The organism is Polynucleobacter sp. MWH-UH25E, assembly GCF_018687095.1.
Lineage (GTDB): Bacteria > Pseudomonadota > Gammaproteobacteria > Burkholderiales > Burkholderiaceae > Polynucleobacter.
The window spans coordinates 346,029-800,499 of record NZ_CP061286.1 but is presented as its reverse complement, the minus strand read 5'-3'; the positions used below and the strand labels follow the sequence as shown (position 1 = coordinate 800,499).

Below are 454,471 nucleotides of genomic sequence, written 5' to 3'. Positions count from 1 at the left end.
GCGCAAGCAACTGGTGCAAATTTAGCAACGCCGTTTGTGGTTGCTTCAGCACGATGCGCAGTACCAAAAGCATCATTTACATAGACATCACAGAGTGAAGCAATTTTCTTTGCCAACTCATCGCTATTCTTTTTCTCGCCCACATTTAAGCGACAGTTTTCCAGAAGCACTACTTCACCTGGATTCACTTCAAATCCACCTTCAACCCAATCACTAATCAAAGGCACTTTGCGATTCAGCAATGTTGCAATCCGATCCGCAACTGGCGCCAAACTATCCTCAGGCTTAAATTGACCTTCAGTAGGACGACCTAAGTGGGAAGTCACCATCACAGCAGCTCCGGCATCCAAACACATCTGCACGGCAGGCATGGATGCACGAATACGGGTGTCCTCGGTAATATTGCCAGCGTCATCTTGAGGAACGTTTAGGTCAGCGCGAATCAACACTCGCTTACCCTTTAATTGGCCCGATTGGGCTAATTCGCTTAAACGCTTCACTTTAAATAAGGATTCAGGCATGAGATAGGCTAAATATGGTGGTTTATGGGGAATACTCCATTCTAAATCGTCCCGCCCTACAACCCCCTGGGTCCTTGCCTACAAATGGGGTCGCCTGCTCTACAATAGAGGCTTGGACGCACCCTGAGCCAATTGGTCATAGACCGCCTGGCCTGGCGCCCCGATTAATCCGCTATTTACAGATAGCCTATAGACACAAAAGGTAGAAAAAATGTCGATGTCCGACCGCGATGGTTTTATTTGGTCCGATGGGAAGCTGATTCCTTGGCGTGAAGCAAATGTTCACGTATTAACCCACAGCCTACATTACGGAATGGGCGTATTTGAGGGTATTCGCGCCTATAAAACAGCCCAAGGCACTGCTATTTTTCGCCTACCAGAGCACGTAAAGCGCTTATTCAATGGCACCAAAATCTTTCAAATGAGCATGCCATATAGCCCTGAAGAGATTAGTAAGGGCATTATTGATGTCATTAATAGCAATAAGCTCGAAGCCTGCTACATCCGCCCGATCATCTTCATCGGGTCGCAAAAACTCGGTATCTCCCCTAAAGGCAACAGCATACACACCTCAATCGCCGCCTGGGAATGGGGTGCTTATTTGGGCGAAGATGGCATTAACAAAGGTATTCGCGTTAAAACATCCTCCTTCACACGCCACTTTGTAAATTCATCTTTGGTTCGCGCTAAAGCCTCTGGCTATTACATCAACTCCATTTTGGCCAATCAAGAAGTAACTGCCAATGGATACGATGAGGCATTGTTGCTCGATACAGAAGGTTACGTTTCAGAAGGTTCTGGCGAAAACCTCTTTATGGTTCGCAACGGAATTGTTTACACCCCAGACCTAGCCTCTTGCCTAGATGGCATCACCCGTGACTCCGTCATTCAGATTGCTAAAGATCTTGGCTATGAAGTACGTGAGAAACGTTTAACACGTGATGAAGTGTATTCAGCCGACGAAGCATTCTTTACCGGAACTGCTGCCGAGGTAACTCCAATCCGCGAACTTGATGATCGCACGATTGGTGATGGCAAACGTGGCCCGATTACTGAAAAAATCCAGAAGACTTACTTCGATGCTGTTTACGGCAGAAATGATAAGTACAAATCTTGGCTCACCTTCGTTAAATAAGTTAATCGTATTTAACTCCTAGAAAGCAAGTGATGACTCAATCTCAAGCTGTGATGGTCGACGGCAAAGATCTTCCTTTACATTGCCCTACAAATAAAACGCCTGCATGGAACTCTCATCCACGCGTCTTTTTGGATATCACAAAGACCGGGGAAGCAAAGTGCCCATACTGTGGCACTGAGTACAAACTCATCCCTGGCACTGAGCCACACGGGCACTGATTCGTATCAGCACCCCATTCATTAAGGGGTGCTGAGTCGGGATACATCTCATGCAAGGTATTCTGATCATCGCCCCAAACTGGATTGGGGATGCCGTCATGACGCAGCCACTATTAGCTGCTCTCAAAACTCAATACCCAGCCTCAAAAATTGATGTGCTTGCTAGCAATTGGGTAGCACCTATTTATCGCGCATGTACCGAAGTCAACGATGTAATCGAAGCCGATTTTCAGCATAAACAATTGCAGTGGGGATTGCGCAAGCAATTAGCAAAAGATCTTCAAGAAAAAAACTATCAAGCTTGTTTTGTCCTTCCAAATAGCCTGAAGTCAGCACTCATCCCCTGGCTAGCAAACATCCCTTTTCGGGTTGGCTACCGTGGTGAGCTGCGCTTTGGATTGATTAATGTGGCGCTCGATAACCCAAGCAAAGTGAATCGCCCACCAATGGTAGAACATTACTTAGCTCTGGGCGAATTGCTTTCGCATGGTGAATTACCTGTGGCAAGATCACTTACGCCTAAGCTTAATGTTGCTGCAACTGCCAGCCAATCTATCAACAAAAAATTATCAGATGCAAATATTGATCCCAACTCAGTATTTGTTTTTTGTCCAGGTGCTGAATACGGACCAACCAAACGCTGGCCCGCTCCTCACTTCGCAGCATTAGCAAACAGTCTTGCCCATACTCACACAAATGCACACATCATTCTTCTGGGTGGCAAGGGCGATCATCAACTAGCCGAAGAAATTCTTCAGCAATCCCAGAATCGAGCAAATATTCATAACTGGTGTGGCAATACATCTCTAGATGAGGCTATCGCATTAATTGGCGCAGCTAAAGCCGTTGTCAGCAACGATTCTGGATTGATGCATATTGCCGCAGCACTCAAAACACCCCAAGTGGCTATTTTTGGCTCAAGCGATCCTGCACACACTCCACCATTATCAGAAATGGCCAAAGTGCTTTGGCTCAATCTCCCTTGCAGCCCTTGCCACAAAAAAGAATGTCCTCTTGGCCATCTAAAGTGTCTAAATGACATCCTCCCGCAACAAGTATTCGCTACACTGAATACCTTGCTATAGCCCACAGGAAACTAGCTATGACTAAACTCGCTAGACTTTTTCATAATGCCGATGAAGTAGTTGATGCTTGGCGCGATGCTCTACGCCACCGCGATGTTCAAGGCGCACTAGCAATCTGGTTAGATGACGACTCTATTACCTGTGTACTACCAGAAGGACATCGACTCAGTGGGCACGCTGAAATTCGGGACGGCCTTGAAAGATTACTCTCAAAACAAGCCTTATTCTTAGAGCCTATCGCCTGTATCAGCCACTCCATTTTAGGAGCGGCAGTTTATGACACGACTGAAGCCGTTCATTTGAGGGCAGATCAAATTGAAGCGGAGTTTTTTCTAAACATCACGTTGGTGCTCTTGCAAGATAGTCAAGGTTGGCGCATTGCGCATTTGCATGCCAGCCGGTCAACTGACGACACCTTCGACGCACCATCAACACCCCACGGTTTCCACTAAATCAATGGATGAGCAAGTATTACGCTCACTCATTAAATGGCCTAATGTGCCGGATTGCTATGGTTGGCTTGCTTTAGATCGTAGAGGCCAGTGGCGTATGCGAGATGAATTCGCCCAGCAAAATAGATTGCCAGGCCAAGTAATTGAACACACCGCCCTTAAAGAATTTATTAACCGCAATTACGCATGCGATCAATCTGGCAGATACTTTTTCCAGAATGGTCCACAACGGGTATTTATTACTCTAACTAATACCCCATGGGTTGCACGCATCATCCCCGGTGAGGATGGTCTAAAGATGATTACACAATGCCAGACTGAGATCAATCCGAGCTCGGCCCTAAGCGATGAAAACGGTAATATTTACATTGCTGGATTTATAAAGCAAAGCATTTGTAAAGATTTAGCAACTCAACGGTTTGAGACAGCAGATTATCTTGGTATTGCCCTACTTCATGATCACGACCTGGATCAATTTTCTGAACTAGCCAAATTACGCGAGGAAGCATGCAGTTTTGGGGGTTCATGGAACTGGCAAGGCAAGCAGCTAGCACTAGATCCTATTCACTCAGATGAACTGGGCAAGCGCTTTGGATTCATCAAAGAACCCATGCCACTTTAATGGGCCAATGCTAGCCAGGGAATTGTTTTCCCTGATCCTTTAATTCATCTCGATACTGCCGCTGCATTTCTCTAAGGCGCGCATCAATACTAGAGCTTTGATAAAAATCAGCGCCGCCCGCGCTTCGTGCAATCTTGAGTTGTTCAATAGCAGAGGGCCATGCCCCCTCTAAGGCGTACTTTTCACCCAAAGCAAAATGGCGCATTGGAACATTGTTTGCTTGATCGTAGGCATTAGATAGCATGCTCCACCACAAAATCTCATTGGGTTGTGAGCGTGTTCGCGCCTTTAACCAAGTAATGGCATCGTTTGTACGCCCCATCTTGAGCTCCGCATTCACCATTGCGGCACCGGCAGCATATGACTGAGGGTAGGCGCGTAAAGCATTCTGCGCAATTTGCAGCGCCTCTTCATTTCTACCTTTTGCCAAAGCCAATTCAGAGGCAGTGATTTCTAGCGACAAACTTTGACGCTGAATTGGAGAGCCTGGTGCGCTTGCTTTCTGAGCTAAATTACGTGCTTGCTGTAAATCAGATTCAGCTTGATCCCACTTTCCTTGTCGCTGCGCGATCAAAGCCAAGCCATAGAAACCTTCCATTTGCTTGCCTACTTGGGATTGCTTACTCAAGCTATCAAATGTGTTTTTTAAGTCATAGAGACCACTGGAACTACCCGCTTGTTCCATTCGTGCTCGGGCTTTAATGAAATAAAACTCCACAGCCGTGGGAACATTTCGTGCTGGAACAGTGCGCGCCCGATCTTGCATATCTGCAATACGATCCGTTGTGAGCGGGTGAGTGCGGACATAAGTAGGAACACCTTTGTCCATAATTCCAGTAGCCTTTTGCAAGCGTTGGAAAAACCCAGGAGCGCCATTGACGTCATACCCACTGGCATCCAAAATCTGAAAGCCAATGCGATCCGCTTCTCGCTCCGCATCCCTAGAATAAGAAAGTTGATTATTAATCGCAGCAGCTTGACCACCTTGCATTAAACCTGCAGCTGCTTGAGGATTACGTGACATTGCTAAAGCACCCAGCACCATGCCAGCAATCGCAATCATCGTATTCGTAGTTTGCTTGTCCATCTGTCTAGCCAAGTGGCGCTGCAATACGTGGCCCGTTTCATGCCCCATAACCGAAGCCACTTCAGAGTCAGACTCTGCACTCACCAGCAGCCCAGTATGAAACCCAATAAATCCACCAGGCAATGCAAACGCATTAATACTGCTGTCCTTCACGGCAAATAATTCAAAGTTGTAAGCGCCACTTCCTTGCTCATTTGCTCCACCAAGCTGCAACTTTTTAGCGGCCTGCAATAGACGCCTCTCCATTTGATTGAGATAGTCGTAAATGGGTAAATCGTTGGAATAATCTGCATCTGGACGAATCTGACGCATGATCATTTCGCCATACTTACGCTCATCTACTCGACTCAATGCATCACCACCAGGATCACCCATATCCGGCAACACAATCGCAGGCTGACTTTGTAAGCTACTTCGGGTTGGGGCATTCGCAGGGCGTGCATCTGGAGACTGCATAGCGCGATTGATATTGGAGATTGCCGCTGAATTACCCTCTACCGAAACATCGCCTGCTGGAGCAGCCCCAGCAGAATAAGCGGGCGAAGTGTAAGAACACCATAAGGCAAATACAAGCTGACCCGCCACTATGCGACGCCAAATTGCGGTATTTTGTCCTGACTTTATTTCCTTCATCCCTATATGGTAAAACTTATCCCATGAACAAACTAACTCATTTTGATGCCAGTGGCCAAGCCCATATGGTAAATGTAGGAGATAAGCCCCATACCCATCGTATTGCCATTGCGACCGGCAAGATTACAATGCTTCCAGAGACCTTCAAAATGGTAGAGGGTGGCACCCACAAAAAAGGTGATGTGCTTGGAATCGCCAGGATTGCAGGTATACAAGGCTCCAAGAAAACCCCGGATTTAATTCCGCTTTGCCACCCGCTGGCATTAACCCATGTCAGCCTAGAGTTTCAGCTTGAACCAAAAACCAATAGCATTAGCTGCCAAGTTAGAACAGAAACAACTGGACCAACTGGTGTTGAAATGGAAGCCCTCACCGCGGTCCAAGTAGCCTTACTCACAATCTACGATATGTGCAAAGCAGTCGATAGAGGCATGATGATGGGTGATATCAAGCTGCTTGAGAAGAGTGGTGGCAAGTCTGGTGAGTGGAAAGCGACCGAGTAAACAATGGCCCGATTAATACGGAAAGCATATCTAAGTACGCACGAAGACACCCAATAAAAAGACCGCCCAAAGGCGGTCTTTCTTTACTAAGCAGCTTTGATTACAAACCGACTGTATAAGTTGCCATCACAGTAGTCGTAGAAACAGCCTGGTATGGCTCTTGACGGTAAATACCAGTTACACCGATGCGTTGATTCTTCTCAACATCATAGTAAGTACCAACAGTAGCTGTTGCTCTTGTTTTCACTGGATTAGAGTTGAAATTCACTGGGGTTAAACCAGATACGCCAGTGGCACTGAGTGAGCCATTAGCTGTATTTGTATCGCTCTCTATGCCAGCACTTGCAAATACAGCCGCTTGTGGAACAAACTTGTATGAGGCACCTACACCAGCCAATACAGTAGTAGCGTTGGTATTAAGAGCTGAGTAAGTTAATGGCGCAGTTACAGCGCTAGTTGCGCTTTCCGTATAGCCACCCATATTGTTCTGTGTATAACGAATACCAGCATATGGAGACACAATGACATCTTTAGCAACACCAAAACCATATTTAGCAACTGCTTGAGCACCTTGACTGTTGAGTTGTGAGCTACCAGAACCAGCTTCCGAGGCTGTTGAACCTGCGCCAACTACTTGGCGTGTAATGGTTGTGTTCTTTTGACCATAAGCAGCAGATACCTTAACTTCAGTACCAGTGCCATCTTGTTTTTCATTCCAAGCACCAAACAGACCAATCAATGGTGTGTTGTTGCCCAAGTTAACTGTAGAGCCAGCATTATTTACAGATAAATTCTGGTCTATGTAAGCGCCAATACGATAGTTGTTATCAATACGATATCCACCAATCAATAAGCCGCTGGTGTTATTCAAACCATTAGCAGCTGACACAGCAGTATTACGACCGCCAGCTGATACGCAAACACCATTTGCACCAAAGTCCGCACAGTCATAGCTAAAGCTATTGGCTAATACTGAGTTCTGGAGCGTGTAGATACTTTGTAGCGATGAGGCTGTATTTACAAGAGAAGTCTGCGTGTTGGCAACAGATGGGCCGCCAGCACCAAGAGTCACAAGCGCCCAATATGCAGAGCTTGAATCATTAACGCCATAGTTACCAATAGCCATACTAAAACTGCTGTCCCAATATGCAACAGTAGAAGCACCACCACTATTTAGGTATGCAAAATATGGTCCTACATGGCTGCCACCAATTGTGTTAACTGCTGGATTCCAAGTTGGCAAGGCTGCAGCCAAACTTCTAGCCAAAGAAAGGCTTGAAACTAATTGTGCTCCATTGCTTACAGCAGTAGGCCAAGTCTCTAGCGGGGACAAGGTTACTGTGTAAGTGGTACCTCCAACTGTCGCTGTAGTGGAAGATTGAGCATGCACGCCAACTGACATAAATCCTCCAGCAACGAATACTGAAGTAACTGCCACTTTTTTTAGATTGAATAATTTCATTGTTTTTATTAAGAAATGCCGTCATTTAACGGCGTTTAAGGTAATTTTTGGCAAGCAAGATTATTCCAAAAACGTGCTTTAAGAGCAAGGTTTTACTTATATAAAGTGCCATTAATTCCCAATAAAACAACGTGTTAGACGCAGAGAAATAACTTTAGGTTGGTGGCGACCTACTGAACGGAAAGCCTAATCAAGTCATAGGTATGAACCACTTAACTAGTGGCTCATACACTCTTAAGACTTACTTACTGATTCTGCACTCAGAAGGCAATAGCTGCGGAATTAAATTGGTTTGAGTAGATCTACAAGACCAGCCACCAGCCCAAGTTGCACCTTCTGGCATAGATAAATCAATTGGTTTCGGTGAATTCGCATCCGGCTCATTGGTGGGCACCAGATGCAAGGTATTTTTACCCTCTGGCGCAACGCTAACCTGGTAGTCAATTGCAATAGCCCCTGATGGAGTAATTTCAATTAACTTTACGCTGCGAGTGGGCGTAAATGTAAATGAGCCATGAGTAGCTTCATCCATTGGAACAGTGCCGCGACTAGCAAATGCTTCTGTTACAGCGAGCTTGGCGCTTGACGATAGATTCATTCCCTCTACGACACGAGTTCGAGCAATATAGTCTTGATATTGCGGCACCGCTACCGCTACCAAGATGCCAATAATGGCCACCACAACCATCACTTCAATCAACGTAAATCCAGCTTCGCGTTGATCTTTTACTTCTTGAATTGCTTGAGGACTTGTTTTCATATCTTCTACTCCTGAGGTCAAATACCTCATATTCCAGTCTATACCTCCTTTGAACAAGGTAAAAGAAAATAAAAAAGCCGGCTATAGAAGCCGGCTAATTTTGATTTTTTACTCAGAAATAAATTACGCTTTGTTTAGCGCTTTTTTAGCGCCTTATTTAGCCTCTTTACTGGCATTTTTTTTCTTCAAGTATGAGCCTAGCAGAATAACAATCGCCACACCAATGCCCTCAAAAATCATATGGGCATCCTCGAATGCAGCCTGCATTGACTCTTTAATTGCAGGATCTTCCACTAACATACCGCCCGCCAAAAGGCCCAATAAGCCAGCACCTAAAGTAATAATGATCGGAAAGCGATCCATTACTTTTAATAACATTGTGCTGCCAAAAATAATCAAAGGAATAGATAAACCAAGGCCAATGATGAGCAAAGCCAACCGAGTTTCTTCTGGCCCTTTTTGTGCAGCGGCAGCAACAGCAAGCACGTTATCTAAACTCATTACCAAATCAGCAACCAGAATGGTACGAATAGCTCCCCAGATATTGGAACTACCCTCCATCTCTCCTTCATCGTCACTATCAGCTAATAATTGAACCCCGATATACACCAATAGAATCGCGCCGATAATCTTTAGATAGGGTAAGGTTAATAACTGGACTGCGGTCACAGTTAACACAACGCGCAAAATAATCGCAGCGGCGCTACCCCAAAAAATCGCTTTCTTTTGCTGATGGACGGGCAAGTTACGAGATGCCAAAGCGATCACTACCGCGTTATCTCCTGATAACAAGATATTGGCAACAATGATTGATAGAAGTGCAGCCCAAAACGCTGGGCCTGAAAATGCTGAAAAATCCATTGCGTCTCCCTACTGTATTTATCTTTTTATTTACAACACTTCGAATACTACAAAAAGGGCGCCGTTTTTGCAGCGCCCTTTTCTAATTACAACATTGCCTTCAATAGCGCAGCCATCTCGGATGGGTTCTTAGTTACCTTGAAGCCACACTCTTCCATTACAGCGAGCTTGGCATCAGCGGTATCTGCACCACCAGAAATCAATGCGCCTGCATGACCCATACGTTTGCCTGGAGGAGCAGTAACACCAGCAATGAAGCCAACTACAGGCTTCTTCATGTTTTCTTTACACCAGCGCGCTGCTTCAGCTTCATCTGGACCACCGATTTCACCGATCATGATGACAGCATCAGTCTCTGGATCTTCGTTGAACATACGCATCACATCAATATGCTTAAGACCATTGATTGGATCACCACCAATACCAACGGCTGTAGATTGACCTAAGCCAATTGCAGTTAATTGACCTACGGCTTCGTATGTCAAAGTACCAGAACGGCTTACAACACCAATGCGGCCCTTCTTGTGAATATGGCCAGGCATGATACCGATTTTGATTTCATCAGGAGTAATAATTCCTGGGCAGTTAGGACCAAGCAATAAAGTCTTTTTGCCGCCCTTTGCTTCTTTAGCCTTCATCTTGTTGCGTACTTCAAGCATGTCGCGCACTGGAATGCCTTCTGTAATGCAGATAACAAAATCAAGGTCAGCATCAACGGCTTCCCAAATCGCAGCAGCTGCACCAGGAGGCGGAACATAAATAACTGAGGTTGTTGCCCCTGTTTGCTGAGCAGCTTCTTTTACTGTTGCATAAATTGGAATATCAAAAATAGATTCGCCAGCTTTTTTCGGATTCACGCCAGCAACAAAACAGTTTTTACCGTTTGCGTATTCCTGACATTTTTCAGTATGAAACTGACCGGTCTTACCAGTAATACCTTGTGTAATGACTTTGGTGTTTTTATTAATCAAAATAGACATATTGAAATTCCTGGATTATTTGTTTTTAGCAACAGCAGCAACTACCTTAGTAGCAGCTTCGGCCATTGAGTCGGCACTAATAATTGGCAAACCTGAATCAGCAAGAATCTTCTTGCCGAGCTCTTCGTTTGTACCCTTCATGCGGACCACCAAAGGTACTGTGAGGTTTACCGCTTTACATGCTGTAACAACACCATCAGCAATCACATCACAACGCATGATTCCACCAAAGATGTTGACCAAAATGGCTTCAACGCTCTTGTTTTTCAACATGATTTTGAATGCTTCAGTTACCTTCTCTGCAGTAGCGCCGCCACCAACGTCCAAGAAGTTTGCTGGCTCACCACCAAATAACTTAATGGTATCCATCGTTGCCATCGCTAAACCTGCACCATTCACTAAGCAACCAATATTTCCATCTAAGGAGATGTAAGCAAGATCAAATTTAGACGCTTCAATTTCCGCAGCATCTTCTTCATCAATATCGCGATATGCCACAATTTCTGGATGACGGAACAATGCATTTGGATCGAAGTTGAACTTAGCATCCAAAGCCTTGATCTTGCCATTGCCTTCAAGGATCAATGGGTTGATCTCTACTAAAGATGCATCGGTATCCCAATAGGTCTTGTACAAATTCTTGAACACATCGCGTGCCATTGGAATAGAGGCCTCAGGAACACCAATTCCTTTTGCCACAATGTCGCAATCTGCATCAGTCAACCCGACCAATGGATCAATAAACACTTTAATAATTTTTTCTGGATGTGACTCAGCCACTTCCTCAATATCCATGCCGCCTTCGCTAGAAGCCATGATCACATTCTTTTGTGTCGCACGGTCTGTAACGATACTGAAGTAATACTCTTTTTTAATATCTGCCCCATCTTCGATCAAAAGACGATTTACTTTTTGACCTTCTGGGCCAGTTTGGTGTGTCTTAAGTTGCATACCCAAGATTTCAGAAGCGTATTTCTTCACTTCATCCATGCTCTTAGCCAACTTCACGCCACCACCCTTACCGCGTCCACCAGCATGAATCTGTGCCTTCACAACCCATACAGGGCCACCTAGTTTTTCTGCGGCTTTTACCGCCTCATCAACACTAAACGCAGGAATGCCGTTTGGAACAGGCACATTAAATTGGCGCAGAAGTTCTTTGCCTTGGTACTCGTGAATTTTCATAATTACTCCGAAACGGTATCTTTTTTAGCAAGTGATGAGGATTTAAAAACAATGTCGCCAAAATCCCATACTTACTCAGGAATAGCTAAATTAGCCAATTTTTGAATAAATGCGAACGGCTTGACCGACTCTCTAAGTCTATCATGTTGCAATGCCGCAAATAGGGTTTTCGGATCCGTAATTGCCCTAATCGGGGGTCTGGCCACCAATAATCTTTGCAACCACATCTAGGCCAAATCCCTTGCTGGCCAAGAAGCGATATTGCCTTGCACGCTCCTTCTGGTCTTGAGCTTTTACCCCATATTTTTTTGACCAAAGCTCATACGCTCGCTCAAACTCAGTCTCCCTCAAATCTGCCAGGAGTTTGGCTGACTGTTGGGTATCTACACCTGCTCTTTGGAGGTCTTCCTGAATTTTGCGAGCGCCATAACGTTCGCTGCGACGCCGAACCAGCGCTTCCGCAAAACGCTCATCTGATAACCAACCTCGAGCCTCAAAATCATCAAGAACTGCCTCAATGCTCAAAGCGCTTGCTTCTGAAGTTGATTCCGCTTCAGTCAACTTTGCCCAACGTGCCTCAGATTCAACAAGCTTTGCCGCCAAACTTTTGCGACTGTATTCTCGTAAGGACAAAAGACGCAAAGCCCGAGCTTTGAGACTCGGGCTTTGTTTATGCTTTTTGTTACTGACTTCTGTCATTGAATCATTAACTTAATTATTCGACTTCCTCTTCCTCGCTTAGAACATCTGTCACTACAGCAGATCCAGCTTTAACACCTAATTTCTCGCGGATTTTTGCTTCGATGTCTTTAGCGATTTCTGGATTCTCTTTCAAGAATTCACGCACATTGTCTTTACCTTGACCGATGCGGTCGCCGTTATAGCTATACCAAGAGCCTGATTTTTCAACGATATCGGCTTCAACACCCATATCAATAATCTCGCCTTCTCTTGAGATACCAGCGCCATACATGATGTCAAAAATGGCTTCGCGGAAAGGCGGAGAAACCTTATTCTTTACAACTTTCACACGGGTTTCATTACCAACAACTTCATCGCCCTTCTTGATGCTTCCGATACGACGGATATCTAAACGCATAGAGGCATAGAACTTCAAAGCGTTACCGCCAGTAGTTGTTTCTGGAGAACCGAACATCACACCAATCTTCATACGAATCTGGTTAATGAAGATGACTGTTGTGTTGGTGCGCTTAATTGCGCCAGTTAATTTGCGCAGTGCTTGACTCATCAAACGCGCTTGCAAACCTGGCAATGAATCGCCCATATCGCCTTCAATCTCAGCCTTTGGAACCAATGCAGCAACTGAGTCAACTACGATTAAATCAATCGAACCAGAACGGACTAATGCGTCTGCAATTTCCAAAGCCTGCTCACCAGTATCGGGTTGAGAAATCAACAGATTGTTTACATCAACACCTAACTTTCCGGCGTATTGAACATCCAATGCATGTTCAGCGTCAATAAATGCGCAAGTACCACCCAGCTTTTGCATTTCTGCGATTGCATGCAAAGTCAAAGTGGTTTTACCGGATGACTCAGGGCCGTAAATTTCAATTACGCGACCACGTGCAAGGCCACCAACGCCGAGCGCAATATCTAAACCTAATGAACCGCTGGATACCACCTGAATATCTTGACTAATTTCAGCGTCGCCCAATCTCATGATTGAGCCTTTACCAAACTGCTTCTCAATTTGCGCTAAAGCTGCTGTTAACGCCTTTTGCTTGTCTCCACTCATGCCTTCAAACTCTGAAGAGGCTGACTTTCTTTTATCATCCAAGGCCATTTTTTATTCCTTTTTCGCTTTGTATTGGGCTATTTCCCGAAGTTTTATCTACTTTCCAACAACTTAGGGGTTACTGTATATAAAAACAGTATCCTTTGCAAGCGACTTTTTTAAAGAATTTACGGATTTCCCACTAATCCATGCTCAATTGGGGTTCGATCCCAATAGAAAAAGAGTGGAATAGCTATTGCCCAGACTACTCCGACCAGTACTAGGCCGACCGTTTGGTTACCAGAACCCCAAGATCCAGCCCCCATGCGGATGCCAGCCTCATATGACATTGGGCCGCAAATGCTGCCCAAAATAGCCCCTAATATAGGCCTACCCCGTAACCAAGAGAGTGAGCCATTAATAGTGGTAGCTACCAGCACCCATAGAACCCACATCCATACGGGAGAAAGATGGCTCGTGGGCCAAGAATCCTGAAAATTCAAATAACCAAGCTGCACCAAGACGCTGTCAGCCACAATCCCGTAAACCAATGCCTTACTTAAAAGACGCAGAGATTGCCCAGGTTCATCTAGATACCAGATATGAAAAGCGATGTAGGCTAGAGTGAGAAGGACGGCCAACATAACCTGTTGATTTGCTGCGCCCAAGATACAAGCGAACCAGCCAAGCTGAAAAAAGACAAAGTTCCAAAATTTAGCCATAGACCAATACTAAGACAGTCAAAGAAAAAGGCCACTGCATTCGCAATGGCCTTTGGATTTGGTGGCGAATCAGGGATTTGAACCCCGGACCTGCGGATTATGATTCCGTCGCTCTAACCAACTGAGCTAATTCGCCGAACTCGCTATTTTAGCGTAATTTAGCCCAAAGAGCTATTTGGAGCCCTCTAGATTCTTCTTCCCTTAAAAAATGGTGTTTTCACGGTAAATCAACGGCACACACCAGGAACACAAAGTTTGTCGTTTTAAACGACGGTTTTTCCCTTGAAATCTAGTAACAAGGATAGCTAGAATGAGATGGCCCATTTAGGGCTAATTTTAGGAGTGTTTATGACACAATTTTTGTTAGCCCCATCTCAATACACGCCTGCCAGCGTGGTAGCTTAACTAAAAGGGGTTAAAAGGAAACAACGCAAAAAGTTGGCGCTTTGTGAAAAAGCGAGCGACTTCCAGCTTATGGTGGCAGTCACTGCTGGAGCCGAAAGGTGTAATGCGGGAAGTTGTTAGTTAAGCCTGCCAACCTTCATACCACTTAGGTGGAGACTATGAAGTAGAAGTTGATATTGAGGCAGCTTCCGTTTCCGCCTACCGCAGCATTCTTTTAAAAAATATGAAATGCGAAACAATTCATGGCCAAACCAACTCTAGCTGCCGATCAAATTCAAACTGAACTCCAGCAGCAAGTAAACAACATACAAGAAATTCGCGAGGATAATGCCACCGTTATTGTTCCTCTCCCTTATTGGCATGAGATAGACGAACTAGGCTGCAACTGGAACATATCTTCAATTAGAGGTGGCAATGGATATATGGGCGCAATTGGAAGAATAGTTTCTATCTACAGAATGCAAGTTGATCTAGCTCATGACTAGTTACTGGTGAATTTGTTCTGCAGCGACATATTTATAGAACTTCATAAAAGCATCGAAAAATGCAGAAGCAATCACTAGGTCATTTACTTAACTTCTTATTTCTAGCGCATACCGGGCATCCAGATCCCGATAATAGGTAATTAGGTTTCGTACTCCAAACATGAGAGCAGACTTTGCATCGAATCTCTATTGGAGTTTTTGAGGTTTCATATTTTCCGATAACCTCTAGCATTAAATTAACCTTACTTAAATCATCAATGAATTGTTCGTTTGTCTTCTTAGCTTTGCCATAGCAAGACATACAAGCATGTCCAGCCAATAAATCACCGGCTATTGCGAGCCAATGTTTGCCGCATTTCAGACATTCAACCTCAAGTTTCTGCTTATTGCCAACATAAGCACCAATTTGCTTTACTTTGGTATTTTTTAAAGCTAGCTCTTTCGCAAACTCTTCTGGGCCCTTTGAATTTGCGAGTGCTATGCGTCCTCTTGCACATTTAGGACAGCCTTGAGCGCCTTTATTAATAATTGATCCGGCTATCGGACTCCACTCGTTGCCGCAAGCCATACATTTAATATCAATAGGTTGATCGCTATTAATATAAGTCCCGCGAACTACAAGGGTTGGATTAAATTTTCTAACCTTCTCTTCATACTGTGCAGCATTTAATTTTCTTGCATTTGGGCGTTTCTCTTTTGATATCCTTGGTTCTACCAGCTTTTTAGGCACTGGAATAAAAACCCCATCAATCTTTTTTATTCTTCCGTGTTCCGCCTGCAATGCCCTATAGCAATCTGGGCATCCGCTATCGTTACTTACTTTATTTTTGATAGTCGCTTGATATGAGTGTCCTTGAGGACATTTCCACCACATCTTAAATCCAGAGGCTTTTGTAAATAACTCAGGAGTTAACGGGAGATTTTTCTCGACATCCCATTGTTTTACGACCTCAGGAAATTGAGCCGCCAAAGACAATTCATAGGGAGGAGCGGGCAAATTAGAAACTATTTCGTTATAGAGATTTTTTGATAGCTGCAGCCTGTTTTTCGCATACTCCTTTACTTCTGTAAGAGGTACCAATATTGCCAATTCATCAAACATTGCATTTGCAATCTCTTGATAATTCATCCTCGCTTCTTCTGGGTAAACTACATCAATACCTCCTGCTGGCATATTCTTGGCAGATCTAATTCTGATCAATTTAATTCCGGCGGCATGTAATGTATCTGACTTAAGCTGATCTTTTACAGTCTTTTCTCTGTGCCAAAATTCTCCATCAAACTCAATAGCAATCTTATGATCAGGCAGGTAGATATCAACCTCCTTGCCATCAATTTTCGATCGCCATAAAACATTGGGAAAGACAGACTTGCATTCTGAGTACAGATAAATCTCAGCTCGAGATGTAGCAGGGTTGCAATCAGGGCATCGGCTAGCGTTATGCCCACGATTACTTGCCGTTGCTTGCCAAGAATGATTTAGGCGGCATTTCCACCAAAATTTATTGTTATTGTGCTCAGTAACCTGATCTGGTGAGATTAAATTTTTTTGATAATCCCATTCACCTAATAAATCTGGATATTTGTCAAAAAGTAAAACCCCTTTAGCTAATTTTGTCTTTTTAAGCTGCTCCGCCCCGCGTTCACGAGCACATTCTTTGCATCCAGTTAAGTATTTCCCATCCCTCTTTCTAGAAGCTACTGTTCTTTGATGTGGCGCCGCCAACCATCCATTACCGCAAGCGCACTTCCAAAAGACTTTTTTATGGCTTCCTGCAGCTATATCAGCTGGGGAAATGGTGTTTTTTTCATAATCCCACTCTGCTAGCAACTCTGGCGCAGCAATAGCTAATGAATTCGATTTTTTAATGGCACTCAAATCCAAAAATTACCACCCCTTAACTACGGGCGCTTGCGGAGCTTGTCTTGGCGCATTAATAGTTGTGTTTGGTTGCATAGTTATAGGCGCAGTAGTTGTACCTTGATACTGGCCTTGAGGCGAATAAAAACTAGTTTGGCCATTATCCGTTTGGAATGACTGCACATTTTGACCTTGAGCGTTATATAAATTGGTTACGCCACTTGGGGATGTTTGGGTATAACCTTGATACTGACCTTGTGGACCATAGACTGCCTGAGCAAAACCAACTACTGGCGTAAAGAATAAAATCACAGCAATTCTCTTCATATAGACCCTATTGGCAATCCACTAAATTCTTTTAGTTTAGTTATGGGATTGATAACTGTCTAGACCTGATTGGGCAATCGTCCATTGACTGCTATATGTGTCTTTTGAAACGACATTTTTAGGTTGCCCAACCCTACACACCGAAATTAAGCTATGTTTTTCAGCCAGAGAAACATGCCCAAAGAAACAGAAGTGCTTGCCCTTTTCTTTCAAAGCACCTCTACCTCTGAAAAATCACCTCAGCTTAAATATCTAGAAAACTTAGCTACTGGCAAGCTAGTCCATATGAGGGATGGCAACATCACCCTCTATAAGCGGGAGCGCAGTAATCAGTGGCAAATGCGCTTTAGGCTCTATGACAAGAAGTGGCATAGGGTTAGCACAGGCTACGAAGATCTGGAATACGCCAAAAAGAAAGCTGGCGATATTTACGATAGAGCTCGCTTTATGGAAGAGCTGGGATTGCCACCCCTTAATAAGCGTTTTGATTCAGCAGCAGAATCAACCAAAATCGAGCTACAAGGAGATTTAGATAATGGCGTAGGTAAAAAGATCTACGTGGATTACATCGCAGTAATTGATAACTACCTCATCCCATTCTTTGGCAAGAAGCACCTAACCAGCATTAATCACCAAGATATTGCCGAGTATGAGCAGTGGCGAGCAGAGAAGATGAAGCGCAAGCTCATGCGATCAACGATGATGACGCACTTCTCTGCATACAACAGGGTATTTGATTCGGCCATCAAGCGCGGCTGGTTAAGCGATAAACACCCAGTACCAAGACTAGGCACTAAGGGTGAGAAAAGCACCCCAAGGCCAGCCTTTACCAGACAAGAAATTGACTACTTGCTGGAGTTCTTAAAAACCTGGAGTCAAGGTGGCAAAACCCAAGAAGCGCATCTTGGCAGACTATTGCTTCGGGATTACATCGAAATATTGATGGCTACAGGAATGCGTCACGGCACAGAAGCATTCAATATTCAGTGGCGCCATTTAGAGTGGCATACAGATAAGAGCGTAAGGTACTTACGCATATGGGTGAATGGCAAAACAGGTGCTCGCTGGCTAATTGCAAGACATGAAGCTGTTCCAGTAATAGAGCGGCTTAAAACTCGCTTTACAGAATGGGATCACTTAACTCTTGATCAATTGCTTGAAGAAAAGCGTGAAGAGTTTTTATGGCGACATCCTAATGGTGAGCGCCCTTATGACTTTGTGAGCAGCTTTAAGTGGCTAATGAAAGATTCAGGATTGTTGCTATCTACTACAGGGCATAAGCGCACGATGTATAGCTTCAGGCACACCTACGCCACATTTAGCTTAGTTGAGTGGGGCATGGACATCCATACGCTAGCTAAGCAAATGGGCACTTCCGTACAAATGCTGGAACGCTTTTACAGCAAGCTCACAGCTACATTGGCGGCTGAAAAGTTGGCGGGTTAAGTATGTGTCGTTTAAAACGACCAATAACGAAGGTAGCCAATGAGAGCTAAGAAATTGAAGCCAACCTCTGTTGACTCTAAGTTATCAGCACAGGAGAAATTTCAACAGAGTCTACAAGGCGCTACTCAAAGCAATGAAAATATTCTGAGGGTTTCTTACTTGGAATATGTGGCTGAATATAAAACTCATAGCCCACATAGTCATTCACGGATTGTCTATAAAGTAATCGCGAGAAATGAAGGTTGCTCCATATTAATTAAATTAACTAGGGTTTTAAATGTTGGCTCTGGTTTACGTAAGCAACACAAAGTGCATAGACATTCAAAACGATTAGCTATTAAATGGATGCCAAGAATCAAAATAAGGTATTGATCTAGGCATTGCCTGTCAGCCAAACAATCTGTCAATCAATAAAAGCTATATTCACCTGATCAAACCGCGATTTTGACTTATTAGAGCGGTTTGGGCGTCTCACCTCTCAGATAAGCCTGAAACATTTTTAACTCTTCTGGTGATCTAGTAGTAATCGTGGGCTGAGTCTTTGGCTGTGATGGTGCAATCGTTTTGGACTGAGCTACTGGCTTAGTGATTTTTTGCTGTACTGGTTGCATTGGTTTTGCTACAGGAGCAGGGATAGCCCTTTGAAGTAACTTTACTGCTCTTGGCCTTGGAGGCTTAGTTGCTTTAGCTTTAGGTTTACTTGCTTCAGCCGCCTTTTGTTTTGCCTGGTTACTGGCTTGCTGGCTAATTGCGCTCCAGGTATTGTTCATAATGATTCGCAGCAAACCTAGCTGATCTTCTGCATTGGCAATCTCATACATTTTCATGACCCTCTCCTTTTCTTATATTTAGCGGGAGAGAGTCAAAGAATGCGTAAATCAGCTAGACCTCCATAGGCAAATGCACGACGTTATCCACGCCATATTGCCCAATCAGTAAAAAATATGCATCTTGCGAACTACTTGCCATGATCCTAGTTTTGACAACGTAGCCATTAGCTCGTACGTAGGCTTCAAATGTTTTCATTTAATCAATCCATAAGAAAAGTGCTAACACTATGATGAGTATTAGCACTTGGTTGTTCACTTGCCGAACCCTGCACGTACAGCGCCGCTGGCTTGCTCAATCTGACTATCAAGCTCTCCTGCTTCTACTGCACCTTTAATGATCTCCAAGGCTTTGATGAGCTCATCTGCGGAGTTAACCTCTACGGCTGTTTTCCCCTTCGCAAACTCAATCACGCGGCTCCCATAGCGAACGTTTAAGCAAACCTTGCCGTCGCTAGCTACAAACCACCACTGGCGTACACGTTTTTGATGCTCAATAGTTTTTCGAGCGCCATCTACGTCCTTTACTGTTTTGAACTTTTTCACAGTAAATGTGCCACCTTCTTTATTTGCTTTCGCTAGCTGAATCTGCTCCCAAACTTTTGTAGAAAGTTTATTTCTACGTTGCAAGATTGGCGGGATGGAAGTTGGCTTTTTGGAATTAACCATTTTCAAACTGTTTAATGTGCTCATTGCATTTCTCCTTTGTAGTTAATGGGCACACTTAATTTATGGTCACAAGTTTTGGTTGGACAACCTCTTTTAGCCAATATCTGCCAGAACCAAAGGATTTAAGCCAGATTTGTTCTTCTTTTATTAGGTTTTGCTAAATAACTTTAGTAACAGGCAAATAACCGTCCTGTACTAAGTTACTACTGATAAAAGAGTTGCGACACTCAGTTGTTATGTCGCCCTAAACCTGGACATTGGTGATCGCGGGGATGGAAATTCTGGGCAGTAGCAGAGACTTGATATCACTACCCATTCCTATGGATGCCGTTAGTTTTGCTAGCTAATTGATACAAGAATGCATATCAGCACAAGACGATAGTTAACACTATGCGTCACGAGCAAGCCCTGCCTTACACAGCAACTTGCAAACATTACAACGGTAGCCACTTACTGCTGTTGTAAATGTTGCGTTTCATTTCAACCGCACGTAAAAGGAGATCGCGAAACCGCCCTAACCAATTTGGTTGTGCCATAAGTGGTGTAGTAAAGAACTCAACAAAAGAACTTTTCTATAACTGAGCCTGTTGCTTAAGGCTCAGTGTAGGTTGAATCTAACAAAAGTAAAAAAACAAAAAGAAAGAAAAGTGTGAGCGAGAGCGAAACACAGGGCGAAAGCAGTTCGCCCACAAAGTAAGACTACCTAAGTCCTAGCATGACATTAAATGAATCAATGTATTCCTCAAAGAGGATTAGATCTTGCTCTGATAAATCTTCCAAATGAATAGAATTTCCACTATTGGCATCTTCTGAATATGTAATATATGCCTCGCAATGATCTGCATCTACAGTCACATTAAAAAATAAAACTGAATCTTTTAATTGAAATATCAATCGAAATTCAATAGCGTCATTCTGATTCTGAACAACTTGAATATCATTTAGATGATCAAAATTAAAGACCATTGTTGCTAAGAACTTTTTAATAAACGGATTATTGCTCTCGGCATGGTTCCCATCATTGATTTCTAAGGCTTTACGCAGTCCAGGAAGTGCACCTTCAATACTTAGAAACGTTCTGAAGTTATAGTGTAAGTTTTTTTCTAACTTAGCTATGAGCTGATTGATATTTTTCATACAAGTGCATTAATAATTTTTTCAAGTATACCCACTAGGGTATAGATGCAAAATCACCACCCTGAATCTGTAAGTACTTCATATAAATTTTTCGCAGCTCTATTTTTAATGGGCACAGGACCCATTTGGACATCAAATGATTCGTTTAAGCTGTGATCTAGTTCGCTCGCATACATGGGTAGCTGAGGGGTAAATATGTGTGCTTATACGAAGGATTTAGCCGTGGCATTTAAGCCACGAAATGTAATAGAAGTACGAAACTATTACATTTAGAGCTAAGTCATTGATTAATGGAAAGATCTTTGTAGGAAGATTTCGGTTGCTCAAACCAAACCTAAGAAAACATACTGTAGTTGCTTATTTATTACATTTTGGGAGCTACTTATGTCACAAGCAAAAACACTTAACGCAGCAGAATTACGCAGGGTCCTAGATCACATCGCTACACGCAAGCATTCAGCCCGCAATCGCTGCGCCTTACTTTTAACGCACTACTCGGGAATGAGAGTGGGAGAAGTTGCCGCTCTACGCATTTGCGACGTTTTAAACGACAGTGGAACGATTAAAGATGAAATCCGTCTAAAGCCAGAACAAACTAAAGGTAAATACGCCAGAACTGTGTATATCAATGCTCGTATGCAAAAGGAGATTGCTCAATACATTAAGTGGATACGCATTACCGACACCAGCAAGCCTTTGTTCTATACCCAAAAACGAGCCGGGTTCTCAGCCAATACGCTTACGCAGTACTTTCACTTTCTTTACAGACGTGCTGGACTTGAGGGATGTAGCTCCCATTCGGGAAGAAGATCATTTTTAACCTCATTGGCGAATAAAGGTACAGCCATACATATTCTTAAGTCATTGGCTGGCCATCGCAACATCAGCACCACTGCTGGATATTTGTACTCTAGCCCAGACCAGATGAAAGCGGCTGTTGAACTAGTCTAATTATGTGCTTTTGGGGAAAACACCCAATGCAGTATTGTCGATCATGATTTTTGCTGCCTTGTAATACCTACTTACAGCCATAGTCATAGTGTTGTGTCTTTTTTTTGGTTCATCCATCAAAAAATACTTCTTGTCTGTTGGTGGCATGGCTGAAGGTACTAAGCGAATGCTTTCTCCAATTTCCCAATAGCTCCTTTGCTCTTTTGTAGGCAGCTTTTCGTTCTCTTTGCAAAGATCGTAAATAGCTAAAGTTTTTTCCAAGTTATCAACGCTAAAGTTTCTATGCAACTTATACCTTGCTGTAGAGCTAGCAGCAGCTTCCCGCATGGGTTGTTTTCCTGGCTTACCTGGATGCTCATCCTCCAATAGCCAACTAAAAAGTTTTTTTATTTCACGCTTGGTTTGCTTCATATTGATTGCAACGATCATTACATCTTCATTCCAATTTGGTAACCAATCACTTTTATTTTTTAGCTTAATCACATCAAAGTCTGTTGTTGTCTCTCTAAATAGATAGGCGCCTCTTTTAACTCCATCCTTATGCCGATCCATTGAAGTTAGCCACCATCTCCCAAAATCTGGATCACGAACATCCCCAAAGTCTTCGTAAAGCTTTCTAAGCTTACCTCTACCGCCTTTTTCGCAAAACTTTATGTAGGCCTCATTTCTTCGAAGATATTGCCACCACCAGTAATAAGGGCTGCGCTTGAGCAGTCTTATTTGAGCTGATTTAAAGCCTTTCGGAAATACAAGTGGCATTTTTGCCAGGTAATTTCTTTCCATATTAATTTCTTATCAAGTTAATTGCTTGAATTTAACTTTGATTATGTCACATAAAAATTTCGACTTACGATGATCAGGTTGTTACTAAAACAACAAATTATTTAAATCAATCATCGAAAGGAAATAACATGGAAGCACTGTTAAATGAAGCAATTGAAGTAAAGGTGTCATCAGCCACATCGGCAAATGATGCTGCCAACCCAGAGGCAATTAAGAAGCAAACTGTTCTGCATTACTCAGTGGAAGCCCTAAATGCAATGGAAGCAGCTCGCATTCACTGGGAGCAAGGTTCATTTCGCAAAAGCAATGAGGAACTTGGATCTGTTTTACAGGAATGCAAAGCATTCTGCGGCGAACTCCCTGCGCCCGCAGCAAAGCAACGTGCAATTGCATTAGCCAACTTCTATAAAGAGCGTGGCTATCGCTATAACAAAGAGGCGCCATTAGAGACCCGTGTTCTTCGCGCAGTCTTTGGAATGGATAACCGTCGCCGCGTTAGTAGCTATTCAATTGTGCTTCGCGAAGCCAAAAAACAAAATGTAAGCATCTTGGATCTACCTACATGGATAGCCTCCAAAGGTGGGGTTCAAGAAATTCGCCTATCTCAGAGCAAAACTTTTATTCCTCCAAAAGCTAAGGCTGAAGAAATGAGTGCGATCTTAGACGGCCGCTCATTTATTGGTTACGCTGAATCGGCCCTGTTATCACATACAGCTGACGCAGAGTACGCAGGCGACAAAGTTGTGTTACTTGGAAAGCAAACCCCAGAGGGCAAGTATGGGATTTATACCGTTTTACGTTCAGACGGCATTGTTAATGCTGCATTACTTGCAACTTATGCCAAATCCAAAGAGATTGAGGCAAAAGCTAAGAAGGAAATTGAGGCCGCAAATGATGCGGATGGAAAGCCTGTAGCGGCTTAATCAACCTGGTGGCAACTGCTACAGGTTGCCACCAACTAATCCTAAGGAAAAAATATGTATAACGAAGGACAATTCAAACCCACATCCACTGCCGACATAATTTACGGAAGCAATGAGTCACGTCTGCGTATTGAGGATATTGTAAGTGGCGCCCAGCCTTTACCGTTTGGCGGAAAAAGCGGTGTACTTTTATATGGGGCTTATGGAACTGGGAAGACAACTCTGGCCAACATTCTTCCAAATGCGATTGAAGTAGGCACTACTGGTCAAGCCCAAGCTCTCCCCGAGTACTACATTGGATGCCGGCAAGGCCTTAATGGTGTACAGGTATCGCAAACAATCGATAAGATTCTTGCGACCCAACCATTAAATGCTAGCGGTAAGCACTACATCATTATTGACGAAGTGGATGTGCTGACACAGCAAGCTCAAGAGAGTCTTAAATCATCACTTAATACCACTCGAGGTGTATTTGTTTTAACAACCAATAGCGTATCCAAGCTGGATAAAGGCCTGCTTGATCGTTGTGTACTAGTCGAAATGAATGCTGCTGATCCAGAGGCTTATCTGCCTTTAGCCCATAAGATCACAGCCGATCATGAAGTCGTTTTAAACGACGAAGAGTTAATTCAAATAATTAAGGGCGCTAACGGCTCGCTACGAAATGTTATCAATAATATTTCACGTCAAGCTCGCCGCACCAAGCAGTCTCAACCAACTTTCTAAGGAGAGAACCATGCCAGCACCGCATACACACAAAGGCGCCATTGCAACCGAACATACTCAAGTTACGAATGTTTTCGCAATCCGCGTTCGCAATGCTTCATACCGATCGTCAAAGATTGATGGAGTATTAGAGCTTGCGAATGGAAGAGACTCATTTCATATTTTGGGAAATAAGCTTTGCGCTAAGGCAAGGCTGGCATGGTTCGATATGGAGTTTGCAAAAGGGTTTCGCTCCATCAATCTGAGCGATGCCCAATTACAAATTTTGCCTAATTACACAGGAGAAGTTATTTCTAAATTTGGATAAGGCTGATTGCATAAAGCACAAAGTGTCGTTTTAAACGACACTTTGTTACACACTCACTCAAATCAACTCAGCATCCTTGTGTTGTCTAATTAAATTATTAGCACGATCTATTACCAGTCCGAGACTCCAAATCAAAAACCACCCGAAGGTGGTATTGATGATTCTTGGTGGCCCGGGGCGGAATAGAACCAAAACCTAGGATGCCTTATCCAACCCTCATGGGTAACAAAATCATTTGACGACCGCTGAAATGAAGTCGCTCCTGAATTTCCAATGGAGTCTGGTTATGGAGGAACTTAGTAAAGAAGTTAGTTTTCGCAAAGAGCAACTTACTGGCAAATGAAATGCTCTCATTTGGAAACTCTTGATAGGCTTCATCAGTTAGCTTCATAAACTCTTTGATTGGGTCGGTACCGAAACCAATCTTATAAGTGGCGGCCAAACCATGTTGATGGCAAAAATCGACATAGTAAGACATGGATTTTTCCATTTGCTCTTTTAGCGCCTCTACTTTTTGATGCCCGTCAAAGCTACTCGCGTCTACTTCACCAACCGCAACAAACACATAATTCTTATAGTGTGGAAATAATCTCATCGCCCACATCAAGGCATGAATACTGGCTCCACGATGCCTGCTCACCAACACAATTGCGGCTGGCTTTGTTTTATCGAGAGCAGGAATATCACTCTTTGATGACTGAACCAAGTTGTCCGGAAATGCCTCATCCGCCTTGCTTAGCTCAACCCTGAATGCTTCATAGTGTTTTCTAGTTAACAAGCAAAGAACAACTACTACGCTTGTCACAAGAATTGTTAACCAACCACCATCGAATAATTTTTCATAAATGGTGACCATCAAAATAGATGCCGTAACAATAAAACCAACCGCACTTAATAAAAAATGCTTAAACCAGCCTTTGTCTTTGCTATGTTTAACCCAATAAACCGACATACCAAACAATGACATGCTGAAAGTTAAAAACACATTAATACTGTAAAGAACTACTAAGGTTGCTACGGAGCCTCCTGTAAAAATCAAAATTAGAAAGGCCGCAATACCCATCACCAAGATGCCGTTCTGTCTTACTAAACGACTTGAAAGCTCTCGAAACTGTCTTGGCACCCAATAGTCTGCCGCCATATTGGATAACACAGTAGGGCCATCTAAAAAGCCAGCCTGCGCCGCAACAAATAGCAATCCAGCTTCTAGCAATAAAACTGTGGCTAAAGCAATCGTATTAATACCACCACCGTTTGGATTGAGGTGATCAATAATCATTCCAAAGGCTGTGGCGTTCAAAGTTTGGCCATCAACTTTTTCTGCGCCCCAAAGCATATAGAGCAGAATAATGCCGCCAGCAGTAAAAGCTAGAGAAAAAGCTAGGTACCACATCGTACGCTTACCATGCGGAACCCTTGGCTCGGCCAGAGTATTTACATTGTTAGAGACTGCTTCAATTCCAGTGTATGTACCGCCGCCTAATGAGTATGCCTTTAAAAATAATGCTGCTACCGCAATCCAACCAATATCACCGCTCAATGCTTGAGTATTGGCAATCGCATTAGGCATCACATTGCCAAGATCTGGAGCATGAACACTAATGCCATAAACAATTAATACCGCATGTGTAATACAAAATCCTAGAAATATTGGAAGCAAGACAACAATAGATTCTTTAATGCCCCTAAAGTTCAAAAAGATAAGAAAGGTGACTAACCCCAACTCGACCATTAGTTTGTAATCCTGATACTCTGGGGGAATCAAACTAAATGCGGCATCTACTCCACTTGCCAATGAAATCGCAATAGTCAAAACATAATCGACCAACAACGCTGATCCCGAAACTAAGCCCGCCTTAGATCCAAGCAAGGCTGTGGCAACTCGGTATCCACCGCCGCCAGTCGGAAACAATTCAATAATTTGGTTGTAGCCTAAAGCAATAATAAAAACAGTTAATGCTGTAACTAGTGCCAGAAAGATAGCTAGGCCATGATTTGCTCCCAAGGCCAAAAAGGCTTCTTCGGGACCATAGCAGGATGACGAGAGACCATCAGCGCCCAAGCCCACCCACGCTAAAAGGGGAATGATAGCGATCGCATGACGAGTCTTAGGATCCATTGGATCCAATGCCTTGCCTCTAAAAAAATTAATAATTTTTTCCATGATGCTCTCTCTGTTTTGAGTTAAATATCTAAGCGGTATCCAATACCAGTTTCTGTGAGAAGGTATTTGGGCTTTGCTGGATCATCTTCTAATTTCTGACGCAGATGCCCCATATAAATACGTAGGTAATGGCTATCTTCAGTGTGCTGTCCGCCCCATACTTCTTTTAATAATTGACGATGGGTAACAACACGGCCTTGATTCAAAAGCAACACATTGAGCAATTGATACTCGGTTTTACTGAGACGCACTTCTTCATTTGCCTTGCTTACTTTTCGGCTACTTAAGTCCACTTCAATATCCCCAAAAATAAATTTGGGCGTATTAGATTCAGCTTTGTTTTGACGACGCAATAACACCCGCAGTCTTGCCATGAGCTCTGCGGTGCCAAATGGCTTAGTTAAATAGTCATCTGCTCCAGCATCAAGCGCCTTGACCTTTTCATGTTCGACAATGCGAGCGGATAGAACTAAGATGGGGTTTGAAGACCACGCACGATAGCCAGTAATAAACTCGATACCATCGCCATCGACAAGGCCTAAATCCAAGATCACTAGATCGGGTTTATTGGAAGCGGCAATCTTCAGACCACCTTCTATAGTGCTTTCCTGTATGGGGCTCAAGTCCATTCCACTGACTACCTTAGCAATCAGGTCTCGAATCTGAGCGTCATCCTCAATAACAAGAACCTTTTTAGTTTGAAGATTGGTGCTCATGGTTTATCCAACTCAGGATATGGATATATGGGTAAAGTAAATTCAATCGTTGACCCAATACCATTTGAATTATTTCTTACCGATATGTTTCCGTCATGCGCTTCAACGATGGTTTTACAGATCGCCAATCCAACACCCATGCCAGTTTGCTTAGTATCTGAAATGCCTCTAGCAAACATCTCAAATAGCTTTTCGGGGTCTTGATTAAATCCTTTGCCTGAGTCTTTTACAGAGATGGTTAAGCTCTTCGAACTCACAGCAACCTCAATATCAATAAGCGCATCTAGGTTGGAATACTTCGCCGAGTTCTCCAAAAGATTAGATAAGACTCTTTCAATGAGAACTTCGTCAAAATACATGGGTGGCAAGTTGGCCGGTAGATGAAGCTCTACCTTCCTATCTGCGAATGATTCATTGAAGTGCTTGATGCTTGAACCCAAAACATCTTCAATGGGTTGCCACTCTTTTTTCAAAGTCGGGCCTTGTGTTTGAAGCCTTGCCATCTCTAGCAAATTACCAATCATGTTTGCCAAACGCATTCCCTGACCTCGAATTGTCTCAAGGTCTTTTTTGCTTTCTTCATCTAATCCATGGGTACGAGCCTGAAGGTTTTCGGCCAAACCAATCATCGTTGTCAAAGGCGTACGAAGATCGTGGGATAACGATGAAAGAATGGCGCTCTTTAATCTTTCTGTAGCGGCCTCAACTTTGCTGGCTTCTTCAGACTTGATTGAGCGTAATTGGGCTACAGCCAAGGCAATCAGATTAGATGCCGTTTGAAGTAAATCATCTAAGCCATGTTTTCTAATGGATCTAGTGGGATCAGACGCAATCAAAATACCAAATGTTTTTAATTCAGCACGAACTGGAATGAATATGATTGAGCTTCCATCAAAGTCATCTATCTCATGAAAGATGCGATTTCCACTTTGGATAGCCCATGTGATTGCCTGAGAGTCAAACTTGGATTTCTTGAGCTCTTGTGGGCTATCAGTCAAAAACAGCTCAATATCAACACCAATAGGCTTTTCTAGCGTGGCTTTGGCAACTTGGATAATTTGCTCTTCGGTTGAGGCACTAAAAAGTCCTCGGGACAAATTTTGAAGCGCCTTAGCAAGCCTCTCTCTAGCCAATACATCTTTAATTTGATCTTTTAATTTGGCGGCTAGATGCGCTGTCACCAAACCTACAATCAGCATTACCAAAAAGGTAATGAGGTACTGACCATCATCAACTGAAAACGAAAATCGTGGTGGCACAAAAAAGAAATCAAAGAAGGCCACATTAGAAAATGCTGAAACTATGGCGGCATTTCTGCCAAGCGTGATTGCCACCAAAAAGGTACTGAGCAAAAACACCATGACAATATTGGCTAACTCCACCACACCTATAGCCGGAGTACAGATCAGCGTTAAGACAGATGAAATGGCTATAGCAATCAGGCCCGAAATAATTGGGCGAGTTTCGCTATTGAATTTGGTTGCTTTTATTTCCACGCAACCATTTTGAATCTTTTAGTGTAAAAAATGCGTAAAAATGTCGTTTTAAACGACACTTTGTTACACGCCCGCTTTAATCAGCCCTACACCCCTGTATTACTTGGGGTAAATATTAGTACGATCTATTACTACTCCGAGAAAGAAAACCTAGATTGGCATTAAATTTTTATATGTGATCTTGCTTCCGGAGATTTCCACAATATCGCCAACCTGAGCATCAAATCCTTGTGATTTTATTTTTTCGGCAATCACATTCATCATGCCAAGATTCGGGGGTATTTTTATTAAGCTATAAAGTTGAAGACCTATAGATGTCAGCAGACAAACTGGATGTATTTTTAATACCCTTTCAGAATCTGGATTTGTGGCTAGTATTAATTTTTCATTTGAAACAATTGCCACCGTAAATGCATCCTTCGAACTACTCCTCCAGTTCTTCTCAAGGCCATAAGTATCAACTCCAGAAAGCAATCCCAACTCTTGCAAATTGAGCAACTTATCGAAAGTGATGTTATTAGCCTTTAGTATTTCCTCGTCACCTCTATAAATAAAACCTTCATATGCAAATGCCATTATTGATTCAATCAAAGCAGCCTCATCCTTACTGAGGTGCTTTAAAAAATCTAAAGTTCTTAATGAGTATGTGCCTGGCCCCTTGGATTCGCCTGCTAATACCTTGCCCCATAAGCTAATTAACTCCTCAGAAGAGACGGATGACGCCCCATCTCTCCATCTCAGCAACCAGTCACCATCAATTGTCTTATCTGATGGCTCTTGAGAATCCCGCAACAACTCTTCCTCAGCATAGTGAATTGCCTTGTTAACACTGACCTCTTTTCTAATTTCTTCAGCTTTTATTGCTTGCATTGACTTGCCGCTAATAAACCCAATAGTTAACTGGTTTCCAGGCTTACTATCAACGTCAATAATTTCACCGCTGGGCAACAAAGTCTTTTCGCCTCTTTTTATTGCAAGGGCATCCAGCTCAACTTGAGCCATCTGAAGCATCTCTGCTTTTCTGACATCAATCATTGCCTGCCCCTCTCTTCTAATCTGCCAGGGCTTTAATAGAGAGCCGACACCCTTGTCGATGAGGCTATCCCATAACTTGATAACTAATTGCTCCCCAGGGAACGTCATATAACCCTCTTGTCGACTCCATTCAATTGATTCAGTTTATATCCAGGAATTTAAATTTGATTGAATTTAAAGGGGAGTATTTATAGCGTCGTTTTAAACGACAAATCTCGCCACCACCCTCCGCTCTGAGCCATATGATTAAAGGGTTTCTTCCACGAAAGCCTTATTCTTCGGTACTTTTCGGGCGGTGTGTCACACGGTGTGTAGCACGGCGAAAACCATGGTTTTCTAAGTTATTGATTTTATTGGGAAAAGGGTTGGCAACCTAAGAACCTTACGAGTTATGATTCCGTCGCTCTAACCAGCTGAGCTAATTCGCCGAACTAAGAATTGTAGCAAATTGACTGTGGTGCTGTGTGAATGTGCAGGCTGTGGCTGACTCTATCAAATAGTTCAAACCGTTGTGGCTACGGGTTTTAATCCTGTTTTTAGGATGTCTAAATCTGTTAAATCGTAGTGGTGGGTGCAGTAGCACGTGCCAATGACTGCTGCGCACGTGCTATGCGCTGTCGCCTATCCTGAGCCATCCATTCGTTCATGATGCTGATAAATACTCTCCGCTACCGGCCATACAAACGGAATATCTTTCAAAATTAGATATCCGTTTTTTACATGCTCCTTCATCATTGCATACTCCAAGTCTGAAAGCTTGGAGGGTTTCGTTAGCAACTCCGAAGGAATGGATACTTTACCAATATCATGTATTAAGGCTGCCATTCTCAAGCCATGAATACGACTTTCATCCCAGCCAAGTTGTCTTGCAATAGCCTCTGAAATATCAGCTATTCGCCTCATGAGAAGCAGCCCCTACATTGCTGGAGTATTGCTGATGCTTACATTGGGATTGCTAAATCGACCAAAGGTTCCAGCCATGCTTATCTTACTAGCGGCAGGCTTTGGAATTGCCCTATTTGATAAGCCTGAATTATTAAGCCAACTGCATGACATTAAGCCTGAATTTGTTATTCCACCATTTGAGTGGCAAGCATTGACCTTAAATGATTTATGGCTTGGCTTAATTCTGCTGGCATTACCGCAACTTCCGCTTACCTTTGGAAATGCTTTTATATCTATCATCGAAGAAAATAACCACCTATTCCCTGATAGACCAATCAAAGAAAGAACAGTAGCCTTATCTACGGGCTTAATGAATGTGTGGTCTAGCCTAATTGGCGGTATACCAATGTGTCATGGTGCAGGTGGTATGGCTGGGCATATTCAATTCGGTGCAAGGACTGGCGGTTCATCAATCATTCTTGGATGCATCTTGCTGGTTGCTGGTGTAGTTTTACCTTCATCCATCAGCACAATCTTTCAACTATTCCCATCAAGTGTTTTAGGTGTCATCCTCTTTTTCGCTGGACTTCAACTCGCCTTGGGTAGCAGAGACACCTCATCAGAAAAGGCAGACCGCTTTATAGTTTTGGCAACTGCAGGTCTAGCAGTTTGGAATGTCGGAATTGCGGTGCTATTTGGCATTCTTGTTCACTACCTTGCGAAGCGAGGTTTGTTAGAAATTTAGGCATTCTTCATAGCTATTTATTCTGTCGTTTAAAACGACACTCTATTACACACCCACTTAAATCTGCCGCACACCCTTACAAAGCGGCAAGGGAATCATTAGCGCGATCTATTACTACTCCGAGAGCCCAAAGAAAAACCACCCGAAGGTGGTTTTGGCATTTCTTGGTGGCGCGGGGCGGAATCGACTAGGGCTAGAATGCTGGACCCTTAATAAGCACTCTTATATCTCGATAAATCTGAAGGCTGGCAATGATGATGAGGACAAGCGACAGAGGAATTACTGATCCATAGCCAACCCTCTTGAAACTCAAAGCCCCAACAATTCCCCCAATTAAGAACATTGAAAGAATTAAAGCATGTGCTTTTAGCTTCTGTTTGTTTGCCCTTACATGACCTTTTTTATTCGCTTCTTCTGATCGATTCCAATAAAACAATTTGCCCAGCTCAATCCCAATATCAGTCACAACACCAGTCATATGCGTTGTTCTGATTTCCGCTCTGGATACTTTAGTAATAATGGCATTTTGTAAGCCCATAACAAAACACAGCATCAAGGCAATTGTGGGCACAGTCAATGATGTATATAAATTAAGGTTTGCTCCAAGCAGGCCAAAACAAAGCAATAGAAATGCCTCTACTAATAGTGGCAATGCGAATTGGCTATGGATATGCTTGCGTTGCCCCCAGTTCACTAATATTGCCGTGGCTGCCGAACCTATGATGAATGAGAGCAATAAGGAGACGCCGCCCAAAACGGCAAGAATATTGCTTAAAGCAAGGTCGTCGCCTATGCCAGAAATAATTCCACTCATATGTGATGTGTAACGACTTATAGCAAGAAAACCTCCAGCATTTACTGCTCCAGCAACAAAGGCAAGCAAGCACCCCAGCTGAAAGTTGGTTTTAGTTGAACGCTGTGGGCTAGTGAGAAGCTGTAAAAATTTAATTGCCATCTAGCAATAAATTTTACTCTTCACAATTTTGTCGTTTTAAACGACCTCTAGTAAGAGGGAGAAATAAAAATAGCCCAACAAGTGGGCTATTGTGATTCTTGGTGGCCCCCGGTGGAATCGACTAGGGCCGAAGATGCCTAACTCTGGCTCTAGACTATTGCTTTAAAAGACATTACGCAAACCATGCTTCCACCTTCTCACGACTAGGAATCCCTCCAGCATGAACTACTTTGCCATCAATCACTACCCCTGGGGTTGATAGGATATTAAATTTCATAATGTCTTGAATATCTTCAACCTTCTCCATATTGATAGAAGCGCCTTTCTCTTTGGCAATTTCCTCAACCAATTTGACAGTAGCCTTACAGTTACTACAGCCCGTACCGAGCACTTTGACTTCCATAATCTAACCCCTATAAAACAGCATTAAAGATATAACCAACCAATAAAATGCCCGTAGCCACGATGCTGGCGAAAATAATGATTAAGCGTAACTTGAGCACTTTTCGAAGAATGATCATCTCCGGCAATGACAAAGCAATCACACTCATCATGAAGGCCAGCACAGTTCCCAGTGCGGCACCTTTAGCCAAGAGTGCCTCAACAATCGGAATGATTCCAGCGGCATTGGTATACATGGGTACACCAATCAATACGGCAATAGGTACTGACCACCAAGCATCTTTGCCCATGAGACTTGCCATAAAGTCTTCTGGCACATATCCATGAATGCCGGCTCCCACAGCTATACCAACAATGATATAAGGCCAAACCTTGGCAACAATCTCTTTTACAGAGGCTTTACCTGATTCAATGCGATCACTTAGCGTGAGTTGATCATCGCCAATACTCGCTACTGCCTTTGGCATATTTCTGACCCAATCCTCAAGATAGTTTTCTAGCTTTAATTTGCCAATAACCCAGCCTGAAACGATCGCCACAGATAAACCCAAAATAAGATATAGACCCGCTACTTTCCAACCAAACATGCTGAACAATAAAGTTAAGGCAACTTCGTTGACCATTGGAGCTGAAATTAAGAAAGAGAAAGTAATGCCAAGCGGCACCCCGGCTTGAACAAAGCCAATGAATAAAGGAACGGCGGAGCATGAGCAAAAAGGAGTAACAATGCCTAGACTTGCGGCCATGATGTTGCCAACGCCTTCAGACTTACCAGCAAGAATGACCCTAGTTCGCTCTGGTGTGAAATAGGAATTAACCATACCCATGACAAATACTACAGCCGTCAAAAGCAATAGCACTTTAGGGGTGTCATAAAGAAAAAATTGGAGAGCTCCACCAAGTCGGGTTTGCCTATCAACTGGTAATAGCGAGACAAGCCATTCAGAGATAGGGGTCAATGATTCATAGAGGCCATACCAAATCAATATAGAAAAAACCAGAAAGGACTTAGGCCAAGATTTTGACGAAAGATTTAATACAGTAGAGGTCATTTTTTTAGCTTATACCCATTAGACATTTTTAGCTTGATTTATGTCAAACCTAAACATTCTTGGTTAATGATGTCGTTTTAAACGACAAATTAGGCGAAATATCTCTTCTGAATAGCTAAAGCCACCGACACCAACCCCACCATGATTGGCACCTCCACCAGTGGCCCAATTACCGCAGCAAAGGCGGCGCCTGAGTTAATACCAAATACCGCAATCGCTACAGCAATCGCTAACTCAAAGTTGTTACTGGAAGCAGTAAAGGACAGCGTACAACAACGCTTGTAATCCACGCCTAACTTAATAGTGATGAAAAAGGTTAATGCGAACATCACTACAAAAAAGACCAAAAGTGGAATGGCAATAGTTACTACATCCATCGGCAATTGGAGGATGAGATTACCCTTGAGACTAAACATCACCACAATCGTAAAGAGCAATGCTATCAATGTAATCTTGCCAATACGTGGCACAAAGTTGTCTTGATACCAGTCTTTACTCACAAACTTGAGCATCACATAGCGAGTTAAGAACCCTGCTACGCAAGGCACTCCAAGATAGATAGCAACAGTCTTAGCAATCTCGCCAATCGTGATATTGACCACCGAGCCTGCAAAGCCAAAATATGGCGGCAATACGGTTAAGAAGAAATACGCATACAGACTAAAGAACAGCACCTGAAATACAGCATTAAAGGCCACCAAGCCTGCGGCGTACTCTGTTGAGCCTTTAGCAATGTCATTCCACACAATAACCATGGCAATACAAGGCGCAATACCAATCAGAATCAGCCCTGCCATGTATTCAGGTTGATTGGGAACGAAAGTGATCGCCAATAGGAACATCAATGTTGGCGCAATAATCCAATTTAAGAGAAACGCTAAACCAAATACCCGCTTATCTTTAAATACATCAGGCAATTCTTCATACTTCACCTTGGCAAATGGTGGATACATCATCAATATCAAGCCAATCGCAATCGGAATATTAGTAGTGCCTGATTGAAATTGATTGATAAATCCCTCTACGCTGGGAACGAAATAGCCCAAACCAATACCAAAAGCCATTGCGGCAAAGATCCAAACTGTGAGGTATCTATCTAGGAATGAGAGTTTTTGTGTAATTTGGCTCATGATTTAGCGTGTATTTCTTTTAGGCTGATGGAATCAAGTTTGTCTAATGGCATTGAAGCAAGAATATCTAGGCGTTTCTTTAAACCGATCATTACCTCTTTAAATGCTCTACGCTTATCGTCGTCCGAACCTTTGACTTGTGAGGGATCAGGAAAGCCCCAATGAGCCGTTGCGGGCTTGCCCGGCCAGAAGGGGCATTGCTCGCCAGCAGCGTTGTCACACACCGTCACAATAAAATCCATCTTGGGAGCATCGGGCAACCCATATTCATCCCAAGACTTAGAACGTAACTTGCTCTCGTCATACCCCATCTCGATTGCTAACTCTCTAGCAAAAGGATTAACAGAGGTGCCGGGGGTAGAGCCAGCCGAATATCCAAAAAACAAGCCGCTTGGGTGAGTAGATGCCAGAGCCTCACCCAGTACTGAGCGAGCTGAGTTATGAGTACATAGAAAGAGAATGCTGTATTGCTTCATTTGGCTTTGGCTTTTTTGATTGAAGAAACTGGAACACAAGATTTGCCACCACAGCAGTTTTCCAATAGGAATCCACTTAAGTCTTGAACCAGCTTGGCATTTGGGCGATAGATGAGATTGCGACTTTGACGCTCAACCAATAACAAATCGGCACCAGCCAATTCTTTTAAGTGAAAGCTGAGAGTGGCATTGGGAATACCGAGTTTTTCAATAATCTGACTAGGCGTTAACCCAACATCCCCACGCTGAACAATCAGGCGAAAGATATTGAGGCGAGTTTCTTGTCCTAGAGCAAGGAAGGCATTAATAGCATCTGCGTTTTTCATATTTCCAATCATATGGAAATATATGTTTCAGCTTTGTGACAAGCGATGTCTCTTTAAACGACATCTAATGAAAGGGGAAGAAATAAAAATAGCCCAACAAGTGGGCTTTTGTGATTCTTGGTGGCCCGAGGCGGAATCGACTAGGGCCGAGGATGCTTAAAGACAGGGCGCCCATATTCCATTAGTATGTAGGTTGAGCAATTAATAACCATCCTTTGCGCCTCATTAATGGCAAAGAACGCTGTGCTTCAAAATCTTGTTAATCAAACAATTGTTGGCTTATCTAAAGCCTTAACCTTGCTCCCTTACAGTTTTTTAGTAAAACTTGGATACATACTTGGCACCCTAGCATCTATTATCCCGAGCGATCGCAATAGAGTGGTTCAGACCAATCTCAAGCTATGCTTCCCGGAGCTAGACGAAGCCTCTCTAGAGCAAATCGCAAGAAAACATTGGCAATTGCTAGGTAGAAGTTTGGTAGAAAAAAGTATTGTCTGGCACGGATCAAAAAAACAACTTCACAGGATGGTAGAAGTTGAATCGAAAGTGGATCTTTGTGATCGAAAAGCCCGCATTCTAGTTAACATTCATTTCACTGGAATTGAGGGTTGTATCGTTCTTAGCGCACTAGCGAAAGAAAATGGCTGGCCCATTACTTCAGGCTTTTATCAAAAAATGAAAAACGCATTCTTTAATCAAAAGATTATTGAATGGCGCAATCGATTTGGTGGGGATGCGATAGACCGCCAAGGCAATACCGCGAACCTGATTCGCAAAATTCGCAACGGCAATCTCATCATCATTGCTCCCGATGTGGACTTGGGTACCAAAGACTCCTCTTTTGTACCCTTTTTTGGAATTCCTACGAACACTATTACCGCTGTATCTAGACTCGCAAAAATAGCAGGGGCAGAAGTTTGCCTAACAACCACAACCCTCAAGGCCGATGGTAGCGGCTATATAACCACTATCCACGAACCACTGTCAGATTTTCCAACCGATGATTCAATAGCAGATACAGCTCGATTAAATCAACTATTTGAAAATGAAATTCGCAAAAGACCTGCTGAGTACTATTGGGTTCATAAGAGATTTAAAAATAGGCCCAATAACGAAATAAATCCTTATTAGACCCATCTCTAGATGACTAGAATCGTTTGATAAATTTGTTAGGGCTAGGCTGACGCTTTTCAATATGCCTAAAAGTGATGCGTCCTTTACTCAAATCATAAAGGGAAACTTCCAGGGATACTTTGTCCCCAGCCAAAATCCGAATGTGATTTTTCTTAACTCTGCCAGCTGTATAGGCGATTAACTTATGGCCATGATCGGTCGTCACTCGATAACGAGAGTCAGGCAAGATTTCATCAACCAAACCATCCATTTCAATTAACTCTTCTTTTGCCATTTAGTATTCCTTTAGATAAAAAATAAAAGCCCAGTCAGGCTGGGCTTTTGTGTGGTGACATTGTCACCTTTGCTTTACTTGCGGATTAAGCAATTTGAATATTGGATGCTAACTTACCCTTAGGGCCAGTAGTAATATCAAAAGTTACTGCTTGACCTTCAGCTAAAGACTTAAATCCATTGCTATTAATTGCTGAAAAATGGGCGAACAAATCCTCGCCACCAAGATCAGGGGTAATAAATCCGAAGCCTTTAGCGTCGTTAAACCATTTCACAATTCCGTTTGCCATATCTGACTATTCCTTAAAAAAAATAAAAAGGGGCTATGCCCCGTATGGGGCGAAAGTCAAGAATGGCGGGGGAGATGCTAAGAAGAACTATCGCAGAACTGCGGTATTAATTACTAGTACAACAACACTATTAGCTTGAAAATCGCTGAAGACAGTCTACTCTACTTATCCAATAAAGGGTGAAATAAATTGATTTCGCTCATTCAAGCGTCTCAGTGGTGTTTTCTTTGATACCTAATTCATCAAAAAGGATTTGGTATTAACAGAATCTTTATTTTTTACCTTCTAAACATAAAGTAGACAGCGCCAAGCAAACAAAGTCCCGCCCATATGTAATCCGTCTTGAATGGCTCGCCCATATAAAAAACAGCAAATGGCACAAACACACTGAGAGTTATGACTTCTTGTGCAATCTTAAGCTGACCCAATGAAAAATACTGAAAGCCTATTCGATTAGCTGGAACTTGAAAGACATATTCAAGTAAAGCTATTGACCAGCTCGCAAATACAGCAATCCACCAAGGCTTAGAGGATAGGTTCTTTAAATGGGCATACCAAGCAAATGTCATAAAAACATTGGAAAGCACCAAAAGGCTAATGAATGAAAATGGACCGAAGAAATTAGTTGGATTAGGCATAAGACAATCTTAATTAGTCTCTAGGGTCAAATAAGTTTGCGTCTTTATTAGTCAAGCAAATGCCCCGTCTTTACAAAGATCGTACACCCCTCTTTGCTAAAAGGTTGATGCAAGCTCATATGGGGACTTCTAATCCATGAGCCAGCAGGATAGCGACCATACTCATCTTCAAATACGCCATCTACAACGAATATCTCTTCTCCGCCGTAATGCTTGTGTGGATTGAAATAGGTTTGGGGAGCCCAGCGCACCAATGTTGATCCACTGCCCTGACGCATTAAAGGCAATACCGTGAGCCCAGGAACCATACCTTGAAACCAGGGGGCGGTCTTGGTATCCACAATCTCTCGTTCAACTTGCTCTTGGCCCAAGTGACGAAGTTTGACGAATAGGGTGCATCCAGTTTCACTAAAAGGCGCATGGGCTGATCCTGGCGGATTCATGATGTAAGTACCAGCGGAATAATCTCCGGATTCGTCGCTGAAGACCCCATCCAGTACAAATATTTCTTCACCCAAATCATGGGTATGAGCCTTAAAACGAGACCCAGGCTGATAACGAACGATGGAGGTAGCCTTGGCCACCTCATCGCCTATTCGCTCCAATAGACGTCTTTCAATGCCCGTCTCAGGGCTACTAACCCATGGCAGGTCATTCTGATTAAGTACCACTCGTTTGCTGTAGTCGGAATTTATATTCATTTAAGTTATTACAGGAAATTATGCAGCTCAAGCACTTGAACCTGTTGAAGTGTAAATAAAAAAGTGTCGTTTAAAACGACATCCGCCACCACTACCCTCCGCTCTGAGTCATATGATTACAGGGTTTCTTCCACTAAAGCCTTATATTTCGGTACTTTGCAGGCGGTGTGTCACACGGTGTGTGCTACGGCGAAAACCATGGTTTTCTAAGTTATTGATTTTATTGGGAAAATGGTTGGCAACCTAAGAACCTTACGAGTTATGATTCCGTCGCTCTAACCAGCTGAGCTAATTCGCCGAAGGTGTGATTGTAGCAAATCCGCCCCATTCTGTAACCGCCAAGCCCATAAACCGTAATATAGGCACATGAAAACGCCCTTCTCAAAAATACTGAGCTTGTTTATTCTTCTCGCTTTTGCATCCTCGGGGGCATTTGCCGCCCAGATCTTCATCACCAACTATCCATCGGAGGCAAATGCCAAGGTTTTCGTAACTAAGTATCAGTCTGAGGCCAATTGCATTATTTATGAGACCCAATACCCCAGTGATAACGATCCTGGCGTGTGGTTTTATACAAAATATAAAAGTGATGCACGCGCGGTTATTTATTACACCCAATATAAATCGGATGCGGACCTCGTCGTCTATTACACAAAGTACAAGAGTGATGCCCGGTGTCGCTATTGATAACGGCGATTTAGAACTCAACTAATGAAATTACTTTCAATCTCCTCCGGCAAGGTGATGCCTTTATTTGGTAATCATCATCCAGATTACAAATCCGTTCCATCTGCGATTCGCAAAATTAGCGTCAGCAATTTAGAGAACACTGAAAAAATTCAAATTGGCAAGCTTGGCATTCAAGGTGACGAACAAGCCGATCTCAGCGTGCATGGCGGTGTTGAAAAAGCTATTTATGTTTATCCAGCAGAACATTACGCGTTTTGGAATGAACTACTTACTCGTGAAACCAAAAAACCCACCGCACTTCTACATGGCGACCTTGGAGAGAACTTCACCATTGAGGGCCTACTAGAAACCGAAGTCTTTGTTGGTGACAAACTGGAAATTGGTGAATTGCAATTCGCTGTCACTAAATTACGCGAACCATGTTTTAAATTCAATGCAGCCCTTGGCTACAGGGGCGCTGCTAAGGCCATGGTGCAATCGGGCTATAGCGGCTGGTACTTACGGGTGCTCAACACAGGGATGATCTCTGCAGGAGAGAAGATTCGGCTAATTCCCGGCCCTAGAGATACCTCTATCGCCCAGCAAAACCAAAACCTTCTCGCTAAGCGCAATCAAAGAGATCTCTGGGACTGAAATAAAAAACCCGATCATTTCTGATCGGGTTTAACTTAGTGCAGATATTGACTACGCATTAATCACGCGCATAAATATCCACGTCTTTGGTCTCACGGACAAACAGTGTGCCGATTACTAAAGTAATAGCAGCAATGATGATTGGGTACCAGAGACCGTAATAAATATTACCGTTCTGCGCAACCAAGGCAAAGGAGATGGTTGGCAATAAGCCACCGAACCAACCGTTACCAATGTGGTATGGCAATGACATAGAGGTGTAACGAATGCGGGTTGGGAACATTTCAACCAACATCGCTGCAATTGGGCCATAAACCATGGTCACCAAAATCACTAAGTAAACCAACAAGAGCAATACAGCAACATAGTTAATTTGTGCTGGATCCGCTTTAGTTGGATAACCCTCTTTGTTCAAAGCTTCGCGAATGGCTTTCTTGAATTCAGCATCTTTTGCCTTCGCTTCAGCAGGATCAATACCTTTAGCTGAGTAGCCTGGAATTTCAATATCACCGATTTTCACTACCGCTGTAGAACCAGCTGGGCCAGGAACAGTGCTGTAGCTAGCAGAGTTTGAAGCCATCACTTGTTTTGCGATATCGCAAGAACTAGTGAATTTCGCTGTACCTGTTGGGTTGAACTGGAATGTACATTCATTCACATCAGCAGTAATTGTTGCTGGTGCAGTTGCCATCGCTTTTTCCAACGCTGGGTTAGCGTAGTGAGTCAAAGCATTAAAGACGGAAACTGGGGTGTTTGGAATGTAAGTAATAACAGCCAATAACAAGCCGCCCATGATGATGATCTTACGACCAATCTTGTCTGACAAGCTACCAAATACCACGAAGAATGGTGTGCCAATTACCAATGAAGCGGCAATCAACAAGTTCGCAGTCTTTGCATCCACCTTCAATACCTGGGTGAGGTAGAACAAAGCGTAGAACTGACCGGTATACCAAACCACTGCCTGACCTGCAACCAAGCCAAACAATGCCAAGATAACAATCTTCAAGTTCTTCCATTGACCGAATGACTCAGACAAAGGAGCTTTAGATAATTTGCCTTCTTCTTTCATCTTCTTGAAAGCTGGTGACTCATTCATGGACAAACGAATCCAAACAGAGACCGCCAACAATGCGATAGAAACGATGAAAGGAACACGCCAACCCCAAACATCAAAGTCTGGACCTGTGAATTCACGCGTGAACAAAATCACGAGCAAAGATAAGAACAAACCTAAAGTAGCTGTAGTTTGAATCCAAGCTGTGTAAGCGCCACGGCGGCCATGAGGAGCGTGCTCTGCAACATAAGTCGCCGCACCACCGTACTCACCACCCAAAGCCAAACCTTGAAGCATGCGTAATGCGATCAAGATGACTGGAGCAGCAACACCAATGGTTGCATAGTTAGGCAAGATACCCACGATGAAAGTAGCGCCACCCATCAATAAGATGGTTACCAAGAAGGTATATTTACGTCCAATCAGATCGCCTAAGCGACCGAATACCAATGCACCAAATGGGCGCACAATGAAACCGGCAGCAAATGCTAACAAGGCGAAAATGAACGCTGAGCCAGCATCAAGGCCCGAGAAGAATTGCTTAGCAATAATTGCTGCAAGTGAACCGTATAAATAAAAGTCGTACCACTCAAAAACCGTTCCTAAAGAAGATGCAAAAATAACTTTGCGTTCCTCAGCGGTCATTGGGGCTGCTTTATGCGCTGTTGACATCCGTAGCTCCTAACTATTTTTATTGAAATAAAAAACAACGGATTGATTATGCTGTGAAAAAAAATGAAGAAATCCATCACTTAGGGTAATTCCTCATCAATTTGGATGGGGGTTTTCCCGAGAAAGTACAAAAGCAATTGCGTTAAAGCAACAAACATTCGCCTGATGTCTAATATCAATAAACACTTATATAACTAGGGACAAAATAACCATGCAACCAAAATGGGGAATTAGAGGGATGGCGGTAGCGCCTCACTCTCTCGCATCTGAATCTGCTTTGGCGGTACTTCGTGAAGGTGGTAATGCACTTGAGGCAATGGTCGCTGCAGCAGCAACGATTGCAGTCGTCTACCCACATATGAACTCTATTGGCGGAGATTCTTTTTGGGTTATTCATTCCCCTGGAAAAGCCATGGGCGGAATTGATGCGTGCGGTGCCGCTGCTGGCTTAGCGACCAAAGACTGGTACAGAGAGCGCGGCATTACCAAAGCGATTCCATTTAGAGGCCCAGTAGCCGCCAATACTGTTGCAGGAACCATTTCTGGTTGGGGCGCGGCCCACAAACTTTCCAAGCAAGGCTTGGGTGGCAAGATGCCACTATCAAGATTACTTGCAGATGCTATTCACTATGCCGAAACTGGCGTGCCTGTTACCCACAGCCAATCCAGCCTCACTGCAAAAAAACGTGAAGAACTCAAATCAATTCCAGGATTTGCTAAAACATTTTTAGTCAATGGCAATGCGCCAGCTGTTGGCAGCATATTCAAACAAGCTCGTCTCGCAAAGATATTACGACAGATTGCCGAAAAAGGAACAGATGATTACTATCGCGGTGAACTTGCAGAGTTAATCGGCAAAGAACTGACTGATATTGGCAGCCCTCTTCGATTGGCTGATCTTCATCGCCATCATGTAAAGCTGATTGACCCCTTGGAGCTCAAACACAGCATGGGTAATGTCTACAACATGATTCCGCCAACGCAGGGCGTGGTTTCACTGATGATTGTTGGCATCTTGGACCAATTAAACCTAAAGCGCTTCAAGGTTGATAGCGCTGAATATGTGCATCACTGCGTTGAGGCAACCAAGCAGGCATTTAAGATTCGTGATCAATTTGTTACGGACCCCGCTTACATGGCCAAGAATGCACAATCATTCTTGGCCCCAGCGTTTCTGAAAAAACTCGCCAAGAATATTGATCCCAATAAAGCCTTGCCGTGGGGTCAAGGTAAGGGCCCCGCCGATACCATTTGGATGGGCGTGGTTGACGGCGACGGTAATTGTGTTTCCTTTATCCAAAGCATTTATCACGAGTTTGGTGCAGGCATCGTTCTGCCAAAGTCTGGCATTAATTGGCAAAACCGTGGTTGCAGTTTTTCTCTAGATCCAAAAACACTAAATCACCTTGAGCCCTATCGCAAACCATTTCACACACTGAATCCAGCAATGGCTTTATTTAAAGATGGCCGCTCAATGGTTTATGGAACTATGGGTGGTGATGGTCAACCACAAACTCAGTGTGCGGTATTCACACGCACCGCTACTTATGGGCTTGATCCGCAAGATGCAATCAGTCGTCCTCGCTGGCTATTAGGCCGCACTTGGGGGCAAACGAGTGACAGCCTCAAACTAGAGTCACGCTTTAGCCCATGGGTCGCAAAAGAGTTGCATGCTTTGGGCCACGAAATCGAAATGCTTGATGCATTTGATGAGACGGTTGGTCATGCAGGCTGCATCATTCGCGAACCTTCAGGCACCTTACGCGGAGGCTGGGATCCGCGTAGTGATGGCGCAGTTAGCGCGTTTTAGTAATAAACAATTTGGGTACGCGCAGATCCCAATGAATGGCGGCTGCGCGTAATCCAAATATTCCCAACATGCAAAGAACTGAACCCTCAATTGCATACTGAGGAAGAAAGTTCAAAATCAAGACGTAAGCGCAACACCCAAATGTCACTGGGATAGCGTAGAGCTCATGCGACATGATGAGTGTTTTTCTTCCAGCCAAAACATCCCGAATTAAACCACCGCCAATTGCGGTAATGACACCCAAAATCACCGGGGCAACTGGTAAGCCATAATTCATACTCCAAGCTTTGTCTGCACCCTGTATTGCAAAAAGCGCGGCACCGAAACCATCGATATAAAGCATCCAACGATATATTTGCGGCTGCGTAAAAAATGACTCGGCAACAAAAGTCAGAACGCTTGCTCCCAAAGCAAGCCATACATATATTTGATTCTCAGACCAGAAAATGGGGGCTTCCAAAATAATGTCGCGAATGGTTCCGCCACCAATCGCAGTAATTAAGCCTAACACCAACACGCCAAAAAGATCGACTCCGCGATCCGCAATCGCCAATACGCCAGTTACGGCAAATGCCATGGTTGCGATCACGCCGACCCAAAACTGAATATGTTCCATAGGAATCAGTCTAAATCACTTTAAATAAACTCCATCCAAATTTACCGCCCTGAATATACTGAGGACAATCTGTTAAGCAAAAATATAAGATGAACACGAAATCGAATTCCACACCCAAGCTCTATAGTTTTTGGCGCAGTTCAGCCGCCTTCCGCGTTCGCATTGCTCTCAATCTCAAAGGCATTTCCTACAACATCATTCCCGTGCACCTCACAAAAAATGGTGGTGCCCAGTTTGATCCAGATTACTCAGAAAAAAATCCAACTCACTTAGTGCCGCTTTTTGAAGATGGTGCAGCAAGCATTCATCAATCACTGGCCATCATTGAATATCTGGAAGAAACCCATCCTATCCCACCCCTCTTACCCTCATCGCCAATTGATCGTGCTTGGGTTCGCTCTTTAGCAATGGATATTGCTAGTGATATTCACCCTATCAATAATGTCCGCGTTCTACGGTATCTATTGAAAAACTTGGGCTGCAGCAATGAGTCAAAAGATATTTGGTATCAGCACTGGATTCAATTGGGTCTCAATAGTCTGGAGAAGCAATTGAGTACTGATTCTCGAGTGGGGCGATTTGCCTATGGTGATCAACCAGGGCTTGTAGAAATTTGTTTAGTGCCGCAATTATTTAATGCCCTAAGTAGCGGCATGGATTTGAGCCCATACCCAACTCTAGTGAAAATACTGCGTGAGTGCTTAAAACTACCTACCTTTATTGATGCCTCTTGGGAGAAACAAATCGATGCCGAAGGCTCAAACCCCAGCATTCCACCACAAGAATAATGACAGTGTTAGCAAAGAGCCGACCGTAGTAATTAATACGACCCGCGAAATCACACTCCCATCAGCCTTGTAATATTGAGCCAACATAAAGGGTCCCGTGCCTGTTGGAAGAGCACTCAAAATCACAATGGCATTTAACCAAAGAGTCGGCAAATTCAGAATGGGGCCAGCAATAAACCAGGCTATAAGAGGCTGCAGAATCAGCTTCGCGACACTAATGCTCCATGTTTGACTAACAGAAGCCTTACTTTTTTGCAGCAGAAATAATCCGATAGATACTAAAGCGCATGGCGTTGCTGCGGCTGCCAAGAAAGCAATGACTTGAGCAATTGGATCGTATAGGGACTGCCCAGAAGAAGCCCATGCCAAGCCAGCTACTGGGGCAACTAACAATGGATTGGCGCAGAGGGACTTCAACACACTGAATAAAATTTCATGAGGTTTTTTATGGGACAAGATATCGATCTCGATTAACACGGTCACTAATGCAAACATGACAAACACAATAAAAGTAGAAATGATTGCTGGGGCTATACCTTCCTGACCTAACGCAAGAGCACAAAGCGGTATGCCCATGTAGCCCGTATTTGAATAGGATGCACTTAAGCCATTAAAGCTTGCTGCTGCCAAATCTCTTTTCTTGGAATAACTAATACCAAGCACTAGCAAAAAGACGATGAAACAACTAAAGAAAAAGGCGGCAATAAAACCTGGCTGCCAAAGAGTTTGCCAACCGCTATTGGCTGCAAAATTGAATAGCTGCGCAGGAAGTGCCAACCAAACCACAAAACGATTGAGCTCAACTGAAGCACTTTCCCCCAATTTCTCGGTGCGACCACAAACATACCCAATCAGTATGAGCGCAAAAACTGGAAGGACTACATTAAATACGTAGAGCAAAGGAGTACTTCGGCAGAATTAAGAAATCTTTTTTAGCGTCTTCTGGTAGCGTTGCGCATTTTTGACGTAGCGCCCCGCTATCTCGCCAATACCTGAAATTTGCTCAGGCGTTAAAGCTTTAACCGCTTTTGCAGGCGAGCCAATGATCATCGATCCATCAGGAAATTCTTTACCCTCAGTAACAAGAGCGCCAGCACCAACTAAGCAATGCTTGCCAATTTTTGCGCCGTTCAGAATCACCGCACCAATACCAATCAAGCTTCCATCACCAATTTGACATCCATGCAACATCACTTGATGCCCAACAGTCACATTCTTGCCAATGGTGAGTGGGTATCCAGGATCGGTATGTAGAACAGATGCGTCTTGAACATTACTGCCTTCGCCAACCTGAATCAAATCGTTATCACCGCGGATAACGACCTTGGGCCAAACGTTTGCATCTTTATGAAGCTGCACTTTGCCGATAACTTCAGCGCTTTCAGCAACCCAAGCACCCTCAGAAAGTTGAGGTGCATTTCCATCCAGTTCAAATATAGCCATGACCCATTATAGGTATGAATCAGGCTATATCACTATGGCTCTTGGAATTACTTACCAGTTAGGCTCACGATCTGGAGTTGAAGAAATGCGGTGAACACTCAAGTCTGCGCCTTCAAACTCTTCCTCATGTGACATCCGAATACCGATGATCGCCTTCAGTGCACCGTAGACAACAAAGCCACCAACCAGGGCAATGCTTACCCCCATCAAACTACCAATCAGTTGGCCCGTGAAAGTAATGCCGCCGATTCCACCAAGCGCCTTCGCGCCAAAAATGCCGGCAGCCAATCCACCCCAAAGTCCACACAATCCATGAAGAGGCCAGACACCCAACACATCATCTAACTTCCAACGGTTTTGGACTAAGGTAAACATATACACAAATAAAGCACCAGCAACCAAACCAACAAATAAAGCGCCCACTGGATGCATCAAATCCGACCCAGCACAAACCGCAACCAATCCTGCGAGTGGTCCGTTGTATGCGAAGCCAGGATCATTACGTCCAATCACCCATGCAGCGAGTGTTCCACCAACCATTGCCATTAATGAATTCAATGCAACTAGACCACTGATCTTATCGATTGTCTGCGCGCTCATCACATTAAAACCAAACCAACCTACTGCCAGAATCCAAGCGCCTAATGCCAAGAATGGAATACTAGATGGCGGATGCGCAGAGATTTGCCCTTCTTTGGTGTAACGGCCACGACGTGCGCCAAGCAAGATAACTGCTGGCAATGCAATCCAACCACCAACAGCATGGACAACTACTGATCCCGCAAAATCATGGAACTCTTCACCAGTTAAATCCTTGATCCACGCCTGAATGCCGTAATGCTGATTCCACGCAATACCTTCGAAGAAGGGGTAAACAAAACCAACCAAAACAAAAGTAGCGACCAATTGAGGATTGAATTTTGCTCTCTCAGCAATACCACCAGAAATAATTGCAGGAATTGCAGCAGCAAAGGTAAGGAGAAAGAAAAACTTCACTAACTCGTAACCATTTTTTTCAGCCAGCAGTTCCGCACCTGAAAAGAAGTTGACTCCGTATGCAATGCTGTAACCGATGAAGAAATAAGCAATTGTTGAAACTGCAAAATCAACCAAGATTTTTACCAAGGCATTCACCTGGTTTTTCTTGCGTACAGTACCTAGTTCTAAAAATGCAAAACCAGCATGCATAGCAAGCACCATGACGGCGCCCAGCAAAATAAATAGAGCATCACTGCCAGATTTCAAAATTTCCACTTGTTTTCCCCTTTTATTTTTTGCATCATTATGGGGAGAAAATAAACCAATTAAGGTGCAATATGCACATTTTTAGTGCATATACCCTCTAGAATGATGGTTTATGATCAATTTACATTCACTTAAGGGAGAACCCATGAAGAAAGTCCTGATTTTTTTAGCCGCTATCACAGCGTTTTCTGGCTTGGCACAGGCACAAAGCAATGCAGGCGTTAAGGTTCTCAGCACTCAGGAACTAGTAAATGTTTGCAAATTACCGGCAAGCCCAGAATCCAGAAGCTTTTGTATTGGCTACTCAACTGCAATTTATGACACTTACTTGGCTACGCGTCATCCTCAGCGCGCAAAACCATTTATCTGCGTAAAACAACCTGCTCCATCCCGCGATGAAGTCATCGCTGATTTCGTGAAGTTCGGACAAGAGAACCCGCAAACCGCTGACAAACCAGCAGCCGGTGTTTTCTTAGGTTTCTTGGCAGCGAAGTTCCCTTGCGCTAGAAAATAATCCGATCAATCTACTGAACTCAATTTAATTTAAAGGATCTGTTGATATGAAAAAAATTATCGCGATTACTGCAGCAACTATTGCAATTACCGGCTGCTCTAATATGAGCAATACTGAACAACGCACGCTCTCTGGCGCTGGTATTGGCGCTGCAGCTGGCGCTATTGGCACTGCCATTTTCCATGGCAACCCAATCTGGGGTGCAGTTGGCGGCGCAGCTGTTGGTGCGGCATCAGGCTACATTTATGATTCCTACAAAAAAGAGCAGGCATCTGAATACAACGCCGGATACAACGCTGGAAAAAATAACAAGCCAGCAAACTCACCAAACTAATTACAAGTTTATCTAACGCCTACTTATAGCGTTGCCGCAAAAACTACCCAGCTTGTATTAGCTTACAAGCTGGGTTTTTATTTGGATATCCCCTGCTAATGCCTTATGTATTGGACATTTATTCGCAATTTCAATTAAGCGGTTTTTCTCTTCTTCGGTAAGGTTACCTTCTAGTTGAATGTCACGCGTGAATATCTCAACATCATTTGCTCGCTCAATATCCACAGTCACAATTGCATTCTTTAGATTCATCGACTTACGACCCGCATACATTTTTAATGTCATACTGGTACACGCCGCTAATGCTGCACCGAGATATTCATGAGGTGTAGGGCCGGTATCCTGGCCCCCATTACTAGCGTAAGCATCAGATAGAAAATGCAAATCACCTGTCTGCAACTTCTGCTGTAGTGGTCCGTCCCCAAACTGCGAAACTACTTTTCTCATACTGTCTCCAAATTAGATTAGTTATTCATTAGCAAAGCTTAACTCTTTGATGATTTTGATGGCTTCTCTGCGACCGGCAAATTGGCTTGTTTCCAAGCGCTAAATCCACCTTCTAAATGACAGACATCAGGAAGGCCCATGTCTTGTAATGTTTTTGTAGCAAGAGCAGATCGCCAAGCTGAAGCGCAATACAAAATGAAACGCTTGCCCTCACCAAAAATGGGTTTGTAGTATGGACTGTCCGGATCCACCCAAAACTCCAACATTCCGCGCGGAGCATGCAAAGCACCCGGAATCATTCCTTCCCGCTCAAGCTCTCGAATATCGCGAATATCTACAAACACCATATTGGAATCCTGTAACAATTCTTGCGCCTGATTTAGGGGAACAGTTTCAATTTCCTCCATCGCGCTATCAATTAACGCTCTGTAACCAATCTTTAATTTCACCAAAATCTCCTAAAGTGACAATTCTCTTTATTTTTGAGTCACCTGCTAACATTCTCCTATGAACTTTACCCCCATAGAACTTGGTGCAAGTATTATTTTTGCAATTGCCGTTTTGCATACCTTTTGCACTGGCTATTTTGAATCTCTCTCAAAACATTCGCCAAGACATGCAGGCCTTTGGCATCTCTTAGGAGAGGTAGAAATTGTATTTGGCTTTTGGGCGGCTGTCCTTGTCATATACATCTCTTTAATTGGAGATTTGCACACTGCTAAATCCTATTTAAACAAGCGAAATTTCACAGAACCTTTGTTTGTTTTTGCCATCATGATCGTCGCTGGCAGTAAACCCATATTGCATTTCTCAACACAGCTACTCCATGCTGTAGCCAAGGTATTAAAACGCATGTTAGGCATGAGGGGCTCTCCAGTACTGTACTTTTTAACGCTCGGCTTCACACCGCTTCTCGGCTCCTTAATTACCGAACCTGCGGCGATGACCTTGGCGGCATTTTTATTGCGTGATCTTGTGTATCGACATCAATGCTCTAAATCATTGCTGTTTGGCACACTCGGCGTTCTATTTGTGAACATCTCTATTGGCGGTACTCTGACAAATTTTGCCGCCCCGCCAGTACTTATGGTTGCTGCCACATGGGAGTGGAGCTCAGCATTCATGTTTACTAATTTCGGAATGGAATCGTGCATTGCCATATTCATCAATGCTCTTGCAGCAACTCTTTTATTTCATCGCCAACTAATTGAGCCCTCCACATCAAGCCAGCACGAAAAAATGCCATTAACCGTAATTACGGTTCACCTGCTCTTCTTGTTAGGAGTGGTGGTATTTGCGCATGACCCCATTATTTTCATATGGCTGCTCTTATTCTTCATTGGTTACACCACTGCATACCCAAAATATCAGAGTCCACTGATTTTGAAAGAGGCTCTATTAGTTGGTTTTTTCTTATCTGGATTAGTAGTACTAGGTGCTTTACAAGGTTGGTGGCTACAACCAATACTAGAAATGATGAGCCCAACCGCTGTGTTCTATGGCAGCTTGGCTTTAACTGCAATTACCGATAATGCCGCCCTGACATATTTGGGCTCATTGGTAACAGGTACATCTTTAGATTTCAAACTTGCTTTAGTAGGTGGTGCAGTTGCCGGTGGCGGTCTTACGGTAATTGCAAATGCGCCAAACCCAGCGGGCATTGCAATATTGCGAAATTACTTTCCTGGCGGTGCCGTCTCTGCGCTTTATCTCTTTGTAGCCGCAATACCACCCACTCTAGTTGCAATCGCTGCCTATCGGCTACTTTAGATTCAGCAAGCGCTATACGCTGTAAAATCTGAGCCTCGCCCCCAGCTATAAACCTGAGAACGGCATATGAAAAAGCTCTATATCAAAACCTTTGGTTGCCAAATGAACGAGTACGACTCGGGCAAAATGGCCGATCTTCTCCATGCAGATGAAGGCATGGAAATGACTAATTCCCCAGAAGATGCGGATGTTGTTCTGCTTAATACATGCTCCATACGAGAAAAAGCGGAAGATAAAGTTTTCTCTGATCTTGGGCGCCTAAGAGAGCTAAAAAAAACAAAGCCCAATTTACTCATCGGGGTTGGTGGCTGCGTCGCCAGTCAAGAAGGTCAACAAATTGTTAGTCGTGCACCCTATGTCGATGTTGTTTTTGGCCCCCAAACTCTGCATCGCCTCACCGACCTTATTGCCGAACGCCGTAAAACAGGAGTTCCCCAGGTTGATATCTCATTTCCAGAAATTGAAAAATTTGATCGACTACCAGCATCACGTCAAACACGTGGCTCTGCATATGTATCGATCATGGAAGGTTGCTCCAAATATTGCAGCTATTGTGTTGTTCCCTACACACGAGGTGAAGAGGTATCACGCCCTTTTGATGATGTTCTGACTGAAGTTGCTGGACTTGCTGCTAATGGAGTTAAAGAAATTGTTTTACTGGGGCAAAATGTAAATGCTTATCGCGGGAAAATGGGTGACACTGCGGAGCTCGCTGACTTTGCTTTACTCATTGAATATATTGCCGAGATACCAGGGGTTGAGCGTATCCGCTTTACCACCAGCCACCCCAAAGAATTTACACAACGCTTAATTGATGTATATGCCAAGGTGCCGAAGCTAGTAAGTCATCTACATTTGCCAGTGCAACATGGCTCCGATGCCATGCTGTCGGCAATGAAACGCGGCTATACAGCGATTGAGTTCAAAAGCATTATTCGAAAAATGCGCGCTGTGCGCCCTGACTTGACCCTGTCAAGCGATTTTATTGTCGGCTTTCCCGGCGAGACTGATGCTGACTTTGAAAAACTTCTGAAGATGGTGCGAGACCTGAACTTTGATAACAGTTTTTGCTTTATCTTTAGTCCGCGTCCCGGAACGCCTGCGGCCAATCTTAGTGATACCACACCATATGAAGTGAAGTTAAAGCGCTTACAAACATTACTTACCCTTGTCGAGGAGCAAGCCAATCAAATTAGTCAAAAAATGCTGGGCAATGTTGAAACTGTTTTGGTTGAAGGCTTGGCAAAGGATGGGGTTAACCTACAAGGTAGGGCTGAGAATAATCGCGTAGTCCACTTTGCCGCGCCCAGCGATGAAGTTGACTCTATAACAGGACAAATGGTCGATATCCAAATTACCGAAGTGCTTAATTACACCCTCAGAGGTGAGATGGTAGAAGCGCATGCCAGCTAAATTGATTATTGATCTTCAGTTTGCTAGTCCAACTCTTGAGAGCGCTGTTGAAAAGACTGCCTCAGCAGCGCTCATCAAAAAATGGGTCAAAAGTACGGGCGTAAAGTCAGGGTTAATTACCCTTCGGTTTGTAAATGCCGCTGAAGGCAAAAAGCTGAATGCTTCTTTTCGAAAAAAAGATTACGCAACCAATGTACTTACTTTTCCCTATGAGCACTCTAAGAATGGTTTTACAGCAGACATCATTTTTTGCCTGCCTATTATTCAAAAAGAAGCGAGAGATCAAGAGAAAACATTGAAAGCCCATTTGGCGCATTTAATTATTCATGGATGTCTGCACGCTCAGGGTTACGACCATGAAAACGATCGGGATGCAAAAAAGATGGAGGCTCTGGAAATTAAGCTCCTGAAAACACTCGGATTTACCAATCCCTACCTAAACTCATAGTTTTCATTTGTCATCTTTCTACGCTATTCTTGTCATATGCCTGACCCCAAATCCCTTTTAGATCGCCTGGCTGATTTCTTATCGCCGCAGCCAACCAGCCCCAGTGAGCGGCGTCAAGAACTGATTGAAACGCTACGTGAAGCCCAAACAGAGGGTCTAATTGATGCTGATGCACTTTCTATGATTGAAGGTGTCTTTCAGGTGGGTCAGCTATCTGCACGGGATATTCTGGTACCACGAGCGCAAATCGACTGGATCGACATTAACCAGCCTCTTGCAGATCTCATGAAAACCGCAATTGAGGCAGCGCACTCTCGTTTTCCAGTCTTTGAAGGAACGCGCGATAACGTGATTGGCATTTTGCTTGCTAAAGACTTATTGCGTCATGCAACTGAAAAAGATTTTCAGATACGAGACTGGTTACGTCCCGCAGTATTCATACCAGAATCAAAACGCCTTAGTGTTTTGTTGCGTGACTTTAAAGATAACCGCAATCACCTAGCTATTGTCGTTGATGAATATGGCGGGGTAGCTGGCATTATCACTATTGAAGATGTTCTCGAACAGATTGTTGGCGATATTGAAGATGAGCATGATATTGATGAGGAAGCTGACAACATTATCTCCCTCGACAATGGTGACATTCGGGTTAAAGGCATTACTGAGCTCGAACAATTTAACGAAACAATCGGCACACACTTTGCGATCGAAGATATCGATACTGTTGCTGGCTTGGTAATTCAGCATTTGGGACGTGTTCCCAAAATAGGCGAACGCATTACGATTGACGGGATTGAATTTGAAGTGCAGCGCGCCGATCCACGACAAATACATGTACTACTGGCCCGGCAATTGCCTCAATAAATTAATCAGGGCGTAACTTGCTCATTTCCAAGATATCTACTAAATACATTTCGGCTGGAGTTGTGCTTTTTGGACTTGGTGCACTTCTCGCCCTCATTGCTGAGCTGCCCCATGGGGGTTGGCTTCAAATACCGATACTAAGTATTGTCTGGTGGCGACTTCGAGATGAGGTGCCGCAAACAACAAAGCAATACTATGCTTGTGGACTTATTTTTGGGCTCGGTTATTTTTTAATTGGACTGTGGTGGCTGTATATCAGCATGCATGATGTTGGGGGTATGAATCCCATCCTCTCAGCTATCGCAGTCTTTCTGTTGTCACTCTACATGGCCTTGTATTTTTCCTTGGCCACTTTTACTATTCGCCATTTCAAGCAAGGTCAGATAGCTGGTTTATTGCTTGCCGCCAGTTGGGTGCTTACAGAATATTTACGTGGCTATATATTTACTGGCTTCCCGTGGATGGGGCTGGCAGAAAATCAATTTGATGGACCCTTCTCACCGCTTGCACCTGTCTTTGGCGGTCTTGCCTGTACATTCTTAGTGGTATGGGCTTCGTGGGAAATTCTGCAAATGAGAACACGCCCCATAAAGTGCGCTGTTACCTTGCTCGCAACAATCGCTTTGGTTCAATTTGCAGGAAAAATCTCCTACACAAAACCTTTTGGTGAGCCAATCAGTGTGCGCCTCATTCAAGGCAATTTTGCGCAGAGTCTCAAATTTAATCCGCAAGCAATTGGTCAGCAAATTAACTTCTATGTTTCAGAAATTCAGAAACAATCGGCTGATCTCATCATCATTCCTGAGACTGCTTTTCCTTGGCCACAAAATAATCTCCCATACAGCTTGTTAAATTATTTACAGAGTTATTCCAACACAAGCCTCAGTAATCTTTTGCTTGGTTTGGTTGGCGAAGTACCCGATAAACAAGGGATGCAATACACCAACCGCGCTATTGGCTTATCACCTAATGCTGAGCCATATCAATACGACAAGGTTCACCTAGTTCCATTTGGGGAATTCATCCCTCCAGGCTTTCATTGGTTCATCAAAGCATTTAATGTTCCTCTAAGTGACTTTGCGCGAGGCAGTCTTGATCAAAAACCCTTTAGCATTGAGCGCAAAAATCAAGCGAGTGTTAATGCGGCAATTACCATTTGCTACGAAGATGTCTTTGGGGATGAGCTAGCTTCTCGCGTACAGCGCAATAAAGAGCCAGTTCATTTGCTAATCAATATGACCAACTTAGCCTGGTTTGGTCAATCCCAAGCCCCCACTCAGCAATTACGCCTCTCACAATTAAGATCTTTGGAAACAGGCCTACCGGCCCTAAGAGCAACCAATACCGGCATCACTGCTGCCCTAGGCCCAGATGGCAAATTACTTCAAACCCTTCCAGAATTTACCCAAGCAACACTCATCACCAAAATCCAGCCTTACAGCGGTCAAACTCCCTATGTGAGATGGGGGAACCTACCGATCCTAAGTCTTTCCGCAGCATTGCTAATTTGGGGCTTTATTCGTCATCGTCGTTTTTAAGCATTTTTAACTCTATAGTGCGCTAGCCATGTAAAATCAATGGCTTAGCCAGGTTAATCATGCTTACTTTTCAGCAAATCATTCTCAAACTTCAAGATTATTGGGACCAACAAGGTTGTGCCCTATTGCAACCCATTGACTTAGAGGTTGGCGCAGGGACTTCCCATACTGCAACCTTCTTAAGGGCAATTGGACCGGAGCCTTGGAAAGCCGCTTATGTGCAACCATCGCGTCGACCTAAAGATGGGCGTTACGGTGAAAACCCAAATCGCTTGCAACACTACTATCAGTATCAGGTTGTTTTAAAACCAGCCCCTGAAAATATTCTGGAGTTGTATTTAGGCTCATTGGCGGCGCTCGGTTTAGATCTCAAACAAAATGACATTCGTTTTGTTGAGGACGATTGGGAAAACCCAACACTTGGTGCTTGGGGCTTGGGCTGGGAGGTATGGCTAAACGGCATGGAAGTTACCCAGTTCACTTACTTCCAACAAGTAGGTGGCCTTGACTGCAAACCAGTATTAGGCGAAATCACTTACGGTATCGAACGCTTAGCAATGTATATCCAAAATTGCTCGAATGTTTACGATCTCGTTTGGGCTGACGGAATCTCCTATGGCGATGTTTATCACCAAAACGAAGTTGAACAATCTTGCTACAACTTCGAACACTCAAATACAGATCTCTTATTTGCGAATTTTGGAAACTACGAAAGTGAAGCAAAACGCTTAATGGAAGTGCCGCTGGCGTTACCTGCTTATGAAATGGTTCTGAAGGCGGCGCACACTTTTAATTTATTAGATGCTCGTGGCGCTATATCCGTGACCGAGCGTGCCGCTTATATTGGTCGTATTCGCAATCTATCGCGCGCAGTTGCACAAGCTTACTTTGACTCCCGAGAAAAACTCGGCTTTCCAATGTGTCAACGCCAAACCAAGGCTTAAGAGCCTGACCGATTGAAATTATTGTTTTCTTATGAGCCTATCTAATTCAAACACTCCATCAGCAAGCCTGTTGATTGAAGTCTTTACCGAAGAATTGCCACCAAAGTCACTACGCCGTTTAGGTGATGCGTTTAGTGAAGGTATTTTTGCGGCCCTCAAGGCAGCCAATCTCACTACTGAGTCTTCAGTTGCAACCGGATTTGCTACTCCACGCCGCTTGGCTGTTCATGTGACCAGTGTATTAGGTCAGGCTCAAGATTACCCAGTAAGAGAAAAGCTCTTGCCAACGAGCATTGCATTTGATGCAGATGGCAAAGCAACAGCTCCATTATTAAAAAAATTAGCTGCTCTTGGTTTTTCTGATATTGACTTATCTAGCTTAGAAAAGTCAGGTGAGGGTAAGAATGAAGCGCTCTATCTCAATGTGATCGCTAAAGGCGCATCGCTTGAAAAAACTGCGCAAGCCGCATTAGAACAAACACTCAATAAACTACCGATTGCCAAAATGATGCACTACCAAGTGCAACAGAAAAACGGCGAACTCAGTGATGTTCAGTTTGCACGCCCAGCACATCGCATTATTGCGCTGCATGACAATAAAACCCTCAATATTCATGGTCTTGGCATTGATGCTGGCAATCAGACCGAGGGGCATCGCTTCTTAGCGCCTGGCGTATTTACGATTAGCGATGCAGATGAATATGAGAATGAGCTTCAAAGTAAAGCAAAGGTGATTCCTAGCTTTACTAAGCGTCGCGAGCAAATTAAAACGGCTTTACTTAAAGCAGCAGGTGATGATCTAGTCTTAATGCCGGATAGCCTGTTGGACGAGGTGACTTCACTAGTTGAATGGCCAGCCATCTATGAATGTCACTTTGACCCAGAATTTTTAGAAGTACCGCAAGAATGTCTGATTCTGACAATGCAGACAAATCAGAAATATTTTGCACTAACCGATAAACAAGGAAAGTTGCGCAATCGATTCTTGATTGTTTCAAACATTGAAACCGCCACACCTGATGCAATCATTTCCGGTAATGAACGAGTGGTGCGCCCCCGCTTATCGGATGCCCGCTTTTTCTTCCAGCAAGACCAGAAACGCCCACTAGCTTCTCGCGTGGCAGATCTTGGGAAAGTGGTCTATCACAATCAACTCGGCAATCAACTTGATCGCACCAAGCGCGTACAGAGTATTGCTACTGGAATCGCCAAGAAACTCAAAGCTGATGAAAAATTAGCTAGTCGTGCCGCTGAAATTGCCAAGACAGACTTACTCACCGACATGGTTGGTGAGTTCCCTGAGTTACAAGGCATCATGGGAACTTACTATGCGAATCATGATGGTGAAAATGCAGATGTTGCAGCAGCATGTAGCGAACACTATATGCCACGATTTGCTGGTGACAGCTTGCCCCAAACCCAAACCGGAACAATATTAGCAATCGCCGATAAGCTCGAAACGCTAGTCGGCATCTGGGGTGTAGGACTTGCGCCAACTGGCGATAAAGACCCTTATGCATTGCGTCGTCATGCGCTTGGTATTTGTCGTCTGCTTTTAGAAAAGAATCTTTCGCTAAGCTTGCCAGAATTAATTGAACTGGCGCGCGCACAATTTACTCAGAAAGATGTTCAAGATAAAGCCAAAACAGCTGATATCTATGAATTTATTATCGATCGTTTGCGTGCCTATCTACGTGACCAGTCCGTAGCAGGCAAACCATTTACCAGCGCTGAAATTGAAGCAGCTCTAAGCCAGTCTCCAGAGCAAATTAATGATGTGATTGAGCGCTTAACCGCTCTTCGCGAATTCAATGCATTACCTCAGGCGGCCCAGTTAGCTGCCGCTAATAAACGTATCAGCAATATTCTCAAGAAAACAACTACGGCTATTCCAGCAAGTTGCTCAAGCAAGCTTTTGCAAATTCCCGCTGAAATTTCCCTTCATCAAGCCCTAAATTCTGTTATTCCAACACTCAATGCCGCTTATGAAAAGCGTCAATATGTTGAACTTTTACAAGCATTAGTTGCGCTGAGCACACCTATTGATCAGTTCTTTGCGGATGTCATGGTAATGGACCCCAATACCGAACTGCGCGATAACCGTTTAGCCCTTTTGCAAGAACTACATCAAAAAATGAACCTTGTTGCCGATCTCGGCAAGTTGGCATGAGCACTGGCTCTTCTAAACTCATTATTTTGGATCGCGATGGCGTGATCAATGAAGATCGCGATGACTACGTCAAATCAGTAGACGAGTGGGTTCCGCTTCCAGGCAGCTTAGAAGCAATAGCACTTCTCAATCAAGCCGGCTATCAGATTGCTATTGCCACCAATCAATCGGGATTAGCAAGAGGCTACTTCACGATTAATGAACTGCATGCCATGCATAGCAAGATGGAGAAGCTTCTTAAGCCTCTAGGTGGCAATATCGACAGTATCTTTTTCTGCCCTCATACTGATGCTCATGCTTGCGATTGCAGAAAACCCGCTCCGGGGCTCATGAAAGAGATTGCTTTGCGCTACAAAAGAACAGATACAAAACATCCTTTATTAGGCGTTCCTATTGTTGGTGATTCTCTAAGAGATTTGCAGGCAGGCGTAGCATTAGGAGCGTCACCGCATTTGGTGCTGACTGGAAAGGGGCAGAAAACCCTGGCAAAGGGCGAACTTCCTGAGGGTACACAAATTCATGCGGACCTGATGGCATTCGCGAATACTTTACTAGCAAACAAAGCTTAGGATATTTATGGTGCTCATCCGCTCAACGATATTTGCCCTCTTCTTATTGGTCTTCACGCCAATTTGGTCAGTGCTATGCATGATTGCCTTTCCATTCCTAAGCCCAGAAAATCGCTACAACTTCATTGGACTTTGGAACAAAGTAGTCATTTGGCTCTTATGGCACCTCTGCGGCATTCATTATGAAATTCGAGGCATGGAAAACATGCGTGCCGTTTTAAATCAACCGGTAGTTATTCTGAGCAAACATCAATCTGCTTACGAAACTATTGCTTACATCGCCTTATTGCCCAAACAACTCTGCTTTGTTTTTAAACGTGAATTGCTTTGGATTCCATTTTTTGGCTGGGCACTTGCTTTGTTAAAAATGATTCACATTAATCGTGCCAATAAACAGACAGCAGCCTTATCTGTAGCCAGCCAAGGTCGCAAGCGCTTGAGCGAAGGCAAGTGGATCATGTTATTTCCTGAGGGCACAAGAACTCCAAGGGGCTCGACCAAGCCTTACCGAAAGGGTGGCGCAAGACTTGCAAGCGCTACTGGGGCTTTAGTAATTCCGATCGCCCACAATGCCGGCATTTGCTGGCCAAAAAATAGCTTTCTCAAACACCCGGGAACTGTGATTTTCTCAATTGGTCCAGCAATTACTTCCGAAGGAAAATCAGGAGAAGAGTTACAGCAAGAAGTTGAGGGCTGGATTGAAGCTGAGATGCGCGCAATAGACCCTAACGCATATAAGTAATTAAAAAATTAAGCGGCTAAAACCTTAGCCCATTCAATATAACGATCCACTGAAATATCTTGAGCCCTAGCCTTTAGCTCCTCTTCAGAGGGCTTTAGCTTGGCAGCAAATGCTTGTAGATTTGTTCTGAGCATTTTTCTTCTTTGTGAAAAAGCGGCTGCGACCACCTGCTCCAAAGCACTCCATTGAGTTTCATTTAAATTGAAATCTCTTCTAGGGATCATTCGCACCACCGCTGAATTCACTTTAGGTGCTGGCTCGAAAGCCTCAGGAGGCACCTCAAGAACTAACTCCATATCGTAGCGAGCTTGCAACATCACAGAAAGCCTACTGAAATCAGAACTTCCGGCTTGTGCCACCATACGTTCCACTACTTCGGCTTGGAGCATGAATACTTGCTCGTCAATATGTGAAGCAGCCGAAACCAAGTGAAAGAGTAGAGGTGATGAAATGTTGTAAGGCAGATTACCAACTACCTTGCATAAACCTGATTTTTCGGTACGTTGCTGCGCCCATTCATCAAAATTAAATTTGAGAGCATCACCTTCAATCACTGTTAAACCCGGAAGATTCTCATGATTCCAGTAAGCTACTAAATCTCGATCAATCTCCAATAAATCAAGATGGGCAAGGTTGCTTAGCAATGGCCTTGTTAGCGCACCAAGACCAGGTCCGATTTCAATGACGTGCATATCTGAACTTGGGTTAATCAGACGCACAATTGCATGAATGATGCCCTGATCTTGTAAGAAATTCTGGCCGAATCGTTTACGCGCGCGATGCATTAGCTAACCAACTGCTTTTTTGTAAGTGCCATCTGATACGCCGCACGAATAGCTTCTAACATTGATCCTGGGTCAGCGACACCCTTACCAGCAATATCTAGGGCGGTTCCATGATCCACGGAAGTGCGGATAATGGGCAAGCCCAAAGTAATGTTAACGCCACCACCAAAAGTGACAAACTTAAATGGGGCCAAACCTTGATCGTGATACATGGCTATGAAAGCATCTACCTGTTCTAAAGCCTTTGGATCAAACATCGTATCCCCAGGATAAGGTCCGGATACACATATGCCCATTTTTTTAGCGGTTTCAATTGCGGGGGAAATCATCTTAATCTCCTCTCGGCCCAAATACCCAGATTCGCCAGCGTGAGGATTTAGGCCTGACACGCGAATAATCGGTTTGGCGATACCCATTTTTAATTGAAGATCTTGTTGCACAATTTGGATGGTTTCCAAAATCAGATCTTGACTTAAGGAGGCGGAAACTTTTTGCAATGGCAAATGGGTTGTAACCAAGGCCACCCTCAGATCTCTTGAAGAAGATAGCCTCAAAAATCCTTTTGCCAGATTTGCACTCAGCATCATCACCACATGCTTCACATCGCAACGTTGCGCGAGATATTCGGTATGTCCAGTAAAAGTAAGTCCAGTTTGATTAATAACACTCTTTTGAATAGGTGCTGTAACCATCGCATCAAACTGCCCCGCTATGCAACCATCAATAGCCCTATCTAAGAGATGAATCACATATGGGCCATTTTGAGCGCTTAATTTGCCAGGAGTGGAGGAGGCAACAAGTGGAATAGCTTCAACTTGAAGGCGCTCAGAAGCAAGACCTTGCATGGCCTCCCTTAAAAGCTCCTTATCACCCAATAAAGTAATGCTCGCATTTGCTTGCTCAAGCAGAAACTGCTTGGCAGCCGCTATCGATACCTCAGGGCCAACACCAGCAGGTTCACCGGTGGTAATAACGAGCTTAACGAGGGGTGCCAGTTGCTGCATCTTCAATATTCAAGATTTTCACAGTCGCGGTATCTCGTATCTCGCGCAACCAATCCTGATAGGCTTGTTGCAACTTTCTTTCTCGAATGGTTGCGCGGGCAAATTCCTTTTGCTTCTCAACAGTCAGCTGAGCCTCTCGTCTTTCCAAAACCTGAATTAAATGCCAACCAAATTCAGTCTTAACTGGATTACTCACTTCACCAATTTGTAAACGATTCATTGCTTGCTCAAATTCAGGGACTAAATCCCCTGGCCCCATCCAGCCGAGATTGCCACCATTTGCTGCGGAGCCATCCTCAGAGTACTTCTTCGCCAACTCGCCAAAATCAGCAGTCTTGGCCCTTACCTGATCACGATAGCCAGCAAGTCGCCTCTCCGCATCCTGGTCAGTAAGACCAGAGCGATTGCGTAACAAAATATGACGCGCCATGGTTTGCGTAATGAGGATACTTTGAGGCGTATTCGGGGTAGAGGATGAAGCTTCCGCTGATTGAGGCTGCTGACCTGCAACTAGCGCTCGGCGATCCATTACTTTAAGAACGTGATAGCCAGCTGGACTTTTGACAACCCCACTTGCAAGTTGTCCACCACCAGTATTTCTGATGGCTTCATAAAATAGCTGCGGAAGCCTGTCGGGTGTTCGATAACCTAAATCTTGAAATTTAATTTTAGGATTTTCACTTGCAGCCATAGCCCCTAACTGCAAAAAGTCTCCGCCACCCTTGGCATCACGCAAAATTTGCTCGGCCCTTTTTTTAGCCTCTGCCTGCGCACCCGCTCCCGCAGAAGGATCAGCAGGAACAAAAATTTGAGCAACATCTATTTCTTCAGGCCCGCCCTTCGCGGCAGGAGCAGATCTTGGAGCGGTCGCGCCAAGAGCGCGCGTTCTTTCAGCAATAAAATTATCAATCTCTGCATCTGTAACCTTAATCTTGTCGCCAATTTCTTGCTCACGATAGCGACTCATAATGATGTCATCGCGCAGCACCTCTTTGTATCGATCAAAAGTTACGCCCGTAGCAACTACTTTTGACTTGAATTCTGTATAAGTTAATTTATTTTTTGAAGCAAGGTCATTAATAATCTTATCTAACTCTTTATTGGTAACTCTGATGCCAGCTTGCTCTGCGTTTTGCAATTGAATTTTTTCAATAATGAGTCTCTCTAAAACTTCTTTTCTCAAAGAAGTGGAGTCAGAAAGCTTAGTTCCCTGCTTTTGAAGCGTCGCAATACGGTCATCAATTTCTTTGCGAGTGACATAACCAGTATTAACTACTGCAGCAACACCATCAATATTGCGAATCTTGTTGTCACCAGGAATAGATATCTTGGATGTATCTTGTGCGCTCACCATCCCGGCAAATAAACATGCGCTGATGAACATAGAAAAATAAACAATTTTTTTCAAGCTGAACCTATAAAGCATCATTGGTAATTCTCATATATGGATGGAGGGATAGGCTTAGAAGTCGGCATATACCCAGGTACATTTAACTTCATGATATCAACAGGGTTGCTTCCCGCACTTGCAAAGCCCCTAAATTCAACCTGGAACAGGACTTGGGTGGTTGTGATAAGGGATGTATTAACTGCCTGAGAATAGGCGCCTCGGAAAGTCCAGCAATCCCTAGTCCATTCCAAGCCAACTAAAGTATTTAGGGTTTTAGTTGTCAAAGCATCGTAACCCCAACGTCCCAGCACCGAAACCTCGCGCGTCAGCGGCCATTGCCCAGAGATATTGTATTGGTCAGTAGTGGTCGCCGCGGGGGTTGCAACTTGATTGTTTTGTGCTGATGCCTGGATTGGTGGCGACCATACATTACGGTAGCCAAAGTTCAAACTTCTGCCAACTGTTGGGCGCCAACTTGCACCAACGGTTGTTTGCACAAAACGATTTAATTGGGTGTTGTACTGACCAAACATATCCGCACTAAAGTTACCGAGCAATCGAACAGACGCAGAGCCCAAGGTGTCTGAATATGTTGTAGGACTAGCAATATTTCCATATAAACCTACTTTTTGCGCAGTAAATTGTTGCTTCTGAGCCAAGGTCACAATCGCACGCTCTGCACCGGTATTCGCCTCAATCATGCGACTGGTTAAACCGAGCGTTGCTGCGTTGGTATCAGCAATACGATCATTGCCAATAAAAGTATTGGCAGTAAAAATTTGCGACACACCAAAACCCGCATCAGCAGTATCAAAAATAGGCGTATTGGCTTGACTTTGGTATGGCGTGTATGCATAAAACGCCCTTGGCTCCATTGTCAATAACATATCGCGGCCAAAGAAACCATGAAGCTCTGCAGCATCTCTTTCGAAAGACAATCCTGAATCTAAAGTAAATGTTGGCAAGGTAAAGCCTTGTACTGCCGCTGGGTTAGATAAGGTTCCTTGTGCTGAGTTAATTAACGCAACAGCACTTGGATTGGCGGTTGCATTGTAGGCATTCGACTGAAAACTTACTGTCGGCGTAATGTAATAACCGGGCGTAATTTGCGGCAGCGATAATCCAGCCTTTACTACAGTTCGATCTGCTTGTGTATATGCGCCTGGTGGTGGGGCATTAAAGTTACTGCCCAATGCGTAAGCAAAGCGGGTGTAATCAGCCGAGAAAGTGGTCTTTGGACCTGAAGGCAATGCTAAATACCGCCCTGTTGGATCCGATACTACAGGGCTAAGCTGACTGTTATAGGCAGCAGTGATATTTGGTAACACGTTGTAAGGCGCTTGCACTAAATTATTTGGATCAGGCTGCAAGGTTTGAAAAGTGGCCGCCTTAGCACCAACAACCCAATTGCTTAATGCGCCAGTCAACTGCTTAGATGTACCCAGCTCTTGACGGAATTGACTGGTAACTTGACCGGCAATACTTTGTGAAAAGGTAGTTGGATACAAGCTATCTGAGACACGTGACATATTGGCATAGCCGCTCCAAGAGCCGGGCATCGGGATACCACCGGGTCCAACGCCGCCAGAGAAGATTTGACGTTGCTGCCAATCGTACTTCCAACGATTCGTACCAGTCTGCTTGTCATAAGGCAAATATTCGCCGGTAGCAACACCGGAATACTCTCTCTCAAGAAAGCGGTAAGAAGCGCCAAGCATAAAACCACGATGATTCATTTCACGTGGCAACAACAATAAATCACGATTCGGAGCGATGTTTACATAGTATGGCGCTGTGATGTCTAGACCATTGTTAGAGTTATAACCAACAACCGGCGCCAGCAAACCAGTCCTGCGTTCGCCTGAAGTTGGTGCTGTGAAATAAGGTACATAGGCAATTGGCACATTAAAGAAACGCATCACACCATTGGTGCCAACCATTTCCTTTTGCTCATTATCGATTTCAAGATTATCAGCCGTGAAATACCAATCCATATTTTCTGGAGTACATGTGGTGTACGTAGCACGATCAAATACAAAGATGTCCGAGTTTTCAATCGTTAACTTATTGGCCGTACCATTTCCGCGCGTATCTCTGAGCTCATAAGAAGGTGACTCCATAAAACCTTCACGTGCATCGACCTTAAATTGCCCTTTTGGACCTTTGAAGGTTGTATTGCCTTTTGAAAGTTCAGCGTTACCAATTAAGTCGGCAATATCAGTATCAGGGTTATAGGTAATCTCATCCGCCTTTATCGCTGCTCCATTACGACGAATTTGAGCGCGACCTTTCAGATGCATATCTCGATCAACTACCCCATCAATCACATCACTAGATGTAAAGGTCAGAGCTTCACCATCAGAGATGGGTTTGCCTACACGCAGTTGATCATCAAGCTTGAGTACTGTGACATTTCCGCGGTCTGGCAAGAGCGTGAAATTCTGTGTAGCTTGAGAAACGGGAGGTAGCGCCGCTGGTGCCTGAGCATGCCCCAAAAGTGACACTGGGAGCAATGCCACCCCCATCAGTATGCGCAGGGTTAAGGCTAAAAAAAGAGGGGCGCAAAAGCCGGCGCGACGGCGATAATGACTCATGGATCCAGACCGCCTTATTATACGAATCGACCATGACTGACTCTCGCTTAAACACCCTAAAAAACTGGCTAAAAGCCCTCCAGGCTAACTGGCAATTAGATCTCGACACTTTGGCCCCGGCCTCTGCAGACGCCAGCTTTAGACGCTATTTCCGTATTCGGTCCCAAAATCCGAAATTTGGGACCTTAATCATCATGGATGCCCCACCCCAACATGAACCTCTAGATGCATTCATTCAGGTTGATTTACTACTGTCTGAAGCCGGGTTAAATGTGCCAAAAATCCTAGAACAAAATGCATCTGAAGGATTTTTGTTGTTAAACGATCTTGGCAACCAAACTTATCTCGCAGCGCTAAATAATCAAACTGCAAACGCACTTTATCAAGACGCAACGCATGCATTAATACAAATGCAACTTGCAAGCAAGCCGAACGTTTTGCCGAATTATGATGAAGCATTACTTCAGCGAGAATTAGATTTATTGCCTGATTGGTATCTCAAGGTACATCTACAAATTGAACTCACTGATATCCAAAAGCAACAACTCAAAGATGCTTTCGCATTAATCATCGAAAATAATTTGGCCCAAGCCAAGGTCTATGTACACCGCGATTACCATTCGCGCAACTTGATGGTTACAGCCGAAAATAATCCGGGCGTAATCGACTTTCAGGATGCTGTGTATGGCCCCATCACTTATGATGCTGCATCGCTTTGGCGAGATGCTTATATCTGCTGGCCTGAAGAGCGTGTTATCGATTGGGTTATTAAATTCTGGGAACAAGGTCGCACAGCGGGACTACCAATGCCAGATGACTTTGGACAGTTCTACCGAGACTTTGAATGGATGGGATTACAACGTCACCTCAAAGTACTAGGTATTTTTGCCAGACTATTCCATCGTGACGGCAAAGATGGTTATTTAAAAGATATCCCCTTGGTATTGGAGTACGCAATTGCAACTGCCAATCGCTATATCGAACTGAAACCATTGGCACGTATTTTGGAATCTACTCGAACCCCTCAGAAATAAGATTTACCAAAATGAATCAACGCACCTCTCTTCCATGCTTTTTGCTTGCTGCTGGCAGAGGAGAGCGTATGCGCCCTCTCACTGATAATTTGCCAAAACCTTTACTCACTATTCAAAATAAATCCTTGCTTGCATGGCACCTAGAAGCACTAGCAAATGCAGGAGTCAAAAAGGTAGTGATTAATCATGCATGGCTTGGTCACAAGATTGAGGAATCTTTAGGCACCGGAAATCAATTTGGCCTTCAAATCCAATACTCGCCAGAAGAAACCGCGCTTGAAACTGCCGGAGGAATAGTAAAGGCGCTACCTTTACTACAAGCAGATGATTACTTTTTGGTCATTAATGGCGATGTGTTTTGCCCAAATCTACCAATACATCAAATTCTGGAAGAAGTTTCTGGAATAAAAAATCAGTCAACTCCTGTATTGGCACATCTGTTAATGGTGCCAAACCCAATTCAGCATCCAAACGGTGATTTTTATCTTCAAGGTAATCGAGTTAGCACCCAGGAAAGAAGCGACTCGGAGAAGCTAACCTTTTCTGGAATCGGCATCTATCACAAAGATCTTTTCCAAAATCTGGATATAGGAAGTCCGGTCAAATTGGCGCCCCTCTTACGGGCGGCAATGGAACAAAATAAAGTGTCTGGTGAAAAATATCTTGGTCCGTGGCACGATGTAGGTACGCCACAACGCTTACAAGAGCTCAATGCCGCATATGAATAAAACTGATATTTATCAACTTCGCAGAAACGCTTTAGCTAAACACATTTTTGCCAAAACTGGTGGCGGCATTGCCGTGATCTCAACCGCCCCAGAGCTTGCACGCAACCGGGACAGTGACTTTCCCTATCGCCATGACAGTGACTTTTTTTATTTAACTGGCTTTGAAGAACCAGGAGCAACTTTGGTAATGAAAGTTTCTACTAATGGCAGTTCACATGCGCTTGAATCTCACTTATTTTGCAGACCCAAAGATCTTGAGCGTGAAATCTGGGATGGCATTCGTTTGGGGCCTGAGGCAGCACCCAAGGTATTAGGAATAGAGTTTGCTCACAGTAACCATGATCTTGATCAGAAGCTTGGTGAGTTGCTGGCAGATCAAACTGCGATTTATATTCGATTGGCTGAAAACAAAGAAGCGGATGCACAACTAAGACGTTGGATGAAACAAGTTCGCGCACAAGCGCGTAGCGGCATTAATCCGCCATCAGAATTGCACGATATTGAAGTGCTTATTCATGAAATGCGTTTATTTAAAGATGTGCACGAGCTGGATATCATGCGTCGCGCTGCCGCTATTTCTGCGCGCGCCCACATTCGCGCCATGCAAATTTGTAAGCCTGGTATGCGGGAGTATCAATTGGAAGCTGAATTGCTTCATGAATTTCGCAACAGCGGCGCACAAAGCGTCGCTTACAACAGCATTGTTGCCGGGGGCGCCAACTCTTGCATCCTTCACTATCGTGCTGGCTCTACCGAATTACGCAGTGGTGAGCTTTGCCTAATAGATGCAGGATGTGAATTAGATAGTTACGCTTCAGATATCACTCGTACTTTCCCGGTCAACGGAAAATTCACTGGTCCGCAACGCGCTCTCTATGACATTACTCTTGCAGCCCAGGAGGCAGCGATTTCTATGACCAAGCCTGGCAACACTTTCATGCAGCCTCATGAAGCTGCTGTAAAAGTACTTACACAAGGTTTATTGGATGAAAAATTAATCAAGCTAAATGATGTCGGCTCTTTAGAAAATGCTATCGAAACGGGTGCTTACAGACGCTTTTATATGCACCGCACTTCTCATTGGCTTGGCATGGATGTGCATGATGTGGGCTCTTATAGAGAGGAAATATCCAAACCCCAAACAGAAAAACCTTGGCGCATTCTGAAGAGCGGCATGGTAATTACCATCGAGCCAGGTCTTTACATTAGACCTGCCGATGATATTGATGAAGCCTTCTGGAATATTGGCATTCGCATTGAAGATGATGCTGTGATTAACGAATCAGGCTGCGAACTCATTTCTCGCGGAGTGCCAGTTAAGGCGGATGAGATTGAAGCCCTCATGAAGCACTAGTTTTTTGCAAACATGAATACCCAGTCTTGCGATATTGTGATTCAAGGTGGTGGCCCTGTTGGGCTTGCTTGTGCTGCCTGGATATTGCAAAAACTTCCAGATGCAAAACTTACTTTAGTAGATAGAAATCCCAATAATGATGCTGATTTAAAAGTGGGAGATAGTCGCGGCATTGCGCTATCTCATGGAAGCAAGTTATTGCTCGAAACGATCAGTGCTTGGCCTAAAGATTACGCCGAAATTCATCGAGTGCATGTCTCACAAGCGGGTCGCTTTGGTAGAGCATTAATGACTCGGGAGGAGCTTAATCAAAGTGCGCTTGGACATATCGTTCGCTATCACGATATTCATCTTGCATTACGTCAAGTTTTGAGAATCATTCAAGAAAAAAGTCCTCATTTCCAATGGCTGCATGTAAATGATGAAATATTCAATACCAGCCAAGCCAAATGCATCGTGCATGCCGAGGGTGGTTTGTTTAAGACACAAGATTGGGTGGAGTCTGGAAGAGACTATGGACAATCAGCCCTTGTGGGTTTAGTTGAAGTAGAAAAGGCAGCGCCTCACCAAGCTTGGGAACGCTTTACCGCTGAAGGTCCACTAGCCATTCTGCCAAGTCATTACGGCCCCAACATACTGAATCTCGTATGGTGCGGCTCTCCAGAATCTTCACAATATCGCCTGCAGCTGAGTGACGCTGATTTTCTAGCTTCATTGCAAACTGAATTTGGCTCTCGCATCGGTAAGTTTTTGAAAGTGCAAAATCGTCGCTTATATGAACTTGGTTTGAACTATCGCAAAGAAATTATTAAAGGCACTGAAGTTTGGATTGGTAATGCTGCGCAAACTCTACACCCTGTTGCAGGCCAGGGGCTTAATCTTGGATTAAGAGATTCTTTTTTACTTGCGGAAAAATTAAGTCGTGTTTTCGCAGGCTCCACTGATGAACAAAGTCCTACGCAAATTCACAGCGCGCTAGAAGAATATGCGCAAAGCCGAAAGGCGGATAGAACAGCAACTATTGGCCTGACGGACTTCATGGCCAGGATTTTCACTTCAAATTTAGCGCCAATTGTCTTTGCGCGCGGATTGGCTTTATCGGCGCTTCAGTGGCTTCCACCAGTCAAGACAGCCTTAGCTCGCCAAATGATGTTTGGTAGGCGCTAAGAGCCTCTTAAGGCGCTTTAAAGACCCTCATTTTTTAGTTTGAAAGCGCTATATCATCTGCTTAAAAAATAGGCAGATTGGGGTCTAAATGTGCTAAAGTGTCATGCTTTCCGCAACACACATAGATACTCCCTCGCCCCAAAATCCAATAAATGAAAATTGGCTCTCATACCCTTGCAAATCGACTATTTGTCGCTCCAATGGCTGGAGTTACAGACCGTCCATTTAGGCAACTTTGCAAAACTCTGGGTGCTGGGTACGCGGTTTCAGAAATGGTGGCATCAAACGCCCTGCTTTGGAAAAGCGAAAAGACGCAACGTCGTGCAAATCACCAGGGTGAATTCAAGCCGATCGCAGTTCAAATTGCTGGCGCAGATCCCGTGATGATGGCTGCCGCTGCAAAAGTAAATGTGGATCATGGTGCGCAGATTATTGATATCAATATGGGGTGCCCAGCAAAGAAAGTTTGTAATGTTGCTGCCGGTTCTGCACTCTTGCGCGATGAGCCATTAGTCAAAACCATTTTGGAAGCCGTAGTAAATGCTGTGGGCGTAGGACCAGATGCCGTACCGGTGACTTTAAAAATTCGCACGGGCTGGGATCGTGAAAATAAAAATGCGCTAGAGATCGCTCGCATTGCTGAACAATCTGGTATCTCCATGTTGACAGTTCATGGTCGTACACGCGCCGATCTTTATCACGGCGAAGCAGAGTACGACACCATTCAAGCCGTTAAAAATAGCGTCAACATTCCAGTGGTCGCCAATGGTGATATTGATACCCCCGAAAAAGCTGAATACGTTTTAAAAACCACTGGTGCCGATGCCATCATGATTGGTCGCGCTGCGCAAGGCAGACCTTGGATTTTTCGAGAAATTAATCACTATCTCAATACTGGTAAAAAATTACCTATACCTGAAATCAATGAAATCCAAAGCATCATGAATGCCCACCTTTTGGATCATTACGAATTCTATGGTGAGCATATTGGTCTGCGAACAGCTCGCAAACATATTGGCTGGTACTGCAAAGGATTGAGAAATTCTCATGCATTTCGTCAGCGCATGAATACTGCCGATGACTGCAAAACACAACTCCAAATGGTGAATGACTATTTTGATGAGATGAAATCTCACTCTGATCGCCTTGTCTTTTTGGAAGCCGCTTAATTCATTTATTTTTACTTATTCATTTTTTCTTATTTATATTTTTAGTATTTATTGATTTTTATGAGCAACAAACACCCAATAACAGAATGTATTGAAACCCATCTCCAAGTCTACCTAAATGACCTTAAGGGCACTGCCCCAACTGATGTATATCAAATGGTATTAGCAGTAGTAGAAAAACCGATGTTAGAGCTCGTCATGCGCCATGCGAAGCAAAACCAATCTCTGGCAGCACAGTATCTAGGCATTAACCGCAATACCTTACATAAAAAATTAGTCGAGCATCAGCTGCTCAAATAATTTATTGATTTCTTCCAAGCTCTCTAGTCATTAATTCATTTACACACCTATCAATATGATCCGTACAGCACTCCTATCCGTCTCTGATAAAAATGGCATCGTGCCTTTTGCTAAAGCGCTCCATGAGCAAGGTATTAAACTTATTTCAACTGGTGGCACAGCTAAATTATTGGCAGAAAATCAATTACCCGTTGTTGAAGTTTCTTCCCTGACTAAATTTCCAGAGATGCTGGATGGGCGAGTCAAAACTCTTCACCCAATGGTGCATGGTGGCTTGCTTGCACGCAGGGATTTTCCTGAGCACATGGCCGCACTTAAGGAACATGGGATCGATACCATCGATATGTTGGTAATTAATCTCTATCCTTTTAATGAAAGCGTCGCCAAAGAAAAATGTTCTTTTGAAGATGCAGTAGAAAACATTGATATTGGCGGTCCAGCGATGTTGCGCGCAGCAGCCAAAAATCATCAAGATGTTACTGTGCTGATTTCGCCTGAAGATTACGCACCCGTACTAGCGGAGATGAAAGCAAACAACAATAGCGTCTCCTATAAAACCAACTTGAGTCTTGCTAAAAAAGTATTTGCACACACCGCCCAATACGATGGTGCTATTGCCAACTACTTATCTGCATTGGGTGATGATTTAGATCATAAAGCCCGTTCAGCCTACCCAGAAACCTTGCATCTTGCTTTTGAAAAAGTACAAGAGATGCGCTATGGCGAGAACCCACATCAATCGGCCGCTTTTTACAAAGATATTCATCCTGTAGCCGGGGCTCTTGCAAATTACAAGCAATTGCAAGGCAAAGAGTTGTCATACAACAATATCGCTGATGCCGACTCTGCCTGGGAATGCGTAAAAAGCTTTACTGGTAATGCTGGTGGCGCCGCAGCCTGTGTCATTATTAAGCACGCTAATCCATGTGGCGTTGCTGTTGGCGCAAATGCGCTTGAAGCCTACCAAAAGGCATTCAAGACTGATCCGAGCTCGGCTTTCGGTGGAATTATTGCTTTCAATGTGCCATGTGATGGTGCAGCCGCTGAAGCGATTTCAAAGCAATTTGTTGAGGTCTTAATTGCACCTAGCTTTAGCGAAGAAGCGAAAGCCATTTTTGCAGCCAAGCAAAATGTTCGCCTTCTAGAAATTCCATTGGGCAATGCATTTAATACCTATGACTTCAAACGTGTTGGCGGCGGACTATTGGTCCAATCACCAGACGCAAAAAATGTCTTACAAAATGAAATGCGGGTAGTTAGCAAAAGACAGCCAACCCCAAGCGAAATGAACGACATGATGTTTGCATGGCGTGTTGCTAAATTTGTTAAGTCCAATGCAATTGTGTATTGCGCTAATGGTATGACCCTAGGTATTGGCGCAGGTCAAATGAGTCGTGTAGACTCCGCGCGAATGGCCAGCATCAAGGCTGAAAATGCGGGTCTAAGCCTTAAGGGATCAGCGGTTGCCAGCGATGCATTCTTCCCATTCCGTGATGGCCTGGATGTTGTGGTGAATGGTGGCGCCAGTTGCGCAATTCAGCCTGGCGGCAGTATGCGCGATGAAGAAATCATTGCCGCTGCCGATGAGCATGGAATTGCCATGATCTTTACTGGCACACGACACTTCCGCCACTAAACTTTCAGAGCAAAAGGGCTCATTAATATTCATGCGTTGGATTGGAATTGACCCGGGTCTACGAACAACTGGTTTTGGCATCATTGATGTCGAAGGCCAAAAACTGACTTATGTAGCCTCGGGAACAATTGAAAGCGGAGATCCCGCCAAGGGCTTGCCAGATCGACTGGGGACTCTCTATCAAGGTGTTAAAGAAGTTTTAGATACATACCATCCAGAATCTGCCGCAATTGAAGAAGTCTTTCTCAATGTCAATCCACGCTCTACCCTCATGCTAGGTCAGGCAAGAGGTGCAGTGATTGCAGCGCTAGTTTCAGCAAACTTACCTGTATCTGAGTTCAGCGCATTAAGAGTCAAACAAGCGATTGTCGGCACTGGTCGAGCAGCCAAGCCCCAAGTTCAAGAGATGGTGAAGCGTTTACTGAGACTAAGTCGGGCGCCTGGCAGTGACGCCTCAGATGCATTAGGGGTTGCTATTTGCGCAGCTCATCACGCGCAAATTCCCATAGCAGTCACGTCTGCTTTAGCCTCCAAAAAATCCAAGCGCTAAGAGTTGTATAAGCGATGTCAAAGCACATTACAGGTTAAGATCTTCATATGATTGGTCGCATTCAAGGAATCCTCGTTTCAATTCACCCCCCTCGCTTATTGGTCGATTGCCAAGGCATTGGGTATGAGGTCGATGTTCCAATGAGCACCCTATATCAATTGCCTCAAGCAGGACAAAAAATTACCTTGCTGACTCACTTTCAGGTGCGTGAAGATGCGCAGCAGCTTTTTGGTTTTGCGACCGAAACAGAACGCGAGGCATTTAGACAGCTCATTAAGATTAGTGGTGTTGGCTCACGCACTGCATTAGCCATTCTTTCTGGGATGAGCGTGAACGAGCTTGCCCAAGCTATTGCCTTACAAGAGGCTAATCGCCTTACCCAAGTCCCCGGCATTGGCAAAAAGACTGCAGAACGACTTTGCCTAGAACTCAAAGGCAAGCTTGCCCCTGATTTAGGAATAGCTCCAGGTAAAGCACTAACTCCTGATACCAATAGCGAAGTCCTACAAGCACTCCTAGCTCTTGGGTATTCCGAAAAAGAAGCGCTATTAGCATTGAAGCAAATTCCGCCTGACACATCGGTATCCGATGGTATCCGCATTGGCTTAAAGTATTTATCCAAGGCCTAATCGCCAAACCGAATAAACTCATAGCATGGCAATACATACTGACGACCTAAGCTCTATCCCTGAAGATTTACCTGAAGGAAAAGATCGCCTTGTCAGTGGGGCCGCAGGAAACTCAGAGGCTATTTTCGAAAAAGCTTTGCGCCCTAAGCAATTGGATGAATACGTAGGCCAAAGCAAAGCGCGTGCCCAATTAGAAATCTTTATCAGTGCCACTAGAGCGCGACAAGAAGCACTCGATCACGTTTTGTTGTTTGGCCCTCCAGGCCTAGGTAAAACTACTTTGGCGCACATTATTGCTAGGGAGCTAGGCGTAAATTTGCGTCAAACCAGCGGACCTGTCTTAGATAGACCGGGTGATCTTGCGGCTTTGCTAACCAACCTGGAAGCAAACGATGTACTCTTCATTGACGAGATTCATCGTCTCTCACCTGTTGTAGAAGAAATTCTGTATCCAGCGCTAGAAGACTATAGCCTAGACATCATGATTGGTGAAGGTCCAGCGGCCCGTAGCGTCAAGATTGATCTCAAACCATTTACTTTAATTGGTGCAACAACACGCGCGGGCATGTTGACTAATCCCTTGCGCGATCGCTTCGGCATCGTTGCTAGATTAGAGTTTTACAACACCGAAGAGCTCACAAAAATTATCGATCGCTCCGCAAATCTATTGAAGGCAAAGATTGATCCAGATGGATCTGTGGAAATCGCAAAACGTGCCCGCGGCACTCCACGTATCGCAAACCGTCTCTTACGTCGCGTCCGTGACTATGCGGAGGTTAAAGGCACCGGAATGATTACCAAAGCTATAGCGGATGCAGCCTTAAAAATGCTGGATGTTGATCCTAGTGGCTTTGATGTTATGGACAGAAAATTACTTGAGGCCATCTTGCATAAATTTGATGGCGGCCCTGTAGGAATAGATAATTTGGCGGCCGCAATTGGCGAAGAGCGAGATACCATTGAAGATGTTCTCGAGCCCTATCTCATTCAACAAGGTTATCTACAAAGAACCTCACGTGGTCGCGTGGCTACGCGGCAGGCATACGAACACTTTGGACTGACTCCGCCAAGCGGAACAGGTAGCTTAGATATTTAACTGAGCGTGACCTTAGCAAATTTGCGTTTGCCCACTTGCACAACGTAAGTACCTGCTTCAATCTTCACCTGCTTGTCAGATACGGTTGTACCGTCAACCTTCACGCCATTCTGTTCAATATTGCGCATTGCCTCAGATGTAGATGGTGCCAAGCCAGCAGACTTCAAGAGCGTTGCAATACCCATGGGCGCACCGGATAAATTCACCTCCGGAATATCATCTGGAACGCCACCCTTAGCGCGATGATTAAAGTCTTCTAAAGCTTTTTCTGCAGCAGCCTGTGAATGAAAGCGCGCGACAATCTCTTGCGCAAGAAGTACTTTGCAATCTTTTGGATTACGTCCTGCGGCAACTTCCTGCTTCATTAAATCAATTTCCGACATTGGACGGAATGACAACAGGGTGAAGTAGTCCCACATGAGATCATCAGAGATGCTCAACAACTTGCCGAACATATCGCCGGGGCTCTCACTAATGCCAATGTAGTTCCCCTTGGACTTACTCATTTTCTCAACGCCATCAAGACCCACCAGTAAGGGCATAGTCAAAATGCATTGCGGCTCCTGTCCATACTCTCTTTGGAGTTCACGACCAACGAGTAAATTAAATTTTTGATCAGTTCCACCGAGCTCTAGATCACTCTTGAGGGCGACCGAGTCATAACCCTGCATCAGCGGATACAAAAACTCATGAATCGAAATGGGTACACCGTTGCGATAACGCTTTGTAAAGTCATCACGCTCTAACATTCGTGCGACGGTATGTTTAGCAGCAAGCTGAATCATGCCCCTGGCTCCTAAAGGATCGCACCACTCGCTGTTGTACCGTACTTCCGTTTTAGCTGGATCTAAAACCATACTCGCTTGGCGATAGTAAGTCTCCGCATTAACAGCAATCTCTTCTGCGGTTAATGGGGGTCGAGTAGCATTACGACCAGATGGATCGCCAATCATGCTCGTGAAATCACCAATCAAGAAAATCACTGTATGACCTAGATCTTGTAATTGGCGTAATTTATTCAAGACAACGGTATGGCCTAAATGAATATCCGGAGCAGTTGGATCCAAGCCTAACTTAATACGCAAAGGAGTCTTGGTAGCTTGGCTACGGGCCAATTTCTGGACCCAGTCAGCCTCTACCAGCAGCTCATCGCAACCACGCTTTGTGATTTCGAGGGCAGCAAAAACCTCTGGGGTTAAAGGATATTTTTGTTCTGGTTTATCCGTCATGCTGATTCTGATAACTGATACAGTTAAATTAGTATTTAAATTGCTAAAGCATAATTGTCGCATTCCTTAGAACAAAGCCCAGAACCCCATGAATCAGCCCCATTCCCTCTATATCGGCATCATGTCAGGCACCAGCCTAGATGGGATTGATGCGGTACTTGCCAAAATTGGCTCAAATGGAGAGGCTGTTGCCGTGGATGCAGTAAGCACCCCCTTTCAGCCAGAATTACGTAAAGCCTTATTTGAGCTTCAAAGTCCTGGCTCCAACGAGCTTCATAGAGACAAGCAGGCCGGCAATGCCATAGCCCTTGCTTATGCAGACGCGGTCAAAGAGCTACTCGCAAAATCCAAACTGCAGGCTTCTGATATTGCCGCTATTGGCGCCCATGGACAAACTGTCCGCCATCAACCACAGCTCGGCCAGCTTGCTTACACACACCAAACACTGAATCCCGCTCTTCTTGCAGAAAAAACAGGAATCACAGTCATTGCCGACTTTAGAAGTAGAGATCTTGCCGCAGGCGGTCATGGCGCACCACTAGTACCCGCATTTCATGCACAACAATTTTCATCCGCTAAGGATATTGCGATTCTGAACATTGGTGGCATAGCGAACTTGACTTTGCTACCAGCAAACGGAGAAGTTTCAGGCTTTGATTGTGGGCCAGGAAATATGTTGATGGATGCCTGGATATATGAGCATCAAGGAAACGCCTATGACGAAAATGGAAATTGGGCAAGCCAAGGAAAACTCAACACAACGCTACTAGAAAATTTATTAGCAGATTCTTTTTTCTCGAAAGCGCCGCCCAAGAGTACCGGTCGAGATGATTTTCATCTTGCTTGGTTACAAGAAAAACTGGGGAAAGAAAATTATCCATTAGAAGATGTACAAGCAACACTACTTCACTTAACTGCTCACTCTGCCATAGAGGCTCTAGTTCGTCATGCCCCGCAAACCCAGAAGCTCATTGTGTGTGGTGGTGGTGCCCGTAACACCGCCCTAATGAACTTACTTAAATCCAAGAGCACTAAATTCTTTAAACATCGCCTAGAAATTACTACCAGCGATACCGAAGGAATTGACCCACAACTCGTCGAAGGCTTGGCTTTTGCATGGCTTGCCTGGGCTCACCAACAAAAACGGCCAGCAAATTTGCCAGCCGTTACAGGATCTAAGGGACCTAGAATTCTAGGTGCATGCTATCCCGCTTAAATCAATTTAACTGCCTTATGCCGAGAAAGAAGAGCCGCAACCACAAGTTGTTGTTGCGTTTGGATTCTTGATAACAAATTGAGATCCATTGATATCTTCTTTGTAATCAATCTCAGCGCCAACCAAGTATTGGAAGCTCATTGAGTCCACTAATAAAGTCACGCCATTTTTTTCAAACTGTGTGTCATCCTCATTTACTGCATCATCAAATGTGAAGCCGTACTGAAATCCAGAGCAACCACCACCTTGAACGAATACACGCAACTTCAACTCCGGATTGCCTTCTTCTGCAATCAAGTCAGCCACTTTAGCGGCAGCAGCGTCTGTAAACACCAACGGGGTTGGTGGTTCAGCTAAGTCTTGTGTAGTTTGCGTAGCCAATTCAGTCATGATTTACTCCTAATTCAAAAGGCAATGTCATATTTTAGGCTTTTAACGCCTAGTTTGCTGAAGGGGTATAGATTCATACCCCCACGAGCATTAAGGCGATACAGCAATCTGGGTAAGGCCCGTAGTTTCTGGCAAGCCAAACATGAGGTTCATACACTGCACACCCTGTCCAGAAGCGCCTTTCACCAAGTTATCCTCTACAACCAAAATAACTAATGTATCGCCACCGCCAGGCCGATGAATTGCAATTCGGATTCCGTTGCTGCCCCGCACTGAACGCGTTTCAGGATGGCTGCCAGCAGGCATTACATCTACAAAGGGCTCACCCCTATAAAAGTTCTCGTAAAGCTTCTGATAATCCACATCTTTACCCGCCTCAGTCAAGCGCACATATAGGGTCGAATGAATTCCCCGCACCATCGGCGTGAGGTGTGGCACAAAAGTCAAACCAATTTGATCATGCCCAGCGATGGCTTTTAAACCCTGCACGATTTCAGGAAGATGGCGGTGACCTTTTACTCCATAAGCCTTAAAGTTATCGCTTGCTTCGGACAACAAAGTACCAATCTCGGCTTTCCGCCCAGCGCCAGAAGTACCCGATTTCGAATCGGAAATAATATGCTCGCCATCAATCAACTGTTTTCCACCAGTCGACTTTGGAGAGAGCAAAGGCGCAAGCCCAAGCTGCACTGAAGTTGGATAGCACCCAGCCAGACCAACGACACGCGCTTTCTTAATTTGTTCGCGATTAATTTCTGCCAAACCATATACCGCTTCAGCCAAAATATCTGGGCAGCTATGCTCCATGCCGTACCACTTGGCAAACTCTTTCTCATCCTTCAAACGAAAATCGGCAGCCAAGTCCAAAATCTTGACATTATTTGCTAACAACTCTTTTGCTTGAGCCATAGCCACGCCATGAGGTGTGGCGAAGAAAACCACATCGCATTCATTTAGCCTAGCTTCATCTGGAGTAGTAAATTTCAGATCAACGCGACCACGTAATGATGGAAACATCTCAGCTACTGGCATGCCAGCTTCTGTGCGAGAAGTGATAGCAACGATCTTGACCTCAGGATGTTGCGCCAATAAACGCAACAATTCCACTCCGGTGTATCCAGTGCCGCCAACGATTCCAACTTTAATCATGTCTTTCCCCAAGATGCTCACAGCGAGAAGTTTTATTCAAACTTGATAACCACATTGTAGAAACAAAAAGGGCCGCTTGCGCGACCCTTTCGATAAAACAACAGCGACCGAAAGAAATTAGCGCTTGCTGAACTGCTTACGACGACGCGCGCCATGCAGACCAACTTTTTTACGCTCAACTTCACGAGCATCGCGAGTAACCAAACCTGCTTTAGACAGGGTAGGCTTCAACGCATTGTCGTAATCGATCAAAGCACGTGTTACGCCGTGACGTACCGCACCAGCTTGACCAGTCTCGCCACCACCAGATACGTTTACTTTGATATCAAAGGTAGTGAGGTGAGATGTGAGAGCCAAAGGCTGACGAGCAATCATGCGTGATGTTTCACGAGCAAAATAAGCATCGATAGGCTTACCGTTAACAGTAATTTCGCCTTTGCCAGACTTGATGAAAACGCGCGCAACAGAACTCTTGCGGCGACCTGTACCGTAATTCCAACTTCCGTAATTAATAGCCATTTGGTTTCCTTAAATCTCTAACGCTTTTGGCTGTTGAGCCGCGTGCGGATGATTAGCATCGCCATAGACTTTTAATTTCTTGATCATGGCGTAGCCGAGTGGGCCTTTTGGCAACATACCTTTCACAGCCTTCTCCAAGGCGCGACCTGGGAAACGGTCTTGCATCTTGTCAAAGTTGGTCTCGGAAATACCACCTGGGTATCCGCTGTGACGGTAATACATTTTGTTCAAGCCTTTTGTGCCTGTAACACGTAACTTGGATGAATTGATCACGACGATAAAGTCGCCAGTGTCAACGTGTGGAGTGAATTCAGGCTTGTGCTTGCCGCGTAGACGGTGTGCCACTTCACTGGCGACACGACCGAGGACTTTGTCCGTTGCGTCAATCACGAACCATTCACGCTTTACCTCATGGGATTTTGCGGAAAAAGTTTTCATGATTTCTCAAATTGTTATAGTCAAAAAATACTCCAATCAAACAACGTCCACTTTGGCCCTGCTTATATTTGCAAGCTCGCAGATTCAGTAATTTAACTGGTACAACGATTGCCGCTGACTATTCGACAATCCAGTAAAGCCTTGAATTGTAACCCAAAAAAAACCCAGGAGCTAGTCCTGGGTTGGAATCCACCTATGTTTGGGTGGAGGAGACACTGGGAGGTAAGTCGCAGTCTTGTATAAGACTGACTACCAATATGGTCATTCTACACAAAGAACTTACCGCAATGCAAGAAAATTGACCAAAATCAATAATTTTATGTTGCTATGCAACAACTCTGAATCCTTTAAAAATTGATAAACTCTTGAAAATATTGATTAATTTAGTAAGTTAGGGGTCACTAATATGGAATGTCGAGTATCTTGGTTGGGTAATGGCGGCATGGCCTTTTCTGCAGAAACTGGCAGTGGACACCTTGTCAATATGGACGGCGCCCCCGAAGCGGGAGGTAGAAACCTAGCCCCAAGGCCAATGGAGCTCCTTTTAGCTGGGGCTGGCGGTTGTTCGGCTTTTGACGTTGTACTGATCCTGCAAAGGTCCCGCCAGGCTGTCAGTGGCTGCGAAGTGGCTCTGCAAGCCGAAAGGGCTACAGAAGACCCAAAAGTCTTCACCAAGATCAATTTGCACTTCAAGGTCAAAGGCAAAGATTTGGATCCTGCAAAAGTAGACCGCGCCGTCAAGCTATCCCATGAAAAGTACTGCTCTGCCACAACAATGCTGGCAAAAACTGCTGAGCTGACATACAGCGTTGAAGTCATTGCGGAATAAGTGCAGAGTCAATCGATAAGCCGGATTCTGTCGCCTAAATTTTCATTTAGGGGCAATCATTCCTCTAGGCCGTTAGTTACCTGACGGCTCAAGCTCCCTACCCGCAGACTCAGCGGGACGCCTCATCGTCTGCATACTTGGGATTGCTCCAGGTGGAGGTTACCGCGTTTCACCGTAACTAAATACGCTCGTCTCTGTGGCCCTATTCCTCACGTCACCGTGGATGGCCGTTAGCCATCACCCTACCCTATGGAGTCCGGACTTTCCTCCCCCTCAATTAAGAGGCGGCGATTGCCTAATTGACTCTGCGCCTGCAGTCTAACGCAGTCAGAGCAAATTAGCTGATAAAAATAAAAGTATTGATTAAACCAATGACCAAGCAATTGTTTCGCCTGCGCGCAGTGGAACAATCGTCGCATCACCGAGTGGCAATTCCACAGGAATGGCTTGGGCCTGCTTGGATAAAGTAATTTTTTTAGTATTGCGCGGCAAAGCATAAAAGTCGGGACCAAAGAAACTGGCGAATCCCTCTAATTTATCTAACTTGCCTACGCTCTCAAACGCTTCGGCATACAAACCCAATGCATTAAAAGCGCTATAGCAACCTGCGCAACCACAAGCAGCTTCTTTCGCACCCTTGGCATGTGGAGCACTATCCGTGCCCAAGAAGAAACGTGAATTTCCACTAGTAGCAGCCTCAACTAATGCAACTCGATGCTCTTCGCGTTTTAATACTGGCAAGCAGTAGTTGTGAGGACGAATACCTCCAGCAAAAATAGCATTGCGATTCATCAGTAAATGCTGTGGCGTAATAGTTGCAGCTAAAGTATTTTTGCCATTAGTTGCGGCATCACGAACATAGTGAGCAGCTTGCTTAGTAGTGATGTGTTCAAACACAATCTTTAATTCTGGAAAATCTTTACGTAATGGCTCAAGCACAGAGTCAATAAATACCGCTTCACGATCAAAGATATCAATATCAGCAGTGGTCACTTCACCATGCACTAACAAAGGCATGCCAACTGCTTGCATCGCCTCTAGCGCTTGATAACAACGCTTAATATCACTAACACCAGCATCACTATTGGTTGTAGCACCAGCAGGATATAACTTAAAACCAACAATACCCTCGGCCTTTGCTTTGCGAACCTCATCTGCAGTGGTGTTATCGGTGAGATACAAAGTCATGAGCGGCGTGAAACTAGTGATGCCTAGTGTTTTTAAGTTAGCATCGATACGGGATTGATACGCCTTCGCTAAATCCACAGTGGTCACTGGTGGCTTTAAGTTCGGCATGATGATTGCTCGCGCAAATTGACGGGCCGTGTCAGCCAATACATCCTTCATCACATCACCATCACGAATATGTAAATGCCAGTCATCTGGCTGGATCATTTCAATTCGTGAAGGCGTATTTAAATTCGACATAATTATTTATTAAGCAAAATAATGCGGAAATCATTGACATTCGTTAGTGTAGGGCCAGTTTCCACTAAAGCATCTAATTGCGCAAAAAAACCATAACAGTCATGAGCTTCTAAGTACTCAGCTGGCTTTATTGCCTTAGTCTTAGCTAATTCCCGAATACCGCCATCAAACCAGGCGCCCGCATTCCTTTCGCTACCATCAATGCCATCTGTATCTGCAGCTAATGCAGCCATCTTTGGAAAATCCGCGCTATTAGCATAGAGTGAAAGCAGGTATTCACTACAGCGGCCGCCTCGCCCCTTAGTTCCCGCAGGGATCGTCACGGTACATTCGCCACCAGAAATTAGCGCAAGAGGTTTATCTGCTTTACCCATCTTTACAAAATACTCGCGTGCCAATTGTGCCTGCATCATGCCAACTTCCTGAGCTTCACCCGTGATCGTATCGCCCAACACAATAGGCTCATACCCATGCGCTCTGACAAAATTTGCGGCGGCCTCTAGGCTCTTATAAGCGGTTGCAATGACATGATTAGATATTCTCGCGCTCACCAAATCAGCATCTTTTAGAGTTTCAGGTTTCTGTCCTGCCACACCTTGCTTTAGATGATTCAAGACTGATTCTGGAATAAGTTCTTGCAAGCGATAGGACTCAATAATATTCAGCGCATCTAAGTAAGTTGAGTAATCAGCCGCACAAGGGCCGCTTGCAATATCGGCAGGCGAATCGCCAGTGACATCTGAAATTAGTAATGCCTCTACCCGCGCCCCACGAGCAATCGCACGTCTCGCTAGGTTGCCTCCTAAGATGGCCGATAAGTGCTTGCGCACGACATTCATCTCTTCGATTGGAGCACCACTAAGAAGTAAGGCTTCAGTAGTCTTGCGCATATCATCAATTGAGATGCCATCAACTGGAAGAGTTAACAAACTGGATCCACCGCCGGAAACCAAAGCAATTAATACATCACCTTCTTTAAGCGTTTGAGTTAATTCCAATATAGCTTTAGCGCCATCCATGCCCGCTTGGTCTGGCACTGGATGACCTGCTTCGATGATTTGAATGTCAGAAGTGGGTGAGCTATGACCATAGCGAGTTAATACAACACCTTCAATCTTGACTTGAGGCCAATGTTCTTTAGCGTACGTTTCTAAAGCACTCGCCATTGAGGCGCTTGCTTTTCCAGCGCCCACCACTAGACATTTACCTTTGGGCTCTTGCCCCGCTGGAAAAATCCTTCCCAAATGTTGGGGAACAATGACTTGTGGATCTGCGACTGCCACTGCTGCTGCAAAGGCATTTTTGAGAATGATCTCGGTACTGATTGGCTGAGAATGTTGCTGCGTCATTGGTCTATTCTAATCAAGCCCTGCACGCTCTTGCATTTGCCACATCTCCGCATACTTTCCTTTGGCTGCTAGTAGCTCAAGATGTGTGCCGCGCTCAACGACCTGCCCATGATCCATTACTAAAATTTGATCAGCATGGATGATGGTAGATAAACGATGGGCGATGATGAGTGTTGTTCGATTTTTTGCCAAATTGAACAACTCTTCCTGAAATGCACGCTCTGTTTTGGAGTCCAAGGCTGATGTAGCTTCATCAAAAATCAGCATTGCTGGTTTTTTCAATAGCGTTCTCGCAATAGCAACGCGTTGCTTCTCTCCGCCCGATAACTTTAAGCCTCGTTCACCCACCTGAGTTTGATAAGCATCTGGCAAGTGCTTAATAAAGCCATCAATTTGAGCTGCTCTAGCAGCCTCTTGGACCTCTTCAAAACTCGCAGAGGGATCTCCATAAGCAATGTTGTAACCAATCGTGTCATTAAATAAGACAGTGTCTTGTGGAACGATGCCGATGGCTTTGCGCAAACTCAATTGCGTCACATCTTGAATGTTTTGACCATCAATGATGATCTTTCCTGACTGGGCATCATAGAAGCGGAATAGCAATCTCGCCAAAGTACTCTTGCCAGCGCCACTCTGACCTACAACTGCGGTTGTCGTACCCGCTGGAATATTAAAACTGACATCGCGGAGAATTTCTCTCTTACTCTCATAATGAAACGACACATTTTCAAAACGCACATCAGGACCCTGATTAGGGTTATCAATGTGTAAAGGATGCGCATTTGGAGAATCTGCAATTTCTTTTTCTGTATTGAGTAAAGAAAACATGCGATCCATATCAGTTAATGATTGCTTGATCTCGCGATAAATAACTCCCAGAAAATTTAAAGGGATATATAACTGAATCATCAAGGTATTCACTAGCACTAGATCACCCAGTGTCATCGTGTCATTAACTACCCCAAGCGTAGCGCGCCACAAAATCAACATCAAACCAATCGCAATAATGATCTGTTGACCTAAATTGAGGAAAGCTAAGGTTTTCTGGGATTTGATGGCTGCCGATTGATAGCGTAAAAGATTGTCATCGTATCTGGCAGTCTCAAAAGCTTCGTTACCAAAATATTTAACGGTCTCGAAGTTCAATAAGGAGTCAATTGCTTTTTGATTGGCTTTCGAATCCATCTCATTCATAGCGCGACGGTAGTGCGTTCGCCACTCAGTCACCACAATCGTAAATGCTATGTACAAAACTAGCGCCACGAGAGTAATTGCTGCAAACCAGATGTCATATGAGTATGCGAAGTAGCCAAGCACCAAGCAGAACTCAATTAAGGTCGGCAAAATGCTGTAGAGCGAATATGAAATGAGTGACTGGATTCCGCGGGTACCGCGCTCAATATCGCGACTCACGCCACCCGTTTGACGAGCTAAATGAAAGCTAAGGGCAAGTGAATGTAAATGCTCAAAAACTTGAAGCGCTACCTTACGGACTGCATTTTGAGTAACTCGAGCAAATAAGGCTTCACGCAACTCTGCAAATAATGAAGCTGAGATTCTCAATAAACCATAGGCAACAATGATGCCAACTGGCACTACTAAGATTGCTTGAGGTGAGTTTGCCTTGATATCCAAAGAGTCGATTAACTCTTTCATCAAAATAGGAATGCCTAAATTGGCGAACTTCGCAGCAACCAAACAAGTCAGCGCCAGAATTACCCTAAAGCGATACTCCAGTAAATAAGGAAGGAGGTCGCGAATAACGCGCCAATCACCACGTTGAGGCGTATTTGACTCGCCGCTAGACCGATGGTGACCCGATGAATGTCTCATCGTTGTATCTTATTCGCTTCTGCTTTAGTTTGCCGAGAACAGTCTCATGATGGCTTCGCCATTACTGCGAGAAAAACACTTCTTAGCTGCCTCTTCAAACGGCAACCATTCGTAGGCAACATGCTCTCGTGGCGCCAACTGAATTTGAATTCCATCAGGCACTTTAAGTGAAAACCAATGTTCGATATTGCGGGTAACGCCAGGGGCATAGCGAAAGCGCCACTCGGGATAGATCTCATACTCAATATGGTGATGCATATCACGCAGAGATCCAGCCGGTAATTGGTCAACAGCGATACCCGTCTCTTCAAATACCTCTCGGCTTGCCGCCAAGGCTAAATCTTCGTTTGGCGCATCTATGCTACCAGTGACAGACTGCCAGAAACCGTGGCGATCAGCACGCTCTATCAATAAAACATCCCTATTCGATTTATAGATAACAACTAAAACCGAAATAGGGATTTTCAAGATAGATGCTGCTGATTAATCTAAGCAGTTTTATGCGGCTGGTGCTGCCTGACGCAAACGAATGTGCAACTCACGTAACTGACGCTCATCTACAGGACTTGGCGCCTGAGTTAATAAGCATTGTGCGCGTTGTGTTTTAGGGAAAGCGATCACATCGCGAATTGATTCAGCACCAGTCATCATCGTAACAATACGGTCCAAACCAAATGCAATACCACCGTGCGGAGGAGCACCATACTGCAAAGCATCCAATAAGAAACCAAACTTCGCTTGCGCTTCTTCAGCACCAATCTTCAGTGCTCGGAATACTTGGCTTTGAACTGCTTCTTGGTGAATACGCACAGAGCCGCCACCAATTTCGCTACCATTTAAAACCATGTCATACGCTTTAGCTAAGCACTTACCAGGATCCGTCTCTAGATACTGCATATGTTCGTCTTTAGGGCTAGTGAATGGATGGTGACAAGCAACCCAGCGCGCTTCGCCTTCGTCATAGTCGAACATAGGGAAGTCAACAACCCATAGTGGCTTCCAACCCTCTGTAAAGAGGCCATGCTCTTTACCCCAAGCAGAATGACCAATACGTAGACGTAAATTACCGATGGCATCATTTACGATTTTTTCTTTATCGGCACCAAAGAAAATAATGTCGCCATCTTTTGCGCCAGTACGCTTCAAAATGCCTTCAATTGCTGCGTCATGCAAATTCTTGACGATTGGTGATTGCAAACCATTACGACCTTCCGCAACTGAATTCACCTTAATCCACGCCAAACCTTTGGCGCCATAGATGCTTACAAACTGTGTGTAGTCATCAATTTCACTACGGCTAATTTCAGCGCCGCCGGGTACGCATAAACCTACTACGCGCCCACCAACCTGATTTGCAGCGCCTGAGAACACCTTGAAATCAACATCTTTCATCAAATCCGTTAACTCGGTGAACTCAAAGTTCACACGAAGATCAGGCTTATCGGAACCAAAACGCGCCATGCCCTCTGAATACGGCATTGTTGGAAATGGGTTTGGTAACTCTACATTCAAGGTCTTCTTGAAAATATGACGAATCATGTTTTCAAATAAATCCCGAATTTCTAATTCGCTTAAGAAAGCGGTTTCACAGTCAATCTGAGTAAATTCAGGCTGACGATCTGCGCGCAAATCTTCATCGCGGAAACACTTGGTGATTTGGTAGTAGCGATCAAAACCGGCCACCATCAATAATTGCTTAAACAATTGAGGTGATTGTGGCAGCGCAAAGAACTGACCATCATGTACACGTGATGGTACTAAATAGTCACGCGCACCTTCTGGCGTACTTTTAGTCAACATCGGAGTTTCAATATCGATAAAGCCCGCGTCATCTAAATAACGACGGCACTCCATTGCAACGTTGTAACGTAAACGCAAATTCTTCTGCATTTGTGGACGACGCAAGTCCAACACGCGATGTGTCAAACGTGTGGTCTCAGATAAGTTCTCATCATCAATCTGAAATGGTGGTGTTACTGAAGCGTTCAAAATCACTAAGCTATGGCAGAGCACTTCAACCTTACCTGTTGCTAGGTCATTATTTTCTGTACCAGCAGGGCGTGCGCGCACAAGACCTTTGATTTGAATGCAGTACTCGTTACGCACCTGCTCTGCAAGCGCAAACATTTCTGGACGATCAGGATCGCAAACTACTTGCACAAATCCTTCACGGTCACGCAAGTCAATAAAGATTACGCCTCCATGATCACGACGGCGATTGACCCAGCCTGAGAGTGTGACCTCTTGACCAATCAGCGCATCTGTTACCTGGCCGCAATTATGGCTACGCATTGACATAACAATTTCCTATAAATCAAAAATGGTGTGGCAACTCTTGAGAAGTTAATCCACTGGAATTATTTGGGGGAACGGAACCCATTGAAACAATATGCTTCAATGCTTCCTCTACACTCATCTCTAGTTCGATCGTTTGCGCACGTGGCACGATCATGAAAAAACCAGAAGTCGGGTTTGGCGTGGTTGGTAAAAATACATTGACGTATCCATCACCCAATTTACCAGCAACTTCTTTAGCAGGAGTTCCTGTTTGAAAGGCAATCGCCCAAGAGTCAGCATGTGGGTAGCGAATTAATAAAGCCTTACTAAAAGCCTGGCCACTACCAGAAAATAAAGTTGAAGACACCTGCTGTACGCTGGAATAAATTGAACGCACAACCGGAATGCGATTAACAAACTTATCCCAAACCTTAATCCACCACTGGCCCGCAAAACTAATCGCGAGTACACCAGTCAAAACAATCACTGCAACCACAATCAAAATGCCGACACCAGGTAACTCTCTGAAATGCTGTAGATCTGCAGCGAACTGATGCGGGAAAATGGCAATAATGGCCTGCATTACCGAGCCAAAAACGCCATCAAGCAAACCTAAGCCCCAAGTAATCACCCAAATGGTGACCGCCATGGGAGCCCATACAAGAATGCCAGCGATAAAGTATTTTTTCATGGTGTTTGCCTAACCCGCTATTTTAGCGGGTTAGAGACCAATCAGCGAGAGGCTAGTAAATGCCTAGGGTAATGATCAATATTCCGGCCAAAAACCCGCCGGCAAAGAGTAAGAACCCTGCTAGCAAGCGATGGGTACGCCTTTCTTGGAGCAAAAGCGCCTTTAAAACCTCTAATTCAGCATTTTGGTCTTTTACAGGGCGTCGGCTTTGAGCCAAGCTATCGGCAATTAAACGGGGCAAAGTTGGCAAAATTTTGGCCCAAGTGGGCGCCTCTTCTTTTAAGCCATCAATTAACCCACGCCAACCCAATTGCTTGCTGACCCATTTTTCAAGGATAGGCTTGGCAGTTTTCCAAAGATCCAGATCGGGATCCAATTGGCGGGCAAGGCCCTCGACATTCAGCAAGGTCTTCTGTAGCAAAGTTAATTGCGGCTGAATTTCCACCTTAAAACGACGTGATGTCTGGAACAAGCGCATCAACACAATACCCAAAGAAATTTCTTTTAGAGGTCTATCAAAGTATGGTTCACATACTGAGCGGACTGCGCCCTCTAGTTCTTCAACGCGCGTATTCGCAGGCACCCAGCCTGACTCAATATGCAACTCAGCAACTCTGCGGTAATCGCGATTAAAGAATGCCAAGAAATTCAACGCTAAATAATTCTTATCTGACTCGCTAAGCGCACCAACTATTCCAAAATCCAAAGAGATAAATCGACCAAAGGTCTCTGGCTCTAGACTGATCATGATATTTCCCGGATGCATATCTGCATGGAAAAAACCATATTCAAATACTTGTGTAAAAAAGATTTCTACGCCATCTGCTGCCAATTTCTTGAAGTCAACACCAGCCCCACGTAATTCAGCAGTTCGCCCAATCGAAATGCCATCCATCTTTTCCATCACGATGACATTGGTATGACATAAATCCCAGTACATCTCTGGAATCATCAGCTTCGTAGAATCAGCAAAATATCGGCGTAGCTGGCTAGCATTGGCTGCCTCGCGCATGAGATCAAGCTCATCATGCAAATACGTATCGAACTCAGCCACATTCTCACGAGGCTTTAAACGACGACCATCCTCAGAGCTCTTTTCAATAATTTTTGCCAAGTCGTACATCAAGGCAAGATCGCCTTCAATCACTGGCAATATGCCAGGGCGCAACACTTTTACAGCAACAGGTAGACCCTGCCACTCAGGATGTTTTTCAGTTCCTCGCAAAACACCCAGATAAACTTGAGCAACAGAGGCGCTAGCTACTGGGCTGGCATCAAAACTAAGAAATGTTTCATCAATTGATTGCCCTAATGCTGCTTCTATTAAATGCCTAGATTCTGCATTTGAAAATGGGGGCACTTGATCTTGCAGTTTTGCCAACTCATTAGCAATATCTTCTGGCAATAGATCTCGACGTGTAGATAGTACTTGTCCAAACTTTACAAAGATTGGACCAAGCGCCTCAAGCGTTAAGCGAATACGCTCACCCCTTGGCAGACTAGTTCCTGGTGAGGTCCAGCAAACTACAGTCAAACAGCCACGTCCAAGACCTGGCTTTAAAACATCGCGTAGTAATGGCAATAAACCATAACGCCAGGCAGTAAAGAAAATGAATGAGAGACGGGCAATTCGGCGCACGATTTATTTACCCTTTTGCCCTAGATGCTGAATACGCTTTTCCAAACGATCAACGGATTCGCGTATATCACTTAACTCGGATTTATGAGCCATAAAGTCACGCATATTCAAAAGTACTCTTCTCTCTTCACTGACATATTCCACTAGATTGTCCAGCAAATCGCTAGCCGCCGACCTAGTAGCTGAAATGAACCTCTTTCCCTTTTGAACCGCGAAATGAGCGGGAGCATCACCAAGGAGGCGAGCCAAATCCTCTTCATACTCCCAGCGCAGCTGTCCAGCCAATCGACCGATCAACTGGGCCAAATCTGCATCGCCAGTAATTTTTACCGCTTTGAATGCCTGTTCTTTTAAATTTCCAGCACTAGAAAGTAAATCACTCAATGCGCTAGCAGTTACCTCCAAGGCTAAGCTTGGGTTCTCAATTTCTTTCAAAGCCTCTAGACGACCAGCATTGTCAATGCAAAAGCCAAGTTGGCCAAAAGGCAATTGCAGCAAAATTGTTTTCCCTGCATGCTTTGATAATTCTGCGCAAGCCCAGGGTTCACTTTCTAAAACATGGTTGATACCACGGCAAGCTGCTGTAGCGGCAATCGTATGTGTAGAAGAAGTTGGCGTATTCATTAGTGTAAAAAACCCGCACTAGTGCGGGTTTTCCGTCGGAAAGAACCTTAAGCTTAAACCAACTGAGAGATACCCGCTAGTACCCAGCCACCAGGACCCTCTAATGGCTTACTTAAGTTCCAAATTTCCGAGAAGTCATTAGCCGGAGCTCCTGGCTGTTCGCTAATGACCCCACTAAACTGAACGCTACAGAAATAATGTGCTTCGTTGGTTTCAATCCCCAGCAAACGTGCATTAATCGTAATGACATCAGTCTGATTTGTAGAGTCCACACGTCCCGCAAGATCCTGCGAAATTCTCGCGAACATGTCTGGAGTAGTGAACTCTTGTAAAGATTGCAAATCCCCTTGATCCCAAGCTTTTTGCAAAGCCACAAAAAATTGTTTGGAGTTTTCTAAGAAAGTGCGCTCATCAAATCCGGGAGGCAAGGTTGATTGGAATGTCTCTGGATCGGCACCAACATCCGCAAATGCGTTTGCTGCTGGAATAAATGCAGGCTCTTGTCTTGGAGACTGCCTAAGATTTGCGCGCTGCACTCCTGACGGCGACATTACTGGCAACAATCTACGTATCAAGAACATGATTACAAAGCCAGCCAACATCGCAATTAATAAACCGGTAACCAACGAAGATGCTGCCTCACCCAAACCAAAATGCGATAGCAAATAACCAATCCCAAGACCTGCGGCTAAGCCACCCAAAATTCCACCCATACCGCCAAAACGACTTGGTGCAGGTGCTTGTGGAACAGCGGCTGGAGCTGGCGTAGTTGGTTGAGCCTGTTGAGAAGGCTTCTGTGCGGGAGTGGCTTGTTTTTGAATCGGTGCACTAGGAGCGCGACCAAAACTTTTTCCTCCACCCAGTCGAGCTGCTTCGACATGTCCAACGCTTGCGACAATCAAAGCGATGCTCACTAATGTAGCTCTAAAAAAATGTTGATTCATTTTGACTACCCCTCTTAATCATCCATTGGCATTTTTCTTACTGAAAATACACAACTATCAGTATTTAATACCAATATGTAAGGCGACGATACCCCCAGTCATTCTATGGGTTTCTACCTCATCAAAACCGACATCCAACATCATTTGCTTAAGCGTATCCGCATCCGGATGCATGCGAATCGATTCAGCCAAATAGCGATAGCTTTCTGAATCTTGTGCAATTTTTTCGCCCAACCAAGGCAAGACCTTGAATGAGTAAGCGTCATACACAGGCTGTAAAAACGCATCTGGCTTGGAAAATTCCAATACCAAAACACGTCCGCCTGGTTTAATCACTCGGCACATCTCACCAAGAGCAACTTCCTTATGGGTCATATTGCGCAAACCAAATGCCACAGTCACTACGTCAAAGTGATTATTCGGAAAAGGGATTTTCTCCGCATCAAATTGCACGCAAGGTATAGCAATTCCACGATCCAATAAACGATCACGACCAACGCCAAGCATTGATGCGTTGATATCACTTAACCAAACTTGAGCATCGGAATTGCGGCCCCATTGCGTTGCCTTAGCAAAGGCAGCAGCAAGATCGCCCGTACCACCAGCGATATCCAATATCTTTTGACCAGGGCGCACGTTAGCGCGTGCTATCGTAATTTTTTTCCAAACCCGATGCAAACCGAATGACATCAAGTCATTCATGACATCGTATTTATTAGCAACCGAGTGAAAAACCTCTGCTACCTTGCCAGCTTTTTCTGCCTCATCAACGCTTTGGTAACCAAAGTGGGTTTTACTCATTAGTGATTTCCACAAGAATGGCCATGTGAATGACCTGTTGTCGCCATTGGGGCATCGCGATCAAGCCCAGCAGCAGCTAATTTATCTAAATGCTCTTTCCATATTTGATCTTGGTTTTCGCATAAGAAACGCAGATACTCCCAAGAGTACAAACCAGAATCATGCCCATCAGAAAAGGTTGGCTTTAAGGCATAGTGGCCAACAGGCTCAAGACTGGAAATCACAACATCACGCTTGCCGGTCTGTAAAGTTTCTTGGCCAGGGCCATGGCCTTGTACTTCAGCCGATGGAGAAACTACTCTCAATAATTCAAATGGCAAGCGATAAGTTTGACCGTCCTCATAGGCAAGCTCCAACACCTTGGATTGTTGATGCACCACCACATTACTTGGAATCATTAAACCAATACCCTTTCAATACCACCTTGGTTGGCTTTAGCGACATAATCTTGCATCCAATTGTCGCCAAGTAATTTTTGTGCCATCTCCACCACAATGTAATCCGCAGTAGTATCGCTATCAGCATTAAATCGAGATAGGCCTTGCAAACAAGATGGGCAGCTTGTCAGTACCTTTACATCGCCCGTGAAATTACCTTTGCGCAAATCATTTGCGCCCTTTTCCATTTCTATTTGCTTACGGAAACGAACTTGAGTAGAAATATCTGGGCGAGTGACCGCCAAAGTTCCAGATTCACCACAGCAACGATCGTTCTTTGCAATCGCTTTACCGTCTTCTAATTGAATCAATTCGTTAACCGTCTTCAAAGGATCTTGTAACTTCATAGGGGAATGACAAGGATCGTGATACATATACTTCACACCAGTCACACCCGACAGCTTCACACCCTTCTCCATCAGATACTCATGGATATCAATAATGCGGCAGCCCGGGAAGATCTGTTCAAACTGATAACCAGCTAACTGGTCATAACAAGTTCCACAAGAAACTACGACTGTTTTGATATCGAGGTAGTTCAGGGTATTGGCAACGCGATGAAACAGCACGCGATTATCAGTAATCATCTTCTCGGCTTTATCAAAATCGCCATTGCCACGTTGTGGGTAACCACAGCAGAGATAGCCTGGAGGCAATACGGTTTGCACGCCGACGTTCCAAAGCATGGCTTGGGTTGCTAAGCCAACCTGAGAAAACAGACGTTCAGATCCGCAGCCAGGGAAATAGAACACAGCCTCACTATCTGCAGAAGTGATCTTCGGATCCCGAATGATGGGCACATAGTTCGCATCTTCGATATCCAACAAAGCACGCGCAGTCTTCTTAGGCAAATTACCCGGCATCTTTTTATTTACAAAAAAGATGACTTGCTCTTTCACGCTTGGTTTACCAACAGTAGCTGGTGGATGCGCTGTTTGCCGTTTAGCGAACTTGCGCAATACATCATTACCAAAGCGCTGTAATTTGTAACCCCAGCCAATCATGGTCTTGCGAGCAAGGTGAATGGTGTCAGGGCTCGTTGCATTCAAGAAGAACATCGATGCCGCTGTACCAGGATTGAAACGCTGTTGCCCCATTTTGCGCAATAAGTTACGCATATTCATGGTGACATCACCGAAGTCAATTTTGACAGGACAAGGCGTCAAGCACTTATGGCACACGGTACAGTGCGCAGCAACATCATCAAACATTTCCCAATGTCGAATCGAAACGCCGCGACGCGTTTGTTCTTCGTACAGGAAAGCTTCAATTAATAATGAGGTAGCCAAAATTTTGTCGCGGGGACTATAGAGCAAGTTAGCGCGTGGCACATGCGTTGAGCAAACTGGTTTGCACTTTCCACAGCGCAAGCAATCTTTCACGCTATCAGCAATTGCGCCAATATCACTCTGCTGCATGATGATGGACTCATGCCCCATCAAACCAAAGCTAGGGGTATAGGCCATGCTCAAGTCAGCATGTGGCATAAGTTTGCCTTTATTAAAGCGTCCCTCTGGATCCACACGGTTCTTGTAGCTACGGAAGTCTTTCAGTTCCGCTTCAGTTAGATACTCTAGTTTGGTAATACCAATTCCATGCTCACCAGAAATCACGCCATCTAAAGAACGCGCTAACTTCATGATGCGATCTACAGCACGATGCGCATCTTGCAACATCTCGTAGTCATCTGAGTTCACCGGAATATTGGTATGCACATTGCCATCGCCGGCATGCATATGTAAGGCAACAAATACTCTTTTGCGCAAAATATTTTTATGAATGGCTTCTAGCTCATTCAAAATCGGCTCAAAGGCTAAGCCGCCAAAGATGATGCGTAACTCCGAACGCACTTCTTCTTTCCATGAGGCGCGCAGACTGTAGTTTTGCAATTGCGGGAAATAAGCATCCATTTGCGCAAGCCACTCAGACCAACGCATCCGCACTTTTGCAATTAACTCTAAAGCTTGCTGAACACGGTCACCTAGGATCTCAGCCGTAGGGATCTCGTAATCCTCTTCATTCTTGCCTAATGGCAACGCACTCTTTTTTAGGAAGGCTTCGAGACCATCCAAAACCTGAAGCTTATTCTTCAGCGAGAGTTCGATATTGATTCGATCAATGCCATCCGTGTACTCGCCCATTCGAGGAAGTGGGATCACCACATCTTCATTGATTTTGAATGCATTGGTATGACGAGCAATCGCCGCTGTTCGTGCGCGATCCAACCAAAACTTCTTGCGAGCCTCTGCGCTAACTGCGACAAAACCTTCGCCAACTCGCAGGTTAGCCATGCGGACCACTTCACTAGTTGCGGCAGCTACCGCTTCTTCGTCATCACCCGCGATATCACCGATCAATACCATCTTTGGCAAGCTATTGCGCTTGGATTTTGTTGAATATCCAACTGCACGCAAGTAACGGTCATCTAAATGCTCTAGACCAGCCAAAATTGGACCGCCTTGCTTGCTTAATGTCTCTAAGTAAGCCTTAATCTCAACGATGCTTGGAATTGCTTCACGGGCTTGACCGAAAAACTCTAAGCAGACAGTGCGCATGTATTTAGGCATGCGATGCAATACCCAGGTTGCGCTTGTAATCAAACCATCGCAACCCTCTTTTTGGACGCCAGGTAAGCCAGCTAAGAACTTATCAGTAACGTCTTTACCGAGGCCTTCTTTACGGAAACGCTTCCCTTCTACCTCTAATATTTCTGTCTTCAAAATATGTTGGCCAGGCTCACTATTGCCATCAGACCAAGTCAGTTGAAAGCGAACTTTCTCAACATCATGAATCTTGCCAAGGTTGTGTTCAAGGCGCTCTACATCAAGCCAATTGCCTTGGGGGTCTACCATGCGCCAGCTAGCTAAGTTATCAAGAGCAGTACCCCAGAGAACAGCTTTTTTACCGCCCGCATTCATGGCGATATTGCCACCGATACAACTTGCATCCGCTGAGGTTGGGTCGACTGCAAACACAAGACCCGCATGCTCAGCGGCATCAGATACGCGACGCGTTACAACGCCAGCGCCCGTGAAAATAGTTGAAACTTCGTGCTCAACACCTGGCAAGCGTTTACTTTTTACGCCATCAATCTGCTGCAGCTTCTCCGTATTGATCACTGCGGACATGGCATACAAGGGAATCGCGCCACCCGTATAGCCAGTGCCTCCTCCGCGCGGAATAATCGTTAAACCCAACTCCACACAGGCTTTTACTAAGCCAGGAATTTCGGATTCGTAATCAGGCTTAAGGACTACCAGAGGAAACTCAACGCGCCAGTCTGTCGCATCGGTTACGTGCGCGGCGCGAGATACGCCGTCAAAACAAATATTGTCACTAGCGGTGTGACGGCCTAATTCTTTTCGGGCACGCTTACGAATTTGCTCGACTTCTTTAAAACCATTTTCAAAGTTTTCAATGGCGCGATAAGCGGCATTCAGCAAAACTTCTACTTGCTCAGCAGAGTCACCATTGTTACGCTTCTTGACCTCTCCCAAGCGATGCCACAAGGCGTCAATTAATTGCTGACGGCGATTGGGGTTATCAAGCAAGTCATCCTGCAAGAAGGGGTTGCGTTGCACTACCCAAATATCACCAAGAATTTCAAACAACATGCGGGCTGAACGGCCAGTTCTGCGAACTCCACGCAAATCATTTAAGACGCGCCATGACTCCTCACCTAATAGGCGAATCACAATCTCACGATCAGAAAAGGAGGTGTAGTTGTAGGGGATTTCGCGAAGTCGGGGAGATCCCGCCTCAAAATCCTGCAACTGGTTTAAAGCCAATGGTGCGTTCATATCGACATATTTGATAAATATGCATTTTAATTGAGCTACCCAGATACTGTCAGGAATCCTAGAAAGTTGCTCAAAAGCTTATAAACCCTTGCAAAACTAAGGGCTTAGAGCCCATCCGTGGTACGCTCATCAGATGGCAACAAATTATTTAAAGAAAATTTTATCGGCTCGCGTCTATGACGTAGCAAGAGAAACTGAGCTTCAGGTCGCTCCAGAATTAAGCAAACGTTTGAGCAACCAAGTTTTGCTAAAAAGAGAGGATAACCAGCCGGTTTTCTCATTTAAGCTTCGGGGCGCCTATAACAAAATGGCACATTTGTCGCCAGAGGCCCTAAAACGCGGGGTTATTGCTGCGTCAGCAGGCAATCACGCTCAAGGGGTGGCTTTGGCAGCCTCAAAAATGAAATGCAAGGCTGTCATCGTGATGCCGGTTACTACGCCAAGCGTCAAAATCGATGCCGTCAAAGCTAGGGGTGGATCTTGGGTAGAAATCATCCTGCATGGCGAATCCTATAGTGATGCCTTTAAACACTCTGAATTGGTAGCGAAAAAACGTGGGCTAACCTTTGTTCATCCTTTTGATGATCCAGATGTTATTGCTGGTCAAGGCACTATCGCTCAAGAAATTTTTTCTCAATACACAGATCCTATTGATGCTGTATTTGTCGCGATCGGTGGCGGTGGATTAATTGCTGGCATTGGCGAATACGTCAAAGCCGTTAGCCCAAAAACAAAAGTAATCGGCGTTCAAGCATCCGACTCAGATGCAATGAATCAATCGCTCAAAGCTAATAAACGCATTGAGATGAAAGATGTTGGATTGTTTTCAGATGGCACAGCAGTCAAATTGGTTGGTAAAGAAACTTTCCGTATTTGCAAAAAAGTAGTCGATGAAATCGTCACTGTTGATACAGATGAAATCTGCGCAGCGATCAATGACGTCTTTACCGATACCCGCAGCATCCTTGAGCCTGCAGGCGCCTTAGCGATTGCCGGCATGAAAAAGTATGTCGAGAAAAAACGGGTTAAGAAAAAAACGCTAGTAGCGGTAGCCTGTGGCGCTAATATGAACTTCAGTCGCCTCCGCTTTGTTGCAGAGCGCGCCGATGTGGGCGAATTCCGTGAAGCAGTATTTGCAGTCACCATTCCTGAAGAGCGTGGCTCATTTAAACGCTTCTGCGAACTACTTGGTAAGCGCAATGTGACTGAGTTTAACTATCGTATTGGCGATCAAAAAGAAGCGCATATTTTTGTAGGCATCAGCACTCAAAAAGCAGGCGACAGCGATGCAATCGCAAAGCATTTCCGTAAAGCGAAATTCGCGACCATTGATCTCACTCATGACGAATTGGCAAAGTCTCATTTACGCCATATGGTGGGTGGTCATTCAGCACTTGCTAAAGATGAGTTGCTTTATCGCTTTGAATTCCCTGAGCGCCCAGGCGCACTCATGAAATTCTTAACTAGCATGGCGCCAAACTGGAACATTAGCCTGTTCCACTACCGCAATCACGGCGCAGACTATGGGCGCATATTAGTGGGCATTCAAGTGCCAAAAAATGAGCAGAAGAAATTCCAGAAATTCTTAGCAACTCTAGGCTATCCACACTGGGATGAAAGCAATAATCCTGCTTATCGCTTATTCTTGAAATAACCATGTCGTACACGCTCACCGGAAAACTTGTTGTCGCGATTTCATCGCGCGCCTTGTTTGATTTCGAAGAAGAAAATCGCATCTTCGAATCCACCGATGACAGCGCCTACATGAAGCTTCAGCTTGAGCGCCTAGCTACAGCAGCGCAAACTGGGGTTGCCTTTCCGCTTGTCAAAAAACTCCTCGCTTTTAATGAAACGGGGGAACAACGCGTTGAGGTAGTAATCCTCTCCCGCAATGACCCAGTCAGTGGCTTGCGGGTTTTCCGCTCCGCTGAGCATCATGGTCTTCATCTTGAGCGTGGTGTATTTACAAGAGGGCGCCCGCCATACCATTACCTACGCTCTTTGCATGCAAACCTCTTCTTGTCAGCGAATGAAGATGATGTGAGAGCGACTATCGATGCTGGATTCCCAGCGGCACGTGTGTTCCCAGAATCAAGCAAGATTGCCGAGTCGCATCCTAATGAAATTCGGATTGCATTCGACGGAGATGCAGTACTGTTTTCAGATGAAGCGGAGCAAGTTTTCCAGAAGAAGGGTCTTGAAGCCTTTGTCGATCACGAAAGCAAAAAGGTGGATATTCCTTTGCCACCTGGCCCTTTCAAGCCTTTGCTAGAAGCATTACACAGACTGCAACGATCGACTAGTGAAAATGGCATGCGCATTCGCACCGCCTTGGTAACTGCTCGTTCAGCACCCGCGCATGAGCGCGCCATCCGCACGCTAATGGCATGGGGCATTGACGTGGATGAAGCTATGTTTCTGGGTGGTTTATCTAAGAGTGAATTTCTTCGAGAATTTGAGCCAGACTTTTTCTTTGATGATCAAACGGGTCATTGCCAATCCGCGGCGTCTGTTGCCCCGACAGGCCACGTAGTATCAGGTGTGTCTAATCAGCCAAAAAACCAAAAGTAACTATGGCAACACTCTCACTTGGACAAACAACCCAATATCCAGATCAATATGATCCAAGCTTACTATTTCCGATACCTAGAGCCGAGAATCGCGCCAAGCTTGGATTAAAAGAAGGTCAAGCACTACCATTCGTTGGCGTTGATATTTGGAATGCTTTTGAACTCAGCTGGCTTAATAAAAAAGGGAAGCCTCAAATCGCCCTCGCTGAATTTCAGATTCCAGCCGACTCCCCCAATATGATTGAGTCAAAGTCTTTCAAGCTTTATCTCAACAGCCTAAACAATGCGCGCTTTGAAGATGAAAGCGAAATTCGTGAATTACTTATTAAAGATCTGTCCGCTGTTGCGGGGAGCAAGATCACAACACGCATTCAAGCCACTGAAACCCTAGCTAAAAAAGGTATGCAAGAAATGGGTGGCGTTCTGTTGGACAGGCTGGATATTGAAGTAGATCCAACCATGCCAGCAGACCCAAGCTTATTGAGTGTCAACGAGTCTTTTGGCCCCATCGAGCAATGCCTGGTTTCTCATTTGCTGAAATCGAACTGCCCTGTTACCGGTCAGCCAGATTGGGCTAGCGTCCAAATTCGATATCAAGGACGCCCCATTCTTGAAGAAGGATTGTTGCGTTACCTGATTGGCTTTAGACAATTAGGTGAATTTCATGAGCACTGCGTAGAAACAATCTTTACTGATATCAAGCGGCATTGCAAACCAGAAAAATTATCCGTGTACGCACGCTATACACGTCGCGGTGGTTTAGATATCAATCCATTTAGAACCGATCACAACTCGCCTTGGCCAGACAACATTCGTCATACTCGGCAATAAATAAAAAGCCCCTCAGAACTTCTAGAGGGGCTTTTCTTATTAGCCACCAATCACTTGATGACTGATTGGTTACCACTTAAAACGGAATATCGTCGTCCATCGCGCCTAATGAGGCAGCATTAGAGGCCGCTGGGGCTGGCTGCTCAGCAGACTTAGAGCGGCTATAGCTCTCACCGCTATCGCCACCGCCAACTGGCTTACCACCAAGCATTTGCATGGTTTCAGCAACGATTTCTGTTGAATATTTTTCTTGACCACTCGCATCAGTCCATTTACGAGTACGTAAACGACCTTCTACGTACACTTGCGAACCTTTTTTAAGATATTGACCTGCGATCTCTGCAAGCTTTCCAAAGAATGCAACACGATGCCATTCCGTGGTTTCTTTCATTTCACCTGTTTGCTTATCTTTGTAGCGATCTGATGTTGCTACTGAAATATTGGTAACTGCGTCGCCGCTTGGCATATAACGCGTTTCTGGATCGCGTCCAACGTTACCTACGATGATGACCTTATTTACCGAAGCCATGTTGTCTCCCGAAGAAAATACTACTGTTATTGCTACTTAAAAAATTTGCCTTAATAAAAATCGATAAAGCTACGGCTGTGTCCTTGTTGCGAATTACTTTGAATTTTTTGATTTCAGTGGCATTTCGCCCATCGACCAAGCAATTATAAGCCAGCATACTAGGAGTGCAGCACCCATCACAAAGACCGATAAATCACCATGGCTATCCATTAAATAACCCCCTACAGCAGCCCCAGAAAACAAACCAATAGACTGGGTGGTGTTGTAAACACCTAGCGCAGTACCTTTAGATTCTTTAGCGAAACGCGATACCAATGAAGGCTGCAAAGCTTCTAATAAATTAAATCCTACAAAGTAGATTAAGAGCGCAATAGCAATCGAGATTACTGAGGATGTATTGGTGAATAAAAATTCAGCGGTCAATAACAACACGATTGCCAATAACATAATGGTGCGCAATTTTTGTTTCTTCTCACCAAAAATTAAAATGGGTGCCATGAAGAAGAATGACAACAACACTACAGGCAAATAAATTTCCCAATGCGATGCCAGAGGTAACCCTGCTTGCACCAATAAACGAGGTACAACTAAAAACATCGCTACCTGTGTCGCATGCAGAACAAAGACGCCCAAATTGAGGCGCATTAGCTCAGGACGCAAAAAGACCTCTCTTAATGAGGCTTGCTGAACATTCACTTCGGGCTTGTTACTAGGCAATACAAAGTGCGTCACTAGCATTGCAGCAACACCCAAGATTGCCAAGACAATAAAAATTCCACTCAGACTAATGAGGCGATATATCGGAGCAGCAATCACCAAAGACAGAGCAAAAGAGAGGGCGATACTTCCTCCAACCAAAGCCATTGCTCGGGTGCGCACTTGTTCACGTGTAAGATCAGCAACCCATGCAGAAATGGCGGCCGATACCGCACCTGCTCCCATAACTCCGCGACCGATTGCAATCCAAAGCAAATCATCTTGGGCAGCACAAATTAATGCCCCAGCCACAAACAAGGAAAGACCCCAAAGCACTACTGGCTTTCGTCCAATGCGGTCAGAAAGACGACCCAAGGGGATGTAAAAGCAGGCCTGAACGATATTGAAAATACCTAGGGTTAAGCCAACCCAAAGGGCGTGCTCACCACCCGGCAAACCCCGTGCGTGAATGCTAAAGACCGGCAATAGCAAGAAAAGGCCCAGCATTCGCAAGCCAAATATGCCTGCTAAAGCGAGAGTGGAGCGAAGTTCAGAAGGATTCATGGGAAAGAGCTATATTAACAAGTTACGCTAAAAAATCATGAATAACGAAATCAAGATCCGCGGTGCCCGCACCCACAACCTCAAAAATATCAATCTGGACATTCCTAGAGAGAAACTGGTCGTCTTAACAGGCCTATCCGGTTCCGGGAAAAGTTCACTTGCTTTTGACACACTCTACGCAGAGGGTCAAAGACGTTATGTAGAGTCATTATCAGCCTATGCTCGTCAATTTTTGCAATTAATGGAAAAACCCGATGTAGATACGATCGAAGGTTTATCTCCAGCAATCTCAATTGAGCAAAAAGCGACTAGTCATAATCCACGCTCTACCGTTGGCACCGTAACGGAAATTCATGATTACCTGCGTCTCTTATTTGCTCGCGCAGGAACACCGCATTGCCCAGAACACGATCTTCCACTGGAAGCGCAAAGCGTTTCTCAAATGGTAGATACGGTATTAGCAATGCCAGAAGATACCAAGCTCATGATTCTTGCTCCTGTTGTTAGTGAGCGTAAAGGTGAGTTTGTTGATTTTTTCCAAGATCTCCAAGCGCAAGGCTTTGTGCGCTTTCGGGTGCGCTCTGGCGGAGGCACTGCAAATGCCGCTAAAGCAGAAATCTTTGAAGTAGATCAATTACCAACGCTCAAGAAAAACGATAAACACTCTATTGAGGTTGTAGTAGACCGCATTAAAGTTCGACCTGATATTCAGCAACGCCTTGCTGAATCATTTGAGACTGCTCTGCGCTTAGCGGACGGCAAAGCCATGATTGTCGATATGGACACTGGCAAGGAGATGATTTTCTCCAGCAAATTTGCCTGTCCAGTTTGTTCATATTCTTTACAAGAACTCGAGCCACGTCTTTTTTCTTTCAACAACCCGATGGGTGCCTGCCCCTCATGCGACGGACTTGGACATCAATCTTTCTTTGATCCAAAACGTATCGTTGCGCATCCTGATTTATCGCTAGCTTCTGGCGCCATTAAAGGCTGGGATCGACGTAATCAGTTTTATTTCAAGTTACTGCAAACCCTTGCAAAACATGGTGGCTTTGATGTTGAAAAGCCTTTTGAGTCTCTATCTAAGAAACAGCAAGATCTGATCTTATTGGGATCTGGTGATGTCACCATACCATTCGAGTACATCAACGAGCGTGGAAAAAATACCATCCGTGAGCACGCGTTTGAAGGCATCGTTGCCAACTTTGAACGTCGCTATCGCGAAACAGATTCTGTCACCGTGCGTGAAGAGCTCGCTCGTTACCAAAATATTCAAACCTGTCCTGAATGTAGTGGCAGTCGTTTACGCAAAGAAGCGCGTTTCGTTCGAGTCGGCGAGAAAAAACAATCACGTGCTATTTATGAAATCAGCGCACTCCCATTAAAAGATGCGAAAGAATATTTTGAGACTCTTGAGCTTAAGGGCGCTAAAAAGGAAATTGCTGACAAGATTGTTAAAGAAATCAGTGCTCGTCTGCGCTTCTTAAACGATGTGGGCCTGGACTATCTTTCACTTGAACGCAGCGCAGACACGCTCTCAGGCGGCGAAGCCCAGCGTATTCGTCTTGCAAGCCAAATTGGCTCTGGATTAACAGGTGTGATGTATGTATTAGACGAGCCCTCAATTGGATTGCACCAGCGCGATAACGATCGGCTAATTGGCACACTCAAGCATTTGCGTGACTTGGGCAATAGTGTTTTAGTTGTAGAACATGATGAAGACATGATTCGCGCATCAGATTGGGTAATCGATATTGGTCCCGGTGCCGGCGTTCATGGCGGCGAAATTGTTTCGCAAGGCACACCTGCGGAAGTTGAAGCAGATGCTAAATCTCTAACTGGTGCCTACCTTGCTGGACGTGAAGCAATTGAAGTTCCAGAAAAACGCATTCCTGTAAATGATCGTTTCTTAGAAATCATTGGTGCGCGCGGAAATAATTTGCAATCCGTGCATGCGAAGATTCCCGTAGGACTACTAACTTGCGTGACTGGCGTCTCAGGTTCGGGTAAATCAACCTTGATCAATGACACCCTTCATCATGCTGTTGCACAGCATTTATATGGCTCAAATGCTGAGCCAGCTGCGCACGATGCCATCAAGGGCTTAGAACACTTTGACAAAGTCATTAGCGTAGATCAGTCTCCGATTGGCCGTACGCCGCGCTCCAACCCCGCCACCTATACTGGTCTTTTCACACCCATTCGCGAACTGTTTGCAGGAGTTCCTGCTGCACGTGAACGTGGTTACGAAGCTGGCCGCTTCTCCTTTAACGTCAAAGGTGGACGTTGTGACGCCTGTGAAGGCGATGGCGTACTCAAAGTAGAAATGCATTTCTTGCCGGATGTGTATGTACCGTGCGATGTATGCCACGGCAAGCGCTATAACCGTGAAACACTAGACATTCGCTACAAAGGAAAAAATATTCACGAAGTACTTTCAATGACGATTGAGCAAGCTCATGAATTCTTTGAAGCAGTACCTGTGGTTAAACGCAAACTCAAAACACTTTTGGACGTTGGTTTGGGTTACGTGCAACTTGGCCAAAGCGCAACGACTCTATCAGGTGGTGAAGCGCAACGCGTAAAGCTTTCGCTAGAACTTTCCAAACGCGATACTGGAAGAACGCTCTATATCCTGGATGAGCCCACTACAGGCTTACATTTCCACGATATTCAACTACTATTAACCGTCATCCAAACACTCAAGAAACAAGGCAATACGATCGTCATCATTGAACACAATCTTGATGTCATTAAGACTGCTGATTGGATTATTGATTTAGGCCCTAAAGGCGGTGCTGGTGGTGGACAGATTATTGCGACCGGCACGCCTGAAGAAGTTGCCAAGAATGAAGTGAGTTTTACCGGGCATTATCTGGCACCTCTCTTAACTCGGAAAATAAGCACAAGTACAAGCGCCGCCAAAAAGAAAAAGTAGATAGCGAATTAGCTATCTACTTAATAGGTAGGCATTCACAGTAACTTAGCTTCTGCTAAATCAATTGCCTCTGGGTTGCCAGAGATAACCAGGATATCGTTTGCCTGAAGTAGCAAGTCTGGAGCAAGCGCTAACTTACTGTAGTCAGCATTGCGCCCCTTACGACGAACCGCTTGGACACTAACGCCCTCATTTTCTAGATGAAGATCGGTCAGCGTTTTGCCCACAGCCTGGGAATTTGGTAGCAAAGTAATGGAGTGCAAGCGCCAAGACTCATTCGAACCAAAATCATCATCACTCGCGCCCCGAAAATAACCCCTTAATAAACTGTAACGCTCTTCACGCGCAGTCGTAATGCGTCTCACCACCTTGCGCATGGGCACACCCATAATGAGCAAGACGTGTGATGCAATCATCAAGCTGCCCTCAATTAATTCGGGCACTACTTCAGTCGCGCCTGCTGCTTGTAGCTTAGCAATATCAGCATCATCTTTAGTGCGCACTAGCACTGTCATACCAGGGCGTAAATGCTCAACCTGACGCAAAACTCTTAAGCTTGCAGCAGTATCTGCGTATGTGATAACGACAGTTTTCGCCCTTGAAAGACCAGCAGCTACTAAATAATTTTCGCGACTAGCATCGCCATACACAACGTTATCGCCAGCGGCAGCAGCTTCCTTCACGCGATCAGGATCCAAATCTAAAGCAATGTATGGAATTTTTTCCTGATCAAGCATGCGAGCCAAACTTTGTCCAGAACGACCAAAACCACAAATGATCACGTGATTTTCATTGCGAACACTTTTAGCCGCAACGCGAGTTAATGCAAGTGATTGCAAGAGCCACTCATTACTTGAGAAGCGCATTGCAATCCGGTCGCTGTACTCAACTAAGAATGGCGCGCAAAACATCGAGAGCAGCATTGCAGCAAGAACGGCTTGACTTAAGGTTGGATCAATCAAATCTAAGCCATCAATCTGTGTAAGAAGCACAAAACCAAACTCACCTGCTTGAGCCAGACAAAGTCCAGTCCGTATTGAGATGCCAGTGCTGGAGCCAAAGGCCTTAGAAAGCAAAGCAATGAGCCCGAACTTAAATATCAAGGGGCCAACTAATAAAGCTACTACTAACATCCATTGCTCTCGAATAACATTGAAGTCGAGCAACATGCCGATCGTAATAAAGAATAGTCCTAGCAAAACATCGCGGAAGGGTTTGACATCTTCCTCAACCTGATGGCGATAAGGTGTTTCAGAAATTAACATGCCCGCCAAGAATGCTCCGAGCGCCAGTGATAAACCGAAATGCTCTGTCAGACCGGCCATTCCAAGCACAATCAATAACAGATTGAGCATGAATAATTCTTGTGAGCGTAACTTTGCGACCAATCTAAACCAATGACTCATTAAAGATTGGCCAATAAAGAAAATCAGCGTCAGAGCAACGGTGATTTTGATAGAGGCAGTCGTCAGCGCCACAAAAAGGTCTTTAGGGTTTTTTCCTAAAGATGGCAACAAGATCAACAAGAAGACCACAGCCAAATCTTGGAAAAGCAAAATGCCGACGACATTGCGGCCGTGCTCTGCCTCCAACTCAGCGCGATCAGAAATCAGTTTGGTAACAATGGCAGTAGATGACATTGCCAGCGCTCCGCCCAACGCAATTGCAGCCTGCCATGAAATCGGATAAATCCAATTCATCAATAAGCTAGCGGGCACTGCCAGCACCATTGTCAAAATAACTTGGCTACCACCCAAGCCAAATACGATGTTACGCATTGACCTGAGCTTATGCAGATTAAATTCCAGGCCAATTGAGAACATTAAGAAAACAACCCCAAACTCAGCCAAATACTTCACTGTGGCGGAATCACTTGCCAAACCCAAGGCATTAGGCCCAATCAGCACTCCAATGGCTAAATAGCCCAAAATAGGGGGTAAGCCAAAATAGCGGAAAATAACTACTCCAGCCACACCCGAGGCTAAGAGAATGAGAGTTAATTGAAGGACTGACGGCATATACTTACTCGATGATAGCTAAGACTCGTGAACGTACCCTAAAGCTTGCCCGCGATACCCTCACTATTGAGGCTGCTGCACTGCAAACAATGCGTGATCGCCTTGAGGGCCAAAATGCAGATGCCTTGATTCATGCAGTGGAATTACTACATGGATGCAAAGGCAGAATCGTAGTGTCTGGCATTGGCAAATCGGGGCATATTGCCCGCAAAATTGCCGCTACATTTGCCTCAACAGGATCCCCTGCTTTTTTTGTACACCCTGCTGAAGCTAGCCATGGCGATTTGGGTATGGTGACTCGTGAAGATGTTTTTGTAGCTCTATCCAATTCTGGCGAGACAGATGAGTTGCTAACTATTGTTCCAATAGTCAAGCGCACTGGTGCCAAATTAATCGCACTAACTGGTGCACCGAATTCGTCTCTCGCTAAATTAGCAGATGCACATTTAGACACCAGCGTAGAAAAAGAAGCGTGTCCACTTAACCTGGCACCAACCACCAGCACTACCGCTGCGCTCGCCATGGGTGATGCGCTCGCAGTTGCCCTACTTGATGCTCGCGGCTTTCAAGCCGAAGACTTTCAACGTTCGCATCCTGGCGGCCGCTTAGGTCGCAAACAATTAATGCATGTCAGCGAAGTGATGAGAAGCTTTGATGACACTCCAAAAATTTCAATTCAAGCCTCTTTGCAAGAGGCTTTATTAGAGATGACCGCGAAACGCATGGGTATGGTCGTCACACTAGATGAGGGCAACAAAGTATTTGGCATTTTGACTGATGGAGATTTGCGTCGTTTACTCGAGAAAAATACCAATCTCAGCAACATCACCCTTAAAAGCGCTACGACCTCCAGCCCCCGAACTATTCCGCCTGAGCTATTGGCAGAGGAAGCGATTGAGATGATGGAAAAGCATCGCATAAATCATTTAGTGGTCACAGATAAAGCTGGAGTTTTACTGGGCGCACTGAACTTGCACGATCTTTTTGCAGCCAAAGTTATTTAACGAGTTATCTATTCAATTCCATGCCGAGCGCTTTTAACACTCACAATACAAACCCTCTATCGAGCTACCCGCAAGCCTGGGAACGTGCCAGCAAAATTAAGTTATTGGTTTTGGACGTAGATGGGGTGTTAACAAATGGCCAAGTTTGGATTAGCGCCGAAGGAAAAGAATCCCTAAAAGCATTCGACATTCAGGATGGTCTGGGCATCAAATTACTAGATCAATGCGGTATCGCTACCGCGATCATTACCGGCAGAAACTCAAAAATGGTTTTGGCTCGTTGTGACGAGCTTGGCATCAAGCATGTACATATGGGCGTTGAAAATAAAGCGCTTGCCTTAGAGGAAGTATTCAAGTCGCTTGGACTCAAGGCGAGCGATTGCGCAGTCATGGGTGATGATTGGCCAGATTTAGCCATGATGAAGCAAGCAGGCCTGCGCATTGCTCCAGCCCAGGCCCATGAAGCAGTGAAAGAATTCGCGCATTTTGTCACTTTGCGTACTGGCGGCAATAGCGCGGTAAGAGAGGCATGTGATTTGATTCTAAAAGCTCAGAATCGCTACGACGAATTACTCAACAAAGCCCGCAACTGAGATTATTGAATTTGGCAATGCAACTCAATTCTCAACAAATCAAATTTAGTATTGGTCGTACCTTATTGCGACTAATGCCGTTGATACTCATGGGTTTACTAACTTTAGTTACATTCTGGTTGGTACAAAAAAATACCCCGCCTGAACACTCTAAGCTAGAGCGGGTACGCCTTCACGAACCTGATTACGTTATTCAAAATGGCACGCTCTCAGCGTTAAATGAGCAGGGTAATACCAAGTACCGCATTCTAGGAAATAAAGTCACTCACTACGATGACGATGCTTCAATCGATATTGATTTGCCTCGCATGCGGCTCTTTCAGCCAGATAAAGCGCCCGTTACTGTTAGATCAAATACTGGGCATTTGGATGGCGACCTAACGATTTTGGAGCTATTTGATAACGCATCGATCTACAGACCGCCTCAGTCAGCCACAGCCACTGAGCCAGCGACCTTGAGGATGCTAGCCTCGTCTAGCTATTTCAAAGTCTTAATTAACGATGACATCGTTCAAACCGATAAACCTATTACGCTTGAACAAGGTATGTCAGTGATGCACTCTACCGATGGTGGAACATTTGACAATATTCAGCAAAGTATGACTTTGTCGGGGCAGGTGAAGGGCCGAATTGAGCGTGCCCCGCGTAATGGCCAATAAAATACCCGCATGATCCGACCTTCAACAATCTGGGCTATGTTTTGCCTCCCTCTATGTGTGAATTTAGTTCATGCAGAAAAAGCAGATCAAAACAAGCCAATCATCCTTGAAGCTGAGAGTGTTTCGGTAAATGATGTGCAACAGATCTATGATCTCAAAGGCCAAATTCTGCTAATCAAGGGCAGTATGGTCGTGACGGGAGATGATGGCCATATCCTAGTTGATCCTGAAGGTTATGAATTCGTTGATGTCAAAGGAACCGCGGATACTGCTGCTAGCTTTAGACAAAGAAGAGAAGGGCCAGCTGATGAATTTATGCAAGGTCATGGCACACAAGTCTCCTACAATGCAAAAACAGAGTTGCTAACCATCACGGGCGATGCCAGATTGAAGCGTTTGCTAAACATGCAGATGCTTGATCAACTGCAAGGCTGGAAAATTGAGTACGATGATATTACTGAACGTTATCGAGTTACACCACCATCCAGCGCAAAACCAGAGGACCTTCCCTTGGCAAGAGCAATCCTTTCACCGAGAAGAAAAGCCACATTAGAAAAATGACAACGGATCAAGCTCAAGACAACTCATCTGCAACACTCAGTGCCCATAAATTGCAGAAACGTTATGGCTCAAGAACGGTAGTGCGCGATGTTTCGGTAGGAGTGAAATGCGGTGAAGTAGTTGGACTTCTAGGGCCAAATGGTGCGGGTAAGACCACCTCTTTTTACATGATTGTCGGCTTGGTGCCAGCAGATGGCGGCCAAATTGTGCTTGATGGCAAAGACATCACACATTTACCCATCCATGAACGCGCCCGTATGGGCCTATCCTATCTGCCTCAAGAAGCATCTGTTTTCAGAAAACTGAATGTTGCTGAAAACATTCAAGCCGTTCTAGAGCTCCAAGTTCAAGGCGGTAAGCCATTAAGTAAATCCGAGATTGCTAATCGATTAGATGAACTCCTGGGAGAACTTCAAATTGGTCACCTGCGCAACAATCCAGCACTATCCCTTTCGGGCGGCGAACGTAGACGCGTAGAAATCGCTCGAGCTTTAGCTTCGCAGCCTAAATTTATTTTGCTGGATGAACCCTTTGCAGGTGTTGACCCCATTGCTGTTGGGGAAATTCAGAGAATCGTCCGCTTCTTGAGAGACCGACAGATAGGCGTTCTGATTACAGACCACAATGTTCGAGAAACCCTGGGCATTTGTGATCACGCCTACATCATCAGTGAAGGCAGTGTGTTGGCAGAAGGTCAGCCCGATCAAATCATCCAAAATGACGCGGTTCGCCGGGTCTACTTGGGTGAAAATTTCCGGATGTAATTCCCCAACCTTGTGCAAAGGGTAGGGCTTCTATCCGTATAAGTAATAAAAAATTCATTCCCCTCTTGGATTTCAGCAAATTCGCTGATACGCTGGAGGTTCATGCATTACTTCTCAAAAAAAACAGCTCAAATTTCACAGGGGCATGCTGCGCACCCCAGCTATAGCTATGCGCAGGCTTTGATACAAGGAGTTGCTAATGAATTTAAAAATTAATAGCCGTCATGTTGAAGTTACCCCCGCCATGCGTACACACCTAGAGGCCGGCTTAGCGAAAATTCGAAAGCACTTCGACCACGTTATTGATGCCTCAGCATTTTTAGTTGTCGATAACGCCAAAGAAAAAGATCTTCGTCAAAGCGCGGAGATCACCATTCACCTCAAGGGCAAAGAATTATTTGCGGAAGCCCATAATGCTGATCTTTACCATGCGATGGACGCCGTCGTTGACAAACTGGAGCGCCAGGTTGTTAAACACAAGGAAAAGATCCAGGATCACCATCACGAAAAGCGTTTTGAGTGATCTCCGACGTCAGGACACCTATAATCATTTCTAATGAATGCCCTGACTAATCTTTTCACCCCCGACTGCATCGCATTAGACAATCCTGCCAAAAACAGAGCTGATGCGTTTGCAGCCGCTGGAGCACTATTTGCCAAGCAAGTCGGCATCGATGCAAGCTCAGTCATCGAGTTTTTAAACGCTCGTGAAGAATTGGGCTCAACGGCCCTCGGTGCAGGAGTTGCCATACCTCACGGTCGAGTAAAGGGATTAAAGCAACCAGCAGCCGCTTTGATTCGCCTCAAAGACCCGATTGAATTTGCCGCACCCGATGGCGAACCCGTTAAGACCCTCATATTCTTGTTGGTGCCAGAAAAGGCGACGCAGCAACACTTAGAAATCCTCTCCTCGATTGCGCAGCTGTTATCAGATGCGGACGTTCGTGAAACATTGAGCACCTCTACCGATACAACAAAAGTTTGTGAGCTGTTGCAGCATTGGGGCAATACAAAATGACACAGCCATTACTCCTGGATGGAGTAACTGCTCAGCAGATTTTTGATGACAATGTCTCCGATCTCAAGCTGTCTTGGATAGGCGGCCTTGAAGGTGCTGACCGCACCTTTCCACCCGAAGCAGTCAAAGCAGCCGCCGCCAGCTCTGACCTTGTGGGTCACTTAAATCTTATCCATCCAAGCCGTATACAAATTTTTGGTGAGCAAGAAGTTGATTACCACGCAGCCTTAGAGCCCAAACAGAAACAAGAGCAAATTGCGAGCTTAATTTCAAAGACACCGCCTTGCGTGATTGTGGCCGATGGCAAGAATGCTGATCCAGACTTGCAACTATTCTGTCAGCGATCCTCAACACCATTATTTACAACGCATATTTCCGCGGCAGAAGTCATTGACCATTTGCGGACCTATCTCACGAAAATTGGCGCGCCACAAATTACGATGCATGGGGTCTTCATGGACATCCTTGGATTGGGCGTCTTACTTACTGGTGAATCTGGTTTAGGTAAAAGCGAATTAGGTCTTGAGCTCATTTCGCGTGGTCATGGTCTTGTTGCCGATGACGCGGTTGATTTTGCGCGACTTGGACCAGATTACATTGAAGGCCGATGCCCAGTCATTCTCAGAAATCTACTAGAGGTACGCGGTCTCGGCTTGCTCGATATTCGCACCATCTTTGGTGAAACAGCGGTACGCCGTAAATTAAAGCTGCGACTGATCGTTCAATTAGTCCGCAGAACCGATGGTGAATTTGAGCGACTTCCGCTGGAAGCCCAACACGTTGATGTTTTGGGCGTGCCGATTCGTACTGTAAAAATTCAGGTCGCTGCCGGTCGTAACTTGGCCGTTCTTGTTGAAGCAGCGGTACGTAATACCATTTTGCAACTGCGGGGCATTGATACTCTTAAAGAGTTCATTGAACGTCAGCGTATTCAAATGAATGCTGAGGCAGACTCGACAAAGTCCCAAGGGCGCCTGCTGTAAGCCATGCAAATCAATCTGATTACCGGAATCTCAGGCTCAGGTAAATCAGTTGCCCTGAGAGCATTCGAGGATGCTGGATACGATTGTGTCGATAACCTTCCTGTTTCTCTATTAGAAAATCTTATCGACACTCTAGCGCGAGAAAACAGTGAGCGAGTAGCCGTAGCAATCGATGCGCGTCGCGGCCAATCTATCGCCGATCTTCCCTCAATTCTTGAAACATTAAAGCGCAAACATCAAGTCAGGGTTGTATTTTTAAATGCTGATACCAATACCTTGGTACAACGATTCTCGGAAACACGACGTCGTCACCCATTATCAAGCGATGCCAAGCAATCCCAATCGGCCACCTTAATTGAGGCTATTGATAAAGAACGGAATCTGCTTGAGCCCTTACGTGCGCAAGCTCATAGCATCGACACCAGCAACCTTCCCGCTCACGCTTTGCGATCTTGGATTCAAGATCTTCTAAAAGATAAGCCTGTCGGGCTCACCGTCATCTTTGAATCCTTTGGTTTTAAAAAGGGTATACCGAGTGAAGCGGACTTAGTTTTTGATGTGCGCTGCCTCCCCAATCCTCACTATGACAAGGTCTTGAGACCACTGACGGGTAACGATAAGCCCGTAAAAGAGTTCTTGGAAAAAATTCCTGAGGTTGTGAGTATGGAAAGCGACATTACCCAATTTATTGAGAAATGGTTGCCCCATTACATTGCAGATGGACGTAGCTACTTAACAGTTGCCATAGGTTGCACTGGTGGACAGCATCGCTCTGTCTATTTAGTTAACCGTATTAGCGAACATTTCCGCGCTAAAAAAGATCTTAACGATTTACAGCTTAATTTTTTAGATCGTCATCGCGAGCTAGATTCAATCCCTGTAGCAAAATCTTAATTGGCTGCGGCAAGCCATAACGACCCAACTGCCTAATAGGCACCCATCGTAAATTCTCGCCTTTTGGCTCCAAATTTCGAGAAGCGGCAACTCCCCAAATCTGCATCCATAATCGTCGATGAGTAAAGACATGCTTAATCTGAGGACCTGGAGTTACATCCTTACAAGCCTTCAGCCACGGGTCCGCATTTTCATTTGGCAAAGCTTCTTCAAATATCTTTTTGAACGCTGGCAGCTTTCTCTTTTTATCGGACTTTGCCGTCCAAGCTGATTCTGGCAAAGACCATAAGCCGCCCCAAATCGCTTTGCTCGGACGCTTTTGCAAGAGGATGGAATTACCAGACCGAATCAGCAACATATCGCAATCAAACTCAGGCGACTTTGCTTTCACCGTCTTTTGTGGGAATGAAAGCACTTGATTACTCAAATTGGCTTGGCAATCTTTTTCAAAAGGGCATTTTTTCTCGTTACCAATACAGACTGGCTTACGAGATGTACACCAAGTGGCACCAAAATCCATTAAAGCCTGTGTATACACAGGCATATCTAAAGGCTTCTTTGGCAATAACTTATCCGCCAAACTCCACAGGCCATCATTCACAAGCTTATTTTGTAGCGGCCCTTCTACTGCAAATAAGCGAGCCAGTATACGTTTAACGTTGGCATCCAGAATGGGCGCTCTTACATGAAAAGCAAATGCAGCAATTGCGCCCGCTGTTGAGCGCCCTATCCCTTTCAACTTTTCAAGCAAAGCAGGATCACTTGGAAAGTTTCCATTGAACTCATTCACTACTTGCCGTGCACACGCATGTAGATTGCGAGCGCGAGAGTAATATCCCAAGCCTGCCCACTCCGCTAAAACCTCATCAATATGTGCAGCAGCTAGTTTTTTCACTGTTGGAAACCGCTTCATGAAACGGGGATAACGCTCCAAGACAGTAGCAACCTGTGTTTGCTGCAGCATGATTTCTGAAACCCAGACAGCGTAGGGATCTCGTTTGCCCTGCCAAGGCAAGCCAGATCGACCATGACGAGAATGCCAAGTAATTAACTTTTGTGAAAACAGATCAATTAACGTTTTTGACATGTGGGGCAGAAATAGGTGGATCGTTGCCCTTGCACGATTTGTTTAATTGGTGTTTTACACACCTTGCATGGCTGATCTTTGCGATCGTAGACTTTAGTTTGCACCATGAAATGGCCAGGATCGCCATCACTATTCACAAAATCTTTTAGGCTGCTGCCGCCTGCGGCAATTGCTTTTTTCAAAATGAATCGTACCGCCTCGGCCAATCGTGAGCACTGAGGGCGCGTTAATTTGCCTGCTGGTTTTGCCGGATGGATTCCTGCCTTGAACAAACTTTCAGAACAATAAATATTGCCAACCCCAACAACCGCTTGGCCTGCTAATAAAAATTGTTTTACAGCGATACTACGATTGCGAGAAGATTGGTACAGCAACTCTGCGCCAATCTCACCTTCAAACTCTTCGGAAAAAGGCTCAACACCTAATTTCTGTAGCAACAAATTTTTCTCTATAGGTCCATTTGATGCCGGATGCCATAAAACCGCTCCAAATTTTCTGGGGTCATGCAAGCGTAAGCTGAAGCTTCCAAACTCCAAAATCACACGATCATGCAACTTCAATGGCTCTTTAAGTGGAAGCACCCTTAAAGTTCCGGTCATACCCAAATGAATCAATAAAGTGCCGGTAGCAAACTCAACCAATAAGTACTTCCCTCTTCGCCGAATATCCTTCACCTTTTGCCCAAGCAATAACTTGGAGAGATTTTTAGGGACTGGCCAGCGTAAGCGCCCATCTAATATCTGGACGGCGGTAACGGCTCGCCCCTGCAGGTGAGGGGCAATTCCCAATCTGGTGACTTCTACTTCTGGAAGTTCTGGCATAAATGAATTGTAGATTCGCAGATTAGAATGTGCTTATGAGCAAATTGTCACTTTTCTCCATAGCGATCCTCACTGGCGGAGCTTTGCTAATGGGCTCAGTACGAGCTCAGACAGATGAAACATCAACAGGACAAGCAGTCTTTGAAGTTTTAGCCTCTGAAATTGCCTTACAGCGGGGTGAGGCGGGTCTAGCCTACAACACCTACATGGAGATGGCTCGGCAATATAAAGATCCACGCCTTGCTCAGCGGGCAATGGAAATTGGCATTGCAGGGGGCTCGCCTGAGCTCGCCCTACAGGCTGCCAAGGTCTGGGACAGTCTAGCGCCCGCTTCCGATACCAAACCCAAAGAAGTGTTCATCACTCTTCTGATTCTAAATAATCGCTGGTCAGATGCGGTGAAGCCAGCAATTTCCTTGCTACGCCAACAAACACCCGCCCAGCAAGAAAACACTCTTCTACAACTACAAGCGTTATTAAGCAAAGCTAAAGATGAATCCGAGGCATTACGCGCTTTTTATGAAATCTCATCGAATGCAAAACTAAGCCCTAAGAATTTAAGTTTGCTTTATACCTATGCCATGTCAGCCGAGAAAGTTGGTCGGGTTGACGTCATGGAAAAAACTTTGCGAGAGATTTTGCGCAAGAGCCCCAATGATGTGAATGCTCTCAATGCACTTGGCTACTCTCTTGCTGATCGCAATACTAAATTACCCGAAGCATTTACCCTCATTAACAAAGCGCATCAGCTTTCACCTCAAGATGCTTTCATATTAGATAGCTTAGGCTGGGTTAATTTTCGTCTTGGTAAAAATGCGCTTGCATTGGAACAATTACAGCAAGCATTTCGGATGAAACCCGAGGCTGATATTGCCGCACATACTGGTGAAGTATTGTGGTCAATGGGACGAAAAGCTGAAGCAGAAGCCATGTGGCAAGAAGGCCAAAAATTAGACGCCAATAACGCCACCCTTCAAGAAACTTTAAAACGCTTAAAGCCCGACTGGTTAAGCCCAACGCAAGCCCTAAAGGGATCATGGGATGGACGTTTTGCGGTTAAGGTTACCGGCCTCACTGATGCCCAAAATCAAGGGGGCTCTGGTGGCTTTACCCTAGTTCAAGACAACCTCAAAGACACTCTTGAGATTCGCAATCCTGTTGGTGGCGCCATTGCAAAAATAACGATTACCCCAGGAGAAGCAACACTCGAACGTGATGGTCAAATCACCAGCGCTATTGACGCAGATACCTTGGTACAAAACACATTAGGACTTCCATTGCCTGCAAGAGGTTTATCGAATTGGCTAAGGGGAGAAACTCGTCCAGGTAGCGAAGCAAGTGTAGAAAGAAATAACAAGGGGCAAGTAAGCGAAATTCGGCAAGATGGATGGAATTTGCGTTACAGCTGGAGCGATCAGAACCGTCTCGATAAGTTAACGATGACTAGAAGCTCAAACATCGGATCGATTGATATTCGTCTTGTTTTTGATCAAGCAAATGAGTGAAGTCATTCACGACAAACTAATACTGCAATCCCCTGCTAAGCTCAATTTGTTTTTACATATTGTGGGCCGCAGACCTGATGGATATCACTTACTGCAATCAGCCTTTCAGCTAATCGATTGGTGCGACACGATTACGCTAAAGCGAATTTCTGAAAATGAAATTCGTCATGCAAATCCAATCCCAGGTGTTCTGCCAGAAAATGATCTTGTAGTGCGGGCAGCTTCGCTCTTGAAAGATTTTTGCCAGATCAAAGCTGGGGTAGAAATTCACCTCAAAAAAGAAATTCCAATGGGTGCCGGCTTAGGGGGAGGATCATCCGATGCGGCTACAACTTTAATTGGCTTAAACAAACTCTGGGGCCTCGATCTCGATACAAATACGCTTTGCAAATTGGGTCTCCAACTTGGGGCTGACGTTCCCTTCTTTATTTTTGGCAAAAATGCTTTTGTTGAAGGCATTGGAGAAAAAATGCAAGAAATCGGCCTGGATCAGTGTGATTTTTTGGTGATCTTCCCCAAACAAGGCATCCCAACTATTCGCATCTTCCAGGACCCTCAATTGACCAGAGATCACGGTCAGATTACAATGGAGGGCTTTCTTGCATCGCCATGGTCCAGTCTTTCAAATGATTGTCAGGCAGTAGCGATGCGGATATGTCCTGAAGTGAAGCAAGCTTTGAATTGGATTAGTCAGGCAATACCGGGGTCTGAACCCCGTATGTCAGGCTCTGGAAGTAGCGTTTTTGCCCTCTTAGACCCTAAGATCGAACGCGAAAAACTGGAAAATCTTCTACAAAATCTTCCTAAAGGGTGGAAAGGTCGGGTTGTTCGGGGGCTAAACAAAAATCCCGCTTACAATTTGATTTCTTCAGATTGAGCTGTAGGGGAATCGCCAAGCTGGTTAAGGCACTGGATTTTGATTCCAGCATGCGAAGGTTCGAATCCTTCTTCCCCTGCCAAATACTGCAGAAATGACAAAGACAACCTTTTGACCCTACAAAATCTCTAAAACTATGTCCTCCACCAGCTCAGATTTATTGACTTTATTTACAGGCAACGCAAATCCGATTTTGGCGCAGGCTGTAGCCAAAGAACTAAAGTTACCCCTGGGCAAAGCTTTTGTTGGCCGCTTTTCTGACGGCGAAATTCAGGTTGAGATTCAAGAAAACGTACGCGGCAAAAATGTCGTGGTGATTCAATCAACCTGCGCTCCAACAAACGACAGCTTGATGGAGCTCATGATCATGATTGACGCGTTAAAGCGCGCATCTGCAAGTCGCATCACCGCAGTGATTCCTTATTTTGGATATGCCCGCCAAGACCGCCGCCCTCGCTCGGCCCGCGTGGCAATCTCCGCACGTATCGTAGCGAATATGCTTCAGTCTGTTGCAGGCATTGAGCGCGTGCTCACGATGGACCTGCATGCTGACCAAATTCAGGGTTTCTTCGATATCCCTGTAGATAACATCTATGCTTCACCTGTTTTATTGGCAGACCTGCAGGCACAAAAAACCCACAAAGATTTGATTGTTGTTTCTCCGGATATTGGCGGCGTTGTTCGCGCCCGCGCAATGGCAAAACAACTAGGTACTGATTTGGCGATTATTGATAAGCGCCGCCCTAAAGCAAACGTTTCTGAAGTCATGCATTTAATCGGTGAAGTAGAAGGTCGTCACTGCGTAATCATGGATGACATCATCGATACTGGCGGCACACTTTGTAAGGCAGCAGAAGCACTCAAAGAGCGTGGCGCAAAAGGCGTTACTGCCTACTGTACTCACGCAGTTCTATCAGGTGGTGCGGTAGCGCGTATCGCCGCTTCTGAGCTGGATGAGCTCGTTGTAACTGACACCATCCCTCTGACAGCGGAAGCCTCAAAAGTCAGCAAAATTCGCCAATTGTCTGTAGCCCCATTGCTCGCCGAGACCCTGTCTCGCATCAGCAAAGGCGACTCAGTCATGTCCATGTTCGCTGAATAAGCTAAAAAACGCTGTTTTACCCATTTTTAGGGTGTTTCTGGATGTTTTTTGCCATTTATAGGCGAAAAACGCCGTTCCCACGATATAATCAAAGGCTTTTCTGTTTGGTCGCGAACGGAAATTAACCTTAAAAGGGAATTTAATATGAAAGTTGTCGCCTTTGAAAGAAGCGTACAGGGAACGGGTGCGAGCCGCCGTCTGCGCAATTCTGGAAAAACTCCAGGAATCGTTTACGGAAGCAAAGAACCAGCCTTGGTTATCGAGTTAGATCACAACGCTTTATTCCATGCTCTCCGCAAAGAAGCATTTCACTCATCTATTTTGGATTTGGAAATTTCTGGCAAAACACAAAAAGTGTTGCTGCGTGATTACCAAATGCATCCATTTAAGCCATTGGTTTTGCACATTGACTTCCAACGCGTATCCGCGACTGAGAAAGTTCACATGCGCGTTCCATTGCACTTCACTAACGCAGAAACTTCAGCTGCCGTGAAATTGCAAGGCGCTGTTGTAAGCCACATCCTCAATGACATCGAAGTTTCTTGCTTACCAGCAGACTTGCCAGAATTCATTGAAGTGGACTTAAGCAAGATTGAAGTAGGTCACTCTGTTCATGCAAAAGATCTTACATTGCCAAAAGGTGTTTCATTGGTATTGCACGTTGAGCAAGAAAACCCAGTGATCGCAAACGCACGTATCCCAGCTGTTAAAGCCGCTGAGACTGAAGAAGCTGCTCCAGCAGCTGCCGCAGCTCCAGCAGCCGCTCCTGCTGCCGATGCAAAGGACAAGGCTTAATTTATTAAGTTTTACCTATCCATCTGAAGCCCGCGCAAGCGGGCTTTATTTTTTTCCAGCAATCTTTTCTTGGTTTTTTTGTCGAAACTGTTTTATATCTTTAAACTCCCACCATGAGCAAATTAATTGTTGGCCTTGGCAATCCTGGCGATGAGCACGAAGAAGATCGGCATAACGCTGGCTTCTGGTTTGTCGACGCCCTGGCTAAACAATTAAACACCCGGTTCGAAAGTGAAAAACGCTTTCATGGAAAAGTGGCTAAAACAAAGTGGGAAGGCGAAGATCTTTATCTTCTAAAGCCGACCACGTATATGAATCTAAGTGGGCAAGCGGTTGGCGCACTCTGTCGCTTTCATAAGATGAGTGCCGATAATATTTTGGTAGTTCAAGATGAGCTTGATTTAAAACCCGGAACTGCCCGATTGAAACTAGGTGGTGGGACTGGTGGCCATAATGGCCTCAAAGATATCCAGGCGCACCTTGGAACCCCTCAATATTGGCGTTTACGCCTTGGCATAGGTCATCCACGAGATTTGGCTGGCGATGGCCGCCCAATGGATGTAGCTGACTATGTTTTGCGCAGACCTCAATTAGCCGAACAGAAACTCATTAATACAAGCATTGAAAATGGTCTACAAATATTGCCGCTGTTTTTGAAAGGCGATCCCCAAACCGCCATGATGGAGCTTCACTCTAAAGCGTAGGCTCTAGCTTTGAATCGCTTTTTTATTGGCTGTTAATAGCCTGAATTTCACCATTAACTGTTCCTGGGTTTCTTTGTGTTCTGGATTAAATGGAATGCAGTCTACCGGGCAGACTTGACGGCATTGGGGAGCATCGTAATGACCCACACACTCTGTGCACTTATTGGGATCAATTTCGTAGATCTCTAGCCCCATGTAGATCGCATCATTGGGGCATTCTGGCTCGCACACATCGCAATTGATGCATTCGTCAGTGATCATTAAAGCCATACTTACCTATACCAATCTGACTTATTTTGTTTTTTGCTGCGAAGACTCAATCTTCTTCACCAACCACTTCTCCACGGAAGGGAAAACAAATTTACTAACGTCGCCACCCATCGAAGCAATCTCACGAACAAAGGTACCCGAGATAAATTGATATTGGTCGGAGGGGGTCAAGAATAATGTCTCTACATCTGGTAATAAGTAACGGTTCATGCCCGCCATTTGAAACTCATACTCGAAATCTGATACTGCGCGTAAGCCACGCACAATCACTCGCGCATTGTGCTCACGTGCGAAATCTTTCAACAAGCCATCAAAGCCGACGACCTTCACATTTGGGTAGTGCCCCATAACTTCTTTAGCGATATCAATACGCTCTTCGAGGGTAAAGAACGGGTGCTTGCTACGACTTGAAGCAACACCAACGATAAGCTGATCAAAAATACTGGATGCACGACGCACCAAATCCTCGTGACCACGAGTCAAAGGGTCAAACGTTCCTGGATATACAGCTACAGTCATAAATCTCCTAAGGCTTTATCGGCTACACGCAAGAGTTTAGCCTCTTCCACTCCGAAATAGGCAGGCTTTTACCTGCCCAGCCTCTAAGTACTTTCCACAATGCCACGAGGGCAATAGAGACTCAAGCTCTCCACGGGAACGATTTGCAGGAAATTCCACATAAATGCCGCCCCCCATACTGTCATTGCATACTCTAGCAGCCTCGAGCACCACATGATTCAGTAAGTCTGAGTCCTGAAATGGGGGATCAATAAAGATCAAGTTGGCAGAGTGATCAGGCTGCCTCTTGAGAAACCCTAGGCTATCGCCTTGTAAAATTTCAACTAAACCTGTTGCTGGGGATGAATTCAATAGCTCCAAATTTTTCAATAAATTTGCATGGGCTTTTTTATCTTTCTCCAAAAGAGTAACCACACTCGCACCACGCGATGCAGCCTCAAATCCAAGAGCGCCTGTACCTGCAAATAAATCCAAGCACCTCAAGCCTGTTAAATCTTGGCCCAACCAATTGAATAAAGTTTCACGAATGCGATCAGTTGTTGGGCGCAAGCCGGGCACATCCATTACTGAGAGCAAGCGACTCCTCCAGTTGCCGCCAATAATCCGAACCTTCTTTGGTGGCTCGCTCTTTAAAGATTTAAGCTTACTTATTTTGAGCTCCCAGCAAAACAATCTTCATGCGATCCATTGCAAGATATTTTTGAAAGGCGGCCGTCACCTGATCTAAGGTAACTGCCTCTACCTGCTTAGTCCAGACTTCCATCGTATCCAAGGGAAGATCATTCCAAACAATTGAAGAAACGTTGTCTAATAATTTTCGATTATTGTCTATTCGCAATGGATAGCCATTGACTAAATTTGCCTTAGCGGCAGCGAGCTCAGAGTCAGTTGGGCCCTTCGCAATAAAATTGGCAATTGTCTCGCTCATTACCTCAAGAGCCACAGACCCTTGATCACTCTTGGTCTGCAAGCCTGCCTGAAAGATGCCAACATCCTTTCCGGGTGAAAAATAACTGAAGACGCTATAAGCTAGACCGCGCTTCTCGCGCACCTCCGTCATTAATCGCGATACAAAACCTCCGCCTCCCAAAATGTAATTACCAACCAATAAGGGGAAGTAATCGGGATTGTTGCGCGTAACGGCTGTCATTCCCATGGCGATGTGCGCCTGTTGAGAATCAAATGGAATGCTTACCTGACGCTCAGCCAATGGCTCTGCAGAAGAGCGCTGCAATTGTGGAAGTGCGGGAATAGCTGGCCCAAATTGAGGAACCCTCTTTAACAAACCTTGCACGATTTCTTTTGCTTGAGCCTGATCAACATCCCCAACAATGCTCACGATCATTCGATCGCCTCGATAGAAGCGCTTATGAAATTGCGCTAGATCAGCCGAAGTGATTGCGGAAATGGACTTAACAGATGGGCTCTCTGCCAAAGGATACTTACCGTAAACCATAGACTTAAAGCGTCTCTCAAGAACATACTCGGGCTTTGTCTCCGCCTCAAGTAAGTTTGTGATGGTTCGCTGTTTTTCACGAGCAACGATATTCGCATCATAAGTTGGTGCGCTCAACATGGCAGCGGCGAGCTGGACTGCTCGATCACGCAGATCCTTTCTGCTTAAACTACGAATACGCAAAGTGGCACGCTCACCACTTACGGATAAACCAATATTCGCCCCAAGGTCAGCAATCTCATCAGCGATTTGTGCTTCACTTAAGAGACCTTTTTCACCTCGAACACCATAAGTCATTAAGTCGGCGGTTAAATCCGCTAAGCCACTCTTGCCAGCAGGATCGTAGCGATCACCCGCATCAATACTGACCTCAATATCTACCATCGGCAAAGACTTGGTTTGTACAAGATATGCTTTTGCACCTTTAAAAGACTCCAATTGCTCAATGGGTAAGGTTGCTTGGGCGCTGGTAAGAGGGCCAAATAGGGAGAATATGAAAATTGCTATGTGTCGGACCAGTTTCATGGTTTACCCCCTTCCGCGCCTGACTTACGGGCCTGCGGATCCAATATGGCAATCGTCAAATGATCGTCTACTAGATATTTTTTGGCGACTGCTTGCACTTGTTCAGGAGTAATTGACTGCATTCTTTCCAACATGTAATCAATATCTCTCCAAGAAAATCCAGCCATCTCCGTTCCGCCAATTTCCATTGCCTGACCAAAAATAGAATCACGCTTATATATTTGCTCGGAAAGAATGCGCACCTTAATTCGCTTTAGCTCAGATTCCAAAATACCTTTTTGCTGAATCTCATTAATCGCTTTGCGAATGCTAGATTGGGCTTGCTCTATTGTCTTACCCTTAGCAAGGGTGGCACTAACAACAAATAACGCTGGACCTCGAGAAATCATGTCATATCCAACACTAACATCGTTCACTACTTTTTCTTGCTTAACCAGACTACGATTGAGTCGCGCGTTGTCATAACCATCTAAAACTGCTGTTAATAACTCGAGTGCATATGGATCTGACTCATCAAGTTTGCCTGGCTCAAGGCGAGGGGCTTTCCACGCCATAGTCAGCTGGGCGCTATCAGCTGGAGCCTTTACTTGGACTTGCTTCACCCCCCTCTGAGGCGGCTCAATTTGTGGCTTACGAACAGGCAACTCTTTAGCAGCAACGGCACCGTAATATTTTTCTACAATTGCCAAAACTTGCTGGGCATTTACATCGCCAGTAATCACTACAGTCGCATTATTTGGTTTGTACCAAGTACGATACCAATCGCGCGCATCTGCTGCAGTCATGTTTTGCAAATCGTTCATCCAACCAACAACTGGATGACGATAAGGTGAACTCATAAATGCAGTCGCCATTAGGGACTCATTTAGCAAACTACTCGGATTGTCTTCCGTTCTTAGGCGACGCTCCTCCATCACGACTTGGATTTCTTTTAAGAATTCAGCATCGTCAAAATTCAAGTTAGACATGCGATCAGCCTCTAACTTAATTACCTCTTCTAATTTTGATTTTTCGACTTGCTGAAAATAGGCTGTGTAGTCGCGCGATGTAAAGGCATTCTCTCGCCCACCAACTGCGGCAACCAAACGCGAGAACTCCCCAGCTTTTACCTTATCGGTCCCTTTGAACATCATATGCTCAAGAACATGGGCTACGCCCGTTCTGCCATTGGTCTCGTCCATAGAGCCCGCACGATACCAAACCATATGTGCTACGGTTGGCGCCCGATGATCTTCGCGTACAACTAGTTTCAGGCCATTGTTTAATAGAAATTCATGAGTATCCGATGGATTTTTATCTGCCGCCCAAGAAAGTTGGGCAAATAGCAAAAATAGGAAAGAAATTCGGAGTAAATTGGAACGCATCTGCTAAATCACCATATCCCAAGAATTAAATTGATAAGATGCAAGGATTAAATTGTATCGATTATGTTTGGATTACGTAAAACCCTAGGATCTCTATTTAAATCAAGCAAATTAGATGATGCTTGGTTTGATCATTTAGAAGAATCACTCATTCAGAGTGATGTGGGTTTGCCTACGACCGAACAATTGATGACTAAGCTACGCAAAGCCGCTAAATCAGAAAAAGCGTCTAGTGCTGAAGACTTGCAAGCATTGCTAGTTCAAGAGGTTACAAGCCTGTTGCAAAGTCTTGAAGTCAGCCCAAACCCTTTATTTACAAGCACTTCAAGCCATATTCCCGAAGTGTGGCTAGTAGTTGGCGTCAATGGCGCAGGCAAAACTACTACTATCGGAAAGCTCTGCAAGCTCTTTCAATCTCAAGGTAAATCCGTTCTGCTGGCAGCTGGCGATACCTTTAGGGCGGCCGCACGTAATCAGCTACAAGAATGGGGCGGGCGCAACCAAGTTGACGTTATCACTCAAGAGGGGGGAGATGCGGCGGCTGTTGCACACGATGCAATCCACTCAGCAATCTCCCGTAAAAATGACGTCCTGATTATCGATACTGCAGGTCGCCTTGCTACTCAAGATCACCTCATGGAAGAACTCAAGAAGGTAAAAAGAGTTATTGGTAAAGCACTTCCTGGGGCACCACATCACACACTATTGGTTTTAGATGGCAACACAGGACAAAATGGTTTGAGCCAAGTAAAGGCATTTCATGCGGCTTTGGGTCTTACCGCGATCATCGTTACCAAGCTCGATGGAACTGCCAAAGGGGGTGTTATTTGCGCCCTAGCCCAAACCCTCAAAGAAGGTCCCAAACCCGCAATTTTGGCCCTTGGTAAGGGCGAAGGAATTGATGATTTAGCCCCATTCACTGCAAGGCAATATTCCTCTGAATTATTCAATTAATTCAATAACTTACATTCAATAGAAACCATTAGCACTCTCTTGACAAGAGTGCTAAAATAGAAACCTATTAACACCTCATATTTATAAAAAAATGGTTCAAAAGAAATCTGACAAACCGAATTTGCAAAGGCTGCCTGTAGCGCAGGCTGCAGCGGCGTCCGCATTTCCAATGCTGCCATCCCTTGGGGTTGGCACACTCGATTCTTACATCGCGTACGTAAATCGCGTACCGATGCTAAGTGCTGCAGAAGAGTTACATCTTGCGCAGGAGTTTCGTCGCACTGAAAATGTAGATGCTGCAAAAACTTTAGTGCTTTCGCATTTACGTTTAGTTGTTTCTGTTGCTCGTCAATACCTTGGCTATGGCATTCCACACGCTGATCTTATTCAAGAGGGCAATGTTGGCCTCATGAAAGCAGTGAAGCGTTACGACCCCAGTAATGGTGCTCGCTTAGTATCTTATGCAATTCACTGGATCAAAGCGGAAATTCATGAGTACATTCTCAAAAATTGGCGCTTAGTAAAAACAGCAACAACCAAAGCACAGCGTAAGTTGTTCTTCAATTTACGTAGCAATAAGCCAACCTTGAATTCGCTGACAACAGCGGAAGTAGATGCACTCGCAAAAGCCTTGGATGTCAAAGGTTCTGACGTTAAAGAAATGGAAATGCGTCTTGCTGGAGGTGATGTTGCACTTGAAGGCGATGACAGCGATGATGATGCAGCTTACGCTCCAATTCAGTGGCTTGCTGATAACAGCCAAGAGCCCACTGAGCGCATTGCTAGCGCTCAAGCCGAGGCATTACAAGGTCCCAAGCTTGATCAGGCCCTAATGGCTCTTGATGAACGCAGTCGTAATATTGTGCAATCTCGCTGGCTAGCGATGGATGCAGATGGTAACGGTACAAAAACTCTGCATGATCTTGCAGAGGAATATGGCATTTCTGCAGAGCGAGTTCGCCAAATTGAAACGGCAGCACTCAAAAAGATGCGCGGTCTGCTTCAAGCAGCTTAATAAAAAAGGGTTCTTTTCAGAACCCTTTTCCTTACTTCATTAATTCTTTTAAATCATGCGCCAAGGTCTCCGGTCCTTGTGCATGTTTGATATAGAGACGTAAGCGTCCTTGTGGATCAAAGGCATAACTACCTGCTGTGTGATCCATTGTGTAAGTGCCAGGGGTTTTTCCAGGTACTTTCTTGTAATAGATTTTGAAGTCCTTCACCACCTTTTCTAAGGCAGCCTCATCTGCTGGACGCAATCCCAAAAAGCGGGGGTCAAAAGAAGGGACATACTGTTTCAAAATCGCTGCGGTATCGCGCTCAGGATCAACCGTAACAAACAAGACCTGCACCTTATCAGACTGCGGCCCCAGCAAAGTCATCACCTGCTGCATCTCTGTTAGGGTTGTTGGGCAAATATCGGGGCATTGGGTATAGCCAAAAAACATGACTACAACCTTGCCTTTGAAATCAGACAGTGTTCTGGTATTTCCATCGGGGTCCAACAAGCTAAAGTCTTTTCCAAATGCAGTGCTGCCAGTGATATCGATATTTTTGAACTCTGGCTTTGGGCTACACGCGACCAAAATGATTGCCATGGCGGCAATCAAAAAACTACGTAATGCAAGCATGTTCATTCCAATAATCTCAAAGGAAATAGTGATCTATTAATAAGGCTGCAAAGAGCAGTGATAGGTAGGTAATAGAAAAACGAAATGTCTTTTTAGCCAATGCATCACTGTATGAAATAAATAGAGCAATCACATAAGCCAAAAATACCAATCCCAATACTATGGCTGAGACTAAATAGACCATGCCACTCATCCCGTAGATATAAGGTAGCAAGGTTGCCGCAATCAAAATCAGGGTATAGAGCAAAATGTTCAACAAAGTAAAACGCTCACCATGCGTTACGGGCAGCATTGGTAAACCCGATTGCACATAATCATCCCGACGATATAAGGCAAGCGCCCAAAAATGCGGCGGCGTCCAAACAAAAATAATTAACACCAGAAGCCATGCTTCGGCTGAGAGGCTATTGGTCACCGCTGCCCAGCCCAATGCAGGCGGCATAGCACCCGAAAGCCCACCAATCACAATATTTTGTGGGGTTGCAGGCTTTAATAACCAGGTATAAATCACGGCATAACCAACAAAGGTAGCTAGTGTCAGCCACATCGTCAGAGGGTTACAAAAATTCCACAAAATAATCATTCCGAGCGCGCCCAAAATGATCGAAAAAAGAACAATATGAAATGGAGTTACTTCGCCAGTAGCTGAAGGACGCCATGAAGTACGTTTCATCTTGGCATCTACAGCCTGCTCTATTAGGCAATTCATGGCAAAAGCCGCACCCGCCAGTAACCAAATACCAACTACTCCTCCAATAAGAACGGGATAAGGGACCATTCCCGGTGTAGCCAAGAACATTCCAATCACGGCACAAAAAACGGCAAGCTGAGTCACTCTAGGTTTAGTTAAAACCCAGTACTGACGCCAACGCGGCATAGCCTGCTGCTCGCTTGTATTTGTTGTGTTCATAGGCGCTTCCAAGAAGTCCAATAAGCAATTCTGACCATGCAGAATACCAAAGCCGCAGACCCTGCTGTATGCAATAAGGCGGCGACCAAGGGCCACTGAAAAACTACATTTGAAATCCCAGTAATAATCTGTAAGGCAAGTAAGCTAAGCAAGAGCTTTGCAAAACGATTCAGATTCTCTGTTGCTGGGTTTGATTGGTGCGATATCCGCCAGGCCAATAAAGAAAGCATGGCTAAAACTAAGCACGCAAACAGACGATGTGCCCAATGAATAGTTTGCAAAGCAACCGGAGAAATAAACTCGCCCTGCGCATTTAAGCCAAGTTGACGCCATAGCGTAAAGCCTTCTTGCCAGTTGGTTTCAGGCCAAGCCGAACCAAGACAAGTCGGAAAATCAGGGCAAGCCAACACTGCGTAATTCGTGCTCACCCAAGCACCCAAGAAAATTTGGCAAAAGAGAATGACAAAGGCTGTTAACCACAAAAAGCCAGGAACAGGCCTTACCCGCAGCAACCGTACTGATGAATTTTTTTCAACCCAAACTTGTTGTGCGTAAGCGGTTAAAGCTGCCAATAAAAACAAGGCCAGGATTAAATGAAGGCTAACAATAATGGGTTGTAATTTCAGGGTTACTGTCCAAGCACCAAAGGCGCCCTGTATACAAACCAGCAACAACAAACCCAAGCTGCCCAACAGCGGGCCTTTACCCAAAGACTTCAACTTAGTAAACGCCACCCCTACCTGCACCAAAATAAGAGCGCCAACAGTCATCGCCAAATAACGGTGAATCATTTCAATCCACGCCTTCATCACCGTAACAGGGCCATCCGGCAAAAGATGTTCAGCCTGCCTAATATCTCCTAAGGCATGCAAGGGATTAGAGTTGCCATAACAACCAGGCCAGTCAGGACAGCCTAAGCCAGAATCGGTCAAACGCGTAAAGGCACCAAACACAATCAAGTCAAAAGTCATAAATACCAAGACCCAATTGAGTCGCTGAAAAAAGCTATAGCCAGGTCTTCTCCAAAGATAGGCGAGTGGCAATCCTGCAAATACAACTGCAATCAAAGCCAATTCCAAAAACAAGACAAAATTGGGCATTACAAATTCTCACCCTTGTGATTGAGACGTAGTAGTTTCTCTAGGTCTTTTTTAATTGCTGTAAATTCTTTTGGAGAATTAGTAACTGGGATCAACATCATCTTGTCTGGACTAGGATCAATCAATTGGATTTGATCGCCAGCACCCTCTTTGTTAAGCCAAGTCATAAATTCAGCACGCGCCTTGGGGTTGACTGGCAAGCCAACCACTTTAAAGCCAGCAACTTTTTCATCGTAAGCCTGCGCTACCGCAGGGTCAACCGGCTTACCGTCTGTATTGACCCATAAAAGCTGAACGCGACTGCCTTCCCTACCAACTGCTACTTTCGCTTGTCGCATCAGAAAAAGCGCCTCAATACATTTTTTATCTTCAACATGGCACTCGCCCGCGGGGCGAGCAATCAACAATGTCCACTTACCTTGCAGGGGCACATCAAACCATCCAGAATTTGCTGCCTGGGCGGGATAAACCAAAGTGCCGAAGTTGGTTTTACCACCCTCAGGTTTAATCACATAGTACGCAAAATAAGAGGCGATTACAGGCGCCGCGCACGCAAGCAGCAAAAACAACATTTGGATACGGCCTCGACGTGTTTGCGCATTAATTGCGGAAGAATCCGTCTGTGATGCTGGTATCAATAAATCTTTATCGCTCACTCTCAATCCCCATGTGCAGCACTTTGACGCCAATATTGACGCAAACCACCAGCCAACCAAAATACAAAACCCGCAAATGCCAAAGCAAACCACTGGAAGGCATAAGCATAATGGCGATCGACCCCAGTTGTCAGAGGAGCCCACTCTCGGACTAGGCCATCAGTAACCCCCGTCTCTTCTTGACGCAAAATAAATGGGGCTTGTGACCAATGATGAAGCTGACCCTCTCGCTCTAAATCAAAATTTTGCGCAATACGTGGTTTATTTATATCCACATTTGGGTCCTCTGAACCTAATGCATACACCTTTCCGGGGTGAGCAAAAACAATACCTTCAATATTCAATGTCCCAGCAGGCGTCTCTATGCTTGGCAATATCTCTCGATTCTCGCGATTGCGCGGAGCCCAGCCGCGATTGACCCACAGCACCTCATCACGACCTTCTAGTTGAAAAGGCATCATCAAATAGAAACCCGCTTGCGCGGTTGCGCCAGCCCCTCCTGCGGGAACCGGTTGCGGGCGGTTATCTAGCCATATTGCCGCCTCGGGAAGATATCTACCGCGAGCAATCATGCGGCGCTCACTAGACTCTTCCAGAGTCCATACATTGGCATTCGCATTCAAAATTGGCATCTGTTGACGTGCCAATAAATTAGCGGCCAGAGCGATCTTGCTATGCGCCCTGCTAACTTGCCAAATTCCAGCGCCACAACCAATAGCAATCACCAATAAGGCTGATACAGTAGCAACTGCACGCTTTGCTACCAAGACATCGAAGAGGCTATTTTTAGGATTCAAGATAAGGATTTGAAATGAAGTGGATTATTCCTGTTGCACTACTCATGATTGTGATCAGTTTAGGCTCAGCCTTGTATTTCATGATGAAAGATCGTGGCAATAGCTCTCGAATGGTTCACTCACTGATGCTACGTATTGGCTTATCGATTGCCCTATTCCTGGGAATATTGCTGGCTCATTACTTTGGACTAATTGAAGCAACTGGAATCAAAGTGGGAACTAACTAAGCCACTAACAAACAAGCGTGCCTAAAACTGAATCGGGGCTTAAAAGCCCCGATTTTTATTTCTCTTACATCCAGTAAACAGCGATGTACAAACCAAGCCAAACAACGTCAACAAAGTGCCAATACCAAGCTGCACCTTCAAACGCAAAATGATGCTTAGCCGTAAAGTCGCCACGAATCATGCGGCGCAAGACAATTGCCAACATAGTGCCGCCAAGGAAAACGTGAAAACCGTGGAAACCAGTCAACATAAAGAATGTTGAACCATAAATACCTGAAGTCAATTTCAAATTCAGAGCATGGTATGCATGGTAGTACTCATAAGCCTGGAAGCCCAAGAAGATCGCACCCAAAGCAACAGTAGCCGCCAAGAAGTTAACAGCTTTCTTCATGTGGTTTTCTACTAAAGCGTGGTGAGCGATAGTGATCGTTACACCAGAGCTCAACAACAAAAGTGTATTAATCGTTGGGATTGGCCATGGACCCATAGTGGTGAATTTCTCAACCAAACCAGCAGGGCCATCATTAGGCCAAACCGCTTGGAAATCAGGCCAAATCAATTTGCTCTCGACATCGCCCATCCAAGGCATCGCAATGTTGCGGGCGTAGAAAAGGGCTGCAAAGAATGCGCCAAAGAACATGATCTCAGAGAAAATGAACCACGCCATAGACCAGCGATAGGAAATATCTACGTTCACACCGTTCTTGCCAGCGTTGGATTCCGCGATGGTGTCACCAAACCAGTTATATAGAACAAATAAAACCCAAGCCACGCCAACAAGCGCTAGAGCTCCGCCCCAAGAGGTATGGTTAACCCAACCAGTCATGCCATAGCCGAAGGCGATCAAGCCAGCCGCTGCCATAGCAGGATGGCGAGACAATCCTGGGACGAAATAGTAAGGGGTTGAATTGGATGACATCGTATTCTCTCTATTCAATCAAAAAATAATCAATGGGATACAACTGCTTTCACTATCAAGAGCAGGATGGCCATAAAAATCAAGGCCCCAACAACACCCGCAATGATAATGTGCACAAAACTTAATGTAGCTACATCTTCCTGCAAACCAGACTTTTTACGCACACCCAAGAAGCCCCACATCACGGCTTTCATAGACTGCATAAAAGTACTTTTCTTTTTCTCCATCATGCGCCTTTAGACTTTGGAGTTGTAGAGCCAGCAGGCGGCACGCCAACACCCAATTCAAAGAAGGTGTATGACAAAGTGATTGTTTTGACATCTTGCGGCAAGCCTGCATCGATCACAAAAACAACCGGCATCTTTTTCATTTCATGAGCAGCCAATGTTTGCTGCTGAAAACAAAAACACTCTAATTTAGTAAAGAACTCAGTGGCGCTCTTAGGTGCATAACTAGGTATTGCCTGCGCCTCTACCGTTCTCCCTAAATTATTGGTTACTTCGTAAACAATCTCGGTCATCTCACCAGGATGAACCTCTAAAAAGTTTTTCAGAGGCTTAAACGTAAACGGTCCGCGACTATTTGAATCAAACTCGATTGTTACCTTACGCGAGTAATCAACCTGAGTATTACCAACCTTGTTTGGACTGAATGCTCTGACTCCGTAATCATTCTTACTGGTAACCACATTGATGCCGGTCACCTTACATAAGGCTTGATACATCGGCACAAGCGCATAACCAAAGCCAAACATCATTACTGAAGCGATTAGTAGCTTCAGTAAGATTTGACGGTTTGCAGACTGATTGGCTGTCATATAAAAAACACTTAACCCAAAACGCTCCACTTCATCACAATGCCAATAAAGAATACGATGGCAATGCTCAAAAGAATCAGCCCTAAGCGGCGATTATTCGCAGCCAGGGCTTGATTGGAAGACGATTTAAATTCCTGCTTCACGCAACTGCTCAGCGTTTGGAGGAGTTTCAAAAGTATGATGAGGCGCTGGTGAAGGCACTGTCCACTCAAGGCCTTTTGCACCTTCCCATGGTTTAGCCGGAGCCTTCTCGCCATGACCGCGGTAAGCAGGCAATGCTACGCAGAACAAGAAGTAAACCTGCGCTAATCCAAAGCCTAATGCACCAATCGAGGCAATCATGTTGAAGTCAGCAAACTGGGTTGGATAGTCTGCATAGCGACGTGGCATTCCCGCTAAACCCAAGAAATGCATTGGGAAGAAAGTGATGTTAAAGAAAATCATGGAAGCCCAGAAATGGATCTTGCCACGGGTTTCGCTAGCCATACGGCCTGTCCACTTAGGACACCAGTAGTAGAAACCTGCAAACATCGCAAACAATGAGCCCGCCACCAATACGTAGTGGAAGTGGGCAACGATGTAGTAAGTATCTTGAATGCCGATGTCAATTGGCGCCATCGCACAAATCAAACCAGTAAAGCCGCCCATCGTGAATACGAAAATAAAGCCAACAGACCACAACATTGGGGTTTCAAAGGTCATTGAACCTTTCCACATTGTTGCTACCCAGTTAAAAATCTTCACGCCTGTAGGAACGGCAATCAACATCGTTGCGTACATGAAGAACAGTTGACCAGTTACTGGCATGCCTGTTGCAAACATGTGGTGAGCCCAAACGATGAATGACAAGATCGCAATAGATGCAGTCGCATACACCATGGAGCTGTAACCAAACAATGTCTTTCTGGAGAAAGCGGGCACGATTTCACTGATGATGCCAAACGCAGGCAGAATCATGATGTAAACCTCTGGGTGACCAAAGAACCAGAAAATATGTTGGAACATAATTGGGTCACCACCGCCTACTGCGGAGAAGAATGATGTACCGAAGTGACGGTCAGTTAACACCATGGTAATTGCGCCAGCCAATACAGGCATCACAGCAATCAACAAGTAAGCGGTAATCAACCAAGTCCAGCAGAACATTGGCATCTTCATCAATGTCATGCCGGGAGCGCGCATATTCAAGATGGTTACGATGATGTTGATCGAACCCATGATGGAAGAAGCGCCCAATAAGTGAAGGGCAAAAATACCCATATCCAAGCCTGGGCCCATCTGTGATGTCAGAGGTGCGTAAATTGTCCAACCACCAGAAGGTGCGCCACCAGGAGCAAGGAATGAGCTCAACAATAAAGTCGCTGCAACCGGAAGAATCCAGAAGCTGAAGTTATTCATACGAGCAAAAGCCATATCGGATGCGCCAATTTGCAAAGGCACCATCCAGTTCGCGAAACCTACAAACGCTGGCATGATCGCACCAAACACCATCACGAGACCATGCATTGTGGTGAGCTGATTAAAAAACTCAGGGCGGAAGAATTGCAAACCTGGCTGGAACAATTCCAAGCGAATTCCCAAAGCCATTACGCCACCTGCCAACAAGCTGACAAATGAGAAGATCAAATACATCGTACCGATGTCTTTGTGGTTGGTTGCGAACAACCAACGACGCCAACCATGTGGCGTGTGATCATCATGCGCGTGGTCGTGTGCGTGATCGTGGGTAGTAGAGGCTGTGCTCATGGATTACTCCGGTTTCGTTTTATCTGTATTAGTTAATCTGAATTAGTTGCCGCCACGTGCGGTAATAATTTCTTGGGTCTGAATGACTTCACCCGTCTTATTACCCCATGAGTTACGGGTATAGGTAATTACAGCGGCGATATCGCCGTCAGAAATTACGCCAGCCCACTTAGGCATTGCATTTTTACCGTTAATCAAAATGTTGAATTGGCCAGCTTTAGGACCATTCACCACTTTGCTACCATCCAAGGCAGGGAACGCGCCCGCACCTTTTCCATTTGGCTGGTGGCATGCGGCACAGTTAGCAGCGTAGACTTTCGCGCCACGCTCTTTTTGCTCTTCCAATGTATAAACTTTGGAAGGATCATCACCTGCAGCGCCCATTTCTTTTTTCTTCTGTGCTACCCAAGCGGTGTAGTCATCTTGTGAAACTACTTTGACAACGATTGGCATAAACGCATGCTCTGCACCGCACAACTCAGAACACTGACCACGGAATGTGCCAATAGTTTCTGCCTTGAACCATGTATCGCGAACAAATCCTGGGATCGCATCTTGCTTAACGCCAAAAGCTGGGATAGTCCAGGCATGGATAACGTCATTTGCAGTTGTGATCAAACGAATTTTCTTGCCAACTGGTACAACCATTTCGTTATCGACTTCCATCAAATAAGTATTTGATTTTGGAGCGAGGTTGTTAATTGCTTCGCGTGAAGTTGTGAGAGTGGACAAGAAGCTAATGCCTTCGCCCTCGCCCTTAATGTAGTCGTAACCCCATTTCCACTGATAACCAGTGGTCTTGATAGTGATGTCGGAGTTGGTAGTGTCTTTCATTGCCACAACTGTTTTGGTGGCAGGCAAGGCCATACCAATAACAATTAATAACGGAATGACTGTCCATACAATTTCCACCAATGTGCTCTCGTGGAATGATGCTGACTTATGTCCGAGTGATTTGCGATGCTTCAAAATCGAATAGAACATCACACCAAAAACACCCACAAAAATCAATGCGCAAATTGCGAGCATCATCCAGTGTAACCAATGGATTTCTTGCATGATTTTGGTTGCTGGGGCTGCGAAATTCAGCTGGTTTACAGCTGGGCCGCCTGGCATATTTTCTGTTGCATAAGCAAAAGCAGTGCCGAAGGCTGCTACTAAATAGAGCGATGCCCTAGTGACTTTTCCAAATAAATTCATCTTATTCTCTGTTTATTGTCGCGAGCACTGCAGCAAAAAACGCCACAAAATGCCCAAAATGCGGTCTCAAGCCAATACATCCAGCGGAGATTATAGGGTTAATTGGGCTCAACAACAAACAGGGATAACCCCCCTCCACCCAATCTTGGTGGAGCTTAAAATGATAGTGAGCACTTACACTTAATGAGAATCTGTCCTAGTCTTGCGTCCAATTTGATTTACATCAATATAGGCTACGCTGTCCTGTGATTTAGCGAGGTGTTTTCCAAGGGCCCAAGCGTGTCCATAAACAATTTCTAGGGTCAGTTTTTGGGGCAAATCGCTTATTTCAGCCTCTACATGAGGGTTTGCATTTGCCAAGTTCAGTGCTTCAACATCCCCCAATAAAAGCTGAGGTTGTTCGTAATCCAAAGTCAGATACTCCATATCCATTACAGGGTCTGAAAATCGCTTGGATACCAAAGCATCCCCTAAATCATGCATATCCCAGGGACTTCTTAAATTTTTCAACTTCAAGGCGCCGCCCTGAATTGCGCGCAACTCTTTTCCAGTGTCAGGGCCTAGATAGCTAAACACAACGAGTCCACCCTCACGCAAAACGCGCCAACACTCTTGTAAAAACAATTTGGGATCCGCTAGATCATGCAGCAATAAATTACTAAATACCAAATCTACAGAATTGTCAGGAATATCGAATTTATTAGAAGTGTGAAGATGCGCAAGTGCACTTGTTTTTGAGCGCCTAAAAATTGATCGCCAATTCGCACGGGCTTTTGCAATCCACAATTGCAGTCTTGAAGATCCATCTTCAATAACACTATGAATGCGGGCATCTGGAAAACGCCGTGCCACTGCCGCATGATGGTCTGCTGGATAGTCTGGGACCACCAAAATATCCCGAACATTGAGCTTCACGATGTCGAGTTTTTGCAGCATGCGATCTGCAATTTCATCTTGTAACCATCTGATGGATTGGGTCATTGGCTCAGTATACTCAGCGCCCCATGCGATTTCTAGAGAATCTTATTCAATCGATCAGCGAATCTGTTTTACCAACTGCATGCATCGTTTGCCAACAATATCAATCTGCAAGTATTTGCAATCAATGTCTACTCATGATTTATCACAACAGCCTTTTGCACTATGAGTGCTGTTATCAATGTGGAATTCCTCTACTAGCTACAGAGATTAACCAGCAGCATTGCAATACTTGTATTGCGCAAGCACCCTCATTTGATCAAACAATTTGCCTTGATTGTTATGACGGCCCGCTTCAAGAGGCACTCCATCAATTTAAGTACCAGAAACGTCTTGCGTATGCTCATGGACTAAGTGAGGTTTGGAATGCAGCACTTGCAAGCGAAATAGACGATCGATCAATTGATTATTTACTCCCCGTTCCATTGAGTCAGAAAAAATTACTCGCTCGCGGCTTCAACCAAAGCTGGGAGCTTGCAAAAAGAATTCAGTGCGGTAGCCACATACAGAAGTTACCTTATGCCCTGAAACGCTTCCATCATGTAGAACATCAAGCAGCTAAAAATTATTCTGCACGGCGACATGACATACGTCAGATGTTTTATATTGATACAAAAGATATCAAAAGGCTTGATGGTAAATCTGTTGCTGTTTTTGATGACGTTATGACAAGCGGTGCGACATTAAATGAGATTGCGCGCACCCTCAAAATGATTGGGGTAGCTCGAGTAAGCAATTGGGTTTTACTAAGAACCACTAAACTGGGCATATAAGCTGAATCCATGAGCCGAGTCTTTCAGCTGCACAAAGTAAAGAATTCGTATGTTTAATATCGTTTTATTTGAACCAGAAATCCCGCCTAATACAGGCAACATCATTCGCCTGTGCGCCAACACAGGAGCAAAACTACACCTCATAGAGCCCTTGGGATTTCCAATGGAAGATGCAAAGTTAAGACGCGCTGGATTGGATTATCACGAGTTTGCAAGCATTGCAGTTCACCGAAATTGGGCTGAGTTCCTCAAGAATGAATCTCCTGAACCGCATCATCTATTTGCCTTAACCACCAAAGGCAGCAGCAAGTTTCATGAGGGCAAATTTCAAGCGAATGATTATTTTATTTTTGGCTCTGAAACAAAAGGCATTACCGATGAGGTTCGGAGTTCAATTCCAACCGAAAATCAACTGCGCCTGGCAATGAAAGATAACAGTCGCAGTCTAAATCTTTCAAATACTGTAGCAATTGTTGTTTATGAAGCGTGGCGCCAAAATGGATTCGTAGGCGGCAAATAAGAAGGGTCGAATTACGATTCAATCTTGGGGTCGCGCCCCATCAATTTTTTGACAGCATCTTGCGCTTGAAGTTTGCCTGCCAGCACATCACCCATCATGGTGGTAATGGGCATCTCAACATTCAATCGCTTAGCAAGATCTCCCACCGCAGCGGCACACAAAACACCCTCTGCAACATGTCCTAAATTCGCCAAAATTTCATGTAAAGACTTGCCTGATGCCAGCTCAAGGCCAACGCGACGATTGCGAGAAAGATTTCCCGTGGCGGTCAAAATTAAATCTCCAACGCCCGTAAGCCCCATGCAGGTCTCTGATTTACCGCCTGCAGCTTTTACTAGACGCATCATTTCAGCCAATCCACGCGTTAATACAGCTGCACGTGCGTTCAAACCAAGATCTAGGCCGTCACCAATACCAGCAGCAATGGCTAAAACATTCTTAACGGCACCGCCTAACTCAACCCCAATCAAATCATCGCTTGAGTAAACGCGCATATTGCCATGATGAAAGGCGGCCTGAACAATTTTGCAGAGATGCTCAGATGGACTGGCAACCGTTAGCGCACAAGGCATTCCGGAGCCAACCTCATGGGCAAAACTTGGTCCTGATAGTGCGCCATATGCATGTTGAATACCGTGACTATGGAGTCGATCTTCACGCTCAACCACCTGGTGCGGCAATAAAGCTGTTGTTGGCTCTAGTCCTTTACAAAGCCAAACAATATTTAAAGAATGACTGGCTATCTTAAGAACCCGTGCAATGGTTTCTGACAAACCTGACATGGGAGTCGCGATCACCAATAGATCATCTAGTCCCAGTCTTTTTACAGCTGCATCAAAATCACTTTCAAGGCAAAGATTCTTTGGCAAAGAAATGCCTGGTAGATAGGCTTGATTTTCGCCACTCTGGGCAATTGCTTTTAACTGATCAGCGCTTCGAGACCACAAGCAAACATCTTCTTCACGCAGCTGACGGGCGGCTTGAGAGGCCATTGCGGTCCCCCATGCGCCAGCGCCAAGCAGTGTCACTTTCATGGTGCGTGACTTAGCCTGGGAATTTAATTAGGGAGAATGATTTTGCTCTCATCAGCACCATCATTTTCAGAGCTAGCTGCAGCCTGCTATGCCTGCATTAATCTGTGCTCATACATGCCGTGGAAATTTATTTCGTTCAAGTGAATTGGCTGGAAGCCAGCACGACTGATCACATCGGCCATGTTTGAGCGCAAGTATGGATACAAAATGGTTGGGCAAGTTATGCCTAACATCGGATCTATTTGTTCTGCGGGAATGTTATTAAATTCAAAGATGCCGGCTTGATTAGCTTCAACCAAGAACAATACCTTACCTTCAACTCGTGCAGTTAATGTTGAGCTTAAGGAAACCTCAAACAACTCATCACTGATGCGCTTCACCGCAATATCCACTTCGATTTGCACTTGTGGCTCCGCCACCACCAAGAAAATCTCTGGAGCATTTGGCTGCTCAAGAGATAAGTCTTTCAAATAGATTCGCTGAATACGAAATGATGGATCTTTGGATTCAGAATTTGCAGCACCAGGTGCAGAAGATTGTTCAGTCATTACAAACTTTCTTAATGTTGTATCTATTAAACCAATAATGGATCAAGCTTACCAGCGCGATCTAGGGCCACTAAATCATCATATCCACCAACATGGATGTCGCCAATGTAGATTTGTGGAACAGTCCGCCGCCCCGTTCTTGTCATCATCGTCTCACGTTGAGCTGGATCACGATCAATCAAGATTTTTTCCAAATTAGTCACGCCCTTTTTTACCAATAGCTTTTCGGCCATCACGCAGTATGGGCAAACTTGTGTGCTGTACATTGTTACTTGAGGCATATCACTTACCTTGCTTCACCAAAGGAAGAGCAGCAACTTTCCATGCCTGCACTCCGCCTTCCAAAATACCTACTTCAGCAAACCCAAGACTTTTCACTTCTGCAATAGCCTTGCGTGAATAAGAGCCGGTGTCGCATACCAACACTACTGGATGCTTGCGATCTAACTTCATACCCTCAATCGAGGCAGTTAGGCTGGAGCTATTGGCTGATTTTGCACCTGGCAAATGGCCGGCCTTATAGGCATCTTCAGAGCGCAAATCAAGAACATATGCCTTGCGACGATTAATCCATATAGTGGCTTCTGTCGGCGACAAGCCTTTGCCGCTGATAAGCGTAGATAATGTAGGCAGGAAAAGCGCGGTGCCCGATATCAGTAACAGGGCTATAAGCGCTAAATTATCGATTTGCGTGAGAAAGTTCATCATCAGATTATAGAATGGCTCTATGAAACAACTAGTCCTTATTCGTCATGGCGAATCCGCCTGGAACCTTGAAAACCGCTTCACTGGCTGGGCGGATGTTGACTTAACCCCAAAAGGCACCGAACAAGCACTTGTGGCTGGTGAAAACCTTCGTAAAGCAGGCTATGAATTTGATATTGCCTATACCTCCGTTTTAAGACGTGCAATTCGTACCCTTTGGCATGTCCAAGACACCATGGACCTCATGTGGATACCGGTTGTTCATAGTTGGAGATTAAATGAGCGACATTACGGTGCACTCACTGGCTTGAACAAAGCAGAGACTGCAGCTAAATATGGTGACGAACAAGTTCATATCTGGCGACGCTCATACGATGTGCGCCCACCACTTCTAGAAATGGATGATGAACGCAATCCAAAAAATGACACGCGTTACTCCAAACTCAATCCTTCTGATATTCCTTTAGGTGAGTGCCTCAAAGATAACGTTGAGCGTGTATTACCGCTTTGGAATGAATCCATTGCGCCCGCACTGAAGGCAAATAAGCGTGTATTACTTGTTGCGCACGGGAATAGCATTCGCTCATTAATTAAATACCTTGACCAAATGTCTGATGAAGCCATTATGGAAGTCAATGTACCGAACGGCGTACCTCTGGTTTATGAATTAGACGATAACCTCAAGCCAATACAACACTTTTACTTGGATTAAACCCTGAAAAATATGCGTCAATTTCTGAAGAACTTTGCACTGATCGCAATTGGCTTAATAGCTGGCGTTGCCGCCACTATTCAGCTTTCAGCAACTGCCCAACAGGGCGGGCAGCTCCCGATAGACGAGTTACGAACACTCTCAAATGTGTTTGCTCAGATCAAGCGTGAGTATGTTGAACCGATTGAAGATAAGCAGCTCTTAACAGACGCTGTCAAAGGCATGGTCAGCAGTCTTGATCCTCACTCCACGTTTTTGGATAAAAAAGATTTTGCAGAGATGCAAGAGCAAACTTCAGGAAAATTCGCAGGACTCGGAATTGAAATTACTTCTGAAGATGGCGTAGTAAAGGTTCTTAATCCAATTGAGGATAGCCCTGCCGCACGCGCTGGTTTGCAAGCTGGAGATTTAATCACTCGCTTAGACGACAAACCTGTTCGTGGCATGTCTCTTGATAAAGCAGTACGCACCATGCGTGGTACCCCCGGGACCAAAATTACCTTAATGGTTTATCGCAAAAGTGAGGAACGCAGCTTTCCAGTAACGATTACGCGCGCTGAAATCAAAGTGCAATCCGTTAAAGCAAAAATTGTTGATAACGATATCGCTTGGGTTCGCATTACCAGCTTCCAAGAGCGCACCGTTCCAGATCTTGCTAAAAAACTCACCGATCTTGCCACCCAGAATCCAAAGCTGAAAGGCGTCATTTTGGATCTGCGCAATAACGGTGGCGGCCTATTACAAGGTGCCGTTGGGGTTGCCGCAGCATTCTTGCCAGCAGACTCTGTAATTGTTTCAACTAAGGGTCAGGCGCCAGATTCCAAGCAAGTCTTTAATGCCACCCCAGCAATGTATCGCCTTAGTGAAGCAGGCGACCCATTGGCAGGCGTTCCGCCCATTTTTAAGAAATTACCGATGGTTGTTTTGGTAAATGCCTATTCAGCTTCCGCATCTGAAATTGTTGCCGGCGCCTTACAAGACTACAAACGAGCAACCATTATTGGCAAAACCACCTTTGGTAAAGGCTCTGTGCAAACTGTTCGTCCATTAACAAATGACTCGGCCCTCAAAATCACAACTGCCTACTACTACACACCAAGCGGTAAGTCTATTCAGGCGTTTGGCATCAAGCCAGATATTCCTGTTGATCAAAATAAAGATGGCGATCCTGATGATGTATTAATTACGCGTGAGATTGATAGCGAAAAACATTTACGCAATAAGCAATCTGCCGAAGATAAATTAATTAAGGATCGTGAAGAGCGCCGTCTCCAAGAGCTTCAACGCATTGAAGATAAGAATGCCAAGAAAACTCCCGAAGAAAAAGAAAAGGACAAGAATAAAAAGCCTGTTGAACTGGGTAGTGCCGATGATTTCATGCTCACGCAAGCAGTTGCATTTATTAATGGTCAACCCGTTAAACGTTCGTCATCCAAGCTTGAATAGCATTCAGAAAATATGAATGATGAGCAGTTACTTCGCTATTCAAGGCATTTATTGCTTGAGGATATCGATGTTGAGGGTCAAGAAAAGTTATTACGCAGCCATGCCTTAATCATTGGGGCCGGGGGTCTAGGTAGCGCAGCTGGGCCATACTTAGCAGCTGCAGGCGTTGGCAAAATCACGCTTGTTGATCATGATGTAGTCGAGCTGACCAATCTACAACGACAGGTCATGCATACTGAAAAAACGATTGGCAAAAGTAAAGTAGCTTCAGGCCAACAATTCTTAGGTCAACTTAACTCCAGTATTCGGGTGGATATTGTTCAGGAAAAAGCTACAAGCCATCTACTTGCTAAACTATTACCAACAGTTGATATTGTTTTAGATTGCACTGACAACTTTAAAACTAGGCAACTCATCAATGCAGCCTGTGTTCAACATCAAATACCCCTAGTTTCCGGGTCCGCTTTGCGCTTTGATGGGCAGGTTTCTGTGTTTGACTCCCAAACCAAAACTTCCCCTTGTTATGCCTGCATCTTCTCCCCAGAAGAAGAATTTGAAGAAGTCAGCTGTTCTAGCATGGGCATCTTCTCTCCACTAGTTGGCATTATCGGCACCATTCAAGCTGCGCAAGCGCTTCAGGTCATCATTGGATTTGGGGAGTCGCTAGTGGGGCGAATGTTGCTCTGGAATGCTCGCACCACACAAGTAGATCAAATCAAAATTGCCCGCAACCCTGACTGCCCAGTTTGCGGAGAACATCACTCCAATTAAGAGAACAAACGCTCTAAGGCTTTTGCTTGAGCCTCAGGCTCGTAAGCTTTTAAAACGCGTGGGAAGCGAGCCTTTAAGATGCCTGCATTAGCTTGCAGAATTTCTCGCTTAACCAACAAAAGTTGGCTAAAGTGCATAGAGAAATCAGTCAAGCCCATCGCAAGCAATAACTTCGTCAAGCTAGGGTCCCCCGCCATCTCGCCACAAACCGCTACAGGTACACCAGCACGCTTCGCTTGATCAATGATGTTAGCAATCAAATTCAGAATTGCAGGATGCAATGGGTCATATAAATGCGCCACTGCATGATCAGCACGGTCAATCGCCAGGGTGTACTGAATTAAGTCATTAGTACCGATGGATAAAAAATCAAATCGGTCAATAAATAAAGGGAGCACTAATGCAGCTGCCGGAATCTCAATCATGGCGCCCACTTGAATGTTGGGGTTAAATGACTGTCCACGCTGCAGTAACTGCTGTTTTGCTTTTTCGATTAAACGAAATGTTTCATCAATTTCTTTTGCATGAGCAAGCATTGGAATCATGATGCGCGCTTGACCGTGAGCCGAGGCACGCAATATTGCTCTTAGCTGCGTAAGAAAAATTTCTGGTTCTGTTAAGGACCAACGAATCGCCCTCAAACCCAGCGGTGATGTGCCAGTTTGCGATACATCAGCACCACCTATACCCAGCGCCTTATCAGCACCAACGTCAATCGTTCGGATATTAACTGGCAAACCATGCATGAGATCAACAACCCGACGGTATTCTTGATATTGCTGCTCTTCATCGGGCAAAGCTTGTTTTCGATCCATAAATAAAAACTCGGAACGGAATAAACCAACTCCCACTGCACCTAACTTCACAGCTTGCACAGCATCTTCTGGCAACTCAATATTGGCAAAGAGCTCAATATCAACACGATCCAAAGTTTCTGTTTTGGCATGCTTTAGCTGTTGGAGTTTTCGCGCATCTTTAGCAGCCTGACTTTGTAGCTTGCGATACTCTGCCAATAATTGCTCATCAGGCGCAACAACGACAACACCCTGTTCACCATCCAAAATAAGCCAATCGCCATGACGAATCATTTCGCTAGCATGTCGTACACCAACTACCGCTGGAATCTCCATGCTGCGCGCAACAATCGCAGTGTGAGAAGTTTTTCCACCAAGATCGGTTACGAAACCAGTAAATGCGTGATCTTTAAAGCGCAACATGTCATGCGGAGCAATATCATGGGCAACAATGATGGACTCGACACCTACATCGCTCGATGGCAAGAACTCAGTTTCCAGAGTATCTTTTTGTGAATTAATCGCCTTAATAACGCGCTCAGCAACTTGCCGAATATCATTCGCGCGCTCTTTTAAATAGGGATCCTCAATTTCCGCAAACTGCTCTAAGAGATCATTAAGCTCCGTAGTCAAGGCCCAAGCAGCATTGAGTCGCTGGGTACGAATCAATTTGAGTGGCTTTTCTGCAAGGGCAGGATCGGCCAAGATCATGCCATGCACATCCAAAAATGCTGCCATCTCTTGAGGAGCATCTTTAGGCAAGCCTTGGCGTAACTGATCAAGCTCTAAACGCACTTGATCGAAAGCATCTAATAATTTTTTAGCCTCTGCCTCTTCTTTGCCAGGCTCAACTAAATAATGACTAACCTCTAATGCTGCACGCGAAATCAGTACGGCCTTGCCAATGGCAATACCCTTTGATACTGGAATTCCATGCAATGCAAATGTCATGCTTATTCGCCTTCTCCAAAGCGATCATTAATTAAGACAGTGAGGGCCTCCATAGCTTCATCCGCTTTTTCGCCCACAGTCTCAAGCGTAACAGTGCTACCAATTCCAGCCGCCAACATCATCACACCCATAATGCTCTTTGCATTAATTTGACGACCGTTACGTGACAAGAATATTTCACAAGGAAATTGCGCTGCTAACTGAGATAGCTTTGCAGAGGCTCTCGCATGTAAACCCAATTTGTTAATGATCTCAATTTCAGCAACGGGCATGTTTTGCTTCTCCCCTATTTACGCTTGGCTTACTTTTGCACCTAAGCGCAAAATACCGTTCTGGCCACCAGCCAAAGCCTTTTGAGCCAACTCTTCAAGATCTTCGGTGCGATGCGAAACGCAGCGCATTAGCATTGGAAGATTCAGCCCGGCCAAAACAACCACAGGCGTATTTAATCCTGATAGTGGGCCCAAACCTTCTAACTTGGAAGCTACATTTGCGGGTGTAGCACCCATCACATCAGTCAAAATCAAAACACCGTTACCCGAATTCACTCCATAGGCGGCTTTCAATACCCGATCAAAACTGGCTTTGATATCTTCATGAGGTGGAATATCCACAGCTCGAATACGTTCAGGTAATGCGCCAAATGTATGTTCAACAAATCCTAGCATTGCGCTAGCTACAGGGGTATGCGCAACAATTACGATTCCTGCCATGTTATGACACCGCCCTTTCAAGCGCTTTTAACCAAAATTGGGGTACATCAAACTGGGTTTGATCTGTGATTTCAACAAAACAGGTCGGGCTAGTCACATTAATTTCAGTAAGACGACCACCAATCAAATCTAATCCCACTAAGAATAAACCGCGTTGATTCAAAATAGGGGCTAACTTCTCTGCAACCTGCTTTTCAGTATCCGTTAAAGGCATTGCAACTCCTTTACCTCCAGCAGCTAAATTACCCCGAATTTCTGCACCCTGCGGAATGCGCGCCAAAGCAAATGGCACTACCTCGCCACCAATAAGCAATACTCGCTTATCGCCTTGAGCAATCTCTGGCAAAAAGCGTTGAACCATTAATGTTCTTGCACCGTTCTCGCCAAGTGTTTCAACAATACTTGCCAGATTTAAACCATCAGCACCAACTCTAAATACGCCCATCCCCCCCATACCATCAAGGGGCTTAATGACGATATCGCGATGCTGACGATGAAACTCTTCAACCGCACTTAACTCTCGCGTCACTAATGTTGGTGGAATTAATTCAGGGAACTCAGTAATAGAAAGTTTTTCAGAATGATCCCGAACAGCGCTTGGATTATTAAAAACTTTTGCACCTTGCCTCACTGCCGCAGAAAGGAGCCAAGTTGTATTGAGGTATTCAATATCGAATGGAGGGTCTGTTCTCATGAGTACGGCAGAGAAGGCATTTAGAGATCGCGATTCGAGCTCACCCAGTTCATACCAAGATGTCGAAGCAGGTTTGATAAGCAAGCTTTGACAATCCGCAATTACTGAATTGTCTTTCCATAAAACATTGCGACTTTGACAAAACCACAGACGATGCCCTGCTTCTTGGGCCGCGCGCATCATTGCCAAAGTAGAGTCTTTTTTAATCTTGAAAGACTCTAGAGGGTCGGCAATAAATAAAAGATCCATATTTTCTGTAGTCCTAATAGCCGGACTTATGCCACTTCCATATCGGGATCAGTTCTCTCTAATTCAAGAGAGGCGGCCAACAAAGCCAATCGGGCAACAACGCCATACAAATAGAATCGATTTGGTGCCGCACTGCCCGGCTTAGCAGATAAGTCTGGCATCGAGTTTTGTTCAAATGCTAGCGGAACAAAATGCATACCTGGCGCATTAAGATTTTCATCGGGGCCACGATCTGTGTGAACGCGATAGAAACCACCAATCACATATCGATCAATCATATAAACCACTGGCTCGGCAACAGCTTCATTGACCTTCTCAAAGGTGTAAACCCCTTCCTGAATCAATACGTCGCTAACTTCAAGACCTTCTTTAACAACGCTCATCTTGTTACGGTCTTTGCGGTTTAAGCCTTTCAGTTGTGCCGGGTCATTCACCACCATCACGCCCATACCGTAGGTGCCAGCATCAGCCTTCACCACAACATAAGGCTTATCTTTAATACCGTATTCACGATATTTCTTTGCAGTCTTTTTGAGTACCTGCTCTACTGCAGCCTGAAGCTCATCTTCACCCTTGCGCTCATGGAAATTAATATTTGAGCAGCTTGTGAAATAAGGATTGATCATCCACGGATCAATATCAACCACTTTTGCAAACTTCTTCGCTACTTCTTCATACGCAGCAAAGTGATTAGACTTACGACGTACATGCCAACCAGCATGCAGACCTGGCAATAAATATTGCTCGTAAATATTCTCCAAAATAGGTGGAATACCAGCAGACAAGTCATTGTTCAATAAAATAGAACAAGGATCAAAGTCCTTCAAACCCAAGCGTTGTTTCTTCAAACCCAAACGCGATAAAGGTTCCATAAGAAGTCGATTGCCATCTGGCAATTCAATCCAAGTTGGCTTCTTAATTTCTTCAGAAAAAGTTCCTAGGCGAACATTCAATCCTGCTTGACGCAAGATTGAAGACAAGCGAGCAATATTCTGAAGATAAAAGGTATTGCGAGTATGACGCTCAGGTATTAACAATAAATTTTTTGCTTCTGGACAAATCTTCTCAATTGCAGCCATTGCAGCCTGTACCGCCAAAGGCAACATTTGCGGAGAGAGATTATTAAATCCTCCAGGAAACAAATTGGTATCAACTGGGGCCAGCTTGAAACCCGAATTTCGTAAATCAACCGAACAATAGAATGGCGGCGTGTGCTCTTGCCACTCAAGCCTGAACCAGCGCTCAATGGTTGGGGTTGCTTCAAGCACCTTTGACTCGAGTTCGAGTAAAGGGCCACTTAGGGCAGTAATGAGATGTGGAACCATTCCACCATTGTAAGATTTTTAAAAGAAAGACGCGGGATCCTAGGATCCCGCGCTTAAAGTACCGAACAGCCCTTAAAAGCCGTCCGGCGAGGGGTAAAACAGATTAAGACTCGTAGGCAGACTCACCATGTGAGCTGATATCCAAGCCTTCGCGCTCTTCTTCTTCCTTCACACGCAAACCGATCACGATATCGATCAATTTGAAAGCGATATAAGAAACTACGCCAGACCAAATCACAGTAGTAATTACGCCTTGTGCCTGAATCCATAATTGGCTAGCGATTGAGTAATCAGGAGCAACAGCATTTGCTACGTAATCCCAAATGCCTGAACCACCCAAAGCAGGGTCAGCAAATACGCCGGTCAATAAAGCACCAGTGATACCGCCTACGCCATGAACACCAAAAACGTCCAAGCTGTCATCAGAGCCCAAGATTTTCTTGAGACCAGTAACGCCCCAAAGGCAAACTACACCAGCGATCAAGCCGATAACGATTGAACCCATAGGGCCAGCAAAACCAGCCGCAGGAGTAATCGCAACTAGACCTGCTACGCAACCAGATGCAGCGCCCAACATGGAAGGCTTACCTTTGAGAACCCATTCAGCAACAGACCAGCCCAATACAGCAGCAGCGGTTGCCAAGTAGGTGTTAACGAATGCCAATGCAGCACTACCGTTTGCTTCAAGTGCAGAACCTGCATTGAAACCAAACCAACCGAACCACAAGAGTGCAGCACCGGTCATTACATAAACTAAGTTATGTGGCTTCATTGCTTCTTTGCCATAACCAATACGCTTGCCGATTACAAATGAACCTACCAAACCAGCAATCGCGGCATTGATGTGAACAACGGTTCCACCGGCAAAGTCGAGAACACCTTTTTGCCACAACCAACCAGCACGAGCAGTGATAGCCTCAAGTGATGCAGCATCTTTGATGTCATCTGGACCAGGCCAGAACCAAACCATGTGAGCAATAGGTAAGTAGCTGAATGTGAACCAAATAACCATGAACACTAGGATTGCAGAAAACTTAGCGCGCTCAGCAAAAGAACCAATGATCAAGCAGCAAGTAATCGTTGCAAACACTGCTTGGAAAGCCATAAATACATATTCAGGAATCACAACACCCTTACTAAAGGTTGCCGCTACTGAATCTGGATTCATGCCGCCCAAGAACAAGCGATCAAGTCCACCTAAGAATGCCCCACCCTCAGTGAATGCAAAGCTATAGCCATAGATAGACCAGAGCACTGTAATCAAAGAGAAGACCATGAAGCATTGCATGCAAATGGAAAGAATATTTTTGCTACGAGTTAAGCCGCCGTAAAACAAAGCTAAGCCTGGAAGTGTCATCAATAGCACTAATGCAGTGGATACCATCATCCATGCTGTATCAGCTTTATTGCACTTTTCAGAGCAAAGTACAGGCGCAGGTTCTGCAGCTGCTGGTGTTGCGGCAGGCGCAGTTACTGCTGGCTTTTTAACCTCATCAGCGTGCGCTGGCGAAGTCACCATTACGCCAGTAGCACCAATGGCCAAGGCCATCGCACCGCCAGCAACAAGTCGTTTCATCCAAGTTAACATTTTGAACCTCTCTTTAAAGTGCTGACGCACCGGTTTCACCGGTACGAATACGAATGACGTGCTCAACTGGAGAGACAAAAATCTTGCCATCGCCAATCTTGCCAGTACGCGCAGATTTTTCAATTGCTTCAATCGCACGCTCCAAGATGCCATCTTCAACAGCAGCTTCAATTTTTACCTTAGGTAAAAAATCAACAACATACTCAGCACCGCGATACAACTCAGTGTGACCCTTTTGACGACCAAAGCCTTTAACTTCAGTGACGGTGATGCCCGAAACTCCCACTTCCGAGAGAGCTTCGCGCACTTCGTCAAGCTTGAAGGGCTTGATGATTGCGGTAATTAATTTCATGTGTATCTCCGTTCAGAGGTGGAAATTAGAAAGTCTTGGTTAAAGCAACAACAGCGTTACCACGTCCAGCATTGCCACCGTTAGGTGTTGCATAAACATAAGTGCTGCCAACTTTTTGTGCGCTTGTACCAGTGTAGTAAGCAGTACCAGATAAACCGCCACCGAAGTCCTTAGTCAAACCTAGCTTCCAGTCTGCGTAGCTCAGATTCCATGTGCCACCGTTACCAGCACCAGCTAAAGCTGTTGTAGTAACAACATTGTTTGGTACGTACTGATAACCAACGTGTGCATTGACGGTAATTCCATAAAATCCTGTGTCATAGTTAGCAGTCAAATCAGGATAAAAAGATCCTTGAGAGTTTTGAATACCGAATAAATTTGTCAGAGCATATGAAAACTTGAAAAAACCAGTTGCAGGACCAAAAGTAAAGTTTTGAGCTGCATACAACTCTGTTGTGCTTGGATTTACGCCAGATGTTTGACGCATTGATGGATTAGCTGTCACCCAAGCCTTGGACTGCACACCACCTAAACCTGTAGTTGGGTAGTAGTACTGCAAAACACCAAAGTCACTCGCAAAACCTTCGCCAATAAGTTCCTTTTTGAAACCGGCATAGAAATCCATCTCTACAGGCGCAGAGGTTGAAGGAGCTGACTTTGTTGGACCATTTGTATTTGAAGTGCTGTTGTATGCATCGCTGATCCAACTAATGCTTGAGTTCCAGTTACCTACATAGAAACCGCTCTCATGTGCGTAATCAAAGCCGCCTTGAATTGCTGGCTTATTGTTTGACTGGGTAATACCACGGTAAATATAGCTACTTGCAACTGTCACGTTCGCAGTAACTGGGCTTACCTCTGGAGCCGCAGCTTCTTCAGCCAAAACTGCAGTTGAGGCTAAACCTGATAGCAATGCAACTGCTGCCGCAGAAATTGCTTTCTTATGTAAAGTTTTCATGTATTACTCCTTACTGTTTGTAATCAAAAAAGGGATTAATGCTTATTGCATGGAGTGATCATGACGGGATGGCCACTTTTGAATTCCCAGCCATTCCCCTTATTAATGCCAATGCACTTTTTTAGTGCTTAATATTGCACCTATTATGTGAATTTCTTCAATTTTTAGACTTTTTTAGCGTTTTTCCCCATTTTTGGTGCCTCAAATTAAAATACAGATATGTGTCTTTTACGCAACTATTAATCCCAATAAAGAACCCATCATGCAAAAACCTGGCGAAATCCTCGAGCAAATTCAGCGCATTGCTAACGATATGCAAAACAAAGTGGGGGAAGCTATTCGCAATTCACCAGCACAAGAGATTGAAAAAAATGTGCGGGCCATGATGAACCAAGGTTTCCAAAAAATGGATTTGGTTACTCGTGAAGAATTTGAATTGCAAACAAAGGTTCTTGCAAAGACCAGAGAAAAATTAGAGGCATTGGAAGCAAAGGTTGCTGCTCTAGAACAAGCAAAATAATTGCTCGGTTAAATTGAATTACCTAGAGTTTTTACTCTGGAACAAACTCATTAAAAAAGTTTTCGTATTCTTCTTTTGATAAAAGTGCTTTTGCATCATTCATATTTGAATTCGTATGCAATACTGAAACTTGATATATCCAAGCACTCTTATCATCATTTAATCGCGTAATCCAACGCACCCGCATAGTTTGCTGGGCTTTACCAGCCCCATTGAAGACAATGTAGTAGTCAGTTGTTCCAATACGTTGGTGCTGACTATTTTGAAAGTTGCCTGCTTCAGCAGCAACAGATCCACCAGAAGCTTTAGCCCTATCCAACAAATTGCTTTGTAACTGTTTCGTGATTTTTTGTACTAAATCGGTATTCACTTGTTTCGCGGGAACCTCAATCGAATTGATGGAGTAAATATCATCATCTATCTTGACGGCTTCGAGAGTCTGACGAAACTCTTGATCGCTAATTGGAATCAAGCGCTCTAACTTGTCTGGCTTACCCGGAAATAAGGCTGTATATCGTTGCTCAGGCGATTGCACTGTTCGCCAGTTGAGCTTTGGGCTACAAGCAACTAACAGAAGTAAAAAGGTTGCAAGCAGATAAGGCCGAGTAAAGCCCTTAAACAATACCTGCTCCATGTGCTTGTTGATCTGCATGGTAACTAGAGCGCACCATAGCACCTACAGCAGCATGAGAAAAGCCCATTTCATATGCCTTCTCTTCAAACATTTTGAATACATCGGGATGCACATAACGCGTGACTGGCAGGTGGTGGCCTGAAGGGGCAAGGTATTGACCAATCGTCAGCATGTCGATGTTGTGCTCGCGCATATCCCGCATGACCTCCAGGATTTCTTCGTCGGTTTCTCCAAGTCCAACCATTAATCCACTCTTAGTTGGAATATGCGGAAAGCGCTCTTTGAACTCTTTCAATAACTTTAAAGAATGCAAATAGTCTGCGCCTGGACGAGCCTGTTTATACAAACGCGGGACTGTTTCTAAATTGTGATTCATGACATCCGGCAAACCATTAGGAGCATGCTCAGCAAATATATCCAATGCCTTGTCTAAGCGCCCACGAAAATCTGGCACTAAAACTTCTATGCGAGTAGTTGGCGATAGTTCACGAGACTGCGTAATGCACTCTACGTAATGCATAGCACCGCCATCGCGTAAGTCATCGCGATCCACACTGGTAATGACTACGTAGTTCAGCTTTAATGCTGCAATAGTGCGAGCCAAATTCGCGGGCTCTTTTTGATCGAGGGGATCAGGTCTACCATGACCTACATCACAAAACGGACAACGTCTTGTGCACTTGTCGCCCATGATCATGAATGTAGCCGTGCCTTTGCCAAAGCACTCGCCGATATTTGGGCAGCTTGCCTCTTCGCAAACTGTTACTAATTCGTTTTCACGCAAAATCTTTTTGATTTCAGCAAAACGAGAATTTCCAGAGGCGGCCTTCACCCGAATCCAATCAGGCTTTTTTAATACCTCTTCAAGAGGAACAATTTTGATCGGAATACGAGCAGTCTTCTCACTCGATTTTTGTTTACGAGTGGCATCGTACTGAAGATCTTGACGTTCTTCAGTCGCCTGCTTGGAATCGGATTTATTCATTGTCATCTAGCGTTTTTTTATTCATCTAGGCCATCTAAGCTTAGTTGCTTTTGTAAATGCTTTAAAAGCACTTGGCTAATAATGTCTATATTGTCCTTGATCCCGAGGGTTTGCATATCAACTGTCTTTAAGCCCTCATAACCACAGGGGTGGATGCGCCCAAATGCCTCTAAATCGGTGGCTATATTTAATGCTAGGCCATGATACGAGCAGCTTCTGGAAACCTTTAGCCCCAAAGCCGCTATCTTAGCCCCCACCCACTCACCTGATACTCCATCCTGATCTGACACATAAATTCCTGGGGCACCCTGCTTACGCTCAGCTTGCACACCGAAATCTGACAGAGTGTCAATCACCGCTTGCTCAATGCGAAACACCAATTCTTTAACGTAAATTCCTAAACGCTTTAGATCAAGCAATAGATAAATAACAAGCTGACCTGGGCCATGATAGGTAATCTCACCACCGCGATCTACCTGAACCATTGGAATCTGATTGCTTGGTGAATGTAAATTACTAGCGTCTCCTGCCAACCCTAAAGTAAATACTGGCGGATGTTCTAAAACCCAGATTTCATCTGGAGTATTAGCATCACGCTCTTTAGTAAATGTCTGCATTGCAGCATACGTTTTAGCGTAATCCGCTACACCAAGATGTTTAACTAAAACCTTCATCAAGCAGTCTTAGAGAACAATGCTCACCATTGGATGAGTAGATAAGGTGCGATAGAGCTCATCCAATTGCTCTCGACTAGTTGCCGTAATGGGCAATGTAATACCCAAATAATTTCCATCCTTTGAAGGTCGCTGCTCTACCTTGCTTTCATCAAAGGTAGGATCAAACTGTTTTGCAATATGCACAATGGCTGGCAAATACTCAGGAATATTTTTCCCCATGACCTTGATGGGAAAGAGGGATGGATATTCAATTAAAGATTTTTCTTCGGACATATCGAGGCTCTTCTCTTATTGCTTACGATGATCTGGCATACCTAACCAAGCGCCAGTAATGATGTTGCGGATGCAATGCAATCTGCGATGGAAAAAATGATCAGCGCCAGGCACTACTTGGACTGTTAATTCTTGTGGGCGCGCCCAGTCCAGCACATCAATCAAAGGAATAGTTTCATCCAATTCACCGTGAATCAAAATCGTGTCTGCAGGCACTTGCGCCAAAGTCCATTTACCAGCAGCGCTTCCCACCATCACGAGACGCTCAGCTGGCCTACCCAACTCTGCCAATCGCTGAACCAGATGACTACCCACAAAGCTGCCGAATGAAAACCCAGAAACCACTAACGGCAAAGTATTCGCCAAATTAACCCAAGGGTGACTAGCAGTCGCCTCAAACTGAGACCAACTAGATGGGGTTTGCATCCATTCAGTGACGTGTAGTAAATCCTCTAGTTCCCCAACACCATCATCATGTACCCCAGCGGTTCCACCAACGCCACGAAAATTAGGGCGCACGCTTACATAACCCAATTGGTTGAATGAACGGGCCATCGTTTGGGCAACCTTGTTATCCATGGTTCCACCCATCAACGGATGAGGGTGAGCCACCAATGCCAGACCGCGCACCGCAAAGTTGGGATCGTTTTTCAGCTCATCCGGAAGATCAATCGACATTTCGATTGGGCCAACAATTCCATCAATCTGAATTAATTTAGTACGGCTATTCATACGTAATACTTTCAACAATAAAAAACGGCTAAATCTATCTAGGCAAGCTGCAAGCGAGCTACAGGAGAGCCTTTAATTAAGTGGGATTGAATAATCTCCTCCACATCTTCTTGATCAATCAAGGTATACCAAACACCCTCTGGATACACAACCATTACCGGGCCATCAGCACAACGGTCTAGGCAGCCCGCTTTGTTGACCCGAATTTTTCCAGGGCCCGCAAGGCCCAATTCTTTAACTCTATTCTTCGCATACTCAAATAGAGCAAATGCATTATGACGATCGCAACAATCTTCGCCGTTGCTACGCTGGTTTAAACAAAAAAATAAATGGTGAGAAAAAGCCATGGGTAAATAGATTCAGTATTGAGAATGTGGTTGAGGGCGAAATGCTTTACGAATCATCCAAATAAAAGCCATCGGTAACCATATGACTGATACCCACTGCATCAACTCATTAAAGTGCAATAGTCGTCCTTGATTCCAATGTCTTAAAGTCAAAATGAAATAAGGATTATCGGGCATTATGTTAATAACAACAGTGACGCCAATCAAACAACATATTGCCAAAAACCATTTGGTTCTCTGAGGCAACCTCAAAGCCCAACGCAAGGCGATTGTTGCTAAAGACATTCCCCAAAACGCACCTGTAGTTAGCCAAATAAAGCTGAACTCAACACCAAATTGCAGTGCTGTAAATAAGGTTTTCAGAACAACCGTGAAGCAGAGCAAGCCATTTAAGATCTGCCACTGGGGTGCTTTGACGCGCATCCCCAAAGAAAGAAGCAGAGCCACACCAAGCCAACAAAAACCGGTAATGAACATCTCCTGAGCAATTTGATTGACCACAAGAGTTCCCCAATCAATTGAGCCAAAAATGACATGCCCCCAAACACCAACACCTAGCCATGAACTTTGCGGATAAATTTGCGACCACGGGAAAAGCAGGAAGAGTGCACATACCGCCCAGTTCAAACCAAACCACTGATCAAATCTTCGCCGTAACGCACTTCCAGATAACCACTGGGGACCCAGAGGAATAGCCAACAAAGCGCCCAATAAACCTCCAAATACATTTGCCCACCAATCCATCAAACTGGGGATACGCGTTGGCAACCATGACTGTAAAGTTTCCACGCTCAACGCCAATACTGCGCTCAAACCAATGGCTATACCTAATGCAACAAAATTTTGCCAACGTGGGTAGGCAGCGAAAACTAATAAAAATCCAAAAGGGATATAAGCCAAGATATTTACCGAAACATCGAAAAGCGTAATAAATCGTGGCAAGGGGGCATCAATCCATGCATATGCGCCAATACCATTATGAAAATCAAAATCAAACGGGTTTAAGCTCATATATACAATCAATAAGGCATAAATGAGACTCATTGCACGCGCAAGCGGCATGGCCTGCAATGGCCATAACAACTGACGAGGGCGGTGATCTTTTGAATGCATTCCACAATTCTAGGTCAGACCTTTCTACAATGGCGAAATGACTGCTAATTGCATCCTCGAACGTGTTGCCGAGACCAAGTCCACCAATGATGATCTTCTGGATCGTTGGCGCTCGGGCCAGTTAATTGACCCTGTAGCCAGAATTGCCTATAGACAAACTGCCGGAAAAGGGAGGGCTGGTCGCGCTTGGTTATCAAATCCAGATGACTCCATCTGCTTTTCCGTTGCCTACCCCTTCAAGAGAAGCCCTGCTCAATTAGCTGGCCTTAGTCTACTAGTGGGCTTAGCGGTAATTGAAGGCATTGCGAGAGCTTGCAATCTAAATAAGTCGCTGCTATTGCAATCTGGTCTTCGTCTGAAGTGGCCAAATGATTTACTGTTAAACAACGCCAAACTTGGCGGAATTTTGATTGAGGGTGGGCAAGCAAAACCGACCGACCCAAGTTGGATGATTGTTGGTATTGGTCTCAATTTACGCAATGCAAGTTCAATAGAAAAAAATCTTCATGAGGTCGGTGTAAAAGTCAGTGCAATTGAGGATCTGTTGCCAAAAAATTCAGAGCTACCAGACGCCGAGTATCTTTGGTTAAGCTTGCTTGATTCCTTAGTGCAACACTTTCAAGACTTTGATACTCAAGGATTTACTCCTTATCAGCAGGCATGGAGCACATGGGACGCCTATGCAAATCAAGCCGTCTGCCTTTCAGGGGCAGGTAAAGAGCCTGTGTATGGGATAGCAAAAGGTATCGGCATGGATGGCGCGCTTTTGCTTGAAAAAGATGAAAAAGTGCTTTCAATTTATGCAGGCGATGTTTCTTTAAGAGTGCAGTCATGAGCCTATATTTAATTTTTGATGTTGGTAATACGCGCCTCAAGTGGGCTGCAGTCGAGTCCACAAAACAACCGTCCGATCAACAGAAAAAATTATGGGATTACTCCGGATCAATTAGCACTCAATCACTAAAATCTCCAGAACATCGCGCGGAGTTGGCTGATTACATCTCTAAAACATTGCCAAAGCCTGATGCAATTGCATTTAGCTGTGTTGCTGGTACAGAGGCAATCCAACAACTCCAGTCTTTATTTCCACAATGGCAAGATATTCAATGGAAACAACTGAGTGGTGATGACGCCTTTGATGGAGTGCGCACACTTTATCAAGACCCAAGTAAATTAGGGGCTGATCGCTGGAGCGCTATTATTGGCGCCCGCTCCCTATCCAAATCAAACGCGCTCATCATCAATGCGGGTACCGCAACGACTATCGACCTACTAGGCTCAAATGGTGTGCACTACGGTGGCTGGATTCTGCCAGGCCTCAGCTTGATGCACCAGAGCCTTGAAGCCAATACAGCGCAGCTACCACTTGCAGTTCGCGATGCATCTGCGCCAGGATTTGGAACATCTACAAACGAAGCCATTATTGGCGGTTGTGATGCGGCACAGATTGGTGCAATTCAATATGCACTAGATCTGGCTAAAAAAATGAATTTGCCAATTGAAAAAATTTGGCTTGATGGGGGCAATGCAAAGACGCTTATGAATCAAATTCAGCAGGCCAATGTACTAAGCACCCCGAAGATTGAAGTCAGTGAAGGCCTGGTGTTACGTGGTGTTTGGGCTTGGCTTTTAAAAAATATCTAAAACCAAAAAGCAAACAATCTTCTATGAACGTATTTTTCCCAATAAGCTAGTAGTTGAGCGCTCATACAAAAATGGGATAGCAATAGCTTTGCCTCCCCATGTTTTTACTAGCTTAGTTTCAGCTAAGATATCGATTTCATAATCTCCACCCTTGACATAAATATCCGGATGAATTTGCTCAATTAAATTCACTGGCGTTTGTTCGGAAAACACAACTACTAAGTCAACACTCTCCAATGCTGCTAGCAATGCTTGACGATCAGCTTCAGTATTGATTGGCCTATCATCACCCTTACCCAACATTTTGACTGAGGCATCTGAATTAACTCCCACCACCAGGCTGGCACCCAGTGCACGTGCCTGAGCGAGATAGCTGGCATGCCCACGATGCAAAATATCAAAGACGCCATTGGTAAAAACAATGGGTCTTGGTAATTTTGAAATACGCTCTTGAAGTTGTGCTGGGGTGCAGACTTTAGATTCAAAAGAGGGCGAAGAATATGTACTCATATTGCAATATTAATAGCTTTGAGTCTTGCCCTGCGATATTCATCAGAATGACTTAGACTTGGCAGGCAAAACAAGAAGAATGGAGACCTTATGAACCCTATAGTAAATCGCCGCTTGACCATTTGGATCTTCCTATTTTTTATTGGATTTTCCCTTTTTAACACCGCACAAGCTGCATCTAGCTGCGGCCCCCTGTTATCCCATACCTTCCCTCGTCTACAAGATGATGCGCCCCAAAACCTCTGCCAATATCAAGGCAAAGTTATTTTGGTTGTTAATACTGCTAGCTTTTGTGGATTTACAAGCCAATATGAGGGGCTTGAAAAAATTTACGCCAAATATAAAGACAAAGGCTTTGTCGTTTTAGGATTCCCATCAAATGATTTTGGGCAACAAGAACCTGGCAGTAACAAAGAAATTGCTGATTTCTGCAAAAACACTTATGACGTCAAATTTCCAATGTTTGCAAAAAGTAGTGTATCTGGAAACAATCCAAATCCATTTTTCAAAATGCTAATTGCAAAAACTGGCACTACACCGAAGTGGAACTTTTACAAATACTTGATCGATCGCAAAGGTAACGTGGTAGATTCCTTCGGTAGCGTTACAAAACCGACAAGCAATTCAATTACTGATCAGATCGAGAAACTTTTAGAGGAAAAAGCGCAGTGAGCAAAAAAAGAATTGCCATCATCGGCGCTGGCATTTCTGGCTTAGGATGCGCATATGCACTTCGCCAGCAACCCAATATAGAACTTACCTTGTATGAGGGCGGGAACCACATTGGCGGGCATAGCAATACTGTTGGCTTCACATATGAGCATGATGGCAAGCAATTGTCTTATGGCGTCGACACTGGTTTTCTAGTTTTCAATCGCAAGACTTATCCTCGCCTAGTAAGGCTCTTTGAAGAGATTCAGGTCCCAATAGCGCCCTCTGAAATGTCTTTTTCGGTTTCCATTGATACCTCTGAAAAAAATCCATCTCACCCCAAACTTGAGTGGGCTGGTAATGACATTAATTCCCTCTTTGGCCAACGATCTAATTTGCTATCGATCTCTTTCTGGCGGATGACTTATGACATCCTGCGCTTCAATCGCATGGCAACTAAATTGGCTCACGATCAAATTGCCGCTGGTCATCAATATTCAGAACCCGATGAAACCATTGCAAGCTTCTTAGATCGGAATCGTTTTAGCCAAAGCTTCAGAGAAAATTATTTCTTGCCGATGATTGGCGCAATTTGGTCATGCTCTGTTGAGCAGATGCTCGAATTTCCTATTCAAACCATGATCCGCTTTTGTCATAATCATGGTCTTTTACAAATTCAGAATCGGCCTCAGTGGCTTACAGTTCAGGGAGGGTCACGTGAATACGTCAAGCGTATCGTACATGCTCTCGAACAAAATCAAGTCGTCATCAAACGCGAGAATGTTTTACGTGTTAATGCAGCTCACGATGGATCTGCTGCGGAAGTTATTAGCGCTTCAGGATCTGCCTTATTTGACGAAGTGGTGATGGCCTGCCATAGCGATCAAACGCTAACTTTGCTTCACGGCATTGATCAAGAAGCCAAAGATATTTTGGCTGCAATTCCATACCAAGAGAATCGCGCCATACTCCACACCGATACCAATTTTCTACCGGAAACGAAACGTTGCTGGGCGGCGTGGAACTACACCGCTAAATCGGGCACTACACCATCGTCCAAGCAACATGTGAGCGTGAACTACCTCATAAACCTTCTACAGCCGCTACCAAAAGAGCTGAAGGACACACAAATCATTGTGAGCTTAAACCCCTCCGCAGAACCCAATCCAAAATTAGTACAACAAGAAATTCAGTATTCACATCCTGTGTTTGATATGAAGGCTATTCAGGCACAAAAAGAATTACCACTTATTCAAGGGACGCACTCAATCTGGTATTGCGGTGCCTGGACCGGATTTGGGTTTCACGAAGATGGATTACGCTCTGGAGAACTCGTTGCAGAGGCATTAGTCGAGAGCCTTCACTCGCCATTAAACACTATGCCAAAGCAAGATACTTGCTAAATGAATCAAGCAAAGATCAACTTTGGAGTAGTCAAGCATAGCCGTTTAAGGCCAGCAAAAAATGCATTCTCATATGGTGTTTTCACCATCTCCATTCCTATGCGGGCACGCAAAGGTGACCCACTCCTTTTGACTGACTCAGGCTTAAACGACAATCGACTAGGCTTATGTTCTTTCTACGATAAAGATCACGGTCGCGGCGAAGCAGATAGCCTTGCATGGATAGAAGGTATTTTGCAGAAATATGGCATCAGCCAAATTGATGGTGAAATTTGGCTGCAGACCTTTCCCAGGGTTCTGGGGTATGTCTTTAATCCCGTCAGTTTTTGGATTTGCACTGGAGCCGATAAAAGAGTCCGCGCAATCTTAGCTGAAGTAAACAATACTTTTGGGGAGCGTCATTGCTATTTGCTGCATAAAGATTCTGGTGAAGCACTTCGATCTGGCGAAACACTCAGCAGCAAAAAGGTATTTCATGTCTCACCATTTTGCGATGTCCGTGGTGAGTACCAATTTCGGTTCTTATTTGCCGAAGATAGCCAATCCAAACGAAACATCCTTGCCAGAATTGAGCTGCATGAAGATGGACTACCGCTCATTAACACCAGCATCAGCGGAATTAGTCGCCCCCTTACTAAATCTGCTCTATATCTAGCTCTATTACGCTACCCCTTGATGAGTCTTGGGGTGATATTTCGTATTCATTGGCAGGCATTGAAATTATGGCTAAAAGGTGTACCCTTTCACTCAAAGCCCAAACCACCCAAGTTTGAAGTTAGCAAATGAATCGCCCAGGACAAAATTTACTTTCACGCCTCAATTTTTCAAACCATAAGAGAGGTGCATCGCATTCACCTAAAGGTGACTACAGCACAAAATTTGTTCTTGGCCTGCTATCCCAGCTAAATAGTGGCTATCTCAAAATGACTTTGCCAGATGGTCAGGTAAAAGAATTTGGCAATAAAGCAGATTCACTGCAAGCTAATATTCAAATCTTCGAGTGGAATGTTTTCAAAGATCTAATGTCTCATGGAGATATTGGTTTTGCAGAAAGCTACATTCGAGGCGAGTGGGATAGTAAGGACTTAAAAGCAATTTTGGAACTTGCCATTCGCAACCGAACCATCCTCGAAAAAGCAATTTACGGCAGCTGGCTTGGATCCATTCTTTACCGTTTGAAGCATTGGTTAAGAGACAACACAAAATCGGGTAGTCGCAAAAATATTCATGCTCACTATGACTTAGGCAATGCCTTCTATAGCCTATGGCTTGACCCTAGCATGAGTTATTCCAGCGCATGGTTTTCTGAAGGCGCGAAGCAAACCCTTGCCGATGCACAAAAGTCCAAAATCAAACGCATCTTAAGCTCTCTCAATACCAAGCCGGGTGATCACATTCTAGAAATAGGTTGTGGCTGGGGCGGAGTTATGGAAGAGGCGTTACTCAGCGGCAAATCAATCACGGGTCTTACTTTGTCTACCGAGCAAAAAGCATTCGCGGAAAATCGACTACAAAATCTCAAATCGCTTTCGAACAACCCGAGTCATTTTGAAGTTCGCCTACAGGACTATCGGGACTGCCAAGAGCAATTTGATGGAATCGCTTCAGTTGAAATGTTTGAGGCTGTGGGTGAAAAACACTGGCCTGAATATTTTCAAACGCTTGCAAAATGCCTGAAATCTGGCGGTAAAGCATGTATTCAAACGATTGTCATCGCCGATCATTTATTTGAACGCTATCGTCACAGCACAGACTTTATTCAACAATATGTATTTCCTGGAGGCATGCTTCCATCACGCGCCAGTTTTAACACTGCTGCTACTAAAGCAGGATTAAAAATCGAAAACGAATTTGCATTTGGAATGGATTACGCCAAAACACTCTGTATTTGGCGCGACAACTTTAATCAAAAACTTCAAGAAATTCGTAATCTTGGCTTCGATGAAGCCTTTATTCGGCTCTGGAATTTTTATCTCATGTACTGCGCTGCAGGGTTTGCCGAGCACAGTATTGATGTTGTGCAATTCACCCTGAGCCACTCATCATCAAAGACATCGCCCGATGCCCTGACCCCATGAAGCAAATAGGAATCAGTAGCTTCTCAGATAAGCGAATATGGATTATTGGCGCCTCCAGCGGTATTGGTGAGGCATGCGCCAAATCATTAATCAACCAAAATGCGCGAGTCATTCTTTCGGGCAGAAGGGTTGAGCGTTTAAATGCGATTGCGCAAGAAGCAAAGGTTGATCAAGCATTGGTAGCCCCGCTAGACGTGACTAATGATGAGCAGCTAGCTACTGCTTATGAAAAGATCATTAATACATGGGGCGGAATCGATTTACTTCTGTTTGTATCAGGCATCTACACTCCGTTGAGAGCCGATGACTTTGATATCCATATTGCCGAACAAACTATTGATGCCAATCTTCTTGGGCCCATGAAAGCGGTAGCACTGGTTCTGCCAAAAATGCTTCAAACCCAAAGAGGAAATATTGCAATAGTGGGTAGTGTTGCTGGCTATAGTGGCCTACCTAAGGCTTTGGCATACGGCCCTAGCAAAGCAGCCATCATCAACTTTTGCGAAATTCTTTACTATGACTTGCTTCCCAAAGGCATCGGAGTGCACATGATTTCTCCAGGCTTTGTGGCAACGGAGGCGACTGCACAGAACGATTTTGAAATGCCCGCCCTAATTAGCGCTGATGAAGCGGCTTCAGAAATATTAAAAGGTATTCAGAAAGGTGAATTTGACATTCACTTTCCAAAACGATTCTCAAGATTTTTGAAATTCCTGAGAATCTTGCCTTATCCGCTCTATTTTTGGATTGTGCGATGCTTCGTCAAAATCTAAGTCCGCTTATTAGGTGGCCTTGATTGATTGCTGCTGGCATGACTACTGCCGATATTTATCTTTGCGGATTTTTTCTTCAAGATAATCCATCACTGCAATCGCTTTAGCCTTGGTGCCGGCAATCGATGGTGAGGTTACATACTTGCCCTGCATCACAATGGTTGGCACACCATCGATGCGATAAGCCTCGGTCAATTGTTTTGCAGCTCTAGCCTTTGAAACGACCGCAAAGGAACGATAGGTTGCAAGGAAAGTATTGCGATCAACGCCCTGTGAAGCAACCCAATCCGCAATTTCAGTTTCGGTGAGTAGACGCTTATTTTCTTTATGCATCGCATACATCACCTTTTCATTAAGTGCATCACCTTTGCCCATCGCCTCAAGAGCGTAGTACAACTGGCTATGCGGCAAGAAATCATCCCGAAATGCCACTGGCACTCTACGGAAAACGACATCCTTAGGTTGGCGTTTAACCCAAGCGCTTAACTCAGGTTCAAAGTCATAACAGTGTGGACAACCATACCAAAAAAACTCAATAACCTCGACCTTGCCTTTTGTCTCCACTGGCTGCGGCACAGGCAGAACTCGATAATCAAAACCTTCTTCAATTTTCTGTGCGTGGACTGCGCCACACAAAAATATCAAGGTAAATGCTAAAAAAATTCGCTTGCTAATTGAGATCATATTTGCAGTTTATTTACTTGTTTTAATAAGAGTAGATTTAATGCCCATACCATTTAATTTATCGCGAGCCGGATTGCTTTCTTCAACACTAGCGTAGGGTCCAGTACGAACACGCCATAAAGTATTGCCATCGCTAGTTACTTCGCTCAATTGCGCCTGAATTCCCTGAATCGCCAAAGCTGCCTTTTGAGCATCTGCGTCAGCACGTTTTGTAAATGCGCCCACTTGTAAGAAATAAATCGCGTCACTCTTTGGTGCTGCTGCAGGGTTAGCCCCGTCCGCTGATTTCTTACCGCTGACTAAATCACCAATTGGGTCGCTAGATGCAGGTGCTGGGAGCTTACCTTGCAAAGGCTTGTTTAAATCTGGCTGCTCAGCCGGAGCAGCCGCCTCACCCTCAGCTGGAGTTACAGGTTTAATTGTCATCGGCAAATTCGGCGCACGGACTCCAGGTCTCTCTTGCGGAGTATTTTTAGAAAGATAGAAGGCAATTACAAAAGCAATTCCTAGTCCTGCACCCAAGCCAAGCACAAAGCCCAGAATGGTTCCGCCATACTGGGAATTGCGATTTAAAGTACCCGTATTGGAGTCTATGTTTTGCTTTTTGAAGCTTGCTAGTTGATTCGGTTTTTTCATCATATCCTCATCTTACATATTCACTTCATTCATTGCTACTACATCTTTGCTGGAGCGGATACCCCTAAGACTCTCAACCCATTTTGTAGAACCTGACGTGTTGCCGATAGCAAAGCAAGGCGTGCAAGCTTTAATGCCTCATCATCTACCAATACGCGATCAGCGTTGTAAAAGGTATGGAAATCGCCAGCCAAGTCACGCAGGTAAAAAGCAAGGGCATGTGGGGCTAGCTCTGCTGCCGCATTGGTTAAAACCTCTGGATACTCTGCCAAACGTCTTAATAAATGATCAGATGCCTTACTTTGCAACAAAGACAAATCGGCATTAGTTAATTGAGCGGGCTTGCCACCCCATTGTTGCAAGATTGAGCTAATGCGTGCATGCGCGTACTGCACATAGAACACTGGGTTCTCATCATTTTGCGCAAGCGCTAAATCAATATCAAATACAAATTCAGTATCGGCCTTGCGAGATATCAAGAAGAAACGAACCGCGTCGCGCCCACGCTGCAATGCTAACCCTCTTTCTTCAGGAGTCATTTCTGGAGTAACCCCACCAGACCACTCAATTAGATCGCGCACAGTCACATAAGAACCTGCGCGTTTTGAAATCTTTACTTCTTCACCATGACGCATCACAGTAACCATCTTATGCAAAACATAGTCTGGGTAGGTCTTTGGAATATCCCAGCCACGCTTCTGCGCTACGCCCTGCAAACCAGAGCGAACACGTGCGATCGTTCCATGATGATCGCTGCCTTGAACGTTAATCACTTTGTCAAAGCCACGATTCCATTTGCTGGTGTGATAAGCCACGTCTGGAACAAAATAAGTAAAGCTGCCATCTGACTTTCGCATCACGCGATCTTTATCATCGCCATCATCAGTTGTTCTGAGCCAAAGCGCGCCATCAGCCTCATAGGTTTTTCCGATCGCCTGCAAATCTTGAACGATCTGATCGACACTACCATCGGTATATAAGGATGACTCCAAATAGTAACAATCGAACTTAACGCCGAATGTCTTCAAATCAATATCTTGCTCGTTGCGTAAATATGCCACTGCAAACTTACGAATCGACTCTAGATCATCTTGATATTCGGGCGACGCTTTAAAAGCAGAAGCAATTTCTGCGATATATTCACCGTTGTATGCTTGCTCAGGCCAATTGGCATCCCCTGGCTTTAAACCATGCAAGCGTGCTTGAACAGACAAAGCAAGATTAGCGATTTGCACGCCAGCATCGTTGTAGTAGAACTCACGATGTACTTTTACTCCTTGGGTAGCCAATAAATTGGCTAGAGCATCGCCTAGGGCGGCCTGTCTACCATGTCCAACATGTAGAGGGCCCGTTGGGTTTGCTGAAACAAACTCAATCATGGCACTACTAACCTGTCTAGAGCCTTGGGTAACTTCGCCAAAATGAACGCCAGAGGAGAGAATCTCCCCAACAACTGCGGTTTTGGCTTGGTTACTCAATCGAAAATTAATGAAGCCAGGTCCCGCGATTTCGCAGGATGAAATCAATTGATCGAAGCCCGCCTGTTTTTGCAATCTATCAACTAGGGCTTGGGCCAAATCTCGCGGATTGAGCTTCCACGCCTTTGAAAGCTGGAGGGCGATATTACATGCCACATCCCCATGATCGACCACCTTTGGTCTTTCTAAACGGGGGGTTGGGGCATCATCTAAGCCACGCTCCTGAGCTAGGCCTTTTAGAGCCAAACTCAACATATCAATTAAACGGTTTTTATTGGTCTGCAACATAGTTAAGTGAGTTTATCAGGTGGTAAGCTGTTGAAATGATCTATCAATTTCGCTCTAAAGCTGGTCCAGATGTCATCATGCTGGCTGATCTGACCAAGCGAATCTTCGATATCTTGGGTCGCCCGCTTGAGCCTAGGGGAATATTGACTGAGGAGCAATTGCCCGCCCTGATCACAGCCCTAGAAACCGCCATCTTGAATGATCTAGAGGAGCGCAAAAAAGTAGGCGAAAACAAAGATAGCGAATCTGAGAAACCCAAGCTAGCTGATCGACTTGGTCAAAGGGCGTATCCATTTTTAGAACTCATGAAGCAGGCTCGAGCAAAAAACGAATCTGTCATGTGGGGCGTTTAATCCACCAAGCTCGCAAGCTGACGACGCACATCATCAACTGACTGGCCACGACGTTTTGCTAAATCTTCAAGCTGCTCAGAGGTAATTTTTCCAACATTGAAATATTGGGCGTCTGGATGAGCCAAATAGAAACCACTTACGCTTGAGGCTGGGTTCATTGCTAGCGATTCGGTAAGAGTCATACCAATATCTTCAGACCCAATTACACGAAGCAAATCCTCCTTCACTTCATGCGCAGGGCAAGCAGGATATCCAGGCGCCGGACGAATACCGCGATATTCCTCATTAATCATTTGATCATTAGTCAGCAGCTCATCAGTTGCGTAGCCCCATAAATCCGTACGAACGCGATGATGCATTAATTCGGCAAAAGCTTCGGCCAAGCGATCTGCTAGCGCCTTCAACATAATGGCGCTGTAATCATCATGCTTTGCCTGAAACTCAGCCACTTTCTTTTCAACACCGTGGCCAGTAGTTACCGCGAAACAACCAACGTAATCTGCAACACTACTATCTTTTGGTGCAACATAATCCGCTAAGCAACGATTCGGCCTACGAACGCCATCGATCACTGGACGCTCTGATTGTTGACGCAAGTTATGCCAAACAAACAAAGGGCGTTTGCGCTCTTCATCGCTATACAAAACAATGTCATCACCAACTGTATTGGCAGGATAAAAAGCAACCACGCCATCCGCTTGTAGCCACTGACCTTTAATCAGCTTATCTAACATGCTCTGAGCATCGGCATAAACCTTACGCGCCTCTTCGCCAACTACTTCATCATCTAAGATCGCTGGGAATTTTCCCGCTAAATCCCAGGTCTGAAAGAATGGGGTCCAATCAATGTACTTGGCAATATCACTAAGAGCAAAATTCTTAAAGACGCGACGTCCAATAAATTTTGGCCTCTCCGGGACATATGCTGACCAATTAATCATCTCGCGATTTTTGCGCGCTTCCTCCAGCGAGATGCTTGGTGTTGCTTTCTTATTTGCATGCTGCTCACGAATACGGGCATAGTCATCGCGCAACTCTTGGATAAATTTCTTTGCGCTCTCGTCTGATAATAGGCTTGCTGCCACAGATACGGAGCGAGATGCATCAGGCACATAGACCACTGGGCCATCATAGTGAGGCGCAATCTTTACAGCGGTATGAACCCGTGAAGTCGTAGCGCCACCAATCATCAACGGAATTTGACGAGAACGGAAATACTCATCTCGCTGCATCTCTTGTGCAACGTATGTCATTTCCTCTAGTGATGGTGTAATTAATCCTGAGAGGCCAACAATGTCGGCATTCTCCTCTTTGGCACGCTTCAAGATTTCTGCGCACGGAACCATTACGCCCATATTGGCTACTTCAAAGTTATTGCACTGAAGTACTACCGTCACAATATTCTTTCCAATATCGTGAACGTCGCCTTTAACAGTAGCCATCACAATCTTGCCTTTAGCCTTGGCTTCGCCACCAGCCGCAATATGCTGGCGCTTTTCTTCCTCAATGTAGGGAATCAAAATTGCAACAGCCTGCTTCATCACACGCGCACTCTTCACCACCTGAGGCAAGAACATTTTGCCGGCGCCAAACAAATCACCCACAACATTCATACCATCCATCAGCGGGCCTTCAATGACCTCGATTGGTCGACCACCTGCGCCCATGATCTCCGCACGCAATGCTTCGGTATCTTCTTCGATGAATGTCGTAATGCCGTGCACTAATGCATGGGTTAAACGCTCGCGAACGGGCGCCTCACGCCATACTAAATTCTCAACCTGCTTAGTGCCATCACCTTTAAATTGATCAGCAATAGCCAAGAGTCTCTCGGTTGGCGTTTGACCTTCTTTTTCTTTAAAACGATTGAGAACTACGTCTTCAACACGCTCACGCAATTCCGGATCGAGATCTGCATAGACGCCCAGCTGACCAGCATTGACGATACCCATGTCCATGCCAGCCTGAATGGCATGGTAAAGAAATACTGTGTGAATTGCCTCTCGTACTCGATCATTCCCACGGAAAGAAAAGCTCACATTTGAAACGCCGCCACTGACCTTGGCTCCAGGAAGATTCTCTTTTATCCAACGAGTAGCATTAATAAAATCCACGGCATAGTTATCATGCTCTTCAATACCGGTCGCAATCGCAAAGATATTAGGATCAAAAATAATGTCTTCAGCAGGAAAACCAATTTCGTTTACCAGAATGTCATAGCTTCGCTGACAAATTTCAATCTTGCGTTGGAAAGTATCTGCCTGCCCTGCTTCATCAAATGCCATTACGACCGTTGCGGCTCCATAGCGACGTATCAGAGCAGCTTGTTTACGGAAAGGCTCCTCGCCCTCCTTCATAGAAATCGAATTAACGATGGGCTTGCCCTGTATGCACTTCAAACCCGCCTCAATCACACTCCATTTTGAGGAGTCAATCATGATGGGCACGCGAGCAATATCAGGCTCAGACGCAATGAGATTAAGAAAGCGCGTCATTGCCGCTTCAGAATCAAGCATTGCCTCATCCATATTGATGTCAATGACTTGGGCACCATTTTCAACTTGTTGGCGCGCTACCGCGAGCGCTTCATCAAATTGATTATTCAGAATCATTCGTGCAAACGCTTTAGAACCCGTCACATTGGTACGCTCTCCAATATTGACGAAGCCTACATCCGTAGTCACATTAAATGGCTCTAATCCAGAAAGCTTCATTGCTGGAATCATTTGCTTCTGATTTTTGTTTTCTACCTTACTCATACTTCTTCAGCCTCTTCGCGATAGAAAACTCTCGGCTTACGTTTTGCAACAGCATTCGCAATCGCGCGAATATGATCGGGCGTGGTGCCACAACAACCACCCACTAGGTTCACAAGCCCATCCTTTGCAAAACCATCTACTAACCCCGAAGTAATTTCAGGAGTCTCATCAAATCCTGTGTCACTCATCGGGTTAGGTAAACCTGCATTTGGATAGCAAGACACTGCCGCATCGCAAATACGGGCTAGCTCGGCAATATAAGGGCGCATTAAGGCTGCACCAAGAGCGCAGTTGAGCCCAAAGGTCAATGGCTTAATGTGGCGCAAACTATTCCAGAATGCCTCAACGGTTTGCCCAGAAAGAATTCTTCCGGAGGCATCCGTTACCGTTCCAGAAATCATGACTGGCAAACGCTCGCCTGTCTCTTCAAAAAATTCATCAAGCGCAAACAATGCCGCTTTTGCATTCAGAGTATCGAAAATGGTTTCAACTAAAAATAAATCCACTCCGCCAGCAAAGAGTCCTTCGATTTGTTCGCGATATGAAGCGCGTAAAGCATCAAAAGTAATATTGCGAGCGCCTGGATCATTTACATCAGGAGAAATACTTGCAGTTTTTGGAGTTGGGCCAATCGCACCAGCAGCAAAGCGTGGCTTATCCGCGGTACTGTATTTATCACAAGCAGCGCGTGCAAGTTTTGCTGAGACTTCATTCATCTCTCGCGCCAGGCCAGGCATTTTGTAATCCTCTTGAGCTACTGAGGTTGCGCCAAAAGTATTTGTTTCAATAATGTCGGCGCCCGCATCTAAATACTTCTCATGAATCTCACTAATAATTTGAGGTTGCGTCAGTACCAATAACTCATTATTTCCCTTGAGATCACCAGGGTGCTCTGCAAAACGAGTATTGCCAGGTAAACCACGGTAATCGGCTTCAGTTAACTTATATTGCTGAATCATGGTTCCCATCGCGCCATCCAATATGAGGATGCGCTGCTTTAAAAGCTCAGGAAGCGCCTTGCCACGGGTGTAAGGCTGGGACAAACCATTAAATTGCATTGCTTAACCGGGATTGATCTCTAGAATCCCTTATTCTATTGGAAAAGCCACTTTTTATTTACCTTGGAGCCGCCATGTTTGGAACCATTCCCGAATTCAATCAAAGTCTTGAGATGTTTAAAACCATGTGGGGACAGGGCGCAGCAGGCCAAGCTGGACAGTTTCCTTTCACCACAGATGCCTCAAAAGCGGCTGGTGGCTTAGGAGCCGCCTTTCCAGGCATGGATATCGAGGAACTTGAGAAACGTATCAAGGATCTGAAAAGCGTTGAAAACTGGCTCAATCTCAACCTCAATATTCTGAAGTCGACGATTCAGGGGCTGGAAGTACAGCATGCAACGATGATGGCCCTGAAATCATTTGGGGATGCAGTCTCTGCGGCAAGCGCTGCAGCCACACCCAAATCGGAGTCTAGCGAGAGTCCTAAAACAACAAAAGCTAAACCGCGCAAAACCGCAACACGCCGTCCTCGCAAAGTTGGCGATCCAACTTACCTCGACGAAGTAGGTAATTCAGATGAGCAATAGCCTCGCCCATTGCAAAAGTGAGTTGATGAATATCGAGTTCTCGCTTAAATAACACTGGAACAATTTCGCGAGCAGTAATTGGCTTTTGGCATGCTCCCAATGCGTCGGCCAAGCGCTCATCATGGTGAGCATTTAACTGCGCAATTCTGGGCCTAATTCCAACAAAAGGTTTGCCATGGGATGGCAGTACTAATGTGTCATCCGGTAAAGGCAAATACTTTGCCAGAGATTGCAGGTACAAGCCCAATGGATCTGCATCGGGGTCCGCATCATAAACGCTGACGTTCGTAGAGATCCGCGGCAACAGCATATCCCCTGAAATCAATACCTTCAAGTTTTTACAAAATAGTGATGCATGCTCTGGCGCATGCCCATAACCCATAATGACTTGCCAATCATTTCCGCCAATGGAAATGCACTCGCCATCAAGGATGCGGCGATATTGGCGGGGCACACCAGGAACCATATTGCTGTAGTAGTTTGATCGTGCCCGAATTTTTTCCAGATCCTCTGGTGCGGTTAAACCATGCTTTTGAAAATGATCGGCAGAACCACCGCCACCTGCACGCGCACCAACAGCTGCACCACCTTCTTTGCAACTTAACCATTGCGCCGTCAAATAGTCGGTCATTGAGATCCACAAAGGAGCATTCCATTTCTCACATAACCATTGAGACAAACCAACATGATCTGGGTGCATATGCGTCACAATCACACGCAATACTGGCAAGCCCTCTAATTGAGTTGCAAAAATAGCCTCCCACGATGCTTTCGTTTCATCATTGGCAATACCGCAGTCCACAATTGTCCAGCCCTCAACCCCATTGAATTGATCGTGCAATAACCAAAGATTAATATGGTCTAAAGCAAAAGGGAGCCGCATGCGCAACCAACGAACTCCAGGGGCAACCTCGATGCTTTGACCAACTGGTGGAAGCAGATCGCCTAATGGATAATGAATGGCGGCCTCATTTGTGGTTTGCTGTTGATTACTCATATTCATATTTCTTGTTTATTGCATTAAGGATCGTATTGACACCGATTCCATCACCCTGCGTTAATTGGTGCGACATTAACCCCGAAAATGGCTATTGTCGCGGCTGTTATCGCACGCTTTCTGAAATCGCAGATTGGTCGGAACTGCCGAATGATGACAAGCTGAAAATTTGGGAGACAATCACTGCTCGAAAGTTACAAGCCATTGAGTGAGCGACTCTGCCCATCACCCGTTAGCGATTCACATCCACAATCAAACGACCACGCACATTGCCAAGCATCAACTCCTGCGCATACTTTAAAGATTCTTCCAAAGTAATTTCTTGAGAAATTTCATCAAGCGTCTTCAAATCCACTAATTTACTTAACTGCTCATAAGCGGCAATTCGTTTTTCACGTGGCACTGTAACGCTATTAATTCCATAAAGAGTTACACCTCGCAAAATAAATGGGGCGACGCTAGAGGGAAAGTCCATTCCCTGAGCAAGCCCGCAAGCAGCTACTGCACCATTACTCTTGGTTTGTGCACAAGCATTTGCAAGGGTATGACTACCAACACTGTCTAGTACCGCAGCCCAACGCTCTTTAGCTAAAGGTTTGCCTGGTGCTGACAAGCTTGCACGATCAATGACTTCGCTAGCGCCTAGTTTTTTTAAGTAATCCGCTTCAGCCATCCGCCCAGTACTAGCAACTACCGTAAACCCGAGCTTACTTAACAAAGTGATTGCAAAGCTGCCGACGCCACCCGCTGCACCGGTGACCAAAACTTCCCCATCACTTGGCTTGAGTCCATGCTTTAGCAAAGCCATTACACACAGCATGGCGGTATATCCAGCAGTGCCAATAGCAAGGGCTTGCTTTGCGGTAAATCCTTTTGGTAACGGAATAAGCCATTCTGATTTAACGCGAGCCTGCTGAGCTAAACCACCCCAATGACCTTCTCCGACTCCCCAACCATTTAAAAGGACCATATCGCCTGCCTTGAAGTCAGGACTAGCGCTCTCAACGACCTCTCCCGCAAAGTCAATCCCAGGAACCATAGGGAAGCTTCGCACAACAGGGCCTTTACCAGTAATAGCCAAACCATCCTTGTAATTAAGGGTGGAATACAGAACTTTTACCCTGACATCACCCTCTGGAAGACTGGCTTCATCAGCCTGGCCAAGCTCAGCTCTATATCCTTGGTCATCCTTGTTAATCAAGATTGCTTTAAACATGTCTCTTTCCCCGTTTCTTTTTCTGTATGGGGAGCTTTTCCCCACAGCTTTTACGTAATAGGTTTATCCTAACGAGCATTGTCGATTATGGAGGTTTCCATGAAAAAAATTCTACTATTAACCGCAACTTCTAGCTTATTGCTCGCAGGTTGTTATTCCACTGAAATTAACATGTCAATGGGCAATATGCGCCTGATCACTTCTAGCGCAAGTCCGCAAGATGTCATGGATTTTGCTACCAAGGCCTGTAAAAACGATTTTTATGAGGGCGCTAGCTTTCTATCCAAGGCTGGCAAAGAGTATCGCTTTAAATGTGTAAAGGCTGAAGAAAACGAGGTATTGATTCCAATTCCAGGCACTACGATTGAATCAACACCTAAAACAGACAGCAAGTAAAGAAAGATGGCCCCATTTACATCGCAAGAGCTTCGCAAAGGATTCGCATCTTTTGCCACTGGGGTCACTGTCATCACCTGCGTCGATGAAGAGCAAAATCCACACGGCATCACGATTAGCTCATTTAATACCGTCTCCTTAGAACCACCATTAATTCTGTGGAGTCTTAAGAAGCATTCTCGCTTTATGCCCTGGGTCGAAGTTGGCAAAAAGCATTTGATACACGTGTTAGAGCGCTCCCAAGAGTCTCTAGCAATGCACTTCGCAACAGTCAAAGTAAATCAATTTGACCAAATTGGTCATCAACGCACCGATAGTGGCTTAACGCAAATTAAAGACTGTGTAGCCTACTATGAATGCGAAACTGTTTCGGTTCATACGGGTGGCGATCACAACATTATTGTTGCCAAAGTGATTCAATTAAAAAATCATCCTGAAAAAGAACCTCTCATATTTGCAAGCAGCAAATTCGTTGGCTTGGATTTTTCTAAAGCTAAATCTAGCTAAGCAATAAATCACTCGATAGGAAAAAAGATGATGCGTTTATGGGGGCGGAAAAGCTCTATTAATGTTCAAAAAGTGTTGTGGTGTCTTGCCGAGTTAGGCCTTAAAGAAGGCGTCGATTTTGAGCGTATTGATGCTGGCCTTCAGTTTGGAAAAGTGCGCACACCAGAGTTCTTAAATCTCAATCCAAATGGTTTAGTTCCCACACTAGAAGATAAGGGGCTGGTACTTTGGGAGTCCAACACAATCATGCGTTACCTAGCTTCGCAGTACAACCAAAATAAACGCTTTCCGGCAGACATTGCCTCTCAATATGGCTCTGAAAAGTGGATGGACTGGCAAGTGGGTACGCTGTGGCCCGTTTTGCGTCCTGCCTTCATCGGCCTAACGCGAGTTCCAGCAGCAGAACAAAACCATGAACTCATCTTCAAGTCTTATCAAGAAACGAATCAGTTATTTGAAGTTCTCGATAAGGCTCTAGCTTCACAGACTTTTTGCTCTGGAGAGAAATTTCATCTTGGCGATATCGTACTCAGTCTATGTGTGCACCGCTGGATCTTAATTAACGACACTTTTGCAAAAGAAACTGGCGCACGAGTAAATTTACAGAATATCGATCGCTGGTTAAATCAAATTAAATCAGAAACCCATTTTCAAGAATTTGCAGAAAAAGAGCTCAATATCATTAACAAGTGATATTGAGCTTTACTCATTTAAAAAATTATTCTTGCTTGAATTTCTTCTGGTGGTGATCAGCGCCCATATACAGATACATCGCAGGCACTACAAAGAGCGTGAACAAGGTGCCGATTGATAGGCCTGTGAAGATCACGATTCCCATAGATTGACGGCCGGCTGCACCTGCTCCAGAGGCAATTACCAAAGGCACAACGCCAAGTACCATCGCTGCAGTAGTCATCAAGATTGGTCTTAAACGAACGCTACTTGCTTCAACAATCGCATCTAATTTGCTACGGCCGGCTTCTTGCAATTCATTTGCAAATTCAACAATCAAAATACCATGCTTACTAATCAAGCCCATTAAGGTGACAAGACCTACCTGCGTGTAAACGTTCAAGGTAGTGAAGCCCAGATTAATAAAAATCAAAGCGCCAAAAAGAGCTAAGGGAACAGACACCAGAATAACAATTGGATCGCGGAAGCTTTCAAACTGCGCCGCAAGTACCAGAAAAACAATCAAAATTGCAAAGAACATTGTTACAAGAAAGCCGCCTGACTCAGACATAAACTGACGTGAAGGGCCCGCATAGTCCATGGAGTAACCATTTGGAGCGACTTCTTTTAGAGTCTGACGCATGTACTCCAGCAAATCTGCTTGGGAGATAAACGGTGTACTCACTCCAGAAATGGTTGCAGAGTTTAATTGTTGGAAGTGATTAATCGATTGCGGTACAACGCGCTGTTTAATGCTAGCAATCGTCCGCGCCTGAATCATCGCGCCACTTGGAGTGCGGATGTAGTAATCCAATATCTGATCTGGGTTTAAACGATCCACTTGCTTCACTTGTGGGATCACTCGATATGAACGACCTGAGACAGAAAAATAGTTCACATAACCACCACCCAAAGCCGCAGAGAGCGCTGCACCAACCTGCTGCTGCGTCATTCCTAAAGCAGCCACCTTCTCGCGATCGATCACAAGAACATCTTGCGGCTTATCAATCTTTAAGTCGGAGTCTACAAAGAAGAAGTTGCCACTGCGACGTGCTTTATCCAAAACCGTCTGGGACACCTCATTCAATTGCTCATACGACTCAGTAGTATTAATTACAACCTGAACCGGCAAACCTTGGGCTCCAGGTAGAGCGGGGAACTGGAATGCGGCTACGCGCGCACCCGCAATCGTATTCCACTTTTGCTGCATATCTTCTTGGAACTTGGTCGCGTTGCGACTGCGTGAGCTCCAATCTTTTAACAAAATGCCGCCAAAGCTGGATGTTGGACTAGTTATCTGAAACGCTTGTTCATATTCTGGTTCAGCTGCAGCAATTGCGTAAATTTGATCTGCATAAGTTTGCATCTGATTCACAGTACTGTTTGGCGGGCCAGATGCCTGCATCAACACAATGCCCTGATCTTCCGTTGGCGCTAATTCAGCGCGCGCAGTGGCATAAAGATAAGCAACTCCACCAAGCAAAATAGCGCCCATCACAATAATGACTTGCCAGGTACTTAATAAGTCGCGCAAAGTGGATTGATAGCTGTGATGCACTTTATCAAATATCTGATCGATCTTATGCACAAAAGAAGAGGCTTCTTGCTCTTCGGTAAAAATACGCGAGCACATCATTGGTGACAAAGTTAATGCAATCAAGCCCGATACCGCTACAGCGCTGGCTAAGGTAAATGCAAATTCCGTAAAAAGAGCTCCGGTTAGACCGCCCTGAAAACCAATCGGAATATATACAGCGATCAATACAACCGTCATCGCCAAAATTGGACTACCCAATTCACGAGCTGCGATTAAGGAGGCTTCCAAAGGCGATTTACCTTCCTTCATATGCCTATCAACGTTCTCGACAACGATGATGGCATCGTCCACTACTAGACCAATTGCTAGAACCAATGCCAAGAGTGTGAGCAAATTAATGGAGTAGCCCAATATTTGCATCAAGAAGAAAGTACCAATTAAAGACAAAGGCATCGCGATTACAGGCACTGCTACCGCGCGAACACTTCCCAAGAACAAGTAAATCACAACTGTCACGATGACTAAGGCCTCAAGCAAGGTTGAGATCACTTCATCAATCGAGCTAGTAATAAATTCTGTGGAGTCATAAACAATTTGACCATTCATGCCAATCGGCAATTGTTTCTGGATATCTGGAACCACGTCTCTTACGCGCTGGGCCACATCAAGCAAATTGGCTTGTGGCGCAACCTTAATGCCAATAAATACAGATTGTTTACCGCTGAAAGCCACATTGGTGTTGTAGTCTTCGGAGCCTAGAGAGACATTCGCCACCTGGTCTAAGTAAACAATATTGACGCCATCCTTCTTCACCACTAGCTTGCGAAACTCTTCCAATGTGTGCAGGTCAGTACCAGCAACCAGGTCAACAGAAACCATATCGCCTTTTGTGCTGCCCACTGCAGATAAATAGTTATTTGCTGACATGGCGCTATACACATCATCTGCGCCAACACCAAGACCAGCCATTTTTTCACGATCCAACCAAGCACGTAGAGCGAACTTCCTACCACCAATAATCTCCGCGTTTTGTACACCCTCAACAGAATCTAACTTAGGCTTTACAACTCGCAATAAATAATCCGTGATCGCATTGTTGGGCAACTGATCACTATAAAAACCCATATACATTGCAGCAGTTGATTGACCCACTTGAACGGTCAATACAGGTTGTTGCGCTTGCGGGGGCAGCTGATTCTTTACCGCACTAATCTGCGTCTGAATCTGCGTTAATGCCGAGTTCGAGTCATAGTTCAGTTTGAGTGTCGCAATGATGGTGGAGACACCGCTCACGCTAGTTGAGGAAAGATAATCAATGCCCTGAGCTTGAGCGATTGAAGCCTCTAAAGGTTGCGTAATAAAACCAGCGATCGTTTCCGGGTCAGCACCGTAGTAAGCGGTAGTTATCGTAACGATGGCATTTTGTGTTTGTGGATATTGGTTAACTGGCAAAGAACCAATCGCCTTCAAACCAAAAACGAGCACCAGCGCACTGACCACCAGTGATAACACTGGCCTGCGGATGAATATATCTGTCCAATTCATCGGCTAATTATTCCTGCGGCTTAGGATCAGGAGAGTTTGCGGGCTGCACCTTGTTATTAATAATCAGAGGCGTGCCATTCTTTAACTTCAATTGACCGCTAGTGACAACGGTATCACCTTCATTAATGCCTTTGAGAATAGCCACTTGATCACCACGTGTCGCACCAGTTGTTACAAATACTTGCTGGGCCTCAAGCGCTGGATTGCCTTGCTTATCTTTCTTACCAGTAGGCTTAGCAATAAAAACGGTTGATCCGTAAGGGTTATAAGTCACTGCTGTTTGTGGCAAGGTTAGCAATTTCACCTCGTCACCAAGCTTAATATTCACATTAGCAAACATGCCAGGCAATATTTTCTTGTCAGGGTTGGCAATCTGCGCTTCAATTTGAATATTGCGAGTATTGGTATCCACTTTTGGGCTAACTGCAGTGATCTTGCCGGTAAAGCTGGCATCTTTAAATGCATCAGTAGTAACGACAACTTCTTGCCCCACTTGAATTTGCTCAGCATTACCTTGAGGCAATGTGAAATCCACAAATATAGGATCTAAAGTTTGCAGGGTGATTAATTTATCGCCTGGATTCACAAACTGCCCAGGGTTGATTGACACAATGCCAACACGTCCACTAAATGGAGCCTTTAGATTTTTCTTAGCAACCAAAGCGGTTTGAGCTTCGACCTGAGCTTGCTTTGATTTTGCATCGGCTTTACTAGTATCAAAAACGTTTTTGCTAATCGCCTGAATCGCCAGCTGCTGCTTGTCGCGCTCGTTAATGACTTTTGCAAGATCCGCCATTGCTTTTAAGGAGTTCAGTTGGGCCACATCAGAAGCGTCATTTAATTTAATGAGTAAATCGCCCTCTTTAACATCTTGACCAGATTTAACGGGCACAGTTTGAACTAAACCACCAATTTCTGTACTGAGATCAACCCCTCTAAAGGCGCGTACATTACCAACACTAGTTAACTTTGGCTGCCACTCTGAAGTTGCAACCACCATTGTTGAAACCGTCGCTGGTGGCAAACCCATTCCTGATATGAAATGCTTAATCATGAATGACTTGAACTGATTAAAAGCAAAAATCAGCCCCAACAATAAGAAGACTCCGCACAGCATGATTGTCATGCGACGTGGCAAAGGCTCCATTGCCATTAACTTGGCATATGCCTTTGTACCGCGCCACTTAACCCCCATGCGTGCATAAAATGATTTAGCTTTTTCCCAAAAGGAAAGGGCTTTTTCACGCAACTTCCATTGCACTGCCTTCAACTTTAACCATGCCCAGATGGCAATGACAGCAGCAATCAGTTTGCTTTTAATTGTTTCCAGAAGTTTCATTTTGATCTTTGTTTGCGATGTCTTTTGGTTTGAAGGCTGGACCAACGCGATTCCACCAGCCGCCGCCTAATGCTGCAAATAATGCTGCCGTATCAGAAAATCGCGTTGCTTGAGCAGCAACGGATTTCACTTTGGCTTGTTGATACTGATTTTGGTAATAGAGCACCGCCAAATAACTTGCTGTTCCGAGTTTGTATTGTTGTTGCACAAGATCCAAAGTTTCATAGGCATAACGCTCTGCATCAGAAGCCGCCTTAAGTGCTTGAGCACCAGTCTCTAGAGCGCGTAGGGCATTGGCAACTTCCTGAAATGCATTCAAGACTGTCGCTTGATATTGAAAAGCCGCCTGCTCATAATTGGCCAGTGCGCCACGACGCTGTGCCAACAATTGACCGCCCTGGAACAAGGGCTGCAAGATTCCGCCACCAATAGACCATAAAGCAGAGTTAGGACCAAATAGCGCCGCAGAAGTAAGCGCGGCAGAACCAATGGATCCAGTGATATTAAATTGCGGCAACAAGTTTGCCGTGGCAACCCCAACAAATGCATTCTGCGCTTTTAATTGAGCTTCAGCTGCGCGAACATCTGGACGTTGGCGTACAAGACTTGACGGGACTGAGAGTGGCAATTTTTCAGGCAAATGCAATTTGCTTAAATCAAAATGTGCAATATCAGCATTACTAGGCACCTCGCCCACTAAGACTGCGAGTTGATTACGTGTGAACGCTAAATTTCTTTCGTAATTTAATAAATCGACTTGTGAATTCGATACCAATGTTCTTTGGGAAGTGACATCGACTTTCGAAACCGTACCAATCACCAATTGCTTTTCTGTTACTTCAGCAAGATTAGTTTGCGCCTTCAAGATTTCTTCCGTGGCACTCATCTGCGCTCGCAGAGCAGCTTCTCTTACTGCGCTGGTGACCACATTGGCCGTCAAAGAGAGGTATGCACCCTCCAGCTGGAATTGCGCAACTTCTGCCTGTGCTCTAGCACCTTCTACTGCGCGACGAGCCCCTCCAAACACATCCAGTTTGTAGCTAACATTCACAGAGGTGTTGTAAAGATTGTAGGTATCAGATCCGTATGGCAAGCCATAAATAGCCGAAGGTTGCAGCTGACGACTAGCGCCTGCACCAAGACCTATAGCAGGAAAGTATTGCCCACCAATTTGAGCATTTACGTTTTCCTGAGATGCGCGCAATGCAGCATCAGCAGCACCTAAATTTGGATTTTGTTCCAATGCTTTTTTAATTAAGGCATCCAGTTCAGGGGATTTATATAACTCCCACCACTGCGCTTCGATATCAGCACCCTCGACAAACTCTTGATCCGTTCCACCCGGAACACCAGGGGCGGTTGCTAATTTCTTGGCTACAGGGCCTTCGGTGTAAGAAGAGGTTTTAGGCGCCTCAGGTTGCTTAAAGTCAGGACCAACCGCACATGCTGAAAGTAAGCTCACGCATAGAATCGGGAGCAGCTTGGAATACGAGAAAGAAGGGATCTTTAAAAAAAACATGGGTGCGGCAAATATTCTCTTTTGTAAGAGTTATTTGAACACAAAAATGATGTTGGGGTTGCGTAACACCCTGATTTATCTACTGAAATTTGTACACAAGTTTGTGTCAAAGTCAAATAAGTAAAAAAATTATTCGACTGTTACGCTTTTCGCTAAATTACGTGGCTTATCAACATCTGTGCCACGAGCACATGCTGTGTGATACGCCAATAACTGCAACGGAACAACATGCAGAATAGGTGAAAGATTTCCATAGTGCTCTGGCAATCGAATCACATTAATGCCGTCGCTATTCACAATTTCGGTGTCTTGATCAGCAAAGACATAAAGCTTGCCGCCACGTGCCTTCACCTCTTGCATATTGGACTTCAGTTTTTCAAGAAGTACGTCATTGGGTGCAACAGTTACTACTGGCATTTTGTCTGTTACTAGCGCCAATGGTCCATGCTTAAGTTCGCCAGCGGGGTAGGCTTCCGCATGAATATAAGAAATCTCTTTAAGCTTCAATGCGCCCTCAAGGGCAATTGGGTAGTGGAGCCCGCGACCCAAGAAGAGCGCGTTCTCACATTTCGAGAAAGCATCACTCCAAGCCATGATCTGTGGCTCAAGCGCCAACACCGCATGCAATGCCTTGGGTAAATGACGCAACTCGCGTAACAACTCTTTTTCTTTTTCAGCGCTCACTTTTCCAGCGCGTTTTGCTAGCGATATGGCTAGCAGATATAGAGCTAGCAACTGCGTAGTAAATGCTTTAGTTGAAGCAACACCGATTTCTGTACCGGCCTTAGTTAAGAAATGCCAGAGGGTTTCGCGAACCATAGCGCTACTTGCAACGTTGCAAATAGCCAATGTGTAACGATGTCCAAGCTCCTTGGCATGACGCAATGCTGCTAAGGTATCAGCCGTTTCACCCGATTGCGAAACCACCACAACTAATGCTTTTGGATTTGGAACGGTTGTGCGATAGCGATATTCGCTAGCAATTTCTACTTGGGTTGGAATGCCTGCAATATCTTCTAGCCAATACTTAGCAACGCATGCCGAGTAATAACTAGTTCCACAAGCCAAAATCAAAATTTGATCGAATCCCTGCCACTCATCTGGTTTAGCACCAAATAACTCTGGTCCAAATGAAGCAATATTGGCAAGCGTATCGCCAATTGCTCTGGGTTGCTCAAAGATTTCTTTTTGCATGTAATGCTGATAAGGGCCAAGATCGACGGAATCCGCTTGCGCTGGCATAGGCTTGCGCTCACGCTCAACTAACTTACCACTTTGATCCAATACCTCGACGCTCCCAGCCCTCAAGACAGCCACATCGCCTTCTTCTAAATACATCATAGAGTGAGCGCGGCCCGCTAAAGCAAGGGCATCTGATGCCAAGAAATTTTCTTGGTTGCCAAGCGCGATCACTAATGGGGAGCCAACTCGCGCACCCACCAATGTTGCGGGGTTATCTTGCGCGATCACGCCAATCGCATAAGCTCCATGCAACTTTGGCAATACCGCTTTGACTGCATCTGCAATACTTTTTTGACCGTCACCAACATATTGCTGATGAATTAAATGGGCAATTACTTCTGTATCAGTCTCAGAACTAAAAACATAGCTAGCCGCTTTTAACTCCGTACGCAGAACTTCATAATTCTCAATAATGCCGTTATGAACTACCGCAATGAGTCCATTTGAAATATGAGGGTGGGCATTTTGAGTGTCTGGCTTGCCGTGCGTCGCCCAACGGGTATGGGCGATTCCAAGAGTTCCCTTGAAATCTTTACCTTGCTCAGCTAATTCAGAAACACGAGCAGTAGTACGAGCGCGCTCAATAGGATGTTTTGCGTCATCGCCATTGATAACTGCGAAGCCACAAGAATCATAGCCACGATATTCAAGGCGGCGCAAACCCTCTACCAATACCTCAACGATATTTTGATGAGAGGCTGCGCCAACAATGCCGCACATTATTTTTTGCCCTTAGCTTTAACCACTTTTTTTAAGGGCTTTTTTGATATCGTTTTTTTAACTGTTACTTTTTTAGCAACTAATTTCTTAGAAACAACTTTTTCTTTTTTTACTGGACGTTGCCACTGCAAAGAAATTTGTTTCGCTCTTGAAACAGTTAACTGATTAGCTGGCGCATCTTTGGTAAGTGTTGTTCCTGCCCCCAGAGTAGCACCACGCCCTACACGCACTGGCGCAACTAACTGAGTATCGGAACCAATGAAGACGTCATCCTCAATAATGGTCTGGTGTTTGTTAACACCATCGTAATTGCAAGTAATGGTGCCCGCGCCAATGTTGACTCTTGTACCAACAATAGAATCTCCAACATAAGCCAAGTGATTTGCTTTGCTGTTTGCTGCAATTTTGCTGTTCTTTACCTCAACAAAATTTCCAATATGCACATCATTTGATAAATCAGCACCAGGCCTTAGGCGTGCATAAGGGCCAATAAGAGACTGGTTACCAACCTTAGCGCCATCAATATGGCTGTATGCATGAATCACAACATCCTTGCCAATCACGCTATTGCGAATAATGCAATATGGTCCAATTTTTGTGCCAGCGGCTAAGGTAACGCAACCCTCAAACACACAACCAACATCAATAAATACATCTTCCCCACACTCTAAAGTGCCACGAACATCAATACGCGCAGGATCAGCAAGCGATACCCCTGAGTCCATCAACTGATTTGCAATATTGAGCTGATGTACGCGCTCTAAGCTTGCTAATTGCTCGCGACTGTTAACGCCAATAGTTTCATATTCATTATCAGCCTGTGCTGTGCGAATAGGCACACCATCTTTTACCGCCATTGCAATTACATCAGTCAAGTAATACTCACCCTGGGCATTGCTAGCACGTAAAGCTTTGAGCCATTTCTTTAAAGAATTTGTTGGCAACACCATGATGCCGGTATTAATTTCTTGAATGGCCTTCTGTGCCACTGAAGCATCTTTTTCTTCAACAATTTCTTTTACAGAGCCATCAGCATCACGCACGATGCGACCATAACCCGTAGGATTACTCAAATTCTGGGTCAGCAAAGCTAAGGCACAATTTTTACCACGTACGCCATCAGCCAATTTAGACAACTTACTTAATGTCTTTTGAGTTGTAAGAGGAACATCTCCATACAAAACCAAAGTTGGCTCTTGTGTATCTAATTTTGGCAATGCTTGCAATAGAGCATGGCCCGTACCTTTTTGCTGCGCTTGAAGCGCAGTGCTCACTTTACTAAATCTGACATCTTCTTTAGCAGTGCTGGATAAAAATTCTTTTACGTCGTCAGCGCCATGGCCAATAACTACTACTGGACCCTTTTTTGAAGTTTTACCTTGAAGCGCTAGAGCGGTATCGAGAACATGATGCAAAAGGGGTTTGCCTGCCAGTGTTTGTAAAACCTTTGGTAATGCGGATTTCATCCGCTTTCCCTGCCCGGCAGCCAATATGACGATATTCATAAAGGGGGATTATAAGTCCCTTGCACAAGGGTTCCGCAAGCCAATTCATCTAATTCTGACTCATCAATTGCCTTGTCTCCCGAAGACCTTGCAGCTACACCTGAGAGCTCAGTTGAAATCTCAAGATTTTTGAAGTCAAAAGCCTCGGAATCCATTAAATGTGACGGAACAATATGGTGCATTGAGCGGAACAGATTTTCTACTCGACCTGGGTGCTTCTTTTCCCAATCGCGCAACATTTCTTTCATCACCTGGCGCTGTAAATTGGGCTGACTGCCACAAAGATCACAGGGAATAATGGGGAAGTTCATGTCGCCTGCATAACGCTCCAGCAATTTCTCAGGCACATAAGCAAGCGGCCTAATCACAATATGCTTACCATCATCAGATCTCAATTTAGGCGGCATACCTTTAAGCTTGCCTGCATAGAACATATTGAGCATGAGCGTTTCAAGAATGTCGTCACGATGGTGGCCAAGAGCAATTTTTGTAGCGCCCAACTCATCCGCAACTCGATATAAGATCCCGCGACGTAAGCGCGAACAGAGTCCGCAGGTCGTTTTACCTTCTGGAATAACGCGCTTGACGATGCTGTAAGTATCCTGCTCTTCGATATGAAACTGAATGCCTAAACTCTTCAGATAGTTGGGCAATATTTCCGCTGGGAAATTAGGCTGCTTCTGATCTAAATTGACGGCCACAATTTCAAAATTGATCGGCGCACGTTCGCGCAACTTCATCAAAATATCCAGCATGGCATAGCTGTCTTTGCCGCCAGACACACATACCATTACCTTATCGCCATCCTCGATCATGCCAAAATCGCCAATAGCTTGGCCAACCAAGCGACAAAGCTTTTTTTCTAATTTGTTTTCTTCAAAAACAATTTTTCGTATATCGCCCATAAGCACTTAGTTCTTTTGCAATATATCTAATATTTACGACTGCTTGATCCGAAATACTTCTACGCCAACTGAATGGCAATCTGGATACACATCGGGTTTAGAGGTGCTTACGCGGGCCGCCAATACTTTAGGATGCGCCAACATCGCGCTAACAATCTCATCGCAAAACGTTTCTTGAAGCTGAATATGCCCTTTGGCAGCAATCTCTTTAATAGTCTCACGCATGAAATCGTAATCAACCACTTCATTTAATTGATCGTGTGTTGGCGTATTCATAGCAAGAGGAATATATAGATCTACATTCAAAATCACGCGTTGCTCTGCTTTTTTTTCAAAGTCATGAACGCCAATATTGATATAAATTTCATAGTCGCGCAAAAACAAACGGCGACAGTCAATTAAAGCGGGATGCGAAAGAATGGCGTGCATAAATGGGGAATTTTTCTAAATGCTTTGTATGAATACTTAGTTCGTTTTAAACATCACATCACGTGATGAGGGTAATAAATGTTGGCCGCCGTCTACATACAGTGTCGTTCCTGTAATGGCATTAGCGTTAGCCAAGAATACAGCTGCACTTGCGATATCCGCCGGCGTAGATGATTGACCTAAAGGAGTCATCTTATGGGCTTGAGCAAACCCTGATTGCGATTGATCGCCCGATGGCAGTGAAATACCCGGTGCTAATCCAACCACTCTGAGATAAGGAGCAAAATCCATTGCCAAAGTTTCAACTGAAGAAGCAAGGCCTGCTTTTGATAGTGTGTATGACAGGTAATCTGGATTGAGATTAATTAACTTTTGATCAAGCAACTGAATTACAGATGCAATTACATCAGACGTTTGTTTCTTCTCTTTTTGGAATGCAAACATGCATTGCGCCAGCAAAACAGGCGCCAGTAAATTGACCTGCACATGATCCAACAAAGATCTGCCAGTTAAAGGTGTGCTGGAGTTAGCGCGGTCATATTCAAAAATTGAAGCGCTATTCACCAAACAGTGCAAATTAGGAAACTGTTGAGCCACATCGAAAAATAGCGTTTTGACAGCACCCTCAATCGCCAAGTCAGCCTGAAATGCAATAGCCTTCATGCCTAGACGCTGGATGTCGGCTACGGTTCCCTCTGCTTCTTGGCGAGAACGGCCATAATGAACTGCCACTTCCCATCCTTGGCGCGCAAACTGCAAAGCAATTTCACGACCCAGGCGCTTACCAGCACCAGTCACTAAAACTGCTTTTTGTTGCTCTGAAGGGTGGACTGAACTCGGGTTCAATTAAATTCTCTTAGACTAGCGAGCTATGGATATTACCTTGACCAGCCTAGAAACGGAGCATAGCGAGCTTCTAAAGGCAAAAATAGCCTCTCAGATCGCCTCCCAGGGCGGCTGGCTACCTTTTTCTCGCTATATGGAGATGGCCCTGTATGAGCCCGGAATGGGCTATTACAGCGCAGGGGCTCACAAACTGGGTGCTGGTGGAGATTTCACAACCGCGCCTGAGCTTAGCCCGCTATTTGGGGCAGCGATTTGCTCAACCCTCATTCCAGTGCTTGAGGGTCTTCAGCAGAAAAGATTACCTACCCAGATATTAGAATTTGGTGCAGGCACTGGCAAATTGGCAACATCTATACTGACTCGCCTTCGAGATCTTGGGTTGACCCTAGACACCTACAGCATTATTGAAATCTCTCCGGATCTAGCTCAACGTCAAAAAGAGCACATTCAAAAGACCGTCAAAGAGCTCAATATTCCGACTCAGTGTCAGTGGCTAAGTGAACTACCGAAAAATTTTTCGGGTGTTATCTTGGCAAACGAAGTGATTGATGCGATTCCCTGCGACACCATCATTTATCAAAATGGTTTTTGGTATTCGCATGGCGTAGCCTTCGAAAATAATAAGCTCATTTGGAAAACTGGTGCTCCTGTTAATCAAAGTCTTCTTCCTGAAACTTTGTTGACTGGTAATTTTCCTGAGGGTTATGTCACCGAACTACATTCGCCTGCGATCGCCTGGATGCATCAGGTTACAAAACATTTAGATAGTGGTTTATTCCTCACGCTTGATTACGGTTTTCCTGAGAGCGAGTATTACCACTCGCAAAGAACTGAAGGAACGCTGATGGCACATCATCGCCATCATGCGATTCAAGATCCGTTTTATCTACCAGGGCTATGCGATCTAACAACTCACGTTGAGTGGTCGCAAATTGCACGTGCTGCGTTAGCAGAAAACGCTGATGATGTTTATTTAACGAATCAGGCGGCTTATCTTTTAGATGCTGGTATTGGTGATATCGCGCTAGAGATTGGCGACCCCAGCAATCCAGAAACATTCCTGCCAATCTCTAACTCATTACAAAAATTGCTATCGGAAGCCGAGATGGGTGAATTATTTAAAGCATTTGCCTTTTCTAAAAATCTGGAGCAGTTCCTTCCAGGACATTCTTTAGAGGACTTACCTGGATTGCGTGGCAGAAATCGGCTTTAAACAGGCCGCAAGAATTAGGCTTTAAGTGCCGCTGTAATAGCGGCCAATCTTGCCACCTCAAACGCACTGCCAATACGTTCACCATTAGATCGATCTTCAGCAGCTATTCCAGCAATAATCTCTGCGGTATTGAGCGCTTGTACGTTACGCATCGCTTTAATTAATGGCATCACACCCAAGCCAAGGTTTTGGGCAAGATTGAGCAAAGCTTGTCCGCGATCAGGCTTGCGCCATACATCCGCGCGATTGAACCAAGCCAACACATCCACGGGCTGAAATTGAAGTTGACTCTTATTAATCAACACTAATAACTCGCTAAAGATTTCGCTAAAGTCACGAACCTCTATTGGCATGCGAACACAATCAGCCCAAGAATGAATCTCTGCAGCGGGTATATCCATCAAAACTACCGCACAGCGCTCTTCCAATGAATTTCCCGCCGCGCTCAAATGAATCAACATTGCCTCACGAAATTCTTCTTGTGACAATTGCACTGCGAGTGTTGGCGCCAAGAGTGTTGCTGCTGCCCCCGTGTTGAGCAAGACTTGAAACATATGCATAGGCCTACTAGCAACCAAACCCCTGGCCAGCTCTTGCCAAATACGCTCGGCAGATAAGGCGCGTAACTCATCCGCCTGAACAATTGCTTTCAATGCCAACATTGTTTCATCAGCAACACTGAAGTCTGGAAAGCGCGCAGCAAAACGGGCAATACGCAATAGGCGAAGTGGATCTTCAGCAAATGCATCTGAAACATGTCGAAAAACTTTAGCAGCTAAATCTTGTTGACCGTTATAGGGATCCAAAATTGGGCCATGCAAACTTCCGTCTTCGCCAACTTCTTGGGCCATCGCATTAATCGTCAAATCACGGCGTAGTAAATCTTGCTCTAGAGTGACAGATGGATCTGCGTAAAAATGAAACCCTTTATAGCCTTTGCCAGTCTTGCGCTCAGTACGCGCTAAAGCATATTCAGCCTGTGTATCAGGATGCAAAAAGACTGGAAAATCTTTGCCAACAGGACGAAACCCTTTAGCAATCATTTCCTCTACGCTAGATCCGACCACAACGTAATCAATATCGTGTACCGGCAATCCCATCAAGGCATCGCGTATCGCTCCGCCAACAGCGTAGATCTTCATTCTGGGTCGCTTTCCAGATGATGGCGACTCAGTTTAAATACTTGCGTTAATGCGTCGATACTATTTTCAGGAAGAATATTTGGCAATTGCATTGAAGCAATATTGTCCCGTGACATCAGCGTGGGTCCAGGCAAAAACTCAAAGGCTAATGCCTGTAAGTGGCCCACGAAAGCCGGCACAGGAATAATCCAGCAAGAAGTTTTTGCTTTTCGTTTAGCCAATTCCACAATCTCTTGCATCGTATATACCTTGGGACCCACCAAATCATAAGATTGGTGAATTGTCAGCGGCATATGTAGCGCTTTTACAAAAGCGCTTGCTACATCATCTACGCTAACTGGCTGAAATTTTGCTCCATAGTTCGCCAGCGGCATTAATGGGAATAGCTTTGTAAGCTTAGTGAACAAATTTATAAATTGATCTTGAGCACCAAAAATCACTGATGGTCTAAAAATAGTCCAATCCAGATTGCTTGCCTTCACTGCCAACTCGCCATCACCCTTGCTTCGTTGATACATCGATGGTCCTTTAGAGCTAGCGCCAAGAGCGCTCATATGAAGATAACGCTTCAGACCATGCAACTGCATTGCAGTAATAATATTTTTAGGTAAATCAACATGAGCAGATTTAAATACCTTGCCATAAGGCTTAGCCGGCCTATCGTGTAACACACCAACTAAATTAATCACCGCACCGTTTAGCTTGATACGCGAACATAAATCTTGCAAGGCATCAAACTCGTGAATATCGACTTCTTCAATATGCACTTTTGGCAACAAACGCAATTCACGGCCAGTGGATGGATGACCAGAGGGGATCAATACAGAGTAACCAGCCAATTGCAATTGCGCAGCCAAGACTCGCCCTACAAAACCATTTCCCCCAATTAACAAAATGTCATATTGCATAGAATCCCTCTTAACAACTTAAGGTAACTCAGATTGTGTGGCTGCTTTAGGTGTAATTACACCTAAACGTTGTTTTAATGACTGCGTTTGACCGTTCAATACTGAGGAATAGTAATTTGCGTTTGACAACACATTCTTGACATAAGTACGTGTTTCATTAAACGGAATGGTTTCGGCAAAAATCGCGCCCTCAGTTGGGCCAGTTAACTTTTCGCGCCATGCTTTAGAACGTGATGGGCCAGCGTTATAGGCCGCGGAAGCTAACACCCATGAGCCATCCAAATCGATCAAGACCATATTGAGATAGTTGCTCCCCAATGTCAGATTGGTGTTCGTATCGCTTAATTTATCGTTGGTGTAATTGGTCATACCAATCTTCTTGGCGACATACTTTGCGGTATTAGGCATAACCTGCATCAATCCAGAGGCCCCTACTGAAGAAGACGCATTCATGATGAAGCGCGATTCTTGGCGAATGAGTCCATACGCCCACGCTAGATTTAAATCAATCTGTCTTGCGATTGGCGATAGCTCATCGCGATAAGGGGTGGGATAGCGTAAGTGAAAATCGTGCTCTTGTTTTGTACGATCCGCAGTATTTACAACGCGATCATACAAATTGATACGCTTAGCATATTCAGCAGCAGCCAAAAGCTGCTTATCCGTCATATTGCGTAACTCCCAATTCCACTCGCGATTACCTTCAAAACGCAAATTCATGGCATACAAACGTTCGCCACGAACAAATCCTTTGCGACTTGCCATGGCATCAATTTCTTGCTCAGAAACTTTGGTGCGACTAGGCGCTTGATTTGGCTTGCCCAACTCCTCACGAGCCAATTGACCATAAAAGTTGTATTGATCTGCGATTAGCTCAAAGCTTTCTTTTGCTTTTGCATCTTGACCTTCTGCTTTTAATGCGCGGCCATACCAATAAGTCCACGCAGGATCTTTGCTTCTCACTGCAGGATTCATGCCATCAATCGCATTCTTAACCAAGACCCAATCTTTTGCGCGCAAACCAGCGCGCACTTTCCATTCTTGCGACTCTACAGATAACAACTCGTTGTAACCGAGATCTTGCTGCAAGCGGTATGCATCATCGGCATTCGGATCTAATTTCTTTGCCAGAAATTGGCCAATTACACCCCAAGCGAGTGCTTGGTTTTCTTTGCTGTAGCGCGATGCTATTTGAGAAAAATCTCGATAAGCTTTTACAGGATCCGTCTTAGCTACTTTCACAATATCACCAATGGGATCATCGCCACCAAGGCGTCGCGCCATCGTGTCATAACCTTTTTCGCTTGCGGCACGACCAATCGCCTTTGCCTCACTTGGCGTCATGCCGCCCGCGCCCACCAAGGCAGGAACCAACTCCTGGCATGCCTGCCCAAAATAACTGGGGTCCAACAAAACCGCGCGTGAATCGATTGCCAACTTGGTTGGATTTTCTCCTTGCGACAATTTAGATAACAAGGAATAACACTTCACTTGAGTGTCATCGTCCAATACAAACTTGGCATACTCCGCATCAAAGCGTGCCCAATCTTTACGTTTGCCAAGCACCAGCAACCAATCATTACGCATGCGATCCGCCAATGCGGTTCCCTGATATTGATTCAAAAACGCAACCACTTGTGAGTCAGCGGCATAGTCATTTCGCGGGCTACCTGAACTATCAAACATTTGCGGCTTGATTCGAAAATAGGCTACGTAATCATCAAACGGGTAATTGACTAAAGCCGAGGATAGTTGCTGTGTTCGAAATACATCATTCTTTTTGGCCGCCTCACGCAAGTCGATAAACATGCGATCTGTATCAGTTATTTCTGCGGGCGCTACTTTGCTTTCATAAGACTTCGGCAGTTTTGGTTTTTTAGTTTTCTCTGCGAATGCGCTTGGCATGGCAAAAACCATCCCCAAAGCCAATACTCCAGCCCAGCGAACACAATACCCTCTCAGAATCTGATGCGTCTTTTTCACTATCTAACCTTATTTACTATATTTTCTAATTTTCGCCCGATAATGGTCGATATGCACGGTAATTCACCAAAATCTCTACGCCAAGAATTATTAAAACAACGCAAGGAATTTGCTGCGAAAAGCGCTTTCCCTCAAATTAGAGAGAAGCTAATTTCCACCATTCAAGAATTTCTTACTAGCGAGGGCAAAGCCCTGCGCGCAATTGCCCTATATTGGCCGATTCAAGATGAGCTCGACATAAGAGCCCCTTTACTTAGCTGGGCCAGCAGCGATAAGGGGCGGCGCTTAGCTTTGCCCTATGCTCGCCCGGATAAACACCTAGATTTTTTTGAATGGCGCGATGGCGATAGCTTGATCCCTAGCAAGCATGGCGTTCTTGAACCAATTCCAAATAATGAGAGCAGACCCATTCTTGATCCAGACTGCATCTTCATACCCTGTGTGGGCTGGTCAGGCTCAACCGCCAATGGCAAAACACACTATTGGCGATTGGGTTACGGCGGCGGCTACTTTGATCGCACATTATCAGAATTACGCAAAAAAAATCCCAAACTGATTTGTATTGGGATTGGATTTGATTGGCAAAAATTAGATGATGCTCAGTGGTCCGCTCAAACTCATGATGAGCCTTTAGATATGCTGCTCACCGAATCTGGTTTGCTGCGTTAACTTAATTTGTTAACTCTAAATTCTCCGCGATAGCCAATACGGCATCAGCTTGATTTAGAGAATAAAAATGTAAGCCTGGTGCGCCAGCAGTTAGAAGCTGATCACACAAGTCCGTTACAACCTCTTCGCCAAATGCACGAATCGAGGCTATGTCATCTCCATATGATTGAAGTCGCAAACGAATCCAGCGAGGAATCTCAGCACCACAGGCATCCGAGAATCGCAGCAATTGACTGCTATTAGTAATCGGCATGATGCCAGCGATGATTGGTTGGGTAACGCCCAAATCATAGGCTTCGTCTACAAAACGAAAATACGCATCACTGTTATAAAAATACTGAGTAACAGCAGAGTTTGCGCCCGCTTTCATTTTTTGCACAAAGAAATCGATATCACTTGCAGGTGACTTTGCTTGTGGATGTGTCTCTGGATATGCAGCCACATCAATATGGAACCAATCACCCGTCTCTGCACGAATGAACTCTACCAATTCATTAGCGTGATGGAATTCACCATACTGACCCATGCCTGATGGCAAGTCACCGCGCAAGGCTACGATTCGCTTCACCCCTAAAGCCTGATATTGCTTGAGCATTTCACGAACGCTCTCACGCGAGCTACCAACGCAGGATAAATGCGGGGCAACAGCAGCCCCCGCAGCATGAATATCACTGACTACTTTTAATGTGCCTGACTGAGTAGAACCGCCGGCCCCAAAAGTCACGGAATAAAACGAAGGTTTCAGTGTTTCACTGAAACGCTCACGCACTAGGTGCAGCTTATTCTCACCTTCAGGTGTTTTTGGAGGGAAGAACTCAACGCTTAATTCCATGATTGGGACCTAGATATCTAACAGCAGATTAATAACGATAGTGCTCGGGCTTGTATGGACCTTCTTTAGTAACGCCGATATAAGCGGCTTGCTGGTCTGTCAATTCAGTCAGCTGAGCATTTAGCTTCTTCAACTGCAAGCGTGCAACTTTCTCATCCAAATGCTTCGGTAAGGTATATACGCCAATTGGATATTTGTTAGTGCCAACCGCATTCCATAACTCAATCTGAGCGATCACTTGATTCGCGAATGAAGAGCTCATCACATAAGAAGGGTGGCCAGTACCGCAACCCAAATTCACCAAACGACCTTTAGCTAAGATGATTAAACGCTTCTCAGGCATGCCATTGGCCGCAGGGAAAATCACATGATCCACTTGTGGCTTAATCTCTTCCCACTTGTATTTCTCGATACCAGCAACATCGATCTCATTATCGAAGTGGCCGATGTTACAAACAATCGCCTGATCCTTCATCTTCACCATATGGTCATGTGTAATCACATGGTAGTTGCCAGTTGCTGATACAAAAATATCAGCCTTGTCTGCGGCGTAATCCATTGTTACCACACGATAACCTTCCATGGCGGCTTGAAGTGCACAAATTGGATCAACTTCAGTTACCCATACCTGAGCAGACAGAGCACGTAAAGCTTGTGCAGAACCTTTGCCCACATCGCCATAACCACAAACCACGGCAACCTTACCGGCAACCATCACATCGGTAGCGCGCTTAATTGCGTCAACCAAAGACTCACGGCAACCATAAAGATTGTCGAACTTGCTCTTGGTTACAGAGTCATTCACGTTAATTGCTGGGAATTTCAAATCGCCTTTGGCAAACATTTGATACAAACGATGTACGCCCGTTGTAGTTTCCTCGGTAACGCCTTTTACTTTCTCTAAACGAGTGGAGTACCAAGTTGGGTCTTGAGCTAACTTCTTCTTAATTGCGGCAAAAAGAATAGTTTCTTCTTCACTGGTTGGATGATTTAAGCAGGCTTGATCCTTTTCAGCACGTGCACCAAGATGCAATAACAAAGTGGCATCACCACCATCATCCAAAATCATATTGGTATAGCCACCATCAGCCCATTCAAAAATGCGATGAGTGAAATCCCAGTACTGCTCAAGCGTCTCGCCCTTGATAGCAAAAACTGGTGTGCCGTTTGCAGCAATCGCTGCAGCAGCGTGATCTTGCGTCGAGAAAATATTGCATGAAGCCCATTGCACTTCCGCACCAAGAGCTTCAAGAGTCTCAATCAATACTGCGGTTTGAATAGTCATATGCAAAGAGCCTGTAATGCGTGCGCCACGCAATGGCTGCTGAGCAGCAAACTCATCGCGAATGGCGATCAAGCCAGGCATCTCAGTTTCAGCAATCGCAATTTCTTTACGGCCAAAGTCAGCCAAAGAAATATCCGCAATTGCGCAACGAGTTGCAACAAAGTCTTTTAAATTGAAATCAGAAACGGTATTCATGTAATGCTCCAGCTAAATACGATCCAATGCTGGAGTACAAACTCGCTAGCCTTTGAATCATGGGTTAGCGAGCGCAGTTGCAATTAGCAAACCTTTGAAGATTTGCCCCTTCAAGCCTGGGGAAGTGCCAATCTGGCAATCCTTGCAACGCTCCTTGAAGGTATGGCGAAATTGTAATCAATTTCGCCATCTTTCGCCTCAATGCGTCTCAACACATCTTAAAAACGCGTTTTGACTCTTTAATTCACTAAATGGGGCTTATAGACCTGCTGCCGCACGCAATGCAGCAGCCTTGTCTGTTTGCTCCCAAGTAAATTCTGGCTCTTCACGACCAAAGTGACCATACGCTGCAGTCTTGCGATAAATCGGACGTAGGAGATTAAGCATCTTCACAATGCCTTTGGGACGCAAATCAAAATGCTCTGATACGAGTTGCGCAATCTTCTCATCAGAAATCTTGCCAGTGCCAAATGTACTCACCATAACTGAAGTAGGTTTTGCAACACCAATAGCATAAGAAATTTGAATTAAGCACTTGCTTGCCAAACCTGCAGCGACGACGTTCTTAGCAACATAACGACCAGCGTATGCAGCTGAACGGTCAACCTTTGAAGGATCCTTGCCTGAAAATGCGCCGCCGCCGTGAGGAGCCGCACCACCGTAGGTATCCACAATAATTTTGCGGCCAGTTAAACCGCAATCGCCTTGTGGGCCACCGATAACGAAACGACCTGTTGGATTCACCAAGAAATTAATAGCGCCTTTGATCAGATGCTTTGGTAATACTGGCTTAATAATTTCTTCAACTACTGCCTCACGCAATTTTTCCAAAGAAATATCTTCGTCATGCTGAGTAGACAAGACCACAGTATCAATAGAGTCAGGTTTGCCATCAACATAACGTAAGGTGACCTGTGACTTTGCATCAGGACGCAACCATGTCAAACGACCATCACGGCGCAATTGTGATTGACGCTCAACCAAGCGATGTGACAAATGAATTGGTAGCGGCATGAGTTCTGCAGTTTCATCGCAAGCGTAACCAAACATTAAGCCTTGGTCGCCAGCGCCTTGGTCCAAGCCATCATCGTGCGCCTTATCTACGCCTTGAGCAATATCTGGGCTTTGCTTGTCATAAGCAACCAGCACCGCACAACCTTTGTAATCGATACCGTAGGCAGTGTTGTCATAGCCGATTTCACGCAAAGTATTGCGAGCGACTTGTATGTAGTCTACGTTTGCATTGGTTGTGATTTCACCAGCCAACACAACTAAGCCGGTGTTGCACAAAGTTTCTGCCGCAACACGTGCAGTTGGATCTTGCGCCAAGATGGCATCAAGAATCGAATCAGAAATTTGGTCCGCTACTTTATCGGGGTGACCTTCAGAAACAGATTCTGAGGTAAAGAAGTAATCGTTTGCCATTGCATATTCCTTTAAAAATTAACACGATCTATGGGACAACTCGACGTGCCTGGAACTACAACGGCGACGCTTTAGCAGAATTTTTGAATCGCCCTGCAAGTTGTCTTAACTCAGCGATGGTGCCATTCTATCTGAAAACCCCAATATTCATCAAGACGGTCTGAAATTTGGTCTTCATGACAGCATTGAATATCATTGAGGGGTGCAAAAATTCCTTTTAAAGATTGGTCTCAATATCATCGCTGCGCTACCCCTAGCAGTCGTGCAGGTATTGGGGGCTTTCCTGGGGCTACTTGCCTACCTTGGGTCAAAGCAATACAGATCGCTATTTAGACCTCAATATGAAGCTGTCGTCAAAGCACGCGATTTACCTTTTAAGCTTTGGGAGGCTGTGTGCGCTTCAGGAATGCTCTTTTCAGATAGTTTATGGATTTGGCGCAACCCACAAAAAGCACTTAACTTAGTAGAAATTCAAAACTGGGATTTAGTGGAACGTGCGATACAAGAGGGTCATGGCCTAGTAATGCTGACGCCACACCTCGGTGGCTTTGAAATTATTCCAAGAGTATTGGCAAAACATTTTCCTGCAACTATTTTGTATCGTCCATCACGACAAGAGTGGCTTAATGAAGTGGTAGAGGAAGGGCGCGCATATCCCAACATGCACTTCGTACCAACCAACCTGAATGGCGTACGTCAAATGACGAGAGCACTTACTCGTGGTGAAGCCATTGGCATCCTCCCTGATCAAGTACCCAGCGGTGGTGAGGGTGTATGGGTGCCATTCTTTGGAAGACCGGCCTACACAACACCACTGCCTGCGCGTCTAGCAAATCGCAACAACACTCCTGTAGTGATGTTTACGGCAAAGCGTAAATCTATTGGAAGGGGATGGCTAATGCAAGCAACACGCCTTGCACACTTCAATGAAGATGCCGCCATGGCTGCTGCCGAACTCAACGTAGCGATTGAAAACGCCGTCTTGATTGCTCCCGAACAATTCATTTGGTCATACAACCGTTATAAACACCCAATGGGCGCGGAATTACCGCCAAGCGCTTAAAAGGGCATTATCATTTTTGGCATGGCTTGGCTCTCAAACCTTTTCAATTTCCTAGCGCTCAGCCTATTGCGCTTATTTGCATTTCTTCCCTACAGTATCACCGTTTATGTTGGCTATGGACTTGGCTGGCTTGCAGCCCACATACCGAACAGCAGAGCCAAGGTAGTCAAAACTAATTTGCGATTATGTTTTCCCAATCTCAACGAAAAAGAGATTGATGCGCTTGCGCTAGAACACTGGAAATTATTTGGTCGCAGTGTTTTAGAACGAAGCAGAATTTGGCTGGGAAGTGGGAAACAAATTACCGACATTGTGACGATTAAATCCGCCATTACGCTTGGAGACCGAAAACCTCGCCTTCTCATTAATCCACACTTTGTTGGCCTTGAAGGTGGCTTTATGGCGCTATCTGTGCTGGCGAGTCAGCGTGATTGGCCCAAAGGGGCTGGTCTTTATCAAAAAATGAAGAATCCATTCTTCAATCAAAAGATGATTGAATGGAGAAATCGCTTCGGTGGCAAGTCGATTGAAAGACAAAGTCGTTTGCGTGACCTAATCCGAGAAATCCAAACTGGCAATTTTATTTTCATCGCCCCAGATATCGACCTAGGGCCACGTGACTCGGTATTTGTACCCTTCTTTGGAATCCAGACAAACACCATCACTTCCGTATCGCGCTTGGCAAGATTAAGCGGTGCAGAGGTTTGTTTAATGACCACAACTCTAAATAAAGATCGCAAAGGTTATACGTGCCACATTAGCGAACCCTTGCCAAACTTTCCTAGCGATGATGTTGAAAAAGACACTACTCGCCTCAATCAATATATCGAGGACCTTGTTCGAGAAAGGCCAGCAGAGTACTATTGGGTACATAAACGCTTTAAGCATCGCCCTCCTGGCGAACCAAGCCTTTACGATTGATAGATTATTTTGAGCACTACTCCGAGCAACTCTAGACGCAAATTACGCTTCACCAAAATGCATGGTGCAGGCAATGATTTCATTGTGCTCAATGGTATCGATCAAGACTTAAGCAATATCACTTGCCAGCAATGGCAAGCCTTAGCACACCGTCAATTTGGTATCGGCGCAGATCAAATTCTCTTAGTTGAAAAGCCCACCCGTGACGATGCCGATTTTCGTTATCGTATCTTTAATGCGGATGGCGGAGAAGTAGAGCAATGTGGCAATGGCTCCCGCTGCTTTGTGCGTTTTGTCTTGGACCAAGGCTTATCTAATAAAAATCCTCTGCGTGTTGAAGTAGCCCATACCGTCCTTACACTAAAGTCTCATCCTGATGGTCAAGTTGAGGTGAATATGGGCGCGCCAATTTTTGAGCATAACCAAATCCCATTTAATCCAAGCGACTTGGCTAGCATGCAAGAATTTCACGAAACTCTTTATGCCCTTCCCTTGAATCGCCCTGCGATGCATGATAGCTTTGTAGGTGTCTTATCAATGGGTAACCCCCATGCGGTACAAGTAGTGGCCGATGTCGCTAGCGCACCAGTTTTAGAAGAGGGCCCTGAAATCGAAAAACATGCCGCGTTTCCAAAAAGGGTGAATGCGGGTTATATGCAAATCATGAACCGCAATGAAATTGCATTACGTGTTTATGAGCGTGGCGCGGGAGAAACTTTAGCTTGCGGAACTGGCGCCTGCGCAGCAGTGGTTTCAGGCATCCGCAGAGGACTGCTGGACTCACCGGTAAAAGTACATACTCGTGGTGGAGATCTACAAATTGCGTGGGGTGGTATTGCCAACAATGCGGCTGAACCCGTCATCATGACAGGCCCAGCAGTTACTGTTTTTGAAGGCGAAACAGAAATCTAAGAAACGATTTTCTTAGATGCCGTATTTTTCTCTATATGCTTTTACTGCTGGCAAATAAGCTGTTAACTGAGCATCACTTGATGCCGTCAAAAATGACATTAGGCCAGTTAAGTTCGCGATTGAAATTACTGGCAAACCAAACTCCTGTTCAACAGCCTGCACTGCGGACTTGTCACCAATATCCGTAGCATTGCCAGATCTTTCCATACGATCTAAAGCAATCAACACGGCAACCGGTTCTGCACCCGCTTTACGAATCAGGTCTACAGACTCTCGCACCGAAGTACCCGCTGAAATAACATCATCAACAATAATGACCTTGCCTTTTACCGGCGCGCCAACCAGCACGCCACCCTCGCCATGATCTTTAGCTTCTTTGCGGTTATAGGCATAAGGAACATTAACGCCATCATTTGCCAAAGCAATGGCGGTTGCAGCTGCAAGCGTAATACCTTTATAGGCTGGGCCATACAACATGTCGAAAGGGATTTTAGATTCCACTAAAGCCTTGGCATAGTAACGCCCAAGGGCGCCCAAACGAGCGCCATCATTAAATTCACCAGCATTAAAGAAATATGGAGAGAGCCTACCCGCTTTGGTTTTAAACTCCCCAAAGGACAAAACCTTTGCCTCCAAGGCAAAACGAATAAAGTTATCTTGATTTGAATTATTTGAGCTCATAGACCTACATGTTACGCATCATTTCCGCGAACCTCAACGGTATCCGTTCAGCAGTTAAAAAAGGCTTTCTGCCATGGGCCACCAAACAAAAGGCGGACTTCATCTGTATGCAAGAACTCAAAGCCCAGCGCGATGATTTAGAGGATGCCATTCTGAATCCCGATGGACTACATGGCTTCTTTCATCATGCGGAGAAAAGGGGCTATAGCGGCTGCGGCATCTATACCCGCCATCAACCTGATGATGTACTTTATGGATATGGCAATCCAGAATTTGATGCGGAGGGGCGTTATGTTGAAGCGCGCTTCAAAAATCTTTCAGTAATCTCGGTTTACATGCCATCAGGCTCAAGCTCTCCTGAGCGACAAGAGGCTAAATATCGCTACCTCGATAGCTTTATGCCACATCTCATCAAACTTAAAAAATCTGGCCGTGAAATTGTTCTCTGTGGTGATGTCAATATCGCCCACCATGAAATCGATTTGAAAAACTGGAAAGGCAATCTTAAAAACTCGGGCTTCCTGCCTGAAGAGCGCGCTTGGTTAACCAAACTATTTGATCAAGTGGGCTATGTCGACGTTTATCGCAAACTAGAGCCCAAGGCTGGAGAAGCCTGCTACACCTGGTGGAGTAATCGTGGCCAAGCTTATGCGAAGAATGTGGGGTGGCGTATTGACTATCAAATCAGCACTCCGGAGATTGCCGCTGCGGCCAAGAAAACTGCCGTATATAAAGATGAACGCTTTTCCGATCATGCACCGCTTACGGTGGATTACGACTGGAAACTTTAAGGGCTATTCGCCTTCTTTTTTGATCTGCACAATTTGAAAATGCATGGTCGCCCAGATCAATACCAATACTGGAAGACCAATGATGGCGGTGCCATAGAAAAACGCTGGATATCCAAAGTGATCAACATAAACGCCGGAAAATCCTGCGAGCCACTTTGGCAACAACAGCATCATCGAACTAAATAAAGCGTACTGTGTTGCCGAGTAACGAATATTTGTAAGAGATGAAAGGAATGCAATAAACGCGGAGCTGGCGATTCCTGAACTCAAGTTATCTGCTGAAATCACCCAAATCAAACCATGCAAATCATGCCCTTGATTAGCAAGCCACGCAAACAAAAGATTGCTTACAGCCGATAACACGGCACCTACAAATAGAATTCTGAGAACGCCGAATCGCAGCGTGAGAACCCCACCCACAAAGGCGCCGACGAGGGTCATCACAACACCAAATACTTTGCTAACTGCCGCAACCTCATCTTTTGTGTAGCCCATATCAACATAAAACGGGTTAGCCATAATGCCCATCACAACATCGCTAATGCGATAAATCGCGATGAGAGACAAAATTAATATGGCATGCCAACGATAGCGACAAATAAATTCTGCAAATGGCTCAATCAAAGTTTGATACAGCCACGCTTTTGCATTGCGCGCTTTAGCTAACTCATAACGAGCAGGCTCTTTACTAAATAAGGTTGTCAAAACCCCAACGCCAATCGATGCTGCCATACACAAATAGGCAAATTGCCAAGCACTAGCGTCATAACCGCTCCCCGTTTCAGCTCTTGCAGCTAACCACAATACGCCGGCACCTGCCCAGATGAGAGCCAAGCGGTAGCCCGTTTGATATGTGGCTGCAAGTGCCGCCTGACGATCACTGTTCGCCGATTCAATTCGAAATGCATCCAAGGCAATATCTTGGGTGGCAGAACCAAATGCCACTAATAAGGCACACCATACGATTGAGTTCAGAGCAAGCTTGGGATCCATTGTGGACATGCCCACCAAACCGAGAATGATTAAGGCTTGCGCCAATATCAACCAACTTCTCCTGCGCCCCAATAGAGCGGTTAAGAATGGAATTTGCACACGATCTACCAGCGGCGCCCACATCCACTTGAATGCGTAAATCAGCCCAACCCAAGTTAAGTAGCCAATTGTGCTGCGATCGATCCCTGCTTCGCGCAACCAAAAACTTAAAGTTCCCAGAATTAGCAAAAGGGGTAAGCCTGCCGAGAAGCCCAAAAATAACATTCTTAGGCAAGGCCATTCGAGATATACCCGAAAGTCTTTTAACCAAGATTGAATGGCGGACAGCACCTTGATGTTTATCTTATGCGCGACAGACGCGGAATAAAGCAAGGCTACCAAACAGATTTGGCATCAATGTCACTTGTCGACCATCATGCAAGATGCATTGATCAATGACTTTAAGCCCAAGACTAGATGCTAATTTTTCAAAATCGGCAACCGTCAATACGCGCACATTTGGGGTGTTGTACCACTGATAAGGCAAGCTCTTTGAGACAGGCATGCGACCAAGTGCAACCGCTAAACGGTGTGACCAGTGACCAAAGTTTGGAAAGGACACAATTGACTCTTTACCAACACGAACAATCTCACGCAAAATCTTTTCAGTTTGATGAATCGTTTGCACGGTCTGAGACAACACAACCGTATCAAAACTATTGTCTTCAAATAGGGCGAGGCCACCCTCTAAGTCTTGCTGGATAACGTTTAAACCCTTTTGCACACAAGCCAGAACTCGCCCGTCATCAATCTCAACACCGTAAGCATGTACCGGTTTTTGCTTTTGTAAGAATTCCAAAAAGCTACCGTCACCGCAACCTAAATCAAGCACCTGGCTGTTAGGCGCGATCCAATTAGCAATCGCAGAAAAATCAGCGCGTTTATTTAAATTAGTCATGGCTGTACCTCGCGCATTTGCTTGAAATACGCCCTCACGAGATTGTGATAACGCTCATCATCTAACAAGAAAGCATCATGCCCATGTGGCGCATCGATTTCAGCATAAGTAACTTCGCTCTTATTGCTGAGCAGCGATTGAACAATCTCACGACTACGATTAGGAGGGAAACGCCAATCTGTTGAAAAACTCACCACCAAAAACTTTGCCTGCACTTCAGCCAAAGCCCGATTGAGACTACCATCAGAGCGGCGCGCAGGATCGAAATAATCAAGAGCGCGGGTAATGAGCAAATAAGTGTTAGCGTCAAAATAGGTAGAGAACTTATCGCCCTGATGACGTAAGTAACTCTCAACCTCAAACTCTACGTCAAAGCTAAAGCGATAGTCCTTTGATTCGCCATGAGGGCGCTGTAATTCGCGACCAAACTTTTCAGCCATATCGTCGTCAGACAAATAAGTAATATGACCAACCATGCGCGCCAAGCGCAAGCCACGCTTAGGTACTACGCCATGTTCATAGTAATTACCGCCATGAAAATCTGGATCAGACAAAATTGCGTTGCGAGCTACTTCATTAAACGCAATATTCTGTGCGCTTAACTTAGGAGTAGAAGCAATCACAATGCAATGATCAAGACGCTTTGGAAACTGAATGGCCCACGCCAATGCTTGCATACCGCCCAAGCTACCACCCATGACTGCTGCAAATTTCCGAATACCTAATTTATCCGCAAGACGAGCTTGAGTATTTACCCAATCCTCAACTGTGACTACCGGGAAATCGGCACCATATGGCTTGCCTGTAGCAGGGTTTAAGCTCATTGGGCCCGTAGACCCAAAACAGGATCCCAAATTATTTACGCCAATGACAAAGAAATGGTCTGTATCGACCGGTTTGCCTGGTCCGATCATGTTGTCCCACCAACCAATGTCTTGAGGATTGTCTGGACTTGGGCCTGCAACATGATGCGAGGCGTTTAAAGCATGGCAAATTAATACTGCATTGCTTTTATCTGCATTGAGCTTGCCATAGGTTTCAATGACTAAGTCATATCCCGATAACATAGCGCCACTTTGCAAAGGCAGCGGCTCGGCAAAGTGAATGGTATTTCTAGAGAGGTGTAGCTCGCTCATTCTGACAATAGCAGACGCAAACTCACATCAGAAGCATCTGTTGGCAGCTTTTTGAAACCACTGCGCGCGAAACGATGCCAGCGGCCCAACACGAAACTCATCAACATTGCTGCGCGGATGCTTACTTCTTCTTGCCCCAACTTTGACCATGTGCCGCCTTGAGTCTGGGCAATACGCAAGGCCTGCTTAAGCGAGGCCTCCACTCGATCTAGCACTTGGGTAATGCGCTCTTGTAAACGATCATCCTCTTGCAAAAGAGCATCTCCCAATAACACGCGTGTCATTCCGGGATTTTTTTCCGCAAAGAACAAGAGCATTTGCAGAATGCCACGCGCTTGCGCTAGGCCTGATTCTTCTTTTTGATTTATTTGATTGATTAAGCCAAAAACAGTTTGCTCAATAAATGAAATCAAGCCCTCGAACATTTGGGCTTTACTTGCAAAGTGTCGATATAAAGCAGCCTCTGATACATCAATCTTCGCCGCTAAAGCCGCCGTTGTAACACGCTCACCCTTTGGGTTTTGCAGCATCTCTGCCAGCACTTGCAGAATCTGCAAACGGCGCTCACCCGGGCGAGGACGCTTGCGCACCTTGCCAGCGTCAGCGCTAGTGCTGTCGATTTCTGCTGACTCTATAGATTCGCGCATTGTCATCTTCTTATCTGGAACGAATCATCGTACCGAAAGCTTGCTCGGTCAAAATTTCTAATAGCAAGGAATGTTCAATGCGACCATCAATAATGTGCACTGAGTTTACGCCGCTCTTAGCCGCATCTAAAGCGGAAGAAATTTTTGGCAACATACCACCTGAAATAGTGCCATCGGCAAATAAGCCGTCAATTTCCCTGGCGGTTAAATCCGTTAGCAATTTGCCATCTTTATCCATTACACCTGGAATATTGGTCATCATCACTAATTTTTCCGCATGCAAAATCTCTGCCATCTTGCCAGCAACTAAATCAGCATTAATGTTGTATGCCTGACCTTCAGCACTAAAGCCAATCGGCGAAATTACTGGAATAAATGCGTCGTCCTGTAAAGCTTTCACAACAGCTGGATTGATTGCCTCAATCTCACCCACAAAACCAATATCCACCTTCTTGCCTGGCTCTGTATCGCTAGGAATCATCATCTTCTTCGCGTGAATCAAACCACCATCCTTGCCGGTTAAGCCAACAGCTTGACCGCCAAAATGGTTAATCAGCATCACGATATCCTGCTGCACCTCACCACCGAGAACCCACTCAACTACTTCCATAGTTTCTTCATCGGTAACGCGCATGCCTTGGATAAACGTTCCAGTCTTGCCAATCTTTTTTAGAGCCTCATCAATTTGTGGGCCGCCGCCATGAACCACTACAGGGTTCATGCCAACCAATTTCAACAAGATCACATCCCGCGCAAAACTTTCCTTGAGTCGCTCCTCGACCATAGCATTCCCACCGTATTTAATAACGATGGTTTTACCGTGATATGCACGAATGTAAGGCAATGCCTCAGCAAGAATCTCTGCCTTTAATAAAGGCGAGATATCACTAATAGATGTCAAATGCTTAGTCATTACAAATAGTATTTATTCGCCAAATAATTTTTGACGGAGTTCGCGACGCTCTTGCGCCTCGAGAGAGAGATTGGCTGTAGGCCTTGCAATTAAACGGTTCAAGCCGATTGGCTCGCCTGTTTCTTCACACCAACCATAGTCACCAGACTCAATTCGTCCAAGTGCTTGCTCAACTTTTTTCAATAACTTGCGCTCGCGATCACGAGTACGTAATTCCAATGCATGCTCTTCTTCAATCGTCGCACGATCAGCAGGATCTGGAACCAAAATGTTTTCACGGAGATGTTCTGTTGTCTCAGATGCATTTTTCAAGATGTCATCTTTTAAAGCCAACAACTTTTGACGGAAAAAATCTAACTGGGCAGCATTCATGTAGTCCTTGTCAGACATCTTGAGCAATTCAGCCTCAGTTAAAGGCGCGCCCTTCACCGCTTTAGTGCTCGTAGCTTTGCTGCTTGCTTTCGCAGTACTTGCAGGTTTTGTTGCTGTTTTTACCGTCATCTCATTCTTTCTTAGATTTGAAGCATTATTGCCTCATTCTGCCAAACTTTTGTTGCTGCTAGCCAATATTCTTCAAGCCTTCACAATCTTGGCCGTGGCGGCGGATTGTACCCGAATCCGACTAGACCAAACAGCCTTCAAGCCCAGCCAGTAGGGTGTCCTTAGGCAAATCAATGCCTATGAAGACCATACGGGTTTGTTTGGGCTCAGATCCCCAGGGACCAGCCAAATCGCTACCCATCATCTGATGCACCCCCTGAAAAACCACTTTTCGGCCACTTCCTTTGACATAAAGCACGCCCTTGTAACGCAGCATCTTCTCGCCAAAGACCTCCAAAATGCCCCCCAAAAAATCTTCCAATTTTTTGTGATCAAAGGGTTTATCACTACGAAAAACGAAGGACTGAATGCGATCTGTATGTCCCGCATGACCATGATGATGGTCATGGCTATGATCGTGCCCGCAAGTACTGTGATCGTGATCATGTGAGTGGTCATGACCGCAGTGAGCATGATCGTGATCATCCTGCTCTAAGAAATGAGGATCAATATCTAACTTCGCATTTAAATTGAAACCCTTGAGATCTAAAACGGCATTTAATGGAACCACGCCTTTAGAAATTGCGCTGATGGGCGCCCTCGGATTCATGTGCATTAAACGGCTACGCAAAGCTTCAACTTCAGCCGCCGATACTAAATCTGTTTTCGTAATAAATATTTGATCCGCGAAACCCACTTGACGCTGAGCTTCCTCATGCTCAGTCAGTTGCTGCTGGCCATGCTTAGCGTCCACCAAAGTCACTACGGCATCAAGCACATAGTGATCCGCAACATCATCATCCATAAAGAAAGTTTGCGCTACAGGCCCCGGATTAGCCACCCCCGTGGTCTCAATGACAACACGATCAAAATGAATTTTTTTATCTTTTCGCTGTTCCCATAAAGCATTTAATGCTTCAACCAAGTCGCCACGAATGGTGCAACAAATACAGCCATTACTCATTTGCACAATATTCTCTTCATGGTCTTGAACCAGAATATCGTTATCGATATTTTCTTCGCCAAACTCATTCTCAATCACTGCAATTTTTTTACCGTGATCTTCAGTCAGAATGTGTTTTAACAAAGTAGTTTTGCCGCTTCCTAAAAAGCCCGTCAATATGGTTACTGGAATTAATGCCATGAATGATCCAATCAAAATCTAGAGATGTTGCGTTCCCAAATTCGGGAAACCTACTATCTTACCGAGTTCCTCAAGCTTTGCCAGCCTTAGCGCGCGGATGCGCTTTATCGTATGCCTGCGCTAGATGCTGGAAATCTAGAGAGGTGTATATCTGGGTGCTGGCAATGCTGGCATGCCCCAACATTTCTTGCACGGCACGCAAATCCTGCGAGGACTGCAACACATGGCTGGCAAAACTGTGGCGCATCATATGCGGATGCACATGGGTAGGCAAACCTGCGCGAATCGCCAAAGTTCGCAAACGCGCCTGTACTGTTCGCGGCGATAAACGCTTGCCATTTGCCGACAAAAATAAGGCGATGGATTCAGTATTTGCATTCGCACTTGCATCCCGAATGCTTCTCCATTCCATTAAAGATTTCATCGCGGGAGCGCCAACGGGAACAGAGCGTCTTTTGCCACCCTTACCTAAAACAGTCACTTCCGCTGCATCCCAATCCAACCATCCTGCGGATTCATGCTGACGATCTTTGCTCTGCATAACATCAATGCCTAGAAGCTCGGATAAACGCAACCCAGAGGAATACAGCAAATCAACAATCGCAGCATCCCGAATCGACTCTAAATCCTTTTTCTCATCCGCCTCTTTTACAGCCTGGTTCACCAAGGCAAGAGCTTGCTCAACCGAGAGAGCTTTAGGCAAGGACTTAAGGCGCTTTGGCGCCTTCACATCATCCACGGGATTGGCTGCTAACTGCGCACTGACTTTGCCCGTCTGTGCATCACGTCGTGCATTTTTTTCTGTCAGCCAGTCATACCATCCACGCCAAGCAGATAAAGCACGCGCGATAGTTCTAGATGACTTTTCTTTGGAATGCAAACGTCCAGCCCAACGACGCACATGGGCATTTGTTACCTTCAATAAATCAACTGAATCATCTTGTGCAAAGTTTTGTAAATCACTCAAGTCCATGCCGTACGCTTTGAGCGTATGTGCGGAGAGTTGACGCAATACATGAAGCTCATGCAAATAGTCTTGCATGAGTGGATGAAGATCAGCTGGCTTTAATTTCATAAGCCTGGATACGATCCAAAGCTGCCGCTGTAAGCTCTGCAATTTGCCTTAAATAGAAGGCGCCCATGTCGGCAGTAAACCGAGTCTCATCTTTACTAGCCAACAAAAGAACTGCTGGCGATTGATTCGCGCCAATACTCTTACCAAGCGGTAGACCGATGGCCACCATGCTTTGCCATTCAGGATCAATCGAGGTTTGGCTGGCGAGTAAATCCACGCTGGCAGCAGCCAATTCCTTAGCAGAGCCACACAAGGGTGTATCCACCCAAGGGCCAAATGCTGAATTAGGTGATAACAATTGCGCAGCCTCAACCTCAAAAACGTCTGCCAAACCAGTAGTAATTGCTGCTTCAACATCAGCCTTATTGTTTGCCTTCATTAAGCGCAATAACCAAGCGACCAAACTTTGTTGCGTTTTGTCATTGCGACTACCAAAGTGCAGCATCTCGCTTAAGCGTCGATTGAGCTCTTGGTTTTGTGTGCGCAAAACTGTCATCTGACGCTCTTGTAAAGAGATGGCGCGATCTTCGTGCGGGTGCTTGACCCGAATCTCGTTAAACAGATTGGCATAACGCTCAAAGAAACCCGGGGTTGCACGCAACCACTCGGCAACCAACTCTTCTTGCTCAGCCTGTTTTGGATCTATCGCACTCATGTATCTCTTTCTTAACTCTTTTTAGCTCAGCTTTTTGCGCAGCAGTTCATTTACTTGGCCAGGATTGGCTTTGCCCTGAGAGGCTTTCATAATCTGGCCCACTAATGCATTAAAGGCCTTCTCTTTTCCAGAGCGGAACTCTTCAACCGACTTTTGATTAGCGGCAAGCACCTGATCAATGATGGCCTCTAATGCACCACTATCGCTGATTTGCTTCAACCCTTTTGCATCAATAATTTGATCAACTGTGTTGATTGATTTACCTGCAATCGCATCATCCCAAAGCGTCGCAAAAATATCTTTTGCAATCTTGTTCGAAATCGTGCCATCGGCAACTCGAGTCAGCAGGGGCGCCAAATGTTCTGCCTTTAATGGTGCATCGGCAATCGCAATTCCTGCACGATTAATTGAGGAAGCAAGCTCTCCAGCAATTAAGTTTGCAGCCGCTTTAGCCAAAGGTTTGCCAACAATGGCCAACAACTCTTCAAAGACTTTAGCAGTATCACGATCTTGACTTAACAGCTGTACATCGTAGGCGCTAAGCCCATAATCCGCCTGCCATTGCGCACGCAGATCAGCAGGCAATGCGGGCATCGTACTACGCACCTTAGCAATCCATGCGTCATCGATTACCACTGGCAATAAATCAGGGTCTGGGAAATAGCGGTAATCATTCGCATCTTCTTTACTACGCATGCTGCGAGTTTCGCCACGATCGGGATCGTATAGACGGGTTTCCTGAACCACAGTACCGCCATCTTCAATCAATTCAATTTGACGACGTACTTCATATTGAATTGCCTCTTCCAAGAAACGGAAAGAGTTCAAGTTTTTAATCTCACAACGTGTGCCAAACTCAATCTGACCTTTTGGACGCACAGATACATTGGCATCACAACGGAAAGACCCTTCTTGCATATTCCCGTCGCAAACACCTAACCAGACCACCAGGCCGTGCAAGGCTTTGGCATATGCCACTGCCTCGGCAGCACTTCGCATCACTGGCTCGGTCACAATCTCTAAAAGAGGTGTACCAGCACGATTGAGGTCGATTCCACTGGAAGGCTCACCATGCGGCCCAATAAAGCCTTCTTCGTGAACCGATTTGCCCGCATCTTCTTCCATATGAGCGCGAGTAAGTTCAACGACCTTAACTTCATCGCCCACCAGAATTTCAATCTTCCCACCGACCACGACTGGAATCTCAAATTGACTAATTTGATAACCCTTGGGTAAATCAGGATAAAAATAATTCTTACGGGCAAAAATACTTGCCGGTGAGATCTTCGCGCCTACGGCCAAACCAAAACGAATAGCATGTTCAACAGCTTCGCGATTGAGAACTGGCAGCACACCCGGCAAAGCCAAATCCACGGCACATGCTTGTGTATTCGGAGCAGCGCCAAAACGAGTGCTGGCGCCACTAAAAATTTTTGATTGCGTATGTAATTGCGCGTGTGTTTCTAAACCAATAATGACTTCCCACTGCATCATGCCACCTCGCTTGCTTGACGCAAATGCCAATCACTGGCCTGCTGATATTGATGCGCGATTTGCAACAAACGCGCCTCAGAAAAATAATTGCCGATCAACTGCATACCAATTGGTAAATTATTTGCATTAAATCCACAGGGGGTACTCATTGCAGGTAAGCCCGCAAGGTTAGTCGAAAGCGTATAAATATCTTCCAGATACATTTGCACAGGATCTTTTGACTTCTCACCCAAACGCCAAGCCACATCAGGCGCTACTGGCCCCAAGATGACATCACACTCTTTAAATGCCTCTTGAAAATCCGAGGCAATAATGCGACGAATTTTTTGTGCTTGTAAATAATATGCGTCGTAGTAACCATGACAAAGAACATAAGTTCCAATCATGATCCGACGTCTCACTTCCGCACCAAATCCCTCGGTGCGAGACTTTTGATACATATCACCAAGATCTTTGTATTCACTTGCACGATGGCCATAACGAACACCATCGAAGCGACTCAAATTGCTAGACGCTTCCGCTGGTGCTAACACGTAATACACCGGTATCGATAATTTGGTTTTTGGCAAACTGACTTCAACTAATTTAGCCCCCAAACTTTCCAACAGTTTTGCGGCTTCGTTTACTGACTTTGCAACATCTGCAGATAAGCCCTCAGCAAAAAACTCTTTTGGCAAACCCACCCTCAAACCTTCTAAAGGTTTTGCAGGATTTACATTTCCCTCTTGCCAAACTTGATTGAGATAACGACCATAGTCTTCGCCTGAATCAGACAAAGAAGTGGAATCACGTGGATCGTGCGAAGACATGGCTGTTAGCAACAAAGCACAATCTTCCGCCGTTTTACCCATCGGACCAGCTTGATCCAAAGAAGAGGCATAGGCAATCATGCCGTAGCGAGAAACGCGCCCATACGTGGGCTTAATTCCCGTTAGGCCACAAAATGCGGCGGGCTGACGAATAGACCCACCGGTATCTGTGCCTGTGGCTATCGGCGCCAAGCCTGCAGCAACAGCAGCAGCTGATCCCCCAGAGGAGCCACCCGCAACACAGGATGCATTCCAAGGGTTCAGTGCAGGGCCAAAGGCTGAGTTCTCATTCGATGAACCCATCGCAAACTCATCCATATTCGTTTTGCCCAGGCAAACCATGCCAGCGCCATTCGGATTATTCGCATCTGGAATTCCTAGATTGGCAACCACAGTTGCGTCGAAAGGGCTTTGGTAGCCAGCCAAGATTTTGGAGGCTGCAGTGGTCTTCCACCCACGAGTTACAAAGACGTCCTTATGCGCAACTGGGATGCCAGTCAATTTGCCTGCTTTACCAGCAGAAATGAGTGAGTCTGCTTTATTTGCTTGCTCTAAGCTTAAGTGAGCATTCACATCAATGAATGCATTCCACCTTTTTTCAGCCTCAATACGGTCTAAAAAGTACTGGGTCAGTTCTTTGCTGGACACTTCTTTTGCGGCCAGCGCTTTTGCCATTAAGGCAACGGAAATGTTATGCCAGCTCATTCGATCACCTTTGGAACCAAGAAGTAGCCATCTTGCTGAGCGGGTGCGGATTGCATGTTTTCGGCACGCTGATCAGACTCAGTTACCTGGTCAGTACGCAATGGCTGAGCCAATTCACGCAAAAACAAAATGGGGTGAGCAAGCGGTTCAAGACCCTCAGTATTAACAGCCTGCATTTCCTCAACAAGGGAAAAAACAGCCTGCAATTGGGGCAAAACAGCCTCGGCTTCTGCTTGGCTTAACTCAAGCCTAGAAAGGTGCGCAATGCGCTGAACATCATCAAGTTTCATGGGGCGCTAGAGTATCATTCCTATATATTTTCATTAACACTTTCTATTTTCCCACTACATCATGTTTGGTTTTTTCCGCAGCTACTTTTCTAACGACCTAGCCATCGACCTTGGCACCGCCAACACCTTGATTTATATGCGTGAGCGGGGAATTGTCCTCGATGAGCCATCTGTCGTAGCCATCCGTCAAGAGGGTGGCCCAAACGGCAAAAAAACGATTTTGGCCGTTGGTAAAGAGGCAAAAGCGATGTTAGGTCGCGTCCCGGGAAATATTGAGGCAATTCGTCCTATGAAAGATGGTGTTATTGCTGACTTCACCATCACAGAACAAATGCTCAAGCAATTCATCAAGCTTGTGCATGAAAGCAAACTGTTAAAACCAAGTCCACGCATCATCATTTGCGTTCCTTGTGGATCAACTCAAGTTGAACGTCGTGCGATTCGCGAATCTGCATTAGGCGCTGGCGCTTCACAAGTATTCTTGATTGAAGAACCTATGGCTGCTGCAATTGGTTCTGGCTTACCAGTTTCTGAAGCTGCTGGATCGATGGTTGTCGATATCGGTGGCGGTACAACCGAAGTTGGCGTCATGTCATTGGGTGGCATGGTTTACAAAGGATCGGTACGCGTAGGTGGAGATAAGTTTGATGAAGCCATCACTAATTACATTCGCCGCAACTATGGAATGTTGATTGGCGAGCAAACTGCTGAGCTCATTAAGAAAACAATTGGCTCCGCTTTCCCTGGCGCAGAAGTTCGGGAAATGGAAGTAAAAGGTCGCAATCTTTCAGAAGGCATTCCACGCAGCTTTACTGTTACCAGCAATGAAATTCTCGAGGCATTAACCGATCCATTGAATCAAATTGTGACCGCAGTTAAAGCCGCCTTGGAACAAATTCCACCAGAGTTGGCATCGGACATTGCCGAACGCGGCATGATGCTCACAGGCGGCGGCGCCTTATTGCGCGACCTAGATCGCCTCTTGTTGGAAGAGACTGGCTTACCGATTCATGTGGCTGAAGATCCATTAACTTGCGTTGCTCGTGGTTGCGGTATCGCACTTGAGCGCATGGATAAATTGGGCGGCGTGTTCTCACACGAATAAACGACATACTCGTCGACCAAGGAATTGCAACATAGCGCTCCACCACTTTTCAGACAGGGCATTCCGGCCTTACTCAAACTGACTGTCTGTCTGTCAATCAGCATCGCTCTGATGCTGATTGATTTTCGTTTTAAAGCACTAGATCCCATTCGCAATTATGCAAATTGGGTTTTGCGTCCACTTGAATACATCATGATGACGCCACGCAATGCGTTTGAAGCTACGTCAGAATATTTCACAACGCGCTCCACTTTAGATAAAGAAAATCAGGCAATGAAGGCCCGTCAAGCTGAGCTTTCATTATTGGCCAATCAATCTGAATTTTTAATGATTGAAAATCAGAATTTGCGCGAGTTAATGGCACTGCAAAAACAGGTTCCATTTAAAACTTTGCCTGTTGAAATTTTGTTTAATCCGCCCAATCCCATTTCACAAAGAATTGTGATTAATCGAGGCAGCAATGACGGCTTAAAACTGGGCAACCCAATAGCTAATGACGCCGGCATTCTTGGTCAAGTAGTAAGACTTTATGAGCGATCTGCAGAGGTATCCCTGCTGGAGGATCGGGACTTTGCAGTTCCAGTCCAGGTGGCTCGCAATGGCCTCAGAGCAGCTGTTTTTGGTGCTGGACGTGGCAACCCTCTCGAATTACGCTATCTCCCCGTAGCAAGCGACCTAGAAGTAGGCGATGTCTTGCTGACCTCTGGCATTGATGGGGTTTATCCCCCTGGGTTTGCGGTTGCCGTCATTAGCAAAATTGAACGTAATGTGGATAAAAATTCTTCTAACGTATTTTGCGAACCGGTGGCAGCAGTAAATCGCTATCGCCAAGCCTTAGCCCTTCTATACGACCCTCAATTTGACGCAAAAGCGCCCAGCAACAACAAGTCCACTTCCGGAACCCAAAGCAATACCCCCGGTCGTCGTCAAACTCGCGCGCGAGGCATGCAATGATTGATTTTCAAAGCGGCTATATCTTGCGTCCGGTTAATCCGGTATTTATCTATTTCAGCTTATTTTGCGCACTGCTGCTGAATCTTTTACCCATCGGAAATTATGGATGGGTGCCTGATTGGTTAATCATCTGCATTGTGTTTTGGAATATTCACCAACATCGTTACGTTGGAGTTATTTGGGCATTCATTCTTGGCTTACTCATGGATGTTCACAATTCCGATCTACTGGGATTGCATGCATTTAGTTACTCTTTGGTTGCGTACATTGCGATCTCTTGGCATCGACGGATTGTCGCTTTAACTGTTTTATCGCAGGCTCTACATCTCATACCGATATTTTTATTGGTATCTCTTTTTCCCGTTTTAGCCCACTGGCTACTTAGTGGAGAGCTTTACTGGTGGGCCTTAACGGGCACTATTCAAGCCTTAATAGAAGCGGCACTTTGGCCGTTTGCGACACGCATTTTATTGGCGCCCCAACGTCGCCCAATAGACGTTGATCACAATCGTCCGCTTTAAGAAGCTGCATGGTTTCTTTTAAAAAACCCAATCTCGATTCTTTTCAAGAGCGCATTCACATTGCGACCTTGTTTGTTACTGTTTGTTTTTTACTTTTAGTTACCCGACTTGTCTGGCTGCAATTAATTAGCCATGGAAAATATGCGCTGCTTGCTGAAAGTAATCGCATTGCACTTGTGCCAGCACCTGCTAACCGCGGATTAATTATTGATCGCAATGGCATTGTGATTGGCCGCAATTACTCCGCCTTAACACTTGACGTGAATGCGGAAGAAGTCAAAGGCAATGTAGATCAGCTGATCAACGAGCTATCTGAAATTATTGATATCTCCCCAAGAGATCGCCGTAACTTCAAGCGCTCTTTAGAAGATTCGCGCAATATGGGTACGATACCCCTCCGCTCCATGCTGAATGAGGCTGAAACTGCCCGCTTTATGGCCAATCGCTACCGCTTTCCTGGAGTAGAGATTCGAGCAAGGAACTTCCGTGAATATCCCTATAACGAATTGGCTTCCCACTTAGTGGGCTATATAGGCCGTGTTTCGCAGCGCGATAAAGAGCGCATGCAAGCTGAGATTGAGAACTCTAAATCCGACGATCCAGATGCCTTACAAGCCTCTTTCTTGCCAGGCATTCAATACGTAGGAAAAATTGGCTTAGAGCAAAGCTATGAAACTGTTTTGCGTGGCGTACCTGGGTATGACCAGGTTGAAATTACCGCGGGTGGAAAACCGGTGCGTACACTCTCTAGCTCACCATCTGTCCCCGGCAAAAATATTGTGTTGTCAGTTGATGTCAAGTTGCAGTATTTAGTCGAGCAACTTTATGGAAACTTTCGCGGAGCATTCGTTGCTATCGAACCAGAAACTGGCGATGTATTGGCATTTGTTTCTAAGCCAAACTTTAATCCCAACGACTTTGTTGAAGGCATTGATTCTATAACCTGGAAAGAGTTAAACGACTCGCCACAAAAACCTTTGTATAACCGCCCACTCAAAGGCATCTACCCACCAGGATCAACCTATAAGCCATTCATGGCTTTAGCTGCCCTAGAAAATAAAAAGCGCACGCCGTCGCAAACTATTTCGGACCCCGGTTATTTTGATTTTGGTAATCACACTTTCCGCGATGACAAAAAAGGTGGGCATGGAATTGTGGACATGCAAAAGTCGATCGTTGAATCTTGTGACACTTATTACTACATGCTCGCCCGCGATATGGGTGTGAACATGATGCATGACTTTATGAAGCCATTTGGCTTTGGTCAAATTACCGGCATTGATTTACAAGGTGAAGCAAGGGGAGTTCTTCCCTCTACGGAATGGAAACAAAACACCTTTAAAAAACCTGAACAGCAAAAGTGGTACGAAGGAGAAACTATTTCGCTTGGTATTGGCCAAGGATATAACTCATTCACCATTCTTCAGCTTGCGCACGCCATGGCAAATTTGACCAACAATGGCGTTGTAATGAAGCCGCACTTGGTCAAAGCTATTGAGGATCCATTCACACGTAATCGTGTTCTCACAACACCAAAAGAAAGCTATCGCATCGACCTTAGCCCAGAAAATATTGAGGTTATAAAAAAGGCGATGGTGGAAGTAAACCGCTCGGGCACATCAGCAGCAGCTTTTCAGGGTGCGGGATATGTTGCCGGCGGTAAAACTGGTACCGCCCAAGTATTTAGCTTGAACTCAAAAGATTACAAGCATGGCGCAACCGCAGAATTCTTACGTGACCATGCCCTCTACATTGCCTTTGCACCAGCAGATAAGCCAACAATCGTGATTGCCATGGTTGTTGAAAATGCGGGCTTTGGTGCACAGTATGCCGCACCTATCGCACGTAAAGCGCTGGATTACTACATTGAAGGCAAATGGCCCAAGGAGGTTCCCGAATGGAAAAGAGCCCCATAAAAAAAATTCAGTCACTCTTCTTTAGTTTTTTTTCTGGCCTAGATCGCCAGCTAGGTCTTATTTTGCTTGGCTTAGCAGCCGTCGGATTTTTTACATTTTTATCCGCCAGTCAAAATACGCCCGTGCAAATTGCAGATGAATTACGCAATCTTGCGCTGTCATTTGTAGTGATGTGGTTGGTTTCTCGCATTCCACCAAAGTGGTTAGAAATCAGTGCCGTTTGGATTTATGGTCTCGGCGTTGCTCTACTGGTTGCAGTTGCAGCCTTTGGATTAATCAAAAAAGGAGCGCGACGCTGGCTCAATATTGGCATTGTGATTCAGCCCTCTGAGATCATGAAGATTGCCATGCCACTAATGTTGGCTTGGTACTTCCAAAAGCGAGAAGGCATCCAAAGAGCATGGGATTACGGTGTTGCCGGAATCATTTTGGCCATTCCTGTTTTTCTGATTGCCCGTCAGCCCGACCTTGGTACCGCCCTGTTAGTTTTCGCAGCAGGCCTCTATGTGATTATCCTGGCTGGCCTACCTTGGAAATGGATACTGCCATTCGTCGGCGTTGGCGTAGTTGGCATCCTCTTAATTATTATTTTTGGTGGCACGATTTGCGCACACGATGTTGTATGGCCTTTTGTACACGACTATCAAAAGCATCGTATTTGCACTTTGTTGGATCCGAGTAGCGACCCATTAGGCAAAGGCTTTCACACCATTCAATCTATGATTGCGATTGGCTCGGGTGGGTTTTTCGGTAAGGGCTGGTTCCAAGGTACGCAAGCACATTTGGAATTTATTCCGGAAAAACATACCGACTTTGTATTTGCAGTGTTCTCCGAAGAGTTTGGCTTACTTGGCAACTTAGTATTAATTGCACTTTTCTTTGCACTCATCAAGCGTGGTCTTGCCATTTCAGCGAGCGCACCTAATTTATTCACGCGCTTACTCGGCGCTGCAGTAACGCTGATCTTCTTCACCTATGCTTTCGTGAATATTGGCATGGTAAGTGGACTGCTTCCAGTGGTTGGCGTTCCTTTACCATTTATTAGCTATGGAGGCACCGCGCTCGTAACGCTGGGATTTGGTGCGGGCATCTTGATGAGCATTCATCGACACCGTCGTTTAGTACAAAGTTAATACAAAGCATTCTTTTAGGAAATAAAAAAGCCCGGCATGCCGGGCTTTTTTATTAACAATGAAGAATTACTTCTTACGCTTGTTAACTGAATCTTTAAATGCTTTACCAGCAGAAAACTTAACAGTTTTTGCAGCAGCGATTTTGAGTGGCTCGCCAGTTTTTGGGTTACGGCCCATACGTGCTGCACGCTTACCAGAAGCAAAAGTACCAAAACCGATCAGTTGTACTGAGTCGCCTTTAGTAACAGCTTTAATGATGTTCTCGATTGCAGAATTCAATGCGAATTCAGCTTTAGCTTTAGAGATCTCCGCGTCGTCAGCAATCGCTGCGATTAGTTCGGCTTTGTTCAAGTGAAGCTCCTTATAGATATTGATGTCGGCGCACATTGCGCTTCCATGATTTTAACCACAAAAAATTATAAAAATAAAGCTTAGTTACAACAATTTTAAAACTACTGCAAATTAATCATTTATTACTTCTACGCCAGAAACAAAATATTCTGTATCCCCAAAACATGTTGTCGGCAGGCCAATATGTTGATCATACTTTAGGGCAACTTTTTTTCCTAAGTTAGCATTTATTTTTTGCGCCACAGCATCATCACGCACCGTAAAGAGGAATTTTTCAGACATGGTTCCTGGCATAGAAACCATCGCCAATTCCCCCTCCCAGGTCTTGCAAACATATCCGCGTTTGGAGAATTTCTGAACATAACCAGCTCTTTCTCCGTTGCCGTAGCTCCAAGTTAGCATCAACCAGGTATACGCTGCAATCCCCACTAAGCCAATTAAAACAAGGCTTAAGAGCCATTTTGTAAAGCTATTCATGCGGTGTTCTCCCATTTTTATCCACATTAACCCTAATCGAGCTAACTCTCTTGATTTACGTCAAGTATAGGTGCTTATAAGAACAAGAAATAGTGCGCCGGGACATTGGTTACAAATTAAAATTAATCCATCACTTAACTTGGCACAAACAATGCAAGCTCGTCACATTATTTTTTTCATCTTTGTAGCATCGGCAATTTATGTTTATTTCAGAGGGAAAGTGCGTTTTGGCGTAGTGAGATCGCTGACGGATTACCAAGTTCTGCTGGCCCCAATAAATGCTCTTTTGTATTTATTTTCGAAAGTGAAGGCATCCGCCTATATTCCAGTAAGCGAATTCCCTGAAATGAAACCCTTGCAAGATAACTGGGAAATTATTCGTCAAGAAGCGCTTTCTTTAAATGCAGACGGTGCAATCGCGGCCGCCACTGGTTACAACGATATTGGCTTTAATTCCTTTTTTAGAACCGGCTGGAAGCGTTTCCATTTGTATTGGTATGGCAAAGATTTGCCATCCGCCCAGACAAGCTGTCCCAAGACCGTCGCCCTCCTCAAGTCCATTCCCTCTATTAAAGCTGCCATGTTTGCTTCTTTGCCACCTGGGGCAACGCTAGTGCGCCATCGCGATCCCTATGCTGGATCCCTGCGCTATCACATCGGTTTAGTAACACCGAACGACCCCAAATGCTATATCGATGTAGATGGCGAGCGCTACTTCTGGAAAGATGGTGAACCCGTGATGTTTGATGAAACATTTATTCATTACGCCGCCAACGAAACAGATCATCAGCGCATTGTTTTGTTCTGTGATGTTGAAAGACCTGTTCACACGAAAGTAGTGCAATTATTGAATCGATGGTTTGGGCGCTATGTCATGAGCGCTGCTGCTTCTCAAAATGTTCCTGGTGAGAAAGTTGGCTTTGTCAACGTCTTGTTCACTTATTTCTACCATCTTCGTGCTCAAGCCAAAAAACTAAAAGCGAAACACCGCTCAATTTATTACGTTGGCAAATGGGTATTAATTTTGGGAATTTTGTGGGCAATTTTTTGGTAGTCACAAATCGGTAGTTCAAATATTAATCTGGTATCAGTGTTCGAATGATTTGCTCAGCATCAATATCGCCCTGAATCTCAATCCGTTTTCTGCGATTGTTTTGCCCGGAAATAAATTGAATTTGTTTTTGTGGGATCTTTAGCTGTTTAGATAGCCATGCCACCAGTAACGTATTCGCCTTGTTTTCAAGCGGAGGGGCTTGTAAGGCGATTTTGAGGCAATCATCATGCAAGCCAAGAACCTTGGTCTGCTTAGCCCCTGGCTGACAGTGCAGGCTAAGCGTAATAATTCCTGAAGGGGTTTGTTTTAACCAATTAGGCGCCATTAAAGTACTTTAAACTTAATCCCATGCCATACAAAAATTCTCAAGCTCTAGATCACCTGTTTGCTAGTAATCGTCAATGGGCCGAAGGCATGGTTGCTAAGGATCCAGATTTCTTTAAAAGGCTATTAAGCCAGCAGGCTCCAGAATATCTTTGGATTGGTTGTGCCGATAGTAGAGTGCCCGCAAATGAAATCGTCGATTTATTGCCTGGTGAGCTGTTTGTTCACCGCAACGTGGCTAACGTTGTGGTGCACACTGATCTGAATTGTTTATCCGTTATTCAATTTGCTATTGATCTTCTAAAGGTCAAACACATTTTGGTAGTCGGTCACTACGGTTGTGCCGGTGTTCATGCAGCTCTGAGCGACAGAAGGGTTGGGCTTGCAGATAACTGGTTACGTCATGTTAAGGACGTTCATCAAAAACATGAGCGCTATCTTGGTGAAGTGCTGCCAACACCCAAGCGTCAGGATCGCTTATGCGAACTTAATGTCATCGAGCAAGTTGTCAATGTCTGCGAAACCACCATTGTTCAAGACGCCTGGGCACGAGGACAAGAGTTGACAGTTCATGGATGGGCCTATCGATTAGACACCGGCCTAGTAAATGACTTGGGCATGTCCTGCAGCTCCACTGAAGAAATGTTGGATCGTTACGCAAAATCAATCAAGCGTTACGAGTCAGCATAAGAGTTAGTATTGAGCGCTTTTACAAACCATGCGAGCGTCGCATGCTTGAAGTTACTGTCTCTGCTTCCTTATAGAACTTTGGTATCTATTGGTTATGGGCTTGGCTATATTGCCGCAAAAATACCGAGTGATCGCAATCGTGTTATCAAAATCAATTTGAAGTTGTGCTTTCCTGATCTTAGCGAAACACAAGCCGATCTATTAAGAAAACAACATTGGCGACTCTTAGGTCGCAGCCTAGTAGAAAAGAGCATTATTTGGCTAGGCAGTGAAAAACAACTTTCCAAAATGATTGAAGTGAAATCATCTATTGACCTATCGAGCCGCAAGCCTCGCATTTTAGTAAACATGCACTTTACCGGGATTGAGGGCGCCATTATTTTGAGTGCCTTAGCCAAACGCATGGACTGGCCAAGAACCTCGGGATTTTTTCAAAGAATGAAAAATCCTTTCTTTAATCAAAAAATGATTAAATGGCGCAATCGATTTGGGGGCAACTCTATTGATCGCCAAGGAAATACAAAAGCTATTATTCGCGAGATTCGCAATGGCGATCTCATCATTGTTGCCCCAGACATCGATCTGGGACTTAAAGACTCTGAGTTTGTACCCTTCTTTGGCATTGACACAAATACGATTACTACTATTTCTCGTCTTGCAAGCATTAGTGGTGCTGAAGTTTGCTTAATGACAACTACCCTAAAGGACGACGGGTCAGGATATCTCTGCAAGATCAGCAAACCTCTGAAAGACTTTCCAACTGGCGACCATAAAGAAGACACGGCGCGTTTAAATAGGCATTTTGAGGATGAAATTCGTCTACGACCCGCTGAATATTACTGGGTGCACAAGCGCTTCAAAAATCGCCCAAATCACGAAGCAAACCCCTACAACCCTTCTAACTAAAGGACTTTTGTCCTATCATTAGAGGATGACTGAGCGCATTGGGCTGTTCGCCGATCTTCACAGCAATTTAGAAGCTTTTGAGGCCTGCATGACCAGAGCCGAAGAGCTCGGGGTCACTCGCATGGTTTTTCTGGGAGATCTTGTTGGTTACAACGCAGACCCAATTGCAGTCATTGAAAGAATTGCTGAACTAGTCGACTCTAAAAAAGCATTAGCGATTCTTGGCAATCATGATGAAGCAATTTTCAAAGATAGCCGCAATCACATGAATGCCAGTGCCAATGCTGCGATTGAATGGACCAAAAGCAAGCTAAGCAATGCTCATGTGCAATTTCTAAAAGATCTTCCGTTGATTGTTAACGAAGAAAAAATTTGCTTTGTGCATGCTTCTGCACACAACCCAGCTGACTGGAACTACGTTACCGATAGCATGAGCGCCTGGCGCTGCGCTCAGAGCTCTGGAAAGAGCTACACCTTTGTTGGTCATGCCCACGAGCAAGCCCTGTTTTATCAAAGCGCGGTTGGCAAACTCATTCGCTTTGCTCCGCACCCAGGAGATGAGATTCCGGTTCTTCAACATCGCCAGTGGGTAGGCGTTGTTGGCTCTCTTGGTCAGCCTCGAGATGGAAATCCTGAAGCCTGTTTTGCAATCTTTGAGCCAGAAACTGAAGTACTGACATTTCATCGCACTGCCTATGATCACTATACGGCCGCCGACAAGGTAAGACGCGCAGGGCTGCCCGAAGACTTAGCCAATCGCTTAATCACCGGCAAATAAGCTATGCCGATTAATACTGAAATTGAAGCAGTAGACGATATTTTCCAAGAGGGCAAAGTTGTTGATGGTTTTGTTCTCGGACAAGAAGTTCATCGTGGTGGAATGGCAAGTCTTTTCTCGGCGACCAAAGAAGGAATTGATGTTCCGATTCTGCTAAAAATCCCAAGGGTTGGAAGAGATCAGCCAGTAGAGAGTCTCATCGGCTTTGAAACAGAGCTCACCATTTTGCGCTCTTTGAAAAGTCCTTATGTGCCTAGGTTTTTAGGTGCTGGCAATATGGCAACCAGGCCCTATATTGCAATGGAAAGGGTAGCAGGCAGGCCACTTGAAGATCTAATAAAAGAGGGCAAAGAATTTACGATTGACGAAGTAGTCAAAATTGGCGCCGATCTTGCACAAGCAGTTCAATCACTTCACTCTCAAGATGCGATTCATTTAGACATCAAGCCAGAAAATATTCTGATTGATGACAAAGGAAAATTGACGCTTATTGATTTTGGCCTTTCTCACCACGATCGTTTTCCAGATTTATTAGCTGAAGAAATGCGAAAAGGTGTTGGCTCCGCGCCCTACATTTCTCCAGAACAAGTGGCGGGCATACGCACAGACTCGCGCAGCGATATTTATTCTATTGGCGCCATCATGTACGAATTGTTGACTGGCGAACTTCCTTTCGGAAACCCTCAGACAATGACGGGCCTTAGAAGACGTATGTGGGCAGAGCCTTTTCCACCGCGTGCCATCCGTAGAGAAATTCCACGCTGGCTTCAAGAGGTTGTACTACGCTGCCTAGAACCTCGTGCGGCAGATCGATATCAAAGCGCTGCTCGCTTACGCCAAATGCTGCGTGATCCTGAAGGCGTCACGCTGACCGAACGAGCTGACCGCGTAGAGCCACCAAGCTTCTGGGAAAACCTAAAAGGGATGTTTAGAGCGGCTGGCTACGAACCATCCCCAAGCCCAAAACCCAGCATGGGAAACTATGACGCACCATTGATGATCGCGGCAATTGATACCCGTCAGTCTGATGAAAATTTGCGCGAAAGAATGCAAAGCACTGCGAAAAATTTATTGCAGGCTTATCCAGAGAGTCGTCTTGTATGCATCAGCACGATCGCAAGCACACCAACCTACGAGGGCAAGCACGAGAGCGAGACTGCGAGTGGCATTGTGCGTGGTCACTTGGTTCAACTGATGGAATGGGCAAAACCACTTAAGCTTCCACCAGAGCGAATTTCCTATCACGTACTTGAAGCTATGGATCCCGCCTCTCGTATTGTTGAATTCGCAAAAGATAATGATGCTTCACTCATCTTGATTGGCGCATCACACAAACTTCCAAACAAGGTAACGCCTTGGCGAACCTCAATGACCAAGATTGTCGAAGAGGCCCCTTGTAGCGTGCATATTGTCAGAACTTAGTCTAGTGCGAAAGGCGAGGCAGACGCTCTGCAGTCGCTGGAATTGGATGTCTTGCCATATTCATCTCCATGGCTAGAAAGGTGTAGTAACCCGCTATTCCGGCCAAATCAATAGCGCCTTTTTTACCAAAGCGACTTTCTGTTTTCGCAAAGGTTGCATCGGAGACTTGCTTATTCTTTTGCAACTCCATAGTGAAGTTGTAAACAATAGCCTCATCATCACTCATGCCTTCTGGATGTCTGCCCTCTTTTAAAGCTTGTGCAATCTCAGGCTTCAGTCCGGCCTTGATTGCGATTGGATAGTGCACATACCACTCATAATCTTGAGACCATTCACGAGCTGTAATTAAGATGGCGAACTCACTAAGATGACTATCAAATGTGGAGTTGTAACGCAGATAGTCTCCCATGGCTCGCGCATTATTCATGAGCTGTGGGCTATACATCAACATAGCAAAAGGGCCCCATGGAGCCTTCTTGCGCGCGATTTCAAACTCCTGCGCAGCCTTTTGTTGCTCTACCGTATATTGCTCTGGTGGAATGTCAGGAAGACGTGTTTGTGCAAAAGCGCCACCCCAAAATATCAAGAGAAGGGGTGTGAAAAAAGATTTCAAAATACTCTTTTGCGTCATCACACCCTCTCACTCATAACAATTACTTCATCTTTTCTTGTTTTTGGTCCAAGATGATCTCTGGATCTTGGGCTTCAATCCAGTTATCTTTATTGAGTACGGTGGTCAACTGCTTACTATCTAACTCACCAGTCCACTTTGCAACAACAATGGTGGCAACGCCATTTCCAACTAAGTTAGTTAGTGCGCGAGCTTCTGACATAAAGCGATCAATGCCTAAAATGATTGCCAAGCCGGCAACCGGTACTTCACCTACAGCCGAGAGCGTTGCAGCGAGAACAATAAAGCCGCTGCCGGTAACTCCTGCTGCACCCTTTGAAGTAAGCAACAATACCAAGAGCAAAGTAAGCTCCTGCATGATGGTCATCGGCGTATTAGTCGCTTGCGCAATAAATACTGCAGCCATCGTTAAGTAAATAGAAGTTCCATCTAGATTAAAAGAATAGCCCGTTGGAATTACAAGACCAACACAGGTTTTCTTAGCACCCAAGAGCTCCATCTTTTCCATCATGCGAGGCAATACAGACTCGGAAGAAGATGTTCCCAAAACTATTAACAACTCCTCTTTAATATAGCGAACAAACTTAAAAATGCTGAAACCGTTCAGGCGCGCGATGATTCCTAAAACAATAAAGACAAATAACAAGCAAGTTAAATAGAAAGAGCCCATTAACTTGCCCAAGGAGAATAAGGAACCAACACCGTATTTACCAATCGTGAAAGCCATTGCGCCAAATGCACCGATAGGTGCGAATTTCATGATGACGCCAATCATGTCAAAAAGAACATGTGAAGTCTTTTCAACCATATCAAACACCAAAGTTCCGCGCCCACCGAACTTATGCAGTGCAAAGCCGAACAAGATTGCAATAAATAGCACTTGCAATATCTCTCCTTTAGCAAATGCATCAACTGCACTGCTAGGAATAATGTTCATCAAAAACTCAGTGGTCGTACCCATTTTTCCAGGGCCGGTATAGGCAGCGATTCCTTTCGTATCAAGAGTACTTGGATCGATATTCATGCCGGCGCCAGGCTGCAATACATTGACCACTACTAAGCCGACGATCAGAGCAATAGTGCTAACGATTTCAAAATATAGAAGTGCAATACCGCCGGTCTTGCCAACTTTCTTCATATCTTCCATGCCGGCAATACCAATAACAACGGTACAAAAAATCACTGGGGCAATCAGCATCTTGATAGCTTTGATAAAAGCATCCCCAAAAGGCTTCATCTCCGTTCCCAAAGATGGGTAGAAGTGCCCAAGTAAAACCCCAATGACAACTGCCACAAGGACCTGAAAATAAAGAATTTTATAAATTGGTGGCTTCTTTAAGGTAACCGTCATCACTTTTCCTTTATTCACTGGACTGGAGGCTTCTAGTGTAGCCAATACCAAATGCTGCCTCGCACCAATTACGATGCTTCTTTATCGGATAATGTAGTCATGGAAGAAAAAGTACGCGTCTCTAAATTACTCTCAGAGCTTGGTCTTTGTTCTAGGCGGGAAGCTGACTCGTATATAGAGCAAGGGCTCGTCACAGTCGATGGAGAGGTTGTCAATGAACTTGGTGTTCGTGCATATCGCCATCAAAAAATTGAACTGCAATCTGGAGCCAAAGCGCAGCAAGCCTCTCGAATTACCGTCATTCTGAACAAGCCAGTTGGATTTATTTCTCATTACGATGACGAACAGGAATATCAACCTGCCGCCTCATTAATTACGCCTGAAAATTATTTCCCCAATCCACTCGATAAAAATCGCAGCCCCCGCTTTAATACCAAGGGTCTTGCACCCGCCGGCCGCTTAGATATTGACTCTACAGGCCTGCTTGTATTGACGCAGGATGGTCGGATTGCTAAGTTATTAATCGGAGAAAACAGTCCGATTGAAAAAGAATATTTGGTGCGCGTGGAGGGCAGGCTTTCATATGAAGACTTGGATCGCTTAAGACACGGTTTATCTTTAGATGGCGTTGCTCTCAAGCCTGCGCAAGTCAGCTGGCAAAACGAAGAGCAATTACGCTTCGTTTTACGAGAGGGGCGCAAACGTCAAATCCGTCGCATGTGTGAAATGGTGGGCTTAAGGGTGCTTGGATTAAAACGTGTTCGTATGGGGCGCGTTTCGTTGGGTCCTCTACCCCCTGGACAATGGCGCTATCTCAAGCCTGGAGAGCAATTCTAAAAGGGCTACCCGCTTATAATTGCCACCGAACTAGATTAATCAGCGCAGAATTACCATCGATACTAATATCTCCAGCACCCCTGCCGCAGAAGTACTAAGACGTCGCAGCTTTGCCATCATCTCCCACCCAGATGCAGGTAAAACTACGCTCACAGAAAAACTGTTGCTTTATGCGGGTGCAATTCAGATCGCTGGAAGTGTTAAGGCTCGCAAAGCCAGTAGACATGCCACATCCGACTGGATGGAGATTGAGAAACAACGCGGCATCTCTGTAGCAAGCTCTGTAATGCAGATGGAATATCGCGACTGCATTATTAATCTTTTAGATACCCCAGGTCACCAAGACTTCTCTGAGGACACTTATCGTGTTCTCACTGCAGTTGACTCTGCCTTAATGGTTATCGATGCTGCAAATGGAGTGGAATCACAAACATTGCGCTTGCTAGAAGTCTGTCGCGCACGCAACACACCAATCGTTACCTTCATTAACAAAATGGATCGCGAAGTAAAGCCTCCAATGGAGTTAATGGATGAAATTGAGTCAGCACTAGGCATCGAAGTTGTGCCCTTTACTTGGCCAGTGGGCATGGGCAAGTCCTTTGCTGGAGTAATTGATATTGCCAACAATCGTATGCGCATGTTTAAGGCCGGGGAAGATCGAGTAACTGAAGACTCACACGCTGTTATTGACATTAATGATCCAGCACTGAAAGAGCGCCTTGGCGTTGATCTTGAAAATGCTCTGGGTGAAGTTGAACTTATTAAAGAAGCAATGCCTGCCTTTGATCGTGAAGCCTTCTTAGCGGGCCGCCAATCCCCAGTATTCTTTGGATCTGCAATTAACAACTTTGGTGTGCGAGAAATCCTGAACACCCTCGTTGAATTAGCACCATCACCTGGCGGGCGCAAAGCATTGCAACGTGAAGTCAGTCCGGCGGAAAATAAATTCTCAGCGGTGGTTTTCAAGATTCAGGCCAATATGGATCCTGCACACCGTGACCGCGTGGCTTTCTTGAGGATCTGTTCGGGTCATTTTGAACGCGGCATGAAACTCAAAATCTGTCGCAATGGCAAAGAAGTGCGAACTAATAACGCACTCTCGTTTTTGTCACAAAGACGCGACATTTTGGACGAAGCTTTTCCTGGCGACATTATTGGCTTGCCAAATCATGGGCTACTACGCTTAGGTGACACGCTAACTGAAGGCGAGCAACTACAGTTCACGGGACTGCCTTTCTTTGCCCCAGAAATTTTCCGACTTGTTGAATCAGCCGACCCATTGCGTTCAAAACAATTGCGCACTGGCTTGATGCAACTTGGTGAAGAAGGCGCTATTCAAGTATTTCGTCCTATGGCCGGGGGCACCATGTTGCTAGGCGCATTTGGACAACTGCAATTTGAGGTTGTGAGCCATCGTCTACAAACTGAATATGGCGCTGAAGTTCGCTTATTACCTGCGCGCTATAGTCTCGCTCGCTGGGTTAGCTCTGATGATCCTGTAGCACTCAAAAAATTTACCCAAGAAAACATTCATCGCATGGCAGAAGATGTTGTTGGAGCGCCAGTATTTCTAGCATCTCATAAGTCTGAGCTAGATGTGGCGCAACAACGCTGGGAATCAATTCAGTTCCACGCCTTAAGAGAACATGCCGGCCTCATTTATCAATCTGACCTAGCCGGCTAATACAAGCATCAACGCACTGAAATGCAACTAAAGACAGTTGCTAGAGAAGAGTCGCCACTTTTGTACTTGGCTACCTTTCCATACTGGGCGCAATAAGCATTTGCCTTTTGAGTTAATTGATCAATTGAATCGCCATCAGCATTCAAAAAAGTGACATGTTTTGAATCTGATGCATCGGTGTATACCGGTGTACAAGCCGCTAGCGCAAAAATGACTATCAATAGTGCAATAATTTTCATACTTAGCTCTTTAGCTTTTCAAGAACTGCCGCGGTTATTTTCGTTGCCAAAGATCGGTAGGCCAATATGCAAACGATTGCAACAGGATACGCGACTAGCCATACCTCAAGCCAGATCCAAATGAAATTCTCAACTGCGCCAATGCGAACAAATGTTGTTGCAAGGGTGATGCTGGCAGACATTAAAAAACCCATCACCAAAGCAAAAATAAAATTGGGAATATTGATCATGATTTGAATATAAATTAAGTACGCTTGACTAGCATTCTTTTACTTAAGATCACCGTAGAAACCACCAAGAATGCAAACACCATATTCATAGCCGTTAAATGATCGCCCAATAAAATACTAGCAGCTACTAGAGTGCAGAATGGTTGTATGAGCTGAACTTGGCTGACTCTGGCAATGCCGCCAATGGCAAGGCCCTCATACCAAAAGAAAAAACCAAGAAACATGGGGAAAAGACTTAAGTAAATAAAACTTGTCCAAGCAAGCGCATCGGCATTCCAATACTCTGGCGTGAACATATAGAAAGTGGCAATAGCATTAATTGGAAGCGAAACCACCAAAGCCCAAGAAATAACCGCACGTGGATTCATACGACGAGACAGCTCTCCGCCCTCAACATACCCAATACAGGCGCAGATACCACCAGCAACCAAAAGGCCGTCGATATAAGTAAAACTTCCTGCGCTTTTTAACAATGCATAAACCACAACCAAAGCAGCGCCAAGCAAAGATACCAACCAAAAGCCAATTGAAGGGCGTTCTTTAAAGCGGATAACTCCAATTACAGTTGTGGCCAAAGGCATCATTCCCAAGATAACTGCGCCATGAGATGAAGATCCTTCTTTCATGGCTACGGTAGTGAATATTGGAAAACCAAATACAACGCCAAGAGCAATGATGACAAACTTAATCCAGTCAGACTTTTGAGGCAAAGGCGCTTGTTTGTAAAATAGATAAACCAAAGCAACCAAGCCGGCCAAGAGCGCCCTACCGAATGCAATGAAATAAGGGTCAAAGCTCAGAACAGCGATCTTACTTACGGGCAAGGTTAAGCTAAAAATCAGAATGCCGATAAAGCCTATCAACATTCCCTTGCTTTCTTGATTCACGCCTGTCCCTTTTGATGTGTTTTAGTTCATTGTATTAATAAAGCGCTGGCATTGGGCTGTAATATACAAATACTCATGAGTACAAGACAGCCCTATATTCAGGCTATTTATATTGCTGCGACTGCTGGCGCACCGATGCAATCATTGCCCAAAGCCAAGATAACTCCATTGGGGATAGAAGGGGATCGATACACCAACAAGAAGGGCGCTTATTCAAATATCATTCCCAACAAAATACGGCACCTCAGTCTTATCACCGAATCCGGAATTGCCATTGCCAATGAGTGGCTGATGGCCGGAGAAGAGCCGACATTTGATGCCTCTGAAACCCGCAGAAATATTGTTATTGGCGATATGAGCTCGGAAGATCTGAATTCTCTTGTCGGGAAAACATTTGCATTAGGACCTCTCGTTCTCAAGGGCAGTGAATTATGTACGCCATGCCAAAGACCCGCTCAGCTCCTAAACAAACCGGACTTCATTATTGCGTTTGAAGGGCGAGGAGGCTTAAGGGTGGAAGTGATGAATGTCGGTGAAATTTCAGTAGGCGATGTATTGAGTCTAAAAATAAAGGATGAATCATGATTCAGTATCGAGACGACGCTGAAGTTACAGTTGAAGAAGCGATTGATTTGTATATTCGCTCAACACTGGGTGAACGCAGGCCGGTTAATAACAAAGAAACTTTTGAGGCAATGCTAAAAAATGCAAACCTCACCATAACCGCATGGGATCAAGGTAAATTAATTGGTATTTCGCGATCACTGACTGATTTTGCTTATGTCACTTATTTGGCTGACCTAGCAGTGGACCAAGAATATCAACGCATGGGGATTGGCAAAGAACTTATCGCGCAAACTCGAAGACATCTGGGGCCCAACTGCATGATTGTTCTGCTAGCGGCTCCAAAAGCTAATGAATACTATGAGCACATTGGCTTTGAACATAACCCCCGTGCCTGGACGCTGAAAAATTAATATGAAAACAACTCGCTTTTGTCTCGTCCGTCATGGTGAGACCGATTGGAATGTCGCGCGTCGCCTTCAAGGGCATACCGATATTCCACTAAACCAACACGGGATTGCCCAAGCAATGCAAATGGCAAAGGCCCTTAAAGCAATTGATTTGCAATTTGATGTTTTGTATTCCAGTGATTTGCAACGTGCAGCCAATACAGCAGGTGCGATTGAAAAAAAGTTTGGCGTCAAAGCCATCATTGATCAACAATTACGTGAGCGTCATCTTGGTGCACTTCAAGGACTCACTACAGAAGAGGGGCCACAACTCAAACCCGATCTTTGGGCGATTCACCTGAGCCGCAATCTTGATCACCCCCTAGAAGGCGGGGAGAGCATCAAACAATTTGCTAATCGCATTCATAGCGCATTGGAAAATATTCGAATGCAGCATGTAGGCAAAACTATATTATTGGTGAGCCATGGTGGCGCACTAGACATGATGTATCGACTAGCCTGTAAGCAATCTTTAGAGTCCGAAAAGGCGGTGGCCGTACCCAATGCATCTCTAAACTGGATTAGCCATAACGGACATTTTTGGCAGGTAGATAAGTGGGCTGACACAAGCCATTTAGAAAATATAGCCCTAGATAATTTAGATCTTTAACTGCCCCAAAATGCCCTATGATGTTGAAATGAAATCCATGACAAAGCTCCTAGCTACCCTGGTAGCCATAATGCTATCCATTTCCGCCTACGCCGCAGACTTGGAGCCCGTCGATGTGCCTAATAGCTTGCCCGATCGAATCGTCGGCGATATCGGTGTCGCTGTTTATAGCTCCAATATGCATATTGGCACAGAAGGCACACAATCTTTAGTGCTTCCTTATGCTTTTTTTGATTACAAACGGTTCTTCGTGCGAATTGATGAGGTGGGCATTAAGACATTTGAGCTTGGCAACGGATATCTTGAGCTTATTGGAAAAATTGATTTAAACACCTACAAGGTTAAGTCTCCTTTTAATGGCGCATCGATTAATCGTAGCGACCCAATTCCTTTAGGCATTGGCACTTATCAAGAAACACCGATTGGTGGTTTTTTTGCGAATGCTTATCACGACTTTGGAAAATCTCATGGTGCTCTTTATGAGCTTTTGTATTTTGCTGAAGTAGAGACTTATAAAAATATTGTGTTGTATCCAGAATTTGGGATTGAACGACAGTCCAGCCAATATGCCAACTACTACTACGGTATGAATACTGGCGAAGCAAATGCAACAGGCTACGGCACCTATGTTGCGCCTGCCACCAATAATTTGATAGCGGGCTTCATGCTAGAAATCCCAGTTGTAGATAACTGGTACATCAATCTCTACGGGCGTCGCAAATGGTTAGGCAATGGTATTAATAACAGCCCCGTTATGAACCGCTCGTTCCAAGACAACATTTTTGCCGCTCTAGCCTATCGTTTTAAATAAAAAATAAGCCGCTTATTAGCGGCTTATTTAGCAATCATTATTTTGCAGTATGCAATCGATTGTGGCTAGACGAACAGAAGTCAACAATGACTTCTGCAAAACTCAAATATCGAGAATTGCTTTTTCTAAAAAGATCAATTTCAGCAGCTAAGCGTGAAGTTTCATCCTTAAAACCAACATCTTCATAGCCTGGATGGTATGGTGCTTCTTCCACAAATTTATTGCTCATATCAATACCTTATGTAATAAATCCTTAAATTGCATTAAGGGTGCGTCAAAATATCCCGCCAATGCGCGGTACCAAAAAAGATGGATTAATTACTTAAGTGGAATTGTGCATACAGTACTCCCAAAGCGATCCATCAATCACAAAAAAGTGGATGGATGCCGCTCCCCCTGTCCTTGATACCTGAGAGATTCATGCCAAGCTGAGCTTGGGACTTGCTCCTTCGGTGCGCCATCAATATGGCGACTCTCCAGACGGCCGTTAAATTTAAGCAGTACCTTCCTATGGGATACCTGAGCGTTCATGGGAGTTTGCGCCTTCGGTGGAGGGCATGCCCTCACTCTCCTGCTTAATAGAAATTATATCTAGTAATTTTGCTATTTAACTAATGGGTTTTACCAAGGCAATGCGGGCAACATCGGCTTAAGTCCAGCCTTCTGAATAGTTGGCGCAGCTTTGGGGGAAGCCAGAAATGCGATCAGATCTCTAGAAGCATTTAGGTTTGCAACATTACTAGTAATGCCCGCGGAGAACAAAACGGTTTGCTGAACTTCTGGAGGAATCTCACCAATGAAATCAATTCCCGGAATGGGAATCAATTCGCTAACCTGCTGAAAACCCAGCTCTGCATCACCTCTTGCTACTACAGTGCCAACGCGCTCGCTATAAATCTTTTTCGCTGTTTTACTCATTTGCTCGGCAATCCCCAATTTAGGAAATAGCTCGGTGGATAAGTAGGTTCCGCTTGCACTAGCTGAATAAGCCACAGATTTTGCATTGAGCAAGGCTTGCTTTAAGGCTGGAACGGTGCTGATATCAGGCTTGGGAGCGCCCGCTTTAACAGCAGCACCAATCACTGAAGCAACCAGATCTACGCGAGTGCCTGGTTGCACTGCTCCACTTTTGATAAAGCCATCTAAAGATGGTGACGCCAAAATTAAGACATCAAACTTTTCATCTCTTGCTAGCCTTGAAGGAATTGAATCCGGCGCCGCACCCATAGATGAACCATAAGAAATAATTACCTTATTAGGCGACTGCTTTTCATATTCAGGCACTAGAGCTTTCAATGCCTCAGCAAATGCACCTGAAGTAATTACTTGAATATCGGCAGCAAGGGCAGTTCCTGCAAAAAGAATGCTAAGGAATAGCCCAATTAATCCTCGTTTAAGCAATTGCTGTCTCCTAAAAATATAAAAACATCAAATTTTCTATCTATTAGATTGATTTGTAAATTGCAATATTTGATATTATTGTTGCATGAAACGCATTAATTTTGACCTTCAGCAACTAATTGCTTTTGTGGCGATTGCGGAGCGTAGTAGCTTTAAATTAGCAGCAGAAGCCATCAACCTGTCTACACCGGCACTATCCAGAAGAATCGAAAAGCTTGAATCAAAATTAGGGGTACGCCTTTTCAACAGAACAACAAGAGAAGTCAAGCTCACGCCGGTTGGTAGATCGTTTTTAGATCGAGTGCTAGTTACCTTAGAACAACTAGAAGAGACGGCATTAAATATTGGCGACATAGCCGAACTCTACATAGGACAAATAACGATTGCCTGCATACCCTCTACCATTGATAGCTTACTTATAAAGCCTATAGAGCATTTAATAAAACATTACCCGAAGATTAAGATCAAAATCTTAGACGGGTCAGAATCCTCAGTAATTGAGAATGTAAAAAACGGAAAAGCTGATTTCGGACTTGGCTTTTTAAGCAGCCCAATTCCTGGAATCATTTTTGAAAAAATTCAGGATGATATTTTTATTGCATTAATGCGAAAAACCGACCCACTGGCAACCAACCAAAAAATTGAATGGAAGCAATTATCCAAGCATCGACTTATCACTATTGGCCAGGAAAGCGGAAATCGCCAAATATTAAATTCGGAGCTATTTAATCTAGGATTAAGTAGCTCAATAGCTATTGAGGCTAACCGAGTGTCATCATTACCCAATCTAGTAAGCGCTGGTTTTGGCACTGGAATAGCTCCACTCCTTTCTTTTAACCAAGAGAACCATCCAGACGTTAGAGCCATCCCATTAACAAAACCAACATTAAGCAGAGAAATTGGGGTAATAAAAGCTCACGGCGGAAAACTCTCACCCATCGCAGAAATACTATTGGGGCAAATAAAGACACCGTAAAGCAATCGCACACTCAATCGCACAGTCATTTTGACCGCCCGATAAGTCAATAGATATAAAGGCAAACGAAGAGCCACGACTTCTTTTAATCCGCTGGTCGCGAGTTCGAATCTCGCCCGACCCACCATATAGAATAAGGCTTTGCGGGCGATTCGCTTCAGCCTATAAAAATCTCAAAAATTACGGCCCTTACTGCATAAGGGTTTGCTGTTAGCGATTCAATCGCACACTTTTCAATGCTTAATTTAACAAAACCCTCACCATTACTGATGAGGGTTTTCATTCAGAGTAATTATTACTTCCTATTTGCGCCATAGGTTTGATTGAGATATTCAACAATCACCGGGACCTCTTCATCAGTTACTGGAGCCTTAAAAACATTTTTCATTCTGAGAACCTGTGCATTCCAATAACCTACCCCTGTATTTGGAGGCTGATATTCAGCATAGTGGGCTGAGTGGCAAGCAGAGCATTTTTGCAGAGTTAATTGATACCCCGGTAGATCAGATGGTCGCCATAGAATGGTATCCGCAGGTAGCTCAATGGTTTTTGCTTGTGCAATTTGATTAAATGCAAGCGCAGAAAGGATAAGGGCAATTTTTTTCATATTTTTCCCCTTAGACAGCGGTAACTTTTACTGTCTCAACGACATTTCGCATATAACCAGCCGGCATCCAACTTGCAGTCATTGGCTGAACTTGGCCTGCGTGATTAAAGGCTCTGACCCTCAAGTCCAAAACACCTTTTTGCTTTGGCGTAAATTCAACGCGCCATTCTCTAAATGAGAAGCGGCCAAGGTCTTGGCCCAATCTGGCCTCCGTCCAATTTTGCCCATTATCTTGTGAAAACAAAACCTTCTTAATTCCGTAGCCAGCATCAAAAGCTATACCTCTTGCTTGAATTGGTTTGCCGACGTTGACAACGCTGTTATCTGTGAAGTTGGTGATAAATGAGCGGATCGTAAATTGATTAATCGGGATCGTTTTAGATGGGGCCGTACCAGGTGCTACACAATTGCAGTCATTATCGGGAATACGGTATGCAGGATTCATCCAATAGCCGTTGTACACGTCATTCACGACTTTGATTTCGCTAAGGTGTTTAACCCAGTACGTGCCGTAATAACCTGGCACAATTAACTTGATCGGGTAGCCATTTAAAAATGGAATATCCGCTCCATTCATTTGATAGGCCACCATCACATTACCGTCCATGGCGTGGTCAATATCTAGACCTTTTACAAAATCAGAATCACTTGGTAAGACTGGCTGGTCTAAACCATCAAAGGTAACTTGCTTAGCGCCGCGACCTGGATTGGCGGCTTTTAAAATATCTTTTAGGGCGACACCAACCCAAGCGGCATTACCCATGGCGCCATTACCGAGCTGGCCACCGTTAACGCGAGGCTCAAATAAGCCACGGCTATTACCCGAGCACTGATTAACGGCAACGATACGTTGCGATGGGAAGTTTTTCTTTAACGACTCTAAAGAGATTTCTAGAGGCTTCTCTACATTGCCGCCTACTTTTAGACGATAGGTGTTGGGATCAATTGAGGTCGGAATGCCGGCCATGTGATAACGCACAAAGAATTCATCATTTGGCGTAATGACATGATTGTCGTAATACTTAAAAGGAGTCTCTAATTGTGGCGGTCTGGAAGTGAGCACAATCATAGGCTTTTTTTCAGGGAAAGCCATCAGTTCTCGCTCACCATAGGCAATTGGCAAAGTTGTCTTTTCAGAACCTATTGCCCATGTTGGTAATAATGAACTAGCCCCACCGGCTAAGGCTGCCGTAATGACTTTACGTCTATTAGTAAAGTTTTTTGAATTCATGGATATCTCCTCCACACTATTTTTTAACTCAATTCAGAATAGCTATTTTTATAGAGGTCTGCCTTAGTGATTACCCTCAAACTTTATTAAATATATCGCTTTAAAGGGCGAATAATGCTTACCGGTTAATCTCCATTTTTAAGATCCAAATAATTAAGAAAACTAGCCGAGCAAGTGCCCAGTCTTTACAAAAATTACACAACCCTCTTTGCTAAATGGCTTGTGCAAGCTCATATGTGGACTTCTAATCCATGATCCCTCAGGATAGCGGCCATGTTCGTCCTCAAACACACCATCGACAACAAATATTTCTTCACCACCATAGTGTTTATGTGGGTTGAAATACGTTTGCGGAGCCCAACGAACTAGAGTGGACCCGGTTCCCTGTTGCATAAGTGGCATTACATGAAGGCCCGGCAACATACCTTGATGCCAAGTGGCTATTTTTGTATTAACAATCTCTCGCCTCACCTGGTCAGCTCCGAGATGCCTAAGTTTTACGAACAGAGAGCAGCCTAAATCACTAAATGGTGCGTGCGATGAGCCTGGTGGATTCATGATGAAAGTACCAGTAGGATAATCCCCCTCCTCATCACTAAAAGTGCCCTCTAAAACCAATATCTCCTCACCGAATTCATGCGTATGAGTTTTGAATTTTGATCCAGCTTGATAACGAATGATTGAAGTGGCTCTAGCAACCTCATCACCAAGGCGATCAAGCATTTTCCTTTCCACGCCTGGCTCGGGACTGGGAATCCAAGGCAAATCGTGATGATTAATCACAACTCTTTGACTGTAATCTGCGTTGATATTCATTTATTACATCTATATTTACGAGGATATGCTAGAGGATAACAAGCAAACTAAATCATCACCCAAAAGAAAGCCACCCGCAGGTGGCTTTGTGCATATCACTTCAAATCTTGTTACCCGCAATTTTTGCCAGACATCATCTGAGGGCCATGTCCTACTGGCAAAGTAATTCCTTTTTCTTTTGCCCGCTTTTCCATCTCAGCATGTGTTGTGGTCATAATAGCTTGACGCTCTTCCCATGACTTTGCATCAGCCATCTTATCCATCATTGCTAAACGCTCTGCTGGAGTCATGAGCTGTTGCATGACCTTCATTGGCGAGTTAGGTCCCGTCATCTGACCTTGCATCATTTGTCCGCGCATCATCCCTGGACCCATGCCATTACCCATCGGACCTTGCCCCATCATCCCCATAGGCCCATTGCCGCCCATCGGACCTTGTTGAGCATGAACTATCGCAACTAAACCCAATGCGACAGTGATACCAATCACTACTTTATTAATCATATTCATCTCGTCTCTCCTTTAATTAATGACAACAGCAACTTTGACCGCCACAACCACCGCCTTTACCCTGCTCCGTTGAAGCAACATCTGCCAAGCCAATGGTTGACGGATAACCATCCGCGTCCAAGGCAGCCAACAAAGAGCTTGCGTCGCCTGGAAGATCTCCAGTCACGCTAGCCGTACCAGCAGATAAATCTACGACTACTGCTTGCACGCCTGGAACTGCACTCAGCGCTTTTTCTACATGCTTCACGCATGAACCACAGGTCATTCCCGTTACTTTTAAATTGATTGTTTCCATATCACCCCCCTTTTGTATATGTTCATTATTGGTCTGGGCCATAAAAAGACGTATGATTCTGATCATATGGATCTGTATATTCCCCAAACCCTCAAAGAACTATTGCCAGATGCACTTTTAAGTCAGTGCAAAGCACACCCCTTTGCCAAGGGTGAATACCTTTTTCACCTAGGAAAAGCCCCTGAATACATGTTTTTTATTGTGTCTGGAGAAGCGGTGCTAAGTAGATCAAATCCTCATGGAGAGGCGACAATCTTGCAACGTTGCAAAGGGGGCTTTTTGAGTGAAGCCAGCCTACTAACAGACGTATATCACTGCGATGCAATTGCCACCCATGCTGGCACAGCCATTACCCTACCGATCCAATCTTTTAGAAGCTCCCTCAAAGATGAACAATTTTCCTCAAAGTGGATCAAGCTCTTAAGCAGAGAAATCATGCGCCTTCGCACCCAATCCGAGAGACTTGGGCTAAAAGACATTAAAAGCAAATTGATTCATCTGATTGAAACCGATGGAAAGCAAGGAACTCTAGTGCTGGAATCTGACTACAAGTCACTTGCCTCAGAACTTGGTATTACACATGAAGCGCTTTACCGCTCGCTATCCAAGATGGAAGCAGAAGGCTTGATTGAGAAACAGCAAAACTCATTAAGGCTTATCAATAAATTATTTCGAGCCTAAGATTGCTAATTAATTTGAGTCGAGGCTAGCGCAACTAATTAGCCCTTGAGCCTATCAGAGTCCTCTAAGGGATACGCATCAGCAACATACGCCGGCCCTTTCATTAGCACGACTATGTAAGCTCCAATAACGATAGTAAAAATCGCAATCCAATAACATATCAAGGTTGCGATCACTAAGATATCAATTAAACCTGAATTACCAGCCACCTTAGGGTCAGAGGAAATGATACGCGTCAAGAATGAAGGCATCAAAATTGCTAATGTTCCCATTAGCGTCCAAAAAGGGGCTTGACGCAAGATCCATCTTTCCTTACCAGGAGGCGATGTTTGAAAGCCCGGAAGGCGATTCAACAACTTAGTCATTTATTTGAGCGCTTTTTTTGACAAATAATCTAATAAAAAATACAAACATCCCAATCATAAAAAGAATCACTGCCAAGCTCAATTGACCAGCAAATGTTCCGAATAACTCTAGTAGCATATACGGCCTCCTTATATCACGTTGATTCATTCTGACCTTATAGAAATTAAGCTCTTTGATCCAAATCAAAATATAAAGACTTGATTCGCCTCCATAATAAGTTCATGATTTACATCAAATAAAGGGGGAAAATGATGCTTATCAAATGCCCAAGCTGTAATAAATTTAATCGACTACCTCTAGATCGGATCAATCACAAACCGATCTGTGGATCGTGTAAATCCAATCTTCTTTTGGGCCCAATTGATGCTGATCAGGCAAGTTTTAGGGAAGTGTTGACTCAGAGTAAATTGCCAATCATTGTTGATTTTTGGGCGCCTTGGTGTGGGCCTTGTAAGATGTTTGCCCCCACCTTCGAAGCAAGCGCCAAGAGGCACGGTGAAAAAATCCTGCACATCAAAATAGATACCGAGGCTAATCCTTCGATTGGCCAACAATTTAATATTCGCTCAATTCCTACATTGGCAATATTTAAGAATGGGGCTGAAGTTGAGCGAATCTCTGGCGCACTTCCGCCAGCGCAACTAGAACAGCTTGTATTAAAGGCAATATGAGTACAGCTATAAAGTATTTTTTAGCAACTAGGCCAGCTTTTCTTACTATTACTATTTTTGGTTGTTTGATTGGTTTTGTTTTTGGAAATTTAACAAACAATCCCAATTGGACCATCAACCTCCTTGCGTTGGCAATGGCGTTACTAGCACATGCCGCAGGCAATGTATTAAACGATTATTTTGATCACTTAAATGGATCTGACTTAATCAATTCAAATCGAGTCTCGCCCTTTACTGGCGGAAGCCGCTTCATACAATTAAATATTTTTCAGCCTAAGCAAATTTATCAATTTGGAATTCTGCTACTACTGCTGGCAACGATCCTTGGTCTTTTTCTTTGCTTTATGACCACCTGGAAACTGTTGCCAATTGGAATCCTTGGAGCAATGTTCTTATGGATGTATTCAGCGCCACCTTTTAAGCTTATGTCGCACGGGGTTCTTGGTGAGATTGCAATTGCACTCTCTTGGTCCTTGGTTGTTATTGGATTTTCAGCTTTGCAATCGGAGGTCATTGATATTGAAATTATTCCCATTGCCATTGCATACGGACTAATGGTTGCCAACATCCTATTTTTGAATCAGATTCCAGACATTAATGCAGATAAAAGCTCACAGAAAATGACGTTAGCAGTTCAATCAAGCCCAAAACATCTATGGATTTGGTACTCATCTTTTCCGCTATGTGCATACCTGCTACAAATTTTTGCTATTCAAGGGGATTTTGCCCCTTTGCAGACCATGGCAACTATTTTGGTCATGCCCATTTTTTGGTTCTGTGCTATTAAATTAAAAAGCGGCGAAATGAATCAATCTCATTTGAGAAAAATGATACCGATCAATATATTAGGCGTTCATCTATATGCCTTACTATTATGTGTCGGATGTATATTGAACGCTAAAGTCCCTTTTTAGCAAATTCTTGAAGTACCTGGATACTCGGGATCTGGACGGATAGTCTAGTAATGTTGGAAATAAGGCCCTGCTCTGCCATGGATGCTAAAGCCCGGCTAATTGTTTCAAATTTAACATCCATCATCAAACCCATATCCTCGCGCTTAAAGAGCGGTGCAAGTGCATGAGATCCAGACTCTTTAGCCAACTTGAGGAAAAATCGCGCTAAGCGCACTTCAATTCTTCCGGTATTGATTTCAGAAAACCAAGATTCTGATTGAAGTAGAGCCTCTCCCCACTTACGAACAATTTGCCTATGTAATCGTGGTGACTCTTCACCCAAACTCACAATAATTTGTTTTGGAATTCGGCATACATGTGCATTGGTCAAGGCAACAGCAGCATGCTCATATCGATCGCCTAGCAATGCCTCCATACCAAATAGATTACCAGGCAAAACGATCCTAACGATACGCTCGGAACCATCAGAGTTAATATGCAAAATCTTGACATAACCACTGCGTAATGTATACAAGGACTGGGCTGAATCCCCTTGAGCATAAATCTCTGTATTTGCATCAAAACTTAAGTCGTCAATGGGGCTGTGTATTTTTGAGAAGTCCTCTTCATTTAATTCAGCAAATAATGCCGAACTTCTAATCGAGCAATTCTCACAATCACTTACGCCCTGCCAGGCACTCTTAATCTCAATGGTTTTCATGCGACTAACTTACACCAAATGAATATGAAATGGATGACTATTTTTAAACATTACAAAACTAGAATACAAAAGCCACCCATTAATGATGAAGTTATTTCTCGCAACGACCGCCTTTGCAAGCAGCCCCAGTTCCACAGGTGTTAATTTTTAGGATTGGGTATGCCGGGCAAAATCTAAATAAACCCGTGGCAAGTGGAATAACACCGATCCATCCCCAAGCGCCAACAATTCCAGTAGCAGCCAAGCCCATTAATACCAATCCCACTGCCATACGCAAAATACGATCGACACCACCAACGTTGCATTTCATCTTCAAACTCCTTTAGCTATCTATTACAGTAATTTCTATATAAGACATCCATCACCTCTAATGCCACCTCATTAGAGAGGGAATAAAAAATTTGCTTACCCTCTCTTCTGGTCTGAACTAATTCTTCATTTCTCAAAACCGTCAATTGTTGAGATAAGGTTGGCTGATGTATATCAAGACATTCTTCAAGCTCACTGACACACTTCTCACCTTGACTAATCTGACACAACAGCATCATCCGATCTCTATTGGATAACACTTTCATCAAACGGCAGGCATCATCTGCTGATGACTGCATCTTTTTGAGGTTGATATTAGTTTTTAAGACGGGCATACGAATATTCTTAGTTAAGTGGCACACCTACTAAAGGACGTCCTTCTAGTGTCCACAGATATAAGGAGCCATCATACAGCTTGGTTGACTTGTTTCCTACAAGCTCAGACATGACAAACCAGCCACCTGCTGCCAAATGCCCAGTGTTGCAATAGGCAATTGTTGGACCTTTTGCACTCAGGCCATTGGCCGCCAATAAGGCATCATAAGTATTTTTCTGCCAGAAATATAAAGCGCCATTCGTTGGCTTTGCTAATAATTCAGGAGCCAATTCTTTAGAGCCAGCAATATGACCAAATGTCATGACATCAGGACGCTTAGCAAGTCCTAAATACTGCGCAGGCTGACGAGCATCTAGCAATTGTGGTTTACCGCCTTTTGATGCGGCAGCAACCTCATCAGAACTAGCAATCAATTCTTTGCGATAGGCCTTTGCGGACCAGTTACCAGCTGCTTTTTGATTGTTAGCGGTTTCGTAATTGCGTCCCTCACCTAACCAACCGGCAATACCACCATCCAGCACGGCAACTTGATCTTCGCCGTAGACCTTAAATGTCCAATAGGTCCTTAATGCCTCGTCAATGTCAGACATATCTTGACCAATAGGAACAAGCACAATTGGCTTATCAGAGTTCACGCCCAGAGATTGCACCAACTTCTCAAAATCAGCCTTTTCCGGAATCAAAAACTTAATTTTCTTACCATCAACAGTTCGCTCTGCACGTACCTTTTTAAAATCCAGAAGACTGGAGTTTGTTATATGGCCACCCACTTCAACCAGAAACTTCTTGCCAGTTTTTTTATCAGTATCAAATTCTGGATTTTTCAGGTAACTAGCGAGATCAGTTCTCACTTCAATCACCTGAACCTCAGATAGATTATTAGACAACCAATCAGCACTAACTACAGGGCCAGGCAAGTTGATCGCTTGGGCCAGACTAACCAATCCACTTAAAACGATAGCTAAAAGCCATTGCATTTTTTTCATATACACCCCTTTATGAATTTACATCTAATAAACACTCAGAAAGACGACCCATCAAGTCAATCTTTCGCTCAGTTAATACATGATTTTCTTTTGAATCTAGCGCGAGCTTTCGATCACCAATTTCTTTTGTTAAGCGGTGGATTTTTTGATCTCGCTCCAAAATTAGCACTTCAATTTCTACAAAAAATAATCTAATTAAGGAGCTTATCCATCTGCAGACTGGAGCCATGCGACCTTTGACGGCCATCTCAAAACCACTAAGAGATTGAATGACTCGCATCGCATCTGCCATATCCTCACCAGTTACCCATTGGTTGGTAGTAAACAAACGCACCGGGATCCCCTGCTGATTTAGGGCAATCCCAATTAAATGATGAAATGAATTTTTTTCACGTTTAATTACATGAAAATGCCCATGCTCTCCTTTAGGCATTTCACCAAGAGAATGGGCGTGGTAATAAAACTCGTAGCCACTCACTTTATCTACCAGGTCTTCGCTTGGATAATGCTGCCACTCAACAAAATCCCTAGCACCACATAGTGCAGCCTCACTAAGAGTACGGCCAGACTTGGCGTACTGCATCTGAATACTTGCCAGCTCCTGCGCCGCTAACCAAAGATTGGATTGGGTGAGCATAGATTAATTACTCTGCAGCTTTACGCTTTTTAGGACCACAAGGATTGGCTGGCCCACAGGGATTAGCCGCCTTTTTCTTTGCTGGTCCACATGGGTTAGCAGACTCCTTTTTAGGGCCACAAGGATTTTTTTGCTCGGCACCTGCAGGGGTTGTCGGTGCATCTGCAGAATGTGCGAATGGAGCTGCTGATAGGCTGGCTAAAGCCAGAGCTAATGCTGCTACGGTAGATTTTTTAGACATAGACTTCTCCTTTAAAAATTAGACTGAAGTTTCGCAACTAGAACTCTTGCATTTCTTTTCCATCCAAGATCCCAGAACAAACACTCCGATTGCTGCGATAACCATCACTACATCGACAGATAACACTGAAACATGAAGGGCATCTGGCAATGAATCTGCCTTTGTGTACTCGCCAATCGTTGTTAGGAATTCGATACCAGGATAAATTCCTGCAAATAGCACCGTTCCCAATAGCAATCCAACTAAAAAGATTGCGGCATCAATGCGTCCAGACATAAATCCGACAACCGAAGTTCCGGGGCAATAGCCCCCAATTGCAAATCCAGCGCCCACCAAAGCTCCTCCGATTGCTGCTGCCCCTAGAAACGCTGGAGGGACAAATAGACTGCCTGCATCTACAACACCGACCTTCTCTAATACAAGTAGACCAACTGATGCAAACACAATCGCAGTAAACATCACCTTAAATACCGACCAATCGCTTAAGCGAAATTGCCCTGTTAACTTATTGGGATTACCGAAACCGGCACGCTCCAGTACAAAACCAAACCCTATTCCTAAGAGAAGTCCCGATAAAATTTCACTCATCTTATTTTTTCTCCTTCATCAAGCGACTAGCCAAAAGTCCAACTGCAAAGAATGTGACTAAAAAGGTAAATCCAGCCAAACTCAGTACTGCTGCCCCAGATAGCCCAAGACCACTAGTACAGCCTGCGGCAATACGCGCACCAAAACCAGCAAGCAATCCGCCCAATAGAGCTGTAACAGGACGCTTAGCACCACCTAGGTATTTTTTTCCATCTAATTGAATATGAATTCGCTTTGCTAGAAATGCTGATAAGAGTGCACCGATTGCCACGCCAATTACCTGCCATGTAATCCAAGCACTCAGTGGGTTTCCATCCTCCACCATGCCACCCAGATAATCATTAGCGCTAGTAGCAACCGGGGCGGCATGCATCCCAATCCAGGCAGTCAATCTAGTAGTAAAGCCAGTAGCCCCAAGACCATGACCAGTATTGACAAAAGTTGCCAGCAAAACCAGTCCTAGCAAAATTCCCGCCATAAGGGGGTTCATATATTGCGTCTGCTTAGCCTGTCCGCTTGTCGTTTCCATAGTAATTGGCCTCATTTAAGGTTTTAATAATATATTAAGTTATATAATATTAAATCGATCAACAAAGTCAAGTTTTTAAAGCGGTTAAACAAATGTATTTGATCTAAATCATGCAAAAGACTCTTTTCATGACATAGATCATGCTGCGTCAAGAGTTAATGACTAGAATTTTTAACCAACATTAGGGTTCCATATGAAGTTCCATAAGTTTTTACTGCTACTGCTCATCGCCCCGGTTATTGCCATGGCACAAACCGACGATCTTGGTAAAAAATATGACGTCGATAGCCTTCCAAATGATCACTATGGTCGATTAGTGCGCTATGGAAAACAATTATCAGAAAAAACATTTGAAGTTATTGGTCCCGAGGTTGCCGATAAAAAAATGCGTTATGCCGGCAATAACTTAGCCTGCACTAACTGCCATCAAGAAGCTGCGACAAAAAAGTTTGCGATGCCATGGGTTGGCGCGCAAGCAACATTTCCTCAATACAGGGGACGTGAAAACGATGTCAGCACTATTGAAGAACGGGTCAATCGTTGCATGGAAAGAAGTATGAATGGCAAAGTGCTTCCATTTGATAGCCGAGAAATGAAAGCTTTTGCTACCTATATTCACTTCTTGTCTAAAGGTGTTCCAGTGGGCGGCGCTGTAGAGGGCCAAGGATTGCCAAAATACACCCCTCCAGATAGAGCGTCTAATCCAGCCTTGGGCGAGAAGGTATATGCTGAAAAATGCGCGGCATGTCATGGCCAAGATGGTGCTGGACTGAGGAACGGAAAAGTGGGTGAAGCAAAAGGCTATACATTCCCCCCATTATGGGGAAAGGATACGTTTAATAACGGTGCCGGTATGAACCGTTTATTAACGGCAGCAGCATTCATAAAGACTAATATGCCCCTCGGCACATCACATGGTCAGCCAATGCTATCCGATGAGCAAGCTTATGATGTAGCTGGTTATATCCTAAGTAAGCCACGTCCAGTCAAATCGAATTTAGATAAAGATTTTCCTGCTCGCTGGAATAAGCCAGTTGATGCAGCATTCCCCCCTTATGTAGATGGCGCTTCTGCCGAGCAACATAAGTACGGCCCATTCCAGCCATTAATGGAAAATATGAAGCGATTGAAACCTGTTTTAGATAAAGGCGTGTAGAGTTAACCCGAGATCAGAAATAACTCACAATGTTTTTATTAGAATTTATTTAAATTTTTACACTTAATCTGGAGTCCATATGAAATCCACTCGTCGTCAATTTATGATTTTGTCCGCCGCTGGTGCTTGCACTTTGGCATTAAACGGTAAGGTTCAAGCCCAAGCCATGGTTGCTGAGGCCGATCCACAAGCTGCTGCATTAGGCTACAAGGCAGATGCCTCGAAAGTAGACAAGGCAAAGTACGCCAAATACGCCGCTGGTCAGCAATGTAGTAACTGCGCTTTATTCCAGGGAAAAGCCGATGCTGCTGCAGGTGGTTGCTCTTTGTTTGCCGGCAAACAAGTTTCCGGTAAAGGCTGGTGCTCTGCTTACGCAAAAAAAGCTTAATTTTTAATGCAAATAACAGGCCGCCAAAGCGGCTTGTTATTTAATACCAGCAGATTTAAGCAATTCATCAAATCTCCTCCTCAACCAGCGCCCCAGCAAGAAGAAGTACCGTTACTTAAGTAACGCTCAAAAGTTCGAAATCCGGTCTATAGATTCGAACTTTGCACCAAAAAGCAATCGCACAGTCAATCGCACGTTCATATTTTGGTCACTTAAAGCCTTATGCTATATAGGGTTTTGAAGACCCACGACTTCTTTTAATCCGTTGGTCGCGAGTTCGAATCTCGCCCGACCCACCAGTTATACAAAAGCCCCTTGAGTAATCTTGGGGCTTTTTCTTTTGGTTACGGAAATTAGCGGGTGGAAAACCCAATAATTCATGAGCCTCCCATAAAAAATTCTGCGCTACCCCACCCCTATCAAAGGCATTCTCCGGGCGCATAATTGAATCTAGGCCTTTTGACTTAAATCAATTTGATTGATCAAAATACTGATGTAATAAATGATATCTAACACCATGGTGAGGAATTTCTTATGAAGAAGTCACTTATGAGCATTTTGGCTATTGCGCTCGTTTCTATCATTGCAAGCGGAATGGTTTACGCTAGCTCACCAAATGGCTCTGCTGACATCATCTATATCAATGGGCAAATTCAGACACTAAATAGCAAACAATCCTCAGCAAGCGCCGTTGCAATTAAAGATGAAAAATTCATTGCTATTGGGTCTGATAAGAAGATCCAATCTTACGCGGGGCCCAATACGCAAATCGTTGATCTGCAAAAGCAATTGGTAGTGCCGGGATTTGTGGATGCTCACACACACCCTATGGAAACCATTTGGCTCAAAGAAGATTGGGTGGACGCTAGATATCCGAATACGCCCTCAGTTAAACAGGCGCTACAAAACATTGCAGATCGAGTCAAAACAACCCCAAAAGATCAGTGGATTTATGTAGCCTGTGTGTCAGCCAGTGAGAATAAATTTCTTGAAAAACGTTTACCTACCAAAGCAGAGCTCGACCAAGTTGCGCCCAACAATCCTGTCATTGTTGCCAATGGTGCACACATGGCCATTACCAATAGTGCTGGTCTAGCAAAAATGGGGGTTAAGAAAGGCGTCACAAAACTACCTCATGGTGCTGGCGTATTGGCCGATGCCAATGTAGAACCAACAGGTGTTATCACCGATGGTATGGGTGATATTCCAGGCAGCCCCTCTCCACAAGAAATCGCACGCTACTACGCCAAAGATATTGCGCAATTTTGGAACTCTTATGGCTTTACCTCTGTAATGGCTATTACACCCGCCGCTGCCGTTCCTGTCTTGCAAAGTGTTTCTCTATCAACACCGAGACCAAATATTCGGTATACCGTCTCAGTATGGGCTGCACCTAATGGCAAGGGCATGCCTACTGATTTGAGCGTATTTGAAATGCCGCCCCAAGCAGACCCTTCCTACTATCACTTTGCTGCAATCAAAGCATGGGTTGACGGAGAAAATGATTGCCGAACAGGATTTATGTATGAACCCTATGTTGGGGTGATGGATACCGACCCACCCGGGGGCAAGGGAACATTAGTTACCGATCAAAATTCAGCAACTGCATTTGCAAAAATTGCGAATCAGAACCAAAAAGCGAGCATGCTCCATTGCTCTGGAGATGCTGCCGCCGATATTGGCTTGAACACTTATAGCAATATCTCAAAAAGCCAAACGAATAATTCAATTAAGCGAATAGAGCATTTTGGAATGTTTCAGTTAACACCGAAACAACTCGAGCGTGCGCAATCACTCAAAAAAGACAATCTGCATATTTCAGTACAACCAATCTGGTTACTGGAATTAGTGAATGCCGACTATGAAAATATGGGAGTAGAAAGAGCCAAGACTGGCTACCAATTTAAGACATTGATTAATGCCGGGCTTGAGCCAGCGGCCAGCACTGATATGACTGGCATCTACCTCGGGAATATTGACCCCTTTAAAGCTATTTACGCAACCGTTACAAGACAGTCAGACAAAGGATTGTTTGAACCTCAAGAAGCAATTTCCGTACAAGACGCTTTAAGAATGTGGACTATTTGGCCTGCAAAAGCAATTGGGGAAGATAAAGTCAAAGGCACTATTGAAGTTGGAAAATATGCTGACATGACCGTGCTATCCGACAACATCTTTGCCATTCCAAAAGAGAATCTAAAGAATGTAAAAGCAATTAGGACGATCGTTGGTGGAAAAACGGTTTACCAATCCCCAACCAACTAAGATGGCACGTCAGTGGCGAGCCTAAATTTTGCTAGTCCATCAGCAACACGTAGGGGTCACAGCAATGTGATCCCTTTTCATTTGGTTGAATGGAGTATTTATGTATCTATTGGATTTTGCTAGATTCAAGAGTCTTGATTCGATTCGCTTTGGCATATTAGATGTCGGATAAACCGACAAACATGATTATGGATAACAAAAAACCACCCGAAGGTGGTTTTGTTCAAAACTAAGACGGCAAGTAGGGTAATGCTTATTGCCAGGATTGCTGCTTACCGTCAATCCAAGTGGATTTCACTTTGATATTACGAATTTGATCTACTGGGGTTTTTCTAGGATTTGCAGAAAGCACTACCAAGTCAGCTTGTTTACCAACCTCCAAGCTACCCACTTTGTCATCAGAGAACATTTCATAGGCAGCATTAATAGTGACCGCACGAATAGCATCATCAACACTCACCCGCTCATCCGGACCCAACACTTTACGTGGTGGCTTTTGCCACAAACGGCCCGCACCCTCAGAAATATAGTTTAGAGGGCTGACATTTGAAACCGGGGAATCACTGTGATAGGCAAAGCGTCCACCCGCTTTTTTAAAGTCTGCTGAAGGATCGATACGATCAGCGCGCTGAGCACCCACAATATGATCATGGAACGCCTCGCCCCAATAATCGACGTGACCTATCGTGAAACCAGGAATGACCCCAAGTTTTACTGCTCTTTTCACATGGTCGGGAGTATTGATAGTGAAGTGCTCAATCCGCAAGCGACGCTCTTCTGGATGAGGATTACCAGCAAGCAATTTTTCATAATTACCCAGGGTTTGATCTAAGGCACGATCGCCATTTGCATGCACAGCAATTTGCCAACCTTGATCAAAGTAAGTTTTGATTTGCTTATAGAGATCATCGGTGCCGTAATCTAAGTCACCGGTATTTTTTGTACCCTTAGGATAGGCATAAGGGTCATTTAGTGCTGCAGTGAGACCCTGAGTAGATCCATCAGAAACATATTTCACACCCACAAATCGAAGACGGTCATCACCGTCTCCAGGCTTAATTGCATTAAACCCAGCGGGAATGGCGGGACCATATAAATACCCTCTCACCCGAATTGGTAGGCCTTCATTTGCTGTAAGTTCTTTAAAGAGCTTAATTTCATTCTCTAATCCCAAATTAAAACCCACGGTGATTTCTGCAGAAGTAGTAACGCCCGCAGAGGCAATCATTTGCGCAGTTTTCTTAACACCGCCAGCCAATTGCGCTGGAGTGGGCGGAGGCATCTTTGCCATAAACGCAGAAAATGCAGGCGCTTCGAGCAATACACCAGTCAACTTCCCTCTAGAGTCCTTGAGGTACTTGCCACCACCGCCAGGATTAGGCGCACTCTCATTCACGCCAGCCAATTCAAGAGCTTTGTGATTCACATAAGCGATATGACCAGATTGATTAACAATAAAAATGGGTACGGTAGTAGACACCTTATCCAAGATATCTGCATTTAATTCGGCCATAAATGGCTGAGTACGCGAAGGGTCAACCCCAAAGCCCACCAGCCACTGACCAGGCTGCAATGTTTTAAGGTGCGCCTTCATTTTAGTAGCCAAGGTATCCAAAGTGTCATAAGGCAAAGTAAAGTTCGACAAATTTAAACCCAATACTTCGCCAATCGTGGTGCCGATAATGTGAACATGGGGCTCAACAAATCCCGGCATGAGAGTTTGGCCTTTAAGATCAATGACCTTTGTAGTGCTGCCTTGCCAATCTTTAGTAACCGCATCTTTTGTACCAACGGCAACAATCTTGCCATTCTGAATGGCTAAAGCTTGCGCCTCTTCATTCTTTGCATTGACGGTAACTATTGGGCCGCCATAAAAAATAGTATCCGCAGTACCGCCTGCGATTGCTGATTGGGCAATCAAGACAGCAGATGAAATCATCAGTTGGTGTAAAAAGCGCATTATCAGACCTTGATATTGAAGTATTGTTAATGGGTTAAATTAAAAATTTTAGCAATAGAAATTGCGGTTAAAGCCAAACTACATACCAATGGATTAGAACTTTTGCTTAACTTGATAACCCTTCGCCTTCATGCACTGCAAAAATACATCAGACTCTGATGGATCGCCACCGCTATTACCGTAGAATTTATTGGACTCTTTTATACAAGCTCCGCGGTCTTGGTTATAGCGCTCTGGTGATTGGCCATTAGTAGGTATCAACTCTGTTTGTTGAGCACAGGCTGTTAATACTAGGCCTGCTGCTAGGGTAAGTAGTGAAGAAATACTCATTCTCATAATTCGATCCTTTGTTTTAATAATTTAGTAACACTATCGCATCATCGGCTGGCCAGACCGATCCTTTATATACAGACCCCCAGAAAAATCAAGGGGCCTTTCTTTTGATTCTAAGATTTATTTCAAAAAGGCATCAATTGTTTGAGCATAGCGGGCATGCTGCTGGAACAAGAATGCATGTCCACCATCATAGTAGGCTAACCATGAATATGGAATCTGGTTGGCAATCAACTGGGAGTTTTTAGGAATATCAATCTCATCGTAGCGACCATCTGAAACCAATACTGGGACTTTAATATTCTTCAGATCCTTGAAGTTGCTTTGATTGTTACTCCATAAAGTAGTACGAGCGCGGTCTTGGCGAATTGCAGTTTCTTTGGAAACCTTAAAGTCATTCGGAAGAGATCCGTTTTCTACTGCCAACTTGATGCGAGCCAAGGCCTCAACTGCAGCCAATTTGCCGGCAGCATTATCTGGGAAACATAAGCCCAATTTTTCCATCTCAGGAACATTAGGATTATTTAATTTGCTCTCAACATCCTTTGAAGCGGGAATCTGATGGCTACCGCCAGGGTTGGCAGCAGCTAGGATGCCTTTATTAATCAGTTCAGGATGACGAATCAGAAACTGCTGGGCAATACGAGCACCCATAGACCATCCCAAAATATTTACCTTCTTAAATCCTAAAGCCTGAACTAAGCCAGCTGCGTCATCAGCCATTTGCTCTATTGTCGTGTGATTTTCTGCTGTATCGGTTGAAAGACCTACACCACGATTATCAAAAGAAATCACTTGATAATTTTTTGCCAACTCTTCAATCAGCGCCGGATCCCATAAGGACATCGTTGAAAGGAAACCATTAATCATTAGTAGGGGCTCACCTGTGCCACGAATGTAATAGGCTAGTTTCACATCCCCAACCTGGGCGTACTTTACCTCCGCTTTAAATGGGGCAGCTGTGGCGGTCGCAGTCGCTGTAGTAGCAGTACTAGCCGTAGTAGCAGGTTTTTTATCACATGCAGTCATCACAAAAGATCCAACAAGAACAACTGTTAATAGGAAAACACTCTTGATTGATTGATTAAAAGCAATCTTCATTTACACCCCCCATAATGAATTTGCTCAATCTTAATGGATTGATACATTTAAGCTCTCACGCCAATATATAGTTAGCGAGCTTTATGAAGACCCCAGCCAACAATACATCCGATGTAAGTAAATTACCCCCTTCTTAATTACCTGCTTTCTAGAGACATTCCTTCAATAATTGGTATAAACCCTAATCAATAATAGGACGTATTACCTTATGTATATCCTGACATATATAAACTGACTACCTTAAAAAATAATGCTTAGCGAAGAAAAGAAACGACTCATTGAGATTGAAGAGAAGTATCGGCATGAGATCGCTCAGAAACTGAAGGCTGAGGCGCAATCGGCCGAAGAAAATGTGCTGAAGATTGAACAAACCATTTGGAATAAGGTCTTTGACCTACTTAATAGTAACTTTGGCCTCTGGCTACTATCTTCAGTATTCTTGAGTGGCGGGGCTGCCCTCTATCAGTCCACCAGCCATCATTACGCCCAAAAGCTCATCGCCCAAAAAGAATTTCTGACTTGTGAGTTTGAAATTGAAAACCGCTTAAATGCGATGGACTATTTGGTAAAAAAAGCCAAAACAATTGGTGAAGCCCAATACGCCCTAACACCGATGACGAAAAGTTTTGGCGCCGTAACCCCCGAATATGAACATGTCAATATTGCAGGTCTCTACTTTAAAACATATCAATTAACCGGGATTCGTAACAAGCAATCAGAAGAGAATGTCAAAGAGTTGGAAGAATTAAACTTGGGCATTGAACAGTCAAACCCCAAGGCTCCGCTTGATAATGAAACCAGAAGCAAATTACTGAAAATCCTTGAAAGCTTAAGGCAGCACTCCTTAAAACTCATTGAATCTGGCAAGGGTTCGCTTATTTACTGAACACTGAACGTCTTTTAGTCTTTCAAGACAATAAAAAACCACCCGAAGGTGGTTTTAGTGACTGTAGCAATGATCAATTACTTGTAGTTACTTTCCGTTACTTCATTAGATCCAAGAACTGAACATTGTTGCTAAGACTGCCAAATGAAGCGGCATCATAGGTATAGTTTCCATCATTAGCAAATAAGAACATATAGGTCTTCATCGGGCCATCACCACCAGATCGCTCTTTTGCATTGACATCACATACCACCATCCAGCCAAACTTTGGTGCTTCAAATGACAACGCTCTAGCCCATGCTTTACGCGGTGGCGAGCATTCTTTTGTTGCCATGTCTGGATTATTAAGGGCTGACTTAAGATAGGTATTAACTTCCTTATCTACTGCAGCCTTATTGGGCTGAGGCGGAAACTTCGCTTGTGCGATTTCTTGTTGGGTCACTGGAGCAGCGCAAGCAACTAATGCTAAGGCTGCAGTAAGGCTTAATAGTTTAGTTTTCATAAAATGATCCTAATGAATAAAAGAATAGATTTGAATTATGCTTAGTTTAAGTCGCTATCTTTATAGTATTTAGTTCCTTTAGCCGTAATATCCACAGCTAAACCCGAGTCAATCAGTTGGTAGGCCAAAATTCCAGGGGCAACTAACTGAGCACCCTGATACGAATCCCCTTGATTCTGATACTTTGCCGCAGCTGAAGCTTGACCACCAAAAGTCCATCCAGAATTGACAAAATCATTCATTGCCTCTTGGGTTTGAAAGACATACACCATCTGAAATGAAGTAACACCAAGGCCCAAGCCTGCCTGCACCTCAACCATATCCATATAGGTAATCTTTTTTGGGGTTGCTTGATATACAGCCCCCTTACCAGAGCCACCACCCGCGATAAAAATCTTCATTCCAAAGTTACTGAAAACTGCATATCCAGGTGACTTTTCAATTAAGGATTTTGCCCTTGGCTCGGTAGCATACAACTTAGCCAGAATTTCTGAGTTGGTTTTCAGAATCGCCGCTCTTTGTTGATCCTTGGTTTGGCTACCGCCAAAAATAGAGCTAAATTGAGCATGCGCGTAGCCCATGCTCAATAAACCCAAACATAGCACTACGAACAAACGGCTAAAAAAGATGTGCAGATTTTTCAAAAAAGATTCCTTAGATAATTGAATTTCAACAAAGACGAATAATTAACTACCCAAAGTTGCCGCAATGGCACAATTATTTTCAGCGGGTTTACCAGCTAAACGATCTTTAACCCACTGTATATAAAAGGGCTTGGATGATCCTGGCGTTGTAAAGTGAGATTGCTCTCCTGGTAACTGCACACGATTCACGTTACCTCCCAATTTACACATCTGCTCTTGATATAACTTGCCCATCACTGGAGGATTGGTAGTGTCTTTAGTTCCCCAATAAATGACTACTGGAGAAGTAGGCACTACTGGATTAACGCTTGCCTTAATCATTGCCTTAGTCCACTCCAGAGAATTCGAGATCTGATCTTTCAATAGAGACTTATAGTTTGTGCCGTAATTGAAATTTAAGGTATCAGCGCCAGCATGCATGCACTTGTTACCAAATACTTCATTGAGTACATTCACGCCCTCATCTGTAAAGATATCGTTTAGCTTTAGCTGAGGATTGGCCGACTGCGTACCCCACATACCCATTGCCATATGAGTAAAGTTGAATATGTTATCGGTGAACATGCCTATCGTGCCCCCTAAAGCTTTTTGAGCACTTGCTTCATCCGCTGTTGCTCCAGGCATCACAATGGCAATATCTTGCGGCGCTAAAGCAATTCCACCAATTAACTGAAGATTGTCTGCAGCCGTTCCCTTTCTAGCAAGATACTCGGGCATGCTTGTTGCCGCAATGACGGCACCACCACCTTGAGACCAACCATAAATAATGGTTTTTTTACCAGCGCCAAGCTCTTTCATAGATGCAGCAGCTCTTGCTGCATTGATCATATCAATTCCATTAGTTGAGGCAACAACGTATTGGTGGCGTCCTCCACCACCTAAGCCCTGATAATCCGTTGCAGTAACCACATAACCTTCGCTGATGAACTCTTGCAAACTTGGAATTCCGTAATCCGTCCAAGAATTTCCACCAATCAAGTAGTACTCATTGAGTGGCACAGCGGGATTCAATACTTGTGAAGGGCCACAATTCTGTGCGGTGCCAGTTGTGCCATGTCCCCAAGACATAATTGGCCTACCCTCTTTTGGAGCTGGGCCAGTAGGCGCCACAATGAGACCAGTTGAAATGGTCTTCTTGTCATTTACATCAGAGGAAATGTAAGCAACTCGCCATGCTTGAGCGCCATGAATGGAAGTCTTAATTTGTTCTTTTTTGATTACTTGACCCAATTTACCTTCTGGGGCCATTTTCATAACGGACTCATAAAAAGGCGCTACCGGTGGATCTGCAAGCACCGAAAAAGAAACGCCGCCCAAACATATACCTAGAGCAAAAGCTGAGATTACTTTTTTCATATTATTCAATTCCCTGTTTCATCAAAATATCTATTGGCGAACATATAACTGCTTGCCGTCCTTAATCGTTTCAAGTACCTGAATGTCTTTAATGGACATTGGCTCGACTTTCAATGGATTTCGCTCAAGCACTACCAAATCTGCAAATTTACCAGGGGTAATAGTGCCCTTGTTTGCCTCTTCTTTATACATATAGGCTGGTACGGCAGTAAAGCCACGCAAAGCGGTATATGGATCCGTACGTTGATCAGCGCCTAAAGTTTGACCATCATAAATTTGACGATTGACTGCGGTCCATATTGAAAATAATGCGCTTGGCCCTGAAGATGGATTGTCATTATGAATACCTGCTTGAAGCCCTTTTTGCTTAGCCCAAGCCAGCGGCACCATATTATTAGCCCGCTCGTCCCCTAGAATCTTTTTGTAGACATCGCCATACATCCAAATATGATTAGGCATAAATTGAGCAATGATCTTATTGCTCTTATATTGATCTAACTGATCATTGCGAACAAAAAAGGAATGTGAAATGGCAGTTCTGCGGTCATCTGTAATGCCGGTGTCACGAATAGCTTTCGAAATTGCAGATAGCGTGATATCAATGCCAGCATCGCCATTGGAATAACCAAAGTATTGAATATTTTTCTCGTAGGCTAACTTTGCATAACGATCCACCAATTCTTGTGGTGCCGCATCTATACCGCGCCAGCCGTTCGGAAATCCCGCGGTATCAGCATAAGACTTACTAAAATAAGCCAGGCGTAATTGTGGCGCGCCATCAGTAGGAACCATCATCCCGGCAACCTTAAATCCCCCTTTACCATCGGTGTAGACACCGAATGGATACTTAGGGTTGGTGGCTAATAATTTATCCACTACATCATAGGTCGGTAACGCAACCAGATCGATGCCGATCTTCTTGCTTACTGATGCTTGACGCATGTTCTGAATATCTTCAACCGTAGTTTGATAGCTTTGCGCAGTGGTAAAACCATTTGAGAGATATATCTTTTCAGCATTGCGATAAGTCTGAAGCGTTAAGTCACGTGAAAACTTCCCAAATACCTTTGCAGTTGCCTCGAAATTAGGATCGCCTATTAATACTCCAGTTAATTTGCCAGTTTTTGGATCAACCGGAAGCATTCCCTGCGCTACTTTGGTGTCTTTAGTAAAGCCAAGCTTCTTTAGACCTTCGGTATTAACAATACCCACTATCGTGGAAATATTATTTACATAGACTGGTTGATTGGGGAATGCTTTGTCTAATTGTTCTATGGTAAGCGGGCCATCTGCAAGAAAGGCATCCGCATATTCTGAACCAACAATCCAACCATTTAATGGTTTTGCCTCAGCCTTGAGTCGGCCGATTAACTCTTGAGTGGTATGGGGAGGTTTATTTGAAAAATAGCCAAGGTTAACGCTCAAGGTATTTTGAGCAATTAAAGTAAAGTGGCCCCATGCATCTATAAAACTAGGCAGCAAGGTCTTGCCTTTTAAATCCTGAACTGATGGATTGGCGCCAGCTTGGCTCATTGCATCTTTCATGTTGCCTGTGAAGGCAATCTTGCCGTCCTTCACTACAACTGCCTCAACATACTGAGGTTTATCGCCTTCCATAGTGAGGATATCGCCATTAAAGTATACCGTCGCATTATTTGCAAAGACATGGGCAGAAAATAATGAGATAGAGATAAAGAAATATCGTTTGAGATTTTTCATAGAGGCACGCAAGGTTTGAAGATTAAGATTCAATATTAGATTTAAGAAGGGATATTAGTTCTATAAATTTGGTTTTGTACGTTGAGTGGTAATGGCTGACTCTCGGAAGCAGGAATCATGACCTCAATATAAGAGGCGCCATCAAAAGTATTGGCTTTTTCAATTGCCGCATCAAGCTCGGCAACGGTAGCCACTCTAGCAGCAAACCAATCTCCGCAACCCATCGCTGCCGGTATTTGCGCATAATTCCATTTGGCTAAGTCGTCATACGAAGGCCCGATTTCACTTAGGACATTCTCAACACCATAAATAGCATTATTCAAAACAAAGATGATTGGCTTTAAGCCATAGCGACCCATTACCCCAATTTCATTGGCAGTCAATTGATGTGAGCCATCACCAGTAACGAGAATGGTCCTACCCTTTTTGTTGGCCATGCAAATACCCTCTGCAGCAGGTGTTGCCCATCCAATAGATCCCCACAAGGTCTGCGTTTGAAAACCGACGCCATCCGGGAGAAACATTGGCGTCGTATGCAGCACACAAGTACCTGTTTCAACAACCAAGATATCGCCCGATTTGAGCATTCTCTGAATTCGTGGATACAAATTAGCAGATGAGGTTGGATCTGTTGGAGTGCCAACTAATGGCATCACCGAATGAGAATTGGTGTTACTGAGCTTTGGCCCCGAAGTAATCCGCTCAGTTAAACCAAGAAGCGCATCACCCATAGTGACGCCCGTAAAGATGGTGTTACCCATGCGAACAAATTGATCGCCTATGGTGAGCAACTTGGCACTCGAAAGGCTATCAGTCCAAAAGGTGGTGTTGAAGTCCTCAAATACCACGCCACCAATATCTAAAACGAGATCCGCACTTTCTACCAAAGTCTTAACGCTAGATGGGGCAGAGCTCATACCGTTATAGATACCCAAATAACTTGGGTGCGCCTCAGAGATCACCCCTTTATCCATAGGTGTAGTAGCAAATGGAAAGTTTGATTTATTCAAGAATGCAAGTAAAGCGCCTGTCAATCCGTAATTAGTAGCAAACTGGGTTGGTAGCACCACAACATTTTTGCTTGCTTGAACTTTTCCAAGAATAAAGTTGATAGCAGCATTCAATGCAGCAGGATCACTTTGGACTCTTCTGATCTGCGCTAGTGGCACCCCTTTAATCGGATTACCAATGATGGGCATTTTGGCTAAATCCATAGGTACGCAGATGTATGCTGGTGCACACAAACGCAAAGCTTCCCGAATAACCCGTTCCATCTCTTCGATGACGTTATCAGGAGTTAAATGAGCGGATACGCAGCAAGCTGCCTCAGACAATCCACGAAAATTGTTGTACACACCATCACCTAGAGTGTGGTGAGTAATTAAACCCTGTCTCTGTATTTGCGTACTTGGAGCACCAACTAAATGAAATACGGGAAGTCTTTGTGACTTAGCACCCATGACGCCATTAATAGCGCTTAACTCACCTACACCATAGGTTGTAGTAAGAATAGAAACGCCATTAACTCGCGCATAACCATCAGCAGCATAAGCAGCATTAAGTTCATTTGCACAGACAACCCACTTAACTCGCTTGGATGCCTCAATCGCATCATCAAAAGGGAAAGTGTAATCGCCTGGAACACCAAAAACCTGGTCAACACCTAAGTCCGCTAAACGCTCAACAACATACTCTGCAACTGTCAATGTATTCGATGGCATTCTTTACCTTAATATGATTAAAACCCCAAGGGAGTAATTCCTAAATGCAAAACCCCCACCATCTCTGATGAGGGTTTGAGCAATCAACTATTTCGTATCATCAGCTCAGAATGGTCTTGGTTGTTTGGTCTCAGTAACAGGGATATATCTTCCACCCAGAACGGTACCAATAACTGGCACATCCTTGATCTTCTCTTTTGGCACAGTCACGGGGTCTGCCGCCAGTACAGTAAAGTCGGCAAACTTACCTGGCTCAATGGATCCAACCTTGCTCTCTAGACCGAGAGCATATGCTGCATCGATTGTTACCATTTTCATCGCCTGCTCTGGAGTAACCGCTTCAGCAGGAGCCCATTTTTTATTACCGGTATAAAGACCTTGTCGAGTAACCACAGACCAAGCCTGAGTAAGCGGTGCTGGGGGAGTGACCGGTGTATCAGAATGCAAGGTAACCGGAACGCCCTCTCTTAGCAACTGACCAACTCTAGTTGGATATCCAGCACGATCAGATCCAACCGTTTCAACTTGAAGACCAGCTCGGTCATAAAAGTAAGAAGGATTAACACTTGCAATTGCGCCCAAGACTTTCATTTTACGAACTACTGATGTAGAGGGCATACCTAGATGCTCAAAAGTAAAGCGATGATCAAAGCGAGGCTTTTCATCCTGCAGCACTTGCAAAGCATTGATAACTTCTACGTTACCCTCATTACCATTTGAGTGAACGTGGATCTGGAATCCTGCATTCCACCAAGGCTGCATTACTTTCGCAAAATCTTGGTAAGTTGGATAAAACATGATTCCCTGATGACCGTCGATATAACCAGGGTTATTTACTTTCATGGTGTTTGCTAAAAAAGCGTCATCATTAATAAATTTAATACCCTTATAAAAAAGACGATCGGTATTCAATTTTTGCAATTCTTGGACCTGCGCTACAGCCTGATCCCCATATTTATCAACAAAAGGAATGGCATATGGGATAGCCTCAATTCGCAAAGAGGTCAGGTCGGAGCTTGTGAATTTTTGCATGAGCTTTTTTTCGGCCTCGATATCAAATACACCGAAAGTCAACTCACTGGTAGTGGTAATGCCTGCCTGCTGAGCAATATCGTTGGAATACATCAATGCTTTAGCCACCTTTTCGAGGCTAAATAAATCTTTGCCAGCATATTTAATAATCAGAGGGCTGGCGGTCGCACCCAAAAATTGACCGTTTAAGCTACCATCAGGATCAACTCCGACGCCAATGACTTTTTTTACTTCATCCGGGTTGGTGATGTATTTTTTCAGCGCAGCAGAATTCAGAAAAATGTTGTGTTCAGAGGAATCCCAAACAAACACTGGCCTTGTCGTAGAAACCTCATCCAGTAGTTGTTTATTCGGGATTTTCTTCATTGCAACAATGTCATAACCCCAGGCTAATAGCGGTTCATTAGGATTAGAAATTCCTGCAGAGTACTCCTTAAGCTTAGCAATAGCAGCTGACAAATCTTTAACACCCGGAAATGGTTTACCCCAAGGACTTGGAAGCGGGAAGTAGGTCAAAGGATAACTAGTAGATGTCAAACCACCCAATAATGGATGCTCATGCGGGTCCACAAATCCTGGATAGAGCACTTTATCCGCAAACTGACGATTAATTTGGGTTGGGTATTTATCTGTCCATGATTTCAGATCCTCTAGAGAACCGACTGAAAGAATCTTGCCATCTGAAACGGCTACTGCTGTAGCAGTTGGATTTGATGGATCCATCGTAACTACTTTTTTAGCAACATAAACAGTAATATTTTTTGGGGTGCCCATGGTTGGCGGGTCAAGAAATTCAGTAGCACTTGCATTACCAAGCAAGGCGATTGCTACAGAAGCAAACAGCGCGCGTTTGCCAACACTCAGAATAGATTTTTTGATCATTTTTTCTCCATACGTATAGATGATTAAATTGATGCTTACTTTTGAACTTTGAATAATTGCTGTGAGATTGAAAACATAATTGACGTACTCCACGCAAAGGAAAATATTCCTGACACAGCCATAATGACTGAAAGTAATTGCCATTGAAGCGGGAGTGGATCAATCACAAATCCCACGGTTGTATAGGTGCTACCTGCATAAACCATTGCCGCATGGAAATGATCAATAACATTGAAATAAAACAGGGCCAAACCCCACAGATAAATTTGCGCCATGTGGGAAATAAGTAATAACAGTACACAAGATACAAATAGAAGGTAAATGACTGCAATTTGATTCTTGTGAACTGCCGATACCAATTCCCGCTTACTTCTATAGGCCACAAACATCAGAAATAAAGCGTGTATCAACACGCAAGCAACTAGAACCAGGCAACCCAAAGCAAACGCTTCGAGATTGAACATGTAATGCTCGGCTCTAATTTCCATCGGCCAGCACTAATTGAATTGGGGGCATCTTGGGTTTTTCAATTTAGCCCCCACAGTTCATTAGATTTATTGAATTACTTCAAAACAACTAAAGTAACTGTTGCGCGTCCGCCCCAACCTGAAGGGCCGCCAGGTGTATTGCTGACGTAGTAGATTGGACCCGCACCAAACGAAATAGGAACACCATCAATCACAGCTAACTTTGAAACACCGGCATACAGTGGATTAGAGGTGCGATGGGTGTCATAGTTGTATAAGGCTTCCATATTTGCAGAATAAGTCCATGCATCCTTAGTGGTGTATGCCACAAAAGGCTGTCCATACAAATTGTTCTGCGTACCAAACGCTGGGTTACCGCCCATATTCCATGACTGATAACCCAATAAACCATAGGTCCATGGACCTTGACGATTTAGCACCACTGCTGTGACACCAGCACCGGTTTGTTGTGAGCCAAAGTGCCCGCTATTACCTGAAGGAGATTGTGCGTAAGGACCAATACCCCAAATCCATGAAGAGTTGGTATTGGGGGCATAGAAGGACTCAAGGGTCACACTAGCAACGCCATAACCAGAGAAGGATTTGCCTGGCGCATATTGGACGCTGGTCTCACGTGCACCAGCAATAATAGGACGTACGATAAAAATATCACCGCCACCCAAATCAAATGGAGCAACCGGCTGAAATAGCAAAGTCTGCTCTGAGCCACCTTGATTCAAGCCAACGCCACGGCTAAATTCGTACTGCAATGGCACAGAAATCATATTGGCAATTGGGTTTGCTAATTTCTTAGCAATATCTTCTTTATCAACTTCTTTCTTTGGCACTAAAGCGCCTGATTGTTCAACAGCAACAGTACCCGCACGAGCTGGAATATCTTGAGCAAATGCGACTGCAGTAATTGTGCTTGCTGCTAAAGCAGCGATTACGAGTTTCAAAAACATAATGAGAGTCTTTAATTGGTAAAAATTAGAATTTAAATGTTACTGAGAGCTGAGGGCCCTGCATAGTAGTCTTTTGGAGAACGGCGCCAGACTTCATATCGTAGTAAAGCGCACGATAAACCAATGAAGCATCAATTAGGTTATTGAAGGTTTTGCCAACACCAGCAGCAACCTGCCATGTCAGATTAGTGGTGCCGCCACCGCTACCAATATCAGCGTAGGCAGGGATATACCAACTAGAGTCTGCGATGCGATAGCGCCCTTTGGCACCAATAATAGGATCTACTGTAGAAGTCTTGCTAGAAATGGTTTTGGAGATGTTGGTGCCATCCAAATTGCCATTCAATGTAGCGGTAATATCAATTGCTCGAACACCCACTAATCCATCAAGGTATGCATCCTTGTTATTCACTAAAGTGTATGTCGCAGCGCCAGTAAGAACGGTCTGTTGCAAAGTAATCTTATCTGCAATGTGCGCAGCACCACCATAAACTGGAATGGAGCCAGAGTTTTGTAAAGTTGCAGAAACGAGGTCGCCCATGATACCCCAGTTACCATAGTGGGCTTCAGCAGCAATCATGCCGCCAGACTTCAGGTCACTCAACACATTGCTGGTGTTCATGTCCGCTGACTTTGCAAGACTATTGTTAAAGTTGAGCGTTCCTTTAATGCCAGGGCCCCAAATGTAGGGAGTAATTTCAAAACGCCAACTATCGGCAATCTTTGGCATAGGGGAAGCTTCACTCGCAGTTTGAGCTTGAGCTAAACCGGCACAAATTCCAATGCAAAGGAAAATAGTAATTTTTGACAGAGTTTTCATAATTTTTGTAAGTAAATTCAGGGGTGGTGCAAGTTTATCAAAGATAGATAATTCCTTGATATGTAGGCTAATCTCTGAAAATTACTAGGGATAACCCTAAGTAATTTCTGACATAATTCGAGACCAATGCTGAAATACAAAATCCTGACGCTGATTCTTCTTTGTTTCTTCTTTTCCACAACTTGGGCAACAGAGGACGAGAATAAGTTTTCCTCCTATTTCCAGAATATATCTGGCGAATATTCCAGAGATCAAATTTTAGAGTTCTGGGGATATCACGACTATCAAGGCAATCAAAACTACAGCGACACAATCAAACTACGCTATTACCATCCACTAGATATAGAGCAGTTTCGCGGAACAATCCGTCTAGATACCTCCTACGCTTCTTCTTATGGACCAAGTTTCCCAGCTCAAAGTTCTGGGCAATATAGTGCTGGTAATACCATGCTTACTTATTGGGGCAATCATCCAGGCTTACTGCCGGAGATTGGCGCTAATTTTGGTGCGAGACTTATTTTTCCCTTTGGCAATAATGGGCAATGGGCTATTGGCCCACAAGCTGGTGCTAGCTTTAGGCCTAGCGGAAATAATCCTTTAAAGCTGGCCGACTTTTCTCCTCTAGCCCGCTATATGTATGGGTTTGACACTAAAAACAATTCACTACAAGTAAATCCGACGCAACCACCTCTCGTGCGCAACCTACAACTTTTTCCAACACTGGGTTTTCAATTGGCGCCCGATACTCAACTAAGACTATGGGATGAAAACGGGGTTGTTTACAACTCTGCTGGTGGAGGCTGGTTTGTACCGATCGATGGGATGATCACACATAGAGTGACCAAGAATTTCTTATTCGCAATTGGTGCTAGTAAACAGGTGATACAGACGTATAGCCAATATGACTGGTCGTTTTATGGAAAGGTTTCTTTTAATTTTTGAGAGACCCCTCAAATCTTGGTTTACCTACAAATCCCTGCCAACAGCATGCTGCCTGAGAAAAATCCAAACGGTTTTTCTTCCTTACCAAGAACATTATCAATACTGAGATAGTCCACATAGATGCCATTCTTGCTAGCTGATTTTTGCTCCCAAAGAATCTTATAGGGTTGTCCATTACCCCCTCTAGAAATAATCCTAGGATTTTTTAGGGAGTCCATTACATCACCAACGATTTCACCAGATTTTTTAATCACGGTGAATTCTTGTCCGACTCTTGGACTATCACTCATTACCTCTAAAGACCCATCAGACTTAATATATGCATCACTCATCACTTCGCAGTGATAAATATTGGCATCCGCTCTAGCAGCTGATGAAGCAAAGATGATAACGAAAGAGATGAGTGCAAGAAGGTATCTCATTTTAAAAAGCTTCTTTCTATGAAATGATTTACTTGGAATGATTATTCACTTACAAAACCCTCATTTATGGCAAAGGAATCGAAAGGATTGCCTTCAAGGTGGTTTGGTCTGCGTTATGACTAATACCTTTACCAATACCAGCCTGAAAAGCGATGGGCTTGCCATCGTAATACACCATGGCATACACCACGTTATTCATATTGGGATAGACGATTGGTTGAGACACTTGGTTCACATTGGTATACAGCTCTCCACCCAAAGCCCATTCTTGACTCACGTTGCGCGACACACGAGTAGCAGTTGCAAATACAGGCCCTTGATGAACTAGTGGTTGCGAGAGTGCCTGATCAAATATGGGATTAAATGCCAACAACCATTCATCAATATGCTTACCGATAATGAAGCGCACTTCTCCGTGATAGCGAGATGGCTCGTAAGGGTATGGTGTATCAGACACTTCAACGTTCACACCCGCAAAAAATGGATCGCCCTTCCCTTCTTGATACGGCAGCCATTTCAGACGCGCTTTTACTCCAGCATAGTTAAAAGAATTATTGTTATTAGAGTAGCTGAGATAAAACCCTGCTTCCAGGTCATGACCTAAACCATAGGCCAACTCTGGTGTGACACGAGTGTTATTGTTATTGACTACTTCGCCTGGATAGCTTTGTTGTTGATTGCCTCTTGGAGTTGTGTTGAGATGTAATTCAAGACTATATTCACCCTTGGCGTTGATTTCATCATCGTAGACTTGGATTTCATCCTGGAGGTAAGCATGTGCCACCCCAGAAAATAAGAATCCAGAGATCAATGCAATACGGAAAAAGTGTTGGAAACTCCTATATTTCATACTACGCAATGATATTGAAAATGGGATGCATCTGCATGGCACCCTTAACTCACCTAAAAATCAGCTCTTAGAGTTAGCCTCTTATGTTTAATAATTCCCCAAACATAGGGCATTACTTAAGACTCTCGAGATCTTAAGAGGCCGATACTTAATCTAGGCTACTAACGAATACAGGCCTCCACCAAACAAAAACCCCGCTACTACTAGCGGGGTTTTTATTGACTTCTTTAAGTAAGCTTATTTATTTTGCAGCATTACCCAAAATATCTACTTGGGCTGCATCAATTACTAAGAACTGCTTTACTGAGTCATTTTTCGCAATAACTGTTGCGCTAGCAACACCAGCAGAAAATGCAATTAGGGCGATGATCGTATAGGTGACGATTTTGTTCATGGAGTATCCCGTAGAAAAGTAAATTAATTAAAGACTTAAAAGTTTAAGTACCCGAATGGTAAGGGAAAAATAGAGAGCTATTTCTTAACTTTAGTTCTAGTTTTAATAAAAATAGAACTAAAGTACTAGGACTCTAGAGCCCTAGAATATTGGACGTACGAAGCAATAATAGCCAAGCCAGTTTCAACTGGCATGAGTGACGCTAGTGAGGCAACAACTCTTCAGCAAAAAGCTGATTAAGCCCTTTAGGCAAATCTTGATTAGGGAAATATCTTCCCTTAGTGCCACCTTTGCGCAATGTAATCAAGTTCACCGCCATCAATTTCTTTAAATGGAAATCTAGCGTTCCCGAATCCAATCCATACTGCTCAATAATATCTTTTGGTCTTGCGCCGTTTTGGCCTGATCGGTAGATAAAGTTGAATGCATTCAACCGAGTCTGATTTCCCAAGGCTTCAAATACTGATAAATATTGCATCATATGCATTCCCCTTTTACCTTCATCAGCAAAGATCATCAAGTTACGATGATTGAAATTAGTTTGAGGTGCCGGTGGTGTAGTCCAGAATTGGATTGCCATAAGCAATGGACTGATTAAGCGCTACGCTATGTAACGCTTGTACAGAGCCAACCGAGGATTCATCTACTGAATAATTTTGATCAAGTCGCTCATTCGCACTAATTAATCGCGGATTGAGGCGATCAGGAATCTGATGTGGATTATTAAGATGGCCCGTCACACGGAATTCATCATACGAACCCAGGTTATTTCCAAATAAACTCATTGAAAAGCCGGCGAGCCCCAGCAAAATAGTTGCGCTAACAACTGTACTCATACTACGACGATTTACTTTCAACATATAAATCTCCTTTTGCATACTATTTTGTTGATTACCGCGTAGTTCTTATCTGCACTTATCTACGTCTAACAAAGCCGGCAATGTAAGCAAATAGTAGAAAGTCTTTGGGGGGATGAATATAAAACTTTAGCTCTATCTCCAGCCCATCAATTGAGTACAGCTAGATTCAATATGAGAACGCCCTAGTAAAGACCCTAACTATTGATTTCTTTAGCAATAATTCCAGCATTCATAGTGAGCATATAAAACTAAAGTTCTAGATTGAAAATGTCCACGAATGCCATAATCGATTGAATTTTTTACCTTAAATGAATCCCCTAAATAGGGCAATGCTATGCAAGCTACATCGATACTCATCGTTGACGATCATCCGGTTTACCGAGATGCGCTGCAGCAGCTATTAAGTAAAAAATTTATTTCGAGCAATATTACAGTTCATACCGCTGAATCCCTGGCCCAAGGTTTGAGCACCGTTAAGAACTCCACCTACTCATGGATTGTTTTATTGGATCTCCAAATTCCAGATTCCGAACATGAACTCTCAGGCATCAAGGAATTCAAGCAACTCAGCAATGTCGCCACGATCGCCGCCATCTCAGGCCTTGAAAAAGAAGATGTAGAACAAGCCTGCTTGGATGCGGGTTGCGCCCTGTTCATCTCTAAAAATAGTGACTCCTCGTCTATCTACGAGAGTATTTGCAACTTAATAGGACATATACCTAACACTCCTGAGATCACCCAACTCACCGGAAGACAACAAGAAATCTTGCGTTATGTGTCTGAAGGTCACTCAAACAAAATGATTGCCTATTCCTTACAAATCAGCGAGCAAACTGTCAAGATTCACTTAGGCGATATTTTTAAAAAACTCAAAGTCTTTAATAGAACCCAGGCGGTTATTAAAGCCAAAGAGCATGGCTGGAGCTAATGCATGGCTATAAGTAACACACAGGAAAATAGCCTCCTACAAAAAGAGAAATTTCAATTTCTTCAAACTGCATCAAGAACGAATACGATTGGTACCGTAATTGGGCCACTATTTACAGCATTTTTGGTAATCGAGGAAGTCAATGCGCTAAACAACCTCATTATTTGGCTTGCCGCAATGACACTTTGTGTTTTATTGAGAGCCTATATTGTTTTTTATAAAAATAAGCACTCTTACCAATCGATAGAACAAAAGATTGTTAACTTAAATTGGGCTATCTTTTCGGTCACCGCCTGTTGGGGTTTAGGTTGGCTGATCGTTGTGCCAGAACTGCCATTCAATCTTCAATGCTTGTATCTTTTGATGAGCTCTACGGCGATCTTCGTTGGACTCTACGGCTACTCTATAAACCGAGCCACCATTCTTTGCTTTGCGGCACCAATTTTTATTTGCCAGTTCATCATCACCTCTATCCCACCTTTTATTTTTCCATGGCCCATTATTTTAGGAGAGCTTGCTTTCTCGCTCTATACCTTAAAAATGGCATCGTATTTTTCTAAATCATGGACAAATACCGTCACACTGCAGATACAGAACCAGATGTTGAACCAAGCGCTAGAGATGGAGCGCAATACCGCTATCTCATCCAATGTATCCAAATCCAAATTTATTGCTACGGCCAGCCATGATCTGAGGCAGCCACTTCATGCCGTTAACATTTATTTAGACTTATTTGATCCCAATAGCCTACCCCCTAAAGAAAAGGTCAATTTCTTCCAAATTCGCAAGAGTGTTCAAACACTCAACTCCATGTTTAAGTCTCTGCTAGATTTGAGCAAACTAGATGCTGGCACGGCCAAGAAGATTCATAAATCATTCGAGCTTATTGAACTCGTGGGGCCTTTATCTGACACATTTACCCCAATCGCTGCTGGTAAAAATATATCGCTACAGATTGATTTCATGAACATGCTGGTAGACGGCGACAAAGTCTTACTACAACAGCTCATTGGCAATTTAGTTTCCAATGCTATTCAATACACCACTGAGGGAACTGTCTCTATCGCGCTTACAACACAGGAAGGACATTTACAAATATCCATCAAAGACACAGGTTGCGGCATTGATCCAAGCGCATTAGATAAAATCTTTGATGAATTCTACAGAGTCGATGGCACACGTAGTATGCATGATGGACTTGGGCTTGGTCTTTCGATCGTTAAGAGGCTATGTAAGATCTCTGACTCTGAAATCACGATTACCTCCACTTTGGGTGAAGGCACTAACTGTATTGTTCAGACAAAATATGCCACCCAACCCTTACCAGAATACGATACTCCGCACTCCTCAAAGGATAAGAGCGGCATCGCTAGCGGGCAACAGTCTTTACTGAGCACTAAAACCATCGCCATATTTGAAGATGATCAAACCATTTTCGAGGCTTACAAGAAAGCACTTGGTGAAAATGGCTTCCATGTACTCTCCCTCCCTGAAAATAGCCAAGATTTAATGAGGGATTTGGCGGGCATCAACCATATTGATTGCATTTTGAGCGACTATCGTCTTGCCACTACCACTGGCGACCTGATCATTCAACAGCTACGCGATAGTTTCGGCACCGACATACCTGCACTCATTATTACTGCAGATACCTCGCCACAACATATTCAATTATTCAAAGAACTCAATATTGAAGTGCTCTATAAGCCTATTGGCTATAGCGAAATTGTGAATGCCATTAAAAATCTGCTGTTCAAATAAAAAGAAAATTAAGAACCCATATGAGAACTTCACCCCGTAAATTTTTAGCCTTAGCAGCCACAGCGATAATTACTTCTGGAGCATGGGCTCAGTCCAATCCCAACCCTTGGGCTGGCGCTTATGTTCAGGCTGGCCTGATTGGATATGAAAGCTATATCCCCAAGTCAAGCAGTGGCACTACTACCATTCCCGCATTTGGCAATACTTACTCCAATTCATCCACAGCAACGCATGCCAATGGTCCAGTAGCCAATATTGCAATTGGTTATAACTTTGAAATTAAAGATAACTATTTGCTGGGTTTTGGCGCCGCCCTGTATCCAGGTCACTCGAGATCAGCCAATACCACTCTAACCACTTTAGATACACCCCGAGGAACACTGATAGGCACCGGTACATATGACGTATCCAATGTGTTTAGCTTTAGTTTGTTACCGAGCTATGCCTTTGATGCAAACCGTTTGGCCTATCTAAAAATTGGTTACGCAGGCTCCACACTCAATGCCAATGCTTCCAGCTATCCACAGCAAACCTCAAGAGTCTCAGGCATTGTTTATGGCGCAGGATATAAACAAATGATTACTGAATCTATTTACGGATTTCTTGAGGGAAATTACGCTGTAAATAAAGCGAAATCTGTCAGTGTTCTTACAGACAGTGGCTCAACCATCAACTCCACACTCAATGCTACGGGTTACGATTTCTTGATTGGTATTGGATATCGCTTCTAGAGTTTTTGCTCAAAAAAAATCACCCCATTGGGGTGATTATCAATACTCAAAAATCCGTTGGGAAATCTGAATAGCTACGGACTTTCATAGTAAATCAGAGAACATTCTTCTTACAAGTAAATTACAGCTCACTAGAACCAAAGTACTACTCCGAAAATGAGATCAGGGCTGCGCATTCTTATAAAGCGCCTGATTTTCGGATAATCCAAGTCTTGACGAGCTGAGTAAGTGCTAAGTAGCAAGGAATTAACACTAGAAGTCCCAGCCAATATATTTCGGGTAACGGCACCATCTGCAGATAACGTCCAATAGCAATGTAGGGAAGAGAAACGCCCAGCACACAGACCGATAGCGTTGTGAGCACTAATGGCAGGCTAGGGTTACTCTCTACGAATGGGATCTTGCCAGTACGAATCACATACACAATCAGTGTTTGCGACAAAAGAGATTCTATAAACCAACCCGTTTGGAATATGGGGGACAACTCTATAGTATTTGCCTTCACATAAAACCATAACAAGCCAAATGTGAGGTAGTCAAAGATAGAGCTAATCGGGCCAATACAAAAGATAAAGCGGGCTAATCCTCTAATATTCCACTCACGTGGTTGGGAGAGATATTCAGGATCAACAGCATCCGTCGGCACTGCCGTTTGTGAAAAATCGTACAGCAAATTATTTAAGAGGATTTGCACTGGTGCCATAGGCAAAAATGGCAATAAAGCACTTGCACCTAACATGCTGAACATATTGCCAAAATTGGAACTGGCAGACATTTTCAAATACTTCATCAGATTGCCAAAGACTCGCCGCCCTTCCAGCACGCCCTGATGAAGAACGAGCAGACTTTTTTCTAGCAAAATAATGTCGGCTGATTCTTTTGCGATATCCACCGCGGAATCTACCGAGATACTGACATCGGCTGTTTTTAAGGCTGGCCCATCATTAATGCCATCACCCATATAACCAACCACGCGACCTTCACCCCTCAGCAAGCGAATTACCCTAGCCTTTTGTTGAGGAGTCATCTTCGCGAAGATTTGGGTATTCATTGCTCTAGCAGTAAGTTGCTCATCACTTAGCGCATCCACCTCTGAGCCCAAGATCACCGTAGTAACGGGGAGGCCCACCTCATGGCAGACCTTACGGGTGATGATGTCGTTATCCCCAGTCAAAATTTTGATTTGCACGCCACCTGCTTGCAGTGATTCAATGGCAGCCCTAGCAGATTCCTTAGGGGGATCTAAAAATGCGACATAGCCCAATAAAACCAAATCATTCTCGTCAGCAACGCCATAGGCTTTTTGTGATGCCGCCTCTTCTCGCATTGCAATAGCAATCACCCGAAAGCCATCCTCATTGAGATCGGAAACGACCTCTTTCAAATTGGCTACATGCTCAGGGGTCAAAGGAATTTGCTGGCCATTACTTTGTGCATACTGACAACAAGAAAAAATTTCTTCGACTGCACCCTTGCAGATCAAAATATCGCGTTCATTATTTTTACGCAACACCACCGATAAACGCCGACGATCAAAGTCAAATGGAATCTCATCTATCTTTTGATAAGTATTGTCATCATGTAATTTTTCATGGACATCAACATGTTTCAGGATGGCGACATCCATTAAATTCTTGAGTCCTGTTTGATAATGGCTATTGAGATAAGCGAAGTCGAGCACTTGGGCGCTATCTTTGCCATCTACATCAATGTGCTTCTCAAGAATAATTTCGTTTTGCGTTAATGTTCCCGTTTTATCCGTACAGAGGATATTCATCGCACCCAAGTTTTGAACTGCATTTAAACGTTTGATGATGACCTTTTTCTTTGAGAGAGCAATTGCGCCTTTTGCCAAATTGACGGTCACCAACATAGGTAACATTTCAGGGGCAAGACCAACCCCTACGGCGATGGCAAATAGTGCGGCCTCTACCCAATCACCTTTGATCAATCCATTGATCAAAAAGACTGCCGGAATCATGAATAGCATGATGCGAATCATCAGCCAAGTAAATTGATTGATCCCTTTATCAAAGGTAGATTGCTTAACCTGCTCTGTAGTTTCTTGGGCTAATTGACCAAAGAAACTTCCCTGCCCAGTCCGAACAACCAAAGCGCTTCCCATTCCAGAAACCACGTAACTTCCCATAAATGCAAGATTGCTCCAATCATAGGGAGAGCTTATTTGGGTATTTAAGCAAATCGATGATTTCTCGGTAGGCAGAGATTCACCCGTGAGAGAGGCTTGGTTTATAAATAGATCTTTACTCTCAATTAATCTCACATCAGCCGGGATCATATCGCCCACAGATAGGCGAATCACATCACCAGGGACCAAATCCTTTAAATCAACTTCTAGCTCGACACCATCACGAATAACCTGAGCCTTAGCACTAACCAGTGCAATCAGTTTTTTGGCGGCATTATTCGATTTGTATTCTTGTGTGAACGTCAGAATCGTCGATAAAAAGACCATGATGGCAATCATGAATGCGCCGCTATGCTCACCCGTTATATAGGACAGCAGGGAAAGGGCCATCAATAACAGTGAAAGCGGGGACAGAAAGCTGCGTAAGAAACGCATTACAACCCACTCACCCTTTTCAATGGGAAGTTGGTTCTTGCCGTATTTTTCTAAATTACTGCGCCATTGACCTTGCGTTAAGCCATGCTCTGCAGATTGAAAGCGTTGATAAAGGGACTGCAAGTCAGCCAAAGCCAATTGCTGGATATCTGAGGATTGATGCAGGATGCGGTCTCTCATCCTTTCATTCTATGCTCACCGCATTACAAATCCACTGCTTTATTTAGGGCTCACCCTTCAGAGTATTCACTCATCCCAAGGGAAACGCTCGCGGGATAGTTGCTCCATGATCTCCCTTTTACTGAGGGCTCTCTTGGGTTTATTGACATCGCTGGACCTTTGCTCTTGCACAGCAGATATCTCGTCAGAAACCTCCTCTGCCGGATCCTCTACCCTATCTTCGCTTTGAGTGGGTATCTTTTGCGAATTGACATTTGTCATAAGCACATCATACCCCTACCAATACTTAAATGGTTTCTCTGCATCGATATCCGCCCCCAAAGCTCTCATGCTCTTATTGCAATGTGGGCAGGTCAAGCCATCCCACTCTATTAAGTGGGCACTTGACGAGCAATGCTTACAAACAGGTACTTTGCTAATTTCGGAGTTGATACTTCCAGGAAGCGCCACAGTGTATTCATCAAGAGTGGAACAGTTCTTACAAACCATTGCCACTTTTGAAGAATATGGCCCAACCTCTTTACCTATGCTACTCACGCACTCAAACTTACAGGAGCGGCAAGCAAATTTATACCTCGGCATTGCTCGCTCTCCTTACTTGCCTTTTGTCTGAATCGCCACGCGCTTGAGATGCGCATCTTGTATCAGCAATTGACGCTCTTGATTAGCAACCCCAATGGTGATTTTTCTAGCAATCAGATCTGCATACAGAGCATCAATCCGCTTGAAGAAATCTTGATATACAGCCGTCATCTCTGGGTTGACACCTTCAAGGGCGATCGGGCGGCAAGTATTGGCTTCAGCCAAATAGTTTGTTAGCGCCTTAGCCTGCTCATCCGTCAACTTGTCCGGTGAGCTAAATAGAGTCTTAGCATGAGGATTGTTTCTAGTGACGGCAATGATCTGGCTATCCACCAATAAGGCATCTGCACTTTGATTGCTACGGACAATACAGGCATTCAGTCGCTTGGAAACCGATTCAGAATGAATAGGTGTTGGCGCTTTAGCGACTTGAACTGGATTATTCGATGATGGGTTGCTTGCGCAAGCACCAAGCAACACTGCTCCTACACAACTGAGTATGTATAACTTTTTCATTTGTAGGCTCCGCTCTTATTGATAGACGAAATCGGCGCGCCGATTTTCTTTAAATGCTGCTTCGGTTTGTGCTGGATTTGCAGGCTTCTCCTTACCAAAGCTCACCGCCTCAAGCTGAGACTCACTTACACCCTGCTTGATAAGTGCATTTTTTACAGCTTCTGAGCGTCTCTGCCCCAGCGCTAAGTTGTACTCTGCAGTGCCCCTATCATCAGTATTGCCCTGAATAATGACGGAAGCTTTTTGCTTTTGAAATGCTTTCAGATATCCCGCATGCGCAGAGATCACCGAGGCATATTTAGGATCAATGGTGTAGCTATCAAACTCAAAATAAATGGATCGTTTGCCATAGACGCTAGACTTTGGATCGCTAATAGGGTCATAGCCTGATGAACCACCTGCATTGACTGTGGCAACGGTGTTTGTGTCATCTAATTTCACACTACTGCAAGCAGAAGCTAATAAAACGAGTAATGCCAACGGCAATACTTTTACGAATTTAAACATGGATCTTCTTCCCAAAGATGGCCACAACTGCGTGGCGCAACAATATCAAGACGGACTCAGTCCAGAGCCCGTCAGCCTAAATAGTTTTAGGCGATTGTTTTGGGAGGTTTAAATTCCGCGTCTGGAAAATTTTGAGTGAGCAGTACTTTGTCGGCTACGAAATACTGAATAGATCTTACCTGGGGCTGACAAATAGCGATTTCAGTATTAGAAATATTGGCTGTGACATGACTCATCAAGTTCATGGTGTGCACCTTGCCATTGTCATCTGATGTATCGCTAGTTTCAGGATTCATTTGCATGGCAACAATACTGCTGTAATCGCCCGCTAATTCCGCACGCTCAATGGCAGCCTGAACAAAGATACTGGAGGCAGCGACCTTAAATGCAATCAGGAAAAGGCACAGCAGTAAGGGGAACGTTTTACGACGCAGCAACATGAGGCGAATTCTAAACCTAATTCTCTAGGTTTTACTATTTTTGTCGTTTTTTCTTGCTAAACATCACACTGACTGAATTTAGTGGTTGTGCATGGATTTACCCATCGGCATATTTTCAATATTCATGGGCATTGTCTTCATTGGTGAAGTTGTGTCATTACCCATCATCTGATGAGGGTTTTGATATCCGAGCAAACTGGGATCAAGCATTCCAGCAATCATCGCAATATGACCAAATACTAAGAATAGAGCCACGCAAATGGCATGAATCTTAAGCTTGCCCATTTGATCCAAGGTCTTATTCACCAAGCCGAGTTCTTGTAAGGCAATCCATGCCAAAGGCAAGCCAGCGACCACATAACTACCAACCGCAAGCACATCAATCACGGTTCTCCACTCGCCCGCCTTAGTGATTGGAATAATCGCATTACTGATCACGTAATAAATGATGCCAATGAAATATAAACCAACTGCTATACCTGCAAAGCGATTGAGATAATAAATTGCACCATCGAACTTTCGGGTAAACAATATGTACAACTCAGTAATCGCCAAGGTCTCTGCTAGAACAACAGGTATTGCCATAAAGATGATTAAGTTCCAAGGCTGATTAACAGCCAGTAACTCCATATAGTGCGTCATATTCATTGGGAGGCTCCCTGCGCTTGCTCAAAAGCACTTATCGCATCAGCTGCATACATGAGTGATGGGCCACCGCCCATATAAGTTGCCATACTTAATACCTCAACTACCTCCTGCTTACTGGCCCCCAGCTTTGCAAGGGCTTGGGTATGAAAACCCAAGCAACCATCGCATCTTGCAGCTACGCCCAATGCCAATGCAATCAACTCTTTGGTCTTTTTATCTAAGACGCCGTCTTTAGTAGCAGCGGCAGCCAGATCATTAAATCCCTTCATCACATCTGGCGCTTCGGCTCTTAGCTTAGCTAAGGAACCAGAAATGTCACGCGTAATTTGTTTGTAGTCTTTTGGCATAAAGGCGCTCCGCACAATCATTATTTACAGCAACCGCCACCACCGCAGCCAGTATCGGTGCCACAGGAATTAATACCCAAGATTGGATACAAAGGACAGAATCTAAATAAACCGGTTACCAATGGAACAACACCAATCCAGCCCCATATGCCAATGACATTACTTGCTGCCAATGCAATCAGCACCAAACCAACTGCAATACGTAAAACACGATCGATACCGCCAACATTGCATTTCATATAAACCTCCTATTGATATCTACGTTTACATTATTAGCCAAAAATGCCAAAAGGCGTATGATCCAAATCATATGGACTTTTACATACCTGAACTCCTGAAGAATCTTCTGCCTAAGGGGCTACTGAGCGAATGCCATAGCCGATCATTCAATAGGGGCGACCACCTATTTCATCAAGGCAAAAAGCCTGAGTACATGTATTTTGTGGTTTCAGGTGAAGTCATTTTGACGCGAGCCAATCAGCACGGCGAACCCATCACTCTACAAAGATGTAAAGGTGGATTTGTCAGTGAAGCAAGTCTATTGACGGATGTCTATCACTGTGATGCCATTGCGACACACTCTGGAATGGCTATTAACCTACCCATCCAGTCATTAAGAGATGCGCTAATGGATAGTGATTTTTCAATGAAGTGGGTTCAATTGCTGAGCAAAGAAATTATGCGCCTGAGAACTCAGTCTGAGCGCCTAGGTATAAAGGACATCAAAAGCAAACTCATTCACCTGATTGAAACAGATGGCAAAGCAGGCACTCTTCACCTTCAATCTGATCTGAAATCGATGGCATCAGAGATTGGCGTAACACACGAAGCGTTGTATCGCGCCATTGCCACGCTAGAGAAAGAAGGTCTCTTGATTCGACACACCGATTCTCTAGAGCTTCTACGTAAATAATCTCTCAAAGGAGGCAAATCTCATTCTGATTCCTATTGGTAAATAGGAATAATTCTCATTTGTGGTATATTAATGATAACGATTCTCATTATTAATTGCCACAAAACCATGAAAACCCCCAAATTAGGCCCTAAAAGCCTACTTTTCTTTGCTCTACCCCTTGCAGCCCTATTCCATTTTTCAATGGCTCAGGCAGGTGAAGGTAATTTCGGGTGGATCTATACGCTCGATCTACAACCCAAAGGAAAAGCAGAATTTGAGCAACGTCTACAGTTAAATCAGGGACAAGCAACCGGTACCTATCAATCTTGGTATTCGAGAACTGAAATTGAATACGGCGTCACCGATGACTTTCAACTTGCGGGCTACTTGAACGCCTATAAAGTTACCGCTAAAAATAATTACCTTAACCCAGATGTGTGCGGTGTTACGCCATGTACAGCTGGAGCTGGAGTTCCGCAATGGGTTACTTCTTCTGGCGCCTCTAGCTACAGTCAAACGGGTTTAGATGGTGGATCACTTGAAGCTATCTACCGAATTACCGATCCCATCACTTCTCCGGTTGGCGTTGGTGTGTACTTCGAACCTACCGTAGGTCGTAATGCAAATGCACTCGAGTACCGACTACTCTTGCAATCAAACTTTATTGATGATCGATTAATACTGGCAGCAAATATCGTTGCCGAACAAGAGCAACTGAAGTCCAATGGCTTTTTATTACAAGAATCTCAAGTTGATCTTCTCGTGGGTGCAAGTTATCGCTTTATACCCAAGCTCTCAGCAGGCCTTGAGGCTCGCTTCCATAATGACTTTTACGGCTATATGTGGCAAAGCCCAACACAAAACGCTATCTTTGTTGGACCCAATGTCCACTACGCAGAAAAGGATTGGTGGGTAACTGCTGCCTGGCGCTATCAACTACCAGGTGGCACCTGTCACAACACCGGCGCGGGCGATTGTTGGGGTAATCGTGTCTGGGATGGTCACACCAAAAATGAATTCATTGTCAAAGTGGGATTCCCACTGAATTAAGGTTCATTCAATTTATTCCGGGAGAAATGTCATGGAAATTCAGAATCTGTTGATTGGCGCAATGACGTATTTATTGAAATTTCAAACAACTCAATGCCCTACGGCTAGAGAAAGAGCGTTGATGATGTTTGACGCCTTATCTAATTCGAAATCAAGCAATCAAGAAATACAAACGCTTTGTTATGAGGCGAATGAATTCTTATCGCATTAATAGAGATCAATCTTATGAAATGGAATCCCAACCCACTTGTGGCGATCACTGGCATTGCTCTTGTGGGTGCGCCTATCTATGCGCATGCAAAAATTTATGTCTCTGCCGAGCAGGCACAGAAGTTGATCTTTCCAAATAAGCAATTTACTAAATACCCCATCGTATTAAGTGAGGACGTCCAGGACAAGATGCAGTCAGCCTCTAGCGTCAGACAGCCATTTAAAGGTGATAGAACCTGGAAAGCTGCCGATGGTAGCTACTTTATTGTGGATGAAGTGGTTGGCAAACATGAAATGATTACCTACGCCATCGGCATTGCGCCAAACGGGACAGTGCAAGGCATTGAAATCATGGAGTACGTTGAGTCTTATGGCTACGAAGTCGCTGAAGATAGCTGGCGCAAGCAATTTATTGGCAAAACTGCAGAAGATCCCTTGAAACTCAAGAAAGATATTCAGAATATTTCTGGCGCAACCCTTTCTTGCAAGCATTTGACCGATGGCGTCAAAAGAATCATGGTGATGTACGAATTAGCACTCAAACCCAAAGCCAAATGATTCGTTGCAAACCGCTCTTGGGGACTTATGTTGAGATCTCCGCTGATACTGATAATGCTATTGACCAGGCATTTTTGGCTATTCAATTAGTTCAAGACTTAATGGGGTTTCATAACCCCAATAGCGAACTATCTCAAATCAATGCTCGCGCCCACATAGAGCCAATTGAAGTACATGAATGGACTTTTCAAGTTCTTCGAATTGCTCAAGAGTTATGTGAAAGTACAAATGGCATGTTCGACTGCGGCGTTGGTAAAAAGTTAGTTGATTCTGGCTTGCTACCAAAGCACTCTAAACGCTTAAATACATCCTGCGGCAGCATCATGGATCTCGAACTCACGGAGCCAAAGCTAGCTTCTTCAAAAGCCCCGCTCACCCTAGATCTTGGTGGCATTGCCAAAGGATTTGCTGTCGATAAGGCAGTTGAAGCACTGCAACAGTGTGGTGTTGCATCAGGTTATGTAAACGCAGGGGGTGATTTACGGGTTTTTGGAAATGTTGCTCAAGAAATTCAGGTGCGCAACCCTAACAATCCGCTTGAACTTATTGCATTGGGCTCTCTCGAGAATGGCGCTATTGCCAGTAGCGGACTCTACTATTGCGATCACTCCAAATTCAATCAAGGGCACATTGTTAATCCTCAAACGATGGAACAAATTGAATTTTCCGAGTCTTACTCGGTAATTGCGCCAGAGTGTATTTATGCAGATGCCCTCACCAAAGTCTTTGCTATCAGCAAAAATGATTCGCACCCCTGCTTTCAGAAATATTCAGCACAAGCTATTGAGGTTGCCCTATGAAGAAACATGGATTAGGCAAGATGCCAAACTGGCAACGTTGGTTCACGATTAGCGTTCTAAGCATTTGCTCTCTCTCAGGCATCGCCTTTTTACTTGGTCATGAGTTTCACATCTCTCGATCATTGCTTGGCGATAGAAGCGTACTCATCATGCATGGCGTTTCTGCGGCAATTGCTTTAATTGCTTTTGGTACGGTGTTACCTTTTCATATCAAGGCCGGCCTTAAAGCCAAGAAAAATCTCTACAGCGGAATATCGCAATTAGTGTTTTTGGCTATTCTAGTTATCACAGCAATGCTCCTGTATTACGGCCCAGAAGAACTACATGAAGGTAGCGAAATAATCCACTGGGTCCTGGGATTAATCTTCTTCGCAATCTTTATCTTCCATGGAATTACTAGATCTATTCAAACTTCGGCCCCAGCCTCAACTCCTTAGGCAACAAATAACACTCTGAGTAATAATGAAGGGATGAGCATGCACTCCCTTCCACCATCCAAATTACCGGTCTGGTTGGCCCCACTCAGAATCCCCGTCTTTCGAGCCCTCTGGACCACATGGCTGGTTGCTAATGTATGCATGTACACCAATGATGTAGCTGCGGCTTGGATGATGACATCCCTAACAAGCTCTGCAACGTTGATTGCCCTAGTTCAGACCGCAGCCAACTTACCCGTACTCTTGTTTGGTCTACCCAGTGGTGCGCTGGCCGATATTCTTAACCGTAAGCATTTTTTAGTCTTTACCCAAGCGTGGCTTGCTATTAATGCCACGCTCTTGTTTTTGTCATCTGTATTTAATCTCCTAGACCCTATCTTTTTACTGTTACTGACATTCATTAATGGGGTTGGTCTAGCAATGCGCTGGCCAGTTTATGCGGCGATTGTTCCTGATCTGGTTCCACGCGACACGCTTCACTTAGCGCTAGGCTTAAATTCTATCGCCATGAATGCTTCACGCATTTTGGGCCCATTAATTGCTGGTCTCATCATTGCTGGCATTGGCACAGAATATGTTTTTGCCCTCAATATGGTTTTATCTTTAGCCATGAGTGCGATTGTCTTGCGCTGGAAAAATGAGAGTTATATCTCAACCTTACCAGGGGAGCGATTCTTTGGAGCCATGCGCGTTGGCGCACAGTACATTCGCCAATCAAAACCAATGCGCTCGATTTTGATTCGTTCGTTTTTGTTTTACATGCAATCCTCTAGCTTGCTAGCTCTATTACCAGTGATTGCAAAGTCACACTTCAATGGCGATGCTAATACCTTCACCCTCTTATTATCTTGCCTTGGTTTTGGCGCAATTGTCATTGGCTCACAACTGCATTACTTGCGGGAAAAGTTCACGCCACAACAGATGGCCAGCTATGGGATTATTTTTCTATCCATCAGTTCTGCAGGTGTAGTGTTAGCGCCCAACCTTTGGTATGCGGCACCCATCATGATTTTGAGTGGTATGTCATGGTTTAGCGTTGGCAATACGCTCAGCACCTCATCCCAACTCTCCTTGCCAAACTGGATTCGGGCACGGGGCATGTCTTTCTACCAAATGAGCCTGATGGGTGGCAGTGCATTAGGCGCATTCGTGTGGGGGAAGATCACCAACTCTACCGATGTGACTACAGGCGTGATTGCCAGCGCTATTTTTGGAATCATTGCCCTACTATTAATACGCAAGCATCGCATTCATGGACATGAGGCAGAAGATCTCAGTCCTGTATGTCCTATTGAACGTCCCCATCCTTCCAGAGATATTGATCTCGATGAAGGTCCCGTCATGATCTCTGTCGAATACCATATTCATCCAGGGCAAGCAGAGCTCTTTAGAAAACTCATGGCCAAGACCCGGCGTTCACGATTGAAGCAAGGAGCGCTCTCATGGAGCTTATTTGAAGATGCGGAGCACGCCGGAAAATTTTTGGAATACTTTGTCTTTGAAACGTGGGCAGATTACTTAAGACGATTTGATCGATTCACGGCAGATGACCTAGCCATGCAGGAAGAGCGTCATCGCTTTCACATCGACTCCAGTCCACCCAAGTTAACTAGACGCATTGCAACGCAGTTAAAGCAATAAAAAACCTCCACCGTTTCGGGTGAAGGTTTTCAATAACAACTTAGGTATTTTGAGTGCTTTATCTTCTAAAGCCGCCCATGCGTTCACCGCCACCCTCACGTTCACCGCCAAATCTTTCTGGTTCACGTTCAGATGAACGCTCTGGCTCACGAGCATTTTCACGGGGCGCTTCTCTTTCGTTCCGATTGCCACCTGAACGCTCAGACTCTCTGCTTGGCGAGCGATTTTCTCCGCCACGACTGGACTCGCCACTTAAACCATTTTTATTCAAGTTCTGACGCAATTGTTCGCGCTCTTGATTACGTTCCTGATTAGAGGCTTGACCACTCAACTTACCATACTTATTCTGCAAAGCAGAATTGGAGTAAGGCACATTGCCACGATGCTGCGGATTAAATTGCCACTTATCTCCGGAGGCAAAGGAACCCGAGCGGAAGTTTGAATTCGCAGTAGTGCGATTGAAGTTATTAAATGTATTGTTGTTTACGGTAATAGAGCCACTTCCACCCCAGCCGCCACCCCAGTGCATACCGCCAAAGAGTGCTGCGCCAACAGCCATACCAACACCAAAAGAAAGTAATGCTGTACCTGCAACATAGCCAGGTGGGTAGTAAGGCGGTGGCGGTGGATAAGCTGGGTAAGGCCATGGACCATAAACCACTGAAGGGTTATAAGTCGGCACATAAACCACTTGAGGGTTGGCCGGCTGAATCACAATAGTTGAACCTGAAGTGCTTACCGTTTGTTGTGGTGTAGAGCTGAGATTACCCGCTTGCTTTGCCTTGGCTCGCATTGCTTGAATAGCAGTCATTACGTCTGACTGCTGTGCCAGAACAGCATCACCCAACTTTTGAGTCCAGCTCAAATCCGCACCCATCATTTGCAATGCCTGTGGAAAACTCACCAAAGACTTGACGCTCGGATCCCATGATTGTGATTGCAATGCGTTATCTAGGGCGGGCCCAGTTAAGCGAGAATTTTGTTTTTGCCAAGTAGCCGCCTCGCCAACCTCTAGAGGATAGGTTGAAGCCATCAATATTTGAGAGACTAAAGAGTCTGGATACAAAGCAATTGGCGCCACTAAAGCACTGAGCTGTTGCTGAGAAAGGGGCGCATTACTTTGACTGCTAGCGGGTTGCGCAAATACATAAGTGGGCGACATTGGCGCCATTACCGCAATTGAAAGCAGCGAAGCTAACAAACGCGGGGCAAACTGTTTTTTAGAAGGCTTCATACTATCCTTGATGATCCAATGAGAAACAATAGATAAAAGCACCGGTTTTGCTGCAGCGCTCAATCCTACTCGTGATAAGATTTTAACCACACTTTATAGAGGAAAATCCATGAAAAAACTCTCATTTACCCTAGCAGCTGCTTCAGCTATTTGCGCTGCTGCATTTACTTTTAATGCAAACGCAGACCAAAAGATTCCTGTATTGAGCGCACAAGAATTAGTGAACTACTGCAAATTACCAGCTAGCCCTGATTCCCGCAGCTACTGCATTGGTTATACGACTGCAATTTACGATACTTATTTAGCTACTCGTCATCCACAACGCGCAAAGAACACGATTTGCGTTAAACAACCAGCACCGAAGCGCGATGAAGTGATTGCTGATTATGTTCAGTTCATTTCACAGACAGCTCCTATGTTGGCCAATGATCCTGCTGCTGGCACATTCATCAGCTTCCTGTCTATGCGCTTCCCTTGCGCCAAGAAGTAATCACTCCATAAATTACCTTATTACCTAAACGGAACACGATCATGAAAAAAATTATTGCAATCACAGCAGCCACTATCGCAATTGCTGGTTGCTCCAATATGAGCAATACAGAACAACGCACTTTGTCTGGCGCCTCGATTGGCGCAGTTGCAGGCGGTGTTGGCGCAGCAATTTTCCACGGCAACCCAATCTGGGGCGCAGTTGGTGGTGCCGCAGTTGGCGCAGCTTCAGGCTACGCTTACGATGCATACAAAAAGAATCAAGCTTCTGAGTACAACGCCGGCTACAACGCTGGCAAGAAATCTAACGGGAACTAAGTATGACCCAAACATTCACTAGGTAAGCTTGGTGAATGGCATTAAAAAAGCCAACCCTTGACGGTTGGCTTTTTTGTTTCTGGAGCAATACTTTTGATTTGATCTTATTTAATGAAGCGAATCTTTTCATTAATCTTGCTTAGGATTGGACCCTTTTTGGCATTGAAAACTTTTTTGTTTTCTTCAATCAAGTTCTTGCCTTTGGTATCAATTGAGATGATTAATGGCCCAAACTCTTTGACTCGGTTTACCCACAATGTTTCAGGCATACCTAAGTCTTTCCACTGAGCATCCTCGATCTTTTCCACTTTCGTGGCAGCAAGTACGGCGCATCCGCCTGGGAAAATAGCATGTACAGCCTTGTTCTCTGCGCAACCTTCTTGGGTCTCGATGCCCATACCGCCTTTACCCACAATCAGCTTCACGCCAGTTTGCTTGATAAATTCTTTTTCAAACTTTTCCATACGCATAGAAGTGGTTGGTCCAATAGAAACCATCTCGTATTCGCCGTCTTCTTTTTGACGAACGATCGGTCCCGCATGAAATATCGCGCCACCCTTAAGGTTCACGGGCAGTTCACGACCTAATTCAATAAGGCGACGGTGCGCAACGTCACGACATGTCACTAAAGTGCCCGTGAGATAAACCACATCACCAATATTGAGAGCCTCTAAATCTTCGTCTTTGATGGGTGTTTGTAGAATCTTCTTCACAGTTTGAATCCTTCATGAGAAATGACTTCATAAGACATATCGGCATTAATCTTGATCTTGCCGCGACGGTGCGCCCAGCAACCGGTAGATACCGCTACACCAATGGTGGATGGATGACGAGCGGACGACTCAATATTGACTCCCATCACGCTATTTGCGCCAGTCAAACCTTGTGGTCCTAAGCCTAACTCATTCAAACCTTCGGTCAACAACTCCTCCATCATGGCGGCGTTCTCATTGGGGTGACTAGATGTCACTGGTCGCAAGATTGCTTTCTTGGAAAGACGCGCTGCGGTTTCTGCCGAAGTGGATACGCCCACTCCAACCAGCAATGGAGGACATGCGTTCACGCCACGCGAAGTGATGACATCAAATACAAACTCCGCCACCCCCTCATATCCTTGACGCGGCATCAACACTTTTGCAGCGCCAGGTAAAGTACAGCCACCACCTGCCATATAGACATCTACGATGCAATAATCAGCGCCAGGAATAATTTCCCAATCTAGCCATGGAATCTTGGAACCAGTATTAGTTCCGGTATTTTTTTCATCAAAGGTTTCGACTGCGTTATGACGCAATGGGCCTTCTTTAGTGGCGCCCTTAGTGGCATTGAGCAAAATATCTTCTAGCTCACCCAAGAGTGGAAAGTTTGAGCCTGCTTGCAAGAAGTACTGAATGACACCGGTATCCTGGCAGCTAGGGCGATCCAGCTTATCAGCCAGCTCTTGGTTTTCACGCATGGAATCAAAAACTTCTTTTGCCAAGAAATTGACTTCCTTGCTGCGTAACTCACCTAATTTGGAAGTCACGTCTGTTGGCAATCGCTTGCCAATATAGGATGTGAACTTAGACAGCACCTGGGTAATATCAGCTACTGCTGCTTCCTTATCGACTACTGAAGTTTGTTTATTCACGAACTACTCCTTTTTTCTGAATACTAATACTTTATTCAATACTGAGTTTCGCAGCTTTTGCCAAGCTAGCGAACTTCACTGTCTCATCTGCGATTTGTTTAGCCATTTGCGCTTGGGTATTGCCCACCGGCTCAGCGCCGATATCAAACATCTGCTTCTGAAAGTCTGCAGATTTAATAATTTTCACTATCTCAGCATTCAACTTTGCAGTGATGTCTTTTGGTGTTGCTGCTGGAGCCAACAAACCAAACCAAGTCCCAATATCCATATTGACGCCAGATTCCTTCATGGTTGGCACCGATGGTAAGGTTGATGAGCGCTTTGCGGTGGTCACCGCCAATGGTCGTAATTTCTTTTCACGAATGAATGGCAAGACAGGGGTAATGGTGTCAAATGACATGGTAACCTGCCCACCCAATAAATCCGTAGCCAATGGAGCTGAGCCTTTATAAGGCACATGCAAAATTTCTGTATCGGTCAACATCTGAAACTGTGTACCAATCATATGCTGTGCTGTGCCATTACCGTTTGAACCGTAAGATAAAGAATCTGGTTTTGCCTTAGCTGCAGCAATCACATCTTTCACTGTTTTATAGGGTGAAGTTTCTGAAACAACCATCACGTTTGGAACTAAGGCAACTGTTGTTATGGGTGCAAAATCTTTTTCAAAGCTATAGGGCAAGGTTTTATATACCGCTGGTGCAATCGTGTGATGCACGGCACCCATAAATAAGGTGTAACCATCAGGCGATTCCTTAGCAACTAGGCCAGCACCAAGTGTCGCGCCTGCACCAGGCTTGTTGTCCACAATAACGGATTGTCCTAAAGCTGACCCTAATTTGTTGGCAACTGCTCTCGCCAATACATCAGTGGTTCCCCCTGGAGGGAATGGCACAACAATAGTGATTGTTTTGTTTGGATAAGACTGCGCTACAGCAGATCCAACCAAGCCACAAAATACGAGACCTAATAGACCTTTTCGAATTGCCCTTTTAAACACTTTGCCTCCTCCGCTGGTGGTTTCCAGTTTTTATTGATCCTGCGAATGGGCTAACTATAGAATTGAGATCTACTTAAATATCATGTATAAAGTTAAATTATCGTTAACTTATTTTTAACAATATTATGGCTTCACTATGGGCTTAAGCACCGCCAAAGGCATTAATCCTGCAGATTTAGGCTTCTTCTCTACCCTAGCCTCCTCAGGAAGCTTAGGAGCAGCCGGGAGAGAGCTAGGCATCACTACCGCTGCTGTTAGTAAGCGCCTTGCCCAAATTGAAGAACGCTTAGGTCTTAGTCTGGTTAATAGAACAACTCGACGCATGAGTCTGACACCAGAGGGCGAAGTGTATTTAGAGCATGCGCGCAAGATCTTGGGTGAAATTGATGCCATGGAATCCGTTCTCTGGGGCTCAACAGAAACACCCAAAGGATTATTGAGAGTTAATGCAACTCTTGGTTTTGGCAGGACACAGATCGCACCACTCATTTCTGAGTTTGTTAAGAAATATCCACAAGTAGATATTCAATTACAGCTATCAGTAAGTCCGCCACCTATCACCGACGACTTATATGATGTGTGCTTTCGATTTGGTCACCCACCAGACTCAAGAACGATTGCAAAATTAATTGCCCCTAATCGCAGAATCTTGGTTGCATCGCCTAACTATTTAAAGCAATTTGGCGAGCCGAAGACGCCGAATGATTTAATAAAGCACAATTGTATTGGCATTCGGCAAGGCGATGAAGCTTATGGCTTATGGCGCTTTGCCAAAAACAAAACGCGCACCAAAAATGAATCCACTGAAGATGTCAAAATCAGGGGGAATCTCACCACTAATGATGGTGAGATCGCAGTGAACTGGGCCTTAGATCATCAAGGCATTCTCTTAAGAGCTGAGTGGGATGTAGCCAGGTACCTTAAAAGTGGTCGCCTCATACATATCCTGACAAGTTATCACACCCCCGATGCAGATATCTATGCCGTTTTTGCACAAAGAAACAAAACTTCAGCCCGAGTAAATGCTTTAATTGATTTTGTTAGCGACGCGCTCAGAGATTAATAGGCAAATAGCCCCCTAAGGGATAACCCAAGAATTCTGATTTAGAGGGAAAGTTTAAGAGTAAGCTCCTAGTAAGCATTTCACTATTACAAAAAACTAGGAGACAACATGAAATACCTCATCGGTATCGCATTGCTATCTATTTCCAGTCTGGTCTTTGCGCAAGCAAAAGTGAATCCAACCGATCCACAACCAACCTGCCATATGTGTCCCGGCACTTTTATTCCCGTAGATGAACTAAACGCCTATACCAAGAAAGCGATTCAGGAAGGTCACATTGACCAACAAGTGCGTGATATTGATATTGGTAAAGCCCGAGTAGGCATTGGCATGGTGTACCGCGGCAAACTAGATGCTCCCAATCCAGACTCTGTAGCGGAACACGATCAAATCAGCGAGGTCTATCACATCATCTCGGGTTCGGGCACGTTAGTACTGGGTCCTGATATCACCAATCATCAACGCAGACCTGCTACCCAAAAAACCGTTGTTGAATTTAATGGTCCAGGAAACAACGGCAGTGAAATTTTGAATGGCATCTCAAGAAAACTGCAGCCTGGTGATGTGGTGGTTATTCCAGCAGGAACTGGTCACTGGTTTACTGAGATTCCCGATCATATCAACTATCTCATGATTCGCTTTGATCCAGATAAGGTGACGCCACTCAAGAGCGAAGCACAGTCACTAAATTACCTATCAAAACCCGCCAGCCGATAAGGAGAGTGGCATGAAATGTATTGCTCATTGGATTGCTATATTGGCTTTCTTGTTAACGAGCGTTACTGCGGTTGCGCAAAACAACCCCACTTCCAAGGCTCCACAGTACAAAGTGGATGCATCTTGGCCAAAAGCTTTGCCAAATAATTGGATACTAGGTCAGGTTGCTGGTGTCGCCACAGATAAAAATGATCACATTTGGATTATTCATCGTCCTGGAACAATTACAGATGATGAAAAGGGGGCGACATTGAATCCCATAAGATCAAAGTGCTGCGTACCAGCACCACCTGTTCTGGAGTTTGATAAACAAGGGAATTTATTGCAGGCATGGGGCGGTCCTGGATCTGGTTATAACTGGCCGAAAAATGAACATGGTATTTACATAGATCCCAATGGCTACGTTTGGCTTGGAGGCAACGATCAATCCGATCACATGATTCTGAAATTTACCCAACAAGGAAAGTTCTTACTGCAAATTGGATCACCTGGAGCAAGCTTAGGGAGCAATGACACCACTCAATTAGGTCGCCCTGCGCATATGAACGTAGACCCAGTTGCCAATGAAATTTATATTGCCGATGGCTACCTGAATAAACGCGTCATTGTCTTTGATTCCAATACAGGCACCTATAAACGGCATTGGGGTGCTTATGGAAATGTGCCCAGCGATGAAAAAATGGCGAACTTTAATCCAAGCTCTCCTCAGTTCGCGAATCCTGTACATTGTGTTCGCTTGATGAAGGACAACACCTTATTTGTCTGCGATCGTGCAAACAATCGTATTCAGGTATTTGAGAAAAATGGCAAGTTCATTCGTGAGATGGCCTTTGAAACTGAAACTAAGGGTTCAGGTTCAGTATGGGATCTCATTCCATCCGATGTTAGTCAGAAGTACATTCTGATTGCCGACGGCACAAATAATGAAGTCACTGTGTTGGTTCGTGAAACCGGACAAAAAGTAGGTTCATTTGGTAGGAATGGTCGCAATGCCGGTCAATTTCATTGGGTGCACAACATCGCCGTTGATTCAGATGGTAGCGTCTACACCACCGAAGTTGATACCGGCAAACGTGCACAGAAATTTGTGAAAACCCAATAAATGAAATTCAACTATGAGATATTTACTCTTATGTCTAAGCGCCCTTTTCTTCTCTGCACCAGCCATGGCGCAGCTTGAAGTCATCATCTCGGGAGGCTTTAGCGGGCCATACAAGCAAATGCTTCCCGAGTTTGAAAAGACTACTGGTATTAAGGTAATCACCAAGTCGGGAGCATCACAAGGCTCCGGGCCCAAAACTATCAAAGCCCAATTGGCGGCGGGAGTTACTGCAGATGTAGTGATTCTCTCTCGAGAGGGACTTGCCGAGCTGGTAGAACAAAAAAGAATTATTGCGGGCTCTGATGTGGATTTAGCACAAGCACCCTTAGGACTTGCGATACCTACTGGCAACCCAAGACCCAATATCTCCACAGTTAAAAACTTTACGGATACCTTAGTACGGGCAAAGAAGATTGTTGTGCCAGGAAGCACTAGCGGAATTTATTTGGTTCAAGATGTATTTCCTGGCCTTGGCATTGTGAACAAAATCTCCGTTCAGGTAACCGAACGTGGGTCTGAGGCCACAGCAATACTGGCGGCTAAAAATGCAAATGTTGCCGTTCAGCCCAATAGCGAGTTAGTCAATATTCCTGGGGTCGATTATGTTGGTCCCATTCCAGAGAGCTTGCAACTCATTCAAACTTTTGCAGCGGCGGTTGTTGTCGGATCCCCACATCAATCAGAGGCAAAGAAATTGATTGATTACTTAAGCTCAAAAAATGCCATAGAACCCATTAAGAATGGTGGCATGAACCCAGTACGTTAAGCACAAGGATATTTATGAATCAGCGTCGCTCATTTCTAAAAACCTCTGGGAAAGCGTTAGGAGGCCTATTTTTCTGTGGCTGTGGCTTTGCTCATGCAGGAGATACCAAAGAAGCATTTCCCAAGCGTGTGACCCCAGTCTTCATTAATGGCAAGCGTATTAAAACGATTGATGTGCACGCGCACTGCATGTTTCAGGATGCGATTGACTTGATGGGCGAGGATGCAAAATCCGTACCCCCACCCACTAAGGGAGTTCCTGAGCATTTCATTAAAATTAATGAACGCATACGTGCCATGGAAGAACAAGGTATCGATATGCAGGTATTGAGCATTAACCCATACTGGTATCGCAAAGATAAAGAAACTGCCGCAGAAATTTGCCGTCTCAATAATTTACATCTAGCCGAGCTTTGCGCCCTACGCCCTGATAAATTTGCCGCTTTTGCCTCTCTCACCATGCAATACCCCGATCTTGCTGTCGAACAACTGGAATATGCAGTCAAGCAACAGGGCTTACGAGGGGCAGCAATTGGTGGAAGTGTATTAGGTCAAGACTTTTCAGATCCAAAATTTCATCCAGTATTTGCAAAAGCACAAGAACTAAATGTGGCGCTTTTTATTCACCCTCAAAGCACTCCGCAGTTGGCGCAACGCTTTAAAGGAAATGGTTGGATGTCCAATGTCATTGGCAACCCTTTAGATACAACCATCGCCTTGCAACACCTCATTTATGAAGGAGTCCTAGATAAATATCCGCAGCTAAAGATCTTGGCGGCGCACGGCGGAGGCTTTCTAGGGTCTTATGCCCCACGAATGGATCACAGCTGTTTCGTATCTCCGCAAAATTGTGATCCCAATATCGTCTTGAAAAAGAAACCTTCTGAATACCTGAAGCAACTATATTTTGATTCGCTGGTATTTACTCCAGAGGCTCTGGCTTATTTGATATCGCAAGTCGGCGCGAGCCAAGTGGTCATCGGTACAGACCATCCTATTCCCTGGGAAGAATTTCCGGTTGAGCGAGTCATGGCAACCAGGGGATTAAGTAATGCAGATCGTATTGGAATACTTGGTGGCAATGCCGCAAGACTATTGAATTTAAAAGTGTAGGGATTGATAAACCCCTCTACATAATGATTCAATAAAGACTCAAACCACCCAAGTAGTAAATTCTTCAGCGGCAACCCGTGGAGTGCGGAAGGTGTTCACAATATCGGACTTATCTGCATATCCAAGCGCCATTCCGCAAACTAGCATCTCATTCTCTTTGGCGCCGATCATTGGCAAAATAATTTTTGCGTAGGCATTCCAAGCGGCCTGAGGACAAGTACCCAAGCCATCTCCTTTAGCTGCAATCATGAAGTTTTGTAAAAACATTCCGTAATCGAGCATTGAGCCCCTGCCAAGCTCTTTATCAATCGTAAAGAAGATACCCACTGGCGCGCCAAAGAATTGAAAGTTTTTACGATGCTGTGCATGCATCTTGTCTTTATCGCCCTTGGTAATACCAAGCAAGCCATATAAACCCCAGCCGTTTTCGCGGCGGCGGTCGATATATGGGCTAAACCATTTACTGGGGTAGTAGTCATAAGCCTCTTGATACTCTTTTACCAACTCTGGGTTACTGGCAATACTGTCATAAGCTTCACAAACTTGATTGCATAGCGCTTGTAACTTTTGACCTTCTAGAACATATGCCTTCCATGGCTGAGTATTCGTGCCTGATGGTGCACGAGCCGAGAGATTGAGGAGCTTCAAAATTTGTTCGCGTGAAACCGCTTCTTTTGTGAATGCTCGTACTGACATGCGCTGATCGATTGCATCGGCTACAGAATTCATTTTTTCCTCTTTTTTGAAAACAACGATTCGGATATGGTATTTTGACTCTTTACCAATAAGTCATTACCCATATTTAACATGATTAATATTCATAGACCCCGTCGCTCAGTCCTTTATATGCCAGGCGCCAATACTCGCGCCCTAGAAAAGGCAAGGACTTTAGCTGCAGACTCTCTTATTCTGGATCTAGAAGATGCTGTAGCCCCTGATGCAAAGGTGGCCGCAAGAGCAAATATTCTTGCCGCACTTGCAACAGGGTTTGGGTACCGTGAGGCTGTTGTGAGAATCAATGGTTTAAACACACCTTGGGGAGCAGACGATTTAAGTGCGTTCGCTAATTCAAAAGCAGATGCCATTGTTCTTCCTAAAGTAGAGTCAGCAAGTCAAATTCAGGAAGTAGCTGCATTACTTGATAAAGCAGGCGCTAGATCCGATCTCACCATCTGGGCCATGATCGAAACGCCAATGGCTATTTTTAAGTTACAAGAAATTGCGAGTGCACACCCTAAGCTAGAAGCACTTGTTTTAGGCACATCAGATCTCGTTAAAGACTTGCATGCAAGACATACGGCATCTCGAGTAGAGACACTCACTGCACTATCGCTATCTGTGTTGGCTGCTAGAGCTCATGGACTATGTGTGCTTGATGGCGTTCATCTCTCTCTAGATGATGAGGAAGGTTTGCGACTCTCTTGTATACAAGGTAGAGATATGGGCTTTGATGGCAAAACCTTAATTCATCCAAAGCAGATAGAACTAGCTAATGATTTTTTTGGTCCATCTCTTCAAGAGATCGCCGAGGCGCAGGAACGAATCGCGGCTTATGATGCAGCCATTCAGACTGGCGCTGGAATTGCCGTACTCAACGGAAAGTTAATTGAAGAGCTACATATTCAGGATGCGAAGCGGATCCTATCTTTAGCTAAAGCTATTAAATCATTCGCACCCAATTAGTGATCTAAATCGAGACTTTGTATCAGGCTCGCAAGCTTTACCAGAGGCTCAAATGCTTGTGTACGACTATTCTCAACATCGAGGTTTTCCCAATTAAATTCTAGGGAAAAGTGGGCTGATTCAATAATCAACTCATAGCTTGATGAGGCTTTATGGCTAGGATCTGCCGACACCTCTTCGCTCACTGGCACTGCTATAGATTGAATTGCCTCGATTAAGCGCTCTGTTTCAGAATCGGTGAGATCTCGACTATGCAATACATCATCTGTGCGCTTCACCGATAACCTAGAGACTCCATCGATAGTGATCTCGTATTGATTTAACCCTAGATCAAACCAAACAGTTAGTTCAATTGCGATAGGATAAGTTTTCATTTAATCGACCTCGTCAGCATGGGGTTCATCAAAATGCTCTTTATGGGGCTTCAATTTAGCCGCCATCTGAGTCCATTTACTGTGTTGAGCCCGATAAGCGCAATCTTCAGCATGATTTTCAAGAAGCCCAAAAATAATGGTTGTTGGAATCTTGCAGTACGCACATCGATATGCGTGCTGGTGCTCCTCAATTTTTTCCTGTGGGTAATCAATATAGAAGGGCTTCATCTAAATCTCCAACATGGTCGATCGCTTAAGAACATATTACACCCCCTATCCATGCCATAAACCAAGCCCTCCCTAGTGAAAGTGCGGATGGGATTTATCCCCCATTTGATTAGACTGGCTCGATCTCCTTATATATAAGACCAAATATGATCTGGATTGGCCTAGCAGCGATTATTTTTCTCGGGGCACTCCTAAAGAGTCCGCCAGCGATCTTTTCTAAGTCCCCACTATCGTTTCTCGCAGTTGCGGCTATCCTCTTTTTGGCTATCGCCTGGAATGTATCCCCCACCTTACCGGGGCAAGCTCCTGGCAAATTCTATGGACTCATCTTCCACTTCTATGGTGCCGCGCTGCTGACGGCTATGTTTGGGCCTGCTATTGCACTCACTATTTTGTTCCCCGTTGCTTTCTTAGGCATATTTGTATTTCAAGGCGGGATGATTGAAGCAGCGCATCATTATTTGATGGTTTGTGTCCTACCCACCTTTTTTGCTTACCTAACTATTCAAGCAATTCAAAAATATGTTCCCAAGCATTTGTTTGTTCTGATACTTGGTAATGGCTATGTCGCCGCCTTTATGAGCGTGATCCTATCAGGATCAGTTTTACTGATTGGCAAAATGCTATTCGCCGGGTCTGGCGCTCATATCGATCTTGAGGGTTGGTTGCTAGGGCTCATTATTATTGCCTTCATGGAGGGTTCGTTATCTGGCATGCTCTTAGCAATCTTCTTAATCTACAGGCCAAATTGGGTATCGACCTACAATGAATCGGCCTATATGAACCGTTAACCATTGACCAGAACTATGCTCCCTTGTATCGAAATTGAAACCACCCCTAATCCTAGTGCCGCAGTTATTTGGTTGCATGGACTTGGAGCCGATGGCAATGATTTTGTACCTATCATTCCAGAACTCCAGCTAACAGATTGTCCTGGCATTCGATTTGTTTTTCCTAGTGCGCCTAGTATGCCGGTCACAGTCAATGGCGGCTATGTCATGCCAGCTTGGTACGACATCATCGGCAGAAATCTGATGGATCGCGAAGATGCCGACGGTATTTTGCGATCAGCAGCCGCCATTACAGAGCTGATTAAGCGCGAGTACAGCAGAGGTATCGCCTATGACAATATTGTCCTAGCCGGCTTTTCTCAAGGCTGCGCTATGGCATTGCATATTGGCCTGCGCTTTCCACATAAACTCGCAGGCATTATTGCTTTATCGGGCTACCTACCATTGGCAATGACATTGCATCTTGAAAAACATTCCGCCAATTCCAAAACACCCATCTTTATGGCTCATGGTGAATACGATCAGGTAGTTATTCCTGAACGCGCCCAAGCTTCTTGTGCTGTATTGGAGAAATTGGGTTACGAGGTAGATTGGAATGAATATCCCATGGAGCACTCCGTCAATCGCGAAGAGCTCATGGATATCTCTCGCTTCCTGCAAAGGGTGTTGATAAAACCCTCTAGCCAAATCTAAAAATAAAGGGCTCAATGAGCCCTTTTGATTGAGGCATCCGCCTCATTCATAAAGTTATGGTGGGCTTATAGCTTTTTATTAAAGCTAAATTGCGCAAAAGCCTGTTCTGCGACGTTAAACCATTGCGCCTCCATATTTCTGAATGCGCGGTAGTCATCAAAAATCTTCTTGAATTGCGGGTTTTTTGCAGACTCTTCAGCATATGTTTCTTGACTTGCCTTGAAACACGCTTCCATGATCGAAGTATTGAACTTACGTAATACTGCGCCATTCTGTAATAGACGTTGTAAAGCTGGGGGATTCAGGGCATCGTACTTGGCGCACATATCGGTATGTGCTTCATAACATGCCGCTTCCCACGCCGCTTGATAAGACGGCGGTAATGAATCCCATTGCTTCTTGTTAACCAAGAATGAGAGTCCTGCAGCGCCTTCCCAGAATGCTGGGTAGTAGTAATTTTTAGCGACTTTTGCTAAACCTAATTTCTCATCATCGTATGGACCCACGAATTCAGCCGCATCAATCGTGCCTTTTTCAAGTGCAGAGTAAATTTCGCCTGCAGGCAATTGTTGAGGCACAACGCCTAGCTTGGATAAGACCTGGCCAGCAAAGCCAGCGATACGAAATTTGAGACCTTTTAAGTCCTCTGGTGTTTTAATTTCTTTGCGGAACCAGCCACCCATCTGTGTACCGGTTTGACCGCCAAGGAAGTTCACGATGTTATAGCTCGCATAGAGTTCGCGCATCAACTTCATGCCATTGCCATGCAACATCCAAGCAGATTGTTGACGCGCTGTTAGACCAAATGGGGCGGCGGTATCAAAAATAAACGCACTGTTCTTTCCAAGGTAGTAATAACTCGCGGTATGTCCGCATTCAACGGTGCCATTTTGTACCGCATCTAATACTTGCAATGCTGGCACCACTTCTCCAGCAGCAAATACCTTCACATTGAATTTGCCATCAGTAGCTTTGCGCAATGCATTAGCAAATACCTCAGGGGTTCCATACAAAGTATCCAGTGATTTAGGAAAGCTAGATACCAAACGCCAGTTTAGAGTTGGTAAGCTCTGCGCAATTGCCGGAGCCCCCAAGGCAGTTACACCAGCTGCAACGCCAGCACCTACAGTTGCTTTCTTTAAAAAAGAACGTCTTTGCATCGTTATCTCCCTTCCATGTATTGGAGTAATTGATTTTTATTGATTGTTGTTAATTCTATAACTTTGCTTATTTCCCACCAACCGTCATAGAACCGATCAGAATTGAACCCGTTTCCTTAGTTCCACGAATCAGTGAGTCACTGCCAATTGACGCAATATCCAACAACATATCACGCAAGTTTCCGGCGATCGTCACCTCTTCTACTGGATACTGTATCTGGCCATTCTCAACCCAATAACCAAATGCGCCACGAGAATAATCTCCTGTGACATAGTTCACGCCCTGCCCCATTAATTCAGTTACCAGCAAGCCAGTACCCATTTCTTTTAATAGTGCAGGTAATCCACCCTTTGGCGTTTTTTTACTTTGCAAGCGTAAGTGATGGGAGCCGCCTGCGTTACCAGTCGTTTTCATACCCAACTTGCGCGCCGAGTAAGTAGATAAAAAATAGCCTTGCAAAATACCTTTATCAACAACTGTGCGTGCGCTAGTTTTGACACCCTCTTCATCAAAAGGCGCGCTACCAGTCATCGATTTCAGATGGGGGTTTTCAAAAAGACTGATATGTTTTGGCAATACTTGCTTACCTAAGCTATCAAGCAAGAAGCTGGAACGGCGATATAAAGCGCCACCAGAAACCGCCTGAACCAAGCCACCTAATAGGCCAGCAGCCAAAGGTGCTTCAAAGATTACTGGGCAACGGCGTGTACTTAGTGATCTTGCCTTCAGGCGTGAAAGTGCTCTTTGTGCTGCGTAACGCCCAATCGATGCGGGATCTGCTAGCTCGCTTGGGATACGAGAGCTGGAATACCAATCATCTCTTTGCATCTGAGATTTTTTTCCGCCAAGACTTGCAATCGGCGCACATGAAATATAGTGACGCGAGAATGGATATCCACCCATAAATCCTTGAGAGGTTGCCATCATAAAGTGCGCATGATGTGCAGATACAGAAGCGCCATCACTATTTTGAATTTGCTTACTCACAGCAAAAGCAGCACTCTCTGCTGATCGTGCAATTTCTACTGCGTGCGCAGCATCGATATCCCATGGATGAAACAAATCTAAATCAAGTGGCTTTTTTTCAAGCAACCTTGCTTCGGCAGGACCTGCACAATCATCTTCAGCCGTATGCTGGGCAATGTGATACGCGGCTTCAACGGTTGCCTTTAATGATGCTTTAGAAAAATCACTTGTGCTGGCATTGCCTCGGCGATACCCTAAAAATACGGTGACCCCAACTTGCTTATCTAAGCTTTGTTCAATAGTTTCAACTTCGCCTTTGCGAACAGTAACTGAGAGACCTTGACCCTCTGAAACTTCCGCAACCGCATCTGAGGCCCCCCTTCTTTTGGCCTCTTTAAGCATGAAATCGACAATTTCCTGAAACTGATGAGATGAATATGTAAACATGCCTCAATAATAGCTAGAATAGAAACATGAAGCATACCGAAGCCCTAGAGCGTAAGTCCCCAAACGAGGTCAAAATTGGCCTAATCTCCATCTCCGATAGAGCCAGTAAAGGTGTTTATCAAGATGAAGGGATTCCCGCCCTGCAAACATGGCTCATGAAGGCAATTAGTAACCCCTGCACATTCCATGAACGACTCATTGCCGACGAGTCTGAAGTTATCACCGAATCCATCGTTGAGCTTGTTGACGACTTTGGTTGCGACCTCGTTCTAACAACTGGTGGTACCGGCCCCTCAAGACGGGACGTGACCCCAGAAGCAACTATTGAAGCAGGCACCCGTGAAATGCCTGGTTTTGGCGAACAAATGCGTCAAATTAGTCTCAAATTTGTTCCTACAGCCATCCTATCTAGACAGACTGCGGTATTGCGTGAGATTGAGGGACATGCTGCCCTAGTGATCAACTTGCCAGGTCAACCTAAGGCAATTTCTGAGACCCTTGAGGGTCTTAAGGATGAGAATGGGAAATCTATCGTGCCTGGAATTTTTGCCGCCGTTCCTTACTGCATCGATCTCATTGGTGGGCCCTATATTGAAACCAATGAAACAGTCATCAAGGCCTTCAGACCAAAGAGCGCCATTAAGAAATAGGTGCTCTGGGGTTAGCTAGTTAGCTTATTGCGGTGGTAGCGGCACGATAAATTTATCGCGATAGTATTTCAGCTCTTCAATTGATTCCTCAATATCTGCCAATGCAGTATGAGCCTGCTTTTTGGTGAAGCCCTTTACTAGCTCTGGGTGCCAACGCTTGCACAATTCTTTTAATGTTGATACATCAACACTTCGATAATGAAAATACGCCTCTAACTTTGGCATGTACTTCGCCATAAAGCGGCGATCTTGACCAATCGTATTTCCACACATCGGCGCAATGCCAGCTTTGATGTATTTCTTTAGAAAAGCGATGCACTCTGCTTCAACGGCTGCTTCATCTAGTGTGGATGCCTTTACTTTGTCGATTAAACCCGAACGGCCATGGGTACCCTTATTCCATGCATCCATTGCATCTAACACGGCGTCATCTTGATGCACCACCCAAACTGGTGCAGTAGCGATGGTATTCAGATGCGCATCAGTAACAATGATCGCAATCTCTAAAATACGTTCAGTTTCTGGGTTTAGGCCCGACATCTCCATATCGACCCAAATTAGGTGCTCGCTAGCTGGCGCAGTCTTAGGAGTGCTCTTAGGTGTGCTATTGCTTGCTGTGTTCGTTTGTTCGCTCATATCTATAATGATCTCATGACATTCACTATTGTTTTCTTAATCGCTTTTATCACTAGCTTTGGCCTGCGCCACTGGCTATCTCAACGCCAAATTCGCCATGTAGCCCAGCATCGAGATGCGGTACCAGCCGATTTTGCTGAGAAAATCACCCTGGCTGACCACCAAAAAGCCGCTGACTACACGATTGCCAAATTACGCCTCGGTATTTTAGAGAACGGTGTCAGTGCAGTCATTTTAATTGCCTTCACCCTCTTGGGTGGCCTTGAAATCCTAAACATTGCTTTATTAAATTATTTTGGTGCGGGCATTACTCAACAAATCGCATTGTTAGCCTCAATCGCCGCTATCTCCGGCATCATTGATCTGCCCTTTTCTTGGTACAAGCAATTTTATTTAGAAGAGCGCTTTGGCTTTAATCGCATGAGCAAAAAATTGTTTTTTGTTGATCTCATAAAAGGTATTACTCTTGGCGCCGCCATCGGACTGCCATTGCTATGGGTCATTCTTTCGCTAATGGCGAAAGCAGGTGATCTTTGGTGGCTTTGGGCTTGGGGTGTATTAACTGCATTTAGCCTTCTCATGCAGTGGATCTTCCCAACATTTATCGCGCCTCTATTCAACAAATTCCAAGCATTAGAAGATGGTCCACTCAAAACACAAATTGAAGCGCTCCTTGCTCGCTGTGACTTTGCCAGCCAAGGCTTATTTGTGATGGACGGTAGTAAGCGTAGTGCCCATGGAAACGCCTTTTTTGCAGGCATGGGCAAAGCCAAGCGTATAGTGTTTTTCGACACCCTTATTGAAAAACTCAATCCCGGAGAAGTAGAGGCAGTACTTGCTCACGAACTTGGACATTTCAAACGCAATCACATTCGCAAACGCTTGCTCGTTTCTTTCGCGCTCAGCTTTGGTATGTTCGCGTTGTTAGGTTGGATCAGTACTCAAGTTTGGTTCTATACCGATCTTGGTGTAATGCCAAACCTCAATGGCTATAACGGCGGCTTAGCTTTAGCTCTATTTATGTTGGTATCACCCGTGTTTAGCTTTTTCTTTACACCACTTGGTAGCTTAGCCTCACGCAAACATGAATACGAGGCAGATGGATTTGCCGCAGAAAAATCATCTGCGAACAATTTAATCTCCGCATTGGTAAAGCTGTATCAAGATAACGCTTCCACCCTGACGCCAGATCCAATCTATACGGCTTTCTATAGTTCGCATCCGCCAGCACCATTGCGTATCGCCAATTTGCAACGCTTTAGTAAGCCTTAATAAGCCGCAATCACTCAAACATGGATCAGTTTCGCGCGCTACTTACCGCCTCCTACGGAAGGCATTATTTAGCGCAACGCCTAGTGAGCGACGCCACAGGTAATGAGTCTCCTAGTGGCCCACTTATTCAGGTGAGTACGCCTGCAAAACAACATATTGGTGCAGTGGGTGATCACATGTTGTTAGAAATGACCTCCGCTGATCAAGCGCGCATTATTGAAATTGAGCCACGCCAAAATATTTTGTATCGCTCAGATGCCTTTAAGAGCAAGATCATTGCTTCGAATGTCGATCAAATCTTGGTTGTGCTGGCTACGCAGCCTGCTTTCTCTCCCGATCTATTGGGTAGAGCAGTTGTAGCAGCTGAAGCCAATCAGATTGACTTACACATTCTGCTCAACAAGTGCGACCTTAAAGATCAACTGGAAAATGCTCGCAAGATCATTTCGCCTTATGCGCGCATGGGCTACCCAGTTAGTGAAGTGTCAGCAAAATTTGATACCGCATCAATTGATGCACTACGCCCGATATTGCAAGGTAAAGTCTCTGTATTTGTTGGTCAATCTGGCATGGGCAAATCCAGCCTTCTCAACGCCTGGGTACCCAATGCAGCGGCGCTGACGCAGGAATACTCTGTTCGGCTAGATACCGGAAAGCACACCACAACTGCTTGTCGCTACTTTGAGCTGCCAGAGTCTTGGGGAAGAGGTGCCGATGGTAAATTAGGCGCCCTCATAGATTCACCAGGCTTTCAGGAGTTTGGTTTAGCCCACATGTCAGTTAGCGAGCTACAGCACGCCTTCAGAGAATTTAAAGACTTACTAGGCAAGTGCCGCTTTCATAACTGCGCCCATCAATCAGAGCCTGACTGTGCAATCCGTGATGCGGTAGATAGAAATGAAATAGCGCCAGAAAGACTGGCGCTATTTAAACAACTGAGATCGGACTCAAAGACTGCCGATATTCAAATTCAGGGAATTAGCCAAGCCAAAGAGCGATGGTCAGCATTAGCAACAAAGCCATCCAAGCGATAACTAAGCGCCAGACCAACCCCACTGCCGAGCGCATCGTACGTTCTGTAGGCTCCAAACCCACCTCATAGACCAAAGGTTCACCAGCCTCAGCCATACGCAAAGCTTCATCGCTATCAGGCTCACTTAATGGCTCACCCAAACGCACTCCGAGTGCGCCACTACCTGCAGCCAAGATCACGGCCGATAAAGAATCAGACCACTTCTGCGTAAGGTAACGCCATGCGTATACGGCACCCTCGAAATTGCCCACGATCGCAAAACCCATCGCTGTAATGCGCGATGGAATCCAATCAATCACGTAGAAGAAATGGCGCGCAGATTCACTCAAGTTGTAATCACCACGCTCCGACCAACGCTGTGCAGCAATATCAGCCAAGCGATAGAGCACAACACCCGCTGGACCCATTGGCATCATGAACCAGAACAGCACACCAAACACATGATGATGCGAACCAATGATGGCACGCTCGAGTGCCAATGAAATTACTTCAGTTTCGGTAAGGTCGGAGGTATCCAAATCAGGCCCATACCACTCGCCTAATGCGGCACGAGCTGCTGGTAAATCATGAGCCTCAATTGCCTCATGCACCAAGGTGAATGAATGACTAAATTGACGAAAGCCGAAAAATAAATAGGCGATCGCCACGTTCCACAAAAATCCCAGGATCGGATATGTCACCATACAAATGACATAAACGATGAATACTAAAAAGGTTGGCAATATGAAAGCAGCCAAGCATGCCATACGCGCACCAACTGGGCTGGCACCCTCTTCCGTTTTGCCACCAAATTCTTTAGCAACCCAATCCAACCAGCGTGTGCTCATGCGCACAATCCAGTGTTGAGAAGTAACCGGGCGATATTGCTCAGCTATCAGGGCGAAAAGAATAGAAAAGAAAGTCATACTTTTAATAAATGATATAGGTTACGCAACATTCCCGCAGTAGCACCCCAAATAAAGCGGTTCTCATAAGGCATTGAATAAAAACGACGTCCACCCTGCTCGCTTTCCCATAGTCTAACTTGATGGTTGGCAGGATCCAACAAAAACTGTAGAGGCACCTCAAATACATCCGCTACTTCAAACTCATCTAAGACATATTCTGCCTGAGGTTGCACTAAGCCGACTACTGGCGTAACGCTATAACCAGATACCGTCAGATACTCCGGCAAATGACCAATAATCTCTACGCGCCCAGGATCCAAACCAATCTCCTCATGACTTTCTCTTAAAGCAGTGTCATTTGGACTTTGATCTTCTGGGTCCATACGACCACCAGGAAAGCTAATCTGTCCGGCATGGTCACGCAAATGATTTGTTCTTTGCGTCAGCAAAACTGATAAGCCATCTTCTTTTAGCAACAGTGGAATCAATACCGCTGCGCGAGTAACTTTTCCAGCGGCCTGACGACGTGCGATGATATCGGCAGCAATCACATGGCGATTCTCATCAGTGATTTCCGGCTCCCACTGGGGAGGTGACTGCAGTCTGGCTTTTAAAGCTTGTGGCTCTAAAAATTCTGGTGCAACCCTCTTTTGATCTGCGCACACTTGATGGATCGGTATAGCCTGCGCATCAAAGCCTGGAGGCGCCGCTACATTAATTGCGCCTACTTCAGGAGTGGATGTTTTTGACATAGCTCTATTCTAAGGCAACAAAAAAGGCGACCGAAGCCGCCTTTTTATTCGCATCAAAGCGGCAATTACTCAGCAGCTGCAGCAGCCTCTGGCTTATTGCGAGCTTGGAGCTTCTCTTTAATACGCGCAGACTTACCAGAGCGATCGCGCAAGTAGTACAACTTCGCACGACGCACATCACCGCGACGTTTTACTTCAACGCTGGCGATCAACGGTGAGTATGTTTGGAATGTACGCTCAACACCTTCACCAGAAGAAATCTTACGCACGATAAAGCTTGAATTGAGTCCGCGATTGCGTTTTGCAATCACAACACCTTCAAAGGCCTGGGTACGCTTACGTGTACCTTCAACAACGTTTACGCTAACAACTACCGTATCGCCAGGTGCAAAGCTAGGGATGTTTTTGTTAGCACTTAAGCGAGCAATTTCTTCTTGCTCAATTTTTGCGATTAAATTCATTTTTAAATCCTTAAACATCTTGTTAGCGTTTTATCCCGTAATTAAAAATTGACGGACCTAACAGAGGATGCAGTTAAAACTATTTCACTAAACCAAAAACAAAACTACTTATTCACTACTGAGTACCACCGAACAAACCAAAGGTATTCACAGCGAGCGAAGAAATTGTTCATCTTCTCGGGTTAGCAACCCATTAGCTCTGGCAGATTCAATTAAATCTGGCCTTAGCCTTAACGTCAGCTCTAAAGACTTCTGCCGACGCCAATCCGCTATTTTAGCGTGATGTCCGCCTAAAAGCACGTCTGGAACCGATAAATTTTCATAAATCTCCGGTCTGGTGTAGTGCGGATAGTCCAAAAGACCATTCATAAAGCTATCCTGAACCGCCGATTCGCCATCCCCAAGGGCCCCCGGGATCAATCGAATAACAGCATCCATGATCGCCATAGCGGGAATTTCACCCCCAGAAAGCACAAAATCACCGATTGAGAGCTGTAAATCAACATTTCTCTCGATAAAACGCTGGTCTACAGCCTCATACCGGCCACAGATGAAGCTTAAATTACCGTAATTTAGGATATCTGTCGCTATCTTCTGAGAAAATCTCTCGCCCTGGGGTGCTAGAAGACAAATTGGGCCACTTTTGACCCCTTCCGTAGCATGAGCAGCCCGAATTCCAGCCACCGTATCTTCTAGGGGCTTGGCCATCATGACCATTCCTGGACCACCGCCGTAAGCACGATCATCCACAGTTTTGCGTGGATCACTACAAAAATCCCTAGGATTCCATAAATGCACACTAGCAAGAGATTGTTCGCATGCGCGCCCAGTAACACCCCACTTAGTAAGTGCGGCGAACATTTCCGGAAAGAGAGTGACTACATCAAAGCGCATATTGTTTTCTAAAGACCTATCGCCAATCCAATTGCCAATCAAGCGTAATGACCTTATTCGGCAAGTCTACGCTTTGCACCACTTCTTTCACAAAGGGTACAAGGTATCGAACTTCTTTTTTTTCAAGATCACCAACAGCAATGACACCATGAGCTCCATTCTCAGTCACATCAATCACTTCACCAAGCGATTCTTTTTGCAAATTAATTGCATGACATCCAATCAAATCAACCCAGTAGTAATCATCTTTGTCTGCTTTTGGAAATGCATCACGCGCCACTAAGATACGTGCGCCTTTTAGTGCCAACGCCTGATCACGATCACCTACGCCATCCAATGTCATTACGACATTACCGCTGTGCATCTTCGCACCCTTTACCTTGTATTCGGTCAAGGTTGCCTTAGACACCTCTAGCGCGGGAGTACTAGTAGCATGCAGATCCCTACGGGGGATCAAGGAAAGCCAAACAGTTTTAGAAGAAAGTAGTGCTACGGGATCTGATGAGTGAGGTCTTACCTTCACTTGTCCTCGTAAACCTTGCGCCTCAGAGATGGCGCCAAGTTCTATTAAATCATTTAGGGAAGGTGTACTCATTTGTAAGCCACCTGCGTTCCCAAAATAAAACTACTAATCCAATGCATCACTAAAAACTTCACCAAGATGATGAAGTTTTTAGCAAAGGAATATTAAGCAGCAGGATTGTTTTTGATTAAACGAACTACTGTTGGAGAAACTTGTGCACCAACGCCAGTCCAATAAGTCAAACGATCTTGAGCAATGCGCATTGCTTGCTCAGATTCCGCAGCGTTTGGATTGAAATAGCCAATACGCTCGATAAAGTTCGAGTCACGACGGTTGCGCTTATCAGTAGCAACGATGCTGTAAAAAGGGCGCTTCTTAGAGCCACCACGAGCTAGTCGAATGACGACCATACTTATTCCTTAAAATCTAATAATGAAAACTGGTTGATTACAACCCAATGAAATTTATTCAAATTCTTGGGCTTCAGCTCACCAACAAATGTACGGTGATGCGGAAAACCTCATATTCTAGACGAAAACCCCCACTTCTTCCACCTATTTAAGCGCCTTCAAGATTAGAATAGAAGCAAAATTAGATTAAATTTCTTATATAAAACAATAACTTATATAAATATGCCCCAGAAAATGCGCCATTTACAGCCCACTAATCAGACCTCAAAAAGACCTTTTCTAGCTTTTTTTCTCCTGACCCTGGGTTTTATCAGTGGCTGCGCCAACGTTATTCCACCTTGCGGGGCGAAAATTAGCCCTCCCAGTAGCGAGCTACGCAATACCCGCTGGGAGCTCACTCGCTGGAACCTACCCCCAAATAGCAAAGGTGAGGTGCGAGCCCGTCAGATTCCGCAAGGAGAGGCTAGCAACCCCATCCAAATCACTTTTGATACCAATGGGCAACGCATCAGCGGATCAACAGGCTGCAATCGCTTTACTGCAGAACTGGATGAAGATTCACGTGGATTTAGCTTGAGCAAAATTACCAGCACTAAGATGGCCTGCGCTCCCCAGCGCATGGAATTAGAGAATGACTTTTTATATCAACTCAATGACTACCGCAGCATCATTCGCAATGGCGATCAATTGCTCATGGTTGGCAATGATCGCGAAGTATTAAGTTTTATTCAACGCCAATCTACACAACCCACAAACAAATAATCCAAACTATTTAAGACTCATAAGACTCAATTGCTATGAAAAAATCCAAACTCATTTTTTGCGCACTCGGATTATTTTTTCCAGGCAGCGGCTTTAACTGTTTCTATTTGCTTGGTCTTAAATCTTTTTGGGGTTGGTCACAATTACTCGCAACGTTCGGCGGGATTATTGGTTGGTCTTTACTTAAAGACGCACACTTTCATTCAGCGCCAGGCTGGATACTGCTGACGTTTGGTTTCATTGCTCTAGAGGCAAGCTGGCTAACGACGATTACCTTTGGATTACGTCCAGATGAAAAGTGGGATGCTCAATTTAATCCCGGCATTGCTGAGCATGAGCGTAATCAATCTGGCTGGCTAGTGGTATTGACAGTCATTTTCTCACTGGTGTTTGGTGCCGGCATCATGATGACATTTCTAGCGGTCGCATTTGAGCAATTCTTTATCTCTCAAATCTATGAAGCAAAAAAGCTATCCCAATAATTGCGGATAGCTTTTAGATTGCTTGCTAAATTTTCAGATTAGAAGTGCTCTACCTCTAAAGCATTAGCAGAATAGCCACCTTCAACAATCGATGTCGCCAAGCCCTGGGCTTGAGGCAATAAGTTCTCGATAAAGAATCGAGCGGTTGCAATCTTGGTGTTATAGAAAGTAGGATCACTGTTACGCAAACGTTCGGCAGCTAACAAGCCGCGAGCCATTTGCCAAGCACCGAGAACCAAACCAGCTAAACGTAAATAAGCGCAGCTACCTGCATACACCGCTTTGGTATTTGTTTTTACATTGGCCAAGATATAAGCAACCGCCTCATCAAATGCGGCACGGCCAATTGATAATTGCTTTAACGCTGCTTTGGCATCCGCGCTGCCACTAGCCGCTAACTCTTTTTCAGTTTCCGCAATCTTTTCCGAGAATATCTTGGCAGTAGCACCGCCATCACGCACAGTCTTACGGCCAATTAAGTCGTTTGCCTGAATCGCAGTTGTACCTTCGTAAATTGTCAAGATACGCGCATCACGATAGTGTTGAGCGGCGCCAGTCTCTTCAATGAAGCCCATACCTCCATGCACTTGAACACCCAAGCTTGCGACCTCAATCGACATCTCGGTTGAGAAGCCCTTCACAATCGGTACTAAGAATTCATATAAAGCTTGATTTGATTTACGTGCCGCGTCATCGGGTGCAGCATGTTGCGCATCGTATGCAGCTGCAGCGTAATACGCTAATGCACGAGCTGCCTCTGTGTAAGCGCGCATCGTCATCAGCATGCGCTTAACGTCAGGCTGATGAATAATCGCCACAGGACCAGCTGATCCAGCTAGATCACGACTTTGCACTCGGTCTTTAGCATACTGAACCGCCTTTTGATAGGCACGTTCAGCTACCGCAATACCTTGCATACCAACCGCGAAGCGGGCAGCATTCATCATGACAAACATGTACTCAAGTCCGCGATTCTCTTCGCCAACTAAGTAACCAACGGCGCCGCCGTGATCACCAAATTGCAATACTGCTGTTGGGCTGGCTTTAATACCTAACTTATGCTCAATCGAAACACAGTGCACATCATTACGCTCGCCCAAAGAACCATCAGCTTTAACCAAGAACTTGGGTACAACAAACAGTGAAATTCCCTTTACACCCTCGGGTGCATCCGGCGTTCTTGCCAAGACCAAGTGAATAATATTCTTGGCCATATCGTGCTCACCATAGGTGATAAAGATTTTGGTACCAAATATCTTGTAAGTGCCATCACCCTCTGGAACAGCACGTGCACGCACCATTGATAAGTCTGATCCCGCTTGTGGCTCTGTCAAACACATTGAGCCCGTCCACTCGCCTGAGATCATGTTAGGAACATAACGTTCTTGAAGTTCTGGGCTAGCAGCAGTTAACAAAGCCTCAATCGCGCCATCAGTCAACATAGGGCACAAGGCAAAAGACAAGCTTGCCGAGTGAACCATTTCAAAGCAAGCGGTGGCGATGAGTTTTGGTAAGCCTTGACCACCAAACTCAGCAGGATGAACTACACCCTGCCAGCCCGCTGCAGCGAACTGCTCAAATGCATCCTTAAAGCCAGGCGTGGTAGTGACAACGCCATCCTTCAAAGAACTTGGATTTTGATCACCCGGCCAATTGAGTGGTGCAACAACATCTTGATTGAACTTTGCCGATTCTTCCAAAATCGCTGGTGCTAAATCAACATCAGCACCCGCTTCAGCGTAGGATGGGTAAGCCACAACTTCAGATAGCCCCGCTAACTCGTTCATCACAAACAACATGTCTTTTACAGGGGCTACGTATGGCATTACAACTCCTATTGATTCAAATCAGTTACAAAATTACGAAAGCGCCTTTGTCAGTTCAGGCACAGCAGTAAAGAGATCAGCCACCAAACCATAATCGGCAACACCAAAGATTGGCGCTTCTGGATCTTTGTTAATAGCTACTATCACTTTGGAGTCTTTCATACCCGCCAAGTGCTGAATCGCACCAGAGATACCAACAGCTACATAGAGCTGTGGCGCAACAATCTTGCCAGTTTGACCAACTTGGTAGTCATTCGGTACATAGCCTGCATCAACCGCAGCACGTGAAGCGCCCAATGCAGCACCTAACTTATCTGCCAAAGGTACGATCAACTCTTCATACTTCTCGCCAGAGCCTAAGCCACGACCACCAGACACAATGATCTTGGCAGCAGTCAATTCAGGACGATCAGACTTCGTAAGCTCACGACCTACAAAAGATGAGGAAGATTGACTATCAGCCGCTGTTGCTTTTTCAACAGCGGCAGATCCACCGGTAGCTGCCACTGGATCAAAACCAGTGGTACGCACAGTAATTACTTTGATGGGATCAGTGCTTTGTACGGTCGCAATGGCGTTACCAGCGTAGATTGGACGCTCAAATGTATCAGGTGAGACTACTTTAGTAATGTCGGATAACTGAGCGACATCAAGCTTAGCCGCAACGCGTGGCAAAACATTCTTACCATTGGCGGTTGCAGGTGCTAATACATGGCTATAGTTTTTGGCTACAGAAAGAATTTGCGCAGCTAAAGGCTCGGCCAATTGATCAGCCAAATTAGCTGCATCAATTTGAATTACCTTACGCACACCAGCAATTTGCGCTGCAGCGCTAGCTGCAGCATCAGCACCGCAACCTGCAACCAATAAATCCACTTCTGGGGAGCACTGCAAAGCAGCGGCAACCGCATTTAAAGTGGCAGCTTTTAAAGATTGATTATCGTGTTCAGCAATAACGAGTGCAGCCATTTAAATCACCTTCGCTTCATTTTTGAGTTTTTCAACAAGAGCAGCTACATCCGCAACCATGACACCCGCGCTGCGCTTAGGTGGCTCTTCCACTTTGATCGTTTTCAGACGTGGGGCGATATCGACACCCAAGCTATCTGGGGTAATCGTATCAATGGTTTTTTTCTTGGCCTTCATGATATTTGGCAATGTCACATAACGTGGTTCGTTCAAACGCAAGTCAGTGGTAATGACTGCTGGCAATGAGAGCGCAATCGTTTCTAATCCACCATCAACCTCACGAGTTACCGTCGCCTTACCGTCGGCAACCACTACTTTAGATGCAAATGTTGCTTGTGGAATATCCATCAAGCTAGCCAACATCTGGCCAGTTTGATTGCTATCGTCATCAATCGCTTGTTTGCCCAAGATAATGATTTGAGCTTGCTCTTTTTCTGAGAGTGCTTTGAGAATCTTGGCTACCGCTAAAGGCTGTAACTCTGCATCGGTCTCTACCAAAATAGCACGGTCTGCACCAATAGCTAAAGCAGTACGGAGAGTTTCTTGGCACTGGGTAACACCTGCAGTGACCACTACCACCTCAGTTGCTACACCAGCTTCTTTGAGTCTGACAGCTTCTTCAACCGCGATCTCATCAAAGGGGTTCATGCTCATTTTGACGTTGGCGATGTCGACACCAGAGTTATCGGACTTCACACGTACCTTGACGTTGTAATCCACTACACGCTTAACAGCTACTAAGATTTTCATCTGAATTCACAATCCTTAATGACTACTAACTAAACCAAACAGAATATTTGCTTAAAAATGGGGGTAATCCATATTTTAACGCCCCCATCATCGCAAACTAGACATCAATTGCAGCCGCAGAACCAGCCTGCTTACGCAATTCAAACTTCTGAATTTTTCCTGTCGATGTCTTTGGCAACTCCCCAAACACGATCGCCTTAGGAACCTTAAAGCCCGCCAAATGTTGCTTGCAGTGGGCAATGATGTCAGCAGGCGTTACGTCAACTCCAGGCTTAACTTCCAAGAAAGCGCAAGGAGTCTCGCCCCACTTTGGATCCGGCTTAGCCACTACCGCCGCAGCGATGACTGCTGGGTGACGATAAAGAACATCTTCCACTTCAATTGAGGAAATATTCTCACCACCAGAAATAATAATGTCTTTACTGCGGTCTTTAATCTTGACGTAACCGTCTGGATTCTTTACCGCTAAATCCCCCGAATGGAACCAGCCACCCTCGAATGCTTCTTTGGTGGCTTTTTCATTCTTAAGGTAGCCCTTCATGGCGATATTGCCCTTGAACATAATCTCGCCCATGGTTTCACCATCAGCGGGAACAGGCCTCATTGTTTCTGGATCCAAAACATCAATTGCTTGTTGCATGTGATAACGCACACCTTGACGCGCGTTCAAACGAGCGCGCTCACCAATATCCATGTCGTCCCACTCATCCTGCTTCACACAAACTGCAGCAGGACCATACACTTCGGTTAAGCCATATACGTGAGTTAAATCGAAGCCCAACTTTTCCATGCCTTCAATAATGGATGCGGGAGGTGCGGCCCCTGCAATCAAACCCTTTACGCCCGCAGGCACACCTGCCTTGAGCTCGTCGGGGGCATTCACCAGCAAGTTATGCACAATCGGTGCCGCACAGTAGTGCGTTACACCGTGTTCTTTGATAGCAGCAAAAATATGTTGCGCATCTACACGACGTAAACAGACGTTAATACCCGCGCGTGCAGCAATCGTCCATGGGAAACACCAGCCATTGCAATGGAACATTGGTAGTGTCCACAAATACACGGGATGCTTATTGATATCCCAGTCCAAGACATTCGATACAGCATTAATCGCTGCGCCACGGTGGTGATACACCACACCCTTTGGATTACCGGTAGTGCCAGAGGTGTAATTTAAGCAAATCGCTTGCCATTCATCTTCAGGCACTTGCCATGCAAATTGCGGATCACCTTCAGCCAGCAATTGCTCATAAGTTAATTTACCCAGCTTCTCACCAGGCACATCAAATTCTTTCTCTTCCACATCAATTACCAAGAAGTCGCGACCGCTATCTTTCTTAGCAATCTCAAGCGCTTTTTTCATGACCCCAGAGAATTCTGGGTCGACGATTACTACCTTGGCTTCACCGTGATTAAGCATGAAGGCAACAGACTCTGGGTCTAAGCGGGTATTTAAGGCATTCAATACCGCCCCAGCCATCGGAATACCAAAGTGCGCCTCCACCATAGGAGGGGTATTGGGGAGCATGACGGCAACGGTATCGCCAAGTCCAACGCCATGCTTTTGCAAGGCACTTGCTAAGCGACGGCAACGATCATAGGTCTGCGCCCAAGTCTGGCGTAGCTTGCCATGCACGATAGCTACTTTTTTGGGATAGATCTCCGCCGATCTTTCTAAGAACAACAGTGGAGTAATCGGTGTGTAATTCGCTGAATTACGCTCTAGACCCTGTTCATAAATATTTGCCATCTTTTACTTTCAATAACGGTTGTATTTGTTCTTCTTAACTTTTGCTTTTGCTCTTTTAAATATCAGCCAATGCTTTTACGTGAGCTACAACACTGCGACCTAATGCAGATAAGTTGTAACCGCCCTCCAAGCAACTTACGATGCGATCATTGGCAAACTCATGCGCAACTTCTTTTAAGCGCTTAGTGATCCACACATAATCGTCTTCTACCAATCCCATCTGGCCCAAATCATCTTCGCGATGCGCATCAAAACCAGCGGAAATGACGATTAACTGTGGCTCAAAATTACGTAATGCCGGCAACCACTTTTCCTCTACTACTGAGCGCACCACATCGCCACGAGTGGCAGCAGGCAGGGGCACATTGACCATGTTATTCGCATGATCGAGACCACTGTAGGGATAAAACGGATGCTGAAAAATACTGCACATCAACACACTTGGATCATTGAAGAATGCCGCTTCAGTGCCATTGCCGTGATGCACATCAAAGTCAATAATCGCTACACGCTCAATTCCATAAGTCTCCATCGCATATCGTGAGGCAATGGCAACATTATCAAAGAGACAAAAACCCATTGAACGAGTGGGCTCTGCGTGATGACCTGGGGGTCTTACTGCGCAAAATACATTTTCAACTTCGCCCTTCATTACCGCATCAACCCCTGCAATGGCAGCGCCCGCTGCTCTCAGCGCCGCTTGCCAAGTGTGGGGGTTCATGATGGTGTCGCCATCAAGCATGGCATACCCACTCTGCGGCGCTTGCTCTTTTACAAAGGCAATATGGTCTGGGCTATGCACCAACTCGAGTTGATCCTCACTAGCCAATGGGGCATCCAAGTGATGCAGGAAATGATCGATGCCACTACGGATCATCTGATCATTGATCGCCTGAATACGCTCTGGACATTCAGGGTGATGACTACCCATCTCGTGTTTCAGAAAATCGGGATGTGTTATGTATCCTGTTGTCATTTACCTAAATCCTTAATAGCAAAACTGTAATTTTTATAATCTAATCAATATTGCTTAATTTATTGCTCAACTTGCTCAACCTTATGCCCCTAAATTCCTGCTTGCGCATCCACTTCCCAATGCTCCTATTGGCGCTACTCGCTCTTGGAGCCTGCACAAGCACACCTCCACAACAAAGTAGTACCCAGCAAACCATCGTAAACCAGGCGGATGATGCAGCCACAGAGGCGCGCTATAGCCAAAGCCTGAATGCCCTGCTTAATCAGGTATCCCAAACCCAGGAAATCCCCATTCAGACCCTGGAAATAGGCTTTCTAGATGCTAAAACGATTCCCTCGATCCGCAAATTGGTATTACCCCCATCGGGAACGTTTAAAAAGAACTGGTTGGCCTACCGCAAGCGTTTCATTGAACCTGTCCGACTTAAGGCTGGAAAGACGTTTTTAGAGGAAAACCAAGCCTTTTTAGCTCAAGTTGAGCAAACTTATGGGGTGCCAGCCGAAGTCATTGCTGCCATTATTGGCATTGAAACAATTTACGGTCGTCAGACTGGCAATTTTCGGGTGAAGGATGTTTTATCGACTCTAGCCTTCAGTTATCCGGATACCCCAAACAAAACTGCTCGAGAGCAACTTTTTAAAGATCAGCTTCAAGAACTTATTTTGCTCTGCTGGACAGAATCCGGCGGTCAGTTACCAGCTAAAAATACTGCTCAAGGGGTCAATCAAAGTCGTTTTAATTATTGCCTGAATCAAAACAGCTCTTACGCTGGGGCTATTGGTTTGCCGCAATTTATGCCCAGCAGTATTCGCAGCTTTGCAGTCGATGGGGATGGTGATGGACGTATTGATCTAAAGCAGAGCCCAAAAGATGCCATTGCCAGCGTTGCTAACTTTATGAAGAAACATGGCTGGCAAACAGGTATGCCGATCTCCTTCCCGGTGCAAGAAAGTGGTTTAAGTGCTGCCAAGGAATTAGCGGATGGGGAACCGCAACTGAAACATACTGTTGCAGAGTTAATTCGGAAGGGAATTCTGAGTCCGCAGCAGGGTGATTTGCAACGCGGTGGTGCAGAGCCGCAGAGCAAAGGACTCATTGTTGACCTTCCTTATCCAGGCAAAGATGGGTCAGATCAAGCGCAATACTTTGTTGGCCTAAATAATTTTCTGACAATTGTGCAATACAACCGTAGCTATTTCTATGCGCAAAGCGTAGCAGAGTTTGCGGAAGCCTTGGGATATAAAAACCAAAGCGCTGTACCCGTAGAGTCTTCGCAGAAAACCAGCAGCTCTAAAGATGCTGCTGATAAACCTAAAAACAAGAGCGGCAAAAAATCAAGCGCCAAGAAAAAAGCTAAGGCAAACTAAGAATAGTTATAGCCATCAGCTTAGGCGGGGAAAACGCCAGTAGATAAGTAGCGATCTCCGCGATCGCACACAATAAAGACAATCGTGGCATTTTCAACCTGACGGGCGATGCGTAAGGCAACCACTAAAGCGCCACCCGCTGAAATACCGCAAAAGATACCCTCTTCTACTGCCAAGCGACGTGCCATATCTTCAGCATCGGCTTGCGTTACATATTCAATACGATCAACGCGCTCGCCTTGGTAAATTTTTGGTAGATATTCTGGAGCCCATTTACGGATACCCGGTATTTGCGAGCCTTCCTCGGGTTGTGCCCCAATAATCTGAATATTGGGATTCATGGACTTCAGATAAGTTGATACCCCAGTGATCGTGCCAGTAGTACCCATCGCCGAAACAAAGTGGGTAATCTGGCCATCGGTATCTCGCCAGATCTCAGGTCCTGTAGTCTCAATATGTGCTCGTGGATTATCGGGATTGGCAAACTGATCAAGCAATCTTCCGCGACCTTCGCGCTGCAATTGCAAAGCGTAGTCTCTTGCAAACTCCATGCCACCAGAAGCTGCCGTCAAAATTAATTCAGCGCCATAAGCAGCCATACTTTGACGTCTCTCAATACTTTGGTTTTCTGGCATCACCAAAATCATTTTGTAGCCCAACATTGCGGCAGTCATTGCCAGGGCAATGCCGGTGTTTCCGCTAGTAGCTTCAATTAAGGTATCGCCTGGTTTAATTTCGCCACGCTCTTGCGCGCGCATGATCATCGACAGCGCAGGTCGGTCCTTAACCGACCCGGCTGGATTATTGCCCTCTAACTTACCTAGAATGACATTATTGCGAGTGTCATTTTCCAACCCTGGAATACGCTGCAAGCGCACCAAAGGCGTATTTCCTACTGTTTGCGAGATGGTTAGGTAAGAAGGTCTGCTCATAGCCTGATTTTAGCCGTAAGCAAACCTAAACGCGAAAGGGTCTAATTTCTACGATGTGGCGCTGCACGCTCCGATGAATTTCGTCCATTACCCTGATGACGCGAATGACGACGGCTAGAGGCCCCACCTTCTTTCTGCGTACGCCCATTCGGCTCCCGAAAAGAGCTTGGTGACTCAATAGTTAAGCCGTTATCCACCATTTTTTCAACCGACTTCATACCAATGCCACGTACTCGTTTCTGCAAATCATTGGCATCCTGAAAATGGCCGCCATCTTGACGCTCCGCAATAATCGTTTTTGCCTTAGACGGACCGATACCTTTAATGCTTTCTAGTTCAGATTGAGATGCTGTGTTGACATTAATGGGTGAGGCGTTTGCCATACCCAAGCTGATACCTAAACCGGATACTGAGATTACTGCTGAGACCAAGGCGGATCTCATCATATTTTTAGCACTTCCAAAATTGATGTTTTTCATACGTTCTCCAGAGATAAATAAAAAATCCACGGGCACAATGTGCGCGCGGATCATTTACAACGAAGATGTATGGATCTAGTTGACTGGCTTACAGTGGATTTGCTAAGAAATCAGAATTGGCTTCTAGCCACTCGATATAACGACTGACACCCTGCTCAACATTAAGGAAAGGTTCTGAATATCCAGCTGCACGCAATTTTGTTAAATCAGCTTGTGTGAAGCACTGGTATTTGCCTTTGAGTGCTTCCGGAAACGGAATGTACTCAATTGCTTTTTCTTTAACTAATTCTTGCAAGCTTGCTGGTTGCGCTTTATCTAATTTGCGCATTGCGTTAGCAACAGCGTGTGCCACATCGTTAAATGGTTGCGCACGCCCACTGCCTAAATTGAAGATACCGCTGATCTCTGGATGATCTAAGAAAAAGAGATTTACTTTGACCACATCTTCAATCGATACAAAGTCACGACTTTGTTCGCCAGGACCATAGCCACCATATTCACCAAACAGCTTTACATGGCCATTTGCTTTGTATTGATGATATTGATGAAAGGCTACGGATGCCATACGGCCTTTGTGTGATTCGCGAGGGCCATATACGTTGAAGTAGCGAAAGCCAACTACTTGAGCGGTATTTGCATTTTCAGCAAAACGCTTACGCATCACCTGATCAAATAAAAACTTTGAGTAGCCATAGATATTCAAAGGCCTCTCATGCTCACGACTTTCAATAAACACATCGGAACCGCCATAAGTTGCCGCAGATGAGGCATACAAGAGCTGAACCTTTTGAGCGGTACAGATATCAAGCAAATCCATGGTGTAACGATAGTTATTAGCCATCATGAAAATGCCATCGGCCTCCATGGTATCGGAGCAAGCGCCCTCATGAAACACTGCTTTTACCTTACCAAAACGACCACTTCTAAACGCCTCTAGAAACTCATCCTTATCGAGGTAATCAATAATATCGAGATCAGCTAGATTGCGATATTTATCCGCTGGACGTAAGTCGTCAACAGCAATAATATTTTTTTCACCGCGCGCATTTAAAGCTTGAACGATATTTGCGCCAATAAATCCTGCGGCACCAGTTACGATAATAGTCACTGTAATTCCTCTGAAGTAACGGTAGCAGTACCCAGCTTACCAACCACAATTCCACCAGCACGATTTGCCAAAGCCATCGCCCGCTCTAATGACCATCCAGATGCCAGGGCAACCGCCAAAGTAGCAATCACCGTATCACCAGCACCGGATACATCGAATACCTCTCTAGCTTGTGCTTTGACATGACTTACACCAGCTTCTGTATAAAGACTCATACCCTCTTCAGAGCGGGTAAGTAATAGCGCCTGAAGGTTAAGAGACTTTCTGAGATCTTGCGCTCTCTTGGTGAGGTCTTCTTCACTAGTCCACTGTCCAACCACTTGACGCAGCTCACTGCGATTAGGCGTTAAAACAGTGGCGCCACGATATTTCTCATAATCTTCACCCTTGGGGTCGACCAAGATCATTTTGTTTTGCGCTCTAGCCTGCTCGATCATATGGGATACTTGTCCTAAGGCACCCTTGCCGTAGTCCGACAGAATCACAACATCAGCAGAGCCAACTAATTTTTCAAAACGCTCTAACTTGTGCGCTAGCGCTTTCTCGCTAGGAGCCTCTTCAAAATCTAAACGGATTAATTGTTGCTGGCGTGCAATCACACGCAACTTCACAATCGTAGGTACATCTGCATCAATTTCCAACTGACTATCTACGCCACCGGATTTGAGCAAATTGATAACGCGTTCACCAGGTTCATCCTGACCCACTATTCCGAGAATGGTTGTTTGCGCACCAAGAGCTGCGACATTTCGGGCCACGTTCGCAGCACCGCCTAAGCGCTCATCAATCTTGCCAACTTGAACCACTGGCACTGGTGCCTCGGGAGAAATACGGTTGGTATCGCCAAACCAATAACGATCCAGCATGACATCCCCTACTACTAGCAGGCGTGCCTTAGAAAATTGTTCGCGGTTGGCTTTTTCCATATGAATAGCTTTTGCTAATGACTTGTTTAATTATGTCGTCCAATGCCGTGGTATTCAATACCCAGCTCTTGCATTGCTTGTGGCTCATACAAATTACGTCCATCAAAAATGATGGGGCGAGTCAATTTTTGGAGGACCACATCAAAATCAGGGCTACGGAATGCTTTCCACTCAGTCACAATGATCAATGCATCCGCACCATCAAGGGCATTCATGGGGTTATCCACCATGGAAACGTTTTTCAGCCCTTGAGGATTACCCTGAAAATCTAACTCTAAGGCATGTTTTGCTTCCGGCATTGAGACTGGATCATGAGCCACAATCGTAGCACCACGCTTAACCAACTCAGAAATAATGACGCGACTTGGAGCTTCGCGCATATCGTCTGTATTGGGCTTGAATGCCAAGCCCCACAAAGCGAATTTCATATTAGAGAGATCTTTGCCGAAACGCTTTTCAATCTTCTCTACCAACACATACTTTTGAATCTCGTTTACCGCATCAACAGCACCGAGAATCTTTAGCTCTCTACCATGCTCTTTAGCAGTCTTTGATAAGGCAGATACATCTTTCGGAAAACAAGAGCCACCGTAACCTGTGCCTGGGTACAAGAAACCAAAACCAATACGAGAATCCGATCCAATACCTTGGCGCACTGCCTCAATATCTGCACCCACTAGATCTGCCAAATTAGCCAACTCATTCATAAAGGAGATACGGGTTGCCAACATAGCGTTAGCAGCATACTTGGTTAACTCCGCACTCTTTACATCCATGTAATAGGTACGCTCATGGTGACGATTAAATGGCGCATAGAGTTTGCGCATCTGCTCTTTAGCACGCAAACCAGCTGGTGTGTTTTCAGTACCAATCACAATACGATCTGGGCGCATAAAGTCTTCTACGGCAGCGCCCTCTTTTAAGAACTCTGGATTTGAAACAACTGAGCACAGATCAGCAGGTAAATTACGCTTTTCTAGTTCTTCAGTAATAGCGGCTTGAACTTTATCTGCTGTTCCAACAGGCACAGTCGATTTATCGACAATCACTTTTGGGGTGGTCATATGGCGACCAATATTGCGCGCAGCTGCAACTACATACTGTAGATCCGCAGAGCCATCTTCATCAGGAGGGGTGCCTACTGCAATAAATTGAATATCCCCATGCGCTACTGAAGCGGCGATATCGGTAGAGAACTGCAATCTGCCAGCGGCACGATTGCGATCAATCATTTCTTTTAGCCCTGGCTCATAGATCGGCACGCCACCAGAATTGAGAATCTCAATCTTCTTTGGATCTAAATCCAAACAGAAGACATTATTCCCCTGCTCTGCAAGACAGGCTCCGGTAACTAAACCTACATAACCACTTCCAACAATCGTAACTTTCATACGGTCTCTATTTTCTCGGTATCTTATTTCTCTAGATCAATTACATTGAAGGGCCGCTGGGTGCAACACCTTCTGAGCGTCTTGGTGAGTATGCCTCCCAATTATTACAACCTGGGCACTGCCAATAGAATCTGCGAGCACGGAAGCCACAATTACCACAGGTATAACGAGCCAAACTCGTTGTACGTTGGCGCAAGAGATTCAGAATGGACTGCAACTCCGAAAGTCTCTCTGGGTTGGCATTGCCTTCCTCTAATGCAACGCGCGTTTCAGCAAGCTTTGATAAGGCACTCAAGCTGGGCGAATGTTGCATTACCTCAGACAACATCGTATTGGCGGCTTCTGGGCCACGAATCTTCATAACTTGCTTATGCACAATATCCAACAACTCGCCAGTAGCCTGAGTTTTTAAGAGTGCGCAGAGTCGATCTAAGCCCTCAGACTCTTTGCCTAAGGCGGTATGAGCCAGCATCCAACGATCCGCCAATAGGTGCATATAGGCAGGATGTGAATCAGCAACTACACCCCATACTTCAATAGCTTGTGCAGGGCGCTCCATCGCCATTAAATAGTCACCCTGCAAAATAAGTCCGCGCGCATGATTTGGCACAGCTTGCAAAGCACGCTGAATAGATTGCTCAGCTTCACGCAAATCTTTTCGGCGCAGCGCATCTTGAGCTAGCTCGCAATGAAATTGAGCAATTTCGGTACGGTGAGATTTACCCTGAAGAGTCTCGAGTTCAGTAGCAGCAATGATGGCCTTCTTCCAGTCACGCTCTACTTGATACATCTCCAAAAGACTTTCTTTTGCTGGGACAGCATATTTCCCTTCACCCACACGATTCAGTGAAGCTTCTGCGCGATCCAATAGGCCTGCACGCAAAAAGTCACGACCCAATTCATAGGCGGCATGATCTCGATCACGTGGCTTTAAGTCATCGCGATTAGCTAAGTGCTGATGCACCCGAATCGCACGTTCGGTTTCACCACGGCGACGGAATAAATTTCCCAAAGAAAAATGCAATTCAACCGTTTCAGGGTCTAACTGCGCTATCTTGACCAGCGTCTCAATAGCTTGATCTGGTTGCTCGTTTAACAAAAGGCTCAGACCTTTAAAGGTGGAGCGCTGTTGACGCATGCGCTCGCGCTCATCCATGCGATTTTCAAGTCGCAGATCCCAACGGGAAGCTAGCCAACCAATACCAAACATGACTGGTAGCAACAACAACCAAGATGTCGCGATTTGAATCATGCTTAGCTGAAATCCAATAAAAAAATGGTCCGAATGGACCACTGAGGTTGAGCCTGAATACTAGGCACCAGTACCCTCTTTAGGGCTCGCCTGTTTCAAAGGCTTGTAATCAACTCGCTCACGCAACTCTTTGCCAGGCTTAAAGTGCGGTACACGCTTTTCTGGAATCAATACCTTCTCACCAGACTTCGGATTGCGACCAGTTCGCGCAGGACGATGATGAAGTACAAAACTTCCCACGCCACGCAACTCAATACGCTTACCTTCTGCCAAGGCTTGAGTCATTGTGTCCAACAATGTTTTTACCGCCAACTCCACATCCCTAGGCAATAGCTGCGGAAACTGTTCCGCTAAGCTCTCCACTAGTTCGGAGCGGGTAATTGCTTGTTGCTCTTGATCTGTCATGATCTATCAATAAAAAATCGCCACCCTCCTAATGGAGAGCGGCGATATTGATTTAGCCTTGATTATCCAATTTTGCTTTTAACAAAGCACCCAAATTGGTTGTGCCAGACTGCGCATCACCTTGGAGCTTGCTCATTGCATCTTGTTGATCAGAGCTGTCTTTTGCTTTGATTGAAAGGTTGATTACGCGTGACTTACGATCAATGTTAATGATCATGGCAGTTACGCTATCGCCTTCTTTCAATACATTGCGTGCATCTTCAACGCGATCTGTTGAGATCTCAGAAGCACGCAAGTAAGCTTCAACTTCATCAGCCAAATGAATAGTTGCACCTTTGGCATCAACACTCTTCACAGTGCCGGTTACCATTGCGCCTTTGTCATTGACAGAGGTGTAGTTGTTGAATGGGTCACCAGATAATTGCTTGATACCGAGAGAGATACGCTCTTTCTCAACATCGATTGCCAATACGGTGGCTTCAACTTCATCACCTTTTTTGTATTTCTTAACAGCTTCTTCGCCTGGCTCATTCCATGAGAGGTCAGAGAGGTGAACCAAGCCATCGATACCGCCAGGCAAGCCAATGAACACACCAAAGTCGGTAATCGACTTGATTGCGCCAGAAAGCTTGTCGCCTTTTTGCTGCGAACGCGCAAACTCTTCCCATGGATTTGCTTTGCACTGCTTGATACCCAAGCTAATACGACGCTTGTCTTCATCAATATCGAGAACCATAACTTCAACTTCGGTACCCAATGCAGTAGCCTTGCTTGGAGCAACGTTTTTGTTGGTCCAGTCCATTTCAGAAACGTGTACCAAACCTTCGATGCCGCTTTCGATTTCAACGAATGCGCCGTAGTCGGTCAGGTTGGTTACTTTGCCGAATAAACGGGTATTTGGTGGGTAACGACGAGCGATACCAACCCATGGATCATCACCAAGTTGTTTCACACCGAGTGAAACACGGTTTTTCTCTTGATCAAACTTCAAGATCTTCGCAGTTACTTCTTGACCAACAGTCAACATCTCGCTTGGGTGACGCACACGACGCCATGCCAAATCGGTAATGTGCAAGAGACCATCAATACCACCGAGGTCAACGAATGCGCCGTAATCAGTGATGTTCTTAACGAGGCCAGTAACCACTGCACCTTCTTTCAAGTTAGACATCAACTTAGCACGCTCTTCACCTTGGCTAGCTTCAACAACCGCACGACGTGACAACACTACGTTGTTACGCTTACGGTCAAGCTTGATAACCTTGAACTCCATAGTCTTACCTTCGTAAGGACTAGTGTCTTTGATTGGACGTGTATCAACGAGTGATCCAGGCAAGAATGCGCGGATACCGTTCACCATTACTGTCAAGCCGCCTTTAACCTTACCAGTAACAGTACCAGTAACGATCTCAGCTTGCTCGAGAGCTTTTTCCAAATTCAACCATGATGCTAAGCGCTTCGCTTTGTCACGGGAGAGGATGGTGTCGCCATAGCCGTTCTCAAGAGCGTCAATAGCAACAGAAACGAAATCGCCAGGAGCTACTTCAATCTCGCCAGCGTCGTTATGGAATTCTTCAACAGGAATAAACGCTTCAGACTTTAAGCCAGCGTTAACAACGACGAAGTTATGGTCGATGCGAAGAACTTCAGCCGAAATAACTTGGCCGGTCTTCATATTCGATCGGGTTAATGATTCTTCAAATAGTTCTGCAAATGATTCAGACATGTATATTCACTTTGTGCCGCCAGAAGGCCTGACGGGTTAGGTTAAAAAAGCCTTAAGGAAACACGCTAATGAAATGATCGCGTTGTGGAGTTTCTCAAGACACCAAAACTACTACTTACAACTACAGCTCACTACCTACTACCTACAAAACTGAGCTAAGCAATTGCAGATTGATACCAATCTAAAACTGTCTTAACTGCTTGATCTATCGATAAATCTGATGTTTCGAGCACTTTTGCACCGTCTGCGACTAACAAGGGGGCGGTGCCTCTACTGCTATCTCTGGCATCACGCTCCTGTAAATCCTGCAGCAAGTCTTCTAGTTTAGCAGAAAATCCCTTAGCTATCAATTGCTTATAGCGACGCTCGGCTCTTGCGGCAGCTGTTGCAGTGAGGAAAACCTTCAAAATCGCATCTGGAAATATCACACTGGCCATATCGCGACCATCCGCCACCAAACCTGGAGATTGCCTAAAACTGCGCTGCAAGCTCACCAAAGCGGTGCGCACCTCTGGATGAACTGCTACTGCAGAGGCTCTCAAACCGATATTTTCCGCCCGAATAGCCTCAGTCGCGTCCTCATTATTCAAAAAAACTTGATTATTTTTGAATGAAATCAACAACTTAGGCACCAAAAGGCCTAATTCTGGCCCATTTTTAGCATCGATTCCCTCTTTTTCACTGGCTAGTGCCACCAAACGATACAAGGCACCGCTATCCAAATAATGAAAGCCTAACTTTTGAGCTACTAAAGATGCAACCGTTCCCTTGCCAGAAGCAGTAGGTCCATCAATGGCAATAACTGGAAACTGACTCATGGGATTACGCAACTACCGTTGCAAATTCTGAGAAATACGTTGGGAAGGTTTTTGCCACGCAGTTTGGATCATTAATCTTGAGTGCATTCGGTCCAAACGCAGCTAATGAGAAACACATTGCCATGCGATGGTCATCGTATGTGCCAATACCCTCGCTTGGAGATTTCCAATCACTGAGTGATGCTGGTGCTTGCACCACGATGTAGTCAGCGCCTTCCTCAACAATTGCACCAACTTTTTTTAACTCTTTTGCCATCGCAGCAATTCGATCCGTTTCCTTAACGCGCCAGCTCGCAATACTGTTTAAGCGGGTTGGGCCATCAGCAAATAAAGCGGCAACTGCCAGAGTCATCGCCGCATCTGGAATTTCCGTACAGTCCAAAGTAATGCCATTAAGTTTGCCGCTGGCATTTTTTACACCCGCTACCTCTATCCAATCCTCACCAGCAGTAATCTTGGCGCCCATCAAGGCAAGCGCATCAGCAAATGCCACATCCCCTTGAATGCTATCTTTACCCACACCCAACACGCGCACTGGGCCACCACCAATAGCCCCTAAGGCTAAAAAGTAAGAGGCAGACGAAGCATCGCCCTCAACAGATAAATGACCAGGACTTTTATAAACCGCATCAGATGTTTTAGCTGGGATTACAAACGACTGAGAATCAGGGCAGGAAACAGTCACTCCAAACCTAGCCATCAACTTTAAGGTGATATCGATGTATGGACGTGAAATTAGCTCGCCTAATACTTCAATGCGCACCGGTTCAGTTGCCACTAAAGGTAAAGCCATCAACAATGCGGTCAAGAATTGACTCGATACATCGCCACGTACCTTCACCACATCTTTAATCTGAATAGATGAGGCCAAAATCTTAATCGGCGGATAACCCTCTTGTAATTCGTATTCAATCTTTGCGCCCACTTGACGTAAACCATCAACTAGATCGCGAATCGGTCTCTCGTGCATGCGTGCAACACCTGAGAGACGATAGTTACCGCCCTGCATTGCCAAAGCAGCGGTCAATGGTCGAATAGCAGTACCCGCATTGCCCATAAAGAGGTCTGCATCTTGCACAGGAAATTTTCCACCACAACCCTCAACCACACAAACATGATTCTCTTTGTCGGTGACCATCAGTCCAAGCTGGCGCAAGGCATTACGCATGACTTGGGTGTCATCAGCATCCAATAAGTTTTTAAGAGTCGTAGTTCCAGAGGAAAGTGCTGCAAGTAATAACGCGCGATTAGAAATACTCTTTGAGCCTGGCAAGACAATCGAGCCTTGTGCTCGTTTGAATGGGCCAATACTGATATCAGGCAAGCCACTCATTCAGATGCATCCAAATCTTGGCGCGCCTTACTTGCCTTATTGAATAATTTCTCTAAACCAGCGCCATCATTTTCCGCAATCAATTTACGCATGTGATTGACGATCAATAAATACTGATCAAGCTCTTTCAGAATGGCGGTGCGATTACCAAGACAAATATCACGCCACATCTCTGGGCTGGAAGCAGCGATGCGTGTGAAATCTTTAAATCCTGCGCCAACATGACCCAGTTTTTGTTCCGCATCCTCAGAGTTCACCACGCTAGCCATTAGGGCATAAGACAAAATGTGCGGCAAGTGTGAGACTGCAGCATAAATAGCATCATGCTGCACAACGCCAATTTTCTTCACAACGGATCCTACTGACTCCCAAAATCCGGTGATTAATGCAGTGTCTTCTGGTGAGTTTTCTTGCAAAGGGCAAATAATGGTTTGTTTCCCTTGAAACAAATCTGCCTTAGCTGCGCTAGCGCCATGTTGCGCACCACCGGCAATCGGATGTGCTGGCACGAACTGACAAGCTTTCTTTCCTAAAACTTCTTTAGCCGCCAAAATGACATCACCTTTAGTGCTGCCAGCATCCGTAATCATGGTGCGTGACTCAAGAAGAGGCTCCATAACTTCAAAGGCTGCGCGCATTTGCGCTACAGGCACACAAAGCACAATGACATCAGACTGCTTTGTAGCTTCTACCAAATCCACTACGCCATCAATCGCACCCATCTTTTGCGCTTGATCTAAATTTTCTTTACTGCGACCAACACCCAAAACCTTTGTGACTACTCCTGCTTTTTTAAGAGCTAAGCCCAGAGACGCCCCAATTAAACCAACACCCACAATAGTGACGGTACCGTAATTGCTAGCTGGATTAATTATGGTCATTCGCTCGCCAAGATTGCTTTTAATGCGTCAATAAAAGCTGCATTCTCATCTGGCAAACCAATCGAAATACGCAACCACTGTGGTAGTCCATAGTTACCAACTGGACGAACAATAATGCCGCGCTTGAGCAAAGCTAAATTCATGCGCGCGCCGGCTTGGTCATCATCACCCACCTTCACCAATACAAAATTGCCTGCAGATGGCAAATAGCGAAGTCCTAGTTGATCAAATGCTTTCGTGAGTTGTTGGTAACCAGCGCAATTGAGCTCAAAGCCCTTTTGCAAAAACGCTTTATCCTGAAAAGCGGCAATCGCAGCCGCTTGCGCCAGACTATTGACATTGAATGGCTGACGAATACGATTTAATAAATCCGTTAAATGTGGCTGAGCAACCCCATAACCAATGCGCAGACCTGCAAGACCGTAAGCCTTTGAAAAGCTACGCGACAAAATCATATTCGGAAAACGCTTCACCCAAGCGATCGCATCGTAACGTTGCTCTGGTGTGAGGTATTCGTTGTAGGCCTCATCCAAAACCACCACAACATGTGATGGCAACGACACTAAAAAGTCTTCAATCTCTTTCGCGGTGAGATAGCTTCCCGTCGGATTGTTGGGGTTCGCTACAAAAACCAATTTTGCTTTGTCACCTGCAGCTTTAACGGCGGCCAACATCGCTAGCAAATCATGTCCGTAGCTTGAGGTTGCCGCAACCTCTACCGCTTTTGCCCCAACCGCCTGAGTGGCCAGTGGGTAAACAGCAAATGCATGCTTAGAGAAAATCACCTCATCACCTGATTGCGCAACTGCACGAGCAGCTAACTCCAAAATATCGTTGCTGCCATTACCGAGTGTTATCCAATCAGACGGCACACCTAAAGAGCTAGATAAAACATTCTTTAACTCAAATCCATTGGAGTCAGGGTAACGCCCTAAGTCGCTAGCAGCTTTAAGCATCGCTTCTTGAGCAGACTTTGGCATTCCCAATGGGTTTTCATTAGACGCTAATTTCACGATCTTGTTTTCATCAAGACCGTATTCACGCGCCACTTCACTAATCGGACGGCCGCCAACGTAAGGGGCAATCGCATGAATGTGTTTTAAGCCAATCTTAGAAGTCATTCGAATTTACTAAATGTATTTACTGATTCATCTTTTAAAAATTGCTAGACGCTTACTCACGCAGAATGAGGATAAGAGCCAAGATTCTTATAAAACGCGGCCACTTCCTTTAACTCATTTAAAGCAGCAACCACCTTTGCATCATCAGCATGGCCTGCGATGTCGATATAAAAGTGATACTCCCAAGTGCCTTTGCGAGCTGGGCGAGATTCGAAACGGTTCATAGAGACGCCATGCTTTGCCAATGGCGCCAACAAACGATGTACTGCGCCTGGCTGGTTATCTACAGACAGCACTAATGATGTTTGATCCTTACCAGTAGGTTGGCAAGCATAGTTGCCCACCACAACAAAGCGAGTGCGATTGTGTGGGTCATCCTGAATTTGCGCTGCCACTGCCTGCAAGCCATAGGCTTCTTGGGCGGGATCACCAGCAATAGCAGCCAATGTTGGATCGTTAGCGGCAAGGCGCGCCGCTTCCGCATTACTACTAACTGCTTGACGCTTTAGCTGTGGCGCGTGCACGCTTAACCATTGCTGACATTGAGCTAAAGCTTGCGCATGGGCGCAGACAGTGGTCACACCGTCTAAGATGCCGCTCATTGTTAACAGGTGATGGCGAATAGGTAAAACAACTTCACCGCTAATTCGCATCGAAGAATCTAACAACAAATCTAGAGTGCGAGAAATCGCACCTTCGCTTGAGTTTTCAACAGGCACCACACCAAATTGCGCCGCGCCCTTCTCAACCGACTTAAATACCTCATCCAAGCTAACGCAAGGCAAGCCAGCAATTGAGTGGCCGAAATAGGTTTGCGCTGCCTGCTCAGAAAATGTCCCTACAGGCCCAAGATAGGCAATCGTTTGACGAGCCTCTAAGGCGCGGCAGGCAGACATAACTTCGCGCCAGATAGCAGCAATGCCGTCAGGCAACAAAGGGCCTTGATTAATTTCTTGTAAGCGAGCAACAACTTGACGTTCGCGCTCAGGGCGAAATACCGGCGAAGAAAAACCACCTTTGACGTGACCTACCTCTTGGGCCGCTTTAGCACGCTGAGTTAGCAAATCCAAAATTTGGGCATCTAACGCATCAATTTTTTCACGTAATGGCGCTAGGCGCTGTTCTTCAGTGCTCATTAGGCCCGCCTTTCAAAGTCGCGCATAAATTCAATTAGAGCCTTAACGCCCTCAACTGGCATTGCGTTATAAATGCTGGCACGCATGCCGCCAGCCGCTTTATGGCCACGCAAAGCAACGAGCCCAGCAGCATTTGATTGCGCCAGAAACTCTGCATTCAGATTCTCATCTTTCAAGAAGAAAGTCACGTTCATGCGTGAACGATATTCTCTAGTAACGCGGTTTTCATACAAACTACTTTGATCAATGAACTGATAGAGTAAATCCGCTTTTTCTTGATTGCGTTTTTCAATTACTTTTACGCCACCCTGCTTCAAGAGCCACTTAAATCCAAGGCCTGCCATGTAGATAGCAAACGTAGGGGGCGTATTGATCATCGATTGTGTATTGGCCTGTATAGCCCAATCCCAAATCGTTGGGGTAATGCTCATGCTATGGCCAATCAGATCTTTACGAATAATCACAATCGTGACGCCGGATGGGCCAATATTCTTTTGCGCACCACCAAACCAGACGGCGCACTTATTAACATCCATTTCCTTAGAAAGAATATTGCTCGAGATATCAGCAACCAAAGGTGTGCCCCCAACATCCGGTACGTCAGGAAACTCAACGCCACCAATGGTTTCATTGGCGCAGTAATGCACATAAGCGGCATCACTTGATAAATTCCAACTGGATCTTGGAGGAATCGTATTAAATTTTTCCGCAGCAGATGACGCTGCTAAATTTGCAGTTCCGTACTTCTGCGCTTCTTTATAAGATTTTTCAGACCAAATACCAGTCACCAAAAAATCCGCCTTGGGACCATTCTTCGCCAAAGGCATCAAGTTCATTGGAATCGCCGCATTTTGTCCAAGACCACCACCTTGCAATAGCAAGATTTCATAGGTATCGGGAATGTGCATCAGCGTACGCAGATCTTGCAAAGTCTCTTCATAGACTTCCATGAACTCTTTGCTGCGATGGCTAATCTCCATCACGCTGGTGCCAAGCCCACGCCAATTCAACATCTCATCGGCAGCCTGCTTCAATACCTCTTTAGGCAAGGTAGCAGGGCCCGCAGCGAAATTGAAGATGCGGTGATCGAAAGTCATCGCCTTACTGATCTTGATCGGCTACTGGATCTGCAGATGCTTCACCATCTTCGGCATCGTCAGCACCTTCTTCATCTGAATCGCTCTCAGCAATACGCTGCAAGCCAGACAAACGAGTGCCTTCGTCGACGTTAATCAAAGTAACGCCTTGAGTAGCGCGACCCATCTCACGAATTTCTGATACACGAGTGCGAACTAAAACGCCACCAGTAGTAATCAACATGATTTGATCTTCCGGAGACACAAGCGCTGCTGCAACCACTTTACCGTTACGCTCAGTTGTCTGAATCGCAATCATGCCTTTTGTACCGCGACCATGACGTGTGTATTCAGCGATTGGAGTGCGCTTGCCATAACCATTTTCAGTAGCGGTTAGTACGCTACTTGGAATAGCAACACCATTCTCATCAACTACCGCAGCTTCCGCGCCCTCTGCTGCTTCCGCAGGCGCTACCAGCATAGCAATAACTTGGTGACCTTCACCCAAGTTCATACCGCGCACGCCGCGTGCAGTACGACCCATTGGGCGTACATCGTTTTCGTCAAAACGAACCGCTTTACCAGCATCTGAGAACAACATCACATCGTGCTGACCATCCGTAATTGCAGCACCCACCAAGAAATCATTCTCGTTGAGGTCAACCGCGATGATGCCGGCCTTGCGTGGGTTAGAGAAATCAGACAAACGCGTCTTCTTCACTGTACCTAGACGAGTAGCCATGAATACATAGTGATCATCGTGATAACCCTTGATCGGCAAGATCACGGTAATCTTTTCACCCTCAATCAATGGGAACATATTGACGATTGGTTTACCGCGCGATGTGCGGCTTCCTTGTGGAACTTCCCACACCTTGAGCCAGTACATGCGACCACGATCAGAGAAGCACAAGATCGTGTCATGCGTATTCGCTACAAAGAGAGTGTCAATCCAGTCCTCATCTTTTGTAGCCGCAGCTTGCTTACCGCGACCGCCACGTTTTTGCGCGCGGTATTCGCTGAGTGGCTGGCTCTTCATATAGCCCGTATGAGAAAGTGTCACCACCATATCTTGTGGAGTGATCAAATCTTCAGTGAAGAGTTCAGTTGCGTTCATCTCAATGAATGAACGACGACCGTTATCTGTGCCTGCGGCACCAAATTCAGATTGAACTTCTTTCAGTTCATCTTCAATCACTTGAGTCACGCGTTCTGGCTTCGCTAATAAATCCAACAAGTCAGCAATTTCTGCCATGACTTCTTTGTACTCATTAACAATCTTGTCTTGCTCAAGTCCAGTCAAACGTTGCAAACGCATTTGCAAAATTTCTTGCGCTTGACTATCAGAGAGGCGATAGAGCCCAGTGCTTTGCATGCCGTACTCAGCCAGCAAGCCTTCTGGGCGATAAGCGTTACGGCCACCTGGTGTATCGCTCTCAGCACGCGCCAACATCTCGCGCACCATTGAAGAATCCCAAGCTTTGCCCATCAATTCTTGTTTAGCGATAACAGGATTTGCAGCCGCTTTAATAATCGCAATGAACTCGTCAATGTTGGCTAATGCAACAGCTAAGCCTTCAAGAACGTGACCACGCTCACGCGCTTTACGTAATTCAAAAATCGTACGACGTGTAACTACTTCACGACGATGTTGCAAGAAGTACTCAAGCATTTGCTTCAAGTTCAACAAGCGTGGCTGGTTATCTACCAAGGCCACCATGTTCATACCGAAGTTATCTTGTAATTGAGTGCTCTTATATAAATTATTGAGAACAACTTCAGGCACTTCGCCACGCTTGAGTTCAATGACAACGCGCATGCCGGATTTGTCTGATTCATCACGCAAATCAGAAATGCCTTCAATCTTTTTCTCATTCACCAGCTCGGCGATACGCTCAAGCAAGTTTTTCTTATTTACCTGGTAAGGCAACTCATCGACGATGATGGCCTGACGGGAGCCTTTGTCCAAATCCTCAAAGTGGGTCTTGGCGCGCATAACAACACGGCCACGACCTGTGCGATAGCCCTCACGAACCCCTTGGAGACCGTAAATAATGCCGGCAGTCGGGAAATCCGGGGCTGGAATGATCTCAATGAGCTCGTCAATAGAGCATTCTGGGTTGTGAAGTACGTGTAAACAGGCCGAAATCACCTCATCCAGGTTATGGGGAGGGATATTGGTAGCCATACCCACAGCGATGCCAGAACTGCCATTTATCAGCAAATTCGGCACTTTGGCCGGCAAAATCAGGGGTTCCTTCTCACTACCATCGTAATTTGGCCCAAAATCGACGGTTTCCTTGTCCAAATCGGCCAAAAGCTCATGGGCGATCTTGCGCAGGCGGATCTCGGTATATCGCATCGCAGCAGCGTTATCGCCGTCTACGGAGCCAAAGTTACCCTGGCCGTCAACTAGCATATAGCGCAGAGAGAAATCCTGGGCCATACGGACGATGGTGTCATAAACCGCAGAATCACCGTGCGGGTGGTATTTACCGATTACATCGCCAACTATACGGGCAGATTTTTTGTAAGCTCGGTTCCAATCGTTGTTTAATTCATACATCGCATACAAGACCCGGCGGTGAACCGGTTTGAGGCCATCACGCACGTCTGGCAGGGCTCTGCCGACGATGACGCTCATTGCGTAGTCCAAATAGGACCGCCGCATTTCGTCTTCGAGGGATATTGGTAGTGTTTCTTTAGCGGCTTGTTCCATCTAGAAATAATATCATTTTGATGACAGAGGGGCGCTATGCTAAGATTCTGTCAGTTTGTACGAAATTGAGATGTGTCGCTTTGCAGTTTTGGCTTTAAGGTAGGGCGAATTACATTTAAGTTTGACTTTAATTAAAAAAGAGATTTTTGAGGACTAAAAATGAACAAAACCCTAAAAGTGTTGCTCGCTTCTGTTATTACCGTTTCTGCTTCTGCAGCAATGGCTTCTGACAACTGGCAAAACAACGACGGTGCCCTAAACTGGAAAAACGGCGACGGCCAATTGTGCTGGCGTGATAACAACTGGACACCTGCTACTGCAGCTAAAGGTTGCGATGGCGCGTTGACTGGTGGTGCAGCTGCTGGCGTTAGCCAAAGCAAAATCACTTTGCAAGCTGACACACTTTATGACTTCAACAAATCTGATTTGAAACCAGAAGGTAAAGCTACTTTGGACAAGATCGCTGCTGATTTGAGCAAGATCAAGTTGGAAGTAATCATCGCTGTTGGTAACACTGACAGCATCGGTACAGATGCATACAACATGGCCCTCGGTCAGCGTCGTGCGCAATCTGTTAAGACATACCTCGTAAGCAAGGGTGTTGACGGTAGCCGTATCTACACAGAATCTAAAGGCAAGAGCAATCCAGTTGCATCAAACGCAACTGCTGAAGGCCGTGCTAAGAACCGCCGTACTGACATCGAAGTTGTTGGTACAGCAGCTAAGTAATTCACTTTACTTGTAAAAAAGCCCGCTTCTAGCGGGCTTTTTTATTTCCGCTATATTCATCACATCTACACTTTTTTCAGCATTAACAACAAGTACAACATGAACGTCGATCAATCCGAAATCGCCAAATTTAGCGCCCTAGCTCATCGCTGGTGGGATCCCAATAGCGAATTCAAACCATTGCATGCAATTAATCCATTACGTTTAAATTGGATTAAATCGTTTGTTTCGCTTGAAGGCAAAAAAGTAGTTGATGTAGGTTGCGGTGGTGGCATCTTGGCTGAATCTATTTCTCAATCTGGTGCCGATACAACCGGTATCGATTTATCTGAAAAAGCACTGAAAGTTGCTGAACTGCATGCATTAGAGGTTGGTGCCAAACTCACTTATCGCTCGATCTCTGCAGAAGATTTAGCAGATGAACAGCCTGAACAATATGACGTGGTTACCTGCATGGAAATGCTGGAGCATGTTCCTGATCCAGCATCTGTAGTTCGCGCCTGCGCCAAACTCTGCAAACCAGGTGGCACACTATTTTTTAGCACCCTAAACCGTAGTCCAAAGTCCTACTTATTTGCGATTATTGGCGCCGAGTACATCCTGAAATTACTGCCCAAAGGTACTCACGAATACGCCAAATTCATCAAACCTTCTGAGTTGGTTGCATTTACTCGCCAAGCTGGATTGGAAATGCTTGGCATGAAAGGCTTGAGCTACAACCCATTAACTCAGGTTTATAGCCTGAGCGACGATGTGGACGTGAACTACATGATTGCAGTTCGCAAATGAGTAGTTTCAGCAGCCCTTTTCATGGGGTGTTTTTTGACTTAGATGGAACCTTAGCGGATACCGCCCCAGACTTAGTGGCGGCTACAAACAAGCTTCTAACGGCTCGTAATCTAGATCCCAAGCCTTATGAATTTCTTCGCCCTTACGCCTCTGCTGGCGCACGAGGATTGCTAGAGGGCGCTTTTGGCATCGGCACAGACCACCCTGATTTCGTCACCTTGAGAGATGAATTCTTCTCCAACTATGAGAAAGCACTCCTGGTTGAAAGCAAATTGTTTGAGGATATTGATCAATTACTGGATCACATGGATCAAGCCAAGCTTCCTTGGGGAATAGTCACCAACAAAAGCCAGCGCTTTACCAACCCACTGGTTGAGCTGATGGGGCTTCATAAGAGGTCTGCCTCTACCGTCTCTGGCGACACTACCCCCCACTCCAAGCCACATCCAGAGCCGATTTTGCATGCTGCCAAATTAGCCAATATCGACCCTACAAAATCGCTTTATGTGGGCGACGATATCCGCGATGTGATTGCTGGTAAAGCTGCTGGCATGAAAACAGTGGCTGCAGCATATGGTTATTGCGGGTGTAAAGAGCCTCCAGAAGCCTGGGGGGCGGATTACCTTATCAACACTCCTCTAGAGCTAGTAGAAATCATTTTTCCCAATAGGGATTAAAGCAATATTCCCAAGCAAATTAAGGCTGGCAGCTTTAAAATAAGAGTTCTTATGCGTGAACTCCGGGGTCGACATGGTTTCGACGTGGATTGCAAAGCATCAAGGGCATACCGAGGACCCGTTATCTCGTAAATCAATGGGAATGTAATAACTGCTAACGACGAACGTTACGCACTAGCCGCTTAATTGCGGTTGCCCCTGAACTGATTCTCTCTTGGGTCAGGTAGCGCAAGCTACATCAGGGTCATATACAAGAGATAAGACTATTTTGCGTCATGAAGAATAGTACGAAAACTTAGTGAATCGTCAGCGAGAAACGTGTCAGTCCGTGCCTAGCTGATTAAATTAAATGATATGACTAAGTATGTAGAACTTGTTGTGGAGGATTTGCGGACGCGGGTTCGATTCCCGCCGACTCCACCATATAAGACAAACCCCTCTGACATTTAGAGGGGTTTTGTTTTTTTATTTAGCAGCTAGACGCCACAAAGAAGTTATCTCTTTTGATCTTGCTGCATACAAGGCATCAGATTGATCAAATACCTTTGGATGATGAGGCTTGGTATCAAGGCGCTCAATCACAGTTAGACCCGCATCATCAATCCAGTTGAGCAGCTCTTCTCGAGCGCGTAAACCAAGATGCTCGGCTAAATCTGAAAGAATTAACCAGCCCTCACCTTCGAGCAAAAGATGCTCTCTTAAACCACCCAAAAAGCCTTTGAGCATCTGACTGCCAGGGTCATATACCGCATGCTCCAAAGAGGAACTAGATCTCGCAGGCAACCAAGGTGGATTACAAACAACCAAGGCAGCCTTCCCATCTGGAAATAAATTGGTTTTCTGAATCTTCACTTTATTGCTTAAGCTAAGACGATCAATGTTTTCTTTTGCACAAGCAATTGCTCGATCATCTTGATCTGTCGCGATGATGTTTTGAATTTCTCGTATTGCCAAAACGACGGATAAAACTCCAGTGCCTACCCCGATATCAAAAGCAGTGGAACTTTTGATAAGCACTTTTGGCAAAGGCGCTTTTAAGACCAACTCAATATATTCACCGCGCACAGGAGAAAACACACCATAGTGCGGATGAATACGAATCTCTTCATCATCCCTAACTAGAATAGGAACGCCTTTCTTGCGCCACTCATGAGCGCTAATAACGCCTAATAACTCCCGCAAAGAAATAATGTAAGACTGTGTTTGTGGGCCATATGCTTCTAGGCAAGCTTGAGCGACATCTGGCGCCCTCCTAAGGGGGATAGAGTGATCCGACTCAATCTGAATCAACAACATTCCTAAAATACGCGCCCGCTGCGATTGCGACAAGCGATGCAAGTTAAAAAGATCTAAGGGGCTTTTGTCTTTAACTTTTTCATCTTTAGAGTCTTTATTTGCTCTTTTTGATTTCTTGGAAGGCTTATCCACCCTTCGAACCAGAGCTTGCAGCAACTGTCTAGCATTTTGGAAATCGCCTCGATACAAAATGGCTGTGCCCTCACAAGCCAAGCGGTAAGCTGCATCCGCGGTTAATGTGTCATCGCCAGTCTGAATTTTTTGATGGGGCGCTATCCCGTTTTCAGAATGCCATCTTGCGGAGCATTGTTGCCCGCCCTCATTCCAATAAATCATTAAGAGATTACAAAACGATTGTTTTGATAATCATCAATCGCTTGCTCGATCTCAGCGCGGGTGTTCATGACGAAGGGGCCGTATTGCACAATCGGTTCGCGCAAAGGCAATGCAGCCAAAACAATAAACTGCGCACCTTCAGTGCCCGCCTTTACCTTGAGTTGGTCACCTTCGCCCAAGACAATCGCAGCTTGCTTAGGGGCAGCTTTCAAAGGGCTACCAATTTCTAGGGCGCCCTCATAGGCATACACAAAGGCATTGAGCTCTTTTGCAAGAGGGTATTCAAATTCTGCGTTTGAAGGTAAATGCACATCTAAAAATACAGGTGCAGTACTGATGCCATGTATTGGTCCCGTGATAGTTTGATTGCCATGCTGAAACGAGCCAGCAATTACTTTTATCGAGCCGCCGTCAGCAAGAGATACCTTTGGAATATTTTCTTCCTGGATGTCTTGATAGCCTGCTGGCTTCATCTTCTCTTTGGCCGGTAAGTTAATCCACAGCTGAAAGCCTCGCATTGCGCCACTCACCTGCTGGGGCATCTCGGAGTGAATAATGCCCCGCCCTGCTGTCATCCACTGCACGCCACCCGTCTTGAGATGTCCCTGGTTACCCAAATGATCTTCATGCAGCATGTGACCTTCGAGCATATAGGTCACCGTTTCAAAGCCACGATGGGGATGTGGCGGAAAGCCAGCAACATAATCATTTGGGTCGTTTGATGAAAACTCATCCAACATCAAGAATGGATCCAATCGAACTTGCTGTTGACCACCAAGACTCCGTCGCAACTTCACGCCCGCACCATCCGAGGTGGCGATACCGGGAATTACTGTTTGAATGTTGCGAATCATGATGTGCCGCTCTCCAAATTAAGCAGGTGGATGATCTTCTGGATTGACATCCAATGCAATTAAGAAGCGTGAGACCATGTTGTATGCCGCAATCACCGTCACCAACTCTACGGTATCCGTGCTACCCAACGCTTTTTGTAGACGCCCCATTAACTCAGGATCAACTTTAATGTTACGCGTCATCTGAAATGTCAGATCAGCCGCATCATTTTCAACCTGAGTAAACAGATTTCTAGGGAAGTTAGCTTGCCCGATTAAGCGCAATGCCTGAACCTGCTCTTCTGTGCCGCCAGCTTTCTTGAAAGGAGGTGCATGATGAAAGAACTCATACTCAGCACCATTTAGAACAGCTACACCACACATTGCCAACTCGCGTAGCTTTGGATCTAGTGACAGGTTGTTACGAATTTCACCAATGAAATGATTCCAACCTTCCGCGATTGGCACGCTATGCAACAACATACGGTCCAAATTAATAAATTGACCGCCACGACGTTTACGAATCGCAGCGACCAACTCAGCTGGCTCAGCCAAATCCATTGGCTGATAAGGAATTAAACGTTCTGACATAAATACCTTTAGTTAAATAACTCTTATTGAGCTGTTTCTTTAATATTGTTTTCAATAACAAATTTGCCCCAAATCGCAATTTGCTTGCCGATGAAGTCACGTAAAGTCTCAGGGCTACCGCCGACCACTTCAATGCCTTGGGCTTTAAATTTCGCAGCCACAGCAGGATTCTTGAGGGCTTTATTCAGTGCTTTATTCATTGCATCAATTACTGCTGGAGGCGTTTTGCCTGGAGCTAACACCGCCCACCAAGCAGGAGCACTAAAGCCAGGAAAGCCACTCTCAGAAATTGTTGGTACGTTAGGCAAAGCAGGGGAACGTTTTGCAGTAGTAATCACCAATGGAATGACGCCGCCGCTTTCAATATGAGGTTTCACCAAGAACTCTGACCCAACAGCCAGCTCCACTTGGCCACCCAACACGTCTTGCATCAATGGGCCACCGCCACGATAAGGAATATGGTTCCAATCGAATCCAGCTTGCTTGGCTAAACGTGCCATCGCTAAGTGGCCAAGACTGCCGATACCAATAGAGCCATAGCTAAATTTTTTGCCTGCTTTAGATTGGTCTACTAACTGCTTAAAGCTAGTGATGCCAGAATTTTTGCTAGCTACCAACACCATCGGTGAAGTGCCGACCAAAATGACAGGAGCAATGTCTTTAATCGTGTCGTAGGGAAGCTTATCTTTGAGGCTAGGATTAACACCGTGGGTATCAAAGACTACGGCAAATGTATAGCCATCAGGATCTGAGCGCGTCATAGCAGAAGTACCAATCACACCCGATGCACCGCCCACGTTTTCAACGATCACGTTTTGTTTTAATTCTGCCTGCAAAGCGGGAGCCAAAATACGTGCTACTTGATCAACGGAACCGCCCGGCGGGAATACTGCGATTAGGCGTATGGGTTTTTGTGTAGGCCAGGCTCCAGAACCAGTTGTTTGGGCTGATACCAGGGTGCTTGCACCAAATGCAATTAATGCCAAGGCCAGGATATTCTGAAGGGCTTTAATGCCAAATTGAGCCGTCAGCTTCATGGGTTTGTCTCCTATAGTGAATCAGGAAGATTACCACCCATTGAGGCTATTTGCTCGATAATAGCTAGGTCACCAAAAGAAACATATGAAATCGATCCTTAATATTGCCGCCTATTTATTTGTCAGCCTAGATGCGCTACCTGAACTGCGCGCAAAAATGCTGGAGGAATGCAATACCCGCGAGCTCAAGGGGACGATTCTGCTCACTGGCGAAGGCATTAATATGTTTTTGGCTGGCAAGCCCGATGCACTGCGAGGATTTCTGGATTGGCTCCGAGCTGACCCACGCTTTGCCCCACTTGAGGCAAAAGAAAGCTGGTCAGATGAGCAACCTTTCAAAAAAATGCTCATCAAGCTCAAAAATGAAATCATTCGCATGAATCACCCCACTATTCAGCCAGAAAAAGGTCGCGCGAACTTTATTTCACCGAAAAAACTACAAGAATGGTTAGATCGTGGAACGGATGATCTTGGTAGACCTGTGGTGATGGTTGATACTCGCAATGCATTTGAAGTCGACTACGGCACCTTTGAAAATGCCTTGCATTTCAATATTGAAAAATTTACAGAATTTCCTGCCGCCATCTCTGCGCACAAAGATGAGTTAGCCGATAAAACATTAGTGAGTTTTTGTACTGGGGGTATCCGCTGTGAAAAATCTGGCCTTTACATGCGTGAAATTGGTATGGAACACAGCTACCAGCTGGAGGGTGGCATTCTGAAGTATTTTGAAGAAGTAGGATCAGCACACTATCAAGGTAGTTGCTTTGTTTTTGACACACGCGAGGCCCTAGAACCCACCCTTGAGTCAATCCCCCTGGATCGCTCCACTCGCAAAAACATCAAAACCAGCTAAAACACCAAAATCAGCCATAAATAGTAAAATAATCAGGCTTTACAAAAACTATTAAATAACAAAATCTAGGCCTGAGACATGTCTAATACCCTTTATCGGCAACAGCCGATTTTTTTATCTTTTTTGTTTGTCATTTTAGGTTTACTCCTAAATCAAAATGCCCACGCACAAACGCCGGCTTACCCCACTAAACCAATAAAGCTGATTGCTCCAGTTGCCGCAGGCGGCGGACTCGATAACATCGCTCGCGCGGTTGCAGAAAAACTCTCACGCTCTATTGGCCAGCCAGTTATTGTTGAGAATATGGGTGGCGGTGGTGGTGCAATTGCCTCACAAGCAACAGCCAAAGCTCCAGCAGATGGTTATACCTTGATGGTTGCTTATGTGGGTACTCATGGAACAAATCCAGCGGTTCGTCGCTTACCTTACGACGCGATTAAAGACTTCACACCCATTGGCATGATTGGGGCCACGCCAAATGTGCTCATTATCAATCCTGATCTGCCAATCAAAAACTTTAAAGAGTTTGTCGATTACGCAAAGAAGAATCCCGCCAAACTGAGTTATGGATCTGCAGGCCCAGGCACCTTAACGCATTTAGGTATGGAGCAGCTGAAATTGGCTGCTGGCATTTTTATGGTTCACGTTCCTTATCGAGGCGTAGGTCCTGCCTACACTGATTTATTGGCCGGCCAAACACAGGCAATGCTTCCCACGCTGTTTGCCGCACTACCCTACATCACTACTAATCGCGTTCGCGGACTTGCAGTCACTGGCGCCAAACGCAGTTCTGCCGCACCCAATATTCCTACCTTTAAGGAGTTAGGATTTAATGGCTTTGATGGCCAACAGTGGTACGGCATCGTAGGCCCGGCAAACTTACCACCCACAGTGGTTGCAAAACTCAATACTGAGCTCAATAAGGTGCTTGCAAGTCCAGACTTCTCAGAAAAAATGACCAGTGAAGCCATGACGCTCATGCCGATGACGCCACCTCAGTTTTCCAACTACATCAAAGAGGATATCGCACGCTGGGCAAAAGTTGCCAAAGATCGTCATATCGAAATTGAATAGTTTCTTAAATCCAATTAACCACAAATACTTACTCATTCATTTACAGGAAATCATATGTCTCACGCTATTGCCGCAGCAGCCGATCTCAATGCGCCACCAGTTACCAAAACGCTTGCTCAGTTTGTTCACTCTCACCCAACCCAAGGTTGGACTCCTGAAGTAGACCATGAGGCGCACCGTACATTCTTAAATTGGCTTGGATGCGCAATTGGTGCGGCAAATCATGAAAGCGTGGAATCCTCCTTGGCAGCTGTTCGCGAATTCCAACCGGCACCGCAAGCAAGCATCTTGGGTCGCAAAGACAAAGTTGACATGGGTGGTGCGGCTTTAATTAACGGCATCAGCTCGCATACATTTGACTTTGACGATACCCACCTCAAAACAGTGATCCACCCTGCAGGCCCTGTTGCATCGGCCATCTTGGCACTAGGTGAGCACATTGGTGCAAACGGTCGCCAAATCATCGACTCACTCGTTCTCGGCATTGATGTTGCTTGTCGCGTTGGTAATGCGATGTACCCAGACCATTACCACCGTGGCTGGCATATCACCGGCTCTACTGGGACACTTGGCTCTGCAGCGGCATGTGCGCGCTTAATGGGCTTAGATTTACAAAAAACTACCATGGCATTAGGCATCGCAGCTTCACAACCAGTGGGCATGCGCGAGCAATTTGGCACGATGACTAAACCTTTCCATCCAGGTGGTGCTGCACGCGCAGGACAACTTTCTGCCCTATTAGCGAAACATGGTTTCACAGCAAGTCCAAAAGCCCTTGAAGCAGGTCGTGGCTATATGCAAACCGTTTCAACTAAATGTGACTGGTCAGAGATCGATCGCGAACTGGGTAAGTCATTTGAGATTTCACTCAACACCTACAAACCATTTGCATGTGGCATTGTGATTCACCCTGCGATTGATGCTTGCGCTCAGTTACGCGCTCAAGGCGTGAAGGCTGAAGATGTTGAGCGTATTGAATTGCGTGTTCATCCGCTCGTATTAGAGCTCACTGGCAAAAAGACGCCAAAGGATGGGCTTGAAGGCAAATTTAGCGTCTACCATGGTTGCGCTGTTGGCCTTATCTTTGGTCAAGCAGGCGAAGGTGAGTACGCTGATGACATCGTCAATCGCGCTGATGTGGTAGCTTTGCGCGCTAAAGTTAACGCAACCACAGATACTTCTATCAGCGAAGCATCTGTTGATGTGAAAGCATTCTTAAAGAACGGCAAAGAAGTTCATATCTTTGTAAAGAACGCGATTGGCTCATTGGAAAACCCTATGAGCGATGCTAATCTAGAACAAAAATTTACTAGCCTCGCTGAACCCGTAATCGGCAAAGAAAAAACTCGTCAACTCATCTCTGCTTTGTGGAAATTAGGACAAGCTTCCGATCTCAAACAAATCATCAGCCTTTGCACACCAGATTAATTTAGAAAGCATTTATGAGCTCATTGCCTAATATCGTCATTCTTGGAGATTACGAACGTGCATTGCGTCGTTTTTCGAATTGGGAAAAATTAGAGAAGCAAGCTAATCTGACTTTTCATCATGAGCCTTTGCGTGATGAGGCTCTTTATGAAGTTGCGAAGGATGCCGATATTATTGCAATTGTTCGCGATCGTGCACCATTTAATGAAGCCATGATCGCACGCCTACCAAAGCTGAAATTCCTGATGTTTACCGGCGAGCGCAATGGCACTCTAGATGCATCCGCTTTAGTAGCTCGCAATATTCCAATTGCTTGCTCCCCAGGCGGTCCTTCAAAGGACACAACCGCTGAATTAACTTGGGCCTTGATTTTGGGCGCATCAAAGCGTCTAGTTGAAGAAAATAAACTCATCGCCTCTGGTGGTTGGCGCGATCAACTATCCGTTCTTCCAATGCTGGCAGGTGAACGCCTCGGCATTATGGGATTGGGGGCTATTGGTAGCCGTGTTGCGCGGGTTGGCGCTGCATTTGGTATGGAGGTTGTCGCTTGGAGTCCGCGCATGACGCCAGAACGCGCTGCAGCCGAGAACGCCAAGTCCGTTAGCCTAGATGAACTACTATCCACATCTAAAGTTGTATCTATGCACTTAGTGGCAGGACCCGGTACCAAGGGAATTATTAGCGCAGATCAATTAGCCTTAATGCGTCCCGATTCAATCTTGGTAAATACTTCGCGTGCAGCCCTCATTAATATGGGCGACTTACAAAAAGCATTGATTGCGGGTAGGCCGGGTCAGGCAGCGATTGATGTCTTTGATGTTGAACCTCTTCCAGAAAAAGATCCGCTGCGCAATACGCCCAATCTATTAGTAACGCCGCATCTTGGCTTTATTGCTGAGCCTATTTTTGAGGCTTTTGCTAAAGGCATCACTGAGACACTAGAAGCTTGGTTGGATCAAAAACCCGTTCCACATCCTTACAAACCAAGCTAAAGCTCAAATAAAGTCGAAGTCATTTTGAAGACACTAACCCCTGTTGAGTTATTTATCAGCTTTAGCAAAATCGGCATGTCCGGTTTTGGAGGGGTGTTACCTTGGGCTAGAAGAACGCTGGTTGAGCGGGACAAGATTCTGACTTCTGAAGAATTTAATGCCATGCTGGGTATCTGCCAAATTGTTCCAGGGCCCAATATTGTGAATCTTGGGGTTTGTGTTGGTAGCAAGTTTGCCGGTGTGCCTGGCGCATTTGCAGCAGTGCTTGGGTTGATGCTTGGTCCAGTAGCGATACTGCTTGTGTTAGCAGTCCTATATGAACACTTCAGCTATATGCCTATAGTTCAAGGTATGCTCAGAGGCGTATCAGCAATTGGGGTTGGTTTAATTGCTAGCACTGGCTTTAAGATGCTTCGTAGCGAGCTTAAATACCCGCCCATGCTGGCGGTAGTTATTTTAGTAATTCTGTCTGCAACATTTTTCAAATTAGGTTTAGGTTGGGTTGTATTGCTCAGCTCTCCATTAGCTATTTTGCTAGCATGGAAGAAGGTCAAGCAATGATTAGCACGCTTCTAAGCCTCTTTCTAAAACTTTCCGCATTTTCTGTATTTGCCTTTGGGGGCATTAACGCATTACTACCTGTCTTATACGACTTATCTGTTAATCAAGAGCATTGGATTAATAGCCAAACCTTCTCTGACTATTTTGCAATTGCGCAAGCGGCCCCTGGCCCCAACTTAATGACCGTCACTCTTATTGGCTGGAATGTGGGCGGCGTCCTAGGTGCAACGATTGCCACATTAGCGATCTCTTGGCCTTCATCGATCATGATTTATTTCTTGCAGCGCTCAATCTTGAGTATGCAAGATAAGCAAAAGCAACAAATGATTCAGTTTGCCGCAAGCGCTTTAGCCGTAGGTCTAGTTCTCTCTTCAGCATGGCAGATTGCCTTGCAAATTAATCATAGTCTTGCAGCTTATCTCTTGACGCTCGGCACAATAGCCACTACCTTATTCACAAGATGGCATCCTTTGTATCTCATCGCGATTGGAGCCCTTCTTGGTATTCTGGGATTTATTTAAAGAAAGTAAAAAGATATGAATCTACTAAAACCCATTCAATCTTTGGCATTAGCACTGCTAGGAGTTAGCACGCTCGCAACACCAACCGCTTTTGCTCAGACCAACTATCCCAATAAACCAATTAATTTCATCGTACCTTATGGCGCAGGAGGCGGATCAGATGCGCGCAGTCGTCAGATCGCGCAAAAGATGAGTGTTATTCTCAAACAACCCATCATTGTCGACAACAAACCCGGCGCAGGTGGCAATATCGGTACTGAATTCATTGCTCGATCTGCCCCAGACGGATACACCATTGGCATGGGTAACTTTGCACCAATGGCCGTCAATAAAACTTTATTTGGCAACCTTCGTTACGACCCAGAAACGGATTTGCTTCCAATCGTTTTGATTGAAAAAGGTCCCTTGGTATTGGTTGTTAATCCAAAGTCGCCATACAAGACCGTTAAAGAAATTGTAGATGCAGCAAAAGCTAAACCTGGGGTGCTCACATACTCTTCCGGTGGTATTGGCGGCAGTCACCAACTCTCTGCCGAACTCTTCAAGCAGGCCGCTGGAATCGATATGATTCACGTTCCGTATAAGAGCGGCTCAGCAGGCTTGACCGATCTCATGGCAGACAACGTCACTATGATGTTTGATCAAATGTATTCCGCGATGCCCAGCATCAAGGGCGACAAATTACGTGCGATTGCGATCACCAGCAAGAAACGCTCACCGCTTTTGCCTAATGTGCCTACATTTGCTGAGGCAGGCTATCCAAAAGTAGAGGTATTGAACTGGCAAGGTTTGATTGCGCCAAAGGGAACACCTAAGGCCATCATCGATAAGCTCAATGCCGCTGCTAATGAAGCGCTGAAAGATCCTCAATTGAGAGAACTAATGTTGTCGCAAGGAAATGAGATTGGTGGTGGAACGCCAGCAGATTTTGCGGCACTGATCAAATCAGAATCTGCGAAGTGGAGTACCGTTGTCAAAACAGCGAATATCAAACCAGAATAAATAGTTTGATCTGTTAAATCGGGGGCTAATAGCCCCCTTTTTTATTTCAAAGCTTGATAGGTCAATATACCCAAGAAGGTTAAGACCAAGGAGCCAACAAGGTGCAACATAGCTGTGCCCAAGGCCCAGGTAAATTCGCCACGCTGAATAAAGCCAACCACTTCAGCGGAAAAACTGGAAAAGGTAGTTAAGCCGCCCAAGAAACCAGTCACGACCAACAGCCTCCACTCGGGCGATAGCTGTGGATTATTACCAAAGTAGGCCACAGCCAAACCCACTAAATACCCACCGACCATATTCGAAAGCAAGGTGCCCAAAGGAATAATCGATGCAGCACCAACGGTTAAAAGATTAAATCCTGCTCTTAACAAAGCACCAAAACCAGCGCCAAAAAATATTGCAAGAATAGATAACCACATAATTGATATTCTGGTCTTATATTTTCTTTATTTAACTGAGAAACCCAACATGCTGATGGAACTCATTTCGATTCCATCTACAAAAATAGATGCACGTTCATCTTCATATTGCAAGGCTAAGGTATATAAAGCTGGCCAATAATGCTCTGGTGTAGGAATAGAAAGATGCGCTGCCTCGCCATACTTCTCCCATTCTATTAATGGCTGATGATGCTTGGCATCCATTTGAGCGGCAAAGAATTCATTAAAGTCTTTAGCCCACGGATATGGCTGCGCATTGTCTTGCCAGTGAATTGTTCGCAGGTTATGCACTACATTGCCACTAGAAAGAATCAGAATATTTTCGTCGCGCAAAGGCTTTAATTGTTTAGCTAAATCGTAATGTTCACGAGCCGACATTGAACCATCAAGACTTAGCTGTACAACGGGTACATCCGCATTGGGATATAGATATTTCAGTACCGACCAAGCGCCATGATCAATGCCCCACTCATTCTCTTCAAGAACAACGGGGACACTTAGCAACTCTTTCACACGGTCAGCAAGAGCGGGACTTCCTGGAGCGGGATATTGAATATCAAAAAGCGCTTGGGGAAAGCCACCAAAATCATGAATCGTTTTTGGTTTTGCCATTGCGGTAACCCAAGTTCCTCGAGTTACCCAATGCGCAGAGATGACTAAGATGGCATCAGGCCGCTTGAGCGATTTACCCAATGCAGTCCAAGCCGCTGTATAGCGGTTGGGCTCAATGGCATACATCGGACTGCCATGGCCAGCAAAAATTGCAGGTTGGCGATGGCTAGTCATTCAGGTTAATTAACCGAATACGTAACCAGTATGAGCAGCTACCAATGCAAACAAAATCGCCAAGCTAGTTGCAGCAGCCAACATCACGATCAAAGTAATGATCTTTTTGTTAACTTCTTCTTTAGATTCGTTATGCCATTCGTTCATGCTAAATCCTCTGTAAACACATTAATAATGAATGTAATTATCCACTATCGACCGCGGCCAGCCTTACGCATCATGCCTTTTCCGCCGCCAAAGCCAGCCTGAGGCCTTCCAGCAGGGCCAGATGGGCCTTTGGGGGCTAAGGGGCGGGCTGGCGGCTTGGCAGCAACCGGTTTTGCGGGGGTCTTGGGATCAGATTTCTTATCGTCAGTCACTTTTAGCTCCTATGGATATCATATTGCCATGATTACTGACTATTCTATCCAAGCTGTCGCAATTAATGCGATTCCCTTGATTTTTGCCATCACCATCCATGAAGCAGCCCATGGCTACGCTGCCCGTAGATTTGGAGACAACACAGCCTATATGTTGGGGCGAGTTAGCCTCAATCCCGCCAAGCATATTGATCCCGTTGGTACCATCTTGATTCCCTTGGCATTGATTTTGGCAGGCTCTCCTTTTTTAGTTGGTTATGCCAAGCCAGTCCCAGTCAATTTTGGTCGCCTACGCAATCCTAGAATCGATTCCATTTGGGTTGCTCTAGCGGGGCCAGGCTCCAACTTTATTCAAGCCTTGATTTGGGCAGTCTTATTAATTTTGCTTGTGGGCCTAGGAATCGATGAAAAGTTTTTTATTGCCATGGCGCAAGCGGGCATCCTCTGGAATCTTGGTCTACTTGTTTTCAACCTCTTCCCATTACCGCCGCTTGATGGTGGGCGCATTCTTGCTGGCTTATTACCAACAAGACAGTCGATTGCATTTGGAAAACTAGAACCCTGGGGATTCTTTATTGTCTTAGGTCTTGTGTTCACCGGCATTATTGGTGCCCTTTGGATGGATCCTTTGATGGCGTTTTTTAAGGGCGCAATTTATCTACTTACCTACCCCCTGCAAATGCTGTTTTAAAAGCGTTCAGCAAAATCCAATAATCTGGAGTATGCTGATTTCACGGTAGGCGGTCTCCATTCACACCATAACGTATAAGAGGTTCTCTATGAAACTGCAGAAACTAGCTTTAATTAGCTCAGCTACGATTCTTGCAATCGGCGCTGGCACAGCAATTGCGCAATTTAAAAACTCAGAAGATGCCATCAAGTATCGTCAAAGTGCATTTACCGTAATGGCGAATTCATTTGGAAAAATTGGTGCCGTTGTTAAAGGTGAAGCGCCTTATAACAAAGATGAGGTTGCAAAAAATGCTGCAGTTGTAGCTACACTATCAACTTTGCCATGGCAAGCTTTTGGTCCTGGTACTGAGGGTGGTAAAGCACAAGCAGATATTTGGTCTGATAACGCGAAGTTCAAAGCCGCTTCTGAAAAGATGCAACTTGCTGTTGCCAATCTAAATACCGCTGCACAATCTGGTGATTTAGAAAGCATCAAGAAAGCATTTGGCGCAGCAGGCGCAAGCTGCAAAAACTGCCATGATGATTTCAAGAAAAAATAAGGCGCTTTTTTAACGCGTAATCAAGTAACCCATAGCAACGGCAATCAGGCTTAAGAGCAATAAAGCTAAACCCCGTTGCAACGCTCCATCCTTGGAGCCATGACCCAAGTCAGAAGGCAAATAATTTGCTTCCTCGCTTGGGTCAATTTCTTTATCACCCGTAATCATTGGTTTAATTAAGTTTTCACCTTTGAATCTCTTGTAGTACCAGATGGCAGCAATATGAATGGTAATTAGCGTGTAAATAATGACCTGGTTGCCTTCATGTATCTCAGATAAAAAAGATACGATGGCACTAGGGACATATTTAGCAAGCGGTCCTTGAAACGCGATCTCATCATCAACAAATAAACCAGTTACCACTTGCACACACAAAACAAATAGCAAAGCAAAAACCGATAAGGCGCCAATCGGGTTATGCCCCAAAAAGCGCGGTGACTTACCTTGAAGATAATTGAGGATGGATTGGCGATTAGGAACAAATGAAGCGAAGCGTGCATGCCTTGATCCCACAAAACCCCAAATCACTCTGAATACCAACAAAGTCAAAATGCAATAGCCAAAGTAGGCATGTAACTCAACTGCACTATCAAATAAATGAATACTCACTAGGCTTCCAATAATGCAAGCTACTAGCAACCAGTGAAACAGGCGGATTGGCAAATCCCAAACGCGAATGATTTTCTTCATGCATCAAGGATAAATCAGATAAGGCAGAAATTCCCGTAAACTCATTAAAAATGAGTCCAAGCAAAGCTTTTAAAACCCTGCTGATCTATCGTATTGGCGCCACCCTTAGCTATCAAATTACGATGGTGGCAGTTGGATGGCATCTCTATGAAATTACCCATAGCGTGATTTCATTGGGATTGATTGGCCTTGCAGAACTCGTACCCTACTTTGCTTTGGCACTCTACTCAGGTCATGCAGTAGACCACTACTCTCGTAAAGTCATCTCCGGAATCGCAGCAATTATTCACGTGCTCGTCGCATTATTTTTATGCGCCATTGCATTAGATTGGGTGTCTCCACCCGTGCCACTAATCTATACGGCAGTTGGTTTTATTGGCATTGCTCGAGCATTGTTGCGCCCTTCTTACCAAGCCTTATTTGGTCAAATCATTCCACGCGAACAACTCACCAAATACATGGCATACGGCAATGCCTCTTTCCAAATTTGCGTAGTGGCTGGGCCTGGCTTAGGTGGCCTCATGATTGGCTTTACCAATCTCACCTGGACTTATGCTTTGGCAGCCTTTTGTGGGCTCGTTAGCCTTTATGGCGTTACTTTGATCAAAGCACATAGAGAAAAGTCAGCGCAAACTACGCACTTTCTCAAAAGCTTTATGCAGGGATTTGATTACGTCAGAAAGCATGAGCTCATCTTAAGTACCATGGCACTGGATATGTTCGCAGTGCTATTTGGCGGTGCCGTATCCATTCTTCCAGCTTTTGTGAGCGACGTTCTTCATGCCGGCCCCGAGGTCCTTGGCATTTTGCGTGCCGCGCCCGCTGCAGGATCCGTCCTCATGGGGATCTACCTTGCTACCCGCCCCATCCTCAATGATTCGGGGAAATATCTACTGCTTTCAGTTGCTGGTTTCGGAATTTCTATTATTGGCTTTGGTTTATCTACCCATTTATGGGTATGCGCGTTTTTCCTATTCGCTTCGGGCTGCTGTGATTCTGTTTCCGTAGTGATACGCAGCAGCATCGTGCAACTCACAACCCCCGATAATATGCGCGGTCGTATCAGCGCAATCAATGGAATTTTTATCGGGTCATCCAATGAATTGGGCGCCCTCGAGTCTGGCATTGCAGCCAGCCTCTTGGGTTTAGTACCTTCTATTATTTTTGGTGGCGTCGCTACTCTAGCAGTGGTATTGATCACCTATAAACTCGCGCCAAATTTACACAAGTTTCATATTCGCGACATTACTTAATTTTTGGCAATTCTTTCTGAATAATTTTCAGGCCTTCACGTAAGGCATCTTGATAGCGCTCACGCTCTGCTTTAATAGACTCAGAAGTCCAAGAATAAAAACCCTCGCCGGTCTTCATACCAAACTTACCACTTTCAACACGATCACTTAAGCACTTCGCAATCGTTGCTGAATTATTCAAGGTAGGATAAATTGTTGTGCCGCCAGCCGCATGGATTTCAAGGCCGGCATGATCGCGCTGCATGGCTGGGCCTGCAGCGATATAGCGGAAGCCAAAGCCATAACGCACCGCTTTATCAATATCTTCCGGCGTGCAAATGCCAGCATCTACCATAGCAAATGCTTCACGCGATAAAGCATGTTGCAGACGATTGGCTAAAAAGCCTGGCAAATCTTTTTTGACTGTAACGGGAACCATGCCGCATGCTGTCATCAAACGGGTGAGACTATCAGCAACCATTGGCGATGTTTTTGCGCCATAAATCACTTCAACACAAGGAATTAAATGGGCTGGCATAAAAAAGTGTAGGCCGATCATACGAGCTGGAGTTTTTAAACCTTCAGCAATTTGACTAATTGGAAAGCTCGTACTATTGCTTGCTAATACTGCTTCTGGTTTTGCGTATTTTTCCAATTTCGCAAATAACTCGCGCTTAATATCTAAGCGCTCTGGCACACACTCGATCACCAAGTCAATATCAGACCAATCCACTTCCTCAAGAGTGCCAGCAACTGACAACAAATGAATACGATTCTCGTAACCCAACTCGGTCATGGTGTTGACAAAATAATCGGGCAATAAAGCGCGACGCTCTGTTGTTGGCTCTACTACCTGAACTGCGCAACCGCCGCGAGCACAAACCGCCGCCACATCGGCACCCATTGTCCCGCCTCCCACAACAACTACTTTGGTTTCTGCTGGGGTAAATAACATGAATGTTCTCCTAGAGAGGCTTAAGCCTCTTTTTTAAAATTCCTCATACAATGAGGTCATTATTCCAATAAAAATTTGAGACAACCATGATTCCCGTCAATTCGGTGTTACAGGTCGGCTATTTCCCTGAAATTATGCAAGCGGAAATTGATCGACGCTTTAGCCCCACCCGACATGCAGACCCCTCTGCGCCACCCCCACCAGGCAATTTTGAAGCGATCCTAGTCCGCTCCAATACCAAACTGCCTGAGGCCTTGGTTAAGCAAATCCCAACAATTCGCCTTGTATCTACATGTGGCGTGGGTTACGACAACCTTCCCTCGGAGTACTTGAAGTCAAAAGGCATTAAGGCTACCAATACCCCAGGAGTTCTCAACGATGCCGTCTGCGAACTCGCTATTGGCATGATGCTCAGCCTGATGCGTCGCATTCCAGAGTCTCAAGAGCATGTCAAAAGCGGTGCTTGGGCAAAAGGACTCTTCCAATTAACTACCACGCTGGCCGGCAAAAAGGTTGGGATTGTGGGCATGGGTCGCATTGGTCAAGATCTCGCAAAACGCTTAGAGCCATTTAAGGTTGAGATAGCGTACTCTGGCCCAAACTCTAAACCAGTGCCGTACTCCTACTACCCAAATATAAAAGACCTGGCTAGCGCTTGCGATGTGCTTTTCCTAGCATGTCCCGCAACGCCAGATACGGACAATATAGTTAATGCTGCCGTTCTAGAGGCGCTGGGGCCAAGCGGATTTTTAATCAACATTGCCCGAGGAAGTGTTGTTAATGAGTCTGATCTTTTATATGCACTGCAACATAAAAAGCTCGCTGGCGCAGCACTCGATGTCTTTAACAACGAACCAAATCCAAATCCTGAGTTTCTAAAACTTGATAATGTCCTATTAACACCCCATATCGGTAGTGCTACCTCGGAAACACGGGTGGCAATGACCAAATTAGCAGTAGATAATTTAGAGGCTTTCTTTACACAACAACCACTTCTATCGGAAGTTCATTATTAAAACGGAGTCAGCATGCCCCTTACCTTGCATCCTTCCACATTGCCAGCAGTACTCTCACCAGTACTCACGCCATTCAAGGCCGACGGCAACCCAGATGCCCAAAAATTATTAAAGCAATGCAAATGGCTTGAATCGAATGGTGTTGGCCAAGCAGTATTTGGCACAAACTCCGAAGCGAACTCCATGTCAGCTCCGCAAAAAATGAGTACGCTCACGGCGTTGGTAGAAGGCGGCTTAAATCCAGCACATATGATGCCCGGCACTGGTGCTACCTCGATTGACGCTACAGTCAACATGACACGTCATGCAGTTAATCTGAAATGCGCTGGCGTATTAATGCTGCCTCCTTTCTATTACAAAGATGTAACAGATGATGGTCTGTTTGCTTACTTCTCTGAGGTGATTCAGAAAGTTGGTAGCGATGCGCTTCAGGTTTATATCTACAACATTCCACCCGTTACTAAAATTAACCTCAGCTTATCTTTGCTAGAGCGTTTGACAAAAGAGTATCCAAAGACTGTAGTAGGTATGAAAGATAGCTCTGGAGATTGGGCTTATACCGAATCCGTGATCAAGCTATTGGCGCCGACTGGTTTCCGTGTTTATGCGGGTAGCGAAGTATTCCTAATGCGCACTCTGCGTGCAGGCGGCGTAGGCTGCATCTCTGCAACAGCGAACGTCAATCCGCACGCGATTGCTGATCTGGCAGCACAGTGGAGAGAGTCTAATGCTGATGAGCGTCAAGCAGGCCTTGATAAAGTACGCAGCGTATTTGCTAAGTATCAAATGATTGCTGGCATGAAGACTGCTGTAGCGCATTTCAGCAATGATTCAGAGTGGTTGCGTGTTCGTCCGCCACTCATGCAGCTCAATTCTGAGCAACAAGCGCAGTTGATAAGCGAGTTAAAGCAAATCAACTTCAGTATGCCTGGTCTTTAATTTACTTCATCTCAGTTTTAGGAGACATTAATATGAAATTATTAAAAATCATTGCGCTCTCATTTAGCTTTTTATGGATGAGCGCTCAAGCGCAAAATATCTCCATCGCCACTGGTGGAACTGGCGGCGTTTACTACCCAATGGGCGGTGGTTTAGCCTCTGTGCTATCCAGCAAAGTTCCTGGGATGTCTGCAACAGCCGAAGTCACTGGCGGCTCTGTAGACAATCTCAATCTCATCGGCAGTGGCAAACCATATGTTGGCTTCTCTATGGCTGATGCCGCTAAAGATGCCCAAATTGGTGAGGGCAAGTTCAACGGCAAGAAAGTAGATCTCAGAACTTTAGTGGTTCTGTATCCAAACTTAATGCATGTAGTAACAGTTGACTCAACTGGCATTAAGTCTATGAAAGACCTCAAAGGCAAACGCATCAGCACTGGCGCCCCTGGAAGCGCTACAGAAGTAATGGCGTTCCGTTTGCTTGAAGCGGCTGGACTTGATAAAGATAAAGATGTGAAGCGCGAGCGTCTTAGCGTTGCCGAGTCTGTAAATGCTGTTAAGGATCGCAAAATTGATGCTTTCTTCTGGGTTGGAGGATTACCTACTGCAGCAGTAACTGACCTTGCTAATACCCCCGGAACCAAGATTGTGATGGTAGATACGGATGCCGAAGTTGCCGCCATGAATAAGAAGTACGGCAATATTTACTTTGCCGCCAACATTCCAAAAGCAACTTATAGCGGCATGACAAAGGACAACAAGGTAGCGGCCGTCGCCAACATTTTGGTTGTCAACGCTAGCATGCCAGATGATCAGGCCTACAAAATTACCAAAGCTATTTTTGACAACAAGCTGGATCTAGTTCGCACTCATCAAGAATATATGAATGTGAGCCTTGATAATCAGAAGGCAAAAGCATCGCCCGTTGACTTCCATCCAGGCGCCCTGAAGTACTACAAAGAGAAAAACATCAAAGTTAACTAAACGAGAAACAAGGGGTGAGTTAATCTCGCCCCTTTTGATTTAGAGCAGTTCATAAACACACAAAAACTACAAATAATAGGTTGAGACATGAATCAAAACGTCATCGATAACGAGACCCAAGAAAAGCTAGACGCGTTTATCAAGCAAGAAGAAGGCGACTCTAATGACTACAAAGGTTTATTAGCTAAGTTCATCACCTTGGTTGCAGTCGGCATGTCTCTGTTTCACCTATATGCCGCTTACTCTATCGTACCAACCCAGCAATTACGTGTTATTCACGTTGCGCTGGTTCTATTTTTAGTATTTTTGAGCTTCCCAATCGCAGCTCGCTTCAAGAATCGCCTAATGCCTTGGGACATTGTGTTTGCAATCGGATCTATCGCGATTTCTTATTACATACTCAGTGGTGGCGATGATTTCATGGATCGCAACACCGCACCTAACCCAACAGATGTCATGGTGGGAATCGCCCTGATTTTGCTCATCCTTGAAAGCGTCCGTCGCACAAACGGCATGATCTTGGTTAGCGTCACTATCTTGTTCTTACTATATGCACTATTTGGAAATTACTTACCAGCACCATGGACCCATAAAGGCTACGATCTCGATCGCCTAGTGGGCTATATGTATATGACGCTAGAAGGCATATACGGAACAGCCGTAGACGTCTCTGCAACGCTGATTATTCTCTTCACTATTTTTGGCGCCTTCCTTCAATTTACTGGCGCAGGCAAATTCTTTATCGACTTTTCATTTGCAGCCATGGGTGGCAAGTCCTCAGGCGTTGGCAGAACGATTGTCATGTCCTCCTTCTTATTGGGTGGCCCATCTGGCTCAGGTGTTGCCACTACAGTTACTGTTGGCTCAGTTGCTGCACCGATGTTAGAAAAAGTGGGATACGAGAAAAATGCGGCGGGCGGATTATTGGCCGCAGGTGGATTGGGTGCGATTATTTCTCCGCCAGTATTGGGCGCTGCCGCATTCCTGATTGCGGACTTCCTCAAAATCTCCTACCTCGATGTTCTCTTGATGGCTACCATTCCGACCATCTTGTTCTATCTTGGTTTGTTTGTCATGGTAGAAATTGATGTGCGCAAATATGGAATGAAGAATATTCATTTTGAATCCGTTGAAACTGCTTGGCAGCTCACCAAAAAATATTGGTTCCATTTCTTCTCGCTGATTTCTATCGTGGTATTTATGCTGTTGGGCTTCTCTCCAGTGATGGCCGTGTTCTGGGCAACTGTCGTCTCAGCACTATCGAGCATGTTGCGCGAAGATACCGCCATCATTCCATGGGCATGGTTTAAAGGAAAAGAACCAATTCTTTCTGGTCTTTACAACTCCAACCTAACCAAGGCTCTGGCATCAGGATCCACAGGTGTTTTAGCCATTGCAGCAACTTGTGCTGGCGCAGGTCTCATTGTTGGCACAGTCACCCTCACTGGGCTTGGCCTGAAATTTAGCTCCATCGTAATTCAGTACGCAGGTGGCTCATTACTTCTCACTACTATCTTCACGGCGCTTGTTGTTTGGATTGTCGGCCTTGCGGTTCCTGTAACCGCTTCTTACATCATTTGCGCAGTGATTGCCGCACCTGCCCTCATTAACTTGGGCGTTCCAGCATTCGCCGCCCATATGTTCATCTTTTACTACGCTGTATTGTCTGAGGTGTCCCCTCCTACTGCACTCTCTCCATTTGCAGCTGCCGCAATTTGTAAAGGCAACCCTTATAAAACCACTTTACAGACTTGGAAGTATGTTGCTCCAGCAATCTTGGTTCCCTTTATGTTTGTCTTAGACAAATCTGGGGTAAGCCTGCTATTGATGGGCTCTACTGACGCCCTAGAGAAAGCAGATTGGATGCAAATTGCTTGGGTGTCATTTACAGCTGTGGTTGGCATCATCTGCCTAGCCGGCGGCTTACAAGGCTGGTTTATTGAGAAGACCAAAGTTTTTGAACGCGTCATCATGGTGGCATCTGGCGTAGCGCTAGCTTATCCATCCACCGAAGCGGATCTCGTTGGTTTCATCGGCTTTGGCTTGGTAATCATCACTCAAACTATTCGCCATTTCAAACTACGACCTAAATCCGTATAAATTGATTCATCAATAAAACAAAAGCCCGCGACTAAGTTATCGCGGGCTTTTTAGTTAGGAGGCTTAGGCTTTAAAGAATTGCGAACTACTTCGAAATCTTTTTCCAAGCATCTTTACCGGCGTACCTCTTGATAGCCGCTTCATCAAACTCAAAACCCAAACCAGGCGTTTTGTGCAGGATCAAATCGCCATTCTTAAAAGTCAGCTGTTTGTTGATTAAGCGACGGAAATTTAAAACTTGATCATCCAAGAAAAACTCTACGAACCTTGCATTTGGAGTCGCCGCCACTAATGGGGCATGCAAATCATGCATCCAATGTGGGCACACGGTAATACCCTTTGCATCCGCATAAGCAGAGATACGGCGCCACTCAGTAATGCCACCACATACGGCTGCATCGGATTGCAAAATGGCGGCGCCACCCGCATCAATTAGCTCTCTAAAGCGCCAACGGCCCGCTTCCATTTCGCCAGTAGCAACGTTGATAGTAGTTTGACGAGCTAAAGCAGCATGTAGATCAATTGCATCTGGCGAGAAAGGCTCCTCAATCCAATAAGGGTTGTAAGCCTCAAAGCGTCTGACATACTCCAGCGCTGTTGGTAGATCGCGCCAAGCATTATTCGCATCGAGAGTAAGCAAAATATCTTCGCCAATTGCTTTACGAGCAGCCTTTACACGAGCCTCTTCCTCGACCGGAGAAAGCCTTCCTACCTTCATCTTTACCGCTTTGAAGCCCTGCTTTACATAGGACTCCATTTCTTTTCCAAGTTTTGCGGGAGTTTTACCGTCTAAGTAATAACCGCCACTGGCATACGCAGGCACACGATCATCCACCACGGATCCTAAATAATGGTGAAGAGGCAAACCAGCAGCGCGGGCATTTAAATCCCACAAGGCAGTATCCAAAATAGAGATACCGCGCATTACCGCGCCAGCACGCCCCTGCAAAATGGATTCGTTATACATATCCATCCACAAGCCTTCACTACGATGGCTATTTTGACCAATTAATTTGGGAGCTAAGAGCTGCTCAACCGCGATCTTGGCAATATCCCCACCTGCGCTACCGACATAACAAAAACCAATGCCCTCATTTCCATCTTTGCCACGAATCTTGACGAGACAATAGTGACGCTCAGATACGGTCCGAGTTGAAAATGAGGTGACTTTATCCAGCGGCACCGCTACTGATGCAACCTGGACTGATTCGATGATCGGCATCTAAACTCCTTTTTGAAAAAAACATTGTAGCCAGTATTGGAATAGTCAGTTTGCAGCTAAGCATGTGAATTTATTGCGCCACAACATAATTTTTATGGCCTTTGGCGACAATATTAGATAATGTTGGGGTGAACAAAAATGCTTTAACTCCAACTCGGCTTGTGAAGAGATTTCAGCGCCCCCTAGCCTGTTTAGCAATAAGCCTATCGATGGGCTTCAGCACCTTGGCGCAATCTCAAACAAACCAGCCTCGTAAAAAGGTGACGGTCCAGAGCACTAAGCAAATTGGTTTTAAAGATAAATCTGCTGGGGCTAATACCAAAGGTTCGAGCATGAGCTTAAACCCTGAGCTCTTTCAACGGAAAAATCCGAATGAACTCATTCTTGATAATGATGCCAACTTAGACTATCGGGTAGTTCAAGGCTGCCTGCGCCGCAACTTCAACGAAGATAATCTTCCCGCTTCGATTGGGATCGACAACCGTCAATTCTCAGAGTTTTTCAAAAGCCAAACAAAAGCATTCTTCGATCGTATGCGCGGAGATTGTATTCCTTACGCTGCTGCTTTTACCACTCGCAATCGCTTTGACTCCCTAAGCATCATGAATGGCCCTATTCAGGATAGCAAAACAGAAGTTTGGACTTTCACACCATCCGCATTTGGTGGGTTTTTACTTCAACAAGATTTATTAAAGAATGAATCTAAAAACCTCTCTGAGATTCGGGTGCCCCTCAAAGAAGTTTTATATGATCAGCGCAAGTTGGGCGATAAATTGCCAGTTGAATTGGTGTGGGAGCTCAACTCCATCATCAAGCAGATTTACCCTGAAGATAATAATTCCCTTGAAAACACAAACAGCATCGTTCGCTTAATTGTTGATTTTGGCGATCGCGAAAGATGGGCGCAGATTTGGGCCGTCGAAATCACCGACCCAAGCAATAATGAAATCTTTTCTAGCGCATTTTGGGTCAGCCGCAATGATATTCCGGGTGCATTCTTTACTGGCAACGGCGAAGCGTTAGAGCGCTCATTCTGGACCAACCCGCTAAGTTACCGACGCATCTCACGAGGGGTAGGCATGGTTCGGGCAGGTAGCATAAAGCGATCTAAAGCTAATACTACTGTAACCAAGCCAGCCCAACCAACCCAAGCAAAACAACGCTATCGTGCCCACATGGGTATCGACTATGCCGCCCCTATTGGAACGCCAATTTTTAGCGTTGCTGATGGCAAGGTAGTACACCTTGGTTTTAGCGGAGCTTTTGGCAATCTGATTGTTTTAGAGCATCCTGGCGGTTATCACACTTACTATGCTCACCTAAGCAACTACAACAATGAACTGGAATTAGGAAATGAAGTGAGAAGAGGTTTTGAAATCGGTTATGTTGGTTCAACTGGTAGATCAACAGGGCCCCACCTCCACTTTGAACTCAGGAAAGATGGTATCTACGTTGACCCCTATGCCTCAAAAACTCAACTGGATTTATGGTCTATGCGTGACAATGAAAGTGGTCAGCTAACAAGAGAAATTTTGTTACTAGGAAGTCCGATAAAACGCTAACTATCAGAAGCATGAGAATGTGGAATAAATAAAGGGGTTCAAATGAACCCCTTTATTTTTGCGCTTTAGGGAAGAGTGCCTGGTTAACCCAATACCAATACTGGTAACTTCGAGTGCACGATCACTTCATGTGTTTCACTTCCTAGTAAGATGCCTTTGATGCCAGTTCGCTTATGAGAGGCCATCACAATCACATCAGCCTTCGCCTTCTTCGCCCCATCCAAAATACCTTCAGATAGATTAGTGTTTGCAATATGCAAAGTCTTTGCTTTAATGCTAGCCCCTAAAGCGGTTGCCGCCTTTTTAAAGACATCTTTTGCATAAGCCTCACAAGCGGTTTTATGCTCTTTAGCAGAAATTCCATAACCCATAGTGCTATCGGAATAGACCAAAGGCGGCAGGGGATCGGATACATAAACTAAAGTCACGGCTGCGCCATCTGCCTTAGCAAGTTCAGCCACCTTTTTGAGTGACTTTTTACTGATATCTGAACCGTCTACCGGTACCAATAAATGCTTAAACATACCAATCTCCTTTAAATTAACTACCAATCTACTCTTTCCATCATAATGCTTATTATTCGCCTATAAAAGATCAAAAGGTAAATTAATTGCTCAAATATTTTGGGGTCTACCTATCGTTTCTAGCCTGCCTATTGACGGTCGATTTAGTCTGGTTGTTAGGGATTGCAAAAAACCTCTATCGCGATGAAATGGGTGATTTGATGGCTAGCGAACCAAAACTCTTCGCAGCCTTAGCTTTCTATTTGATATATGCCCTTGGGGTGTGTGTTTTTGTAATTATTCCAGCCATGTCAAAACAGTCCTGCGGTGATGCTCTGATATACGGGGCTTTATTCGGCCTATTCTGCTACATGACCTACGACCTGACAAATCTTGCCGTCATTCGAAACTTTCCAACTAAGCTGGCATTCATTGATATTGCCTGGGGATCTTTTGTGACCGCCCTCTGTTCTGGCATTGCCTATTGGGTAGGCAATCGATTCCACTAAACCCATGATCATTTTTCACCCAAAAATTCTGGGCTCCCTTAAAGGCTATAACCGCAGTCTTTTTACTAAAGATGTATTAGCCGGAATTACGGTTGGCATTGTTGCCCTACCCTTAGCAATGGCATTTGCAATTGCTAGTGGCCTCAAACCAGAAGCCGGCATCTTTACCGCGATTGTTGCTGGCGGACTCATCTCTCTTCTTGGCGGTAGCCGTGTACAGATCGGTGGACCAGCTGGCGCATTTATTGTGATTGTGTATGGCATCGTAGAGCGCTACGGCATTCCAAACCTAATGCTTGCCACTGCAATGTCTGGGGTACTACTATTTCTTATGGGAGTTTTTAGGTTAGGCACTTTGGTGCGCTTCATTCCCATCGCGGTCATCATTGGCTTTACCAACGGAATCGCTTGTTTGATTGGGCTTTCTCAAATCAAAGATTTTTTTGGTCTCACCATTGAGAAAATGCCTGCGCAATTTTTTCCCATGGTGCAGGCACTTTATGCCGCCGCTGATACAGTCAACATCGTAGCTCTAGGTCTTGCTAGCACAAGTCTGATCATTATTGTGATCTGGAAACTCATTCAGAAAAAATTAGGGTGGCTTGGTCATCTTCCTGGCACGGTTGTAGCAATGGCAATTGCTACTGTGGTCACAGGCTTATTCAACCTGCCGGTAGATACGATTGGCAGTCGCTTTGGCGGCATTCCATCAAGCTTGCCGCATTTTGAGTGGATCCCAATTAGCTGGGGTACTGCGCAGTATATGGTCACACCCGCCCTAACTCTTGCCTTGCTAGGTGCAATTGAATCTTTGCTCTGCGCACGCGTTGCTGATGGCTTGATTCATGATCGCCATGACTCGAACCAAGAGCTGATGGCACAAGGCGTAGCGAATTTAGTCAGCCCATTTTTTGGCGGGATGCCAGCAACCGGCACGATTGCCAGGACAGTCACCAATATTGAAAGTGGCGGAACAACACCAATCGCTGGAATTGTGCATGCTTGCACGCTATTAATCGTAGTGCTGTTTGCTGCCCCATTAGCAAAAGATATTCCCTTGGCAAGTCTGGCAGCTATTCTGATGTACGTTGCATGGAATATGGGTGAGTGGCGTAAGTTTGTTGATCTCAAACAGTTTCGCTTACCTTATCGTCTCACGATTCTGAGCGTATTCTTGCTCACAGTCATCCTCGACCTTACTGTCGCAGTTCAAGTGGGGTTGCTCTTTGCTTTTATTACCTTCATCTACCGCATATCCAGCTTGTCACGGTGCGAACTAGCTGATATTCAGCACTATCCAGCACTAGAAAACCATCAAGGCCGAATTGATGCCTACCGTATTTATGGCGCAATCTTTTTTGGCGCAGTAAAACTCCTTGAGAAAATTGAGCAAAAGCTGCCATCACAAATATTGCTTCTAGATTTAAAGAACGTAATTTACATCGATACCTCTGGAATGGAAGCCATTACCGAACTAGCGCATTTATGCAAAATTCGGAATATCAAACTCATCATCTGCGGCCTTGACCATCAACCGCATGAAATGGCACAACGCAGCGGCTATCTACAGACCCTAGAATCAGATTGCTTGTATCCAGATCTGGTTTCCGGAATTTCCGCCGTAACGCATTCCTAATTACCAAGATCCTTCAATCAAGATAACCCTAGAGGTGGTGAAGGCTGACTATTTTTTCCAGCGGGCCATGGCAACGTCATCGGTGACGCGCGCATCTACCCAACGGCCGCCTTCAGGGGTTTCTTCTTTCTTCCAAAATGGGGCCGCAGTCTTTAGAAAATCCATGATGAACTCACAAGCGGAAAATGCTTCACCTCTGTGCGCACTCGTGACGGCAACCAAAACAATTTGATCCTCCGGCAACAATGGTCCCACACGATGAATTACTAGAGCTTGATAGATATCCCAGCGAGATTTAGCCTGAGTAACAATTTCCTCAAGGGCTTTTTCAGTCATGCCAGGGTAATGCTCTAGGGTCATTTCCTTGACTTGACTGCCATCATTTAAATCGCGCACAGTACCTAGAAAAGTAACAACTGCTCCGACTCTAGGATCACCCTTTCGAAGCGCTGCAATTTCTGCACTTACATCAAAATCGTTTTCTTGAACACGGATTAAAGGTTTAGTCACACTAGCCTCCGGTTACTGGCGGAAAAAATGCTACCTCAGCACCGTCTATCAAAGTAGCATTAGCATCGACCATGGTTTGATTAAGAGCGCAGCGCAATGACTTTCCTTCTGCAAGGGCTTCAGCCCAGACTCCACCACGCGCAATTAGATGCGCACGAAGTTGAGAGACTGTTTTTACTTCTTCCGGCAACTCAATAGTCTCTTGCGATGTACCCAAGACTTCTCGCAAAGAAGCAAAAAAACGTAATTCGAGTTTCATGAGTTAATCGTAAACCGATTATTTGAGAAGTGCATCAAAAGGAATGTACTTCACCAGATCACCTTTATGAATTGCCTGCCCTGGAGGGCAGTCTACCAGTCCATCACCCCAAGATGCGCTGGTGAGAACCCCAGAACTTTGATTTGGGAATAAATCAAGTCCGCCTCGCTCATTCATTTTGACGCGCAAGAATTCATTACGACGATCTGCTTTTAACCAATCAAAATCAGCGCGCACAAAGTAGGAATTTGTTGAAGTCGAATCGCGGCCTTGTAATTTCAAAATAAAGGGTCTTACAAACAATAAGAATGTAACGAAACTGGATACTGGATTACCGGGCAAGCCAATAAACCACGCTTCACCCTCAGCTCCATCATTCACTTGCTCTGATTTTCGAACGGCACCAAATGCCAAAGGTTTGCCAGGTTTAATTGCGATCTGCCAAAGATCCAATCTGCCCTCGGCAGTCACCGCAGGCTTAATGTGATCTTCCTCGCCAACCGAGACCCCACCAGAAGTAATAATGAGGTCATGATCTTTGCTTGCGCGACGCAAAGCCTCTCGAGTTGCATCTAAACGATCGGGAACAATACCCAAATCACTAGCATCACAGCCTAAAGCACGAAGGCAAGCCAATAAGGTATCGCGATTGGAGTTATAAATACCGCCAGGTTTTAAAGGCTCGCCTGGAAGGGCTAATTCATCGCCAGTAAAGAACGCAGCAACTCTCACACGCCGCTTTACATTCAAATGGGTTAGACCTGCTGAAGCAGCAACCCCTAATTCTTGTGGTCGCAAGAAAATACCTGCAGTCAGCGCCGTCTTACCAGCACTCAAATCCTCACCTCGACGACGTATCCATTGACCAACCGTGGGCACAGTATTTACCTGTACCTGATCAATAGATCCCTCGGGAATAGCGCAATCTTCTTGCATCACCACCGCATCCGCACCTGGAGGAATAGGTGCACCAGTAAATATACGTGCCGCCGTGCCTGGTTCTAACTGCGTACCAACCGACCCCGCTGGAATTCGCTGTGCCACTCGCAACACCTGTCCAGAAGAAGCGGTATCAGCAGTACGAACCGCATATCCATCCATCGAAGTGTTATCTAAAGGCGGAACGTCTACTAGAGACTGAACATTCTCAGCAAGCACGCGACCTAAAGCAGCCTGTACCGAAACATTTTCATTTTCATGAACAGGCTTTGCATGTGAGAGCAAGTGGTCTAAGGCCTGCTGCGCAGTCAACATGGGTGGCTTAGTCATAACAATACTGATTACTGGCTTATCTCTGAATGTTTAATTGAGATGCGTAGCAATAAAATCTTTCACTTGATTTACATCGGCGTCGATATTGACTACGCGTTGCGGCTTGGACTTGATATCTTGGAATGCAGGAGGGCATTCAGCTGGACGACCCAAAGCCTCCTGAATAGTTTCTTCAAACTTAATTGGCAAGGCTGTTTCCAAAACAATCATAGGTACACCAGCTTGCAAATGTTCGCGCGCTACTTTTACACCATCGGCAGTATGCGTGTCGATCATGATGCCGTATTTCTTCTCAATATCGCGGATCGTATCTAGACGATTAGCATGGATGCTGCGGCCTGACTGAAAACCATATTGACCCAAGTTTTTAAAGACGGCGTCTTTTGATATATCAAAGCCACCCGCCTCATCTACCTGCTTGAACATGTTTGCAGTTGCCTTTCCATCTCGACCCATAAAGTCGAAAACAAAACGCTCAAAGTTGCTGGCTTTAGAGATATCCATCGAAGGGCTTGATGTATGCAATGTTTCTGCGGACTTGCGAGCACGATAAACGCCAGTGCGGAAGAACTCGTCTAATACGTCGTTTTCATTTGTTGCTACAACCAGATGCTCAATTGGCAAGCCCATCATGCGAGCGATATGACCCGCGCAAACATTGCCAAAGTTGCCTGATGGAACCGTAAACGATACTTTTTCAGAGCTGGATTTAGTTGCTAACAAGTAACCTTGAAAGTAGTAGACCACTTGAGCTACTACGCGTCCCCAGTTAATCGAGTTCACTGTACCAATTTGATTCTTCGCTTTAAACGCGTGATCGTTACTTACCGCCTTAACAATATCCTGACAGTCATCAAAGACGCCGGCAACCGCTAAGTTAAAAATATTTGGGTCTTGCAGGGAATACATTTGCGCAGACTGGAAGGCGCTCATCTTTCCCCGCGGTGAAAGCATAAATACCTTAACGCCTTCTTTGCCACGCATAGCGTATTCTGCGGCACTGCCAGTGTCACCTGAAGTGGCACCCAAAATATTGAGCTGTTGACCAGCACGTTTAAGGGCATATTCAAACAGGTTGCCCAATAACTGCATAGCCATATCTTTAAATGCTAATGTTGGGCCATTAGAAAGGCTTAATAAGCCGATGCGAGTACCGTGCTCTTCGCCCAACCAATGTAATGGTGTGATGTCTTTCGCATTATCTTGTGGACGACCATTGCAATAGACTTGCTCTGTATAAGTCTTACGTAATAAAGCACGTAAGTCAGTTTCAGGAATGTCATCGCAATACAAGCTCAGAATTTCATAAGCGAGGTCAGCGTATGACAAACCACGCCAAGAATCTAATTGGGCGGGTGTAATTTGCGGATACTGAGTTGGAAGGTACAAACCGCCATCTGGCGCCAATCCACCCAGCAGAATTTCTAAAAAAGATTGTTGTGGACTATTGCCACGAGTGGATTGGTAACGCATATGTTTGCCGAATCTTACTTAAGACAGATTTTCTAAACGGATCTTGACTACTTCCCCTGCAACTGTTTTGAGATCTTGAATCTCCTTAATTGCCGCAAGCATATTTTTTTCTTTAGTCTCGTGAGTCAATGCAACCAAATCCGTTTGACTCTCGCCCTCATCCGCCTCTTTCTGTAAGAGTGCATCAATAGATACACCATGTGATGCCAAGATTTTGGTGATGTCCGCAAGCACGCCAGCTTGATCAGCTACACGCATACGCAAGTAGTAACTGGTTGTGATTTCGCCAATCGGCAAAACAGGGGTGTTTTGTACAGCATCTGGTTGGAAAGCCAAATATGGCACACGATGCTCTGCATCTGCGCTGAGTAAACGAGTGATGTCTACTAAGTCGGCAATCACTGCGGAGGCGGTTGGTTCTGATCCAGCGCCTTTGCCGTAATACAAAGTAGTGCCCACTGCATCGCCAAATACTTGAACCGCATTCATTGCACCCTCTACGTTTGCGATCAAACGTTTTGTAGGAATTAATGTTGGATGCACGCGCAATTCAACACCACCAGGTGTCTTTTTAGCAATACCGAGCAGCTTGATGCGATAGCCCAACTGCTCTGCATAACGAATATCAATTGCAGCTAACTTAGTGATACCTTCAATGTGCGCTTTTTCAAACTGCATCGGAATACCGAATGCGATCGCGCTCATGATGGTTGCTTTATGAGCTGCGTCTACGCCTTCAATATCGAAAGTAGGATCAGCCTCTGCATAACCTAAACGTTGCGCTTCTTTCAATACGGTTTCAAAGTCGAGGCCTTTATCACGCATTTCAGAAAGAATGAAATTCGTAGTGCCATTGATGATGCCGGCAATCCACTCGATGCGATTTGCAGTTAAACCCTCACGCAAAGCCTTGATGATCGGAATCCCACCAGCGACAGCAGCCTCGAAAGCCACCATTACGCCTTTTGCATGCGCAGCTTTAAAAATCTCATTGCCATGAACAGCGATCAAGGCCTTATTTGCAGTAACCACATGCTTACCAGCAGCGATTGCCTCTAGTACCAGATCTTTAGCAATGCCATAGCCACCAATTAACTCAACAACGATATCAATCTCAGGATTATTGATCACTGCACGAGCGTCATTTACTACCTGCGCGCGATCCTTAACAATCTCTTTGGCGCGGTCTACATTTAGATCGGCAACAGTATTAATACGAATGCCACGACCTGCACGGCGAGTAATTTCATCTTGGTTGCGTTCAAGAACAGTGAACACGCCACCACCAACGGTGCCAATACCTAATAGACCTACTTGAATCGGTTTCATGATGCCTTTGCTGCGGTTGTAGAAGCCTTACGGCCATGCTTGTTGCGATAACGCTCGAGGAAACGCGCAAGACGTCCAATAGCCTCTTTCAATACATCCTCATGAGGCAAGAACACTACGCGGAAATGATCAGGCTTACCCCAGTTGAAACCAGAGCCCTGCACTAACAATACTTTTTCTTCTTTCAAGAGATCGGCAACAAACTGCTGATCATCCTCAATTGAGTAAACCTCAGGATCCAACTTTGGAAATAAATACAAAGCGGATTTTGGTTTTACGCATGACACGCCAGGAATATCAGTGATAAGTTTCCATGCAAGATCACGCTGCTTGGCTAAGCGCCCACCTTCACCAACCAAATCATTAATACTTTGATATCCACCCAAAGCAGTTTGAATGGCGTATTGACCTGGAACGTTTGCGCAGAGACGCATGGAAGCCAACATATTGAGGCCTTCAATGTAGTCACGCACCATCTCTTTATCCCCTGAAACCACCATCCAGCCAGCGCGGTAGCCACATGAACGGTAGTTCTTGGATAGACCATTAAAAGTGATAATGACAACATCGGTGGACAAAGAGGCTAAAGAAATATGTTTCTCACCGTCATACAACATCTTGTCGTAGATCTCATCAGCAAACAAAATCAAACCATGTTCACGGGCAATCTGTGTGAGCTCAAGCAATACTTCTTTTGAATAAATTGCACCCGTTGGATTGTTCGGATTGATCACCACAATCGCTTTTGTCTTAGGTGTAATTTTTTTACGAAGATCATTTAGATCTGGCGCCCAATCTTTTGACTCATCACAAAGATAATGGACAGGGGTGCCACTAGATAAACTTACTGCAGCAGTCCACAAAGGATAGTCTGGCGTTGGCACCAACACTTCATCGCCATCATTTAAGAGCGCATTCATCGAAAGCACGATGAGCTCAGAAACACCATTACCGGTGTAGACATCATCAAGCGCTACGCCTTGAATGCCTTTTTCTTGGCAATACTGCATGATGGCTTTACGGGCAGCAAAAATACCCTTGGAATCAGAGTAAGCAGAGGCATTACTCAAATTACGAATCATGTCCAACTGAATCTCTTCAGGAGGATCAAAACCAAAAACACCCACGTTTCCGATGTTTAATTTGATGATTTTGTGACCCTCTTCCTCCATGCGCTGAGCAAGCTCAAGCACAGGCCCACGAATGTCATAACAGACGTTATCGAGTTTTTGGGACTTTAGGATGGGTTTCACAATAAATTAAAGGGTAAGTTCTTGAAATCTTGGAAAAAACAGCTAGCTATAATCCTCATAATTATGACAGAGAGTGCACTTGAAGCTTCAATCTGACCCCCATTCTGGAGCCAATACGATCACTGGCTATGGCGATGGCTACGTGGAGATCAACCAAACTCCATACAAGCACAGCGTCCTTTTGAGCTCGGATGGCGCCACCCTGGAATGGCCAGCAAAGTCCTTTAGCGACCTAGATGCTGACCATTTCAGCCAAATGGTGGATCTCAAGCCAGAATTGATTCTGATTGGAACCGGCAGTCGCCAGCAATTTCCCAAGCCTGAGCTTCTAAAAGGGCTGATTTCAGCCAAAATTGGCTTTGAAATCATGGACTCACAAGCCGCCTGCCGTACCTACAACATCCTCGTTGGGGAAGGCCGAAAAGTTCTTTTGGCCTTGATTGTGGAACCCAACTAATGCAATTTGGCCAAATTCGGCAGTCATCCGCCCTCCACCCCGGCAAAATTCTGCTGCTAATACTGATCTATGCGGCACTCTGGTTTGGAACCCTAAACTATCGCCACCTCATTCCTTCGGATGAAGGACGTTACGCAGAAATGGCCCGAGAAATGCTTGTCACTGGTGATTGGGTTACTCCTCGCTACAACGGCTACAAGTATTTCGAAAAGCCGCCGCTGCAAATATGGGCGACTGCCACCACATTTCATCTATTTGGCATTGGTGATTGGCAAGCCAGATTCTGGACTGCACTCACAGGCTTTTTAACTATTCTGGCAATTGGATTTACTGGCGCAAAAATTTATAACGCTAGAGCTGGATGGTTGGCGGCTGTTGTTTTAGCCTCGAGTCCAATGTGGGTCACTAGCGGACACTTCAATTCTTTAGATATGGGCTTGTCCGCATTTTTGGTTGCCGCACTATGTAGCCTCTTAATTGCGCAAACTTCGCAAACTCAATCGAGTTGTCGCAATTGGATGTGGGCATGCTGGATCTTTATGGCACTAGCAACTCTTTCAAAAGGCCTAATTGGTGCAGCAATACCGGCAATGGTTTTTGTTATCTATTCGATTAGCGCATGGGATTGGAAGATCTGGACGCGCTTACGCTTATTCAGTGGACTTATTTTATTTTTAGTGATCACTGCCCCGTGGTTTATTTTGGTAGCCCAACGCAATCCAGAGTTCTTGGAATTTTTCTTTATTCATGAGCACCTACAACGCTTCACACAAGATGCTCATAGCAGGACTGGGCCCATCTATTACTTTGTGCCACTGTTGCTGATTGGTCTTCTGCCTTGGATTGCGCAACTCCCTGGCTCTATTGCGCAGGCATGGCAAGAGCGTTCAAGAACTTTCTCTTGTGGGTGGTTACTCAGTTGCTGGTTTATTGTGATCTTTGTTTTTTTCAGCATCTCCCATTCAAAACTGCCTGGATACATCATCCCTATTTTTCCGGCTCTTGCATTGTTAATTGGAAATCGCCTCGATCGCTTACTTGGGCACACTAACTCCATGTCTTTTTCATGGAAGTTACAGACAATTGGTTTTGCATTATTGGCTGCTATCGGATTTTTCTTCTTATCTGAAATTGGCAAGCAAGCTAGGTCCGATGAAATTGAAGCCTATGCACAATATGTTTATTGGATTATTGCCGCACTAATTGCTTTGCTTATATTTAATCTTTATGCAAGCTTTCAATCCAAACGAAACGGCATCAGCAGCATCGTGAGTTTTGCATGGGGCTTTTTCTTATGCGCCATCATCGCAGGCACAGGTCATGAAACTTTAGGTCGCGCAGTATCTGGAATTGATCTTGTGAATCAAGTGAAATCCACCATTCCGGAGAAAGTGAACTTCTACTCTGTACGTTTACTAGACCATACAGTGCCGTTCTATTTAGGCAGAACCATGATCATGGTGCAATCGCCTGATGAGCTCGAGTTTGGAGTCAATCAAGAGCCTGATCTTTGGGTGCCAACCATGGAAACCTTCATGGCTCGCTGGAAAGAAGATCAGAGCGCCTACGCGATCATGGTGCCCGAGGTATTTATTGAGCTTCAAGGATTAAATCTGCCAATGCAAGAAGTAGGACGTGATTCTCGCAGAGTGATTGTGAAGCACCCCGATAGCTCTAGCTCAACACAGTAAGATAGAACATCATGTCAAACGCCAGCCCAGAATTTATTCCTTTTACGCGCCCAAGCTTCAATCAAGAGACGATTGATGCGGTTGCCGAAGTATTGCGCTCTGGCTGGGTAACTTCAGGACCCAAGCTTGCTGAATTTGAAGCTACCCTCAGCGAATACTTTGGTGGGCGTCCTGTGCGTTGCTTTGCCAATGGCACTGCAACAATGAAAATCGCACTGCAAGTTGCTGACATTGGCGATGGCGATGAAGTAATCACCACTCCTATTTCTTGGGTTGCTACTTCCAATGTCATTTTGAGCGTTGGTGCAAAACCCGTTTTTGTAGATATCGATCCCGTAACACGCAATATTGACCTTGATAAGGTAGCCGGCGCCATTACAAGCAAAACCAAAGCCATCATGCCGGTCTATCTTGCAGGTCTACCAGTAGATATGGATAAGCTCTACTCTCTAGCTAAGCAACATCATTTACGCGTTATCGAAGATGCTGCGCAAGCCTTTGGATCTCAATGGCAAGGAAAGAAGATTGGTAGCTTTGGCGACTTAGTGAGCTTTAGCTTTCAGGCCAATAAAAATCTCACCACCATTGAAGGCGGCTGCCTTGTTTTAAACAATAGTGATGAAGCAAAGCTTGCCGAGAAATTTCGTCTACAAGGACTCACTCGCCAAGGCATGGATGGCATGGACGTAGATGTCTTGGGTGGCAAAGATAATCTGACTGACGTCAATGCAGTGATTGGTTTGCAACAGCTCAAACAATTACCCTCTTATCAAACTAGACGTGCTGCATTAGCTCGTCAGTATTTCGATAGCATTCGCGCAGAAATTAAATCTACCGGTCTTGGCCTCCAACTAGAGCTACCAGTTGAAAACTTTACCGAAAGCAATTGGCATATGTTTCAAGTGGTACTTCCACTTGATCGGCTAAATTGTGATCGCGCACAAGTGATGACTGAGTTAAAAGAACTCGGTATCGGCACTGGAGTTCACTACCCCGCCATTACCGGTTTCACTCTTTACAAAAATCTGGGCTACCAAAGCAGTGCTACGCCGGTTGCAGAACGCATCGGTAAATCTATTCTGACATTGCCGCTATTTCCAGGCTTGAAAGATCAAGATATTGCTCGTATTGCGAGCAGTCTTGTTGGAATCCTTCAGAAACACTACAAAAAATAGCTTTATTGGGTGAAATCCCCAGAATCAGGCAAAATTGCGGCATGACTGCAAATTTAGTTGCCAACCCAAAGCTGAGCGTTGTCATTCCCGTATACAACGAGGAAGATGGCCTCCAGGCATTATTTGATCGACTCTATCCTGCATTAGATACGGTTTCTGCCAAGCGCAATATTCCTTACGAGATTGTGTTTGTAAACGATGGCAGCAAAGATCGCTCCGCCGGCATATTGGCCAAACAAGTTGAGTTGCGACCTGATGTCACACGAGCAGTTTTATTCCATAGCAATTTTGGTCAACATATGGCTATCATGGCTGGCTTTGAATATGCCAAAGGTGAATACATCATCACCTTAGATGCAGACCTACAAAACCCCCCTGAAGAAATTGATGCTCTCGCTGAGAAGTTGATTGCTGGACATGATTATGTTGGCACCATTCGCGCAGATCGTCGTGATAGTTTCTTTCGTAAATTTGCTTCACGCGCCATGAACCGTTTGCGTGAAAACATTACCCGTATCACCATGACCGATCAAGGATGCATGTTGCGTGGTTACAGCCGTCGCATTATTGATCTTGTGCGTCAATGCGATGAAAACAATACGTTTATTCCTGCGCTTGCTTATACCTTTGCGGCGAACCCTGTTGAAATCACCGTCAAACATGAAGAGCGTTTTGCAGGTGAATCTAAATACAGCTTGTATCAACTCATTCGTTTGAACTTTGACTTAGTGACTGGGTTCTCGATCATGCCTTTGCAGATCTTCTCGATCCTCGGCATGCTGCTCTCCCTTGCTGCCGGCAGCCTATTTGCCTACCTTCTAGTTCGCCGCTTTGTATTAGGCGCTGAGGTAGAGGGTGTCTTTACCCTCTTTGCGCTCACCTTCTTCTTAATTGGCGTCATGCTTTTTGGCCTTGGCTTACTGGGCGAATATATCGGCCGCATCTACCAGCAAATCCGTAATCGCCCTCGTTATGTTGTGCAAACGGTTTTAGAGAAAAAATAATTGCGCGCAGTTGTCTTTGCATACCACGATGTTGGTGTTAATTGCCTAAAAGAGCTAATTAAAGCTGGCATTCAAATTGATCTTGTTGTCACACATCAAGACGATCCCCATGAAAATGTTTGGTTTGGAAGCGTAGCCAAGCTCTGCCAAGAAAAAAATATTACTTACATCACGCCAAGCGCAAGTGAGCTAGTGAATCTCGTTCCACAGATCCAAGCGCTTTCCCCTGATTACATTTTTTCCTTCTACTATCGCCACATGATTCCTGCGCAGATTTTGGCATGCGCCAAAATTGCCGCACTCAATATGCACGGATCATTGCTACCAAAATATCGCGGACGCGCTCCAGTCAATTGGGCGATTCTGCATGGAGAAATTGAAACAGGCGCCACTTTGCACATCATGGAAGAAAAACCTGATGCAGGAGATATTGTTGGTCAGTCAGCAGTGAGCATCGGCCCCAATGAAACGGCTACCGATGTCTTTGCCAAAGTCAGTAAAGCAGCGGTTGAGGTGATTCATGAGGCGCTCCCCGCTCTTTTACAGGGAAATGTCCCTCGTAAGCCTAATGACTTACAAAAAGGGAGTTATTTTGGCGGTAGAAAACCTGCTGACGGGCAAATTCATTGGAATCAGACTGCCAAACAGGTCCATGATCTTGTCAGGGCGGTTGCACCCCCTTATCCAGGCGCTTTTACTGACCACAAGGGTAAAACCATGATTGTTGCCCGCACTAGCCTTCAGGGCCCCTTCCCAGATAACCTCAATCTAGGGGATTTAGGCATCCAAGTGGTTGATAATCGGGTATTCGGCATTTGTGGTGACCAACAAGCCATAGAGATCTTGGAATGGTTCCCAGCCAGCAAATAAATTAGATGAAAACGAGGCAGTAAACATGAAAAAAGTACTCATTCTTGGTGTTAATGGCTTTATCGGCCACCACCTTTCAAAGCGCATTCTCGAGACAACCGACTGGGATGTCTATGGCATGGACATGCAGAATGATCGCTTAGGGGATTTAATCAATCATCCTCGTATGCACTTTTTTGAAGGCGATATCACCATCAATAAAGAATGGGTTGAGTACCACATTCGTAAATGCGATGTCATCTTGCCCTTAGTGGCGATTGCAACCCCAGCCACTTATGTACAACAACCACTCAAAGTATTTGAACTCGACTTTGAAGCAAACCTACCCATCGTTCGCTCTGCCGTGAAATACAAAAAGCATTTGGTATTTCCATCAACCTCAGAGGTTTATGGCATGTGCGAAGACAGTGAGTTTGATCCATCATCCTCAAGCATGGTTTATGGTCCTATCAACAAACCACGTTGGATCTACGCTTGCTCTAAGCAATTAATGGATCGCGTGATTTGGGGTTACGGTATGGAAGGATTGCGCTTCACCCTATTCCGCCCTTTCAACTGGATTGGGCCTGGTCTAGATAGCATCTACACACCAAAAGAAGGTTCATCCCGTGTAGTAACTCAGTTCCTAGGGCACATTGTTCGCGGTGAACCAATCAACCTAGTAGATGGTGGCGCTCAGAAACGGGCATTTACCTACGTTGATGATGGCATCGACGCTTTAATGCGCATCATCAACAATAAAAATGGTGTTGCTAACGGCAAGATCTACAACATTGGCAATCCGAAAAATAATCATTCCGTGCGCGAACTCGCTAATCAAATGCTCGAGATCGCACGCGGCATTCCTGAGTACGCTAAAACAGCAAACGATGTGAAGATTGTTGAAACCACCTCTGGCGCCTACTATGGTGAAGGCTATCAAGATGTTCAGAACCGCGTACCTGCAATTGACAATACGATGAGCGAACTTGGTTGGAAACCAACTACCACGATGGCTGATGCGCTTAAGAACATTTTTGAAGCCTATCGCCAAGACGTGGAAAAAGCGCGCTCATTAGTCGATAAAGAATAAGCAAATCAACGCAATAAACATCGGGATTCATGGCTAAGATTGCTCTCAAGGTTGATGTCGATACCTTACGCGGCACGAAAGAAGGTGTTCCCAATTTAGCTCGAACCCTAGAGCGTTTTGGTCTAAAAGCCACCTTCTTATTTAGCCTTGGTCCAGACCATACCGGCTGGGCACTCAAGCGCGTCTTTCGTCCGGGCTTCCTAAAGAAAGTAAGCCGCACCTCGGTTGTGGAACACTACGGAATCAAAACGCTTCTCTACGGAGTTTTGCTCCCTGGTCCGGATATTGGAAAAAAAGCTACCGCGCAAATGCGCGCAATTGATCAAGCTGGTCATGAAACTGGTATCCATACTTGGGATCATGTGGCATGGCAAGACGCCGTTCGCTATCAAGATGCAACATGGACTAAAGCGATGATGCAAAAAAGTTGGAATCGCTTTATTGAAATTTTTGGACATCCTCCAGTGACATATGGGGCAGCTGGCTGGCAAATGAATGATGCTGCTTTTGAGCAACTGGATCAATGGGGTATTCAATACTCATCCGACGGCCGTGCCGAACCTAATCTGATGCCGTATCGTTTAGCACTGTCATCTGGCACTGCGAAGCATGTGCAATACCCAACCACACTCCCTACATTCGATGAACTTATTGGCGTTGATGGTGCAGATGAGTTTGGTGCAGTAAACAAAATCTTGGAAATCACCAACAGCAACCCTAATGACCAAGTCTTTACTCTGCATGCCGAGCTTGAGGGGCAAAAGCTCTTACCCGCCTTTGAAAAACTGCTGATGGGGTGGCTAAACCAAGGTCACGATCTAGTAACAATGGGCGAACTCCACCAATCCTGGAAAGCCACCAACCAACTCGATAAAATAGCTGTATTTCCGTTGACTTGGGGTGAAATACCTAATCGAAGCGGTGAGCTGATTGTTCAATAGAACTAACAATCTGTTTAGAGACACACTACAAAGAATCACTATAAAAAGGAATCATCATGACAGTAGCTATCGGCAAACCCATTCCAGCATGCGCGATTCCTGCGACATCCGGCCTTACTTTTACCCCCGATTCCGCTAAAGGAAAAAAGCTGGTTCTCTATTTTTATCCAAAAGATATGACGCCTGGTTGCACTGCTGAATCTGGAGAATTTCGTGACAACATTGCAGCCTTCACTAAAGCCAATACTTTAATTGTTGGGGTATCCCGTGACAGCCTCAAATCCCACGATAACTTTCGTAGCAAGTTAGAGCTTCCTTTTGAGCTTGTTGCTGATACCGAAGAGAAGCTTTGCCAACTGTTTGGTGTCATCAAAATGAAAAATATGTATGGCAAACAAGTGCGCGGTATTGAGCGCAGCACCTTCCTTTTTGACTCCAGCGGCAAGCTAGTCAAAGAGTGGAGAGGCCTGAAAGTTCCAGGGCATGTAACCGAAGTCTTAGAGGCTGCCAAAGCCGCTAAATGATTTTTACAACAATTTGATCTGAGGTGCTTGCAAACCCCAAAATTTGGGGTAAAGTCATCTACATGCACCGTAAACGACGGGAAAGTCTGACAATCCGTTTGAATCAACAGCCTGAGCAAATCACAGCAGGTACGGGGAATCACCCCCTCCATTTTTCTGATGCGCTCATAACCAGTTTCGTCATAAACCGTCAACGCACTCCGCTTGGCGGTTTTTTCTTTTAGGAGAGTCTGCATGCCATTGCCACCCATCCCAACTCAAATTGCTGATCAAGTAAAACTGAGCCGCAAGGACACTCCTGATTTAAAGAAACGTCCCGCACAGGCAAAACCAGTTGCACTTGAAACGGCTGAGTGGGTCAATGATGCGGAAGAGGATTTGTCGGCAGCGGAAGTGGCGCTAGAAAAGATTAAAGCTGATCGTAGCCCCGTACGAGGTGAAGGCAAGGCTAGCGCCCCAGCAAAACCAAAACGCGTTATTCGTACAGGACCCCCTAGTTTGTTTGTGCTCGATACCAACGTATTAATGCATGATCCAAGCTCTCTGTTCCGCTTCTCCGAGCATGATCTCTACCTACCAATGACCACCTTGGAAGAGCTAGATAATCACAAGAAAGGGATGACTGAGGTAGCTCGCAATGCCCGTACCGTTAGCCGCTCCTTAGATCAGTTGATTGCCGGCACTAGTGGCACCTTAGATGATGGCATTCCCCTCAATAAATTAGGTAATCAAGATGTTTCTGGTCGCTTATATTTCCAGACCAAGCTATCTACCCAAGCACTACCCGAAGGACTTCCTGAAGGCAAGGGTGACAACCTCATTTTGGCTGTTGTTAGCGAGCTGCAAAAAACCCGCAAAGGACAAGAAGTGGTGTTGGTATCCAAAGATATCAACATGCGTATTAAAGCGCGTGCATTAGGATTGCCTGCCGAAGATTATTTCAACGATCAAGTATTAGAAGATCGTGACTTGATGTATTCAGGGGTATTGTCATTGCCCGCAGACTTTTGGCCAAAGCACGGCAAAGATATGGAGAGCTGGGCGGATTCCAAATCAGGAACGATGTTCTATCGCGTTACTGGCCCTACCGTGCCAAGCATGCTGGTAAATCAATTTGTTTACCAAGAAAATCCCGATGGTTCGACCCCGTTTTATGCCCACGTTAAAGAAATTAATGGCAAAACTGCCCTATTGCAGACATTGCGGGATTTCTCCCACCAGAAAAACAATGTCTGGAGCGTAACCGCCCGTAATCGCGAGCAAAACTTCGCCATGAATCTCCTCATGAACCCAGATATCGATTTTGTTACCTTATTGGGTCAGGCAGGAACAGGCAAAACCTTGCTAGCATTGGCTGCTGGACTTGAGCAAGTACTGGACAGCAAACGCTATAACGAAATCATTATTACCCGCGCAACCGTTCCTGTTGGCGAAGACATTGGTTTCCTGCCTGGCACCGAAGAAGAAAAAATGCAGCCTTGGATGGGCGCATTCGATGACAACTTAGAAGTACTACAACGCAATGATGATGCTGGCGAGTGGGGTCGCGCAGCGACTCAAGAACTCATCCGCTCGCGCATTAAAGTAAAGAGCATGAACTTCATGCGTGGCAGAACTTTTGTGAGTAAATTTGTCATCATTGACGAAGCGCAAAACTTAACTCCAAAACAAATGAAAACTTTAGTAACTCGTGCTGGTCCTGGAACCAAAATTGTTTGCTTGGGCAATATCGCGCAGATCGATACCCCATACCTAACTGAAGGTTCTTCCGGTCTCACTTATGTAGTGGATCGCTTCAAAGGCTGGCGTCATAGTGGTCATGTCACCTTGGCGCGTGGCGAGCGTTCACGCCTTGCGGATCATGCTGCCGACGCACTTTAAGCAAGCCCTCTCATGCCGCACTCTTCAGGGGTGCGGCATTTTTATTTGCACCCTGCTACTGATGGCAGGATGCAGCACGTTTAGCGGTAAATCAAACCAAGCTAAAGTGGCTCAATTTAAACAAGACACGAGTGTTGGTACCGAAGGCATCTCGATTGCGGCAATCGGATTAGTAGATGTGCCCTATCGTTATGGCGGCAATACTCCCAAAGGCGGCTTTGATTGCAGTGGCCTGATTGTGTATGTCTACAACAAAACTGCTGGAATCAAATTACCTCGCACCATTCAACAAATGAGCACACAAGGTATTGGTATTGAAAGTGGCCCTCCGGCCCCAGGTGATTTAGTGTTCTTTAATACTACTGGTGAAAAGTATTCGCACGCAGGAATTTATGTTGGTCAAGGACGGTTTGTGCATGCGCCAAGCGCAGGTGGAACCGTGCGCCTTGATTACATTACTTCGCCCTATTGGGCCGCTAAATTTACTGAGGCGCGACGGATTGCCTCAAAGTGAGTGGAATTAGAACGGCTCGTAGCCACCTGATGAGTAGCCAATAGAGCCCATTGCCAAATTATCAAACTTCGTAAACGGACCTTGCCAGCTCAAGCGCACTGTACCAATTGGGCCATTACGTTGTTTACCAATGATGATCTCTGCCACGCCTTTATCGGTAGTGGTATCGGGATGATAGACCTCATCACGATAAATAAACATGATTAAGTCAGCATCTTGCTCAATTGCCCCAGATTCACGTAAGTCAGACATGATTGGACGCTTATTAGGGCGCTGCTCCAAGCCACGATTTAACTGTGAGAGTGCGACAACAGGGCATTGCAATTCTTTTGCAAGCGACTTTAATGAACGCGAGATTTCAGAAATCTCCGTAGCGCGGTTCTCAGAACCCGAACCACTCATGAGCTGCAAGTAATCAATCACTACTAAGCCCAATGTGCCACCAAAGTTTCTGGCGATACGACGTGCACGCGCACGCAATTCCAAACTAGAGAGCGAACCAGTTTCATCAATCAAAATCTGAGTGTTGCTTAGGCGAGCAATGGCATCCGTGACACGTGGCCACTCATCATCTTGCAATTTCCCAGTACGCATACGACCTTGATCAACGCGCCCTACAGAACCTAGTAAACGTGCTGCTAATTGCTCGCCTGACATCTCCATAGAGAAGACAACGACGGGCAAACCTTCTGCCAAAGCAACATTCTCGGCGATATTCAGCGCGAAAGCTGTGTTATGCGTGACAACATAATCATTGGTAATGTATGTTCTTTGAGGATGGCTTACAGAAATGCATTGCGCTTGGGTCACTCTTGATGGCTCAATACTCTTGAATGTCAAACGACGTTGACGATCCCAGCTTGCTCTTAATCTTTCTTTCTTTTCAGGCAAGCTAAAAGCTTGGAAACCTGCTTCAAAGCTCATATTCAAAACATAGGTCAGACGACCCTGTTTCTTTTCGCCCTGGTATGTATAACTAGACTGCTTGGTTGCGATTGAGCAGAAACCACCTAAAGATCTCGCTAAGGTAGCAACATCTTCTGATAGTTGTTTACTTGCAGTACAAAAACGAATTGAGCCCCACTTTTCAATCCAGCCATCAGTGTCCATCAGGCCTTGGAATAAAGCGAGACGAGCATTCTTATTGGCCTCTAGATAGGTTGCGGGAATAAATTTATCAAAACTTCTGCATCCCAATACACCCACATCTTCAAGAGCAGCTCTGAAATAATTTTTAGAAACGTGCTGTCTAGTACCGTTTACAGCAATTCTCTCTTTGGAGACGATGCGCCAGTCATAAGCACCAGCATGCACCATCTCCATCTCATAGCCAGCAAGCATATTCATGCGCTCTACAAGCTCAGGAGATTTAGTAGAAAACGTTACTGAGCTATGAGATAAAGCCAAAGTTCCATCGCCCAATAATGCGCCAATTACCCATGGATGAATTGGCAATGCATTGGAGTGCCCAAAGTCTCCAGAGACTGGATCAATCCATAATCTATTTTTGTAGCGCACACACTGCAGCATTTCCATTAAACGCTTAGTGTTGATTACGCGTGGCTCAGACCAATCCCGATACATCACGCGCCATAAATGCTCATCACAACACTCGGCTTGGCGACCATCCGAAAGAGTAACCTTATAGATCTGCTTAATACCCTGAGGATATATACCAGTCACCATGGAGAACTGACCATCAACTGATGCTAAACGATCGCCAAAACGAAGATCGCCCATCAACTTCCAACCATCAATCGTTTTGATCTTCGCATCTAGGGGCTGAGCTTTACCCATTGAAGGTCTTCCAGCAACGATCACCAAGTCACCTTTTTGCAGGCCACTGGTTTGTTTATCTAAGTCAATAAAGCCTGTTGCAATTCCGGTAATGTCGCTACCACCTTGACGGTTATAAAGCTCATCAATTCGGGCAACTACGCTTTTTAAGAGCGGCTCAATCTCAAGGTAATCAGCCTTACGACTACCTTCTTCGCCAATTTGCAAAATACGAGACTCGGCTTCATCCAAAAGCGTTCTAACAGTGCGCCCTTCTGGAACAAACGCAGAGTTCACAATGCTGTCAGAGACTTCGATGAGGCGACGCAAAATACTGCGGTCACGAACAATATCGGCGTAGCCTTTAATGTTCGCAGCACTTGGTGTGTTCTGCGCTAAAGAATTTAAGTAATCAATACTAACTAAATCACCACCCTGCTCGGACTTAACAGCGTCATAAACCGTAATGACGTCAGCGGGATGATTGTCGCTAATGAGGCGCGCAATGACCTTGTAGATCAAAGCATGCTCAGGGCGATAGAAATCTTTGTCGTTTAATACTCCACCCAGGTTATCCCAAGAAGAGTTATCAATAAGTAGACCACCGAGCAGTGATTGCTCGGCCTCTACAGAATGCGGGGGTACTTTTAAGGCCTGCACAACTGAATCCCCAGAACCCATCATGCCAGGATTCAACGTAACGGTACGTGAGCGGGATTCAGCCATGAGGCTAGTGTATTACTTAAGCTTGCTCACCGATGACACGGATGGTGATATCAGCTACAACATCGGTATGTACTGCTACCGCTACTGGGTGATCACCAACCATTTTCAATGGGCCAGTTGGCAAGCGAATTGAAGACTTCTCAATTGTGAAGCCTTTAGCTTTCAAAGCATCAGCGATGTCATGGTTAGTTACTGAACCAAACAAACGGCCATCAACACCTGCTTTTTGAGCAACTTCCAAAACCAAGTCCTTGAGCTTCACACCAACAGCTTGTGCAGCAGCCAACTTCTCAGCAGCCAACTTTTCTAACTCAGCACGACGAGTTGCAAAATCAGCAATTGCTGCTTCAGTCGCACGACGAGCTTTACGTTGTGGGATTAAGAAATTACGAGCGTAACCGTCTTTAACGCGAACGACGTCACCGAGGTTGCCCAAGTTTGTTACTTTTTCTAAAAGAATGATTTGCATTGAGGGCTCCCAATTATTTCTTATGTTGATCAGAGAATGGCAACAAAGCCAAGAAACGGGCACGCTTAATAGCAGTGTCTAACTGACGCTGATACTTGGCTTTTGTACCTGTTAAACGAGCAGGAGTGATTTTGGCGTTTTCGCCAATGAAGTCCTTCAATGTGTCTACATCTTTGTAATCAATCTGTTCTACACCAGCAACAGTAAAACGGCAATAACGCTTACGCTTGAACAATGGGTTCTGAGCAGGTTTCTTTTTGAAATCGGGTTTCTTTCCAAACGCCATGATGATTTCCTTTTAACTTTTTAATTGAATATGGGTAATATGGAAAACAAGTCTTTGATTACGTAGAGTCTTCGGTGCTAAGAATCCTTCGAACACCGCCTCAGTTCCTAAGTCCATTCTTTCAAGATCCTTTTGTATCGGACCGATCGTAATGGCTTCAACGTTCATCTGAATCTTCCTAGCTACTCCTACCTCGTTTGCTTGGCCACTATGTTCTAGGTAGCAATGCATTACAGGTATTCCTGCTGGTGTAAATCGAATCGCGTCTTTAGATACCAAGATTGCAGTGAGGGTGAAATGATTCAACGCCGCTCCGCTTCTCTGATACGTTTTCTAGTCTGTGTATTCCTCTTCAAATTTCTAACTTATTCCGCTGCTACAGGAGCGTCGGCTTGAGCTGATTTGCGCGCTTCTTCACGTTGCACTTCTTTCATCATGATGGAAGGCTCTGTTTCAGCTTTCTTTGTCTTGATGATGAGGTGACGCAAAACAGCATCGTTAAATTTGAACGCATGCTCGAGCTCTTCCAAAGTTTTTTGGTCGCACTCAATGTTCATGCAAACGTAGTGGGCTTTTGCAAGCTTGTCGATCATGTAAGCCATCTGACGACGACCCCAATCTTCAATACGATGAATTTTGCCGCCCGCAGCTGCTAATGTAGCTTTGTAGCGATCGATCATCGCTGGCACTTGCTCGCTTTGGTCCGGATGGACGATAAAGACGATTTCATAATGACGCATCAAACACTCCTTAAGGATAAAGTCACCTGGGCGTCTTGCTAATTTCTGATGGTTACGAAATCAGCGCCAGTGTGACAAGGTAGTAACAAATTGTAGGTACTGCTTACAACCACTTTACAGCCACTTTTCAGTGCTCACCTGATTTCAGGCAAGACTGCTATTCTAGCAAAAAAATCCTGCCAAGTCAGGGATTTACCGGCGGATTTAGCCTGTTTTTCAGCATTTAGGGCTAACTGCAGAGCAATTCTGGCTTTGGGCGGAGAAAACTTACCCGCGGCCAAGCAGCCTTCAAAATCCTTCTCTGGGATATTGGGTAATGCCTGCCCGGCCCCAGAGCGAGAAGCCCTTACTATCGCAATCCCTTGCTTTGAGGCATTAGACAAGGGCTTAAGCCATTGCTCATGGAGATTTCCCATGCCGGTTCCCGCTAGCACCAAGCCCTCTACCTTGCTTTTCAGCCAAAGGTCGATGGTTTCAGGGCGTGCACCAGCATGGCTAGTCAAAATTTCCACCCAGGGCCACTCATTACCACTGGGAATCGGTAAATCTTCGGCCCAGACTGCCTGAGCCGCCTTGACGCCAGATAGCCAGGAAGGGTTAATTAGCCTCACTGGACTGCTGGGGGAAGACTGAATAGGAGCATTTAGGGCAGTGGTATGACGCTTGGCCAAGTCCATTGCCATGCAAACTCGACCCCCCATAACGGCATAAATGCCCCCTGGACAATTGTCTAAAGGACTTGCTGCCCATTGAATTGCGTCCAATAGGTTGCCAGGGCCATCGGCATTTGGCGAATTGGCGGGCAACATAGCCCCTGTCAGCACCACTCTTTTGCCTAAATTTTGTGCAAATTTACCGCAGATCAGTTGCAGAAATAGGCCGGTCTCTTCAATCGTGTCAGTACCGTGAGTGACCACTACCCCTTTAACCATGGTGTTTTCAAGGGCTTCCCTGACTGCATTACCCAAAAGTGCCAAAAGCGGCTCTGTCAGATTGCAGCTATTGATATTGGCAAGCTGCTTTGATACGAGGCAAACGCCCTCTGGAATTGCAGATTCAATGTCACTTACCAAAGAACCGATTTCCACCTGACCAGCCTCATATTCCAGGGGCTGATCGACCGGATTGGAAGCCAAACCCGCAATCGTGCCACCCATTCCCAAAACAAGGATATGGGGAGTATTTTCTGAATGACTCTGAATTTGGCTCATTTCGCCATTATCCCCTTTAAATCGCTTGAATTCAGAAAAAGTGCTGTATACAATCCCAGTATGGACATAAACACAGTCGATTACTCAGAGGAGCTGACTGCCCTCCCTAAGCTAACGCCTCGTCAAAGCGAGATTTTGGATCTCATTACCAAGGCGATTGACGAGAGTGGCCTACCACCAACGCGAGCAGAGATTGCAACGCAATTGGGATTCGCTTCTGCAAACGCGGCTGAAGAACATTTACGAGCGCTTGCAAAAAAGGGATACATCGAACTGACTCCAGGAACATCGCGTGGTATTCGCGTTCCACACCGTTTTAATCAAACGCAAAATGCAAATCAATATCGTCAACTCTCTTTGCCTTCTGGTGCATTACAACAGCTGACATTGCCACTCATTGGTCGCGTTGCTGCAGGATCACCGATCATGGCTGTTGAACATATTGAGAAACAAGTTCCGATTGATCCAAGCTTGTTTAGCAAAGGTGCTGATTACTTATTAAAAGTAAAAGGTATGAGTATGCGAGATGCGGGAATTTTGGATGGCGATTATTTGGCAGTTAGAAAAACAACTGAAGTACGTAATGGCGATATCGTGGTTGCACGTCTTGATGATGAAGTCACCGTGAAACGCTGGCAACAAAAGAAAACTGCCAGCGGCATGGTGATTGAGTTGCAAGCTGAAAACCCAGACTTCAAAAACATTCTGGTAGATGATCGTCAACCCAACTTTGCGATTGAGGGTCAAGCTGTAGGCCTTATTCGAGCAGAAGGCCTATAAGCGCAATTAGCTTAAGTAAGCAATAAAAAAGCCTCCGTACTGGAGGCTTTTTTATTGACTGTCTTTTGTTTCTATTTTTTCGTTTCTACTCTTACTTCTTGCTTGGTGCGATCACATTCGCATTCTTAGGGGATGAAGTAATGGTGATCAATGTCTTTGGACCTGTCATTGATCCTTCGTTTAATTCCACAGTAGCAGTGCGATCACCTTTGGTGAATACCAAGATGCTGGTTTTTGTTTTTACCGCACTCACCGTTGTCCAGCCAGCGCGTGGATACTCGGATTGAAAGAAGGCATAAATATCAGTTGGTGATTGCACACCTGAAAGCACTACGCGACCAACCCAACTATCCCCGCGACCAATAATCAAAGAATCTGCTCCAATAATTTTTGAGGCGGCAGGCAAAGGCATATCACCAAGTAACTGGGCTTGGATTTCTTGAACTTCTTGAGGCGTTCCTGTTGGTGAGTCACCAGAACTTGCGCAAGCGCCCAATAGAGCAGATAGAAATAGTGCAAGCGTGCTGAGTTTCAAGGAATGCATGGTGATCATCTATTTATTTCGCCTTAAAGGGTGCGTAGGACTTTCTTATACATACTGAAAGTATTTTAGGTGCTACACCCTTTTCGTCAAGTGAAATCACTGGAGGCGCGTGAGGGAATCGAACCCCCGTACGAAGCTTTGCAGGCTCCTGCCTAACCACTCGGCCAACGCGCCAGATCCTGAATCAAAAATGGGAAGCTTTGAAGAGCTTCCCATCGAACTTGGAGCGGGAAAGGAGGTTCGAACTCCCGACCTATACCTTGGCAAGGTATCGCTCTACCAGCTGAGCTATTCCCGCATAACAGGGCGATAGTTTAACAAACAATCCAAAAGAAAGCATTTTTCCTGCAGAAAGGGAAATATTCACAGCTTAAATGAGCCCGCCAAGCCTTACTGGGCGGGCAAAAAGAGAATTAATCGATTTTTCCAACTAATTGCGGCAGGGCTTTCTTGAGGTAATAAAACATAGACCAAAGCGTTAAAAAGGCAGCAACCCAAATGAGCCATGTACCTAACTTTGCGCAATCAAGCCAACCAAACAAAGTGTCATTAATTAATAAAAAAGGAATCGCCACTAACTGTGCAGTGGTTTTCAGTTTGCCAACCATGTGAACAGCAACGCTCTTGCCTGCACCCAATAAAGCCATCCACTCTCTTAGAGCGGATATTGTTATTTCCCTACCGATGATGACGAGTGCTACCCAGACCTGTACGCGGTCCATGTTTAGCAATACCAATAAAGCTGCAGCCACAATTAATTTATCAGCAACAGGATCCAAGAACTGACCAAAAGCAGATTCTTGTTTTAGGCGACGCGCCAAATATCCATCCAACCAATCCGTAATCGCCGCAGAAATAAATATGATCGCCGCGATCATATTTTTCTCAAATGGGGTGAACCAAGAATTTGGAAGATAGAAAACCACTACCAATAAAGGAATGGCTGCTACACGCAACCAAGTCAGGGCAATAGGTAGATTGAATGGCATTTCACAAGCATAAACTAAATGCTTAATGATGTGATTAGTGCAACTGGCGATAAATTTGTTCGGCCAGTGTGAGGGATACCCCCTCTACGCTAGCAATCTCTTCAATACTCGCATTAGCCACTCCTTTAAGGCCTCCAAATCGAGCCAAGAGCTTTTGTCGGCGCTTTGCGCCGATCCCCTCGATCTCCTCAAGACGTGAGACCGTTCTGGCTTTAGCGCGCTTGGCACGCATTCCGGTGATTGCAAAACGATGAGCCTCATCCCGAATTTGCGCAACTAACAAAAGCGCTGCACTATCAATTCCCAATTCCAATGGCTTACGACCGTCTGCAAATATTAAGGTTTCTAGACCCACCTTGCGTCCTTCACCTTTTGCTACTCCAACAATCAAGCTTACATCCATGCCAAATTCTGTCAGCACCTGCCTAGCCATCTCCACCTGACCTTTGCCTCCATCAATCAGAATCACTTGAGGCATCTTTTCAGGTGGAAGCTCCTGAAAATTTGCGTACCGTCTTTGAAGAACTTGACGCATCGCTGCATAGTCATCACCAGGAGTAATGTCATTGATATTGAAACGACGATACTCGCCAGATTGCATTGCATTCTTAGCATAGACCACGCAGGATGCTTGCGTTGCTTCACCTGAGGTATGGCTAATATCGAAACACTCAATACGCAGATGTTCCAAGCCCTCTAAATCTAATCCCAATATATCCACCAAAGCCCTTGCTCTAGCTAACTGTCCACCTGTCTCAACCAAGCGCTTAGTTAATGCGATCTTTGCATTGCCCTCAGCCATAGCCAGCCAATGGCGACGTTGGCCTTGAGGCTGATGCAAGAAAGTGATTTTCTTGCCAGCTTGCGCATTTAATAAATCATGCAAATCCTCAGGAAGATCATCGCTAGATTGACGAATATCATCACCCGCAGTTTTTAAGGGATGATTTAAGACAAGAACCGGTGGAATTAAATTGGCACTAGCGCCATCATGAGCAACATCTTCCAAATAATGTTGCGCAATAAATGCTTCCAGTATTTCTGATGGCGGGGGTAGCTCGCCAGATGCCGTACGCAATCCTTTGGGAAAGTATGCTCTATCACCTAAATGACGACCGCCTCGTACCATTGCCAAGTTCACGCAAACCATACCTTCCATTTGCGCGACAGCAATAATGTCAACATCACCCTCGCCTTCAGCAACTGCATCCATCGCTTGTTGCTGCAAGACACTCGAGAGATCAGCAATACGATCGCGCAAAACTGCCGCCATCTCAAATTCCATTGCTTCACTGTGCGCATGCATTTCCTTTTCAAGCTCAGATAGAACGCGCCGATGATCGCCTTCTAAAAATCGTGTAGCCTGGGCTACATCTTGGGCATATTGCTCAATGCTGAGGCGACCTACACAAGGGGCGCTACACCGATGAATTTGATGCAATAGGCAAGGGCGACTCCGGTTCTTAAAAACGGAGTCCTCACAAGTACGCAAACGAAACACCTTTTGCAAAATCTGCACACTATTACGAACTGCCCAACTATTGGGGAATGGTCCAAAATACTGATTCCGTTTATCGACCTTCCCGCGATACGAAGCTAAGCGCGGGTAGTCATGGCCCGTTAACATCACATAAGGGTAAGACTTATCATCCCTAAATAAAATATTAAATGGCGGAGCCAACTCTTTGATGAGATTGTTCTCTAGAATAAGGGCTTCGGTTTCGGTACGCGTTACGGTTGTTTCATAGCGAGCAATTTTGCCCACCATTAATTCAATACGGGGTGATAACTGGGTACGCTGAAAATAACTAGATACGCGTTTTTTAAGGTTACGAGCTTTGCCTACATACAGAATATTTCCCGCCTCATCGAAGAAGCGATATACCCCCGGCAATCCGGGCAGCCGTTTAACATCTTGCTGAAGGGTTTCAAAAAGCGAATTACTCATGCGTTGGGATATTTTCTGCCAAATCGTAGATAACTATGGTGATGCTGGTGTTTGCTGGCGTCTAGCCCGTAGCTTATCAAGTCTTCATCATCAAGAGGTGCGGATTTTCTGTGATGATCTACCAACTTTAAATCTAATCGCCTCAGGCACTGATGCTAGGATTAAAGAACGTATTGATATACAACCCTGGGAAGCCAGCTTTAGCAATGCAAGGCATCCCGTTCAAACCCCAAATGTAGTGATTGAGGCATTTGGGTGCGACCTGCCAGAACGCTATCTCGCGGGACTATTCATCGCGCCAGTTAAACCCATCATCATCAATTTGGAGTATCTGAGTGCGGAACCATGGATTTTGGATTTTCATGGCAAGGCTTCGCCTCAATCTCACGGGATCTCAAAATACTTTTTCTTCCCAGGCTTCCAGGATGAAGCTGGCGGCATCTTAATTGACCCTGTTCCTAGCGATGGCGAAGTAAGCAAACAAAACATTCCCTTAGCACTTCAAGAGACTTGGTCAAAACTTCGCCCAAATGCAAAACGCATCAGCGTGTTTTGCTACCCAGGCGCGCCATTGCGTAAATGGCTTGAAAACCTGGGCTCTCTAAACGAGGATATTGATGTACTGCTTACACCCGGTCATGCCGAGCAACTGAGCTTATACGGTCAACAAGCACCTCAACTGCCAGATAAATTGCAATTACTATCTATTCCTTTTGTTTCTCAAGATGAGTACGACTGGATTCTTTCTCAATGCGATTTCAATATCGTTCGAGGTGAAGATTCTTTTGTTAGAGCGCAGCTAGCAGGTAAACCTTTTATTTGGCACATCTACCCACAAGAAGATCGTGCCCACGAGGTCAAATTAGTGGCATTTTTAGACCTCTATCTAGCAGAAGCAAATCAAGAATTACGCTTGGCCATCATTGCAGCAATGACATGGGCAATGCCCAGCGAATGGTTTGGAATGCTAGATGCATGGAGCACCTACGCCAAGGGCTGGCGTCGCCAGCTACTCAAAAAACAAGGGGATGGTGGCTTGGCAGCCCGTCTATTGCGGTTTACCAGCTAAACCCAAGCAATAAAGCCCTGCGGGCGGTTACAATCTTGTTTTTGATAAAAACCGCAGAAAGCACTCTGCACCCAGGAATAGCAAGATGAAAACAGCACAAGAACTCCGCGTTGGTAACGTAGTGATGATCGGCACTGATGCCATGGTCGTTTTAAAAGCAGAATACAGCCGCTCTGGCCGCAACTCTTCTGTTGTCAAAATGAAATTTAAGAACTTGTTAACAGGTGCGCCGAACGAAGGTGTTTACAAAGCTGATGACAAGTTTGATGTTGTAATTTTGGATAAAAAAGAATGTACCTATTCTTACTTCGCAGATCCAATGTATGTATTTATGGATGGTGACTACAACCAATACGAAGTTGAATCTGAGTTTATGGGTGATGCATTGAACTACCTCGAAGAAGGTATGCCTTGTGAAGTAGTGTTCTACGAAGGGAAAGCCCTTTCTGTAGCAATGCCAAATTCACTCGTTCGTGAAATCACTTACACAGAGCCTGCAGTAAAAGGCGACACCAGCTCAGGCAAAGTATTGAAGACAGCAAAACTGGCTACTGGCTATGAATTGCAAGTGCCTTTGTTCTGCAATACTGGCGACAAGATCGAAATCGATACTCGCACTGGCGAATATCGCAGCCGCGCTAATTAACGCCAGTTTGCTTTAGTTAGCTGTAAAAGATAAAAAGCCCGGCATACCGGGCTTTTTTCTTGCTAGTGATTGACTCAATCAATCAGCTAATTAGCTTTAACTGCTGCAACAAGCCCTTAGCGTGTTGATATTGTGCTTCATTCTGTAAATCAGTCCATGATGGCGCTGGGCTATTGGGCATCAATTTATTTAAACGGATAGCCGATTCAGCTTGCTTCGCTTTAGACACTTTGAGCTTGCTGAGCAGTTGATCTGCTAGGTCGGGGCGATTACAGATCAGCACGGCATCACATCCAGCATCTAAGGCCATCTCAGCGCCCTTCACTACCGACCCTGCAACGCTTGCGCCTTCCATTGAAAGATCATCACTGAAGATCACGCCCTCGAAGCCAAGCTCTTGACGTAGTACTGAGTGCAACCAGATTTTCGAAAAGCCTGCTGGATTTTGATCAACTTTTGGATAAATCACATGTGCTGGCATGACTGCAGCCAAACTCAGATCAAGCCATTCATAAGGCTTTGCATCGTCATTCAAAATTTCTTGGAGTGAACGCTCGTCAACTGGAATGGCCACATGGGAATCAGCCTCTGCCCAACCATGGCCAGGAAAATGTTTGCCGCAGTTAGCCATACCAGCTAATCGCAGACCTTCGTTTAAGCTCTTTGCTAAAGCAAATACGATTTGTGGATCACGACTAAAGGAACGGTCTCCAATTACACCGCTACGACCGAAATCTAAATCTAAAACTGGTGTAAAGCTGAAATCTACGCCACATGCACGCAACTCAGCAGCAAGCACATAACCACAAGCGGTAGCTGCTGCCATCGCCAGTGCAGCGGATTCTGCTGCATGAGAGGACTTATTTTTAGCAAGCCAAAGCTCACCCAATTTGCGCATCGCTGGCAAGTGCGTGAAACCATCGGCTCTACAACGCTGAACACGTCCACCTTCGTGATCAATTGAAATCAATACATCAGGGCGAAGCTTTTTAATTTCTGCGGTTAACTTGGCAAGTTGTTTGCGATCCTTGAAATTTCTACCAAACAGAATCACGCCACCTGTTAGTGGATGCAAAATACGACGACGATCTTCAGCATTTAATACTTGACCCACTACATCCAAAGTAATGGGGCCTGGCTTCATGATCGATTTGCTCATTGATTCCTCTTGTGATTGATCTTGTTATTTTTGAGTCACGATAACATGTGCGATTGCCATGTCCTGCTCATCGCTCACCGTAACGTGAGCCTCCCAGTTTTTATCCTTCATAAAGTGGGCTAATGCACCCAAATAGCTAGTAACCGGCTTACCGCTAGGCTCATTTAAGGTTTGTAAAGAGCGCCAGGCCATAGGCATTCTCATTCCTAGGCCAATCGCTTTAGAGAACGCTTCTTTAGCAGCAAAACGCGTTGCCAAAAAGGCAATGCCCCGCTTGTGATTTCTGGCAAGGCGATGCTTGAACACCAACATCTCATCAGGACCAAGAATCTTTTCAGCTAGGCGACCATTAGTACGATCATAAGCCGCTTGTAAGCGCTCAATCTGCAAAATATCGGTGCCAATACCGATGATCATGGATTTGCTTTTCTGCCTTGAATCATCAAGGCCTTCATATCTTTAATCGCTTGTTGCCAGCCCTTAAATAAGGCTTCCGCTACGATGGCATGCCCGATGTTTAATTCTGATAGCTCAGCAATCGCCGCAATGGGCATCACATTACCCTCGTGTAATCCATGGCCCGCATTGACTCTCAAACCAATACTTTTCCCAAACTGTGCTGCCTTCTTGATGCGTACTAATTCAGCCTCTTGTTGATCGCCAGATAAATCAGCATAACGACCCGTATGCAACTCCACTACAGTAGCACCCACATCCTTAGCGGCCTGAATTTGTTTTTCTTCTGGATCAATAAAAAGTGATACCCGGATGCCAGCCTCTTGCAATTGTTTGGTAGCTGCCTTGACGTGTTCCAATTTCCCCGAGACATCAAGACCACCTTCGGTAGTGACCTCCTCACGCTTTTCAGGGACCAAGCAAACATCGTGAGGCTTGACCTTACAGGCGATGTTTAGCATTTCAGGGGTAATTGCACACTCAAGGTTCATGCGCGTTTTGATCAAGGGTCGCAGAGCGATTAAATCAGCATCCTTGATATGCCGGCGATCCTCACGAAGGTGCAAAGTGATCAGATCGGCGCCCGCCTCTTCCGCCAATTGCGCCGCATTAATAGGGTCTGGGTACACAGTGCCCCGAGCATTACGCAAGGTTGCCACGTGATCGATATTGATTCCCAGTTCCAAAGGATGCGCTGCAGTCATATCAGTAGATTACTAGATTTTCTTGAGATCAATCAGAATTTGACGCGTAGTTAGTACCTGATCTTGCAGATGCAAGCCTAATAGAAAGCGCATCAATTGCTTGCTTTCTGATAGGGTTACTGGATCAGAAAAATCACCAACCGCGATTGCCAATAAAGACCTGCCGGTCAGCACCGGCCAATGGCCAGGATCATCTGCTTGAACGGGCCTCACGCCCTTTTCTGGTTGATATACATATTGGCCATCATGAATCGGTGCTTCATTGGTTTCTACGCAGCGATCAAGTGCTGCCGCATAGCCCGTTTCCTGTAGTAATGACAGTTCAAATGGGCGTAGAATTTCTTCTAAACCTTTTGACTCCTCAAGCGCCGATAAGGCGTCAATAGTCTCAGCATAACGATCGTAGAGCTTTTCATATTCATCTTCACGCGCTAAGAATTTCACAAGCAGTTCATTGAGATAAAAGCCACAAAGAAGCGCATCGCCCACCAATGAAGGCATGCCACCCACCCATTCAGATTTGGTTAAGGTGCGTAACTCCGACTTTCCACTCCATGAAACTAGAAGCGGTTGAAAACGCTGCAATACCGGCCTTAATGTGGAATGAGGACGCTTTGCCCCTTTGGCAATGAGCGCCATGCGACCATGCTGTCGCGTAAAGACATCCAAAATAAGGCTAGTTTCTTTGTAGGGAATGCTGTGCAATACAAAAGCGGGTTCGTCAGCAACACGAATCGAGGCCATAGGAAATTATTCCAGCCCTTGTGCCCGTAACTCAGCGCGATCATCCGCCCAACCACGCTTCACCTTTACCCATGTCTCCAGAAAAACTTTTCCATCAAACAGTTTTTCCATATCAATACGGGCATCGGTAGAAATTTTCTTTAAGCGCTCACCCTTTTGGCCAATGATCATGGCCTTATGACTATCTCGGTCAACCAAAATAGTCGCAGAGATTCTACGCATCTTGCCATCCATCTTGAATTGATCAATGACCACAGTAGAGGTGTATGGCAATTCTTCACCTGTAAAACGAAATACCTTCTCGCGCAAAATTTCAGCAGCAAGGAAGCGCTCACTGCGATCGGTAATCGTATCGCCATCATAAACAGGCTCACCTTCAGGCAAATAACCCTCAAGCACATCCAATAATCTCTGGATATCGCCAGGGCTCTTGGCACTCATGGGCACAATTTCAGCGAACTCTGACTTTTGATCTTCATGGCCGCCCAATTCAGACCATGGCTTGGCCATTTCTTTAATGAAATTGAGTAAGGCTTGATCGCGTTCTGATGGCGCCTGAAAACGGCTATTAAACAGATCCAATTTATTTAATACCAATACCACTGGTATGTCGCTTGGCAGAAGCTTGAGAACCTTCTTGTCGTCTTCACCAAAATAACCAGTCTCAACAACAAAGCAAACTACGTTGACATCTTGCAAGGCAGTAGTAACCGTGCGGTTCAAAGCCTTGTTGAGGGTATTCATTAAACGCGTCTGAAATCCTGGTGTATCAATAAAGATAAATTGCGCCTCTTCGCGATTCTGAACACCCAAAATACGGTGGCGCGTAGTCTGTGCTTTGCGTGAAGTAATGCTGATCTTTTGACCTACCAATGCATTGAGCAAGGTAGATTTACCCATATTGGGACGTCCAACAATCGCAATAGTGCCGCATCTAAACACAGTTATCCCTTTAACTTCAAATTCAATTGCTCTTCGGTCGCCTCTTTCTTAGCGGCCTTTTTCTTAGCAGAGCGCGTTTTCTTGGGCTTGCGAGAATCTTGTGGCAAGGCCTTTAGCACAGCAAGTAAAGCACTTTTTGCGGCAGACTGCTCAGCAGCACGACGAGAAGCGCCCTCACCCTTCACAGAAACTTTTAGACTTGGAATCAAACACTCAACTTCAAACTGCTGATTATGAGCAGCGCCACTAGTGCCGGTGACGTTGTAGGTAGGCAGTGGTAATTGATAGCTTTGCAAGCACTCTTGCAAAAGCGTTTTGTCATCCTTGCCCAATGTTTTTGGGTCAACTTGCGACAGAATGATGGAGTAGAGTTTTCGTAAGCAAGTTTTAGCAGCATCAAAACCGCCATCCAAAAAGATTGCACCTGTTACCGCCTCCAAGGTATCAGCCAAAATGGATGGTCTCCGAAAGCCGCCACTCTTCAATTCACCTTCACCCAAACGCAAATAGTCCGACAGGGATAAGGTTTGTGCAATCTCATATAAGGCTTGCTGCTTTACTAAATTAGCGCGCACACGAGACAAATCACCCTCATCTAAATCGGAGTAGCGCTCATATAGCATTTCGGCGACTACGCAATTTAAGACAGAATCACCTAAGAACTCTAAGCGTTCATTATTTTTCTTGCTATGGCTACGGTGAGTCAGCGCTTGATGAAGCAGCTCTGGCTTCTTAAAGCTATAACCTAGGCGCTCTTGAAGCGGTGCGGTTTCAATGACGGCGCGCGTGTTCATGATGTTTTACTGGAAGCCACCAATACGGCCAAAATTACCGAGATTGAGCCATACAAAGAAAGCTTTACCTACCAAGTTCTTATCTGGAACAAATCCCCAGTAGCGAGAGTCTGCGCTGTTATCACGGTTATCCCCCATAGCAAAGTAATGACCTGCGGGAACTTTGCAAGTTAAGCCCGATGGTTGATATTGACAAAACTCAGCACCAGGAAAACGCTCTACTGGCAATACGGTTGCGGGACGATCTGGGTCGTTGAGGATTTCATGACGATTACCACCTAGATCGGCGGGGAAGCTTTCTGTAAAGCGCTTGGCATAGCGCATATTTTCAGGATCTAAATACGATTCACCGCCACTGTATTGCAATGGCTGTCCATTGATGGTTAAACGCTTATCTTCATAAACAACAACATCACCAGGCAAACCTACTACGCGCTTGATGTAATCAACGGATTCATCGCGTGGATAGCGAAACACAATAACATCTCCGCGCTTCGGTGAACCTAAGTCAATTACTTTTTGATTGATCACTGGCAGACGAATGCCGTAGGTAAATTTATTCACCAGAATGAAGTCGCCAATTTGTAGGGTTGGAATCATAGATCCAGACGGGATCTTGAAAGGCTCGACAATAAAAGAGCGCAATACAAATACAGCGCAAATAACCGGGAAGAATCCAGCCGTGTACTCCAACCACAATGGCATACGATCGATTCCGGCCATTTTTCTTTGGGGCGCAAAATATACTCGGTCAGCAACCCAAGCAATGCCTGAAACAACCACCAATATGAAGAGGATGAGAGCAAAGTTCATTAATCTTCCACCTGCAAAATTGCCAAGAATGCTTCTTGTGGAATCTCCACATTGCCCACTTGCTTCATACGCTTCTTACCTTCTTTTTGCTTCTCTAAGAGCTTGCGCTTGCGAGAGATATCACCACCGTAGCACTTTGCCAAAACGTTCTTGCGTAATGCTTTAACATTTTCACGAGCCACGATGTTGCTACCAATAGCTGCCTGAATAGCCACATCAAACATTTGGCGCGGAATGATGCCGCGCATTTTAGAGACCACTTCTCTGCCACGAGACTGGCTATTACTGCGGTGAACGATCACGGAGAGCGCATCCACGCGATCGCCGTTAATCAAAATATCAACCTTGACTACGTCTGCAGGACGATATTCTTTGAACTCATAATCCATCGAAGCATAGCCGCGAGAAATTGACTTCAAACGATCAAAGAAATCCAACACAATCTCAGCCATGGGTAATTCATAAGTGAGCTGCACTTGGCGCCCAAGATAGTTCATACCCGTCTGAATGCCACGCTTACCAACACATAAGGTGATGACAGAGCCTACATACTCTTGCGGCATGTATAAATTGACGGTCACAATCGGCTCAAGAATCGTATCGATCTTGCTAACCTCGGGCATCTTAGATGGGTTATCCACCATGATGGTGGTGCCATCGGATTGCTGAACTTGATACACCACCGTTGGTGCTGTTGTAATCAAGTTCATGCCGTACTGTCGCTCTAGGCGTTCTTGGACAATCTCCATGTGCAGCAAGCCCAGGAAACCACAACGGAATCCAAATCCTAGCGCCTGAGATACCTCAGGCTCATACAAGAGTGATGCGTCATTGAGCTTGAGTTTTTCAAGTGACTCGCGCAACTGATCATACTCACTCGCTTCCACCGGATATAAACCAGCGAACACTTGTGGTTTCACTTCTTTAAAACCAGGCAAGGGCTCAGCAGCAGGAACTCGACCTTGCTGTCCTGGAGCATGAGTTACGGTATCGCCGACCTTCGCGGCCTTTAATTCTTTAATACCCGCAATTACAAAGCCTACTTGGCCCGCGGATAACTCTGGACGATCGACTGACTTCGGACTAAATACACCGACATGTTCCACCAAATGGGTTGAGCCATTTGCCATCAATGTGATCTTTTCTTTTGGCTTTAAGGTGCCATTGACAACACGTATCAACATGACAACGCCAACGTAGTTATCAAACCAAGAGTCAATAATTAATGCTTGTAATGGTGCCAATGCATCGCCCTTTGGAGGCGGCACTTTAGCAATCATCTCTTCGATTACATCCGTAACACCCATACCAGTCTTAGCTGAGCAGGTTACCGCTTCTGATGCGTCAATACCAATCACATCTTCGATTTCTTTTTTAGCGCGATCAGGGTCAGCCTGTGGCAAATCAATCTTATTGAGAACTGGAACAACCTCAACTCCTAATTCGAGCGCCATGTAGCAGTTCGCAACTGTTTGTGCTTCAACACCTTGGCTGGCGTCGACCACTAACAAAGCACCCTCGCATGCAGACAAAGATCGACTGACTTCGTAAGAGAAGTCTACGTGCCCCGGAGTATCAATCAGATTGATGTTGTAAGTCTTGCCATCTTTGGCTTTGTAATTCAGTGCTGCGGTTTGAGCCTTAATGGTGATGCCACGCTCACGCTCAATGTCCATTGAATCGAGTACCTGGGCTTCCATTTCGCGATCAGAAAGACCGCCACAAAGTTGAATAATGCGATCCGCGAGCGTAGATTTGCCGTGATCAATATGGGCGATGATAGAAAAATTGCGGATTAAATCCATAGCGTCTTATTTAGTAATTCCAAAAACGCCTTGTCAGAACGCACCAGGATGATGCGCTGCAAAAAGTCGTCTTAAAAGGATTGTAATGGGTGGCGCCCAAATGGCGCCTGTGCCCATTTTTTAGGCAAAAATGCCCTATTTTGGCCTTACAGGTATCACCAAAGTGCTGTCAGCTCTACGAATAAAGACTGGGACCGCCTTATTGGCATCAAGGCCTTTTACAAGGGCTTCAAACTGCTTGGCACCCGAGATATCGGTATCGGCAATCCGAATAATGACATCCCCAGGTCGCACTCCTGCTCTAGCCAAAGGACCATCTCCTAAACCAGTGACCTCAACGCCGCCCTTGATATTAAGATCCTTCTTTTTAGCATCCGACACATCGCTAACAGCAACACCTAGGGTGGTTGTACTTCCACCAGATAGTGCTTCAGATTTCTTACTTGCGACCTGAGAGGCCTCGCCATCAGAAACCGTCACTGTTAAGTCGCGAGTAGCACCTTTACGCCAAACTTGAACTGTCACAGAAGTACCCGGTTTGGTGTCACCAACAATTCTTGGCAAGTCCGTGGACTTCGCAATTTCTCGACCATTGAAGCTGAGGATGACATCACCAGCTTCGATGCCACCAGTTGCAGCTGGGCCATTTGGCTCAACGTTACGCACATATGCACCACGTGGCTTACCCAAACCCAAACTCTCAGCAACCTCTTTGGTCATCTCACCAAGCGCAACACCAATTCGACCACGCGTCATTTTTCCATTGGTACGCAATTGATCAGCCACTCGCATTGCTTCATCAATTGGAATTGCAAAGGAGATTCCCATGTAGCCACCGGAGCGACTAAAGATTTGAGAGTTAATGCCAATCACTTGGCCGGCAGTATTTAATAAGGGCCCTCCAGAGTTACCTGGATTAACCGCAACGTCTGTTTGAATAAAGGGTAAATAATCCCCTGTATCGCGGCTCTTGGCCGAGACAATGCCTGCGGTGACCGTGTTCTCTAAACCGAATGGCGAACCAATTGCTAGCACCCACTCGCCTACACGCACCCTGGATGAGTCACCTAAAGGCAATTTAGGTAAGTCACGCGCTTCAATTTTGACAACTGCTACATCAGTACGTTTATCCATGCCCAATAACTTGGCTTTGAATTCACGCTTATCCGTTAAGGTGACATAAATCGTAGTAGCACCCTCAACCACGTGCGCATTCGTCAGAATCAAACCATTAGATTCAATAATGAAACCAGAGCCAACGCCACGATCAGCTTCTTGTGGTTTTCCAGGATTCGGTTGTGATTGCTTAGGGCTATTTGGAATTCCGGGAATAGGCACGCCGAAGAAACGGCGAAAGAATTCTGCTTGATCCTCAGGCATCCCTGGAATGCCGCCTTGTTGCTGAACCATCACTTTTTCGGTGGTTCGGATGTTGACTACTGCTGGACTAGCGCGCTCAACTAGATCCGCAAAATCGGGAATCGTGACGCGAGGATTTTGCGCGATCGCTAGTGGAACAAACGACATTTGCCCCAGACTCAAAATAGCCAAGAGCGCAATAAAGTGCTTTTTCATAATGCTAAGACCTACTTGGTAAAAACCAAAAAAATGGAGATAAAGAGAATATTAGGTCAGCTTACCAAAAATCAAGGTGCCGTTAGTACCACCAAAGCCAAAGTTGTTTTTGACTGCATGGTCAATCTTCACGTCCCTAGCGGTATTGGCGCAGTAGTCCAAGTCACACTCTGGGTCTTGATTGAAGATATTGATAGTGGGGGGTGATTTCTGGTGATGAAGCGCCAGAATCGTAAATACAGACTCCAAGCCCCCAGCACCACCCAAGAGGTGACCTGTCATGGACTTGGTTGAGTTAATCAAAGCTTTCTTAGCGTGGTCGCCCAAGGCTGCTTTGATCGCCTCGGTTTCATTCTTGTCACCCAAAGGTGTTGAAGTACCGTGAGCATTCACGTACTGAATTTGATCTGGATTTAAACCAGCATCGCGCATTGCATTCACCATGCAACGACGTGGTCCATCCATGTTTGGAGCTGTCATATGGTACGCATCACCACTCATACCAAAACCAAGTAGCTCACAATAAATTTTTGCGCCGCGCGCTTTAGCGTGCTCATACTCTTCAAGCACTAGAACACCAGCACCTTCACCCAGAACAAAACCATCGCGGTCTTTATCCCAAGGACGAGATGCAGTCGCAGGATCATCATTACGTGTAGAGAGCGCTCTTGCAGAAGCAAAGCCGCCAACTCCCAATGCGGAAATCGTAGACTCAGCACCCCCAGCAATCATGACATCAGCGTCACCATACTGAATGAGACGCGCAGCCAAACCAATGCTGTGCAATCCAGTAGTACATGCAGTAACCGCAGCAACGTTTGGACCTTTTAGACCAAACAAAATACTGAGGTGTCCAGAAATCATATTAATGATGGAGCCAGGAACAAAAAATGGGGAAATACGACGTGGGCCGCGAGCCAAGAGCTCGGCGCCTGTCTCCTCAATCATTGGCAAACCGCCAATACCTGAGCCCACCATCACGCCGATGCGCTCGGCGTTTTGTTCATTAACTTCGATACCGCTGTCGCGAATCGCTTGCGTGCCAGCAGCGATACCGTAATGAATAAACGTATCCATATGGCGCGCTTCTTTAGCGGAAACATATTCTTCGACATTGAAATCTTTCACCTCTCCAGCGAAATGAACGCTGAGTGGAGCGTGGTCAAATTTCGTGATGGTAGCTATACCCGATTTGCCCGCAAGCAAATTGGACCAAGCTACATCAACTGAATTACCAACAGGTGAGATGAGGCCAAGGCCGGTGACTACAACCCGGCGTCGGCCATTTGATGCTGACACAGTAAACCTAAGTAATACCTAAGCTAGGGAATTAACCCTGAGCTTTTGATTTAGCGAAGTCGATCGCGAGCTGAACTGTGGTGATTTTTTCGGCTTCCTCATCAGGAATTTCGATACCGAATTCATCTTCCAAAGCCATTACCAGCTCAACAGTGTCAAGAGAGTCAGCGCCCAGGTCATTCACAAAAGAAGATTCATTCTTGATGTCTCCTTCAGCGACGCCCAATTGCTCAGCGACGATTTTCTTAACGCGTTGTTCGATGTTGTCCATTAAGTCCCCCAAGGGTTGTAAAAAAACGATGAAAAGGATTTTATCAGTTTGGCGGACTGAATTAGCAAAACCGCCAAAAAATGACTAAATCCGTGTTTTGACCTTAGGCCAAATAGAGTCCGCCATTGACGTGTAGGGTATTACCCGTAATGTAGCCAGCGGCTGGAGAGGCCAAAAAAGCCACTGCCTGAGCTACATCTTCTGGGCTTCCTAAACGAGCCAATGGAATGTTCACTTTTAGTGCATTTTGCTGCTCTTCGCTCAGTGCGCGAGTCATATCGGTATCAATAAATCCAGGAGCAACGCAATTGACAGTGATATTACGGCTACCAATTTCACGGGCTAGCGCACGGGTCATTCCAGAAACACCAGATTTAGCTGCTGCGTAATTTGCTTGGCCTGGATTTCCCATATGACCAACAATCGAAGTGATATTAATAATTCGACCAGCGCGTGCCTTCATCATTGGGCGCAATACTGCTTGAGATAAACGAAACACTGCGCTCAAATTGGTATCGATTACATCAGTCCACTCTTCAGACTTCATACGCATAGCTAAGTTGTCACGAGTGATGCCAGCGTTGTTCACCAGAATATTGATGCCACCAAACTCTTTAACAATGTGATCAATGATCTCTTCGCATGCATTTGGTGCGGTGACATTCAAAGCTAAACCAGCTCCACCAGATGGCTTCAATCTCGCATCAATTGCTTTAGCGCCTTCAGCTGTAGTAGCCGTGCCAATCACTTTTGCACCGGACTTTACCAATTCATCCGCTACCGCCTGACCAATACCGCGTGAGGCTCCAGTTACCAAGGCAATTTGTCCGCTTAAGTCGAGATTCATATTTGTGTTCCGAATGTTGTATTGGATTTTATTTTACGTTGGCAAGAGCTTCGTTTAGACTCGCCTCATCAAATACCGGAATGCCGGTCACTTGATCATTGATGCGTTTTGTAAGGCCAGCCAATACTTTTCCAGGGCCACACTCAACTACTTGAGTAATACCTTGAGAAGCCATCGCTTGAATAGTTTCTTGCCAACGTACTGGCTTAGCTGCCTGACGAACTAATGCATCTTTAATTGCAGCAGGATCGTTCAAGATTTCAACGTCAACGTTATTAATGACTGGGATGCTTGGTGCTTTAAATTCAATATTCGCCAAATAACCTTTGAGCTTTTCAGAAGCAGGTTGCAATAAAGAAGAATGAAATGGCGCTGATACTGGCAACGGTAGTGCACGTTTAGCGCCAGCAGCTTTTAGCAATTCACAAGCATTAGCCACTGCATCACTTGCTCCGGCAATCACCACTTGGCCAGGTGCATTAAAGTTCACAGCCTCAACTACGCCCCCTGAGGCAGCACTAGCTTCGGCGCACACTTTAATAACCACTGCATCATCCAAACCCAATATAGCCGCCATACCGCCCGTACCAACTGGCACTGCAGTTTGCATTGCTTCGGCACGAAAACGCACCAAAGGAACCGCATCTTTAAAAGAAATTACTCCTGCTGCAACCAAAGCAGAGTATTCACCCAAACTATGGCCTGCCATCACTTTAGGGGTAGCGCCACCCGCAGCCAGCCAAGCGCGATAAAACGCTACGGCGGCGGTCAACATGACTGGCTGGGTATTGGTTGTTAGTGCAAGCGCCTCGGCAGGGCCTTCCGCAATCAGTTTTGCGACATCTTCACCCAAGGCATCAGAAGCCTCTTGCAATGTAGCGCGCACTTCAGGGCGCTCAGAAATCGAATTAAGCATGCCTACTGATTGAGATCCTTGACCAGGGAATACGAATGCGAATGTCATAAGTGAAATAGGTGAAATTTACGAATTGAAATTAAGGAAATAAAAGGATTAGATATTGGAGATCTTAATATTTGAGCGCTACCGCACCCCAAGCAAAACCACCACCAACTCCTTCCAACAAAAGATGCTGACCTCGCTTGATTTGACCAGAGCGCACACCAACGTCCAAAGCCAATGGGATTGAGGCTGCTGAAGTATTGCCATGCTCATGAACCGTCACAATGACTTTATCCATGGACATTCCCATTTTTTTAGCAGTACCTTCCATGATGCGAATGTTCGCCTGGTGAGGGACTAACCAATCAATTTGTTCTGGCTTCAGTTTTGCTTTTTCTAAAACTTCATGAGCGACTTGCTCTAATACTTTTACTGCCAACTTGAAAACCGCTTGACCATCCATTGTCATAAATGGTGAGCCATGCACTGCGCCGTTACCAGAACGCCCGGGTACGCACAAAATGTCACGCTGACTTCCATCTGCATGCAGGGCTGTCGACAAAATGCCAGCCTCGTTTGATGCTTCAAGCACCACTGCGCCAGCGCCATCACCGAATAGCACACAAGTTCCGCGATCTTGGAAATCCAAAATCCGCGAGAAGGTTTCAGCGCCAATCACCAATACTTTTTTATAAGAGCCTGCACGAATGAAGGCATCTGCTGTAGCAAGTGCATAAGTGAAACCTGCACATACAGCCTGCACATCAAACGCTGCGCATGCAGTATGAGCGCCTAACTTATCTTGCACCACACAAGCCGTACTCGGAAAACCGCCCAAATGATCAGGGGTGGAGGTAGCAAGAATGATGAGATCCAAATCAGCTGAAGTGATACCAGCACTACTCAAGGCAGCCTGGGCAGCTTTTACAGCTAAATCACTGGTTAATTGATTGTCAGCGGCAAAGTGGCGCGCAGAAATCCCACTACGAGTAGTAATCCACTCATCGCTTGTCTCTAGACCCGACTTGGCAAGACGTTCAACTAAATCATGATTTGTTAAACGCTGCTCCGGAAGATAGCTTCCTGTGCCAGCCACTCTTGCATAAATACTCATACCGTTATCTCCGCCACAAAGGCTGCGGCAATACGTTCAACCATGCGATTTTTAGCCGCCTCATATGCACGATCTAATGCAAATCCAAATGCAAATCGATCGGCAGATCCATGGCTCTTAATCACACAACCACGCAAACCCAACAATACCGCGCCGTTATAGCGACGGTGATCAACACGTTTGCGAACACGTAACAGGGGAACCATTGCGCAGATCGCCATTAATTTGGTCAACAAAGAACGATTAAATTCCTCACGAATCATGCCACTCATCATCTTAGCCAAACCTTCACTAGCTTTGAGCACTACATTACCAACAAAGCCATCGCACACCACAATATCCGTGGTGCCTTTAAAAATATCGTTGCCTTCAACGTTGCCGTAGAAATTCAAATTACTTTGACGAAGTAATTCACTGGTTTGCTTGACTACTTCATTACCTTTAATGACTTCTTCGCCAATATTCAAAAGACCAATAGAAGGATTTGGTTTGCCATCCACCACTTGTACCATCACATTAGCCATCCGAGCAAACTGCACCAAATGCATAGGTTCGCAATCTGCGTTTGCACCCAAATCCAACATAGTGGTACCGCGCCCCAATTCATTTGGGATTGCGGTTGCAATCGCAGGGCGATCAACGCCTTCTAGTGTTTTGAGTATGTAGCGAGAAATCGCCATGAGCGCGCCGGTATTACCAGAAGAAATCACGGCATCAGCAGTTCCTTCTTTTACCTGTTCAATTGCCACACGCATGGAAGAATCTTTTTTGCGACGCAAAGCAACTTCGATGGGATCATCCATCAACACCACTTCACTAGCAGGAATAATTTGAATGCGCTCCATCGGAGCGTTAGAAGATTTACTTAAGACTTGCTTAATTAAATCCGGATCACCAACTAAGGCGATCTTGACATCAGCGTGTTTTTCTAAAAAGTCGCAAGCGGCGGGGACAGTCACAACGACCCCATGATCTCCGCCCATGGCATCAATAGCAAGAGTAACGCTCATAAACTCATTGATTGCTACAAGTGATTTATCTAAGAAAAAAGCGGCTATAAGTGAGCCGCTTCGATCTATTTAGACTAAAAAATTAGTCGTTTTTAGTTTTAACTACTTTACGACCACGATAGTAGCCGTTAGGTGAAATGTGGTGGCGCAAATGTGCCTCACCAGTTGTGGCTTCAACAGCCGTAGCAGGTGCGGTCAAAAAGTCGTGCGCACGGTGCATGCCACGTTTGGATGGTGATTTTTTATTTTGTTGAACGGCCATAATGAACTCCTAAGCAAGGCGACATTCTAGCATGGAAAAGCGTCTAAATGCTTGATTTGCCTGCAAAGAAGGCTTGAAGCAGTACCCTATTTTTAACTGACCTTTTCAGTTTTTCTTCATATTTTTCAATATGTTAAAGGGATTTTCACGCTCAACTGGGACTTCATCCCCATCACCTTCCCCAAAAACTGAGGCATGAGGCTCGCAAAAGCCCTCAGAATGCTTAGGAATCAAGGGGATAGACAGCAAAATCTCATCCTCAATGGTCTCCAAGAGGTTAAATTGCTGGCTGGCTACTAAGGGCTCTCGGTCCTCATCCTCCGGCGGATAGTCATCTGCCTGAGATTCAGTGGCCAAAAAGATAAATTGGCGCTTTTCGGCCAATTCGACCGCACACCCTTGCAAGCACCGCTGGCAAGTCAAATGCAACCTGCCTTTTAGATCTAACTCCATGATTTGATGGGGCTCGCTACCAGGAGAATGCTCAAAGTGAGTCTGGATAACCCAATCAAAGCCATCTCCTGGAAGAACAGCTGCCACCTCTTCAGCCACCCTTGGTAAGTCTGGGATGCTTAAAAAGCCAGAGCCCTTGTAGGACTGCGGGGCACAGAAATCAACCCGTCGCAGAGCATTCAGCTCCGCGGACAATTGAACTTGAGGCAAAACATGATTTCGATCCATGACATCAGTCTAAATCAAGAGTGCAAAAAGGTGGCCTCAGATCCCCTGTCGTCTTCTACCCCCCTTTATCACTTTCCTTTCTAACGCAGTCAGTTGAAAATACGCAGCAATGAGTCAATCTACTAACAACCCCAAAACACCATCACTTATTTTGGCGTCAACGTCGGTTTATCGACGTGAGCTATTAACCCGTCTTCGCATTCCTTTTGAGGTCATTTCCCCCAAGGTAGATGAAACCCCCTTAACTGGTGAAAGCACGCTGGATTTAGCAATGCGTCTTGCACATGCAAAAGCGGAAGTCGTTTCTAAACAATTCCCAGATGCTTGGGTAATCGGCTCCGATCAAGTAGCCGATCTTTGTGGTGCAGCAATTGGCAAACCAGGCAACTTTGAAAGAGCAATGGCGCAATTGCAATTAATGCGTGGACAAACAGTGACGTTTCATACCGCTCTATGCCTGATGAAAGGCGATACACAAACTACGCTTAGCGTTCCTACAGAAGTGTGTTTCCGCAAACTACCGGATACCGTTTTAGAAAACTATCTTCTGGCAGAAGAGCCTTATGACTGCGCAGGTAGCGCCAAGTCTGAAGGCCTGGGGATTAGCTTGCTTGAATCCATCAAAAGTGATGACCCTACCGCCCTCATCGGCCTTCCCTTGATTGCACTGACTGGGCTATTGCGTGATGCAGGTTTTGCAATTCCAGCAAAGAAATAAGCAACCTAGCAACCAACCAAAAAATTATTCATGGCAAAACTTGGCACACTATTCTTAGTTCCCAATACTTTAGGTAGTGACGGTCGTACTGAACAGTTGTCATGGGTTATGCCCGCTGAAACGATTGCATGTGCATCCAAACTCAAACACTGGATTGTTGAAGATGCAAAAACTGCACGAGCACTTTTAAAAGCAATTGATAACGCTTCACCGCTTGCTTGCACTATTCAAGAAATGCAAATGAGTGAGTGGCGTGGTGCTGCGCGCAATGCAAAGTATGGTGATTCAGTAAAGCCAACTGATTTATTAAAACCATTGCTAGCTGGCAACGATATGGGCTTAATGTCGGAAGCCGGTGTTCCTGGTGTAGCTGATCCGGGGGCAGAGCTTGTGCTTGCCGCACATAAACTTGGCGCCCAAGTCAAACCTCTTGTAGGGCCAAGCTCGATCTTGCTGGGTTTAATGGCGAGCGGCTTAAATGGTCAGCGCTTTGCATTTCAAGGATATCTACCTCATGACATACATGAGCGTAGCAGCAAGCTTAAGCAACTAGAAATCGAATCCCGCAAGTTACAACAAACCCAAATTTGGATTGAGACACCCTATCGCAATACCACGATGCTGATGGCTTGCATCAACTCACTTGCACCACAAACACAGCTTTGTCTTGGAGTGGATTTAAGCCTGCCATCAGAAATGATTGCCACACTGCCAATTGCAGAGTGGCGCAAGCGTTATCCAAATGAAGCTGCATGCGCCCCATTACAAAATAGGCCAACAGTATTTTTACTATTGGCCTAGATTTAAGCTAATTGAAATAAGTAAGCTTGCTTACTTAAGATCAGGCGTCTTTACTAGAGCTTTACCCGCAGCAGCACCTGCCTCAGCGCCAAAGCGTTTTGCCACACGTTCGGCGAAATTCTCTTTCATGGTGTAGTCAAGCACATCTGGTGCTTTGAAGATATCGCGCGCAACTGAATCGACTGTGCCGTAGCCATCAACTAAGCCTAATTTGACTGCTTGCTCGCCATTCCAAATGCGGCCTGAGAATAGATCAGCACTCTCTTTTAAACGAGATCCTCTGCCCTCTTTAACCACCTGAATAAATTGTTGATGAATTTCATCAATCATGGTCTTGACCATCTCAACCTGCTTAGGCTCTTCTTTGCTGAATGGATCGAGCATGCCTTTATTTGAACCTGCTGTAATCATGCGACGAGTTACGCCTAACTTATCCATGAGACCTGTGAAACCAAAGCCTTCCATGATCACGCCAATTGAACCTACGAGACTTGCCTTATCTACCAAAATTTGATCGGCCGCTACTGCAACATAGTAGCCACCAGAGGCGCAAATATCTTCAACAACTACGTAGAAGGGTTTGTTTGGGTACAGCTTGCGCAAGCGATGAATCTCATCGTTGATCATTCCAGCCTGAACTGGAGAGCCGCCTGGGCTGTTGATGCGAAGCACTACACCAGCACTGTGCTCATTCTCAAAAGCGGACACCAATGAAGAATTAATATCCATTGCATTAGCTATAGTGCTTGAAGAAATTTCTCCCTCTAAGGTCACCATAGCAGTATGTCTTTCAACACTCATGCCGCGACCAGGTAAATGAAAATCAAATACCGCAAAAAGCACAGCTACGATTACTAAGAGCGTTAGCACACGCAACACTGCTTTCCAACGACGAGCCTTACGAGTCTCTTTTAAATTCTCTAAGAGCAGGTGCTCAAGCGCTTGACGTTCCCAGTTTGGATTTGAATTATTTTCCATCTTGCTTCCCGATTTGTTTCCTTGAGATTTCTATCATTATGCTTTTAACTGTATTGATTTAATTCGTTGATTTAATTCACCGAGTTACACATTCGCTTTTAACCACTGCGATAACTGGGCGACATCATCGACACGCGCCAATGATGGCGATGCTTTTAAGGTGTCTGGCGGATGGGCGCCATAAGTCACCGCAACTGCATCAACCCCAGCATTTGCAGCCATATCCAAGTCATGGGTGGTATCGCCAATCATGAGCATGCGGCGTGTCGGTACTTGGGTCATGTCAGATAACTCCAGCAACATTGCTGGATGGGGTTTAGAAAAAGATTCATCAGCAGTTCTGGTCTCATGAAAGAGATGCCCAATCTGATGATGATTTAAAGAACGATTTAATCCCACTCGTGACTTACCCGTGGCAACACCCAATAAAAACTGATCCGCCCTTAATTCTTCCAAGAGTTCGCGAATACCCACAAACAAATCCAACTCATGATCTTTCGCTAAATAGTGGTAACGAAATCGATCAGTCAATTGCTGAAAATGCCTTGGTTCAATCCATGGCACAGCTCTACGCAAGGAATCTTGTATTCCTAAACCAATGACAGAGCTTGCTAATGTGTCATCAGGCTCTTTAAAGCCCAGGTCACGACACGCTTGCTGAATGCAATGCACGATTGTTGGCGTGGAGTCCATGATGGTTCCATCCCAGTCCCAAACAATCAGGTCGTAGCGTCGATCGGCTTTTTCAGATTTCTCTACTGGATTCATTCTTGGGTGTTATTTGCTTGCTCAAAGGTTTTCATCATGGCGGTAAATTCGGCTGGAATAGGCGATTCAATCCGCATCTTCTCACCGGTACGTGGATGAGTGAAGCCAGCAAGATGGGCATGTAAATACAAGCGCTTAGACTTGATCTGCTTGTCCTGATCTTCAAAGCCGTATTTATCGTCACCCAAAATAGCATGTCCTAATTTTTGAAGATGCACACGTATTTGATGGGTGCGTCCAGTTTTTAATTGAGCCTCTGCTAAGGTAATGGCAGCGTCATCCCGCTTCATCACCTTGCTTACTCGCAATGCGGTATGACTGGGCAAGCCCTCTGGGTCAACGCGCACCCGACGCTCACCATTAGCCAATAAGTATTTATGTAAGGGGTATTTGAGTTGCATGACCTGCGCGCCCTGCTTGATTTCACCATGAGCAAGCAAGTAATAACGCTTATCTGTTTGATTCTCACGTATCTGGCGATGCAATTCCACCAAGGCGCTGCGTTTTTTAGCAAGCAACAGAACCCCAGAGGTATCCCTATCCAAGCGATGCACCAACTCTAAAAACTTCAGCTCTGGACGAGCAATGCGCAAGGTCTCAATGACTCCTAGAGTAATTCCAGACCCACCATGAACTGCAAGTCCCGATGGTTTATCCACTATTAGGAGTGCCTCATCCTCAAACAAAACTGGCATTTTGTCTAAATAGGCATGGGCACGTGACTTGGTTTGTGCAGCATTCACGCTAGCCATTTGGGCCGGCTCGGCAATTCTGACAGGGGGAACTCGAACCACATCACCCTCAACTAAGCGAGTGGTTGGCTCTGCTCGCTTCTTGTTAACACGTACCTCACCGGAGCGAATAATTCGGTAAACGTGGCTTTTGGGGACCCCTTTTGCCCAACGCAGCAAATAGTTGTCCAGGCGCTGACCCGCCTCTTCTGGACCAATGGTCTGCAAATGAACCGCAGCTGGTGGTCGCGCTTGGGCTACTTTGGGCTTGGAAACTGGGTTGGATTTCATGGTTTATTTCTCAGGGCACCCCAAAAAAGGCGCCGAGGGACTCAACAATACCCCATTCTGATCGAACTTGTGCCGTATAATCAATGCTCTAGCCGATTTTTGACTAGATCCCTACCGAAGTTCGGTATGAATATTGGAGCTTGGAGTCGCCCTTAAATAGACTCCCGGGGTTGCCCTCCCCTGTTGAATGAGGCGCAGGGTTGGTGTGCCGTATGCCGCGACCCGCGATTAGAAGACAGTTTTCAGGCGCGCGCCTGCATCGATGACCTAAAGGAGGTCTCTGCGGCGATCGTCAAGTGTGGCACCGATTTAACCAACCGTTAACTGGGTGAACTAGGCAAAAAGTGCCTAGATTTGCATGTTCCACACTCTTACACCGCGATAGGCTTAGCCCAAAGCGGCATTCAATCTGTCCCCTAACGCAGCGCGCTTACCTCCACCTCCCCAACAGGAGAGTGTTATGAAACGCATGTTGTTTAATGCAACTCAACAAGAAGAGTTGCGAGTTGCCATCGTCGATGGCCAAAAACTAATCGATATCGATATCGAAGCTGCCGGTCGCGAACAGCGCAAAGGCAATATTTACAAAGGTGTTATTACCCGTATTGAGCCTTCCCTTGAGGCCTGCTTTGTTAACTATGGTGAAGAGCGTCATGGCTTCTTGCCATTTAAGGAAGTTGCTAGAGCCTATTTCAAGGAAGGTATTGATGTTCGCAACGCATCTATTAAGGATGCCCTGCGCGAAGGTCAAGAAATCATCGTCCAAGTAGAAAAAGAAGAGCGTGGCCAAAAAGGCGCTGCTTTAACCTCTTTCATCTCCCTAGCTGGACGCTACCTAGTATTAATGCCAAACAACCCACGTGGGGGTGGCGTTTCTCGTCGCATTGAAGGTGAAGACCGTCAAGAACTCCGTGAGGCGATGGCTCAGTTAGAAGTACCTGAAGGTATGAGCATCATTGCTCGTACAGCGGGTATTGGACGTGACGCTACTGAACTACAGTGGGACTTAAGCTATCTCCTACAACTATGGAAAGCGATTGACGAGGCCGCTAAAGGCAACTCCGCCCCATTACTCATCTACCTCGAATCTAGCTTAGTTATTCGCGCAATCCGCGATTACTTCCAGCCAGATATTGGCGAGATTCTGATTGATACCGACGATATTTATGAGCAAGCTGCAGCATTTATGTCAGTCGTCATGCCGGATAACTTGCCACGAGTAAAGCGCTATCAAGATGATGTGCCGCTTTTCTCCCGTTTCCAAATTGAACATCAGATCGAGACTGCGTACTCACGTACTGTGCCATTGCCATCTGGCGGCGCAATCGTGATCGACCACACAGAAGCGCTTGTTTCTGTCGACGTTAACTCCGCTCGCGCAACCCGCGGATCTGACATTGAAGAAACTGCTACGCGTACTAACTTAGAAGCTGCTGATGAAATCGCGCGTCAAGCACGTCTGCGTGACTTAGGTGGTTTGATTGTGATTGACTTCATTGATATGGAGTCAAGCAAAGCACAGAAAGATGTAGAGAATCGCTTACGTGATGCTCTACGCCATGACCGTGCACGCGTACAAATGGGCAAGATCTCTAAATTTGGCTTGATGGAAATGTCACGCCAACGTTTGCGTCCTGCACTCTCTGAAGGCAGCCACGTAACCTGCCCACGCTGTAATGGCACTGGTCATATTCGTGATGCTGAATCATCTGCATTGCAAGTACTGCGCATCATTCAAGAAGAGGCTATGAAAGAGAACACTGCGGCGATTCATACGCAGGTTCCGGTTGAAGTGGCTGCATTCTTGTTAAATGAGAAACGTGCTGAAGTGATCAAGATTGAGACTCGCTTCAAAGTCAACGTACTCTTGGTTCCGAACAAGCATTTAGAAACTCCACATTACAAGCTTGAGCGCTTACGCCATGACGATCCTCGTTTAGATGATCAGAAGGCTAGCTACGTGATGGCTGAAGAAGCTGCGCGTGAATTAGAGACTGATACAACCGTAAGCAAAAAAGATGCGGATGTGAAAGCGCGCCCAGAAGCAGCTGTTAAGGGCATCACCCCAACACAACCAGCACCAATTACTCAGCCACGCCCAGCACGCGTGGAGAAAGCCTCAACTGAAAGTTCCGGCGGATTCTTTAGCTTTATCAAAAAGCTCTTCTCTTCATCTCCTGTTGTCGAAGAAAAGGCTGCTCCAAGTGGTAATCGCGGACGCAATCAAGGTCGTAATGGCAACAATCGTGACCGCAATCGCGGCCGCAACCGTCGTGGTGAGCGCCCTGCTGCAAATGCTGCAGAAAGCGGCAATGCTGAAGGTTCAAATAATCGCAACGGCAATAACCGCAATAACAATCGCAGCCAAGGCAATCAAAACGGTCCAAAGACTGAGCAAAATGCAAACCGCAATAACAATCAAGCTAACGCTGCGGCACTAACACCTGCAACAGAGGCTGCACCAGGTAACGAAGTTGCTACTGGTGTGGATGGCGAAGAGCGTCGTGGTCGTGGACGTAATCGTCGTGGTCGCGGACGCAATCGCAATGAGCGTGGTGAGCGCGCAGAAAACGGTAGCACATCACCAGAAGCGGCTACTGCATCAGCAAGTCCATTTAGAGGGCCCCCTGTAGGAATGGCTGGCGCATCTGCAAGCATGCCTATTCAAAACATTGTGAATAGCTTTAGTAATGCAAAGCCCGCAAGTCAGCGTCAGGGACGATCCGAGCGTTCATCACGCCCACCACGTGAGTCTCGCTCTGAGCAGAACACACCTGCAACAGCAACAGTTCCAGCAACATCATCAGCTCCTGCAGTCGCTGCTTCTGTAAGCACCATTGAAGTCATTGCTAAGCCAGCACCAGAGCTTCCAAAAGTGGCTTTCCAAGCGCTTGAAGAGACTCCACTACATGGCGTTGTGCAATCCGCAGGCATGATTTGGGTTGCAACTGATGCGTCCAAGCATGCAGAAGTGCAAACACAAATTAAAGCTGAGACAGTGGTGCATAACTTAGGTCGCACACCAAAACCCGCCGCAACACTTCCTGAAGGCCCAATGGTCCTCGTGGAAACTGGCGGTCAAGAAAAAACCGTTTAAAACGTTAAAGACGGTTAGCGCTCTAACCTCTTTTCTCCGAGCCGCCCGATATCCCAAAAGGATTTTGGGCGGTTTGGCAGAAAGCTGGTTTCAAAGCCATAATTGGGGATATGGTCGAAAAAGCAATTCCCAATCCATCCAAAGTAATTCCTATTCGCATTGATGAAGGCAAAGGCCTTGCGCCGAGTATTGGCACAGAATTGCGCACACCTCACCGTCAGACCAAGGACACTCGCGGCCGTCCTTTGCGTGACCTACGCATCTCAGTAACCGATCGCTGCAACTTCCGCTGCACTTACTGCATGCCCAAGGAAGTATTCGATAACAACTACCCCTATCTTGCTCACAAAGAACTATTAAGTTTTGAAGAAATTACTCGCCTAACGTCTATCTTCTCCAGCTTAGGTGTTGAAAAAATTCGTTTAACTGGTGGTGAGCCTTTACTTCGTAAAAATTTAGAAGTGCTTATTGAAATGCTGGCAGCCATTCGCACTCCAGCAGGCAACCCACTAGATTTAACATTGACTACCAATGGCAGCATCTTGCGCAAGAAGGCGGAGAGCTTGAAAGCTGCGGGCTTACATAGACTCACTGTGAGTCTTGATGGATTAGATGATGCAGTCTTTCGGAAAATGAATGATGTGGATTTTCCTGTTGCTGATGTTTTAGATGGCATTGCGGCCGCACAAGAGGCTGGCTTTCAGAACATCAAAGTGAATATGGTGGTGAAGAAAGGCATAAACGATCACGAGATTGTTGCGATGGCCAAGCACTTCAAAGGCAGTGGCATCATCCTGCGCTTTATTGAATTTATGGATGTTGGCAGTTCGAATGGCTGGAACATGACCGAAGTGCTTCCCTCTAAAGATGTGATTGCCCGAATTAATGAAGTATTCCCACTGGTATCGGCAGAGCCAAACTACTCAGGTGAAGTAGCGCAACGCTGGCGCTATCAGGATGGCACTGGCGAAATTGGTGTGATTTCCAGCGTTACCCAAACTTTTTGCCATGAATGCACTCGCGCCAGAATCTCTACCGACGGCCAAATGTATTTGTGCCTGTTTGCTAATTCAGGATTTGATTTCAAAACCTTGCTGCGCTCCGGCAAAAGTGATTTAGAAATTGCTAATGCCATTATGAATACCTGGTCTACTCGAGATGATCATTACTCAGAAATTCGGGGATCATATACAGCCGATCAGTCAAGCGGTGGTCGCAAGGTTGAAATGTCTTACATAGGTGGTTAATGATTAGCAGTGAACAAATTACGGGTTTGATATTGGCTGGTGGTCGCGCGCAGCGTATGGGCGGTATTGATAAAGGCCTCATTCCGTTTCATCAAAAACCTTTAATTGAAGCAACCATCCAGCGACTCAAAACGCAGACTGGATCGATTCTGATCAATGCCAATCGCAACATTACCAAGTACGCCGCCTATGGTTACCCCGTCATCATGGATGAGACCCCCGACTTTTCAGGACCTCTTGCAGGCTTCTTGATGGGTCTTAAGAACTGTAAGACTCCTTATTTGCTGACAACCCCCTGCGATTCACCCTTATTCCCAGAGAATCTGGGTGCTAAGCTTGCTAGCGAGCTAGAGCGTAATGACTTGGATTTAGTCTATGCGTCTAGCAAAGAAGCTAATGGCAAGGTGTGGGCGCAGCCCGTCTTTTGTTTAATGCGCGCAAACTTACAAGATTCTCTAAATTCTTTTTTAAGCAAAGGTGATCTCAAAATCGACCGCTGGTTCAAAGAACTCAAAAGCGGTACAGTGATTTTTGATGATGTTCAGGCCTTTGCAAATGCCAACACGCCAGAAGAATTGCAATCTCTGGAGGCAGCTTCATGACTCAATCGCCCAGTGATCCAATATTACTCACTTCATCACTGCATGTAGATGAAGCGCGTAAGGCAATTGCTAATTTAGTGAATCAGCTTTTGCAGGAAGCACAGTCAATTAATAGCTCCGATGCTGTTGAAACAGTCTCTCTTGACCAAGCTATCAATCGCATTCTGGCGGAAGACTTGCTATCGCCAATTGATGTACCAGCTGCAGATAACTCTGCTATGGATGGTTTTGCATTTGATGGCAAATGCTTAGAGGATGGTCAAGCAGAAATCAAACTACGCATTGTGGGCACTGCTCTGGCTGGCAAACCCTACACAGGGAAAATTGCTAGCGGTGAATGCTTAAAGATCATGACTGGCGCAGTAATGCCAAGTGATTGTGATACCGTCATTCCACAAGAATTTACTACTAGCGCCGACGCAGAACATATTGTCTTCAAAGCCAATCAACTGAAGGCCGGTGAAAACCGTCGTATGCGTGGCGAAGACTTGCAAAAGGGTAAGGCAGCAATTGCTGCCGGAAGATTCCTGCGTCCATCGGATTTAGGTTTAGCTGCATCACTTGGTGTGAGCGCCCTCAAAGTTAAGCGCAAACTCAAGGTTGCCATCCTGTCCTCAGGAAATGAACTTCGTTCCCTAGATCAAACTTTGGATGCTGGAAGCATTTATGACAGTAATCGTTATAGTTTGACCGGCCTACTCAACCGCCTCAATCTCGACATTATTGATTGTGGCATTGTGCGAGACGATCCGACCTCACTCAAAAATGCATTTATTGATGCAGCCTCTAAAGCAGATGTGCTGATCTCCTCTGGCGGAGTATCCGTTGGGGAGGCGGATTTCACAAAACAAATCATGCAAGAATTGGGCGATATTGGCTTCTGGAAAATCGCCATGCGACCAGGCCGCCCAATGGCATTTGGAACGCTTAGACCAGTTACTGGAAAAACTTCAGAGAGTAAAACCCTATTCTTTGGGCTGCCCGGCAACCCTGTTGCCGTCATGGTGACCTTCTATCAATTTGTTCGGAGTGCTTTATTGCAACTCAATGGCGCCAGCCAAACAGAGGTTCCGGCTGTGCAAGCCATCTCTGAAACGACGATTCGGAAAAAACCAGGTCGCACCGAGTTTCAACGCGCCATTCTTGGGCACAATGCTGAAGGCAAGCCCAGCGTGAAACTCACAGGAAGCCAAGGGGCAGGCATTTTGCGCTCCATGAGCGAGGCAAACTGCTTCGTCATCTTGGGTCATGATCAAGGAAATGTTGCTGCTGGCGAGTGGGTAGATATAGCGCTTTTTGATGGACTGCTTTAAGATTGCACCATCATGAAACTAACCAAAAAAGAACTCGCCTTCCTCGATCCAACGCATACAGCTAAAACACTCGTCCTGGTTTATCTCTGCTTCTCGGTTCCAATCGTTTTGCTGGCTTTGTTTGTTGCCTTTATTCGTGATGGCGCTATTCCTGGTTTTACGGTTCTATCTGCTTTGATCCTAAATGCCTTACTAGGCTTTGGATTGCTGTGGGTTGCCTGCAAGGTCTATAACTGGGTTGCTGGAAAATTCGGTGGCATTGAACTTGCACTACGCGAACTGCCAGAAGAAATTGAAGCCGAGTGATTTATTAGCTTAGCTAGGTTTAATAAAAAACGCCGAGATTCTCGGCGTTTTTTATTTTGTAGGTCTTGATTCGTAATCGTTATTACTTAACCTTTAAAAACTTCCGCATTTATTAAGCTCGGCGGCCTTTTTCCTGATAGCGCAGCTATAACATTTTCAATAGCTAAATCCACCATGGCTCTGCGTGTCTTCTCTGTCGCGCTAGCGATATGAGGGGCAAGGACAACATTACTAAGCTTAAGTAACTCAGGATTGACTTTGGGTTCGCCTTCAAAGACATCCAAACCGGCGGCAAAAATCTTTTTCTCTTTCAATGCTTGGGCCAATGCCAAATCATCCACAATCCCGCCCCGGGCAATATTAATCAGGGTTGCCGTGGGTTTCATGAGAGCAATCTCTTTTGCGCCAATGGTGTGATGACTCTCTGATGTGTAGGGCAATACTAAGACAACGTGATCGGCCGTACGTAATAATTCTTCCTTGGAAACATACTTTGCTCCACACGCTTTCTCATCAGAATCTGATAAGCGACTACGGTTGTGATAGATCACATTCATACCAAATCCCAATGCACGCTTAGCAATTCCTTGTCCGATGCGACCCATGCCAATAATGCCAATAGTGCTGTGATGTAAATCCATGCCAAGCGGATTATTGACAATCGACCATTTATCCCAGTGACCCGCTCGCACCCAATGCTCTGACTCTGTAATTCTTCTAGCAGTTGCCATCAACAATGCAAATCCAAAATCGGCTGTAGTATCGGTTAGCACATCCGGAGTGTTTGTTGCCATTACACCAGCGGAAGTAATTGCTGGAACATCAAAGTTGTTATACCCCACTGAGATATTGGCAACGACTTTTAAATCTTTTGCATTTGCCAAAGCATTTGCATCGATGCGCTCACTTCCGGCTACTAAAGCCCCTACAACTCCTGAGAGCTCCTCTTGCAATTGCTCGGGCGTGAAAATCACATCGTCTTGATTGGATCGAACCTCAAAGGCCTGCTCTAATTTGGCTAAAGCCTCCGGAAATATCGCTCTAGCGACCAGAATTTTGGGTTTTGTACTGGTATTTTGGGTATTAGTCGGTGTATTCATAGGGGGAACTTTACCTCAAATAGATTGGGGCATTTCGGCTAAAATTGATGTTTTACAACTTATTAGCCCCACCTATCGGGCTTGACTCATTAAAACCATGACTTACGTTGTTACCGAATCCTGCATCCGCTGCAAATATACCGACTGCGTTGATGTTTGCCCAGTGGATTGCTTTCGCGAAGGCCCTAATTTTTTAGTGATTGATCCAGATGAGTGCATTGATTGCGCAGTGTGTGTTCCTGAGTGCCCTGTAAATGCTATTTATGCTGAAGATGATGTGCCAGGTGATCAACAAGCTTTCATTAAGCTCAATGCTGAGTTAGCTCCATCCTGGACTTCAATCACTAAATCTAAAGCAGCACTTCCAGATGCTGAAGAGTGGAAAGACGTTAAAAACAAACTTGATCAGCTGCAGAAATAAATCCTTCGCGTATTAGCTAATTGCATTAACTCATTACATTAATTAAGTAAGAGAACTACTTTGCACTCCCCCACAGAAGCTGATGCAGTCATCATTGGCGCCGGTCCTGTGGGGCTCTTTCAAGTTTTTGAACTTGGCCTCCTAGAAATTAAAGCGCACGTCATTGATGCTTTGCCAGAAATTGGCGGTCAATGCATTGAGCTTTATCCTGACAAACCGATCTACGACATTCCTGCAGTGCCTGTTTGTACCGGTCGCGAGCTTGTCAACAATTTACTGAAACAAATCGAACCATTTAAGCCCCAATTTCATTTAGGGCAAGACGTTACGAATCTTGAGCAACAAGAAGATGGTCGATTTCTATTAACGACCTCAGAAAACAAATCTTTTCTAACAAAGACTGTATTTATAGCCGCAGGGGTTGGCGCCTTCCAGCCCAGACTGCTTAATCTCGAGGGCATTGAATCTCTAGTTGGTAAGCAAGTTTTCTACCATGTTAAACAACCGGAAAAATTTACAAGTAAACGTATTGTCATCTGTGGTGGTGGGGATGCTGCGCTAGATTGGGCTTTGTATTTTGCTAACTCCGCAGCAAGCGTCACCCTGATTCATCGTCGCAATGAATTTAAAGCGGCACCACAATCGATTGCAAAAATGCGCGAGCTCTGTGATGAAGGAAAAATTCAATTGCTGATAGGCCAAATTACCGATCTTGAAATTCAGGATGGAATTTTGACCAACATTGCCATAGACAATATTGAAGGAAATGCCCATTCACTGGCGCTAGATGATCTTTTGATCTTCTTTGGCCTTTCTCCAAAATTAGGCCCAATCGCCGAGTGGGGCTTAGATATCGACCGCAAACAAATTGCCGTTGATACCGAGAAATTTCAGACTAGTATTCCAGGCATTTACGCAGTCGGCGATATCAATATCTACCCCGGAAAGAAAAAGCTGATTTTGTCGGGCTTTCATGAGGCTGCCTTAGCTGCCTTTGCCGCAGCCGCCTATTTGAACCCCGAAAAGCTGATTCAGCTGCAATACACCACCACCTCTACCAAGCTGCATAAAGCCCTTGGGGTGCAGTCGCCCACATTCGAGTAAGCTATCCTTATTAGCAATTAATCAACAATACTTAGTACTTAATTTAGTCTCTACCCTATGCGCCAATATCACGATCTCATGAAAGAAGTCCTTGCTAAGGGCGTTAAAAAGTCCGATAGGACTGGCACAGGCACGATCTCTGTATTTGGGCATCAGATGCGCTTTAACCTGGCTGATGGCTTCCCAATGGTGACAACCAAGAAGCTACACCTCAAGTCCATCATTTATGAATTGCTCTGGTTCCTCAAGGGCAGTACAGACAACAATTGGCTCAAAGAGCGTGGCGTGTCGATCTGGAACGAATGGGCCGCACCCGATGGCGATCTTGGCCCAATCTATGGATATCAATGGCGCTCATGGCCAGCACCAAATGGTCAACACATTGATCAGATCTCTGAAGTGGTTGAGACCATCAAGAAGAATCCTGACTCACGCCGTATTATTGTTTCCGCCTGGAACGTAGCTGATATTCCGCGCATGGCATTAGCACCTTGCCATGCATTCTTTCAGTTCTATGTTGCAGATGGCAAACTGTCCTGCCAGCTTTATCAGCGTAGCGCCGATATCTTCTTAGGCGTGCCTTTCAACATTGCAAGCTATGCCCTCTTGACCCATATGATGGCTCAACAATGCAATTTAGAAGTGGGTGACTTTATTTGGACCGGTGGCGATTGCCATTTATATAGCAACCATCTGGAGCAAGTCGACCTACAGCTATCTAGAGACTTTTTCCCTTTACCAAAACTCAATATCCTACGCAAACCAAATTCTATTTTTGAATATGAATTTGAGGATTTTGAAATCGTTGGCTACGAATCCCATCCACATATCAAAGCTCCTGTGGCTGTTTAATTAACTTATGACTCAACCTGCCATCTCCATGATTGTTGCTCGTTCACGTAACCACGTGATTGGTCGCGACAACCAGATGCCCTGGAAAATTTCAGCTGACCTCCAGTTTTTTAAACGCGTCACCATGGGTCATCCTGTCATCATGGGAAGAAAGACCTGGGAATCTATTGGCCGCCCACTACCTGGACGTCGCAATATTGTCGTTAGTCGCAATGCTGACTACTCACCTGCGGGTGCGGAACTTGCAAGCTCATTAGATCAAGCACTGGCTAGCCTTTCTGATTCACCAAGAGTGTTTGTGATTGGCGGAGAACAGTTATTCAAACAAGCATTTGATAGAGCCGACCGTCTATATGTAACGGAAATTGACATCGACATAGAAGGTGGCGATACCTTCTTTGAAATCCCAAACGCATCCGATTGGAAAGAGGTCGAGCGTGTACCGGGATCAGAGAATGGTATTCATTTTGCCTTTGTCACTCTAGAGCGCAAATAAGCGCAAAATCAAAAGGCCCCGAGGGGCCTTTTTTACTGAACTACGATCTTAGAATCTTTAGCAAGCTGAGATAAGAACTCAAATTGCTTTTTCTGCATCAGACCTGCTCGGACAGCTTTTTCTGCCTGCTCAAATGTTGGCGGCTTGCTTGAGCGCTTATCCTCCACCTTAATTAAATACCAGCCCTGTTGCATCTGAATTGGGGCAGATACTTGGCCTTTGTTTAGGTTGGCAATGGCAGCAGACAATGGCTGCGGAAGTTGGCCGGGCTGAACCCAGCCAGCCGCCCCACCCTGAGCCTTATTTGGGGCAAGGGAAACACTACGAGCAACCTTATCAAAGGCTTCACCCTTTTTAATACGACTCATCGCTGCTTGAGCATCTGCTTCACTTGCAACAGCAATATCGCTGATCTTGTATTCCACAATCATGCCTTGCGGGCCTAAAGATCCCACCTGCTTGTTGTACTCAGCACGCACATCAGCATCGGTAATAGGATTTTTTTCCATGAATGTGGCTAACTCTAGATCCGCTAAGTAGTTTTGGCGAATCATGGCTAGTTGCGTATTGGCCTTATCAGAATTTGCCAATCCGTCTTTCTCGGCCTGCTGAGAAAGTAATAACACTTCAATATATTTCTCGATCACTGCTTTACGTAATTCAGGGGAATCTTTCTGGCCTTGAGATAGCGCAACTCGAATTCCTTGCTCAACCATATCATTGGTGATGATGGCGCCATTAACGGAAGCAGCCGCATTAATTGGCAATCCACTTTGCTGGGCATAAATTGAGCTTGTTGCAGCACCAAGCGCAGCAATCAATAGGCTTTTGAATACTAGTTTTCTCATAAGGACTCTCTTATCTATAGAGACTCAATGGTAACAGCTGAAGCCATCATTACCGTCAGTAAAATAGCTTTATGTGTGTTCAATACCTCACCACCGCCAATAATGCTTGGGTCAAAGCCCACTTTGACCTAGAGTTGCCACCGTCAAGCGCCCATGATGTTTTTCCGACCTATCCAGGAATGATTGTTCTTAAGAGCCACAATACCCAACGAACTGCAATTGGCCCTGCTCGCTTTGGGCTCATTCCGGCATGGGCAAAAGACGAAGATTTTGGCAGGAAAACCTATAACGCTCGATCTGAAACGGTTAGCGAAAAGCCTTCTTATAAGCACGCATGGTCAAAGCGACACTATGCATTGGCTCTAGCGGATGCTTTTTACGAACCCTGTTATGAATCCGGAAAAGCAGTCAGAACAAAAATTAGCCAAGCCAACCAAGAGCCTATGGCAATTGCTTCCATTTGGGATACCTGGACTGAACCAGAAACAGGTGAATTGATTGTGTCGTTCTCAATGCTCACGATTGATGCCAGCGAACATCCCATCATGCGACGTTGTCATAAGCCAGAAGATGAAAAGCGCACAGTTGTTCCATTGCGACCAGAATTATTTGATCGCTGGCTCAATGCCACTCCCGATACTGCGCTCGAATTATTGAATTTAGATTCGATTCCGGAACTCGCCTTCTCCGAATAAAGACTTATTGGTTTTTGGGGTTTTAGACTGCAAACCATCTACGAATTACAGGTAAGCGCAGAGAGAGTAAGCCAACAATCGCGCCCGCATATATTGCCACTGTTCCCAAGTCATTTTTTCCGGCTTTATGCCACCAGTAGTGGGCGATGACTGTACAAGCAATGATGTAAACCAGCTTATGCAATACAGTCCATCGCCTTCCTAGTTTACGAATCGCCCATTGATTAGATGTGAATGCTAGAGGCAGTAACAATATGAGGCTTAAGAAGCCCATCGTAATGAATGGGCGCTTGAGCACATCATGAATCATTGCTTGTAAATCTAGCGATTGGTCTAAATAGAGCCAAATTACGAAATGCAGAAAGGCGTAAAAGAAACAAAAGAGCCCCAACATACGACGGAACTTAATCCATACGACAGAGCCCGTGATCATGCGCATTGGAGTCATGGCGAGGGTAATACATAAAAATACCAAAGCCCAGGTACCTGTTGAACGGGTAATAAATTCGATTGGGTTAGCTCCAAAGCCATCGCTATTTGCCAACCACAGTAAGCGCCCTAAGGGTATTAGCGCAACAATAAATAGAATGCTTTTAGAGAGCTTGAGATTCACCTGCATTACGCCATGGTAAGCCAAATATAAAAATGGCTCCACCAATCATTCAACTGATGGAGCCCTATATGACAAGCCAAGAAATTAAGCGAGACTTAATCCTTCTTTATAAAGGGGGAAGTTGCGCACTGGCCTTCCAATCGCAGCCGATATTGCATTTGCGACAGCGGGACCAACGACACAAATGGTTGGCTCGCCTACCCCACCCCAGAAATCATAAGTTGGCACTAGAACTGTTTCAATCCTGGGGGTTGAAGCCAATTTCAAGAGAGGATAAGAATCGAGATTCTGTTGCTTAATGCGGCCGTTCTCAACGGTGATTTCTGGATTGAAAATCGCTCCCAAAGCCATCGCCACAGAACCTTCAATTTGCTCACGCGTTAAGTAAGGGTTGACGACATGGCCTGAATTCAAAGCGAATACTAGTCGCTTCACATGCACCATGTTCCCATCTACCGATACTTCGGCAACGCATGCTGAGTAGCTAGCATATCCCATGAATTGCGCAACGCCACGGTAAGTACCTGCAGGCAAAGGCTTATCCCAATTCGCCTTCTCAGCAGCAGCATTGAGTACACCCAAATGCTTTGGATGATTCTGCATAACCGCCTGCCTAAACTTCACTGGATCTTTACCTGCCGCCTTGGCACACTCATCCATAAAGCATTCCATAAAGATGCCGTTCTGGTTTGTATTAACGCCACGCCACGGCCCGACTGGGACATGGGTATTTTTCATGACGTATTCCGTCAAGAGGGTTGGGAAGGTATAACCAAGTTGAGCATCAGGGCCTTTTTCATAAAAACCTTGCAATTGCCGCTCATCCTTACCATCCTTAATTGCTGAAGGCGCCAATGTCGCGTTAATAGACTGACCCGCCACCTTGATATGCATACCGGTCACATTGCCGCTACCATCAATACCCGCGCTCATCTTCGCCATCGCAATCGGATGGTAGTAGTCATGCGTCATATCTTCTTCACGACTCCATAACACTTTTACAGGAGTGCCTGGAAATTTCATAGCGACTTTTGCAGCAAAAGTTGTGAAGTCTTGAGTGGAACCACGACGGCCAAGACCGCAACCTGAGTCAAGCTTATAGACTTCGCAGTTCGCTAGAGGAATACCGGTAGCTTCTGACAATGCTGCCAATGAGCCTTCGCCATTTTGTGTTGGCACCCAAGCCTCAGCACGGCCACCACTAATCTTCACGGTTGCGTTCATTGGCTCCATCGTGACGTGAGCACGATATGGAGTGTAATAAATTGCTTCGACTTTCTTTGCGGAGCTATTAATTGCTTGAGGAGCATCGCCAACTTTACGTTGCCAGAAGTCGCCTTGCTCATCCAAGCCAGCGCGTAACATCTTATTAATATCGTCTTGCGATACGTTCGCAGCTTTACCCTCATCCCAAACAATCGGCAAAGCATTCAAAGCAGTATTTGCGCGCCACCATGTATCAGCTACGACGGCAACAGTACTATCGTTAATCTGCACAACACCTTTGACACCACGCATTCCCCGAATCTTTGCCTCGTCATAGCTCACAAGCTTGCCGCCAAAAACAGGGCAAGACTTTACTGACGCGCACAACATGCCTGGCATTTGCAAATCAGCGCCATACACCTTAGAGCCGTTGACCTTATTGGCTGTATCAATTCGCGCATACGGCTGTCCTGCTACTTTCCACTTGCGTGGATCTCTGAGAGTAATTGACTGGGGATCAGGCGGCGTTAAGGTGGACGCCAGCTCAGCAACTTTTCCGTAAGTTGTTTTTCGACCGGATGGTACGTGCGTGATCACACCTTTATCAACAGTCAATTCACTAACAGGAACATTCCATTGATTGGCAGCCGCTTGGAGCAACATGATGCGAGCAGCAGCAGCGCCACGCCGCACATAGTCTTCAGAAATTCGGATGCCGCGACTGCCACCAGTTCCGTGCTCACCCCAAACACGCTTGCGTGCCAAGCTTTGTCCTGGTGTGGCTGACTGTGTTTTAACCTTCTTCCAGTTGCATTCCAACTCTTCAGTCACCAATTGCGCCAAGCCAGTTCGAGTTCCCTGCCCCATCTCTGAGCGAGCTATCCGAATATAAACAGTGTCATCAGGCTTGATACTTACCCAGGCATTGACTTCTGCATCACCCGCTTTGGTAGGTGTATTGGGGTCATATGGAGCACCAGTCTGGGCCAAGGCATTTTCTGGCAAGGCGCCAATGCCGAGCATGAGACCGCCGCCAAGCACGGTGCCCTTAATAATGAAATCGCGACGTGAAGTATTTTTGAGTGTCATATTCTTCTCCTTAACCACGTGTTGCTGGAGAAGCTTGGTATTGCGCCAGCACATCTGCTAATTTTTTCTGACCCGACGCCACATGAATGCCATCGCGGATTTTTTGGTAAGTACCGCAACGGCAAATGTTTGACATCGCGTTATCGATATCAGCATCTGTTGGTTTCGGAATACGCTTGAGTAATGCAGCAGCGGCCATCACCTGGCCAGACTGGCAATATCCACACTGAGGCACATCTAATGCAATCCATGCTTTCTGAACTGGATGAGTATTGTCTTTAGAGAGCGACTCGATCGTCGTGATTTTGGCAGCACCAACAGCCGAAACGGGAATGGAGCAAGAACGAACTGGTTCACCATTCATATAGACAGTACAAGCGCCACATTGCGCCACGCCACAACCATACTTGGTACCAGTTAAACCCACTACTTCCCGTATCGCCCACAACAAGGGCATGTTTGGCTCCACGTCGATATTGTGGACTTGACCATTGATATTTAGCTGCATACTGCCTCCTCTGTTTTATTTTTTAAATTACTATAAATCATTATGAGATTTGTGCGCCCGCACAAGAAATACGGCCTTGCCCTCCATTTGCCAGCCCTACCAAGTAGCGACAATTGGTATCCAGTTCCTAGGTAATTTGCTATTCTGAGACCTCTACCAAGGATATTTATGACAAACGATCACCAAGACCAAAACGACGACGATTTCAACTATGGTTGCGAATGTGCCATGACACTACTCAACGAGCCCACTGAGGACTGCCTCAATGATCTTATTGACGAGTTAGATGAAGACGGGATGATCTCGACTGAAGTAGTCTACGGCTTATTAGCGACTATCTTGATGAGTCTCAATGAAGAAGACCAAGAAGGTGATGAGCATTAAACCTAGACTTGTACTTGGGTTTGAGCTTGGATTTGTATAGCAAAGCCATTCATTGCTTTAGCTAATTCCACATCCAATAGGGTTAGCGCGTTTTCTGAATGGGTGCTTAAGCGCACATTGACCCGATTCCAAGAATTTGACCAGTCTGGGTGATGGTTTATTTTCTCAGCGTATTTTGCACACAGGGTCATAAAGTGAAATGCTTGCTGAAAGTCTTTAAAAACAAAGTTGCGCTCGATTGCAACACCCGAATTATCTCGCCCCCATAAAGGTAGATTTTTCTCAAAATCGAAATCCTTGGGCAGTTTAGTAGGCTTCACTTAGTTAGACCCCTCTTTAGAACTCACTTAATATCCACGCTTTGAGACAGAAGGCGTAAATCATCTGGATAAAGCCAGCGCCACTGACCTTCTGGCAAATCCTTTGGCATGAGGTATACACCAATTTGCGCACGGTGTAATTGAGCCACATGATTGCCAACAGCAGCCATCATACGTTTTACTTGATGGTATCTTCCCTCAACGATTGTCATCGCCAACACATTCTCAGAAATCTGATGGCATGCAGTGGCATAACATGGTCTAGGGTCATCATCTAAAACTACACCATTGAGTAAATGATCAATCTGAGATTGAGTAATCGCGCTTGCCGCGGTTATCTCATAGACTTTGCCGATATTCTTTTTGGGCGTTGTCATTTTATGGATGAATTGCCCATCATCTGAAATCAATAGCAATCCAGTGGTGTCGTAGTCTAGCCGTCCAACACACTGTAGACCACGCTCTACAAATGGTGCAGGCAGCAAGCTGTAAACGCTGGCGTGATGCGTTGTTTTATGAGAGCACTCGTAATTCAGGGGCTTATTAAATGCAATGTAAGCCTTCTCGTGATACTCCCAATCCTTGCCATCTACATTGAGTGTGAGACCTTCGGTGGAAATGCGTTCATCCGGATCCTCCGCCAAAACACCATTCACCTTGACTAGATCGGCATAGACTAAATCTGCGCAATAGCGTCGTGTACCAAAGCCTTGGCTAAATAAGATTTTTTCAAGAGAGATCGGTTTTGCCATATTCTGCAGAGCATACTACAGAGCGCATTTGCAGATAGGCTTAGATGGCAAGTTTGCCCTCAATTCATTATCATCAGGGGTAGCTTTTTGTCTTTTCATATTTGATTGCCATGCTCTCTTCACCTAAACCCAGATCTCCACTCCACACCCGAGAAATCACTTTCCAAGGTTATGCGCGAGAAGATGGTTTATGGGATATTGAAGGACATCTCAAAGACTACAAAGCAACACCGTTTACAACGGGTGCAACCACTTGGCAACCTGGCGAGGCTTTTCATGACATGTGGGTTAGAGTCACGCTCAACAGCGAGTTAGTGATTCAAGATATTGAAGTGGTCATGGATGGCCACCCCCACCCTGAATGTCCCCAAGTCATTCCTCCAATGACGGCTCTGATTGGAGAGCGTCTAGGTAAAGGCTGGAGAAAAACGATTCAAACCCACCTTGGCGGCATTGCGGGTTGCACACACTTACGTGAGTTGCTCAACAGTTTGGCTACAGCCGCCTTTCAAGCCATTCCAGGGGCTTTATTTGACCCCGATGAAAATAAGCCACCTCTATACCTTGGCACCTGCAAATCTTGGGATTTCAACGGACCGGTAGTGATGCGCGTCTATCCCAAGTTTTACCGCTGGAAAGAGGAAGACAAAAAGTCTTAAAGTTCTCCGCGATGCACATTGAATGCATTAAATGCTTGTTGCACAGGCATCAGCTCTAACACATTAATATTCATGTGACTTGGCAAAGTGGCTGACCAATAAATTGCTTCGGCAACATCGTCAGCACTTAATGCTTTGACGCCAGTATAGACCTTACCAGCTTTATCATCATCGCCCTTAAAGCGTACATTTGAAAACTCAGTGCCCGAGCACATACCAGGCTCAATACAAGTCACGCGCACTGGAGTGCCAATTAAATCAGCGCGTAAATTTAAACTAAATTGCTTTACAAACGCTTTAGTACCACCGTAGACATTTCCACCTGGATAGGGGTAATTAGCAGCTACAGAACCTAGATTAATAACGTGACCGCGCTTACGCTCAACCATACCCGGTAAAAATGCGCGACTCATATGCACCAAACCCTTAATGTTGGTATCAATCATTCGATCCCAATCACTCAAAAATGCTTGGTGTGCAGGCTCGAGGCCCAATGCTAAGCCAGCGTTATTAACCAACACTGTTACGTTCGCAAATTCTGACGGCAATGTGCTAGCCAACTTATCCACTTTAGCGCTATCGCATACATCCACTGATAAAGTGAGTAAACGTTTTTGCTGATCCGCAGGCAAAGAGGCTTTAATAGCATCCAAGCGCTCTTGCCGTCTTCCAACCGCAATCACTTTATGTCCATGTGCCAAAAAGCGTCTAGCCGTTGCCTCACCAAATCCAGCAGTAGCTCCAGTAACCAAAACAGTATGTTCCATATTTCCTCTTGTCATCCTTTAAGTTTTTATAAGTTCATTTAGTTTTATGACTAATTTTTATCAATTAAGTGATTATCCTCGATAACAGCCGCGCCTGACTTGGCCAACGCTTGCATAAGCCATATACAAAATTCATCCATATTCATATTCAATTGCTTTGCTGCGCTATTGAGTGCGGGCGTATTTGAGATCCATTGATTTACTAAAGACAACTCTTTGCTACGCCATTCTAATAATTTGTATTTCAGTAAGACTTTAGCTCCATGTCGAGCATTTCTATCAGGATCTGATGCTAAATAATCTAAACGAGAACGTGCTGTAGCAAGAGCGGCAGCAACATCCACAAAAGGTTTTCCATGGCCTGGAATTACCACAGAGACCGGTAGGCTCTCTATGAGATCAAGAGTTTGAGCGACTTCTTCGAATCCCGATTCACCCCAAAGCTCAGGGAATATCACGCCAAAGCCTTCTTCCCACAATGCATCCGCAGAAATCAACAGGCCATGCTCCTCTTGGTACAAGATGACTGAGTGAGGATCATGTCCTGGCGCAGCCAGAATATCCCACCCATATCGCCCCAGCGATATACGCTGACCTGGTATTAGCAAATGATCAAAACCAAATCGCGGGCAGTCTTGCCCTAAGTTTTGATAACTTAGAAGATCCATATTCCAATCACGAACTGCTTCAGCTTCAGAAGCAGGGATATAAATCTGGCAACCATATGCCTCCTGCAAGGCTGAATTGCCACCACAGTGATCCGAATGCAGGTGAGTATTGACGACCTTATTGACAGTACTGAGTTGATGTTTATTCAAAGCATTACGTACAAGAGCTAAAGTCATGCTTTGATGAGCAACATAACCGGTATCGACCAAAGAAACATCATGCTCACCAAAGTGAAGAATATTATTGGCTGACAACCACCCTCTTTCGAATATCTCAATACCAGGGGGCAATAGATGTCGCATTGATGCGGACCGTTTCAACGAATTCTTCTTAATTTTTTGGAGAGCTTGTTAACTGCTGAGTTAGCTCGAGTTTGCGGGTATCAAACTGCTGATTCTGCAAACGCAGCAACAAAGCATCATAGGTCCTTTTATCAAGCTGGGGAGTTCTAGATAAAACCCAAAGATATTCTCTTCTAGGATCGCTTACGGCTGCTACTTGATATTGAGAATCGAGATCGATGATCCAGTAATCACCCCAAACCATTGGCAAGAAAGATAGCCAAGCCGGGGCAAAACGCACTTCCAACTTTGGCGAATCACTTGCACCCACTTGCCTTGCCGTTCCTTCTGCTTGAGAGATCTCGCCATCTGCGGTTTTACAGCTATTCAGTACTTTTAAGTTTCCATCTGGCCTAACCGAATAAACCGCCTGAGTATTGCTGGCACATTTTTTCTGAAACCAATTCGGAAATTTGGCAATCTCATACCAGGTCCCCATATAGCGAGGCACATCAAGAGAAGGAATGGTTTTAACAGCAGACTCTTGAGCGTGACCCAAGGAACATAGCAAAAAAAGGTTGGACGCAAAAACTAGATAGCTAAATTTCTTCATGGACTTAATAGTATTTCTTTAAATCCATTCCAGCATACATGCTTGCTACTTGGTCTGCATATCCATTAAACATTTGGGTCTTAATTTTTGGTGCAAACATTCCCTTAGGGTCGCCAATACGACGCTCTGTCACCTGACTCCAGCGTGGATGATCAACCTGTGGATTTACATTGGAGTAAAAACCATATTCCCTTGAATCGAACTGACTCCAACTAGTCTTTGGCATCTCTTCGGTAAAGCGAATTTTGACAATTGATTTCGCACTTTTAAATCCATACTTCCAGGGCACTACTATGCGCACAGGCGCACCATTTTGCTTGGGTAACACCTCTCCATACAAACCGAATGTCAACAAGGTCAGCGGATTCATTGCCTCATCCATGCGCAAGCCTTCGCGATAGGGCCAATCCAGGATATTGCTACTGACTCCGGGCATCTGTTTGCGATCTGCCAGAGAAATAAATTCCACATACTTCGCCGATCCCAATGGCTCAACTTTATTGATTAATTTGGATAAGGAGTACCCATCCCATGGGATTACCATAGACCAACCTTCAACACAGCGTAAACGATAAATACGCTCTTCAATTGGAGCTAGCTTTAATAAAGCATCGATATCAAGCGTAAGTGGTTTTTTTACAAGTCCTTCAATGGAGATAGCCCACGGTCTTGTTTGCAAAGTATTTGCATGGGCGGCGGGATCTGCTTTATCAGTGCCAAACTCATAGAAATTGTTATAGCTGGTAACGTACTTATATGTCGTTGGTTCTTCTTTAAGGCTATAGGTCGTATTTAAGGTAGCCGCCAACTTTTCTGGAGTTGATGCAAGAGCCTGACGAGAAAACCATGGTGCTAAAGCCATACCAAAACTGCCTGCTGCAGCAGTTTTGATTAATGAACGTCGATTCTCAAAAACATCTCTAGGCGTGATGTCACTGGCAAGTATGGTTTTATCTTTAAAGCGCATGGTAGACCCCCACTAAAGCAATAGGTCTATTTTGCTACTGATGGCAATTTATTGCTTAAGCCTGATACAAGCGCAGGAAAATTGAGGATCGTTACTCTTCTAAAGCGGCACGCATCTGATTAAGCAAACGTAAGCTGTGCTTATCCATACCGGCAACCATGCCTGCTAACACTGGATAGTCACGTACGAGAGTTTCTCCACCATAAAAGCGCATTAGCCACTCTGGAAAGCTTCGCTCTGCAATATCACGAATCTCCAGCAGTTCTATACGATGATGGCGATCATCTTCTTGAATGCGCTTCCATACCTTCATGATGTTGGCGCGCTCACCTTCAATGATTTGCCCAAATTGCTGATTGTCGTAAAACAAAATACCGGTCACACCATGTTTTTGATTAAAGACTCGTGCCGACTCTAGGAGTCGCATCAAACCAAGAAAAGACATATCCGAGACTGCTTCGCTCAGATAACTTAACTCGATAAGGTCTTTTGGTTTTGGCATTGAGGATTTTGCAAAGACTAAAAAAGAAAAAGGCAAACCCGAAAGTTTGCCTTTAAATAATAACCCTAATTAATATAAGAAATTACTATCGCTTATACCTAATGCTCATATCTGGTGCATCAGCACTTTTATGTATTACGCTCTTGCTGCTTTCAATGCTGCATTGAAAGTTGGGCTTGGACGCATTACCGCTTTGCATTTCTCAGAATCAGCAACATAGTAACCACCAATGTCTGCTGGCTTACCTTGAACCGCCTTGAACTCGGAAACAATCTTCTGCTCGTTTTCTGCCAAGGATTTTGCTAAAGGTGCAAAATGCGCCGCCAATTCCTTATCTTCGGTCTGATTGGCCAATGCTTCTGCCCAATACATCGCCAAGTAGAACTGACTGCCACGGTTATCTAATTCACCGGTACGTGGCGAAGGCGATTTATTGTTATCCAATAACTTGCCTGTAGCCTCATCCAAAGTGCGAGCGAGGATTTTCACTTTTGGATTACCTGTCTTGTCGCCGATATCCTCAAGCGAAACCGCCAAAGCTAAAAACTCACCAAGTGAATCCCAACGCAAATGGTTTTCTTCTACCAACTGTTGAACGTGTTTTGGAGCAGAACCGCCTGCACCGGTTTCAAACAAACCACCACCCGCCATCAATGGAACAATCGAGAGCATCTTCGCACTGGTACCCAATTCCATAATAGGGAACAAGTCGGTCAAGTAGTCGCGCAAGATATTACCAGTTACGGAAATAGTATCCTTACCGCGAATCACACGCTCAAGGGTGTAACGCATTGCGCGAGTCTGAGACATGATCTGAATATCCACACCTTCAAGGTCATAGTCCTTCAGATATGTTTTTACTTTCTTGATCAATTCAGCTTCGTGCGGACGGTACTCATCTAACCAGAATACTGCTGGAGTATTTGAGAGACGCGCGCGATTAACTGCCAATTTGACCCAGTCACGAATTGGCGCATCTTTCACTTGACACATACGCCAAATATCACCCTCTTCTACGTTCTGCTCAAGTAATACAGTGCCGTCATCAGCAACAATTCGAGCTACGCCAGCCTCGGGGATCTCAAATGTCTTGTCATGTGAACCATACTCTTCAGCCTGCTGAGCCATCAAGCCCACGTTTGGAACAGTACCCATGGTTCTTGGATCAAAGTTGCCATGTGTCTTACAGAAATTGATCATTTCTTGATAAATACGGGCAAAGGTACTTTCTGGGATTACCGCCTTAGTGTCATGCAAACGACCATCCGCGCCCCACATTTTGCCGCCGACACGAATCATGGCTGGCATCGACGCATCCACAATCACATCGCTTGGAGAGTGTAAGTTGGTAATACCTTTTGCTGAATCCACCATCGCTAATGCAGGACGATGCTCATGGCAAGCGTGTAAATCTTGAATAATTTCTTCGCGCTTGGACTCTGGCAAAGTTTTGATCTTGTCGTACAAGCTGCTCATTCCGTTATTAGCGTTAACGCCCAACTCTTCGAACAACTTCGCATGCTTTTCAAAAGCATCTTTATAGAAAATCTTCACAGCGTGACCGAATACGATCGGGTGTGATACTTTCATCATGGTTGCCTTCACATGCAAGGACAACATCATGCCAGTCTTGTATGCGTCTTCGATTTCTTTTTCGTAGAACTCACACAAGGCTTTTTTGCTCATGTACATGCTATCGATGATTTCGCCGGCAAGTAAAGAGACTTTTGGCTTGAGCACAATAGTTTTGCCGCTCTTTGTCACCAAGTCCATCTTCACATCACAAGCTTTAGTCATGGTCATTGACTTCTCGCTGGAGTAGAAGTCGCCACCATGCATATGGGAAACGTGTGTACGGGAAGCCTGGCTCCACTCACCCATGGAGTGAGGATTCTTACGTGCGTAACGCTTCACAGCGGGTGGCGCACGACGGTCAGAGTTACCTTCGCGCAATACTGGGTTTACAGAACTGCCTAAACACTTAGAGTAACGAGCACGAATTGCTTTTTCTTCTTCTGTCTTAGGATCATCCGGGAAATTAGGGATCTTGTAGCCCTTGTTTTGTAACTCTTTAATTGCTGCAACCAATTGCGGCACAGAGGCACTGATATTTGGCAACTTAATAATGTTGGTATCTGGGAGCAAAGTCATCTTGCCCAACTCAGCTAAATTGTCTGGAACTTTTTGAGCATCTGTTAAGCAGTCAGAGAACTCAGCCAAAATACGCGCGGCAACTGAGATATCGCTCTTAACAATCTCCACTCCAGCTGGCGCAGTGAAAGTACGAATAACTGGCAAAAATGCGCAAGTCGCTAAAAGCGGCGCTTCGTCTGTCAGCGTGTAAATAATCTTTGATTTCTCTGAAGCCATTAACGTTTCCTCAATATTGATAAATTTACAGAGTCAGGTTTTTACCCTGCCACTCTCATATTCCGCATTTTGCAAAGCACTTTTAGTTGGCTCGTCTTACAGTTAAAACGTACCTTTTTGCCAATGAGGCGAGAGTTCAATTTTAAATCATCGGGATTGCCATAAATTAAGGTTTTTCGCCCAAAAACCGCATATAACGCCCAATTTAAGGGAATCCACCAAGACGGCAGCGGCATTCATTTCCTCGTAAACTGCATGCCATGCCCAGTAACCAGCATCCCCTGCTAAATAAGAACCTCTTATTGCTCATTATTTGCCAGGGCCTATTCCTGACCAACAATGTCACTTTTATTGCTATTAATGGCCTAGTTGGCTATAGCCTTGCCCCCGTGAGCTGGATGGCCACGTTGCCCGTCATGGGCTATGTTGTCGGCGCAGCTTTTTCAACTTCCTTGGTTGCTAAGTCACAAAATCACTTTGGCCGAAAAATTTCTTTTCAGCTTGGTCTTTTGGTGGCTGCCTTATCAGCACTACTTTGCGCCTATGCGGCATTTAGTAAAAACTTCTGGCTATTAGTGATCGGCACTTTCATTGCTGGTTACTACAGCGCCAACGGGCAGCTCTATCGTTTTGCGGCGGCAGAGCTCACTGAAGTAAGTCAGCGAGATAAGGCTGTCTCATGGGTTTTAGCTGGGGGCATTCTGGGCGCAGTGATCGGCCCTAACCTAGCTTCTTGGACTCGCAATCTATTTGAGACCGCCTTCTTGGGTGCTTACTTATCCCTTTCCATTGCAGCCTTCATCGGAATTGTTGTGATGCAGTTCATTCACTTTCCGGAGGAATTCAAAACCCATCACACCCTCTCCGACGGCAGACCTCTCAATATCATTCTGCGTCAGCCCGTCTTCTTGGTAGCAGTCATTGGCGCAGCACTTGGTTATGGCGTTATGAATCTCCTCATGGCAGCCACACCACTGGCGATGCAAATTTGCGGCCTGCCATTCTCGGACACCGCCCTAGTACTGGAGTGGCATGTCATTGGCATGTTTGCGCCTGGATTTTTTACTGGAGCACTTATTCAACGCTTTGGCGCCCTCAAAATCATGGGGCTTGGAGTCGGTCTTAATTTCATTTGTATATTGATTGCCTTGAGCGGGACAGACCTTCATCAATTCTTCATTGCTCTCTTTTTGCTTGGCGTGGGCTGGAATTTCCTATTCACTGGATCTACTTCTCTAGCCATGACAGCCTACAAACCAAGTGAGCGAGACAAAGCGCAAGCTGCAATTAATTTCTTTGTGTTCGGCACTATGGCGTTTACCTCTTTTGGATCAGGCGCCCTTATTACCTCTCAAGGCTGGGAAATCCTGAATTTAGGCTCACTCATTCCCGCTACGATTACCGCAGTTGCACTAGTTTGGTTGGGCCTTCAGCAACGCAAGACCATCAAAGCCTGATGCGCCTATACTAGCCAGTCATTTAAACCTATAGAAATACCTAAGGGAAACATTAAGGAATACATCATGTCAGAACTCAAGAAAATCGATACTGTCGTTGGCGATGGCAAAGAAGCAACTGCAGGTAATCACGTTGACGTGCATTACACCGGCTGGCTCTACGATGAAAATGCGCCAGACCAAAAGGGCCAAAAATTTGATAGCTCGCTTGATCGTGGACAACTATTTAGCTTCCCATTAGGTGCTGGTCACGTTATCAAAGGCTGGGATCAAGGCGTTGCAGGCATGAAAATTGGTGGCAAGCGTACCCTGATCATTCCCGCCGATATGGGCTATGGTGCTCGTGGCGCAGGCGGCGTTATTCCTCCTAACGCTACGCTCGTGTTTGATGTGGAATTGCATGGTGTGAACTAAAACTTCACTGCGTAATACAAAAACACAAAAGCCACCCTTGGGTGGCTTTTTATTTATCAGGTGACTATCAATTAGTCATCTCATTAATTAAGAACGCAGAGACTTTCCATTCAAAGTCAGACGGTTCATAGATTTGGTTTGGCATAGGCCAATTAATCGATTGCGTTCTGCCAATACTTTATCGGCATAACCACCATCGTCTTCGGCGTTAGCAGCGCCTACGTAGTACTTCAAGCCATTGCGCAATGAACCTGCTGTGGCAATTAAGTACTTTAGGATATATGCGCCTACACGAATGTTGACTTCAGGTTTCACTGCTTGTTGCGTTCCACCATACAAAGCATATTTCTCACGGTGAACAGATGTCATCACTTGCATGAGGCCTTCTGCACCAGCTTGGCTCTTTGTATTTGGGTTGAAATTGGATTCCACTGAAATCACTGCGAGCAATAAAACTGGATCGATATTGACCTCTTTGGCGATCAAGATCGTGTTCGACACATATTCTTCAATCTTGTTGCGATCGAGGTTGTATTTTTTCTCAAAGAAATCCGCCACAGCGCGTTGATTCTGAATAGAGCCCATCAAATTGCTATCCAGTGCCTGAGGATCTAACTTAGATGCCGGGATACGATCGGCTAAATGGGAGATCGATTTCACCTGCATTTGCGCCACCGAAGGCATTAACAAAGCAACAGTTTGTTGCTTCACACTCGTCAGTCCAGATGCGTGTTGAGCTGACTTTTGATAAATCACCGAGGCAATGTCTGTATCGGAAGCGGTTGCGACATTCTCATTCGCCTTGTATTGCTCGAGCATGCCAAAACCATTACTCCATACGATGTGACGTGCCTCATCTGGAACCAAAATACGAGCTAAGTCGAATGCGCCAGCATTGGTGCCATTGCCCGAAAGCCAGAGACCGACCACCATAAATACCGTAACAACGAGCAAGCCATTAACGACTCGGTATACCGGAGCCATAGCATGGGCTAGCAGGTCTTTTGCAGCCAGCATAGCTGGTTGCGACTCCCGCATCTCACTCAAATTGTTTGTTACACATTTACTCATTCACTGGTTTGCGACACCCCAAAACAATCAAAACATTTGCCTAACTGTTTTATGCTGCATCGCAATATATTAAAAACATGGGTCATCCTAAAAAGGTTCTTATATCAAGTCAAGAATAAAGAAGTAAATTTCAATAACTTTTAGTTGTTGAAATACGGGAGTTCCCGAATATCCCACCTAAATTCAGGAATAAGTACATATAAATCAATTACTTATAGGTGTTAGGGGGCACTAATTTCATTCTATAAAAAATTGGCTAATTTCCAAGTTTTTTACTATTTGGAATCAAAAATCGCCCACAAAAACCATACATCTAGTGTTTAAGCTCATATTATTTTCTACCGGTAGTTATCAACCGTGATTGCTGCAAGGCACTATTTATAAGGCCTTGACGCTGCACTACTCTATGAAAGTAAGCTGACTTTGCACTAGCTCTATGGCGAACACCAAGCATGGAGGAAAAGGCTAGCCCTACACTTATGGGTAATGAATATAGAACTCAGATCACCTAACTTACTTTGCTCGCTTCGGCTAGCTCGCTTGGTTCACTTGCGTCGGTTAATGAGCCTCTTCGCTCTAGTTGGATGCCTATTAACGCCTCTGAGCGTGCTGGCCGTTTTCGATGACTGCAAGGAACTTTTTCCCAATCAGCGCATTCCTACTGCCACTCAAGTGGGTCGAGATCTCTGTTTTGATAGCTTTGCGGTTTACTACTCACCCCAAGATAAGAAACCAATTTATGTTGTCGAGAAACTCAATCGAGAACAGTTGTCAGCGCCACATCCACGAAGAAGCAACCAGTTTTATGAAGAGGCTAGACTCCCATTTTCAGAAAGAGCTCTTCTCTCTGACTATCGAGCCAGCGGCTATGACCGCGGCCACAACGCACCCGCAGGCGATATGAGCAATGAGAGGGCGATGGCCCAATCATTTTCCTTGGCCAATATGATGCCGCAGGCTAGACAAAATAATCAGGGCATCTGGGCTAAGAATGTTGAGGAGCCGACCAGACATTACGCCAAAAGAGCCCTGGGAGATATTTATGTCTTTACCGGCTCGACCGGAAATCAAGGAAGCATAGGAAGAAGCCATGTCACGATACCGAGTCATTTATATAAATTGGTATATGACCCTAGTAAAAATTCTGCGTGGGCTTATTGGATTGAAAATTCCAATGACGCATTAATGACGCCACCGATTTCATATGCGGAATTGGTAACTAAAACGGGTATCGACTTTCATTTGCCGATTCAAAGCGAACCTACTTCACTCAACTCAATGCCAACCAAGCCTAACTCCATCAAGACCGGCCAGCATGTGGGCTCAGTAGGGGGCTGGTATCCCGTATTTTTTGATACCTATTTGACTGAGAAGGTAAACGCGATTCTTAATGAAATCAAAGCGGGCAAAGTTGCTAGCGTTCAGATTCAATACGATCAGAATACTGAGCTAGCGAAACAGATTTCCAATCAACTCCAGTCGCAAACCCAGGTGGCAATCGAGCTGAGTCAAAGTAGTCCGCCAGAAACTCCTGGCGTCTCTTACGAGCAAAAACGCGTAACTGTCATCGTTCGATCAAAGTAAATTAATCACGTACGTTGTATGCTCTTTGAGCACTTTGCGCTTTTTGTGCTTTTTGCGCCTTTTGTATAGGCGCTAAGAGACCACGTAAGCCATTGTGATCAAGCGTGTGCATTAATTCAAGCAATTCACCGAGCTCACTCTTCGGAAATCCCTCGCGCGCGAACCACGCCAAGTAATTTCCTGGTAGATCTGCAATGGCGCGACCTGCATGCTTACCAAATGGCATTTTCATTAAAACTAATTTTTCTAATGCTTGTGAATTCATATATGCATCTTACAAGCTATAAAGAAATAAAAGCCGAGTAAACAGCGCAGCTGCGCGTTGATTTCAAATCTAATCCCGTATTCATCTAGCCATTTATTCGAGAATGGTCTTATACCTATTTGAGAATCATTCTTATTTGATTTGCTATATTGGATTCCGATTCGAATTACCCATTCGATCACTTTCAATCAACTCTCAAAAAGATGAAGATCCTCTATGAAACTCACTATCAAAAGACTTTTGGCATTCAGCCTATTTCTTGCCGCCACCTTGCACATCTCTTTTGCAAATGCTGGTGAAGGCGTATTTGGCTGGATTTATACCCTCGATTTACAACCCAAAGGAACCTTAGAGTTTGAGCAACGACTACAACTCAATCAACAGCAAGCAGCGGGATCATATGACGCCTGGACTGCTAGAACAGAATTGGAGTACGGCCTCACGAATGATTTACAAATCGCCGGCTACATTAATTCTTATTACACCAGCGCCAACCAAAACTACACTAATTCAGAGGCATGTGAAGACGCGCCAAGTTGCACTGGTGGATATGGCGTCCCCTCCTCCCACGATCCATCAAAAGCCTACAGAAAAGGTGGAATTGAAGGTGGCTCTCTCGAGGCAATTTATCGCATTACCAATCCTGTTACCTCACCCATTGGTGTAGGTCTCTATCTCGAGCCAAGTTGGGGAAGAAATAAAGATGAGATCGAAGCACGCCTCTTGCTGCAATCAAACTTTATTGATGACCGCTTAGTGGTCGCCAGCAATATCGTGGTTGCGAATGAGCGTCTGAAATTTATAGAAAACGGTAACGTCCCAGAATCCATGCTGGATATTCTGGTTGGGGCCAGCTATCGATTTGCCCCGAAGTGGTCAGCGGGTGTCGAGGCACGCTTTCATAATGACTACTCTGAGCTCAATTTGCGCAATCAAGTACAACGCGCCACATTTGTTGGACCCAATTTGCACTACGCCGCCAAAGACTGGTGGGTCACAGGAGCATGGCGTTATCAGCTAGCTGGTGGTACCTGCATGGGTGGTGGCGAAGCAGAATGCTCCAACGCAAGAGTATGGGATAGCCACACCGTCAATGAATATATTCTGAAGGTAGGTTTTCCAATCAATTAAAAAATAGGCATTAAAAAAGCCCTTGAAAAAGGGCTTTTTTATTACTGATGACTATCTACCAATAGATGCAACTTAGTGACCACCTGCTCCGCCCAAGTAGGCCGCTTTCACAGCGGGATCATCTTTGAGTTTGGCTGCTGGGCCATGGGTTGCAATCTTACCGTTCTCTAATACATAACCATAATCAGCAACATTCAATGCCGCTGCAGCAAATTGCTCAACCAACAACATGGTTACACCTTGAGACTTCAGATTAGAAATAATCTTGAAAACCTCTTCCACCAAAATTGGTGCAAGACCCATCGAAGGCTCATCCAAAAGAATGATTTCTGGGTTCAACATGACTGCACGAGCCATTGCTAACATCTGCTGCTCACCGCCAGATAAAGTGCCCGCCAATTGATTACGACGCTCTTTCAAACGCGGAAACATTTCTAGGGCTTTTTCTAGATCGTTCTTGATGTCACCCTTTGGGCGACTTCCAGTAAAACGCGGAAACGCGCCAAGCAACAAATTGTCCGTAACAGACATCGTTGTAAACACACGGCGACCCTCTGGGCTATGTGCCAAACCTAAACGAGCGATTTTGTGCGAGTCGTAACCATCAATTTTTTCGCCGCCCAAGCTCACTTCACCAGCAGTGGGTTTGATCATACCGGTGATAGCACGCATGGTTGTGGTTTTGCCAGCACCGTTTGAGCCAATCAAGGTAATCACTTGTCCCTTAGGCACATCAATATTGATGCCGTGGAGAACTTTGACTTTTCCGTAGCCTGCTTCAAGATTCTTAATAGATAACATGGTATTTACCGTTCAATATTGTTCTAGTGATTAAGTACCCAAGTAGGCATGAATCACCTTTTCGTTTGCCTGAACTTCAGCTGGCTTACCTTCTGCAATCTTCTGACCGAAGTCCAATACAGAAACGGTATCGCACACTGACATCACCACATCCATGTGATGCTCAATCAAGATGAAGGTAATGCCGTTATCGCGAATCTTGCGAATAATGCGCAAGAGCTCTTTGATATCAGGAGCTGTTAAACCTGCAGCTGGCTCATCCAAGAGGAGTAGCTCTGGGTCGAGTGCCAATGCACGAGCAATTTCTAATAAACGCTGCTTACCGTATGGCAAGTTACGCGCTTCTTCATTAGCCAAATCATCCAAGCCAACAAACTTCAACAAGGCCATCGCACGAGCATGCGCTTCAGCAGACTCGCGCTTGTAACGTGGCAGATTTAAAGCTACTTCAAGCATGTTGGACTTGAAGGTGTGATGCAAACCAACCAAAATATTTTGGATAGCAGTCATCTCACCGAACAACTGTACGTTTTGGAAAGTACGCGCAATACCAGACAAAGCGATATCGGAAGAGGTCTTACCAACAACACTCTCACCGGCATACAACACGTTACCTGCAGTAGGCACGTAGATACCAGTCAATACGTTCATCATGGTGCTCTTGCCAGAGCCGTTAGGGCCAATCAAACCATGAATAGTGCCGCGCTTAATACTGAGATCAACATTGTTCAGCGCTTTCAAGCCACCGAACTGCATCAATACAGAATCTACCTTTAAGAGTTCTGAACCGGTATTTTGAGTGCCCACAGCACTAATAAAGCTAATGGAGTCATCAACCGCTTCAACTTCGCTGCCACGAGTAGTTTTTGCTTTGCCAGTAATGGACTGATAGAAGCTCTTCGCAAAACCCACAATTCCGTTTTGCAAGTAATACACCACCAACAAAATCATGAAACCAAAAATACTCAAACGCCAGTCTGAAATGGTATTGAGCCAGAATGAGAATGCAGCCAAGCCGACTACGCCAGCGATTGGAACTGCAACCCTTCTTGGAGTAGTTACTTTCTTGGAGAGAGCCAAGCCAGCACCTACCACTACAGCGATCGCAATGATCGACGCAACGATACGGAACAAGTTGATGTCGTCCAATAACTTAGGCAACAACACGATAATCGCTGCACCAATGAGAGCACCGAGGCGTGACTTACGGCCACCCATGATGATGCCCAACAAGAATAGAACCGCTAATTCATTGTTATAAGTATTTGGAGAGATGTATTGCTCTGAATAAGCATATAAGCAACCAGCCAAGCCAGCAAAAGCCGCGCTAATCACAAATGCGATCACCTTAAAGCGGTATACGGATACACCCATACAGTCACATGCAATCGGGCTATCACGTAAAGCTTCAAACGCACGACCAATTTGAGATTTAACGAAACGATCCACAACAATTAAAGACGCTACCAAAACCGCCAAAACCAACCAGAAATACTCTGCTTTGGTCATAGGCACACCCATGAGGTCTGGCTTTGGAATCTTGATTCCCAATGGGCCTTCAGTCATCCAGGTCATTTCATTGATCAGGATCTGAGTAATGGTTCCGAAGGCCAAAGTCACCATCGCCAAGTAAGGGCCGATTACCTTCAGCGCTGGCAATGCCAAGATGCCACCAAAAATGGAGGTGACGACGACGGATGCCGGGAGGGTTGCCCAAATAGTCCAACCAAAATGGAAATATAGAACGCCAGCAGTGTACGAACCAATGCCGAACAAAGCTGCATGGCCCAATGACACCTGACCTACATAACCTACAACGATGTCTAGACCAAACAAAAGAATGGTGTAGATCAGAATCGTTTCTACTAAGTGAATGTAGTACGGGTTATGAATAAATAGAGGCAAACAAAAGAGTGCCGCAATCGCAATTAATAGAGGTAGTAGAGACTTCTTCATTATTAAACTTTCTTAATTGCAGATTTACCAAAGAGACCAGATGGTTTGTATGCCAATACAAGCAATAACAAAATCAAACCCGGTACATCTTTATAGCCAGTCGATACATAGAAACCGGTTGCAGTTTCCACAATTCCTAAAATGAGGCCGCCAACAATAATGCCAAGGCCACTTGATAGACCGCCAATAATTGCCACAGCGAACGCTTTCAAACCAAGCGCACCACCCATGGTTGCGCCAGTCAAGGTTAAAGGGGCAATCAATACACCAGCAAACGCCGCTGTTAAAGAAGATAAAGCATAAGAGAAAGTAATTACCATGCTGGTGTTGATGCCCATGAGGCCCGCTGCATCGCGGTCATTTGCAGTTGCTACAACTGCCTTACCGTAAATGGTTTTGCGATTAAAGAACTCGACCAATAACATCATTACTAAAGCACCAACAACCACCAAAATTTCCATTGGGAGAATGTTCGCACCGAGGAAATTCATTGGCTCCATTGGCAATGGAGCTGGAAATGGCAATGCATCACGACCCCAAATATTTTCTGCGACGTTTTTGAAAATAATGCCAAGCGCAATCGTCGACATAATCCAACCAAACTCGGATTTAATTTTGATTGCAGGACGTACGCCAATTAATTCAACGAAGCTACCTTGCAACATACCGAATAAGCACACTACCGGAATCATTACCCAGTAGTTCATACCAAAGGTATCCACACAAGTTAAGCCGACAAGCGCACCCAACATCAAGGCCTCACCCTGTCCGAAGTTCAATGTGCCTGATGTAGCAAATGTGAGCTGAAAGCCGAAAGCGATGACCGCATAGATCATTCCCACTGCTATTCCGCTTGAAAGGATTTGTGCAAGCATTTCCATAAAGTTGGCCTAATTATTTTTAATACTTTTTATTAAAGAATCCGACATTGTAAGCAAAACGCCGCTTTTTGGGCGGCGCTTTGTGAGTACAAATGTTGCAGTGCGGAAGATTTTAAAAATTCCGCCGCTGACTAGAAAGAATTACTTCTTCTTCGCTTTTGCGTCCTCAGAATTCAAGAACTCAACGCGACCATTTTCAACTACACCCATAACGACGTCTTTAGCTTTGATAGCCTCATGGTCAGTTGCAGAGAATGGCTTGTTGTAGCTAATGACAACGCCATCAACCGGGGTCTTAAGATCTTGCAATGCTGCCAAAATCTTTGGTCCTTCAGTGCTGTTAGCTTGTTTAATAGCTGCGGCCAAGAGGTATACAGAGTCGTAACCTTGAGCAGCAGAAACTGGAGAAGCAATGTTGTTGTTCTTTGGCTTGAACTCTTTCAAGTACGCTTCTTGGAAAGCCTTACGCTTAGCAGTTGTTGATGGAGTCTGAATGTAAGTCTGTGGCATTGTTGCGCCATCACCATTCTTGCCTGCAGTATCAATGAAGCTAGCCATAGACAAAGTCCAGCTACCGATCATTGGTTTTTTCCAACCCAACTTAGCCATACCGTTAGCAATTTGCGCCAACTCTGGTCCAATTGCATAAGTCAAAATAACTTCAGCGCCAGCATTTTTTGCTTTGAGCAACTGAGAAGTCATATCAACGTCACCGATGTTGAATTTTTCTGTAGCCACAGGAGTTACGCCATAAGTCTTCAAGGCTTTTTCTAAGTCTTCACGGCCCAACTGACCATAGTTTGTAGAGTCAGCCAAAATCGCAACCTTCTTCAAGCCGCGCTTCTCAACCGCTTCTTTAGCGATCATTGGTGCTTGAATATTGTCAGCAGCAGCATTACGGAACACATAGTTCTCGGGCGCATTTGGGAATTGATGGGTAATCAATGAACCTGTTGCAACGTTATTCAATACTGGAATCTTTGCTTCTTGATAGAAACGTTGTGAAGCTAATGCAACACCAGTGTTGATATAACCAAGAGTTGCAACCACTTTTTCGTTATTAATGAACTCTTGAGTAATCTGAACGCCACGCTCATTTTTAGCTTCATCATCGCGCTCTACCAATACGATCTTGTTGCCATTAATACCGCCAGCGGCATTAATTTCTTTAGTTGCCAAACGCACACCGTCGCGCATACTCACACCCATTGAGGATGAGCCGCCAGTGAATGGGCCGATAACGCCCACTTTGATATCGGCAGCGTAAGCGCCTGTTGCAAGCATTGCAGTAGCTGCTACTGCAAAAATGTGATGACGAATCTTCATAAAGTCTCCATGACTAAAAAATGCTATTGAAATAAAACTTTTTTATAGGTACTACGCATAACGAAGAGTTATCTTACTGTTATTGCAATAGCAAAAAAAGGGCTTTGTATTAGGGTTTTACATTAGCCATTTTTCAGTCTTGTAGATGGCTTTATTTGGCGAATCGATTACGAATGTTTGGCCAAAACAAATTCACCATCAAGCCAGTGATTACTAACCCAGCAGCCTCCATCTTCCATGGGGGTAGTGGCTCGCCTAAGAAATAGGCAGATGCCCCCATTCCAAATATGGGTACCAATAATGGGGCTGGGGCAACTACAGCTGCCGGGTGTTTTGATAAGAGCCATGCCCAAGCGCCATAACCAAATAAAGTATTTCCCCAGGATTGCCATAAGACCCCTAGCCATGCACCTACAGGTGCATTGAATAAAGATTGACTTACAGTAGACCAGCCACCCTCAAACACTAAAGCCATTAACACTAGAGGCGGGATTGCATACAGACTAGCCCAGACCACATAGGCAAGCATATTGATAGCTCCAGCGCGACGACTCGCTGTATTGGCAACCCCCCAAGAAAAGCCAGAAAACACAACTAGCGCCAAACCCAAGGCAGTTGTTGTTGAATCTGTGTGCGCTGCAATAATTCCAAGTCCAGTTATCGCCACTGCCACTGCCACCGTCTGATACAACTTCAGACGTTCTTTGGCAAAGAGCATGGCAAAACCAATCGTAAAAAAGACTTGGGTCTGAATCACCAAAGAAGCCAAACCTGGAGAAATATTGCCGTCAATTGCAAAATACAAAATACCGAATTGACCTACCCCAACTGCGACACCATAAACACAGAGATTGATCCAAGAGATTTTTGGTCTTGGTAAAAAAAAGGCTGCCGGCAAAAATGCAAAGATATAACGTAACGCGGCAAATACAAATGGCGGAAAACTCGCCAAAGAAATTTTGATTACGACAAAGTTGGTACCCCATACCGCAACGATCGCCAAAGCAAGCAATAAGTGACTGATCGGCAACTGGTAATGGCTTTGACCTACATGTCTTAGTTGGGAATTATTCACGTATCAACAATTCTGCGGCGCGTTGCGCAATCATCATGGTTGGAGCTGCCGTATTACCAGAGGTAATAGTTGGCATAGCGGACGCATCTACTACACGCAATCTTCCTATGCCCCTCACTTTCAATTCTGAATCCAGGACCGCCATCGGATCATCAGCGCGACCCATTTTGCAAGTGCCCACGGGATGGAAAATCGTTGTGCCGATATCGCCAGCTGCTTTCACCAACTCATCATCCGATTGATATTGCATACCTGGCTTGTACTCTTCAGGACTGTATGGAGCTAGTGCAGCTTGCTGAGCAATCTTCCGAGTTAAGCGCAATGACTCTGCAGCTACCTTACGATCTTCATCGGTTGATAAGTAATTTGGATTGATGATAGGTGGAGCCTCGGGATCAGTCGAGGCAATGTGCACACTGCCACGTGATGTGGGTCTTAAGTTACAAACACTCGCTGTAAATGCATTAAATGAATGTAGATCTTCTCCAAAACGCTCTAGCGAAAGGGGCTGAACATGGTATTCCACATTGGCGCTCTTTTGCTCTGGCGAACTATAAGCAAATGCTCCGAGCTGTGAGGGTGCCATTGACATAGGGCCTGAGCGCTTAAAAACATATTCCAGAGCAATCATCAGCTTTCCAAACAGAGAATTGGCTTTGGTGTTCAGGGTTTTGATACCGTTGACTTTGTATACCATGCGCAATTGCAAATGGTCTTGAAGGTTCTCACCGACACCGGGCAAATCTGCAATTAACGGGATTCCTAATTTGTTCAAATGCGCGGCGGCGCCAATACCAGACCGCTCCAAAATCTGCACGCTACCAATGGCGCCAGCACTCAAAATGACTTCGCCACTTTGATTAATCAAAGATTGATGAATTACGCCGTCCTTGCGATATTCCACCCCATAGCAATTTTTGGTGTCAGGGTCGATCATCAGTTTTGTGACCACCGCATCTGTGATCACCGTTAAATTAGCCCGCTTCATGGCATCTTTTAAAAATGCCTTTGATGTATTGAGTCGCCAACCCTTGCGCTGACTCACATCAAAGTAGCCCACGCCAAAGTTATCGCCACAGTTAAAGTCATCTGACGCAGGGATACCAGCCTCTACGGCCGCATCCTTAAAGCGATCCATGATGGGCCAACGTAAACGTTGCTTAGAAACCGTCCACTCACCGCCTTTGCTATGCCACTGATTAGCAGTGCCGTGGTAGTCCTCAAACGATTTGTAACGCTTAAGGGCATTCTCCCAAGACCATGCATTATCACCCGTAGCTTGCACCCAAGACTCATAGTCACCGACTTGGCCACGCATATAGATCATGCCGTTAATTGAAGAGCAGCCACCAAGAACTCGACCACGAGGGTAAAGCAGTGATCGACCATTAAGGCCTTTTTCTGCAACTGTCTTAAAACGCCAATCGGCACGAGGGTTATCAATGCAATAGAGATACCCAACCGGAATATGAATCCAAATGTAGTTGTCGCTCTTGCCCGCTTCAATAAGCAACACCTTCTTATTTGGGTTCTCAGTTAGGCGCTTTGCTAACATGCAGCCAGCACTACCAGCCCCAATAATGATGTAGTCGTAATTGCCTGTTTGGGTCATAGTCTCTTGTATTTATTTTTATTGCATTTTGAATCACTCTATTATTTACCAAACTTCAGAGTTAGGTAAATAAGGGGCTCGATTCAATCAATTCCGCTATTTACAGTAATAGCCGTCTAAAATAAGAGCATGCATCTAAACGAAAAAAACCGTACCCCTAAAGCTCTGGAGGATGAAGGGCCAAGCAAGTCTGAGCTAAAACGTCAAATGACGGAGCGTCAAAAGTTAGCTGAGGTTTTGGCAGCTTTAAGTAGTGATGCGCTAAAAACTATCCCGCTTGATGAGACCATCAAGAACGCTGTAGCAGAAACCAACAAAATTAAAAGTTTTGAAGCAATACGCCGCCATAAGCAATACCTGGGCAAGTTAATGCGAGCATTGGATGATGAAGAACTTGAGGCAATCCAAAAACGACTTGATGCGATTCAAGGGGTGAGCAAAGCAGAAACAGCAAAGTTACATTTTCTCGAGAGCTACCGTGATCGTCTCATTGCAAATGATGAGACATTTACCAAAATGATTGAGCAATATCCAGATATGGATATTCAGAATATGCGCACACTCATTCGGAATGCTCGTAAAGAGAAAGAGCAGAATAAGCCGCCAAAAGCCTATCGAGAAATCTTTCGAGTATTAAAGGAAATGGGCATTTAAAGCTGCCTTAAAGCTTTAAGTTGCGGGACGGAACTTCAACCCATCGATAAAGAAAGTTTGCTGCAATCCAACTTGCCGCTATTGCCACGAGCATTAAAGCAATAGCCAATACACCTTCATGACGTTGGTTCATACCCCAAGCAATATATAAGGTGTTAGCAAGCAAGACAAAAGAGAAGTGAATCAAGAAGGCGCAATACGAACGCCTGCTTCCCCAAAGAATCGCATTCACTATTTTGTGAGCTCTGCTTTCGTGGCCTCGTCTTTGTTCTTTACCATGATCTTTGTATGCCCAGTCACCCCAGATAACTAGAGCGATAGCAACTACATAAGCCAAGATATTACGAATCCAGAGTTGATGAAAACTGGATATCAAAATAATGATTCCTATTGCGATGAAAAAAAGTCTGGCAACGCGATTCACTATGAGGTCAGGATAGTTTTTACAAAGCTGCGCTAGTACACCTAGTCCATACGCTCCAATGAAGTAAATAAAGTAGTTCTCATATTCCCCAGAGCGATTAAAAAATAACAAAGATGAAACGCAAAGCATCGCCAAGACCCACATGAGAGAGCGGTAGCCTGGAAACATAGACAACATGATGGCTAAGATGGCATATAACTGCCAATCAATTGCTACGTACCAAACCCCAGCAGAAATCGAGTCTAATCCTAATATCCCCTGCAAGAAAAATAGATGGGCTAAGAACTGCCCCATCGTTTCAGATTCACCAACAAACTCATCCTGAACCCAGAAGCGCGCAACCCAAGCGCAAATAATCGTCAATATCAGCGCAACTACATACGGCGCGAATAAACGAAGGTAACGATTGAAGATCGTCTTTAATACCGTTTGTGGGTTTTTTAGATTACTAGTTCGAGTCAATGATTGGGCAGCTAAGTAGCCACCCATCACCAAGAAGATTTGTACGGCATAACGACCATACTCAAATAACCAAGTCATCAATCCTGGCAAGAGCAGTTTCGCATCTTCTGCGATCTGCCCATAACTCGAGAAGTGATGAAGAATGATTGTTAATGCAGCAAAGGTCTTTAAGAAATCGACAAGAAGAAAATGGTTTTTAGACTGCAAAGTTTAGGCGGCTTATCTGAAAACTCTATTTTAGCGAAGCAGCATAAGCCGCTATGGCTTCAATATCATCGTCACTTAAACCTCTTGCCGCGCTTCCCATGGTGCCATCCATATCCACCCGACTGCCAGAACGAATATTCTTCAACTGAGTTACTAGATATTCAGGGGATTGTCCTGCAAGACGCGCGATATGTTTTTGCCCCTGCAACTGGGCTCCATGGCATGAATTGCAATACTGGGTGTTCGATATTTGCTGACCCCTAGCAATCTTTTCTGCATTACCCGATTGAGGTGGTGGCGAAGGCAAAGATGAGTAATACGCCGCAATGTCGCGCATATCTTGATCGCTCAATCCTGCAGCGAGGGCCTCCATTGCACCGCCTTTTCGCTGTTGACCACGAAACTGAATCAACTGGTAGGTAATTGAAAGCGCAGGCTGCGCAGCCAGATTGGGAATTTCTGGGGAGATGCCAATACCGTTTTCACCATGACAAGCAAAGCAGGTTTGTGCTTTTGCCTTACCGGCAACCGCATCCGGTGGAGCCGCATCAGAATTAGCAGAGCCTAACAGAACAAAGGAAGTAAAAAAGGCCACCCCAAGGATGGCCTTAGTTTTTAACGCTGCCTTCATTTGCCGTATGACACGCGGAAGATAGCGCCAGTCTCATCATCAGATACCAACATTGATCCGTCTTTGAGTACTTGCACATCTACTGGACGACCCCAGAAGTTTTCGCCCTCTAACCATCCCGTTACAAATGGCTCAGACTTCACAACCTTGTTGTTTGAATCGAGCACTACGCGAACCACTTGGTAGCCAACACGTTTAGTTTTATTCCATGAACCGTGTTCAGCAATAAAGATATTGCCTTTGTATTCGGCTGGGAATTGCTTACCGTTATAAAAACGCATACCCAATGCTGCTACGTGTGCTCCCAAGTTATAGACAGGCTTATCAAACTCATCGCATGAACGACCTTTACCAAACTCTGGATCCAAGAAGTCTCCTTGATGGCAATGAGGGTAACCAAAGTTCATTCCTTTAGGACGCACTAAACGATTTAGGGTATCGCCTGGTTTGTCTTCCGCAACCCAATCGCGACCATTGTTGGTAAACCAAAGTTCTTTTGATCCTGGTTGGAAGTCCATACCAACGCTATTACGAACTCCAGTTGCAACAGTTTCTAGAATGTTGGTCTTCAAGTTCAAACGCACAATCGTTGCATGAGTTGAAGGTGGCACCACGATATTCGCTGGTGTGCCAATCTGGAAATACAAATACTGGCCATCTGGGCTCAGCTTCATAAACTTCCAACCGTGTGGCTCATCTTTAGGCAATGCATCAAACACGACTACTGGAGCAGGTGGATTATCCAAATTCTGCTCAATGTTGTCATAACGAATAATGCGAGACAACTCAGCCACGTAGAGCGAGCCATTAGCAAATGCTACGCCGTTAGGACGGTGTAATCCTTTAGCGATGGTCTTCACTTCACGTTTGCCATCTTTGGTGACCACTGCATATACATTACCAGTAAAGCGAGTGCCTACATAAACAGTGCCGCTTGGTGATTCAGTCATTGAACGACCATTGGGCATGCCAGATGCCCAGAGCTCAATCTTGAAGCCGGCTGGAACTTTTAGTTTGCTTACTGGAATTTCATCTGCTGGCATTGCGGTAATGCCAGGAGGGTTTGGCGCCAATGATGGGTTCATGCCATCAGGAGTTCTGCCTTGAGCCCAGGTTGGAGGAATGCCTGATGCCGGAGCTGGAGCTGGCGCCTGCGCACTTGCCAGCGTTGCTGCCGCCATACCAGCAGCAAACATCAAGGAATGAATGGCTTTTAACTTCATTAGTAAATCTCCTATTTTGTTTTATTTGTTATCTATTGCTTTTCTTAAAACCAAATCTCAACCACTGAAACTATATTTTGAATAATCCTAAAGCATTTTTACTATTTATATCTAATTCCTCAGAAACCCAAAGCTACTGCACTGCACCAAAAACCTAAAAGGTCACCCTAGCCCCAACCGTTATCGCTTGTGGCATACCTGCTTGATACGCGGTTGCTTGAGAGGCGATATTGAACGTGACATATTGGCGGTTAAATAAGTTCACTACCGAAGCAAATAGAGAGGCGGCAGGCGTTACTTGGTAATTGGCTCTAAGGCCTACCACCGCATATGCAGGGACAGGCAGAGAGCCGGTCGCCATCCAAGAATTGCCTACGTAACGAACGGTGGTTGTCACGCTAGCCTCAGGCACCGGGTAATACGTAATGCCTGCATTGGCCATATTTTTAGGCACACCGCCTACTTGAGTATTGATTGGATCAGTTGTTGCACTCCAAGTCAAAATGGTATTGGTATAGGTATATCCACCGTCTATGGCCCAGTTGGCATTGAGATCATGGTGGTATTGAAGTTCAATGCCTCGGCTTAATAAATTTTGTTGATTGGTGTAATAGTTGACATTGGTATAAGCGCCCGAAGTATTGCACCCCTGAGACGAAACTGGAATACCACTGGCATTACAAAGACTATAAGCAAAAGCAGAATTAGCACTGGTAATTTTGTAGTTGGTAATTGCATTCTGAATATAGTTATTGAAGGCAGTAATTTGTGCAAAACCACTCTTCCATCGATAGTCAGCACCAAACTCATAGCCCGTCATTGTTTCGGGGGTTAAGTTTGGATTGGCAATGAAATACCCTGTCGTATTGTTTCCATAACTGCGCAAAGTGTTATTCATACTCGGCGCATGGAAAGCCTGATAGGCAGCACTCCGCAAATCCCAACCCTCGCTTAATTTATATAGCAAACCTAATGTAGGGCTGAGCTGCGTCTTGCTTTTATTTGGAATAGATTGATACAAAGGATTAGATCCATTTGCCCCTGCGTTATAGAGAGTTGGTGTTTGACTACTCCACGCATCCACTCGCGCACCTAAAGTGGTCTCTAGCGGAATAGCGCTGGCTTTTGATTTAATTTGTCCTAGCAAACCGTAAAAATTTTGCTGCCCCTGGGCATAGTTCACGGAATTTACTGCGCCACCAACTGCTAAGTTATTTGTTAGATTAGATGCAGAGATGTTTCTGGCATCAACCCCCAGGATATATTGATCAATGCCAGCAGCTTTTAGATCATGTGTGTATTGTGCTGATGCCCCTAATGTGGAATAAGGATCTGTGTAGTTAGCATTGATATAAGTACCAGCACTATTAGCCGTTTGCTTGTAAAAATTAGTCGCTTGATAGTAGGCATTGACCTGCACTTTTTTATCAGTATCGAGTTGCGTTGTTGTGCCTCCAGCTACATCGGCAGTTTGAATCAAATTAGGGGCAATGGCAAAGTTATTACTCAGGTCTGCCATAGTGCTATAGCCTAGCCGTAGAAAGCCATTGGTATCTTGGGTCGGGCGGAAATAATTCTGCAAACGGATATTAGAATTTTTGGTCGAATCCGTTGTCATGCCCTTAATGTTGTTTGGGGATCCTGGATAAATCGTCGCGTAGTTCTGGAAACCTTCGCTCGAAAAGTAGTCCGCAGAGAAACGCATCTGCATTGCATCTGAAACCACCAAATCTTTGGATGCGGAGATATTGCCAGTCGCAAATGAGCCATAGCTTGCTGATACATCTTGAGAACTATTCTTGGGCGTCTTGGTATTGATGTTAATGACACCGCCCATGCCATAGTTGCCGTACAAGCTAGAAACACCGCCACGCACAAACTCAACCGACTCAATCGAGGACATGGGTACAAGATTCCACTGCACTGTTCCATAAAACGCATCGTTTGCTGGCAAACCATCAATTAAAACTAAGGTGCGCCCATAACCCAAACCACGGACATTAATGCTTTGGCCTGTGGGATCTTTTTGATAGTACGGAACATCGTTTAAAAATACGCCCGGTACATTTTTTAATACCTGGTCAATTGTTTGATCAGGCGATGATTCCAAAACCTCTTTAGTCAGAATCGTCGTATTCAGCGACATCTCATCCAAAGGCGTGCCAGATCGGGTGGCGTTGACCACCATGTCATTGAGCTTTTGATCATAATTAGGGGGAGGAGCAAGCTGCGCAAATGAATTTGCGCACTCAAAGAAGATAAAGAATCCTAGCGCACTCGCGCAGATTTGAAATTGCTTACCCATACTTGCAATGAGATCTAAAGCACTCGCACTATTTTTTATTCTTGGTGATTTTATTATTCTTGCTGATCTTATTACCACCCATTAAAGAGGTCAATAATGGATTTGCCTGTGCCAGCTCTTTTTTAGATTTTGCGTTTGCCTCAGCAGCACCAGGCTTAGGTGTTTTGGCAGCATTCTTCATGCGCTGAGCAGTTGTCAAGGCTAAGTTCTTATAAAGATCGGTTTTCTTCATTGCCATGACATCTGCTCTTTGTAATGAATTCAGCTAACTTATTTCGTTAATGACTTGGCGGCAAAGCCCAAGAACAATAATGACCAGCCCTGCAAGAGCAACTCAATCGCAATCAATAGACCAGGCAACCAGAGGCTTGATGATGGGAAGCTATTCATAATCAGCACACCCATCAAGATCGAGATCACTGCCGATAGGGCAAGCCAAAACCACTGGGCAAAATGGCGATGCTGAAATGCAGAAATCAAACGCAAGAAACCGGTGACAAAAAAGATGGCTGCAAGCCATAAAGTAATCGCCTCAAGCGCAGGAATCGGAAATGCCCAAACATAAATTGCGCCAGCCATATACAAAACAGCAAACAACAATTGAACTCTAACGCTTTTCCAGCCCGCAGATTGAAATGCATGGATACCTTGAAGCACACCGCCAGCAAATAAAAAGATGCCCAAAACATTGACAGATACCAATGAGAATAGTGTCTGCCCAGCAATGCCGATCATTCCTAAAATAATGAGCAGGATGCCAATGCCAATCAATGTGCCAGGCACTTTTGCAGCAGCGCCCATGACCTTGCTACGAATTTCATTAATCTGCTCAACAGTTAAATTGGCCATACAAACCCTTTCTTCATAAGAATGTGATGCGCATTACCTGCAATACTTGATTTAGACAACAGAATCTAAAAACTCACGCACCGCTTTATTAAACGCTGCTGGTTGCTCAATATTAGATAAATGCGCTGCGTCTTCAATAATAACCATACGCGAGCCATCAATCAGACGATTGAGCACAATCCCTTGATCCACGGTGCAAGCGGGGTCATGACGTCCTGACAGCACCAAGGTGGGTGCTTTAATCTTGAGGAGCATCGTGCTTTGCGCCATATCTCTTACTGCACTACCGCAGCCAATATAGCCATCCACATTTGTCGCCAAAATCATTTGGCGCACTTTCTCAATATCTCCAGGCGCACGAGCAATAAATGGCGCAGTGAACCAACGGGTAATCGTCCCGTCTACTAAGCCAGTAAGCCCTTGGGTACGCGCAGTCTGAAATCGATCCTCCCACAAACTGCGTGGTGGCATTTCACTAGCGGTATTGCAAAGTGATAGTGACAAGATACGCTCTGGGTATCGAGCGCCTAATTGCTGACCAATCATGCCGCCGATTGATAGACCCATGAAATGAACTTTTTCTATCTTGAGTGCATCTAGTAAACCAATAGCATCATCGGCTAGTTGCGCGATCGAATATGGGCCAGGAACCACAGACGATTTTCCATGCCCTCTTTTATCGTAGCGCAGCACACGAAAATGGTCAGTAAAGGCAGAAAGATTCCAATCCCACATACTGCCATTGGCCATCAAGCTGTTAGCCATCATTAATACAGGGCCATTTTCTGGGCCATCAAATCGGTAAGCTATATCTACACCATTCACTTTGACAGTTTTTGCATCTTGCAACTGCGTCATTTGTCTCCACCTTTTACTTTCAAACACATGCGGCTATATGCCACCTATGCGCATGAGTTTTGTTTTTCTATGTTTTATTTGTCCACTTACAGGACCATGTTAGATTATCTAATGAAATAGTGCAGAACTTATAAAAACAACCATATCTAAGTGATATGAGAAAAATAGGAGACCTTATGAATAATGCATTAAAGGCAGGTAAAGCTCTAGCGCTACTGAGCGCCATTCTCAGTCTGTGCCTTGGAGCTTCACTTGTAAACGCCCAAAACTACCCCAATCGCACAGTCAAAATGATTGTTCCACTAACTACAGGCTCGGGAGCTGACATTGCAGGCCGCGTAGTTGCAAAAAGTCTGACTGAAACTTGGAAGCAACCAGTCATTATTGAAAATCGCCCTGGCGCTGGAGGATTGATCGGAACTGGTGTTGTGGTGAACTCTGAAGCTGATGGCTACACATTACTAGTGCAGTCGGCTTCTTATGCAGCCAATCCTGCTATCTACAAAAAACTACCCTACGATCCACTGAAGAGTTTGATCGATGTTGCTATTCTTGGGCAAACGCCTTATGTCATGGTGACTGCTGCTGATGGCCCATATCAATCGATACGTGATTTGGTGATCGCCGCTAAATCTAAACCTGGTGAAATTACATTTGCTTCAGCTGGTGTCGGCAGCTCCACTCACCTTGCCGCTGAATACTTTAATCAAATGATGGGCATTAAGTTAGTTCACGTGCCTTACAAAGGTTCACCAGAGGCTATTCAGGATACGATGTCTGGACGCACTGCTTTTTATATGGCGCCACTCGATACGGCGATTGGGCAACTCAAGGGTGGCAAAGTTCGCGCATTAGGCGTGACCAGCAAAACCCGTAATGCCGCTGTACCCGATATTCCAAGCATTGTCGAACAAGGCTACCCTAATTTTGAAATCGGGCTTTGGTTTGGCGTTTGGGCGCCTGCGGGCACACCTGCTGCTATCGTGAAAAAGATCAATACCGATATCAACCAAGCGATGCAAGATCCTGAAGTCAAAAACGCTTACGACTCTAAAGGTATTAAAGCAACACCGATGAACCCTGCGGAATTTAGTAAATTTGTACGCGATGAAATGGCGAAGTATCAAAAGATTGCTAAAGACGCCAATATTGAGCCGCAATAATACTCACCCGTACTGATCCTCGCTAAGCCGCACTTATCTAGATTAATCAATAGATGACCCATTACAGCATTGGAATAGTGATTGACTGATTTAAACTCAGCACCGTTGTGTCAAGCCCCTGATCCGGAAATACGATCGCCCAAGATGGTTTTTCCAAAAGGGGCTGTTGATTGTCATGCGCACGTCTGTGGCCCGGCCACAGAGTTTCCTTACGCACAAGAACGTATCTATACACCGCCAGATGCAACTGTAGATGCCTACCGATCCCTATTAGAGATGCTCGATATCGATCGTGCAGTACTCGTGCAACCGAGTGTCTATGGAACTGATAATCGCGCGATACTGGCAGCGTTGAATCAATACCCAAATCAATTTCGGGGTGTTGCCGTTATTGCCAATAATCCTAATCACACCACCGATCAACAATTAGAAAGTCTGCATCAAGCAGGTGTCCGCGGCATCCGTTGCAATATTGTCGATGTTGCCGATCCATCAGCGGGTTTACCCATCGAAAACTTGAGAGCGCTAGCGCAGAAAATTCAACCCTTTGGTTGGCACCTAGAGCTACTCATGCATGTCAATGAGCATCCCGATCTAGCAAAAGTGTTTGAAGATTTTCCGGTTGATCTTGTCTTTGGTCATTTTGGTTATAGCCATGCAAAACATGGTGTGAATGACAAAGGTTTTCAGGGACTACTGACACTTCTCAAAAATGAGCGCGCTTGGGTAAAGATGACTGGGCCCTATCGCATTTGCGATGGCAATTTGCCTTATGCTGATATGCGTCCATTAAACGACGCCGTGATTGCAGCCAATCCTAAGCAGCTGATTTGGGGTAGTGACTGGCCTCACGTGATGGTAAAGAAGCAAATGCCTCACGATGCCGATCTTTGCGACCTCTTTGGCGACTGGGTTACCGATCCCGCTCTAAGAAAAGCTATCCTAGTAGATAACCCCTGTATTCTGTATGACTTTCCAGCACTGAATACCTAGAATTAATATCGATCAGCAATAGAAAGCTTTTTATGAATACCACTATCACTGTCATCCTTGGCATTGTTGCCATGTTGCTTCCATTGTTTATTGGTCGTTTAGTATGGAAACGTTTTGATACCTGGTTTGGCCGCAATGATGAGGTCTATATGAATAGCCTTGACTATTTTCTGAAAAAGATTGGCCTGACTATATTGGTTGCCTTTGTCTTACTGTGGCTCGGCATGAGTCTAGTCTTTAGCGGCAATAGTGCTTAATCAGACTGGGTGCCATCTACCTATATGAACGATCAACTCAAAGCCATCTTCGTAAAAGCGAAACTCAATTTCGCAATTTTGGCGATCATATTATTGATTGCCATCTTAGGTAAATTGACAAATCCGGAACTTAGCAATGCTATTTTCCTGAGTGCAGATCAATTGGTATCCGAGCTCTATCTCGTATTTATTGCCATCACCTTAGGCGCCTTTGTACCCAATTTCAAGTTAGTCGCTTTCGGTTCTGTTGGGGTATTTGTAGCGGCGGTAGCTCTCGTTGAGCTCAATGTTTTCCACTATTTCACTATTGAATACTTGTTCGCAGTACTCATCGTAGTTCTTGGGTTTGCCTCGATCGCTAATCTCTATAGGCACTATCGAGAATATGGGCTGTAAAACTCAATAAACAGTCAAAGATTTTTTGAGAATTCACAAAGATTACGCATATGTAGCGTTTTATTTATCCTTGAGATATTCCAGAATGTGGTCAATACTTTTTAGCTTTTGATCAATAAATTTCTTAAGATCATCGTTACTTGCTGTTTTTAATTTTGCAGCAAGGTTATTTTCTAGAATTTTCATATGATCACGCATCAAATCGTTTAGTTTTTGCCACAACAGAGCCTTTGGGAGGTCTATTTTTAGCATGCGCATACACGTATCAAGCGATTCGTCTTCATTGAGTAGCTTATTAGCAGCCCTATTCAAATCTCGGTGAATGGCATCTCCATAAGCTTGATAGGCTTTTTTTAGCGCAGCATCAAATTCCTGCTTAGTGGGAGATAGCATCACCAAATCAAGAATATCCCTACTGTATACAACTGAGTCATTCCATCGATCTGAATTAGCCAGCAACTTACTTGTCAGTAAATCTAACTTGGTTAATGTTGAAATATTTTCAACATTATTTCTAGGGCT

The 454,471-nt window shown here is 45.1% G+C and carries 491 protein-coding genes, 4 tRNA genes, 2 other RNA genes, 1 pseudogene and 2 riboswitches (2 of these 500 only partly in view); of the genes and pseudogenes, 196 read left to right on the top strand and 302 right to left on the bottom strand.

The window, feature by feature from the left end; all coding sequences use genetic code 11:
• A protein-coding gene (locus ICV39_RS04335) for a phosphoglycerate kinase (RefSeq protein ID WP_215390643.1) crosses the window boundary here: on the bottom strand, positions 1-521 show its 5' end (the start). Its footprint begins 691 nt before the window's first position; 521 of the gene's 1,212 nt are visible here — the first part of the coding sequence; it begins with the start codon at positions 519-521; its stop codon lies beyond the left edge, outside the window.
• Between the two features lie 211 nt (positions 522-732).
• Here ICV39_RS04335 and ICV39_RS04330 point away from each other — a divergent pair, with 211 nt between their 5' ends.
• The 5 genes from ICV39_RS04330 to ICV39_RS04310 are packed head-to-tail and all read left to right on the top strand — an operon-like array spanning position 733 to position 4,036.
• A complete protein-coding gene (locus ICV39_RS04330; protein WP_215390642.1) occupies positions 733-1,656 on the top strand; it encodes a branched-chain amino acid transaminase in 924 nt (307 codons plus the stop codon).
• Between the two features lie 32 nt (positions 1,657-1,688).
• Positions 1,689-1,877, top strand: a complete 189-nt coding sequence (locus tag ICV39_RS04325) for a zinc-finger domain-containing protein (RefSeq protein WP_215390641.1) — start codon at positions 1,689-1,691, stop codon at positions 1,875-1,877.
• A gap of 50 nt (positions 1,878-1,927) precedes the next feature.
• Complete coding sequence (gene waaF, locus ICV39_RS04320; RefSeq protein WP_215390640.1) at positions 1,928-2,962, top strand: lipopolysaccharide heptosyltransferase II; 1,035 nt, start codon at positions 1,928-1,930, stop codon at positions 2,960-2,962.
• 17 nt (positions 2,963-2,979) lie between these two features.
• Positions 2,980-3,414, top strand: a complete 435-nt coding sequence (locus ICV39_RS04315) for a nuclear transport factor 2 family protein (RefSeq protein ID WP_215390639.1) — start codon at positions 2,980-2,982, stop codon at positions 3,412-3,414.
• Between the two features lie 4 nt (positions 3,415-3,418).
• Positions 3,419-4,036, top strand: a complete 618-nt coding sequence (locus tag ICV39_RS04310; protein ID WP_215390638.1) for a DUF2946 family protein — start codon at positions 3,419-3,421, stop codon at positions 4,034-4,036.
• A 10-nt stretch (positions 4,037-4,046) separates the two neighbouring features.
• On the opposite strand, the gene ICV39_RS04305 is transcribed toward ICV39_RS04310, so the two are convergent.
• On the bottom strand, positions 4,047-5,756 hold the full coding sequence (locus ICV39_RS04305) for a M48 family metalloprotease (RefSeq protein WP_215390637.1): 1,710 nt from the start codon (positions 5,754-5,756) through the stop codon (positions 4,047-4,049).
• 23 nt (positions 5,757-5,779) lie between these two features.
• Between ICV39_RS04305 and moaC the strand changes: the two genes are divergently transcribed.
• Complete coding sequence (gene moaC / locus ICV39_RS04300; protein ID WP_215390636.1) at positions 5,780-6,259, top strand: cyclic pyranopterin monophosphate synthase MoaC; 480 nt, start codon at positions 5,780-5,782, stop codon at positions 6,257-6,259.
• Positions 6,260-6,359: 100 nt separating this feature from the next.
• Here moaC and ICV39_RS04295 read toward each other — a convergent pair whose 3' ends face one another.
• The 9 genes from ICV39_RS04295 to ICV39_RS04255 form a co-directional block, all read right to left on the bottom strand.
• Entirely contained in the window at positions 6,360-7,721 is a 1,362-nt protein-coding gene (locus ICV39_RS04295; RefSeq protein WP_215390635.1) for an autotransporter outer membrane beta-barrel domain-containing protein, read from the bottom strand.
• Between the two features lie 241 nt (positions 7,722-7,962).
• Positions 7,963-8,481, bottom strand: a complete 519-nt coding sequence (locus ICV39_RS04290) for a pilin (protein ID WP_215390634.1) — start codon at positions 8,479-8,481, stop codon at positions 7,963-7,965.
• A gap of 153 nt (positions 8,482-8,634) precedes the next feature.
• Positions 8,635-9,342 carry a TerC family protein gene (locus ICV39_RS04285; RefSeq protein WP_215390633.1) on the bottom strand — a complete coding sequence of 236 codons (708 nt, stop codon included), beginning with the start codon at positions 9,340-9,342 and terminating at the stop codon, positions 8,635-8,637.
• An 86-nt stretch (positions 9,343-9,428) separates the two neighbouring features.
• Positions 9,429-10,322, bottom strand: coding sequence for a succinate--CoA ligase subunit alpha (gene sucD / locus ICV39_RS04280; RefSeq protein ID WP_173956421.1), 894 nt, complete (start codon positions 10,320-10,322; stop codon positions 9,429-9,431).
• Between the two features lie 15 nt (positions 10,323-10,337).
• The gene (gene sucC, locus ICV39_RS04275; protein ID WP_215390632.1) at positions 10,338-11,507 is read right to left on the bottom strand and encodes an ADP-forming succinate--CoA ligase subunit beta; all 1,170 of its coding nucleotides are present in this window, start codon (positions 11,505-11,507) and stop codon (positions 10,338-10,340) included.
• A 186-nt stretch (positions 11,508-11,693) separates the two neighbouring features.
• Positions 11,694-12,206 carry a recombination regulator RecX gene (recX, locus tag ICV39_RS04270; RefSeq protein ID WP_215390631.1) on the bottom strand — a complete coding sequence of 171 codons (513 nt, stop codon included), beginning with the start codon at positions 12,204-12,206 and terminating at the stop codon, positions 11,694-11,696.
• A gap of 16 nt (positions 12,207-12,222) precedes the next feature.
• Entirely contained in the window at positions 12,223-13,314 is a 1,092-nt protein-coding gene (gene recA / locus ICV39_RS04265; RefSeq protein WP_215390630.1) for a recombinase RecA, read from the bottom strand.
• 119 nt (positions 13,315-13,433) lie between these two features.
• Positions 13,434-13,967 (bottom strand): DUF2878 domain-containing protein, encoded by a 534-nt coding sequence (locus tag ICV39_RS04260; protein WP_215390629.1) that lies wholly within the window; start codon positions 13,965-13,967, stop codon positions 13,434-13,436.
• 59 nt (positions 13,968-14,026) lie between these two features.
• Positions 14,027-14,103: transfer RNA gene (locus ICV39_RS04255), tRNA-Met, on the bottom strand.
• A gap of 511 nt (positions 14,104-14,614) precedes the next feature.
• On the opposite strand from ICV39_RS04255, the gene ICV39_RS04250 reads away from it, so the two are divergent.
• The gene (locus tag ICV39_RS04250) at positions 14,615-14,857 is read left to right on the top strand and encodes a hypothetical protein (protein WP_215390628.1); all 243 of its coding nucleotides are present in this window, start codon (positions 14,615-14,617) and stop codon (positions 14,855-14,857) included.
• Between the two features lie 79 nt (positions 14,858-14,936).
• On the opposite strand, the gene ICV39_RS04245 is transcribed toward ICV39_RS04250, so the two are convergent.
• Entirely contained in the window at positions 14,937-16,742 is a 1,806-nt protein-coding gene (locus ICV39_RS04245; protein ID WP_215390627.1) for a zinc-ribbon domain-containing protein, read from the bottom strand.
• 3 nt (positions 16,743-16,745) lie between these two features.
• Positions 16,746-17,045: a hypothetical protein gene (locus ICV39_RS04240; RefSeq protein WP_215390626.1), complete on the bottom strand. Its 300-nt coding sequence runs from the start codon at positions 17,043-17,045 to the stop codon at positions 16,746-16,748.
• A gap of 174 nt (positions 17,046-17,219) precedes the next feature.
• Here ICV39_RS04240 and ICV39_RS04235 point away from each other — a divergent pair, with 174 nt between their 5' ends.
• Entirely contained in the window at positions 17,220-18,491 is a 1,272-nt protein-coding gene (locus ICV39_RS04235) for a phage integrase SAM-like domain-containing protein (protein ID WP_251372733.1), read from the top strand.
• A gap of 452 nt (positions 18,492-18,943) precedes the next feature.
• On the opposite strand, the gene ICV39_RS04230 is transcribed toward ICV39_RS04235, so the two are convergent.
• The 4 genes from ICV39_RS04230 to ICV39_RS04215 form a co-directional block, all read right to left on the bottom strand.
• Positions 18,944-19,318: a hypothetical protein gene (locus tag ICV39_RS04230; protein ID WP_215390625.1), complete on the bottom strand. Its 375-nt coding sequence runs from the start codon at positions 19,316-19,318 to the stop codon at positions 18,944-18,946.
• A 55-nt stretch (positions 19,319-19,373) separates the two neighbouring features.
• A complete protein-coding gene (locus tag ICV39_RS04225) occupies positions 19,374-19,517 on the bottom strand; it encodes a hypothetical protein (protein ID WP_215390624.1) in 144 nt (47 codons plus the stop codon).
• 56 nt (positions 19,518-19,573) lie between these two features.
• Complete coding sequence (locus ICV39_RS04220) at positions 19,574-20,011, bottom strand: DUF6641 family protein (protein WP_215390623.1); 438 nt, start codon at positions 20,009-20,011, stop codon at positions 19,574-19,576.
• 675 nt (positions 20,012-20,686) lie between these two features.
• Complete coding sequence (locus tag ICV39_RS04215) at positions 20,687-21,124, bottom strand: hypothetical protein (protein ID WP_215390622.1); 438 nt, start codon at positions 21,122-21,124, stop codon at positions 20,687-20,689.
• 384 nt (positions 21,125-21,508) lie between these two features.
• Here ICV39_RS04215 and ICV39_RS04210 point away from each other — a divergent pair, with 384 nt between their 5' ends.
• Positions 21,509-22,075 (top strand): site-specific integrase, encoded by a 567-nt coding sequence (locus ICV39_RS04210; RefSeq protein WP_215390621.1) that lies wholly within the window; start codon positions 21,509-21,511, stop codon positions 22,073-22,075.
• On the opposite strand, the gene ICV39_RS04205 is transcribed toward ICV39_RS04210, so the two are convergent.
• Positions 22,076-22,858 (bottom strand): hypothetical protein, encoded by a 783-nt coding sequence (locus ICV39_RS04205; protein WP_215390620.1) that lies wholly within the window; start codon positions 22,856-22,858, stop codon positions 22,076-22,078.
• A 128-nt stretch (positions 22,859-22,986) separates the two neighbouring features.
• On the opposite strand from ICV39_RS04205, the gene ICV39_RS04200 reads away from it, so the two are divergent.
• The 3 genes from ICV39_RS04200 to ICV39_RS04190 are packed head-to-tail and all read left to right on the top strand — an operon-like array spanning position 22,987 to position 24,814.
• On the top strand, positions 22,987-23,781 hold the full coding sequence (locus tag ICV39_RS04200; protein WP_215390619.1) for a hypothetical protein: 795 nt from the start codon (positions 22,987-22,989) through the stop codon (positions 23,779-23,781).
• Positions 23,782-23,835: 54 nt separating this feature from the next.
• On the top strand, positions 23,836-24,507 hold the full coding sequence (locus ICV39_RS04195) for an AAA family ATPase (RefSeq protein WP_215390618.1): 672 nt from the start codon (positions 23,836-23,838) through the stop codon (positions 24,505-24,507).
• A 10-nt stretch (positions 24,508-24,517) separates the two neighbouring features.
• Entirely contained in the window at positions 24,518-24,814 is a 297-nt protein-coding gene (locus tag ICV39_RS04190; RefSeq protein WP_215390617.1) for a hypothetical protein, read from the top strand.
• A 205-nt stretch (positions 24,815-25,019) separates the two neighbouring features.
• Here the strand turns inward: ICV39_RS04190 and ICV39_RS04185 are convergent, their stop codons facing one another.
• The 5 genes from ICV39_RS04185 to ICV39_RS04165 all read right to left on the bottom strand — a co-directional run bounded on the left by ICV39_RS04185 (position 25,020) and on the right by ICV39_RS04165 (position 31,128).
• Entirely contained in the window at positions 25,020-26,978 is a 1,959-nt protein-coding gene (locus ICV39_RS04185) for an APC family permease (RefSeq protein WP_215390616.1), read from the bottom strand.
• A 20-nt stretch (positions 26,979-26,998) separates the two neighbouring features.
• Positions 26,999-27,694: a winged helix-turn-helix domain-containing protein gene (locus ICV39_RS04180; protein WP_215390615.1), complete on the bottom strand. Its 696-nt coding sequence runs from the start codon at positions 27,692-27,694 to the stop codon at positions 26,999-27,001.
• The gene (locus tag ICV39_RS04175; protein WP_215390614.1) at positions 27,691-29,190 is read right to left on the bottom strand and encodes a DUF4118 domain-containing protein; all 1,500 of its coding nucleotides are present in this window, start codon (positions 29,188-29,190) and stop codon (positions 27,691-27,693) included. The genes ICV39_RS04180 and ICV39_RS04175 overlap by 4 nt, the downstream gene beginning before the upstream one ends.
• 150 nt (positions 29,191-29,340) lie before the next feature.
• Positions 29,341-30,225, bottom strand: coding sequence for a DUF2806 domain-containing protein (locus ICV39_RS04170; protein ID WP_215390613.1), 885 nt, complete (start codon positions 30,223-30,225; stop codon positions 29,341-29,343).
• A 621-nt stretch (positions 30,226-30,846) separates the two neighbouring features.
• On the bottom strand, positions 30,847-31,128 hold the full coding sequence (locus tag ICV39_RS04165; protein WP_215390612.1) for an HD-GYP domain-containing protein: 282 nt from the start codon (positions 31,126-31,128) through the stop codon (positions 30,847-30,849).
• Here ICV39_RS04165 and ICV39_RS04160 point away from each other — a divergent pair.
• A complete protein-coding gene (locus ICV39_RS04160) occupies positions 31,127-31,855 on the top strand; it encodes a putative sulfate/molybdate transporter (protein ID WP_215390611.1) in 729 nt (242 codons plus the stop codon). The genes ICV39_RS04165 and ICV39_RS04160 overlap by 2 nt on opposite strands.
• Before the next feature lie 193 nt (positions 31,856-32,048).
• Here the strand turns inward: ICV39_RS04160 and ICV39_RS04155 are convergent, their stop codons facing one another.
• From ICV39_RS04155 to ICV39_RS04130, 6 genes are all read right to left on the bottom strand, one after another.
• Positions 32,049-32,810, bottom strand: coding sequence for a YoaK family protein (locus ICV39_RS04155; RefSeq protein WP_215390610.1), 762 nt, complete (start codon positions 32,808-32,810; stop codon positions 32,049-32,051).
• A 172-nt stretch (positions 32,811-32,982) separates the two neighbouring features.
• Entirely contained in the window at positions 32,983-33,216 is a 234-nt protein-coding gene (locus tag ICV39_RS04150; RefSeq protein WP_215390870.1) for a thioredoxin family protein, read from the bottom strand.
• Between the two features lie 7 nt (positions 33,217-33,223).
• Positions 33,224-34,264, bottom strand: a complete 1,041-nt coding sequence (locus ICV39_RS04145; protein WP_215390609.1) for a permease — start codon at positions 34,262-34,264, stop codon at positions 33,224-33,226.
• Positions 34,265-34,353: 89 nt separating this feature from the next.
• Entirely contained in the window at positions 34,354-35,394 is a 1,041-nt protein-coding gene (gene arsB / locus ICV39_RS04140) for an ACR3 family arsenite efflux transporter (RefSeq protein ID WP_215390608.1), read from the bottom strand.
• Positions 35,391-35,870, bottom strand: a complete 480-nt coding sequence (locus ICV39_RS04135) for an arsenate reductase ArsC (protein ID WP_215390607.1) — start codon at positions 35,868-35,870, stop codon at positions 35,391-35,393. Before ICV39_RS04135 ends, arsB begins: the two co-directional genes overlap by 4 nt.
• On the bottom strand, positions 35,867-36,196 hold the full coding sequence (locus ICV39_RS04130; protein WP_215390606.1) for a helix-turn-helix transcriptional regulator: 330 nt from the start codon (positions 36,194-36,196) through the stop codon (positions 35,867-35,869). Before ICV39_RS04130 ends, ICV39_RS04135 begins: the two co-directional genes overlap by 4 nt.
• Before the next feature lie 228 nt (positions 36,197-36,424).
• Here ICV39_RS04130 and ICV39_RS04125 point away from each other — a divergent pair, with 228 nt between their 5' ends.
• Positions 36,425-37,327: a lipid A biosynthesis acyltransferase gene (locus tag ICV39_RS04125; RefSeq protein ID WP_251372732.1), complete on the top strand. Its 903-nt coding sequence runs from the start codon at positions 36,425-36,427 to the stop codon at positions 37,325-37,327.
• Between the two features lie 16 nt (positions 37,328-37,343).
• Here the strand turns inward: ICV39_RS04125 and infA are convergent, their stop codons facing one another.
• From infA to ICV39_RS04105, 4 genes are all read right to left on the bottom strand, one after another.
• Positions 37,344-37,604, bottom strand: coding sequence for a translation initiation factor IF-1 (infA, locus tag ICV39_RS04120; RefSeq protein ID WP_215390605.1), 261 nt, complete (start codon positions 37,602-37,604; stop codon positions 37,344-37,346).
• Positions 37,605-37,689: 85 nt separating this feature from the next.
• Entirely contained in the window at positions 37,690-37,893 is a 204-nt protein-coding gene (locus ICV39_RS04115) for a cold-shock protein (protein ID WP_215390604.1), read from the bottom strand.
• Between the two features lie 278 nt (positions 37,894-38,171).
• A complete protein-coding gene (locus ICV39_RS04110) occupies positions 38,172-38,531 on the bottom strand; it encodes a DMT family protein (protein ID WP_215390603.1) in 360 nt (119 codons plus the stop codon).
• A 47-nt stretch (positions 38,532-38,578) separates the two neighbouring features.
• Positions 38,579-39,232, bottom strand: a complete 654-nt coding sequence (locus ICV39_RS04105; RefSeq protein ID WP_215390602.1) for a cupin domain-containing protein — start codon at positions 39,230-39,232, stop codon at positions 38,579-38,581.
• A 366-nt stretch (positions 39,233-39,598) separates the two neighbouring features.
• Between ICV39_RS04105 and ICV39_RS04100 the strand changes: the two genes are divergently transcribed.
• A complete protein-coding gene (locus tag ICV39_RS04100; protein ID WP_215390601.1) occupies positions 39,599-39,919 on the top strand; it encodes a DUF6150 family protein in 321 nt (106 codons plus the stop codon).
• Between the two features lie 24 nt (positions 39,920-39,943).
• Positions 39,944-40,555 carry an MOSC domain-containing protein gene (locus tag ICV39_RS04095; protein WP_215390600.1) on the top strand — a complete coding sequence of 204 codons (612 nt, stop codon included), beginning with the start codon at positions 39,944-39,946 and terminating at the stop codon, positions 40,553-40,555.
• Between the two features lie 58 nt (positions 40,556-40,613).
• On the opposite strand, the gene ICV39_RS04090 is transcribed toward ICV39_RS04095, so the two are convergent.
• Positions 40,614-42,284 (bottom strand): MFS transporter, encoded by a 1,671-nt coding sequence (locus ICV39_RS04090; protein ID WP_215390599.1) that lies wholly within the window; start codon positions 42,282-42,284, stop codon positions 40,614-40,616.
• Positions 42,285-42,495: 211 nt separating this feature from the next.
• On the opposite strand from ICV39_RS04090, the gene ggt reads away from it, so the two are divergent.
• Complete coding sequence (gene ggt, locus ICV39_RS04085; RefSeq protein ID WP_215390598.1) at positions 42,496-44,094, top strand: gamma-glutamyltransferase; 1,599 nt, start codon at positions 42,496-42,498, stop codon at positions 44,092-44,094.
• Here ggt and ICV39_RS04080 read toward each other — a convergent pair.
• Entirely contained in the window at positions 44,081-44,710 is a 630-nt protein-coding gene (locus ICV39_RS04080) for a trimeric intracellular cation channel family protein (RefSeq protein WP_215390597.1), read from the bottom strand. The genes ggt and ICV39_RS04080 overlap by 14 nt on opposite strands.
• 89 nt (positions 44,711-44,799) lie before the next feature.
• Between ICV39_RS04080 and maiA the strand changes: the two genes are divergently transcribed.
• Positions 44,800-45,498: a maleylacetoacetate isomerase gene (gene maiA, locus ICV39_RS04075; RefSeq protein WP_215390596.1), complete on the top strand. Its 699-nt coding sequence runs from the start codon at positions 44,800-44,802 to the stop codon at positions 45,496-45,498.
• Here the strand turns inward: maiA and ICV39_RS04070 are convergent.
• The 3 genes from ICV39_RS04070 to ICV39_RS04060 are packed head-to-tail and all read right to left on the bottom strand — an operon-like array spanning position 45,469 to position 48,195.
• Positions 45,469-46,398, bottom strand: a complete 930-nt coding sequence (locus tag ICV39_RS04070; RefSeq protein WP_215390595.1) for an AEC family transporter — start codon at positions 46,396-46,398, stop codon at positions 45,469-45,471. The genes maiA and ICV39_RS04070 overlap by 30 nt on opposite strands.
• A gap of 18 nt (positions 46,399-46,416) precedes the next feature.
• Positions 46,417-46,941, bottom strand: a complete 525-nt coding sequence (locus tag ICV39_RS04065; protein WP_215390594.1) for a gamma carbonic anhydrase family protein — start codon at positions 46,939-46,941, stop codon at positions 46,417-46,419.
• Between the two features lie 51 nt (positions 46,942-46,992).
• On the bottom strand, positions 46,993-48,195 hold the full coding sequence (locus ICV39_RS04060) for an ammonium transporter (RefSeq protein WP_215390593.1): 1,203 nt from the start codon (positions 48,193-48,195) through the stop codon (positions 46,993-46,995).
• A gap of 136 nt (positions 48,196-48,331) precedes the next feature.
• On the opposite strand from ICV39_RS04060, the gene ICV39_RS04055 reads away from it, so the two are divergent.
• Together ICV39_RS04055 and ICV39_RS04050 are read left to right on the top strand one after the other, a co-directional pair.
• Positions 48,332-48,700 (top strand): Rap1a/Tai family immunity protein, encoded by a 369-nt coding sequence (locus tag ICV39_RS04055; protein ID WP_215390592.1) that lies wholly within the window; start codon positions 48,332-48,334, stop codon positions 48,698-48,700.
• Between the two features lie 46 nt (positions 48,701-48,746).
• Positions 48,747-49,034, top strand: a complete 288-nt coding sequence (locus ICV39_RS04050) for a glycine zipper family protein (RefSeq protein WP_215390591.1) — start codon at positions 48,747-48,749, stop codon at positions 49,032-49,034.
• Positions 49,035-49,091: 57 nt separating this feature from the next.
• Here ICV39_RS04050 and ICV39_RS04045 read toward each other — a convergent pair whose 3' ends face one another.
• Positions 49,092-49,481, bottom strand: a complete 390-nt coding sequence (locus ICV39_RS04045; RefSeq protein WP_215390590.1) for an OsmC family protein — start codon at positions 49,479-49,481, stop codon at positions 49,092-49,094.
• A gap of 38 nt (positions 49,482-49,519) precedes the next feature.
• Positions 49,520-49,930 carry a rhodanese-like domain-containing protein gene (locus ICV39_RS04040; protein WP_215390589.1) on the bottom strand — a complete coding sequence of 137 codons (411 nt, stop codon included), beginning with the start codon at positions 49,928-49,930 and terminating at the stop codon, positions 49,520-49,522.
• A 58-nt stretch (positions 49,931-49,988) separates the two neighbouring features.
• Here ICV39_RS04040 and ICV39_RS04035 point away from each other — a divergent pair, with 58 nt between their 5' ends.
• From ICV39_RS04035 to ICV39_RS03995, 9 genes are all read left to right on the top strand, one after another.
• A complete protein-coding gene (locus ICV39_RS04035) occupies positions 49,989-51,251 on the top strand; it encodes a putative Na+/H+ antiporter (RefSeq protein ID WP_215390588.1) in 1,263 nt (420 codons plus the stop codon).
• A gap of 66 nt (positions 51,252-51,317) precedes the next feature.
• Positions 51,318-52,664 carry a tRNA (N6-isopentenyl adenosine(37)-C2)-methylthiotransferase MiaB gene (miaB, locus tag ICV39_RS04030; RefSeq protein ID WP_215390587.1) on the top strand — a complete coding sequence of 449 codons (1,347 nt, stop codon included), beginning with the start codon at positions 51,318-51,320 and terminating at the stop codon, positions 52,662-52,664.
• Positions 52,654-53,112 carry an rRNA maturation RNase YbeY gene (gene ybeY / locus ICV39_RS04025; protein WP_215390586.1) on the top strand — a complete coding sequence of 153 codons (459 nt, stop codon included), beginning with the start codon at positions 52,654-52,656 and terminating at the stop codon, positions 53,110-53,112. The genes miaB and ybeY overlap by 11 nt, the downstream gene beginning before the upstream one ends.
• Positions 53,113-53,148: 36 nt before the next feature.
• Positions 53,149-53,976, top strand: coding sequence for an HlyC/CorC family transporter (locus ICV39_RS04020; protein ID WP_215390585.1), 828 nt, complete (start codon positions 53,149-53,151; stop codon positions 53,974-53,976).
• A gap of 62 nt (positions 53,977-54,038) precedes the next feature.
• Positions 54,039-55,514, top strand: coding sequence for an apolipoprotein N-acyltransferase (gene lnt, locus ICV39_RS04015; RefSeq protein ID WP_251372731.1), 1,476 nt, complete (start codon positions 54,039-54,041; stop codon positions 55,512-55,514).
• 59 nt (positions 55,515-55,573) lie between these two features.
• Positions 55,574-56,458 (top strand): glycine--tRNA ligase subunit alpha, encoded by an 885-nt coding sequence (glyQ, locus tag ICV39_RS04010; RefSeq protein WP_173956443.1) that lies wholly within the window; start codon positions 55,574-55,576, stop codon positions 56,456-56,458.
• Positions 56,459-56,489: 31 nt separating this feature from the next.
• On the top strand, positions 56,490-58,628 hold the full coding sequence (gene glyS / locus ICV39_RS04005; protein ID WP_215390584.1) for a glycine--tRNA ligase subunit beta: 2,139 nt from the start codon (positions 56,490-56,492) through the stop codon (positions 58,626-58,628).
• Complete coding sequence (gene gmhB / locus ICV39_RS04000) at positions 58,625-59,197, top strand: D-glycero-beta-D-manno-heptose 1,7-bisphosphate 7-phosphatase (protein WP_215390583.1); 573 nt, start codon at positions 58,625-58,627, stop codon at positions 59,195-59,197. The genes glyS and gmhB overlap by 4 nt, the downstream gene beginning before the upstream one ends.
• Positions 59,198-59,204: 7 nt before the next feature.
• Positions 59,205-59,939 carry a 1-acyl-sn-glycerol-3-phosphate acyltransferase gene (locus tag ICV39_RS03995; protein WP_215390582.1) on the top strand — a complete coding sequence of 245 codons (735 nt, stop codon included), beginning with the start codon at positions 59,205-59,207 and terminating at the stop codon, positions 59,937-59,939.
• Positions 59,940-59,947: 8 nt separating this feature from the next.
• Here ICV39_RS03995 and rsmA read toward each other — a convergent pair whose 3' ends face one another.
• Genes rsmA through ICV39_RS03975 form a run of 4 tightly spaced genes read right to left on the bottom strand, consistent with a single transcriptional unit; the run spans position 59,948 to position 65,712 of the window.
• Positions 59,948-60,724, bottom strand: a complete 777-nt coding sequence (gene rsmA, locus ICV39_RS03990; RefSeq protein WP_215390581.1) for a 16S rRNA (adenine(1518)-N(6)/adenine(1519)-N(6))-dimethyltransferase RsmA — start codon at positions 60,722-60,724, stop codon at positions 59,948-59,950.
• The gene (gene pdxA / locus ICV39_RS03985; RefSeq protein ID WP_215390580.1) at positions 60,724-61,728 is read right to left on the bottom strand and encodes a 4-hydroxythreonine-4-phosphate dehydrogenase PdxA; all 1,005 of its coding nucleotides are present in this window, start codon (positions 61,726-61,728) and stop codon (positions 60,724-60,726) included. The genes rsmA and pdxA overlap by 1 nt, the downstream gene beginning before the upstream one ends.
• Entirely contained in the window at positions 61,703-63,136 is a 1,434-nt protein-coding gene (locus ICV39_RS03980; protein ID WP_251372730.1) for a peptidylprolyl isomerase, read from the bottom strand. Before ICV39_RS03980 ends, pdxA begins: the two co-directional genes overlap by 26 nt.
• 17 nt (positions 63,137-63,153) lie before the next feature.
• The gene (locus tag ICV39_RS03975; RefSeq protein WP_215390579.1) at positions 63,154-65,712 is read right to left on the bottom strand and encodes an LPS-assembly protein LptD; all 2,559 of its coding nucleotides are present in this window, start codon (positions 65,710-65,712) and stop codon (positions 63,154-63,156) included.
• 32 nt (positions 65,713-65,744) lie between these two features.
• On the opposite strand from ICV39_RS03975, the gene ICV39_RS03970 reads away from it, so the two are divergent.
• From ICV39_RS03970 to ruvB, 10 genes are all read left to right on the top strand, one after another.
• Positions 65,745-66,746 (top strand): aminoglycoside phosphotransferase family protein, encoded by a 1,002-nt coding sequence (locus tag ICV39_RS03970; protein WP_215390578.1) that lies wholly within the window; start codon positions 65,745-65,747, stop codon positions 66,744-66,746.
• Positions 66,747-66,757: 11 nt separating this feature from the next.
• Positions 66,758-67,474, top strand: a complete 717-nt coding sequence (gene murU, locus ICV39_RS03965; RefSeq protein WP_215390577.1) for an N-acetylmuramate alpha-1-phosphate uridylyltransferase MurU — start codon at positions 66,758-66,760, stop codon at positions 67,472-67,474.
• Positions 67,467-68,828 (top strand): Xaa-Pro aminopeptidase, encoded by a 1,362-nt coding sequence (gene pepP, locus ICV39_RS03960; protein ID WP_215390576.1) that lies wholly within the window; start codon positions 67,467-67,469, stop codon positions 68,826-68,828. Before murU ends, pepP begins: the two co-directional genes overlap by 8 nt.
• 12 nt (positions 68,829-68,840) lie before the next feature.
• Positions 68,841-69,995: an FAD-dependent monooxygenase gene (locus ICV39_RS03955; RefSeq protein ID WP_215390575.1), complete on the top strand. Its 1,155-nt coding sequence runs from the start codon at positions 68,841-68,843 to the stop codon at positions 69,993-69,995.
• Positions 69,996-70,147: 152 nt separating this feature from the next.
• The gene (dusB, locus tag ICV39_RS03950; RefSeq protein WP_215390574.1) at positions 70,148-71,164 is read left to right on the top strand and encodes a tRNA dihydrouridine synthase DusB; all 1,017 of its coding nucleotides are present in this window, start codon (positions 70,148-70,150) and stop codon (positions 71,162-71,164) included.
• 60 nt (positions 71,165-71,224) lie between these two features.
• Positions 71,225-71,464, top strand: a complete 240-nt coding sequence (locus tag ICV39_RS03945; protein ID WP_215390573.1) for a helix-turn-helix domain-containing protein — start codon at positions 71,225-71,227, stop codon at positions 71,462-71,464.
• A 55-nt stretch (positions 71,465-71,519) separates the two neighbouring features.
• On the top strand, positions 71,520-73,100 hold the full coding sequence (gene purH, locus ICV39_RS03940; protein ID WP_215390572.1) for a bifunctional phosphoribosylaminoimidazolecarboxamide formyltransferase/IMP cyclohydrolase: 1,581 nt from the start codon (positions 71,520-71,522) through the stop codon (positions 73,098-73,100).
• 31 nt (positions 73,101-73,131) lie between these two features.
• The gene (gene ruvC, locus ICV39_RS03935; protein WP_215390571.1) at positions 73,132-73,650 is read left to right on the top strand and encodes a crossover junction endodeoxyribonuclease RuvC; all 519 of its coding nucleotides are present in this window, start codon (positions 73,132-73,134) and stop codon (positions 73,648-73,650) included.
• A 47-nt stretch (positions 73,651-73,697) separates the two neighbouring features.
• Positions 73,698-74,279, top strand: coding sequence for a Holliday junction branch migration protein RuvA (gene ruvA, locus ICV39_RS03930; protein WP_215390570.1), 582 nt, complete (start codon positions 73,698-73,700; stop codon positions 74,277-74,279).
• A gap of 25 nt (positions 74,280-74,304) precedes the next feature.
• Positions 74,305-75,375, top strand: coding sequence for a Holliday junction branch migration DNA helicase RuvB (ruvB, locus tag ICV39_RS03925; protein WP_215390569.1), 1,071 nt, complete (start codon positions 74,305-74,307; stop codon positions 75,373-75,375).
• Here the strand turns inward: ruvB and tyrS are convergent.
• Positions 75,372-76,604 (bottom strand): tyrosine--tRNA ligase, encoded by a 1,233-nt coding sequence (tyrS, locus tag ICV39_RS03920; protein WP_215390568.1) that lies wholly within the window; start codon positions 76,602-76,604, stop codon positions 75,372-75,374. The two genes, ruvB and tyrS, sit on opposite strands and share 4 nt — an antisense overlap.
• A gap of 88 nt (positions 76,605-76,692) precedes the next feature.
• On the opposite strand from tyrS, the gene ICV39_RS03915 reads away from it, so the two are divergent.
• On the top strand, positions 76,693-77,820 hold the full coding sequence (locus ICV39_RS03915) for an anhydro-N-acetylmuramic acid kinase (protein ID WP_215390567.1): 1,128 nt from the start codon (positions 76,693-76,695) through the stop codon (positions 77,818-77,820).
• A gap of 15 nt (positions 77,821-77,835) precedes the next feature.
• On the opposite strand, the gene erpA is transcribed toward ICV39_RS03915, so the two are convergent.
• The 4 genes from erpA to rplM all read right to left on the bottom strand — a co-directional run bounded on the left by erpA (position 77,836) and on the right by rplM (position 80,316).
• The gene (gene erpA, locus ICV39_RS03910) at positions 77,836-78,210 is read right to left on the bottom strand and encodes an iron-sulfur cluster insertion protein ErpA (protein WP_215316323.1); all 375 of its coding nucleotides are present in this window, start codon (positions 78,208-78,210) and stop codon (positions 77,836-77,838) included.
• 90 nt (positions 78,211-78,300) lie between these two features.
• The gene (gene argC / locus ICV39_RS03905) at positions 78,301-79,359 is read right to left on the bottom strand and encodes an N-acetyl-gamma-glutamyl-phosphate reductase (protein ID WP_215390566.1); all 1,059 of its coding nucleotides are present in this window, start codon (positions 79,357-79,359) and stop codon (positions 78,301-78,303) included.
• Between the two features lie 117 nt (positions 79,360-79,476).
• On the bottom strand, positions 79,477-79,878 hold the full coding sequence (gene rpsI / locus ICV39_RS03900; RefSeq protein WP_173956463.1) for a 30S ribosomal protein S9: 402 nt from the start codon (positions 79,876-79,878) through the stop codon (positions 79,477-79,479).
• 9 nt (positions 79,879-79,887) lie between these two features.
• Positions 79,888-80,316, bottom strand: coding sequence for a 50S ribosomal protein L13 (gene rplM / locus ICV39_RS03895; RefSeq protein ID WP_173956464.1), 429 nt, complete (start codon positions 80,314-80,316; stop codon positions 79,888-79,890).
• A gap of 406 nt (positions 80,317-80,722) precedes the next feature.
• Between rplM and ICV39_RS03890 the strand changes: the two genes are divergently transcribed.
• On the top strand, positions 80,723-81,145 hold the full coding sequence (locus tag ICV39_RS03890; protein WP_215390565.1) for an OsmC family protein: 423 nt from the start codon (positions 80,723-80,725) through the stop codon (positions 81,143-81,145).
• Here ICV39_RS03890 and rnpB read toward each other — a convergent pair.
• From rnpB to ICV39_RS03825, 13 genes are all read right to left on the bottom strand, one after another.
• Positions 81,146-81,452, bottom strand: an RNA gene (rnpB, locus tag ICV39_RS03885) — RNase P RNA component class A.
• Positions 81,453-81,508: 56 nt separating this feature from the next.
• On the bottom strand, positions 81,509-82,573 hold the full coding sequence (pyrC, locus tag ICV39_RS03880; protein ID WP_215390564.1) for a dihydroorotase: 1,065 nt from the start codon (positions 82,571-82,573) through the stop codon (positions 81,509-81,511).
• 2 nt (positions 82,574-82,575) lie between these two features.
• A complete protein-coding gene (locus tag ICV39_RS03875) occupies positions 82,576-83,922 on the bottom strand; it encodes a glycerate kinase (protein ID WP_215390563.1) in 1,347 nt (448 codons plus the stop codon).
• Between the two features lie 9 nt (positions 83,923-83,931).
• Positions 83,932-85,755, bottom strand: a complete 1,824-nt coding sequence (locus ICV39_RS03870; protein ID WP_215390562.1) for an ABC transporter ATP-binding protein/permease — start codon at positions 85,753-85,755, stop codon at positions 83,932-83,934.
• A gap of 24 nt (positions 85,756-85,779) precedes the next feature.
• Complete coding sequence (gene nudB / locus ICV39_RS03865; protein ID WP_215390561.1) at positions 85,780-86,223, bottom strand: dihydroneopterin triphosphate diphosphatase; 444 nt, start codon at positions 86,221-86,223, stop codon at positions 85,780-85,782.
• A gap of 30 nt (positions 86,224-86,253) precedes the next feature.
• Positions 86,254-88,053, bottom strand: a complete 1,800-nt coding sequence (gene aspS, locus ICV39_RS03860) for an aspartate--tRNA ligase (protein ID WP_215390560.1) — start codon at positions 88,051-88,053, stop codon at positions 86,254-86,256.
• 16 nt (positions 88,054-88,069) lie between these two features.
• A complete protein-coding gene (locus tag ICV39_RS03855; RefSeq protein WP_215390559.1) occupies positions 88,070-88,723 on the bottom strand; it encodes a DUF502 domain-containing protein in 654 nt (217 codons plus the stop codon).
• Positions 88,724-88,775: 52 nt separating this feature from the next.
• The gene (ubiB, locus tag ICV39_RS03850; RefSeq protein ID WP_251372729.1) at positions 88,776-90,362 is read right to left on the bottom strand and encodes a ubiquinone biosynthesis regulatory protein kinase UbiB; all 1,587 of its coding nucleotides are present in this window, start codon (positions 90,360-90,362) and stop codon (positions 88,776-88,778) included.
• Between the two features lie 3 nt (positions 90,363-90,365).
• Positions 90,366-90,986, bottom strand: coding sequence for an SCP2 domain-containing protein (locus tag ICV39_RS03845; RefSeq protein WP_215390558.1), 621 nt, complete (start codon positions 90,984-90,986; stop codon positions 90,366-90,368).
• Positions 90,987-91,039: 53 nt separating this feature from the next.
• Entirely contained in the window at positions 91,040-91,930 is an 891-nt protein-coding gene (locus ICV39_RS03840) for a Tim44 domain-containing protein (protein WP_215390557.1), read from the bottom strand.
• Between the two features lie 57 nt (positions 91,931-91,987).
• On the bottom strand, positions 91,988-92,731 hold the full coding sequence (gene ubiE, locus ICV39_RS03835; protein ID WP_215390556.1) for a bifunctional demethylmenaquinone methyltransferase/2-methoxy-6-polyprenyl-1,4-benzoquinol methylase UbiE: 744 nt from the start codon (positions 92,729-92,731) through the stop codon (positions 91,988-91,990).
• Positions 92,731-93,129, bottom strand: coding sequence for a gamma-butyrobetaine hydroxylase-like domain-containing protein (locus ICV39_RS03830; RefSeq protein ID WP_215390555.1), 399 nt, complete (start codon positions 93,127-93,129; stop codon positions 92,731-92,733). The genes ubiE and ICV39_RS03830 overlap by 1 nt, the downstream gene beginning before the upstream one ends.
• Positions 93,129-96,968 carry an FAD/FMN-binding oxidoreductase gene (locus tag ICV39_RS03825; protein ID WP_215390554.1) on the bottom strand — a complete coding sequence of 1,280 codons (3,840 nt, stop codon included), beginning with the start codon at positions 96,966-96,968 and terminating at the stop codon, positions 93,129-93,131. The genes ICV39_RS03830 and ICV39_RS03825 overlap by 1 nt, the downstream gene beginning before the upstream one ends.
• A 133-nt stretch (positions 96,969-97,101) precedes the next feature.
• Here ICV39_RS03825 and ilvA point away from each other — a divergent pair, with 133 nt between their 5' ends.
• Genes ilvA through queF form a run of 3 tightly spaced genes read left to right on the top strand, consistent with a single transcriptional unit; the run spans position 97,102 to position 100,369 of the window.
• A complete protein-coding gene (gene ilvA / locus ICV39_RS03820; RefSeq protein WP_215390553.1) occupies positions 97,102-98,622 on the top strand; it encodes a threonine ammonia-lyase, biosynthetic in 1,521 nt (506 codons plus the stop codon).
• 2 nt (positions 98,623-98,624) lie between these two features.
• Entirely contained in the window at positions 98,625-99,539 is a 915-nt protein-coding gene (locus tag ICV39_RS03815) for a 5'-nucleotidase (protein WP_215390552.1), read from the top strand.
• Between the two features lie 2 nt (positions 99,540-99,541).
• Positions 99,542-100,369 carry an NADPH-dependent 7-cyano-7-deazaguanine reductase QueF gene (gene queF, locus ICV39_RS03810; RefSeq protein WP_215390551.1) on the top strand — a complete coding sequence of 276 codons (828 nt, stop codon included), beginning with the start codon at positions 99,542-99,544 and terminating at the stop codon, positions 100,367-100,369.
• A gap of 76 nt (positions 100,370-100,445) precedes the next feature.
• On the opposite strand, the gene ssb is transcribed toward queF, so the two are convergent.
• Both ssb and ICV39_RS03800 read right to left on the bottom strand, forming a co-directional pair.
• Positions 100,446-100,898, bottom strand: a complete 453-nt coding sequence (gene ssb, locus ICV39_RS03805) for a single-stranded DNA-binding protein (RefSeq protein WP_173956481.1) — start codon at positions 100,896-100,898, stop codon at positions 100,446-100,448.
• A 93-nt stretch (positions 100,899-100,991) separates the two neighbouring features.
• A complete protein-coding gene (locus ICV39_RS03800) occupies positions 100,992-102,158 on the bottom strand; it encodes an MFS transporter (RefSeq protein ID WP_215390550.1) in 1,167 nt (388 codons plus the stop codon).
• 37 nt (positions 102,159-102,195) lie between these two features.
• Here ICV39_RS03800 and uvrA point away from each other — a divergent pair, with 37 nt between their 5' ends.
• Positions 102,196-105,096, top strand: a complete 2,901-nt coding sequence (gene uvrA, locus ICV39_RS03795) for an excinuclease ABC subunit UvrA (protein WP_215390549.1) — start codon at positions 102,196-102,198, stop codon at positions 105,094-105,096.
• 35 nt (positions 105,097-105,131) lie between these two features.
• Here uvrA and ICV39_RS03790 read toward each other — a convergent pair whose 3' ends face one another.
• Entirely contained in the window at positions 105,132-107,114 is a 1,983-nt protein-coding gene (locus ICV39_RS03790) for a monovalent cation:proton antiporter family protein (RefSeq protein ID WP_215390548.1), read from the bottom strand.
• Between the two features lie 11 nt (positions 107,115-107,125).
• On the opposite strand from ICV39_RS03790, the gene ICV39_RS03785 reads away from it, so the two are divergent.
• The 9 genes from ICV39_RS03785 to rapZ all read left to right on the top strand — a co-directional run bounded on the left by ICV39_RS03785 (position 107,126) and on the right by rapZ (position 113,590).
• Entirely contained in the window at positions 107,126-108,118 is a 993-nt protein-coding gene (locus tag ICV39_RS03785; RefSeq protein WP_215390547.1) for an SIS domain-containing protein, read from the top strand.
• 20 nt (positions 108,119-108,138) lie between these two features.
• Positions 108,139-108,711: an HAD family hydrolase gene (locus ICV39_RS03780; RefSeq protein WP_215390546.1), complete on the top strand. Its 573-nt coding sequence runs from the start codon at positions 108,139-108,141 to the stop codon at positions 108,709-108,711.
• 17 nt (positions 108,712-108,728) lie between these two features.
• Positions 108,729-109,370: an LPS export ABC transporter periplasmic protein LptC gene (gene lptC, locus ICV39_RS03775; RefSeq protein ID WP_215390545.1), complete on the top strand. Its 642-nt coding sequence runs from the start codon at positions 108,729-108,731 to the stop codon at positions 109,368-109,370.
• Positions 109,371-109,379: 9 nt separating this feature from the next.
• The gene (locus ICV39_RS03770) at positions 109,380-109,931 is read left to right on the top strand and encodes an LptA/OstA family protein (protein WP_215390544.1); all 552 of its coding nucleotides are present in this window, start codon (positions 109,380-109,382) and stop codon (positions 109,929-109,931) included.
• Positions 109,928-110,695, top strand: a complete 768-nt coding sequence (lptB, locus tag ICV39_RS03765) for an LPS export ABC transporter ATP-binding protein (protein ID WP_215390543.1) — start codon at positions 109,928-109,930, stop codon at positions 110,693-110,695. Before ICV39_RS03770 ends, lptB begins: the two co-directional genes overlap by 4 nt.
• A 199-nt stretch (positions 110,696-110,894) precedes the next feature.
• Positions 110,895-111,218, top strand: coding sequence for a ribosome hibernation-promoting factor, HPF/YfiA family (gene hpf, locus ICV39_RS03760; RefSeq protein ID WP_173956490.1), 324 nt, complete (start codon positions 110,895-110,897; stop codon positions 111,216-111,218).
• A gap of 33 nt (positions 111,219-111,251) precedes the next feature.
• Entirely contained in the window at positions 111,252-111,713 is a 462-nt protein-coding gene (locus ICV39_RS03755; RefSeq protein ID WP_215390542.1) for a PTS sugar transporter subunit IIA, read from the top strand.
• A complete protein-coding gene (gene hprK, locus ICV39_RS03750; protein ID WP_215390541.1) occupies positions 111,710-112,696 on the top strand; it encodes an HPr(Ser) kinase/phosphatase in 987 nt (328 codons plus the stop codon). The genes ICV39_RS03755 and hprK overlap by 4 nt, the downstream gene beginning before the upstream one ends.
• A 3-nt stretch (positions 112,697-112,699) precedes the next feature.
• Entirely contained in the window at positions 112,700-113,590 is an 891-nt protein-coding gene (rapZ, locus tag ICV39_RS03745) for an RNase adapter RapZ (RefSeq protein WP_215390540.1), read from the top strand.
• Here the strand turns inward: rapZ and mutY are convergent.
• Both mutY and mutM read right to left on the bottom strand, forming a co-directional pair.
• Positions 113,535-114,677, bottom strand: coding sequence for an A/G-specific adenine glycosylase (gene mutY, locus ICV39_RS03740; protein WP_215390539.1), 1,143 nt, complete (start codon positions 114,675-114,677; stop codon positions 113,535-113,537). The two genes, rapZ and mutY, sit on opposite strands and share 56 nt — an antisense overlap.
• Complete coding sequence (gene mutM / locus ICV39_RS03735; protein ID WP_215390538.1) at positions 114,662-115,498, bottom strand: bifunctional DNA-formamidopyrimidine glycosylase/DNA-(apurinic or apyrimidinic site) lyase; 837 nt, start codon at positions 115,496-115,498, stop codon at positions 114,662-114,664. Before mutM ends, mutY begins: the two co-directional genes overlap by 16 nt.
• Before the next feature lie 35 nt (positions 115,499-115,533).
• Between mutM and ICV39_RS03730 the strand changes: the two genes are divergently transcribed.
• The 6 genes from ICV39_RS03730 (at position 115,534) to pth (ending at position 120,481) form a co-directional block, all read left to right on the top strand.
• Positions 115,534-117,003 (top strand): outer membrane lipoprotein LolB, encoded by a 1,470-nt coding sequence (locus tag ICV39_RS03730; RefSeq protein ID WP_215390537.1) that lies wholly within the window; start codon positions 115,534-115,536, stop codon positions 117,001-117,003.
• Complete coding sequence (ispE, locus tag ICV39_RS03725; RefSeq protein WP_215390536.1) at positions 116,996-117,880, top strand: 4-(cytidine 5'-diphospho)-2-C-methyl-D-erythritol kinase; 885 nt, start codon at positions 116,996-116,998, stop codon at positions 117,878-117,880. The genes ICV39_RS03730 and ispE overlap by 8 nt, the downstream gene beginning before the upstream one ends.
• Positions 117,881-117,885: 5 nt before the next feature.
• Positions 117,886-117,962 (top strand) — tRNA-Gln (locus ICV39_RS03720).
• 54 nt (positions 117,963-118,016) lie between these two features.
• Positions 118,017-118,982 carry a ribose-phosphate pyrophosphokinase gene (locus ICV39_RS03715; RefSeq protein ID WP_173956498.1) on the top strand — a complete coding sequence of 322 codons (966 nt, stop codon included), beginning with the start codon at positions 118,017-118,019 and terminating at the stop codon, positions 118,980-118,982.
• Positions 118,983-119,126: 144 nt separating this feature from the next.
• Positions 119,127-119,777 (top strand): 50S ribosomal protein L25/general stress protein Ctc, encoded by a 651-nt coding sequence (locus ICV39_RS03710; protein WP_215390535.1) that lies wholly within the window; start codon positions 119,127-119,129, stop codon positions 119,775-119,777.
• 113 nt (positions 119,778-119,890) lie between these two features.
• Entirely contained in the window at positions 119,891-120,481 is a 591-nt protein-coding gene (gene pth, locus ICV39_RS03705; protein ID WP_215390534.1) for an aminoacyl-tRNA hydrolase, read from the top strand.
• A 3-nt stretch (positions 120,482-120,484) separates the two neighbouring features.
• Here pth and ICV39_RS03700 read toward each other — a convergent pair whose 3' ends face one another.
• From ICV39_RS03700 to ICV39_RS03680, 5 genes are read right to left on the bottom strand one after another with little or no spacing between them, the layout of a single operon-like run.
• Positions 120,485-120,751 carry a YfhL family 4Fe-4S dicluster ferredoxin gene (locus ICV39_RS03700; protein ID WP_215390533.1) on the bottom strand — a complete coding sequence of 89 codons (267 nt, stop codon included), beginning with the start codon at positions 120,749-120,751 and terminating at the stop codon, positions 120,485-120,487.
• Positions 120,752-120,772: 21 nt separating this feature from the next.
• Positions 120,773-121,270: a pantetheine-phosphate adenylyltransferase gene (gene coaD / locus ICV39_RS03695; RefSeq protein ID WP_215390532.1), complete on the bottom strand. Its 498-nt coding sequence runs from the start codon at positions 121,268-121,270 to the stop codon at positions 120,773-120,775.
• Between the two features lie 36 nt (positions 121,271-121,306).
• Positions 121,307-121,942 (bottom strand): 16S rRNA (guanine(966)-N(2))-methyltransferase RsmD, encoded by a 636-nt coding sequence (rsmD, locus tag ICV39_RS03690; protein ID WP_256437484.1) that lies wholly within the window; start codon positions 121,940-121,942, stop codon positions 121,307-121,309.
• The gene (locus ICV39_RS03685; RefSeq protein ID WP_215390531.1) at positions 121,914-123,251 is read right to left on the bottom strand and encodes a pitrilysin family protein; all 1,338 of its coding nucleotides are present in this window, start codon (positions 123,249-123,251) and stop codon (positions 121,914-121,916) included. The genes rsmD and ICV39_RS03685 overlap by 29 nt, the downstream gene beginning before the upstream one ends.
• Positions 123,248-124,615 carry a pitrilysin family protein gene (locus ICV39_RS03680; protein WP_215390530.1) on the bottom strand — a complete coding sequence of 456 codons (1,368 nt, stop codon included), beginning with the start codon at positions 124,613-124,615 and terminating at the stop codon, positions 123,248-123,250. The genes ICV39_RS03685 and ICV39_RS03680 overlap by 4 nt, the downstream gene beginning before the upstream one ends.
• 63 nt (positions 124,616-124,678) lie before the next feature.
• Between ICV39_RS03680 and ftsY the strand changes: the two genes are divergently transcribed.
• On the top strand, positions 124,679-125,569 hold the full coding sequence (gene ftsY, locus ICV39_RS03675; protein ID WP_215390529.1) for a signal recognition particle-docking protein FtsY: 891 nt from the start codon (positions 124,679-124,681) through the stop codon (positions 125,567-125,569).
• 91 nt (positions 125,570-125,660) lie between these two features.
• Positions 125,661-126,584: an RNA polymerase sigma factor RpoH gene (rpoH, locus tag ICV39_RS03670; protein WP_215390528.1), complete on the top strand. Its 924-nt coding sequence runs from the start codon at positions 125,661-125,663 to the stop codon at positions 126,582-126,584.
• A gap of 31 nt (positions 126,585-126,615) precedes the next feature.
• On the opposite strand, the gene ICV39_RS03665 is transcribed toward rpoH, so the two are convergent.
• The 5 genes from ICV39_RS03665 to ICV39_RS03645 are packed head-to-tail and all read right to left on the bottom strand — an operon-like array spanning position 126,616 to position 130,663.
• Positions 126,616-127,206: an SCO family protein gene (locus tag ICV39_RS03665; RefSeq protein ID WP_215390527.1), complete on the bottom strand. Its 591-nt coding sequence runs from the start codon at positions 127,204-127,206 to the stop codon at positions 126,616-126,618.
• Between the two features lie 10 nt (positions 127,207-127,216).
• Positions 127,217-128,110, bottom strand: a complete 894-nt coding sequence (cyoE, locus tag ICV39_RS03660) for a heme o synthase (protein WP_215390526.1) — start codon at positions 128,108-128,110, stop codon at positions 127,217-127,219.
• The gene (locus tag ICV39_RS03655) at positions 128,107-129,210 is read right to left on the bottom strand and encodes a heme A synthase (protein ID WP_251372727.1); all 1,104 of its coding nucleotides are present in this window, start codon (positions 129,208-129,210) and stop codon (positions 128,107-128,109) included. The genes cyoE and ICV39_RS03655 overlap by 4 nt, the downstream gene beginning before the upstream one ends.
• Entirely contained in the window at positions 129,210-129,866 is a 657-nt protein-coding gene (locus tag ICV39_RS03650) for a hypothetical protein (RefSeq protein WP_215390525.1), read from the bottom strand. Before ICV39_RS03650 ends, ICV39_RS03655 begins: the two co-directional genes overlap by 1 nt.
• A 2-nt stretch (positions 129,867-129,868) precedes the next feature.
• Positions 129,869-130,663 carry an SURF1 family protein gene (locus tag ICV39_RS03645; protein ID WP_251372726.1) on the bottom strand — a complete coding sequence of 265 codons (795 nt, stop codon included), beginning with the start codon at positions 130,661-130,663 and terminating at the stop codon, positions 129,869-129,871.
• Between the two features lie 14 nt (positions 130,664-130,677).
• Between ICV39_RS03645 and ICV39_RS03640 the strand changes: the two genes are divergently transcribed.
• Positions 130,678-130,890 carry a twin transmembrane helix small protein gene (locus tag ICV39_RS03640; RefSeq protein WP_173956512.1) on the top strand — a complete coding sequence of 71 codons (213 nt, stop codon included), beginning with the start codon at positions 130,678-130,680 and terminating at the stop codon, positions 130,888-130,890.
• Between the two features lie 64 nt (positions 130,891-130,954).
• Here the strand turns inward: ICV39_RS03640 and ICV39_RS03635 are convergent, their stop codons facing one another.
• The 7 genes from ICV39_RS03635 to ICV39_RS03605 form a co-directional block, all read right to left on the bottom strand.
• Entirely contained in the window at positions 130,955-131,809 is an 855-nt protein-coding gene (locus ICV39_RS03635) for a cytochrome c oxidase subunit 3 (protein ID WP_215390524.1), read from the bottom strand.
• A gap of 29 nt (positions 131,810-131,838) precedes the next feature.
• The gene (locus ICV39_RS03630) at positions 131,839-132,036 is read right to left on the bottom strand and encodes a DUF2970 domain-containing protein (protein WP_173956514.1); all 198 of its coding nucleotides are present in this window, start codon (positions 132,034-132,036) and stop codon (positions 131,839-131,841) included.
• Complete coding sequence (locus ICV39_RS03625; protein WP_215390523.1) at positions 132,036-132,626, bottom strand: cytochrome c oxidase assembly protein; 591 nt, start codon at positions 132,624-132,626, stop codon at positions 132,036-132,038. The genes ICV39_RS03630 and ICV39_RS03625 overlap by 1 nt, the downstream gene beginning before the upstream one ends.
• Positions 132,627-132,637: 11 nt before the next feature.
• A complete protein-coding gene (locus ICV39_RS03620; RefSeq protein WP_215390522.1) occupies positions 132,638-132,769 on the bottom strand; it encodes a cytochrome oxidase small assembly protein in 132 nt (43 codons plus the stop codon).
• Entirely contained in the window at positions 132,753-134,372 is a 1,620-nt protein-coding gene (ctaD, locus tag ICV39_RS03615) for a cytochrome c oxidase subunit I (RefSeq protein ID WP_215390521.1), read from the bottom strand. Before ctaD ends, ICV39_RS03620 begins: the two co-directional genes overlap by 17 nt.
• A gap of 42 nt (positions 134,373-134,414) precedes the next feature.
• Entirely contained in the window at positions 134,415-135,572 is a 1,158-nt protein-coding gene (coxB, locus tag ICV39_RS03610) for a cytochrome c oxidase subunit II (RefSeq protein WP_215390520.1), read from the bottom strand.
• A 180-nt stretch (positions 135,573-135,752) separates the two neighbouring features.
• The gene (locus ICV39_RS03605; RefSeq protein ID WP_251372725.1) at positions 135,753-136,553 is read right to left on the bottom strand and encodes a class I SAM-dependent methyltransferase; all 801 of its coding nucleotides are present in this window, start codon (positions 136,551-136,553) and stop codon (positions 135,753-135,755) included.
• On the opposite strand from ICV39_RS03605, the gene ICV39_RS03600 reads away from it, so the two are divergent.
• Both ICV39_RS03600 and trmL read left to right on the top strand, forming a co-directional pair.
• Positions 136,553-137,323, top strand: coding sequence for a ComF family protein (locus ICV39_RS03600; protein WP_251372724.1), 771 nt, complete (start codon positions 136,553-136,555; stop codon positions 137,321-137,323). The genes ICV39_RS03605 and ICV39_RS03600 overlap by 1 nt on opposite strands.
• 49 nt (positions 137,324-137,372) lie before the next feature.
• On the top strand, positions 137,373-137,843 hold the full coding sequence (trmL, locus tag ICV39_RS03595) for a tRNA (uridine(34)/cytosine(34)/5-carboxymethylaminomethyluridine(34)-2'-O)-methyltransferase TrmL (protein ID WP_215390519.1): 471 nt from the start codon (positions 137,373-137,375) through the stop codon (positions 137,841-137,843).
• 11 nt (positions 137,844-137,854) lie between these two features.
• Here trmL and ICV39_RS03590 read toward each other — a convergent pair whose 3' ends face one another.
• The 4 genes from ICV39_RS03590 to ICV39_RS03575 all read right to left on the bottom strand — a co-directional run bounded on the left by ICV39_RS03590 (position 137,855) and on the right by ICV39_RS03575 (position 140,130).
• On the bottom strand, positions 137,855-138,877 hold the full coding sequence (locus ICV39_RS03590; RefSeq protein ID WP_215390518.1) for an NAD(P)H-dependent glycerol-3-phosphate dehydrogenase: 1,023 nt from the start codon (positions 138,875-138,877) through the stop codon (positions 137,855-137,857).
• A gap of 86 nt (positions 138,878-138,963) precedes the next feature.
• Positions 138,964-139,425: a protein-export chaperone SecB gene (gene secB / locus ICV39_RS03585; protein WP_215390517.1), complete on the bottom strand. Its 462-nt coding sequence runs from the start codon at positions 139,423-139,425 to the stop codon at positions 138,964-138,966.
• Between the two features lie 26 nt (positions 139,426-139,451).
• Positions 139,452-139,706 carry a glutaredoxin 3 gene (grxC, locus tag ICV39_RS03580; RefSeq protein WP_215390516.1) on the bottom strand — a complete coding sequence of 85 codons (255 nt, stop codon included), beginning with the start codon at positions 139,704-139,706 and terminating at the stop codon, positions 139,452-139,454.
• Position 139,707: 1 nt separating this feature from the next.
• Positions 139,708-140,130 carry a rhodanese-like domain-containing protein gene (locus tag ICV39_RS03575; RefSeq protein WP_215390515.1) on the bottom strand — a complete coding sequence of 141 codons (423 nt, stop codon included), beginning with the start codon at positions 140,128-140,130 and terminating at the stop codon, positions 139,708-139,710.
• A 22-nt stretch (positions 140,131-140,152) separates the two neighbouring features.
• Here ICV39_RS03575 and gpmA point away from each other — a divergent pair, with 22 nt between their 5' ends.
• From gpmA to ICV39_RS03560, 3 genes are read left to right on the top strand one after another with little or no spacing between them, the layout of a single operon-like run.
• Positions 140,153-140,842, top strand: coding sequence for a 2,3-diphosphoglycerate-dependent phosphoglycerate mutase (gene gpmA / locus ICV39_RS03570; RefSeq protein WP_215390514.1), 690 nt, complete (start codon positions 140,153-140,155; stop codon positions 140,840-140,842).
• Positions 140,843-140,854: 12 nt separating this feature from the next.
• A complete protein-coding gene (locus tag ICV39_RS03565; RefSeq protein ID WP_215390513.1) occupies positions 140,855-142,288 on the top strand; it encodes a S41 family peptidase in 1,434 nt (477 codons plus the stop codon).
• Between the two features lie 12 nt (positions 142,289-142,300).
• Positions 142,301-143,059: a HesA/MoeB/ThiF family protein gene (locus ICV39_RS03560; protein WP_215390512.1), complete on the top strand. Its 759-nt coding sequence runs from the start codon at positions 142,301-142,303 to the stop codon at positions 143,057-143,059.
• Here the strand turns inward: ICV39_RS03560 and ptsP are convergent.
• From ptsP to ICV39_RS03520, 8 genes are all read right to left on the bottom strand, one after another.
• The gene (gene ptsP / locus ICV39_RS03555; RefSeq protein WP_215390511.1) at positions 143,056-144,804 is read right to left on the bottom strand and encodes a phosphoenolpyruvate--protein phosphotransferase; all 1,749 of its coding nucleotides are present in this window, start codon (positions 144,802-144,804) and stop codon (positions 143,056-143,058) included. The two genes, ICV39_RS03560 and ptsP, sit on opposite strands and share 4 nt — an antisense overlap.
• 2 nt (positions 144,805-144,806) lie before the next feature.
• Complete coding sequence (locus tag ICV39_RS03550; RefSeq protein WP_215390510.1) at positions 144,807-145,076, bottom strand: HPr family phosphocarrier protein; 270 nt, start codon at positions 145,074-145,076, stop codon at positions 144,807-144,809.
• 18 nt (positions 145,077-145,094) lie between these two features.
• A complete protein-coding gene (locus tag ICV39_RS03545) occupies positions 145,095-145,517 on the bottom strand; it encodes a PTS sugar transporter subunit IIA (protein WP_215390509.1) in 423 nt (140 codons plus the stop codon).
• Position 145,518: 1 nt separating this feature from the next.
• Positions 145,519-146,460 carry a glutathione synthase gene (gene gshB / locus ICV39_RS03540; RefSeq protein ID WP_215390508.1) on the bottom strand — a complete coding sequence of 314 codons (942 nt, stop codon included), beginning with the start codon at positions 146,458-146,460 and terminating at the stop codon, positions 145,519-145,521.
• 26 nt (positions 146,461-146,486) lie between these two features.
• Positions 146,487-147,785, bottom strand: coding sequence for a glutamate--cysteine ligase (gshA, locus tag ICV39_RS03535; protein ID WP_215390507.1), 1,299 nt, complete (start codon positions 147,783-147,785; stop codon positions 146,487-146,489).
• Between the two features lie 103 nt (positions 147,786-147,888).
• Positions 147,889-149,373 carry an ammonium transporter gene (locus tag ICV39_RS03530; protein ID WP_215390506.1) on the bottom strand — a complete coding sequence of 495 codons (1,485 nt, stop codon included), beginning with the start codon at positions 149,371-149,373 and terminating at the stop codon, positions 147,889-147,891.
• Between the two features lie 13 nt (positions 149,374-149,386).
• Positions 149,387-149,725: a P-II family nitrogen regulator gene (locus ICV39_RS03525; protein ID WP_011903792.1), complete on the bottom strand. Its 339-nt coding sequence runs from the start codon at positions 149,723-149,725 to the stop codon at positions 149,387-149,389.
• Positions 149,726-149,750: 25 nt separating this feature from the next.
• On the bottom strand, positions 149,751-150,683 hold the full coding sequence (locus tag ICV39_RS03520; RefSeq protein WP_215390505.1) for a TorF family putative porin: 933 nt from the start codon (positions 150,681-150,683) through the stop codon (positions 149,751-149,753).
• 262 nt (positions 150,684-150,945) lie between these two features.
• Between ICV39_RS03520 and ICV39_RS03515 the strand changes: the two genes are divergently transcribed.
• Positions 150,946-151,203 (top strand): accessory factor UbiK family protein, encoded by a 258-nt coding sequence (locus ICV39_RS03515; protein WP_215390504.1) that lies wholly within the window; start codon positions 150,946-150,948, stop codon positions 151,201-151,203.
• A 31-nt stretch (positions 151,204-151,234) separates the two neighbouring features.
• On the opposite strand, the gene ICV39_RS03510 is transcribed toward ICV39_RS03515, so the two are convergent.
• The 7 genes from ICV39_RS03510 to ICV39_RS03480 are packed head-to-tail and all read right to left on the bottom strand — an operon-like array spanning position 151,235 to position 155,964.
• Positions 151,235-151,837 carry a hypothetical protein gene (locus tag ICV39_RS03510; protein WP_215390503.1) on the bottom strand — a complete coding sequence of 201 codons (603 nt, stop codon included), beginning with the start codon at positions 151,835-151,837 and terminating at the stop codon, positions 151,235-151,237.
• The gene (gene lipA / locus ICV39_RS03505; RefSeq protein WP_215390502.1) at positions 151,818-152,822 is read right to left on the bottom strand and encodes a lipoyl synthase; all 1,005 of its coding nucleotides are present in this window, start codon (positions 152,820-152,822) and stop codon (positions 151,818-151,820) included. Before lipA ends, ICV39_RS03510 begins: the two co-directional genes overlap by 20 nt.
• Positions 152,823-152,839: 17 nt before the next feature.
• On the bottom strand, positions 152,840-153,499 hold the full coding sequence (gene lipB, locus ICV39_RS03500; RefSeq protein ID WP_371816554.1) for a lipoyl(octanoyl) transferase LipB: 660 nt from the start codon (positions 153,497-153,499) through the stop codon (positions 152,840-152,842).
• A 6-nt stretch (positions 153,500-153,505) separates the two neighbouring features.
• Complete coding sequence (locus ICV39_RS03495; RefSeq protein WP_215390500.1) at positions 153,506-153,772, bottom strand: YbeD family protein; 267 nt, start codon at positions 153,770-153,772, stop codon at positions 153,506-153,508.
• Between the two features lie 15 nt (positions 153,773-153,787).
• On the bottom strand, positions 153,788-154,504 hold the full coding sequence (locus ICV39_RS03490; RefSeq protein ID WP_215390499.1) for an alpha/beta hydrolase: 717 nt from the start codon (positions 154,502-154,504) through the stop codon (positions 153,788-153,790).
• A 38-nt stretch (positions 154,505-154,542) separates the two neighbouring features.
• Positions 154,543-154,851: a ferredoxin gene (locus ICV39_RS03485; protein ID WP_215390498.1), complete on the bottom strand. Its 309-nt coding sequence runs from the start codon at positions 154,849-154,851 to the stop codon at positions 154,543-154,545.
• Positions 154,852-154,863: 12 nt separating this feature from the next.
• Positions 154,864-155,964: a VanZ family protein gene (locus tag ICV39_RS03480; protein ID WP_215390497.1), complete on the bottom strand. Its 1,101-nt coding sequence runs from the start codon at positions 155,962-155,964 to the stop codon at positions 154,864-154,866.
• A 37-nt stretch (positions 155,965-156,001) separates the two neighbouring features.
• Here ICV39_RS03480 and ICV39_RS03475 point away from each other — a divergent pair, with 37 nt between their 5' ends.
• Both ICV39_RS03475 and ICV39_RS03470 read left to right on the top strand, forming a co-directional pair.
• Positions 156,002-156,799, top strand: coding sequence for a biotin--[acetyl-CoA-carboxylase] ligase (locus ICV39_RS03475; RefSeq protein ID WP_215390496.1), 798 nt, complete (start codon positions 156,002-156,004; stop codon positions 156,797-156,799).
• A complete protein-coding gene (locus tag ICV39_RS03470; RefSeq protein ID WP_215390495.1) occupies positions 156,796-157,608 on the top strand; it encodes a type III pantothenate kinase in 813 nt (270 codons plus the stop codon). Before ICV39_RS03475 ends, ICV39_RS03470 begins: the two co-directional genes overlap by 4 nt.
• A gap of 21 nt (positions 157,609-157,629) precedes the next feature.
• Here ICV39_RS03470 and rfaE2 read toward each other — a convergent pair whose 3' ends face one another.
• Positions 157,630-158,118 (bottom strand): D-glycero-beta-D-manno-heptose 1-phosphate adenylyltransferase, encoded by a 489-nt coding sequence (rfaE2, locus tag ICV39_RS03465; RefSeq protein WP_215390494.1) that lies wholly within the window; start codon positions 158,116-158,118, stop codon positions 157,630-157,632.
• Positions 158,119-158,208: 90 nt separating this feature from the next.
• Here rfaE2 and ICV39_RS03460 point away from each other — a divergent pair, with 90 nt between their 5' ends.
• The 5 genes from ICV39_RS03460 to ICV39_RS03440 are packed head-to-tail and all read left to right on the top strand — an operon-like array spanning position 158,209 to position 163,023.
• Positions 158,209-158,790, top strand: a complete 582-nt coding sequence (locus ICV39_RS03460) for a glutathione peroxidase (protein WP_251372723.1) — start codon at positions 158,209-158,211, stop codon at positions 158,788-158,790.
• Entirely contained in the window at positions 158,787-160,172 is a 1,386-nt protein-coding gene (locus ICV39_RS03455; RefSeq protein WP_215390493.1) for an NAD(P)/FAD-dependent oxidoreductase, read from the top strand. The genes ICV39_RS03460 and ICV39_RS03455 overlap by 4 nt, the downstream gene beginning before the upstream one ends.
• Entirely contained in the window at positions 160,173-160,958 is a 786-nt protein-coding gene (locus tag ICV39_RS03450) for a DUF1365 domain-containing protein (RefSeq protein ID WP_215390492.1), read from the top strand.
• Positions 160,955-162,250 carry a cyclopropane-fatty-acyl-phospholipid synthase family protein gene (locus ICV39_RS03445; RefSeq protein WP_215390491.1) on the top strand — a complete coding sequence of 432 codons (1,296 nt, stop codon included), beginning with the start codon at positions 160,955-160,957 and terminating at the stop codon, positions 162,248-162,250. Before ICV39_RS03450 ends, ICV39_RS03445 begins: the two co-directional genes overlap by 4 nt.
• The gene (locus ICV39_RS03440) at positions 162,247-163,023 is read left to right on the top strand and encodes an SDR family oxidoreductase (protein WP_215390490.1); all 777 of its coding nucleotides are present in this window, start codon (positions 162,247-162,249) and stop codon (positions 163,021-163,023) included. The genes ICV39_RS03445 and ICV39_RS03440 overlap by 4 nt, the downstream gene beginning before the upstream one ends.
• A 42-nt stretch (positions 163,024-163,065) precedes the next feature.
• Here ICV39_RS03440 and ICV39_RS03435 read toward each other — a convergent pair whose 3' ends face one another.
• From ICV39_RS03435 to argS, 3 genes are read right to left on the bottom strand one after another with little or no spacing between them, the layout of a single operon-like run.
• Complete coding sequence (locus ICV39_RS03435; RefSeq protein ID WP_215390489.1) at positions 163,066-163,707, bottom strand: thiol:disulfide interchange protein DsbA/DsbL; 642 nt, start codon at positions 163,705-163,707, stop codon at positions 163,066-163,068.
• Between the two features lie 9 nt (positions 163,708-163,716).
• Positions 163,717-164,346, bottom strand: a complete 630-nt coding sequence (locus ICV39_RS03430) for an SPOR domain-containing protein (RefSeq protein ID WP_215390488.1) — start codon at positions 164,344-164,346, stop codon at positions 163,717-163,719.
• 35 nt (positions 164,347-164,381) lie between these two features.
• Positions 164,382-166,109 (bottom strand): arginine--tRNA ligase, encoded by a 1,728-nt coding sequence (gene argS / locus ICV39_RS03425; RefSeq protein WP_215390487.1) that lies wholly within the window; start codon positions 166,107-166,109, stop codon positions 164,382-164,384.
• Between the two features lie 35 nt (positions 166,110-166,144).
• On the opposite strand from argS, the gene ICV39_RS03420 reads away from it, so the two are divergent.
• Entirely contained in the window at positions 166,145-166,462 is a 318-nt protein-coding gene (locus tag ICV39_RS03420) for a DUF1840 domain-containing protein (RefSeq protein WP_215390486.1), read from the top strand.
• Here ICV39_RS03420 and metH read toward each other — a convergent pair.
• Together metH and ICV39_RS03410 are read right to left on the bottom strand one after the other, a co-directional pair.
• The gene (metH, locus tag ICV39_RS03415; protein ID WP_215390485.1) at positions 166,459-169,221 is read right to left on the bottom strand and encodes a methionine synthase; all 2,763 of its coding nucleotides are present in this window, start codon (positions 169,219-169,221) and stop codon (positions 166,459-166,461) included. The two genes, ICV39_RS03420 and metH, sit on opposite strands and share 4 nt — an antisense overlap.
• Entirely contained in the window at positions 169,218-170,279 is a 1,062-nt protein-coding gene (locus ICV39_RS03410; RefSeq protein ID WP_215390484.1) for a homocysteine S-methyltransferase family protein, read from the bottom strand. Before ICV39_RS03410 ends, metH begins: the two co-directional genes overlap by 4 nt.
• A gap of 74 nt (positions 170,280-170,353) precedes the next feature.
• Here ICV39_RS03410 and ICV39_RS03405 point away from each other — a divergent pair, with 74 nt between their 5' ends.
• Entirely contained in the window at positions 170,354-170,806 is a 453-nt protein-coding gene (locus ICV39_RS03405) for a PhaM family polyhydroxyalkanoate granule multifunctional regulatory protein (protein WP_215390483.1), read from the top strand.
• On the opposite strand, the gene ICV39_RS03400 is transcribed toward ICV39_RS03405, so the two are convergent.
• Positions 170,718-171,803 (bottom strand): MBL fold metallo-hydrolase, encoded by a 1,086-nt coding sequence (locus tag ICV39_RS03400; RefSeq protein WP_215390482.1) that lies wholly within the window; start codon positions 171,801-171,803, stop codon positions 170,718-170,720. The two genes, ICV39_RS03405 and ICV39_RS03400, sit on opposite strands and share 89 nt — an antisense overlap.
• Here ICV39_RS03400 and ICV39_RS03395 point away from each other — a divergent pair.
• Positions 171,755-172,015 carry a DUF1289 domain-containing protein gene (locus ICV39_RS03395; RefSeq protein ID WP_251372722.1) on the top strand — a complete coding sequence of 87 codons (261 nt, stop codon included), beginning with the start codon at positions 171,755-171,757 and terminating at the stop codon, positions 172,013-172,015. The genes ICV39_RS03400 and ICV39_RS03395 overlap by 49 nt on opposite strands.
• A 20-nt stretch (positions 172,016-172,035) precedes the next feature.
• Here the strand turns inward: ICV39_RS03395 and ICV39_RS03390 are convergent, their stop codons facing one another.
• On the bottom strand, positions 172,036-173,019 hold the full coding sequence (locus tag ICV39_RS03390; protein ID WP_215390480.1) for an MDR family oxidoreductase: 984 nt from the start codon (positions 173,017-173,019) through the stop codon (positions 172,036-172,038).
• A gap of 99 nt (positions 173,020-173,118) precedes the next feature.
• Between ICV39_RS03390 and ICV39_RS03385 the strand changes: the two genes are divergently transcribed.
• The 3 genes from ICV39_RS03385 to ICV39_RS03375 are packed head-to-tail and all read left to right on the top strand — an operon-like array spanning position 173,119 to position 174,615.
• The gene (locus ICV39_RS03385) at positions 173,119-173,415 is read left to right on the top strand and encodes a hypothetical protein (protein ID WP_215390479.1); all 297 of its coding nucleotides are present in this window, start codon (positions 173,119-173,121) and stop codon (positions 173,413-173,415) included.
• Between the two features lie 6 nt (positions 173,416-173,421).
• On the top strand, positions 173,422-173,922 hold the full coding sequence (locus tag ICV39_RS03380) for a flavin reductase family protein (RefSeq protein WP_215390478.1): 501 nt from the start codon (positions 173,422-173,424) through the stop codon (positions 173,920-173,922).
• Positions 173,923-173,949: 27 nt separating this feature from the next.
• Positions 173,950-174,615 (top strand): glutathione S-transferase family protein, encoded by a 666-nt coding sequence (locus ICV39_RS03375; protein WP_215390477.1) that lies wholly within the window; start codon positions 173,950-173,952, stop codon positions 174,613-174,615.
• Positions 174,616-174,640: 25 nt separating this feature from the next.
• Here ICV39_RS03375 and ICV39_RS03370 read toward each other — a convergent pair whose 3' ends face one another.
• The 8 genes from ICV39_RS03370 to ICV39_RS03335 all read right to left on the bottom strand — a co-directional run bounded on the left by ICV39_RS03370 (position 174,641) and on the right by ICV39_RS03335 (position 186,181).
• Positions 174,641-177,676, bottom strand: coding sequence for an efflux RND transporter permease subunit (locus ICV39_RS03370; RefSeq protein WP_215390476.1), 3,036 nt, complete (start codon positions 177,674-177,676; stop codon positions 174,641-174,643).
• Between the two features lie 7 nt (positions 177,677-177,683).
• Entirely contained in the window at positions 177,684-178,823 is a 1,140-nt protein-coding gene (locus tag ICV39_RS03365; protein ID WP_215390858.1) for an efflux RND transporter periplasmic adaptor subunit, read from the bottom strand.
• 169 nt (positions 178,824-178,992) lie between these two features.
• Positions 178,993-180,477, bottom strand: a complete 1,485-nt coding sequence (locus ICV39_RS03360) for an efflux transporter outer membrane subunit (protein WP_251372721.1) — start codon at positions 180,475-180,477, stop codon at positions 178,993-178,995.
• 186 nt (positions 180,478-180,663) lie between these two features.
• Positions 180,664-182,496 (bottom strand): glutamine--fructose-6-phosphate transaminase (isomerizing), encoded by a 1,833-nt coding sequence (glmS, locus tag ICV39_RS03355; RefSeq protein ID WP_215390474.1) that lies wholly within the window; start codon positions 182,494-182,496, stop codon positions 180,664-180,666.
• Positions 182,496-184,001, bottom strand: a complete 1,506-nt coding sequence (gene glmU, locus ICV39_RS03350; RefSeq protein WP_215390473.1) for a bifunctional UDP-N-acetylglucosamine diphosphorylase/glucosamine-1-phosphate N-acetyltransferase GlmU — start codon at positions 183,999-184,001, stop codon at positions 182,496-182,498. The genes glmS and glmU overlap by 1 nt, the downstream gene beginning before the upstream one ends.
• Complete coding sequence (gene ttcA, locus ICV39_RS03345; protein WP_215390472.1) at positions 183,998-184,906, bottom strand: tRNA 2-thiocytidine(32) synthetase TtcA; 909 nt, start codon at positions 184,904-184,906, stop codon at positions 183,998-184,000. Before ttcA ends, glmU begins: the two co-directional genes overlap by 4 nt.
• Before the next feature lie 33 nt (positions 184,907-184,939).
• The gene (locus ICV39_RS03340; protein ID WP_215390471.1) at positions 184,940-185,335 is read right to left on the bottom strand and encodes a dihydroneopterin aldolase; all 396 of its coding nucleotides are present in this window, start codon (positions 185,333-185,335) and stop codon (positions 184,940-184,942) included.
• A 36-nt stretch (positions 185,336-185,371) separates the two neighbouring features.
• Entirely contained in the window at positions 185,372-186,181 is an 810-nt protein-coding gene (locus ICV39_RS03335) for an SDR family oxidoreductase (RefSeq protein WP_215390470.1), read from the bottom strand.
• 25 nt (positions 186,182-186,206) lie between these two features.
• Between ICV39_RS03335 and ICV39_RS03330 the strand changes: the two genes are divergently transcribed.
• Positions 186,207-187,394, top strand: a complete 1,188-nt coding sequence (locus ICV39_RS03330; RefSeq protein ID WP_215390469.1) for a class I SAM-dependent methyltransferase — start codon at positions 186,207-186,209, stop codon at positions 187,392-187,394.
• Positions 187,395-187,408: 14 nt separating this feature from the next.
• On the opposite strand, the gene ICV39_RS03325 is transcribed toward ICV39_RS03330, so the two are convergent.
• From ICV39_RS03325 to ICV39_RS03315, 3 genes are read right to left on the bottom strand one after another with little or no spacing between them, the layout of a single operon-like run.
• Entirely contained in the window at positions 187,409-188,536 is a 1,128-nt protein-coding gene (locus tag ICV39_RS03325; RefSeq protein ID WP_215390468.1) for a polynucleotide adenylyltransferase, read from the bottom strand.
• Positions 188,533-189,444, bottom strand: a complete 912-nt coding sequence (locus ICV39_RS03320) for a complex I NDUFA9 subunit family protein (protein WP_215390467.1) — start codon at positions 189,442-189,444, stop codon at positions 188,533-188,535. The genes ICV39_RS03325 and ICV39_RS03320 overlap by 4 nt, the downstream gene beginning before the upstream one ends.
• A gap of 18 nt (positions 189,445-189,462) precedes the next feature.
• A complete protein-coding gene (locus ICV39_RS03315) occupies positions 189,463-191,361 on the bottom strand; it encodes a transglycosylase SLT domain-containing protein (protein WP_371816569.1) in 1,899 nt (632 codons plus the stop codon).
• Between the two features lie 108 nt (positions 191,362-191,469).
• On the opposite strand from ICV39_RS03315, the gene ICV39_RS03310 reads away from it, so the two are divergent.
• Entirely contained in the window at positions 191,470-192,096 is a 627-nt protein-coding gene (locus tag ICV39_RS03310; RefSeq protein ID WP_215390466.1) for a 5-formyltetrahydrofolate cyclo-ligase, read from the top strand.
• Position 192,097: 1 nt separating this feature from the next.
• Here ICV39_RS03310 and metF read toward each other — a convergent pair whose 3' ends face one another.
• From metF to metK, 3 genes are all read right to left on the bottom strand, one after another.
• Positions 192,098-192,928 (bottom strand): methylenetetrahydrofolate reductase [NAD(P)H], encoded by an 831-nt coding sequence (gene metF, locus ICV39_RS03305; protein WP_215390465.1) that lies wholly within the window; start codon positions 192,926-192,928, stop codon positions 192,098-192,100.
• A 28-nt stretch (positions 192,929-192,956) separates the two neighbouring features.
• Positions 192,957-194,408, bottom strand: coding sequence for an adenosylhomocysteinase (gene ahcY, locus ICV39_RS03300; protein ID WP_215390464.1), 1,452 nt, complete (start codon positions 194,406-194,408; stop codon positions 192,957-192,959).
• 62 nt (positions 194,409-194,470) lie between these two features.
• Positions 194,471-194,570, bottom strand: a riboswitch (S-adenosyl-L-homocysteine riboswitch).
• A gap of 96 nt (positions 194,571-194,666) precedes the next feature.
• Positions 194,667-195,833 (bottom strand): methionine adenosyltransferase, encoded by a 1,167-nt coding sequence (gene metK, locus ICV39_RS03295; RefSeq protein ID WP_173956573.1) that lies wholly within the window; start codon positions 195,831-195,833, stop codon positions 194,667-194,669.
• A gap of 202 nt (positions 195,834-196,035) precedes the next feature.
• Here metK and ICV39_RS03290 point away from each other — a divergent pair, with 202 nt between their 5' ends.
• The 3 genes from ICV39_RS03290 to dapF are packed head-to-tail and all read left to right on the top strand — an operon-like array spanning position 196,036 to position 198,729.
• On the top strand, positions 196,036-196,896 hold the full coding sequence (locus tag ICV39_RS03290) for a lysophospholipid acyltransferase family protein (RefSeq protein ID WP_215390463.1): 861 nt from the start codon (positions 196,036-196,038) through the stop codon (positions 196,894-196,896).
• Positions 196,897-196,917: 21 nt separating this feature from the next.
• On the top strand, positions 196,918-197,817 hold the full coding sequence (locus ICV39_RS03285; protein ID WP_215390462.1) for a lipid A biosynthesis acyltransferase: 900 nt from the start codon (positions 196,918-196,920) through the stop codon (positions 197,815-197,817).
• Between the two features lie 57 nt (positions 197,818-197,874).
• Positions 197,875-198,729 (top strand): diaminopimelate epimerase, encoded by an 855-nt coding sequence (gene dapF, locus ICV39_RS03280; RefSeq protein WP_215390855.1) that lies wholly within the window; start codon positions 197,875-197,877, stop codon positions 198,727-198,729.
• Between the two features lie 12 nt (positions 198,730-198,741).
• Here the strand turns inward: dapF and pyrE are convergent, their stop codons facing one another.
• Positions 198,742-199,410 carry an orotate phosphoribosyltransferase gene (gene pyrE, locus ICV39_RS03275; protein WP_215390461.1) on the bottom strand — a complete coding sequence of 223 codons (669 nt, stop codon included), beginning with the start codon at positions 199,408-199,410 and terminating at the stop codon, positions 198,742-198,744.
• A gap of 8 nt (positions 199,411-199,418) precedes the next feature.
• Between pyrE and ICV39_RS03270 the strand changes: the two genes are divergently transcribed.
• Positions 199,419-200,201: an exodeoxyribonuclease III gene (locus ICV39_RS03270; RefSeq protein WP_215390460.1), complete on the top strand. Its 783-nt coding sequence runs from the start codon at positions 199,419-199,421 to the stop codon at positions 200,199-200,201.
• A gap of 3 nt (positions 200,202-200,204) precedes the next feature.
• On the opposite strand, the gene ICV39_RS03265 is transcribed toward ICV39_RS03270, so the two are convergent.
• From ICV39_RS03265 to gatC, 12 genes are all read right to left on the bottom strand, one after another.
• Positions 200,205-201,524, bottom strand: a complete 1,320-nt coding sequence (locus ICV39_RS03265) for an MFS transporter (RefSeq protein ID WP_251372720.1) — start codon at positions 201,522-201,524, stop codon at positions 200,205-200,207.
• Between the two features lie 13 nt (positions 201,525-201,537).
• Positions 201,538-202,131 (bottom strand): methionine biosynthesis protein MetW, encoded by a 594-nt coding sequence (gene metW / locus ICV39_RS03260; RefSeq protein WP_215390459.1) that lies wholly within the window; start codon positions 202,129-202,131, stop codon positions 201,538-201,540.
• The gene (locus ICV39_RS03255; protein WP_215390458.1) at positions 202,128-203,267 is read right to left on the bottom strand and encodes a homoserine O-acetyltransferase; all 1,140 of its coding nucleotides are present in this window, start codon (positions 203,265-203,267) and stop codon (positions 202,128-202,130) included. Before ICV39_RS03255 ends, metW begins: the two co-directional genes overlap by 4 nt.
• Positions 203,264-203,914: a nucleoid occlusion factor SlmA gene (slmA, locus tag ICV39_RS03250; RefSeq protein ID WP_215390457.1), complete on the bottom strand. Its 651-nt coding sequence runs from the start codon at positions 203,912-203,914 to the stop codon at positions 203,264-203,266. Before slmA ends, ICV39_RS03255 begins: the two co-directional genes overlap by 4 nt.
• A gap of 10 nt (positions 203,915-203,924) precedes the next feature.
• Positions 203,925-204,827, bottom strand: a complete 903-nt coding sequence (gene argB / locus ICV39_RS03245; RefSeq protein ID WP_215390456.1) for an acetylglutamate kinase — start codon at positions 204,825-204,827, stop codon at positions 203,925-203,927.
• A 12-nt stretch (positions 204,828-204,839) separates the two neighbouring features.
• Positions 204,840-205,217: an RNA polymerase-binding protein DksA gene (gene dksA / locus ICV39_RS03240; protein ID WP_215390852.1), complete on the bottom strand. Its 378-nt coding sequence runs from the start codon at positions 205,215-205,217 to the stop codon at positions 204,840-204,842.
• A 232-nt stretch (positions 205,218-205,449) separates the two neighbouring features.
• Positions 205,450-206,511, bottom strand: a complete 1,062-nt coding sequence (locus tag ICV39_RS03235; RefSeq protein ID WP_215390455.1) for a GTP-binding protein — start codon at positions 206,509-206,511, stop codon at positions 205,450-205,452.
• A gap of 70 nt (positions 206,512-206,581) precedes the next feature.
• Positions 206,582-207,586: a tyrosine recombinase XerC gene (locus ICV39_RS03230; RefSeq protein ID WP_215390454.1), complete on the bottom strand. Its 1,005-nt coding sequence runs from the start codon at positions 207,584-207,586 to the stop codon at positions 206,582-206,584.
• The gene (locus tag ICV39_RS03225; RefSeq protein ID WP_215390453.1) at positions 207,567-208,241 is read right to left on the bottom strand and encodes a DUF484 family protein; all 675 of its coding nucleotides are present in this window, start codon (positions 208,239-208,241) and stop codon (positions 207,567-207,569) included. The genes ICV39_RS03230 and ICV39_RS03225 overlap by 20 nt, the downstream gene beginning before the upstream one ends.
• Positions 208,242-208,262: 21 nt before the next feature.
• A complete protein-coding gene (gene gatB / locus ICV39_RS03220) occupies positions 208,263-209,732 on the bottom strand; it encodes an Asp-tRNA(Asn)/Glu-tRNA(Gln) amidotransferase subunit GatB (RefSeq protein ID WP_215390851.1) in 1,470 nt (489 codons plus the stop codon).
• Positions 209,732-211,249, bottom strand: coding sequence for an Asp-tRNA(Asn)/Glu-tRNA(Gln) amidotransferase subunit GatA (gene gatA, locus ICV39_RS03215; protein ID WP_215390452.1), 1,518 nt, complete (start codon positions 211,247-211,249; stop codon positions 209,732-209,734). The genes gatB and gatA overlap by 1 nt, the downstream gene beginning before the upstream one ends.
• Positions 211,246-211,539, bottom strand: a complete 294-nt coding sequence (gene gatC, locus ICV39_RS03210) for an Asp-tRNA(Asn)/Glu-tRNA(Gln) amidotransferase subunit GatC (protein WP_215390451.1) — start codon at positions 211,537-211,539, stop codon at positions 211,246-211,248. The genes gatA and gatC overlap by 4 nt, the downstream gene beginning before the upstream one ends.
• Before the next feature lie 61 nt (positions 211,540-211,600).
• On the opposite strand from gatC, the gene ICV39_RS03205 reads away from it, so the two are divergent.
• From ICV39_RS03205 to rodA, 5 genes are read left to right on the top strand one after another with little or no spacing between them, the layout of a single operon-like run.
• Positions 211,601-212,644, top strand: a complete 1,044-nt coding sequence (locus tag ICV39_RS03205; RefSeq protein ID WP_068319852.1) for a rod shape-determining protein — start codon at positions 211,601-211,603, stop codon at positions 212,642-212,644.
• A gap of 24 nt (positions 212,645-212,668) precedes the next feature.
• A complete protein-coding gene (mreC, locus tag ICV39_RS03200; protein WP_215390450.1) occupies positions 212,669-213,598 on the top strand; it encodes a rod shape-determining protein MreC in 930 nt (309 codons plus the stop codon).
• The gene (mreD, locus tag ICV39_RS03195) at positions 213,595-214,119 is read left to right on the top strand and encodes a rod shape-determining protein MreD (protein ID WP_215390449.1); all 525 of its coding nucleotides are present in this window, start codon (positions 213,595-213,597) and stop codon (positions 214,117-214,119) included. Before mreC ends, mreD begins: the two co-directional genes overlap by 4 nt.
• 8 nt (positions 214,120-214,127) lie before the next feature.
• On the top strand, positions 214,128-216,035 hold the full coding sequence (gene mrdA / locus ICV39_RS03190) for a penicillin-binding protein 2 (protein ID WP_215390448.1): 1,908 nt from the start codon (positions 214,128-214,130) through the stop codon (positions 216,033-216,035).
• On the top strand, positions 216,017-217,168 hold the full coding sequence (gene rodA / locus ICV39_RS03185) for a rod shape-determining protein RodA (RefSeq protein WP_215390447.1): 1,152 nt from the start codon (positions 216,017-216,019) through the stop codon (positions 217,166-217,168). The genes mrdA and rodA overlap by 19 nt, the downstream gene beginning before the upstream one ends.
• Before the next feature lie 66 nt (positions 217,169-217,234).
• Here rodA and ICV39_RS03180 read toward each other — a convergent pair whose 3' ends face one another.
• Both ICV39_RS03180 and ICV39_RS03175 read right to left on the bottom strand, forming a co-directional pair.
• Complete coding sequence (locus ICV39_RS03180) at positions 217,235-217,519, bottom strand: HU family DNA-binding protein (RefSeq protein ID WP_087908896.1); 285 nt, start codon at positions 217,517-217,519, stop codon at positions 217,235-217,237.
• 111 nt (positions 217,520-217,630) lie between these two features.
• The gene (locus tag ICV39_RS03175; RefSeq protein ID WP_215390446.1) at positions 217,631-217,996 is read right to left on the bottom strand and encodes a hypothetical protein; all 366 of its coding nucleotides are present in this window, start codon (positions 217,994-217,996) and stop codon (positions 217,631-217,633) included.
• A gap of 151 nt (positions 217,997-218,147) precedes the next feature.
• Here ICV39_RS03175 and ICV39_RS03170 point away from each other — a divergent pair, with 151 nt between their 5' ends.
• Positions 218,148-219,050: an aspartyl/asparaginyl beta-hydroxylase domain-containing protein gene (locus ICV39_RS03170; protein WP_215390445.1), complete on the top strand. Its 903-nt coding sequence runs from the start codon at positions 218,148-218,150 to the stop codon at positions 219,048-219,050.
• Between the two features lie 22 nt (positions 219,051-219,072).
• Here the strand turns inward: ICV39_RS03170 and ICV39_RS03165 are convergent, their stop codons facing one another.
• The gene (locus ICV39_RS03165) at positions 219,073-219,375 is read right to left on the bottom strand and encodes a DUF167 domain-containing protein (protein WP_215390444.1); all 303 of its coding nucleotides are present in this window, start codon (positions 219,373-219,375) and stop codon (positions 219,073-219,075) included.
• Positions 219,376-219,398: 23 nt separating this feature from the next.
• Between ICV39_RS03165 and can the strand changes: the two genes are divergently transcribed.
• The 4 genes from can to ICV39_RS03145 are packed head-to-tail and all read left to right on the top strand — an operon-like array spanning position 219,399 to position 223,170.
• Entirely contained in the window at positions 219,399-220,064 is a 666-nt protein-coding gene (can, locus tag ICV39_RS03160; RefSeq protein WP_215390443.1) for a carbonate dehydratase, read from the top strand.
• Between the two features lie 9 nt (positions 220,065-220,073).
• Complete coding sequence (locus ICV39_RS03155; protein WP_215390442.1) at positions 220,074-220,970, top strand: lipid A biosynthesis acyltransferase; 897 nt, start codon at positions 220,074-220,076, stop codon at positions 220,968-220,970.
• Between the two features lie 25 nt (positions 220,971-220,995).
• Positions 220,996-221,748 carry a metallophosphoesterase gene (locus ICV39_RS03150; protein ID WP_215390441.1) on the top strand — a complete coding sequence of 251 codons (753 nt, stop codon included), beginning with the start codon at positions 220,996-220,998 and terminating at the stop codon, positions 221,746-221,748.
• A 3-nt stretch (positions 221,749-221,751) separates the two neighbouring features.
• A complete protein-coding gene (locus ICV39_RS03145; protein ID WP_215390440.1) occupies positions 221,752-223,170 on the top strand; it encodes a serine/threonine-protein kinase in 1,419 nt (472 codons plus the stop codon).
• A 1-nt stretch (position 223,171) separates the two neighbouring features.
• Here the strand turns inward: ICV39_RS03145 and ICV39_RS03140 are convergent, their stop codons facing one another.
• Together ICV39_RS03140 and ICV39_RS03135 are read right to left on the bottom strand one after the other, a co-directional pair.
• Complete coding sequence (locus tag ICV39_RS03140; RefSeq protein ID WP_215390439.1) at positions 223,172-223,801, bottom strand: carboxymuconolactone decarboxylase family protein; 630 nt, start codon at positions 223,799-223,801, stop codon at positions 223,172-223,174.
• Between the two features lie 22 nt (positions 223,802-223,823).
• Positions 223,824-225,152, bottom strand: coding sequence for a dicarboxylate/amino acid:cation symporter (locus ICV39_RS03135; protein ID WP_215390438.1), 1,329 nt, complete (start codon positions 225,150-225,152; stop codon positions 223,824-223,826).
• A 99-nt stretch (positions 225,153-225,251) separates the two neighbouring features.
• On the opposite strand from ICV39_RS03135, the gene ICV39_RS03130 reads away from it, so the two are divergent.
• Both ICV39_RS03130 and ICV39_RS03125 read left to right on the top strand, forming a co-directional pair.
• Entirely contained in the window at positions 225,252-225,989 is a 738-nt protein-coding gene (locus ICV39_RS03130) for a pseudouridine synthase (protein ID WP_215390850.1), read from the top strand.
• A 55-nt stretch (positions 225,990-226,044) separates the two neighbouring features.
• Entirely contained in the window at positions 226,045-227,673 is a 1,629-nt protein-coding gene (locus ICV39_RS03125; RefSeq protein ID WP_371816568.1) for a peptide chain release factor 3, read from the top strand.
• An 8-nt stretch (positions 227,674-227,681) separates the two neighbouring features.
• Here the strand turns inward: ICV39_RS03125 and ICV39_RS03120 are convergent, their stop codons facing one another.
• The 3 genes from ICV39_RS03120 to ICV39_RS03110 are packed head-to-tail and all read right to left on the bottom strand — an operon-like array spanning position 227,682 to position 229,029.
• On the bottom strand, positions 227,682-227,912 hold the full coding sequence (locus tag ICV39_RS03120) for a hypothetical protein (RefSeq protein WP_215390437.1): 231 nt from the start codon (positions 227,910-227,912) through the stop codon (positions 227,682-227,684).
• Between the two features lie 2 nt (positions 227,913-227,914).
• Positions 227,915-228,142: a DUF2798 domain-containing protein gene (locus tag ICV39_RS03115; protein WP_215390436.1), complete on the bottom strand. Its 228-nt coding sequence runs from the start codon at positions 228,140-228,142 to the stop codon at positions 227,915-227,917.
• Between the two features lie 14 nt (positions 228,143-228,156).
• Positions 228,157-229,029, bottom strand: a complete 873-nt coding sequence (locus tag ICV39_RS03110; protein ID WP_215390435.1) for a DMT family transporter — start codon at positions 229,027-229,029, stop codon at positions 228,157-228,159.
• Between the two features lie 75 nt (positions 229,030-229,104).
• Here ICV39_RS03110 and ICV39_RS03105 point away from each other — a divergent pair, with 75 nt between their 5' ends.
• Genes ICV39_RS03105 through ICV39_RS03090 form a run of 4 tightly spaced genes read left to right on the top strand, consistent with a single transcriptional unit; the run spans position 229,105 to position 231,463 of the window.
• Positions 229,105-229,614 (top strand): MOSC domain-containing protein, encoded by a 510-nt coding sequence (locus tag ICV39_RS03105; protein WP_251372718.1) that lies wholly within the window; start codon positions 229,105-229,107, stop codon positions 229,612-229,614.
• Positions 229,611-230,006 carry a GNAT family N-acetyltransferase gene (locus ICV39_RS03100; RefSeq protein ID WP_215390434.1) on the top strand — a complete coding sequence of 132 codons (396 nt, stop codon included), beginning with the start codon at positions 229,611-229,613 and terminating at the stop codon, positions 230,004-230,006. The genes ICV39_RS03105 and ICV39_RS03100 overlap by 4 nt, the downstream gene beginning before the upstream one ends.
• A gap of 1 nt (position 230,007) precedes the next feature.
• Entirely contained in the window at positions 230,008-230,652 is a 645-nt protein-coding gene (locus tag ICV39_RS03095) for a histidine phosphatase family protein (RefSeq protein WP_215390433.1), read from the top strand.
• Positions 230,653-230,680: 28 nt separating this feature from the next.
• A complete protein-coding gene (locus ICV39_RS03090) occupies positions 230,681-231,463 on the top strand; it encodes a MipA/OmpV family protein (protein WP_215390432.1) in 783 nt (260 codons plus the stop codon).
• Positions 231,464-231,500: 37 nt separating this feature from the next.
• On the opposite strand, the gene ICV39_RS03085 is transcribed toward ICV39_RS03090, so the two are convergent.
• Both ICV39_RS03085 and ICV39_RS03080 read right to left on the bottom strand, forming a co-directional pair.
• Positions 231,501-231,692, bottom strand: coding sequence for a hypothetical protein (locus ICV39_RS03085; RefSeq protein ID WP_215390431.1), 192 nt, complete (start codon positions 231,690-231,692; stop codon positions 231,501-231,503).
• Positions 231,693-231,849: 157 nt separating this feature from the next.
• A riboswitch (glycine riboswitch) is annotated at positions 231,850-231,953 on the bottom strand.
• Positions 231,954-232,084: 131 nt separating this feature from the next.
• Complete coding sequence (locus tag ICV39_RS03080; protein ID WP_215390430.1) at positions 232,085-232,864, bottom strand: substrate-binding domain-containing protein; 780 nt, start codon at positions 232,862-232,864, stop codon at positions 232,085-232,087.
• Between the two features lie 85 nt (positions 232,865-232,949).
• Here ICV39_RS03080 and ICV39_RS03075 point away from each other — a divergent pair, with 85 nt between their 5' ends.
• On the top strand, positions 232,950-233,840 hold the full coding sequence (locus ICV39_RS03075; protein WP_215390429.1) for a LysR family transcriptional regulator: 891 nt from the start codon (positions 232,950-232,952) through the stop codon (positions 233,838-233,840).
• 295 nt (positions 233,841-234,135) lie between these two features.
• Here the strand turns inward: ICV39_RS03075 and ICV39_RS03070 are convergent, their stop codons facing one another.
• The 5 genes from ICV39_RS03070 to ICV39_RS03050 form a co-directional block, all read right to left on the bottom strand.
• A complete protein-coding gene (locus ICV39_RS03070) occupies positions 234,136-234,447 on the bottom strand; it encodes a cytochrome c, class I (protein WP_215390428.1) in 312 nt (103 codons plus the stop codon).
• Positions 234,448-234,457: 10 nt separating this feature from the next.
• Positions 234,458-235,678, bottom strand: coding sequence for a molybdopterin-dependent oxidoreductase (locus ICV39_RS03065; protein ID WP_215390427.1), 1,221 nt, complete (start codon positions 235,676-235,678; stop codon positions 234,458-234,460).
• Between the two features lie 162 nt (positions 235,679-235,840).
• Positions 235,841-236,494, bottom strand: a complete 654-nt coding sequence (locus tag ICV39_RS03060; RefSeq protein ID WP_215390426.1) for a cupin domain-containing protein — start codon at positions 236,492-236,494, stop codon at positions 235,841-235,843.
• Between the two features lie 110 nt (positions 236,495-236,604).
• Entirely contained in the window at positions 236,605-237,003 is a 399-nt protein-coding gene (locus ICV39_RS03055) for a hypothetical protein (protein WP_215390425.1), read from the bottom strand.
• A 16-nt stretch (positions 237,004-237,019) separates the two neighbouring features.
• The gene (locus tag ICV39_RS03050) at positions 237,020-237,298 is read right to left on the bottom strand and encodes a heavy-metal-associated domain-containing protein (protein ID WP_215390424.1); all 279 of its coding nucleotides are present in this window, start codon (positions 237,296-237,298) and stop codon (positions 237,020-237,022) included.
• Positions 237,299-237,364: 66 nt separating this feature from the next.
• Here ICV39_RS03050 and ICV39_RS03045 point away from each other — a divergent pair, with 66 nt between their 5' ends.
• Positions 237,365-237,979, top strand: coding sequence for a Crp/Fnr family transcriptional regulator (locus tag ICV39_RS03045; protein WP_215390423.1), 615 nt, complete (start codon positions 237,365-237,367; stop codon positions 237,977-237,979).
• 38 nt (positions 237,980-238,017) lie between these two features.
• On the opposite strand, the gene ICV39_RS03040 is transcribed toward ICV39_RS03045, so the two are convergent.
• Together ICV39_RS03040 and ICV39_RS03035 are read right to left on the bottom strand one after the other, a co-directional pair.
• Positions 238,018-238,344 carry a hypothetical protein gene (locus ICV39_RS03040; RefSeq protein ID WP_215390422.1) on the bottom strand — a complete coding sequence of 109 codons (327 nt, stop codon included), beginning with the start codon at positions 238,342-238,344 and terminating at the stop codon, positions 238,018-238,020.
• Positions 238,337-238,462, bottom strand: a complete 126-nt coding sequence (locus tag ICV39_RS03035) for a DUF3149 domain-containing protein (RefSeq protein ID WP_215390846.1) — start codon at positions 238,460-238,462, stop codon at positions 238,337-238,339. Before ICV39_RS03035 ends, ICV39_RS03040 begins: the two co-directional genes overlap by 8 nt.
• A gap of 131 nt (positions 238,463-238,593) precedes the next feature.
• On the opposite strand from ICV39_RS03035, the gene trxC reads away from it, so the two are divergent.
• Positions 238,594-239,016, top strand: a complete 423-nt coding sequence (gene trxC / locus ICV39_RS03030; protein WP_215390421.1) for a thioredoxin TrxC — start codon at positions 238,594-238,596, stop codon at positions 239,014-239,016.
• Positions 239,013-239,930, top strand: a complete 918-nt coding sequence (locus tag ICV39_RS03025; protein WP_215390420.1) for a prenyltransferase — start codon at positions 239,013-239,015, stop codon at positions 239,928-239,930. Before trxC ends, ICV39_RS03025 begins: the two co-directional genes overlap by 4 nt.
• Here ICV39_RS03025 and ICV39_RS03020 read toward each other — a convergent pair.
• The 8 genes from ICV39_RS03020 to ICV39_RS02985 all read right to left on the bottom strand — a co-directional run bounded on the left by ICV39_RS03020 (position 239,914) and on the right by ICV39_RS02985 (position 244,257).
• Positions 239,914-240,630 (bottom strand): Crp/Fnr family transcriptional regulator, encoded by a 717-nt coding sequence (locus ICV39_RS03020; RefSeq protein ID WP_215390419.1) that lies wholly within the window; start codon positions 240,628-240,630, stop codon positions 239,914-239,916. The two genes, ICV39_RS03025 and ICV39_RS03020, sit on opposite strands and share 17 nt — an antisense overlap.
• A 91-nt stretch (positions 240,631-240,721) precedes the next feature.
• Positions 240,722-240,940: a DUF2892 domain-containing protein gene (locus tag ICV39_RS03015; RefSeq protein ID WP_215390418.1), complete on the bottom strand. Its 219-nt coding sequence runs from the start codon at positions 240,938-240,940 to the stop codon at positions 240,722-240,724.
• Positions 240,941-240,956: 16 nt separating this feature from the next.
• The gene (locus tag ICV39_RS03010; RefSeq protein ID WP_215390417.1) at positions 240,957-241,274 is read right to left on the bottom strand and encodes a metalloregulator ArsR/SmtB family transcription factor; all 318 of its coding nucleotides are present in this window, start codon (positions 241,272-241,274) and stop codon (positions 240,957-240,959) included.
• A gap of 10 nt (positions 241,275-241,284) precedes the next feature.
• Positions 241,285-242,262, bottom strand: a complete 978-nt coding sequence (locus ICV39_RS03005; protein ID WP_215390416.1) for a sulfurtransferase — start codon at positions 242,260-242,262, stop codon at positions 241,285-241,287.
• A gap of 10 nt (positions 242,263-242,272) precedes the next feature.
• Positions 242,273-242,899, bottom strand: coding sequence for a hypothetical protein (locus ICV39_RS03000; RefSeq protein ID WP_215390415.1), 627 nt, complete (start codon positions 242,897-242,899; stop codon positions 242,273-242,275).
• A 7-nt stretch (positions 242,900-242,906) separates the two neighbouring features.
• Entirely contained in the window at positions 242,907-243,140 is a 234-nt protein-coding gene (locus tag ICV39_RS02995) for a hypothetical protein (protein ID WP_215390414.1), read from the bottom strand.
• Between the two features lie 18 nt (positions 243,141-243,158).
• Complete coding sequence (locus ICV39_RS02990; RefSeq protein ID WP_215390413.1) at positions 243,159-243,728, bottom strand: YeeE/YedE thiosulfate transporter family protein; 570 nt, start codon at positions 243,726-243,728, stop codon at positions 243,159-243,161.
• Between the two features lies 1 nt (position 243,729).
• Positions 243,730-244,257, bottom strand: a complete 528-nt coding sequence (locus ICV39_RS02985; protein WP_215390412.1) for a YeeE/YedE thiosulfate transporter family protein — start codon at positions 244,255-244,257, stop codon at positions 243,730-243,732.
• 193 nt (positions 244,258-244,450) lie between these two features.
• Here ICV39_RS02985 and ICV39_RS02980 point away from each other — a divergent pair, with 193 nt between their 5' ends.
• From ICV39_RS02980 to ICV39_RS02970, 3 genes are all read left to right on the top strand, one after another.
• A complete protein-coding gene (locus tag ICV39_RS02980) occupies positions 244,451-245,413 on the top strand; it encodes a c-type cytochrome (RefSeq protein ID WP_215390411.1) in 963 nt (320 codons plus the stop codon).
• A 79-nt stretch (positions 245,414-245,492) separates the two neighbouring features.
• Positions 245,493-245,801, top strand: coding sequence for a high-potential iron-sulfur protein (locus ICV39_RS02975; protein WP_215390410.1), 309 nt, complete (start codon positions 245,493-245,495; stop codon positions 245,799-245,801).
• A 534-nt stretch (positions 245,802-246,335) separates the two neighbouring features.
• Entirely contained in the window at positions 246,336-248,066 is a 1,731-nt protein-coding gene (locus ICV39_RS02970) for an amidohydrolase (protein ID WP_215390409.1), read from the top strand.
• Positions 248,067-248,319: 253 nt separating this feature from the next.
• On the opposite strand, the gene ICV39_RS02965 is transcribed toward ICV39_RS02970, so the two are convergent.
• From ICV39_RS02965 to ICV39_RS02955, 3 genes are all read right to left on the bottom strand, one after another.
• A complete protein-coding gene (locus ICV39_RS02965; protein ID WP_215390408.1) occupies positions 248,320-250,026 on the bottom strand; it encodes an amidohydrolase in 1,707 nt (568 codons plus the stop codon).
• A 93-nt stretch (positions 250,027-250,119) separates the two neighbouring features.
• Positions 250,120-250,362, bottom strand: a complete 243-nt coding sequence (locus ICV39_RS02960; RefSeq protein ID WP_215390407.1) for a hypothetical protein — start codon at positions 250,360-250,362, stop codon at positions 250,120-250,122.
• Positions 250,363-250,479: 117 nt separating this feature from the next.
• Positions 250,480-251,460 (bottom strand): alpha/beta fold hydrolase, encoded by a 981-nt coding sequence (locus ICV39_RS02955; protein ID WP_215390406.1) that lies wholly within the window; start codon positions 251,458-251,460, stop codon positions 250,480-250,482.
• A gap of 250 nt (positions 251,461-251,710) precedes the next feature.
• Here ICV39_RS02955 and ICV39_RS02950 point away from each other — a divergent pair, with 250 nt between their 5' ends.
• Positions 251,711-252,346: a hypothetical protein gene (locus tag ICV39_RS02950; protein ID WP_215390405.1), complete on the top strand. Its 636-nt coding sequence runs from the start codon at positions 251,711-251,713 to the stop codon at positions 252,344-252,346.
• 97 nt (positions 252,347-252,443) lie between these two features.
• Here the strand turns inward: ICV39_RS02950 and ICV39_RS02945 are convergent, their stop codons facing one another.
• The 9 genes from ICV39_RS02945 to ICV39_RS02905 all read right to left on the bottom strand — a co-directional run bounded on the left by ICV39_RS02945 (position 252,444) and on the right by ICV39_RS02905 (position 262,454).
• Complete coding sequence (locus ICV39_RS02945; protein WP_215390404.1) at positions 252,444-252,848, bottom strand: hypothetical protein; 405 nt, start codon at positions 252,846-252,848, stop codon at positions 252,444-252,446.
• Between the two features lie 41 nt (positions 252,849-252,889).
• Complete coding sequence (locus ICV39_RS02940) at positions 252,890-253,492, bottom strand: YSC84-related protein (protein ID WP_251372717.1); 603 nt, start codon at positions 253,490-253,492, stop codon at positions 252,890-252,892.
• Positions 253,493-253,534: 42 nt separating this feature from the next.
• Positions 253,535-254,848, bottom strand: coding sequence for a lipase family protein (locus ICV39_RS02935; protein WP_215390403.1), 1,314 nt, complete (start codon positions 254,846-254,848; stop codon positions 253,535-253,537).
• 30 nt (positions 254,849-254,878) lie between these two features.
• Positions 254,879-256,567, bottom strand: coding sequence for an amidohydrolase (locus ICV39_RS02930; RefSeq protein ID WP_215390402.1), 1,689 nt, complete (start codon positions 256,565-256,567; stop codon positions 254,879-254,881).
• 41 nt (positions 256,568-256,608) lie between these two features.
• Positions 256,609-258,288 carry an alpha-keto acid decarboxylase family protein gene (locus tag ICV39_RS02925; RefSeq protein ID WP_215390401.1) on the bottom strand — a complete coding sequence of 560 codons (1,680 nt, stop codon included), beginning with the start codon at positions 258,286-258,288 and terminating at the stop codon, positions 256,609-256,611.
• A 105-nt stretch (positions 258,289-258,393) separates the two neighbouring features.
• Positions 258,394-260,202 (bottom strand): amidohydrolase, encoded by a 1,809-nt coding sequence (locus tag ICV39_RS02920; protein WP_215390400.1) that lies wholly within the window; start codon positions 260,200-260,202, stop codon positions 258,394-258,396.
• Positions 260,203-260,237: 35 nt separating this feature from the next.
• Positions 260,238-260,666, bottom strand: a complete 429-nt coding sequence (locus ICV39_RS02915) for a hypothetical protein (RefSeq protein ID WP_215390399.1) — start codon at positions 260,664-260,666, stop codon at positions 260,238-260,240.
• Between the two features lie 98 nt (positions 260,667-260,764).
• On the bottom strand, positions 260,765-261,634 hold the full coding sequence (locus ICV39_RS02910; RefSeq protein ID WP_215390398.1) for a hypothetical protein: 870 nt from the start codon (positions 261,632-261,634) through the stop codon (positions 260,765-260,767).
• 25 nt (positions 261,635-261,659) lie between these two features.
• Complete coding sequence (locus ICV39_RS02905; protein ID WP_215390397.1) at positions 261,660-262,454, bottom strand: hypothetical protein; 795 nt, start codon at positions 262,452-262,454, stop codon at positions 261,660-261,662.
• Positions 262,455-262,580: 126 nt separating this feature from the next.
• On the opposite strand from ICV39_RS02905, the gene ICV39_RS02900 reads away from it, so the two are divergent.
• A complete protein-coding gene (locus tag ICV39_RS02900) occupies positions 262,581-263,396 on the top strand; it encodes a hypothetical protein (protein WP_251372716.1) in 816 nt (271 codons plus the stop codon).
• A gap of 20 nt (positions 263,397-263,416) precedes the next feature.
• Here the strand turns inward: ICV39_RS02900 and ICV39_RS02895 are convergent, their stop codons facing one another.
• From ICV39_RS02895 to ICV39_RS02875, 5 genes are all read right to left on the bottom strand, one after another.
• A complete protein-coding gene (locus ICV39_RS02895; protein WP_215390396.1) occupies positions 263,417-263,818 on the bottom strand; it encodes a hypothetical protein in 402 nt (133 codons plus the stop codon).
• A gap of 64 nt (positions 263,819-263,882) precedes the next feature.
• Positions 263,883-264,668, bottom strand: a complete 786-nt coding sequence (locus ICV39_RS02890) for a hypothetical protein (RefSeq protein ID WP_215390395.1) — start codon at positions 264,666-264,668, stop codon at positions 263,883-263,885.
• Positions 264,669-264,909: 241 nt separating this feature from the next.
• Entirely contained in the window at positions 264,910-265,062 is a 153-nt protein-coding gene (locus tag ICV39_RS02885; RefSeq protein WP_215390394.1) for a hypothetical protein, read from the bottom strand.
• Between the two features lie 202 nt (positions 265,063-265,264).
• Positions 265,265-265,543 (bottom strand): winged helix-turn-helix domain-containing protein, encoded by a 279-nt coding sequence (locus ICV39_RS02880; RefSeq protein WP_215390393.1) that lies wholly within the window; start codon positions 265,541-265,543, stop codon positions 265,265-265,267.
• A gap of 55 nt (positions 265,544-265,598) precedes the next feature.
• Entirely contained in the window at positions 265,599-265,922 is a 324-nt protein-coding gene (locus ICV39_RS02875) for a hypothetical protein (protein WP_215390392.1), read from the bottom strand.
• Between the two features lie 334 nt (positions 265,923-266,256).
• Between ICV39_RS02875 and ICV39_RS02870 the strand changes: the two genes are divergently transcribed.
• The 3 genes from ICV39_RS02870 to ICV39_RS02860 are packed head-to-tail and all read left to right on the top strand — an operon-like array spanning position 266,257 to position 269,342.
• Positions 266,257-266,850 (top strand): response regulator transcription factor, encoded by a 594-nt coding sequence (locus tag ICV39_RS02870; RefSeq protein WP_215390391.1) that lies wholly within the window; start codon positions 266,257-266,259, stop codon positions 266,848-266,850.
• A 3-nt stretch (positions 266,851-266,853) separates the two neighbouring features.
• Positions 266,854-268,611, top strand: coding sequence for a hybrid sensor histidine kinase/response regulator (locus ICV39_RS02865; protein WP_215390390.1), 1,758 nt, complete (start codon positions 266,854-266,856; stop codon positions 268,609-268,611).
• Between the two features lie 20 nt (positions 268,612-268,631).
• A complete protein-coding gene (locus ICV39_RS02860; RefSeq protein WP_215390389.1) occupies positions 268,632-269,342 on the top strand; it encodes an outer membrane protein in 711 nt (236 codons plus the stop codon).
• A gap of 178 nt (positions 269,343-269,520) precedes the next feature.
• Here ICV39_RS02860 and mgtA read toward each other — a convergent pair whose 3' ends face one another.
• The 8 genes from mgtA to ICV39_RS02820 form a co-directional block, all read right to left on the bottom strand.
• Positions 269,521-272,106 carry a magnesium-translocating P-type ATPase gene (gene mgtA / locus ICV39_RS02855; protein WP_215390388.1) on the bottom strand — a complete coding sequence of 862 codons (2,586 nt, stop codon included), beginning with the start codon at positions 272,104-272,106 and terminating at the stop codon, positions 269,521-269,523.
• A 66-nt stretch (positions 272,107-272,172) separates the two neighbouring features.
• Positions 272,173-272,367 carry a hypothetical protein gene (locus ICV39_RS02850; protein WP_215390387.1) on the bottom strand — a complete coding sequence of 65 codons (195 nt, stop codon included), beginning with the start codon at positions 272,365-272,367 and terminating at the stop codon, positions 272,173-272,175.
• Between the two features lie 333 nt (positions 272,368-272,700).
• The gene (locus ICV39_RS02845) at positions 272,701-273,204 is read right to left on the bottom strand and encodes a hypothetical protein (RefSeq protein WP_215390386.1); all 504 of its coding nucleotides are present in this window, start codon (positions 273,202-273,204) and stop codon (positions 272,701-272,703) included.
• Positions 273,205-273,219: 15 nt separating this feature from the next.
• Positions 273,220-273,711 carry a peptidoglycan-associated lipoprotein Pal gene (pal, locus tag ICV39_RS02840; RefSeq protein ID WP_215390385.1) on the bottom strand — a complete coding sequence of 164 codons (492 nt, stop codon included), beginning with the start codon at positions 273,709-273,711 and terminating at the stop codon, positions 273,220-273,222.
• Positions 273,712-273,797: 86 nt separating this feature from the next.
• Positions 273,798-274,151 carry a hypothetical protein gene (locus ICV39_RS02835; RefSeq protein WP_215390384.1) on the bottom strand — a complete coding sequence of 118 codons (354 nt, stop codon included), beginning with the start codon at positions 274,149-274,151 and terminating at the stop codon, positions 273,798-273,800.
• Positions 274,152-274,229: 78 nt separating this feature from the next.
• Entirely contained in the window at positions 274,230-274,799 is a 570-nt protein-coding gene (locus ICV39_RS02830; protein WP_215390383.1) for a DUF6803 family protein, read from the bottom strand.
• Positions 274,796-275,146: a carboxymuconolactone decarboxylase family protein gene (locus tag ICV39_RS02825; protein ID WP_215390382.1), complete on the bottom strand. Its 351-nt coding sequence runs from the start codon at positions 275,144-275,146 to the stop codon at positions 274,796-274,798. Before ICV39_RS02825 ends, ICV39_RS02830 begins: the two co-directional genes overlap by 4 nt.
• Before the next feature lie 20 nt (positions 275,147-275,166).
• Entirely contained in the window at positions 275,167-275,385 is a 219-nt protein-coding gene (locus tag ICV39_RS02820) for a DUF2892 domain-containing protein (RefSeq protein ID WP_215390381.1), read from the bottom strand.
• Between the two features lie 71 nt (positions 275,386-275,456).
• Here ICV39_RS02820 and ICV39_RS02815 point away from each other — a divergent pair, with 71 nt between their 5' ends.
• The 7 genes from ICV39_RS02815 (at position 275,457) to ICV39_RS02785 (ending at position 280,737) form a co-directional block, all read left to right on the top strand.
• Positions 275,457-276,059, top strand: coding sequence for a Crp/Fnr family transcriptional regulator (locus ICV39_RS02815; protein WP_215390380.1), 603 nt, complete (start codon positions 275,457-275,459; stop codon positions 276,057-276,059).
• A 108-nt stretch (positions 276,060-276,167) separates the two neighbouring features.
• Positions 276,168-277,091 (top strand): DUF6662 family protein, encoded by a 924-nt coding sequence (locus tag ICV39_RS02810; RefSeq protein ID WP_215390379.1) that lies wholly within the window; start codon positions 276,168-276,170, stop codon positions 277,089-277,091.
• 31 nt (positions 277,092-277,122) lie between these two features.
• The gene (locus tag ICV39_RS02805; protein WP_215390378.1) at positions 277,123-277,302 is read left to right on the top strand and encodes a hypothetical protein; all 180 of its coding nucleotides are present in this window, start codon (positions 277,123-277,125) and stop codon (positions 277,300-277,302) included.
• 14 nt (positions 277,303-277,316) lie between these two features.
• Positions 277,317-277,859 carry an FMN-binding protein gene (locus ICV39_RS02800; RefSeq protein ID WP_215390377.1) on the top strand — a complete coding sequence of 181 codons (543 nt, stop codon included), beginning with the start codon at positions 277,317-277,319 and terminating at the stop codon, positions 277,857-277,859.
• Positions 277,856-278,659, top strand: coding sequence for an FAD:protein FMN transferase (locus tag ICV39_RS02795; protein ID WP_215390376.1), 804 nt, complete (start codon positions 277,856-277,858; stop codon positions 278,657-278,659). The genes ICV39_RS02800 and ICV39_RS02795 overlap by 4 nt, the downstream gene beginning before the upstream one ends.
• Positions 278,656-279,096, top strand: a complete 441-nt coding sequence (locus tag ICV39_RS02790) for a hypothetical protein (protein ID WP_215390375.1) — start codon at positions 278,656-278,658, stop codon at positions 279,094-279,096. The genes ICV39_RS02795 and ICV39_RS02790 overlap by 4 nt, the downstream gene beginning before the upstream one ends.
• 39 nt (positions 279,097-279,135) lie before the next feature.
• A complete protein-coding gene (locus ICV39_RS02785; RefSeq protein ID WP_251372715.1) occupies positions 279,136-280,737 on the top strand; it encodes an MFS transporter in 1,602 nt (533 codons plus the stop codon).
• Positions 280,738-280,795: 58 nt separating this feature from the next.
• Here ICV39_RS02785 and ICV39_RS02780 read toward each other — a convergent pair whose 3' ends face one another.
• A complete protein-coding gene (locus ICV39_RS02780) occupies positions 280,796-281,971 on the bottom strand; it encodes a DUF3300 domain-containing protein (RefSeq protein WP_215390373.1) in 1,176 nt (391 codons plus the stop codon).
• A 109-nt stretch (positions 281,972-282,080) separates the two neighbouring features.
• Between ICV39_RS02780 and ICV39_RS02775 the strand changes: the two genes are divergently transcribed.
• The gene (locus ICV39_RS02775) at positions 282,081-282,461 is read left to right on the top strand and encodes a Rap1a/Tai family immunity protein (RefSeq protein ID WP_251372714.1); all 381 of its coding nucleotides are present in this window, start codon (positions 282,081-282,083) and stop codon (positions 282,459-282,461) included.
• A 41-nt stretch (positions 282,462-282,502) separates the two neighbouring features.
• Complete coding sequence (locus ICV39_RS02770) at positions 282,503-282,778, top strand: glycine zipper domain-containing protein (RefSeq protein ID WP_215390372.1); 276 nt, start codon at positions 282,503-282,505, stop codon at positions 282,776-282,778.
• 104 nt (positions 282,779-282,882) lie between these two features.
• Here ICV39_RS02770 and ttdB read toward each other — a convergent pair whose 3' ends face one another.
• Genes ttdB through ICV39_RS02755 form a run of 3 tightly spaced genes read right to left on the bottom strand, consistent with a single transcriptional unit; the run spans position 282,883 to position 285,408 of the window.
• Complete coding sequence (gene ttdB, locus ICV39_RS02765; RefSeq protein ID WP_173955282.1) at positions 282,883-283,491, bottom strand: L(+)-tartrate dehydratase subunit beta; 609 nt, start codon at positions 283,489-283,491, stop codon at positions 282,883-282,885.
• Positions 283,488-284,408 carry a L(+)-tartrate dehydratase subunit alpha gene (gene ttdA, locus ICV39_RS02760; protein WP_215390371.1) on the bottom strand — a complete coding sequence of 307 codons (921 nt, stop codon included), beginning with the start codon at positions 284,406-284,408 and terminating at the stop codon, positions 283,488-283,490. Before ttdA ends, ttdB begins: the two co-directional genes overlap by 4 nt.
• A 31-nt stretch (positions 284,409-284,439) precedes the next feature.
• On the bottom strand, positions 284,440-285,408 hold the full coding sequence (locus tag ICV39_RS02755) for a tripartite tricarboxylate transporter substrate binding protein (RefSeq protein WP_215390370.1): 969 nt from the start codon (positions 285,406-285,408) through the stop codon (positions 284,440-284,442).
• A gap of 136 nt (positions 285,409-285,544) precedes the next feature.
• Here ICV39_RS02755 and ICV39_RS02750 point away from each other — a divergent pair, with 136 nt between their 5' ends.
• From ICV39_RS02750 to ICV39_RS02730, 5 genes are all read left to right on the top strand, one after another.
• Complete coding sequence (locus ICV39_RS02750) at positions 285,545-286,471, top strand: LysR family transcriptional regulator (protein ID WP_215390369.1); 927 nt, start codon at positions 285,545-285,547, stop codon at positions 286,469-286,471.
• A gap of 108 nt (positions 286,472-286,579) precedes the next feature.
• Positions 286,580-287,188: a hypothetical protein gene (locus ICV39_RS02745; RefSeq protein WP_215390368.1), complete on the top strand. Its 609-nt coding sequence runs from the start codon at positions 286,580-286,582 to the stop codon at positions 287,186-287,188.
• A gap of 10 nt (positions 287,189-287,198) precedes the next feature.
• Positions 287,199-288,290 (top strand): hypothetical protein, encoded by a 1,092-nt coding sequence (locus ICV39_RS02740; protein WP_215390367.1) that lies wholly within the window; start codon positions 287,199-287,201, stop codon positions 288,288-288,290.
• Positions 288,291-288,303: 13 nt separating this feature from the next.
• Positions 288,304-289,056: an extracellular solute-binding protein gene (locus tag ICV39_RS02735; RefSeq protein WP_215390366.1), complete on the top strand. Its 753-nt coding sequence runs from the start codon at positions 288,304-288,306 to the stop codon at positions 289,054-289,056.
• 14 nt (positions 289,057-289,070) lie between these two features.
• Entirely contained in the window at positions 289,071-290,168 is a 1,098-nt protein-coding gene (locus ICV39_RS02730) for an amidohydrolase family protein (RefSeq protein ID WP_215390365.1), read from the top strand.
• A gap of 39 nt (positions 290,169-290,207) precedes the next feature.
• Here the strand turns inward: ICV39_RS02730 and ICV39_RS02725 are convergent, their stop codons facing one another.
• Positions 290,208-290,897, bottom strand: a complete 690-nt coding sequence (locus ICV39_RS02725) for a nitroreductase (RefSeq protein ID WP_215390364.1) — start codon at positions 290,895-290,897, stop codon at positions 290,208-290,210.
• Between the two features lie 78 nt (positions 290,898-290,975).
• Between ICV39_RS02725 and ICV39_RS02720 the strand changes: the two genes are divergently transcribed.
• On the top strand, positions 290,976-291,851 hold the full coding sequence (locus ICV39_RS02720) for a CoA ester lyase (protein ID WP_215390363.1): 876 nt from the start codon (positions 290,976-290,978) through the stop codon (positions 291,849-291,851).
• On the opposite strand, the gene ICV39_RS02715 is transcribed toward ICV39_RS02720, so the two are convergent.
• Both ICV39_RS02715 and ICV39_RS02710 read right to left on the bottom strand, forming a co-directional pair.
• Complete coding sequence (locus ICV39_RS02715) at positions 291,848-292,225, bottom strand: hypothetical protein (RefSeq protein WP_215390362.1); 378 nt, start codon at positions 292,223-292,225, stop codon at positions 291,848-291,850. The two genes, ICV39_RS02720 and ICV39_RS02715, sit on opposite strands and share 4 nt — an antisense overlap.
• A complete protein-coding gene (locus tag ICV39_RS02710; protein ID WP_215390361.1) occupies positions 292,226-292,453 on the bottom strand; it encodes a hypothetical protein in 228 nt (75 codons plus the stop codon). It lies immediately after the preceding gene.
• Positions 292,454-292,599: 146 nt separating this feature from the next.
• Here ICV39_RS02710 and ICV39_RS02705 point away from each other — a divergent pair, with 146 nt between their 5' ends.
• Both ICV39_RS02705 and ICV39_RS02700 read left to right on the top strand, forming a co-directional pair.
• Positions 292,600-293,244, top strand: coding sequence for an energy-coupling factor ABC transporter permease (locus ICV39_RS02705; RefSeq protein WP_215390360.1), 645 nt, complete (start codon positions 292,600-292,602; stop codon positions 293,242-293,244).
• A gap of 15 nt (positions 293,245-293,259) precedes the next feature.
• Positions 293,260-293,937 carry an alpha/beta hydrolase gene (locus ICV39_RS02700; protein WP_215390359.1) on the top strand — a complete coding sequence of 226 codons (678 nt, stop codon included), beginning with the start codon at positions 293,260-293,262 and terminating at the stop codon, positions 293,935-293,937.
• Positions 293,938-294,002: 65 nt separating this feature from the next.
• Here ICV39_RS02700 and ICV39_RS02695 read toward each other — a convergent pair whose 3' ends face one another.
• Together ICV39_RS02695 and pmbA are read right to left on the bottom strand one after the other, a co-directional pair.
• Positions 294,003-295,097 (bottom strand): TRAP transporter substrate-binding protein, encoded by a 1,095-nt coding sequence (locus ICV39_RS02695; RefSeq protein WP_215390358.1) that lies wholly within the window; start codon positions 295,095-295,097, stop codon positions 294,003-294,005.
• Between the two features lie 67 nt (positions 295,098-295,164).
• A complete protein-coding gene (pmbA, locus tag ICV39_RS02690; RefSeq protein ID WP_215390357.1) occupies positions 295,165-296,511 on the bottom strand; it encodes a metalloprotease PmbA in 1,347 nt (448 codons plus the stop codon).
• Between the two features lie 26 nt (positions 296,512-296,537).
• Here pmbA and mog point away from each other — a divergent pair, with 26 nt between their 5' ends.
• Entirely contained in the window at positions 296,538-297,161 is a 624-nt protein-coding gene (gene mog, locus ICV39_RS02685) for a molybdopterin adenylyltransferase (RefSeq protein ID WP_215390356.1), read from the top strand.
• Between the two features lie 24 nt (positions 297,162-297,185).
• On the opposite strand, the gene orn is transcribed toward mog, so the two are convergent.
• Positions 297,186-297,797 (bottom strand): oligoribonuclease, encoded by a 612-nt coding sequence (gene orn / locus ICV39_RS02680; RefSeq protein WP_215390355.1) that lies wholly within the window; start codon positions 297,795-297,797, stop codon positions 297,186-297,188.
• 15 nt (positions 297,798-297,812) lie between these two features.
• Between orn and ICV39_RS02675 the strand changes: the two genes are divergently transcribed.
• Together ICV39_RS02675 and rsgA are read left to right on the top strand one after the other, a co-directional pair.
• Entirely contained in the window at positions 297,813-299,069 is a 1,257-nt protein-coding gene (locus ICV39_RS02675; RefSeq protein WP_215390354.1) for a M48 family metallopeptidase, read from the top strand.
• A gap of 20 nt (positions 299,070-299,089) precedes the next feature.
• Complete coding sequence (rsgA, locus tag ICV39_RS02670) at positions 299,090-300,103, top strand: ribosome small subunit-dependent GTPase A (protein WP_215390353.1); 1,014 nt, start codon at positions 299,090-299,092, stop codon at positions 300,101-300,103.
• On the opposite strand, the gene ICV39_RS02665 is transcribed toward rsgA, so the two are convergent.
• The 6 genes from ICV39_RS02665 to rpsP form a co-directional block, all read right to left on the bottom strand.
• Positions 300,048-301,007 (bottom strand): CobD/CbiB family protein, encoded by a 960-nt coding sequence (locus ICV39_RS02665; protein WP_215390352.1) that lies wholly within the window; start codon positions 301,005-301,007, stop codon positions 300,048-300,050. The genes rsgA and ICV39_RS02665 overlap by 56 nt on opposite strands.
• Entirely contained in the window at positions 301,004-301,741 is a 738-nt protein-coding gene (locus ICV39_RS02660) for a CoA pyrophosphatase (protein WP_215390351.1), read from the bottom strand. The genes ICV39_RS02665 and ICV39_RS02660 overlap by 4 nt, the downstream gene beginning before the upstream one ends.
• A gap of 65 nt (positions 301,742-301,806) precedes the next feature.
• Positions 301,807-302,202 carry a 50S ribosomal protein L19 gene (gene rplS / locus ICV39_RS02655; RefSeq protein WP_215390350.1) on the bottom strand — a complete coding sequence of 132 codons (396 nt, stop codon included), beginning with the start codon at positions 302,200-302,202 and terminating at the stop codon, positions 301,807-301,809.
• Positions 302,203-302,349: 147 nt separating this feature from the next.
• Positions 302,350-303,096 (bottom strand): tRNA (guanosine(37)-N1)-methyltransferase TrmD, encoded by a 747-nt coding sequence (gene trmD, locus ICV39_RS02650; RefSeq protein WP_215390349.1) that lies wholly within the window; start codon positions 303,094-303,096, stop codon positions 302,350-302,352.
• Between the two features lie 16 nt (positions 303,097-303,112).
• Positions 303,113-303,691 carry a ribosome maturation factor RimM gene (gene rimM, locus ICV39_RS02645; protein WP_215390348.1) on the bottom strand — a complete coding sequence of 193 codons (579 nt, stop codon included), beginning with the start codon at positions 303,689-303,691 and terminating at the stop codon, positions 303,113-303,115.
• Positions 303,692-303,783: 92 nt separating this feature from the next.
• Positions 303,784-304,029 carry a 30S ribosomal protein S16 gene (rpsP, locus tag ICV39_RS02640; protein ID WP_173955254.1) on the bottom strand — a complete coding sequence of 82 codons (246 nt, stop codon included), beginning with the start codon at positions 304,027-304,029 and terminating at the stop codon, positions 303,784-303,786.
• A 222-nt stretch (positions 304,030-304,251) separates the two neighbouring features.
• Here rpsP and ICV39_RS02635 point away from each other — a divergent pair, with 222 nt between their 5' ends.
• Together ICV39_RS02635 and ICV39_RS02630 are read left to right on the top strand one after the other, a co-directional pair.
• Positions 304,252-304,791, top strand: coding sequence for an META domain-containing protein (locus tag ICV39_RS02635; protein WP_215390347.1), 540 nt, complete (start codon positions 304,252-304,254; stop codon positions 304,789-304,791).
• 35 nt (positions 304,792-304,826) lie between these two features.
• Positions 304,827-305,273 (top strand): hypothetical protein, encoded by a 447-nt coding sequence (locus ICV39_RS02630; RefSeq protein WP_215390346.1) that lies wholly within the window; start codon positions 304,827-304,829, stop codon positions 305,271-305,273.
• Positions 305,274-305,311: 38 nt separating this feature from the next.
• On the opposite strand, the gene ICV39_RS02625 is transcribed toward ICV39_RS02630, so the two are convergent.
• The 5 genes from ICV39_RS02625 to ICV39_RS02605 all read right to left on the bottom strand — a co-directional run bounded on the left by ICV39_RS02625 (position 305,312) and on the right by ICV39_RS02605 (position 311,544).
• On the bottom strand, positions 305,312-307,099 hold the full coding sequence (locus tag ICV39_RS02625) for an acyl-CoA dehydrogenase (RefSeq protein ID WP_215390345.1): 1,788 nt from the start codon (positions 307,097-307,099) through the stop codon (positions 305,312-305,314).
• A gap of 33 nt (positions 307,100-307,132) precedes the next feature.
• On the bottom strand, positions 307,133-308,068 hold the full coding sequence (locus ICV39_RS02620; protein WP_215390344.1) for an electron transfer flavoprotein subunit alpha/FixB family protein: 936 nt from the start codon (positions 308,066-308,068) through the stop codon (positions 307,133-307,135).
• Complete coding sequence (locus ICV39_RS02615) at positions 308,069-308,818, bottom strand: electron transfer flavoprotein subunit beta/FixA family protein (protein WP_173955249.1); 750 nt, start codon at positions 308,816-308,818, stop codon at positions 308,069-308,071.
• Positions 308,819-308,915: 97 nt separating this feature from the next.
• Positions 308,916-310,568 (bottom strand): acyl-CoA synthetase, encoded by a 1,653-nt coding sequence (locus tag ICV39_RS02610; RefSeq protein WP_215390343.1) that lies wholly within the window; start codon positions 310,566-310,568, stop codon positions 308,916-308,918.
• A 55-nt stretch (positions 310,569-310,623) separates the two neighbouring features.
• Positions 310,624-311,544: a histone deacetylase family protein gene (locus ICV39_RS02605; RefSeq protein WP_215390342.1), complete on the bottom strand. Its 921-nt coding sequence runs from the start codon at positions 311,542-311,544 to the stop codon at positions 310,624-310,626.
• An 83-nt stretch (positions 311,545-311,627) separates the two neighbouring features.
• Here ICV39_RS02605 and ICV39_RS02600 point away from each other — a divergent pair, with 83 nt between their 5' ends.
• Positions 311,628-312,911, top strand: a complete 1,284-nt coding sequence (locus ICV39_RS02600; protein WP_251372713.1) for a lytic transglycosylase domain-containing protein — start codon at positions 311,628-311,630, stop codon at positions 312,909-312,911.
• A 20-nt stretch (positions 312,912-312,931) separates the two neighbouring features.
• On the opposite strand, the gene cysM is transcribed toward ICV39_RS02600, so the two are convergent.
• The 15 genes from cysM to gyrA all read right to left on the bottom strand — a co-directional run bounded on the left by cysM (position 312,932) and on the right by gyrA (position 330,214).
• Positions 312,932-313,843: a cysteine synthase CysM gene (gene cysM, locus ICV39_RS02595; protein WP_215390341.1), complete on the bottom strand. Its 912-nt coding sequence runs from the start codon at positions 313,841-313,843 to the stop codon at positions 312,932-312,934.
• Between the two features lie 41 nt (positions 313,844-313,884).
• Positions 313,885-314,376 carry a helix-hairpin-helix domain-containing protein gene (locus tag ICV39_RS02590; RefSeq protein ID WP_251372712.1) on the bottom strand — a complete coding sequence of 164 codons (492 nt, stop codon included), beginning with the start codon at positions 314,374-314,376 and terminating at the stop codon, positions 313,885-313,887.
• Between the two features lie 34 nt (positions 314,377-314,410).
• Entirely contained in the window at positions 314,411-315,430 is a 1,020-nt protein-coding gene (gene rfaD / locus ICV39_RS02585) for an ADP-glyceromanno-heptose 6-epimerase (protein ID WP_215390340.1), read from the bottom strand.
• Positions 315,427-316,356, bottom strand: a complete 930-nt coding sequence (gene rfaE1, locus ICV39_RS02580; RefSeq protein WP_215390339.1) for a D-glycero-beta-D-manno-heptose-7-phosphate kinase — start codon at positions 316,354-316,356, stop codon at positions 315,427-315,429. The genes rfaD and rfaE1 overlap by 4 nt, the downstream gene beginning before the upstream one ends.
• A gap of 26 nt (positions 316,357-316,382) precedes the next feature.
• The gene (locus ICV39_RS02575) at positions 316,383-317,747 is read right to left on the bottom strand and encodes a UDP-glucose/GDP-mannose dehydrogenase family protein (RefSeq protein ID WP_215390338.1); all 1,365 of its coding nucleotides are present in this window, start codon (positions 317,745-317,747) and stop codon (positions 316,383-316,385) included.
• A gap of 40 nt (positions 317,748-317,787) precedes the next feature.
• Positions 317,788-318,999, bottom strand: coding sequence for a lipopolysaccharide assembly protein LapB (gene lapB, locus ICV39_RS02570; protein WP_215390337.1), 1,212 nt, complete (start codon positions 318,997-318,999; stop codon positions 317,788-317,790).
• 60 nt (positions 319,000-319,059) lie between these two features.
• On the bottom strand, positions 319,060-319,404 hold the full coding sequence (locus ICV39_RS02565) for an integration host factor subunit beta (protein ID WP_173955239.1): 345 nt from the start codon (positions 319,402-319,404) through the stop codon (positions 319,060-319,062).
• A 52-nt stretch (positions 319,405-319,456) separates the two neighbouring features.
• The gene (gene rpsA / locus ICV39_RS02560) at positions 319,457-321,130 is read right to left on the bottom strand and encodes a 30S ribosomal protein S1 (RefSeq protein WP_215317277.1); all 1,674 of its coding nucleotides are present in this window, start codon (positions 321,128-321,130) and stop codon (positions 319,457-319,459) included.
• A gap of 155 nt (positions 321,131-321,285) precedes the next feature.
• Positions 321,286-321,948 carry a (d)CMP kinase gene (gene cmk, locus ICV39_RS02555; protein WP_215390336.1) on the bottom strand — a complete coding sequence of 221 codons (663 nt, stop codon included), beginning with the start codon at positions 321,946-321,948 and terminating at the stop codon, positions 321,286-321,288.
• 4 nt (positions 321,949-321,952) lie between these two features.
• Positions 321,953-323,272 (bottom strand): 3-phosphoshikimate 1-carboxyvinyltransferase, encoded by a 1,320-nt coding sequence (gene aroA / locus ICV39_RS02550; RefSeq protein ID WP_215390839.1) that lies wholly within the window; start codon positions 323,270-323,272, stop codon positions 321,953-321,955.
• Between the two features lie 5 nt (positions 323,273-323,277).
• Entirely contained in the window at positions 323,278-324,162 is an 885-nt protein-coding gene (locus ICV39_RS02545) for a prephenate dehydrogenase/arogenate dehydrogenase family protein (protein WP_215390335.1), read from the bottom strand.
• Positions 324,159-325,283: a histidinol-phosphate transaminase gene (gene hisC / locus ICV39_RS02540; protein WP_215390334.1), complete on the bottom strand. Its 1,125-nt coding sequence runs from the start codon at positions 325,281-325,283 to the stop codon at positions 324,159-324,161. Before hisC ends, ICV39_RS02545 begins: the two co-directional genes overlap by 4 nt.
• A gap of 56 nt (positions 325,284-325,339) precedes the next feature.
• Positions 325,340-326,419: a prephenate dehydratase gene (gene pheA, locus ICV39_RS02535; protein ID WP_215390333.1), complete on the bottom strand. Its 1,080-nt coding sequence runs from the start codon at positions 326,417-326,419 to the stop codon at positions 325,340-325,342.
• Positions 326,419-327,516 (bottom strand): 3-phosphoserine/phosphohydroxythreonine transaminase, encoded by a 1,098-nt coding sequence (gene serC / locus ICV39_RS02530; protein ID WP_215390332.1) that lies wholly within the window; start codon positions 327,514-327,516, stop codon positions 326,419-326,421. The genes pheA and serC overlap by 1 nt, the downstream gene beginning before the upstream one ends.
• A gap of 4 nt (positions 327,517-327,520) precedes the next feature.
• Positions 327,521-330,214, bottom strand: a complete 2,694-nt coding sequence (gene gyrA, locus ICV39_RS02525; RefSeq protein WP_215390331.1) for a DNA gyrase subunit A — start codon at positions 330,212-330,214, stop codon at positions 327,521-327,523.
• A gap of 159 nt (positions 330,215-330,373) precedes the next feature.
• On the opposite strand from gyrA, the gene ompA reads away from it, so the two are divergent.
• The 4 genes from ompA (at position 330,374) to ssrA (ending at position 332,832) form a co-directional block, all read left to right on the top strand.
• Positions 330,374-330,943 (top strand): outer membrane protein OmpA, encoded by a 570-nt coding sequence (gene ompA, locus ICV39_RS02520; protein WP_215390330.1) that lies wholly within the window; start codon positions 330,374-330,376, stop codon positions 330,941-330,943.
• A 99-nt stretch (positions 330,944-331,042) separates the two neighbouring features.
• Entirely contained in the window at positions 331,043-331,732 is a 690-nt protein-coding gene (gene ubiG / locus ICV39_RS02515) for a bifunctional 2-polyprenyl-6-hydroxyphenol methylase/3-demethylubiquinol 3-O-methyltransferase UbiG (protein ID WP_215390329.1), read from the top strand.
• Complete coding sequence (locus ICV39_RS02510; RefSeq protein WP_215390328.1) at positions 331,729-332,409, top strand: HAD family hydrolase; 681 nt, start codon at positions 331,729-331,731, stop codon at positions 332,407-332,409. Before ubiG ends, ICV39_RS02510 begins: the two co-directional genes overlap by 4 nt.
• A 64-nt stretch (positions 332,410-332,473) precedes the next feature.
• Positions 332,474-332,832, top strand: a transfer-messenger RNA (tmRNA) gene (gene ssrA, locus ICV39_RS02505).
• Between the two features lie 42 nt (positions 332,833-332,874).
• Here the strand turns inward: ssrA and ICV39_RS02500 are convergent.
• Genes ICV39_RS02500 through ICV39_RS02485 form a run of 4 tightly spaced genes read right to left on the bottom strand, consistent with a single transcriptional unit; the run spans position 332,875 to position 336,502 of the window.
• Positions 332,875-334,041, bottom strand: a complete 1,167-nt coding sequence (locus ICV39_RS02500; RefSeq protein ID WP_215390327.1) for a class I SAM-dependent methyltransferase — start codon at positions 334,039-334,041, stop codon at positions 332,875-332,877.
• Complete coding sequence (locus ICV39_RS02495) at positions 334,041-334,895, bottom strand: pirin family protein (protein ID WP_215390326.1); 855 nt, start codon at positions 334,893-334,895, stop codon at positions 334,041-334,043. The genes ICV39_RS02500 and ICV39_RS02495 overlap by 1 nt, the downstream gene beginning before the upstream one ends.
• An 18-nt stretch (positions 334,896-334,913) precedes the next feature.
• The gene (locus ICV39_RS02490; protein ID WP_215390325.1) at positions 334,914-335,465 is read right to left on the bottom strand and encodes a carboxymuconolactone decarboxylase family protein; all 552 of its coding nucleotides are present in this window, start codon (positions 335,463-335,465) and stop codon (positions 334,914-334,916) included.
• A 23-nt stretch (positions 335,466-335,488) separates the two neighbouring features.
• Positions 335,489-336,502 (bottom strand): tripartite tricarboxylate transporter substrate binding protein, encoded by a 1,014-nt coding sequence (locus ICV39_RS02485; protein WP_215390324.1) that lies wholly within the window; start codon positions 336,500-336,502, stop codon positions 335,489-335,491.
• Between the two features lie 85 nt (positions 336,503-336,587).
• Between ICV39_RS02485 and ICV39_RS02480 the strand changes: the two genes are divergently transcribed.
• The 7 genes from ICV39_RS02480 (at position 336,588) to ICV39_RS02450 (ending at position 342,936) form a co-directional block, all read left to right on the top strand.
• Complete coding sequence (locus ICV39_RS02480) at positions 336,588-337,358, top strand: sulfurtransferase (RefSeq protein WP_215390323.1); 771 nt, start codon at positions 336,588-336,590, stop codon at positions 337,356-337,358.
• A gap of 78 nt (positions 337,359-337,436) precedes the next feature.
• Entirely contained in the window at positions 337,437-338,432 is a 996-nt protein-coding gene (locus ICV39_RS02475) for a tripartite tricarboxylate transporter substrate binding protein (RefSeq protein WP_215390322.1), read from the top strand.
• Positions 338,433-338,486: 54 nt separating this feature from the next.
• On the top strand, positions 338,487-339,860 hold the full coding sequence (locus ICV39_RS02470; RefSeq protein ID WP_215390321.1) for an MmgE/PrpD family protein: 1,374 nt from the start codon (positions 338,487-338,489) through the stop codon (positions 339,858-339,860).
• 14 nt (positions 339,861-339,874) lie between these two features.
• On the top strand, positions 339,875-340,852 hold the full coding sequence (locus ICV39_RS02465; protein WP_215390320.1) for a D-2-hydroxyacid dehydrogenase family protein: 978 nt from the start codon (positions 339,875-339,877) through the stop codon (positions 340,850-340,852).
• A 24-nt stretch (positions 340,853-340,876) separates the two neighbouring features.
• Positions 340,877-341,413, top strand: a complete 537-nt coding sequence (locus ICV39_RS02460; protein WP_215390319.1) for a chromate transporter — start codon at positions 340,877-340,879, stop codon at positions 341,411-341,413.
• Positions 341,410-341,934 carry a chromate transporter gene (locus tag ICV39_RS02455; RefSeq protein WP_251372711.1) on the top strand — a complete coding sequence of 175 codons (525 nt, stop codon included), beginning with the start codon at positions 341,410-341,412 and terminating at the stop codon, positions 341,932-341,934. The genes ICV39_RS02460 and ICV39_RS02455 overlap by 4 nt, the downstream gene beginning before the upstream one ends.
• Positions 341,935-341,949: 15 nt before the next feature.
• On the top strand, positions 341,950-342,936 hold the full coding sequence (locus ICV39_RS02450; RefSeq protein WP_215390317.1) for a tripartite tricarboxylate transporter substrate binding protein: 987 nt from the start codon (positions 341,950-341,952) through the stop codon (positions 342,934-342,936).
• Positions 342,937-342,977: 41 nt separating this feature from the next.
• On the opposite strand, the gene crcB is transcribed toward ICV39_RS02450, so the two are convergent.
• From crcB to ICV39_RS02430, 4 genes are read right to left on the bottom strand one after another with little or no spacing between them, the layout of a single operon-like run.
• Positions 342,978-343,355 (bottom strand): fluoride efflux transporter CrcB, encoded by a 378-nt coding sequence (crcB, locus tag ICV39_RS02445; protein WP_215390316.1) that lies wholly within the window; start codon positions 343,353-343,355, stop codon positions 342,978-342,980.
• Between the two features lie 27 nt (positions 343,356-343,382).
• Positions 343,383-344,162 (bottom strand): 4,5-DOPA dioxygenase extradiol, encoded by a 780-nt coding sequence (gene ygiD / locus ICV39_RS02440; protein ID WP_215390315.1) that lies wholly within the window; start codon positions 344,160-344,162, stop codon positions 343,383-343,385.
• Positions 344,163-344,171: 9 nt separating this feature from the next.
• On the bottom strand, positions 344,172-344,309 hold the full coding sequence (locus ICV39_RS02435; protein WP_172793433.1) for a hypothetical protein: 138 nt from the start codon (positions 344,307-344,309) through the stop codon (positions 344,172-344,174).
• A gap of 44 nt (positions 344,310-344,353) precedes the next feature.
• Positions 344,354-344,521 (bottom strand): hypothetical protein, encoded by a 168-nt coding sequence (locus ICV39_RS02430; protein ID WP_215390314.1) that lies wholly within the window; start codon positions 344,519-344,521, stop codon positions 344,354-344,356.
• A gap of 28 nt (positions 344,522-344,549) precedes the next feature.
• On the opposite strand from ICV39_RS02430, the gene ICV39_RS02425 reads away from it, so the two are divergent.
• Positions 344,550-345,212, top strand: a complete 663-nt coding sequence (locus tag ICV39_RS02425; protein ID WP_215390313.1) for a site-2 protease family protein — start codon at positions 344,550-344,552, stop codon at positions 345,210-345,212.
• Positions 345,213-345,300: 88 nt separating this feature from the next.
• Positions 345,301-345,753: a cytochrome c gene (locus tag ICV39_RS02420; protein WP_215390312.1), complete on the top strand. Its 453-nt coding sequence runs from the start codon at positions 345,301-345,303 to the stop codon at positions 345,751-345,753.
• Between the two features lie 9 nt (positions 345,754-345,762).
• Here ICV39_RS02420 and ICV39_RS02415 read toward each other — a convergent pair whose 3' ends face one another.
• A complete protein-coding gene (locus ICV39_RS02415) occupies positions 345,763-346,443 on the bottom strand; it encodes a cytochrome b/b6 domain-containing protein (RefSeq protein WP_215390311.1) in 681 nt (226 codons plus the stop codon).
• Positions 346,444-346,493: 50 nt separating this feature from the next.
• On the opposite strand from ICV39_RS02415, the gene ICV39_RS02410 reads away from it, so the two are divergent.
• Positions 346,494-347,696 (top strand): MFS transporter, encoded by a 1,203-nt coding sequence (locus tag ICV39_RS02410; protein ID WP_215390310.1) that lies wholly within the window; start codon positions 346,494-346,496, stop codon positions 347,694-347,696.
• Here ICV39_RS02410 and ICV39_RS02405 read toward each other — a convergent pair.
• Positions 347,689-348,630, bottom strand: a complete 942-nt coding sequence (locus tag ICV39_RS02405) for a 3-hydroxyacyl-CoA dehydrogenase family protein (protein ID WP_215390309.1) — start codon at positions 348,628-348,630, stop codon at positions 347,689-347,691. The two genes, ICV39_RS02410 and ICV39_RS02405, sit on opposite strands and share 8 nt — an antisense overlap.
• Before the next feature lie 86 nt (positions 348,631-348,716).
• On the opposite strand from ICV39_RS02405, the gene ICV39_RS02400 reads away from it, so the two are divergent.
• The 4 genes from ICV39_RS02400 (at position 348,717) to ICV39_RS02385 (ending at position 353,668) form a co-directional block, all read left to right on the top strand.
• Complete coding sequence (locus ICV39_RS02400; protein WP_215390308.1) at positions 348,717-349,646, top strand: 2-hydroxyacid dehydrogenase; 930 nt, start codon at positions 348,717-348,719, stop codon at positions 349,644-349,646.
• A 12-nt stretch (positions 349,647-349,658) separates the two neighbouring features.
• Positions 349,659-350,585, top strand: a complete 927-nt coding sequence (locus ICV39_RS02395; protein ID WP_215390307.1) for a dihydrodipicolinate synthase family protein — start codon at positions 349,659-349,661, stop codon at positions 350,583-350,585.
• A 32-nt stretch (positions 350,586-350,617) separates the two neighbouring features.
• The gene (locus ICV39_RS02390; RefSeq protein WP_215390306.1) at positions 350,618-351,568 is read left to right on the top strand and encodes a TAXI family TRAP transporter solute-binding subunit; all 951 of its coding nucleotides are present in this window, start codon (positions 350,618-350,620) and stop codon (positions 351,566-351,568) included.
• 87 nt (positions 351,569-351,655) lie between these two features.
• Positions 351,656-353,668: a TRAP transporter fused permease subunit gene (locus ICV39_RS02385; protein WP_215390305.1), complete on the top strand. Its 2,013-nt coding sequence runs from the start codon at positions 351,656-351,658 to the stop codon at positions 353,666-353,668.
• Between the two features lie 85 nt (positions 353,669-353,753).
• On the opposite strand, the gene ICV39_RS02380 is transcribed toward ICV39_RS02385, so the two are convergent.
• Positions 353,754-354,890, bottom strand: a complete 1,137-nt coding sequence (locus ICV39_RS02380) for a mandelate racemase/muconate lactonizing enzyme family protein (protein WP_215390304.1) — start codon at positions 354,888-354,890, stop codon at positions 353,754-353,756.
• Positions 354,891-355,099: 209 nt separating this feature from the next.
• Here ICV39_RS02380 and ICV39_RS02375 point away from each other — a divergent pair, with 209 nt between their 5' ends.
• Positions 355,100-356,452: a M23 family metallopeptidase gene (locus ICV39_RS02375; RefSeq protein ID WP_251372710.1), complete on the top strand. Its 1,353-nt coding sequence runs from the start codon at positions 355,100-355,102 to the stop codon at positions 356,450-356,452.
• A gap of 83 nt (positions 356,453-356,535) precedes the next feature.
• Here ICV39_RS02375 and ICV39_RS02370 read toward each other — a convergent pair whose 3' ends face one another.
• Entirely contained in the window at positions 356,536-356,976 is a 441-nt protein-coding gene (locus tag ICV39_RS02370; protein WP_215390302.1) for a universal stress protein, read from the bottom strand.
• An 86-nt stretch (positions 356,977-357,062) separates the two neighbouring features.
• On the opposite strand from ICV39_RS02370, the gene ICV39_RS02365 reads away from it, so the two are divergent.
• Both ICV39_RS02365 and ICV39_RS02360 read left to right on the top strand, forming a co-directional pair.
• Complete coding sequence (locus tag ICV39_RS02365) at positions 357,063-357,464, top strand: DUF2177 family protein (protein ID WP_215390301.1); 402 nt, start codon at positions 357,063-357,065, stop codon at positions 357,462-357,464.
• Between the two features lie 4 nt (positions 357,465-357,468).
• Positions 357,469-359,100, top strand: coding sequence for a SulP family inorganic anion transporter (locus tag ICV39_RS02360; RefSeq protein WP_215390300.1), 1,632 nt, complete (start codon positions 357,469-357,471; stop codon positions 359,098-359,100).
• A 48-nt stretch (positions 359,101-359,148) separates the two neighbouring features.
• On the opposite strand, the gene moaE is transcribed toward ICV39_RS02360, so the two are convergent.
• The 6 genes from moaE to ICV39_RS02330 are packed head-to-tail and all read right to left on the bottom strand — an operon-like array spanning position 359,149 to position 365,196.
• Positions 359,149-359,610 (bottom strand): molybdopterin synthase catalytic subunit MoaE, encoded by a 462-nt coding sequence (gene moaE / locus ICV39_RS02355; RefSeq protein ID WP_215390299.1) that lies wholly within the window; start codon positions 359,608-359,610, stop codon positions 359,149-359,151.
• A 1-nt stretch (position 359,611) separates the two neighbouring features.
• Positions 359,612-359,869, bottom strand: coding sequence for a molybdopterin converting factor subunit 1 (gene moaD / locus ICV39_RS02350; RefSeq protein WP_215390298.1), 258 nt, complete (start codon positions 359,867-359,869; stop codon positions 359,612-359,614).
• An 18-nt stretch (positions 359,870-359,887) separates the two neighbouring features.
• Entirely contained in the window at positions 359,888-361,123 is a 1,236-nt protein-coding gene (glp, locus tag ICV39_RS02345; protein WP_215390837.1) for a gephyrin-like molybdotransferase Glp, read from the bottom strand.
• A gap of 48 nt (positions 361,124-361,171) precedes the next feature.
• Positions 361,172-362,614 carry a threonine synthase gene (thrC, locus tag ICV39_RS02340; protein ID WP_215390297.1) on the bottom strand — a complete coding sequence of 481 codons (1,443 nt, stop codon included), beginning with the start codon at positions 362,612-362,614 and terminating at the stop codon, positions 361,172-361,174.
• A gap of 18 nt (positions 362,615-362,632) precedes the next feature.
• Entirely contained in the window at positions 362,633-363,943 is a 1,311-nt protein-coding gene (locus ICV39_RS02335) for a homoserine dehydrogenase (protein ID WP_215390296.1), read from the bottom strand.
• Positions 363,940-365,196 carry a pyridoxal phosphate-dependent aminotransferase gene (locus tag ICV39_RS02330; RefSeq protein WP_215390295.1) on the bottom strand — a complete coding sequence of 419 codons (1,257 nt, stop codon included), beginning with the start codon at positions 365,194-365,196 and terminating at the stop codon, positions 363,940-363,942. Before ICV39_RS02330 ends, ICV39_RS02335 begins: the two co-directional genes overlap by 4 nt.
• Positions 365,197-365,275: 79 nt before the next feature.
• Between ICV39_RS02330 and ICV39_RS02325 the strand changes: the two genes are divergently transcribed.
• The 10 genes and pseudogenes from ICV39_RS02325 to ICV39_RS02280 all read left to right on the top strand — a co-directional run.
• Positions 365,276-365,653: an Mth938-like domain-containing protein gene (locus ICV39_RS02325; RefSeq protein ID WP_215390294.1), complete on the top strand. Its 378-nt coding sequence runs from the start codon at positions 365,276-365,278 to the stop codon at positions 365,651-365,653.
• On the top strand, positions 365,653-367,344 hold the full coding sequence (locus ICV39_RS02320; RefSeq protein ID WP_215390293.1) for a glycosyltransferase family 39 protein: 1,692 nt from the start codon (positions 365,653-365,655) through the stop codon (positions 367,342-367,344). Before ICV39_RS02325 ends, ICV39_RS02320 begins: the two co-directional genes overlap by 1 nt.
• 11 nt (positions 367,345-367,355) lie before the next feature.
• The gene (locus tag ICV39_RS02315; RefSeq protein WP_215390292.1) at positions 367,356-368,519 is read left to right on the top strand and encodes a DegT/DnrJ/EryC1/StrS aminotransferase family protein; all 1,164 of its coding nucleotides are present in this window, start codon (positions 367,356-367,358) and stop codon (positions 368,517-368,519) included.
• A gap of 41 nt (positions 368,520-368,560) precedes the next feature.
• The gene (locus ICV39_RS02310) at positions 368,561-369,523 is read left to right on the top strand and encodes a glycosyltransferase (RefSeq protein WP_215390291.1); all 963 of its coding nucleotides are present in this window, start codon (positions 368,561-368,563) and stop codon (positions 369,521-369,523) included.
• Positions 369,524-370,393, top strand: a complete 870-nt coding sequence (locus ICV39_RS02305; protein WP_215390290.1) for a formyltransferase — start codon at positions 369,524-369,526, stop codon at positions 370,391-370,393.
• Positions 370,394-370,418: 25 nt separating this feature from the next.
• Positions 370,419-371,465 (top strand): bifunctional UDP-4-keto-pentose/UDP-xylose synthase, encoded by a 1,047-nt coding sequence (locus ICV39_RS02300; protein WP_215390289.1) that lies wholly within the window; start codon positions 370,419-370,421, stop codon positions 371,463-371,465.
• A 29-nt stretch (positions 371,466-371,494) separates the two neighbouring features.
• A complete protein-coding gene (locus tag ICV39_RS02295) occupies positions 371,495-372,406 on the top strand; it encodes a polysaccharide deacetylase family protein (protein WP_215390288.1) in 912 nt (303 codons plus the stop codon).
• 56 nt (positions 372,407-372,462) lie between these two features.
• Positions 372,463-372,930 (top strand): peroxiredoxin, encoded by a 468-nt coding sequence (locus ICV39_RS02290; RefSeq protein ID WP_215390287.1) that lies wholly within the window; start codon positions 372,463-372,465, stop codon positions 372,928-372,930.
• 234 nt (positions 372,931-373,164) lie between these two features.
• Entirely contained in the window at positions 373,165-374,811 is a 1,647-nt protein-coding gene (locus ICV39_RS02285; protein WP_215390286.1) for a PhoH family protein, read from the top strand.
• A 106-nt stretch (positions 374,812-374,917) separates the two neighbouring features.
• A pseudogene (locus ICV39_RS02280) lies at positions 374,918-375,316 on the top strand (C40 family peptidase); the annotation flags it as partial.
• A gap of 15 nt (positions 375,317-375,331) precedes the next feature.
• Here ICV39_RS02280 and dnaB read toward each other — a convergent pair.
• The 6 genes from dnaB to ICV39_RS02250 form a co-directional block, all read right to left on the bottom strand.
• Positions 375,332-377,782, bottom strand: a complete 2,451-nt coding sequence (gene dnaB, locus ICV39_RS02275) for a replicative DNA helicase (RefSeq protein ID WP_371816567.1) — start codon at positions 377,780-377,782, stop codon at positions 375,332-375,334.
• Positions 377,783-377,843: 61 nt separating this feature from the next.
• A complete protein-coding gene (rplI, locus tag ICV39_RS02270) occupies positions 377,844-378,296 on the bottom strand; it encodes a 50S ribosomal protein L9 (protein WP_173955185.1) in 453 nt (150 codons plus the stop codon).
• Between the two features lie 13 nt (positions 378,297-378,309).
• On the bottom strand, positions 378,310-378,582 hold the full coding sequence (gene rpsR, locus ICV39_RS02265; protein ID WP_076022861.1) for a 30S ribosomal protein S18: 273 nt from the start codon (positions 378,580-378,582) through the stop codon (positions 378,310-378,312).
• Positions 378,583-378,594: 12 nt separating this feature from the next.
• Positions 378,595-378,888 carry a primosomal replication protein N gene (gene priB, locus ICV39_RS02260; RefSeq protein ID WP_215390284.1) on the bottom strand — a complete coding sequence of 98 codons (294 nt, stop codon included), beginning with the start codon at positions 378,886-378,888 and terminating at the stop codon, positions 378,595-378,597.
• Between the two features lie 59 nt (positions 378,889-378,947).
• Positions 378,948-379,322 (bottom strand): 30S ribosomal protein S6, encoded by a 375-nt coding sequence (gene rpsF / locus ICV39_RS02255; protein WP_173955183.1) that lies wholly within the window; start codon positions 379,320-379,322, stop codon positions 378,948-378,950.
• Between the two features lie 134 nt (positions 379,323-379,456).
• A complete protein-coding gene (locus tag ICV39_RS02250; RefSeq protein ID WP_215390283.1) occupies positions 379,457-380,533 on the bottom strand; it encodes an asparaginase in 1,077 nt (358 codons plus the stop codon).
• 60 nt (positions 380,534-380,593) lie between these two features.
• Between ICV39_RS02250 and lexA the strand changes: the two genes are divergently transcribed.
• Positions 380,594-381,313 carry a transcriptional repressor LexA gene (gene lexA, locus ICV39_RS02245; protein WP_215390282.1) on the top strand — a complete coding sequence of 240 codons (720 nt, stop codon included), beginning with the start codon at positions 380,594-380,596 and terminating at the stop codon, positions 381,311-381,313.
• A gap of 91 nt (positions 381,314-381,404) precedes the next feature.
• Here the strand turns inward: lexA and ICV39_RS02240 are convergent, their stop codons facing one another.
• From ICV39_RS02240 to uvrC, 5 genes are all read right to left on the bottom strand, one after another.
• The gene (locus ICV39_RS02240) at positions 381,405-381,857 is read right to left on the bottom strand and encodes a hypothetical protein (RefSeq protein ID WP_251372708.1); all 453 of its coding nucleotides are present in this window, start codon (positions 381,855-381,857) and stop codon (positions 381,405-381,407) included.
• Between the two features lie 100 nt (positions 381,858-381,957).
• Positions 381,958-382,031 (bottom strand) — tRNA-Cys (locus tag ICV39_RS02235).
• Between the two features lie 48 nt (positions 382,032-382,079).
• Positions 382,080-382,155, bottom strand: a tRNA-Gly gene (locus tag ICV39_RS02230).
• Positions 382,156-382,270: 115 nt separating this feature from the next.
• Positions 382,271-382,846 (bottom strand): CDP-diacylglycerol--glycerol-3-phosphate 3-phosphatidyltransferase, encoded by a 576-nt coding sequence (gene pgsA / locus ICV39_RS02225; RefSeq protein WP_215390280.1) that lies wholly within the window; start codon positions 382,844-382,846, stop codon positions 382,271-382,273.
• Positions 382,847-382,880: 34 nt separating this feature from the next.
• A complete protein-coding gene (gene uvrC, locus ICV39_RS02220; protein ID WP_215390279.1) occupies positions 382,881-384,794 on the bottom strand; it encodes an excinuclease ABC subunit UvrC in 1,914 nt (637 codons plus the stop codon).
• Here uvrC and earP point away from each other — a divergent pair.
• Both earP and efp read left to right on the top strand, forming a co-directional pair.
• Positions 384,793-385,863: an elongation factor P maturation arginine rhamnosyltransferase EarP gene (earP, locus tag ICV39_RS02215; RefSeq protein ID WP_215390278.1), complete on the top strand. Its 1,071-nt coding sequence runs from the start codon at positions 384,793-384,795 to the stop codon at positions 385,861-385,863. The genes uvrC and earP overlap by 2 nt on opposite strands.
• An 85-nt stretch (positions 385,864-385,948) precedes the next feature.
• Positions 385,949-386,509 carry an elongation factor P gene (gene efp / locus ICV39_RS02210; RefSeq protein ID WP_173955176.1) on the top strand — a complete coding sequence of 187 codons (561 nt, stop codon included), beginning with the start codon at positions 385,949-385,951 and terminating at the stop codon, positions 386,507-386,509.
• 82 nt (positions 386,510-386,591) lie between these two features.
• On the opposite strand, the gene nagZ is transcribed toward efp, so the two are convergent.
• The 17 genes from nagZ to ICV39_RS02125 all read right to left on the bottom strand — a co-directional run bounded on the left by nagZ (position 386,592) and on the right by ICV39_RS02125 (position 401,886).
• Positions 386,592-387,668 (bottom strand): beta-N-acetylhexosaminidase, encoded by a 1,077-nt coding sequence (gene nagZ / locus ICV39_RS02205; RefSeq protein WP_215390277.1) that lies wholly within the window; start codon positions 387,666-387,668, stop codon positions 386,592-386,594.
• Between the two features lie 24 nt (positions 387,669-387,692).
• Positions 387,693-388,085 carry a holo-ACP synthase gene (gene acpS / locus ICV39_RS02200; RefSeq protein WP_215390276.1) on the bottom strand — a complete coding sequence of 131 codons (393 nt, stop codon included), beginning with the start codon at positions 388,083-388,085 and terminating at the stop codon, positions 387,693-387,695.
• Entirely contained in the window at positions 388,082-388,828 is a 747-nt protein-coding gene (gene pdxJ / locus ICV39_RS02195; protein WP_215390275.1) for a pyridoxine 5'-phosphate synthase, read from the bottom strand. The genes acpS and pdxJ overlap by 4 nt, the downstream gene beginning before the upstream one ends.
• A 12-nt stretch (positions 388,829-388,840) precedes the next feature.
• Positions 388,841-389,572 carry a DNA repair protein RecO gene (gene recO / locus ICV39_RS02190; protein WP_215390274.1) on the bottom strand — a complete coding sequence of 244 codons (732 nt, stop codon included), beginning with the start codon at positions 389,570-389,572 and terminating at the stop codon, positions 388,841-388,843.
• Between the two features lie 6 nt (positions 389,573-389,578).
• Entirely contained in the window at positions 389,579-390,472 is an 894-nt protein-coding gene (era, locus tag ICV39_RS02185; RefSeq protein WP_251372748.1) for a GTPase Era, read from the bottom strand.
• A gap of 44 nt (positions 390,473-390,516) precedes the next feature.
• The gene (rnc, locus tag ICV39_RS02180) at positions 390,517-391,308 is read right to left on the bottom strand and encodes a ribonuclease III (protein ID WP_215390272.1); all 792 of its coding nucleotides are present in this window, start codon (positions 391,306-391,308) and stop codon (positions 390,517-390,519) included.
• A gap of 6 nt (positions 391,309-391,314) precedes the next feature.
• Positions 391,315-392,121 carry a signal peptidase I gene (gene lepB, locus ICV39_RS02175; RefSeq protein WP_215390271.1) on the bottom strand — a complete coding sequence of 269 codons (807 nt, stop codon included), beginning with the start codon at positions 392,119-392,121 and terminating at the stop codon, positions 391,315-391,317.
• The gene (gene lepA, locus ICV39_RS02170) at positions 392,121-393,926 is read right to left on the bottom strand and encodes a translation elongation factor 4 (RefSeq protein ID WP_215390270.1); all 1,806 of its coding nucleotides are present in this window, start codon (positions 393,924-393,926) and stop codon (positions 392,121-392,123) included. Before lepA ends, lepB begins: the two co-directional genes overlap by 1 nt.
• Positions 393,927-394,061: 135 nt before the next feature.
• The gene (locus tag ICV39_RS02165; protein WP_215390269.1) at positions 394,062-395,501 is read right to left on the bottom strand and encodes a DegQ family serine endoprotease; all 1,440 of its coding nucleotides are present in this window, start codon (positions 395,499-395,501) and stop codon (positions 394,062-394,064) included.
• 51 nt (positions 395,502-395,552) lie between these two features.
• Positions 395,553-396,800, bottom strand: coding sequence for a beta-ketoacyl-ACP synthase II (fabF, locus tag ICV39_RS02160; protein ID WP_215390268.1), 1,248 nt, complete (start codon positions 396,798-396,800; stop codon positions 395,553-395,555).
• A gap of 31 nt (positions 396,801-396,831) precedes the next feature.
• Complete coding sequence (gene acpP / locus ICV39_RS02155; RefSeq protein ID WP_028819177.1) at positions 396,832-397,071, bottom strand: acyl carrier protein; 240 nt, start codon at positions 397,069-397,071, stop codon at positions 396,832-396,834.
• Positions 397,072-397,174: 103 nt separating this feature from the next.
• Positions 397,175-397,918 (bottom strand): 3-oxoacyl-ACP reductase FabG, encoded by a 744-nt coding sequence (gene fabG, locus ICV39_RS02150; protein WP_215390267.1) that lies wholly within the window; start codon positions 397,916-397,918, stop codon positions 397,175-397,177.
• A gap of 28 nt (positions 397,919-397,946) precedes the next feature.
• A complete protein-coding gene (gene fabD / locus ICV39_RS02145; protein ID WP_215390266.1) occupies positions 397,947-398,882 on the bottom strand; it encodes an ACP S-malonyltransferase in 936 nt (311 codons plus the stop codon).
• Positions 398,883-398,946: 64 nt separating this feature from the next.
• Complete coding sequence (locus ICV39_RS02140; RefSeq protein WP_215390265.1) at positions 398,947-399,933, bottom strand: beta-ketoacyl-ACP synthase III; 987 nt, start codon at positions 399,931-399,933, stop codon at positions 398,947-398,949.
• On the bottom strand, positions 399,930-400,943 hold the full coding sequence (gene plsX / locus ICV39_RS02135) for a phosphate acyltransferase PlsX (protein WP_215390264.1): 1,014 nt from the start codon (positions 400,941-400,943) through the stop codon (positions 399,930-399,932). Before plsX ends, ICV39_RS02140 begins: the two co-directional genes overlap by 4 nt.
• An 82-nt stretch (positions 400,944-401,025) precedes the next feature.
• The gene (gene rpmF / locus ICV39_RS02130; RefSeq protein ID WP_011902241.1) at positions 401,026-401,205 is read right to left on the bottom strand and encodes a 50S ribosomal protein L32; all 180 of its coding nucleotides are present in this window, start codon (positions 401,203-401,205) and stop codon (positions 401,026-401,028) included.
• 105 nt (positions 401,206-401,310) lie between these two features.
• A complete protein-coding gene (locus ICV39_RS02125; RefSeq protein WP_215390263.1) occupies positions 401,311-401,886 on the bottom strand; it encodes a DUF177 domain-containing protein in 576 nt (191 codons plus the stop codon).
• Between the two features lie 109 nt (positions 401,887-401,995).
• Here ICV39_RS02125 and ICV39_RS02120 point away from each other — a divergent pair, with 109 nt between their 5' ends.
• Positions 401,996-402,604, top strand: coding sequence for a Maf family nucleotide pyrophosphatase (locus ICV39_RS02120; protein ID WP_215390262.1), 609 nt, complete (start codon positions 401,996-401,998; stop codon positions 402,602-402,604).
• 30 nt (positions 402,605-402,634) lie between these two features.
• Complete coding sequence (locus ICV39_RS02115; protein ID WP_215390261.1) at positions 402,635-403,405, top strand: SAM-dependent methyltransferase; 771 nt, start codon at positions 402,635-402,637, stop codon at positions 403,403-403,405.
• Between the two features lie 30 nt (positions 403,406-403,435).
• On the opposite strand, the gene sppA is transcribed toward ICV39_RS02115, so the two are convergent.
• From sppA to ICV39_RS02100, 3 genes are all read right to left on the bottom strand, one after another.
• Positions 403,436-404,383 (bottom strand): signal peptide peptidase SppA, encoded by a 948-nt coding sequence (gene sppA / locus ICV39_RS02110; protein ID WP_215390260.1) that lies wholly within the window; start codon positions 404,381-404,383, stop codon positions 403,436-403,438.
• Positions 404,384-404,467: 84 nt separating this feature from the next.
• Positions 404,468-405,151 carry an HAD-IA family hydrolase gene (locus ICV39_RS02105; RefSeq protein WP_215390259.1) on the bottom strand — a complete coding sequence of 228 codons (684 nt, stop codon included), beginning with the start codon at positions 405,149-405,151 and terminating at the stop codon, positions 404,468-404,470.
• Positions 405,148-406,173 carry an RluA family pseudouridine synthase gene (locus ICV39_RS02100; RefSeq protein ID WP_215390258.1) on the bottom strand — a complete coding sequence of 342 codons (1,026 nt, stop codon included), beginning with the start codon at positions 406,171-406,173 and terminating at the stop codon, positions 405,148-405,150. Before ICV39_RS02100 ends, ICV39_RS02105 begins: the two co-directional genes overlap by 4 nt.
• 460 nt (positions 406,174-406,633) lie before the next feature.
• On the opposite strand from ICV39_RS02100, the gene ICV39_RS02095 reads away from it, so the two are divergent.
• The 5 genes from ICV39_RS02095 to ICV39_RS02075 all read left to right on the top strand — a co-directional run bounded on the left by ICV39_RS02095 (position 406,634) and on the right by ICV39_RS02075 (position 412,738).
• Positions 406,634-409,270, top strand: coding sequence for an Rne/Rng family ribonuclease (locus ICV39_RS02095; RefSeq protein WP_215390257.1), 2,637 nt, complete (start codon positions 406,634-406,636; stop codon positions 409,268-409,270).
• A gap of 110 nt (positions 409,271-409,380) precedes the next feature.
• Complete coding sequence (gene moaA / locus ICV39_RS02090; protein WP_215390256.1) at positions 409,381-410,517, top strand: GTP 3',8-cyclase MoaA; 1,137 nt, start codon at positions 409,381-409,383, stop codon at positions 410,515-410,517.
• Positions 410,517-411,119, top strand: a complete 603-nt coding sequence (gene mobA / locus ICV39_RS02085; protein WP_215390255.1) for a molybdenum cofactor guanylyltransferase MobA — start codon at positions 410,517-410,519, stop codon at positions 411,117-411,119. Before moaA ends, mobA begins: the two co-directional genes overlap by 1 nt.
• A complete protein-coding gene (glp, locus tag ICV39_RS02080) occupies positions 411,116-412,432 on the top strand; it encodes a gephyrin-like molybdotransferase Glp (RefSeq protein WP_215390254.1) in 1,317 nt (438 codons plus the stop codon). Before mobA ends, glp (ICV39_RS02080) begins: the two co-directional genes overlap by 4 nt.
• A 12-nt stretch (positions 412,433-412,444) precedes the next feature.
• The gene (locus tag ICV39_RS02075) at positions 412,445-412,738 is read left to right on the top strand and encodes a hypothetical protein (RefSeq protein ID WP_114639669.1); all 294 of its coding nucleotides are present in this window, start codon (positions 412,445-412,447) and stop codon (positions 412,736-412,738) included.
• An 86-nt stretch (positions 412,739-412,824) separates the two neighbouring features.
• Here the strand turns inward: ICV39_RS02075 and ICV39_RS02070 are convergent, their stop codons facing one another.
• Complete coding sequence (locus ICV39_RS02070) at positions 412,825-413,838, bottom strand: D-glycerate dehydrogenase (protein WP_215390253.1); 1,014 nt, start codon at positions 413,836-413,838, stop codon at positions 412,825-412,827.
• Between the two features lie 97 nt (positions 413,839-413,935).
• On the opposite strand from ICV39_RS02070, the gene fdxA reads away from it, so the two are divergent.
• The 4 genes from fdxA to ICV39_RS02050 are packed head-to-tail and all read left to right on the top strand — an operon-like array spanning position 413,936 to position 416,711.
• A complete protein-coding gene (fdxA, locus tag ICV39_RS02065) occupies positions 413,936-414,259 on the top strand; it encodes a ferredoxin FdxA (RefSeq protein WP_215390252.1) in 324 nt (107 codons plus the stop codon).
• Between the two features lie 60 nt (positions 414,260-414,319).
• Positions 414,320-415,363 carry an NAD(P)/FAD-dependent oxidoreductase gene (locus ICV39_RS02060; RefSeq protein ID WP_215390251.1) on the top strand — a complete coding sequence of 348 codons (1,044 nt, stop codon included), beginning with the start codon at positions 414,320-414,322 and terminating at the stop codon, positions 415,361-415,363.
• 57 nt (positions 415,364-415,420) lie between these two features.
• A complete protein-coding gene (locus tag ICV39_RS02055) occupies positions 415,421-416,215 on the top strand; it encodes a thymidylate synthase (protein ID WP_215390250.1) in 795 nt (264 codons plus the stop codon).
• A gap of 7 nt (positions 416,216-416,222) precedes the next feature.
• Positions 416,223-416,711: a dihydrofolate reductase gene (locus tag ICV39_RS02050; protein ID WP_215390249.1), complete on the top strand. Its 489-nt coding sequence runs from the start codon at positions 416,223-416,225 to the stop codon at positions 416,709-416,711.
• A 32-nt stretch (positions 416,712-416,743) separates the two neighbouring features.
• On the opposite strand, the gene ICV39_RS02045 is transcribed toward ICV39_RS02050, so the two are convergent.
• Complete coding sequence (locus tag ICV39_RS02045) at positions 416,744-417,559, bottom strand: peptidyl-prolyl cis-trans isomerase (protein WP_215390248.1); 816 nt, start codon at positions 417,557-417,559, stop codon at positions 416,744-416,746.
• Positions 417,560-417,630: 71 nt separating this feature from the next.
• Here ICV39_RS02045 and ICV39_RS02040 point away from each other — a divergent pair, with 71 nt between their 5' ends.
• Complete coding sequence (locus ICV39_RS02040; protein ID WP_215390247.1) at positions 417,631-418,254, top strand: SOS response-associated peptidase; 624 nt, start codon at positions 417,631-417,633, stop codon at positions 418,252-418,254.
• A gap of 22 nt (positions 418,255-418,276) precedes the next feature.
• On the opposite strand, the gene msrQ is transcribed toward ICV39_RS02040, so the two are convergent.
• Genes msrQ through ICV39_RS02025 form a run of 3 tightly spaced genes read right to left on the bottom strand, consistent with a single transcriptional unit; the run spans position 418,277 to position 421,670 of the window.
• Entirely contained in the window at positions 418,277-418,909 is a 633-nt protein-coding gene (gene msrQ, locus ICV39_RS02035; RefSeq protein ID WP_251372707.1) for a protein-methionine-sulfoxide reductase heme-binding subunit MsrQ, read from the bottom strand.
• A 42-nt stretch (positions 418,910-418,951) separates the two neighbouring features.
• Complete coding sequence (locus ICV39_RS02030) at positions 418,952-421,162, bottom strand: xanthine dehydrogenase family protein molybdopterin-binding subunit (protein WP_215390246.1); 2,211 nt, start codon at positions 421,160-421,162, stop codon at positions 418,952-418,954.
• Between the two features lie 10 nt (positions 421,163-421,172).
• Positions 421,173-421,670, bottom strand: coding sequence for a (2Fe-2S)-binding protein (locus ICV39_RS02025; protein ID WP_215390245.1), 498 nt, complete (start codon positions 421,668-421,670; stop codon positions 421,173-421,175).
• A 168-nt stretch (positions 421,671-421,838) separates the two neighbouring features.
• Here ICV39_RS02025 and ICV39_RS02020 point away from each other — a divergent pair, with 168 nt between their 5' ends.
• Positions 421,839-422,054, top strand: coding sequence for a hypothetical protein (locus ICV39_RS02020; RefSeq protein ID WP_215390244.1), 216 nt, complete (start codon positions 421,839-421,841; stop codon positions 422,052-422,054).
• Between the two features lie 2 nt (positions 422,055-422,056).
• Here ICV39_RS02020 and ICV39_RS02015 read toward each other — a convergent pair whose 3' ends face one another.
• Positions 422,057-422,374 (bottom strand): 4a-hydroxytetrahydrobiopterin dehydratase, encoded by a 318-nt coding sequence (locus ICV39_RS02015; RefSeq protein ID WP_215390243.1) that lies wholly within the window; start codon positions 422,372-422,374, stop codon positions 422,057-422,059.
• Positions 422,375-422,397: 23 nt separating this feature from the next.
• The gene (locus ICV39_RS02010; protein ID WP_215390242.1) at positions 422,398-423,126 is read right to left on the bottom strand and encodes a pseudouridine synthase; all 729 of its coding nucleotides are present in this window, start codon (positions 423,124-423,126) and stop codon (positions 422,398-422,400) included.
• A gap of 110 nt (positions 423,127-423,236) precedes the next feature.
• Between ICV39_RS02010 and ICV39_RS02005 the strand changes: the two genes are divergently transcribed.
• Complete coding sequence (locus ICV39_RS02005) at positions 423,237-423,785, top strand: DUF2889 domain-containing protein (protein WP_215390241.1); 549 nt, start codon at positions 423,237-423,239, stop codon at positions 423,783-423,785.
• Here ICV39_RS02005 and ICV39_RS02000 read toward each other — a convergent pair.
• The 6 genes from ICV39_RS02000 to ICV39_RS01975 form a co-directional block, all read right to left on the bottom strand.
• Complete coding sequence (locus ICV39_RS02000; RefSeq protein WP_215390240.1) at positions 423,782-424,552, bottom strand: SDR family NAD(P)-dependent oxidoreductase; 771 nt, start codon at positions 424,550-424,552, stop codon at positions 423,782-423,784. The genes ICV39_RS02005 and ICV39_RS02000 overlap by 4 nt on opposite strands.
• A 50-nt stretch (positions 424,553-424,602) precedes the next feature.
• Positions 424,603-425,475: an MBL fold metallo-hydrolase gene (locus ICV39_RS01995; RefSeq protein ID WP_371816543.1), complete on the bottom strand. Its 873-nt coding sequence runs from the start codon at positions 425,473-425,475 to the stop codon at positions 424,603-424,605.
• Positions 425,476-425,551: 76 nt separating this feature from the next.
• The gene (locus ICV39_RS01990; RefSeq protein WP_215390239.1) at positions 425,552-426,115 is read right to left on the bottom strand and encodes a lipocalin family protein; all 564 of its coding nucleotides are present in this window, start codon (positions 426,113-426,115) and stop codon (positions 425,552-425,554) included.
• 4 nt (positions 426,116-426,119) lie between these two features.
• On the bottom strand, positions 426,120-427,082 hold the full coding sequence (msrP, locus tag ICV39_RS01985; protein WP_215390238.1) for a protein-methionine-sulfoxide reductase catalytic subunit MsrP: 963 nt from the start codon (positions 427,080-427,082) through the stop codon (positions 426,120-426,122).
• A gap of 91 nt (positions 427,083-427,173) precedes the next feature.
• Positions 427,174-427,584 (bottom strand): BLUF domain-containing protein, encoded by a 411-nt coding sequence (locus ICV39_RS01980; RefSeq protein WP_215390237.1) that lies wholly within the window; start codon positions 427,582-427,584, stop codon positions 427,174-427,176.
• Positions 427,585-427,719: 135 nt separating this feature from the next.
• Positions 427,720-429,954 (bottom strand): NADP-dependent isocitrate dehydrogenase, encoded by a 2,235-nt coding sequence (locus ICV39_RS01975; protein ID WP_215390236.1) that lies wholly within the window; start codon positions 429,952-429,954, stop codon positions 427,720-427,722.
• A 260-nt stretch (positions 429,955-430,214) separates the two neighbouring features.
• On the opposite strand from ICV39_RS01975, the gene ICV39_RS01970 reads away from it, so the two are divergent.
• Complete coding sequence (locus ICV39_RS01970; protein ID WP_215390235.1) at positions 430,215-431,411, top strand: MFS transporter; 1,197 nt, start codon at positions 430,215-430,217, stop codon at positions 431,409-431,411.
• A 66-nt stretch (positions 431,412-431,477) separates the two neighbouring features.
• Positions 431,478-431,825, top strand: a complete 348-nt coding sequence (locus tag ICV39_RS01965; RefSeq protein ID WP_215390234.1) for an FKBP-type peptidyl-prolyl cis-trans isomerase — start codon at positions 431,478-431,480, stop codon at positions 431,823-431,825.
• Between the two features lie 87 nt (positions 431,826-431,912).
• On the opposite strand, the gene ICV39_RS01960 is transcribed toward ICV39_RS01965, so the two are convergent.
• Positions 431,913-432,863 (bottom strand): transglycosylase SLT domain-containing protein, encoded by a 951-nt coding sequence (locus ICV39_RS01960; protein ID WP_251372706.1) that lies wholly within the window; start codon positions 432,861-432,863, stop codon positions 431,913-431,915.
• A gap of 594 nt (positions 432,864-433,457) precedes the next feature.
• Between ICV39_RS01960 and ICV39_RS01955 the strand changes: the two genes are divergently transcribed.
• Complete coding sequence (locus ICV39_RS01955; RefSeq protein WP_215390232.1) at positions 433,458-434,480, top strand: DNA/RNA non-specific endonuclease; 1,023 nt, start codon at positions 433,458-433,460, stop codon at positions 434,478-434,480.
• A gap of 1 nt (position 434,481) precedes the next feature.
• On the opposite strand, the gene ICV39_RS01950 is transcribed toward ICV39_RS01955, so the two are convergent.
• A complete protein-coding gene (locus tag ICV39_RS01950) occupies positions 434,482-434,745 on the bottom strand; it encodes a DUF3820 family protein (RefSeq protein ID WP_215390231.1) in 264 nt (87 codons plus the stop codon).
• Between the two features lie 216 nt (positions 434,746-434,961).
• Here ICV39_RS01950 and ICV39_RS01945 point away from each other — a divergent pair, with 216 nt between their 5' ends.
• A complete protein-coding gene (locus tag ICV39_RS01945; protein ID WP_215390230.1) occupies positions 434,962-435,876 on the top strand; it encodes a DUF6662 family protein in 915 nt (304 codons plus the stop codon).
• A gap of 72 nt (positions 435,877-435,948) precedes the next feature.
• On the opposite strand, the gene ICV39_RS01940 is transcribed toward ICV39_RS01945, so the two are convergent.
• The 6 genes from ICV39_RS01940 to ICV39_RS01915 form a co-directional block, all read right to left on the bottom strand.
• Positions 435,949-436,677 (bottom strand): ABC transporter ATP-binding protein, encoded by a 729-nt coding sequence (locus ICV39_RS01940; protein ID WP_173955127.1) that lies wholly within the window; start codon positions 436,675-436,677, stop codon positions 435,949-435,951.
• 30 nt (positions 436,678-436,707) lie between these two features.
• Positions 436,708-438,633: an ATP-binding cassette domain-containing protein gene (locus ICV39_RS01935; protein ID WP_215390229.1), complete on the bottom strand. Its 1,926-nt coding sequence runs from the start codon at positions 438,631-438,633 to the stop codon at positions 436,708-436,710.
• 2 nt (positions 438,634-438,635) lie between these two features.
• Entirely contained in the window at positions 438,636-439,514 is an 879-nt protein-coding gene (locus tag ICV39_RS01930; protein ID WP_173955126.1) for a branched-chain amino acid ABC transporter permease, read from the bottom strand.
• Positions 439,515-439,655: 141 nt separating this feature from the next.
• Positions 439,656-440,840 (bottom strand): ABC transporter substrate-binding protein, encoded by a 1,185-nt coding sequence (locus tag ICV39_RS01925; RefSeq protein ID WP_215390228.1) that lies wholly within the window; start codon positions 440,838-440,840, stop codon positions 439,656-439,658.
• Between the two features lie 151 nt (positions 440,841-440,991).
• The gene (locus ICV39_RS01920) at positions 440,992-441,870 is read right to left on the bottom strand and encodes an EamA family transporter (RefSeq protein ID WP_215390832.1); all 879 of its coding nucleotides are present in this window, start codon (positions 441,868-441,870) and stop codon (positions 440,992-440,994) included.
• Positions 441,871-441,907: 37 nt separating this feature from the next.
• Positions 441,908-443,527 carry a GMC family oxidoreductase gene (locus ICV39_RS01915; protein ID WP_215390227.1) on the bottom strand — a complete coding sequence of 540 codons (1,620 nt, stop codon included), beginning with the start codon at positions 443,525-443,527 and terminating at the stop codon, positions 441,908-441,910.
• Positions 443,528-443,656: 129 nt separating this feature from the next.
• On the opposite strand from ICV39_RS01915, the gene yjgA reads away from it, so the two are divergent.
• The gene (yjgA, locus tag ICV39_RS01910) at positions 443,657-444,181 is read left to right on the top strand and encodes a ribosome biogenesis factor YjgA (RefSeq protein ID WP_215390226.1); all 525 of its coding nucleotides are present in this window, start codon (positions 443,657-443,659) and stop codon (positions 444,179-444,181) included.
• 7 nt (positions 444,182-444,188) lie between these two features.
• Here the strand turns inward: yjgA and ICV39_RS01905 are convergent, their stop codons facing one another.
• The 7 genes from ICV39_RS01905 to pcaD all read right to left on the bottom strand — a co-directional run bounded on the left by ICV39_RS01905 (position 444,189) and on the right by pcaD (position 451,140).
• Entirely contained in the window at positions 444,189-445,274 is a 1,086-nt protein-coding gene (locus ICV39_RS01905; RefSeq protein ID WP_215390225.1) for an acyltransferase, read from the bottom strand.
• Between the two features lie 25 nt (positions 445,275-445,299).
• Positions 445,300-445,905 carry a cytochrome c gene (locus ICV39_RS01900; protein ID WP_215390224.1) on the bottom strand — a complete coding sequence of 202 codons (606 nt, stop codon included), beginning with the start codon at positions 445,903-445,905 and terminating at the stop codon, positions 445,300-445,302.
• Entirely contained in the window at positions 445,902-447,128 is a 1,227-nt protein-coding gene (locus ICV39_RS01895) for a sorbosone dehydrogenase family protein (protein WP_251372705.1), read from the bottom strand. Before ICV39_RS01895 ends, ICV39_RS01900 begins: the two co-directional genes overlap by 4 nt.
• A 154-nt stretch (positions 447,129-447,282) precedes the next feature.
• Positions 447,283-449,433 carry a TonB-dependent receptor gene (locus ICV39_RS01890; protein WP_215390223.1) on the bottom strand — a complete coding sequence of 717 codons (2,151 nt, stop codon included), beginning with the start codon at positions 449,431-449,433 and terminating at the stop codon, positions 447,283-447,285.
• A 28-nt stretch (positions 449,434-449,461) separates the two neighbouring features.
• Positions 449,462-449,671 (bottom strand): hypothetical protein, encoded by a 210-nt coding sequence (locus ICV39_RS01885; RefSeq protein WP_215390222.1) that lies wholly within the window; start codon positions 449,669-449,671, stop codon positions 449,462-449,464.
• A 32-nt stretch (positions 449,672-449,703) separates the two neighbouring features.
• On the bottom strand, positions 449,704-450,282 hold the full coding sequence (locus tag ICV39_RS01880) for an HdeD family acid-resistance protein (protein WP_215390221.1): 579 nt from the start codon (positions 450,280-450,282) through the stop codon (positions 449,704-449,706).
• A 51-nt stretch (positions 450,283-450,333) separates the two neighbouring features.
• Positions 450,334-451,140 (bottom strand): 3-oxoadipate enol-lactonase, encoded by an 807-nt coding sequence (pcaD, locus tag ICV39_RS01875; RefSeq protein WP_215390220.1) that lies wholly within the window; start codon positions 451,138-451,140, stop codon positions 450,334-450,336.
• A 176-nt stretch (positions 451,141-451,316) separates the two neighbouring features.
• Between pcaD and ICV39_RS01870 the strand changes: the two genes are divergently transcribed.
• The 4 genes from ICV39_RS01870 to ICV39_RS01855 all read left to right on the top strand — a co-directional run bounded on the left by ICV39_RS01870 (position 451,317) and on the right by ICV39_RS01855 (position 453,949).
• Positions 451,317-452,303: a tripartite tricarboxylate transporter substrate binding protein gene (locus ICV39_RS01870; protein ID WP_215390219.1), complete on the top strand. Its 987-nt coding sequence runs from the start codon at positions 451,317-451,319 to the stop codon at positions 452,301-452,303.
• A gap of 144 nt (positions 452,304-452,447) precedes the next feature.
• Positions 452,448-453,296, top strand: coding sequence for an amidohydrolase (locus ICV39_RS01865; protein ID WP_215390218.1), 849 nt, complete (start codon positions 452,448-452,450; stop codon positions 453,294-453,296).
• A 32-nt stretch (positions 453,297-453,328) separates the two neighbouring features.
• Positions 453,329-453,553, top strand: a complete 225-nt coding sequence (locus ICV39_RS01860) for a hypothetical protein (protein ID WP_215390217.1) — start codon at positions 453,329-453,331, stop codon at positions 453,551-453,553.
• A gap of 24 nt (positions 453,554-453,577) precedes the next feature.
• Positions 453,578-453,949: a hypothetical protein gene (locus ICV39_RS01855; RefSeq protein WP_215390216.1), complete on the top strand. Its 372-nt coding sequence runs from the start codon at positions 453,578-453,580 to the stop codon at positions 453,947-453,949.
• A gap of 60 nt (positions 453,950-454,009) precedes the next feature.
• Here ICV39_RS01855 and ICV39_RS01850 read toward each other — a convergent pair whose 3' ends face one another.
• Positions 454,010-454,471: the 3' portion of a nucleotidyl transferase AbiEii/AbiGii toxin family protein gene (locus ICV39_RS01850; protein WP_215390215.1), read on the bottom strand. It continues 360 nt past the right edge of the window; only the last 462 of its 822 coding nucleotides appear in the window; its start codon lies beyond the right edge, outside the window; its stop codon occupies positions 454,010-454,012.

Bases quoted from the DNA above. Each gene is read 5' to 3' on its own strand.
- ICV39_RS04330 (WP_215390642.1), top strand. From the start codon at position 733: ATGTCGATGTCCGACCGCGATGGTTTTATTTGGTCCGATGGGAAGCTG.
- ICV39_RS04325 (WP_215390641.1), top strand. From the start codon at position 1,689: ATGACTCAATCTCAAGCTGTGATGGTCGACGGCAAAGATCTTCCTTTA.
- waaF (WP_215390640.1), top strand. From the start codon at position 1,928: ATGCAAGGTATTCTGATCATCGCCCCAAACTGGATTGGGGATGCCGTC.
- ICV39_RS04315 (WP_215390639.1), top strand. From the start codon at position 2,980: ATGACTAAACTCGCTAGACTTTTTCATAATGCCGATGAAGTAGTTGAT.
- ICV39_RS04310 (WP_215390638.1), top strand. From the start codon at position 3,419: ATGGATGAGCAAGTATTACGCTCACTCATTAAATGGCCTAATGTGCCG.
- ICV39_RS04305 (WP_215390637.1), bottom strand. From the start codon at position 5,756: ATGAAGGAAATAAAGTCAGGACAAAATACCGCAATTTGGCGTCGCATA.
- moaC (WP_215390636.1), top strand. From the start codon at position 5,780: ATGAACAAACTAACTCATTTTGATGCCAGTGGCCAAGCCCATATGGTA.
- ICV39_RS04295 (WP_215390635.1), bottom strand. From the start codon at position 7,721: ATGAAATTATTCAATCTAAAAAAAGTGGCAGTTACTTCAGTATTCGTT.
- ICV39_RS04290 (WP_215390634.1), bottom strand. From the start codon at position 8,481: ATGAAAACAAGTCCTCAAGCAATTCAAGAAGTAAAAGATCAACGCGAA.
- ICV39_RS04285 (WP_215390633.1), bottom strand. From the start codon at position 9,342: ATGGATTTTTCAGCATTTTCAGGCCCAGCGTTTTGGGCTGCACTTCTA.
- sucD (WP_173956421.1), bottom strand. From the start codon at position 10,322: ATGTCTATTTTGATTAATAAAAACACCAAAGTCATTACACAAGGTATT.
- sucC (WP_215390632.1), bottom strand. From the start codon at position 11,507: ATGAAAATTCACGAGTACCAAGGCAAAGAACTTCTGCGCCAATTTAAT.
- recX (WP_215390631.1), bottom strand. From the start codon at position 12,206: ATGACAGAAGTCAGTAACAAAAAGCATAAACAAAGCCCGAGTCTCAAA.
- recA (WP_215390630.1), bottom strand. From the start codon at position 13,314: ATGGCCTTGGATGATAAAAGAAAGTCAGCCTCTTCAGAGTTTGAAGGC.
- ICV39_RS04260 (WP_215390629.1), bottom strand. From the start codon at position 13,967: ATGGCTAAATTTTGGAACTTTGTCTTTTTTCAGCTTGGCTGGTTCGCT.
- ICV39_RS04250 (WP_215390628.1), top strand. From the start codon at position 14,615: ATGGCCAAACCAACTCTAGCTGCCGATCAAATTCAAACTGAACTCCAG.
- ICV39_RS04240 (WP_215390626.1), bottom strand. From the start codon at position 17,045: ATGAAGAGAATTGCTGTGATTTTATTCTTTACGCCAGTAGTTGGTTTT.
- ICV39_RS04235 (WP_251372733.1), top strand. From the start codon at position 17,220: ATGCCCAAAGAAACAGAAGTGCTTGCCCTTTTCTTTCAAAGCACCTCT.
- ICV39_RS04230 (WP_215390625.1), bottom strand. From the start codon at position 19,318: ATGAAAATGTATGAGATTGCCAATGCAGAAGATCAGCTAGGTTTGCTG.
- ICV39_RS04225 (WP_215390624.1), bottom strand. From the start codon at position 19,517: ATGAAAACATTTGAAGCCTACGTACGAGCTAATGGCTACGTTGTCAAA.
- ICV39_RS04220 (WP_215390623.1), bottom strand. From the start codon at position 20,011: ATGAGCACATTAAACAGTTTGAAAATGGTTAATTCCAAAAAGCCAACT.
- ICV39_RS04215 (WP_215390622.1), bottom strand. From the start codon at position 21,124: ATGAAAAATATCAATCAGCTCATAGCTAAGTTAGAAAAAAACTTACAC.
- ICV39_RS04210 (WP_215390621.1), top strand. From the start codon at position 21,509: ATGTCACAAGCAAAAACACTTAACGCAGCAGAATTACGCAGGGTCCTA.
- ICV39_RS04205 (WP_215390620.1), bottom strand. From the start codon at position 22,858: ATGGAAAGAAATTACCTGGCAAAAATGCCACTTGTATTTCCGAAAGGC.
- ICV39_RS04200 (WP_215390619.1), top strand. From the start codon at position 22,987: ATGGAAGCACTGTTAAATGAAGCAATTGAAGTAAAGGTGTCATCAGCC.
- ICV39_RS04195 (WP_215390618.1), top strand. From the start codon at position 23,836: ATGTATAACGAAGGACAATTCAAACCCACATCCACTGCCGACATAATT.
- ICV39_RS04190 (WP_215390617.1), top strand. From the start codon at position 24,518: ATGCCAGCACCGCATACACACAAAGGCGCCATTGCAACCGAACATACT.
- ICV39_RS04185 (WP_215390616.1), bottom strand. From the start codon at position 26,978: ATGGAAAAAATTATTAATTTTTTTAGAGGCAAGGCATTGGATCCAATG.
- ICV39_RS04180 (WP_215390615.1), bottom strand. From the start codon at position 27,694: ATGAGCACCAATCTTCAAACTAAAAAGGTTCTTGTTATTGAGGATGAC.
- ICV39_RS04170 (WP_215390613.1), bottom strand. From the start codon at position 30,225: ATGATTGATGTCAGAAAAGCAGAGATGCTTCAGATGGCTCAAGTTGAG.
- ICV39_RS04160 (WP_215390611.1), top strand. From the start codon at position 31,127: ATGAGAAGCAGCCCCTACATTGCTGGAGTATTGCTGATGCTTACATTG.
- ICV39_RS04165 (WP_215390612.1), bottom strand. From the start codon at position 31,128: ATGAGGCGAATAGCTGATATTTCAGAGGCTATTGCAAGACAACTTGGC.
- ICV39_RS04155 (WP_215390610.1), bottom strand. From the start codon at position 32,810: ATGGCAATTAAATTTTTACAGCTTCTCACTAGCCCACAGCGTTCAACT.
- ICV39_RS04145 (WP_215390609.1), bottom strand. From the start codon at position 34,264: ATGACCTCTACTGTATTAAATCTTTCGTCAAAATCTTGGCCTAAGTCC.
- arsB (WP_215390608.1), bottom strand. From the start codon at position 35,394: ATGAGCCAAATTACACAAAAACTCTCATTCCTAGATAGATACCTCACA.
- ICV39_RS04135 (WP_215390607.1), bottom strand. From the start codon at position 35,870: ATGAAGCAATACAGCATTCTCTTTCTATGTACTCATAACTCAGCTCGC.
- ICV39_RS04130 (WP_215390606.1), bottom strand. From the start codon at position 36,196: ATGAAAAACGCAGATGCTATTAATGCCTTCCTTGCTCTAGGACAAGAA.
- ICV39_RS04125 (WP_251372732.1), top strand. From the start codon at position 36,425: ATGGCAAAGAACGCTGTGCTTCAAAATCTTGTTAATCAAACAATTGTT.
- infA (WP_215390605.1), bottom strand. From the start codon at position 37,604: ATGGCAAAAGAAGAGTTAATTGAAATGGATGGTTTGGTTGATGAAATC.
- ICV39_RS04115 (WP_215390604.1), bottom strand. From the start codon at position 37,893: ATGGCAAACGGAATTGTGAAATGGTTTAACGACGCTAAAGGCTTCGGA.
- ICV39_RS04110 (WP_215390603.1), bottom strand. From the start codon at position 38,531: ATGCCTAATCCAACTAATTTCTTCGGTCCATTTTCATTCATTAGCCTT.
- ICV39_RS04105 (WP_215390602.1), bottom strand. From the start codon at position 39,232: ATGAATATAAATTCCGACTACAGCAAACGAGTGGTACTTAATCAGAAT.
- ICV39_RS04100 (WP_215390601.1), top strand. From the start codon at position 39,599: ATGAAAACGCCCTTCTCAAAAATACTGAGCTTGTTTATTCTTCTCGCT.
- ICV39_RS04095 (WP_215390600.1), top strand. From the start codon at position 39,944: ATGAAATTACTTTCAATCTCCTCCGGCAAGGTGATGCCTTTATTTGGT.
- ICV39_RS04090 (WP_215390599.1), bottom strand. From the start codon at position 42,284: ATGTCAACAGCGCATAAAGCAGCCCCAATGACCGCTGAGGAACGCAAA.
- ggt (WP_215390598.1), top strand. From the start codon at position 42,496: ATGCAACCAAAATGGGGAATTAGAGGGATGGCGGTAGCGCCTCACTCT.
- ICV39_RS04080 (WP_215390597.1), bottom strand. From the start codon at position 44,710: ATGGAACATATTCAGTTTTGGGTCGGCGTGATCGCAACCATGGCATTT.
- maiA (WP_215390596.1), top strand. From the start codon at position 44,800: ATGAACACGAAATCGAATTCCACACCCAAGCTCTATAGTTTTTGGCGC.
- ICV39_RS04065 (WP_215390594.1), bottom strand. From the start codon at position 46,941: ATGGCTATATTTGAACTGGATGGAAATGCACCTCAACTTTCTGAGGGT.
- ICV39_RS04055 (WP_215390592.1), top strand. From the start codon at position 48,332: ATGAAGAAAGTCCTGATTTTTTTAGCCGCTATCACAGCGTTTTCTGGC.
- ICV39_RS04050 (WP_215390591.1), top strand. From the start codon at position 48,747: ATGAAAAAAATTATCGCGATTACTGCAGCAACTATTGCAATTACCGGC.
- ICV39_RS04045 (WP_215390590.1), bottom strand. From the start codon at position 49,481: ATGAGAAAAGTAGTTTCGCAGTTTGGGGACGGACCACTACAGCAGAAG.
- ICV39_RS04035 (WP_215390588.1), top strand. From the start codon at position 49,989: ATGAACTTTACCCCCATAGAACTTGGTGCAAGTATTATTTTTGCAATT.
- miaB (WP_215390587.1), top strand. From the start codon at position 51,318: ATGAAAAAGCTCTATATCAAAACCTTTGGTTGCCAAATGAACGAGTAC.
- ybeY (WP_215390586.1), top strand. From the start codon at position 52,654: ATGCCAGCTAAATTGATTATTGATCTTCAGTTTGCTAGTCCAACTCTT.
- ICV39_RS04020 (WP_215390585.1), top strand. From the start codon at position 53,149: ATGCCTGACCCCAAATCCCTTTTAGATCGCCTGGCTGATTTCTTATCG.
- glyQ (WP_173956443.1), top strand. From the start codon at position 55,574: ATGCTTACTTTTCAGCAAATCATTCTCAAACTTCAAGATTATTGGGAC.
- glyS (WP_215390584.1), top strand. From the start codon at position 56,490: ATGAGCCTATCTAATTCAAACACTCCATCAGCAAGCCTGTTGATTGAA.
- gmhB (WP_215390583.1), top strand. From the start codon at position 58,625: ATGAGCACTGGCTCTTCTAAACTCATTATTTTGGATCGCGATGGCGTG.
- ICV39_RS03995 (WP_215390582.1), top strand. From the start codon at position 59,205: ATGGTGCTCATCCGCTCAACGATATTTGCCCTCTTCTTATTGGTCTTC.
- rsmA (WP_215390581.1), bottom strand. From the start codon at position 60,724: ATGCATCGCGCGCGTAAACGATTCGGCCAGAATTTCTTACAAGATCAG.
- pdxA (WP_215390580.1), bottom strand. From the start codon at position 61,728: ATGCAGCAACTGGCACCCCTCGTTAAGCTCGTTATTACCACCGGTGAA.
- ICV39_RS03975 (WP_215390579.1), bottom strand. From the start codon at position 65,712: ATGAGTCATTATCGCCGTCGCGCCGGCTTTTGCGCCCCTCTTTTTTTA.
- ICV39_RS03970 (WP_215390578.1), top strand. From the start codon at position 65,745: ATGACTGACTCTCGCTTAAACACCCTAAAAAACTGGCTAAAAGCCCTC.
- murU (WP_215390577.1), top strand. From the start codon at position 66,758: ATGAATCAACGCACCTCTCTTCCATGCTTTTTGCTTGCTGCTGGCAGA.
- pepP (WP_215390576.1), top strand. From the start codon at position 67,467: ATGAATAAAACTGATATTTATCAACTTCGCAGAAACGCTTTAGCTAAA.
- ICV39_RS03955 (WP_215390575.1), top strand. From the start codon at position 68,841: ATGAATACCCAGTCTTGCGATATTGTGATTCAAGGTGGTGGCCCTGTT.
- dusB (WP_215390574.1), top strand. From the start codon at position 70,148: ATGAAAATTGGCTCTCATACCCTTGCAAATCGACTATTTGTCGCTCCA.
- ICV39_RS03945 (WP_215390573.1), top strand. From the start codon at position 71,225: ATGAGCAACAAACACCCAATAACAGAATGTATTGAAACCCATCTCCAA.
- purH (WP_215390572.1), top strand. From the start codon at position 71,520: ATGATCCGTACAGCACTCCTATCCGTCTCTGATAAAAATGGCATCGTG.
- ruvC (WP_215390571.1), top strand. From the start codon at position 73,132: ATGCGTTGGATTGGAATTGACCCGGGTCTACGAACAACTGGTTTTGGC.
- ruvA (WP_215390570.1), top strand. From the start codon at position 73,698: ATGATTGGTCGCATTCAAGGAATCCTCGTTTCAATTCACCCCCCTCGC.
- ruvB (WP_215390569.1), top strand. From the start codon at position 74,305: ATGGCAATACATACTGACGACCTAAGCTCTATCCCTGAAGATTTACCT.
- tyrS (WP_215390568.1), bottom strand. From the start codon at position 76,604: ATGACGGATAAACCAGAACAAAAATATCCTTTAACCCCAGAGGTTTTT.
- ICV39_RS03915 (WP_215390567.1), top strand. From the start codon at position 76,693: ATGAATCAGCCCCATTCCCTCTATATCGGCATCATGTCAGGCACCAGC.
- erpA (WP_215316323.1), bottom strand. From the start codon at position 78,210: ATGACTGAATTGGCTACGCAAACTACACAAGACTTAGCTGAACCACCA.
- argC (WP_215390566.1), bottom strand. From the start codon at position 79,359: ATGATTAAAGTTGGAATCGTTGGCGGCACTGGATACACCGGAGTGGAA.
- rpsI (WP_173956463.1), bottom strand. From the start codon at position 79,878: ATGGCTATTAATTACGGAAGTTGGAATTACGGTACAGGTCGCCGCAAG.
- rplM (WP_173956464.1), bottom strand. From the start codon at position 80,316: ATGAAAACTTTTTCCGCAAAATCCCATGAGGTAAAGCGTGAATGGTTC.
- ICV39_RS03890 (WP_215390565.1), top strand. From the start codon at position 80,723: ATGGAATGTCGAGTATCTTGGTTGGGTAATGGCGGCATGGCCTTTTCT.
- pyrC (WP_215390564.1), bottom strand. From the start codon at position 82,573: ATGTCGAATTTAAATACGCCTTCACGAATTGAAATGATCCAGCCAGAT.
- ICV39_RS03875 (WP_215390563.1), bottom strand. From the start codon at position 83,922: ATGACGCAGCAACATTCTCAGCCAATCAGTACCGAGATCATTCTCAAA.
- ICV39_RS03870 (WP_215390562.1), bottom strand. From the start codon at position 85,755: ATGAGACATTCATCGGGTCACCATCGGTCTAGCGGCGAGTCAAATACG.
- aspS (WP_215390560.1), bottom strand. From the start codon at position 88,053: ATGTCAATGCGTAGCCATAATTGCGGCCAGGTAACAGATGCGCTGATT.
- ICV39_RS03855 (WP_215390559.1), bottom strand. From the start codon at position 88,723: ATGAAAAAATACTTTATCGCTGGCATTCTTGTATGGGCTCCCATGGCG.
- ICV39_RS03845 (WP_215390558.1), bottom strand. From the start codon at position 90,986: ATGAATACGCCAACTTCTTCTACACATACGATTGCCGCTACAGCAGCT.
- ICV39_RS03840 (WP_215390557.1), bottom strand. From the start codon at position 91,930: ATGAATCAACATTTTTTTAGAGCTACATTAGTGAGCATCGCTTTGATT.
- ubiE (WP_215390556.1), bottom strand. From the start codon at position 92,731: ATGAGTAAAACCCACTTTGGTTACCAAAGCGTTGATGAGGCAGAAAAA.
- ICV39_RS03830 (WP_215390555.1), bottom strand. From the start codon at position 93,129: ATGATTCCAAGTAATGTGGTGGTGCATCAACAATCCAAGGTGTTGGAG.
- ICV39_RS03825 (WP_215390554.1), bottom strand. From the start codon at position 96,968: ATGAACGCACCATTGGCTTTAAACCAGTTGCAGGATTTTGAGGCGGGA.
- ilvA (WP_215390553.1), top strand. From the start codon at position 97,102: ATGGCAACAAATTATTTAAAGAAAATTTTATCGGCTCGCGTCTATGAC.
- ICV39_RS03815 (WP_215390552.1), top strand. From the start codon at position 98,625: ATGTCGTACACGCTCACCGGAAAACTTGTTGTCGCGATTTCATCGCGC.
- queF (WP_215390551.1), top strand. From the start codon at position 99,542: ATGGCAACACTCTCACTTGGACAAACAACCCAATATCCAGATCAATAT.
- ssb (WP_173956481.1), bottom strand. From the start codon at position 100,898: ATGGCTTCGGTAAATAAGGTCATCATCGTAGGTAACGTTGGACGCGAT.
- ICV39_RS03800 (WP_215390550.1), bottom strand. From the start codon at position 102,158: ATGAATCCTTCTGAACTTCGCTCCACTCTCGCTTTAGCAGGCATATTT.
- uvrA (WP_215390549.1), top strand. From the start codon at position 102,196: ATGAATAACGAAATCAAGATCCGCGGTGCCCGCACCCACAACCTCAAA.
- ICV39_RS03790 (WP_215390548.1), bottom strand. From the start codon at position 107,114: ATGCCGTCAGTCCTTCAATTAACTCTCATTCTCTTAGCCTCGGGTGTG.
- ICV39_RS03785 (WP_215390547.1), top strand. From the start codon at position 107,126: ATGATAGCTAAGACTCGTGAACGTACCCTAAAGCTTGCCCGCGATACC.
- ICV39_RS03780 (WP_215390546.1), top strand. From the start codon at position 108,139: ATGCCGAGCGCTTTTAACACTCACAATACAAACCCTCTATCGAGCTAC.
- lptC (WP_215390545.1), top strand. From the start codon at position 108,729: ATGCAACTCAATTCTCAACAAATCAAATTTAGTATTGGTCGTACCTTA.
- ICV39_RS03770 (WP_215390544.1), top strand. From the start codon at position 109,380: ATGATCCGACCTTCAACAATCTGGGCTATGTTTTGCCTCCCTCTATGT.
- lptB (WP_215390543.1), top strand. From the start codon at position 109,928: ATGACAACGGATCAAGCTCAAGACAACTCATCTGCAACACTCAGTGCC.
- hpf (WP_173956490.1), top strand. From the start codon at position 110,895: ATGAATTTAAAAATTAATAGCCGTCATGTTGAAGTTACCCCCGCCATG.
- ICV39_RS03755 (WP_215390542.1), top strand. From the start codon at position 111,252: ATGAATGCCCTGACTAATCTTTTCACCCCCGACTGCATCGCATTAGAC.
- hprK (WP_215390541.1), top strand. From the start codon at position 111,710: ATGACACAGCCATTACTCCTGGATGGAGTAACTGCTCAGCAGATTTTT.
- rapZ (WP_215390540.1), top strand. From the start codon at position 112,700: ATGCAAATCAATCTGATTACCGGAATCTCAGGCTCAGGTAAATCAGTT.
- mutY (WP_215390539.1), bottom strand. From the start codon at position 114,677: ATGTCAAAAACGTTAATTGATCTGTTTTCACAAAAGTTAATTACTTGG.
- mutM (WP_215390538.1), bottom strand. From the start codon at position 115,498: ATGCCAGAACTTCCAGAAGTAGAAGTCACCAGATTGGGAATTGCCCCT.
- ICV39_RS03730 (WP_215390537.1), top strand. From the start codon at position 115,534: ATGAGCAAATTGTCACTTTTCTCCATAGCGATCCTCACTGGCGGAGCT.
- ispE (WP_215390536.1), top strand. From the start codon at position 116,996: ATGAGTGAAGTCATTCACGACAAACTAATACTGCAATCCCCTGCTAAG.
- ICV39_RS03715 (WP_173956498.1), top strand. From the start codon at position 118,017: ATGTCCTCCACCAGCTCAGATTTATTGACTTTATTTACAGGCAACGCA.
- ICV39_RS03710 (WP_215390535.1), top strand. From the start codon at position 119,127: ATGAAAGTTGTCGCCTTTGAAAGAAGCGTACAGGGAACGGGTGCGAGC.
- pth (WP_215390534.1), top strand. From the start codon at position 119,891: ATGAGCAAATTAATTGTTGGCCTTGGCAATCCTGGCGATGAGCACGAA.
- ICV39_RS03700 (WP_215390533.1), bottom strand. From the start codon at position 120,751: ATGGCTTTAATGATCACTGACGAATGCATCAATTGCGATGTGTGCGAG.
- coaD (WP_215390532.1), bottom strand. From the start codon at position 121,270: ATGACTGTAGCTGTATATCCAGGAACGTTTGACCCTTTGACTCGTGGT.
- ICV39_RS03685 (WP_215390531.1), bottom strand. From the start codon at position 123,251: ATGAAACTGGTCCGACACATAGCAATTTTCATATTCTCCCTATTTGGC.
- ICV39_RS03680 (WP_215390530.1), bottom strand. From the start codon at position 124,615: ATGCGTTCCAATTTACTCCGAATTTCTTTCCTATTTTTGCTATTTGCC.
- ftsY (WP_215390529.1), top strand. From the start codon at position 124,679: ATGTTTGGATTACGTAAAACCCTAGGATCTCTATTTAAATCAAGCAAA.
- rpoH (WP_215390528.1), top strand. From the start codon at position 125,661: ATGGTTCAAAAGAAATCTGACAAACCGAATTTGCAAAGGCTGCCTGTA.
- ICV39_RS03665 (WP_215390527.1), bottom strand. From the start codon at position 127,206: ATGAACATGCTTGCATTACGTAGTTTTTTGATTGCCGCCATGGCAATC.
- cyoE (WP_215390526.1), bottom strand. From the start codon at position 128,110: ATGAACACAACAAATACAAGCGAGCAGCAGGCTATGCCGCGTTGGCGT.
- ICV39_RS03655 (WP_251372727.1), bottom strand. From the start codon at position 129,210: ATGCCCAATTTTGTCTTGTTTTTGGAATTGGCTTTGATTGCAGTTGTA.
- ICV39_RS03640 (WP_173956512.1), top strand. From the start codon at position 130,678: ATGAAGTGGATTATTCCTGTTGCACTACTCATGATTGTGATCAGTTTA.
- ICV39_RS03635 (WP_215390524.1), bottom strand. From the start codon at position 131,809: ATGTCATCCAATTCAACCCCTTACTATTTCGTCCCAGGATTGTCTCGC.
- ICV39_RS03630 (WP_173956514.1), bottom strand. From the start codon at position 132,036: ATGGAGAAAAAGAAAAGTACTTTTATGCAGTCTATGAAAGCCGTGATG.
- ICV39_RS03625 (WP_215390523.1), bottom strand. From the start codon at position 132,626: ATGACAGCCAATCAGTCTGCAAACCGTCAAATCTTACTGAAGCTACTA.
- ctaD (WP_215390521.1), bottom strand. From the start codon at position 134,372: ATGAGCACAGCCTCTACTACCCACGATCACGCACACGACCACGCGCAT.
- coxB (WP_215390520.1), bottom strand. From the start codon at position 135,572: ATGAATTTATTTGGAAAAGTCACTAGGGCATCGCTCTATTTAGTAGCA.
- ICV39_RS03605 (WP_251372725.1), bottom strand. From the start codon at position 136,553: ATGACCCAATCCATCAGATGGTTACAAGATGAAATTGCAGATCGCATG.
- trmL (WP_215390519.1), top strand. From the start codon at position 137,373: ATGTTTAATATCGTTTTATTTGAACCAGAAATCCCGCCTAATACAGGC.
- ICV39_RS03590 (WP_215390518.1), bottom strand. From the start codon at position 138,877: ATGAAAGTGACACTGCTTGGCGCTGGCGCATGGGGGACCGCAATGGCC.
- secB (WP_215390517.1), bottom strand. From the start codon at position 139,425: ATGACTGAACAATCTTCTGCACCTGGTGCTGCAAATTCTGAATCCAAA.
- grxC (WP_215390516.1), bottom strand. From the start codon at position 139,706: ATGCCTCAAGTAACAATGTACAGCACACAAGTTTGCCCATACTGCGTG.
- ICV39_RS03575 (WP_215390515.1), bottom strand. From the start codon at position 140,130: ATGAACTTTCTCACGCAAATCGATAATTTAGCGCTTATAGCCCTGTTA.
- gpmA (WP_215390514.1), top strand. From the start codon at position 140,153: ATGAAACAACTAGTCCTTATTCGTCATGGCGAATCCGCCTGGAACCTT.
- ICV39_RS03565 (WP_215390513.1), top strand. From the start codon at position 140,855: ATGCGTCAATTTCTGAAGAACTTTGCACTGATCGCAATTGGCTTAATA.
- ICV39_RS03560 (WP_215390512.1), top strand. From the start codon at position 142,301: ATGAATGATGAGCAGTTACTTCGCTATTCAAGGCATTTATTGCTTGAG.
- ptsP (WP_215390511.1), bottom strand. From the start codon at position 144,804: ATGACATTTGCATTGCATGGAATTCCAGTATCAAAGGGTATTGCCATT.
- ICV39_RS03550 (WP_215390510.1), bottom strand. From the start codon at position 145,076: ATGCCCGTTGCTGAAATTGAGATCATTAACAAATTGGGTTTACATGCG.
- ICV39_RS03545 (WP_215390509.1), bottom strand. From the start codon at position 145,517: ATGGCAGGAATCGTAATTGTTGCGCATACCCCTGTAGCTAGCGCAATG.
- gshB (WP_215390508.1), bottom strand. From the start codon at position 146,460: ATGGATCTTTTATTTATTGCCGACCCTCTAGAGTCTTTCAAGATTAAA.
- gshA (WP_215390507.1), bottom strand. From the start codon at position 147,785: ATGGTTCCACATCTCATTACTGCCCTAAGTGGCCCTTTACTCGAACTC.
- ICV39_RS03530 (WP_215390506.1), bottom strand. From the start codon at position 149,373: ATGTTAACTTGGATGAAACGACTTGTTGCTGGCGGTGCGATGGCCTTG.
- ICV39_RS03525 (WP_011903792.1), bottom strand. From the start codon at position 149,725: ATGAAATTAATTACCGCAATCATCAAGCCCTTCAAGCTTGACGAAGTG.
- ICV39_RS03520 (WP_215390505.1), bottom strand. From the start codon at position 150,683: ATGAAAACTTTACATAAGAAAGCAATTTCTGCGGCAGCAGTTGCATTG.
- ICV39_RS03515 (WP_215390504.1), top strand. From the start codon at position 150,946: ATGCAAAAACCTGGCGAAATCCTCGAGCAAATTCAGCGCATTGCTAAC.
- ICV39_RS03510 (WP_215390503.1), bottom strand. From the start codon at position 151,837: ATGGAGCAGGTATTGTTTAAGGGCTTTACTCGGCCTTATCTGCTTGCA.
- lipA (WP_215390502.1), bottom strand. From the start codon at position 152,822: ATGAATAAATCCGATTCCAAGCAGGCGACTGAAGAACGTCAAGATCTT.
- ICV39_RS03495 (WP_215390500.1), bottom strand. From the start codon at position 153,772: ATGTCCGAAGAAAAATCTTTAATTGAATATCCATCCCTCTTTCCCATC.
- ICV39_RS03490 (WP_215390499.1), bottom strand. From the start codon at position 154,504: ATGAATAGCCGTACTAAATTAATTCAGATTGATGGAATTGTTGGCCCA.
- ICV39_RS03485 (WP_215390498.1), bottom strand. From the start codon at position 154,851: ATGGCTTTTTCTCACCATTTATTTTTTTGTTTAAACCAGCGTAGCAAC.
- ICV39_RS03480 (WP_215390497.1), bottom strand. From the start codon at position 155,964: ATGCATTCAAAAGATCACCGCCCTCGTCAGTTGTTATGGCCATTGCAG.
- ICV39_RS03475 (WP_215390496.1), top strand. From the start codon at position 156,002: ATGACTGCTAATTGCATCCTCGAACGTGTTGCCGAGACCAAGTCCACC.
- ICV39_RS03470 (WP_215390495.1), top strand. From the start codon at position 156,796: ATGAGCCTATATTTAATTTTTGATGTTGGTAATACGCGCCTCAAGTGG.
- rfaE2 (WP_215390494.1), bottom strand. From the start codon at position 158,118: ATGAGTACATATTCTTCGCCCTCTTTTGAATCTAAAGTCTGCACCCCA.
- ICV39_RS03460 (WP_251372723.1), top strand. From the start codon at position 158,209: ATGAACCCTATAGTAAATCGCCGCTTGACCATTTGGATCTTCCTATTT.
- ICV39_RS03450 (WP_215390492.1), top strand. From the start codon at position 160,173: ATGAATCAAGCAAAGATCAACTTTGGAGTAGTCAAGCATAGCCGTTTA.
- ICV39_RS03445 (WP_215390491.1), top strand. From the start codon at position 160,955: ATGAATCGCCCAGGACAAAATTTACTTTCACGCCTCAATTTTTCAAAC.
- ICV39_RS03440 (WP_215390490.1), top strand. From the start codon at position 162,247: ATGAAGCAAATAGGAATCAGTAGCTTCTCAGATAAGCGAATATGGATT.
- ICV39_RS03435 (WP_215390489.1), bottom strand. From the start codon at position 163,707: ATGATCTCAATTAGCAAGCGAATTTTTTTAGCATTTACCTTGATATTT.
- ICV39_RS03430 (WP_215390488.1), bottom strand. From the start codon at position 164,346: ATGATGAAAAAACCGAATCAACTAGCAAGCTTCAAAAAGCAAAACATA.
- argS (WP_215390487.1), bottom strand. From the start codon at position 166,109: ATGTTGCAGACCAATAAAAACCGTTTAATTGATATGTTGAGTTTGGCT.
- ICV39_RS03420 (WP_215390486.1), top strand. From the start codon at position 166,145: ATGATCTATCAATTTCGCTCTAAAGCTGGTCCAGATGTCATCATGCTG.
- metH (WP_215390485.1), bottom strand. From the start codon at position 169,221: ATGAGTAAGGTAGAAAACAAAAATCAGAAGCAAATGATTCCAGCAATG.
- ICV39_RS03410 (WP_215390484.1), bottom strand. From the start codon at position 170,279: ATGCAATTTAATGGTTTGTCCCAGCCTTACACCCGTGGCAAGGCGCTT.
- ICV39_RS03405 (WP_215390483.1), top strand. From the start codon at position 170,354: ATGTTTGGAACCATTCCCGAATTCAATCAAAGTCTTGAGATGTTTAAA.
- ICV39_RS03395 (WP_251372722.1), top strand. From the start codon at position 171,755: ATGGATAATGAATGGCGGCCTCATTTGTGGTTTGCTGTTGATTACTCA.
- ICV39_RS03400 (WP_215390482.1), bottom strand. From the start codon at position 171,803: ATGAGTAATCAACAGCAAACCACAAATGAGGCCGCCATTCATTATCCA.
- ICV39_RS03390 (WP_215390480.1), bottom strand. From the start codon at position 173,019: ATGTTTAAAGCAATCTTGATTAACAAGGATGACCAAGGATATAGAGCT.
- ICV39_RS03385 (WP_215390479.1), top strand. From the start codon at position 173,119: ATGAAAAAAATTCTACTATTAACCGCAACTTCTAGCTTATTGCTCGCA.
- ICV39_RS03380 (WP_215390478.1), top strand. From the start codon at position 173,422: ATGGCCCCATTTACATCGCAAGAGCTTCGCAAAGGATTCGCATCTTTT.
- ICV39_RS03375 (WP_215390477.1), top strand. From the start codon at position 173,950: ATGATGCGTTTATGGGGGCGGAAAAGCTCTATTAATGTTCAAAAAGTG.
- ICV39_RS03370 (WP_215390476.1), bottom strand. From the start codon at position 177,676: ATGAATTGGACAGATATATTCATCCGCAGGCCAGTGTTATCACTGGTG.
- ICV39_RS03365 (WP_215390858.1), bottom strand. From the start codon at position 178,823: ATGGAGCCTTTGCCACGTCGCATGACAATCATGCTGTGCGGAGTCTTC.
- glmS (WP_215390474.1), bottom strand. From the start codon at position 182,496: ATGTGCGGCATTGTTGGCGCAGCCTCTCATCAAAATATCGTTGAGGTA.
- glmU (WP_215390473.1), bottom strand. From the start codon at position 184,001: ATGAATATCGTCATATTGGCTGCCGGGCAGGGAAAGCGGATGAAATCC.
- ttcA (WP_215390472.1), bottom strand. From the start codon at position 184,906: ATGGGCGATATACGAAAAATTGTTTTTGAAGAAAACAAATTAGAAAAA.
- ICV39_RS03340 (WP_215390471.1), bottom strand. From the start codon at position 185,335: ATGCACGCCATTCTTTCGCATCCCGCTTTAATTGACTGTCGCCGTTTG.
- ICV39_RS03330 (WP_215390469.1), top strand. From the start codon at position 186,207: ATGGATATTACCTTGACCAGCCTAGAAACGGAGCATAGCGAGCTTCTA.
- ICV39_RS03325 (WP_215390468.1), bottom strand. From the start codon at position 188,536: ATGAAGATCTACGCTGTTGGCGGAGCGATACGCGATGCCTTGATGGGA.
- ICV39_RS03320 (WP_215390467.1), bottom strand. From the start codon at position 189,444: ATGCAATATGACATTTTGTTAATTGGGGGAAATGGTTTTGTAGGGCGA.
- ICV39_RS03315 (WP_371816569.1), bottom strand. From the start codon at position 191,361: ATGGTTTTTGCCATGCCAAGCGCATTCGCAGAGAAAACTAAAAAACCA.
- ICV39_RS03310 (WP_215390466.1), top strand. From the start codon at position 191,470: ATGGTCGATATGCACGGTAATTCACCAAAATCTCTACGCCAAGAATTA.
- metF (WP_215390465.1), bottom strand. From the start codon at position 192,928: ATGGAATTAAGCGTTGAGTTCTTCCCTCCAAAAACACCTGAAGGTGAG.
- ahcY (WP_215390464.1), bottom strand. From the start codon at position 194,408: ATGAATACCGTTTCTGATTTCAATTTAAAAGACTTTGTTGCAACTCGT.
- metK (WP_173956573.1), bottom strand. From the start codon at position 195,833: ATGGCAAACGATTACTTCTTTACCTCAGAATCTGTTTCTGAAGGTCAC.
- ICV39_RS03285 (WP_215390462.1), top strand. From the start codon at position 196,918: ATGGCTTGGCTCTCAAACCTTTTCAATTTCCTAGCGCTCAGCCTATTG.
- dapF (WP_215390855.1), top strand. From the start codon at position 197,875: ATGCATGGTGCAGGCAATGATTTCATTGTGCTCAATGGTATCGATCAA.
- pyrE (WP_215390461.1), bottom strand. From the start codon at position 199,410: ATGAGCTCAAATAATTCAAATCAAGATAACTTTATTCGTTTTGCCTTG.
- ICV39_RS03270 (WP_215390460.1), top strand. From the start codon at position 199,419: ATGTTACGCATCATTTCCGCGAACCTCAACGGTATCCGTTCAGCAGTT.
- metW (WP_215390459.1), bottom strand. From the start codon at position 202,131: ATGACTAATTTAAATAAACGCGCTGATTTTTCTGCGATTGCTAATTGG.
- ICV39_RS03255 (WP_215390458.1), bottom strand. From the start codon at position 203,267: ATGAGCGAGCTACACCTCTCTAGAAATACCATTCACTTTGCCGAGCCG.
- slmA (WP_215390457.1), bottom strand. From the start codon at position 203,914: ATGCGCGAATCTATAGAGTCAGCAGAAATCGACAGCACTAGCGCTGAC.
- argB (WP_215390456.1), bottom strand. From the start codon at position 204,827: ATGACTAAGCATTTGACATCTATTAGTGATATCTCGCCTTTATTAAAG.
- dksA (WP_215390852.1), bottom strand. From the start codon at position 205,217: ATGTCTGACAAGGACTACATGAATGCTGCCCAGTTAGATTTTTTCCGT.
- ICV39_RS03235 (WP_215390455.1), bottom strand. From the start codon at position 206,511: ATGGCATTAATTCCAGTAACCATATTGACGGGCTTTTTAGGAAGCGGC.
- ICV39_RS03230 (WP_215390454.1), bottom strand. From the start codon at position 207,586: ATGAAATTAAAGCCAGCTGATCTTCATCCACTCATGCAAGACTATTTG.
- ICV39_RS03225 (WP_215390453.1), bottom strand. From the start codon at position 208,241: ATGAGTGCGATAGATCCAAAACAGGCTGAGCAAGAAGAGTTGGTTGCC.
- gatB (WP_215390851.1), bottom strand. From the start codon at position 209,732: ATGCAGTGGGAAGTCATTATTGGTTTAGAAACACACGCGCAATTACAT.
- gatA (WP_215390452.1), bottom strand. From the start codon at position 211,249: ATGAGCTGGCATAACATTTCCGTTGCCTTAATGGCAAAAGCGCTGGCC.
- gatC (WP_215390451.1), bottom strand. From the start codon at position 211,539: ATGAAACTTGATGATGTTCAGCGCATTGCGCACCTTTCTAGGCTTGAG.
- ICV39_RS03205 (WP_068319852.1), top strand. From the start codon at position 211,601: ATGTTTGGTTTTTTCCGCAGCTACTTTTCTAACGACCTAGCCATCGAC.
- mreD (WP_215390449.1), top strand. From the start codon at position 213,595: ATGATTGATTTTCAAAGCGGCTATATCTTGCGTCCGGTTAATCCGGTA.
- mrdA (WP_215390448.1), top strand. From the start codon at position 214,128: ATGGTTTCTTTTAAAAAACCCAATCTCGATTCTTTTCAAGAGCGCATT.
- rodA (WP_215390447.1), top strand. From the start codon at position 216,017: ATGGAAAAGAGCCCCATAAAAAAAATTCAGTCACTCTTCTTTAGTTTT.
- ICV39_RS03175 (WP_215390446.1), bottom strand. From the start codon at position 217,996: ATGAATAGCTTTACAAAATGGCTCTTAAGCCTTGTTTTAATTGGCTTA.
- ICV39_RS03170 (WP_215390445.1), top strand. From the start codon at position 218,148: ATGCAAGCTCGTCACATTATTTTTTTCATCTTTGTAGCATCGGCAATT.
- ICV39_RS03165 (WP_215390444.1), bottom strand. From the start codon at position 219,375: ATGGCGCCTAATTGGTTAAAACAAACCCCTTCAGGAATTATTACGCTT.
- can (WP_215390443.1), top strand. From the start codon at position 219,399: ATGCCATACAAAAATTCTCAAGCTCTAGATCACCTGTTTGCTAGTAAT.
- ICV39_RS03150 (WP_215390441.1), top strand. From the start codon at position 220,996: ATGACTGAGCGCATTGGGCTGTTCGCCGATCTTCACAGCAATTTAGAA.
- ICV39_RS03145 (WP_215390440.1), top strand. From the start codon at position 221,752: ATGCCGATTAATACTGAAATTGAAGCAGTAGACGATATTTTCCAAGAG.
- ICV39_RS03140 (WP_215390439.1), bottom strand. From the start codon at position 223,801: ATGACGCAAAAGAGTATTTTGAAATCTTTTTTCACACCCCTTCTCTTG.
- ICV39_RS03135 (WP_215390438.1), bottom strand. From the start codon at position 225,152: ATGACGGTTACCTTAAAGAAGCCACCAATTTATAAAATTCTTTATTTT.
- ICV39_RS03130 (WP_215390850.1), top strand. From the start codon at position 225,252: ATGGAAGAAAAAGTACGCGTCTCTAAATTACTCTCAGAGCTTGGTCTT.
- ICV39_RS03120 (WP_215390437.1), bottom strand. From the start codon at position 227,912: ATGAAAATTATTGCACTATTGATAGTCATTTTTGCGCTAGCGGCTTGT.
- ICV39_RS03115 (WP_215390436.1), bottom strand. From the start codon at position 228,142: ATGATCAATATTCCCAATTTTATTTTTGCTTTGGTGATGGGTTTTTTA.
- ICV39_RS03105 (WP_251372718.1), top strand. From the start codon at position 229,105: ATGAGTACAAGACAGCCCTATATTCAGGCTATTTATATTGCTGCGACT.
- ICV39_RS03100 (WP_215390434.1), top strand. From the start codon at position 229,611: ATGATTCAGTATCGAGACGACGCTGAAGTTACAGTTGAAGAAGCGATT.
- ICV39_RS03095 (WP_215390433.1), top strand. From the start codon at position 230,008: ATGAAAACAACTCGCTTTTGTCTCGTCCGTCATGGTGAGACCGATTGG.
- ICV39_RS03090 (WP_215390432.1), top strand. From the start codon at position 230,681: ATGAAATCCATGACAAAGCTCCTAGCTACCCTGGTAGCCATAATGCTA.
- ICV39_RS03085 (WP_215390431.1), bottom strand. From the start codon at position 231,692: ATGAGCAATAAATTTGTGGAAGAAGCACCATACCATCCAGGCTATGAA.
- ICV39_RS03075 (WP_215390429.1), top strand. From the start codon at position 232,950: ATGAAACGCATTAATTTTGACCTTCAGCAACTAATTGCTTTTGTGGCG.
- ICV39_RS03070 (WP_215390428.1), bottom strand. From the start codon at position 234,447: ATGAAAAAAATTGCCCTTATCCTTTCTGCGCTTGCATTTAATCAAATT.
- ICV39_RS03065 (WP_215390427.1), bottom strand. From the start codon at position 235,678: ATGAATTCAAAAAACTTTACTAATAGACGTAAAGTCATTACGGCAGCC.
- ICV39_RS03060 (WP_215390426.1), bottom strand. From the start codon at position 236,494: ATGAATATCAACGCAGATTACAGTCAAAGAGTTGTGATTAATCATCAC.
- ICV39_RS03055 (WP_215390425.1), bottom strand. From the start codon at position 237,003: ATGAATATGATTAATAAAGTAGTGATTGGTATCACTGTCGCATTGGGT.
- ICV39_RS03050 (WP_215390424.1), bottom strand. From the start codon at position 237,298: ATGGAAACAATCAATTTAAAAGTAACGGGAATGACCTGTGGTTCATGC.
- ICV39_RS03045 (WP_215390423.1), top strand. From the start codon at position 237,365: ATGGATCTGTATATTCCCCAAACCCTCAAAGAACTATTGCCAGATGCA.
- ICV39_RS03040 (WP_215390422.1), bottom strand. From the start codon at position 238,344: ATGACTAAGTTGTTGAATCGCCTTCCGGGCTTTCAAACATCGCCTCCT.
- ICV39_RS03035 (WP_215390846.1), bottom strand. From the start codon at position 238,462: ATGCTACTAGAGTTATTCGGAACATTTGCTGGTCAATTGAGCTTGGCA.
- trxC (WP_215390421.1), top strand. From the start codon at position 238,594: ATGATGCTTATCAAATGCCCAAGCTGTAATAAATTTAATCGACTACCT.
- ICV39_RS03025 (WP_215390420.1), top strand. From the start codon at position 239,013: ATGAGTACAGCTATAAAGTATTTTTTAGCAACTAGGCCAGCTTTTCTT.
- ICV39_RS03020 (WP_215390419.1), bottom strand. From the start codon at position 240,630: ATGAAAACCATTGAGATTAAGAGTGCCTGGCAGGGCGTAAGTGATTGT.
- ICV39_RS03015 (WP_215390418.1), bottom strand. From the start codon at position 240,940: ATGAAATGCAACGTTGGTGGTGTCGATCGTATTTTGCGTATGGCAGTG.
- ICV39_RS03010 (WP_215390417.1), bottom strand. From the start codon at position 241,274: ATGCCCGTCTTAAAAACTAATATCAACCTCAAAAAGATGCAGTCATCA.
- ICV39_RS03005 (WP_215390416.1), bottom strand. From the start codon at position 242,262: ATGAAAAAAATGCAATGGCTTTTAGCTATCGTTTTAAGTGGATTGGTT.
- ICV39_RS03000 (WP_215390415.1), bottom strand. From the start codon at position 242,899: ATGCTCACCCAATCCAATCTTTGGTTAGCGGCGCAGGAGCTGGCAAGT.
- ICV39_RS02995 (WP_215390414.1), bottom strand. From the start codon at position 243,140: ATGTCTAAAAAATCTACCGTAGCAGCATTAGCTCTGGCTTTAGCCAGC.
- ICV39_RS02990 (WP_215390413.1), bottom strand. From the start codon at position 243,728: ATGAGTGAAATTTTATCGGGACTTCTCTTAGGAATAGGGTTTGGTTTT.
- ICV39_RS02985 (WP_215390412.1), bottom strand. From the start codon at position 244,257: ATGGAAACGACAAGCGGACAGGCTAAGCAGACGCAATATATGAACCCC.
- ICV39_RS02980 (WP_215390411.1), top strand. From the start codon at position 244,451: ATGAAGTTCCATAAGTTTTTACTGCTACTGCTCATCGCCCCGGTTATT.
- ICV39_RS02975 (WP_215390410.1), top strand. From the start codon at position 245,493: ATGAAATCCACTCGTCGTCAATTTATGATTTTGTCCGCCGCTGGTGCT.
- ICV39_RS02970 (WP_215390409.1), top strand. From the start codon at position 246,336: ATGAAGAAGTCACTTATGAGCATTTTGGCTATTGCGCTCGTTTCTATC.
- ICV39_RS02965 (WP_215390408.1), bottom strand. From the start codon at position 250,026: ATGCGCTTTTTACACCAACTGATGATTTCATCTGCTGTCTTGATTGCC.
- ICV39_RS02960 (WP_215390407.1), bottom strand. From the start codon at position 250,362: ATGAGAATGAGTATTTCTTCACTACTTACCCTAGCAGCAGGCCTAGTA.
- ICV39_RS02955 (WP_215390406.1), bottom strand. From the start codon at position 251,460: ATGAAGATTGCTTTTAATCAATCAATCAAGAGTGTTTTCCTATTAACA.
- ICV39_RS02950 (WP_215390405.1), top strand. From the start codon at position 251,711: ATGCTTAGCGAAGAAAAGAAACGACTCATTGAGATTGAAGAGAAGTAT.
- ICV39_RS02945 (WP_215390404.1), bottom strand. From the start codon at position 252,848: ATGAAAACTAAACTATTAAGCCTTACTGCAGCCTTAGCATTAGTTGCT.
- ICV39_RS02935 (WP_215390403.1), bottom strand. From the start codon at position 254,848: ATGAAAAAAGTAATCTCAGCTTTTGCTCTAGGTATATGTTTGGGCGGC.
- ICV39_RS02930 (WP_215390402.1), bottom strand. From the start codon at position 256,567: ATGAAAAATCTCAAACGATATTTCTTTATCTCTATCTCATTATTTTCT.
- ICV39_RS02925 (WP_215390401.1), bottom strand. From the start codon at position 258,288: ATGCCATCGAATACATTGACAGTTGCAGAGTATGTTGTTGAGCGTTTA.
- ICV39_RS02920 (WP_215390400.1), bottom strand. From the start codon at position 260,202: ATGATCAAAAAATCTATTCTGAGTGTTGGCAAACGCGCGCTGTTTGCT.
- ICV39_RS02915 (WP_215390399.1), bottom strand. From the start codon at position 260,666: ATGTTCAATCTCGAAGCGTTTGCTTTGGGTTGCCTGGTTCTAGTTGCT.
- ICV39_RS02910 (WP_215390398.1), bottom strand. From the start codon at position 261,634: ATGTTTTTGAAACTCGTAATCGCTGCTTTAGCAGCAAGCACAATTACT.
- ICV39_RS02905 (WP_215390397.1), bottom strand. From the start codon at position 262,454: ATGAAAACTCTGTCAAAAATTACTATTTTCCTTTGCATTGGAATTTGT.
- ICV39_RS02900 (WP_251372716.1), top strand. From the start codon at position 262,581: ATGCTGAAATACAAAATCCTGACGCTGATTCTTCTTTGTTTCTTCTTT.
- ICV39_RS02895 (WP_215390396.1), bottom strand. From the start codon at position 263,818: ATGAGATACCTTCTTGCACTCATCTCTTTCGTTATCATCTTTGCTTCA.
- ICV39_RS02890 (WP_215390395.1), bottom strand. From the start codon at position 264,668: ATGAAATATAGGAGTTTCCAACACTTTTTCCGTATTGCATTGATCTCT.
- ICV39_RS02885 (WP_215390394.1), bottom strand. From the start codon at position 265,062: ATGAACAAAATCGTCACCTATACGATCATCGCCCTAATTGCATTTTCT.
- ICV39_RS02880 (WP_215390393.1), bottom strand. From the start codon at position 265,543: ATGATGCAATATTTATCAGTATTTGAAGCCTTGGGAAATCAGACTCGG.
- ICV39_RS02875 (WP_215390392.1), bottom strand. From the start codon at position 265,922: ATGTTGAAAGTAAATCGTCGTAGTATGAGTACAGTTGTTAGCGCAACT.
- ICV39_RS02870 (WP_215390391.1), top strand. From the start codon at position 266,257: ATGCAAGCTACATCGATACTCATCGTTGACGATCATCCGGTTTACCGA.
- ICV39_RS02865 (WP_215390390.1), top strand. From the start codon at position 266,854: ATGGCTATAAGTAACACACAGGAAAATAGCCTCCTACAAAAAGAGAAA.
- ICV39_RS02860 (WP_215390389.1), top strand. From the start codon at position 268,632: ATGAGAACTTCACCCCGTAAATTTTTAGCCTTAGCAGCCACAGCGATA.
- mgtA (WP_215390388.1), bottom strand. From the start codon at position 272,106: ATGAGAGACCGCATCCTGCATCAATCCTCAGATATCCAGCAATTGGCT.
- ICV39_RS02850 (WP_215390387.1), bottom strand. From the start codon at position 272,367: ATGACAAATGTCAATTCGCAAAAGATACCCACTCAAAGCGAAGATAGG.
- ICV39_RS02845 (WP_215390386.1), bottom strand. From the start codon at position 273,204: ATGAAAAAGTTATACATACTCAGTTGTGTAGGAGCAGTGTTGCTTGGT.
- pal (WP_215390385.1), bottom strand. From the start codon at position 273,711: ATGTTTAAATTCGTAAAAGTATTGCCGTTGGCATTACTCGTTTTATTA.
- ICV39_RS02835 (WP_215390384.1), bottom strand. From the start codon at position 274,151: ATGTTGCTGCGTCGTAAAACGTTCCCCTTACTGCTGTGCCTTTTCCTG.
- ICV39_RS02830 (WP_215390383.1), bottom strand. From the start codon at position 274,799: ATGAATATGACGCACTATATGGAGTTACTGGCTGTTAATCAGCCTTGG.
- ICV39_RS02825 (WP_215390382.1), bottom strand. From the start codon at position 275,146: ATGCCAAAAGACTACAAACAAATTACGCGTGACATTTCTGGTTCCTTA.
- ICV39_RS02820 (WP_215390381.1), bottom strand. From the start codon at position 275,385: ATGAAATGCAATGTTGGCGGTATCGATCGTGTTTTACGTATTGCAGTT.
- ICV39_RS02815 (WP_215390380.1), top strand. From the start codon at position 275,457: ATGGACTTTTACATACCTGAACTCCTGAAGAATCTTCTGCCTAAGGGG.
- ICV39_RS02810 (WP_215390379.1), top strand. From the start codon at position 276,168: ATGAAAACCCCCAAATTAGGCCCTAAAAGCCTACTTTTCTTTGCTCTA.
- ICV39_RS02805 (WP_215390378.1), top strand. From the start codon at position 277,123: ATGGAAATTCAGAATCTGTTGATTGGCGCAATGACGTATTTATTGAAA.
- ICV39_RS02800 (WP_215390377.1), top strand. From the start codon at position 277,317: ATGAAATGGAATCCCAACCCACTTGTGGCGATCACTGGCATTGCTCTT.
- ICV39_RS02795 (WP_215390376.1), top strand. From the start codon at position 277,856: ATGATTCGTTGCAAACCGCTCTTGGGGACTTATGTTGAGATCTCCGCT.
- ICV39_RS02790 (WP_215390375.1), top strand. From the start codon at position 278,656: ATGAAGAAACATGGATTAGGCAAGATGCCAAACTGGCAACGTTGGTTC.
- ICV39_RS02785 (WP_251372715.1), top strand. From the start codon at position 279,136: ATGCACTCCCTTCCACCATCCAAATTACCGGTCTGGTTGGCCCCACTC.
- ICV39_RS02780 (WP_215390373.1), bottom strand. From the start codon at position 281,971: ATGAAGCCTTCTAAAAAACAGTTTGCCCCGCGTTTGTTAGCTTCGCTG.
- ICV39_RS02775 (WP_251372714.1), top strand. From the start codon at position 282,081: ATGAAAAAACTCTCATTTACCCTAGCAGCTGCTTCAGCTATTTGCGCT.
- ICV39_RS02770 (WP_215390372.1), top strand. From the start codon at position 282,503: ATGAAAAAAATTATTGCAATCACAGCAGCCACTATCGCAATTGCTGGT.
- ICV39_RS02750 (WP_215390369.1), top strand. From the start codon at position 285,545: ATGGGCTTAAGCACCGCCAAAGGCATTAATCCTGCAGATTTAGGCTTC.
- ICV39_RS02745 (WP_215390368.1), top strand. From the start codon at position 286,580: ATGAAATACCTCATCGGTATCGCATTGCTATCTATTTCCAGTCTGGTC.
- ICV39_RS02740 (WP_215390367.1), top strand. From the start codon at position 287,199: ATGAAATGTATTGCTCATTGGATTGCTATATTGGCTTTCTTGTTAACG.
- ICV39_RS02735 (WP_215390366.1), top strand. From the start codon at position 288,304: ATGAGATATTTACTCTTATGTCTAAGCGCCCTTTTCTTCTCTGCACCA.
- ICV39_RS02730 (WP_215390365.1), top strand. From the start codon at position 289,071: ATGAATCAGCGTCGCTCATTTCTAAAAACCTCTGGGAAAGCGTTAGGA.
- ICV39_RS02725 (WP_215390364.1), bottom strand. From the start codon at position 290,897: ATGAATTCTGTAGCCGATGCAATCGATCAGCGCATGTCAGTACGAGCA.
- ICV39_RS02720 (WP_215390363.1), top strand. From the start codon at position 290,976: ATGATTAATATTCATAGACCCCGTCGCTCAGTCCTTTATATGCCAGGC.
- ICV39_RS02715 (WP_215390362.1), bottom strand. From the start codon at position 292,225: ATGAAAACTTATCCTATCGCAATTGAACTAACTGTTTGGTTTGATCTA.
- ICV39_RS02710 (WP_215390361.1), bottom strand. From the start codon at position 292,453: ATGAAGCCCTTCTATATTGATTACCCACAGGAAAAAATTGAGGAGCAC.
- ICV39_RS02705 (WP_215390360.1), top strand. From the start codon at position 292,600: ATGATCTGGATTGGCCTAGCAGCGATTATTTTTCTCGGGGCACTCCTA.
- ICV39_RS02700 (WP_215390359.1), top strand. From the start codon at position 293,260: ATGCTCCCTTGTATCGAAATTGAAACCACCCCTAATCCTAGTGCCGCA.
- ICV39_RS02695 (WP_215390358.1), bottom strand. From the start codon at position 295,097: ATGCAAAGACGTTCTTTTTTAAAGAAAGCAACTGTAGGTGCTGGCGTT.
- pmbA (WP_215390357.1), bottom strand. From the start codon at position 296,511: ATGTTTACATATTCATCTCATCAGTTTCAGGAAATTGTCGATTTCATG.
- mog (WP_215390356.1), top strand. From the start codon at position 296,538: ATGAAGCATACCGAAGCCCTAGAGCGTAAGTCCCCAAACGAGGTCAAA.
- orn (WP_215390355.1), bottom strand. From the start codon at position 297,797: ATGAGCGAACAAACGAACACAGCAAGCAATAGCACACCTAAGAGCACT.
- ICV39_RS02675 (WP_215390354.1), top strand. From the start codon at position 297,813: ATGACATTCACTATTGTTTTCTTAATCGCTTTTATCACTAGCTTTGGC.
- rsgA (WP_215390353.1), top strand. From the start codon at position 299,090: ATGGATCAGTTTCGCGCGCTACTTACCGCCTCCTACGGAAGGCATTAT.
- ICV39_RS02665 (WP_215390352.1), bottom strand. From the start codon at position 301,007: ATGACTTTCTTTTCTATTCTTTTCGCCCTGATAGCTGAGCAATATCGC.
- ICV39_RS02660 (WP_215390351.1), bottom strand. From the start codon at position 301,741: ATGTCAAAAACATCCACTCCTGAAGTAGGCGCAATTAATGTAGCGGCG.
- rplS (WP_215390350.1), bottom strand. From the start codon at position 302,202: ATGAATTTAATCGCAAAAATTGAGCAAGAAGAAATTGCTCGCTTAAGT.
- trmD (WP_215390349.1), bottom strand. From the start codon at position 303,096: ATGCGCTTTGATGTAGTCACTCTCTTTCCGGAAATGTTCGCCGCACTT.
- rimM (WP_215390348.1), bottom strand. From the start codon at position 303,691: ATGAGTACACCTTCCCTAAATGATTTAATAGAACTTGGCGCCATCTCT.
- rpsP (WP_173955254.1), bottom strand. From the start codon at position 304,029: ATGGTCGTCATTCGACTAGCTCGTGGTGGCTCTAAGAAGCGCCCTTTT.
- ICV39_RS02635 (WP_215390347.1), top strand. From the start codon at position 304,252: ATGCCCCAGAAAATGCGCCATTTACAGCCCACTAATCAGACCTCAAAA.
- ICV39_RS02630 (WP_215390346.1), top strand. From the start codon at position 304,827: ATGAAAAAATCCAAACTCATTTTTTGCGCACTCGGATTATTTTTTCCA.
- ICV39_RS02625 (WP_215390345.1), bottom strand. From the start codon at position 307,099: ATGCCATACGTAGCCCCTGTAAAAGACATGTTGTTTGTGATGAACGAG.
- ICV39_RS02620 (WP_215390344.1), bottom strand. From the start codon at position 308,068: ATGGCTGCACTCGTTATTGCTGAACACGATAATCAATCTTTAAAAGCT.
- ICV39_RS02615 (WP_173955249.1), bottom strand. From the start codon at position 308,818: ATGAAAATCTTAGTAGCTGTTAAGCGTGTAGTGGATTACAACGTCAAG.
- ICV39_RS02610 (WP_215390343.1), bottom strand. From the start codon at position 310,568: ATGGCAAATATTTATGAACAGGGTCTAGAGCGTAATTCAGCGAATTAC.
- ICV39_RS02605 (WP_215390342.1), bottom strand. From the start codon at position 311,544: ATGACAACAGGATACATAACACATCCCGATTTTCTGAAACACGAGATG.
- ICV39_RS02600 (WP_251372713.1), top strand. From the start codon at position 311,628: ATGCCCCTAAATTCCTGCTTGCGCATCCACTTCCCAATGCTCCTATTG.
- cysM (WP_215390341.1), bottom strand. From the start codon at position 313,843: ATGAGCAGACCTTCTTACCTAACCATCTCGCAAACAGTAGGAAATACG.
- ICV39_RS02590 (WP_251372712.1), bottom strand. From the start codon at position 314,376: ATGATCCGCGCGCACATTGTGCCCGTGGATTTTTTATTTATCTCTGGA.
- rfaE1 (WP_215390339.1), bottom strand. From the start codon at position 316,356: ATGGAAAAAGCCAACCGCGAACAATTTTCTAAGGCACGCCTGCTAGTA.
- ICV39_RS02575 (WP_215390338.1), bottom strand. From the start codon at position 317,747: ATGAAAGTTACGATTGTTGGAAGTGGTTATGTAGGTTTAGTTACCGGA.
- lapB (WP_215390337.1), bottom strand. From the start codon at position 318,999: ATGATTCAAATCGCGACATCTTGGTTGTTGTTGCTACCAGTCATGTTT.
- ICV39_RS02565 (WP_173955239.1), bottom strand. From the start codon at position 319,404: ATGACAGATCAAGAGCAACAAGCAATTACCCGCTCCGAACTAGTGGAG.
- rpsA (WP_215317277.1), bottom strand. From the start codon at position 321,130: ATGTCTGAATCATTTGCAGAACTATTTGAAGAATCATTAACCCGATCG.
- cmk (WP_215390336.1), bottom strand. From the start codon at position 321,948: ATGAGTCAGTTTCCAGTTATTGCCATTGATGGACCTACTGCTTCTGGC.
- ICV39_RS02545 (WP_215390335.1), bottom strand. From the start codon at position 324,162: ATGACCATAATTAATCCAGCTAGCAATTACGGTACCGTCACTATTGTG.
- hisC (WP_215390334.1), bottom strand. From the start codon at position 325,283: ATGACTTCTAAGATTGGCTTAAAACACATTCATGCGATTGCCCCTTAC.
- pheA (WP_215390333.1), bottom strand. From the start codon at position 326,419: ATGAGCACTGAAGAACAGCGCCTAGCGCCATTACGTGAAAAAATTGAT.
- serC (WP_215390332.1), bottom strand. From the start codon at position 327,516: ATGACTTTCGATCACCGCATCTTCAATTTCGCTGCGGGCCCTGCTACC.
- gyrA (WP_215390331.1), bottom strand. From the start codon at position 330,214: ATGGAACAAGCCGCTAAAGAAACACTACCAATATCCCTCGAAGACGAA.
- ompA (WP_215390330.1), top strand. From the start codon at position 330,374: ATGAACAAAACCCTAAAAGTGTTGCTCGCTTCTGTTATTACCGTTTCT.
- ubiG (WP_215390329.1), top strand. From the start codon at position 331,043: ATGAACGTCGATCAATCCGAAATCGCCAAATTTAGCGCCCTAGCTCAT.
- ICV39_RS02510 (WP_215390328.1), top strand. From the start codon at position 331,729: ATGAGTAGTTTCAGCAGCCCTTTTCATGGGGTGTTTTTTGACTTAGAT.
- ICV39_RS02500 (WP_215390327.1), bottom strand. From the start codon at position 334,041: ATGATTTATTGGAATGAGGGCGGGCAACAATGCTCCGCAAGATGGCAT.
- ICV39_RS02495 (WP_215390326.1), bottom strand. From the start codon at position 334,895: ATGATTCGCAACATTCAAACAGTAATTCCCGGTATCGCCACCTCGGAT.
- ICV39_RS02490 (WP_215390325.1), bottom strand. From the start codon at position 335,465: ATGTCAGAACGTTTAATTCCTTATCAGCCAATGGATTTGGCTGAGCCA.
- ICV39_RS02485 (WP_215390324.1), bottom strand. From the start codon at position 336,502: ATGAAGCTGACGGCTCAATTTGGCATTAAAGCCCTTCAGAATATCCTG.
- ICV39_RS02480 (WP_215390323.1), top strand. From the start codon at position 336,588: ATGAAATCGATCCTTAATATTGCCGCCTATTTATTTGTCAGCCTAGAT.
- ICV39_RS02475 (WP_215390322.1), top strand. From the start codon at position 337,437: ATGTCTAATACCCTTTATCGGCAACAGCCGATTTTTTTATCTTTTTTG.
- ICV39_RS02470 (WP_215390321.1), top strand. From the start codon at position 338,487: ATGTCTCACGCTATTGCCGCAGCAGCCGATCTCAATGCGCCACCAGTT.
- ICV39_RS02465 (WP_215390320.1), top strand. From the start codon at position 339,875: ATGAGCTCATTGCCTAATATCGTCATTCTTGGAGATTACGAACGTGCA.
- ICV39_RS02455 (WP_251372711.1), top strand. From the start codon at position 341,410: ATGATTAGCACGCTTCTAAGCCTCTTTCTAAAACTTTCCGCATTTTCT.
- ICV39_RS02450 (WP_215390317.1), top strand. From the start codon at position 341,950: ATGAATCTACTAAAACCCATTCAATCTTTGGCATTAGCACTGCTAGGA.
- crcB (WP_215390316.1), bottom strand. From the start codon at position 343,355: ATGTGGTTATCTATTCTTGCAATATTTTTTGGCGCTGGTTTTGGTGCT.
- ygiD (WP_215390315.1), bottom strand. From the start codon at position 344,162: ATGACTAGCCATCGCCAACCTGCAATTTTTGCTGGCCATGGCAGTCCG.
- ICV39_RS02435 (WP_172793433.1), bottom strand. From the start codon at position 344,309: ATGAACGAATGGCATAACGAATCTAAAGAAGAAGTTAACAAAAAGATC.
- ICV39_RS02425 (WP_215390313.1), top strand. From the start codon at position 344,550: ATGATTACTGACTATTCTATCCAAGCTGTCGCAATTAATGCGATTCCC.
- ICV39_RS02420 (WP_215390312.1), top strand. From the start codon at position 345,301: ATGAAACTGCAGAAACTAGCTTTAATTAGCTCAGCTACGATTCTTGCA.
- ICV39_RS02415 (WP_215390311.1), bottom strand. From the start codon at position 346,443: ATGAAGAAAATCATTCGCGTTTGGGATTTGCCAATCCGCCTGTTTCAC.
- ICV39_RS02410 (WP_215390310.1), top strand. From the start codon at position 346,494: ATGAGTCCAAGCAAAGCTTTTAAAACCCTGCTGATCTATCGTATTGGC.
- ICV39_RS02405 (WP_215390309.1), bottom strand. From the start codon at position 348,630: ATGTTATTTACCCCAGCAGAAACCAAAGTAGTTGTTGTGGGAGGCGGG.
- ICV39_RS02400 (WP_215390308.1), top strand. From the start codon at position 348,717: ATGATTCCCGTCAATTCGGTGTTACAGGTCGGCTATTTCCCTGAAATT.
- ICV39_RS02395 (WP_215390307.1), top strand. From the start codon at position 349,659: ATGCCCCTTACCTTGCATCCTTCCACATTGCCAGCAGTACTCTCACCA.
- ICV39_RS02390 (WP_215390306.1), top strand. From the start codon at position 350,618: ATGAAATTATTAAAAATCATTGCGCTCTCATTTAGCTTTTTATGGATG.
- ICV39_RS02385 (WP_215390305.1), top strand. From the start codon at position 351,656: ATGAATCAAAACGTCATCGATAACGAGACCCAAGAAAAGCTAGACGCG.
- ICV39_RS02380 (WP_215390304.1), bottom strand. From the start codon at position 354,890: ATGCCGATCATCGAATCAGTCCAGGTTGCATCAGTAGCGGTGCCGCTG.
- ICV39_RS02375 (WP_251372710.1), top strand. From the start codon at position 355,100: ATGGGCTTCAGCACCTTGGCGCAATCTCAAACAAACCAGCCTCGTAAA.
- ICV39_RS02370 (WP_215390302.1), bottom strand. From the start codon at position 356,976: ATGTTTAAGCATTTATTGGTACCGGTAGACGGTTCAGATATCAGTAAA.
- ICV39_RS02360 (WP_215390300.1), top strand. From the start codon at position 357,469: ATGATCATTTTTCACCCAAAAATTCTGGGCTCCCTTAAAGGCTATAAC.
- moaD (WP_215390298.1), bottom strand. From the start codon at position 359,869: ATGAAACTCGAATTACGTTTTTTTGCTTCTTTGCGAGAAGTCTTGGGT.
- glp (WP_215390837.1), bottom strand. From the start codon at position 361,123: ATGTTGACTGCGCAGCAGGCCTTAGACCACTTGCTCTCACATGCAAAG.
- thrC (WP_215390297.1), bottom strand. From the start codon at position 362,614: ATGCGTTACCAATCCACTCGTGGCAATAGTCCACAACAATCTTTTTTA.
- ICV39_RS02335 (WP_215390296.1), bottom strand. From the start codon at position 363,943: ATGAAACCGATTCAAGTAGGTCTATTAGGTATTGGCACCGTTGGTGGT.
- ICV39_RS02320 (WP_215390293.1), top strand. From the start codon at position 365,653: ATGCAATTTGGCCAAATTCGGCAGTCATCCGCCCTCCACCCCGGCAAA.
- ICV39_RS02315 (WP_215390292.1), top strand. From the start codon at position 367,356: ATGTCAAACGCCAGCCCAGAATTTATTCCTTTTACGCGCCCAAGCTTC.
- ICV39_RS02310 (WP_215390291.1), top strand. From the start codon at position 368,561: ATGACTGCAAATTTAGTTGCCAACCCAAAGCTGAGCGTTGTCATTCCC.
- ICV39_RS02300 (WP_215390289.1), top strand. From the start codon at position 370,419: ATGAAAAAAGTACTCATTCTTGGTGTTAATGGCTTTATCGGCCACCAC.
- ICV39_RS02295 (WP_215390288.1), top strand. From the start codon at position 371,495: ATGGCTAAGATTGCTCTCAAGGTTGATGTCGATACCTTACGCGGCACG.
- ICV39_RS02290 (WP_215390287.1), top strand. From the start codon at position 372,463: ATGACAGTAGCTATCGGCAAACCCATTCCAGCATGCGCGATTCCTGCG.
- ICV39_RS02285 (WP_215390286.1), top strand. From the start codon at position 373,165: ATGCCATTGCCACCCATCCCAACTCAAATTGCTGATCAAGTAAAACTG.
- dnaB (WP_371816567.1), bottom strand. From the start codon at position 377,782: ATGGGTTCTGGGGATTCAGTTGTGCAGGCCTTAAAAGTACCCCCGCAT.
- rplI (WP_173955185.1), bottom strand. From the start codon at position 378,296: ATGCAAATCATTCTTTTAGAAAAAGTAACAAACTTGGGCAACCTCGGT.
- rpsR (WP_076022861.1), bottom strand. From the start codon at position 378,582: ATGGCGTTTGGAAAGAAACCCGATTTCAAAAAGAAACCTGCTCAGAAC.
- rpsF (WP_173955183.1), bottom strand. From the start codon at position 379,322: ATGCGTCATTATGAAATCGTCTTTATCGTCCATCCGGACCAAAGCGAG.
- ICV39_RS02250 (WP_215390283.1), bottom strand. From the start codon at position 380,533: ATGAGCCAAATTCAGAGTCATTCAGAAAATACTCCCCATATCCTTGTT.
- lexA (WP_215390282.1), top strand. From the start codon at position 380,594: ATGGACATAAACACAGTCGATTACTCAGAGGAGCTGACTGCCCTCCCT.
- ICV39_RS02240 (WP_251372708.1), bottom strand. From the start codon at position 381,857: ATGCATTCCTTGAAACTCAGCACGCTTGCACTATTTCTATCTGCTCTA.
- pgsA (WP_215390280.1), bottom strand. From the start codon at position 382,846: ATGCCATTCAATCTACCTATTGCCCTGACTTGGTTGCGTGTAGCAGCC.
- earP (WP_215390278.1), top strand. From the start codon at position 384,793: ATGCGTTGGGATATTTTCTGCCAAATCGTAGATAACTATGGTGATGCT.
- uvrC (WP_215390279.1), bottom strand. From the start codon at position 384,794: ATGAGTAATTCGCTTTTTGAAACCCTTCAGCAAGATGTTAAACGGCTG.
- efp (WP_173955176.1), top strand. From the start codon at position 385,949: ATGAAAACAGCACAAGAACTCCGCGTTGGTAACGTAGTGATGATCGGC.
- nagZ (WP_215390277.1), bottom strand. From the start codon at position 387,668: ATGAGCAAATCGATCATGAAGCCAGGCCCCATTACTTTGGATGTAGTG.
- acpS (WP_215390276.1), bottom strand. From the start codon at position 388,085: ATGATCATCGGTATTGGCACCGATATTTTGCAGATTGAGCGCTTACAA.
- pdxJ (WP_215390275.1), bottom strand. From the start codon at position 388,828: ATGACTGCAGCGCATCCTTTGGAACTGGGAATCAATATCGATCACGTG.
- recO (WP_215390274.1), bottom strand. From the start codon at position 389,572: ATGGCCTCGATTCGTGTTGCTGACGAACCCGCTTTTGTATTGCACAGC.
- era (WP_251372748.1), bottom strand. From the start codon at position 390,472: ATGGGTAAATCTACCTTGCTCAATGCATTGGTAGGTCAAAAGATCAGC.
- rnc (WP_215390272.1), bottom strand. From the start codon at position 391,308: ATGAACACGCGCGCCGTCATTGAAACCGCACCGCTTCAAGAGCGCCTA.
- lepB (WP_215390271.1), bottom strand. From the start codon at position 392,121: ATGAACTTTGCTCTCATCCTCTTCATATTGGTGGTTGTTTCAGGCATT.
- lepA (WP_215390270.1), bottom strand. From the start codon at position 393,926: ATGGATTTAATCCGCAATTTTTCTATCATCGCCCATATTGATCACGGC.
- ICV39_RS02165 (WP_215390269.1), bottom strand. From the start codon at position 395,501: ATGAAAAAGCACTTTATTGCGCTCTTGGCTATTTTGAGTCTGGGGCAA.
- acpP (WP_028819177.1), bottom strand. From the start codon at position 397,071: ATGGACAACATCGAACAACGCGTTAAGAAAATCGTCGCTGAGCAATTG.
- fabG (WP_215390267.1), bottom strand. From the start codon at position 397,918: ATGAATCTCGACTTAAGCGGACAAATTGCCTTGGTAACTGGAGCCTCA.
- fabD (WP_215390266.1), bottom strand. From the start codon at position 398,882: ATGACATTCGCATTCGTATTCCCTGGTCAAGGATCTCAATCAGTAGGC.
- ICV39_RS02140 (WP_215390265.1), bottom strand. From the start codon at position 399,933: ATGAGTATTTATGCAAGAGTGGCTGGCACAGGAAGCTATCTTCCGGAG.
- plsX (WP_215390264.1), bottom strand. From the start codon at position 400,943: ATGAGCGTTACTCTTGCTATTGATGCCATGGGCGGAGATCATGGGGTC.
- rpmF (WP_011902241.1), bottom strand. From the start codon at position 401,205: ATGGCCGTTCAACAAAATAAAAAATCACCATCCAAACGTGGCATGCAC.
- ICV39_RS02125 (WP_215390263.1), bottom strand. From the start codon at position 401,886: ATGGATCGAAATCATGTTTTGCCTCAAGTTCAATTGTCCGCGGAGCTG.
- ICV39_RS02120 (WP_215390262.1), top strand. From the start codon at position 401,996: ATGAGTCAATCTACTAACAACCCCAAAACACCATCACTTATTTTGGCG.
- ICV39_RS02115 (WP_215390261.1), top strand. From the start codon at position 402,635: ATGGCAAAACTTGGCACACTATTCTTAGTTCCCAATACTTTAGGTAGT.
- sppA (WP_215390260.1), bottom strand. From the start codon at position 404,383: ATGGAAAATAATTCAAATCCAAACTGGGAACGTCAAGCGCTTGAGCAC.
- ICV39_RS02105 (WP_215390259.1), bottom strand. From the start codon at position 405,151: ATGAATCCAGTAGAGAAATCTGAAAAAGCCGATCGACGCTACGACCTG.
- ICV39_RS02100 (WP_215390258.1), bottom strand. From the start codon at position 406,173: ATGAAATCCAACCCAGTTTCCAAGCCCAAAGTAGCCCAAGCGCGACCA.
- ICV39_RS02095 (WP_215390257.1), top strand. From the start codon at position 406,634: ATGAAACGCATGTTGTTTAATGCAACTCAACAAGAAGAGTTGCGAGTT.
- moaA (WP_215390256.1), top strand. From the start codon at position 409,381: ATGGTCGAAAAAGCAATTCCCAATCCATCCAAAGTAATTCCTATTCGC.
- mobA (WP_215390255.1), top strand. From the start codon at position 410,517: ATGATTAGCAGTGAACAAATTACGGGTTTGATATTGGCTGGTGGTCGC.
- glp (WP_215390254.1), top strand. From the start codon at position 411,116: ATGACTCAATCGCCCAGTGATCCAATATTACTCACTTCATCACTGCAT.
- ICV39_RS02075 (WP_114639669.1), top strand. From the start codon at position 412,445: ATGAAACTAACCAAAAAAGAACTCGCCTTCCTCGATCCAACGCATACA.
- ICV39_RS02070 (WP_215390253.1), bottom strand. From the start codon at position 413,838: ATGAATACACCGACTAATACCCAAAATACCAGTACAAAACCCAAAATT.
- fdxA (WP_215390252.1), top strand. From the start codon at position 413,936: ATGACTTACGTTGTTACCGAATCCTGCATCCGCTGCAAATATACCGAC.
- ICV39_RS02055 (WP_215390250.1), top strand. From the start codon at position 415,421: ATGCGCCAATATCACGATCTCATGAAAGAAGTCCTTGCTAAGGGCGTT.
- ICV39_RS02050 (WP_215390249.1), top strand. From the start codon at position 416,223: ATGACTCAACCTGCCATCTCCATGATTGTTGCTCGTTCACGTAACCAC.
- ICV39_RS02045 (WP_215390248.1), bottom strand. From the start codon at position 417,559: ATGAGAAAACTAGTATTCAAAAGCCTATTGATTGCTGCGCTTGGTGCT.
- ICV39_RS02040 (WP_215390247.1), top strand. From the start codon at position 417,631: ATGTGTGTTCAATACCTCACCACCGCCAATAATGCTTGGGTCAAAGCC.
- ICV39_RS02030 (WP_215390246.1), bottom strand. From the start codon at position 421,162: ATGACACTCAAAAATACTTCACGTCGCGATTTCATTATTAAGGGCACC.
- ICV39_RS02025 (WP_215390245.1), bottom strand. From the start codon at position 421,670: ATGCAGCTAAATATCAATGGTCAAGTCCACAATATCGACGTGGAGCCA.
- ICV39_RS02020 (WP_215390244.1), top strand. From the start codon at position 421,839: ATGACAAACGATCACCAAGACCAAAACGACGACGATTTCAACTATGGT.
- ICV39_RS02010 (WP_215390242.1), bottom strand. From the start codon at position 423,126: ATGGCAAAACCGATCTCTCTTGAAAAAATCTTATTTAGCCAAGGCTTT.
- ICV39_RS02005 (WP_215390241.1), top strand. From the start codon at position 423,237: ATGCTCTCTTCACCTAAACCCAGATCTCCACTCCACACCCGAGAAATC.
- ICV39_RS02000 (WP_215390240.1), bottom strand. From the start codon at position 424,552: ATGGAACATACTGTTTTGGTTACTGGAGCTACTGCTGGATTTGGTGAG.
- ICV39_RS01990 (WP_215390239.1), bottom strand. From the start codon at position 426,115: ATGAAGAAATTTAGCTATCTAGTTTTTGCGTCCAACCTTTTTTTGCTA.
- msrP (WP_215390238.1), bottom strand. From the start codon at position 427,082: ATGCGCTTTAAAGATAAAACCATACTTGCCAGTGACATCACGCCTAGA.
- ICV39_RS01980 (WP_215390237.1), bottom strand. From the start codon at position 427,584: ATGCCAAAACCAAAAGACCTTATCGAGTTAAGTTATCTGAGCGAAGCA.
- ICV39_RS01975 (WP_215390236.1), bottom strand. From the start codon at position 429,954: ATGGCTTCAGAGAAATCAAAGATTATTTACACGCTGACAGACGAAGCG.
- ICV39_RS01970 (WP_215390235.1), top strand. From the start codon at position 430,215: ATGCCCAGTAACCAGCATCCCCTGCTAAATAAGAACCTCTTATTGCTC.
- ICV39_RS01965 (WP_215390234.1), top strand. From the start codon at position 431,478: ATGTCAGAACTCAAGAAAATCGATACTGTCGTTGGCGATGGCAAAGAA.
- ICV39_RS01960 (WP_251372706.1), bottom strand. From the start codon at position 432,863: ATGCGGGAGTCGCAACCAGCTATGCTGGCTGCAAAAGACCTGCTAGCC.
- ICV39_RS01955 (WP_215390232.1), top strand. From the start codon at position 433,458: ATGAGCCTCTTCGCTCTAGTTGGATGCCTATTAACGCCTCTGAGCGTG.
- ICV39_RS01950 (WP_215390231.1), bottom strand. From the start codon at position 434,745: ATGAATTCACAAGCATTAGAAAAATTAGTTTTAATGAAAATGCCATTT.
- ICV39_RS01945 (WP_215390230.1), top strand. From the start codon at position 434,962: ATGAAACTCACTATCAAAAGACTTTTGGCATTCAGCCTATTTCTTGCC.
- ICV39_RS01940 (WP_173955127.1), bottom strand. From the start codon at position 436,677: ATGTTATCTATTAAGAATCTTGAAGCAGGCTACGGAAAAGTCAAAGTT.
- ICV39_RS01935 (WP_215390229.1), bottom strand. From the start codon at position 438,633: ATGAAGAAGTCTCTACTACCTCTATTAATTGCGATTGCGGCACTCTTT.
- ICV39_RS01930 (WP_173955126.1), bottom strand. From the start codon at position 439,514: ATGGAAATGCTTGCACAAATCCTTTCAAGCGGAATAGCAGTGGGAATG.
- ICV39_RS01925 (WP_215390228.1), bottom strand. From the start codon at position 440,840: ATGAAGATTCGTCATCACATTTTTGCAGTAGCAGCTACTGCAATGCTT.
- ICV39_RS01915 (WP_215390227.1), bottom strand. From the start codon at position 443,527: ATGACCCAAACAGGCAATTACGACTACATCATTATTGGGGCTGGTAGT.
- yjgA (WP_215390226.1), top strand. From the start codon at position 443,657: ATGCATCTAAACGAAAAAAACCGTACCCCTAAAGCTCTGGAGGATGAA.
- ICV39_RS01900 (WP_215390224.1), bottom strand. From the start codon at position 445,905: ATGAAGGCAGCGTTAAAAACTAAGGCCATCCTTGGGGTGGCCTTTTTT.
- ICV39_RS01895 (WP_251372705.1), bottom strand. From the start codon at position 447,128: ATGAAGTTAAAAGCCATTCATTCCTTGATGTTTGCTGCTGGTATGGCG.
- ICV39_RS01890 (WP_215390223.1), bottom strand. From the start codon at position 449,433: ATGGGTAAGCAATTTCAAATCTGCGCGAGTGCGCTAGGATTCTTTATC.
- ICV39_RS01885 (WP_215390222.1), bottom strand. From the start codon at position 449,671: ATGGCAATGAAGAAAACCGATCTTTATAAGAACTTAGCCTTGACAACT.
- ICV39_RS01880 (WP_215390221.1), bottom strand. From the start codon at position 450,282: ATGGCCAATTTAACTGTTGAGCAGATTAATGAAATTCGTAGCAAGGTC.
- pcaD (WP_215390220.1), bottom strand. From the start codon at position 451,140: ATGACGCAGTTGCAAGATGCAAAAACTGTCAAAGTGAATGGTGTAGAT.
- ICV39_RS01870 (WP_215390219.1), top strand. From the start codon at position 451,317: ATGAATAATGCATTAAAGGCAGGTAAAGCTCTAGCGCTACTGAGCGCC.
- ICV39_RS01865 (WP_215390218.1), top strand. From the start codon at position 452,448: ATGGTTTTTCCAAAAGGGGCTGTTGATTGTCATGCGCACGTCTGTGGC.
- ICV39_RS01860 (WP_215390217.1), top strand. From the start codon at position 453,329: ATGAATACCACTATCACTGTCATCCTTGGCATTGTTGCCATGTTGCTT.
- ICV39_RS01855 (WP_215390216.1), top strand. From the start codon at position 453,578: ATGAACGATCAACTCAAAGCCATCTTCGTAAAAGCGAAACTCAATTTC.